Genomic DNA, 461,373 nt, shown 5'->3' with positions numbered 1-461,373 from the left:
CCGCCCTATCCTTCTGGCGGGGCTGGGCATCTACACCGTAGCTTCGCTGGGTAGCGCCTTTGCGCCCACCATGACACTGCTCATCGTGTGGCGCATTGCCCAGGGTGCCGCCATGGGCGCGGTGGTGATGTGTGCCCGGGCCATCGTGCGCGACCTGTACACCCCGCTCGATGGCGCGCGCGCCATGTCCAAGGCACTCACCGGGCTCGGGATTGTGGCCTGCATCTGCGCACCACTGGGTGGGGTGCTGAGCGAGTGGCTGGGCTGGCGCGCGGCGCTGATGGCGCTCACGGTGTATGCCGTGGCCACGCTGGCACTGGTGGCGCTGCGTTTGCCCGAGACCCTGGCGCACCGCAACCCCAAAGCCCTGCAGCCCCGCGCCCTGGTCGGCACCTGGATGCAGGTTTTGCGCAGCCCCACATTCTGGGCGTTCTCGCTGCAGACCACAGCCACCTATGGCGGGCTGTTCACCTTTCTCGCCGCGTCGTCGTTTGTCTTCATCGACGTGCTGGGCCTCACCCGCACGCAGTTCGGGTGGACGATGGCGTCGGCCTGCGTGGCGTATCTCGCGGGCACTTTCCTGTGCCGGCGCCTGCTGGTACGCCAAGGCCTGCTGCGCACGGTGGCCATTGCTGGCGCGCTGAGCATGAGCGGCGGCACGCTGATGGCGGCCGTGGCCTTCATGGGCTGGCACCAGCCGTGGGCGCTGCTGTTGCCCTTTTACCTGTTCATGCTGGGCCACGGCATCCACCAGCCCTGCGGGCAAAGCGGTGCGGTGGGTCCCTTCCCCAAAGCGGCTGGCGTGGCGTCCGCACTCAATGGTTTCATGATGATGCTGGCCGCGTTCGGAATCGGCGGCTGGCTGGGCATGCGGCTGGACGGCACGGTGTGGCCACTGGTCAACGGCATCTGGTTCTGGTCGGTGGTGCTGGCCCTGATCTCGTGGACGCTGGTGCAAAAATTTGGAGCGCCGCGTGAGCATGCCTGAGCCCCTGTTGCACACCGCTCTGCCTGCCATCGCTCTGGCAGGCCCCACAGCCTCGGGCAAGACGGCGGGCGCCCTCGCGCTGGCGGCCGTGCTCGGCAAGCAGGGCATGCCGGTGGAGATCATCAGCGTGGACTCGGCCCTCGTGTACCGGGGCATGGACATCGGCACCGCCAAGCCCACGCCCGACGAGCTTGCCGCTGTCCCGCACCACCTCATCGACATCCGCGACCCCCTGCAGGCCTACAGCGCCGCCGAGTTCGTGCAGGACGCCACGCGGCTCATCGCCGAGATCCGTGCGCGTGGCGCCCTGCCGCTGCTGGTGGGCGGCACCATGCTGTACTTCAAGGCGCTGTTTGACGGCATTGACGACATGCCCGCCGCAGACCCTGCCGTGCGCGCACAGATCGAAGCCCAGGCCGCAGAGCAGGGCTGGCCCGCGCTGCATGCCGAGCTGGCCCGCGTAGACCCCGTGACGGCCGCACGCCTGGCCCCGGCCGACAGCCAGCGCATTCAGCGCGCCCTGGAGGTGTGGCAAGTGTCCGGCCAACCCCTGTCGAGCTTTCATACTACTAAAAAGATAGCTGGTAGCGCTTGTGGGATAAGCGCTAGAGCCTTGTTTTCCTTAGAACCTGACGACCGCGCCTGGCTGCACGGCCGCATTGCCCAGCGTTTTGACGCCATGCTGGCCAGCGGCTTCATCGACGAAGTGCGGGCCCTGCGCGCGCGCGGCGACCTGCACCCGGACCTGCCCTCCATGCGCTGCGTGGGCTACCGCCAGGCGTGGGAAGAGCTGGACTTCCAGGCGGCCAAGGGCCCCGACGCGCCGCTGAACCTCGCCTTTTTGCGCGAGCGCGGCATTGCGGCCACACGCCAGCTGGCCAAGCGCCAGATCACCTGGCTGCGCAGCATGCACGAGCGCCACACCATCGCCTGCGACCAACCCCACGCCGTCGCCCAGCTCGTGCAGGCCGTGCTGCAGCGGCTGCAGCAGCAGCCGGGCGGACAAGAACCCGCCACCCCATGACACTGCTGCGCGCCGAACAGCTGGGCAAACACTACGGTGAAACGCCGGTGTTCTCGCACGTGAACTTCACTGTCGAGCCCGGCGAGTTCGTGGCCATAGTGGGCGATTCGGGCGTGGGCAAGTCCACACTGCTCAACTGCCTGGCCGGGCTCGACACCTGGGACACCGGCCGCATCACGCACGGCGCCACCGACCTGGGCCAGCTAAGCGACACAGAGCGCGCCCTGTGGCGCCGCGCCCATGTGGGTTTTGTCTTCCAGGCTTTTCATGTGCTGCCGCACCTGGACGTAGCGCAGAACGTGGCCCTGCCGCTGATGCTGCTGGGCCAGAAAGACCCGACGCGCGTACAGCAGATGCTGGACGCCGTAGACATGGCCGACCTGGGCGCGCGGCTGCCGCAGCAGCTCAGCGGGGGGCAGCTGCAGCGCGTGGCCATTGCCCGTGCCCTCGTGCACCGCCCCGCCCTGCTGCTGGCCGACGAACCCACCGGCAACCTCGACCCCACCACCGCCGCTCGCGTGATGGACCTGCTGCTGGCGCAGACACGCGGGCATGGGGCGTCACTGGTGCTGGTTACGCACTCCGACGCGGCGGCAGCCCGGGCCGACCGGGTGCTGCGGCTGCGCAGCGACGGCATCAGCGCGGGCGACTGACTGAGAGGCCTGCCTGTTCAGGGCTCCAGGCGGGGCGCCCGGAAGCGCCCGTTCTGGTGCAGCACCACGGCACGCACCTCGCCGCTGGGATAGCGCTCAAACTCCAGCTCGGCCCGTACCGCGTCATACGCAAACCGGTCTGGCTGCCCCGGCAGCGGATAGACCGTGAAGCGCGGCTGCGAGCCCAGGCGCACCTGCAGGCGACCGTCTTCAGCCTGCACATCCAGCACATTGCCGCCGCGCAGCCGGTAGCGGCCCAGGTAAGGGGCCAGCACGCCCTGGGCCTGGGGTGGTACCAAGCCGAGCACCGGCTCTTCGGACCGGGTTGCCGTCAGGCGTGCCCCAAAGCGCGTGTAGTAAAGCACTGTGGGTCGGCCTTCCGTATTGCGCTCCAAGCGGAACTGGCGGCCGGTGGCTGGCTGCGTGAACGCATCCGGCCCCAGCACCTGCAGCGGCTCAAACACCCCACCCGTGGGGCGGGCTTGCAGTTGCCCATCCACCATGGCAAGGCTCAGGGCGACGGCAGGAGATACGCGGTACACCCCTTCGTACGGGGCAAGCACGGTCGCATCGGTGGCGGGCTGACCGGGCGGCACGGGGTAACGCTGCTTCAACAGTGGAGTCATCACATCCTGCTGCGCGGCACGCGCGTTGCCCACCAAGGCGATCACCGCCTCACCCCTGTCGGGCGCCAGCAACCACACGCTGCGAAAGCCTCCGGTGCCGCCGCCATGCAGCCAGGTGCGCAGCCCATCGCGCTCGCGCAGCATGATGGCGTAGCCGATCTGGCCACCGTCGTGGTCCGCAAGCGGTGTGAACAGGCGCTCGGCCGCTGGGCCCAAGGGCCCTCGCGCGCCGGCCAGCAGCGCGCGGCTGAGCACCAGCATGTCGGCCGTGGTCGAGCGCAAGGCGCCCGCACCGGCAAAGGCATCAAACTCCCACACCGACACCGGCGTCTCGCCCTCGTGCGGTGCAGCAAGGCGGGGTGCCTTGTCGCCCAGCGACTGCACCGTGTCCTGCATGCCCAGCGGGCCGGTGATGCGCTCGTGCACCAGCACCGCCCAGGGTTTGCCGTTGCGCTGGGCCAGCAGTTCGCCCAGCACCGCAAAACCGAGGTTGCTGTATGCGCCAGCGCACGGCGGCGACTGGGGCAGCCGTGCATCGGCCAGGGCTTGCCACAGGCGGGGGCGGTCGTAGCGCAGATAAGGGTTGGCGGGATCGGAATTGTGGCGGAAGTCCGCCGGCAAGCGCGGCAGACACGAGGTGTGCGTGACCAACTGGCGCAGGGTGATGGCAGCTACCGGGGCGGGCAAGGCGGGCGCCAGTGCGGGCGAGCCGTTGAGCAACCCGCCCAGCGTGTCGTCCAGCGCCATGTCGCCACGCTCCACCGCCTGCGCCAGCAGCAAGCCGGTGAACACCTTGCTGATGGAGCCCACTTCGAACAGCGCCTGGATGGGCGACTCAGCCACGCGGTTGCGGGCGGCACCGAAACGTGTCTGGCCGTCGTGCCACACACCCACCTCGGCAGCGCCGCGCAACGGGCCCAGCGCTGCAGCCGCCATGGCGTCAGCAGGCCCCGACCAGTCGAAACGGGGTGGAGGGGCAGGCACAGCGGGTGTGGTTGCAGCGTGCCCGGCAAACGCTATCCACAGCGCCCCGGCAGCAAGGGCTTGCCACGCAAGGCGGCGTACCGGGGCAAGGACTCCATCACTGCAAACCATTTAATCGCCTCCCTGAAAGGCACCACGGTACGGGTGCCATGGCCGGCATGGTCGCATGCACTGGCTGTGGGCAGGCTTAAGAAGTGGTTCAACATCTATTGGGGAGCGCCATCCGGCGGCGCTCCGGACGGCCCATCCGACGCTCCACGGGCCACAGAGATCCCGGCCACGCAGCCCCATGGATCTGCATGCGGCAGGCCGTTGGCGGGCGACCCAACCGCCGTTCGAGGTTCGTCTTGCGCCCACGGAATCAACCAACCCACTCGCCCTGGGAGGGGCGGTGGATTGCATTTTTTCGCGCAAGTCCGATGGAGTTACTCGATGTTCAACCGCTGCGCCGCCTTGTTCACCTTTTTGGGCAGGTTCAGCGTCAGCACACCGTTGTCGTATTTGGCCTTGGCTTGTGCAGCGTCCACATCGGCGGGCAACTGGAAGCTGCGGGCCACCGCGCCGTAGTAGCGCTCCGAGCGCAGCACCTTCTCGCCTTCGCGCTTTTCATCGTGCTGGCGCACCTCGGCGCGCAGGCTGACCACATTGCCTTCAAGCGAGACATGGATGTCTTCCTTGGCCACGCCGGGCACTTCGGCCAACACGGTGTAGCCGTCCTCGGTTTCCTTCACGTCCACCTTGATCTGGCCGGGGCTGGGCAGGTTGTCGCCGTGCAGCGGGCGCACGTAAAAGCCCGGTGCAATGTCCTTGAAGAAGTCGTCAAACAGACTGCCGCGTGTCACAAGAGAGTTCATGGTTTTGCTCCTGAAAAGGGGTTGAGACAAACAACTGGGCCTGCGCAGGAGGGCGGGCCCCTGAGAAGGTGTGAACGAACCCCACATGCCCGCACATCCCGCCAAAACGCTCCCGCTCGCTGTTGCAAATGCTCGCCATGGCCCGAGCTATGGCTGCGCTTTGCGCCTATATCGGAAACGTTTTGGCAGCCTGGTCGGGCACGCGGGGCTCATTCACACCTTCTGGCTCCAAGATAGGCGCAGCCTTTCGGCACTTCAAGAGGATGCAAAACGCAAGGTTGACCTGCATCAAACGCTGCTGGGACCAGCCCCTGCGGCCACAATGCAGGCCATGCTTGCATTGCTCCGCACCTTCTCCTGGCAGGACCTGCGCCACCACCCCTGGCGCAGCGCTGCGGCGGTGGCGGCGGTGATGCTGGGCGTGGCGCTGGCGTTTGCGGTGCATGTGATCAATGCGTCGGCGCTGGACGAGTTTTCGCAGGCGGTGCGCGCCGTCAACGGTCAGCCCGACCTGGAATTGCGCGCCATGCAGGGCGATCTGCCCGAGGCGTTGTATGGGCAGCTTGCCACGCACCCCCAGGTGGCGCGCGCCAGCCCGCTGCTGGAGCTGTCGGCCGTGGCGCGAGCCCTGCGGCCGCAGCCAGGTGCTGCAAGCGTGCCCTCCCCCACCAGCGCCCCGCTGCGCGTGCTGGGCGTGGACGCCCTGCTGCTGCCCACCATGGCGCCCGCGCTTATGCCACGGCCTTGGGCGGGCGCTGACCGGCTGGCCCTTTTTGCACCGGCCACGGTGTTCCTCAATGCGGCGGCGTTGCAGGCACTGGGTCTGCCCACCACGCCCACCTCATCGACCGAACCGGCACCGCAACTCCTGCTGCAGGCCGGGATGCAGCAATGGCCGGTGCAGGCGGCGGGCACGGTGGCCGCCGGGGGCGCACCCCTGGCGGTGATGGACATCGGTGCGGCGCAGGATCTGTTCGGCCGCGCGGGCCAGCTCAGCGGCATCGACCTGCAGCTGCAGCCGGGCACAGACCGCAGCGCGTGGGAGCAGGCCGTGCGCGCGCTGCCCGGCTGGCCGTCGCAGGTGGTGTTTGCGCAGCCGGGCGACGCGGCGCAGCGCATCAGCAATCTGTCGCGCGCCTACCGCGTGAACCTCACGGTGCTGGCGCTAGTGGCCTTGTTCACGGGCGCATTTCTGGTGTTCTCGGTGCTGGCGCTCAGCGTGGCGCAGCGTGCGCCGCAGTTTGCGCTGCTGGCCGTGCTGGGCGCCACACCGCGCCAGCGCCTGGCGCTGGTGCTGGCCGAATCCGCCATGCTGGGCCTGGTGGGCAGCGCCGCCGGCATCGCCCTGGGCACGGCCCTGGCCGCTGCCGCGCTGCGCCTGCTGGGGGGCGACCTGGGCGGTGGCTACTTTGCGGGCGTACAGCCCGTACTGCAGTGGAGCGCACCGGCGGCCCTGGTCTACGGCGCACTGGGTGTGCTGGCTGCACTGGTGGGGGGCTGGTGGCCCGCGCGCGCCGCGCAGACACTGCCGCCCGCGCAAACCTTGAAAGGCCTGGGCACCGTGTCCAGCCAGGCGGGCAAAGGCTGGATAGGTATTATTTTGATAGCTATTGGCGCTGTACTGACGAGCGCTCCGCCCATTTTTGGCATACCACTTGCCGCGTACCTGGCCATCGGCCTGCTGCTGGTGGGCGGCATTGTCGTACTGCCCTGGGCCATGGCCTGGCTGTTGCACCACCTGCAGCCGCTGGCCGCACGCCACACCCTGTCGCTGCTGGCACTGGAGCGCGCGCGGCGCATGCGTGGCACGGCAGCTATCGCAGTGGGCGGCGTGGTAGCCAGCCTGAGCCTGGCCGTCGCACTGACGGTGATGGTGTCGAGCTTTCGCGGCTCGGTCACGCAGTGGCTGGACGCAGTGCTGCCATCGCCCCTGTATGTGCGCTCGGCCCTGGGTGTGCCGGGCAGCGAGGCTGCACTGCTGCCTGCGGGCTTCGCCGAATCCGTCGCGCAATTACCTGGACTGGCGCGTGTGCAAGCCCTGCGCGCGAGCCCGCTGCAGCTGGATGCCACGCGCCCCGCGCTCACGGTCATCAGCCGCCCACTGGGTAACGATCCGGCGCAAAGTCTGCCACTGGTGGGCGAGGCCCTGCGCGTGCCCGCGGGGCGCACTGGCGTCTACATCAGCGAGGCGGTGGTGGACCTGTATGGGCTACGCCCTGGTATGGAGTGGCCTGCACTTTCTGATGCTTTTAGCCCCCTGGCGCTTGATAGACAAGCGCAACCAGCTATCTTTTATATAGCAGGCGTATGGCGCGACTACGCCCGGCAGTCGGGCGCCGTGGCCATGGACCGCACCGTATGGCTGCGCCTGACCGGCGATGCCCGCACCAGCGACCTGGCGCTGTGGCCCGCCGAGGGAGCAGACATCGCAGCGTTGCAGGATTCGATCCGCGCAGTGGCAGCCGCGCAGGCGGGCCGTGTGCCCAAGGCCCGGGAGAGCGCCAGCGCGGTGGACGGGGCCCTGGTGGAGTTCGTCTCCGCAGGCGCTATCCGTGAACGGTCGCTGCGCATCTTCGACCGCAGCTTTGCCGTCACCTACTGGCTACAGGCCGTGGCCATCGGCATCGGCCTGTTTGGTGTGGCCGCCAGCTTCAGCGCCCAAATCCTCGCGCGCCGCAAGGAGTTCGGCCTGCTCGCCCACCTGGGCCTCACGCGGCGCCAGATCCTGGCTGTGGTGGCCGGCGAAGGCGCCGCCTGGACGGGCGTGGGCGCGGCCGCAGGCTTGCTGCTGGGCCTTGGCGTATCGGTGGTACTGGTGCACGTGGTCAACCCGCAGAGCTTTCACTGGACCATGGACCTCAGCCTGCCTGCCGGGCGGCTGCTGGGCTTGTGCGTGGCCGTGGTCGCATCGGGCACCTTCACGGCGTGGCTTGCAGGGCGGGCTGCGGCGGGGCGGGATGCGGTGATGGCTGTGAAGGAAGACTGGTAGCCAGCGGAACACAGCCCCGCAACGGCCCACCAGGCCCATGCAACAAATTGGTGCAGACACGTCACACCGACCAAATTTTGTTTGCAAATTGCAAACTCTTTCACGAAGATAGTAAACACGCTACAAAAATCATCGCGCTGTAACCAGCACACAGGCCGCAGGCATCCGCCCGAAACGCGCCTCACTGTGGTGCAGCGTTTGCCTGATCAACGAGGGAAAATCCAATGCAACGAAAGATTTCACGCCTTTTGGCCGGTTGTGCCATGGCCTTGTGCTTGTGCGCCCCTGCGGCAGCGCAAATTGTCATTCCACCCGGCGCCTCGCTGGACGCTCCAAGTGGCTCCATCGTTGATTTGAGCTGTAGCACCGTGGATATGCAAGGCACGCTCAACATCGGTGGCACGCTGAGTGTAGACAGCGACGTTACCTTCGGCTCCAGTGCCATCGTCTCCGGCAGCAACGGGATCATCTCGGTGGGTGGCAATCTCTCCGCCACAGGCCCCATCGACACCGGCAACAACACAGTGGTGCTGCGCGACGGCTGCATCGGCAACACCAGCCAGATCAGTGGCAATTTCGTGTTCCAGAACCTGACCTTGTCCAGCACCACGGGCCGCACCTTTGTCATCCCCGCAGGCGCCAACATCACCGTGCTGGGCACCCTGACCCTGCAAGGAGCGCCCGGTCAAAACATCCAGCTGGTCTCCTCGGGCGGCGGCACTGCCGTCATCAACCTGGGCCCCGGCGCAACGGTCACCCGCAACAACGCCACTGTCAATGGCGGCGTGCAAATCGGCGGCGCGGCAGCAGCCACCAACATTCCAACTTTGAGCGAATACGGCCTCATGCTGATGGCATTGTTGATGGGCTTGGCAGCCTTGTGGCACCAACGCCGTGCCCCAAGCGCAACGGGCAATCGACGCATCTGAAACTGCCGGAACCAGGAGTTTTCATCCATGAAGTCATCGTTTCATCCTCTGCGTCTGATCTGCGCCCTGAGTGCTGTCTATGCGCTGCACACGCCCCTGGCCCTGGCTGCCGATATCAGCTTCACCCCGCCCAGCGGCGGCGGTTTTGTGATCAAGAGCCCGGGCGGTGCCCAGGAACGGTTTCGTGTGCAGGGCACTGGCGAGGTCACCGTCCCCGGCTTGAACGGGGCCCCCACCGCCAACAACCTCACCTGCTTTGATGGCGCCGGGCGCCTCGGGCCTTGTGCGGCAGGTATTGGCTCTGGCGCCACCGGTGCCACCGGTGCCACAGGCCCCACCGGGGCGACCGGTGCAACAGGCGTGACCGGCCCCACCGGTGCCACAGGTACCACAGGTACTGCTGGTGTTACTGGCGCCACCGGCCCGACAGGTGCCACTGGAGCGACCGGCGCTTCGGGCACCGGTGCCACGGGCGCAACAGGCGCCACCGGGGCCACGGGCGCTACCGGTGTGACGGGCCCCACGGGGGTCACAGGTGCAACGGGCGCCACGGGTGCAGACAGCACCGTACAAGGACCTACAGGCCCTACAGGGGCTCAAGGCCTCCAGGGCATTCCTGGGCCTACCGGCGCTACCGGTGCCGACAGCACCGTGCCCGGGCCAACTGGGACCACCGGCGCAACGGGTGCTACTGGAGCGACTGGTGCTACTGGCGCCACTGGGGTTGCTGGACCACTGACGCTGACTACGGTCACCAACACTGGATCATGGCCCGCAAATACCGGCCCGGTCTCTCTGACTGCGACTTGCACGGCAGGAAAAACAGTGGTCAGTGGGGGATGCCGTATTTCGTTAAACGCCGTAGACCATTATTTAGGGGGGAACTATCCAGCGGCGACTGACCAGTGGACCTGTGAGATCAGTGTTTTTGCCACTCCGGCTGAAGCCACGGCCTACGCCATCTGCCAGTAGTTGAAGACCATCCCCATCGCGTAACGCACACGGGGCATGGATGCAACAACGCACATGTCCCGGCCAACGCAGGGGATGGAATGTTTTTGTGATGGGCAGTGCCCTCGATATGGCGCACCAGGCTCCATCACGGCTCCACCTGCTTTTGCGACTGTCAGAAAGCACAGGCCTGCACCATTGGTTGCTGCCTGACTTGGCATTGTCTCGCCACGCCCCCCCAGAATTTCATCCTCTAGCAACACCCTCAACCCGCACGGCGCACCATGAAATCCACCTACCAACCGCACCACCTGTTCGCAGTGCTGGGAGCCGCCTACGCACTGCACACGCCGCTGGCCCTGGCGGCGGACTTGTCCTTCACGGTCCCCAGCGGTGGCGGGTTTGTGGTCAAGAGCCCCGGCGGCCAGGAACGGTTTCGCGTGCAGGACAGTGGCGAGGTGCGTGCACCCGGTCTGAGTGGTGCCACACCCAACACCAGCCTCACCTGCTTTGATGGCGCCACAGGTCGCCTGGGCCCTTGTGCAGCGGGTATTGGATCTGGCGCCACGGGCGCCACCGGCCCGACAGGTGCCACTGGAGCGACCGGCGCTTCGGGCACCGGTGCCACGGGCGCAACAGGCGCCACCGGGGCCACGGGCGCTACCGGTGTGACGGGCCCCACGGGGGTCACAGGTGCAACGGGCGCCACGGGTGCAGACAGCACCGTACAAGGACCTACAGGCCCTACAGGGGCTCAAGGCCTCCAGGGCATTCCTGGGCCTACCGGCGCTACCGGTGCCGACAGCACCGTGCCCGGGCCAACCGGGACTACCGGCGCAACGGGTTCTACTGGAGCTACTGGAGCTACTGGCGCCACCGGGGCTGCGGGCTCGTCAGGTGGTGGGCTATTCGTTCAAGACAACAACGGCGTCAACCTTGGCACTGTCATCGACATGTCCGTCAGCAGCCAGTCGTTTGTGGCCTTCCTGACATCGACAAAGCACTACGTCAAACTGCGCTTCAACGGAGCGATTCAGAACGAATCTTCTATTTACTTTACTTCGGCGGACTGCACAGGTACGCCCTATGGCGGCAGCGGTGGAACTGCGGGCAATCCACGTTTTGCCAAGACCGTGGTCTATCGGACAACAGGACAGCTTTATACCCTTGCAAACCCCGACGCCAATGGTTTAGCCACTCCCGTTCCACAAGCCACGCTAGGTATCACTGTTGCCTCCATTGAAGACAGCACCTCCGGTGCTTGCTCTTCGTCGGCCTCTACCCAACACATGTTCCCGCTCACCTTAGTGACGCCGGCAGCGGTAGGGTTGCCAGCCAACGTTGCAGTGCCGCTCTCGTTCGGCCCTTGAGTGCAAGACTTGAGTGGTCACACCCCTCAGGGACTTTTCGACCCACCCCCCTCTTCTGAGTCTTACCAACCATGAAGACCAAATACAAAACTCTCTCCTTGGTGACCGCCCTGGGTGTGGTCTACGCGTACACGTCGCTGGCCCTGGCGGCGGACTTGTCCTTCACGGTACCCAGCGGTGGTGGGTTTGTTGTCAAGAGCCCGGGCGGTGCCCAGGAACGGTTTCGTGTGCAGGGCACTGGCGAGGTCACCGTCCCCGGCCTGAACGCTGCCCCCACCGCCAACAACCTCACCTGCTTTGATGGCGCCGGGCGCCTCGGGCCTTGTGCGGCAGGTATCGGATCTGGCGCCACGGGTGCCACAGGCCCCACCGGGCCAACCGGCGTAACGGGTTCATCCGGCCCCACCGGGGTCACTGGCGCCGCAGGAGCTACAGGCGCAACCGGCGTCACAGGCCCAACAGGTGCCACAGGGGCTACTGGCGCTTCTGGTACCGGTGCCACGGGCGCAACAGGAGCGACCGGCGCGACGGGGGCTACTGGGGTCACCGGACCAACGGGTGCCACCGGTGCCGACAGCACCGTGCAGGGGCCTACGGGGCCTCAAGGTATCCAGGGCATTCAAGGGCCTGTCGGCCCTACCGGGGCAGACAGCACCGTGCCCGGGCCACAGGGGAACACCGGTGCAACTGGCGCCACAGGGCCTGCGGGACCTATGGGGGCGACCGGGGCGACGGGGCCGGCAGGAGCAGGAGGGTATCGCTGGCAGAGCATCCTGGCGTCCACTGCAACCAGCACGTCGGGCTACATGAATGGCGCCGCTGTCATCGCAGGTGCCAGTTTTTTTGCAATGCCCTCAAGCTGCACCATCGGCAATGTCAACGTGCGGACCGCCAACCCCTTCCCCGCACTAACAGCAACTTTGCTCAAAGGCAACGGCTTTGTGGCACCCAGTGCTGTCAGCTCCTGTGCCGGCGCACCTTGCACTATCGCGGCAAACCAAGCGTTTAATGCAGGCGATTCTTTCGCAGTCACATTGGATGCTGGCGGTGCTCAGCTCGGAACCACAAGCGGTGGGCTTTCCGTTGAATTTTCGTGCCAGTAGCAGTGAGTGGTGCATTCGTGGCAGCCACTTACACCGATGTATGAAGACTGACGAGTACTCGCCCCAACACAGTCTCTTTCTGTAGTAACCCCCTCAGCCAGCACTGCACACCATGAAGCCCAGATCCACAAAGCCCACGTTCCAACCGCACTATCTGTTCGCTGTGCTGGGAGCCGCCTGCACACTGCACACGCCGCTGGCCCTGGCGGCGGATTTATCCTTCACGGTCCCCAGCGGTGGCGGGTTTGTGGTCAAGAGCCCCGGCGGCCAGGAACGGTTTCGCGTGCAAGACAGTGGCGAGGTGCGTGCATCCGGTCTGAGTGGTGCCACACCCAACACCAACCTCACGTGCTTTGATAGCGCCACAGGTCGCCTGGGTCCTTGTGCGGCAGGTATTGGCTCTGGCGCCACCGGTGCCACCGGTGCCACAGGCCCCACCGGGGCGACCGGTGCAACAGGCGTGACCGGCCCCACCGGTGCCACAGGTACCACAGGTACTGCTGGTGTTACTGGCGCCACCGGCCCGACAGGTGCCACTGGAGCGACCGGCGCTTCGGGCACCGGTGCCACGGGCGCAACAGGCGCCACCGGGGCCACGGGCGCTACCGGTGTGACGGGCCCCACGGGGGTCACAGGTGCAACGGGCGCCACGGGTGCAGACAGCACCGTACAAGGACCTACAGGCCCTACAGGGGCTCAAGGCCTCCAGGGCATTCCTGGGCCTACCGGCGCTACCGGTGCCGACAGCACCGTGCCCGGGCCAACTGGGACCACCGGCGCAACGGGTGCTACTGGAGCGACTGGAGCGACTGGCGCCACTGGGGCCGCAGGCGGCGGAGGCGGCGGCATCCTGTTCGGCACCGCGGCGATCATGCCAGCGACGACCGACTCGGCCGCTTTTGTGCCTTTTGGCATCGGAGGCATTTCTGGCGGCAATTTTGACTATTCGCGGTGCCTGTTCACTGCAGGGTCGGCCTGCCCCATCGACCCAACGGTGTTCGCCAATGCCTCGTCCCCAGCCTTTGCGACCTGCACCACCACAAAGCTGCACGTGAGAAACTACACGGCCGTGCCAACGATTCCCCTGACCGTGACGCTCTATAAGAACGGAGCCTCGACGGGTCTGAGTTGCACGGTGGGCGCTACACCTGCAGCCACCTGCACCAGCACCACGGCGGTGGCCCTCTTGCCCACTGACAATATTGCGCTGCAGATGAGCACAACCAACGTTGGCGGCTTTACCTCTGGGGGAAGCGCGATCGAAGGAACCGCCATCAGCGCCGTGCATTGCGAGTGATTCAAGAGGCCGACCCCGGCATAACCGGCCCCAGTCAATGCGATCCGTAGCTTTCTGGTTGCTTGCTTGCAGATAGGATGGAGACACCGCCCCCGCGAGAGGACAACTGGCGGGGACCGCGCAGACTGCCAACACCGGCCTGCGCGCAATCTGCCGGGGTCCGGATTCCCCGCCTCTAAAGCCCACGCTGAAGACCTATGCGACACATGCCCCCCGTCGTGCTCAACATGATCATCAAGAACGAGGCCCCGGTGATCACCCGGTGCCTCGCGTCGGTCAAGCCCTGGATAGACCACTGGGTCATCGTGGACACGGGCTCCACCGATGGCACGCAGGACATCGTCCGCGAGTTCATGCACGACGTTCCCGGTACCCTGTTCGAGCGCCCCTGGAAGAACTTTGCGCACAACCGCAACGAAGCACTGGAGCTGGCACGCCCCTATGGCGGCTACCTGCTCTTCATTGATGCCGACGAGCAACTGCGTGTGCCGCCCGACTTTTCCTGGCCCGCGCTCTCGGCCGACGGCTACACCCTGACCTGCCACATGGACGGCTGGGAATACCAGCGCAACAGCCTGATTACCACACGCATCGGCTGGCACTGGGAGGGCGTGCTGCACGAGTACCTGACCGCCAAGCAGCACGGCCCCTGGCAGACGCTGCAGGGGCCGGTCATTCACGTCTCCCATGATGGCGCCCGTGCACGCGACCCGGAGACTTACCTGCGCGACATGGCCTTGCTGGAGCAGGCCGTGCGGGACGACCCCACCAACACGCGCAACGTGTTCTACCTGGCCCAGAGCTGCCGCGATGCCGGGAAGATCGAGCCCAGCTTGTTGTGGTACCAGCGCCGGGTGGACATGGGGGGCTGGGAAGAAGAGCGCTGGTACGCCCTGTTCCAGATCGCCGTGCTGCACGAGCGCAACCAGGCCCCCACCTCCATCGTGCGCGAGGCCTATCTGGCCGCCTACGCAGCCCGCCCCCAGCGGGCTGAACCGCTGTGCGAACTGGCCCGCTACCACCGCGAACGTGGCGAACATGCGCTCGCCACGGTGTTTGCGCTGCAGGCGTCGCAGATTGCGCAACCCGCAGACATTCTTTTTGTGGACACACAGGTGTACGCCTGGCGTGCACTGGACGAGCTGGCCGTCAGTGCCTTCTACACCCCCCACCGTGATCTGGGCCGTGCCGCGCTGCAGCGGCTGCTGGCCGAACGCCGCTACCCTGAGGCACAAGCCCAGCGCATAGAGGCCAACCAGGCGTTCTACGGGCTTTGACCACCCTGGTGACCCGATGAGGGCTGCGACAATGCAGCCCATGCAGAAACAGCCCTCCGCTTCTCCCTGGCTCCACGAAGCCATCGCCCGCATCGAAGCCGACTACCAGCGCAGCGCCGACACGCACCTGATCCCACTGCGCCTGCCTGCCTTTGCCGTGCATGGCATTGACTTGTACCTCAAGGACGAATCCACCCACCCCACAGGCAGCCTCAAGCACAGGCTGGCACGGTCGCTGTTTCTGTATGCACTGTGCAATGGCTGGGTGCATGAGGGCTCGACCATCGTCGAATCGTCCAGCGGCTCCACCGCAGTGAGCGAAGCCTACTTTGCGCGGCTGCTAGGGCTGCCGTTTGTGGCGGTGATGCCGCGCACCACGTCACCCGAAAAAATTGCGCAAATCGAGTTCCATGGCGGGCGTTGCCACTTCGTGGACAGCGCGGGCGCGGTGTACGACGCGGCCCGCACCATTGCCGCCGAAACCGGCGGCCACTACATGGACCAGTTCACCTATGCCGAGCGGGCCACCGACTGGCGCGGCAACAACAACATTGCCGAAAGCATGTTCACGCAGATGGCGCGCGAGCCGCACCCGGTGCCGCGCTGGATTGTGGTGGGCGCGGGCACGGGCGGCACCAGCGCCACCATTGGCCGCTATGTGCGCTACCAGCGCCATGCCACGCAGGTGTGTGTGGCCGACCCGGCGGGTTCGGTGTTCAGCGCCTACCACCGCACAGGCGATGCCGCGCTGACAGCGCCGGGCTCACGCATCGAGGGCATCGGCCGGCCGCGTGTGGAGCCGAGCTTTATCCGCACGCTGGTGGACCGCATGGTGGATGTGGCGGACTGCGAATCGGTTGCTGCCATGCGCGCGCTGTCGCAGTTGCTGGGACGGCGTGTGGGGCCGTCCACGGGCACCAACTTTGTAGCCATGCTCACGCTGGCCAGCGAGATGCGCGAGCGGGGCGAGCGCGGCTCCATCCTGTCTCTGCTGTGCGATGCGGGCGAGCGCTACCTGCCCACGTACTTCGACACCGACTGGGTGGACCGCACGTTTGGCGATTGCTCGGCGGCGCAGCAGAAGGTGGATGCGTTGATGGGCTGAGCGCCCTGCCCCGTCCCGCAATTCCATCCCGTACCTTGACCCCCACACCATGCACAGCTCCACACGCCGCCAGTGGCTGATGGGGGCCAGCCTGCAGGCAGCCGGGCTGGGTGCGCTGCTCTGGCCGGGTGCGGCGCAAGCACTGCCCGCGCGCGCTCTGGCCTTTCCGCGCGACCACGGCAGCCACCCGGAGCTGCGCACTGAGTGGTGGTACATCACCGGCCATGTGCAGGCGCTGGGCCTGCCGTGGGGGTTTCAGCTCACGTTCTTCCGGTCGCGGGTGGATGCCACGCAGGGCCTGCAATCGGCGTTTGCGGCCAAGCAGCTGCTGTTTGCGCATGCGGCCATCACCGACGTGAAAGGCCAGCGCCTGCGGCACGACCAGCGCATTGCGCGTGCGGGTTTTGGCGTGGCGCAGGCCAGCGAAGCGGACACGCGCATCCGGCTGCAGGACTGGACGCTGGAGCGCAGTGATGTGCCGGGCAGCACTCCCGGTGAGGCGCCGCGCAGCCGCTACACCACGCGCATCACCGGCAGCGAGCTGGGGCTAGAGCTGCAGTTCGACAGCACGCAGCCCGTGCTGCTGCAAGGCCAGCAAGGCCTGTCGCGCAAGGGGCCGGAAGCGACGCAGGCGAGCTACTACTACAGCCAGCCGCAGCTGGCCGTGAGCGGGCACCTGACAGTGGCGGGCCGCCGCATGGCGGTCGAGCCTGGCACCGGCCGCGCGTGGATGGACCACGAGTGGAGCGAGGCGCTGATGCACCCCGAGGCCCAGGGCTGGGACTGGATCGGCATGAACCTGGCCGATGGCAGCGCGCTCACGGCCTTCCGCCTGCGGCGCGCGGATGGGTCTGCGCTGTGGGCCGGAGGGTCGTGGCGGGCACCAGGGCAGGCCGCGCAGGTGTTTGGTGCGCAGGCCGTGGTCTTCACCCCGCTGCGCACCTGGGCCAGCCCGCACAGCGGCGCGCGCTACCCGGTGCAGTGGCGGGTGCTGACGCCGGTGGGGCAGTTTGAGGTGCGCGCGCTGTTGGACAACCAGGAGCTGGACAGCAGTGGGTCCAGCGGCGCGATTTATTGGGAGGGGCTGTCCGACCTGCTGGACGGCAGCGGACAGCCCGTGGGCCGGGGCTATCTGGAGATGACCGGATATGCAAAGCCGCTGCGCCTGTAAGGGCGGAAGCGGCTTTTTGAGCAGCATCCAGGTAGCAGCCCGCCGTTGCGGGCCATGACGGGGTCAGTGCTTGGCAGTGTTGCCCGCGCGGCGCTGTGCCAGCCAGGCAATGATTTCGCCCATGATGCCCCGGCGGAAGGCCAGCACGCAGATCACGAAGATCAGCCCCGTGACCATGGTGACGGATTCGCCCAGGGTCTTGAACCACTCCACGCTGGTCAGCGCCGCCAGCAGGTTGCCGAATTCACCGATCTTGTTTTCGAGCAGAACCACCACGGCCGAGCCGATGAGCGGGCCCGACAGTGTGCCCAGGCCGCCCACCAGCGTCATCAGGATGACCTGACCCGAGGCCGTCCAGTGCACGTCCGACAGCGTGGCAAAGCCGAGCACAAGCGTCTTGAGGGAGCCCGCCAGCCCCGCCAGCGCAGCCGACAGCACAAAGGCCAGCAGCTTGAAGCGGTGTGTGTCGTACCCCAGAGAGATTGCGCGGGGCTCGTTCTCTTTGATTCCCTTGAGCACCTGGCCGAACGGCGAGTGGATGGTGCGCACGATAACGAGGAACGCAGCCACCACGATGACCAGCGCCACGTAGTACATGACCAGATCGTCCTTCAGATCGATCAGGCCAAAGAGCTTGCCGCGCGGCACGCCCTGCAAGCCGTCTTCACCCCCGGTGAAGGGGGCTTGCAAGCACACAAAGAACAGCATCTGGGCCAGCGCCAGCGTGATCATTGAAAAATAAATGCCCTGGCGGCGGATGGCCAGCCAGCCAAACAGCAGGCCTAGCAAAGCCCCCCCGGCCGTGCCCAGCAGCAGGCCCACCTCGGGCGTGAGGCCCCACACCTTGATGGCATGCCCCGCCACGTAGGCCGCCCCGCCCAAAAATGCTGCATGCCCGAATGACAGCAGGCCGGTGTAGCCCAGCAGCAGGTTGAACGCCGAAGCAAACAGTGCAAAGCACATGAGCTTCATCACAAAGATGGGATATGCACCAAGGAAGGGGGCGGCAATCAGGCCCAGCAGTAGCAGGCCGTAGCCGATGGTGGCAGTGTTCTTGAGATTCATGCTGGCTGCCCCTTATTTTTCTTTGCCGAACAGGCCGGCGGGGCGGATGAGGAGAACGATGACCATGATGACAAACACCACGGTGGACGATGCTTCGGGATAGAAGACCTTGGTGAAGCCTTCGATGACGCCCAGGCCCAGCCCGGTCAGGATGGAGCCCATGATGGAGCCCATGCCGCCAATCACCACCACGGCAAACACCACGATGATGAGGTTCTGGCCCATGAGCGGCGTGACCTGGTAGACCGGGGCCGCCAGCACGCCAGCGAAGGCAGCCAGCGCGGCGCCAAAGGCGTAGGTCAGGGTCACCATCACGGGCACGTTGATGCCGAAAGCTTCCACCAGGCGTGGGTTTTCAGTGCCAGCGCGCAGATAAGCGCCGAGCTTGGTCTTCTCGATCACATACCAGGTGGCAAGGCACACCACCACCGAGGCCACCACCACCCAGGCCCGGTAGTTGGGCAGGATCATGAAGCCCAGGTTGGTCGCGCCTTCCAGCAGCTCAGGGGTGTCATAGCCCAGGCCCGACACGCCATAGATGGAGCGGAACACGCCTTCAATCAGCAAGGTGAGTCCGAGCGTGAGCAGCAGGCCATAAAGATGGTCGAGCTTGTAGATCCAGCGCAGCAGCAGGCGTTCGATCAACACCCCGAACAAGCCCACCACCAGCGGCGCCAGCACCAGCATCCACCAATAGTTGATGCCGAAGTAGTTCATCGCCATCCAGGTCATCAGGGCGCCCGTCATGAACAGCGCCCCGTGGGCGAAGTTGATGACGTTGAGCAGGCCAAAGATCACGGCCAGGCCGAGACTGAGGATGGCGTAGAACGACCCATTGACCAGCCCCAGAAGGAGCTGGCTCAACAGGCCCGGCAATGAGACACCAAAAATTTCCATGGGAGGCTGCGGCAGGTGGAGGGGGTTCAGGTCAGGGGGCACAACGCGCCAGGCCAGCCCATCTGGGCGGCTGAGCGCGTTGAGTCCAGCTCAGGGCTTTACTTCCAGAGCGCGCACTTGCTCTCAGCCTTGGTGGTGAACACCGTGTCGCCGGGCAGCTTCTTGACGAGCTTGTAGTAGTCCCAGGGCTTGGTGGACTCCGAAGGCTTCTTCACTTCCATCAGGTACATGTCATGCACGTAACGGCCATCGGGGCGCAGCTGGCCCGACGCAAAGAAGTCGTTCATCTTCATGCCGCGCCATGTGGCCATGACCTTGTCGGCATCCACCGTCTTGGCTGCTTCCACGGCCTTGAGGTAGTTCATCGTGGCGGAGTAATCGGCCGCCTGGATTTCGGTAGGCATGCGCTTGGTCTTCTCGAAGAAACGCGCGGCAAACTTGCGCGTGTCGTCGTTCAGATCCCAGTACCAGCTGGTGGTGAATTGCAGGCCTTCGGTGTTGCGCAGGCCCAGGCTGTGCACGTCGCTGATGAAGATCAGCAGACCCGCCAGCTTCATGCTCTTGCCAATCCCGAACTCCTTGGCAGCCTTGATGGCGTTGATGGTGTCGCCGCCAGCATTGGCGAGACCCAGAATCTGTGCCTTGGAGTTCTGCGCCTGCAACAGGAAGGACGAGAAGTCGGACGCGTTGAGCGGGTGGCGCACGGTGCCCACCACGGTGCCGCCCTTGGCCTTGACCACCGTGCTGGTATCGGCTTCGAGTGCATGGCCGAACGCATAGTCTGCCGTGAGGAAGTACCAGGACTTGCCGCCGGTATCCACGATGGCCGAACCCGTGCCCTTGGCCAACGCCACGGTGTCATAGGCATAGTGCACGGTGTAGGGCGTGCACTGGTCGTTGGTCAGCGCCGAACTGGCGGCGCCGTTGTTGATGTACACACGTTTCTTTTCGGCCGCCACCTTGGCCGATGCCAGGGCCGTGCCAGAGTTGGTGCCACCAAACAGCATGGTCAGGCCCTGGGTGTCGATCCACTCGCGGGCCTTGGAAGCCGCGATGTCGGCCTTGTTCTGGTGGTCTGCGGTGAGCAGCTCGATGGGCATGCCCAGCACCTTGCCGCCAAAATCATCAATCGCCATCTGGATGGCCACCGCACCGTTCTTGCCCTCCACGTCGGCGTACAGGCTGGACATGTCGGTGATGAAGCCGATCTTGACCTTGTCTTGCGCATGCGCGGCCGAGGTGGCCAGGCCAGCGGCGCCCAGCACCAGTGCCAGCGTTTTGAGTTTGTTCTTCATGGATTGTCTCCTGTGGGTGTGGTTGAAGAAAACGGGAAGCAAGACTTCGGGGCGCGTTCAAACGCCCAGCAGTTCGGTGAGCACGGGCATCTTTTCTTCCAGCTCCGACGCGCCGAATTTTTCGACGATGCGGCCGTGCTCCATGACATAAAAGCGGTCGGCGAGCGGTGCGGCAAAGCGGAAGTTCTGCTCGACCATGACCACGGTGTAGCCTTTCTCGCGCAGCATCATGATCATGCGGGCCAAGGCCTGCACGATGACCGGCGCCAGGCCCTCGGAAATCTCGTCGAGCAGCAGCAACTTGGCGCCAGTGCGCAGAATGCGGGCCACGGCCAGCATCTGCTGTTCGCCGCCCGACAGGCGTGTGCCCTGGCTGTTCTTGCGCTCGGCCAGGTTGGGGAACATGGCATAGATCTCCTGCACCGACATGCCGGGCGTGCCGGTCTTCAGTGCCGGGGGCAGGAGCAGGTTTTCTTCGCACGACAGGCTGGAGAAGATGCCGCGCTCTTCCGGGCAGTAGCCCACGCCCAGGTGCGCAATGCGGTGCGTGGCCATGTGGATGGTCTCCACACCATGGATCTTGACCGAGCCCTTGCGCGCACCGGTCAGGCCCATGATGGCGCGCATGGTGGTGGTGCGGCCCGCGCCGTTGCGGCCCAGCAGCGTGACCACCTCGCCGGGCTGCACAACGATGTCCACACCATGGAGCACGTGCGACTCGCCGTACCAGGCTTCAAGGTTCTTGATTTCGAGGGCGGGAGCGGCAGCCATCAATGCGCTCCTTGGAGTTGACCGTCGGTGGTGCCCATGTAGGCTTCCATGACCTGTGGGTTGTTCGAAACTTCTTCGTAGGGCCCTTCGGCCAGCACTGCGCCGCGCTGCAGCACAGTGATGCGGTCCGCAATGGTGGAGACGACCTTCATGTTGTGCTCGACCATCAGGATGGTGCGACCGGCAGAGACCTTTTTGATCAGCTGGGTGACGCGGTCCACGTCTTCGTGGCCCATGCCCTGGGTGGGCTCGTCCAGCAGCATCAGCTCGGGTTCCATGGCCAGTGTGGTGGCGATCTCCAGCGCGCGCTTGCGGCCGTACGGCAGGTTGACCGTCACTTCGTCGGCCAAGTCTTCCAGGCCCACTTCTGTCAACAACTGCATCGCGCGGTCGTCCAGTTGCGACAGGGTGCGCTCGCTGCGCCAGAAGTGGAACGAGGTGCCCAGCTTGCGCTGCAGGCCCAGGCGCACGTTCTCCATCAGCGTGAGGTGGGGGAACACCGCCGAGATCTGGAACGAGCGGATGACGCCGCGGCGCGCGATCTGTGCGGGCTGCTCTCGCGTGATGTCGTGCCCGTTGAACCGGATGGTGCCCGAGGTGGGCGTGAGAAACTTGGTCAGCAGGTTGAAACACGTGGTCTTGCCTGCGCCGTTGGGGCCGATCAGCGCATGGATGGAGCCCCGGCGGACGGCCAGATTCACATCGCTGACGGCGGTGAAGCCCTTGAACTCTTTGGTCAGGCTGTGGGTTTCAAGAATGACGTCGCTCATTGCGCCTGGGTCGCTCCGTTGGGTGCTGGGGAAAGAAGCCTTGGCCAGCAAGGTCCTCATGCATGCGTTGTGATCGCAGTGCATCGTATGCCCCCCTACCCCGCAGTAGATACTGGGACTAATGCCTATGTATAAACGCCTACGCTTTCGGACATCGTTACCTGCGGCGGCGCCCATGGCAACGGTGCACAGGCACGGCATCGCCCGCCCTTGCTGGTTTTGGAGGCGATACCCCGCACAAAGCGGTCTGTGGCTCGCCCCCGCTCACGCGTCAGCCCGCCAGGCAGAACACTGACTTTTTTCTTACATCTTGTCTTGCCAGTGCCACGATGGCGCGCCCAGCGGCGCATGGACGGTCCCTCTACACTGACCCCCATGGCTTCCACCCCCACTCAACCCTCCAGCGGCGCCCCACGGTCCCTGACGGGCCTCCTTCCCTTTCTGCGACCGTACCGCGCACGCATCGCGCTGTCGGTGGTGTTCCTGGTACTGGCAGCGCTTGCCACCCTGGCCTTCCCCCTGGCCTTGCGCAACCTGGTCGATGGTGGCCTGGTGAACCCCGACAAGGGGGCCCAAACCATGGCACTGCGCAATCATTTCGAGGCGCTGTTTGCCGTGGCGGTGGCACTGGGGGTGTTCTCCGCCGCGCGGTTTTACATGGTGAGCTGGCTGGGCGAGCGGGTGACCGCCGACCTGCGCAACGCGGTATACGGCCATGTGCTGCAACAAAGCCCGCAGTTCTTTGAGACCACCCAGACCGGCGAAGTGCTGTCGCGCCTGACCACCGACACCACGCTGGTACAGACCGTCGTCGGCTCCTCCCTGTCGATGGGGCTGCGCAACGCCGTGATGGGGGTCGGGGCGCTGGCCATGCTGGTGTGGACCAACCCCTACGTCATGTCGGTGGTCATGGTGGCCGTGGTGCTGGTGGTGCTACCCACCATGTGGATCGGCAGGCGCGTGCGGCGCCTGTCGCGCGACAGCCAGGACCGGGTGGCCGATTCCAGCGCCATCGCGGCCGAGGTGCTCAATGCCGTGCCGGTGGTGCAAAGTTACACGGCAGAACCCCGCGAGACCACCCGCTTCATGCAGGCCACCGAGAACGCGTTCCAGGTCGCCATCAAGCGCACCGGGGCCCGCGCCCTGCTCGTGGCCTTCTCATCATCATTGCAAACGCCGCACTGCTGCTCTGGGGGCTGTACCGGGGCACGGAGGCGGTGTTGGCGGGCAAGATGACAGCCGGGCATCTGGGGCAGACCGTGGTGTATGTGATCTTGCTGGCCGGTGCCGTGGCCGTGCTGGGCGAGGTCTATGGCGATCTGCTGCGCGCTGCGGGCGCCACGGAGCGGCTGATGGAATTGCTCGCGACCCGATCGCCCGTGGCAGACCCGATCGCGCCGCAGGACCTGCCTGTATCGGAACGGGGGCTGGAGGTGGAGTTTGAGAACGTGTGGTTCCACTACCCCTCGCGCCCCGACCAGCCCGCGCTGCACGACTTTACGCTGCACCTGGCGCCGGGCGAAACGGTGGCGCTGGTGGGCGCCAGCGGCGCGGGCAAAACCACGGTGTTCCAGCTGCTGCAGCGCTTTTACGACGTGGACACCGAGGTACAGGGCCAACCCCAGGGCGCCATCCGCCTTAACGGTGTGGACATCCGCCAACTGCGCCTGGAAACCCTGCGCTTGCACACGGGCACCGTGCCGCAGGACGCCGTGATTTTCTCGGCATCGGCCATGGACAACATCCGCTACGGGCGCCCCCAGGCGACAGACGAAGAAGTCATGGCAGCCACACGTGCAGCCTTTGCACACGACTTCATCATGGCGCTGCCCGAGGGCTATGGCACTTTCCTGGGTGAACGGGGCGTGCGGCTGTCCGGCGGCCAGCGACAGCGCATTGCCATTGCCCGGGCCATGCTCAAAAACCCGCCCCTGCTCCTGCTAGACGAAGCCACCAGCGCGCTGGACGCAGAGAGCGAACGCATGGTGCAGGCGGCGTTGGATACCGCCATGCAGCGCCACACAGGTCGGCGCACCACGCTGGTCATTGCCCACAGGCTGGCCACGGTGCAGAACGCGGACCGCATCGTGGTGCTGGAACATGGGCGCATCGTTGAGCAAGGCACCCACACGGCCCTGCTGGCGCAAGGCGGCGTCTATGCCCGCCTGGCGGCGTTGCAGTTCACGGTGTAACGCCCGCACTGTCACATCGCGGCCAGCAGTGGGGGTTTACGGAGGGTTTCCGGCTAATCCCAGGCCGCCTGTCATATTGATATCAAATTGATAGCAATACTGTCTTACCTATCAAGCGCCAGCAGCCTAAAACATTCAGTATTTTGGCCCCAAGCATCGATGGCCTACTGGAGCGTTTCCTTGGCGGCGGCGGGCAGAGGCAAGGGCATGACGGCGATCCCCTCCTCCAGCAACTCCATCGCCTCATCCGGAGTGGCCTGCCCGCGAATCGCGCGCTCCTGCACCTCACCGTGGTGTATGCGCCGAGCCTCCTGCGCAAAGCGCGCACCCACATCCTCGGTATTCGCGACGATCTTGCGGGCAAGGTCCAGCCAGGCCGCCTGTAATGCGGGGGGAAGTGCGGGAGGGTTTCCGACCTGGAGACTGCCGCCCTCGGGTGCGGCAGATGGGGTAAGCACGGCTGACGGCGCAGCTGGCTCGCGCGCCCCCAGGTTCAGCCGGGGAGCACTCAAGCGTTTTTCAATGTGATCGTCCGCGCACAGCGGGCATTGCACCAATCCACGTTGCTTCTGGCCCTGGAAATCGTCTTCCGACGCGAACCAGCCTTCAAAGACATGGCCCTGCCGGCATTGGAGATCAAGCACCTTCATGGAAAACCTTGGGCACGCCGGCCATCAGCCATGGCGGCGCAGCAGGTAACGGTAGACAAAACCTGGAAAGGCGAGTGTGAGGAACAGCGTCCCTGTGATCGCATAGAACTCCCAGCCTTGCGAAGCAATCTGCCCGGCCCTGCGTTCCAGCAACAGCGCCAAGCCACCCACCAGAAAGTACAGCAGGATCAGCTCGCCCAGGCGGCCCACCAGCGGCTTTCTCGGATTGGACTGCGGCCCCACCGCCAGCCAGCGGTGGTTGACAAAAGGCAGGTTGGCAGCAATGAACGCTGCCACGATGACCAGCCAGACGGACCCGGTTAGCGACACAGGAACAGCAGGCAGTGGGGAAGGCTTAGGTGGCCAGCGCGCGCACGACAGCGTCAGCGCAAAGGGCCATCAAGCCGCCGGGCAGAAGGCCCAGCACCAGCAGGAGCGCGCCGTTAAGGGTCAGCACCACACGCACATCCGCCGGGGCGGACACGTTCGAGGCCGTCAACGGTGCGTCGAAGTACATGACCTTCACCACCCGCAGGTAGTAGAAGGCGCCGATCAGCGACATGATCACCGCGAACACCGCCATCGCGATGTACAGGGTCTGGCCTGAGGCCACCAACGCCTGCAGCACGGCCAGCTTGGCGTAGAAACCCACGAGCGGCGGAATACCGGCCATCGAGAACAGGCAGACGGCCATCACACCGGCGTACAGGGGGCTACGCTGGTTGAGGCCGGCAAAGTCCGAAATTTCCTCGCTTTCGAAGCCTTCGCGGGCCAGCAGCAAGATCACGCCAAAGGCTGCCAGCGTGGTGAGCACATAGGTCACCACGTAGAACATCGAGGCGCTGTAGGCGTTCTCAACGGCCGTAGCATCCACATTGCCGTTCACCACACCCGACATCAGACCCAGCAGCACAAAGCCCATTTGCGAGATGGTGGAGTACGCCAGCATGCGCTTGAGGTTGGTCTGCGCGATGGCGGCCAGATTACCCACGAGCAGTGAGCCAATCGCCAGCACTGCCAGCATTTGCTGCCAGTCGATGGCCAAGGGCAACAACCCGTCCACCAGCAGGCGGATGGTGATGGCAAACGCTGCCAGCTTGGGCGCGCCACCGATCATGAGCGTGACCGCCGTGGGAGCACCCTGGTAGACGTCGGGAATCCACATGTGGAAAGGCACGACACCCAGTTTGAAGGCCAGGCCGGCCACCACGAACACGAGGCCGAAAACCAGCACCTGGTGGCGAATCTGGCCCGAATTGACGGCCTTGAACACCTGACCGATATCGAGCGAACCCGTGGCACCGTAGATCATGGACAGGCCGTACAGCAGGAAGCCGCTGGCCATGGCGCCAAGCACGAAATACTTCATGGCCGCTTCTGTGGCCGTGGCATTGTCACGGCGCAGGGCCACAAGCGCGTAGCTCGACAGGGTCAGCAGCTCCAGGCCCAGGTAGATCACGAGGAAGTTGTTGCCCGAGATCATGATGAACATGCCCAGCAGCGCAAACATCGACAAGGTGAACATCTCGCCGCCACGCATCATGCCGCGATCTGCCGCGTAGGGTCGGGCATAGACCAGCGTGATCATCATGGCCACCGTGGCGAAGCACTTGAGCCAGTTGCCCATGGCATCGCTCACCACCATGTTGCCAAACCCATAGAAGGTGTTGCCGCTGCTGGCGTACATGGCCTGCAATCCAGCCACCACGGCGAGCGTGAGCAGGGTGAGCACGTAGGTGGCGGTGCGGCGGGCGCTGTGCACGCCCAGGTCGACCAGCGCGATCACGCAGGCCATGGTCAACAGCACGATTTCGGGGTAAATCGCGAGCCAGCTGATGTTGTCAATCATCTTCTTGAATCTCTTAGTTCAGCTTGGACAGCGCAACATGCTTGAGCAGTTCCGCCACCGAGGTGTCCATCACGTCCGTGAACGGACGGGGATACAGGCCCATGGCCAGTACGGCAATGCCTAGCAAGGCAAGCACCAGGAATTCGCGGCTGTCGATGTCGGTCAGGCCCTTGACGTTGTCATTGCCCACTGGCCCCAGGTATACGCGCTTGAACATCCACAGCGTGTAGGCGGCACCAAAGATCAGCGCAGTGGCGGCGGCCAGACCGATCCAGAAGTTGGCCTTGACAGCACCAAGGATCACCATCCACTCGCCCACAAAGCCGGCAGTGCCTGGAAGGCCGCAATTGGCCATCGCAAACAGCAGCGCAAAGGCCGTGAAGTTGGGCATGGTGTTGACCACACCGCCGTAAGCGGCGATTTCACGCGAATGCACGCGGTCATACAGCACGCCAATGGACAGGAACATCGCGCCCGAGACAAAGCCGTGGGCAATCATCTGCACCAGACCGCCAGACACGCCCAGATCGTTGAAGATAAAGAAGCCCAGCGTCACAAAGCCCATGTGCGCCACCGACGAATACGCCACCAGTTTCTTCATGTCCTTCTGGACCATGGCCACCAGACCCACATAGATCACGGCAATCAGCGACAGGGCAATCATCAGCCAAGCCCACTCGCGCGAGGCATCGGGGGCGATGGGCATGGAGAAACGCAGGAAGCCGTATGCGCCCAGCTTCAGCATGATGGCTGCCAGCACGGCAGAGCCTCCGGTGGGCGCCTCCACGTGCACGTCGGGCAGCCAGGTGTGCACCGGCCACATCGGCACCTTCACAGCAAACGCCGCAAAGAAGGCAAAGAACAGCAGCGTCTGCGCCGTACGGCTCAGCGGCAACTGGTGCCACGTGGCAATGTCGAAGCTGCCGCCCGACTGGTTGTAAAGGAAGATCAGCGCGATCAGCATCAGCAGCGAACCGAGCAGCGTATACAGGAAGAACTTGAACGCCGCGTAGATCTTGTTGGGGCCACCCCAGATACCGATGATCAGGTACATCGGAATCAGCGTGGCTTCGAAGAACACGTAGAACAGCATGCCGTCCAACGCCGTGAATACGCCAATCATGAGGCCCGACAGGATCAGGAAAGCCCCCATGTACTGGTTGACGCGCTCGGTGATGGACTCCCAGGAAGCCACCACGACGATGACCGTGATGAATGCCGTCAGCGGCACGAACCAGAACGAGATGCCATCCACACCCAGGTGATAGTGGATGTTGAAGCGTTCGATCCAGGCTGCCTTTTCGACAAACTGCATCGCCGCCGTGCCCAGCTGGAACCCATCGTACAGGGGTAACGTCACCAGGAAGCCAACCACGGCCCCCACCAGCGCCAGCCACCGCACCGCGCGGGCATGCTCATCCCGCCCAATGGCCAGCAGCAGTACACCGAAGGCAATCGGTGCCCAGATTGCAAGACTCAACAGACCCATTTGTTGTTTTCCTTATTTGATGAGCTGCAACAGAGCATCGCCCCAGACAAACCAGGTCATCAGCGCGAAGACACCCAGGATCATCACCAGCGCGTAGTGGAAGATAAATCCCGACTGCATCCAGCGCACGATGCCGGAAACTCCACGCACCAACTTCCAAGAGCCGTTCACGAGAGCGCCGTCGATGATGGCCTGATCGCCTACCTTCCACAGCCCGACACCCAGCGCACGAGCACCACGGGCGAGGATGTTCTCGTTGATCCAATCGAGGTAATACTTGTTCTCCAGCAAGGTGTAGAGCGGCTGGACACGTGCCTTGATACCCGCAGGCAGCGCAGGATTGACCATGTACATGTAGTACGAAGCAGCGACCCCCGCCAAAGCAAGCCAGAAAGGCGCTGTCTGCAGACCATGCAGTGCCATCCCCACCGGGCCGTGGAAGATTTCCGCCAGCTTCGCCATGGCCGGGTGCTTGGCCGCATCGACAAAGATCACGTCCTTGAAGAAGTCACCAAACAGCATGGGCTGGATGAACATGAAGCCCACCACCACCGAAGGAATGGCCAGCAGCACCAGCGGCACCGTCACAACCCAGGGGGATTCGTGTGGCTTGGCATCGTGCCCGTGGTGATCATCATGACCATGGTGGTCGTCATGGTGCGCATCCGGGTTCTGGTCGTAGCGCTCCTTGCCATGGAAGACCAGGAAATACATGCGGAACGAATAGAACGCCGTGATGAACACACCTGCGAGCACGGCAAAGTGCGCCAAACCGGCTGCGGGCAGTTGGCTGAAGTGCACGGCCTCAATGATGCTGTCCTTGGAGTAGAAGCCCGAGAACAGCGGTGTACCGATCAACGCCAGCGAACCCAGCAGTGAGGTGATCCAGGTGATGGGCATGTACTTGCGCACGCCGCCCATCCAGCGGATGTCCTGGTTGTGGTGCATGCCCATGATGACCGAGCCGGCCCCGAGGAACAGCAGCGCCTTGAAGAACGCGTGGGTCATCAGGTGGAACACGGCCACCGAGTAAGCCGATGCGCCCAGCGCTACGGTCATATAACCCAGCTGCGACAGCGTGGAATAAGCCACCACACGCTTGATGTCGTTCTGGATGATGCCCAGGAATCCCATGAACAACGCCGTGATGGCACCAATCACGAGGATGAAATTCAGGGCCGTATCAGACAGTTCAAACAGGGGCGACATGCGCGCCACCATGAAAATGCCCGCGGTCACCATGGTTGCCGCGTGGATCAGCGCCGAGATAGGGGTTGGACCTTCCATCGAGTCGGGCAACCACACGTGCAGCGGGAACTGGGCCGACTTGCCCATCGCACCAATGAACAAGCAGATGCAGATCACGGTGATCAGCATCCAGTCGGTGCCGGGGAATGGCAGACCACCCAGCTCACCCGTCTTCGCGAACACTTCGCCGTAGTTCAACGTGCCAGCGTAAGCTGCGATCAAGCCAATGCCCAGGATGAAACCGAAGTCGCCCACCCGGTTGACCAGAAAGGCCTTCATGTTGGCGAAGATCGCCGAAGGCTTGTTGAACCAGAAGCCGATCAGCAGGTAAGACACCAGGCCCACGGCTTCCCAACCGAAGAACAGCTGCAGCAGGTTGTTGCTCATCACCAGCATCAGCATGGAGAACGTGAACAACGAGATGTAGGCGAAGAAACGGTTGTAGCCGTCGTCCTCTTCCATGTAGCCAATGGTGTAGATGTGCACCATCAGCGACACGAAGGTCACCACGACCATCATCATGGCGGTGAGGCTGTCCACCAGGAAGCCCACTTCCATCTTCAGACCACCAACAACCATCCAGGTGTACAGCGTCTCGTTAAAACGCGCGCCATCGATCGCAACGCTCTTGAGCGTCATCGCAGACAACACGAACGCCACGAGCACGCCCAGGATCGTCAGGGTATGGCTCAGGCGTCGGCCTATCCAGTTACCACCAAAGGTCGTACCAAAGATGCCGGCCAGCAAAGCACCCGCCAGCGGAGCCAGTGGCACGGCCAGGAGCGTTGAAGCAGAGAGGGTTTGACTCATTCTTGAGAACCTTGGGAATACGGGTAGCCCATCAACCCTTGAGGGTGTTGAGGTCTTCCGCGTTGATGCTGGACTTGTTGCGGAACAGCAGCACCAGGATGGCCAGGCCGATGGCCGATTCGGCTGCCGCCACGGTCAGGATGAAGAACACAAACACCTGGCCGTGCATGTCGCCCAGGTAGTGGGAGAAAGCCACGAAGTTCATGTTCACCGCCAGCAGCATCAATTCGATGGCCATCAGCAGCACGATCAGGTTCTTGCGGTTCAGGAAAATCCCGATCACCGCGAGCGCGAACAACATCGCACCCAGCGAGAGAAAGTGTCCCAATGTCAGCGTCATGCTTTTTTCTCCTCGACGGCCGGCTCTGCCTGTGCTTCGTCCACCGGCTTCTGGGTCGCTGCGACCTTCACCACTTCCAGGCGGTCCGCAGCACGGACGCGGATCTGCACCGAAGGATTGATGGCCTTGCTGTCCTTGCGCTGGCGCAGGGTGAGCGCAATGGCGGCAATCATGGCCACCAGCAGAATCACAGCTGCGATTTCAACGGGATAAAGGTATTCGGTGTAAAGCAGCTTGCCCAACGCCTTGGTATTCGAATACGGGACCACCTGCCCCGCAGCATCCACCATGGTGGTGACGGCCTTGGGCTCGTCCATGCCACGAAACCCTCCCATCAGCACAGCGGCCATTTCCAGCGCAATCAAAGCGCCTACCGTGGCGGCCAGGGGAAAGTGCTTCCAGAAGCCTTTGCGCACCGTGTCGATGTGAATATCAAGCATCATCACGACGAACAGGAACAGCACCATCACCGCGCCCAGGTACACGAGCACCAAGGCAATGGCGAGGAATTCGGCTTTGAGCAGCAACCACACCGCTGCCGCCTGCGAAAACGCGAGGATGAGATAGAGCACAGCATGCACAGGATTGCGCGCAGTGATCACCCGGAAGGCTGCAAACAGCAGCACAACCGAGAAGAGGTAGAAGAAACCAGTCTTGGCGTCCATGAATCGGGTCTTTATAGAAAGTCTGGCAAAGAGGCTGAAGCCTGCACCGCTCAGCGGTACTTGGCGTCCGCAGCCTTGGCTGCCGCAATTTCACCTTCGTACCGGTCGCCCACGGCCAGGAGCATGTCCTTCGTGAAATACAGATCGCCACGCTTTTCGCCGTGGTATTCAAAGATGTGCGTCTCCACGATGGAATCCACCGGGCAGCTTTCTTCGCAGAAACCGCAGAAGATGCACTTGGTCAGATCGATGTCATAGCGAGTGGTGCGGCGGGAGCCATCGGCACGGACGTCCGACTCAATCGTGATCGCCATGGCGGGGCAAACGGCCTCGCACAACTTGCAGGCGATACAACGCTCTTCCCCGTTGTCATAGCGGCGCAGCGCATGCAGACCGCGAAAACGGGGTGAAAGTGGCGTTTTCTCTTCCGGGAACTGCACAGTCACCTTGCGGCGAAAGGCATAGCGGCCCGTGAGGGCCATGCCCTTGAGCAACTCCACGAGCATGAAGCTCTTGAAGAAATCCTTGAACGAAAAAGGTGCAGCAGCAGCAACAGCAGTCATTTGTGTCCCCGCTTATTTCCAGATATTCCAAGGCGAGAGCAACCACCCGCCGACAAACAACAAATACACCAGCGTGACTGGAATAAAGATCTTCCAGCCCAGACGCATGATCTGGTCATAACGGAAACGGGGGAAGGTCGCCCGGATCCAGATGAACATGGACACCACAAGGAAGGTTTTGATACCCAGCCAGATCCAGCCGGGAATCCAGTTGAACAACGCACTGTCGATGGGGGGCAGCCAGCCGCCAAGGAACATCAGTGCAGCCAGGATGGAAACGAGCCACATGCTGGCGTACTCAGCCAGGAAGAAGATCGCAAAGCCCATGCCGGAATACTCCACCATGTGGCCGGCCACGATTTCCGCCTCGCCTTCCACCACGTCAAACGGGTGGCGGTTCGTTTCAGCAACCCCAGAGATCAGGTAGACCAGAAAAATGGGCAGCAGCGGGAGCCAGTTCCAGGACAGGAAGGTCAGGCCCTTATCCGCAGCCATGCCACGCCCCTGCCCCATCACGATTTCGGTCAGGTTCATGCTACCGGAGACCATGATCACGACCAGGAAGCAGAAGCCCATGGCAATTTCGTAGCTCACCATCTGTGCGGAAGCACGCAGCGCACCGAGAAAAGCATACTTGGAGTTCGAGGCCCAGCCAGCGATGATCACACCATAGACCTCGATCGAGGTGATGGCCATGACCAGCAGCAGACCTGCATTCACATTGGCCAAGGCCACATCGGGGCCAAAGGGAATAGCCACCCAGGCAGCCAGTGCCGGCATGATGGCCATGACAGGTCCCAGGACAAACAAGCCCTTGCTGGCCGCCGTGGGCTGGATGATTTCCTTGGTCAACAGCTTCAACGCGTCAGCGATAGGCTGCAGCAACCCCATGGGACCCACGCGGTTGGGTCCATGGCGCACCTGCATGAAGCCCAGGAGCTTACGCTCCCACAGCGTGAGGTAGGCCACCGCACCCATCAAAGGCGCCAGGATACAAACGATCTTGATCAGGATCCAGAGCACCGGCCAGACGATGCCAGTCCACCATCCAAAAGAAAGCAGGTTCAGGCCCGCGTTGTAGATCGCGTCGATCATGCGGCCACTCCTTCACGTGCCATGCGCGCGTCGGCAGTAAGCTGCAACGACGTGGAACGGCGCACCAGGCCGTCCAGTTGATAGATGGATGCGACCATGGGTTCACCTGCTGCGGCTGTCGCAGCGACTGGCACCGTCCTCACAGCGTTCGACATCTGAGCAGCCGCCAATTGCGTGACCGTGCCCGCTGGGGCATTCGTGGCACGGGCCAGCACGTCCTGCGAGGTTTCAAAGTCGAAGCCCGGCACACCCAGCAGATTGGCCAGAACGCGCAGAACCTTCCATGCAGGACGGGCGTCACCCAGAGGGCGCACCACGGCGTGGAAGCTCTGCAGACGGCCTTCCGCATTGACGAAGCTGCCAGACGTTTCGGTGAACGGGGCAATTGGCAACAAAACGTCACTGAACTCCATGTTGGCTTTGAAGGGGCTCAACGTGATCACCATGTCTGCACCAGACAGCGTGGCAGCAGCACTGGCGCCCGCAGCGGAGTCGTACACCGGCTCAGTATTGAGCAACAAAGCTGCCTTCAGACCACCGGAAAGCATCTGGCCCGCATTCAAGCCACCATTGACAGGATGAGCCCCCACGAACTGAGCACCCACCGTATTGGCGGCTTCCGTCAGGTAGCCGACGGATGCCCCCGTGTTCTCACCAATCCAGTTGGCCAGCGCCAGCAATTGCGTAGCCTGTGCATGGTGCGCAGCTGCGTTGCCCAACAACAGCGCCTTGCGTTCGCCACCCAGCAGGGTACGGGCGATCGCCAAGGCACCCTCGGTCACGGCACCTGCCCCAGCAGGCGCAGAAGCACCCTTCTCCTGCGCCACCGCAGCAGCGATGCCGCCAAGCGCCGCCACCCATTGGGCAGCAGGCTGCAGCAGGGAGTGTTTCACCGGCATTGCCCAGTCGGCCAGGGCCGAATCGACCACACTGACCTGACAGCCGTGGCGTGCTGCCTGGCGAATGCGCTGGGCGAACAACGGATGGTCCTTGCGCAGGTTGGAGCCCACCACAAGCACACTCTGCAACGTGGACAACGAGGCAATGGACGTGCCAAGCCAGCGGATACCTTCGGGCGCTGCAAATTCAGCATTGCGCAGGCGGTAGTCAATGTTGTCACTGCCCAGACCACGCACCAGCGCAGAAGCCAAGTACAACTCTTCGACCGTGCTGTGCGGACTGACCAGAGCGCCAATGCTGTTGGCGCCGTGGTCATTCTTGATGTTCTTCAAACCGTTGGCGACGTATTCCAGTGCGGTCTGCCAATCGACCTGCCTCCACACCCCGCCCTGCTTGAGCATCGGCTGGGTCAGGCGTTCGTCGCTGTTGAGCGATTCGTACGAGAAACGGTCACGGTCGGCAATCCAGCATTCGTTGACAGCCTCATTTTCGAACGGCACCACGCGCATGACCTTGTGGTTCTTGACCTGAACAATCAGGTTGGAACCGGTCGAATCGTGGGGGCTCACCGAACGGCGGCGCGACAACTCCCAAGTGCGGGCGCTGTATCGGAAAGGCTTGCTCGTGAGCGCACCGACGGGGCAGATGTCGATCATGTTGCCCGACAACTCGGAGTCCACCGTATCACCGGTGACCGTTGTGATCTCCGAGTGCTCGCCGCGATGGATCATGCCCAGCTCCATCACGCCGGCCACTTCCTGGCCGAAGCGCACGCAACGGGTGCAGTGGATGCAACGGCTCATTTCCTGCATGGAAATCAACGGGCCAACATCCTTGACAGGCACCACGCGCTTTTCTTCTTCGTAGCGAGAAGAAGAGCCGCCGTAGCCCACGGCCAGGTCCTGCAACTGGCATTCACCGCCCTGGTCGCAGATGGGGCAATCCAGCGGGTGGTTGATCAGCAGGAACTCCATGACCGACTGCTGGGCTTTGATAGCCTTGTCGCTCTTGGTGCGCACGATCATGCCCTGCGTCACCGGCGTAGCGCACGCTGGCATGGGCTTGGGAGCCTTTTCCACATCCACCAGGCACATACGGCAGTTGGCGGCGATCGAAAGCTTCTTGTGGTAGCAGAAATGCGGAATGTAGGTGCCCGCCTTCTCGGCCGCATGCATCACCATGCAGCCTTCGGCGACTTCCACTTTCTGACCGTCCAGTTCAATTTCAACCATATGTTTTCTCGCGATCAGACGGAGGTCGCGGCCTGCGGGGCCTTGTTCCGGATCAGTGCCTCAAACTCGGGACGGAAATGTTTGATCATGGCGCGCACAGGCATGGCAGCGGCATCGCCCAGCGCACAGATCGTGCGCCCCTGGATGTTGTCTGCCACAGAATTGAGCAGGTCCAGATCGCCTTCGCGCCCCTGACCGTGCTGAATACGGTCGATCACGCGCCACATCCAGCCCGTGCCTTCACGGCATGGCGTGCACTGGCCACAGGATTCGTGGGAATAGAAGTACGACAGGCGCAGCAGACTCTCGACCATGCTGCGGGAATCGTCCATCACGATGACGGCACCCGAGCCCAGCATGGAGCCAGCCTTTGCAATGGAGTCGTAATCCATCGTGCATTCCATGATGATGGAGGCAGGCAGCACCGGGGACGAGGAACCACCGGGAATCACTGCCTTGAGCTGGCGCCCCTTGCGCACGCCACCGGCCAGTTCGAGCAGCTTGGCAAACGGCGTGCCCATGGGCACTTCGTAGTTGCCGGGCTTTTCCACATCGCCCGAAACCGAGAAGATCTTGGTGCCACCGTTGTTGGGCTTGCCACACTCCAAGTAGGCTTGGCCGCCATTGCGGATGATCCACGGCACGGCCGCGAAGGTCTCCGTGTTGTTGATGGTGGTGGGCTTGCCGTACAGACCGAAGCTGGCAGGGAACGGCGGCTTGAAGCGCGGCTGGCCCTTCTTGCCTTCGAGCGATTCGAGCAGCGCAGTTTCTTCGCCACAGATATAGGCACCGAAGCCATGCGCCGCATGCAGTTGGAAGCTGAAGTTGCTGCCAAGGATCTTGTCACCCAGGTAACCGGCTGCGCGCGCTTCTTCCAACGCTTCTTCAAAGCGGTCGTAGGTCTGGAAGATTTCACCGTGGATGTAGTTGTAGCCCACAGAGATGCCCATCGCGTAGGCCGCGATGATCATGCCTTCGATAACGATGTGCGGGTTGAACTGAAGGATGTCGCGATCCTTGCACGTGCCAGGCTCGCCTTCATCGGAGTTGCACACGAGGTACTTCTGGCCTGGGAACGAGCGGGGCATGAAGCTCCACTTGAGGCCGGTGGGGAAACCCGCACCGCCACGGCCGCGCAGGCCGGATTCCTTGACAGTGGCGATGACCTGGTCCTGCGTGAGCGGTTCACCGCCATCGGTGCCCAGGATCTTGCGCAGCGCAGCATAGCCGCCGCGCGCTTCGTAGTCCTTGATGCTCCAGTTCGCACCATTCAGGCCCGCGTAGATCTGCGGGTTGATGTGGCGGTCGTGGAAGCAGGTCTGGACGCCCGTGGCCTGGAACTGCGAGAGGATCTGTGCAGCGGTGGTCATGCTTGTCCCTCCGCCGCACGCAGGCCGTCGACCAACTGGTCGAGCTTGTCGTTGTCCATGAAGCTGCACATCGTGCGGTCGTTGACCAGCATCACGGGCGCATCGGCGCAGGCGCCCAGGCACTCACACTGCTGCAGGGTGAACAGGCCATCGGCCGTGGTCTCGCCCATGGTCACACCAAGCTTCTTTTCAAGGTGGTGCAGCGCCTTCTGTCCGTCGCGCAGCTGACAAGGCAAGTTGGTGCACACGTTGAGCTTGTACTTGCCCACCGGCTGCTGGTTGTACATGTTGTAGAAGGTCGTGACTTCATGCACGGCGATCTGGGCCATGCCCAGATACTCGGCAATCACCGCTTCACTTTCAGCACTGACAAACCCCTGCTCCTGTTGCACGATAGACAGGCAGGCCATCACTGCAGACTGCTTCTGCTCGGCGGGGTACTTGGCCACTTCACGCGCAAAACGCGCGCGGGTCGATTCGGTAATCATCGGTCAATCTCTCCGAACACGATATCCATGGTGCCAATGATGGCCACGGCGTCCGCAATCATGTGGCCGCGAGCCATTTCGTCCAGCGTGGCCAGGTGCGCGAAACCAGGCGCACGGATCTTGAGGCGGTACGGTTTGTTGGCGCCGTCGCTCACCAGGTAGATGCCAAACTCGCCCTTGGGATGCTCCACCGCAGCATAAGCCTCACCCTCAGGCACGTGAAACCCTTCAGTGAAAAGCTTGAAGTGGTGGATCAACTCCTCCATGTTGGACTTCATGGATTCACGAGCGGGCGCAGCCACCTTGTGATTGTCAGTAATGACAGGACCCGGATTGGCTTTGAGCCAATCCACACACTGCTTGATGATGCGATTGGATTCGCGCATTTCCTGCACGCGCACCAGATAGCGGTCGTAGCAGTCACCTGTCTTGCCCACGGGTACATCGAAGTCCACACGGTCGTAAACATCGTACGGCTGGGCCTTGCGCAGGTCCCAGGCAATACCGGAGCCACGGATCATGGGGCCGGTCATGCCCAGGTTCAGCGCACGCTCTGGCGGCACCACACCAATACCCACGGTGCGCTGCTTCCAGATACGGTTGTCGGTCAGCAGGGTCTCGTACTCATCTACGCAACCGGGGAAGCGCTTGGTGAAGTCGTCGATGAAATCAAGCAAAGAACCTTGGCGGTTCTGGTTCATGGCCTCCAGGGCCTTGGCGTTCTTGATCTTGCTGACCTTGTATTGCGGCATGGAGTCCGGCAGGTCACGGTACACACCGCCTGGACGGAAATACGCTGCATGCATACGCGCGCCAGAGACGGCTTCGTACATGTCGAACAGGTCTTCGCGCTCGCGGAAGGTATAGATCAGGATGGTGGAGCTGCCGCAGTCGTTGCCATGCGAACCCAGCCACATCAGGTGGTTCAGCAGGCGCGTGATTTCCGAAAACATCACGCGGATGTACTGCGCACGCAGGGGCACTTCCAGGCCCAGCAGCTTTTCGATGGCCAGGCAGTAGGCGTGCTCATTGCACATCATCGAAACGTAGTCCAATCGGTCCATGTAGGGCAGCGACTGGATGTAGGTCTTGTGTTCGGCCAGCTTTTCGGTGGCACGGTGCAAGAGGCCGATGTGCGGGTCGGCGCGCTGTACGACTTCGCCATCGAGCTCCAGCACCAAGCGCAGCACACCGTGCGCCGCCGGATGCTGCGGACCAAAGTTCAGGGAATAGTTCTTGATTTCAGCCATGGTGGTTCACATGGGGCGCGGGCGCCTTAGTGCAGGCCTCCGTACTTGTCTTCGCGGATGATGCGCGGCGTGATCTCCCGCGGCTCGATCGACACGGGTTCGTAAACCACCCGGCGCAGCTCTGCGTCGTAGCGCATCTCAACATGACCAGACAGCGGAAAGTCTTTGCGGAAGGGATGGCCAATGAAGCCGTAGTCGGTCAGGATACGGCGCAGGTCGTTGTGGCCGTCGAACACAATGCCGAACAGATCAAACGCTTCGCGCTCGTACCAGTTGGCGGAGTTCCACAGGTCGGAGACCGAGGCCACCACCGGAAAATCATCATCGGCGCAGAACACCTTGACCCGCACACGCTGATTCAGACTGACGGACAACAGGTGCGAGACCACGCAGTAGCGGGCTCCTTCACGCTCGGCATCGGCATATGCCGAATAGTCCACGCCACACAAATCGATCAGTTGCTCAAAGCGGCAACCTTCAGCGTCACGCAACACGCGCATGGATTCGAGGTAGTCAGCCGCATCAACGACCAAGGTGACCTCATCCAACGCCACCGTGATCTGACGCACCATCGCCCCCAGGGCGGCGGCAATATTGTCTTTGAGTTTTTCAGGCCGAATGGCAACAGCGGTCATCATCAACCCTTCAGACACGAGCAATGGTGTTGGTACGGCGAATCTTCTGCTGCAGCTGGATGATCCCGTAGATCAACGCCTCCGCCGTGGGCGGGCAACCTGGCACGTAGACATCCACCGGAACAATGCGATCGCAACCACGCACCACGGAGTAGCTGTAGTGGTAGTAACCGCCGCCGTTGGCACACGAGCCCATCGACAACACCCAACGCGGCTCGGACATCTGGTCGTACACCTTGCGCAACGCAGGCGCCATCTTGTTGCACAGCGTGCCGGCCACAATCATGAGGTCAGACTGGCGCGGGCTCGCGCGGAACACCTCCGCACCAAAACGACCAATGTCGTAACGCGCCGCCGCAGCATGCATCATTTCGACGGCACAGCAAGCCAAGCCAAATGTCATCGGCCACAGAGAGCCGGTCTTGGCCCAATTCACCACCGAGTCGTAACTCGTGGTGATGAAGCCTTCCTTCATCACGCCTTCAATCATTGCATCATCCTTGTTGAGGCTCGCTCATTCCCAATCCAGGGCACCCTTTTTCCACTCGTAGGCAAAACCCACAACCAGAATGGCCAGGAAAATAACGACCGCCACGAAACCAGCGATCCCCACCTCATGCAGCGTCACCGCCCACGGGAAGAGGAATGCAATTTCGAGATCGAACAGAATGAAGAGAATGGCCACAAGGTAGTAGCGCACATCAAACTTCATGCGCGCATCCTCGAAGGCTTCAAAGCCACATTCGTAGGGAGAGTTCTTCGCGGCATCCGGGCGGTTGGGGCCCAGTATGTAGCCGAGTACAAGGGGGACAACGCCTACGGCGATGCCGACCAAGATGAACAAAAGGACGGGGAGGTACTGATCGAGGTTCATCTTGAGGATGTGCTCACCGCTGTGGCCTTGCCCGTCAGGACCCGAGCCGGGTCATGCAGGCAGGCCTTTGTTTTGGTGCCGTCGGCGAGACTCGAACTCGCACAGCTTTCGCCACTACCCCCTCAAGATAGCGTGTCTACCAATTTCACCACGACGGCTGATTTTTGCATCTGGATGGCATGAGGAACCTTGCGGTTTTGGCTTTCCAGACAATCCAGAATTCTACTCCGGAAAAACCCTGCTTCGGCTTACGGAGCCCAATTTAGTGCAGATTATTTGGTGGGGATCTGCGCTGCACCCGAGGCGGGCACGGCAGGAGCCACAGCAGCATCCGAAGCCGACAACGAAGGCGCACCTGCAGGCACTGCAGCAGCGGGATTTTCCAGCACGCTACCCGAACTGGCAGGACGCGCATTGCCGAAATAGGCCAGTGCCAGCGTTGCCACAAAAAACACCGCAGCCAGCACCGCCGTAGTGCGCGACAAGAAGTTGGCGCTACCGCTGGCACCAAACAGACTTCCGGAACTGCCACTGCCAAACGCTGCGCCCATATCGGCACCCTTGCCATGCTGGATCAGGATCAGGCCAATCATCCCCAAGGCCGTCAGCATCTGCACAGCCAACACCACATTCACGATCACGTTCATTCTCTGTTCACTCCTGATTGAATAGTTTGAAGGGCAGCCTCACCGGGCGGCCGCAATGATTTGAAGGAAATCGGGCGCTTTCAGCGAGGCACCGCCAACAAGGCCGCCATCGATATCCGGCTGGGACAGCAACTGGGCGGCATTGGCCGCATTCATGCTGCCGCCGTACAGCAGGCGGATTCGATCCGCATGCTCGCTGGCCGCAGACAGCTGTGCCCGCAGCACTGCATGCACTGCCTGCGCCTGCTCAGGCGACGCCGTGCGGCCCGTGCCAATGGCCCAGACCGGTTCGTAAGCCACCACCACTTCGCTGATGCAGTGACCATTGAGGTGGATCACAGCCGCCAATTGACGCTTGACCACAACCTCGGTCTGCCCAGCTTCGCGCTCCTGAAGAGTCTCGCCCACGCAGACGATAGGCGTGATACCTGCCGCCAGTGCGCGCTGCGCTTTCTCGGCGACCACCACGTCGGTTTCACCATGGTATTGGCGGCGCTCTGAATGCCCCACGAGCGCGTACCGCACACCAAAGTCTTTCAACATGGCGGCCGACACCTCTCCGGTGTAGGCACCTGCTTCGTGCTGCGATACATCCTGGGCAGCCACCGCCACCAAAGACCCCAACGCAGCAGCCTGCACCTGCGCCAGATAGGGCGCCGGCACCGCAACGGCCACGTCACAAACCGCGTCAGCCAGCCCCGCCAAGATGCCTTTCAGCAAAGCATCGTTGGCAGCCAGACTGCCGTTCATCTTCCAGTTGCCTGCGATGAGTTTTCTCTTGTTTTTCATGATCACCACGTCAAAACAATCTTGCCAATGTGCTGATTTGACTCCATCAGCGCGTGGGCCTTAGCAGCCTCTGTCGCCGCAAATGTGCTGTGAATGACGGGCCGCACACGCCCCGCCACCAGCAGAGGCCACACATGCTCGCGCAATGCACGCGCAATCGCCCCCTTGAATGCCACAGAACGCGGACGCAAGGTGGAGCCAGTAATGGTCAGCCGGCGGCGCAGCACCAAACCCGCATTGAAGTCGCTCTTGATGCCCCCCTGCACCGCAATGATGACAATGCGGCCGTCCTCAGCCAGGCACTGCACCTCGCGCGCCACGTAGTCACCTGCCACCATGTCCAGCACCACATCCACGCCTTTGCTCTGCGTAATGCGATTGGCTTCTGCCACAAAATCCTGCGTCTTGTAGTTGATGGCCTCGTGGGCCCCCAGCTGCAGGCATGCCGCACACTTTTCGTCGCTACCTGCAGTTGCAATGACCGTTGCCCCAAAGGCCCGAGCCAATTGAACAGCCGTCACACCAATACCACTGGTACCGCCTTGCACCAGCAGGCTTTCACCCGCCTGCAGATGCCCCCGGTCGAACACATTGCTCCACACGGTGAAGAACGTCTCGGGCAGTGATGCAGCCTCGACATCGCTAAAGCCATCAGGCACCGGCAGGCACTGCACCACAGGCGCCACGCACCATTGGGCATAACCACCACCCGCCACCAGCGCACAGACGCGGTCACCCACCCGGATACCCGCATCGGCCATGGCTGCAGCATCCCCCGACTCCACCACTCCCGCGACTTCCAGCCCCGGCAGGTCAGACGTGCCGGACGGAGGGGCATAGTGCCCCATCCGCTGAAGCACATCGGGGCGATTGATACCGCTGGCAGCGACACGGATCAGCAGCTCACCGACACCCGGCTGCGGCACGGGGCGCTCACCCAGGCGCAAGACCTCGGGTCCACCAAAGGAAGTGATCTCGACAGCACGCATATTGCGATTCATGGGACGGTCAATTTTTGAGTGATTTTGGCTGCCAGCACTTTATTTAAAAGCACAAGCAGCTACAAAATCAATAGCAAAAATCCGATCAACCGACGATCTGCCCGGAACCGCTGTCCGAAGGCAAGGACTGTTGCTGTTGCTGTTGATCTGCGGGCTGACGGCTCCCGTCACGACCATGGTCACGGCGTGGTTCGCGGTCGCCGCGCTCTGCTGGAGCAGGACGGTCGCTGCCGCCGGCAGGACGATCGGCCAGCACCTTCATCGACAGCTTGACGCGGCCCTTCTCGTCGGTTTCCATGACCTTGACCTTCACGATCTGGCCTTCGGTCAGGTAATCGCCCACGCGTTCAACGCGCTCGTGGGCAATCTGGCTGATGTGCAGCAGACCATCCTTGCCGGGCAGCAGATTGATCAGTGCGCCGAAGTCCAGGATCTTGGTCACAGGGCCTTCGTAGATCTTGCCAATTTCAACTTCGGCCGTGATCTGCTCGATGCGCTTCTTGGCCTCGTCGGCCTTGGCTGCGTCAGTGGCGGCGATGGTGATGGTGCCGTCTTCCTCGATATTGATCTGGCAGCCGGTTTCTTCGGTCAGCGCACGGATCACCGCGCCGCCCTTGCCGATCACGTCACGGATCTTCTCGGGGTTGATCTTCATCGTGTAAAGCTTGGGCGCAAAGTTCGACACCTCGGTCTTGGCTTCACCCATGGCCTCTTGCATCTTGCCCAGGATGTGCATGCGCGCTTCCTTGGCCTGGGCCAGGGCGACCTGCATGATCTCCTTGGTGATGCCCTGGATCTTGATGTCCATCTGCAGCGCAGTAATACCAGCCGTGGTACCCGCCACCTTGAAGTCCATGTCACCCAGATGATCTTCATCACCCAGAATGTCGGTCAACACGGCAAAACGGTTGGCATCCTTGATCAGGCCCATGGCGATACCCGCCACATGCGCCTTCATCGGAACGCCCGCGTCCATCAGCGACAGGCAGCCACCGCAGACCGAGGCCATCGACGACGAGCCGTTGGATTCGGTGATTTCGGACACCACGCGCATGGTGTAGGGGAATTCTTCCTTCGTCGGCAACACGGCAATCAGAGCGCGCTTGGCCAGACGACCGTGGCCGATTTCGCGGCGCTTGGTCGAACCCATGCGACCCACTTCACCGGTGGCAAAGGGAGGCATGTTGTAGTGCATCATGAAGCGGTCTTCATACTCGCCAGCCAGCGCATCAATGCGCTGAGCGTCGCGCTCGGTGCCCAGCGTGGTCACCACCAGCGCCTGGGTTTCGCCACGCGTGAAGAGCGACGAGCCATGGGCGCGGGGCAGTACGCTGCCACGGATTTCGATAGGGCGCACAGTGCGCGTGTCGCGGCCATCGATCCGGGGCTCGCCGGCTAGGATCTGGCTGCGCACGATGCCAGCTTCGATATCGAACAGCATGCCTTCAACCTTGACAGCGTCGAACTCGACACCCTCAGCCTTCAAGGCTGCCATCACGGCCGCATAAGCTTCGCGGCAAGCCTGCGTGCGGGCTTGCTTGTTGCGGATCTGGTAGGCAGCGCGCAGCTTGTCGTCGGCCAGGGCCACCACTTTGGCGATCAGGGTTTCGTCCTTGGCAGGGGCTTCCCACTGCCATACGGGCTTACCAGCATCGCGCACCAGTTCGTGGATGGCGTTGATGGCCACATTGCCTTGCTCGTGGCCAAACACCACGGCGCCGAGCATGATTTCTTCGGACAGTTGTTGTGCTTCGGATTCCACCATCAGCACGGCGGCCTCGGTACCTGCCACCACCAGATCCATCTGCGAGTTCTTGCGCGCAGTCTGACCAGGGTTGAGCACGTATTCGCCGTTGATGTAGCCCACGCGTGCGGCGCCGATGGGGCCATTGAACGGGATGCCAGAGATGGCCAGGGCTGCACTGGTAGCGATCAGGGCTGCGATGTCAGCGTCCACTTCGGGGTTCAACGACACCGTGTGGATGACCACATGCACTTCGTTGAAGAAACCTTCGGGGAACAGCGGGCGGATCGGACGGTCGATCAGACGGCTGGTCAGGGTTTCGTGCTCGCTGGGCTTGGCTTCGCGCTTGAAGAAGCTGCCAGGAATCTTGCCTGCAGCGTAGGTCTTCTCGATATAGTCCACCGTCAGGGGGAAGAAGTCCTGTCCTGGCTTGGCACCCTTGGATGCCACCACGGTGGCCAGCACCACGGTGTCATCAATGTTCACCAGCACAGCGCCGGAGGCTTGGCGGGCGATCTCGCCCGTTTCCATGATGACGGTCTTGTCACCCCATTGGAAGGTCTTGGTGACTTTGTTGAAAATGCTCATGTTCAGCTCCTGTTTTAATAGCTGGTAGCGCTCTACCAGATTGGCTTGGAGAGCAATTCAGAACACGATGCCATTCCAGGGAACCTGCACACCAACCCATGGCGGCAACTTCATTGGAATGACACAGCTTCGCTCTGTTTTGCGACTCCGAAGTAAAAAACGCCTGAGCTAGCGGACTAACCCAGGCGTTTTCGCATGCGATTGCAATTACTTGCGCAGACCCAGCTTGGCGATCAGCGCGGTGTAACGGTCAGCGTCCTTGGCCTTGAGGTAGTCCAGCAGCTTGCGACGACGGCTCACCATGCGCAGCAGGCCACGGCGACCATGGTGGTCCTTGGCATGCGTCTTGAAGTGGGGGGTCAGTTCGTTGATGCGGGCGGTCAACAGGGCCACCTGCACTTCTGGGCTACCAGTGTCATTGGCAGCACGGGCGTTCGCCTTGACGACTTCGGCCTTGATAGAGGATGCGATCATTGTTCTTCCTTGATAAGGCCCGCAAAGGAAGCTGGGCCGTGGTTTTTACTTGCGCCAGCGGCTGGAACGGCTGCAGGCGTGCGTCTTGCACCATGCAAAACCTCGTGATTATAGCCTTGGCAAGAATTTAACCTTGCCAAGCACCATGCAATCTAGAACACTCGCGCAGAACTTGGACCTCCGATCCACACTGAAAGTCTCCCATGACACAAGCCAACGCAACATCGGCACGCAGACTTCCAAGCCTTTCACCCCGAAGCGGGCTTCCCACACTTTCCACCGTCGCATTCGCATTGTTCTTGCTGACCAGCCCAGAAGTCACACTTGCGAAAGGCACCTCCGACAGCAAAACGGCCTCAGCGAGCAATCCTGCAAAAAAGAAAGGCGTGAGCAAAGTGACCCACCAACGAAGCACCTCCGAAGAAACACGCGCCGAACGTGATCGGAGGATGTATCGAGAGTGCAAAGGTTTGCACAATGCTGGGGCGTGCAGAGGCTACACGCGATAGTCACAAACCACAGGGCGTGGCCCTGGGCGAGCCGCTCATCACCACGCGGGCGCCACTCATCAAGCACACCCACGCAGCCTCAGAACTATCCAAATAGCATTCGCCCATGCAGAACATGCAATCTCTATCTCGCTTACGGCGGAGTATCCGCAAACCGAGCACCCCACGGGCACCCCATGGGTTCACCGTCATTGAGCTGATGGTGGTCGTTTCCATCTTGGCCCTTCTCGCGGCACTGGCCCTCCCCAGTTTCACACCGCTGATAGAGCGCTGGCGCGTGCAGCAGGCGGTGAAGGGGCTTGAATCCACCCTTTACTACGCACGTGCAGAAGCCATCAAACGGGGCGGTACCGTCACAGTCCGCAAGCACCCCACTGGCACCGGTGGCTGCCTGCTCGCTCCTGGCAACGCAAATTGGGATTGCGGCTGGTTTGTTTTTACCGACACCAACAGCAATGGAACATTAGATGCAGGTGAAGAAGTTTTGCAAAGCTTCCCTACCCCGCCGAACATTGACGTGACGCGCGTAGGCGGTGCTGCAAGCATCGAATTTGACCGCTGGGGCCGGGTGTCAGGCCCATTTGTCGGTTTCAGCCTGGTCCCTCACGATAAAAACATCTCAGACTTGGCAGCTCGCGGCCTGTGCATGAGCTCCGGGGGACGCATCAGAACCATTAAATCCGAAGATATGCCATGCACGTCCGGCTAAAGACTATGCAGCACACTGCTCATCCTAATCAGCGAGGCATCACGCTGATCGAATCCCTGGTCGCCATCGTTGTTGCCGCATTGGGCATTCTGGGCGTTCTGGGTGTACAGATGCGTACCCTTAGTGACACCCAAACCAGCGTGCACCGTGCACAGGCCATTCGCCTGATTGAAGATCTGAGCGAGCGCATGAAGACCCACCCCAATGCCTTGGTGAGCATTGACAGCTACACCGTTGACTGGCGCCCAGGCCCAGCCCCAACCCCTCAGGCTTCCAAACTCTGCGAAGGCGCCACCAAATGCACCCATGCAGAGTTTGCGGCTTATGACCTGCGTGAATGGAAACGCACCCTTGAGCGCACCCTTCCTTTGGGAGACGCCAGCGTCTTTTATGCTCCGGCCGAAACCACCGCCGGTAGCCGCCGCCAGCTGGGCGTGATGATCCGCTGGCGTGAGAACGAGCGCAGTACCGACAACTCTTATCTCGCAGATTTGCTGACAACGGCAACCAACCTGGGTGGAGACGCTGGTGCGCCGGTCTGCAACGTCAGCCCCACATCCACCCCCAGGTATACCTGCCACCTCCAATATATCCCTGTCAGCAGTCGCTGTGCTCCTTACTTTGCCGATGTCACCGTGCAGTACTTCTGCCCAGGCCCCAAGTCCTGACAACGTTTGACTTCACTCGCTCCTCCCATTTTTCTCAGGCAAGCCCGGCATGAAATATTCCACTTCGAGGCCAAACAATCAGCGTGGCGTGACGCTGCTTGAACTACTGGTCGGCATCACGATTGGCCTGCTCACGATCGCCGTGGCGATGGGCGCGCTTATGGTGTCACGTGGCGTCACGGGCAGCGTGAGCGATGTCAGCGACCTGCAGCAGCAAGCCTCGTATGCTTTCCGCGTGATTGGCTCGCAATTGAGACAGTCAGGCTCCATCAAACTCAAAATGTCGGCGACCAAATTGGAAACTGACCTCACCCCACCTTTGGTTGCAGAACCAGTGGCGTTTGAAACCGACTTTACCGACGGGACCAACACATTCACCCTGGCGACTGACACCCTGAGTGGTCTGGACTCCCCTGGCGCCAGCGAATACAAGCTCACCGCCGGCTATCGAAACTACACAGAAGACGTGTACCTGCGCACGAACCCCAGTGCGCCCCCAGCCCCGGAATCTGTGCTGCGCAACTGCCTGGGAGGCACTGGTACCCCCACCCTCATCCAAAGTCAGTTCGTATTGAATGTTGCAACCAATGAGCTCCGCTGCAACGGCCCCAGCGTAGCAGGTAATGACATCCAGCCGATCGTCCGCAATGTCGCCAACTTCCGGGTCCGCTACCTGATGCAAACGGAAGCAGGCACGGGCAACCCCAACCTGCGCTATGTAGATGCGGCCACGGTGGGCGCTCCAGGCACCCCCGGCTGGGCCCAGGTTTTTGCGGTGGAAGTCTGTTTGGTGCTATTTGGCAACGAAAAACTCAATCTGCCTGCAGGCAGCACCTACACAGACTGCGATGGCGCTACGGCGGTTAATCTGACCACGCTGGCGGAGCCTCGGAACCGGCGTGTGCACATGGTGTTCCGCAACGTCTACCAACTGCGCAGCCAAGGGCTGTCAGGCTAATCCACACACTGCACTGCCATGCAACGCATGCCCCTACCTCTCTCCCTCCCCCAGCAACAGCGGCGCCAAAGCGGGGTCGCACTGTTTGTTGTGATTGTTTTTGTCATGCTCTCGATGCTGCTGGCGCTGTGGGCGTCACGCACTTCGATGTTCAATGAAATGGTGGTTGGCAACGACGCCGATTACCAGCGTGCGTTTGAAGCGGCACAGGCACTGATACAAGACGCTGAACTCGACATACGCGGCGAAAAGGCCGATGGCAGTGACTGCAGGATTCCAACCGCCACAGCCTGCCGCGGAGGCCAGTCTGCTGTTGCACAGATCCCATTAGAAGCCAAGGAAGCTGCTGCATTGTGGGCAGACTTGGAAAGCATCACCACAGGCCCACGCTGCCTGAACGCTCTTTGCCTGAAACGGACAGGAAGACAGGATTTTTGGAACAACGTCAGCGACAAAACAGACCCCCTTGTCGATTTCACGCTGGCTGAAATGGCAGTTGACACCGTGGGTGCGCGCTACGGTCAATACAGCGGCGCACAGCTAAGTAGCGACGAAAATGAGCCCAAAGGCAATCCCATTTTGCGAGATCGTTCCGCAAACAACCGGGGCGGGTGGTACTGGATCGAGATATTGCCTTACGACCCGAACGCCGACAAATCAGCGTTGATTGCAGGCGGCGCCAATCACCTGCCGCTGAATATGAAACCCAACGTCGTATACCGCATTACCGCCATTGCGTATGGGCGCAAGGTAAGACGCGTAGCAGGTGTGGACGTACCGATCACCCAAGCGGTGCTGCAACAAACCTACGCCCGCCAGAAGCTCAAAGACTGATTTTTACTCAAAAATGATAGCTTTTCACGCTTGATACACAAGCATCAAAAGCCAATTCATCCCCTATTCGAACAGGAGCACACCATGCCCCACGCCATTCGTAACCGCACACATTTTAAAAAAACCCTGATTGCCATGGCCGTCGGTGCAGCACTGGCACCGCACGCTAGCTGGGCGCTGGATTTTGCACAGTCGCCACCCGGCACGGTAGAGCCCTATGTGGCACCCAATGTGATTATTTCCGTGGACGATTCGGGGAGTATGGATTTTCGGCTTGATCAGGAAAATGCAACAGGCGCAACAAACAATACCGTGCCGACCGTAGCCGCCCCCACCGCAGACGATCCGAATAGGAAAATTTGGCGCACGACAGACCGACGCATGAACGTATTGAAATATGCGCTCAAAGAGGTCTTCAACGACACATCCCTATTACCTGAGGGAAAAATTCGCTTGGCGTGGCAGGCGATGAACGCAAACAATGGCACGCCAGGAACACTTAATACCGGCACGACAGCACAGTCCAACACCAACTCCATGAAGGTGCTAGATACCACCCATCGGAGTAATTTTCTCAGTTTTGTGAACAACCTGAGGCCTGGAAGCAGCACGCCATCTCACAGAATGTTCAAGAACGCTGACGAATATATGAGGCTTGGGCTGCATCAAAACGGCCCCTGGGCCTCGAAGCCAGGAACAACTGGAGCCCCCTACCTTGGCTGCCGTCGCAATTACCACCTTTTTATGACCGATGGCCGATGGAACGGCGCCGTATCCGGAGGATCCCAAGATAGCCGTAACGTCAACAAGACCCTGCCTGATGGCACGGTTTACGGCAGTACCAGCGCGGCGGCTAGACCACCGAACCAACTCTATCACGACACGTTTAGCGACACCTTGGCCGATTGGGCGTTTAAGAGTTGGGCAGACCGCCTTCAACCAGCAGCTAGCCTCACAGGCTCTGTAACCCCCATCGCGGAATACGACCAAGCCCCTGCGACGGAAACAATCGGCGGTGTAGCCCTACCTAAATACTGGAACCCAAAGTACAACCCCGCCAGTTGGGCTCACATGGTGTCTTACACCATTGGCTTTAGTTCCATGGCATACACATGGCCAGGCGCACCAACCATCACGCGCCCCACAACAATGGTTCCTTTTGGGTATGACGGCAGCTTTCCTAATTTGGTGAATGGCACACAAACGTGGCCTCAATTGGACAACGAAAACAAGCGTTCATTGGACTTGTGGCACGCTGCACTCAACGGGCGCGGTAGATTCTTTGCGGTGGAACAGGGCGAAGACCTGGAAAAAGCCTTCCGCATGATCATCCAGCAGATCAATACCCAGAACGAGCCCGACCGGGGATCCACCGCCACCAGCGGAAGCAATGCCTCGCGCAACGATGTGGGCAAGTATGTAGCCAACTATGTACCCAAGGAAGGCTGGAGAGGCTGGGTTGAAGCAGAGACCGTCAAGACGGATGGCACCACAGTGCCTGCTGCAGGCTGGGCAGGGAAAACAACCGCTGACTTGCTTGATGCAGGAGGTTTCAATGTAGGTGCGCGGCTGATTTTGACTTGGAATGACAAGAACCAGCATGGAACCCCTTTCAAATGGACAACTGACGAGACCAATCTCAGCACCGCGCAAAAGAACTTTCTCAATTTGAAGAGCGATGGCACGAGCGATGCCCTAGGCCAGGATCGATTGAACTACGTGCGTGGGGACCGTACCAAAGAAGGCACAGAAAGCCCGCCCGATTATCCTGCCGCAAAGCCCTTCCGTGAAAGGAAGTCTCGCCAAGGCAGCATTGTGAATTCCGAGGTGTGGTACGTCGGCGCACCCTCCAGTAACTACGTGTGGAAAGGCTACGCCGCATTTACCCGATCGAATAAAAATCGCCTGCCCATGATCTATGTGGGTGGAAACGATGGCATGCTGCATGGTTTTTCCGCCAATGACGGCACAGAGAAGCTGGCCTACGTGCCACGGGGCGTCATTCCAGCGGTGGGCCGTTTGACCGATCCGGCTTTTAACCAGAATCATCGTTATTACGTCGATGGTTCTGCCATGAGCGGTGATGTGGATGTCAATGGGGGCAAAGACCCTAGCGATCCCGATTATGGAATCTATGCTCCTGATTGGCGCACCATGCTCGTAGGCACGTTGGGCGCCGGTGGCAAAGGTTACTTTGTGCTGGACATCACGAGTCCGGGCACTACAGCGCCAGCCCCAGGCAACTTTACAGAGGGCAACGCCCAGCAACTGGTGCTGATGGATAAAACCCGACATGCCAGCGAGTCCGTGGCCACCGTGGCGGTTTGTGAAGATGCAGGGGTCACTCCCGTGGCAAACAAGGAAGCTTGCTTGGCGGCAGCCGACATGGGCCACATATTCGCCAAGCCTGTGATTGACGACACCAACCCCCAACGCACCACACAGATTGTGCGGATGAACAATAACCGCTGGGCTGCGGTGATGGGCAATGGCTACAACAGCAAGAGCGAGCGCCCTGTGCTGCTGGTGCAATATCTGGATGGCGACAAGAAACTGTTGCGACTGGTAGCGACAGGCACAACTGCAACAGGCAGCCACACCAACACGACCGACAACGGCCTCTCGGCGCCACGTCTGGTGGACATCAACAGTGATGGCCGCCCTGACGTTGTCTATGCCGGCGACCTCAAAGGCAATGTGTGGAAGTTTCTCATTGCAGACAGTGATGAGAACCACTGGGGCGTTGCACGCTGGGGCAGTTCGGCAGGTACCACCACAAACCATACCACCAACGGGGTTCCACTTTTCACCGCCAAGGGTGGTACAGAAGGCTCCCCCAATTCGCGTACGCTGGCACAGTCCATCACCGCAGTACCTACGGTGCGCGCAAATGATCGCAAGAAGGAGATCGACATTGGCGGTGGCAAGAAGAAAACTGTGCCCGTTGGCGGCATGATGGTGGCTTTTGGGACGGGGCGTAACATTGCCACGGATGACCCCCAGAATGCGAACAAGCAAAGCTTGTACTCCGTGCTGGACAACACAAGCTACAAGCTGGTAGGAGCCAAGAAAGACCGCATCGCAGTATGTGCATCCACTTCTGACACAGCGTGTGACGAGTTAGTGAAGTCGACGGACGATCTGCCGACATCGGTGACACAGGCAAATTTGGTACAGCGCCAAATTCCGGTTACCTCGGTCTTTACACGCGATGGACACCAGTTCTGGACCATTGATGCGTCTACCACGCTGGACTGGACTACCAATAAAGGTTGGTACATGGATCTGCCTGAGACACGTGAGCGTTTGCTCAAACCCATGGAGTTTTACGACAGCAGCAATATGCTGTCCGTGTTTTCGCAAGTCCCCGCCAAGGGATCCCTGCTGGACCCCAGCGTGGAGGCCTGTGAAGCAGGTTCTGTGGACAAGGAACGTCAGTTTTTCACCCTGATCAATATCATGGACGGCAAGCGTCCCAGTGTGCAGATCATGGACACGAACGGCGACGGGAAATACAACCTGACCTCCGACATGGGGGCTTCGCGTGTGTCGATTACCGCAGGCTCTCAAACAATGATTCAACGCGGGAGCATCATCCGTCTCACAGGCAAAAAGGCGGACGGTACCGACGACAACCTGGACAACCAAACGTTCCCAGAGCAAAGCATGCGCCCCAGCTGGCGGCAACTGCGTTAAGCTCAATCTCAATCAAGAGCAGTTTTTTATGAAACATCATCATCGGGGATTTACGCTCATCGAGATCATGATCGTGGTGGCGATCACTGGCATCCTTGCGGCCGTCGCTATCCCGAGCTATGCCGAATACATCCGGCGCGGACACCGCGCCGATGCAAGGGCAGGGCTGCTGCAGGCCCAACAGTGGCTGGAGCGCGCGTCTACGGCTACGGGCACCTACCCTACCGCGCTTCCCGCTAACCTGACGTGGGCCGCTGATCCGACCAAGCGCTACACCATCGCCATTGGTGGCCCTGCCACGACGTCGTCATTCACACTGACGGCAACACCCAAGGCTGGTACTCCCCAGGCAGGCGACAAGTGCGGCAACTACACATTGACCCACACAGGGATACGAGGTGCCAACGGGAAAATCCAAACCGACGCTGGCTTCGACGCCACTTGCTGGAACAAGTAACCGCTGAGCTACCATCCTGGGCGCCATGATTCATAAAGCGCCCCCCCACATCCACCAAGCGCTTGGGCTCGCCACCCAAGCGCTTTTTGTTTCCAACCCCAACCCTCGTGTTGGCTGCGTGCTTGTCTCTCCAAGCGGCGAAGTGATAGGCCAGGGGTTCACGCAGCATGCGGGTGGGCCACACGCTGAAGTCATGGCCCTGCGCGACGCCAGCGGCAAGGGGTTCGACACGGCAGGCGCCACAGCCTATGTCACGCTGGAGCCCTGTTCCCACCACGGGCGAACCGGCCCCTGCTGCGATGCACTCATCCAAGCGGGTGTTGCCAAAGTGGTTGCTTCGTTAGCGGACCCGAACCCTCTGGTGGGGGGGCGCGGGTTTGACCGGCTGCGTGCGGCAGGGGTGGAGGTCGTGGTCGGCCCGGGGGCCGAAGAATCCCGAGAACTCAACATTGGTTTTTTCAGCCGCATGATCCGGGGTACACCCTGGGTGCGGCTGAAAGTTGCAAGCTCGCTGGATGGCACTACGGCCCTGAACAATGGCGCCAGCCAGTGGATCACGTCACGCGCTGCGCGGGCGGATGGACACGCGTGGAGGGCCAGGGCGTGCGCTGTATTGACGGGCATTGGCACCGTGCTGGATGACAACCCCCGGCTAGACGTCCGCGAAGTTCCCACGCCACGCCAGCCCCATGTGGTGGTGGTGGACAGCCAGTTGCAATTGCCTACCGACGCCAATCTGCTGATGAAAGGGCGCGATTGTTATGTCTACACAGCCTCCGACAACGAAACCAAGAAAGCAGCTTTGCAAGCCTGTGGGGCTACGGTGATCCACCTGCCCAATGCGAACGGCAAGGTCGATCTTTCGGCAATGCTCCAGGACCTGGGCCAACGGGGCATCAACGAGCTGCATGTAGAGGCTGGGCACAAGCTCAATGGCTCTCTGGTCCGAGAAGGCCTGGTCGATGAGCTGTTGCTGTACCTGGCACCACGGCTTTTGGGTGCGGGACGGGGAATTGCAGACTTTGGCCCGTTGACGGCCTTGGCCGATGGGCTGGCGCTGGAATTCAAGTCCGTAGAGAACTTGGGCGCGGACTTGCGTGTTGTGGCACGGATGCAGGGACGCGACAGTTTCTAACTCCCTCACCCCACACTCCCGGCAGGCACGGGCTTAGCCATGCGGAAGGTAAAAAATGGGTGGGGCAACGACCGAACAACAGCAGCTGCTGGGCTCTGCGGGCGCAGCCCAGTGGGAAGTGCCTGCAAAACAACGCAAGCCCCCAGCCGCAAGGGGCGCTCACCCGCGCAGCACAAAGATGACCCGCCACCACCATCCAGCTCAGCCCACCTCCGCAGAAGACGACAGCCTCGGCAAGGCGGCTGCGTTTTGATACTAAAAAACTCTCACAAAGACACCAGCGCCAAACTCGCTCAAAACTTGGGCTTTGCACAAGCGAGATACCTCGCAACTTTCACTGGATGGCAGTTGCGCGCTCGCGCCGTCGTCATCGCTGCTGGGCGGCGACGACCCTCGCGGCACGGCCCATTGTCACCTCTCCTCCCCAGTCCTTTCCGCACCACACCAAAACAGTGCAAAACAACGCACCATTCTTTGGCGCGATTTTTGCTTCAACTTGGTGCAAATCTGGTAGCTAGGCTCGAAACGCACCAGAACAGATCAACCAATCGCGCGAGGACGTTATGGAAGCACTCAAACAGGGCACTGATGCCCTGTTCATTCTTCTGGGGGCCATCATGGTGCTGGCCATGCATGCAGGGTTTGCCTTTCTGGAACTGGGCACGGTTCGTAAAAAGAACCAGGTGAATGCGTTGGTCAAGATCCTGGTGGATTTTTCGGTGTCCACCGTGGTGTATTTTGTGGTGGGCTACAGCGTGGCCTATGGCACGCATTTCTTCGTGGGTGCGGAATCGCTGGCGCAGCAGAACGGCTATGCGTTGGTCAAGTTCTTCTTTTTACTCACCTTTGCGGCTGCCATTCCGGCGATTGTGTCCGGGGGGATCGCGGAGCGGGCCAAGTTCTGGCCCCAGCTGATGGCCACGGCGGTCATTGTGGGGTTTGTCTATCCGTTCTTTGAAGGCATTGCCTGGAACCAGCACTTTGGGGTGCAGGCCTGGATCAAGGGACTGACGGGCGAAGAGTTCCACGACTTTGCGGGCTCCATCGTCGTGCATGCCATGGGCGGGTGGATCGCCCTGCCGGCCGTGATCCTGCTGGGCTCGCGCGCCAACCGCTACCGCAAGGACGGGGCCATCTCTGCCCACCCGCCTTCCAACATCCCGTTTTTGGCGCTGGGCGCCTGGGTGCTGGTGGTGGGATGGTTCGGCTTCAATGTGATGAGCGCACAGACCGTGGACAAGCTCTCCGGCCTGGTGGCCGTGAACTCGCTGATGGCCATGGTGGGCGGCACGTTGGCGGCGTTGGTGCTGGGCAAGAACGACCCGGGCTTCGTGCACAACGGCCCGCTGGCCGGGCTGGTGGCTGTGTGCGCGGGGTCGGACCTGATGCACCCGCTGGGAGCGCTGGTGGTGGGTGCCGTGGCAGGAGCAATCTTTGTGGTGATGTTCACGCTCACCCAGAACCGCTGGAAGATCGATGACGTGCTCGGCGTGTGGCCGTTGCATGGCCTGTGCGGCACATGGGGCGGGCTGGCAGCAGGCATTTTCGGCAGCAAGGCGCTGGGTGGGCTCGGTGGTGTGAGCTTCTCGGCCCAGTTGATCGGCAGCACTCTGGGCGTGGCCTGGGCGCTGGTGGGTGGCCTGGTGGTGTATGGCATTCTCAAGAGCACGGTGGGCCTGCGGCTCACGCAGGAAGAGGAATTTGACGGGGCTGACCTGTCGATCCACAAGATCAGCGCCACGCCAGACCGCGAAGTGAGCTGGTAAGCCCGGTGAGACGCTGAGGAGGCAGCTGCCAGCCTGGGCAGCTACTGTGGCGGAGTTGGCGCCGCGTCTGACAAGCGCGGCCACCGCCACACGGTCACAATCGCGCCATGCTTTTATCGACACCTGCCATTCCAGCGTTTCTGGGCAACACGGCCCGCTACGGCTGGCTGGCGCTTTTGGCCGTCATCGTCGCAGGCGCAACCAGCGGCTGCGCCGGCCTGCCCAAGGACGTGGAGCGGCCAGTGTCGAGCGCCCTGGCCTCCCCCGCAGGGACGCCCCTGGGCCAACTCGTGGAGGATCGCCGGGCATCGGCAGGCGGCCGCCACCCCTCGGGGTTCCTGCTGCTCAGTGGGCCACAGGCAGCCTACAGCAGCCGCCTGGCGCTGGTAGATGCCGCGCAGAAAACGCTGGACCTGCAGTACTACGCCATCCATGCCGACGCCAGCACCGAGCGCCTGCTGCTCAGTGTGGTGGCCGCAGCCCGGCGCGGCGTGCGTGTGCGGGTGCTGCTGGACGATTTTCACAGCGTGGGCCGGGATGCGCAGGTGATGCGCCTGGCCTTTGTGCCCAACATCGAGATGCGCATGTTCAACCCGCTCACCGGGGCACGGGGCTCGCCGCTGGGGCGCATGTTCAGCGCGTTGAGCGACTTTTCGCGGGTGCAGCAGCGCATGCACAACAAGCTCTTCATCGCCGACAACGCCATGGGCGTCACCGGGGGCCGCAACCTGGGGGACGCCTATTTCGGCAATGCCGACTCCGGCAATTTTGTGGACCTGGACGTGCTGGCCGCAGGGCCTGTGGTGCAGGATCTCTCCCGCAGTTTCGACAGCTATTGGAACAACGAGCGCGCCTACCCCGTGCAATCGCTGGTCACGCGGGAGGAACTGGACATTCTGCGCGAGCGCATGCGCAACTCGGATGCCGTGCAGCGCGAGCGTATCGCAGGCCAGGGTGGCGCCCTGGCACCGGACAGCCAGCCCGTGCAAGACGGCCGGCGAACCACCGCCGCCCAGCGTGCGCGCATCTGGGACTACCAGCCCATGGACCTGGCGCAAGCGCAGTTCACATGGGCCCCTGCGGCGGTGCTGGTGGACAAGCCTGCCAAGATTCCGCCCGATGGCACCTCCCTGGCCGCGCTGCCTGAAAAGCCCCCGTCTCGGGCCACCCCCCTCGCCGTCGTGTCGCGGGGCGCTGCGCGTGCGCCAGCCAAGGCCCCCACCGAAGCCCTGACCGTTGCGGCCGGTGCCGCTGCCACCCCCGAATCGTCAGCGTCCAATCCCGCCAACGGCATCCCATCGGCCACTGCAGCAGTGTCTACCCCCGACCCTGCAACTCTTGATGCCCAGACCGATACCGTGGTGGATGGACTGCTGCACCTCATGGGACAGGCGCGGCGCGATCTGCTCATCATTTCGCCCTACTTCGTGCCAGGGCCCGACATGAAGCAGGCCTTTGCAGCCGCACGCGCGCGGGGCGTTCGGGTGCGGGTGCTCACCAACTCGCTGGCCTCCAACGATGCGCCCATTGCCCACGCAGGCTATGCGCGCCACCGGCCCGATCTGCTGGCCATGGGCGTCGAGCTGTACGAAATGCGCAGCGAGCTCACGGGCGTGCTGCGCGGGGCACTGGGCTCCACGGGCAGCACCGGGGGGCGTGATGGGATCAGCGGTGCGGCCAGTTCTGTCGGCAGCTCACGCGCCATGCTGCACTCCAAGATTCTGATCATGGACGGCCGCCTGCTGGTGGTGGGTTCGATGAACCTGGACATCCGCTCGCAGCGGCAGAACACGGAGATCGCGCTGCTGATCCGCAGCAGCGACCTGTCACGCCGCGCCACCACGCAGATCGAAACGGCATTGCGCGAAGCCGCCTGGCATGTGCAGTTGCGCGATGGCGGCCAACTGGTATGGCATGCCCCCGAGGGCAGCGGCCTGCCAGATGCCACCACCGAACCCGATGCCAGCGCGCCACTGCGGCTGATGCTGCAACTGCTGGGCCCGCTGGCGCCGGATCACCTGCTCTAGGGATGGCCTGCATAACTCCCTGGGGTCGGTGATAGCGCGGTCTCGGGCGGTCCGCTGCGTTGCTTTTCTTGCCAATAGCTGGGCTATTGGCTGCAAAAAGACGCCTTGCGGCCATCCCGATCCGCACTACCACTGACTCGCGAGGGTTATGCAGGACATCCCTAGATCAACCCTCGGCTGGCTGCAGTGCATCCACCCATGCGGTGATCGCCCGCTGGTCCGTCATCGTGCGCACGTGCTGGTAGGCGACCTCAGCCTCCGGGAAGCGCCTGCGCAGGAGGTTGAGCCATTGTTTGAACCGACCCGCCCGCTGGCGTGGCTCCAGGTCGTCACACACCAGTTGCCAGAAGGCCGCCAGGTGCGGCAGCAGGTCGGCCCAGGCCACCGTGTCCGCGCCGGGCTGCCCCGCATCCGACGCGCGGATGGCCCGGGCCAGTCCGGGGTCAGCCACCATGCCGCGTCCGAGCATCAGCGCATCGCAGCCCGACACTTCGCGGCAGCGCTGCGCGTCGGCCACGGTCCAGATCTCGCCATTGGCCACCACGGGGATGCCGACCGCCGCGCGGATGGTGGGGATGTGCTCCCAATACGCTGGGGGCCGGTAGCCGTCGGCCTTGGTGCGGGCATGCACCACCAGCTCAGCAGCGCCGCCCGCCTGCATGGCCTGCGCACATTCGCGCATCAGCCCGGTGTCGTTGAAACCCAGGCGCATCTTGGCGGACACGGGCAGGTGCAGAGGCACGGCGCGGCGCACAGCGGCCACCACGGTGGCGATGCGTTCGGGCTCCTGCAGCAGCGCCGCGCCCCCGCCGTGGCGGTTGACAACCTTGGCCGGGCAACCAAAGTTCAGGTCGATCCCCTCGGGCCCCAGCGCCGCCAGGCGTGCGGCGTTCTCAGCCATGCAGACGGGATCAGAGCCCAGCAGCTGCGCACGCACCGGCACACCGGCCAGCGTGCGGCTGCCGTTGTGCAACTCCGGCACGTAGCGCAGAAACACCTTGTCCGGCAGCAGCGTGCCGGTGATGCGGATGAACTCCGAGACGCAGCGGTCCACCCCGCCCACGCGGGTCAGCACATCACGCAGCACAAAATCCAGGAGCCCCTCCATGGGGGCAAGCAGCAAGGTCATCGCGAGAAAGGCCGCTGGGCCCAGCACCCCAGCACAGAGCGCGGCCCGCACACAGCCAAAATATGAATCAAACAGGGCCCTAGAGCTTGATGGATAAGCGCAAGCAGCTATTAAATATATAGCAAATGCCGCTTTTGCAGCCATGCTACGACCAGGGGCAGCCCGCCATTGTGCGGCAGCGAGGTCATCACAGCGTCATGGCGGCTTGCTGCAATCACCGCCATTCACCCGTGAATGGAGACCCCCATGCTGCTACAAAAAACCGAAAAAGCCCGCCTGGAACTCTTGCCCGGCGTCCGCACCCTGAGCCTGCGGGAGCGTTCTCTGCTGCTCCTGGTGGATGGCAAACCGCTGTCCGACTTGCAGGCCATGTACAACGGCATCGGCGCGCAGATTGTCGACAACCTCATGCGCCAGGGTTACCTGGCTGGCCCGGCCGAGCTACCGCCACCCTCCGCCGCGCAAACCGCTGCACACAACAAGCCATCCATCCAGCGCCCGGAGCCCGGCGATGCCCTGCGCTCGCTGGCCGGTGCACGCATGTACCTGTTCGACACCTGCGAGCGTCTGTTTGTGCGCCGCGACCCCGTGCTGGCGCAGCAGTTTCGCGAGGCGTTGCGCGCCGCCAAGGACCGCGCGAGCATGCTGGACGTGGGCGAAGCCATGTTTGAAGAAGTAGCGATGACCGCGGGGGCCGAACGTGCTGCCAGCCTGCGCGAAAGGTTCGAGCAGTTGCTGCCTTCTGCGCCTTCGGCCTCCGAGCCGTTTGACTCGACCCAACCCTCAGCACTGGCTTGAGGGGTAGGTTTTTTGAAACATGACTTGCGCAAAGCGGGGTTCAGGCAAGCGGTTCACCCCATGCCGAGGCGGCTGTTGCATCCCGACTTGCGTAGGTCCTGTGAAAATGATGCCGTGATCAGGCCGCAGCCAGCCGCCACAACGAAGTGACCTCCGCCGCACGGGCAGCGTGCAGGGCGTCACCCGCATCGGCCGCCTTGGCATGGTGCGGCTTCACATCGTGCCGGCCACGCACCACCAGCCCCGCATCGGCAATCCATTCGAGCAGTTGCGCGCGCGGGCGCAGGCCCAGGTGTTCTGCCAAGTCCGACAGGATGAGCCAGCCCTCGCCATCGGGCTCCAGATGGTCGGCCAAACCCGCGAGAAATCCCTTGAGCATGCGGCTGCCTTCGTCGTACACCGCGTGCTCAATGGGCGAGCTGGCGCGCGCGGGCACCCACGGGGGGTTGCACACCACCAGCGGCGCGCGGCCGGGCGGAAACAGGTCGGCCTGCAGCAGCTCGACCTGTGGCATGACACCGAGGCGCTGCAGGTTCTCCCGCGCGCAGGCCAGGGCGCGCGGGTCCTGGTCGGTGGCCACCACGCGCTGCACCCCACGGCGTGCCAGCACGGCAGACAGCACCCCCGTGCCCACACCAATGTCAAAGGCCAATGTCTTGCTAGGCAGAGCCGTGTCGGCCACCAGGCCCACGTATTCGCCGCGCACGGGCGAGAACACGCCGTAGTGCGGGTGGATGCGGTTGAGCGGTGGAGCGCCAAGCGCTGGCACTTCTACACCCTTTTTGCGCCATTCGTGCGCGCCCACCAGGCCCAGCAACTCACGCAGCGTGGCCACCGAGCGCTCGCCCGTGGCCGGGCCCCAGGCCTCTGTGCAGGCCTGGCGCCAATCGGGCGCACGGCGCAGGTCAATGCTGTAGTCGCCTTCGAGCGGGATGAGCACCGACGCCAGCACCCGCGCGCGCTGCGCCTGCGCCTGGCGGTGCAGGTGAAAGGCTTCGGCGGGGGTGGCGGCAGCAGCTTTTTCGGCGGCCTTGGCGGCGGACTTGCGGGGTTTGGCCGATTTGCCCGCCTTGCCGGACTTGGCATCGGCCCGGCGCATCAGCGCCTGCAGCAGCATGCGGGCGTTCTGGAAGTCGCCCTGCCACAGCAGACCTGTGCCTTCACAGGCCATGCGGTAGGCCGTGTCGGCGGCCAAGGTATCGTCGGCGGTGACAACCCGGCGCGGGGCCGGGGCACCGCTCTCGGAGCGCCACTGGGCTTGTTGAATCTGGCCCTGGCGGCTCCATTCGATCATTGAGTGCCTTTGCGTGACTACGCGTTGATGGGGCGCTTCAGGCGCACTTCTTCAATCTTGACGCCCCCCACCACAGCCGTCTTGGCGGTGGAGAGTTCGCGCTTGAAGCCCGCCAGTTCGTGGAACCGGATGGCGCGCTCGTTGCGCAGCGGCACCCACGCCGTAACGTTGGTGCAACCTTCTTCCTGCAGGCCGTCGCGGGCAGCATCCCACAGAGCCAGACCCACGCCTTGGTTCCAGTGGGTAGGTGCGGCGTAGATGGCCCAGATTTCACCAGTGGTGGGGCGGGATTTTTCATCGCGCGAGCGGTCGTAGCCGACAAAACCGACGATCTTCTCGCCGTCCACGGCCACCTGGACCTGGGGCTCGCAATATTCAATGGCCTCGCGCCAGTAAGCCTGGCGCTTTTCGACCGACATGGATTTCAACTGCTCGTCTGGCACCAGCCCTTTGTAGACCTCTTGGGCTGAGACGGTATGGATCTGGGCAATGGCTTTGGCATCGCGAAGCGTGGCGGGACGAACCTGGATACTGGACATGAAAAAACCGAACGAAAACAGGGAAAGAAAAAACGAAAGGACCGGCATTGTCGCCGCAAACGGTTTTTCCCCCTGTCCGGCCCCCTCGCAAACCCTCTGTGGGGCCCTCTCAAATGCCTGTGTACGTAGCATTGCGGCGCCGGTCAAGCGGCTGCCGCTGCGGGCTGCGCCGCAAGCAACACCCAGCAGCGGGCGCCAAGCAGGATCTCAGGCCAGCGCCATGGAGCCCGAGAGCGAAGTCCCCGCCGCACCGGCTGCCGCCGCTGCACGCTGCACCAGCGCGCGCTTGTTGCGGGGGCGCGGCACATGCACGGCAGGAGGCGCGCCGTTGATGGCCGAGAGCCCCAGCACCAGCGTGACGGTGCGCGAACACCCTTCCTCGCGCTCGTCGCTCGCATAGGCACGGTAGCTGCCGTTACCTTGCCCGTGGCGGCGCTGCACCGTGTGGAAAGCCACGCGCACGCCGCTGACGCGGTGGCTCCCGAAAGGCAGCACGCGCAGCCGCGCATCGCAGTCCAGCGCCAGCCCCAGATTGCCATCGCGGTTGATGAGATCGGTGCGGATGGCACGCCATGTCTGCCCCTCGTCCATCGAAAACTGCCAGGTGCCTGCCTGGGCGTCCAGGTGCTCGATCACCACGCCAGCCGACGCCTGCGTGCCCGGGCAGTTATCTTCCACGATCTGGGCCAGCGTGTTGCCCCCCAGCCCCGTGCGGCCCTGCGGCGAAGCGATGGCCCCCGGTCGTCGTTCGCCGTGGTGGCGGGACACATCGGAAGCGGCTGAACCTGGGTGAAGTGCATTGGCAGTCATGGGAAACCCTTTGAAAAACGAAGGTTGCGCATTGATGGATGGTTGGTACGCACCCCCTCAGGTGCTTTTCAATGCTTGACGGAAAGTCTAGAAAGTGCACAACGGAGCGTCCATCGCACAAATGGACTAGTCCGCAACAGTGTGTTGTGCGCAATACTTGCTCATGACTTACGCAAAACAGAGCTCAGGCAAACGGTTCATCCCAAGGCAAGGCGGGTGTTGCATCCCGGTTTGCGCCGGGGCTGTTGCTGTATGACTGCCCGCCTTTTGCTGGTGGACGACCACAACCTGTTTCGCACCGGGCTGCGCCTGATCGTGCAGGACCACCCCCGCGTGGGCACGATTGCCGAGGCGGGCTCGATTGCCGAAGCCTGCGCACTGCAACTGGCCGATGCCGACCTGGTGCTGCTGGACATCCAGCTGCCCGGCATGAGCGGCCTGGACGGGCTGCGCCTGTTGCGCCAGGCCTGCCCCCGGGCGCGCATCGTGCTCGTTTCGGCCAGCGTGGCGCCCGATGCGATCCATGAAGCACGCGCCCGGGGCGCCGATGGTTTCCTGCCCAAATCCGCCAGCGCCGAAGACATCCTGGAGGCCATTTCGTGCGCCTTGTCGGGGCAGCCGTGTTTTCCGATCAACAGCGGCAACAGCGCCACCACGCGCGGGCCGGACACGCCGTCGCTGACCGCTCGCCAGCTCGACGTGCTGTCGCTGCTGTGCACCGGCAAGCCCAACAAGGTCATAGCACGCGACCTGGGCCTGAGCGAAAACACCGTGCGTGTGCACGTGGCGGCCATCTTTGCGCAGCTGGGCGTCAACAGTCGCAGCGCCGCCTTGCTGGCGGCCCAGCGCCTCGGCCTGTCCACCCCCCAGCTCCATGACTCCCTCTGAGGCCCTGCCGGTGCAGCCGGATGCCGCCCAGCCCCCCACCCGCTGGGGATGGCCGGCGTGGGAGCGCGATGAGGTGCTGCGCGAGCAGGTGGCCCTGCTGCGGCACAACTTTCCGATGACGCTGCTCGCATCGCTGGCCACCGCGCTCGGCACGTTGTGGGTCATGGCGCGGGTGGCCGAGCCCCAGGCCATCACGGTGTGGCTGGTGTCCCACGCACTCGTGGTGGCCGGGGTGTACTTCACGCTGCGCAGCATTGCGCCTTTCACCGACCCGGCGCAGCAGGCGGCGCGCAAACTGATCGCCTGCATGTCCGCCATGGGACTGAGCTGGGGCAGCCTGGGGTATGTGGTGCTCTACTGGGGCACCCCCGAAAGTGTCATCTACGCCATCGGCATCATCAGCACAGTGTCGTCGGGCGCACTCGGGCTGGGGGCCCCGCTGTACCGCGCCTATGTCACTTACCTCACCTGTGCCATCGGCGGCGTGATGATGGCGGTGGCGCTGGCTGGCGGGCCTGTGATGTGGCCCGCGCTGTTTCTCACCTGTGTCTACTATGCGCTCACGGGCATGCAGGCGCGCACCGCCGACCGGGCCACACGGCGCAGCATTGCGCTCAAGCTGGAAAACGACCGGCTGGTGAACCAGCTGCGCGCCGAATCGCAACGCGCCCTCGCGGCCCAGGAGGCCGCCGAGAAGGCCGACCGCGACAAATCCCGTTTCCTGGCCGCTGCCAGCCACGACCTGCGCCAGCCCTTGCACGCGATGGGCCTGTTCCTCGAATCGCTGCAGCGCAGCCCGCTCAACGACCACCAGCTCACCGTGCTGGGGCATGCCCATGCCGCCTCGGGCGCGGCGGCCGAGATGCTGACCACCCTGCTCGACTATTCGCGGCTGGAAGCCGGTGTGGTGAAGGTGCGGCCCGATGCCTTTGCCGTGCAGCCGCTGCTGACGGCGCTGGAGCAGGAGTTCGGCGTACAGGCCGACACGGCGGGGCTGGTGTACCGCACGCGGGAGACTTCGGCAGCGGCCTTTGCCGACCGCTCGCTGGTCGGGCTGGTCATGCACAACTTCATCTCCAACGCGCTGCGCTACACCGCCAAAGGCGGTGTGCTGATTGCTTGCCGCACGCGCGGCAAGCGCCTGGCGCTGGAGGTCTGGGACACGGGGCCGGGCATCCCCCGGAGCCAGTGGGACAACATCTTCAAGGAGTTCCACCAGCTCGGAAACCCCGAGCGCGACCGCCGCAAAGGTCTGGGGCTGGGGCTGGCCATCGTGCAGCGACTTGCGCGCGAGATGAACACCTCGGTCGAGGTGCTGTCGCAGCCGGGGCGGGGTTCGGTGTTCCGGCTGTGGCTTGACCGCTGGCAGGGTGCGCTGGAGGACGACACCGCGCCTGCGCCCGATACCGTCAGCCTCGTGGGCCTGAAGGTGCTGGCCATTGACGACGATGAGGCCGTGCGCCTCGGCATGCAATCGTTGCTGCACAGCTGGGGCTGCCAGTGCATCACCGCAGAGTCGAGCGCCGATGCGCTCGAATGCCTGGAAGACATCACACCCGACATCATCATCACGGACTTCCGCCTGCGCCACGAAGAGACCGGCAAGCAGGTGCTGCAGGCCCTGCGCGCCTACCTGGGCACCAGCGTGCCCGCCATCATCATGACGGGCGACACATCCCCCCAGCGCCTGCGCGATGCGCAGTCCACCTCGGCCCTGCTCCTGCACAAGCCGGTGTCCACCGGCCAGCTGCGCGATGCCATGGTGCAGCTGATCACCCAGCCGCAGCCCGTGCCACCGGACAGCATGCCGCAGGACGACGACGAGGGGACGGCTACAACCAGCGCCGCAGCATCCCCATGACCTGGTCAAACCGGGCGCCATAGGGAGGGTAGAACAGCGAGCCCATGGACCAGCGCGACTGCACCAGCACCGACTTCTGGTGGCAAAAACGCAGGAAGCCTTGCTCGCCGTGGTAGGCGCCCCAGCCGCTGTCGCCCACACCACCAAAGGGCAGGTTGTCGTGCGCAATGTGCATCAGCGTGTCGTTCACCGTCACGCCGCCGCTCACGGTGCGGCGCAGCACATCGTCGCGCACGGCCTCGCTCTGGCCAAACCAGTACAGCGCCAGCGGGCGCGGCCCGGCATTAATGTGGGCGATGGCATCGTCCAGCCGTTCGTAAGAGATCACGGGCAGGATGGGGCCAAAAATCTCTTCCTGCATGAGCTGCATCTGCGACGTAGCGCCAAACACCAGCGTGGGCAGCATCTGGCGGCTGGCGCCGTCGCCCAGGGTGCCCACCGTGTTCACAACGGGCTTGCCAGCAGCGGGGTCAATGGTCTGCACTTCGGCCCCCTGCGTCTGTGCCTGCTGCAGCATGGTGCGCAGGCGGGCGTGGTGGCGCGGCGTGATGATGGACGCGTAGTCAGCGTTGCCCTCGATGGTGGGGAACAGCCGCGCTACCGCGGCCCGGTAGGCCTGCGCAAACTCGCCCTCGCGGCCGCGCGGCAGCAGCACATAGTCGGGAGCAATGCAGGTTTGCCCCGCATTGAGCAGCTTGCCGTGCGCAATCTTGAGCGCCGCATCCGCCATGTCGCAGTGGCCGTCGATGATGCAGGGCGACTTGCCACCCAGCTCCAGCGTGGTGGGTGTCAGGTTCTGCGCCGCCGCTTGGGCCACCTTGCGGCCCACGGCGGTCGAGCCGGTAAACACCAGATGATCGAACGGCAGGGAGGCAAACAGGGCCGACAGGTTGGCATCGCCCTGCACCACACAGAACTCGTCGGGTGAAAAAAACTGGGCCACCAGCAACGCCAGCTGGGCCGAGGTGTGGGGTGTCAGCTCGCTGGGCTTGAGCATCACGCGGTTGCCCGCCGCCAGCGCCGTGATGGCGGGCGCCAGGGCCAGCTGCACTGGGTAGTTCCACGGGGCAATCACGCCCACAACGCCCAGCGGCTGGCGCTGGATGTGCGCACTGGCGGGCTGCAGGAAGATAGGCGTGCGAACCTTGCGGGGCTTCATCCACTTCGCCAGGTGACTCAGCGTATGCGACAGCAGAGTGCGCAGCACAAAGAAGTCGGCCACCTCGGTCAGGCGTGGCGAGCGCATTCCAAAGTCGGCCTGCACGGCCGCTGCCAGCACCGGGCCATGCTCATTGAGCATCTTGGAGATGCGCAGCAGCCGCTCGCGGCGCACCAGCAGCGGCACATCCACATGCGCGCGGCTGGCCTGGCGTTGAAGATCGAAATGGGCGTGGATATCGGCGGGTGTCATGGTTGGATCATAGAAGACACCCCGACAGGCGCGTCACGAAAAAAGCAGAGGCGACACCGGTGCAGGTTCCCTGTGGCTCCGCGCTGGATGGGGCATGGTGCGGGGCAGCGCCCGGTCAGAAGCGCCCCCTTCAGCGCACTTCGCGCGCCTCGACGTCGGTGACCTCAGCGGCGCCAGGCAGGATGCCACCTCGGCGCGATGCTGCGGTCTCTTCGCTGGCGTCAGGCGCCGCTGGCGCGGCGCCACGGCGGCCTGCGGACCAGCGCTCGGTAGAGCGAAACACCGTGCTGAAGCCCGTGCGCGGGTCCATGCGCATGACCCACGGGGTCACGGGGCGGCCAGTCAGGCGAGCCCAGCCCGCGCGCAACGCCCAGACCAGCGCGAGCACCATCACCGCCACCAGCAGGCTGGCAAACAGCACCAAGCCCATGGCGACGACCACTACCCGCAGCAAAAGGCGCACAACGCCCGCAACAAAATCATTCAAACGTCACCTCTCCTTCACATCTGGGAAGAGGGGAAAAGGGGTTACCCCCTTCTCCCCTGGTCCCGATCAACCCTGCGGCGCGGCGCTGAACTGGAACACCCCCGGTTCCAGCACCGGGTTCACGCTCACAGCGATCACGCTCTTGGGAGGAAACTGTCCCTCCAAGAGCAGCTTGGACAGCGGGTTCTCAATGCGCTGTTGGATCGCCCGCTTGAGCGGCCGCGCACCAAACACCGGGTCGAACCCCACCTTGGCCAATTCTGCCAAGGCAGCATCGGACACCTGCAACTCCAAATCCATCTTCGCCAGCCGGGTTTGCAGCAGTTGCAGCTGGATCTTGGCGATCGAGGCAATGTGCTGCGCATCGAGCGCGTGGAACACCACGGTCTCGTCGATGCGGTTCAAAAACTCGGGCCGGAAGTGGTTCTTGAGCTCGCCCCACACCGCTTCCTTGATGTCGTCCGAGTCCTGTCCCACCATGGCCTGGATCAGGTGCGAGCCGATGTTGCTCGTCATCACGATCACCGTGTTCTTGAAGTCCACGGTGCGGCCCTGTCCGTCCGTCAGGCGGCCATCGTCCAGCACCTGCAGCAGCACGTTGAACACATCTGGGTGGGCCTTTTCCACCTCGTCGAGCAGCAGCACGCTGTAGGGCTTGCGGCGCACGGCCTCGGTCAGGTAACCGCCTTCTTCATAGCCCACGTAACCGGGCGGCGCGCCGATCAGGCGGGCCACGGAGTGCTTCTCCATGAACTCGCTCATGTCGATGCGGATCAGGTGGTCTTCGCTGTCGAACAAAAAGCCCGCCAGCGCCTTGCACAGCTCGGTCTTGCCCACGCCCGTGGGGCCGAGGAACAGGAACGAGCCCGTGGGCCGGTTGGGATCAGACAGGCCCGAGCGCGAGCGGCGGATGGCATTGGCCACCGCAGCAATCGCCTCTTGCTGGCCCACCACGCGCTCGTGCAGCTTGGTCTCCATCTGCAAGAGCTTGTCCTTTTCGCCTTGCATCATCTTGGCCACGGGAATGCCCGTGGCGCGGCTCACCACCTCGGCGATTTCTTCGGCACCGACTTGTGTGCGGAGCAGGCGGCGCGCGGCAGGGGCGCCGTCCTTGCCCGCCTCTTGCGCCTGCGCTTCCTTCAGCTGCTTTTCCAGCTCGGGCAGCTTGCCGTACTGCAGTTCGGCCACCTTGTTGAAGTCGCCCTTGCGGGTGAACTCCTCGATCTGGAACTTGAGCTTGTCGATGGCCTCGCGCACATGGGCGCTGCCCTGCGCCTGGGCTTTTTCGGACTGCCAGATTTCGTCGTAATCGGCGATTTCCTTTTGCAGCTTGGTGATCTCTTCCTCGATCAGCGCAAAGCGTTTTTGCGAGGACTCATCCTTCTCGCGGCGCACCGCTTCGCGCTCGATCTGCAGCTGGATCAGGCGGCGGTCGAGCTTGTCCATCACCTCGGGCTTGGAGTCCATCTCGATCTTGATCTTGGACGCGGCCTCGTCGATCAGGTCGATCGCCTTGTCGGGCAAAAACCGGTCGGTGATGTAGCGATGGCTCAGCTCGGCCGCAGCCACGATGGCCGGGTCGGTGATGTCCACGCCGTGGTGCACTTCGTACTTTTCCTGCAGGCCGCGCAGGATGGCGATGGTGGCCTCCACCGTGGGCTCGCCCACCAGAATCTTCTGAAAGCGGCGCTCCAGCGCTGCGTCTTTTTCGATGTACTTGCGGTATTCGTCCAGCGTGGTGGCACCCACGCAGTGCAACTCGCCACGGGCCAGCGCGGGCTTGAGCATGTTGCCCGCGTCCATCGCGCCTTCGCCCTTGCCAGCGCCCACCATGGTGTGCAACTCGTCGATGAAGACGATGGTCTGGCCTTCATCCTTGGCCAGCTCGTTCAGCACGCTTTTGAGGCGCTCTTCAAACTCGCCGCGGAACTTGGCGCCTGCGAGCAACGCAGCCATGTCGAGCGACAGCACGCGCTTGCCCTTGAGGCTCTCGGGCACCTCTCCCGCCACAATGCGCTGGGCCAGGCCTTCGACGATGGCGGTCTTGCCCACGCCGGGCTCGCCGATGAGCACGGGGTTGTTCTTGGTGCGGCGCTGCAGCACCTGGATGGCGCGGCGGATTTCATCGTCGCGCCCGATCACGGGGTCGAGCTTGCCCATGCGCGCGCGCTCGGTCAGGTCCAGGCAGTATTTGGCCAGCGCGCCACGCTGGCCTTCGGCCTCGGCGCTGTCCATCTTCTGGCCGCCGCGCACGGCCTCAATCGCAGCCTCCAGGCTCTTGCGCGTGAGGCCGTTGTCCTTGGCGATCTTGGCGGCTTCGCCCTTGCTATCGATCACGGCCAGCAAAAACAGCTCGCTGGCAATGAACTGGTCGCCGCGCTTGATGGCCTCTTTCTCCGTGGCCTGCAGCACGCGGCCCAGCTCGGGGCCGCCCTGCACTTGGTCGTTGCCCTGTACCTGGGGCAGACGCTTGACGGCGGCTTCCGCCGCTGCCAGCAGGCCGGGCACGTTGGCGCCCGCACGCTGCAGCAGCGCCTTGGGTCCGTCGTCCTGCTTGAGCATGGCCACGAGCATGTGCACGGGCTCGATGTAGGCGTGGTCGTTGCCCAGCGCAATGCTCTGTGCATCGCTCAGGGCTTCCTGGAACTTGGTGGTGAATTTGTCGAGACGCATGGTGGATGTCCTCCGAATTGCGCTGCACTTGGGGCAAATCTTCTGGAATTTCAAGACGACGCCCCAGCGCAGGCCTTGCGCCAGATCAATCTTCGCCCAGGCGCCCTGATGCCTTGAACCGATTCATTTGATCACCGCCGGCTCAGACCGCCTGCGCCGAGCCCGCAAAGCAAAAAAGCGCAGGCGGAATACCGCCTGCGCTTTTTTCAGGGTCCGCGAGAAATTACTTGGCGGGAACGACGATCACGGTATCGCCCTTTTTGCCATCGGCTCCAGTATCGCCCGTGGCACCGGTAGCGCCAGTGGAACCCTTGGCACCGTCATAACCGGGAGCACCCGAAGAACCGGTAGCGCCAGTGGCACCCGTTTCGCCCGCAGGGCCTGGAACGGCCACCGTGGCACCGGTCGAGCCGGTTGCGCCCGTGGCGCCAGCAGGGCCTGCCGGGCCCGGGACCACGACCACGGGGGCAGTAGCGGGAGGGGTCACAACCGTTTTCTCGCAAGCGGCAAGACCAAAAGTAACGATAAGTGCAGCGAGCAGCAGGGATTTTTTCATGGGAAGCCTTGTAGGAGATGAAGCGCACGCGAAGATGAAACTGTGCGGAGAGTTTCTTTCTGGCTGCAACTGTGGCGTTCAACAGTCACTGCCAGCGGTAGCGCTAATTTATCGAGCCCCCCGTGCCGCCTTGTAGGACGGCCCGACGACTGCTTGTGGTTCCTGGCGATGCCTCACCGCAACCCAGTGAGCCGACGAAGTCCTGGTGCAGATGAAACCTTCCATCCGCCCCATTCACAATCACTACAAAATTTATAGCTGCTAGCGCTTTACCAATAAGCGCTAGCGGCCAATTTTGCTCAAAATCTTGTTTGAACCACCGCTCCAACAAACCGCGCAGACGTGCGTCGGCCGCCCCGCAACGCCAGCAGCCCCAGCAGCGCGGCCAGCCCACCCAGGCCCCAGGTCGACAGGGTGGGGATGGCCGCCGGGCTGGGCGCCAGCAGCACGGGGACCACCGGGTCGTTGATGGTGCCGTCCTGCGCGCCAAAGCTGTTGTCGCCCCAGCCACCGTCCGTCACGTCGTAGGTCACGGTGTTGCCGCTGATCTGCAGGTTCACGGGGTCGTAGTAGCGGCTGGACAAGGGGCTGTCGGGTGTGGGGCCGTACTTCTTCACCGTGAAGCCCGTGAGGTCTGGAAAGGTCACCGCCACACGCACCGTCTCACCCGGCTGGCAGTTGATGAGCCGCAGGCGGAACGCCCCGTGCGGCATAGTGGCGCCGGGGTACGGCGCCGGTGCCGCCACCGGGCCGGTGCCCGCCAGGTCCAGCTGGCAACCCGCGCTGCCATCCACCACGCCCACGTTGACCGGCCCCGACCCGGTGTTCGTGGGTGTGGATAGGGTTTCAAAACGCGCCTGCACAGTGCAAGCGGCCGTCACCGCTGCCGTGGTGTAGGTGCTGCCCGCCAGCGTGCCGCCGCAGCCCGTGACGGCCGCAATGCGGTAGCCCGAAGCGGGCGTGACGGTGAAGGCGCCCGTTTGGCCTTCGGCCACGTTGACGGCCCCAGCCGGATTGATGCTGCCGCCCGCTCCCGCTGTGGCGGTGACCGTGTGCAGGGCGGGTTGACTCCGTTCCACGGTGACGGTGTAGGTGCGCCGGGCCACGCCGTTCTCAGCCACCACGTCCACCTGGATGACATTGGCACCGACCGCAAGCGGCAGCGGCGCAGTCGCCATTCCGCTGGTCACCACCACACCGTTGACCGTGATGGACGCCCCGGCCTGCGCCGCCACCGGTGTCAGCGACAGCTGGGCCACCCCATGGGGCACCGTGGCGGTATACGCCGTCACGCCACCGGCAAATGCCGGGCTGAGCGCCCCCTGCGACAACGCCAGCGACGCGAGCGCGGCATTGGGGGATGGCGAGGCATTCACCAGCACGGTGATGCCCCCCAGACCATTGGCGATGGCAATGTCCAACAGGCCGTCCCTGTTGAAGTCGGCAACCACCATCTGCTCGGGCGTGCCGCCCACAAACCGCAGGAGCGGCGCACCCAGCCCACCGGGGGCGCCCTGACCACGCACGATGGCAAGCTCGCCCGAAGCTGCGTCAGCGGCCACCAGATCGGGCCCGCCATCGCCATCAAAGTCAGAGGCGGCAAGAACGCTGGCAGAGATTCCCGCGCCGTAGGTGCCGACCATGCTCAGCGCCTGCCCGGGCGCGGCAGCCAACGAGGCAATCTGCACTCCTGCGGAGGCAAACACCCCTGCCCGGCCCGTCTGGCTCCAACCGGCAATCGCGCTCAGGGCGCCTACGCCCGCCGGCACATAGACGGGATCGCCCGGATACGAGGCTGAGGACAGCGAGGTGCCCACGGTGCCCACGGACGTTGCGGCCACGATGTCGGCACGGCCGTCCTGGTCGACATCCAGCGGGGCAAACCCCTTCACGTCATCCCACGACGCCACATCCAACATTTCGATGGAGCCCTGCGGGCTCACGCCGACCCACTGGATGCCTTCGTAAACACCTGCCGTCTCTGGCGCCCACACGGCCGCGTACGCGGGGTAGCCAGCCCCCCGGAAATTGCCAATCACCACTGACCGCGGGGCCAGGCCAATGAAGGACCGCTGCCCGGCCACCGTGAAGGTGCCCCGGCCATTGCCGAGGAAGACCATGATCGTCTTGTCAACCTCGTTCACCACGGCCAGGTCCGCATGCCCGTCCCCATTGAGATCGCCAGCAGCCACGGATCCCGCGCCCGCACCGGCATCAAGCCGGGTGCTGAATTCAAATCCACCAGCACCATTGCCACGCATGATCCAGACAGCATCATCGTCACGGTGCGTCACGGCGACGTCGGCGCGCCCGTCTTCATCAAAATCGGCGACGGCTATCGCCTGGGTGTAACGCTCTGGGATTCCGTAGGCACGTGCTGCAGCGAATCGGCCCGCGCCGTCTCCCCGCAGGTTGGCCAGGTAGCCACGTTGGTCGTCCAATACGACGATGTCTGGATGCCCGTCGCCACTGAAATCCGCCACTGCCGGGGGGCTGGCAGATTCGCCCACCGGGTATTCCAGCCCCTGGGCACTGAATCCGCCGCCGGCAAGGCCCGGCACAACCACCACCGTGCCGCTAAAGCGGGACAGCACCACGTCGGCCCGGCCATCGCCCGTGGCGTCCACGATCTGCCCGCCGCTGAAGCGCCCAAAGGCAGGGCCCACCCCTCTGCGCGAAAAGCCACCCTGCCCATCTCCGAGCAGGAGGACAGGGCTGGCGGAGGTGTTCTGCACAAGTGCCAGGATGTCCAGGTGGCCGTCGCCATTGGCATCCCCTGCGGCCACAAACGGGACGTACTCGTCACCGGTCACGCGCTGGGCCGCCGCAAAACCGCCCGCGCCATTGCCCAGCAGCAAAAACACACCGTCGCCCGACCCCGCAACAATGTCCACATGACCGTCCTCGTTCCAGTCGCCCGAAACAACATGGCGCCCTGCAACACCCAAACCGATGTCAGTGCGGGGGCGACCGTCAAACCGCCCGTCACCATCACCCCACAAGACGGAGACGCCTTTTTGCGCCCCGGAAAAGACGGCAATGGCCAGGTCGAGCCGCCCGTCACCGTCGAAATCCGCCACTGTCAGATCGCGCGGATTGAGCCCCGCACCAAAAGTGACCGGAGCAGACAAACCACCGCTGCCATCCCCCAGGTGAATCGTGGCGGTTCCGTTGTTGAAGCTGGTCACGGCAACATCCAGATGCCCGTCACCATTGAAATCCGCCGCCGCCACGCCGTAGGGAGCAGAGCCCACGCTGAATGCTCCCGCCTCGGAAAAACCTGAAACCCCGCCTGTGTTGAGCAGGATCTTGACGGTACTTCCCAGGCGATCCACCACCACGAGGTCGGGCCGGCCGTCTTCATTGAAGTCTCCCGTCGCCATCTCACTGGGAAGCCCACCCAGGCGCAAACTGGTCGCGGCCCCGAAAGCCAGATCAGCACGGGCCTGCCCAGAGACCGCCAGGCACAAACCGACGACGGCCAGGCCCAGCCTCCACGCGTGCCCCGGCGCTCGTGCTACAGATTTCATGAAGAATTCCTCCCTGTTCAGGCCCTATCTGGGCAGGAGGCGATTCTCGAAATGGACGTGGCTGCGCACAAGTCCAAACATTGCATGGATGTGAATGACGTGCCCGGCAGGATGCGTATCCGCAACGCCGCAGGGCGCCCACTGCAGCGACTGTCTAGGCGTTGTTCGCCACAATGCCCCAGCGCGCCAGCGCCGCGTCGTCAGACACGCGGGCATCCACCCAGCGCGCGCCCTGGGCGGTTACTTCCTTCTTCCAGAAAGGCGCCTGGGTCTTGAGGTAGTCCATCAAGAACTCGCAGGCCTGAAAACTCTGGCCCCGGTGGGCACTGGACACCGCCACCAGCACGATCTGGTCGAGCGGCTGCAGCAGGCCCACGCGGTGGATCACGCGGGCGCCAAAAATATCGAAGCGCCGAAAGGCCTCGTCCAACATGGCTTCGATGGATTTTTCGGTCATGCCGGGGTAGTGCTCCAGCTCCATGGACGACACCTGGTCGCCCTCGTTGCGATCCCGCACTGTGCCCACAAAGCTGCACACTGCGCCGATGCCTTTGTTTTCGCGGCGCAGCGCAGCGACTTCGGTGGACAGGTCAAAGTCCTCGGTCTGGATGGAAACGCGGGGCAGGGTCATGGCAAAAAACTCTCTACGGGGCGTGTGGAAGTCGACAAAAAGAGTCTTCAGGGCGAGCGGTGCAACCGGGGCGCGGCCAGCAGGGCACGCTCTTCTTCCACCACCTTGTTCAACTGCGCCAGTGCGGGCGACGGAGGCAACTGGGCCAGCAGGGTCTGCAGGCGCGTGACGTCACCGACGGTGGGCGCGACCTTGATCTGTGCGATGGCGGCGGGCAGGTTGCCGCCCCGGACCAGCGCCAGCACCTTGGCGGGCCATTCACTTTTGTTGCGTGCCATAAATAGGTCAAAAGGTTTGTCTGTACGATTCGCCCGCACTGTACCCGCACTTGCTCGCACCACAGCCCCCCCCGCACCTTAAGCCCATGGCCACACAAACGATTCAGACCGCTCACTACAAGCTCTACCCGTCCCCGCGCAATACGGTCCGCAACGTGTTCGAGCACCAGGTGTTCGTGCCCCACCCCTACGCCCTCATCGACCTGGATGTGATGGAGCTGGCGGGCAAAACCACCCTGTTTGGCGCCTGCCGCCTGTCGGACATGAAAATGGGCCAGGTGGTGACCTTTGAGTTGGCGTCCGACCAGGCCAAGTTCGAGCGCCTGTTCACGCCGGACTGAATCAGCAACCCTGCACCGCAACACGCCCCATGGACCTGCAAGAATCCTTTGAGGCGCTCGACTCCCGAGCCCCGGACACCTATGCCCAGGCCGTAGAGGCCTATTGCGACGGCATTTTGCGGCTGCACTGGAACGAGCGCCTCATCAACAAGATCTTTGGCCGGGCGCTGCAGTCGCATGCGGCAGGGCGGCTGGTGGTGCAGCACTACCAATGGCAATTGCGGGGGGCCCCCCGGCCCACACTGGCACTGCTGCAGCGTCGCATGCCCGGGGGCGCGCGCACGCTGGCCACGTTCTTTGCAGTGCTGCGCCTTGCCGGTATGGTGGCGGTGGACATTGACCCCGACGACCGCCGGGTGCGCTACCTGGTGCCCACCCCCAGGCTGCTGGACGGCCTGCGCACCTGGGTGCGGCACCACCTGCACTGCGCCGAGGCCCTGGGCGCCCTGCCCCCAGGCCATGCACAGCGGCTGGACAGCGATACGGACTACTTTGCCGCCTTTCTGGCCGGGGCCGACCACATCCTGGATCGCCTGGCCGAAACTCGGGGCCGGTTTGGCGGCTGGGACTGGTTTGACCAGCGCGACGGCGGTGGCCGCATTGCCATGCTGCTGTTGCGCGAACACTGCCGGGTGCACCGCCCTGGAGAAGAAGGGTCCACGCCGTTTCCCCTGCGGGCCAGCGAGCTTGCGCAGCGCCTGGGTTTTTCGCACTCGCATGTGCGCAACCTGGTCAATGAAGCCACAGCGCAGGGCCACCTCACCCAGGACGCGCCCCGGGGCCTCGTCGCGCTCACACCCCGCTTTCAGGCGGAGCTGCAAATCTGGCTGCAGCACCTGCTGGGCTGGTTTGCAGAGACAGCGGCCATGGCGCAGCACCACCTGCAAGCCCGCTCACAAGCACCCACGCACAATAAGGCCGCTGGTGTGCACAACCCCTGACTGCACCGCTCTGGCGGGCTTTTTTTTCCTGCCCCCCGAACCGCGCCCACCACCCAACAAGCCATGTACGACGACAACCAGATCCACGTGCCGCCCTCCTTCATGGCGGTGTACACCGACACCCGAGGGCGCCTGACGGAAAAGGCGGACGGCGTGCGCGCCCGCTACGAACTGTGCGAAGACTTGGCAGGCCACCTGGTGGAGCACGCGCAGACGCTGTACCACGTGCAGGCGCCTTCCGAGACCGAGATCCTGCAGCGCATCCACGCGGGGCTGTGCACGGCCGAATCTGGCGTGGCGGTGGCCGAAGCGACATGGATCGTCACCCGGCTGGCCGAGCTGCTGGTGTGGCAATGCCCCGTGCTGGTTCCGCCGCAGCCTGAATCTGCAGCCGACGCGGCCCAGCCACCGCAGGCAGGCTGACCAACCTGGGGACACGGTGGGCGCTTGGCTATACTGCGGCCCATGTCCACGCACACCCCCTTTGCCATGACCGCCGCACTTGCGGTGGCGTTGCAGTGCGTGGGCAAAACCAAAAAACCAGAGCTCATCTGACCGGAGCTGTGGTTCCGTCCGGATGAGCGACGGAACCACCTGGTAGAGAAATTTCCTTTTCTCGTTTCACTCCCCGGCATTCCGCGCGCGCTCCCTTCGGACGGTTCTTCCCCTGGTCGAACCCTGAAAGGACGCTTCGCATGTCTGCCACCGATACCGCTACCTCCCACCAGCCGCTGTTCAGCGGGCTCTGGATCGCCTTGGTCACACCGTTCAAGGACGGCGCCGTGGACCACCCGGCCCTTGCCGCCCTCACCACCCGGCTGCGTGCCGACGGCGTTGCGGGCTTCGTTGCCTGCGGCTCGACCGGTGAGGCCGCGGCCCTCGACAAGGCCGAGCAACTGCAGGTACTGGAGACCGTGCTCAGCGCCGCCCAGGGTTTGCCCGTGGTGATGGGCGTATCGGGCTACCACCAGGGCCAGGTGCTGGAACAGGTGCGGACCCTTGCACACTACCCGGTTGCAGGTCTGCTGGTGTCCGCCCCGCACTACATCCGCCCCTCGCAGGAGGGCCTGCTGCACTGGTTCCGCACCCTGGCCGACGCCAGCGCGGTGCCCCTGCTGATCTACGACATTCCGTACCGCACGGGCGCCACGCTCACCACCGAGACGCTGCTGGCGCTGGCGGCGCATCCGCGCATCCAGGCCATCAAGGACTGCGGCGGCAACACGGCCAAGACGCAGGCCCTGATCGCCGATGGACGGCTGCAGGTGCTGACCGGTGAAGACGCGCAGATCTTCCATACGCTGGCCCTCGGCGGTGCAGGCGCCATCTCTGCCTGTGCACACTGGCAGACGCCGCGTTTTGTGGAGTTGATGGCATTGCTGCGCCTGGGGGACCTGCCCGCAGCCCGCCACTTGTGGCAGGCCTTGCAACCCTGGGTGGAAGCGTGTTTTGCAGAGCCCAACCCTGCCCCGCTCAAGGCCATGCTGGCGCATGCAGGGTGGATGCGCAGCGAAGTGCGCGCGCCGATGATGCCAGCCTCGAAGGCGCTGCAGGATCGTTTGAAGGCGCTTTGAGGTGACGTGCCAGAGGGCGCGAGAGCGCCCCAGCTAACCGCCCGTCACCGGCGGGAAAAACGCCACCTCGGCCCCATCGGCCAGGGTGGCGGATTCATCGCTCAAGGTCTGGTTGAGTGCCATGCGCACGGCCCGGCCACGCGCGAGGCTGCTGGCATGGGCGCCGCCGCGTGCAATGAGCTCATCGCGCAGCGCACCCAGCGTGGTGGCAGCGGTATCGACCGCCTCGCTGCCTTGCCCAATGGCCTCGCGGATGGAGGCAAAGTAGCGCACGGTGACCGTCATGACAAAAGCTCCGAAAAGGCAATGAACCGCACCGTGTCGCCGGATGCAATCGTCTGGCCCGCCGGGTTGTCCACCACACCATCACCCCAGGCGGCCGAAGTGAGCACGCCCGAACTCTGGTTGTGAAACAGATCCAGCCCACCTGCCGCGTTGTGGCGCACGCGCAGAAACTCGCGGCGTTTATCGGCCTTGGGCCAGGCAAAATCAGCGCGAGCAGCTATGGGTTGAGGAGCAACGTCCACCACACCCTGCAGCCGCAACACAAACGGGCGCACCAGCAGCGCAAAGGTCAGAAAGCTCGACACCGGGTTGCCGGGTAGGCCCATGAAGTGGGCGGCACCACCGTCACGCGGGATCTGGCCATAGGCAAACGGCTTGCCGGGCTTCATGGCGATCTGCCACAGGTCGAGCGTGCCCAGCGACTCGACGGCAGGCTTGATGTGGTCTTCCTCGCCCACACTCACGCCGCCGCTGGTGAGGATGAGATCGTGCGCTGCGCTCGCGCTGCGCAGGGCGTCGATGGTGGCGTCGCGCCGGTCGGGCACGATGCCAAAGTCCGTCACCTCGCAGCCCAGGCGCAGCAGCATGGCGCGCAGGAAAAAGCGGTTGCTGTTGTAAATGGCACCAGGGCGCATTTGCTCCGGCGGCACCTCGCCGGGCATGACCAGTTCATCGCCCGTGGAGAACAGCGCCACGCGGGGGCGACGGGCCACCTGCAGTTCGTGCAAGCCGATGCTGGCGGCCAGGCCCAGCTCGGCCGGGGTCAGGCGTGTGCCGGCCGACAGCACCACGGCACCCCGGGTGATGTCCTCGCCCGCGCGGCGGATCCACTGGCCCTTTGGGGGCACGGCGTTGATGCGCACCAGGCCCAGGCCGTCGCCCGTGGCGAGGGCTTCGCAGTCTTCCTGCATCAGGATGGCATCCGCCCCCTCGGGCACTGGCGCGCCAGTGAAGATGCGAGCGGCGGTGCCCGGCAAGAGCGGATCACCCGCGCTGCCCGCAGCAATGCGCTGCGAAACAGGCAAGGTGATCGGCAGCGCCACACCCACGGCCGCCACATCGGCGCAGCGCACGGCGTAGCCGTCCATGGAGCTGTTGTCCTGCGGCGGCACCTGCAGGGCCGAAACACAGTTTTGCGCCAGCACGCGGCCGTCCGCGTCAAACGTGGTAACCGTCTCGGTCCCTGGCAACGGTGTGGCCTTGGCCAACAGGTCGGCCAGCGCCTCGTCGAGCGGCTTCAGGGGCTTCATTGGGGGGCGCATGGCACCAGGCCTCCGTGCAGATCCCAGTTGTACTCAAAGCGGTGTTCGTATTGGAGCAGCCAGTCCACCACCTGCGCCGGGCTGTTGAGGTCCAGCAGGGGCAACTGGGTGGGCACAGGCAGGCCCTGCGGTGCATCGGTGGCCACGGCGACCACAAAATCGTCTTCGGGGTAGCGCACAGGCTTGGCCACCTGGCCGGGTTCGGGGGCACGCCAGACCTCGATCTTGAGCAGATCGCTGTCCTTGAAGCCCTCCACCAGCACCCAGTCCACGCCCTGGTACAGCTCGGCCAGCAGGTGGTGCACGCTGAGCGTGGCGGGCTGCTCGAACTCGCGCACCAGCATCAGGCGCTTGTCCGATGCCGCGACCACCTCGAAGGCCCCTGCCTCGCGGTGGCGGTACGTGTCCTTGCCCGGGTGGTCGATGTCGAAACTATGGTGGGCATGTTTGACCACCGACACGCGCAACCCCCGCAGCCGCAGCTCGGGGATCAACTGCTCGACCAGCGTGGTCTTGCCACTGCCGGAAAAACCGGCAAAACCGACAACCTTCATCCACTGCTCCTTGGTTAGCTATTTTATTTATAGCTGCTAACGCTTACCAGACAAGCGCCAGGGGCATTTTTAGTTCAAACCCAGTATCCTGAGCCGCTCCCGCATCCGCATCCGCAGCGACAGAGCGGCTACGGATTGCCCACCCTAGAGGGCGGGCGTGCAGTGGCGCTCGATGTATTGCTTGACCAACTGCACGTTGGCCGGCATCACCTGCACGCGCTTGGGCAGGTCTTCGATGCCCGCGAACTTGGCGGGCCGCTCGGGCGCATGGCCCAGGGCTTCGACGATGGTCTCGGCAAACTTGATGGGCAGCGCGGTCTCCAGCACGATCATGGGCACCTTGGGGTCCTGGTGGTGTTCGCGCGCCACCTTCACGCCGTCGGCCGTGTGGGTGTCGATGGTGACGCCGTGGCGCTCGAAGTTGTCCTTGATGGTCGCCAGGCGGTCGGCGTGGGTGCTCTTGCCGCTTTCAAAACCGTACTTGGTGGCGGCTTCGGCAAACAGCGGTTCGGCGCTCAAGTCAAACCGGCCATAGGCGGGCAGCGCTTTGGCAAACAACGCGTTCGTGCGCTGGCCGTTGCGGCCCAGCAGGTCAAAAATGAACCGCTCGAAGTTGCTGGCCTTGCTGATGTCCATCGAGGGGCTCGATGTCTCGTGCGTGTCGGCTGCGGCGCGCACGCGGTAGGCGCCGGTGCGGAAGAACTCGTCGAGCACGTCGTTCTCGTTCGTGGCCACCACCAGCTTGTCAATGGGCAGGCCCATCATGCGCGCCACATGGCCCGCACACACGTTGCCAAAGTTGCCGCTGGGCACCGTGAAGCTGACCTTCTGGTCGTTGGTCTCGGTGGCCTGGATGTAGCCCGCGAAGTAGTACACCACCTGCGCCAAAAGGCGCGCCCAGTTGATGGAGTTGACGGTGCCAATCTTGTACTTGCGCTTGAAGGCCAGGTCGTTGCTGACGGCCTTGACGATGTCCTGGCAGTCGTCGAACACGCCTTCGATGGCGATGTTGTGGATGTTCTCGTCCTGCAGGCTGAACATTTGCGCCTGCTGGAACGCGCTCATTCGGCCGTGCGGGCTGGTCATGAAGACGCGCACGCCCTTTTTGCCGCGCATGGCGTACTCGGCCGCGCTGCCGGTGTCGCCGCTGGTGGCGCCCAGGATGTTGAGTTCTTCACCGCGGCGGTTCAGTTCGTATTCGAACAGGTTGCCCAGCAATTGCATCGCCATGTCCTTGAAGGCCAGCGTGGGGCCGTTGGACAGGGCTTCGAGCCACAGGCCGTCTTCGAGGTGGCGCAGGGGCACGATCTCGCCCGTGCCAAACACCTCTGCGGTGTACGTCTTGGCGCACAGGGCCTTCAGGTCAGCGGCGGGGATGTCATCGATGTAGAGCGACAGGATCTGAAACGCCAGCTCGGCGTAGCCTTGCTCGTGGTAAGCCTTGCGCAGCTTTGTCAGCATCGCGTCGCTGACCTGCGGGTAGTGCTCGGGCAGGTACAGGCCGCCATCGGGCGCCAGGCCTTCGAGCAGGATGTCGCAGAAATGCTTGCGGTCGGCGTGGCCGCGTGTGGAGATGTACAGCATCAGTTCAGTTCCTCCTTGCGGATGCGCGTGATGGGCGCCAGCACCGTGGGCAGGGCCTGCATCTGGGCGATCACGGCGTCCATGGTGCCTTCGCGGGTGTCGTGGGTCAGGATGATCAGGTCCGTTTGCGTAGATCCTTCACCACCGACTTCGTCAGCCTCACGCTGCAATACTGCGTCGATGCTCACACCGGCCTCGGCCAACAGGCCGGTGACCTTGGCCAGCACACCGGCCTGGTCGGCCACGCGCAGGCGCAGGTAGTAGCTGGTGACCACTTCGCTCATCGGCAGCACGGGCAGCGTGTCCATGGCATCGGCCAGCGTGTTGGCCTGGAAGGCCAGATGCGGCACGCGGTGCTCAGGGTCGGCCGTGTGCAGGCGCGCGATATCCACCAGGTCGGCAATGACGGCACTGGCGGTGGGCTCGCTGCCCGCACCCTTGCCGTAGTACAGCGTGGTGCCCACGGCGTCGCCCTGCACCACCACGGCGTTCATGGCGCCTTCGACGTTGGCGATCAGGCGCTTGGAGGGCACGAGGCTCGGGTGCACGCGCAGCTCGATGCCCTTGTCCGCGCGCTTGGTGATGCCCAGCAGCTTGATGCGGTAGCCCAGTTGCTCGGCGTACTTGATGTCGGCCGCGCCGAGCTTGGTGATGCCTTCGACATAGGCCTTGTCAAACTGCACGGGGATGCCAAACGCAATGGCACTCATCAGCGTGACCTTGTGCGCGGCGTCCACGCCTTCGATGTCGAAGGTGGGGTCGGCCTCGGCGTAGCCCAGGCGCTGTGCTTCCTTGAGCACCACATCAAAGTCCAGCCCCTTGCTGCGCATTTCGGACAGGATGAAATTGGTGGTGCCGTTGATGATGCCGGCGATCCACTGGATGCGGTTGGCGGTGAGGCCTTCGCGCAGCGCCTTGATGATAGGGATGCCCCCCGCCACGGCCGCCTCAAAGGCCACCATCACGCCCTTGGCCGATGCAGCCGCGAAGATCTCGGTGCCGTGCACGGCCAGCAGCGCCTTGTTGGCGGTGACCACGTGCTTGCCAGCGGCGATGGCTTCGAGCACGAGCGCGCGGGCGATGCCATAGCCACCAATCAGCTCGATGACGATGTCGATGTCAGGGTTGGCAATGATGGCGCGGGCGTCATTGACGACCTGGATGTCAGCACCCACTACCGCTTTGGCGCGCTCCACGTCAAGATCGGCCACCATGGTGATCTCAATGCCACGGCCAGCGCGGCGGCTGATCTCGTCCTGGTTGCGCGCGAGCACGTTGAACACGCCGCTGCCGACGGTGCCGATGCCCAGAAGGCCTACTTGGATGGGTTTCATGGGATTTTTATCAGTCAAAATGGGCTCTGGCGCTTATCCATCAAGCGCTAGCAGCTATGAAAAAATGAGTTTCTGCACCACTCAACGTGCAAGTTACGCAGCCGCCGCCATTTGCACGCGCTTGCGGTATTGCTCCAGGAAGCGCGCCACGCGGCCGATGGCGTCGCGCAGATCGTCTTCGTGTGGCAGGAACACGATGCGGAAATGGTCCGGCGCCGCCCAGTTGAAGCCTGTGCCCTGCACCAGCATGACCTTGGTCTCCTGCAGCAGCTCCAGGAAGAACTGCTGGTCGTCCTCGATGGGATACACGGCAGGGTCGAGGCGCGGAAACATGTAGAGCGCCGCCTGGGGCTTCACGCAGGTCACGCCCGGGATGGCCGTGATCAGCTCGTACGCCAGATCACGTTGCTTGCGCAGGCGGCCGCCCTCGCCTACCAGCTCATTGATGCTCTGGTAGCCACCCAGCGCCGTCTGCACCGCCCACTGGCCGGGCACGTTGGCGCACAGGCGCATGTTCGAGAGCATGTTCAGGCCCTCGATGTAGTCCTTGGCGGGCTTCTTGTCGCCCGACACCACCATCCAGCCCGCGCGGTAGCCACATGAGCGGTAGCTCTTGGACAGCGAATTGAAGGTGAGTGTGAGCACATCCTCGCTCAGCGAGCCAATAGCCGTGTGTTTGGCGCCGTCGTACAGCACCTTGTCATACACCTCGTCGGCAAAGATGACCAAGCCATGCTCGCGTGCAATGGCGACGATGCCCTTGAGCAATTCGTCCGAATACAGCGCGCCCGTCGGGTTGTTGGGATTGATGACCACGATGCCCTTGGTGCGGGGCGTGATCTTGGCGCGGATATCCTGAAGGTTGGGCATCCAGCCGTTGGCTTCATCGCACACATAGTGCACGGGCGTGCCGCCCGACAGGCTGGCAGCGGCCGTCCACAGGGGGTAATCGGGCGAGGGCAGGAGCAGTTCGTCGCCGTTGTCCAGCAGGGCATTGGTGGCCATCACGATCAGCTCGCTGGCGCCATTGCCCAGGTAGATGTCGTCCAGCATCACGCCCTTGATGCCCTGTTTTTGCGTCTCGTGCATGACGGCCTTGCGCGCCGCAAAGATGCCCTTGCTGTCCGAATAACCCGCCGAGTTGGGCAGGTTGCGGATCATGTCGAGCTGTATTTCTTCCGGCGCATCAAAACCGAACACCGCCAGGTTGCCGATGTTGAGCTTGATGATCTTGTGGCCGTCTTCCTCCATCTGCTTGGCCGCGTCCATGATGGGCCCCCGGATGTCATAGCAGACGTTGGCGAGCTTGGCGGATTTTTGGACGGTTTTCATGCGCTGACGGTGGTGCAGTGGGGTCAGGTGGCGGCCAGAGCGGCTGGCACCTTGGCGAAACCTATAATTTGACCACAGATCACAAGCGCGCCCGGGCCCTGCGCCGGGCCTACCCGCAGCGCCAGCGCCTGCAACCGACGTCAACACCCATGAAATTCCAGCCCGACCGCTCCAACGCTCAGACTATCAGCGGCTACGGCCCCGGCTGGATCGGCGTGGATGCCGAGAAGATCACGCACAGCGTCATCATCGGCTCGTCGGGGCTGCGCCAGGCTTGGCCCTGCACGCGCTTTGAAGACCTGACCCCCGAACACTTCGCGCAATTGGCAGCCCTGGAGACAGAGCTGGTCATTTTTGGCAGCGGCACACGCAACCGGTTCCCGCCACCGGCGTGGCTGGCGCCGCTCATCGCCCGCCGGCTGGGGCTGGAAACCATGGACACCCCTGCCGCCTGCCGCACGTACAACATCCTGGCCAGCGAAGGGCGCAACGTGGTCGCAGCACTGATTCTGGAAGCCTGAGCTGCAGGCCTGCAACCGCCGCGACAAGCTGCAAATCCGGCGCTTGCACCTATGCAAGGCCTTGCCTAAATGCCCGCCACTGCGGGCCGGACACACTGTCTTACATTTGGCCGAAGAGTGAATTCGGGGTAAAATCGCCGGTTGCGGTCGGGGGCACCACCAAGAGCAATAACACACTAGCTCCCCCGGCTTACCAACGACTACATCCTGAGAGATTGAAGTGATATGGCGATCGTTGTCAACAAACCCCTCCCTGAATTTGAAGCCAACGCTACCGGTGGACTCAAGGTCTCCAACACCTCCCACCTTGGCCAAATTCTGGTTCTCTACTTCTATCCCAAGGACAACACGCCTGGCTGCACTACGGAGGCCATGCAGTTTCGCGACAAGTACAAGGACTTCGTGAAGGCAGGCGCTGCCGTGTTCGGCGTGTCCCGCGACAACATGAAGTCGCACGACGAATTCAAGGAAAAGCTGGAACTGCCCTTCGAACTCATCGCCGACACCGAAGAAAAGATGTGCCACATGTTCGGTGTGGTCAAGAACAAGATCATGTACGGCAAGAAGGTCAAGGGCATTGAGCGCAGCACCTTCCTGATCGGCCCCGATGGCCTGCTGGTGCAAGAGTGGCGCGGCCTCAAGGTTCCCGGCCACGTGGACGAGGTCCTGAAAGCCGTCAAATCCATCAAGGCCCTGAAAAAGGCCGCCTGATCTGCACATTGGGGCATCGGCGCGACACCCCGCTTGTTTTGCCCAGGCAAGACATCCGGAGTAGGCATAATGGTTTTATGCCCCTGGTTATCGCAACGCTTGCCCTCCTCCAAAAAGCCGCCTTGGCCTCCAGGCGGCTTTTTGCTTTCTGACCCATCCGTTACCCCTTTACCGACCGAGGCCCTGCCACCATGCCCCTGCCCCCCGCCCCCAGCCGGCGCGCTGCACTCCTCGCGCCAGAAGCCTTTGAAGTCGCAGCCCGCCCCCGCGTAGCTACCACCTCGGCGAACGAAGCCGTTGCTACGCCCCAGCGCACCGCCACCGCTACAGCCCCCACCCGCGCCGGACGCAAGGCAGACAGCGTGGCCTCGTCGCTGGCAGCGCCTGACACAGCTCCATTGGTCCAGATTGAGACCCGAGCACGCACACCCCAACCCTCCGCCGCCCCCGTGGCCCGAAGCACCGGCACGCGCAAGGCACGCAGCACCGACACACCTGCCGCCGTCACCGCCAGCACCACCCCGGCCACCGCGACCACCACACGCACCCGCAAATCCGCACCGCAAGGTCCGACCAAGCTCTTTGTGCTGGACACCAACGTGCTCCTGCATGACCCAACCAGCCTCTTCCGCTTTGAAGAGCACGACATCTTCCTGCCGATGATCGTGCTGGAAGAACTGGACGGCCACAAGAAGGGCATGACCGAAGTGGCCCGCAACGGCCGCCAGGCCAGCCGCACGCTGGATGCCCTGGCTGCCGCCCAGGGCGCCGACATGGCCAAGGGCCTCAAGCTTGACTCCACCGGCCAGCGTGCTGCGGGTGGCCACCTGTTCTTCCAGACGGTGCCACTGGACTACAGCCTTCCCACCAGCCTGCCCCCGGGCAAAGCCGACAACCAGATCCTGGGCGTGGTCGAAGCCCTGCGCAAGCTGCACGCACCGCGCGAAGTGGTGCTGGTCTCCAAAGACATCAACATGCGCGTCAAGGCCCGCGCGCTGGGCCTGACTGCCGAGGACTACCAGAACGACAAGACGCTGGAAGATGGCGACCTGCTCTACGCTGGCGTGCTGGCCCTGCCCCCCGACTTCTGGGCCAAGAGCGGCAAGAACGTGGAAAGCTGGCAAAGCGGCGCCCACACCTATTACCGCATTGGCGGCCCCATCGTGCCGCAGCTGATGATCAATCAGTTCGTGTACTTCGAAGCCCCCGGCGAGCCCAGCCTGTTTGCGCGCGTGAGCGAAATCCGCGAGAAAACAGCGGTACTGCAGACCCTGAAGGACTACGGTTCGGCCAAAAATGCCGTGTGGGGCGTGACCACGCGCAACCGCGAACAGAACTACGCCATGAACCTGCTCATGGACCCCGAGATCGACTTCGTGACCCTGACCGGCACGGCCGGCACCGGCAAGACACTGCTCGCCCTGGCTGCAGGCCTGACCCAGGTGCTGGACGATCGCCGCTACACCGAGATCATCATGACCCGCGCCACGGTGAGCGTGGGCGAGGACATCGGCTTTTTGCCCGGTACCGAAGAAGAAAAGATGGGCCCCTGGATGGGCGCGCTGGACGACAACCTGGAGTTTTTGGCCAAGGGCGACGGCGGCAATGCTGGCGAGTGGGGCCGCGCTGCCACCAACGAGCTGATCCGCAGCCGCATCAAGATCAAGAGCATGAACTTCATGCGCGGGCGCACCTTCCTGAACAAGTACGTGATCATCGATGAGGCGCAGAACCTGACGCCCAAGCAAATGAAGACGCTGATCACCCGCGCCGGTCCCGGCACCAAGATCATCTGCATGGGCAACCTGGCGCAGATCGACACCCCGTACCTGACCGAAGGGTCCTCCGGGCTTACCTACGCCGTGGACCGCTTCAAGGGCTGGCCGCACAGCGGGCACATCACGCTGGCGCGCGGCGAACGCTCGCGCTTGGCAGATTTCGCCAGCGAGGTGCTCTGAGTTGGCTGCAGGCTGGGTTGCAGCACTGAAGCTGGTGCCCTGGGGCGACGTCATCGAGGCGACGCCCCAGATTCTCCAGGCGGCCAAGAAGCTGCTGGGCACCACCCGAAAAGGGAACGCTGAAGCTGCTGCGGGAGCACTCGAAGGCGCTGGGGGCGAGCCCGCCATTCCCGTGGCCTTGCAGCTGGAACATCTGCGCGAGCGGGTGGCAATGCTGGAGCAGGAGCAACAGGAATCCGCCGTGTTGATCCAGTCACTGGCCGAACAGAATGCCCAAGTGGTGCAGGCGGTAGAAGTGCTGCGCCAACGCCAGCAACGGCTCACTGTGGCTGTGGGTGTTCTTGCCGTGGGATGTGCGGGTTTGCTGGTGTGGGTGCTGCAACCCTAACGGAACTCCGACCAAGACCATCTACCCCGGTCAAAAACTCCTAATTTGATAGCTACTTGCGCTTACCCAATAAGCGCTAGTGGCTATTTTTATTAGAAATCGTCGCCCGAACCCATGGCCAGGTTCTCGAAGCGCGTCTGGTTCTTCTGGAAGAACAGCTTCACAGTACCCGTGGGGCCGTTCCGCTGCTTGCCGATGATGACCTCGGCCACGTTGGGCTCCTTGGAGTCCTTGTTGTAGTAGTCGTCGCGGTAGATGAACATGATGATGTCGGCATCCTGCTCGATAGCGCCCGACTCGCGCAGGTCGGACATCATGGGGCGCTTGTCGGTGCGCTGCTCCACCGAGCGGTTGAGCTGCGACAGCGCGATCACCGGGCACTGCAGTTCCTTGGCCAGCATCTTGAGGCCCCGGGAAATTTCACCCAACTCGGTCGCCCGGTTGTCCGAACTGGCCGCCGAGCCCGAGCCGCTCATCAGCTGCAAATAGTCGACCACGATCAGGCCCAGCTTGCCGCACTGGCGCGCCAGGCGCCGCGCGTTGGCGCGCAATTCACCGGGTGTGAGGCCCGGGGTTTCATCAATGTGCAGCGAGACGGTGCGTAGTTTTTCAATCGCCTCGGTCAGGCGCGGCCACTCATCATCGGTGAGCTTGCCGGTGCGCAGATTGCCCTGGTTCACCCGGCCAATCGAACCGACGATACGCACCGCCAACTGGGCGGCGCCCATTTCCATCGAGAAGATGGCGACCGGCAGGCCCTCATTGAGCGCCACGTGCTCGGCAATGTTCACCGCGAACGAGGTCTTGCCCATGGAGGGGCGCGCGGCCAGCACCACCATGTCGCCCGCTTGCAGCCCACTGGTCATGCGGTCGAGGTCTGCAAACCCGGTGGGCACACCCGTCACATCCACAGGGTTGTCTGCCATCTCCTGCACGCGATCGAGCAGGTCGATCACCAGCGTATCCAGCGACTGAAAGCCCTGCTTGGTGCGCGAGCCTTCCTCGCCAATGGCAAAAATCTTGGACTCGGCCTCGTCCAGAATCCGTTCGACCGTCTTGCCTTGCGGGTTGAACGCGTTGGTGGAAATTTCGTCGCTGGCCGTGACCAGCTTGCGCAGGATGGCACGCTCGCGCACGATTTCCGCATAGCGGCGGATGTTGCTAGCGCTGGGTACGTATTGCGCCAGATTGTTCAGATAGGCCAGCCCACCCATCTCTTGCACCTTGCCCAGGTTTTGCAGGTGCTCGAACACGGTGATCACGTCGGCCGGCTTGCTGGCGTTGATCAGTGCGCCGATGGCCGAGTAGATCATCTGGTGCTCATGGCGGTAGAAATGGCTTTCTACCAGCAGGTCGCCCACGCGGTCCCAGGCGTTGTTGTCCAGCAGCAACCCGCCCAGCACGCTGGACTCCGCTTCTATCGAGTGCGGCGGCACGCGCAACTGGGCGATTTCACGGTCGGGTACCGGCGTGAAGCCATCGTCAAGGGGCGGAAAAACAGCAGACATGGAATCCTCGGAGCTAACCCGGCATGCTAGCGCCCGTGCGGCGCGCCGTCATGGCACAAGTCTGTGGATAAAGTTGGGGCAACCAGTGGGTAACCATGTACAAACCAGAGCCGCACAAAAACAAAAGCCGCCCGAAGGCGGCTTTGCGTGAAACACCGAAGTGAATCTCAGGCGGTTTCGCCGTAGACCGACACGGTCACGTCCACCACCACATCGGTGTGCAGAGCCACGCTGACAGTGCTTTCGCTCACGACCTTGATCGGGCCGTTGGGAAGGCGGATTTGCGACTTGGCAACCTTGTAGCCTTGCTTGCTCAGCTCTTCGGCGATGTCGTGGTTGGTCACGGAACCAAACAGACGACCGTCCACGCCAGCCTTTTGCGTCAGCTTGACGGTGGTGCCAGCCAGCTTTTCGCCTTGGGCTTGAGCTTCTGCCAGCTTGGCAGCTGCGGCCTTTTCGAGTTCAGCGCGCTTGGCTTCGAACTCTGCCTTGGCGGCTTCCGTGGCGCGACGGGCGCGGCCAGCGGGGATCAGGAAGTTGCGGGCGTAGCCGTCTTTGACCTTGACGATTTCACCGAGGTTGCCGAGGTTCACAACCTTGTCGAGCAGGATGATTTGCATGGGTTGTGCTCCTTAGATCTTGTGCTGGTCGCTGTAAGGCACCAGGGCCAGGAAGCGAGCGCGCTTGATGGCGGTGTTCAGCTGACGCTGGAAGATGGCGCGCGTGCCAGTCAGGCGTGCGGGGATGATCTTGCCGTTTTCGGCGATGAAGTCGCGCAGCGTATCGACATCCTTGTAGTCGATTTCTTCAACACCGGTCACCGTGAAGCGGCAAAAGCGCTTGCGCTTGAACAGCAGGGACTGGGTATTGCGCTTTGGGCGCTTGTCTTTGTTGAACTTCTTGAACGTGGCCATTGCGGACCCCTTGAAAATTAATTTTGTTGAATATCCTGGATGTGCAGTACTGCGGTCTTGCCATTGCGCGGGTTGGCCAGAAATCCATGGAAAGTCCAGAGACTTCCAATGTTCTGCCGTGCCAGTCGCTCGGCCATCGCTCCAAAGGCAATGGCTTTCATGGCGGCCTTGACTTCGCGGGGGTGGCCTGCCTCGGCTTGCTGGGACTCGTGTTCGAGGCGCAGCGTGAGGGCAGGCAGTCCGGCGGGCGTGTAGCGCAGGGGTTCAGCCTCTGCGATACAGGCGGTCAAGACTACGCGGTTCTCCACTCCAACGGGCTAGATCAGCGCTCGGCGCGATCTGGGCGCTCGCCACGCTCGCCACCGGCCGCTGCATATTCAGCTTGGCTGGCCTTGCGGGCTTCTTCGCGCTCGACGGTCTTCATCATGGAAGATGGGCCCGTATCGGCCTTCTTCTTCTGAACCGTCAGGTGGCGCAGCACGGCGTCGTTGAACTTGAAGGCGTGCTCCAATTCAGCCATCACGGCCTGATCGGCTTCGATGTTCACGCACAGGTAATGGGCCTTGGCCAGCTTGTTGATCAGGTACGCCAGTTGACGGCGGCCCCAGTCTTCCACGCGGTGCACCTTGCCACCGCCAGCGGTGATCATGCCCTTGTAGCGCTCCAGCATGGCTGGAACTTGCTCGCTTTGATCCGGATGGATCAACAAAATGATTTCGTAATGACGCATGCATACTCCTTTTGGGTAAGACCACCCACTGCGTCTTGAAGTGGTGTGGCAAGGGAAAGCCTGCGATTATAGCCCGGCCTGCGTCGCTTGTACACTCAGTGCTTCGCCGCCCCTGTCCAGGCGTACAAAAAGATGCCATAGATGCGTCCAGCCCCTTGTAAAACCAGTGGCTGGGCCGACATGTACTACAACAAACCGCGATGCATACGGGGCTCGTGAGACTATGCCCCTGGTGCAGACCTTGATTTGTGGTGGCACGCCCCCAGATCCCGCGCGTACCGTTCATTTACTTCCAGACCAAGACATGTCCGACACCAGCCATACCACCCCCGCACAGAGCGCGTCCGCCCCCGAAGAAGTCGAAGCCGCCATGGCTGCCCACGCCTCTGACGAGCTGGCACGCCTGCAGGGCGAGTTGGCCGAGCTCAAGGCCAAAAGCGCTGATCTGGCCGACCAGTTCCTGCGCGCCAAGGCCGAGGCCGAGAACGCCCGCCGCCGCGCCGAAGACGAGGTTTCCAAGGCCCGCAAATTCGGTATCGAGAGCTTTGCCGAGAGCCTGCTGCCCGTGGCCGACAGCCTGGATGCCGCCCTGGCCATCAAGGAAGCCACGCCCCAGCAGCTGCGTGAAGGCGCCGACGCCACCCTGCGCCAGCTGACGTCGGCACTGGAGCGCAACAAGGTGATTGCCATCAACCCGGCCGCTGGCGCCAAGTTCGATCCGCACCAGCACCAGGCCATCAGCGTGGTGCCTGCCGAGCAGGAAGCCAACACCGTGGTGGCTGTGCTGCAAAAGGGCTATGCGATCGCCGAGCGCGTGCTGCGTCCGGCCCTGGTCACGGTGACGGCTCCCAAGTAAGCCTCAAAAAAATCGACCCGGAAGACTTGAACCACACCAAGTTATCCACAAGTTACTAGCCATCCAAACCATTCAAGCATTCGGAGAAAAATCATGGGAAGAATCATCGGCATTGACCTGGGTACGACCAACAGCTGCGTCTCCATCATGGAGGGCAACACGACCCGCGTGATCGAAAACAGCGAAGGTGCACGCACCACGCCCTCCATCGTGGCCTACCAGGAAGACGGCGAGATCCTCGTCGGTGCCTCGGCCAAGCGCCAGGCCGTGACCAACCCCAAGAACACGCTGTACGCCGTCAAGCGCCTGATCGGCCGCAAGTTCACCGAAAAAGAAGTGCAAAAGGACATCGACCTGATGCCCTACAAGATCGTGGCCGCCGACAACGGCGACGCATGGATCGAAGTGCGCGGCAACAAGCTGTCGGCCCAGCAAGTGTCTGCCGACATCCTGCGCAAGATGAAGAAGACGGCTGAAGACTACCTGGGCGAGCCCGTGACGGAAGCCGTCATCACCGTGCCCGCGTACTTCAACGACGCACAGCGCCAAGCCACCAAGGACGCTGGCCGCATTGCGGGCCTGGACGTCAAGCGCATCATCAATGAGCCTACCGCTGCAGCCTTGGCCTTCGGCCTGGACAAGCAGGAAAAGGGCGACCGCAAGATCGCCGTGTATGACCTGGGCGGCGGCACGTTCGACGTGTCCATCATCGAAATCGCCGATGTGGACGGCGAAAAGCAGTTCGAAGTGCTGTCGACCAACGGCGACACCTTCCTGGGCGGCGAAGACTTCGACCAGCGCATCATCGACTTCATCATTGACGAGTTCAAGAAGGAGTCGGGCGTCAACCTCAAGAATGACGTGCTGGCCCTGCAGCGCCTGAAGGAAGCGGCCGAGAAAGCCAAGATCGAACTGTCGAACTCGGCCTCGACAGACATCAACCTGCCCTACATCACGGCAGACGCATCGGGCCCCAAGCACCTGAACATCAAACTGACCCGCGCCAAGCTGGAACAACTGGTGGAAGAGCTGATCGAGCGCACCATCGCTCCTTGCCGCATGGCCATCAAGGACGCTGGCGTGTCGGTGTCTGACATCCATGACGTGATCCTGGTCGGCGGCATGACCCGGATGCCCAAGGTGCAGGAAAAGGTCAAGGAATTCTTCGGCAAGGACCCCCGCAAGGACGTGAACCCTGACGAAGCCGTGGCCGTGGGCGCCGCCATCCAGGGCCAGGTGCTGTCGGGTGACCGCAAGGACGTGCTGCTGCTGGACGTGACACCCCTGTCGCTGGGTATCGAAACCCTGGGCGGTGTCATGACCAAGATGATCACGAAGAACACGACCATCCCGACGAAGTTCGCACAGACCTTCTCGACGGCCGATGACAACCAGCCTGCCGTGACCATCAAGGTCTACCAGGGCGAGCGCGAAATCGCTACCGGCAACAAGCTGCTGGGCGAATTCAACCTGGAAGGCATTCCACCGGCAGCCCGCGGTGTTCCGCAGATCGAAGTGTCGTTCGACATCGACGCCAACGGCATCTTGCACGTGGGCGCCAAGGACAAGGGCACGGGCAAGGAAAACAAGATCACTATCAAGGCCAACTCGGGCCTGTCGGAAGAAGAAATCCAGCAGATGGTGAAGGACGCCGAGCTGAACGCAGCCGACGACAAGAAGAAGCTGGAGCTGGTGCAAGCCCGCAACCAGGGTGAAGCCGCCGTGCACAGCGTGAACAAGAGCCTGGCCGAACACGGCGACAAGCTCGACGCAGGTGAAAAAGACGCGATCACTGCCGCAGTCAAGGCGCTGGAAGAAGCCTTGAAGGGCGAAGACAAGGCCGCGATTGACGAAAAGACCACGGCGCTGATGGCTGCCAGCCAGAAGCTGGGCGAAAAGATGTACGCCGAGTCCCAGGCAGCGCAAGCTGCTCAGGCAGCCGGGGGTGCTGAGGCCGCAGGCGCGTCGGCTGGTGGCGCGTCCGCCAAGCCCGCAGACGACGACAACGTCGTCGATGCCGAGGTGAAGGAAGTCAAGAAGGGCTGAGCACGCCGCCGTTGACCCCAGCCGCCGCGCGGGGCCCTTGACGGGGCTTGCGCGGCGTTCCTGTTCCAACCGGGCTCAGAATGACCATGTCCAAAAGAGACTTTTACGAAATCCTGGGCGTTCCCAAGAACGCCTCGGACGAAGAAATCAAGAAGGCCTATCGCAAGCTGGCGATGAAGCACCACCCTGACCGCAACCAGGGTGACGCAGCCAAGCCTGCCGAAGAGAAGTTCAAGGAGGCCAAAGAGGCCTACGAGATGCTCTCCGACCCGCAAAAACGTGCGGCCTACGACCAGTACGGCCACGCCGGGGTGGACCCCAACATGCGCGGCCCCGGCGGCGCGGGGGCGGAGGGCTTTGGTGGTTTTGCCGAGGCTTTTGGCGACATCTTCGGCGACATGTTTGGCCAGCAGGGCGGGCGTGGGCGCGGTGCCGGCGGCCGACAGGTGTACAGGGGCAGCGACCTCAGCTACGCCATGGAGATCACGCTGGAAGAAGCCGCGCGCGGCAAGGATGCGCAGATCCGCATCCCCTCGTGGGAGAGCTGCGACACCTGCCACGGCAGCGGTGCCAAACCCGGCACCAGTGCCAAGACCTGTGGCACCTGCCAGGGCGCAGGCACGGTACAGATGCGCCAGGGCTTCTTCAGCGTGCAGCAGACCTGCCCGCACTGCCGGGGCACGGGCAAGATCATCCCCGAGCCGTGCACGACCTGCCATGGCCAGGGCAAGCTCAAGAAGCAAAAGACGCTGGAAGTGAAGATTCCTGCGGGCATCGACGACGGCATGCGCATCCGCTCCACCGGCAACGGCGAGCCGGGCACCAACGGCGGCCCACCGGGTGACCTGTACATCGAGATCCGCCTGAAGAAACACGACATCTTCGAGCGCGATGGCGACGACCTGCACTGCCAGGTGCCCGTGAGCTTCATCACGGCAGCACTCGGCGGCGAGATCGAAGTGCCCACGCTGGCTGGCAAGGCAGCGATCGACATTCCTGAAGGCACCCAAGCCGGCAAGCAGTTCCGCCTGCGTGGCAAGGGCATCAAGGGCGTGCGTGCCAGCTACCCGGGCGATCTGTACTGCCACATCGCAGTCGAGACACCCGTCAAGCTGACCGAGCACCAGCGCAAGCTCCTGCGCGAACTGGAAGATTCGCTCAAGAAGGGCGGCGCCCGCCACTCGCCCAGCGGCGAGAGTTGGACGGACCGGCTGAAGAACTTCTTCAGCTGACCGCGCACCGGCATCCCATCGAAAACCGCTTGTGGCCTTTTGGCCCAGGCGGTTTTTTCTTGACGCAGGGCAAGAAACTCCCTTAGGCCCGTGCGATGCACGCACAGCGCAGTAGGATGGGTCTCATCGATGATCACCCGGGAGCTTGGGCACATGAACGTCAACATCACCTTCCTGGGCGGCTCCGGCACGGTCACCGGCTCCAAGTACCTGGTGCGTTACAACGGCAAGAGCCTCCTGGTCGATTGCGGCCTGTTCCAGGGCTACAAGCAGTTGCGCCTGCGCAACTGGCAGCCTCTGCCCGTCACGCCGCACCAGATCGACGCCGTGGTGCTGACCCATGCCCACCTGGATCACAGCGGCTACCTGCCGCTGCTGGCGCGCGACGGCTACACCCACGCCATCCACTGCACACCGGGCACACGCGACCTGTGCACCATCCTGCTGCCCGACAGCGGGCACCTGCAGGAAGAAGACGCGGCCTTTCTCAACCGCCACCAGCTCAGCAGCCACAGCCCCGCCCTGCCCCTGTACACCCGGCTCGACGCGCTGCACTGCCTCAAGCAGTTCCAGATCCACCCATTTCACAAGGCGTTTGAGCCCCTGCCCGGCTGGCGTGTGACGTTTTCGCCCGCAGGCCACATCCTTGGTGCAGCCAGCGTGCTGCTGGAGGTGGGAGGCAGGCGCATTCTGTTTTCGGGCGACCTGGGGCGGCCCGATGACCTGCTCATGAACCCGCCTGACGCGCCGCCCCAGGCCGACACCGTGCTCATCGAGTCCACCTACGGCGACCGCGAGCACCCGCCCGAAGGCCCGCTCGATGAACTGGGCCCCGCCCTGCAGCGCCTGGCAGCGCGTGGCGGCATTGCCGTGGTGCCGGTGTTTGCCGTGGGGCGTGCACAGGTCGTGCTGCACGCGATTGGCCTGCTCAAGGCGCAGGGTGTGGTGCCCGCATCGCTCAAGGTGTTTCTGGACAGCCCCATGGCCGTCAGTACCACGGGGCTGTTCCAGCACCACATGCAGGAACACCGCCTGAGCGGCCGCGAGGTGCAGGCACTGGAGCATGGCGCCACCATGGTCCAGACGCCCGAGCAATCCAAGGGGCTGGCCAAGCTTCATGGCCCCATGGTCATCCTGTCGGCCAGCGGCATGGCCACCGGGGGGCGCGTGCTGCACCACCTGGCACTGCACGCAGGCGACCACCGCAACATGATCATCCTGACCGGCCACCAGGCCCCAGGCACCCGTGGTGCGCGGCTGGCAGAGGGCGAAAAAACCATCCGTATCCACGGCCAGGACGTGGCCGTGCGGGCCGAGGTGGTTCGGCTGTCCTCTGCATCAGCCCATGCAGACGGCAACCAGCTCATCGCCTGGCTGCGCAGCATGGGGCACGCGCCGGACAAGGTGTACGTGGTGCATGGTGAAATGGGCGCGGCCGATCTGCTGCGTCAGCGCATTGAACATGAGCTGCGCTGGCGTGCCGCTGTGCCAGAGCACGGCAGCACCTGCACCGCCTGAGCCACGGTAGCTTTCTGGGCCTCAGCGGTTCTACCCTCGCGCAGAAGGGCAGTGCCGCCATCGCGTATCGCGATGTCAAAGCGGTAATAATGGGGAGAAAATAGGCAACCTTCTCATTTCGAGAAGTTAAAACCCCATGAAAAGCTCCGAGCGCAGTTTTGCGCGCCGTATCGACCTGACCTCGCTGCAATTGTTTGTGGCGGTGTGCGAGCTCGGCAGCATTGGCCGCGCGGCTGAGCGCGAATTCATTGCGGCATCGGCCGTCAGCAAGCGCCTGTCGGACCTGGAAACCGCCGTGGACACCGCCCTGCTCTACCGCCACAGCCGGGGCGTCACGCTCACACCCGCAGGCGAGAGCCTGCTGCACCATGCGCGCACCGTGCTGTTTGGCCTCGAACGCATGCAGGGCGAGTTGAGCGAATACGCCGACGGCGTGCGCGGCCATGTCCGCATGCACGCCAACATCTCGGCCATCTTCCAGTTCCTGCCCGAAGACCTGGGCGCCTTTGCGCGCGAGCACAGCCAGATCAAGATCGACCTGCAGGAGCACCTCTCCAGCGACGTGCTGCACGCCGTGCAGGAGGGCGCCGCCGACCTGGGCATCTGCAACATCGGCATGGCCAGTGGCAACGGTGCCCTGGAATTGCAAAGCCGCCCTTATCGCGCCGACAATCTGGTGCTCGTTGTACCCCTGGCGCACGACCTGTCTGCGCTGGACGCTATCAATTTTGAAGAAATTCTGGACTGGGACATCGTGGGCCTGCATGCCAACAGCAGCATCAGCCTGGCCATGCGCGCCGCCGCCGCCGCCGCCGGGCGCCCGCTGCGACAGCGCATCCAGGTCACAGGGCTCGATGCCATGTGCCGCATGATCGACAACGGCCTGGGCGTGGGCCTGCTGCCCGACCGGGCGTTTGCACTGATGCGCGGCGTGGGCAACCTGCAAGCCATCCCGCTGACCGATGCCTGGGCCCACCGCGAGCTGCGCGTGGTGGCTCGCGACTTCGACGCCCTGCCCGTCACGGCCCGTTTGCTGGTGGAACACCTGTCACCCCGGCCAGACCCCGACACTAAAATCCAATCACCCACCTGAAAAGCAGAAAGAAAGCCACGCCATGGGACGCACCCTGTACGACAAGATCTGGGACGAGCATGTCGTCCACACCGAAGAGGACGGCACCTCCATCCTCTACATCGACCGCCATCTGGTGCACGAGGTGACCAGCCCCCAGGCGTTTGAAGGCCTGCGCGAGGCGGGCCGCAAGGTCTGGCGCATGAGCTCCATCGTGGCCACCGCCGACCACAACACGCCCACCACGGGCTGGGAAAACGGCTACGACGGCATCACCGACCCCATCAGCAAAGAGCAGATCACCACGCTGAACGACAACATGGCGCAGATCTCGCCCGCTGCGTTCTTCCCCTTCATGCACAAGCGCCAAGGCATCGTGCACGTCATCGGCCCTGAAAACGGCGCCACCCTGCCCGGCATGACGGTGGTGTGCGGCGACAGCCATACCAGCACGCACGGCGCGTTCGGCGCACTGGCCCATGGCATCGGCACATCCGAGGTCGAGCACGTCATGGCCACGCAGACGCTGCTGGCCAAGAAGGCCAAGAACATGCTGGTGCAGGTGGACGGCACGCTCGCCAAGGGCGTGACGCCCAAGGACGTGGTGCTGGCCATCATCGGCAAGATCGGCACGGCCGGCGGCACCGGCTACACCATCGAATTTGCAGGCTCCGTCTTCCGCGCGATGAGCATGGAAGGCCGCATGACCGTGTGCAATATGGCCATCGAAGGCGGCGCGCGCGCTGGCCTGGTGGCGGTGGACGACAAGACCATTGAATACGTCAGAGGCCGCCCTCTGTCGCCCACGGGCGTCGAATGGGACCAGGCCGTGGCGTACTGGAAGACGCTGCACTCCGACCCCGACGCGAAGTTCGACACCGTGGTGAAGCTCGACGCCTCCGAAATCGTGCCGCAAGTCACCTGGGGCACCTCGCCCGAGATGGTGCTGGGCGTGGATGCCCGCGTGCCGGACCCCGACAAGGAAAAGGATGCCAACAAGCGCGGCGCCATCGAGCGCGCCTTGACCTACATGGGCCTGCAGCCCGGCAAGGCGATCAACGACATCACCATCGACAAGGTGTTCATCGGCAGTTGCACCAACAGCCGCATCGAAGACATGCGCGAAGCCGCCGCCGTGGTCAAGAACCTGGGCCGCAAGGTGGCCAGCAACGTGAAGCTGGCCATGGTGGTTCCCGGCTCGGGCCTCGTCAAAGAGCAGGCCGAGCGCGAAGGCCTGGACAAGATTTTTGTGGCCGCAGGCTTTGAGTGGCGCGAGCCCGGCTGCAGCATGTGCCTGGCCATGAACGCCGACCGCCTGGAGCCGGGCGAGCGCTGCGCATCCACCAGCAACCGCAACTTCGAAGGCCGCCAGGGCGCTGGTGGCCGCACCCATCTCGTCAGCCCCGCCATGGCAGCCGCCGCCGCCGTGCACGGTCATTTTGTGGACATTCGCCAATTCGCCTGAAGGAGCCCGCCATGAAGAAAATCGCCGCCATCCTCATCGCACTGTCTGCCGCCTTGCTGCTGGGCGGGTGCAACACCGTCAAGGGCGTAGGCCAGGACGTCCAACGGGCAGGGGGCGCACTCGAACGCGCCGCCAACAAGTAACAAGGCACCCATGCAGAAATTCACCTTACTCAAGGGCCTGGTGGCCCCGATGGACCGCGAGAACGTCGATACCGACGCGATCATCCCCAAGCAGTTTCTGAAGTCGATCAAGAAGACCGGCTTTGGCGTGAACCTGTTTGACGAATGGCGCTACCTGGACCACGGCGAGCCGGGCCAGGACCCGGCCAGCCGCAAGCCCAACCCCGACTTCGTGCTGAACCAGCCGCGCTATGCAGGCGCCTCCATCCTGCTGGCACGCAAGAACTTCGGCTGCGGCTCCAGCCGCGAACACGCGCCCTGGGCACTGGACCAGTTCGGCTTTCGCGCCGTGATCGCGCCGAGTTTTGCCGACATCTTCTTCAACAACTGCTTCAAGAACGGCCTGCTGCCCATCGTGCTGCCCGAGGCAACGGTGGCCCAGCTGTTCGATGAAGTGCACGCCTTCCCCGGCTACCAACTCACCATCGACCTGGAGCGCCAAGTCATCGTGCGTCCGCAAGGCGAAGAAATTCCGTTCGAGGTGCAGGCCTTCCGCAAGTACTGCCTGCTCAACGGCTTTGACGACATCGGCCTGACCTTGCGCCAGTCCGACAAGATCAAGGCGTTTGAAGCGCAGCGCCTGGCGACTAAGCCCTGGCTGGCGCACACCATGGTGTCGTAAGACACCACAGGCATCAAAAATATCATTTAAATTAGCCTCTAGCGCTTTATCCATAAGCGGTAGCAGCTATCAAAATCAAAGCAAATTCAATGAAAATCGCAGTTCTGCCGGGTGACGGCATCGGTACCGAAATCGTCTCCGAAGCCGTGAAGGTTCTGGAAGCCCTGGACCTGAATTTCGAGATGGAATCTGCCCTGGTCGGCGGCGCCGCCTACGAGGCCCACGGCCACCCGCTGCCCGAATCCACCCTGAAGCTCGCCAAGGAAGCCGACGCCATCCTGTTCGGCGCTGTGGGCGACTGGAAGTACGACAAGCTTGACCGCCCCCTGCGCCCCGAGCAGGCCATCCTGGGCCTGCGCAAGAACCTGGGCCTGTTCGCCAACTTCCGCCCCGCCATCTGCTACGAGCAACTGGTGGGCGCATCGAGCCTCAAGCCCGAGCTGATCGCGGGCCTCGATATCCTCATCATCCGCGAACTGACGGGCGACATCTACTTTGGCCAGCCGCGTGGTCGCCGCGTGGCCACCGATGGCCACTTCCCCGGTGCCGAGGAAGCCTTCGACACCATGCGCTACAGCCGCCCCGAGATCGAGCGCATCGCCCACGTCGCCTTCCAGGCCGCTCGCAAGCGCAACAAGAAGGTCACCAGCGTGGACAAGGCCAACGTGCTCGAAACCTTCCAGTTCTGGAAGGATGTGGTCACCGACGTGCACAAGGAATACCCCGACGTCGAGCTGCAGCACATGTACGTGGACAACGCCGCCATGCAGCTGGTCAAGGCCCCCAAGGCGTTTGACGTGGTGGTGACCGGCAACATGTTCGGCGACATCCTGTCGGACGAAGCCTCCATGCTCACCGGCTCCATCGGCATGTTGCCCTCGGCCAGCCTGAACAGCAGCAACCAGGGCCTGTACGAACCCAGCCACGGCAGTGCGCCCGACATCGCCGGCAAGGGCGTGGCCAACCCGCTGGCCACCATCCTCTCGGCCGCGATGATGCTGCGCTTCAGCCTGAACCAGGAAGCCGCCGCCCAGCGCATCGAAGCCGCCGTGCAAAAGGTGCTGGCGCAGGGCCTGCGCACGCCCGATATCTACAGCGAAGGCACCACCAAGGTGGGTACGGCGCAGATGGGCGATGCAGTGGTGAAGGCGCTGACCGCCTGATCCCCCGCTCAGCGGTCACAAAAAAGCGCCGGACACTCCCGGCGCTTTTTTATTGTGGAGCCGGGGTACTGCCCGTACCGCCTACAGCCACCCGTTGTCGATGAATTCCATGATGGCGTAGCGCCGGTTCTCCAGCGGCCGCTCGCGCACTGCTGCCACGATGTGCGCAACGCCCTCTGCATACGGAGCATCGCCATAAACACGGGTTTCCAGCGTCACGCTGCAAGCCCCATCCTCTATCAGAACCTGGTGGTAGGCATGGCGGCCAAGATGTTCTGGGGGAATCTGCAGCACGCGCTGCTGAACCTCGGCATCGCGCACGGACCGGATATCACCGGGCACCAGACCCAGCGCCTGCGCCATGCTCACGGCCGTGCCCGGCACCGACGACTTCTGAGCCTGGTGCGACTCGGTCAGCCCGATGCGATAGCCACGGAACAAGTGCCCACTGCGCTCCAGCATGGCCATGAACTTGAGCATCAGAAGGTTGGTGTTGGGACACAGGACCACGGGAAAACCTACAGCCAGGTGTTCCAGCGTCGATCCCGTGGACAGCTCCACCAGCGCGGAGCACGTGGATTCACAGAACGCGCTCACCGCTTGCAGCTCCCGGCCCGAGCCTGCATGCACCACCAGCGATTTTTCTGCAGGCAGCCCCTCGGCGGCCCAGGGCACAACCTGGCCAGCGTCCCCAGAGGGCAGCGCCCCCAACAGCTCCCTGGCCAGCTTGCCAGACCCCACAACGATGACTTGCATTTTTCCACTCTCGATGAATCGCAGACAAAGCGATAGGCAGGACTGTAGTGCGGTGCAGACCATGGGCGCAGACTCTCCCCCAAGTCATTGGCTTTTTCTACCGTCTATCCCGCCGATCGCTCCCCAGAGATGCCTGTTGGAACAACGGCACAGAGCCCAAAGCCCGCATCCGCTACAATCTTCGCCTATGTTTGCCGCCCACACGTTCGCCCTGAACATTGCACCCGCCGCCACGGCCGGTGTGGCTGCGCGCGCAACCATCACCAAAACCACGACCATTAAGGGCTGACTCAGCCTGGTTCGTCGTGCGCCCTTCCTGGCCAGACGAGCCAGGCGAGCAGTCCGGTCTGGCACTGTTTCTTACTTAGAAAGGGCGTTGAAATGAGCAAGTTGGTAGGGTTGGTCGGCTGGCGCGGCATGGTCGGCTCGGTCCTGATGGACCGTATGGAACAAGAGAAGGACTTCGATCTGATCGAACCCATGTTCTTCTCCACCTCGAACGCAGGCGGCAAGGCCCCTGCCCAAGCCAAGAACGAGACTGCACTGCAGGATGCGTTCAACATCGAGGCTCTCAAGCGCTGCGAAATCATCATCACCGCCCAGGGCGGTGACTACACCTCTGAAGTGTTCCCAAAGCTGCGCGCCGCCGGCTGGAACGGCCACTGGATCGATGCCGCCTCCACCCTGCGCATGGACAAGGACGCCGTGATCATTCTCGATCCGGTCAACATGCCCGTCATCAAGAACGCCCTGGCCAACGGCGGCAAGAACTGGATCGGCGGCAATTGCACCGTGAGCTGCATGCTGATGGGCGTGGGCGCTCTGTACAAGGCAGGTCTGGTGGAATGGATGAGCACCCAGACCTACCAGGCAGCATCAGGTGGCGGCGCGCAGCACATGCGCGAGCTGCTCACGCAGTACGGCACGCTGAACGCCGAAGTGCGCGCACTGCTCGACGATCCCAAGAGCGCCATCCTGGAAATCGACCGCAAGGTCATCGCAAAGCAGCGCAGCCTGTCAGCCGCTGAAACCGCCAACTTCGGCGTACCGCTGGGCGGCTCGCTGATCCCCTGGATCGACAAGGACCTGGGCAACGGCATGTCCAAGGAAGAGTGGAAGGGCATGGCCGAGACCAACAAGATCCTGGGTATGGGCGAGGGCTTCAACGCCTCCGCCATTCCCGTCGATGGTTTCTGCGTGCGCGTGGGCGCTATGCGCTGCCACAGCCAGGCGCTGACTTTCAAACTCAAGAAGGATGTGCCCGTGGCCGACCTCGAAGCCATGATCGCCGCCGACAACCAGTGGGTCAAGGTGGTGCCCAACACCCGTGAAGCCACCATCCAGGACCTGACCCCCGTGGCGGTGACCGGCACCATGAACATCCCCGTGGGCCGCATCCGCAAGCTGGCCATGGGCCCTGAATATGTGGGCGCCTTCACCATTGGCGATCAGCTGCTCTGGGGCGCCGCCGAGCCCCTGCGCCGCATGCTGCGCATCTTGCTCGACGCCTAAGCCGGCAATCCCCAAAAAGCGCGCACGGCCCTCGCCGTGCGCGCTTTTTTACGCCCGGCACCTTGACACACTCAGTTACGTCACGTTGGCAATTGGCAACATTTGAATGCCCCAATCTGGTGCGTCTGAACCTCGCTCAAAGCTTCGGAGCCACCTCAGCTTGTCAGTGCAAAACATTGATGCTATGGTGCTTTTTACATATTTTCACGCGCCGGGGCGGGACCAGACCATGAGAAAAAAAGCACCGCTCGACCGAGCCGCACAAAAACCTAATCAGTTGTTGGCAAACATGCATCGTTGGAAATTTTCTGTCCTGGCGGCTGCGGCCGTAGCGTCGGCTGGCTTTTACGCTGGCGACGCCTCGGCCCTGGCGTTGGGCCGCATCACCGTGCAGTCTGCCTTGGGCGAGCCTTTGCGCGCCGAAATTGACCTGCCCCAGATCACCCCCGCCGAAGCCGACACCCTGCGCGCTACGACGGCTACCCCGGAAGTTTTTCGCGCCCAGGGCATGGAATACACGCCCGCGATCAACAACCTGCAAATCCAGCTGCAGCGTCGCCCAGACGGCACCGCCGTGCTGCGTCTGACGAGTGATCGTCCGGTGAACGACCCCTTCCTTGATCTGGTGCTGGACGCCAACTGGGGCTCGGGCCGCATTGTGCGCAGCTATACCATGCTGTTTGACCCGCCAGCACTGCGCCGCGCAGCACCGAATGTGACGGCGTCCCCTCAGATCTCGGCACCTGCCGCCCCATCGGCGCCCGCCGTGCGCGCATCGGTCGCTCCGCGCGCCTCCGAATCCTCTGCCGCTGCTGCACCGCCAGCACCACGGCCGGCAGCAGCAGCCCCTCGTCCAACCCCCGCAGACGGCGTCAAGGTGCAGGCCGGTGACACCGCTGGCCGCCTGGCGAATGCCTACCGTCCCGCCAGCGTGTCTCTGGATCAGATGCTGGTTGCCATGATGCGTGCGAACCCGGACGCATTCATTCAAGGCAATGTCAATCGCCTCAAAGCTGGCGCGGTACTGCAGATGCCCGATGAAGTTGCGGCGCAGGCAACCCCAGCCCCCGAGGCACGCCAGATCCTGGCAGCCCAGGCCAAGGATTTCAACGAATTCCGCCGCAAGCTGGCAGGTGCCGCCCCGACCACGGCAGTGGCCGCTGCAGAGCGCTCTGCGTCAGGATCGGTGCAGACCCGCGTGGAGGACAAGAAACCTGCCACGACCGCACCCGACAAGCTGACGCTGTCCAAAGGCTCCGTGAAGGGCCAGAAGGCCGCCGAGGACCAGCTCGCCAAGGACAAGCAAGCCAGCGAGGCCGCCACCCGGATGGCCGAACTGTCCAAGAACATTACCGACCTGAACAAGCTGGGCGCAGCATCGGCCGCTGCTGGCAGTGCCGCGCCCGCTGGTGGTGCCAGCGCCCCCGCTGGCGTGGCCGTGCAAGCCCCCGCAGTCCCTGCCACGCCCACAGCGCCCGCCGCGCCCGAAACACCTGCGTCGGCTCCCGTGCCCCCAGCCAGTGCCCCAGCGGATGTTGCCGTTCCTGCCGAGGCAGCCTCCGAACCCGCCTCTGCACCTGCTCCCGTCGCATCCGCACCCGCAGCCCCCGTACGGATGCCTGCGCCAGCACCAGCCCCTGTTGAAGAGCCGAGTTTCCTGTCCGGCCTCATGGACGATCCGATCCTGCCCTTGGCCGGTGGTGGCCTGCTGGCCCTGTTGCTGGGTTATGGCGCTTACCGTGTAGTGCAGCGTCGCCGCCAGAACGCTGGCGTAGACAGCTCGTTCCTGGAAAGCCGCATCCAGCCTGATTCATTCTTCGGTGCCAGCGGCGGACAGCGCGTGGATACCGCCAACAGCGAAATGACGACCGGCTCGTCCATGGCCTACTCCCCGAGCCAGCTCGATGCTGGCGGCGATGTGGATCCCGTGGCGGAGGCAGACGTTTATTTGGCCTATGGCCGCGACCTGCAGGCCGAGGAAATCCTGAAGGAAGCGATTCGCCACAATCCGGCCCGCGTGTCGGTCCATGTGAAGCTCGGCGAAATTTACGCCAAGCGCCAGGATCGCAAGGCACTGGAAGCGGTGGCAGGGGATGTGTTCAAGCTGACGCAGGGCGAAGGCCCGGACTGGAACCGCATTGCCGAACTCGGCCGCGACCTGGACCCCGAAAACCGCTTGTACCAGCCTGGCGGCCGCCCCGGCATGGCCGAGGACGAATCTCCATCGCTACCCCCAGGTGGCTTCCCGAGCACCTTCACGGGCGGTGCTGGCAATGCGGCGGCCACAGCGGCACTCCCCCCCGATCTCGACCTGGATCTCGATCTGGACCTGCCAGATGACGCACTGACCGACGCTCCCTCGGTGGCACCAGCACCCCCAGGCGGGTTTGCAGCGGCTGCCGCTGCAGCAGCGGCCGCAGGTGGCACCCGTCGCACTACGGACGCCGATGCCAGCGATGAACCACAAACACTGCGCCCGGAACTGGATTTGCCAGAGCTGCCCTCTGCAACTGCACCAGCCTGGGGTGGTCAAGATACAGCCCCCGGCCCGATGATGGCCCCTCCGCCCGTCGCCAACCTCGACTTCCCGAGCGCAGACGACCTGAGCATGGCGCCATCTGGCCCCATGCCGCTGGCAGGCGACGCCAAGGATTCCGGCCCCATGGAATTTGATCTGGGCGAACTGTCTCTGGACCTGAACGCACCGTCCAAGCCCATGGCAGCCCCTGCGGCCAAGGCACCCGCTCCGGCACCCGAGTTCGTCGATGACGGCTCGGCTGCGGCGCAGGATGATCCGCTGGCTACCAAGCTGGCATTGGCCGAAGAGTTCAACGCCATTGGCGACACCGACGGTGCTCGCACGCTGATCGAAGAAGTGGTGGCCGAATCCAGCGGCGCCCTCAAGACCCGCGCCCAGCGTATGCTGGCCGAACTGGGCTGATGCAGCCGGGTTCTCTCACGGCGCGCTTTCCCCACCCCCAGGCCGCCCCATGATGCGGGTGGCGCTGGGTGTCAGCTACAACGGACAGGCCTACAGCGGCTGGCAAAGCCAGCTGTCGGGCAACACGATTCAGGACAAACTCGAAGCGGCCCTGGGCCGCTTTGCCACGCACCCTGTCAGCACTTTGTGCGCAGGCCGTACCGACGCAGGTGTGCATGGATTGATGCAGGTGGTGCACTTTGACACGCCGCTGAACCGCCCGCCCTCCTCCTGGGTACGGGGTACCAACACCTTTCTTCCTGCCGATATTGCCGTGCAATGGGCGCAGCCCGTGCCGGACGGCTTCCATGCCCGCGCCAGCGCGATCACGCGGCGCTATGCCTATGTGCTGCTGCAGTCCCCCGTGCGGCCGAGTGTGGACGCCGGTCGCGTGGGCTGGGTTTTCCATCCGCTGGACCACCAAGCGATGCGGCAAGCTGCGGACTACCTGCTGGGCGAGCACGACTTCACCTCGTTTCGTGCGTCGGCGTGCCAGGCCAAGTCCCCCGTCAAGACCCTGCAGCGCATCGGCATTACGCGCCGGGGTCTGGGAGAACCACACCCGGAGCTGGGCTGGAGCCCCTGCTACTGGCGCTTTGAGTTCGAAGCCAATGCGTTTTTGCACCACATGATCCGCAACATCATGGGCTGCCTGATTGCCGTGGGCCAGGGCAACCAGCCTCCTGAATGGGTGGCGCAGGTGCTCGCCGCCAAATCCCGCGATGCGGCAGCGCCCACGTTTTCGCCGGATGGGCTGTTTTTTCAAGGCCCGGTCTATGACGCCGCCTGGGGCTTGCCCCAGCGCACGGCTGCGTATGATTGGTTGCCATGAACGCACAAGAGATCTCCAAGCTGCCGCATGCACGCACCCGCATCAAAATCTGCGGCCTGACCCGCGAGCAGGACGTGGATGCCGCAGTGGCGGCAGGCGCCGATGCAGTGGGTTTCGTGCTGTATGCCCCCAGCCCGCGTGCGGTAACACCCGAACGCGCAGCACAACTGGCCAGACGCCTGCCGCCCTTTGTCACACCAGTTTTGCTGTTCGTGAACGAGCCCGCTACCAGTGTGATAGCTACCAGCGCTTTGATAGCAGGCGCTACGATCCAGTTTCACGGTGATGAATCTCCCCAGGATTGCCTGGCCGCCACCCACCAAGGCGCACGCCCCTACCTGCGAGCCGCCCGAATTCCCCTGGGCGACGGTGCGGCCAGCTTTGACCTCGTAAAATACGCCCACGATTACTCTCACGCCCAGGCCATCCTGCTCGACGCCCATGTCGAAGGTTTTGGCGGCAGCGGCAAGGCATTCAATTGGTCACTCCTTCCACCAAGCGTCAGCTCTCACCTCGTTTTGTCTGGTGGACTCACGCCTGCAAACGTGACCGATGGCATTTTGCAAGTCCGCCCGCGGGGTCTCTCGCTGGCGGTTGATGTCAGTTCCGGCGTCGAAGCCGATGGCCCCGATGGAAAGCCCATCAAGGGCATCAAAGACGCACTGAAGATCCAACGCTTCGTTGCCGCCGTGCGGGCGGCCGATGCACAACTTGCAAAGAATCCCCATGAATTCCTATCAGCAACCTGATACTTCCGGTCATTTCGGCCCCTACGGCGGCAGCTTCGTCAGCGAAACCCTGACCCACGCCATCCAGGAACTGCGCGAGGCCTACGCGCGCTACCAAAACGACCCCGATTTTCTGGCCGAGTTTCACTACGAACTCAAGCACTTCGTCGGTCGCCCATCACCCATCTACCACGCAGCCCGTACCAGCCGCGAAATGGGTGGCGCGCAGATCTACCTCAAACGTGAGGACCTGAACCACACCGGCGCTCACAAGATCAACAACGTGATTGGCCAGGCCATGCTGGCCAAGCGCATGGGCAAGCCCCGCGTGATTGCAGAAACGGGCGCAGGTCAGCACGGCGTGGCCACGGCCACCATCTGCGCGCGCTATGGCCTGGAATGCGTGGTGTACATGGGTGCAGAGGACGTCAAGCGCCAAAGCCCCAACGTGTACCGCATGAAACTGCTGGGCGCCACGGTGGTGCCCGTGGAATCGGGCAGCAAGACGCTGAAAGATGCGCTCAACGAGGCCATGCGCGACTGGGTGGCCAATGTGGACAACACCTTCTACATCATCGGCACGGTGGCAGGCCCACACCCCTACCCCATGATGGTGCGTGACTTCCAGAGCGTGATCGGCAAGGAGTGCATCGACCAGATGCCCGCCATGTTGGCCGAGCAAAAAGTGCTGGGCGACCAGCCCGATGCCGTGATCGCCTGCGTGGGTGGCGGCAGCAACGCCATGGGCATCTTCCACCCCTACATCCCGTTCGAGAAAACGCGCCTCATTGGCGTGGAAGCCGCAGGCGAAGGGCTGGAGTCGGGCAAACACTCGGCATCGCTGCAAAAGGGCAGCGCGGGCGTGCTGCACGGGAACCGCACCTTCATCCTGCAGGACGACAATGGCCAGATCACAGAAACCCACAGTATCAGTGCAGGGCTGGACTATCCGGGCGTGGGCCCGGAGCACGCCTGGTTGCAGGAAATCGGGCGTGCCGAATACGTCGGCATTACCGACAAGGAGGCTCTGGAAGCCTTCCACTACCTGTGCCGCACCGAGGGCATCATCCCCGCGCTCGAATCCAGCCATGCCGTGGCCTACGCCATGAAACTGGCCAAAACCATGCGCCCTGACCAATCGATCCTGGTCAACCTCTCGGGCCGTGGTGACAAGGACATTGGCACCGTGGCCGACCTGAGCGGCGCCGATTTTTACTGCCGACCCAGCTGCCAGGGGCAGTCCGTCAAGGGCGGCGAGCAATCCATCAAGGTGGTGAAGTAAATGAGCCGTATTGCATCCACCTTCTCTGCCCTGCAAGCGCAGGGCCGCAAGGCACTGATTCCCTATGTGACCGCTGGTTTCCCGTTCGCCGACATCACCCCTGCACTCATGCACGGCATGGTGGAGGCCGGTGCCGACGTGATTGAGCTGGGCGTGCCCTTTTCCGACCCCATGGCCGATGGCCCGGTGATTCAAAAGGCGGGCGAAAAAGCCCTCAGCCTGGGCATTGGCATGGTGCAGGTGCTCGACCATGTGCGCGAGTTCCGCAAGCGCAACAGCACCACACCCGTGGTGCTGATGGGCTATGCCAACCCCGTGGAGCGCTACGACCAAAAGCACGGTGCAGGCGCCTTTGTGCGCGATGCGGCGGCCGCTGGCGTGGACGGCGTGCTCATCGTGGACTACCCACCCGAAGAGTGCGAGGCCTTTGCGGCCAGCCTGCGTGAGCACGGCATGGACCTGATCTTCCTGCTGGCCCCCACCAGCACCGATGAGCGCATGGCCCAGGTGGCGCGCGTGGCCAGCGGCTACGTGTACTACGTGTCGCTCAAGGGCGTGACCGGCTCGGGCGCGCTGGACACCTCGGCCGTGGAGCAAATGCTGCCTCGCATCCGCCAGCATGTGACGATCCCCGTGGGTGTGGGCTTTGGAATTCGCGACGCCGCCACCGCCCAGGCGATTGGCAAGGTGGCCGATGCGGTGGTCATTGGCAGCCGCATCATCCAGCTGATTGAAGACCAAGAGCACGCCAAGGTGGTGCCAATCACGATCGACTTCCTGCGCGGCATCCGCAAGGCAATGGACGCGTAGACGCATAATGCAGCCCGGCGCGCCGCCCTCATCGGGGCACGGGCGCGCCACAGATTCCACCCGGCCTGCCCCCTGCGGCGCCCCAGCGCCCCGGCAGGCCGAGCCACTGAAGAGGAGAACACCATGTCCTGGCTCGAAAAACTTCTGCCCTCCAAGATCCAGCAAACCGACCCCACCGAGCGCCGCCAGGTGCCTGAAGGGCTGTGGATCAAGTGCCCGAGCTGCGAAACGGTGCTCTACAAGGCCGATCTGGAGCAAAACCAGAACGTTTGCCCCCATTGCAGCCACCACCACCGCATTGGCGCGCGCGCGCGGCTGAACGCTTTTCTGGACGCCGAAGGCCGCTATGAAATCGGCCAGGAAGTGCTGCCTGTGGATGCCCTCAAGTTCAAGGACAGCCGCAAATACCCCGAGCGCCTGAAGGAAGCCCTGGAAAACACGGGTGAAACCGATGCCCTCATCGTCATCGGTGGGGCGGTCAAGAGCATCAACGTGGTGGCAGCGTGCTTTGAGTTCGACTTCATGGGTGGCTCGATGGGCTCCGTGGTGGGCGAGCGTTTTGTGCGCGGCGTGGAAACCGCCATCGAGCAGAAGGTGCCCTTCATCTGCTTTACCGCCACGGGCGGCGCACGCATGCAGGAAGGCCTTCTGTCCCTGATGCAGATGGCCAAGACCAACGCAGCGCTGACCCGCCTGGCCAAGAAGGGCCTGCCCTACATCAGCGTGCTGACCGATCCGACCATGGGCGGCGTGAGCGCAGGTTTTGCGTTTGTGGGCGACATCGTGATTGCCGAGCCCAAGGCCCTGATCGGCTTTGCCGGACCGCGTGTGATCGAATCCACAGTGCGCGTGACTCTGCCCGAAGGCTTCCAGCGCGCCGAATTCCTGCAAACCAAGGGCGCCGTGGACTTCATTTGTGACCGCCGTGAACTGCGCAACACCGTGGCCAGCAGCTTGGCCATGCTGCAGCGTTTGCCTGCTGACGCAGTGATGTAACACCACCGGGTGGGTGCGTGCGCAAAGCCTCGTGCAGAGGTGATGCGCCCGCCAAAGCTGCGAAAGTACTATAATTTTGATAGCTGCAAGCGCTTTACAGATAAGCGCTAGATTTCAGTTTGACTGATATTTTTGGTGTCAGATATCCATCTGACGCGCGTCATACACAGCCGCCGAAACCGGCGCGGCCCCAACCAGGGACGACAAGCAAGGGCCGCCCCGCAGCAAGGCCGTCGTCCCCCTGGGGGGGAAGGCGCCAAAGGCGACTCAGGGGGGCTACTTCATTACGCTGGCCTGCAAATGGCCCAGCACGATCATCGCCACCTGCAGCAACACCAGCACGGCCAGCGGCGACAGGTCGATACCGCCCACCAGCGGGATGATGCGGCGAAACGGCCGCAGGATGGGCTCACACAGCCGGGCAATCACATCGGCCAGGGGTGACCGCGCCTGCACCCACGACATCACGGCATAGACGATCAACAAGCCAATCAGCCCCGACACCGCCACCCGCGCGAGGCCAAACAATGCCAGCCACGGCAGCCAGGCCCATGCCGAGGCGGCGCCCAGCAGCAGGGTCAGCAAAAAATACTGCGCCAGCTGCAGCAACACGGCTGCCACCAGGCTCGACACATCCCAGCGCCCCACCGGCGGGATCACGCGGCGCAGCGGCATGATGAGCCAGTCCGTCAGCGCAAAAACCAGTCCGCCGACGGGGTTGGAAAACGGCACGCGCTGCCACTGCATGTACAGCCGCAACAGGCATGCCCCGGTGAGCAGGCCACCAACAACGTCGAGCAGGAAAGAGGCGATCTGGTAGAGCATGGATGAGACAAAAATATGGGGCCGCCGCGAAAGCAGGCTGCGCCATGGGATGATAGCGAGCCAAGGTATCCCCCCTTTCATGACACAACCCCTCACCCTGTCATCCTTGCCCCTTTTCCCTCTGGGCTCCGTGCTGTTCCCAGGTGGTCTGCTGGCCCTGCGCGTGTTCGAAGTGCGCTACCTGGACATGGTGCGCAAGTGCCATCAGGCGGGCGCCCCCTTTGGCGTGGTCGCCCTCACGCAAGGCCGCGAAGTGCGCCAGGCGGGCGCGCCTGAAGAACAGTTCAACGATGTGGGCACCCTGGCCGTCATCGAGCAGATCGACACCCCGCAGCCTGGCCTGATCACACTGCTGTGCCGTGGCAGCCAGCGCTTTCGCATCACCCAGCGCAGCCACCTGCCCCATGGCCTGTGGATCGCCGATGTGGGGCACATCGACCCGGATCTGATGGTGCCGATCCCGCAAGACCTGAGAAAGGCATCGACAGCCCTCGCCCAGGTGCTGCACACCCTGAAGCAGCGTGACCCCGAAACTCCGACTGCGATTGTCCCCACGGCAGCCCAGCTGGACGACTGCGGATGGGTGGCCAACCGCTGGTGCGAGCTTTTGCCCGTGCCCCTGGAACTCAAGCAGCGCCTGATGGAGCTGGACAACCCGCTGGTGCGGCTGGAACTGGTGGGCGATGTGCTGGAGCGGACCGGAATTGCCCCCACACAATGAGCCGCCGAATCGCTACTGCCCCCTCTTCTTCTCATAGCCCATGCTGAACCGCATCCTGGGCTGGTCCCGCGCAGCCAAGCGCATGGTGGTGGTGGCCATGGACATCTGTCTGGGTGTCATCGCGATGTGGCTGGCCTTCACGCTGAGGCTGGAGACGCCCCACTGGCCCTCAGGCATGCAGTGGCTTGCGTATGCGCTGGCGCCCGCCCTTGCGTTTCCGATTTTTGCCAAGCTGGGGCTTTACCGCGCCATCTTCCGCTACACGGGGATCACGGCGCTCATCACCACGGGCAAGGCCGTGGCCATCTACGGTGCCCTGTTGCTGGGCTGCCTGCTGGCGGCTCAGTGGGAGGGCGTACCCCGCAGCGTCGGCATCCTCCAGCCGCTGTTGTTCATGCTGCTGGTCGGTGCCAGCCGCGCACTGGGCTGGCTGGCGCTGGCAGGGCGCAGCAGCCATGCGCCGTACCGACTGCTGATCTACGGCGCTGGCAGTGCCGGCGCACAGACGGCTGCGGGGCTGGGCAGCATGCGCCAGTACCTGCTCAAAGGGTTTGTGGACGACGATACCAGCAAGATCGGGCGCAGCATCAACGGCGTGCGTGTGCACGCCTCCAACGCGCTGCCCGAGGTGGTACGCCGCCTTGGCATCACCGACGTGCTGCTGGCGCTGCCCAGCACCACGCGCGAGCGACGGCGGCAGATCATCGAAAGCCTGCGCGAGTTGCCCGTGCGGATCCGCACGCTGCCGGGCCTGTCGGACTTGGCCAGCGGCCGGGTGACCGTCACGGACTTCCAGGACCTTGAAATCGAAGACCTGCTGGGCCGGGAGCCAGTGGCGCCGGACCCAGGACTGCTGGGGCGCAATCTGGCGGGCACGGTGGTCCTGGTGACCGGAGCGGGCGGCAGCATTGGCAGCGAACTGTGCCGGCAGATCGTGCGCGAAGGGCCGCGCCAGTTGCTGCTGGTGGACCACAGCGAATACGCGCTGTACTCCATCCACCACGAATTGGCGGCGCTGGCGCACCAGGGCGAGCATGAGTGTGCGCTGGTGCCCCTGCTCGCCAGCGTCACCCACAAGGCGCGAATGGCAGACATCTGCCAGCAATACCGGCCCACCTCCATCTACCATGCGGCCGCCTATAAGCACGTGCCCATGGTGGAGGCCAACGCGGGCGAAGGTATTTTGAACAACGTGTTTGGCACCCTGAACATGGTGCAGGTGGCGCTGGAGTGCGGTGCCAACCATTTCGTGCTGATTTCCACCGACAAGGCCGTGCGCCCGACCAACATCATGGGCGCCACCAAACGTGTGGCAGAGATGGTGCTGCAAGCAATTGCAGCGTCGCCCCGAGCGCCTTTCCCGCAGCTTGCCGACAGCTCACCCGCCTGGACTTGCCCCACCCGCCTGTCGATGGTGCGCTTTGGCAATGTACTGGGCTCCAGTGGCAGCGTGATACCGCTGTTTCGCAAGCAGATCGCGGCCGGTGGCCCCCTTACCGTGACGCACCCGGACGTCACGCGCTACTTCATGACCATTGCCGAAGCCGCCCAGCTGGTACTGCAGGCAGGGGCGATGGCCGAGGGCGGCGACGTGTTCCTGCTGGACATGGGCGAGCCCCTACAGATCCGGGAATTGGCAGAGCGCATGGTGGCCCTGTCGGGATTGACGGTGCGCGACGATCTGCACCCCGAAGGAGACATCGAAATCGTTTTCACCGGGCTGCGCCCGGGTGAAAAACTTTTCGAGGAACTGCTGATTGGAGACAATCCCTTTCCCACCGACCACCCCCGCATCCTGCGGGCGCGTGAAGAATACCGACCCTGGGAGGAGCTGCAGACCTTGCTCCAGGCATTGCAGAAGGCAGCCCAAGCGGGCGACCCCATCGCCATGACCGCTCTGCTGCGGCAGCTGGTGCCTGGCTACCACCCCGAAACGCAACCCGTACTGCCATGAAGTCGGGACTTGTACGGGCAACGCTGACCCTGCTCACGGGCAGCGTTGCAGCTCACGCCATCCCGCTGGTGCTGGGCCCGGCACTCACACGCATCTACAGCCCTGAGGACTTCGGACAGTTTGCACTGCTGTGGGCGCTGGCAACCAACCTGGCGGTGGTGGGCTGTGCGCGCTATGAATTCGCACTCCCCCTCGAAAGCACCGAGCTGCGCGCCGCCCAGCTCATGGCGCTGTGCGCTCGCATCTTGCTCGCTGTCACCACGGCATCTGCTGCAGCCGCAGCCGTGCTCCTGCTGTGGCGCGGCATGCCGATGGTGTGGGCGCTGCCATTGGCGGTGTTCGCAGGCGGTGCTGTGCAATGGCTCACGCTGTGGGCGACACGGTCCCAACGCTTTGGTCTGCTGTCGGCGGCCAGGCTGCTGCAACAAGGCGGTGGCGCCATCCTGCAATTGCTGTTCGGATTCATGAAGACCGGCCCGCTGGGTCTGGTGCTGGGCGCCACATTGGCCAGCCTGGGCGCGGCATGGATGCTGGCCAGGCCTGCCCCTGCGGGTGGCTGGGGGGGTCTGTGGCGCCAGCCGTTGGCCGCACTCCGGTCCATGGCCCAACAGCACCGGGACTTTCCGTTGCTCAACACACCCCACGCTTTCATGGGGGCGCTACAGGACACCCTGACTCTGGTGCTGGTGGCGGCCTGGACTGGAGACGCCGCAGCGGGGTTCTGGGCGCTGGCGCTGCGCTACCTCAAGGCACCTGCGACCCTCATCGGCGGGGCCTTGTCGCAAACCCTGTACCCCCGCCTTCTGAAGGCGCAGAGCCCCAACGAAGCGCGCACCCTGGTGCGCCAGGCCATGATGGGGCTGGCCGCCCTGGCCTGCCCGCTGGCGGCAATGCTGCTTGCCTGGGGTCCGGACATCTTTTCCCTGGCCTTTGGCGACCAATGGGCGCAGACCGGGGAACTGGCCCGGTCCATTGCGCCGTACATCGCCGTGCATTTCATGGCATCGCCCCTCGCGGTGGTCACCATGGCCTGGGGCGCGCAGGCCTGGGCGCTGCGCCTGGCGTTGGTTGGACAATGCCTGTTTTTTGCGGGCCTGCTGCTGGGCCTCCATCTGGGCGGGCTGACCGGCGCCGGATGGGGCGTGTCAGCGAGCATGCTGGCCTACTTTGCCTACTATTTCTGGGCGTTGGCAAACTGGAAGGACATCCCCCATGAGAGCCGTGCTTAACCGCTGGCGCCGCCGTATCTGGCAGGCGCTGTTCTACCGCATGGTGTTCGGGGAAAGCGACCACCTGGGCCGCAGCCTGCCCCACACCCGCATTGCCCCCAGCACCTGCATCGAAGGCGCCGAGGGGCTGCGGCTTTCCGACCACGTGTTCATAGGGCAATTCAACTTCATCGACGCCACGGCAGGCCTGCAGATTGGGCAAGGGGTGCAGATCACCAACTTCGTCAGCATCGTCACCCACAGCTCCCACCGCGCCATTCGCCTCCTGGGCAGCAGCTACGCAGTCCACGAGCGCCCCAAGCCTGGCTACATCAGCGCGCCCGTGGAGATCGGCGCCTACACCTTTGTCGGCCCCCACAGCCTGATCGAAGCGGGTACACGCATCGGCAAGGGGGTGGTGGTGTGCGCCTACGCGCAGGTGCGCGGCGAAGTGCCCGATTTCGCCATCATGGCAGGGGCCCCTGCGCGCCAGATTGGCGACGTGCGCGAGCAGGATGAGCGCCTGCTGTTGCAGCATCCGGAACTGCGCCCACACTACAAATCCTGGACGCAGACGGTCTGACATGCCAATACACCTCTGCCTGCTGGGCGATGCCACCAGCCCCCATGTCCAGCGGTGGGCGCGGGAGATGCTCCAGCGTGGCTACCGCGTTTCGCTGATCACGGCCCGCCCCGCGTCCATCGATGGCGTCACGGTGCGGGCCATCCGGCCTGTGCACCGATCGCTGGACTGGCTGTTCCGTGTACGGGAAACGAGGCGCCACGTGGCCGAACTGGCTCCTGACCTCCTGCATGCCCATTACGTCACCTCCTACGGCTATCTGGCCGCACGTTGCGGCAAACATCCGCTGGTGATGACCGCCTGGGGCAGCGACCTGTTGGTGACCCCCGGCAAAAGCGCCTGGATGCGCTGGCTGACCGGCTGGATACTGCGCCAGGCCGACCTCATCACGGGCGACTCAGCGAGCCTGATGAGCGCGGTGGCAGACTTCCGCCCGCCCGGCGCCGCCGAGGAAATCCATTGGGGTGTGGAACTGCAACGCTTCCACCCCGCTCCCTGGAGTCACAAGCAAGGCAGCCAGCTGGTGAGCCTGCGCGCCTGGGAACCCAACTACAACATCGACACCATCATCGAAGCGTTCGCCCTGCTGCAGGCGCGATTGCCGGGCGCCGATCTGCGCTTGCACCTGCTCGGCGGAGGCAGTCTGGAAGGTGCCCTGCGCAGCCAGGTGCACACGGCGCAGCTGGACAACAAGGTGCAGTTCCACGGCCGACTCGATGACGCTGGCATGACCCGGGTACTGGGCGAAAGCAAGATATCTGTGTCGGTGCCCAGCAGCGATGCAACATCGGTCGCTATGCTGGAGAGCATGGCGTGTGGCCTCGCCGTGGTGGCCAGCGAACTGCAGGCCAACCGGCACTGGATCGACGCTGAGTGGCTGGTTGCTGCCGGAGATGCCACAGCGCTCGCCGCCCGGCTCGAAGCCCTGATTGCCAATGACGCCATCGCGGAACAAGCCGGGCTGCAAAATGCTGCCCGCATAGCGCAAGACGGTGACCGCGCGGTGCAAATGAACCGCATGCACGCGCTGTACCAGCAACTGCTCCGTACACCTTGAACCCCATGCCCCAAGGCCTTGAATTGGACAACCTGATCAGCGTCATCGTGCCGTGCCGCAACGAGCGCCAGCACATCGACGCTTTCTGCAACTCCGCCCTGCTCCAAGAACTGCCCGCAGGCTGGCGCATGGAAGTGCTGATTGCCGACGGCGACAGCGACGACGGCACGCGCGAACACCTGATGCAGCGCTGTGCTGCAGACCCCAGGCTCGTCCTGGTGGACAATCCCGGCCGCATTGTGTCCACCGGACTCAACGCCTGCATTGCCCGCGCACGGGGCGGCACCATTGCCCGCATGGACGTGCACAGCCAGTTTGCCCCCGACTACCTTGCGCAGTGCATCGAGGCGCTTGAACGCACCAGCGCTGACAACGTGGGCGGCCCTTGGGTCGCCCAAGGAACGGGCCCCACCGGGGCCGCCATAGCCGCCGCCTTCCAATGCCGCTGGGTGGTGGGTGGCGCACGGTCGCGCGATGTGCAATACGAAGGCGAGGTGGATACCGTCTACCTCGGATGCTGGCCCCGCGGCGTGTTTGACCGATTCGGGCTCTTTGACGAAGCCCTGGTGCGCAACCAGGACGACGAGCACAACCTGCGCATGCGCCTGGGGGGTGCACGCATCTGGCAGAGCAGCCTCATCCATTCCACCTACCACCCGCGCAATTCGCTCAGGCACCTGTTCGCGCAACAACGGCAGTACGGCTACTGGCGGCCTTTTGTGATGCGCAAACATGGGCAGCCGGGCTCCGTGCGACAACTGGTGCCCGCAGCATTTGTGGCCGCAGCAGTGGGCGCCGCCGCTGCCTTGCCGTGGTCCGCCTGGCCCTTGGCTGCACTGGGCATCGCCTACGCAGGGTATCTTCTGGCGGCATCCGTGGCGGCAGCCCGGTCGGCCCGCAACGGGGGGCTGCTGCCCCGCCTCCCGGCGGCGATTGCAGCGTTTCATGTGGGCTACGGCCTGGGCACCTGGCGCGGGCTCTGGGACATTGCACGCTCGCGCGCGCCTTCGTCCGACTTTGCGCGCATCACGCGATGACCGACAACGAACCCCAGGCCGTCAAGGCCCGCTACGCCCGGCGTGATGCGGCGGCCGACGAAGCCCGCTACAGCCTGTATGCCAACGCGGCGGCACTGCAGGCGCAGCAGGAGCGCCTGCGCGCCATGGCACGCATCTGGCAAGCCCACGGCTGGAGCAGCCTGGCCCAGCGGCCCATGCTGGAGGTTGGCTGCGGGAGTGCGGGCAATTTGCACGATCTGGTGCGGCTGGGCGCCACGCCCGCTTGCCTGACGGGCCTGGAGCTTCTTCCCGAACGTGCCGCCGCAGCGCGCGCCTCGCTGCCAGCAGGCGTGGCCATTGTGGAAGGGGATGCCGCCTTGGCCCCGGTGCAGCCCGCCAGCCAGGATGCCGTGCTGGCGTTCACACTCTTCAGCTCCTTGCTTGACGAGGGCTATCGCCGCCATCTGGCCGACGTGATCTGGCAATGGGTCGCGCCCGGCGGCGGTGTTCTCGTCTATGACTTTGTCGTCAACAACCCCGCCAACACCGATGTACAGGGCATTCCACTGCGCGAACTGGGCATCCTGTTTCCCGGGGCCCAGATACACTCCCGCCGCGTTACGCTGGCACCTCCGCTGGCACGGCGCCTGCCCGCGCCAGCGATTACGCCAGCATCCGCACTGCTGTGGTTTCTGCGCACCCACCGCCTGACCTGGGCCGTGAAGCCACGCTGAGCGCGGCCTCGCTCTGGCCCTTTTAGCACGCACCACAACGCCCATGAACTCCCCCGCCGACCTACCCTTTCTCCCGTTCGCCCGCCCCGACATCGGGCCGGCAGAAATCGATGCCGTCAGCGCGGCCATGCGCTCGGGGTGGGTCACGACCGGGCCCAAGACCAAGGAGTTCGAGCAGGCATTCACCGCCTTCCTGGGCGGCGGTGGTCTGCAGAGCATCGCCGTCAACTCCGCCACGGCGGGCCTGCACCTTGCGCTGGAGGCCCTGGGCATCGGCCCCGGCGACGAAGTGATCGCGCCCACCCTGACCTTCACCGCCACCGTGGAGGTGGTGCGCTACCTGGGTGCCGACCCGGTACTGGTGGATGTAGACCCGGTGACCCTCAATATCGACCCGGCCAAGGTGCGCGCGGCAATCACACCCCGCACCAAAGCCATCATGCCCGTGCACTACGGGGGCCTGGCCTGCGACATGGACGCCATCCTGGCCATCGCCAAAGAACATGGCTTGAAGGTGGTGGAAGACGCAGCCCATGCCTTGCCCACCACCTGGCGCGGCACCCTGGTGGGGCAGTTGCAGTCCGATGTCACGGTGTTCAGCTTCTACGCCAACAAGACCATCACCACCGGCGAAGGCGGCATGGCCGTCACACACGACCCGGCGCTTGCGCAACGCATGCGCACCATGCGCCTGCATGGCATGAGCCGGGATGCGTTTGACCGCTTCACCTCCAAAACCCCGGCCTGGTACTACGAGGTGGTCGCTCCGGGCTTCAAGTACAACATGACGGACGTTGCCGCCGCCATGGGCGTGGAGCAGCTGGCACGGCTGCCACAGTTTGTGCAGCGGCGTCAAACCCTGGCAAGCCGCTACAACACACAGCTGGCGCCCCTTCCGCTGCTATTGCCAGCCGATGCACCACACGGCGACACCCATGCGTGGCACCTGTATGTCATCCGGCTGCGAGCGGACGCACCACTGGGGCGTGATGAGGTCATCCAAGCGCTGTCGGACCGGGGCATCGGCACCAGCGTGCACTATGTGCCGCTGCACCGGCACCCGTACTGGCGGGACCGCTATCAGCTCACGCCGGAGATGTTCCCCCAGGCCGATGCAGCCTATCAGGCCATGATCAGCATCCCCCTGTTCACCGCCATGGGTGACAGCGATCAGGACCGTGTGATTGCCGCGCTGCACGAGGTGCTGGGCTGACATGCCCAAGCGGCTGTTCGACCTGTTCTTGGCCGCCCTCGGGCTGCTGCTGCTCGCGCCCGTGCTGCTGGCCGTGGCACTGTGGGTGGTGTGGGATTCGCCCGGCCCGGCATTCTTTCGCCAACAGCGCGTGGGCCGCGCAGGCAGGTTGTTTCGCATCGTCAAGTTCCGCACCATGCACCCGCGTGCAGAAGCTGCGGGGCCTGCGATTACCGTGGGGGCCGACGCCCGCATCACCCGGGCGGGCCACTGGCTGCGGCGCACCAAGATCGATGAATTGCCGCAGCTTTTCAACGTGCTGCTGGGCCATATGAGCCTTGTCGGCCCCCGGCCCGAAGTGCCGCACTATGTGGCGCTCTACCCGGATTCCGTGCGGGACCTGGTGCTCAGCGTCCGGCCGGGCATCACGGACCGCGCCTCCATCGAATTTCGCGACGAAAGCACTTTGCTGGGCCAGAGCAGCGATCCGGAGCGCACCTACGTGGAGCAGATTCTGCCCATCAAGCTGCGCTATGCCGCCGAGTACGCCCGCTCGCACACGCTTTGGAGCGACTTGAAGATCATCGTGAAGACGGCATCCGCGCTGTGGGGCGACCGGCCGTCCAGGGGATAAGAACCTGTTCTAAATCTTTTCGGGGTCGCACAAGGTCCTTGCCGGGATGGGATGCAAGGCGCGGAGCGCAGTGGATAGCCCGGCTATCCACAAGCGCCGCAACGCCGCAGACCGCCCGGCAAGGCACTTGCCCGAAGGGTTGGAGTGAAATCGGGCGATTGGACGCCCCGGCTGCTTGCATGGGCACGAGCCCATGCGGCGCATCCGAAGCATCCACTCATCCCGATTGCACTCCAATGCGATCCCCGAAAAGATCTTGAACAGGTTATTAGGACCTGTCGGCAACACATAGCCGATAAAATCAGGGGTTTGGCTGAACCCAGCCCCATTTCACGCCCCCGCACCGACGGCACCTATGTCAGACCAAAACCACGCCCCCGCTCCCCAGGACGAAAACCAGCTCATCGCAGAGCGCCGCGAAAAGCTCCGCGCTCTGCGCGAAGTCCAGGCCACTGGCGGTGGGGTTGCCTTCCCCAATAACTTCAAGCCCGGCCACAAGGCTGCCCAGTTGCACCTGGAACACAGCACTGCCACGAACGAGTCCCTCGAAGCCACGCCGGTGAACGTCTCGGTCGCAGGCCGCATGATGCTCAAGCGCGTGATGGGCAAGGCCAGTTTTGCAACCGTGCAGGATGGCTCGCTGGGCGACGTGGGCGGGCGCATCCAGCTTTACGTAACCCGCGACGCCGTGGGCGAAGACCTGTATGCCGCCTTCAAGCACTGGGACCTGGGCGACATCGTGGGCGCCGAAGGCACGCTGATGAAGACCAAGACGGGCGAGCTGTCGGTCAAGGTGACCAGCCTGCGCCTGCTCACCAAGAGCCTGCGCCCGCTGCCCGACAAGTTCCACGGCATGGCCGACCAGGAGCAGAAATACCGCCAGCGCTACGTGGACCTGATCACCGATGAGCACGCCCGCAAGCGCTTCATGGCGCGCAGCAAGGCCGTGAGCGGGCTGCGCGAATTCATGGTGAGCCACGGCTTCCTTGAAGTCGAAACGCCCATGCTGCACCCCATCCCGGGCGGTGCCAATGCCAAGCCGTTCGTCACGCACCACAACGCGCTGGAGCAGGAGATGTACCTGCGCATCGCGCCCGAGCTCTACCTCAAGCGCCTGATCGTGGGCGGTTTCGAGCGTGTGTTCGAGATCAACCGCAGCTACCGCAACGAAGGCATCTCGGTGCGCCACAACCCCGAGTTCACCATGATGGAGTTCTACGCGGCGTACTGGAACTACCTGGACCTGATGGACTTCACCGAGACCCTGATCCGTGAAGTGGCCCTGAAAGCCACGGGTTCGCTGCAGATGACCTACCAGGGCCGCGCGGTGGACCTGACCCAGCCCTTTGCCCGCCTGACGATCCGCGAAGCCATCTTCCAGCACACCGAAGCAGGCGCCCATGTGGACGATGCCGCCTGGCTCATCAGCGCATTGAAGAAGCTGGGCATGACCGAAGAGAAGGACAAGCTCTCGGCCCGCACGCTGGCCAGCCTGCAGGTGCTGTACTTTGAAGAAACGGTGGAAGACAAGCTGTGGCAGCCCACCTTCATCATGGAGCACCCCACCGAGATCTCGCCCCTGGCGCGTGCCAACGACGCGCGCCCCGAGGTGACGGAGCGCTTTGAGCTGTACATCACCGGCCGCGAGTTCGGCAATGGTTTCAGCGAACTGAACGATGCCGAAGACCAGGCCGCCCGCTTTCACGCCCAGGTGGCCGCCAAAGACAGCGGCGATGACGAAGCCATGTTCTACGACCACGATTTCGTGCGCGCGCTGGAATACGGCATGCCCCCCACGGGGGGTTGCGGTATCGGCATTGACCGTCTCATGATGCTGCTGACTGACAGCCCCAGCATTCGCGACGTGATCCTGTTCCCCGCGCTTCGCCGCGAGTCCTGAGTCGCGCGTCCCCGATGCCCTCGGGGCATCCCGGACCCGCCCTTTGAAGGCCCCAAGGAGACACTACCGTGCCCTTCAGTTCCAGCAACGCCCCCTACCCGGCCAGCCAGCCCTTGCCCTCGGGCAACGCTTTTTCGGTGCTGGTGGTCGAAGACCAGGGATCCGTGCGCGCAGCGCTGGTGGCCGAGCTGCGGCGGGCTGGGGTGTCAGACATCTTTGAGGCGCCCGAGGGCATCGCAGCGCTGCACCTGTTCAAAACCCACCGCCCCGATCTGGTGCTGCTGGACATCCGGCTGCCCGGCCAGGACGGCTACTGGGTGGCCCAGCAGATGCGCGAGAGCGAGGCGGGCGACTGGACGCCCATCATCTTCCTCTCGGGCCTGGACAACGAACTCGATGTGTGGCGCGGTATTGAAGTGGGTGGTGACGACTACCTCGTCAAACCCGTCAAGCCCATCGTGCTGATGGCCAAACTGCGTGCCATGCGCCGGCTGCTGGACATGCGCCGCAGGCTCGTCTCCATGTCGGCCGAGTTGCATCTGGCCAACCAGCGGCTCAACGAAATGGTGGAGATCGATGCGCTCACCGGCCTGGTCAACCGCCGGGGGTTTGACCGCATTTTGCACAACGAAATCCTGGCTGCGCGCCGGGACGGTACGCCGCTCACGCTGATGCTGTGCGACCTGGACCACTTCAAGCTCTTCAATGACGCCAGCGGGCATGTGCAGGGCGACGCCTGCCTAAAGGAAGTCGGCCGCCTGTTGCGCGAGGTGTGCGTGCGCCCGCGTGACATCGCCTCACGCTACGGTGGTGAGGAATTCGCCCTCATCCTGCCCAACACGCCACGCTCGGGTGCCATGACCTTCGCGCGGGCCCTGGGACAGCTGCTCAAGGTGCGCGCCCTTCCACACGCAGATTCCCCGCTGGGCAACATCCTCACGCTGTCAGGCGGCATCACCACCTGCGTGCCTGACGACAGCACGAACGCCGAAAGCATGATCATGCGTGCCGACCAGGCGCTTTATGCCGCCAAGGCCCAGGGCCGCAATCGCTTCTTCAGTTTTGAAATGCAGATGGACACCGTGGAGCAACTGCGCAATTGAGTTTCTTTTCTGCCCTCACGTTTGACGCCACCGAGCGCAACGCCCGCACCGCCGTTTCGCGCATGCAGCTGCTGAAAACCCGCCTTCCCGACTGGGTACAAGACTGGCTCGAAGTCATCATCCCCGGCACGCAGATCCTGCTGATCCTGTTTGTCGCCTGGCTGCTGCAACGGGTGCTGCGCCGCATAGTGCGCCGTGCCAGCGCGCACTACCAGGTGCCCGACGAACTGGTGGTGCCCATGAACGGGCTGATCCGCTGGCTCATCATTGCCAGTGCGGCGCTGCTGGTGCTGGAACGCATGGGGGTGTCGGCCACCGTGCTCTGGACCGCGTTCACCGGGTTTGCCACTGTCGGGGCCGTGGCCTTTTTCGCGGCGTGGAGTGTGCTCTCCAACCTGTTTTGCGCGCTGCTCATCTTCACCGTGCGACCCTTCAAGATTGGCGACTACATCGAGGTGCTGGACACCGCCGAAAAGCCCGGGGCCAAAGGACGTGTGGTGGACATCAACCTGCTCTACACCACGCTCGAAGACCATGGCGCTGCGGCGGACCAGGTCGCCTGGCTGCAGATTCCCAATGCGCTGGTGTTTCAACGCGTGGTGCGCAGGTTTCAGGGGGTGCCACCACCGCCGGCACTTCCCGCCAACGCTGCAGAGGCCGCAGAAAGTGCCCCGGCAGCCCCGCCTCCAGTCACGCCAGGGCCTTTCAACACGCCCTAGTCCACTGAAGCCGAGAAATCGGCTGTGCGTGAGGGTCTGGCAGGGTCGCACGCTAGGCGGCGGGCGCGGGCGGGTTGCACACCCGGCGAGCACGGCAACGACGAGGGCGCCGAACCAGACTCCAGGCCACGGGCTCTCACGGCGTCAGGGCAACAGGTCCAAGGCCTGCAGATAGGCGGGCTGGTACATCAACTCATCCCAGGCCTGGGGCAGGGTTTCGGGCAGCAGCGCCAGGCGGCGGGATTCGCTGTCCACACTCGGCTGCCAGCGGCCTTGGTTCTGGGCCTGTTCCAGGCCGTCGATGAGTTCATCCACGGCCTTGCCATCGCCCACGCTCTGGTTGCACAACAGCACCAGGTCGCAGCCTGCCTCCAGCGCTGCAACGGCTGCGTCGGTGTAGCTGACGACCTGGCCGTCCAGACGCCGAGCGCCTTCCATGCTGAGGTCGTCGCTGAAGATGGCGCCGTCAAAACGCATCTGGCGGCGCAGGATGTCCTGCAGCCAGCGCCGCGAGAAGCCTGCGGGGCGGCTGTCCACCTTGGGATAGATCACATGGGCCGGCATCACGCTGGTGAGCGTACTGCTGAGCCAGGGGTATGGCGCGGCGTCGTCGGCCAGGATGGCCTTCAGGCTACGCTTGTCCACCGGCACCTCGGTGTGCGAGTCGGCTTTGACAAAGCCGTGCCCCGGGAAGTGTTTGCCGCAGTTGGCCATGCCGGCCTGCAGCAGACCGTGCATGAGGCTTTTGGCGAGCAGCGCCACCACACGCGGGTCGCGGTGAAAGGCACGGTCGCCGATCACGCCGCTTTCACCCCAATCGAGATCGAGAACGGGGGTGAACGAGAAATCAACCCCACAGGCGCGCAACTCCGCACCCAGCACGTAGCCCGCCGCCGTGGCCGCATTGGTGGCGCGCAGCGCGCCGCTGCCAGGCACGGCCTTGGCGCCCTTGCCATCGTCCATCCACATCTCGCCGAGAGCGCGCATGGGCGGCAGGTGGGTGAAGCCATCGGTGCGAAAGCGCTGCACGCGGCCGCCCTCATGGTCCACGCAGATCAGCAGATCGTCACGCACGGCCTTGATACTGCTGGTCAGCTGCAGCAGCTGCGCGCGGTTTTCCCAGTTGCGGGCAAACAGGATCACGCCGCCGGTCAGCGGGTGGGCCAGGCGGCGGCGGTCGGCGGCAGTCAGCTCTGTGCCTGCCACGTCGAGGATGAGGGGGGCGTGTTCGGTCATAGGGTGTCAAACATCAGGTTGCTATTACAAACATAGCTGCTAGCGCTTATCCATCAAGCGCCAGATGCCATTTTTAATCCAATTTCTCTACCACACAGAAGCTGGCGGCGTAGTCGGTCTCGTCCGTCACGCTCAGGTGCGCTTTCAGCCCTTTGGCGTCAAACCATTCCTTGAGTGCGCCGTGCAGCACGATCACGGGCTGGCCGCTCGCAAGCTTGGCCACTTCGCAGTGGCGCCAGGTCATGGGCATGCGCATACCCAGGCCGATGGCTTTGCTGAACGCTTCCTTGGCAGAGAACCGCGTGGCCAGGTAGCGCAGGCCGCGGTCGGGCCAACGGCCACTCCTCTCGCGCCAGGTGGCCAGTTCGCCGTCTGCCAGCACCTTCTGGGCAAAGCGCTCGCCGTGGCGTTCCAGGCTGGCCGCGATGCGGCGCACGTCGCAGATGTCGGTGCCAATGCCGTAGATCATTTTTTTGAATAAAATTGGACTCTAGCGCTTATCCATCAATCGCTAGCAGCTATCAAATCAGGAGTTATCAGGTTGTGCGGCACAACCTGACTGGATGCAGCCCAGGTAGGCCAACACCGTGGCGGCGTAGCCCAACTCCAGCGCGTCGGCAATGAGGGCGTGGCCGATCGAGACTTCGAGCACACCGGGCACCTCGCGCACAAAGGCGGCGAGGTTGTCACGGTTGAGGTCGTGACCCGCGTTCACGCCCAGCCCCACATCCAGCGCGGCCTGAGCAGCGGCGGCGTAGCGCTTGAGCTCAACGTCTTGCTGCGGCGTGCCCCAGGCTGCAGCGTAGGGCTCGGTATAAATCTCCACCCGGTCTGCGCCCACGGCCTTGGCGGCGGCCATCTGCTCGGGCACGGGGTCCATGAACAGGCTCACGCGCACGCCCAATGCTTTGCACTCGGCGATCAGGGGCGCCAGGCGCTCGGCATCCTGCGGAAAGCTCCAGCCGTGGTCGCTGGTGAACTGGTCTTCGCTGTCGGGCACAAAGGTCGCCTGGTGCGGGCGAACCTTGCGGATGAAATCCATCAGGTTCTGAGATGGATTGCCCTCGATGTTGTATTCGCGGTCGGGCCAAGCCTTCATCAGCGTAGCCAGCTCGAACACATCCTGGCTGCGGATGTGCCGCTCGTCGGGCCGAGGATGCACGGTGATGCCCTGGGCCCCCGCCTGCAGGCACAGCTCGGCCGCACGGGTGACACTGGGAATGCCCAGATGGCGCGTGTTGCGCACCAGGGCGACCTTGTTGACATTGACCGAGAGGGCCGTGGCGTGGGGGAGGCGTGAGGTCTGGTTCATAGGGCCTGCAGATCGATCATGAGCTGGCGGGTGCGCAGCATGGGGCTGCCGCAATGGTATTGCAGCAGGGCGCGCAGCTGGGGTTTGAGTTCTGCAGCCACCGGCGCGCAGGCACGCAAGGTGGCGGTGTAGGTGGCTGCGTCGTCCAGCGCGCGTTGCAACGTCTGCCACTGGACGCCGAGCAGGCCCGCGCGGTCGGCCGAGGAGGAGGCGCGCAGGCCGCCTTCGGGCACCAGCGTGTAGCGCGTCTTGGGTTGCAAGACCTCCAAGGTCATGGTCTGGACATCCAGGCCAGGAAGCAAGCCAATCTCGCGCAGCAGCAATAGCTCGAAGCTGCGCAGCACGGGCTCTAACGCATCGCCGTGTTCGCTGGCCAACACGCGCACCACACCGGCATAGGCATCGAACAGAGCCGCATGTGGATCGGCGCGCGCCAGCAGGCGCAGCAGTAGCTCGTTGAGGTACATGCCCGACAGCAGGGCATCGCCCGTGGGCATCACATGGCCGCCCACCCACTCCGCCCCCTTGAGGGTGTGGATGTCTGCGCTGCCATCGCCGGTGAGCGTGTAGGTCACCAACAAGGGCTGGAGCGGCAGTAGCACCGGGCGGAAGTTGGAACTGGGCTTCTTGGCCCCCTTGGCCACCAGCGCCACACGCCCTTGCTGACGGCAGAAAACCTCCAGGATCAGGCTGGACTCGCTCCAGTCGTAGCTGTGCAGCACGAAGGCGGGTTCATCGGAGATGCGCTTGGCGGCAGCCATTGGCTTCAGGCCCGCACAAATGCATGCGGCTGGCAAGCGCCAGACAGCTTGTGCCGCCCGGACAAGACAGGGTCGCAGGCGGGCACGGAATTATTCGTAACCGAACGAGCGCACGCGCGCCTCGTCGTCGGCCCAGCCGGAGCGCACCTTGACCCACAGCTCCAGGAACACCTTGGCATCCATGAGCTTTTCCAGTTCCTGGCGGGCTTCGGTGCCAATACGCTTCAGGCGCTCGCCCTTGTCGCCGATCACCATCATCTTGTGGTTGTCACGCTCGACCACGATGGTGGCAGCGATCTTGACCAACCGCTTGTGCTGCTTGCTGGCTTCTTCCTCAAACTTGTCGATCACCACGGTAGAGGTGTAAGGCAGTTCGTCGCCCGTGAAGCGGAACAGCTTCTCGCGCACGGTTTCGGACGCCAGAAACTTCTCGCTGCGGTCGGTCAGCTCGTCTTCGCCGTACCACCAGCCCTGCTCGGGCAGGTACTTGGCGCAGATGCCAAACAGGCGCTCGATGTCGCCCTTGTTCTTGGCCGACATGGGCACAAACTCGGCAAACGGGTGGCGCTCCTGCATGCTCTTGAGCCAGGGGGCCAGCTCGGCACGGCGGTGCACCATGTCGAGCTTGTTGGCCAGCAGCAGCGTGGGGATGCCGGGCTTGAACAGCGACAGCACCTTGGCATCGGCCAGCGTGAAGTTGCCAGCCTCGACCACAAAGAGGATCAGGTCCACATCGCCAATCGCGCCCATCACAGTCTTGTTCAGCGACTTGTTGAGTGCGGTGGCATGGCGCGTCTGGAAACCCGGTGTGTCCACAAAAATGAACTGAGTCTGCTCGCGCGTACGAATACCGGTGATGCGGTGCCGCGTGGTCTGCGCCTTGCGCGAGGTGATGCTGATCTTCTGCCCCACCAGGGCATTGAGCAATGTGGACTTTCCCACGTTGGGCTTGCCCACGATGGCGATCACGCCACAGCGCTGGCCAGGCACGGCGGCCGGCGAGCCTGCTGCCGCCAGCATGGCTTCGAGGTCATTTTGCGCTCCAGCGCTTGCTGGAGCGGCTTCATTCGCTACATCTTTGGTAGCATCATTCATAATTTCTTTGCTTTCAATGTGGCCAGCATGGCAGCAGCGGCTGCCTGCTCGCCCGCCCGGCGGGAGCCGCCGATGCCGCGTTCGGTGAGGCCCAGTTCAGGAATATCGCACTCGACGTCGAAGGTCTGACGGTGCGCAGCGCCCACTGTGCCGACGACCTTGTACTGCGGCAGCTTCATTTTGCGGCCCTGGAGCAACTCCTGCAATGCAGTTTTCGCGTCCTTGGATGCAGCCTGCATCTGCGGGTTGATCTCCACGCCCTGAAAAAGGCGGTGCACCAACGCTTCTGCACTCGCATAGCCGGCATCCAGGTACACCGCGCCAATCAGCGCTTCGAGCGCGTCGGCCAGGATGGATGGACGTTGCTGGCCACCTGATTTGGACTCGCCCTCACCCAATCGCAGCACGTCGGAGATCTTGAGGCCAAGCGCCAGCTGGTGCAGCGTGTCCTGCTTGACGAGGTTGGCACGCACGCGAGAGAGATCGCCTTCCGGCAACGCCGACAACTGCCGATACAGCAGGCTCGCAACCGCGAGATTCAACACGGAATCACCCAGAAACTCCAGCCGCTCGTTGTGGTCGGCCGAAAAACTGCGGTGCGTGGTAGCGCGCTGAAGAAGGGATGGATCGGAGAAAACATGCTGCAGACGGGTCTGCAGCGCTTGAAGGCCGGGATGCACTAGTTGGTCTGTCCTTCAAAGCGATAGACAAGGTAGGCGGGACCCGCCAGCGCTATCTCGCGGGAATACTTGAAAGAAACCACGATCTTGTTGTCACCGCGCTTGGCAATCTCCAGGTCTTTACCATTGATGGAACTGATGTTGTCAATGGCTGCAGCGCGGTCAAAGCTGGCCCGGACATCAGCGACGGTGGAGGCCTCCTTGGCAGCCTTGGTCGCCGCCTTGTTAATCGCCTGGTACTCCAGAAAGATGGGGATAGACTGTCCGCCAATAGCAAATGCAGCCACGGCGATCAAACCGATAAAAATCACCCCAATGAATGACAAACCGCGTTGGCGAAATGGACTGGTAGAGCGATTGATATGCATGTATTTTCCCCTCAGTGTTCTAAAAAGCTGGTCATCCATCAATGGAACGACCCAATGCGCTTGAGATTACCGAAATTCATCCAGACAAAAAAGGCCTTCCCGACGATATTGCCCTCAGGAACAAAGCCCCAGTAACGCGAATCGAGCGAGTTGTCCCGGTTATCCCCCATCATGAAATAGTGGCCCTCGGGCACCTTGCATACAACGCCCTCAACACTGTAACGGCAGTTCTTGCGATAGGCAAAATTGCTGGCGCCTTGCACAAAGGCGGGCACATCCGGGTTGTTCAACAAACGATGGGGCTGTGCACCCAGTTGCTCTTCAAACTGTTTGAAGTAGCGCATCGAGTCTTCTTCGAAAAAGTCTGGCAGCGCCTTGGTGTCAATGGCCTGGCCGTTGACCGTGAGGCGCTTGTTGAGGTAGGCCACCTCGTCACCCGGCACACCCACCACCCGCTTGATGTAGTCAAGGCTCGGCTGAGGTGGATAGCGGAACACCAGAACATCTCCGCGCGCAGGCTTGGTGCCCTCGGTGATCTTGGTATGGATCACCGGCAGGCGGACACCGTAGGTGAATTTGTTCACCAGGATCAGGTCGCCCACCAGCAGGGTGGGAATCATCGAACCCGACGGGATCTTGAAGGGTTCAAAAAGAAACGACCTCAGAACAAACACGGCAACGATGACCGGGAAAAGCCCCGCCGTCCAGTCCAGCCACCAAGGCTGCATGAGCAGCCGCCCCTTGGCCTCCTGCACATCCACATCGACCTTCTGGATGCCCATGCGATCCAGCTCCGCACGACGTGCGGTCGCCGCATCTTCGATGGCCTGGGCAGCTCGGCGGCGTTGGGGCAGAAAGTAGAAACGCTCGGCCAGCCAGTACGCGCCCGTGACCACCGTGGCCAGGAACAACAGCAAGGCGAAATTGCCTTCGATGGCACCAAAGTACCAAGCCCCGATATAGCCACCAAATGCGGCCAGCACCAGGGATGTGAAAATCTGCATGAACTGGAGCATCAGTCTTCCACCTGCAAAATGGCCAGGAATGCCTCTTGTGGCACTTCGACCGATCCGATCTGTTTCATGCGTTTCTTGCCTGCTTTCTGCTTCTCAAGGAGCTTGCGTTTGCGGCTAACATCGCCGCCGTAACATTTTGCCAGCACGTTCTTGCGCAGTGCCTTGATGGTCTCGCGCGCAATGATGTTGGCGCCAATGGCCGCCTGGATGGCCACGTCATACATCTGGCGGCTGATGATCTCGCGCATCTTGGCAACCACTGCTCGGCCACGGTACTGGGACTGAGAGCGGTGCACGATGATGGACAGTGCATCCACCTTTTCGCCGTTCAGAAGGATATCCACCTTCACCACGTCGGACGCACGGTACTCCTTGAACTCGTAGTCCATGGATGCATAGCCGCGCGACACCGACTTGAGCTTGTCGAAGAAGTCGAGCACGATTTCGCCCAGCGGCATTTCATAGGTGAGCATCACCTGGCGACCGTGGTACGCCATGTTCATCTGCACACCGCGCTTTTGGTTGGCGAGCGTCATCACCGGGCCGACATAGTCCTGGGGCATGTACAGATGCACCGTGACGATGGGCTCGCGGATTTCCTCAAGCCGCCCCTGGTCCGGCATCTTGGAGGGGTTCTCGACCATGATCACTTCACCATCGGCCTTGACCACTTGGTAGACCACGCTGGGTGCAGTCGTGATGAGATCCTGGTCAAACTCACGCTCCAGACGCTCCTGCACGATTTCCATGTGCAGCAGGCCAAGAAACCCGCAACGAAAACCGAAGCCCAACGCTTGGCTCACTTCCGGCTCGTAGTGCAGCGAAGCATCGTTGAGCTTGAGTTTTTCAAGCGCGTCACGCAGCGAGTCATATTCGCTCGCCTCGGTCGGGTACAGACCGGCAAACACCTGGGGCTGGATTTCCTTGAAGCCGGGGAGCGCCTCGGCGGCAGGGCCCGCATTGTTGGGCAATTTCTTTTCGAGCGTGATCGTGTCACCCACCTTGGCAGCCTGCAGCTCCTTGATACCAGCGATGATGTAGCCCACCTGCCCTGCGTCAAGAGAGTTGCGCGGCTCGTTGGCGGGCGTGAACACACCGAGGTTGTCCGCGTTGTACACCGCACCACTGGCCATCATCTTGATGCGTTCGCCCTTGAGCAAACGGCCATCGACCACGCGCACCAGCATCACCACGCCCACATAGCTGTCGAACCAGCTGTCGATGATCATCGCGCGCAGCGGCCCATCGGCATTGCCGCGCGGCGCGGGCACCTTGGCCACGATGGCTTCAAGGATCTCATCAATACCCATGCCGGTCTTTGCGGAGCAGGGAATCGCGTCGGTCGCGTCGATGCCAATTACATCTTCGATTTCGGCCTTCGCATTGTCGGGATCGGCATTGGGCAGATCCATCTTGTTGAGTACCGGCACCACCTCGACACCCAGATCCAATGCGGTGTAGCAGTTCGCAACGGTCTGAGCTTCAACGCCTTGCGAAGCATCCACCACCAACAACGCGCCCTCGCATGCCGACAACGAGCGGCTCACTTCATACGAGAAGTCCACATGCCCCGGTGTGTCGATCAGATTGAGGTTGTAGACCTGCCCATCCTGCGCCTTGTATTGCAGCGCTGCGGTCTGCGCCTTGATGGTTATCCCACGCTCTTTTTCGATATCCATCGAGTCCAGAACCTGGGCCTCCATCTCACGGTCCGCAAGGCCTCCGCAGCGCTGGATCAAGCGATCTGCAAGCGTCGACTTGCCATGGTCGATGTGCGCAATGATGGAAAAATTTCTGATGTGGTTCATCAACGGAAAGCGTCAAGTGATTGAATTAAAACGGAGCACACAAGAAAAAAGGGCGCGTCGAATGGCGACGCGCCCTGAACCAACAATCATTGGCAACTGCGATAGTTGGAGCTTCATTGTAGGCAAAAAGCCTGCAGTAAAAAGCCCATCCGACTGCATCCAAGGGGAGTTGCCAGGGTGCAACAGGGATCTTATCAACAACTTATACACAGTCTGCACAACTACAACGCTGGACAACTTGTGGGTGAGCTGTGGATCGGCTGTGCATGACACCGTCACATCCCGCATCGTGAATCAACGTCCAGCCAATATATGAATTACCGTTGAACAGGGGCCTCTATTCTATCGAAATCAGTTGATAGGCCCTCATAAAGTTAGCCAAGGCTAACTTGCAACATCAAAGAAAGGAAAAGACAAAAAAACAAAAATGCCCACACCTCCGGCAAAGGCCTGCTGCAAACGTGGGGAAATGGGTCAACCCATCCCCCCACATCCGCCACAACGCCGCTCGTCATCGTCCGGGACGGATCAAGGCATATTGGGCCCACTCGCCGCGCCGATACAGCACATTGATCGGCTTGTTCTTGTCGGCCTTGGCGAGCACAGCCTCAAACTCCTTCACACCAGACACTTCCGTGTTGGCAATCGCGAGAATCACATCACCTTCGCGCAGGCCAGCACGCGCTGCGGCCTCTGTGGCGGTCGCGACCAGCACACCGCCCTTGATCTTGAGCTCCTTTTTCTGGGCGTCCGAAAGTTCCGTGACCGCCAATCCCATTTGCTGTGCAGCAGCCGAAGCCTTGGGTTTTTCCTCACGCTCCGCCGTTTTGGCAGCTGGCTTGTCGGGCTCAATTTCGGCAATGGTGATGCCCAGGTCCCGCGAAGCGCCACGGCGGAACACGGTCATCGTGCTCTTGGTACCAGGCTTGGTATTGCCCACCAGGCGAGGCAGGTCCGCAACCTTCTCGATGGACTTGCCGTCAAAGCGGGTGATGATGTCACCAGCCTCCACGCCCGCCTTGTCTGCGGGTGACCCCGCCTCTACTCCGGTCACCAGCGCACCCTGGGCCTTGCCCAGGCCAATGGACTCCGCAACGTCCTTGGTGACCTGCCCGATCTGCACGCCGATACGGCCCCGTGTCACCCGGCCGGATGCGCGCAACTGCTCACTCACTCGGATGGCCTCGTCCATCGGAATCGCGAACGAAATGCCCATGAATCCACCCGAGCGCGAATAGATCTGGCTGTTGATCCCCACCACCTCGCCACGCATGTTGATGAGCGGACCGCCCGAGTTGCCCGGGTTGATGGCCACATCGGTCTGGATGAACGGGAGATAGTCCCCCGTATCGCGCTGCTTGGCACTCACAATGCCCGCAGTCACGGTGTTCTCCAGCCCAAAGGGCGATCCAATCGCCATCACCCATTCGCCCACCCGCAGACGCCCCACATCACCCACCTTGACGGCAGGCAAGCCCGTGGCCTCGATCTTGACCACCGCCACATCAGTACGCTTGTCCGCACCAATGATCTTGGCCTTGAATTCGCGCTTGTCGGTCAGGGTGACGATCACCTCATCAGCGCCGTCCACGACATGCGCATTGGTCATCACAAACCCGTCCGCAGTCAGGATGAAGCCAGAACCCACGCCGCGCGGCTGCTCATCGTCTTGCGGCCGCTGAGGACGTTGCTGCCTGGGCACATTGGGGATCGGCACGCCAAAGCGGCGGAAAAACTCCATCATCTCCTCGTCCATGCCGTTTGCACTTGCACGGCTCGACGCTTTTTCTACCGTCCGAATATTGACCACCGAGGGCCCCACCTGATCCACCAGATCCGTAAAGTCTGGCAACCCGCGAACCGCTGCAGCAGGTTGTGCCAAGGCAGCTTGGGGTAAAGCCATGCCGCCAGCAGCCCCTGCGAACATGCATGCAAATGCCAGGGAGCGCAGCGCATTTCCATCGAACTTCGACATCATCGACCTTTCGTGATTGGTAGCAAATACAGTCATCAAACTGTGTGTAACTGTGAAGAGTGTGCGGCCATTTGGTTCCCGCATCGCAAATGCACTTCGCATGCCCCTGCAAACGGCCCCGCCACAGCGCAGGCTCAAAGACAGCAGCCGCCAGCGTCACGCCCACTGGCCTCAGTGTCAGCGTGTGCGCTCCAATTGACCCGCAAACAGGCGAAGGGTCTGCAAAGGAACCTCCCCCACTGCAGTGAGCCATACATCGGGCAAGACCCGTTGCGCAAGAAGCTGCGTGGCCCCCATACCCGAGACCTGGGGCTGGGTGGGGTGTCGCTGGGGATCAAAGGTCTCGATGAACAGCGATACCGATGCAAGACCATCGGAGTACAGGCACTGCAAGACACCCTGCGCACCGTCGTCAGCAGACACAGCGCGCCGATGGCAGCTCACCGGAACAAAGCCAGCAACCGGCTGACGAAGCACCCAGCCCTCGGCCGTGGCCGTGGTCTTGACCACAACCGGCGCCACCACCTTGTAACCAGCGGTCGCGTCCATCAGCCGTGAAAGCTGCTCCACGCGAACGGGGGCGTTCAAGTCCAACTCCGAGAATGCAGCCTGCTCCAGAACGCGTCCGTTCGCGCCCAAGGTCTGCAGCTTCACAACCAGACCGGTCTCCCGCTCGCTCCACAGCTTGTAGCCAAAACGCAGCGAGTCCACGGGCTTGAACCACACCACGTCGGCAACAAATCCGGCAACGCGCTCTTGGCCCACAGGGCGTGCGGCATAGAACTGGGATATGGAAGTGCCCTCAACCAGCGGAACTCGTGGAAACAGCCCAGAGGCATCCCGTCGATCCGACCGCACCACACGCGACTGGGGCCAGAACGTACGTACCTCGTCGTTGCGCCGAAAAATGGTCCGGGGAGTGCCACTGAGAGCCTCCACGCGCTCCATCTGCTGCGCCCCTTCACAGGCGTGCCAGATGCGTGAACTGGCCATCGCTCCGGAAGCAGCCAGCACCACAAAGGTACCGGCATACGGGCGCGCGCAGGGCGCGCTGTGCATGCGCTCGATCCACTGCAGAATACTGCGCTCCACAGGCGCGGGAGCCGCCTCTGCTGCAGAAGAAACGCCCCCCTCTGCCGACGAGGCCCCTGCCGATACGGAGAGTCCTGTCACACACAGGGCAGCAATCACCCCGTGTTTAAAATGCTGCGGCAGTGCTTTCAACCAAACGCACAAAACTCCCGGGTAGCTCATCACACAATCTCACCACGCCAGCAAGCCACTCCCGGCTCAGCGGCTGGGCGTCTCAAAGGTGGCATTGCGCAAAAATCCTGCAGGCATCTGCAATGCGGATGTGCTGCCAAACTGCTTGTGTGCCGCCAGCAACTCGTCCAGGCGGGGATCCCGAATCATCACCTGCGCGCCACCATCGGCATCAGCCACTGCGACCACAGGGGCACCGGAGCTGGGGCCATTCGCACCCGACTCGGGAGAGATGGCCAGCTGGGCTCCACCCGTGGCGCCGGGTGCACCATTGCCTTGCAACGTGGCCAGAGAGGTCCAACCAATCGCCGCAACTGCCGCCAAAGACGCAAAACCCGCGACCATTTTCCAGCGAAAGACCGACGCATTGGCAGCTTCCGCCATTGCCGGGGCCACCACATCGACCCGCGGCACAGCAGCGGCCGCAGGACGTACAACAGGCCCTTCCTTTGCCAGTTCATTACGCAACCGCGCCATGAAAGTCGGATTGGCAGGTTGCGCGAGGTCGGAAGAACGCAATACATCTCCCACCAAATGGTAGAGCTGCCAAGTGGCATGGCCTTCGGCTTGCGCCGCATAGGCCAGGGCGTCCGCCACCTCGTCTCCATGCAACTGACCATCCGCCAGTGCCGACAATTGCTCGCGCCTGCTTATCTCAGCCACCACAGCACCGCCCACCAATCCATCACTTCGTACAGCGTTGTTCATTTCATTACCTCACCACCGTTTGCCTGACTGGTTCTCAAGCAGAGGACGCACTTTTGCCGAAATGGCCTCTCGCGCCCGAAAAATCCGTGACCGCACCGTGCCGATGGGGCAATCCATGGCCGTCGCAATCTCTTCGTAACTCAGCCCTTCAATCTCGCGCAACGTTACCGCCTGGCGCAGATCGTCGGGCAACGCCTCCATAGCCGCATTCACGGCTTGCGCGATTTCTCGGGCAGCGAGTACGGTTTCGGGGGTTTCGTCGCTGGTTAGTTCGTGTCCGAGGCGGGAAGTTTCATCTTCGTCCTCGTTCCCCCGCAAAGCGTTCTCAGAGATGACCGGATTGCGTTTCATGTCCATGAGCGCCTTCTTGGCGGTATTGACAGCAATCCGGTAGAGCCAGGTATAGAACTGCGCATCCCCCCGGAACTGATGCAGCGCGCGGTAGGCCCGGATGAACGTCTCCTGCGCTATGTCTTGAACGATGTCGGTGTCCCGCACCATCCGGCCAATGAGACGCTCGATACGGCGCTGGTACTTGATGACCAGTAACTCATAGGCACGCTGATCGCCCGCTACCGCGCGCTCCACCAGTTGGAGGTCGCTATCTTCGGAAGGGGAAGGCGGAATTACAGTCATGGATACTCAGGATTCACGCCCACGGCTGCTGGCCGGGGCGGTTTCGTCAGCGTTGTCAGCGCCCGGTCTGGCGCGCGAATATACCGCACGCCGCAGATCCAGCCAACGCTCGGGCTGCGCGGAACACGTCAGCCACAGCCAGGTGCGGCGGTGCCCCACCGGAATGACATGCAGCCACAGATGTGACTGCAAATCGAGAAGGACTTCAGGAGGTCCGGACAATGCCATCCAGGCCGCCCCGGAGTTCGGAGCCACCAGTGTCCAGGTCTGGCCATCCCAGTGGATACCACCAGAGAATTGACAGAACCAGAAATGGAATGCGCTGGCGGCAGCCAGACACCAGAGACCACCCGCCATCGCTGCGGGCCATGGGGATGCAGCACCACCACTTCGAACGAACCAAGCAACAAGCCCCGCTGCGCTGATCAGCAACAATGCCCCCAGCAAGCCCCCGAACAGGCGGCTGCGCCGCAGGGGGTAAAACACCGAAGGTGGTCGCTGCGAAGTCACACCCACGAAACGCTACCGAGGCTGTGCCGCCTGCTTAGCACGGAACATAGGCCCGTGCTGAGCAACCAACGATTGCAGGATCGCAACAAGACACCACGGCCTCGCCAAGTCGGGCGGCAGAGCACCTGACCCAATGATCAGACGCGCTTGAAAACCAGCGTCCCGTTGGTGCCACCAAAACCGAAGTTATTCTTGACTGCAACGTCGATCTTCATGTCACGCGCCGTGTTGGCGCAGTAGTCCAGATCGCACTCGGGGTCCTGATTCGCCAAATTGATGGTGGGTGGTACCTTTTGCTCATGCAAGGCCAGCACTGTAAAAATGCTCTCAATACCGCCCGCACCACCCAGCAAATGACCGGTCATGGATTTGGTGGAGCTCACCACAGCCTTGTAAGCATGGTCGCCCAAGGCCGCCTTGATGGCATTCGTCTCATTAATATCACCCAGCGGCGTGGAAGTGCCATGGGCGTTGAGGTAGTCAACTTGATCGGCATTCATGCCGGCATTGCGCAGGGCGTTGAGCATGGCACGGCGCGGACCATCCATACTGGGGGCCGTCATGTGGCCTGCATCGGCGCTCATGCCAAAACCACCCAGTTCCGCATAGATCTTGGCACCACGGGCTTTGGCATGCTCGTATTCCTCCAGCACCATGACCCCGGCGCCCTCACCCAAAACAAAACCATCTCGGTCCTTGTCCCAGGGGCGGGAAGCGGTCTTGGGGTCATCGTTGCGGGTAGACAGGGCGCGCATGGCCGCAAAACCACCAATGCCCAGCGGCGACACCGTGGATTCAGTGCCGCCCGCCACCACCACATCCGCATCACCGTATTCGATCATGCGGCCAGCCTCGCCAATGCAATGCAGGCCGGTTGTACAGGCCGTCACGACCGCAAGGTTCGGCCCCTTGAAGCCAAAGCGCATGGACACATGGCCCGCCACCATATTGATGATGGACGCTGGCACAAAGAACGGTGTGATGCGCCGCGGACCGCGACTGACCAGTTCCGCGTGGGTATTCTCGATCAGTGGCAAGCCACCAATCCCCGAACCGATCACGCAGGCTATGCGTGTCGCAAACTCTTCACTGAGCGCTTCACCCGTGGGCAGACCGGCATCTTCAACCGCCTGTGCAGCAGCTGCAATGCCGAAATGGATGAAGCTGTCCATCGCGCGCGCATCCTTGGCGCTGATGTACGACTCCAGGTCAAGACCTTTGACCTCCCCTGCAATCTTGCAGGCAAAGTTCGACGTGTCGAACTTGGTGATGAGGTCAATACCGGATTTTCCGGCAAGGAGATTGGCCCAGGATTCGGCCACCGTGTTGCCCACGGGGCTGACGCATCCCAGGCCGGTCACGACAACGCGACGACGGCTCATGCGTAAAAACCTTCTGTTGATCGCTTGAGTCAGGCGCAGTGCGCCGCTCAGGCCTTCTGGTGGGTGTTGGCGTAGTCGATGGCGTTTTGCACCGTCGTGATCTTCTCGGCGTCTTCGTCAGGGATCTCGATGCCGAATTCGTCTTCCAGTGCCATCACCAGTTCCACCGTGTCGAGCGAGTCGGCACCGAGGTCTGCCACGAAGGCCTTTTCATTGGTGACTTGGGACTCTTCCACACCGAGTTGTTCGGCAATGATTTTTTTGACGCGTGCTTCGATATCGCTCATGGTTTCCCTCTGGGGGTTGTGAATGAATCCGCGATTCTAGCCGCTTAAGGAGAAGCCCCTCAGCAGCCCGCCGTCCGGATGAACCGGCGTTAACTTGTCTCAATTACATGTACATGCCGCCATTGACATGCAACTCCTGCCCGGTCACGTACCCTGCTTCGCGCGAAGCAAGGTAGGCCACGGCATGTGCGATGTCTTGCGGCTTGCCCATATGCCCCAAAGGGATCTGGGCGTTGAGGGCTTTTTGCTGTTCCTCGGGCAGCACCGACGTCATATCCGTCTCGATAAATCCCGGCGCTACGCAATTGACCGTGATGCTGCGGCTGCCCAGTTCGCGGGCCAGTGCACGGGTCATTCCCGCCACTCCAGCCTTGGCCGCCGCGTAGTTGGCCTGACCGGGATTGCCCGATGCCCCCACCACACTGGTGATGCTGATAATGCGCCCGAATCGCTGTTTCATCATCGGGCGAATTGCCGCGCGGCTCACGCGGAAAACCGCCTTGAGATTGGTGTCCAGCACCGCATCCCAGTCATCGTCCTTCATGCGCATGGCCAGGGTGTCGCGGGTGATGCCCGCATTGTTGACCAGCACATGCAGACCACCCTGCTGCTTGACGATGGAATCCATCAACGCCTCGATGGCAGCTCCGTCATTCACGTTCAGATTGGCACCACGGCAGCCGGGGTAGGTCGCCAGGGCCTGGCTGATGCGCTCGGCGCCATCGTCCGTCGTGGCCGTGCCCACCACCTGGTAGCCACGTACCGCCAGCTCGAGCGCAATGGCCGCACCAATGCCGCGCGATGCGCCAGTGACCAACGCCACTTGCGCGGCCGATGAGGATTGCGTCATGCCAACAACTCCCGGGTTTCGGCCAGCGTGGCCATATCAAACAGTGTCGCACCCACCAGCTCAGGATCGATGCGCTTGGTCAGACCCGCCAGCACTTTGCCAGGGCCACTTTCAATAATATGGGTGACCCCCCGGGCCTTGAGGGCCTGCACACACTCCACCCAGCGCACGGGGCCAAAGGCCTGGCGGTAGAGCGCGTCTCGGATCGCATCAGCATCCTGTTGCACCGCGACATCCACATTGTTCAGAACCGGAGTCTGGGGCGCAGCAAGCGCCACATCCGCCAGCGCCAAGCGCAGCTTCTCAGCGGCAGGCTTCATCAGGCTGGAGTGAAAAGGGGCAGACACCGGCAATGGCAGTGCGCGCTTGGCACCTGCCGCCTTGAGCATTTCGCAGGCCTTTTCGACGCCGGCCTTGGTGCCCGCAATGACCGTCTGGACGGGGTCGTTGAAATTGACAGCCTCAACCACTTCTGCCGTTCCCACACCGAACGAGGCCACTGCCTCGGCACATCCTGCGATGACCTTGGAAGCCTCCATCCCCAAGATGGCAGCCATGGCGCCAGTGCCGACCGGCACGGCCTCCTGCATGGCAGCTGCACGCAGGCGCACCAGAGGCGCCGCCTGGGCCAGCGTCAACACACCTGCGGCAACCAGCGCCGAATACTCGCCCAGAGAATGCCCCGCAACAGCGACCGGGGCTGCACCACCTTCTGCACGCCAGACACGCCATGCAGCCACCCCAGCCACCAGCATCACCGGCTGCGTGTTGGTGGTCAGGGCCAGCGCCTCCTTGGGACCTTCCTTGATCAGCAGGCCGATGTTTTCACCCAGGGCATCCGAGGCTTCCTGCACGGTCTGGGCCACCACCGGGTGATCACCCCATCCGTCGAGCATGCCCACCGATTGCGAGCCTTGTCCCGGAAAGACAAATGCAAAAGACTTCATGAAAAATCCAGAAATATGATTGAAATTGATGCCTAGCGCTTATCCAGCAAGCGCCAAAAGCTATAACTTCAGGAGCACCGCGCCCCAGGTAAAGCCGCCGCCCACACCTTCGAGCAGCAGGGTCTCACCCTTTTTGACTTGGCCCGTACGCACCGCATGGTCGAGCGCCAGGGGAATGGAGGCTGCCGAAGTGTTGCCATGCTGGTCCACCGTGACCACCACCTTGTCCATGGACAGCTTGAGCTTGCGGGCCGTGCCCTGCATGATGCGGATATTGGCCTGGTGTGGAATCAGCCAGTCAATATCGGCCTCGGTCAGCCCCGCCTTGGCCAGCACCGCATGCGCGGCCTTCTCCAGCACGCCCACCGCCAGCTTGAAGACAGCCTGCCCGTCCATCTTGAGGACGGGGTCCCCCAGGACCTTGCCACCCGACACGTTGCCGGGCACACACAGGATGCCGACATGCTTGCCGTCGGCATGCAGGTCGCTGGACAGGATGCCCGGCGTTTCCGACGCCTCCAGCACCACGGCACCCGCACCATCACCAAACAACACGCAGGTCGTGCGGTCATTGAAATCCAGAATACGGCTGAAAACTTCTGCCCCAATGACCAGCGCGCGGTTGGCAGCACCCGTCTGGATCATGGCATCCGCCACGGACAGGGCATAGACAAAACCGCTGCACACCGCCTGCACATCAAACGCAGGGCAACCATTGGCTCCCAGCTTGTTCTGCAATATGCAGGCAGCCGAGGGAAACACCATATCCGGGGTGGACGTGGCCACGATGATCAGATCAATGTCGGTCGGCAGAAGGCCCGCCGCCTGCAAGGCATTGCGCGCAGCCTCCAGGCCCAGATCGCTGCAGGCAACATCAGGCGCTGCAAAGTGGCGCGCGCGGATGCCGGTGCGCTCCACGATCCACTCATCTGAGGTTTCGATGCCGCGCTGGGCCAGTTCAGCCACCAGATCAGCGTTGGTCAGCCGGCGCGGGGGCAGGTAGCTGCCGGTGCCGGTAATGCGGGAGTAGCGTCTCATCAATGTGTCATCGTCGCCGCAACGCCAGGCTGGGGCTGGGCATCCGCAGGCACCAGAAGCGGCGCTGCGTGCGCAATCCGGGTCCGGACGCGGTCGAGCAGGTTGTTGCGGGCTGCATCATACGCCCGGTTCAAAGCCTGCTCGAACGCCATTGTGTCAGCCGACCCATGGCTCTTGAACACCAGCCCGCGCAGCCCCAAGAGCGCCGCGCCGTTGTAACGGCGGTAGTCCATGCGCTTCATGAGCGCTTTTAAGATCGGATACGCGGTGATCGCAGCGATTTTAGTGAAAATGTTGCGGGAGAACTCCGTTTTCAGGGCGCCAATGATCATTGATGCCACCCCTTCACTGGCCTTGAGGGCCACATTGCCCACAAATCCGTCACATACCACGATGTCAACAGTGCCCTTGAAAATGTCATTGCCTTCAACATTTCCATAAAAATTCAAATCACCGGAATTGGCTGCAGATCGCAGCAATTCACCGGCTTTTTTGATTACTTCACTACCTTTGATCGCCTCTTCACCGATATTGAGCAAACCGACGGTGGGCTCCCCGCCATCCCGAAGGACCGATACCAAGGCAGAGCCCATCACGGCAAACTGCAACAAATGCTCGGCGGAACAATCCACATTCGCCCCAAGGTCCAGTACCGTGGTGGCACCACCTGCGGCGTTGGGCAATTGCGTCGCAATGGCGGGGCGGTCGATGCCGTCCAGCGTCTTGAGGAGATACCGGGCAATAGCCATCAGCGCGCCGGTATTGCCTGCCGAAACGGCCGCAGAGGCCGCGCCATCCTTGACCTGCTGAATCGCCACGCGCATGGAAGAATCTTTCTTCTTGCGCAGAGCCACCTCGACAGGATCATCCATGGCCACCACTTCGGTAGCAGGAATGATCGTGGCACGGTCGTGCGAAAACGATTGCAGACGATCCACCAGGCCGACGAGCAGCAGGCGGGCATCAGGGTGTGTATCGAGAAACTGGCGGCACGCCGCGAGCGTGACGCGGGGGCCATGGTCGCCCCCCATGCAGTCAACAGCCAGTGTGATCATGGGCGACTTGTCCGGCCGGCCAGGAGGGCCGGAAAAATAAATACGACGGTCAAAACAAAGGCCCGCGCTACGGTTTCAGTAGCAACGGGCCTTTGGATGGGGCGAAGATCAGGCTTCAGACTTGTTCTTCAGCACCTGACGGCCACGGTAGAAACCGTTGGGGCTGATGTGGTGACGCAGGTGCGTTTCACCGGTGGTGGGTTCCACGGCAATGCCTGGCACATTCAGGGCATTGTGCGAGCGGTGCATGCCGCGCTTGGAGGGGGACTTTTTGTTTTGCTGAACGGCCATGATGGCTCCTGATCTGGAATAGGTTGGTAAAAACGCGATCAGCCCAAAAAGACACGATGGGGTTCGCGTGAAGCCCACGATTATAACCCAAATGATTTTTGGGTCGTCCAATCAGCCCTTGTTGTCTTTGCGCAGTGCGGCCAACGCCGCAAAAGGATTGGGCTTTTCGTCGTTGGCTTCCTCAAAATCGTCGTCCGAAGAAGCCAGTGGTACTGCGGTAGGGCACTCGTCGTGTTTGGGCACCACGGGCAAGGCCATCAGCAACTCATCCTCAATCAGCTCGTGAAGGTCAAACTCGCGGCTCATGGCCAGCAGGTCTTCTTCGCTTTCGTCGTCCAGAGCCTCTGCGGTGGCCTCGTCGGCCACGAAGCGAAACTCACGATCCACCTCCAGCGGCACATCCACCGGCGTCATGCAACGCTGGCATTCCATGGGGAAGCTCGCAGTAACCTTGATATGCAGCCAGACTTGGCCCATGCCGCCCAGCGCCGTGCGCACTTCGCCTACAGCCTCCCAGTCCACCATCAGGTCCGGGTGCAGGCCCTTGGCCTCCTGGGCCAGGCGTTCGTACTTCAGCAGTGAATCGTGGCCCGCCAGCCGACCGCCCGCCTGTGCAAAGGCTTTCACGTCGAGGCGCTGGGGGGAGAATTCCTTGGTCATGGCGGCAGTGTAAGAGAATCGGCGCATGCATCAATCCCCCCCCCTGAAACGCCCTCTGGTATTGGGCTCCACATCGCGGTATCGGCGTGAATTGCTAGAGCGGTTGAACCTGCCTTTTGACGTCACGGCCCCGGAGGTGGATGAGACCCCCCTGCCCGGCGAAGCCCCTCGCTCACTGGCCTTGCGCCTGGCGCTGGCCAAGGCACGCGCTGTGGCGCAACTCCACCCCGATGCGGTGGTAATCGGCTCCGACCAGGTTGCCGACCTCGCTGGCGAGCCCCTGGGCAAGCCCGGCCACCACGAGCGTGCGGTGGCGCAACTGCGCCAGATGCGCAGCCAGACCGTGGTGTTCCAGACCGCCGTGGCCGTGGTGTGCGCCGCGACGGGTTTCGAGCAGATCGACCTGGCCCCGGTGGAGGTGAAATTCCGTGACCTGTCCGACGCGGAAATCGAGCGCTACCTGCGCGCCGAGCAACCCTACGATTGCGCCGGCAGCGCCAAGAGCGAAGGCCTGGGCATTGCGCTGCTGGATGCCATCCACAGCGACGATCCCACAGCCCTCATCGGACTGCCTTTGATCCGCACCTGCCGCATGCTGCGCGCGGCAGGCTTGGTGCTGCCATGACAAATCCCCCCACCGAACCGCACTCAGGCGCTCGCAAGGGCACGCTTTATCTCGTGCCCGCCCCCCTCGACTTTGGCTGCGACGCCCAGGTCCCGCTGCAGAATGCCTTGCCCTCGGCCACCCTTCACACGGCTGCACGGCTGACCCAATGGGTGTGCGAGAACGCCAAGAGTACACGCGCCTACCTCAAACGCATCGACGCACTGCACCCCCTGGCAGCCCCCCTGCAGCAGCAGCAGATCACCGAGCTTCCCCGCGAAGTCCACAAAAAAGGCGACCATGGCGACAAGGGATCAGCCCCGTTCGACGCACGCCCGCTGCTCGCAGCGGCACTGAATGGGCACGACATGGGGCTGATCAGCGAGGCGGGCATGCCAGCAGTGGCCGACCCGGGTTCGTCCGTGGTGCGCGCGGCACACGACCTTGATATCCCCGTTGTGCCCCTGGTGGGCCCTGTGTCGCTGCTGCTGGCGCTGGCGGCCAGCGGATTGAACGGGCAAAACTTTGCGTTTGTCGGCTACCTGCCCCAGGACAGCCAGGAGCGCATCCAGCGTATCAAGGAGCTGGAAAGCCTGGCCCTCAAGACAGGACAGACCCAGCTTTTTATCGAAACTCCTTACCGCAACGCCGCCCTCTGGCAGGCCCTGGTGCAAACGCTGCAGCCCCACACCCGCCTGGCGCTGGCCAGCGGGCTGACGCTGCCCGACGCACGCATCCGCAGCCAGCTCGTGCGGCAATGGCGCCAGCAACCCGCGCCCCCAGACAACCGCACCCCTGTCGTGTTTGCGATGGGCCGCTAAGCATGAACCGTCTATTCACTATATTTTTTATAGCTGTTAGCGCTTATGGTTCAAGCGCTGAGGCCATTATTCGTTGTGAATTGAATGGCAAACCCATCAATATTTCCAACGGTGCCGAAACCGCCGGCCAGTCCGGGCTGGTGCGCTGCCGCGAAGAAGACACCGGCCACCTCCAGCGCGAGCAGGAACTGCGCGACGGAAAGTTCGTGGGCCTGGAGCGCATGTTCGACCGCGAAGGCCGCCTGCAGCGCGAACGCACGGTCAACGAACGCGGCAACAGCCACGGCCGGGTGGCCGAGTTCTGGCCCAACGGCCAGGTGCGGCGCGAAGAAACCGCCGACAACGGCCGCACCCAGGGGGCCGTGAGGCGCTTTGACGCCACCGGCCGCGTGGAGCGCGTGTCGTTCCACGGCGGCGGGCAGGAGCTGTTCTATGTGGAAACCAACAGCAAGGGCCAGCCCACACGCCTGATCTGCCCGCGCACCAGCGTGCTGCCCGAAGACCGCAAACTCTGCGGCTTCGACGGTGCCACTGACACCCTGCTCCATGCAGACAACGGCGCCAAAACCGCGCAGCTGCACTACGACCAGGGCCGCCTGCTGAACGCGACCGAATGGACCCGCGACGGCATCGTCGCCGCCCAGCAACTCGTGGTGGACGGTCGGCGTGTGCACCGCAGCTTCACCACCGAGGGCGGCAAAAGTGTGCTGCGCGAGGAACGGGTGTTCGCGCCGGACGAGCGCACACTGCGCGATACGCGGGGATCGCTGTTCAGCGCCAAGCGCTACGGCGCATCCGGCCAGCTGATCGAGCAGCGCAGTTTTGCCGATGGGCGGGAGGTGCAGGTCGAGCGCTGGTACCTCAACGGATCGGTGCGAGAGCGCAGTACCTGGACCGGCGCCGGTGAGCAGGGGCGCGTGCAGCGCGAGATGTACCGTGACGATGGCAAGCTGGCGCGGCGCGAGCAGCTCAATGCCGAGCAATGGCCCGTGGGCACGCAGCAGGCCTTTCACGACAACGGCCGGCTGGCGATTGAAGAACAGTATTCAGCCCCCGATGCCCGGGGACGCACGCGCCTTACGGCCCGCAAGCAGTGGGACGAGACGGGCAAGCTGGTGGCCGACGACACCATCCTGGAAGACGGCTCGCGCCAGCGCAAGGCGGGCGGGCTGGACAGCTAAAACCCCCCCTCCTGCCAGCCCTTGGAGGCCCGGCACTGCAGGATGCGTCACACCACGTACCGCCACGCAGGCCCAGATGCAAAAAGGCCCCGTGTGGAGTCTCCACCCGGGGCTTTTTTTGTGCATGGCCCAAAGGCCGCGTCGGACAATGTCAGCGCAGCTGAGGTCCAGCCACTGCCAATGACTTCACGGCGCCCACACCAATCGCCGCGCCAAAACGCTTGACCAGCCGTTCCGCCACGTTGTCGCGGCGGGTGTAGTCAATGATGTCTTCGGCCTTCACCACCTCGCGGGCCACATAGTCCAGGTTGCCCAGCTTGTCGGCCAGGCCCATTTCCACGGCCTGCTGGCCGGTCCAGAACAGGCCACTGAAGGTGTCGGGCGTGGTCTTGAGGCGGTCACCACGCCCGGCTTTCACCACGGCAATGAACTGCTGGTGGATCTGGTCGAGCATGGTCTGCGCGTAGGCACGCTGCTTTTCGGTCTGCGGGCTGAACGGGTCGAGGAAACCCTTGTTCTCGCCAGCGGTCAGCAGGCGGCGCTCCACGCCCAGCTTTTCCATGGTGCCGGTGAAGCCAAAGCCATCCATCAGCACGCCGATACTGCCCACGATGCTGGCTTTATCCACGTAGATGTCGTCGGCTGCTGCGGCAATGTAATAAGCCGCCGAGGCGCAGGTTTCTTCAACCACGGCGTAGATCGGCTTGTTGTGCTTGGCCTTCAAACGAACAATTTCGTCATTGATGATGCCGGCCTGCACCGGGCTGCCGCCGGGCGAGTTGATGAGCAGCACCAAGGCCTGCGAGCCTTCGTCCTCCAGCGCGCTGCGCATGGCGGCCACCACAAACTCGGCGCTGGCCTCGGCGCCGCTGGCGATCTCACCTTTGATGTCCACCACCGCCGTATGGGGCGTGCTCTTGCTGGCACTGGGCGATGCCTGGCGCAGGGCCGCAAAGGCAACTGCGGCAATCAGCAACAGCCATGCCAGGCGGAAGAAGATCTTCCAGCGGCGGGCGCTGCGCTGTTCTTGGAGGGCGGAGAAGGCCAGCTTTTCCAGCGTGGCGCGCTCCCAGCCGGGTTCACGCGATGAGTCGCTCACAGATGCTCCTGAATTTGTAGCTGCTTGCGCCCACAGGTCGGGCGCGGGATTACTTTTTGGGTCAAAACCCGAAGAGCCGGGCTGCTGGGGGTCTGTCATGTCGTACGTCCTGGGCACTGCAACACTGCTGCCCGCGCATCGCGCTGGCTGGCACCAGGCGACAGCACATAAGGGTAATTCATCTGGATTTTCTAGAACTCTACGGGTTGCAGGTTGTAGGCAGTATGCCAGTGCACCACACCATCGCTTTCGGACAAAGCAATTTTCACCAGCCCGCCGCGGCACGGGCCGCCCGCGCACTGGCCGGTGCTCGGCAGGTAGGCGGCCCCGTGGGTGGCACACAGCAGCCAGTGGCCCGTGTCGTCAAAAAAGCGGTCCGGCTGGTAGTCCATCTCCATGGCCACATGGGTGCAGCGGTTCAGGTAGGCATGCGGCAGGCCCTGGTAGCGGATCGCAAAGGCCCGGCAGGTCTGACCTGCGTACTGCACATCAAACGGAACCGCCAAGCCCCCATCGACGAGGTCGGCACTGTTGCACAGCGCAATGGGCTGATCGGGTGGTGTGGTCATGGGCTCGTCCCGCTCCAATATCCGGCGTCACGCGTTGTGCAGCAGCCAATCGTGCAGCTCGCGCACCGAATGCACGACCGCCAGCGGCTGGAGCGCGTGAAAGGCGTCGGGCTCATGCGCGCCATAGCTCACCCCCACGCTCGCACAGCGCGCGTTGACCGCCATCTGCAGGTCGTGGGTGGTGTCGCCAATCATCAGCAGGCGCTCCGGCGCCACGTCAAATTCGGCCATCAGCTCCTGCAGCATCAGCGGGTGCGGCTTGCCAGCGGTCTGGTCGGCGGTGCGCGAGCCGTCAAACACGCCGCGCAAGTCCACCGAGTGCAGCGCATCGTCCAGCCCGCGACGGCTTTTGCCCGTGGCCACGGCCAGCAGGTGGCCGCGTTCACGCAGGTCGTTCAGCAGGGGCAGTACGCCGTCGAACAGGCTCAGGTCGTCCTGGTGCTGGATGTAGTGGAAGCGGTAGCGGTTGCCCAGCTCGGTGTACTTTTCGGTTGGCACATCCGGCGCCGCATGGGCCAGGGCCTGCATCAAGCCCATGCCAATCACATAGGCCGCCTCTTTGTCGGTTGGCACGGTGCCACCCACGTCACGCACCGCCGCCTGGATGCAGCGCACGATGATGGCGGTGGAGTCGAACAGGGTGCCATCCCAGTCAAAGGCGATGAGGTCGAAGCGGCGCGGACGGAAGTTTTTGGCAGACATGGAGGGGGTTCTTCGCGCAGGATCGTCAGGCAGGGGACACAAAATCGGCCAGCTCGCGGGGCAGCTCGGCAATCAGCTGCACACGCTCGCCCGAAGCGGGGTGATTGAACTGTAACCGCCATGCGTGCAGGAACATGCGCTTCATCGAGAGCTTCTGAAGGCGCTTGTTGAGGTCAAAGTCGCCGTATTTGTCGTCCCCGACGATGGCGTGGCCCTGGCTGGCCAGGTGCACACGAATCTGGTGGGTGCGACCGGTCTTGATGGTCACCTCCAGCAACGACATGGCGGGCAGGCCCTGCGCAGCGCGCGCGGGCACGGTGCTGCGCACCTTTACCAGTGTGATGGACCGCATGCCATCCGGGTCGTCGGCCGTGGTCACACGCACGCGGCGCTCGCCGTCGGCCTGCAGGTATTTGTGCAGGGGCAGGTCGATGACTTTTTTGTTGGCAGGCCAGGTGCCAGTGACCAGTGCCAGATAGGTCTTTCCCGTTTCTCGCTCGCGGAACTGGTCCTGCAGGTGGGTAAGCGCTGACCGCTTCTTGGCCACCAGCAGGATGCCCGAGGTGTCGCGGTCCAGCCGGTGCACCAGTTCCAGGAACTTGGAGGCCGGCCGCGCCTGGCGCAGCTGCTCGATCACGCCAAAGCTCACCCCGCTCCCGCCATGCACCGCTACACCGGCAGGTTTGTCAATGGCGATCAGGTGCTCGTCTTCGAGCAGGATGGGGAATTCGCGCGCGGGCGCCGGGCGCTCGGCCTTTTCGGCCACCTTGTCTGAAATTCGAACAGGAGGCAGGCGCACCACGTCCCCTGCTTCCACGCGGGTGTCGGCACTCACGCGGCCTTTGTTGATGCGCACCTCGCCGCTGCGGATGATGCGGTAGACATGCGTTTTAGGCACACCTTTCAAGTGGCGTATCAAAAAGTTATCGAGCCGCTGGCCTGCGGAGTCAGCATCCACTTCCACCAAGCGGGCTGCGGGAAGCCCCCCAGGGGCGGCGGGCGGTTTGGCCCCTATAATGTGTTTCACCTGCGCGTTGTTATGTAAGTGGTTGATTTGTCTGGAGTTTAGTCCACACAGCCCTTGCCCCTCGTGCAGGCAGGTCGATGCCAGCGGGCGTCGTGCGCGCAGATTGCAGGCCAGATGCCTGTGGTGGCCAGCACGCCGTGCGGCGGACTGACAGATTGAAACACTGATACGGAATCCCCCAAGCTGGCAGATGTTCCCTACCCGGGCGCAGCCTGCCAGCGGATCAAAGCGAGCATGTGGTTGTTGATGGCATGGATGGTGACCCTGTGGCGGAGGCTGCGGCCTTTGGCTGCATGCTCAAAATCGCCCTCAGCGCACAGCCAGCAAGCGCAATCAGCTACTCTTTTGCTAGCAAAACTGCGTTCCTACCACTCGCCCCCATCCACGCGCCCCTGCCTCCCGATGCTGCGCTAGAGCGCGGCAGATCATTGGCATCCCCGGCAATTCCCTTCGTTTCGATGCGTCAGTCCAGGCATTCACAGCTCCTGTAGAGCTTGTTGTATTGGTTTGGAAACTGTGGGCGGCAGCCCGCGCAGCCCTCTCCGTGGGTCACGGTTGGCTGCTCCGCTGCTGTCCGCGAAACACTGAAGGAATCGCATCATGAAGCGGATGCTCATCAACGCCACGCAGCCCGAAGAACGGCGCCTGGCCATCGTCGACGGACAAAAACTCCTCGACTACGAAATCGAAATCGAAGGGCGCGAGCAGCGCAAGGGCAACATCTACAAGGCCGTCGTCACCCGCGTCGAGCCCTCGCTGGAAGCCTGTTTTGTGGACTACGGCGAAGACCGCCACGGTTTCCTGCCGTTCAAGGAAATCTCGCGCAGCTACTTCACCCCCGGTGTCTCGCCCAGCCAGGCGCGCATCAATGAGGTGATCAAGGAAGGCCAGGAGCTGCTGGTCCAGGTTGAAAAGGAAGAGCGCGGCAACAAGGGCGCGGCCCTGACCACCTTCGTCTCGCTGGCAGGCCGCTACGTGGTGCTGATGCCCAACAACCCCCGTGGCGGCGGCGTATCGCGCCGCATCGAGGGCGAGGACCGCGCCGAGCTCAAGGAGGCGATGGACCAGCTGGAATACCCGAACGGCATGTCCATCATCGCGCGCACCGCCGGCATTGGCCGCACCGCGCCCGAACTGCAATGGGACCTGAACTACCTGCTCAAGCTGTGGAACGCCATCGACGGCGCCGCCAAGGGTGGCAAGGGCGCCTTCCTGATCTACCAGGAATCGAGCCTCGTCATCCGCGCGATCCGCGACTACTTCAACAACGACATCGGTGACATCCTCATCGATACCGACGACATCTACGAACAGGCACAGCAGTTCATGGCGCACGTCATGCCCGAGCATGCCGCCCGCGTGAAGCGCTACCGCGACGACGCCGCCCTGTTCAGCCGCTTCCAGATCGAGCACCAGATCGAATCGGCCTACGCCCGCACCGTGCAGCTGCCCTCGGGTGGCGCCATCGTGATCGACCACACCGAAGCGCTGGTGTCCGTGGACGTGAACTCGGCCCGCGCCATCAAGGGCGGCGACATCGAGGAAACCGCCACCCGCACCAACCTGGAAGCTGCCGACGAAGTGGCCCGCCAGATGCGCCTGCGCGACCTGGGCGGCCTGATCGTGATCGACTTCATCGACATGGAGGAGAGCAAGAACCGCCGCGAAGTGGAAAACCGCCTGCGCGACGCGCTGCGCCAGGACCGCGCCCGCGTGCAGTTCGGCACCATCAGCAAGTTCGGCCTCATGGAAATGAGCCGCCAGCGCCTCAAGCCCGCCTTGAGCGAAGGCTCGTCCATCCCCTGCCCTCGCTGCGGCGGCTCGGGCCACATCCGCGACACCGAATCGTCGGCCCTGCAGATCCTGCGCATCATTCAAGAAGAATCGATGAAGGACAACACGGCCGCCGTGCACTGCCAGGTGCCGGTGGAAGTGGCTTCGTTCCTGCTGAACGAGAAGCGCACCGAGATCGCCAAGATCGAACTCAAGCAGCGCGTGGCCGTGCTGATGGTGCCCAACAAGACGCTGGAAACCCCCAACTACCGCCTGGAGCGCCTCAAGCACGACGACCCGCGCCTGGACCACATCGAAGCCAGCTACAAGCTCGCCGAAGAAGTGGAAGACCCCACCGCCGTGACGCGCCGCTCGCAAGAGCCCACCAACAAGCAGACGCCGGTGATCAAAGGCGTGTTGCCCGACGCACCCGCCCCGGTGGCCGAGCCCCGTGCCGAAGGCGCCGCCCGCCCACCGCGCGCTGGCCTGCGCCCTGCCGCTGCGACCGCGCCGGCCCCCGCCCCCATGGCAACCCCGGCCCCGGCTGCGGCCGCCCCCCAAGAGCAAGGCTTCTTTGGGTGGATCAAGAGCCTGTTCGGCGTTGGCACCACACCGGCAGCCCCTGCCCCCGTGGTTGCGCCCGCACCGGCAGCAGCCCCGGAGACCACCGCCCGTGGCGAACCCCGCCGCGATGGCCGCAACGGTGAAGGCCGTGGCCGCCGTGGTGGCCGCGATGGCAACCGGGACGGCCAGCGCGAAGGCGCACCCCGTGACGGCAACCGCGAAGGCAACGGCGAAGGCCGGGGCCGCCGTGGCGAACGCTCGGCCGAAGGCCGCGCACCCCGCGACGCCGAGCGCCGCCCCGAAGGCGAGGCCCGCGAAGGCCAAGGCCGCGACGGTGGCCGCAATGGACGCGAAGGGCGCGAAGGAGGTGGCCGTGGCCGTCGGGACAACACCGAGCCGCGCAACCAGAACGCAGGCCTGAACGGTGATAACAACACCGCCGTGACCGCACAGGTGGAAGGCCCCAACGCTGGCAACCCCGGCAACAGTACAGAAGGCCAACCCACCCAGCAGCCCCGTGGCGAACGCGGCCCACGCCGTGAACGTGGTGATCGCGGCAACCGTGGCGAACGTGGCGAGCGCACACCCCGCGCGGTGGAAGCCCAGGAAACGGCCGCTGCCGCAGTGCCTGGCGACTTTGCCGACACAGCGCCACTGGCTGCCTTGCCCGATCTGGACCTGTCCGGCAACGACGCTCAGCCCAACGGCAATGGTGCCGCTGCAGAAGAACAGCGCCGCGAGCGCCGTTCGCGCGACCGCTACGGCCGTGACCGCCGCGAGCGTGGCGAACGCGGTCCGCGTGACAACAACGGCAATGCCGAAGCCGCCGCACCGGCGATGCTGGATTTCGACCCCACGCAGGCCGAGCCAGCACCCGCGCAGGACGAAGCGCCACGCCGCAGCTACTTCACGGCCCCTGCAGCGGAGCCAGCGGCAGCGGCACCCGCGCCAGCGCCTGTGGCAGCACCCGTGCCCGCCCCGGCCCACGCACCGGCCCCCGTTGCTGCACCTGTCGCCGCGCCGGTAGCAGCCCCGGTGGCGGCCGCGCCAGCACCTGTGGCGGCACCAGCCCCTGTTGCAGCATCTGCACCCGCTGCGGCACCCGTCGCACCGGTGGTACCCGCTGCGAACGGTCTGCCCCGCGTCCAGGCGTTCGCACTGCCCATCGACGAGCTGCAGCAAGTGGCTGCCGCATCGGGCCTGCAGTGGGTCAACTCCGACATGGACAAGATCGCTGCCGTGCAAGCTGCGATTGCCGCCGAGCCCAAGCCCATCCGCGTGCCACGCGAGCGCCCACCTGCGGTAGTGCTGGACGAAGGCCCGCTGGTGCTGGTGGAAACCCGCCGCGACCTGTCTGCCATGAAGCTGCCGTTTGAGCAGACTCCCTCGGCCTGATGCGCTGAAAACAGCTGCTGCCCCTCCGGGAGCCGCAGCTATGCAAAAAGAAGGCGGCCCAGGCCGCCTTCTTTTTTTGCGGGAGCCTGCCAATGCCCGCAAGCGCCCGAAGACCGTCCTTCAACAGGTACCATTTCGAGCCACCGCCTCCCCAGAATCGCAGCAGCCCACCCGGCCACCTGCTTCACCTTCCGAGATCCACGGACCTTCTGCCTCCATGCTGTTCCTGCTGTCTCCCGCCAAATCGCTCGACTACGACACGCCCTTGCCCGAAGGCCTGCCACACACCACGCCCCAGTTTGTGGCGCAATCCACCGCGCTCATTGAGGTGCTGCGCGAGCAATCTCCGCAGCAAATCGCTTCGCTGATGGACCTGAGTGACAAGCTCGCCGCGCTGAACGTGGCGCGCTACCAGGCCTGGCGCCCCCGTTTCACGGCCGCCAACTCGCGCCAGGCGCTGCTGGCCTTCAACGGCGATGTGTACGAGGGACTGGACGCCCGCACGCTCGCCCCGCAGGACCTGGACTGGGCACAAAGCCATGTGGCCATCTTGAGCGGCCTCTATGGCGTGCTGCGGCCGCTGGACCGCATGCAGCCCTACCGCCTGGAAATGGGCACGCGCCTGGCCACCAGCGCAGGCAGCAACCTGTACCAGTTCTGGGGCAGCCAGATTGCCGAGCACCTCAACACCCGCCTGCGCGCCGACACGACCCCCGTGGTGGTCAACCTGGCGTCGCAGGAATACTTCAAGTCCGTCGACCGCAAGGCGCTCAAGGCCCGTGTCATCGAATGTGTGTTCGAAGACTGGAAAGGCGGCGCTTACAAGATCATCAGCTTCCATGCCAAACGTGCGCGGGGCCTGATGGCGCGCTATGCGATCACGCATCGGGTGGCCACGCCGCACAAGCTCGAAGGGTTTGATCTGGACGGCTATGCCTTTGCCCCGGCATCATCCGAGCCCGAGCGCCTGGTCTTCCGGCGCAAGACCCTGCCCACCGCCTGACTCTGCTAACCCCATTCACGTTGAAGGACCGCCATGGCATCGCGTTCTGAGCAGCACCCCGACAGCAGCACCCCAACCACCCACCAGCGCGCCAGCGCCGTGCGGCAGGCCATCACGCCCGAGCTGCGCCGCTGGATCATCGAACAGGCCCAGGCCGGCTACGCCGCGCCCGTGGTGCTGCAGTCCATGCGCGATGCGGGCTGGGATGAAGACGTGGCCGCCGACGCCTTGGAGGTCACGCTGCAGGACCACCTGAACGAACTGGCCGTACAACAAGGCCAACCCGCCGCCGTGCCTGTGCCCGAGCCCCAGCTGGATGCATCGCCCGCCCAGGTGGACTGTGGCGACCGCACCGTGAATGTGCTGCTGGCCATGGCCCAGCCGCGCATCGTGGTGTTTGGCAACCTGCTCTCGCCCGAAGAATGCGACGCCCTCATCGCGGACGCTGCGCCGCGCATGGCGCGCTCGCTCACGGTGGCGACCAAGACGGGCGGGGAAGAAATCAACGACGACCGCACCAGCGACGGCATGTTCTTCCAGCGCGGCCAGAGCCCGCTGATCCAGCGCATCGAGGAACGTATTGCGCGCCTGCTGAACTGGCCCATCGAGAACGGCGAGGGCCTGCAGGTGCTGCACTACCGCCCAGGCGCCGAATACAAGCCGCACTACGACTACTTCGACCCCGCCGAGCCCGGCACACCCACCATCGTCCAGCGCGGCGGGCAGCGCGTGGGCACACTGGTGATGTACCTGAACACCCCCGAAAAAGGTGGCGGCACCACTTTCCCCGACGTGCACCTGGAGGTCGCGCCGCAGCGCGGCAATGCGGTGTTCTTCAGCTATGAGCGCCCGCACCCGTCCACCCGCACGCTGCACGGAGGTGCGCCGGTGATCGCGGGCGAGAAGTGGATCGCCACCAAGTGGCTGCGCGAACGGGAATTCAAGTAAAAAAAGGCCCTAGCGCTTATCCATAAAGCGCTATAAGCTATAAATTTGATAGCATTTATGAACACCCCGGAACAATCCCAACTCGGCAAGTCCTCCGCCTACGTGGACCAGTACGACGCATCGCTGCTGTTTCCCATCCCCCGCTCCGGCAAGCGCGCCGAAATCGGGATCACCGGCGCCGCGCCGTTCTTCGGGGCCGACCTGTGGACGGCATTCGAGCTGTCGTGGCTGAACCTGCGCGGCAAGCCGCAGGTGGCGCTGGCGCACATCACCGTGCCGTGCGAGACGCCCAACATCGTGGAGAGCAAGTCGTTCAAGCTGTACCTCAACAGCTTCAACAACACCCGTTTTGCCGATGCGGCCGAAGTGCAGGCGCGCATCCGCACCGACATCAGCGAAGCCGCGTGGCGCGGTGCGGAACACCCGGCCACCGTGGGCGTGAGGCTCATCGCGCCGGAGCTGTTCGACCAGGAACCCGTGCACGAGCTGGACGGCCTGAGCCTGGACCGCCTGGATGTGGAATGCACGCAGTACCAGCCAGCCCCCGAATTGCTGACGGCCACATTCAACGAAGCACCCGTGACCGAAACCCTGACCAGCAACCTGCTCAAAAGCAACTGCCTGGTGACCGGCCAGCCCGACTGGGGCAGTGTGCAGATCAGCTACAGCGGCCCGCAGATCAACCAGGAAGGGCTGCTGCAGTACCTGGTGAGCTTTCGCAACCACAACGAGTTCCACGAGCAGTGCGTGGAGCGCATCTTCATGGATGTGTGGACGCGCTGCAAACCCATCAAACTGACTGTGTACGCGCGCTACACGCGCCGGGGCGGGCTGGACATCAACCCGCTGCGCACCAGCCACCCGCAGGGCCTGCCGCGCAACGTGCGCACGGCACGGCAGTAGGCCCAGCCGCCGTCAGTCGCGTCCATCAGCTCCGCGCATCGATCCAGTCGCACCGCAGGGTGTGGCGCAGGTGTGCACGCGTTCGCCAGGTGACATAGAGGCTGGGCCCGAAGATACCCATCAGGCACAGCGGCGCAGTCCACGGCTCGCCAAAAGCGATGATGGGAAACCAGCCCACCCAGCCCAGCATCCAGACCGTCAACACCAAGTCCCACAGGTGGTATTCGAGCGGGTGGTCTGCCTTGTGCGCGACATGCCACTGCTTGATGCGTTGCAGCTCGTTGAGGGTCATGGTGATCTCCCGGAAAACGGGAAAATCACTGTAAGTTACGAGTAAGCATTCGTCAAGGTCTGCGTGGCTGGCGGTCGCTCGCCACAGCACCCGTTACCCGTTACCCCAGCCGGAACACATCCACCGAGCGGCCCAGCGACACCGCACTTTCCTTGAGCCCCTGCGCCGCCGCCGCAGACTCCTCGACCAGCGCCGCGTTCTGCTGCGTCACGGTGTCCAGCTGCGTCACCGCCTCGTTGACCTGGGCGATGCCTTGCGACTGCTCTTTGGTGGCACTGCTGATCTGCTGCACCAGCGTGCTCACGCGCTCCACTGCATCGACCACGCCCTCAATGGTGGTGCCGGCATGGCCCATCTGCTGGGCACCGCTGGCGATCTGGTTCACCGTCACGCCGATCAGACCGCTGATCTCCTTGGCGGAGCTGGCGCTGCGCTGGGCCAGCGCCCGCACCTCACCCGCCACCACCGCAAAACCCCGCCCCTGCTCACCGGCACGGGCCGCCTCGACGGCGGCGTTCAGGGCCAGCAGATTGGTCTGGAAGGCGATGCCCTCGATCACGCCCACGATTTCGCTGATCTTGGTGGACGACAACTTCATCTGCTGCATGGCGGCGCCCACCTCTTGCACCGCTTGGCCGCCGCGCTTGGCGATGTCGCTGCTCTGTGCGCTCTCGCGCGAGACCTTGGCGGCAGTCTCGGAGGTCTCCAGCACCGTGCTGGCCAGTTGCTCCATGGCCGCAGCAGTCTCTTCCAGACTGCTGGCCTGCGATTCGGTGCGGGCCGACAGGTCCAGGCCGCCGCGCGAGATCTCGTCGGCTGAGTCAATGAAGTTGCGCACCTCGGTGCGCACATCGCCCACCACTGCGCGCAGGTTGACCTGGGTCTGCAGCAGGCGCTGCATCAGCGCGCCCAGGGGTTGGGGATAGTCAGTGCCCACCGACGTGGCCAGGTTGCAGGCCGAGATGTCGGACGCGAAGCGGGTGGCATCGTGCACGCCCTGCAACACGGTGGCCTGAAAGCGCCACAGCGTCCACCCCGCCCCCAGCAACAGCAACACCAAGCGGGCTACCCAGGCGGTGGTGCCTTGCAGACCCATCACATCGGGCAACAAGGCCAGCAGCACCGTTACCAGCAGCAGGATCGCCATGCGCGGCAGCAACGCCATCTGCGCCAGGTGCCGCTGCCAGCCACGCACTCCCCGGTAGCGCACGTTGCCCGAGTCCAGGTAGAAGCTGCTCGCGCCCGATGCCGCCTCGCTGCGCATCTGGGCATACAGGGCTTCGGCAGCAGAAATTTCTGCCGCGCTGGGCTTGGTGCGCACCGACATGTAGGCACGTGGCTTGCCGCCCTCCATGATGGGGGTGACATTGGCGCGCACCCAATAGTGGTCGCCGTTCTTGCGGCGGTTCTTGACCAGGCCCGTCCAGGGCTCCCCCCGGCCAATGGTGCGCCACATGTCCTTGTAGGCCTCGGCGGGCATGTCGGGGTGGCGGATGAGGTTGTGCGGCTGGCCAATGAGTTCGTCGCAGCTGTAGCCGCTCACGCGAACGAACGCTGGATTGCAGTGGGTAATCTCGCCCTTGGTGTTGGTGCTGGACACCAGCAGTTCATCGCCGGAATAGTCGAAGTTCTGCTGGGTCACCGGCAGGTTGATGCGCATGTTGGCTCCTGATGGGCCTGCAGCAGAGGCAGGCAGCGCGGCACGCTATTCGTTACCGCTTGATACCGATCAAGTCTAACGGGCCAACAGCGCCTTACACACTAAAAATCAGGCGCCTGAAAACGATACAAAGCGGATAACAAAACCCAGCGCAGCGGTTCTGGCGAGGCGCTGCGTCGCAGGCAGTACGGGTAGTACGACCAGACGCAACAACAACGCAGGAAGGTTTTTTTCGCCGCTCTTACTGCGCCGGCTTGTAGGCCGCTATGGCCTTGGCCAGATCGGTGGTCTCCTCGCACTGCGCGCAGATGGCCTGCAGCTTGGCGAGCTGGGCTTCGGCCTGCGCCTTCTGGCCAACCTTGAGGTAGCCCATGCCCGAGTATTCCAGCGCTCCCTTGTGGCGGGGGTCCAGCGCCAGTGCCTTGTTGTAGGCCGCAAACGCCTCGTCGTATTTGCCGAGCCAACGGTTGGAGTAGCCCAGCAGGTTATAGGCATCGGCGTTCTGCGGATTCTGGGCCACCACCTTGCTGAAGCTGCTGGCCGCCAGCGCCCAGTTCTTGGCTTCGATGGCTTTTTTGCCCACGGAAAAGTCGTCAATGCGTGCGTTCTCCACTGGCGTGGTGGGCATATCGGCCGCGTGGGCCATGGGCAGTGCCAACACGGGCACCAGCACCAGCGCCAGGCTCAGCAGGGGCGCAGACATCAAGGGGCGAACAGGGAATGAAGGCATGGGAGGCTCCTGAAAACGTGAAGTTGGAATGGTCGGAGGCCGCGCTGGCCCCATGCCGGAGACCGGCACCTCAGATAAACGACACGGAATGCAAAACGGATGCAGCACCGGACAATTATTTTTGCAAAGCCGATGGGGGCCTTGCGCCGCTCACCACAGCTTGGCGCAGTTGCCGGTGAAAAGCACGGTGCTGCTGGGCACCTGCGGCGTTGTCGATGTCTCCAGCGTCACCATGAGTTTGCTGACCTTGAGCAGCAGCTTCTCCGACGTATCGGGCAACACCGACACCGCAGAACCCGCCACCGGCACCGTGCCCAGCACAAACGGCACGCCATCGGCTGGCACCGCCCACAGCACCAGCTGTGGGGCTGCGCCAGCAACAGTCGCTGGAGTCGCGGGAAGCGTGATAGGCCCGATGACCTTCACCGTCAGCGTGCGCCCATGGCGCAGCGAACTCACCAGCACCTTGCCGTTGCCCGCAGCGTCCGTCAGCAGGCCCACATAGGCCTGCGGCAGTTTGTCCCCTGCGCGCAGGGCCACCTGGTCGCTCGACACGAACAAGGTTGGCACCGCAGCCACCAGGGCCACGGTGGCCACCACACCCAACACCACACCCGCCAAGCCCTGCAACACACCATGGCGCCGCCACAGCACACCGGCCCAACCGCCCTGCGGGGCTGCGTCTTTCACATCGCGCGGCCGGGTGCGCGCCTCAATGGCGGCCCACACGCGCTGCGGTGGCTGTTGCACCGGCACCGAACTGGCCAGCATCCCCAGCCGCCCTTCCCACTGCGCCACCAACAGCTGCACATCGCTGCGATCGCGCAGCAGCCGCTCGAAGCGGCGGCGCGCGCCACCACCCAGCGTGCCCAGCACATACGCAGACGCCAAGTGGTCCAGCAGCGCGGGGTGGGTGTACCTCATGCGCCCATCCCTTGCGCGGACAGGCAGCTTTTCAGGCGCTCCAGGCCCCGCCGGATCCACGCCTTGACCGAACCTAGCGGCGCGCCCATCTGGGCCGCCACTTCGGAATGCGACAGGCCCTGGTAGTAAGCCAGTGCCAGGCTTTGCCGGTAGCTTCCGTCCAGCGCATTCATGCAGCCTTCGATGCGCAGCGCCTGGGTGGCCTGCTCCAGCAGATGCATCGCGCTGGGTGCGGGGGCCAATGCAGACGCAGCACCCGGCGGCGCGTCGCTGCCATCCCCATCGCTGCCTGCAAGCTCCGTGGTGTCATTCCAGGCGCTTTCAGGCCGCCGGGCGCGGGCGCGCAAGGCGTCCAGCGCCTTGTTGCGCACGATGGCGATCAGCCATGTCATGGGCTGGATAGGCTGCCCGCCCACTTCGCTGCGGTAGCTCCCAGCGTTCTTCCAGATGCTCACATACGCCTCTTGCAGCACATCCTCGGCCGCCTGTCCTTGTCCCAACATACGCACGGCAACGCCGAACAGATGCACGTGGGTGCGCTGGTAGATCTGCGCGAAGGCGGCATGGTCTCCCCCGGCTGCGGCGCGGATCAACGCTTGCAGGTTGGCGGAAGGAACATCGGTGGCAGTGGCCATATGCGGGCGAGTATAGGAACGCAACAGGCGGTGCAGGCAGGTCCCACTCTGGGTGTTTACGCCGATTGCCACGACCCCACCGGGCCGTGAACTGGCAGGAAACGACGTCAACCCGCGCTAAAAAAGCTGCGCCGTGCCACCCACACCCTCTGCGCCATCTGCGCGATCTGCGGAGCCTGGCTTGCGCCGGCGTGCTTCTGCCGTTGCCCCAGCCCGTGGCTCCAGCACGGGCTCTTCGCCCCGCCGCGCCAGCGTGCTGGCCCGCACGCCCAGCAGCCGCAGGCGCTTGTCCAGCGGCACGCGTTTGAGGCACTGCCCGGCCAGCTGGCGGATGGTGGCGCCATCGGCCGTGTAAAGGTTCGCCGTGTGGTCGCGCGTGGCGATCTTGAAGTCGTCGTAGCGCAGCTTGATGCCGATGGTGCGCGCCACATAGCCCTTGCGCTGCAGGTCTTCGGCCAGGCGCATACACAGGTCGGTGAAGATCGCGCCCAGTTCAGCGCGGTCTCGCACTGCGTGCAGGTCGCGGTCAAACGTGGTCTCGCGGCTCATGCTCACGGGCTCGCTCTCGGTCACCACCGGGCTGTCGTCCCGCCCCCAGGCCACCCGGTGCATCCACGCCCCGGTGGACTTGCCAAAGTGGCCCATCAGCCATTGCTCATCCTGCGCCGCCAGCTGCCCGATGGTTTCGATGCCCAGCCGTGCCAGCTTCTCACCGGCCTTGGGGCCAATGCCATTGATTTTGCGCACATTGAGCGGCCAGATCCTGGTCTGCAGGTCTTCCTCGTAAACGATGGAGATGCCGTTGGGCTTGTTGAACTCGCTGGCCATCTTGGCCAGCAGCCGGTTGGGCGCCACGCCAATCGAGCAAGTCAGCCCGGTCACGTCAAAGATGCTCTTCTGGATGAGCCGCGCCAGCACCCTGCCCCCTTCGCGCTGACCGCCGGGCACGTCGGTGAAGTCGATGTACACCTCGTCCACGCCCCGGTCTTGCATCACGGGGGCTATCTCCATGATGGTGCTTTTGAACAGGCGTGAAAACCGCCGCACCTCGTCAAAATCCACCGGCAACACAATGGCCTGCGGGCACAGCTTGGCGGCCTTCATCATCCCCATGGCCGAGCCCACACCAAACTGCCGCGCGGGGTAGGTGGCGGTGGTGATCACGCCCCGGCCCACATAGTCCTTGAGCAGCGGAAAGTCCTCCACCGGGATGAAATGCCGCTCGCGCAAGCCCGTGCCATCCGGGCCTTGCAACAACAGTTCATCCACCTTGCGCCGCCCGCCCCCAATCACCACGGGCAGGCCCTTGAGCTGCGGGTAGCGCAGCAGTTCGACAGATGCGAAAAAGGCATCCATATCGAGATGGGCGATGCGGCGCAGCCGCTGCCCCTGGCGCTGTGGCGGGGCGGCAGTTGCGGGCTCGTTATCGGGGAAATCGGGCGCTGAAACGGTCACGCCCGCTATTGTGCGCGGCACAGTGACAGACTGCTGCCACCGGGCATGAAGGGACTATCGCCTGGCCATCGCCGCGCTGCGAATGCCCTGCAGCGTGCCCGTGGGCGTGATGGCCTCGGGGTCGATCAAACAGTGCAACACGCTGGGCAGGCCGCTCGCGCGTGCACGGGCAAGAGCCGGAGCGAAGTCTTCGGTGCGCTCTACCCGCTCTCCATGCCCGCCAAAGGCCTGGGCGTAGGCTTTGAAGTCCGGATTCTTGAGCTGGGTGGCGCTGATGCGGCCGGGGTACTCACGCTCCTGGTGCATGCGGATGGTGCCGTACATGGCGTTATCGAGCAGCACCACGATGATGGGCAGGCCGTACTGCACAGCGGTCGCAAACTCCTGTCCGTGCATCAAGAAATCGCCGTCGCCCGCAAACACCACCACCTCGCGCTGCGGCCACAGGCGCTTGGCACCCACACCCGCAGGCAGGCCGTAACCCATGGAGCCACTGGTGGGCGCCAGCTGGCTGGCATAAGTGGTAAACGGCCAGAAGCGGTGCACCCAGGTGGCAAAGTTGCCTGCGCCGTTGCAGAAGATGGTGTTGGCCGGCAGCGTGGACTTGAGATGCTGCATGACCTGGCCCATCTGCAGCTCGCCGGGGATCTGGATGGGGTTGGTGTCGCTCCACAGGATGTACTCGGACCGTGCCATCTCCGCATGGGCATGCCAGGCCACGGCACCCGCAGGCCGGACACCCGCCAGCGCCGCCGTGAATGCCTGCGGCGTTGCGTGGATGGCCTGCGCGGGCCGGTACAGCTTGCCCAGCTCATCGGCATCGGCATGCACATGCACCAGCGGCTGCGTGGGGTTGGGGATCGCAAACAGCTCGTAGCCCTGCGACGGGATCTCTGACAGGCGCCCGCCCACCACCAGCACCAGATCGGACTCGCGGATGCGAGCCAACAGGCGCGGGTTCACCCCCAGGCCCAGGTCGCCGCCATAGCAGGCGTGGTTGGCCGGGAAGAGCATTTGTCGCCGGAACGAGCAATACACCGGCAGCGACCAAGCCTCGGCAAACGCCACAAACTCGCGCACCGCCTGCTCGGACCAGCGGCTGCCGCCCAGGATTGCCACGGGCTGGTGCGCGGCTTTCAGGCGTTGGGCCAGCTCGGCCATCTGCGCAGCCCCTGGGTGCGTCTCGGTCACCTGGTAGGGCAATGCATCGGCCACGCTGGCGGCTTCGGTCAGCATGTCCTCGGGCAGCGCCACCACCACCGGGCCGGGGCGGCCCGAGGTGGCGACGTGGAAGGCGCGCGAGATCAGCTCGGGCACACGGGCCGGGTCGTCAATCTGCACCACCCACTTCGCCATGGTGCCAAACACCGCGCTGTAATCCAGCTCCTGGAACGCCTCGCGCCCCATGGCACCGCGTGCCACCTGGCCCACGAAGAGGATCAGGGGGGTCGAGTCCTGGTGAGCGATGTGCACACCGGCCGACGCATTGGTGGCGCCCGGCCCGCGTGTCACAAAGCAGATGCCGGGCTGGCCCGTGAGCTTGCCCTGTGCCTCGGCCATCATGGCCGCGCCGCCTTCCTGGCGGCACACCGTCACGGCAATGTCGGCATCGTGCAGGGCATCGAGCACGGCCAGATAGCTCTCGCCCGGCACGCAGAACAGCTGCTTCACGCCGTGGGTGATGAGCTGGCGGACCAGGATCTGGCCGCCCGTGCGGGAGGTGGTGGGTGCGGTAGTCATATCAGACGGTCATTTCACAAAACAGAACAAGAACTCAGAACAGTGCCTTACACGCGCGCTGGATGCGCACGCAGGCCTCTTGCAGTTCGGCCATGCTGGCAGCGTACGAGATACGGAAGTACGGCGCCAGCCCCAGCACGCTGCCTGGCACCACGGCCACATGGAACTCGCGCAGCAGGTAGTCGCAAAAATCGGCGTCGGTGCGAAGCAATACACCGCCCGGCGTGGTGCGGCCCAGCACACCTTCGCAACTGGCAAAGGTGTAGAACGCGCCCTCGGGCACGCGGCAACGCAGGCCCGGCGATGCGTTGAGGGCCGCCACCACCAGGTCGCGCCGCGCCTGAAACGCACGGCAGCGCTCGGCCACCACGTCCTGCGGGCCGGTGAGCGCCGCCACCGCAGCGGCCTGGCTGATGGACGACGCGCACGATGTGGCCTGGCTTTGCACCACGGCCATGGCCGCGATCAATGCCTTGGGCCCGGCGCCGTAGCCCAGGCGCCAGCCCGTCATGGCATACGACTTGGAGACACCGTTCACAGTCAGCGTGCGCTCGCGCAGTGCGGGCAGCACGGCTACGGGGGTGGCAAACGCGAGCCCGTCGTACAGGATGTGCTCGTAGATGTCATCCGCCAGCACCCACACCTGCGGATGGTGCAGCACCACCTCCAGAATAGGCCGCAACTGCTCGGCGCTGTAGGCCGTGCCGCTGGGGTTCGACGGCGAGTTGATGAACACCCAGCGCGTGCGCGACGTGATGGCCGCGTCGAGCTGTTCGGGCGTAATGCGAAACCCGTTGGCTTCGCTGCAGGGCACCACCACAGGCACGCCACCGGCAATCAGCACCATGTCGGCGTACGACGTCCAGTACGGCGCGGGCAGGATCACCTCGTCGCCGGGATTCAGGCTGGCCATCAGCGCGTTGTAGATGACCTGCTTGGCGCCGGCACCCACCGTGATTTCGTTGGTGGCGAACACGAGGCCGTTGTCGCGGCGGAACTTGAGCTGGATGGCCGCCTTGAGCGCGGGCGTGCCATCAAGCACCGTGTAGTGCGTGTCGCCCTGCGCCATGGCCTGCTGCGCGGCTTCAATCACGTGGGCGGGCGTGTCAAAGTCGGGCTCGCCCAGGCCCAGCACAATGACGGGCTGGCCCTGGCGCTTGAGCTCGTTGGCGGCCTGGGTGATGCGCACGATATCGGACACACCGATGGCGCTGATGCGGTCGGCCGCGCGGAAGGCCGTGGCAGGAACGGCGGCGTTCATTGCTGGTAGGTCTCCAGGGGCTTGTCGTTGGGCGTGGCAAACAGCTGGCGCAGCGTGGTGCCCAGCGGCAGGTTCAGGCTCATGTTCTTGGGCGGAATGGGGTTCACGAACCACTTGGTGTAGATCTTTTCCATCTCGCCGCTTTGCATGAGCTTGGTGAGCACACCGTCCACCGCCGTTTTGAAGGCGGTGTCGTCCTTGCGGAAGAGCAGCGCAATCGGCTCGGCGCCCAGCGGCTCGCCCACGATGCGGTAGGCCGACGGGTCCTTGGAATTGGCGATCATCCCGGCGAGCAGGTTGTCGTCGAGCACAAACGCATCGGCACGGCCTGTTTCCAGCAACAGGAAGCTTTCGTGGTGGTCCTTGCCCAGCACGGTCTTGATGGCGCCGCCGCCCAGTGCGCGCTCTTGCTTGCGCAGCAACTGCACGGCCGTGGTCCCGGTGGATGCCGCGATGGTGCGCCCGGCAAGTTGGCTGATGGACTTCAGGTCCGAATCCTTGCGCACTGCCATGCGCACTTCGCTCACGTAGGTGGTCACGGCAAAGGCCACCTGCTGCTGGCGCGCCGTGTTGTTGGTGGTGGGGCCGCAGCCGATGTCCAGCGTGCCGTTTTGCACCAGCGGCAGCGTGTTTTGCGCCGTCACGGCCATGTATTCAAGCTTGGCGTCGGGCGCGACTTCTTTCAGCACGCGCTCGCACAGCTCCACGTGATAGCCCACGTATTTTTCATTGGCGCCCAGCGCATAGGCCATGGGCGGCGAGGTTTCGCGTACGCCCAGCACCACCTTGCCGCTGGACTTGATCTTCTCCAGCGTGGGCTGGGTGACCGTCTGCGCCTGCGCAGGGGCTGTAGCCGCCCAAGTCAGGGCCAAGCCTGCAGCGAGCGCGGTGAAGGTCTTGCGAGAAATTGCCATGTCGTTGTCTCCTGGTGTTATGTCGTTGGCAGATTGAAAAAAGGCGAGGCTCAAATTACGTTCTTTTCGAGCAGCGGCGCGTTGCGCGCGATGCGTTCAATGGACAGCGGCGACAGGTCCAGGCTTTGGTAGCTGCCCGTAAGCAACAGCTCTGCCAGCCCTCGCCCCACGGCAGGACACTGCTGCAGCCCATGGCCCGAAAATCCGTTGGCAAACACCAGGTTGTCGCACGCCGGGTGCAGGCCCACGATGGCGTTGTGGTCGAAGGTGTTCATCTCGTAGTAGCCCGCCCAGGCGCCCTGCATGCGCAGTGCTTCAAAGCCAGGGATGCGCTCGGCCAGCGTGGGCCATATATGGTCCTCGAACGCTGTGTACTCGGGCTCCAGCGGGGCAAAGTCGGCGTCGTTGTCGGCGTCGGGCGCAAAGCCGCAGATGAAGCCTTTGCCCTCGGGCCGCAGCCAGATGCCACTGGTGTCGATGAGCAGCGGGCAGCCCGGCAGCGCTGCGGGGCTGGCCAGGTTGAAGACCGTACGGCGCTTGCCCATCACCGGCAGATCAATGCCAGCCCAGCCCGCAATGGCAGCCGCCCACGGGCCGCCCGCGTTCACGGCGTAGCGGCAAGGCAGCACGGTGCCGCTTTGCAGGCGTACTGCGTTCACATGCAGCACGCCGTCGCTGGCCGCAGTGTCGAGGCCTACCGCGTCATCGGCCACATAGCGCACGCCCTGGCTCTGTGCCTTCTTGCGCAGCGCCGTCAGCAGCAGGTAGCCATCAAACCAGCCCTCGCCCGACAGGCCCAGCGAGCCCAGCACCACGTCCTGCAGCGCCAGCCAGGGAAAACGCTCGGCCAGTTGCTGCGGGCTCAGCAGCGCCACGTCAGCACCATGCTGCTTTTGCAACGCATGGTTTTCGCGCAGTGTGGCCTCGCCCGCCTGGGTGGCCAGGTACAGGTAGCCGCCTTCGTGCAGGCCAATGTCGGGCACATCGCCACGGCAGGCCAGCAGCGTGCCCACGTTGCGCAAGAAGCCGATGCCAAACGCCGAGATCTGGATGTTGATGTCCGTCGAGAACTGCTGGCGGATGGAGCTGGCCGACAGCGCCGACGAAGCCCGCGCATAGGTCGGATCGCGCTCGACCACCACCACCTCGCAGCCCGGCTGCTGCAGCGTGAGGAAGTACGCAATCGCACTGCCAATGACACCACCGCCGATGATGACGATGGGGTGTGATTCCTTAGCGATCAACATGAACGGGGCAACCAGCGCGTGGGTTACACGTCAAACGTCACGCCCTGTGCCAGAGGCAGCGCGGTGGAGTAGTTGATGGTGTTCGTCGCCCGCCGCATGTAGGCCTTCCAGCTGTCCGAGCCCGCTTCGCGGCCACCGCCGGTTTCCTTCTCGCCACCAAACGCGCCGCCAATTTCGGCGCCGCTCGGGCCAATGTTCACGTTGGCAATGCCGCAGTCCGAACCCGCCGCCGACATGAACTGTTCGGCCTCGCGCACATTGAGCGTGAAAATGGACGACGACAGGCCCGCGCCCACGGCGTTGTTCATGGCAATGGCTTCGTCGATGCTGCTGTAGCGCACCACGTACAGAATGGGCGCAAAGGTTTCGTGCAGCGCGGGGCCTTCGTGTTTTTGCAGCTCCACCAGCGCAGGGCGCACGTAGTACGCATGGTCACCGCCGATGCCTTCCACACGGCCACCACCGTGCACCGTGGCGCCCAGCGCGCGGCTTTGCTCCAGCGCCTTTTGCATGCCGTCAAAAGCCATGCGGTCTATCAGCGGGCCCACCAGCGTGCCAGCGGTGCGCGGGTCACCCACCTGCACGTTGGCGTACACCTTGGCGAGTTGGGGCACCAGCTGGTCGTAAATGCTGTCGTGCACAAACAGGCGGCGCAGCGTGGTGCAGCGCTGGCCCGCCGTGCCCATGGCGGCGAACGCAATGCCGCGCAGGGCCAGGTTCAAATCGGCCGAGGGCGCCACGATGGCGGCGTTGTTACCGCCCAGCTCCAAGATGCCGCGCGCAAAACGCGCTGCAAGGTGCGGGCCCACGGCGCGGCCCATGGCGGTGGAGCCCGTGGCCGACAGCACGGGCACGCGGGCGTCATCCACCAGCACCTCGCCAATGTCGCGCTGGCCCACGATCAGCTCCAGCAGGCCTTCGGGTGCGTCGGCACCAAAACGGGCGATGGCACGCTGCGCAATCGCGTGCGTGGCCAGGGCCGTGAGCGGGGTCTTTTCCGAAGGTTTCCACACCACTGAATCACCACACACCAGTGCCAGCGCGGCGTTCCACGACCACACGGCTACCGGGAAGTTGAAGGCCGAAATGACGCCGCACACGCCCAGCGGATGCCAGGTTTCCATCATGCGGTGGCCGGGGCGCTCGGTGGCAATCGTCAGGCCGTACAGCTGGCGCGACAGGCCCACGGCAAAGTCGCAAATGTCGATCATCTCCTGCACCTCGCCCAGGCCTTCGGACGGGATCTTGCCCGCCTCGATGGTCACCAGCAGGCCCAGGTCGGCCTTGGCGGCACGCAGCTCCTCGCCCAGCAGGCGCACCAGCTCGCCCCGGCGCGGTGCAGGCACATTGCGCCACGCCTGGAAAGCCGCATGCGCGCGGCCGATGGCGGCCGTGGCATCGGTCGCGCTTTGCTGTGGCACCTGGGCCAGCACCTCGCCCGTGATGGGCGAGCGCGCCGCCAGCGTGCCGCCGGTGTACGCCGTGCGGGGCACGCCCAGGCGTTGCAGCAGTTGATCGACTTCGGACACGAGGGAGGTGGCGACAGGGGTGGCGGACATGGCGGCTCGCTAGCTTGGATGGAGGCAGAGAAAGGGAAACAGCGTGGGAAAACACACGCAGTGAATCCGCCAATATCCGCCAATCGCGCCGCGCTGGATAGCAAAAAAATGGAACTACTTGATCACAAATCAGCATGAAGTACCTGAAAATGTCAGGACCGCTACCCTATACCCAATGAGCGACAGGGGCTCAAAAGGCTCAATTTTTGGCGTCGCCAATCATTCCCCCAACGCATGACCCAGTATGACCCTGCTGCGCCGAACCTTCCTGCCCTCTACCGCCGACCTGCTGGCCTTCGAGGCCGCCGCCCGTCACCAGAGCGTGTCGCGCGCGGCCGAAGAGCTGCACCTCACCCAAAGTGCCGTGTCGCGCCAGATCCGCCAGTTGGAAGAGCAAATCGGCACCGCCCTCTTCCACCGCGTGCGCCAGCGCGTGGTGCTGACCGACGCGGGCCGGGTCTACGCGGCCGACGTGCAAAACGTGCTGCAGCAGCTGTCAGCCAGCACGCAAAAAGCCATGGCGTTCTCCAGCACCGACGGCCTGCTCAACCTGGCCGTGCTGCCCACGCTGGGCACCCGCTGGCTCATCCCGCGCCTGGGCGGCTTCATGGCACTGCACCCCGAGGCCATGGTCAACTTCTCGGCCCGCACCGAGCCGTTTGACTTTGCGGGCACGCCGTTTGACGCCGCCATCCACTTCGGCACCCCGCACTGGGCGGGCGCCGTGTGCGAATACCTGATGCACGAAGAAACCGTGCCCGTGTGCAGCCCCACCTACCGAGACCGCCACAACATCCGCACCCCACAGGACCTGACGCGTGTGGTGCTGCAGCAGCAAAGCACCCGCCCCACGCAGTGGGCCGAGTGGTTTGAACTGGTAGGCGCGCCCACCGCCCTGGCACTGCGCGGCCCGCAGTCCGAGCACTTCGCCATGATTGCGCAGGCTGCCGTGTCGCACCTGGGTGCAGCGCTGCTGCCGCGCTTCTTGATCGAGCAGGAGCTGGCGGCAGGGAGCCTGGTGGAGCTGTCAGACCAGGTGCTGACCAGCACCGATGCGTATTACCTCGTGTACCCAGAGGCGCGGGCACAGACGCCGCTGGTGAAGGCGTTCAGGGATTGGGTCGTGGGGGAGTGTGCAGGGCAGCGGCAGGGGTAAGAACATGGATTGCCGATCACTTTTGCATCGCGAGAAATACAAACGAAAGATGCCTCTAGCGCTTATTGGATATGCGCTAAAAGCTATCAAAAGTGAAGTAAACGCACCTGATGCAAGGTATCGGTAACCATGCATCGGTAGGCCAGATATCAGCCAGTAGCGGACGGTTGCGAATACGATGACCACAACCGCTTCAGACAGATTGCGGTCATTCACCGCGGCGTAGCTTACAGATTCAACCCGGCTCAGACCTTGAACAACTACCCTCAATACAAACCGCTTCGCAACCTCTTGCGCCAGTTCAACCTGCAGGACTCCATCGAGGACATCTGGTGGTACTTCCAGGCGGTGGATCAACCATCCTCGAATGTGAAGGTGTGGACAGGCCAAGCATTCACCGGCCTAAAGTGGGTTCTCCATAAGTGGGAGATAACCACACTCGCGCGCGAAATCGCACTCAACGCGACAACGCAAGGAACGCAAAGGCTTCGTCCGTGGCCGAACATGGCACGCGTTCTCAATATGCTGCGCCAGGTCAGCAACGATATGGCGGGTGCCCAGATCACACCAGAGCAGGCGTACAACAGCCTGAACCCCACGGGCCATCTTCAGTTTCCTTGGCAGCGCCAGCGTGAGTTCAATGCGCTCATGCGCTACTTCAAAGTGTTCGCAGCGCCTGATGTGGAGCAGCTCCTTGTGCGCGAAACAGGGATCAGCACGAAGAATTGGTTTTCAGTGGGCTTTGGGACAACAGGGTATCTACAAAAGCAATTCACGATCTCCTCTCGTCAAGACTACCGCCCCCTTGGGACCGAGCTTGAGCAATCCCAATCAGTGTTTCGCAAGCTGTCTCTGCCCATCGAGGAACTTCGCGTCAGGATCAGCGATGCTGCCAAGTACGACGAGACCTGGATGTACACCTGGAACCCTTTCGAACTCACGCCACTCGTGGGCCTGGACCCGAGCCAACCTGAACGGCTCCATTGCCCCATTCCCTCCTACGTCTTGAGGCGCGTAAGCCAGAGCCTCTACTACGAGATCGCCAATGCTGATGGCTTCAACAATCCGTTTGGCTCCTCATTTCAGACCTACCTGGGTGAGGTGATGGGTGAAACCTTCACAGGCCCTCAGTACACGATCTACGAGGAGCGTGAATACCAGGTGGGACGCGACAGAAAAGACGGCGTGGACTGGATATTGGTCGACGATAAGGCGAACTTGTTCATTGAATGCAAGGCCAAGCGCATGACTTCGGGGGCTAGGTCAGCGGTTGACCCGACCATCATTGGTCAGCAAGTGGACTACCTGGCGAAAGCCGTCGTACAGCTGTACAAGAACATAGCCGACGCGCTGGCGGGGCACACGCACTGGCCGCACAATAACCTGCCTATTTATCCGCTCGTCGTAACCCTCGAAGACTGGTACTTGTTGGCTAAGTCTGCTGACCTCTTGGCGGACACCGTGCGAACGAGAATGGCAGCAGCCAATCTTGACCTCACATGGCTGGAAACCATGCCCTACACAGTGGCCTCATGCCAGGACTTTGAGGACGTGAGCCCCACGATTGCTGAGGTGGGTATTCATGCGTTCTTCAGCTCGAAGCATGCGGGTGACCAGGAGCGCTGGATGATCCAGAGCTACGCCCAGGAGCAGTTCAATGAGGTGTACCGAAGAACGGTTCATCGCAAGCTCTTCGAAAAAGAGTGGCTCCGAATTCTTCCTGAAGCAGCCCTGCGCTCGTTTATCAAGAGTCCCGATGACGGCAGTTCTGTTCAGTCGCCTGTACGCAGCTTTGTGGACCGCCGACAGGTTGCTGATGGCCAATGAGACTGAGCAATCTCAGAATCGGCTACGCACAATGTCTGCTTCGAAACTGCTTTCGCTGTGTGACCGCCATCGATCACGGGAACACGAACGATAGCTGTAGGGCCACCGGCAAACCTCAGTCACGCCCCCCCCCAATAGCCAACCCCTGCGCCCCGCCCGACAAACTCTGCGCAGGCCTCCGCAGCGTCGCATCAAACGGATTGATCCTCGGCCCAATCGCCGCCGCTTCGCGCTTGAGCAACTCCACCACCGTGGGCAGGCGGTCGTCGTTCAGGCGCGCTGAAATGGTGCCCACGCTCAGCGCCGCCACCGCGCGGCCTTCGCGGTCCAGTATGGGTACGGCTACACCAGCCATGCCTTCGAGCAAGCCGGTGTTGCGGCCGGCGTAGCCCAGCTGGCGCACGCGCTCGATCTCGGTGCGCAGATAGACCTCGTCAAACACGCCGTACTCGCGCACGCGGGAGAGGTTGAAGCGGATGACCTCTTCGCGCTCGGCCTCGGGCAAGAAGGCCAGGATGGCCAGCGCACCCTGCCCCACGCCCAGGGCCACGCGGCCGCCGATGTCGCCGGTAAAGGACCGGATGGGGAACGGGCCTTCGCTGCGGTCCAGGCACACCGCATCGAACCCGCTGCGCACCAAGAGAAAGATGCTGTCGCCCAGGCTGGCGCACAGGCGCAGCAGCGCGGGGCGGCACAGGCTGCGCAGGTCGCCGGGGTTGCCCGCTTTGGCGGCCAGGGCGAAGAAGTCCATGCTCAGGCGGTAGAGCTTGCTGCGCTCGTCCTGCTCGACCATGCCCTCTGCCACCAGCGATTGCAGCAAACGGTGCGTGGTGCCTTGCGTCAGGCCCACGGCACGCGCCAATTGGGTGACTCGCCCGCCCTCGGCCTGCACGGCCGACAGGGCCCGGATGACTGCAAACACCCGGGGTACTCCGCCGGTGGCGGTGGATGCGGCTTCCATACTTCGCTCCTGTGGAATTCGTTGATCAAACTGAAGGCATCATATTTCATTGATCGGAATAAATTCAATAAAAATTCTGATTAATGGAATACCCGAAGCATTCTGGTTTGTTTATTGCAATAGATTCAATTGAAACAAGGGAATCTCTGCACCATTCAAGTGCCGCGTGCATCTGCGGCCTCGGGCGGTCTGCGTTGTTGCAAATGCTCGCAATAGCCACGGCTATTGCTGTGCTTTGCGCCTAGCAGCCCACGCCGATCCGCAGCGCACGCTTACCACTTGATCGGTGCAGAGCTCCCCTAGCGGCTGTTCCAGCCTTTGTGCGGCACTTGCACCACCCCGGTGCACGCACACCGAAGGCCCGCAGCCCATCCATGCAACTCCACAGCAGGTGGCACGCACGGCCCCCAGGCAAACCGTGCGATGCCACCACCGGAAAGGCTTTCGCCATGTCGTTTCTCAAGCTCACGGATGTGACCAAGTTCTATGGCAGCACCTGCGCGGTGCAGTCCATGAACCTCACGGTGCAAAAGGGTGAATTTGTGTCGTTGCTGGGCCCGTCGGGCTGCGGCAAGACGACCACGCTGCAGATGGTGGCGGGGTTTGAAGCGGTGACCAGCGGGCGCATCGAACTCGATGGCAAGGAAATCACCCACGCCAAGGCCAACACGCGCGGGCTGGGCATCGTGTTCCAGAGCTATGCGCTCTTCCCGCACATGACGGTGGCGGCCAACGTGAGCTTTGGGCTGGAGATGCGCAAGGTGCCCAAGGCCGAGCGCGCCGAGCGCGTGGCCCAGGCGCTGGCCCTGGTGCACCTGGAAAAGCATGCCACGCGCTACCCGCGCGAGCTGTCGGGCGGCCAGCGCCAGCGGGTGGCGCTGGCCCGTGCGCTGGTGATCGAGCCGCCCGTGCTGCTGCTGGACGAGCCCTTGTCCAACCTCGACGCCAAGCTGCGTGAGGAGATGCAGTTTGAACTGCGGCAGATTCAGCGCAAGGTGGGCACCACCACCATCATGGTCACGCACGACCAGAGCGAAGCCATGTCCATCAGCGACCGTGTGGTGGTGATGGAGGCCGGCCGCGCCACGCAGATCGACCACCCGCACCGCGTGTACGAGCACCCGCGCACGCGCTTCATCTCCACCTTTGTGGGCAAGGCCAACCTGCTGCCCGGCCAGGTAACGCATGCCAATGGCACGCACACGCAGGTGAAGGTGGGCGCCCTCACGATGGAGGTGGACGGTGCCCGCTACCGCCCCGGCGCCGCCGTGCTGCTGAGCGTGCGACCTGAAAAAGTGCAACTGGTGCCCGCCGTGCAGGGCCGGATGGATGGTCAGGTGTGCGAGCGGTTCTTCCTGGGCAGCCAGTGGCTGTACCGTGTGGGCACCCCCGTGGGCGACCTGATGGTGCTGGTGCCCAACGACGGCCGCGCTGCGCTGGCCGAGGGCGAGCGCACGGGCGTGGACTGGCCCGACCACTGCATGCGCCTGCTGCCCGCCGATGAAACCGCCATGGCCGAGCTGGAGGCCGAAGACGCCGCCGAGGTGGCGCCATGAGCCTGGCCACCACCTTGCTGCACAAAAAGGCCGCGCCCTGGTGGCTGTCGGGCCCGGCGCTGCTGCTGTTCACGGTGCTGCTGCTGGTGCCACTGGCGCTCACGGCCGTGCTGTCGTTCAATGCGTTTGACCCGGCCACAGGGGTGAAGGCAGGCGAGTTCACGCTGGAGCACTACGCCCATGTGTTCACCGATTCGTACTACCACACGATCTTCTGGCGCACGTTCTGGATTGCGGGGCTGGTCACGCTGATCTGCGTGGCCATTGGCGCACCCGAGGCCTACATCCTGAGCCGCATGGGCAACCCGTGGCGCTCCATCCTGCTGCTGGTGGTGCTGGCACCGCTGCTGGTATCCGTGGTGGTACGGGCCTTTGGCTGGAGCATGCTGCTGGGGCCTGAGGGGCTGGTGAATGGGCTGTTCGGGCTACTTGGATTTGGCCCCGTGAAGATGCTTTACACCGAGATCGCCGTGGTGATTGCGCTGGTGCATGTGATGCTGCCGTTCATGGTGATCCCGGTGTGGACCTCGCTGCAAAAGCTCGACCCGGGTGTGGAGAACGCCGCCCTGTCGCTGCAGGCCACACCCTTCACCACGCTGCGGCGCATTGTGTTGCCGCAGGTGCTGCCCGGCATCCTGTCGGGAAGCCTGATCGTGTTTGGGCTGGCGGCCAGCTCGTTTGCCATCCCCGGCCTGCTGGGCGGGCGGCGGCTGAAGATGGTGGCCACGGTGGTGTACGACGAATACCTGCACGAGCTGAACTGGCCCCTGGGCGCAGCGATTGCGCTGACGCTGCTGGTGGCCAACCTGGTGGTGATGCTGAGCTACAACCGGCTGGTTGAGGGCCGGTACAAGAAAGCGTTGGGCTGAAGTTATGCAGAAGAACGGACCTTTGGCCCTCGCGTTCAACGCGCTGGTCATCACCTTCATGCTCGCCCCGCTGCTGGTGGTGTGCATCGTGGCGTTCACGCCGCACAACACGCTGACGCTGCCCACCACTGAGTTCTCGCTGCGCTGGTTCAAGGCAGTGTTCGCGCATTCGGACTTTGTGCAGTCGTTCTGGAACAGCCTGTGGCTGGCGCTGGCATCGGCCACGCTGGCCACGGTGCTGGCCGTGCCGGCGGGCATTGCCATCACACGCTACGAGTTTGCGGGGCGCGGCTTTCTCAACGGCCTGTTCCTGTCGCCGCTGATCATTCCGCACCTGGTGCTGGGTGTGGCCCTGCTGCGCCTGTTTGCGCTGCTGGGGGGCACGGGCAGCTTTGGCTGGCTGGTGTTTGCGCATGCGCTCATCGTTACGCCCTACACGCTGCGGCTGGTGGTGGCCGCGCTGGTGGGGTTTGACCGCAGTGCCGAGCATGCCGCGCTGTCGCTGGGTGCCAGCCAGGCCACGGTGTTCACACGCATCACGCTGCCGATGATTTTGCCCGGCGTGACGGGCGGCTGGTTGCTGGCCTTCATCAACAGCTTTGACGAAGTGACGATGTCGATCTTTGTCACCTCGCCCAGCACGGTGACGCTGCCGGTGCGCATGTACATGTACGCCACCGAGTCGATTGACCCGCTGATGGCTGCGGTGTCGGCACTGATGGTGGCCCTGACGGCCTGCGCGATGGTGATTCTCGACCGAGTGTACGGCTTGGACCGAGTCCTGGTCGGTCGGAAATAAATGAGTACCGCAACCATGGTTTCCAGCCAACCTCTGCTCCATCGCGTGGCCGAAAAAGACCGGGCCTCCGTGCCCTTCATGCTCGATGGAGAACCCGCCGCTGCGCTCGAAGGCGACACGGTGCTGACCGCCATCCTCACCCACCGCGCCCAACTGCGCCGCAACGAGTTCAGCCACGAGCCGCGCGCAGGCTTTTGCCTGATGGGCGCGTGCCAGGACTGCTGGGTGATGACGGCTACCGGCGAACGCCTACGGTCTTGCGCCACCTTCATCCAGGCGGGCATGCAGCTGACCACCGGAGGGGCCGCATGACCGCCCCCGCCTTACAACCCGTGATCGTGGGCGCTGGCCCTGCGGGCATTCGCGCTGCGAAAACGCTGGGGGCGCATGGCGTGCGTCCTGTTGTGATTGACGAATCCTCGCGCGGCGGCGGGCAGATCTACCGCCGCCAGCCCGCCCACTTTGCCCGCAGCCCGCAAACGCTGTACGGCACCGAAGCATCACGCGCCACGGCATTGCACAGCACGCTGGATGGCTTGGCCGCCCACATCGACTACCAACCCAACAGCCTGGTGTGGAACGCCCAGGGTGGCCAGCTCGATGTGCTGCACGGCCCCACACAGACCACGCGCACGGTGCCCTACGGCCAACTCATCGTGGCCAGCGGCGCCACCGACCGCGTGCTGCCCGTGCCGGGCTGGACGCTGCCCGGCGTGTACACGTTGGGTGGCGCTCAGGTGGCGCTCAAGTTCCAGGGCTGCACCATCGGCCGCAACGTGGTGCTGATGGGCACCGGGCCGCTGCTGTACCTGGTGGCCTATCAATATGCCAAGGCGGGCGCAAAGGCTGGGGTGAAGGTCGCCGCGGTGCTGGACACCGCGCGCTTTGCCGACCAGCTGGCCGCCCTGCCCGGCATGTTGACGCAGCCCACCGTGCTAGGCAAGGGCCTGTACTACGTGGCTTGGCTGCGCGCGCACGGCGTGGTGGTGCACACCGGCGTGCGGCCCGTGCGCGTGCAGGGCGACACCCGGGTGAACGCCGTGGTGTGGAGCGACGGGGACGCCGAGCACACCGTGCCCTGCGACGCCGTGGGCTTTGGCTATGCGCTGCGGTCCGAAACCCAACTGGCCGACCTGCTGGGTTGCCGCTTTGCCTGGGCCCCCATGCACCGCGCCCACCTGCCTGAACGCGACGCAGCAGGCCGCACCAGCGTTGCCGGTGTGTACCTGGCGGGCGATGGCGCGGGCATCATGGGCGCCGATGCGGCCGAGTGGGCGGGCGAGCGCGCAGCGCTGGCGCTGCTGGCAGACCATGGCGTGAAGGTGGACACTGCGCGCGCGGCGGAGCTGGAACGCAAGCTCACGGGCTTGATGCCATTCCGCCAAGGGCTGGAGCGCGCCTTCCCATTTCCCACTGACTGGGCCGCCCACGCGCCCGATGCGCTGGTGGTGTGCCGCTGCGAGAACATCACAGCCGGTGAGCTGCGCGCCTGTGCCCGCGATGCGGGAGCCGATGAGATGAACCGCCTCAAGGCCCTGACCCGCGTGGGCATGGGCCGCTGCCAAGGCCGCATGTGCGGTGTGGCCGCTGCAGAAATTCTGGCCCACGCCACAGGCAAGCCGATTGACACGGTAGGACGGCTGCGCGGACAGGCGCCGATCAAGCCGATTCCCATCCACCTGCAACCCCAGGCGGAGGCCCGCGCATGACCGCCACCCCAACGATCGACACCGACGTTGCCATTGTGGGCGGCGGCATCATGGGCGCATCGACCGCGCTGGCACTGCGCCGCAAAGGCGTGGCCGTGGTGCTGCTGGAACGTGACCTGTGCGGCTCGCGCTCCAGTGGCGTGAACTATGGCGGCGTGCGCCGTCAGGGCCGCCCGGTGAGCCAGCTGCCGCTGGCGCAGCGCGCTCACGAGGTGTGGGCCGACCTGCCCGCGCTGATTGGCACCGATGGCGAATACCAGCGCAGCGGGCATTTCAAGATTGGCCGCAGCGAGGCGGACATGGCTGCACTGGAGGCCTATGCAGCAATGAGCCGCGACTTTGACTTGGGGCTACAGCTCATCTCCGGCACCACACTGCGCGAGCGCTGCCCCTGGCTGGGCGGGCGCGCTGCGGGTGGATCACTCTGCCCGGATGACGGCCAGGCCAACCCACGCCTGGTGTCGCCCGCGTTTGCGCTGGCGGCCAAGCGCGCGGGCGCGCAGATTCTGGAGCGCACACCGATGACCTCGGTGGAGCACGACGGCCAGCGGTTCACCGTGCGCTCGGGCACCACCGTGGCGGTGCGTGCACCCGTGCTCATCAATTGCGCAGGAGCCTGGGCCGGTGCGCTGGCCGTGCAGTTTGGCGAGGCCGTGCCCATTCACTCTGGCCACCCCGCCATGGCGGTGACCGAGCCCCTGCCCTTCTTCATGCACTGGAGCCTGGGTGTGGAAGGCGGCGGCATCTACTGCCGACAGGTGGCGCGCGGCAATCTGGTGCTGGGCGGCGGCGCAGGTGTGGCGCTGGATGCCGACCGCGCCCGCTCCGAGCGCAGCGCCATCGCCACGCTGGCCGTGCAGGCCGTGGAACTGCTGCCCGCCCTCAAGAACGCGCACTTCATTCGCACCTGGAGCGGCACCGAAGGCTATCTGCCTGACCGCCAGCCGGTGCTGGGCAAGAGCCACACCACGCCCGGCCTGATCCATGGCTTTGGCTTTGCGGGTGCGGGCTTTCAGATTGGCCCCGGCGTGGGCGAGGTGCTGGCCGAGCTGGCCCGCGATGGCCGCAGCACCACGCCGATTGATGCCTTTGCGATAGAGCGATTTCTCCCAACGACGGTGGCTGACGTGGCCAGCACTGCCGCTGCCCACTGACCCCGTTTGCCACCGACAAAACTCCCCTCCCCACCAGAAAGGAAACCACCATGACCTTCTCCCCCCGCTTTGCCAGCCGCACCCGCCGCGCCCTTGTGACGGCCGCTGCACTGACCGCCGTGGCCGCCGCAGGCACCGCCACCGCGCAGACCAAAACGCTGTACATCGGCATGAATGGCGGCACGATGGAGAAGGCGTACACACAGTACGTGTTCCCGGCGTTTGAAAAGCTGCATGGTGTGAAAGTGGTGGTGGTGCCCGGCACGTCCTCGGACATCCTGGCCAAGGCCCAGGCCAACAAGGACAAGCCGCAGATGCACGTGATGTTTCTGGACGACGGCATCATGGTGCGCGCCATGGGCATGGGCCTGTGCGAGAAACAAAAGCCCAACCAGCATCTGAACGACATCTACCCCGCCGCGCGCTTCAAGGACGACCTGGCCAGCGGAGTCAGCGTGGGCATGACGGGCATCGCCTACAACACCAAGATGTTTGCCGAAAAGGGCTGGGCCGCACCCACCTCGTGGATGGACTTTGCCGACCCCAAGTACAAGGGCAAGGTGGTGTTCCAGTCCATGCCCTCCTCATCGTTCGGGCTGCACGGCTTCTTGATGTTCAACCGCATCCAGGGCGGCAACGACAAGAACGTGGAACCCGGCTTTGCCAACTGGGCCAAGACCATCGGCCCGAACGTGCTGGAGTACATCCCGAGCTCGGCCAAGATTTCGGAGATGGTGCAAACGGGCGAGGCCGCGATCTTCCCGCTCACGCCCACGGCCGTGGCTGCACTCAAATCCAAGGGCATTCCGGTGGAATACGCCCAGCCCAAGGAAGGCTCGGTGGTGCTGATGACAGGCCAGTGCGTGATCGCCAAGAACAGCGAGCCCGAGCTGGCGCAAAAACTGGCCGAATTTCTGCTGAGCCCCCTGGCCCAGGCCAACGTGCTGCAGTTTGGCGCGCAGATCCCCACCAACCCCAAGGCCCCGGCCGTGGGTGAAGGCGCCGAGCAGGTGGCCAAGATCAACCAGTGGATGAAAAACGCCGTGACCCTGGACTGGGACAGCGTCAACGCCAACCGCCCAGCCTGGAACACGCGCTGGAACAAGACCATCGAGCGCTGAGCAACGGGGCCGTTGACGCGCGCCGCACCACACTGGCGGCGCGTTTGTGACAAATGTCACCGGCTGCGCCACGCCCTGCGGCAGGAGGGTGTCACAAACCGCTTCTTCGAATCCAGAATCCGGCGCCTGAACACGCTGATTCGTTCAGTTGCCATTCATTCGAAGAAGAGGGATACCACCATGAAACGCTGGATCAAATGGACCGCAGGCGGCGCGCTGCTGCTGGGCGTGGTCGTTGTGGCCACAGCCACCAGCGGCCTGTACCTGGCCGAGCAAAAGCGCAACCGCTACATCGACATCAAGCCGCGCCCCGTGGCCTACACCACCGACGCGCAGACCATTGAGCGCGGGCGGTACCTGTATGCGTCGCGAGGCTGCACCGACTGCCACGGCGCGCAAGGCACGGGCCGCGAGTTTGTGAACGACGGCAAGGGCACGCGCATCGTGGGCCCCAACATCACCCCCGCTGGCGTGGTGGCCCGCTACCAGCCCGAAGACTGGAACAGCGTGATCCGCCACGGCGTCAAGCCCAATGGCCGCCCGCTGCTGGTGATGCCGAGCGAGGACTACAACCGTTTTACCAACGACGACCTGAATGCCCTGGTGTCCTACGTACGCCAGTTCAAGCCGCAGGAGGGCACGCAGGCCGTGGTGGAACTGCCCCGCCCTGCCTGGGTGCTGTACGGCCTGGGCGCGATCCCCGACGCAGCCGCGCGCATCGACCACCAGCTGGCGCCATCGCGCCCCGTGCCTGCGGGTGTAACGGTGGCCAACGGCCAGTATGTGGCCAACATGTGCATCGGCTGCCACGGCGCAGACCTGTCGGGCGGCAAGATCCCGGGCGGCCCGCCGGACTGGCCCGCCGCTGCCGACATCCGCCCCGGCGCCAACAGCGCCATGGCCCGCTACCCCAATGCCGCCAGCTTTGTGGCGATGCTGCGCACTGGCAAGCGGCCGGATGGCACACCGATCCAGGTGATGCCGTTTGAGTCGCTGGGGCAGTTGAGTGATGTGGATGCGAAGGCGCTGTATCTGTTCTTGACAGCCCCTGGTGCCCTTGCCAAGGCGGGGGGCGCCGGGGCGGGCGTGGGCCATGCACCGGCGAGTGGGGAGGTGGGGCTGAACGATGGAGTTGCGGATGCGCATCTGGTGCGGGTGGAGCAGCCAAAGGGGCCGCAGCATCGGCCGTCGAACGTGCCTTCGGTGTCTTCGGGGTTGCGGATGCCGGGGTGATGTTTGGTCTTGGATTTTTTGATGTTTTAGGCCGCTAGCGCTTATTTATCAAGCGCTAGCAGCTACGATTTTTGTAGTGGACGTTGGGGTTTTGCCCCACCCGCTCGGGCAGAACTTGCCGAAGCCTGGGCTGGTTTGCTGGCTTGCTGGTGCGTGAGGCATGCCTGTTCAGAGAAGAGGCCCGGTCGGTTCATGGAACACTCGGCAATCACTATCAATACCATAGCTGCTCACGCTTTATAGATAAGCGCTAGAGCCCCATAGCACCCTTAGCCCCCCGCAGCCCCCTGCGGCACATGGTTGCGCAGCAGCCACCGCGTTTCCCGCGTGGCCTCGGTGTCCGGGTGGCGGGACTCCAGCGTGGCCAGCACGCGCAGGGCCATGTCGGCGCGGTTCATGCCTTGCAGCAGCACGCGGGCCACCAGTTCATAGGCGGCGGGCACGCTGTCGTGGTTTTTGAAGCGGCGGTCAAAGCCCTGCAGCAGGGCCAGCGCGTCTTTGGCGTTGTTGGCATTCCAGGCGGCTTTGGCCAGGTTGAGGGTGGCGTTGGCGTCCTGCAGCGCAAACTGGGCGTCCTTGGTCCGGCAGGTTTGAAAGACCTTGAGCGCTTCGCCGCCCTGGCCCGAGCGCAGCAGCAGCGGGATGTAGCGCTGGGCATGGTCCAGCAGGGTGGCGGTTTTGCCTTCGGCCAGCGTCAGCACACGGTGGTAGCGGCGCTGTGCGGGCACTTCGTCGCTGCGGGTGCGCTGGTCTTCGTAGGCTACGCCCAGGGCGCCGACCATGTCGCCCGCGGTGATCAGCGCGGCCACGTGTGCGTCGGTGGCGTCTTGCTCGATCTGGCGGGGGCTGCGGCGGTCCACAGGGGCGCCGTCGTCGTCCAGGCCTGCGCCGGGCAGCAGGTCAATGCCAAAGGCTGCGTGGTTCTGGTACATCGCGTAGCCCAGCAGGCTGGCCATGACCCAGCTGAAATAGATCAGCAGCCAGTTGACGATGGGCAGCAGGATCCAGCCCTTGAAGATAGGCACCAGCATGCCCAGCGCGATGAAGGTGCCCTGGCTCAGCAGGAAGAGGAACAGGCACAGCAGCAGGTAGGGCCAGCCAATGGTGCGCACGGCGTTCCAGGCGTTGGCGGGGTTCAGGGTTTCGGTAAAGCTGCAGGTCTGCACCAGCACGATCTGCGTGGCGGGCAGCAAAAAACACATGGCCAGCCAGGCCAGCGTGCCCAGCAGGGGGTTCAGGCGCTGCAGCCAGCCCACTGCCATGGCTTGCACGATCAGGATGGCGAACAGCTTCCAAGGAAGGTTCTTCCAGTCCGGGTCCAGCTCGGAAGGGTAGTCTGCGGCCTTGTAGATGCCGCGTGAGCCCAGGGCCGTGACTTTGAATCCGTAGCGCGATGCGGCCAGCAGGATGCCGATCTCCACGATCAGGATGCCCAGGGCGTCGGGCACAAAGAAGATCAGCTTGAACAGCAAGCTGGAGAGCGCCAGCAGCACGCTGTACATCAGCGGCTTGGGTTGCAGCGGAAACGCGAAAAAGGTGTTGATCTGGTGCCAGAACGGACGGGGCGTCTTTGCGGTTTCGCGCTGCATGGGGTGCCCCGGGCTTATTTGGAGAAGAAGTCGGACTGCGACATCCCGCGCCCGCCCGCCATGCGCACCACGGTGCGCTGGTCGGAGCGCAGGAGCTTCATTTGCCCCATTTCGCGCACGAGTTGCTCGTTGAAGGTGGAGCTGAACTGCATGACGGTTTCTCCCATCTTCAGCAGGCTGGTGCCTTTGACCTTGGCGCTTTTGCGGCCCGGTTCGATCTCGATGCTGTCGATGTGGAATTCGAACTCGACCGTCAGGATGCCGCCCATGCGGTCACCGATCTGCTCGAACATCTGCATGCTGGCCTTGAAGGCCTCGCACTGCTGGTCGTGGTTGAGTGTGCTGCGCTGCGTCTGGCCGTTCATCACCGTCTCGTCCTGGATGATGGCCTTGCTGCTGAGCTGTTTGCACATCAGCTCAGCGTCTCGCTTGTAGAGGGCGTGCGCGCTCTGGTCGTAGTAGGCGCGCACCATTTTTTCGTCCAATGTGCGCCCACCGACAAAGTAATACCAGGCGACCGCGCACAAGGCCGCCAACAAGACGATCTTTTTCATGATTCCCTCTCTCCCGCTTTATTTTGCGGCGCAGTATACCGATGGGCTTTGTGCGGCTTTTTGCACTTCAGGCGAGGGCGAACGAGTTGTTACGTTGCATCCCCGCGCTGGATGGGGTGGCCGCGCGGCATATCGGCTACCCTCGCGGTCGAGTCGGATAGAGGGATGTCAAAAATGAATGTCTTGCAACGTGCCCTGGTGTTGTTGTCGGGGGCTTGGGTTTCGATGGGCGCACACGCCCTGCAGATCACCAGTTTTTCACCGCAGGGCGAAGTGGCCCGGGTGCGGCAAGTGGTGGCCAAGTTCGATGCGGCGGCCGTCAACTTCGGCGACCCCAAGGCGCCCGCGCCCATCAACCTGAGCTGCAGCGATGCCAGCGCCACCAAGGGCACGGGCCGCTGGACAGGCGAGCGCGAGTGGGTTTTCGACTTTGAAAGTGACCTTCCACCCGGCGTGCGCTGCACCGCAACGGTCAAACCCGGGTTCAAATCGGCCTCTGGCGCTGATCTGACGGGCGCCAAAAGCTATCAGTTCAATAGCGGTGGCCCGTTTGTGCAGACCATCCGCCCCAACCCCTACCAGGCCATCGACGAAGAGCAGTTCTTCGTGCTGCAGTTGAACGGGCCCGCCACCACCGCCAGCGTTCAGGCGAATGTGTGGTGCACGGTGGAAGGCGTGGGCGAGCGCGTGCCGGTGCGGCTGATTGAGGGCGCGCAGCGCGCCGAAATATTGAAGACGCTGGGCCTGGAAAAAAGCGCGGCGAAAGAACCCCTGCAGTACGCCACGCTGGCCTGCAACCGGCGGTTCACCTCGGGCTCGCGCATGCAGATCGTGTTTGGCAAGGGCGTGGCCACACCCAGCGGCGTGGCCAACACGGTGGAGAAGCGCTTTGACTTCAAGGTGCGCGAGCCGTTTGCGGCCGAGTTCAGCTGCGAGCGCGAGAACGCGCAGGCCGCCTGCCTGCCCATCCGGCCGATGCAGCTGTCTTTCAACGCCCCGGTGCCGCGCGGCCTGGCCACCGCCATTCGCCTCAAGTCGGCCAAGGAAACCCTGAAGCCCCAGACCGACGGCGGCATCGAGGGCCAGAAGGGGGATGCGCTGGTCAACAGCGTGCAGTTTGCGGCGCCCCTGTCTGAAAACACGGCCTTCACGCTGGAGCTGCCCAAGGACTTCAAGGACGCCTCGGGCCGCCCGCTGCGCAATGCAGACAACTTTCCGCTCAAGGTATCCACGGGTGGCATGCCGCCCCTGGCCAAGTTTGCGGCAGCGCCCTTTGGCATCGTCGAGCGTTTTGCCGAAGGTCCGCGCTCTGACAACCCCCCAGCGCTGTTGCCCGTGACACTGCGCAACGTGGAAGCCGCCCTGCGCGTGCAGGGCCTGCAGCCGGGCACCGTGAGCACGCTCAAGCCGCGCACCGACGCCGACATCATTGCGTGGTTCAAGAAGGTGCAGCGCTACGACAGCTACGTGGTGGATCGCAAGCAGGCGCGGCGCGACGTGACCGGACCGCTGCCCAAGGTGCTGGACGAAGACAAGGAGTATGTGCAGTCACGCATGCTTTCGCTGCTGGCGGGCAAGGGTGGCGTGAAGACGCTGGACTTGCCCAAGCCAGCGAGCAACGACCCGCGCCCGTTCGAGGTGGTGGGCATTCCGCTGCCGCCCGGCTTCCATGTGGTGGAGATCGCCTCGCAAAAGCTCGGCGCTTCGCTGCTGGATGAGCGCCACGGGGACGCCCGCACGATGTTCGTGCGCACCTCTGCCCTGGTGACCAACCTGGGCGTGCATTTCAAGCTTGGCCGCGAAAACGCCCTGGCCTGGGTGACCACGCTGGACAAGGGCCAGCCGGTGCAGGGCGCCACGGTGCGTGTGAGCGACTGCAAGGGCAATGAGCTGGCCAACGCGCTGACCGATGCCCAGGGCGTGGCCCGCATCGAAGGCCTGTCGTCCGACCCCACCCGCTGCGGCGATGGCGGCGACTACGGCGACGGCGGCAACGCCTACTTCGTGAGCGCGCGCCACAAGGACGAGGGCGGCGTGGAGGACATGGCTTTTACCTGGAGTGACTGGCAGCGCGGCATCGAGCCCTGGCGCTTCAACGTGCCCACCAGCAGCGACCCGCGCCCCAGCGAACGCGCCCACACCATTTTTGACCGCACCTTGTTCCGCGCGGGCGAGACCGTGTCGATGAAACACGTGCTGCGCTCGGAAACCCGCCAGGGTTTTGCGCTGCCCAAGGAACGGCCCGAAACCCTGGTCATCACCCATGTGGGCAGTGGCCAGCAGTTCACCCAGCCCGTCGCCTGGCGCGACACGGCCACGGGTGGCCTCAGTGCGCTGAACAGCTTCGCCATCCCGCCCGCCGCCAAGCTGGGGGTGTACCAGGTGGAGCTGCGCAAGGATTCCGGTGATGAACGCAGCTTCGGCTCCGGCGAGTTCCGGGTGGAGGAGTTCCGCCTGCCCGTGCTGGAGGGGCGCATCACCCCGGTCGAGAAGAAGGCCCTGGTGCGCGTGCGCTCGGTGCCCACCGATGTGCAGATCAACTACGTGGCGGGCGGCGGGGCCGCCAACCTGCCGGTGCGCGTGTCGGCCATGGTGCGCGGCAAGGCGCTGCAGTACAGCGACTACGAGGCCTTCCGCTTCACACCGCCCCGCAAGCGCGAGCAGGAAAGTGCGAACAGCGACGACGAAGAAGCTGCGGCCCGCCAGGATGCACGCGTGATTGCCGACAAGCTGCCGCTCACGCTGAACAAGGACGGTGCGGGCAAGGTCACCATCGACAACGTGCCCCAGGCCCGCCAGCCGCAGGAGCTGCTGCTGGAAGCCACCTACGCCGACCCCAATGGCGAGGTGCAGACCATCCGCAGCACGCAAGCGCTGTGGCCCGCCGGTGTGGTGGCGGGCATCAAGACCGAGGGCTGGGTGTCTGCCCGACAGAAGATCCGCTACCAGGCGCTGGCCTTGCAGCACAACGGCAAACCCGCCGCCGACACCTCGCTGCAGGTGCAGGCCATTGCCCGCATCACCACCAGCACGCGCAAGCGCATGGTGGGCGGCTTCTACAGCTACGACAATCAGACCGAAACCAAAGACCTGGGCACGCTGTGCAGCGGCAAGAGCGACGCACGCGGCCTGCTGCTGTGCGAATCCAAGCTCGACGAGCCCGGCGAGGTGGAGCTGGTGGTGACCGCCACCGACAAGGACGGCAACACCAGCGTGGCCGCCTCGTCAGTGTGGGTCACGCGCCAGGGCGAGCTGTGGTTTGGTGGCGAAGACCACGACCGCATCGACCTGCTGCCCGAAAAGAAAAGCTACCAGCCCGGCGAGATCGCCAAGTTCCAGGTGCGCATGCCGTTCCGTTTTGCCACGGCCCTGGTGGCCGTGGAGCGCGAAGGCATCATCGACACCCAGGTGGTGCAGCTCAACGGGCAAGACCCCACGGTGAGCCTGAAGGTGCAGCCCGACTGGGGCCCCAATGTGTACGTGAGCGTGCTGGCCCTGCGTGGCCGCCTGCGCGAGGTGCCGTGGTACAGCTTCTTCACCTGGGGCTTCAAGGCGCCGCGCGAGTGGTGGACCTCGTTCTGGTACGAAGGCAAAGAGTACCAGGCGCCCACGGCGCTGGTGGACTTGTCCAAACCCGCGTTCCGTCTGGGCATGGCCGAGATTCGCGTGGGCACAGCGGCCCACCAGATCGACGTGAAGGTGACGGCCGACAAGGAGAGCTACGCCGTGCGCGGCAAGGCCCAGGTCACCATCACCGCGACCCTGCCGGGCGGCAAGCCCGCTGCCAATGCCGAGGTGGCCCTGGCCGCTGTGGACCAGGCCCTGCTGGAGCTGATGCCCAACACCAGCTGGAACCTGCTCGAAGCCATGCTGCAGCGGCGCAGCTGGGGCGTGGAGACATCGACCGCGCAGATGGAAATCATCGGCCGCCGCCACTACGGCAAAAAGGCCGTGCCTGCAGGCGGTGGCGGGGGGCGCGCGCAGACGCGTGAGCTGCTCGACACGCTGCTGCTGTGGGAGCCCTCCATCCAGCTCGACGCCAACGGCCAGGCCAAGGTGACGGTGCCGCTGAACGACGCACTCACCACCTTCAAGATCGTGGCTGTGGCCGATGCCGCCACGGGCCTCTTCGGCACCGGCAGCACCAGTATCCGCGCCACGCAGGATTTGCAGATCATCAGCGGTCTGCCGCCGCTGGTGCGCGAGGACGACCAGTTCCGCGCCCAGATCACGCTGCGCAACACCACCAAGACGGCGATGAAGGTGGAGGTATCGCCTCGCGCCACGCTGCTCGACCTGAAGCCGCAGACCATCGACATCCCGCCGGAGGAAGCGCGTGAGGTCGCCTGGAACGTGACGGCGCCAGCGCAACTGGCGCAGACCCGCGCCGAGTCCATCCTGTGGGAGATCGAGGCGAAGGACACCGTGGGCGGCGCCCGCGATGCGCTCAAGGCGCGCCAGCGCATCATCCCGGCTGTGCCACTCACGGTGCAGCAGGCCACGCTGGTGCAGGTGGACGGCAGCTTCAACCTGGATGTGAACCCGCCAGCGGGCGCCATCCCCGGCCGGGGCGGCCTCAAGATGTCGCTGCAGCCCAAGCTGGCCGAAGGCCTGCCGGGCGTGCGCGACTGGTGGGCACGCTACCCCTTTGCCTGCCTGGAGCAAAAGACCAGCAAGGCCGTGGGCCTGCGCGACGGCGCGCTGTGGCAGACCGTGGTGGCGCAGTTGCCCACCTACCTCGACAGCGACGGCCTGGCCAACTACTTCCCACCGCGTGATGGGGATGGCAACCGGGGGAGCGACACGCTGACGGCCTACGTGCTGGCCGCCACGCACGAGGCCGCCAGCATCAACCCCGCGTTTGCATTGCCCGATGCCGCCCGCGCGCCCATGGAGCGTGGCCTGATCGCGTTTGTGGAAGGCCGCATCCAGCGCAGCTTCTGGAGCCCCCGCAAGGACCTGGACATGCGCAAGGTGGCCGCGCTCGAAGCGCTGTCGCGCTACGGTAAGGCCCAGGGCCGCATGGTCAGCAGCATCAACATCGCGCCCAACCAGTGGCCCACGCACACGGTGATCGACTGGGTCAACGTCTTGAAGCGCGTGACCGATGTGCCGCAGCGCGACCAGCGCCTGGCCGAGGCCATGCAGATCCTGCGCAGCCGACTGTCGTTCCAGGGCACCAAGCTCATCTTCAGCACCGAGCAGGACGACTACTGGTGGTGGCTGATGCAAAACGGCGACGTGAACACCGCGCGCCTGATGCTCGCGGTGATGGACGACCCGGCATGGAAGGACGACATGGGCCGCCTCGCCAACGGCTTCATCAGCCGCCAGCAGGCGGGCGCCTGGCACACCACCACCGCCAATCTGTGGGGCGGGCTGGCGCTGGAAAAATTCAGCGCCAAGTTCGAGGCCGTGCCAGTCTCGGGGACCACCAAAGCCGCGATGTCTGGCAACACCGCCAGCGTGGACTGGAGCAAGGTCGAACGCGTGAAGGCCAGTGACGCCACGGGCGCCGCGCACCAGACGACCTGGTTCGGCGCGCCCGCATCGCCCGGCAACCTCAAGAACAACGACATGTTCCTGGCCTGGGGCAAGGCCGGTGGCAAGGAGAACCTGGCGGTGACCCACCAAGGGCCTGGCAAGCCGTGGCTCACCCTGCAATCCGTCGCCGCCATCCAGCTCAAGGCGCCCTTTGCTGCGGGCTATGCCATCACCAAGACCGTGACGCCCGTGGAGCAGGCCAACAAGTCGCTGCCCGCAGGCCAGTACACGCGCGGCGACGTGCTGCGTGTGACGCTGGAGGTGAACGCCAGCGCCGATATGACCTGGGTGGCCATCACCGACCCGATTCCGGGCGGTGCCACCATCCTGGGCAGCGGCCTGGGCCGGGATTCGGCCATTGCCACGCAGGGCGAAAAGGCCCGCAGCGGCGCGGGCTGGCCCGCGTTCGAGGAGCGCAGCTTCGAGGCCTTCCGCAGCTACTACGAGTACCTGCCCAAGGGCACGGTCAAGATGGAATACACCGTGCGCCTGAACAACGTGGGCGACTTTGCCTTGCCGCCCAGCCGGGTGGAAGCCATGTACGCGCCCGAGATGTTTGGCGAAGTGCCCAACGCGCGGGTAAAGGTGGAGGCGGCTCGGTAAACCGCAGCGCCATGCAGCCTTCCGTTTTGAGCCTGCCCTTCAGAACAACGCCATGAGCCTCAGTGTTTTTGTGGAACTGCGGTTCTGGGTGCTGGTGGCGTTTTCGCTGGTTTTGCCTGCGGGCATTTACGGGTTGCTGCTGGCGACCCGGTCCATCTCCCGCGTGGCCGTACTCGGCTTTGGTGTGGCGCTGGTGCTGATCGCAGGGGTGGACGTGTACCTGCTGCAGTCGCTCGCGTCCCTGGCCAAAACCACGCCGTCGCTGGCCGACGACGCGGTGTTCATCTCCGAGCTGTCCATCGCGCTCTATGTATTGCCCGTGGTGTTTGGTGGCATTGGCGTCAACCTGATTTCGCACGTGCTGCTGCGCCACCTGAGCGAGGCCGAAACCCGGTTTGACCGGGAGCATCCCAATGGCTGAGCGCCGGGGGGGCGTCGTTCGACGCTGGTGCGCTGGCTGGACTCTCTGGATGGTCAGCGCATCGGCCGCCTGGGCTATTCCGGCGTTTGACGAGGTGCGAGCCGACTTCAAGCCCTCCGACACCCTCATCCTCTCCCGCGAAGGCGAGGTACTGCAGCGCCTGCGCACCGACGCCACCGTGCGGCGCGGCCAGTGGGTGCCTTTGGCGGAGGTGTCGCCCGCCCTGCGCACGGCCCTGGTGCTCAGCGAGGACAAGCGTTTTTTTGAGCACAGCGGCGTGGACTGGCGCGCCGCATCGGCCGCTGCCTGGGGCAACCTGTGGAACCAGCGCACGCGCGGGGCCAGCACCATCACCATGCAGCTGGCGGGTTTGCTGGACGGTGACTGGCGCCAGGGCCCTGGCGGGCGCACCGTGGTGCAAAAGCTGGGGCAGACGGTGGCCGCACAAGTGCTGGACCGGCGCTGGCGCAAAGACCAGATCCTGGAGGCCTACCTCAACCTCGTGCCGTTTCGCAGCGAGCTGGTGGGCATTGATGCCCTGAGCCGCACGCTGTTTGGCAAGGCCGCGCACGGGCTGGACGACCGCGAGGCGGCGGTGGCTGCTGCGCTGGTGCGCGCGCCCAATGCCCGGCCCGCGCTGGTGGCGCAACGGGCGTGCGGGGTGCTGCGCGATATGCAGGCCACCAGCGGCGCGCGCCCCGCGCAGCGCGCCACCCCAGCCCCGGCCCGTGTGGATTGCGATGCGCTGGACCTCTTCACCACCGCCGCCCTGCAGCGCCGCGCATTTGATGCGAGCGAAGGCGTGGCGCCGCACTTCGCCCGCTACCTGCTTCGCCAGCGCTCTGGCAAAGACGGCGCCGTGCCCGAGCGTGTGCCCAGCACCCTGCGCGCGCCGCTGCAGCGTTTTGCCGTGCAGAGCCTGCAGCAGCACCTGCGCGAGCTGCGCGGGCGCAATGTGGAAGACGGCGCCGTGCTGGTGCTCGACAACGCCACGGGCGCGGTGCTGGCCTGGGTGGGGTCTTCAGGGCAACTGAGCCAGGCCAGCGAGGTCGATGGTGTACTGGCGCTGCGCCAGCCGGGCTCCACGCTCAAACCTTTTTTGTATGCGCAGGCGATTGCCGAGCGGCGGCTCACGGCGGCTTCGCTGGTAGAGGATTCGCCCGCGCAGATCACCACTGCCAGTGGCCTGTACATCCCGCAGAACTACGACCGGCAGTTCAAGGGCTGGGTGTCGGTGCGCACGGCGCTGGCGGCATCGCTCAACGTGCCGGCGGTGCGCACGCTGGTGATGGTCACGCCCGACGCATTCCACCGCCAGCTCGGCGCCGTGGGCTTGCCGCTGCGCGAAAGCGGCGATTATTTTGGCTACAGCCTGGCGCTGGGCAGCCCGGAGGTGCCGTTGCTGCACCTGACCAACGCCTATCGCACGCTCGCCAATGGCGGGCGGGCCAGTCCTGTTGCGGGCACGCTCGCCAACGGCGGGCGCGCAAGTCCTGTTGCGGGCACCCTGGCCAACGGCGGACGGTCGAGTGCTGAAGCACTCTCGGATGTTGCCAAGCCGCGCTTTGCCCCTGCGCTGGACGCCCGTGCCGCCTTCATCGTGGGCGACATCCTCTCGGACGGCAACGCACGCGCCCGCACCTTTGGCACCGACAGCGTGCTGGCCACCCGCTTCTGGACGGCCGTGAAAACCGGCACCAGCAAGGACATGCGCGACAACTGGGCCGTGGGCTGGTCCGAGCGCTACACCGTGGGTGTGTGGGTGGGCAACGCCAGCGGCGCCGCCATGCACGATGTGAGCGGCACCAGCGGCGCGGCTCCCATCTGGTCGGCGGTGATGGGGTTTTTGCATGCCCGCGAGCCCAGCCGCGCCCCCAAGGCCCCCCTAGGCCTGGCCCGCACAGCGGTGCAATTTGGGCCCGTGGCGCCGCAGCCCGGCAGCCCGGACCCACGCGGCGGCGGCCAGCCGCTGGAGGCCGCGCGGGAAGAATGGTTTGTGCAGGGCACCCAGCAGGCATTTTTTGCTATTGATTCGGTAGCTATTAGCGCTTATCCATCAAGCGCTAGTGGCCAAAATGATCCTAAAAAATCTGCGCCCGATGCGGCCGCATCTCCTGCGGGTCTGCCCCCGCGCATCACCGCCCCCGCCCCGGGCACCATCATTGCGCTGGACCCCGACATCCCCCCGGCGCGCCAGCGCCTGCAGTTCACCGCCACGGGCAATGCGGTGCATTGGCGGCTGGACGGCAAAACCCTGGGCCGAGGCCCTCGGGTGGCCTGGTTGCCCTGGCCCGGGCGCCATGTGGTGCAGCTCACCGACGCGCAGGGCAAGGTGCTGGACGAGGTCCGCATCGAGGTGCGCGGAGCCGGGGCTGTGACCCCGCCACCGAGGGGCAGTGCGCATTGACCGGGCGTGGCCCAACGGCTACGGTGCTGTTTGAGAGATGGTCAGCACTGCATGAACCCTAAAATGGTTGCAAATTGTTTCCTATGCCGTTGTCCCGTCAGTTCTTTTCGCACCGCCTGCTGTGGCTCTCGCTCCTGCTCTCTCTCGGGATCGGTGCGCTTTTTGCCCGGGCCATCTGGACCATCCGCAACGACGAATGGAGCTATGCCAGCCAAAGCAATGCCAACCTGGTGCGCACGCTGGAGCAAGGGCTGAGCTGGACGCTGGATAGTTTTGACAAATCCTTGGAGGGTGTGGCCCGGGAGGTCAGCCGCCCTGAGGTGTGGGCGCTGCCCCCCGATCTGCGCGCCCGCGTGGTGTTTGACAACTCCCTGCGGGTGGGCGGTGCGGGCGATGTGTGGGTGCTCAACGCACAAGGCAATGTTGTGCTGGAGTCGGGGTCGAGTGCGCCCAGCAACGTCAGCTTTGTGGACCGCGACTACTTCGTCGCCTTCAAATCCGGAGGGCACCAGGGGGTGTTCATCGGGCGCCCGGTTCCTTCCCGCGTGACGGGGCTCAACATTCTTCCGGTGGCGCGTGCGTATTACCACGCAGACGGCAGCTTTGCGGGCGTGGTGGTGGGGGCCGTGCGGCTGAGCGTTTTCAATGAGCTGTTTGGCTCGTTGGACATGGGCCCCCAGAGTGGCGTGAACCTGTTTCGCAACGATGGGGTGGTCATCATGCGGTTTCCCTATGGTGACGCGGACGTGGGCCGCAGCCTGGCGGGCACGCCCAACATGCTGCGTTTTCAGCAAGAGGGCTCGGGTTCGTTTGTGGGCACCGCCGCGATCGACGGCGTAAAGCGCCTGTATGCGTTTCGCCCGGTGGGGCGCTACCCGCTCATCATCAACGTGGCGCAGTCCGCAGATTCCATCCTGGCCAAGTGGACCCGCAGCGCCTGGATATTGGGCGGCTTTGCGTTGCTTCTGATGGTCAGTTGCGTGGGGCTGGCCGCGCTGTTCGTGCGTGAGCTGGTGCTGCGCCAGCAGGTTTCGGCGCGTTTGGCCGAGACTGAGCATGACCTGCGGACCACCCTCGACAACGTGCCGTCAATGATTGCCTACTGGGATGCCAGTATGCACAACCGCTTTGCCAACCGGGCAGCACTGGAGGAGTTCGGCACCTACCCGGTGCCTGTGCGCGGCCGGCATATCAGCGAGCTGCTCAGCGAAACCCGCTACGCGGCCAGCAAGCCCTACTACGACCTGGCGTTGGCGGGTGCACCGCAGCGCTTTGAACGTACGGACCAGAACCCGAAAGGCCAGCCGCGGCACAGTATCGTCTCCTACCTGCCCGACGCAGACGCGCGCGGCGTGGTCACCGGGCTCTTCGTGCAAGTGACGGATATTACCGAGCGCAAGCGCATGGAGAACGAGCTGTTCGACGAGAAAGAGCGCGTGCGCCTGACGCTGCAAGCCATTGGCGACGCAGTGGTCTGCTCGGACGCGAAGGGCATGGTGACCTACCTCAACCCCGTGGCCGAGCGCCTGACGGGCTGGCAGGCCTTTGACGCAGCGGGCCGCCGCATCGACGAGGTGGTGGTGCTGCGCAGCCCCGACAACGACAGCGTGCTGGCCAGTTCGCTGCTGGTCGCCATCCAGACCGGGAAAGTCTCTGGCTCGGTGCGTGGTGTGCTGGTGCACCGCACCAGCGGCCAGCGGTTTCAGGTGGACAAGACCTCCAGCCCCATCACCGACCGCCATGGTGCCGTGACCGGCGCCGTGGCCGTACTGCGCGACGTGACCGAATCGGTGGTCATGGCCGAGCGCATGGCCCACCTGGCCCAGTACGACGCACTGACCGACCTGCCCAACCGCGTGCTGCTGCAAGACCGCGCCCAGCTGGCCATCTCGCAGGCCCGCCGCGACGGCAAGTGCCTGGCCGTGATGTACCTGGACCTGGACGGCTTCAAGGACGTGAACGATAGCCTGGGCCACGATGTGGGCGACCTGCTGCTGGTGCAGTTTGCGCAGCGCCTGAAGGCTGCCGTGCGCGCGTCCGACACCGTGTGCCGCCAGGGCGGGGATGAGTTTGTGGTGCTGCTGCCGGGGCTGGACGGCGCCGAGGCCGCCTGCCAAGTGGCGGGCAAGATCCTTGCGTCGTGCGACGCGCCCTTCGCGCTGGCGGGGCGTTTTCTGCAGGTGGGGCTGAGCGGCGGCATCGCACTCTTCCCTCAGCACGGCGATACGTTCGATGCGCTCTCGCGCCATGCCGACAGCGCCATGTACGCCGCCAAACGCGGCGGGCGCATGCGCTTCATGCTCTACCAGGGCCCGGACGCCGAGCCCGAGGTGGTGCTGGCCGCTGTGGAGGCTGGGCAGGATCCATAAGCCGCCAGAGTTTTGGTGTGGTATTTCGCTATAACTTTTATAGCTATTAGCGCTTTCCAAATAAGCGCTAGCAGCCAATTTCTTTGAAATTCTTGCCCCTCCAAGGCCCCCGCTCTCCCACCGCCTTGGAAATTTGTTGCAGCCCGCACAAATAATTTTGATGGCCCACCCGCAGGCAAGTGCCTACCATTCGGCGCAGTCCTGTCTGCCCCCTGTGCAACCCCTTTCTGGAGTGTCCGCGTGCCCGATCTGTCCAAAATCACCTGCATTGAAGACCTGCGTGTCATTGCCCAGCGCCGTGTGCCGCGCATGTTTTATGACTACGCCGATTCGGGTTCGTACACCGAGGGCACCTACCGTGCCAACGAAAGCGACTTTCAGCGCATCAAGCTGCGCCAGCGCGTGGCCGTGAACATGGAGGGCCGCAGCACCCGCACCACCATGGTCGGCCAGGACGTGGCCATGCCCGTGGCCATTGCACCCACGGGTCTCACCGGCATGCAGCATGCCGACGGCGAGATCCTGGGTGCCAAGGCGGCCAAGGCCTTCGGCATCCCGTTCACGCTCTCAACCATGAGCATCTGCTCCATCGAAGACGTGGCCCAGCACACGGGCAACCACCCGTTCTGGTTCCAGGTGTACGTGATGCGTGACCGCGACTTCATCGAGCGCCTGATCGACCGCGCCAAAGCCGCCAACTGCTCAGCGCTGCAGCTCACGCTGGACCTGCAGATCCTGGGCCAGCGCCACAAGGACATCAAGAACGGCCTCTCGGCCCCGCCCCGCCCCACCGTCGCCAACCTCATCAACCTGGCCACCAAGCCGCGCTGGTGCCTGGGCATGCTGGGAACGCCGCGCCGCAGCTTTGGCAACATCGTGGGCCATGCCAAGGGCGTGGGCGATCTGTCGTCGCTGTCGTCGTGGACGGCCGAACAGTTCGATCCGCAGCTCAACTGGGGCGATGTGGAGTGGATCAAGAAGCGCTGGGGCGGCAAGCTGATCTTGAAGGGCATCATGGACGCCGAAGACGCGCGCCTGGCCGTCAACAGCGGCGCCGATGCGCTCATCGTCAGCAACCATGGCGGCCGCCAGCTCGATGGCGCCCCATCCTCCATCGCCGCGCTGCCCGGCATTGCCGCTGCGGCGGGCAAGGACATCGAGGTGTGGATGGACGGCGGCATCCGCAGCGGGCAGGACGTGCTCAAGGCCCGTGCGCTGGGCGCGCAGGGCACGCTGATCGGCCGCAGCTTCCTGTATGGCCTGGGGGCCTTTGGTGAGGCAGGCGTGACCCGCGCGCTGCAGATCATCCAGAAAGAGCTGGACATCACCATGGCGTTCTGCGGCCACACCAACATCAACACGGTGGACCGCTCCATTCTGTTGCCAGGCACCTATCCGACCTGAGTCTTGCCGACTCGCCCTTGCAAAGGCCGCGCTGCGGCCTTTGTTGTTTCTGGCTTACCGGTGAATCCATCCTCCCTTTTGTGGCGTATTCAGCTACAGCAAAGCCCCGCAAGTCCTTGAAACCCGATCCATCCCAGAGAATGGGCGCATGAGCACCCCCCAACCAGACCGTGAACTGATGGAACTCCTCGACCGCATCGCCGCGCAGGAAGACTCTGCGCTCAAAAGGCTGTACGAGCGCACCTCGTCGCCGCTTTTTGGCCTGGCCTTGCGCATTGTGCGCAACCGCGATGTGGCCGAGGACGTGCTGCAGGAGGCCTTCCTGAGCATCTGGCGCGGCGCCGGCAACTACCGCGCATCACTCAGCCCGCCCATGGCGTGGATGGGGCTCATCGTGCGCAGCCGGGCGCTGGATGCGCTGCGCAAGCGCAGCAGCGACCGGGCCGACCTCATGAACGAGCTGGACGACGAGCTGGCCCAGACGCTGGAGGGCGATTCGCCCAACCCCATGGACACGGCCGATGCCAGCGAGCAGTCGTTTGCGCTGCACCACTGCCTGGGCAAGCTCGACCACAAACAACGCGAGGTGGTCAGCCTGGCCTATCTGCGTGACCAGAGTCACGGCGAACTGGCCGAGCAGCTCAAGTTGCCGCTGGGCACCGTGAAGACCTGGATCCGCCGGGGGCTGGAGCAACTGCGCAGCTGTATGGCGCGTTACGCCTGAGCACGGAAGGTCCACCATGAACATCACCCAACACCCCGACCTGCTCGACCGCCTGGCCGCCAGCTATGCCCTGGGCACGCTGCGCGGCGGCGCCCGCCGCCGCTTTGAAACACTGGCACGCGAACACGCCACCGTGCGCGCCGCCGCCCTGGTGTGGCAGACCCGCTGGTCGGGCCTGACCGAGCTGCAACCTGCCATCGACCCCGCCCCCGCCGTGTGGACCCGCATCGACAACCTCGTGCAGGCCGACAAGGCTGCGGCGGCCATGCAGGCTGCGCGTGTGCCCCCGGCTGCTGCGGCCCCCGGCGGATGGTGGCGCAACCTGCTGGTGTGGCGCGGTGCTGCCGCTGCGGGGGCCATCGCCACACTGGCTGCCGTGGTGGTCGGCGTGCAGGTCAATGGTGGCCTGCGTGCCACCACCGGCGCGCAGATTGCCACGCTGCAGCAGCAACTGCAGGCCACACCCCAGATTCAGTACGTGGCCGTGCTGGCCGACGACAAGGCGGACGCGTCGATGCTGGTCACCTTCGACCCCAAGAACAACCAGCTGGTGCTGCAGCGCGTGGGCGGCTTTCAGGAGGGGGCGGACAAGTCGCTGCAACTGTGGGCGCTGCCACCCGGCCAGGGCCCACGCTCGCTCGGTGTGCTGGGGCATGACAAGCTGCTCAAGCTGGTGGCCCAGGAAGGTGATGTGAAGGAAGTGCCCACACTGGCCATCAGCCTGGAGCCGCTGGGCGGCGTACCCAGCGCCACAGGCCCGACCGGGCCGGTGCTGTTCAAGGGCGCACTGATCCGCAAAGCCACCTGAACGGCACGCAGCGGGCTGCCGCGTGGGATTGCCGTATGGGGCGGCGGGACGCCTTCCACAAAGAATCGTCGCAGCCGCTGAATCCAGAGGGTTCTCTTCGCCGTATAGGTGGTGGGGTGCTTGGCACCTCTCTATCCACCTACGAGGAGATCTCCATGCCATTGAGAAGAATCAGTCTGGCCGTGCTGGCTGCCCTGGCGGCCAGCGCAGCGGGCGTCAGCCTGGCGTCCAGCCACCGCGAAGCACCGTTCATCACGACCCAGCCCAAGGTTGACGGCGCCGATTTCTACCTGTTCAACAGCTACGAACCGGGCCGTGCGGGCTTTGTCACCATGATCGCCAACTACCTACCGCTGCAGGATGCCTATGGCGGCCCCAACTACTTCAGCCTGGACCCGAATGCGCTGTATGAGATCCACATCGACAACAACGGCGACGCGGCGGAGGACATCACCTTCCAGTTCCGCTTCAAAAACACGCTGAACAACGGTGGCAACGGCATCACCCTCGACATCGGCCCTGACGGTGCCCGCAAGAAGGTAGCGATCCCGCTGCGCAACGCCGGTGGCATCAGCGGCGCGGCGGCCGACCCGCTGGCCTACCGGGAAGAGTACGAGATGTTCATCGTGCGCGGTGACCGCCGCACCGGCAAGCGCGAGCAGATCAGCATGGCTGGCGGGGGCACCACCTTCACCAAGCCCATCGATTACATCGGAGAAAAATCCCTGGGCAATGCCGCTGCCTACGACGCCTATGCCAGCAAATATGTGTATGGCATCAACATCCCCGGCTGCTCCACGCCCGGCAAGGTGTTTGTGGGCCAGCGGCAGGACCCGTTCCCTGTGTCGCTGGGCACCATCTTTGACCTGGTGAATGCGCCCGCTGCGGTCATCACCAGCGAGTCGAATGCAGCGGCCTTCGGTGCCGGCCAGATTGCCGACAAGAACGTGACCTCGCTGTCCGTGGAAGTGCCCACCAGTTGCCTCACGGCTGCATCGGGCGAGAAGGTCATTGGCGGCTGGACCACTGCCAGCCTGCGCCAGGCCCGCCTGCTCAACGGCAAGCCGGACTCGGGCCTGCAGGCCAGCGAGAAGGCCGGTGGCGCATGGACGCAGGTCTCGCGCCTGGGCATGCCGCTGGTCAATGAGGTGGTGATCGGCCTGAAGGACAAGGACAAGTTCAACGCGTCCAAGCCCAAGGACGATGCCGCCAACTTTGCGGACTATGTGACACACCCCACGCTGCCCGCGCTGGTCGAGACGCTGTTTGGCGCCAAGGCCCCCACCAACTTCCCACGCACGGATTTGATGACGGCCTTCCTCACGGGCCTGCCCACTGTGAACCGCCCCGGAAACATCACCGGCCTGGGCGCAGGCGGGCCCCTGGCCGAAATGCTGCGCCTGAACACCGGCATTGCGGCCACGCCAGTGGCTGCACAAAGCTCCCTGGGCGTGGTCGCCGGTGATGCGGCAGGCTTCCCCAACGGGCGCCGCCTGGGCGACGATGTGGTGGACGTGTCCCTGCGTGTGGCCATGGGTGCGCTGTGCACGGTGACCGGTGCCTCGGACGCACTCAAGGTGGGCTGCAAGCCCGGTGACGCCCCGGCAGGAGGCGTTGCATTTATCGATGGCTCGCGCACGAAAGCCACCGACTACCGCACAGCCTTCCCCTACGTGAACCCACCGCTGCCCGGTGCCAAGAACTTCTGATCCGAAGGAGCCACACCATGCAAAAGAACCTTCGGATTCAGCACCTGGCGCTCACCTCGGTGGCGGCATTGGCCATCACCGGTTGCGGCGGGGGCGGAGGCGGTGACAACACGGCAGACCCTGGCAATGGGGGCCCCGTGATGGTGAACGCGTTCGCATACGTGCAGCCGATTGTGGCCAGCGGCGCATCGGACAACACCGAGCCTCAGGCGGTGGACCAGTTGGTGCTGTCCAGCACCGAGACCGAAGAGCCCGATTCGCGGCTCTGACCTTCCGCGATGCCCCTGGCTGCGCCCTGAATGGGCGTAGCCAGGAGCGTCCGTGGGTGAGTTTGCCTCCTCCCATACCCCTTGTTATCACGAGCCCATGAAGAAACCTTCTCACCTTGTGTGCGCGGCCCTGCACCTGATGTTCTGGGCTGGCACGGCCCTGGCTGCCTTGCCGCAGGACTTGCCCCCCGGCCTGGATGCCGATGTGGTCGAGCGCCTGCCCGAGCGTGTGAGTGCAGCTCCCGCCACCCCCCAGGCCGCCGCCGCCATCGCCCGGCGCTGGATCAGCTTGTCACGCGAGACGGCGGACCCGCGTTACCTGGGCCGGGCTCAAGCGGCCCTGGCACGCTGGTGGGGCCAGGCCGATGCCCCCGCCGATCTGCTGGTGTTGCAGGCCACCGTGGAACAAGGGCGCCATGAATTTGCAGCAGCGCGCGCCACGCTGGAGCGTGCCTTGCAGGCCAACCCCGCGCAGGTGCAGGGCTGGCTCACGCTGGCCACGCTGGAGCGTGTGGCCGCGCGCTATGAGGCCGCCGAGGCCGCCTGTCGCAACGTGGCGCGCTACGGCGCCACGCTGTATGCCACCGCCTGCCTGCTTGAAACCCGTTCACTTCAAGGTCAGCACGATGCTGCGCGCAGCGGTCTCACCGCCCTGTGGCAGCAGGCTGCGGGGGATGCCTACCAGCGGGCCTGGATCGGGTCGCTGCTGGCCGAAAGCGAAGAGCGCGCAGGGCGCGATGATGCCGCCGACGCTGCCTACCGCCGCAGCCTGGCCGATGCCCCCGACGGCTACACCGCGCTGGCCTATGCCGACCAGCTGCTGCGCCGCAACCGTGCGAGCGCCGCGCTGGAGGTACTCAGGCACCAGCCCGACAGCGATGCCGTGCTGCTGCGGCGCGCACAGGCCCTGCGGCTGATGGGGGACGCCGCGTGGCAGCCCCTGGCGCGCGACCTGGAAGCGCGGTTTGCCGCCATCGTGGCGCGCGGCGAGGGGCTGGATGCCCATGCCCGTGAGCGCGCCCTGTTGGCGTTGTGGTTGCACGGGCAACCCGCCGCCGCGTGGAAGGCGGCCCGCACCAACCTTGCCCTGCAAAAAGAGCCACTCGACTGGTGGCTTGCACTGCAGACCTCTGAACAATCGGGCGACGCTGCCGCCCACCAGGCGGTGCGGCAGGCCCTCCAGCAAACCGGGCTGCAGGACGTGCGCCTGGCGCGCTGGCAACCCCGGGGAGGCCAATGATGCGCTGCGAACACTGGACAACGGCCCCCCTGCGGGCCATGGTGGCGGTCGTGTTGCTTGCCGCGGCGCTGGTGCCCAGCGCACGGGCCCACAAGGCCAGCGACGCCTATCTGCGGGTGGCGGATGCCCCGGCGCCTGAGGGCGCTGCAGGGGCAGGCGCATCGGTAGGCCTGGTGCTGTCGGTGGCGTTGAAGGATGTGGACGCCGCGCTGGAGCAGCTCGATGCCGATGGCGACCGCCAGCTCACCTGGGGGGAGGTGCGGCAGTCCGTGCCCGCCATGGCCCAGTGGGTGGGCCATGGCATGTTGTGGCAGTGCGATGGAACGGCGACGGCCCCCGCCTGGCGCTTTGAAGCACTGGAGCAGCGCACCGATGGCCGTTACGCGCGACTGGCTGCCACGCTCCCCTGTGCGCCCGCCCAGGCAGTCACCCTGCGCTACGGGCTGATGCAGGGCATCGACCCCACGCACCGTCTGCTGGTGGGCGGTGTGCTCGGCGGCCAGCCGCTGGCGGCCGTGCTGGCCCCCGATGGGCGCGCCAGCACCGACCTGCGATCCGCAGGCAGCGGTGTCGCATCCCAAGGGGAGCCAGGTGCGCAAGGGGCTGGAGGTGCAGACGCCCAGGAGCCCGCATCCCCACGCAGTGGTGTGGCAACACTGCTGCAATTTGTGGCCGAAGGGGTGCACCACATTCTGCAAGGCTATGACCACCTGGCCTTTTTGCTGGCGCTGTTGCTGCCCATTTCGCTGGTGCGACAGCCTCTGCCTCGCAGCCCGCAACCGATGACAAAGCAGCTGCCTGCGTCCCGGACGACTGACGCTCTGGATCGCCGTACCGGGCTGAAGGCGCTTTTGCTCACCGTCACGCTCTTTACCTTGGGCCACTCGGTCACGCTGGCACTGGCGGGCCTGGGCTGGGTGACGGTGTCGGGCAATTGGGTGGAACCTGCCATTGCGATCAGCATTGGTATCTCGGCGCTGCTGAATCTGTTCCCCGTCCGGGGCCTGCGCGGCCACTGGCTGGCGCTGGGCTTTGGCCTGATCCACGGCCTCGGCTTCTCGGGGGTGCTGGTGGAAGCAGGGATTTCAGGCAGCTCGCTGGTGTGGGCGTTGGCGGGGTTCAACCTGGGGGTCGAGGCGGGGCAGCTCCTGGTGGTGGCTCTGTGGTGTGCTGCATCCTTGGTGCTGGCGCGTTGGGTGCTTTACCGCACGGTGGTGGTGCGGGGGGGCTCGGCGGCGCTGCTGGTGTTGTCGCTGTACTGGACGGTGCAGCGGATCGCTTTTTCGGGCTGAGCCACCGCGCCAGCGGCGGCGTGGTTCAAAGACCCTCGGCAGCGCTCTGGAATGTGCATCCGCTGGAGACGCCCTGACGTACCTCCATCGGTGTAGCATTTATTTACAACCCAGGAGCGACCCCATGAAGAATCCACGCTGGCTTGCGGTGTCCGCCACGCTTGCCTTGGCCGCCACCGTGGCCCATGCCGACACCGGCAAACTGCTGCTCACAGGGGGCGTCAGCACCATCGCCGGGTCGGCCGGTGGCGGGCTCACCCCCTGGGCGGTGATCGGCAGCAACGCCACCGAAGGCGAGGTGGGCTTTTCCGGCTACGCCACGCGCGCCGCCACGCAGGACTACGGCCTCAATGGCTACGGTGTTGCGGTGGGTTTGCATGAACGGGTGGAGCTGTCGCTGGCGCGGCAGGACTTTGACGCATCACCCGCCATCGCGCTCAATGGCATTGCGCCGTTTGGCGTGACCCCCGGGCAGCACATCCAGATGGATATCGTGGGCATCAAGGTCAAGGTGGCAGGCGATGCTGTGCTGAACGCCGACAGCTGGATGCCGCAGATCGCCGTGGGGCTGGAGCACAAGCGCGTGCGCCCTGGCTCCATTGGGTCGGTGCTCGACTTTCTGGGCACCCAAACCAGCGGCACCGACGTGTATGTGAGCGCCACCAAGCTGCTGCTGGCGCAGAGCCTGCTGGTCAACGGCACGCTGCGCTCCACCAACGCCAACCAGAACGGCCTGCTGGGCTTTGGCGCTGCCGCACCCGGCAAGAACCGCCGCAGCCTGCAGCCCGAGTTCTCGGTGGCGTACCTCATCAGCAAGAACCTGGCGGTGGGCGCCGAAGTCCGCTTCAAACCCAACAATCTGCAGGCGCTGGGCGCCGCCGCCGGCCTGGGCGCCGCGTTGCGCGAGGACGACTGGAAAGACATCTTCATCGCCTGGGCGCCCAGCAAGAACCTGTCACTGACGCTGGCCTATGTAGACCTGGGCCGCATCGTGCCCGGCATCACCAACCACCGCCGCCAGACGGGCTACTACCTGTCGGCCCAGGTCGCTTTCTGAAGAGATTTTTCCATGACCCACCCCAAAACCCTCATTGCCCTTGCACTCGCCCTGGGCGGCCTGCTGGCCCAGCCAGCTTTGGCCCAGACCGGCGCCGCCAATGCCACGGCCCCGGCTGGCCTCTACCAGGCCCTGGGTGAAAAGCCCGGCATCACGCGCCTGATGGACGATTTTGTGAACCGTCTGGTGGTGGACCCACGCATCGGCGGCCACTTCAAGGACACCAAACCCGCCGCGCTCAAGGAGAGCCTGACCGACCAGATCTGCCAGCTCAGCGGTGGCCCTTGCAAATATGAAGGCGCTGACATGAAATCAGCCCATGCCGACATGGACATCACCAAGGGCCACTTCAACGCCCTGGTGGAGGTGCTGCAAAGCGCCATGGATGCCCAGGGCATACCGTTCGCACAGCAAAACCGCCTGCTGGCCTTGCTGGCGCCCATGCACCGCGATGTGATCACCATCCGCTGAGAATGTATCTATGAAAAATACTATGATTTTTGTAGCTGCTAGCGCTTTGTGGGCAAGCGCTAGCGCCGGAAATGTTCAAATCCAGGTGCTGGACCGCGACGGCAAGCCCGTGCCCGAAGCCGTGGTGGTGGTGTACCCCGGTGGCACGGGCGGCACATCGCCCAGCCTGCTGCAGGCCAACCCCACCATCGAGCAGGAAAAGATGCGCTTTGTGCCCGCCGTCACGGTGGTCGAGCCCGGTGCCACGGTGCGCTTTACCAACCAGGACCGCTGGGACCACCACGTGCGCGGTGCGGCGGCGGGCCTGGCGGCCGCGGCGGGCACAGCCAACAGCGGTTTTGAACTGCGCCTGGCGGGCAAGGCCGACGGCAAGCCTGCAAACTCCTTTGAGGTCAAGCTCGATACGCCGGGGGTGGTGCTGTTGTCATGCCACCTGCACGGCTCCATGCGCGGCCATGTGTTTGTGACGGATTCGGGCTGGACGCTGAAGACCGATGCCGATGGCATTGCCCGCTTTGCGGGCGTGCCGGATGGTGCCGCGCAGGTGCGGGTGTGGCATGCCGAGCAGTTGATTGATTTGCCGCGCAAGGCACTGAACGTGGTGCCGGGGCCGGTGCTGGACACCGTGCAATTGAGCGTGGTGCCGCGCGTGCGGCGGGCACCACCGGCTGCGCCTCCCACTGCGCCTGGAGGGCCGATGGGGGGATACAGCCAGGGGCCTGCCGGGCATCTGCAGCAGGTGGCGCATCGGCATTGATGGGCGAGTTGACCAGGCCCCGACCAGCTCAGCCCAACCGATAAAAATTAGCAGTGCGATTTCGGAAATTGCTACTAATTTAATAGCTTTTAGCGCTTACTCAATAAGCGCCAGCACCAAATTTACCAACAACAATCCTCACGCCAGGCCCCGCAGCGCCGCACTCCCCGGCGCCAGCTGCTTCAGCTGCGGTCCCAAAGCAGCCGCCTGCTCGCGCCGCCCCGCATGGCACAAGGCCGACACCAGCATGCCCAGCGTCTCGCCCAGCTCGGGGTGCGTGGGGGCAGTCATGTGCAAGGCGTTGAACAGCTTTTCGGCATCGCCCCATTGCTGCGCACGCGCAAAGCGGCGTGAGAGGCGGGCCATATCGTCCGGCTGCAAACGGGCACCGGGCTTGGCCTTCTCAAAATACGTGCGGTAGCTGGCGTGCTGAAACTGCAGCGTCTGCTCGTCGTGGGCGTGCAGGCGAAAGATGCGGCGCGCGGCGCGGTGGAAGTCTTCGCCGTCGGGCCACAGCGATGCCGTTTTGAACCAGGCGCTGAGCACCGCCTGGTCTTGCGGGCGCAGCTTGGCTGCAGCGCGCCACTGGGTCAGGGCCTGTTCGAACTTCATGCCCTGCGCCAGGCGCTGGGCGTTGGCCACATGGGCGTCAAAGCCGTCGTCGGGCGCGGCGTCCTGCGTCACCGGCACTTCCATCGGTTTCTTGCGCAGCAGCATGGCCAGCGCCATCAGCGATGCGCCGGTCACCAGCCCGCCCAGGTGGGCCATGTAGGCCACACCCTTTCCGCTCAGCCAGTGCTGCAGCAACTCGTTAGCAATCCACGCGGGCAACAGCAGCAACGCCGGTGCGGTCACGTAGTTGAAGTAGAAAAACAGCTGGTAGAAAAACCGCACGCGCCGCAGCCGGTACAGCACCGCGTACATGCCCATCAGGGCCGACACGGCGCCCGAAGCGCCCAGGCCGTAGCTGCCCATGCCCGCATAGGCCCAGCCCGCCAGCAGCGAGCCACCCAGGCCACCCAGCAGGTAAAACGCCAGGTACCAGCCCCGGCCCAGTGCCAGCTCCACCGAAAAGCCGAACAGAAACAAAAACACCATGTTGCCGATGAGGTGCCCGGTGCTGCCGTGCAAGAAGGTGGCCGTGAGCCAGGTGACGGGGCGCAACTCCGCGTCCTTTTCAAAGTTCTGCGCCCACTTGCGGGTGAAGGGGGCTGGCATCCGGGCTTCGTACTGGGTGCGCGCGGCCTTCCAGTCGGTGTACTGCGGGTCTTCAGGCGGCACAAAGCGCGGGCTCTTCAGCCGCTGCTGAAAGCCGTCTTCCTGCTCCATCCAGCGCAACAGCATGCGATGGTCGCCCGCCTTTTGCAGGGCGCGGGCCTCTTTGAGGTGCTTGTCGCCGGTCTCTTCCAGCCAGGCCACAAAACGCGGGACTTCGATGGCGGGCAAGGGGCTGGCCACGTAGAAGGCGGCCGCCCGGTCCTGCGCCTTTTCTTCCGAGCGCTGCGGGCCCCAGAACACGAGCATGTTCACCAGGATCAGCAGCACCGTCATCCAGGGCGGGTTGCGCCAGGTGGGCCGGTTTTCGAGGGGGATGGCGTAGAACATGGATCAGTCTGGCAAGGGCAAAGGAGACGGTTGCGCCACAAGGCAATGGGCCCTGCAGGATGGGCGCAAGCGTAGCAAACACCGAGAGGCTTTAGCGCACAGGCAACGGGCCATTGCCTGACGACGACGACGCCCGGATGGGGCGGCGTCCTACTCCTCGAAAAGCACGGGGGTCCAACGATGTTGGTTGGTCTTGTTTCATTACCCAGAACCCCCAGGAGCGCCCATGGCCCAAACCCCCACTTCGCGCGGCGCGGCAAAAAAATCGCCGTCTGCCCTGCCCTCTTCCACCCAGTCAGACACCTTTCGCGGCAACGCAGGCGAGTTGCAGCAGCAAGCCGGGGGCAAGCACCCGGTGCTGACCACCCAGCAGGGCATCCCGGTGGCAGACAACCAGAATTCCCTGCGCCCGTCGCCACGCGGCCCCACGCTGCTCGAAGACTTCGTCCTGCGCGAGAAGATCACGCACTTTGACCACGAGCGCATCCCCGAGCGCATCGTGCATGCGCGCGGCTCGGCAGCCCACGGTTTCTTTGAACTCACGCATTCGCTCAAGCAATACACCACCGCCAAGGTGCTGACGGAAGTGGGCGTGCAGACGCCCGTGTTCACGCGCTTTTCGACCGTGGCAGGCGGCGCGGGATCGGTGGACACACCGCGTGACGTGCGCGGCTTTGCCGTCAAGTTCTACACGCCCGAAGGCAACTGGGACCTGGTAGGCAACAACATCCCCGTGTTCTTCATCCAGGATGCGATGAAGTTCCCGGACCTGGTGCACGCGGTAAAGATGGAACCCGACCGCGCGTTCCCCCAGGCGGCCAGTGCGCACGACACCTTCTGGGACTTTGTCTCGCTGATGCCCGAAACCATGCACATGATCATGTGGGCCATGAGCGACCGCACCATCCCGCGCAGCCTGCGCATGATGGAGGGGTTTGGCGTGCACAGCTTCCGGCTCGTCAATGCTGCGGGCGACAGCACGTTCGTGAAGTTCCACTGGCGTCCCAAGCTGGGCATCCAGTCCACGGTGTGGGACGAAGCCGTGAAGCTGCAATCGGCCGACAACGACTTCCACCGGCGCGACCTGTTCGAATCCATCGAGGCGGGCGACTTCCCGGAATGGGAGCTGTCGGTGCAGCTCTTCACCGAAGAAGACGCCGAGCGCTTCCCCTTCGACCACCTGGACCCCACCAAGCTCATCCCCGAAGAACTGGTGCCCCTGCAGCCTGTTGGCCGCATGGTGCTCAACCGCTGGCCCGACAACTTCTTTGCAGAAACCGAGCAGGTGGCGTTTTGCCCCGCCAACGTGCCGCCTGGCATCGACTTCAGCAACGACCCGCTGCTGCAGGGCCGCCTGTTCTCGTACGTGGACACGCAGCTGTCCCGCCTGGGCGGGCCCAACTTCACGCAGATCCCCATCAATGCGCCCAAGTGCCCGTTCCACAACATGCAGCGCGACGGTCACATGCAGATGCAGGTGCCCAAGGGCCGCGTTGCCTACGAACCCAGCAGCCTGCAGGGTGACACGCCACGCGCCTCACTGGCACAGGGCTTCCGCCACTTCGCTCAGGCCGACGACGGCGACGGCCGAGGAAAAGGCCGCATCCGCCCCGAGAGTTTTGCCGACCACTACAGCCAGGCGCGCATGTTCTTTCGCAGCCAGAGCCCGCTGGAGCAGGCCCACATGGCGTCGGCCTTGGTATTCGAGCTGTCCAAGGTAGCCACCGTGCATGTGCGTGAAGCCGTGGTGGGCCACCTGCAGCATGTCGACCCCGACCTCGCCCAGCGTGTGGCCGACGGCCTGGGCATGCAGGCGCTTCCCCCCGCCCCGACTGCCGCCGAGCCAGTGCAGGACCTGCCCCCGTCACCCGCGCTGCGCATCATCGACCGCATGAAGCCTACGCTGCAGGGGCGCTGCATCGGCATCCTGGTGGCCGATGGCTCCAACGGCAACACGATCGCCAACCTGCGCAAGGCGCTGGAGAAGGTGGGCGCCACCGTCAAGATCGTGTCGCCCAAGGTGGGCGGAGCCGTGCTGAAAGACGGCACGCTGTTGCCCGCCGACGGACAGCTGCAAGGCACGCCATCGGTTGTGTTTGACGCTGTGGCCTCCATCCTGTCGCCCGACATGGGCGCACTGCTGGCCAAAGAGGCCGCCGCCGTGGACTGGTTCCGCGACGCGTTCGGCCACCTCAAGGCGATTGCCGCCTGCAAGGGCACCCAGGCCATCCTGCAAGCCGGTGGCATCGAGCCCGACGCAGGCGTGGTGGACCCCGCCGACGCGCAGGGCTTCATCGCCGCCGCACAGACCCGCCAGTGGGAGCGCGAACCCAAGGTCCGCACCCTCGCATGACGCATCCATCCCGTTCCCAACCCCACCACCCAAGGAGAAACCATGCCCAAAGCCCACTATGACAGCCACCAGCTTGATGATCTTGTGCTCCAGATGATGGAAACCGAACTCGGCGGCGAGCAGGTGTACCGCACCGCGCTCACCTGTGCCGTGAACCCCGATCTCAAGAAGGAATGGGAAAGCTATCTGGAAGAAACCTTGACCCACCAGGATGTGGTGCGCAGCCTGTGCGACACCCTGGGGCTGGACCCCGATGCGCAGTCGCCCAGCCGGGCGGTGGTCAAACACATCGGCGAATCCCTGGTCAAGGCCATGCTGCTGGCCAAACAGGGGGGCAACCCCGCCGCCGCCCAGTTGGTGGCCTGTGAATGCGTAGTGCACGCCGAGACGAAAGACCACGCCAATTGGGAGCTGCTGGGCAAGGTGGCCGAGGTGGCCACGGGCGACGTGGGCCAGACGTTGAAATCGGCCCACAAGGCGGTGGAGAAAGACGAGGACCACCACCTGTACCACACCAAGGGCTGGTGCCGCGAGCTGGCCCTGGAGGCGCTGGGCCTGCCTGCCGTGCTGCCCCCTCCCGAAGAGGTCAAGAACGTGGAAACCGCCATTGGCGCATCGCGCGCCGAGCAACAGCGCGAAACCATGCTCTGACCTCAGCGATGCCCCAAGGCGGTGGCACACCGCCCGGCATTCGCTATTAAAAATATAGCTGCTTGCGCTTTACTGATAAGCGCTGGCAGCTATTTTTCTTTGGCACTTGCCCCCCATTCCCTATTCCTGTTTGCCTCAACGGATCGTGGCTGGGGGCGCCGACGCCAGTTGGCCCAGTGCAGCCACCCCCACCGGCGGCGTAGCCAGCCAGGGCAGCACATAAGTGCGCTGCGCCAGGCCGTTGGCAATGCGCGCGGCCTGCTGTTGCTCGCCGTCCAAGCGGGCCTGCAGCAGCGGGTCGCTGGTGCCCGTGGCCGCCACGCTTTTGTTGATGACCCAGGCCCATGGCTCGATGTGGGCGCGGCGCAGGTCGTCCTGCAGCGCTGCCGCCTGGCTCACGGGGGTGACTTCGGGCAGCGTGACGATGACCACATGGGTCATGTCAGCGTCCTGCAGGCGCATGAGCGGGGTGATGATGTGTTTGGAGTTTGCGCTGCCTTCGTACTGCTGCGTCATCTGCCGGTGGTAGGCGCCGGTGGCATCCATCAGCAGCAGGCTGTGGCCGGTGGGCGCCGTGTCCAGCACCACAAAGGCGCTGCGCGCTTCGTTGACCACGCGGCTGAAGGCATGGAACACGGCCACCTCTTCCGTGCAGGGCGATTGCAGGTCTTCCAGCAGCAGGGCGCGGCCCGCGTCGTCCAGGGTCTTGCCGCGCGTGGCCATGATCTTGTCGATGTACGCCTGGGTTTCGGCCTGCGGGTCGATGCGCCCCACCTTCAGGCCGGGCAGGCTGCCGTCGAGCTGGCTTTGCACATGGGCGGCCGGGTCGGTGGTGGTGAGGTGCACGCTGTGCCCGCGCTGCACCAGGCCCACGGCCAGCGCGGCGGCGATGGTGGTCTTGCCCACGCCGCCCTTGCCCATCACCATGATGAGGCCGTGGCCCTTGGCGGCCAGTGCATCGGCCAAGGACGAGAGGGGTTCGGCCTGCAACAGCACACCCGCCGTGGCGGCAGGCGCGCCCAATGGCACATCGCCGCCCCCCAGCAATGCCCGCAGCGCGGGCAGGCCCACGGTGTCAAAGGCGCGCAGCGGCACCTCGTCGCGTGGCAACTGGGCCAGCGCATCGGGCATCTGGTCCATGGCTTCGCGGCCCAGGGACTCAATGGCGTCGGCCACCGCGTCCTGCCCCGGTCGGCTGGCATGGAACACGCCGTTGATGGCCAGGCGCTGGTTGGCCAGGCCCAGGACGCGCAGCTCCAGCGCGGTGCGCGCGGCCTCCTGCATGGGACGGGGGTCGGGGCGGGTGACCAGCACCACGGTGGTCAGGGCCGGGTCGCTCAGCGCGGCCAGGGCGGCGTTGAAGCGCGCCTCCTGCATCTTCAGGCCCGAGTGCGGGCCCAGGCACGATGCCCCCCGGTCATTGCCCGCCAGGAATCCGGTCCAGGCCTTGGGCAGGCTCAGCAGGCGCAGCGTGTGGCCGGTGGGCGCGGTGTCGAACACTACATGGTCGAACACGTGGCCGATGGCGCTGCCCTCGCTGGCCAGCAGCGCTGCAAATTCGTCGAACGCCGCGATCTCGGTGGTGCAGGCGCCCGAGAGTTGCTCGCGCACCGTCGCGCGTTCGTCGCTGGTGGCCGTGGACTCCAGCTGCGCCAGCACACGCTGGCGGTAGGCCTCGGCGGCCGTGTCGGGGTCGATGTTGAGCATGTGCAGCCCCGGCACCCCGGGCACGGCCACCGGCTGGTTGGACAGCGGCACGCCAAGCATTTCATCGAGGTTGGAGGCTGCATCGGTGCTGACCAGCAGCACCTGCCGACCGGCGTCTGCCAAGACAATGGCCGCAGCGGTGGACAGCGAGGTCTTGCCCACGCCGCCCTTGCCCGTAAAAAACAGAAAACGCGTGGGCTGGGCGAGCAGGCCCAGGGTGGCGGGGGCGGCGTGGGGGGAAGTCATCTCACCAGAATGGCACAACCACCTGGCGCGGCCTTGAGCCAGGTCAAGGGCGTCAATGCGCGTGCGCCGCCCCGCTCACCAGCGTCACGATCACCATGCCCGCAATCAGCCAGGCGATCTGCGCAATGGTTTCGCGCGCCGTGAGGCGCTTTTGCAGCTGGGGAATCAGGTCGGCCAGCGCCACATACACAAAACTGCTCGACGCCACGGCCAGGAAGTAGGGCAAGAAGTCTTGCAGCTGCCCCACCAGGAAGTAGCCCACCACGCCGCCCAGCGCCGTCACGGCGCCCGCCAGCGACACCTTGACCAGAGCCATGCGGCGGTTGGGGCTGGTCTGGCGCAGCACCACCAGGTCGCCCATGTGGTGTGGCACCTCGTGCGCCAACACGGACACGGCGGCGATCACGCCCAGGCGGATGTCGGCCATGAAGGCCGAGGCGATCAGGATGCCGTCGCCAAAACAATGCACGCTGTCGCCCGTGAGCACCGCCCATCCGCCAGAGCGCGGCCCGTGGTGATGGTGGTGCGCATGGCCGTGGTCATGGGCGTGATCGTGGTCTGCATGGACGTGGCCGTGGGTGGAGGGCTGTGCGTGGCTGTGCTCATGCCCGTGGTGCCACAGCTCGGCCTTGTCCAGCAAGAAGAAAAACACCACGCCCACCAGCAAGGTGGCAAACAGGTCGTGAGCGCCCGCCTGGCTCTCGAACGCCTCGGGCAGCAGATGCATGAAGGCCGTGGCCAGCAGGGCGCCCGCCGCCAGGCTCAGCAGGTGCTGGGGGCCCACGCTGTCGGTGCGCCCGCCCAGGCCCAGCCGCATCAGCAGTGCGGCCAGCCACACGCTGCCAATGCCCGCAGCCAGCGTGGCCAAGATGATTGCTACTAAAGTCATAGCTTCTTACGCTTTATAGATAAGCCACAGAGCTTATTTTCGTTCAAATCCCACGCCCCGGACGCGAGATTAAAAAAGCCGCCCCGGTGAGGGGGCGGCTGCGGGCGGATTGCAGGGTACCGGCTCAGAGGCCGAGAGTTTTTTGCCCGAGCCCGAAAGGTGCGTCAAAACGCAGCTGATCGAGGCGCAAAACGCAGCCATAGCTCGGGCTATGGCGAGCATTTGCAACGACGAGCAGCGGTGCTTTGGCGCGCAAGGCGGGCATAGGCAAAAGACTCTCAGCCTCTCAGACTACGCCGTGCGTCTTGAACCAGGCCAGCGCCCGCTTCCAGCCGTCTTCGGCGGCTTCCTTGCGGTAGCTCGCGCGGTAGTCGGCATGGAAGGCGTGGGGCGCGTCGGGGTACACCACAAATTCCGATGCCTTGGCCTGCGGCGAGCCACTGGCCAGGGCAGCTTTCATCTTATCAATCGTGTCAAGGGGTATCCCGGTATCTTTTTCGCCATACAGCCCCAGCACCGGGGCCTTGAGGATGGGGGCGATTTCCACAGGGTGCTTGGGCGTGAGCTCGCTGGCCTGGCCCGCCAGCCTGCCGTACCAGGCCACGCCCGCTTTCACGGGGCCATGGGCTGCGTACAGCCAGGTGATGCGGCCGCCCCAGCAAAAGCCGGTGATGCCCATGCGCGCGGCATCGCCGCCGTTGGCAGTGGCCCATTGCACCGCACCATCGAGGTCGGCCATCACCTGGGCGTCAGGCACCTTGGAGACCACTTCGGCCATGAGCTTGGCAATGTCGGTGTACTGCGACGGGTCGCCCTGGCGCGCATACAGCTGGGGCGCAATGGCCAGGTAGCCTGCCTTGGCAAAGCGGCGGCAGGTGTCTGCGATGTACTCGTGCACGCCAAAGATCTCCTGGATCACCAGCACCACGGGCAGGCCCGTCTTGCCGGCCGGTGCCGCGCGGTAGGCGGGCACCTTGAAGCCGTTGACCGTAAAACTCACCTCCCCGGCCGTCAGGCCGTCGCTGGGCGTGGCGATGGCCGTCTGCGCCATGATGGGTGCGGCTGCCGCCGCATAGCCCAGGCCAAGGGCGGTCTGTAGCGCCGTGCGCCGGGTGGCGCCCGCCTCGGTGGTGCGGCCAGGCAAAAGCGCGCGTGCGTCGGAGTGGAGGTCTTCAGTGAGCATCGGTTTCTCCAGGGTGAAAGAAGAGGGGGCCAACAAGGGCGGTAACGGGCGGAAGCCGCAGTCTAGGCGGTTTGGAGCCTTGCCGCATTTGCCGGTACCGCAAACAGGGGCGCACTGCTAGACTTTCTGCGAACCTGGGACCTACCAACCATGCCCCCTGCTCCACCGCCAGCGCGCGAAGAACCTCCGGCTCTGCTGACGGCGGTCGTGTGTGGGGTCTGCGGCATGGGTGGGCTGGGGCTGCTGGCCTGGGCGCTGGCCAGCCATGTGCTGGAGGCGCCAGTGCGCGCGGCGCTGGTGGCTGCCGGGCTGGCGCTGTGGGCCATGGCCGGCCTGCACTGGCAGCTTGCACGGCGTGCGCAGCGCTGCCAGGTGGCGGCAGAGGCTGCGCAGCAGGCAGCCCAGCAGGCCAGCGCACAGCTGTCGGCCACGCTCGACATCCTGCCCGACGGCCTGGCCATCTACGACGCGGACGACCGCCTGGTGCTGTGCAACACACGCTACCGCGAGGTGGCCCCGGGCATCACGATGGCGGTGGACTATGGGACACGGTTTGAAGACGTACTGCGCCGGGCCGCCGCTTCGGGCGAGATCCGGGACGCGCGACCAGACCTGGAAACCTGGCTGGCGGGCCGCATGGAACGCCACCGATCACCGTGCGGCCCCGAAGTGCAGGAGGTGCGGGGCGACCGCTGGATGCAGCTGACCGAGCGCACGCTCGACGGCGGCGGCGTGGTGGTGCTGCGCACCGACATCACCGACACCGTGCACAAGGAGCGCGCGCTGAAACAGGCGCTGGCCGACGCCGAACGCGCAGAACGCCGCCTGCACGAGGCGGTGGACGCCATGCCCGCCGGCCTCGATATCTATGACGAGAACGACAGGCTGGTGCTGTGCAACAACTTCATGGCCAACCTGCGCCCGCACCTGCCCGTGCAGACATCGCTGGGCAAGACCTATGAAGAACTGCTGCGTGAAGGCCTCCAGCACGGCATTCCCGAAGAAGCGCGCGGCCAGGAAGAGCTGTGGCTGGCCCACGAGCTGGCACTGCGCGGCCACCGCCCTGGCCCCGAGGTGCGCCACTACCCCAATGGTGCATGGATGCACATGCACGAAAGCCGCACCCCCTCGGGCATGACCGTGGTGGTGCGCCTGGACATCAGCGACCTGATCGAGCAGCGCCAAAAGGCAGAGGAAGCCCGCCAGGAAAGCCAGCGCATGCGCCAGTTGCTGGAGCGCGCGGTGGAGGCCCTGCCCGTCAGCATCGAGATCTTTGACGAGCAGGACAGGCTGGTGCTATTTAACCAGCAGCTCTCGCGCATGTACCCCCACATGAACTACGCAGAGCATCTGGGCAAAAGCTTTGCCGACATCCTGCGGTATTCGGTGCAGCGGGGGCTGGTCCCCTCTGCCAACGGCCGCGAGGAAACCTGGATTGCCGAGCGCCTGTCAGAGCACGGCAGCCGCACATCCAACCTGGTGCAGCGGCTGGCCGACGGGCGCTGGATCAACATTTATGAAACCCGCACCCCTGAAAACTATGTGGTGGCGGTGCGCCTGGACATCACCGACCTTATCGAGCAGCGCCAGGCACTCGAAGCGGCGCAGGACGAAGCCCAGCAGGCGCGGCAACTGCTGCAGGACGCCATCGAATCGCTGCCCGAGGGGTTTGCGCTGTTCGATGCCGACGACCGGCTGGTGGTGTGCAACGCGCAGTACCGACGGCTGTACCCCATCTCGGCACCCATGATCTTGCCCGGTAGCACCTTTGAGCAAATTGCCCGCTACGGCGTTGAGCGCGGGCAGTACCTGGACGCAGTGGGCAACGAAGAGGCCTGGCTGGCCCAACGTGTGGCCGACCACCAGGCCGCCATCCAGTCCGTTTTGCAGCACCTGACCGACGGCCGGTGGGTACAGGCCGACGAACGCCGCACCCCCCAGGGCGGCATTGCCGGTGTGCGCACCGACGTGACCCAGCTGGTGCGCAAGGAGCAGGAGCTGGCCGCCGCCAACGCCAAGCTGGCGCTGCTGTCCACCACCGACGGTGTCACGGGCATCGGCAACCGGCGCCGTTTTGACGACCGGCTGGCCACGGAATGGATGCGCTGCGGCAGGCACGGCCTGCCGCTGACCGTCATCCTGATCGACATCGACTACTTCAAGCTCTACAACGACCACTACGGCCACCTGGCCGGCGACGAATGCCTGCGCCGCGTGGCCCAACTGCTGCAAGCCACCATCCGACGCGCGGATGAGGTGGCCGCACGCTATGGCGGCGAAGAGTTTGTGCTGCTGCTGCCCGACGTGCCGCTGCCCGAGGCCGTGACCGTGGCACAGCGCTGCATGGACAACCTGCGGGATGCCGCCCTGGCCCACCCCCGCTCCCCCACGGCGCCCATCATCACGTTCAGCATGGGCATTGCGAGTGTGGTCCCACGCCCGGAGGCCGGGTCTGACACACTGGTGCAGGCGGCCGATGCAGCCCTGTACCGCGCCAAGTATGGGGGCCGCAACCGCTTTGAGGTGTTTGACCCGGGCGCATGAACAGGCCCGGCGCCGCTGGCAGCAGCGGAGCACTCAGCGTTTTTTTCGTGCACCGCTCCAAGAACCCGCACCCGCCGATGACCTTCTTTTCCTTTCAAAGGCACTGTTGATGCACATCCTGCTGACCGGCTCCACCGGATTCATTGGCCACACCGTGGCAGCGGCACTGACCCGCGCAGGGCACACGGTGCACGGCGGGGTTTCGCCCCGCAAGCGCACCGCGCAGCCGCTGCAGATCCCCATGGACTTTGCCCGCGACACCACGCCCGATGCGTGGCTGCCACGCCTGGCGGGGATCGACGCCGTCGTCAACGCTGTGGGCGTGCTGCGCGACAGCAGCGCACGCCCTATCGACGCCGTCCACCAGCACACCCCCGTGGCCTTGTTCAACGCCTGTGCTCAGGCGGGTGTGAGACGGGTGGTGCACATCTCGGCGCTGGGCATTGAAGGCAGCACCACGCGCTACGCCAGCACCAAGCGCGCGGCCGACGTGCATTTACAGGCCCTGGCCGCGCAGGGCGCCCTGAACCCCGCCATCCTGCGGCCCAGCGTGGTGTTTGGCAAAGGCGGCGACAGCAGCGCCCTGTTCATGAATCTGGCCCGCCTGCCCGTGGCGCTGTTCCCCGGCCCGATGCTCATGGCGCGCGTGCAGCCCGTGTCGGTGCACGACCTGGCCGCCGCCATCGTTGCGCTGCTGGGCCCAGCCATGGCCACCCAGGGCCTCATTGAATGCCCGGGGCCGGAAGCGCTGACCATGGGAGATTTCGTCGCCAGCCTGCGGCAACAACAGGGCCACGGCCCCGCCCGCGTGCTGCGCCTGCCCGACGCGCTGACGCAGCTCAGCGCCCGCATGGGCGATGCGGTGCCCAGCGTGCCCTGGTGCACCGAAACCCTGAGCATGCTGGGCAGCGACAACGTGGGCAATCCGGCCGTGTTCGAGCAGTTGCTGGGGCGCAAAGGCGTGCATTACAGCCAGCTGGTGGCTACGGCCTGGCGTTGAAGGCCCACCCCGCGCGCCACCGTGCCTACTGCGGCACGTAGTCCGACGGGTACTTGAGCGAATCCACCAGCAGGTGCGGCATGCGCATGCCCAGGTTAATGCCTTGGGGCGGAATCGGCTGAGTGAACCACTTGTCATACAGACGGTGCAGCTCGCGGGTCTGGATCAAACGGCGCAGCTCGGCATCCACCACGGCCTTGAGTTCGGGGTTGTTGCGCTCAAACGCCACCGCATAAGGCTCGATGGTCATGGGCTTGCCGATGACCTTCAGGTCCTGTGGCTTGGTGTGGCTGGCGCGCAGGCCGTAGAGCAGCACGTCGTCCATCGCAAAGCCTTCGACCTTGCCGCTGACCACCCAGCCGAAGCCCTCGGCGTGGTCCTTGGCGGGCTCGATGCGCACGCGCACCGACTTGGTGGCAGCCTCGCGCGCCAGCGAATCGATGTTGGTGGTGCCCGCTGTGGATGCCAGCGTCTTGCCGTCCAGGTCTTCGATGCGGGAATAAGGCTTGTCGCTTTGCACCACGATGCGCGACGAGGCAATGAAATGCGCAATGGTGAACGCCACGCGCTCACGGCGCGCGGCCGTGTTGGTGGTGGAGCCACATTCCAGGTCCACCTCGCCTTTTTCAATGGCATCGAAGCGGCTGCTGGAAGTGACCAGGCGGTAGGCCACCTTGGTCTCGCGCAGCTTGAGATGGCGCCCCAGCGCCTGCGCAACCTGAAGGCAAACATCCACGCTGTAACCCATGGGTGTTCCGTGGGCCACATAGGACATCGGCATGGACGATTCGCGGTGGCCGATGACCACCACGCCGCTGGACTGGATGCGTTGTAGCGTCTTCCCCTGGGATGGTGACGACGGCGCCGCCAGCGATGGTGCCGCCGCCTGGGCCAGCACCTTGCCGCCACCGGCCGTGCCGAACGCAAGCGCAAGCACGGCCGCGCTCATGCTCCCGCCCAGCCTTTTTCCGACCGTCGCAACTGTCATGGTGTTCACCTTCAATCAAGAAGTCGCCACCCCAGGCAGACTGAGGACATGGCAAGAAAAAGGAGTCGGCCGCTCACCAAGCCGACGGCAGTGCGCTGGGCTCAGCCCGCAGGATGGATGTGCCAGTAGGCATGTCGGGCCAGGGCCGAGGCCAGCACCACCGAGGGATTCACCAGCGAGAGCCCTTCGAGCCGGGGGTGCTCCGCCAGCGCCAGGGGAATCTCGGTGCAGCCCATGATCAGCGTGGACACGCCGTAGCGCTCCTGCAGCGCAATCGACACGGCCTCAAAGCGCTGTCGCGCCAGCGGATAGTTGCCCGCCTTCACGCCGTCGTAGATGCCCTGCATCAACTGCTCGCGCTCATGATCGTCAGGTACAAAGCAGGCGATGCGCGCACGCTCCAGCTCACGCTGGTACAGGCCCGCGTCGTAGGCGCCGCGTGTGGCCAGTAGCCCCACGCCCTGCACCTTGCGCGCCGACAGCTCGGCCACCACCTCCTGCACGCCGTGCAAGACCACCATCTGTGGAAACCGCTGCTGCAGGATGCCGTGCCAGGCATGGGCCGTGTTGCAGGCAATCGCCACCACCCGCGCGCCCAGCGCAGCCAGCCGCCCGGTGGCCTGCAGCATGGGGTCTGCGGGCTGGTGCGCGCCGGGGCGCGTGTCGTTCAGCGCGGCCGTGCGGTCCGGTATGGGCACCTGCGCCAGCCAGTGCTCGGGGTAGGCCTGGTCGTGCACCGGAATGCCCAGCACCTCCATGCGGTCGGTGCAGGCCTGCACGAACAGGCGCACAAAGTCAGCCCCGGCGGCCGGGCCCATCCCGCCCAGAATCCCCACCACCTGCGGGGCGTGGGGGTGGCTTGCAGACACTAAAGACATGCGCGCTCCGGCTTACTGTGCGGGTTTGTCGCTTTGGGCCACCAGGTTCTCGCGCAGCTCCTTGCTCATGGCCAGGTTCAGGTTCTGGTTGCGCGGTGGCACGGGCGACATGAACCACTTGGTGTAGAGCTTTTCGAACTCGCCCGACTTCATCATCCCGCCGATCACGCCGTTGACCAGCGCCTGGAACTGCGGGTCGTCCTTGCGCAGCATGCAGGCATAGGGCTCCACCTGCAGCGAATCGCCCACCACCGTCCAATCGGCCGGGTTGCGCTGGTTGCCCATCAGACCGAACAGCAGAATGTCATCCATCGCAAACGCTTCCGCCCGCCCCGTTTCCACCAGCAACACGGAGTCGTCATGGTCTTTGCCAAGCACGATGTCCATGTCGAGGTTGTTGTCGCGGTTGTACTTGCGAATCACCTGTGCGTTGGTGGTGCCCGAGGTGCTGGCCACCTTCTTCTTGGCCAGATCTGCGTAGTTCTTGACGCCCGATGTCTTCTTGGTCAGCAGGCGCGTGCCGGTGTAGAAGTAGTTGATGGCAAATTGCACATCCTTGCCCCGCGCCGTGTTGTTGGTGGTCGATCCGCACTCCAGATCGATGGTGCCGTTGGTCAGCAGCGGAATACGGTTCTGCGATGTCACCGCCTGCAGTTCCACCTTGAGGGCGGGGTTATTCACGCGCTTCTTCACGGCATCGACCACCGCGTTCGAGATGTCCACCGCAAAGCCCACCGGGGCACCGGGGCCCGAGAGGTAGCTGAAGGGCACCGATGACTCGCGGTAGGCCAGCGTGATCTTGCCCGACTCGGCAACCTTCTTGAGGGTGTCGGCACTGGCCATGGCGCTGGCCAGCAGGCCGGTGAGCACGATGGCGGCGGAGGTGACGGCGGAGAGCTTCATGGGAATCCCTTTGCGAAAAATCAGGTGGACGGTTGAAAAAGCGAGACGCAGGGGCACTGTAAAAATTCGCGCCGCACTTGAACAATTCATTTGCACGGGTACGTCATGACCAAAAGTTATGCCGCCGATCTGGTGCACACCGCCGCACCATCCAAGTGCCATTTTTCCCATTCCGCGCAGCTGTTCCGTGCTGTGTGCCTTCCATCGGTGCACACACATAACTTCCCGGCATGGCTGCGCATGGCATTGGCATTGTTCAAAGGCCCGCCCCCACCCTACATTGACTTTCAGTCAACAACGTAGAACACACAAGATGCAGGTATGTGTCCTTGGCGCGGGCATCGTGGGCCTGGCCACCGCCTATGAGCTCCACCAGCGCGGCATGCAGGTGACCGTGATCGACCAGGCCCAGCCCGGTGCTGGCGCCAGCGGCGGCAATGGCGCGCAATTGAGCTACAGCTATGTGCAGCCTCTGGCCAATGCCGGCCTGTGGCACCAGTTGCCAGAACTGCTGCTGTCGCCCCGCTCGCCGCTCAAGATGCGCCCGCAGTGGGACGTGCACCAGTGGCGCTGGGGCCTGGAGTTTTTGCGGGCCTGCAACCGGCGCACGTCCGAGCGCAGCACCCAACACCTGCTGGCCCTGGCCGCACTCAGCCGCCACGGTTTTGAAGCCATGCTGCAGGCCGAGCAGCTGGACTGCAATTTCTCCAACACTGGCAAGCTCGTGCTGTACAGCACCCCCGCTGGTCTCGCCGCAGCGCAGCAGCAGATGGAACTGCAGCGCGCCTGGGGCAGCGAGCAGGAAGCCGTCTCGCCCCAGCGCTGTGTGGAGATCGAGCCCGCGCTGCAGCACTACCATCGCAGCATTGCAGGCGCCATCTACACCCCCAGCGAATGCGCGGCCGACTGCCTGGCGGTGTGCCTGGGACTGCAGCGGCTGCTGGCGGCACGCGGGGTGCGCTTTGTGCTGGGCACGCGCGTGGAGGGCTTTGTGCACCATGCGCGGCGCATTGCAGCCGTCCAGACCAGCGCGGGCGCCATCGAGGCGCAGCAATTTGTGCTGGCCCTGGGGAGCGCCAGCCACCAGGCGGCAAAGACCCTGGGCTTTCGCCTGCCCATCTACCCGCTCAAGGGCTACAGCGTCACGCTGGATACGACGGACGCTGCCGGAGCAGCTCCCCGCGTGAACGTGACCGATGCGGCGCGCAAGGTGGTCTTTGCACGCATCGGCCAGCGCCTGCGCGTGGCCGGCATGGCCGAGCTTGTGGGGCACGACGACCACATCCCCCCCGCGCGCATCCAGAGCCTGTGCGAGGCCACCCGCGCGCTGTTCCCCGGCTGCAGCGACTTTAGCGAACTGCGCCCCTGGACCGGCATGCGCCCTGCCACCCCCACGGGCGTGCCGCTGGTGGGAAGGCACACCCACGCCCCAGACAACCTGCTGCTGAACACGGGCCACGGCGCGTTGGGCTTTACGCTGGCATTTGGCACGGCCGCGCAGGTGGCCGAGCTGGTAGTGCCGACAGCCTGAGCAGCAGCGAGAGGGCGGCTGCCCTCCCCACACGGCGTTATTCGGCCTCCCGCAGACCCACGGACTCCAGCGTCTCGGCCACCGCCTGGCGCATGCACTGCGTCATGGCGCTGGCCAGCAGCGAGCTGGGCCGGTTCACGGTGCGCAATGACTTGATGGGCACCGCGATGTGGGGCGCCAGCGCCAGCACCTCCACCTTGCTGCGGTCGGCCGACGCGGCCGTGCAGGTGTCGACCACCGCCACCGCGTGGCCGTGGTGCGCCAGGGCCAGCGCGGCGTGGTAGGTCTGCACCGTGATCGCAGTCTGCAACCCCACCCCGGCCTCACGGCAGGCATGGTTGACCACCGTACCGATGGGGTCACGCACATCGAGCCGCACCACCGGCGTATCCGCCAGGTCGGCCAGGTGCACCACGCCCGCAGCCACCAGTACGGCATTGAGCATGCCCTTGGGCGCCACACACACCATGCGCCCATCGGCCAAGTGCTCTTGCGTGAGCGCGGGGTGAGCGATGGCGCTGAACACAAAGCCCACATCCGCCTCCTGCAACACCAGGGCCGACACGATCTGCGGAGAATGGAGCGCATCGATGGTGACCTTCACATCCGGGTGCTTCTGCCGAAAGAACCGCAGCGCGCGTGGCAATACCTCGTAGCTCAGCGCCAGCACGCTGAGGATGTGCAACTCGCCCTCGCGCTGATCGCCCTTCAAGCTATTGGCCAGGCGCTGCACATCATCGAGCTGGGTGAACAAACGCTCGATGTGCGGGTACAGCGTCTGCGCCTCGGTGGTGGGCACCAGCTTGCCCTTGAGGCGATGGAACAGCGGAAAGCCCAGCTGCAGCTCGGCATGCGCCAGGATGCGGCTGACCGCTGGCTGGGTGACGTTGATGAGGCGGGCCGCCGCACTCACGCTGCCGGTGAGCATGACGGCGTTGAAAACTTCTATGTGGCGAAGGCGCATGGGCTAACAATGCAAGGAACAGGCCCGATGCGCAATCCTTGCATCCACCCATTGCGACTCAAACGGGGACTAGTGTGCTGTCCCGTAAATAGCTGCACGAAATGAAATCGATGGCATCGCGCCCAGGGCAAGGCGCAAACTGCAGTGATAGCCGTAGCTATCGCGAGGATTTGCAACGCAGCCCTGGGGGTGAGGACGCGATTTCATGTGCAGTTATTTGCGGGACAGCACACTAGAGCAGCGCGATAGTTAGAGCGACATCGACGGCCGCTGCGCCATGGCTGCACGCCAGCGCAGCAGGTGCGGGTGCTGCTCGCCCGGCTTGTGCTTGACCACACGCGCAAAGTCCACCGCCACCACAGCCGTGATGTCGGCCACGCTGAAGCGGTCGGTGGCAATGAAGTCGCGGTCCGCCAAGCGCTCGTTGAGCAGGTTGAAGAACTGCCCCACGCGCACCAGCCCCCGCTCGGCCAGCGCCGGTATTTGCGGGTAGTCCACCGCGCCGGGCAATGCCCGGTTGGCCATGGCGGGCGCGCTGTTGCGCAGCGCCTCGGCAATGGCCAACAGGCCCTCAAACTCCATGCGCCAGTTCCAGCTGGCAATCTCGGCCTTTTCTGCAGGCGTTTCGCCCAGCAATGCAGGCTGCGGGTAGCGCGCCTCGACATACGCGGTGATGGCCGCGTTGTCGGTCAGCAGCAGACCCTCTTCGGTGCGCAGCGCGGGCACCGTGCACTGCGGGTTGATCTGGCGGTAGGCATCGCCCAGTTGCTCGCCATTGCGCAGGTCCACCTGCACGGTGTCGTGGGCCACACCCTTTTCTGCCAGCAGGATGCGCGCGCGGCGCGGGCTGGGCGCGGTGGCGCAGTCGTACAAAGTGATCATGGTGACGCCTTGCAAAAACACTCAGCGTGCGGGTGAAGAAGCTGCTGCCGCAGCCTCGATCTTGTCCTGCGTCTTGGTGTCAAAGTCGCTGGCGTCATGCCGCTCGCGCAACTGGCTGGCCAGGTCGCCCTGCACGCGGTTCACCTTGCGCCCCCGCTGCACCGCCGGGCGCTTGGCGATCTGCTCGGCCCAGCGCACCACATGCATGTATTCGTGCACCTGCAAAAACTCGCCCGCATTGTAGGCCTGCCCTTTCACCAGCAAGCCATACCAGGGCCAGATTGCAATATCCGCCACCGTGTACTCATTGCCCGCCACGTACTCGGTCACTGCCAGGCGCTGGTTCAGCACATCGAGCTGGCGCTTGGCCTCCATCGCATAGCGGTCGATCGCGTACTCGATCTTGACCGGCGCGTAGGCATAAAAATGCCCAAACCCTCCCCCCACAAACGGCGCACTGCCCATCTGCCAGAACAGCCACGACAGGCATTCGGCCCGCGCCGCGCCGTCTTTGGGCAAGAAGGCGCTGCCGAACTTCTCGGCCAGGTACATCAGGATGGCGCCGGACTCGAACACCCGCACCGGGTTGGCCGGGTCGGTGCGGTCCAGCAGCGCGGGGATCTTGGAATTAGGGTTCACAGACACGAACCCGCTGCCAAACTGCTCGCCCTCGTTGATACGAATCAGCCACGCGTCGTACTCCGCCCCGCTGTGGCCCAGTGCCAGCAGCTCTTCCAGCATCACGGTCACCTTCACGCCATTGGGCGTGCCCAGCGAATACAGCTGCAGCGGGTGGCGCCCTACGGGCAGTTCCTTGTCGTGCGTGGCACCGGCAACGGGCCGGTTGATGCTGGCGAACTGGCCGCCGTTTTCCTTGTTCCATTGCCAAATCGCGGGTGGGGTGTAGGGGGTGGACATGCGGACTCCAGGCTAAATATTGAGATATGGGCAGATGCCAGCGATTCCTATTTCGGGGCCGGAACTGACTTCGGTATCTTCCCAGGCTTGTCGTATTCGATCTTGCTATCACCAACAGCTAACGAAATTTTGGATGCACTACCGACTAGTGCAGAGGCCAGCTCGTCAGCGGGATGAACCGCTGGAGGCCCCTGATCGTTCTGCGTAAATAGGCCTCTGGTGAGACTCTCAATCAGGGGAAGAGGAATAGCAGAGTCGGACTCCTTTCGCCACTCTAGGCACGTTTCCACCACCCAGTTCGCACGATTTACGTCCAAGTGAAACTGTTTGAGCGAGTTCTCAGTGGTTGCAAATTGCTCCGCCCAACGGCTCTGCCAGCGGATGTAGTAGAGGATTGCTCCAACGAGACCAATCGTTAACAAGGAGAAGCGAATCCAAAGTGCAATACGTTCAGTAGACGTGTCATGCAGCATTGATGTTGCAAGCCCTAGATTTGGGGATGCAGCAGATGCAGCCGACGGCCCGGCTTCTCGGAGGTTTGTTACGACCGCGGCGATCGACGACTGCGACTCACTGCTCTTGAAAATTTCAAATCCCGTCAACACCATCAACAGAATAAAAAGAAAAATCAAGCCTCGCATACCCAATTCCACAGGCCTACGAGCATTCCGTGTAGCGTTGGACACGTCAAAATTTTTGACTCGCTCGGTTACATCGTTGAGCATGCCATCACGAATCTTTCGACGCGCGAATGTGTTGTCGCTGTCATCCAGCTCCTGAGCGCGACGCTGAAGCTCCTCGTGCCTTTCTTGCAAGTCGGCTTGCCGTCTGTTGACCTCCTCATCAGCAGCGCGCTGCTTAGCTAAGTACGCCGCCTCCAAGTCTTCGGTCTTCTGTCGCACAGAATCATCGAGCTGCTGGCGAACTTGGATCGTCTGCGCAAAAAGCTCTTCGAGCTGCTTTTGAAGTCGGGCAAATGTTGACTCTTGGATGGCTTGTTGTGCCAAAACTGCGTCGCTAGCTTTGGCTGATCTCGGTACAGAGACAGGGCGAAAAGCCGCAAGAACTGCGGCTGCTGCCTTCAGGCGTCCTGGATCAACGCCATTAAGGTCAATCAAAAGGTCATCAAGCACGGGGGACTTTTGAGCTGGGTCTCCAGTACTTCCGCCCCTGTAGTAAGTTACAGATATCCCGCCAATACCTGCAGTGAAATGGTCAATGAGTTCACTGTTTAGGGCAATGACCTGCTGCCAGGCAGGCAGCGCTGGTTCACCGGGAAACCTCACAGATCCCAGCCCATGCTGCATCGCATTGGCGGAGACATCGAAATCGCCAAACTCTTTGCCAAGTTTGGTCAACACGTGCACGATTTGAACGTCTGTCACACGCGGAATTTTGTAGAGCTGATTCGGCATACGTTCCCTCCCATGCTATGGAGCGCGACAGACAGTTCCAGTCCGTCGGCCACGGTCGCTCAATGCGCCTTATCCCAATTAGCCCCCACCCCCACCTCGGCCAACAACGGCACCTTCAGCGCCGCCACCTCCGCCATCAGGCGCGGGATGTGGGTCTTGAGCCAGTCCACCTCACCCTCCGGCAACTCAAACACCAGTTCATCGTGCACCTGCATGATCATCTTGATGTCCGGCTTGTGCGCGTCCAGCTCCTTCTGCACCGCCACCATGGCCAGCTTGATCAGGTCGGCCGCCGTGCCCTGCATGGGTGCGTTGATGGCCGCACGCTCGGCCCCGGCGCGGCGGGGGCCGTTGGGGGAGTTGATTTCGGGCAGGTACAGGCGACGGCCAAACACGGTTTCGACATAGCCCATGGACTTGGCGGCGGCCTTGGTCTCGTCCATGTACTGCTTCACGCCAGGGTAGCGCTGGAAGTATTTGTCGATGTAGGCGGCGGCGGCCTTGGTCTCGATGCCTAAGTTCTTGGCCAGGCCAAAGCTGCTCATGCCGTAGATGAGGCCGAAGTTGATGACCTTGGCATAGCGGCGTTGCTCGCTGGTGACCTGGTCCACTTCCACCCCGAACACTTCAGCGGCGGTGGCGCGGTGCACGTCCAGCCCGGCGTGGAAGGCGTGCAGCAGCGAGTGGTCGCCGCTCAGGTGGGCCATGATGCGCAGCTCGATCTGGGAGTAGTCGGCGCTGGCAATCACCCGGCCTGCGGGCGCCACAAAGGCCTCGCGCACGCGGCGGCCTTCGGGCGTGCGGATGGGGATGTTCTGCAGGTTGGGGTCGTTGCTGGACAAGCGCCCGGTCACCGCCACAGCCTGCGCGTAGTGCGTGTGCACGCGGCCTGTACGTGGCAGGGCCAGTTGCGCCAGCTTGTCGGTGTAGGTGCCTTTGAGCTTGACGAGGCTGCGGTGCTCCAGCAGCTTGGCGGGCAGGGGGTAGTCCTCGGCCAGCTTTTCCAGCACTTCTTCGTCGGTGCTGCGGGCGCCGGTGGCGGTCTTCTTCACCACGGGCATGCCCAGCTTGTCGAAGAAGATTTCGCCCAGTTGCTTGGGGCTGCTCAGGTTGAAGGGCTGGCCCGCAATTTCGTACGCCTCGGTTTCGAGCTGCAGGATGCGCTGGCCCAGCTCGTGGCTTTGTGCGGCCAGCGTGGGCGCGTCGATCAGCACGCCGTTGCGTTCGATGCGGTACAGGGCCTCGCTGCTTTGCATCTCCAGCTCGTAGATGAAGCGCAGTTTGTCATCGGCCTGCAGCAGGGGCCACAAGGCGTTATGCACGTCCAGGGTCTGGTCGGAGTCTTCACACGAGTAGGCGGCTGCTTTGTCCACCGGCACTTGCGCAAACGGGATCTGGTGCGCGCCTTTGCCGCACAGGTCTTCGTAGGTGATGCCTTTGCGGCCGGTGTGGCGCTCGGCCAGGCTGGTCAGGTTGTGGGGCTTGTGCACTTCCAGCACGTAGCTTTGCAGCATGGTGTCGTGCGCGTAGCCCTGCACCTCGATGCCGTGGTTGGCAAACACATGGCGGTCGTACTTGATGTGCTGACCCAGCTTATGGTGCTTGGGGTTTTCCAACCAGGGCTTGAGGCGGGCGAGCACATCATCCAGCGGCAGTTGCGCGGGCGCGTCGGGGCCTTCGTGGCGCAGGGGGATGTAGGCGGCCTCGCCGGGCTGTACGCTGAAAGAGATGCCGACGATTTGCGCACGCATTTCGTCGAGGGAGTCGGTCTCGGTGTCGATGGCCGCGAGTGGGGCTTTGTGCAGGCGCTCCAGCCACTGGTCAAAGTCCGCCCAGTTCAGGATGGTGTCGTACACCACGGTGCGGTGCTGGGCTTCTTCGGCCACGGTGCTGGCGGAGTGGTCGGCAAACAGATCGCCGCTCTGGCCGGGCATGGCGACGGTGGGGGCTGTAGCCGCTGGGGCGGCTGCACCCTTGATGGCAGCGGCCAGGCCCTTGAAGCCGTATTGTTCGTAAAACGGCAGCAGGCCGGCGTTGTCTGGCGCGTCGAGCGTGATGTCATCAAACCCAGGCAGGCCGGGGATGTAGTCGGCCAGCGCGCAGTCGGTCTTCATGGTGACGAGCTGGCGGCTCAAGGCCAGCTGGCCGCTGGCAATGGCCTCGCGCAGGTTGTTGCCCGCCACGCCCTTGATGGCGTCGGCGTTGGCAATCAGGTTGTCGAGCGAGCCATATTCCTCCAGCCACTTGGCGGCCGTCTTGGGCCCCACCTTGGTCACGCCGGGCACGTTGTCCACGGTGTCGCCCACCAGGGCCTGGTAGTCCACCATCAGCGCAGGCGGCACGCCAAACTCTGCCGTCACGCCCGCCACATCGCGGCGCTTGCCGCTCATGGTGTCGATGATGGTGATGTGCTCGTTGACGAGTTGGCTCAAATCTTTGTCGCCGCTGGACACAATGACCTCAATGCCCTGTGCGGCCGCCACGTGGGCCAAGGTGGCGATCACGTCGTCGGCCTCCACGCCGGGCACGGCCACTACCTTCCAGCCCAGCAGGTCCACCACCTGGTGGATGGGCTCGATCTGGCTGCGCAGGTCGTCGGGCATGGGCGAGCGCGTGGCCTTGTATTCGGTGTACAGGGCGTCGCGGAAGGTGGGGCCCGAGGCGTCGAACACGCAGACGGCGTAGTCGGCAGTCACCTCTTTGCGCAGGGCCTGCATCATGTTGATCATGCCGCGAATGGCACCGGTGGCAGGGCTTGTGGGGTCGCCCGGCACCGCCCGCAGGTCGGGCATGGCGTGGAAGGCGCGGTAGAGGTAGCTGGAGCCGTCCACCAGCACCAGGGTCTTTTTGTCAGTCATGCACGGATTGTGCACGGCCGGACTCCACCCAGGCAGCGCTCTACAATCGCCCGATGCGTGCTCTCTACCTCCTTTTGCTGCTGGGCATTGCCTCCGGCACCGCCCTGGCCCAAAATTCAAGCCAAAATGCCCCTCAGGGCACGACGGAAAAGCGCGAAGCGCTCTCAAATCAAGAGCAACCTGCAGGCCGCACCAACCAGCGCACCGAGCGCATCCAGGTGGAAGACGCGGGCAGCCGCGTTGATGAGCTGCGTGTGGGCGGGCAAACACAGACGATTTCGGTGCAGCCCAAGACCGGCAACATGCCCGGCTATGAAGTGCAGTCGCCCGATGGCGCACGCAGCCGCGCAGGCAGCAACAGCGGCGCCGAGACCACCACTGCCCCGCGTGTCTGGAACGTGCTGAAGTTCTGAGCTCCCTGCGGCGACTGCGGTATTTGGCAGCGCCCCCGCGCGGCCCCCATGAAGCCGCAGCACGCCCTGCCCTTCTTCTGCCAGTTTTTCATTTCTTTGTAACCCCCCTGAGCGATGGCCGTTTTTACCGAAGTCTCCAACACCGAGGCGCGCGAGCTGCTGCGCCGTTTGCAACTGGGTGAGCTGGTAGAGCTGCGCGGCATTGAGGGTGGCATCGAGAACACCAACTACTTTCTGACCAGCGATCAGGGCGAGTTCGTGCTCACGCTGTTCGAGCGCCTCACGGCGGCACAACTGCCGTTCTACCTGTACCTGATGAAACACCTGGCGCACGGCGGCGTGCCCGTGCCCGACCCGCGTGCTGACAAGAACGGCGACATCCTGCTCACCGTATGTGGCAAACCCGCTGCGGTGGTGAACAAGCTGCGCGGCAAAAGCCAGCTCGCACCCCAGGGCGTGCACTGCGCGGCCGTGGGCACCATGCTGGCCCGCATGCACCTGGCGGGGCGTGGGTTTGACCGGCACCAGCCCAACTTGCGCGGCCTGCCCTGGTGGAACGAAACCGTGCCCGTGGTGCTGCCCCACATCGATTCGGCCCAGGCCGCCCTGCTGCGGTCCGAGCTGGCCTACCAGAACCATGTGGCGGCCAGCGCAGCGTATGCCGCACTGCCCAGGGGCCCCGTGCACGCCGACCTGTTCCGCGACAACGTGATGTTCGATGGCGAGGAGCTCACGGGTTTCTTCGACTTCTACTTTGCGGGCGTGGACACCTGGCTGTTTGACCTGGCGGTGTGTCTGAACGACTGGTGCATCGACCTGGCCACCGGCGCGCACGACGCAGAGCGCGCCATCCGCATGCTGGACGCCTACCAGGCAGTGCGCCCGCTCAACGCGGCCGAACGCGAACTGCTGCCTGCCATGCTGCGCGCCGGTGCCTTGCGGTTCTGGATCTCGCGCCTGTGGGACTTTTACCTGCCGCGCGAAGCCTCAATGCTCACGCCGCACGACCCCACCCATTTCGAGCGCGTCTTGCGTGCTCGCCTTGCACACCCAGTGCACGCCTGAGCCCTTGTGCAGTGGCCGGAATGGGCCGCTGGGGTAAATTCCAAGCTATTGCACTGCCATGGGCGGCCTTCTGGCTGCCGGCAATGCCCGGGCGCAGGCCCCACCTTTCTTCAGCAGCACCTTCATGAAACTCCACATCGTCCCCGCCCGCACTGGCATGACCTGGGTCAAGCTTGGTATACGGACGTTCTGGAAGCAGCCCATGGCATTGGCAGCGCTGTTTTTCATGACCATGGCGTCCATGTCGCTGGCCTCCATGATTCCACTGGTCGGCCCTGCGGTGGCGCTGATGCTGCTGCCATCGGCCACCCTGGCCATGATGGTGGCGGCAGCGCAAGCCTCGCAGGGGCGGTTTCCCACACCGGCCGTGCTGCTGGTGGCGTTTCGCACCGGGCAGCAGCGGCTGCGTGACATGCTGGTGCTGGGTGCCCTGTATGCGGCTTGCTTTCTGGCGGTAATGGGCCTGTCGGCCCTGATCGACGGCGGGCAGTTCGCCAAGGTGTACCTGGGCGGTGCCCAGCTCAGCAAGGAAGTGGCCGAAGACCCAGCGTTCCAGAGCGCGATGTGGCTCTCCATGGTGCTGTACCTGCCGCTGTCGCTGCTGTTCTGGCATGCCCCGGGGCTGGTGCACTGGCATGGCGTGCCGCCGGTCAAGGCGCTGTTCTTCAGCATCGTGGCCTGTGTGCGCAACTTCAGCGCATTCCTGGTCTATGGACTGGGTTGGCTGGGCGTGTTTCTGCTGGGGGGGCTGGTGGTGGCGCTGGTGTCGGCACTGCTGGCCACGGCGGGGCTTGCGGCATCGGCGGCTGGCGGCATCATGGTGGGTGCCGCGTTGATGATGGCGGCGATGTTCTTCACGTCGGTGGTGTTCACCTTCCGTGACAGCTACGAGCCCCCTTCAACCCCAGAACCCGAGCCGCCCCATGACACACCACCACCCGACTCCCCTGCTCCTGGGCCGGACTGACAACGAGCTTCTCTGGCACCGGCGGCGCAGCCTGTTGCAGGCCGCCGCCGCGTGGGTGGCCGCAGGCGGGTGGATGGCTGCGCAGGCGCAATCGCGCAGCAACATCGTCGAAGTGCGCGGGGATGTGCTGCGCAATGGGCAGGCGCTGACGGCACAGGGCAGCATCGCCGCCGGTGACCGCATCGAAACGGGGCCGGGCTCCACTGCCGTCTTTGCCGTGGGCAACAGCGCTTTCATGGTGCGGCAGAACACACGCCTGGCGCTGGAGGGCGACACGCCGACCGCCGTCAAGGTGCTGCGAGTGCTGACCGGCGCGGTGGCCAGCGTGTGGGGGCAAGGCACCGACCGGCAGGTGATTTTGCCCACCGCCACGGCGGGAATCCGGGGCACCGGTGTGTATGCCGAGGTGTTCCCCGAGCTGGACCACCGGGGCTACTTCTGCAACTGCTATGGAACGGTGGACCTGGCCGCTGGCAACGAAAGCGTGGTCAGCCAGTCGGTCTACCACCAGTCGTTCTGGGCCGAGCCTGCGCCGCGCGACGGCCGCCTTCTGACCCCTGCTGGTGCCATCAACCACACCGACGAAGAGCTGGAGTTTCTGGCCGGCCTCATCGGCCAGCGCACGGCCTGGCAGATTGCCGGGCGCAAGGGCACCAAAGACGGCAGCGGGCAGATGAACTACCCAGCGCCCGGCGGCACAACACCAGGAACCACGCCGCCAGCACCCCCCGCCCCCACCCGCGCCGTGCCACCGCCCCCCGGCGACACCAGCACCTACTGACCCGCCGACCACACCCCTGGAAACGCGCCCACCGCAACGGACAAGGCCCGCCGGCCAGTGGTTTGCCCTGTTGGTGGCAACCCTCTGGCCAGCGGGCCGGGTCGGTCAAAAAACGAACTAACGGGGGATCAGGTCCCGATCACGCCGCCGTCGTTCTTGGTGATCACGATGGTGGCAGAGCGGGGGCGCTTGCCTGCGCCGTAACCTGCGTTGGCGGGCCACTGGCTCTGGTACTTGGTGGCGTCGCCCACATTGGACAAGGCGGTGCCTTCACCGGGGTGCTGAATGTTCACGAAAATGGCCTTGCCGTCGGGCGTTTCGGCCACCCCGGTGATTTCGCTGCCCTTGGGGCCGACCAGGAAACGCTTGAGCGTGCTTTCAGTGGCAGCCTTGCCCACGGGGGTCACGATGTCCAGCTTGGTGCCGTCGGTCTTGGTGTAGCTCAGCGTCTTCTTGCCGCCGTCACCCACCTGGCCGGGCACAGCGGCCAGCATCATGCAGTTGGTCACGTCGGTGTAGGCGCCGTCGTCCGTCTGGATCCAGCAGATGCCGGTGGCCTTGCTGAAGGCCAGGCCATCGGGGCTGGAGAAGTCCTGGTCAGCAGTCAGCGACGAGATGTTGACCAGCGCCTTGTCGGCCCCGGCTTCGGCGCCGAACAGGTACACGTCCCAGGTAAAGGCCGAGACCGAGGCGCCTTCTTTCATGCGCACCAGGTGGCCATTGGGGTTGCCGGTCTGTGCCGAGGTGCCCTTCATGTCGGTGTAGGCACGCGGGTTGGCGGCGTCTGGCAGGTACTGGCTACCCGTGGGGTTCACACTGCGGTTGCTGTTGTTGGTCAGCGTGAAATAGATCTCGCCGTTGGCGGGGTTCACGGCGTTCCATTCGGGGCGGTCCATCTTGGTGGCGCCCACGGCATCCGCCGCCAGACGGGTGTTGATGGCGATGTCGGCTGCATCGGCAAACTTGTAGGCTGCATAGCCGCTGATGGCGGTGTTGGCCAGCGCCAGCTCGACCCAGGTGCCCGTGCCATCGGCATTGAACTTGGCCACATACAGCTTGCCGCTGTCCAGGTACTTGTCGCCCACGGCCATGCGGTCGGCGGCATTGGCATCGGCGGCATTCCACAGCGCGGTGGACACAAACTTGTAGATGTATTCGCCGCGCGAATCGTCACCCATGTACACCGACAGCGGCTTGCCTGCCTCAACCTTGCCAAACGCCGCGCTTTCGTGCGCAAAGCGGCCCAGGCCCGTGCGCTTCTTGGCCATGCGGGTCTTGTCGTAGGCATCGATCTCGACGATGTAGCCCATGCCATTCATCTCGTTGCGGTAGTCGTCGCTGCCGTCCACCGAGGTGCCGGTCTTGCTGTTGTTCCAGCGCTGGTACTGGTCGGCGGCGCCGCCACTCTCCCAGCCGTGGCGCGATGCAGCACCCTGGTTGCGGCCATAGCGCTTGAGGGCCGTGACGCTCTTGTCGTTGCCGCGTGCGGCATCGTCGGCAGCGCCACGCGTGAAGTAGCCAAACCAGTTTTCCTCACCGGTGAGGAACGTGCCCCAAGGCGTCTTGCCCGTGCCGCAGTTGTTCAGCGTGCCGCGTGTGGTGGTGCCCGTGGGGGAGAACTTGGTGATCATCTGCGCATTGCCACGCGCAGGGCCCGAGATCTCGATGGGGCTCAGTGCCGTGAGGCGGAAGTTGAGCGCAGAGTTCTGCACGTAGGCCCACTTGCCACCCGACTTGGCGACTTCGATCACGGCAATGCCGTGGATCGCCGTTTCCTTGTCGATTTCGGCCGCAGGGCGTGGCAAGGTGGTCGTGCCGCCGTTGGCATGCAGGAAGTGGGATGACAGCTTTTCGTCGGTGGTGGCTTCGTGGTTGATGGCCAGCAGCCCGCGCTCGATGGCGTTGTCGTTGCGCTTGCCGTCAGCACCCAGGCCAAACCATTCCATGCCGTCGTGGTGGTCACCACCGCGCTTGTCGAAGTCACCATCGGTGCCATCGTTCTTGTAGGCAGCCACGCCTGCTGCAATGGGGTCGCCCAGCGCAAACAGCACACTGGCGGTGTAGCCTGCAGGCACGGCCACCACGTCGGCCAGGCTCTTGGGCACCGCGCCAAAGCCCAGCAGCTTGGGGCCGGCAGGGGGTGGAGTCACTGCAGGGTCGTCGCTGCCGCCGCAGGCCGACACGCCAAAGCCCGCCAGCACCGTGGTGCCCACCGTGCCCACGCTGCCCCGCAGAAGGCCACGGCGCGACAGGCGAGCGCCCAGCACCGCATCAAAGCTGGGGTTGGCAGAGGTGTTGGAGTTCTCGTTGTTGAAGTCAATCGCCTGCTCTGGCGCAGCCACACGGTGGTTCATGGGGTTCCTCGGGTTGTTGGTTACAAAACCCATGGAGCGTAGAAACCGTGGGTGACATCGCCGTGAAGCTTTTGCGGCGGTTTGATGACAGTCGGTCCCTGCTAGCTGGTGGTCGCACCAGAGGTGGATATACACAAATACGAATCACTACTATTTGTATAATCAAAACCTGCCCTCGCCCACCCAGCCACGCCCTCGCACCTTGTGGTGCACAGGCTCCCTCAGCCAGTGCGGCCCCTTCGTTGACCACCGCAGCGCCCTTGCAGGCCCAACCGCCTTCCATGCCATGGCCTGCGCGCCCCTTTGCCCCGGAGACCTCTGCATGCCCCATTCCTTTCTGAAGACCTCGGTCCTGGTGGCCGCTTTGGCTCTGTGCACCTATGGCACTCACGCAGCAGCGCAGACAGGTGGGGCGCCGGCCCCGTCGGCCAACGCACAGGCGGTGAACACCAACATGGTGGCCGCGCACTACGGCCACCTGGTGCATGCCAGCTACACCGACACGCTGAATGCCGCCAAGGCCCTGCAGACCGCTGTGCAGGCCTTCACCGCCAAGCCCTCTGCAGAAACGCTGGCCGAAGCCCGCAAGACCTGGTTGGCCGCACGCGAGTTCTACGGCCAGACGGAGGCCTTCCGCTTCTACGGCGGCCCCATTGACAACGACAACGGCCCGGAAGGCCGCATCAACGCCTGGCCCATGGACGAATCGTTTGTGGACAGCGTAGAAGGCAAGTCCGGTGCCGGGCTGGTGAACAACCGCAAGTTCACCATCAACAAGAAGAACCTGTCCGCGCAGAACGAGCGTGGCGGCGAGGAAAACATTGCCACTGGCTGGCACGCCATCGAGTTCTTCCTGTGGGGCCAGGACCTGTCAGACAGCGGCCCGGGCAACCGCAGCTTTGAAGACTTTGTGGATGGCAAGACCCCCAATGCCGACCGCCGCCGCCAATACCTGAACCTGGTGACAGAGCTGCTCATCGACGACCTCACCACGCTGGTGAAGGCCTGGGCGCCAGATGCCAAGAACAACTACCGCGCCCGCTTCGTCAAAGGCGGCCAGGAATCGGTGCGCAAGATGCTGGTGGGCCTGGGCTCGCTGTCGCGCGGCGAACTGGCCGGCGAACGGCTGGAAGTGGCGCTGAACAGCCAGGACCAGGAAGACGAGCACTCGTGCTTTTCGGACAACACCCACCGCGATGCGGTGACCAACGCACTGGGCATCCAGAACGTGTGGCTGGGCCAGTACAAGCAGGCCAACGGCACGGTGCTGCAAGGCCCGTCGCTGCGTGACCTGGTCGCCGCCAGGGACGCCGCGCTGGCCGACATGACCACGCAGCAGATCGCCGCATCGGTGGTCGCCGCAGAAGGCATTCAGGCCCCGTTCGATCGCGAAATCATCGGCGGCAAGGACGCCCCGGGCCGCCAGCGCATCCAGAAGACCATCGACAGCCTCACACAACAAAGCAAGGACCTGGTCGCTGCCGCCAACGCCATTGGCATCACCAAGTTGACGCTGGTCCAGCCTTGAACATGCAGATCTCGCGAGCCAAACGCCGCCAGCGCGCTGTGCGCCTGGCGGCTGCCAGCACCGCCATCGTCGCACTCGCCGGCTTCGGCAGCCTGGGCATTCCATCGCTGACGGCAACCCCCCAGCCCGACCCGCAGGGCGAAAAAACCGGCGGCGAGACCACCGTATTCGCCACCGGGCGCAATGCCTTCTCGTTCCCAGCCGCCAACCTGACCGATGAGGAACGCACGCGCTTTGTCATCGGCAACTCGTTCTTTCGCCGCAACTGGGTCGAGGCCCCTGCCTCCACCAAGGCCCGTGATGGCCTGGGTCCGCACTTCATCGCGCGCTCGTGCGGTGGCTGCCATGTGCAGGACGGCCGGGGCGAGCCGCCAGCGATCTTCAACCGCCTGGGCGAGACCAAGGACCCGACCGTGGCCCTGCTGATCCGCCTGTCCATCCCCGGCAAAGACGCGCATGGCGGGCCCCAGCCCGAGCCGGTGTATGGAGACCAGTTCAACAACGCGGCCATCCAGGGCGTCAGCCCTGAAGGGCGCGTCACGCTGCGCTACGAAACGATCAAAGGCCAGTTTGCCGACGGCACGCCCTACACACTGCAAAAGCCCGTGTATGGCTTCGCCGACCTGGGCTACGGCCCCATGCACCCGGACGTGATGAGCAGCCCGCGCATTGCGCCGCAGATCATCGGCGTGGGCCTCCTCGAAGCGATTGCCGAGGCCGACATCCTGGCCAACGCAGCCGACCAGGCCGCCGCGCCCGGCCCCATCAAAGGCCAAGCCAACAAAGTGTGGGACGCGCCCTCGGGCAGCATGATGACAGGGCGATTTGGCTGGAAGGCCAATGTGGCCAGCATCGCGCACCAGACGGGTGGCGCCTTTCTGGGCGATATGGGCATCACGTCCCGCCACTTCGCGCACGAGACCTGCACCCCCGCACAAAAGGACTGCTTGGCTGCACCCAGCGGCAAAAGTGGCAAGGAGGGCGCCAGCGTGCAAGGCCAGCCGGCTGTGGAGATCGACGACAAGACCCTCGCCGACGTGATCTTCTACCAAGCCACGCTGGCACCGCCCGCGCGCCGTAACGTCAACGACGTGCAGGTGCAACGCGGTCAGGCCTTGTTTGCCCAGGCCCAGTGCGCCACCTGCCACCGGCCCAGCTACGTGACCAAGGAAGGCCCCTTCCCCACGCTGACCAGCAAAGCCCTGAACGGCCAGCGCATCTGGCCCTACACCGACCTGCTGCTGCACGACATGGGCGAACGCCTGGCCGACAACCGGCCCGACTTTGGCGCCAACGGCCGCCAGTGGAAGACTCCCGCATTGTGGGGCACCGGCCTGATCAAGGACGTGAACGGCCACACGCGCCTGCTGCACGACGGCCGCGCGCGCGGCGTGCTGGAGGCGGTGCTGTGGCACGGCGGCGAGGCCGAAGCAGCCAAGGACCATGTGCTGAAAATGAAGAAGGCCGACCGCGATGCGCTGGTGAAATTTGTGGAGTCGCTATGAGTATTGACCCCCACGCTCCGCCGCTGCGCGGGTCGCTGCCCCCCGAGGGAGCCGCGTTTTCATCTTGGGGCGGCCCGGCGATGAAAACCAGCCCCCACGCTCCGCCGCTGCGCGGGTCGCTGCCCCCCGAGGGGGGCGCGTTTTCATCTTGGGGCGGCCCGGCGATGAAAACATCCCTCCTTGCTGCCGCCCTGCTGCTGACCGCACTGCCCCCCATAGCGACGCAGGCCCAGACGGCCGCAGCCGCCCCCGCCTGGCAGCGCGATGCCGTGCCGTTCTACGACACCGTACACGCGCTGCAGGGCATCTACGGGCATTGGGCCCTGCCCCGCGCCAAAGACTTTGACCAGAGCGCCCGCGCCCTGGCGCCCGCCGTGGCCGCACTGTGCCAGGCCCCGGCCAGTGACAGCAAGACGGCTCTGGCCGCCGCGCGCACAGCTTGGCAGGCCACAGCGCGCGCATGGGAGCAGCTGACCGCTGTGTCGATAGGCCCCGTCATCGCCCGCCGCAGCCAGCGCGCCATCGACTTCACACCCACCCGCCCCGCGCTGATCGAAAAAGCCATCGCCGCCCAGCCCCAAGGCGCCAAGGCGTTCGAGCGCATCGGCACCCCCGCCAAGGGCCTGCCCGCGCTGGAATGGCTGCTGTGGACCCGCCCCGTGCAGCCCGGCAGCCCTGCCTGCAGCTACGCACACGAAGTGGCGCAGGACGTGGCCCGCGAATCCGCCGCCTTGCAAGCCGCCTTCACCACCGCCGCAGGCACCGACTGGGGCGCCGAGGACGAACAGGAGCAGTCCACCCAGGCCATCAGCGAGTTTGTGAACCAATGGGTGGGCGGCATCGAACGCCTGCGCTGGGCGCAGATGGAAAAGCCCTTGCGCGCCGCTGGATCGGGATCTGGCAGCCGCACCCCCGACTACCCCCGTTCTGCCAGCGGCGACACCCTGGCCGCCTGGGCCGCCACCTGGGCAGGCCTGCGCAGCGTGACCGCCCTGCCTGCGAACGCCGCCACACCCGCGCCCGGCGAGGCGCTGGTGCCGCTGGAGATGTATTTGCGCGGCAAGGGCCTGAACCCGCTGGCCGACAAACTGCACCAAGCCGCCAGCAAGGTCGATGCATCGATGGCGCAGGTGCAAAAAGCGGGCGTGCAGAACAAGGCGTCCATCCAGCAAACCGCCAAGGACCTGACCGCACTCAAGTTTCTGGCCGAATCCGAAGTGGCACCGGCGCTGCAGGTGAGCATTGGTTTTTCTGACGCCGATGGTGATTGACCTCCACCGCCGCCAAACGCTGGCAGGGCTGGCCGCGCTGGCAGGCCTGGGAGCGTGGGCGTTCGCTCCGGCCTCCGCGTTCGCCAGAAACAACGGCACCATGCAATTGGCTGCCGCCTGGGAGCGCGAGGGCAGCTTTCACATCGGGCTGCTGTCCACGCAACCGGGCGCCGGGCAGCCGTTGCAGATCCACGCGTCGCTCGAAGTCCCCACCCGCGCCCACGGCCTCTTTGTGCTGCCCGATGGCTCGGTGCTGGCCACCGCCCGCCGCCCCGGCGACTGGCTGGTTCGTTGGTGGCCCGGCCAACGCACCGAGCCGCAATGGCTGTGGCAGGACGGTGAGCGCAGCTTCAACGGCCATGTCATCGCCAGCGCAGACGGGGCCCGTTTGTTCACCACCGAAACGGATGCAGAAACCGGCGCCAGCTGGGTCGGCGTGCGCGACGCCCGCACCCTGCAAAAAATCGCCGAATGGCCCACCCACGGCATCGACGCCCATGAGCTGACCTGGGACACGCGCACCACCAACCACGGCGCGCCCACCCTCATCGTTGCCAACGGCGGCGTACCCACCGCGCCCGAAACCGGCCGCGTCAAGCGCGACCTGCAAACCATGGATTCGTCCATCGTGCGGCTGGACGGCCACACCGGCCGCCTGCTGGGCCAATGGCGCCTGCAAGATCAGCGCCTGAGCCTGCGTCATCTGGCCTGGGCCCCCGATGATCGGACCCTGGGCATCGCCCTGCAGGCCGAGCATGACCACAGCACCGCCAAAGACGCCGCCCCCGTGCTGGCCCTGTTCGACGGCACCGCTCTGCGGGTGGTGCCCACGCCCGAGCACATCGCGCAAAGCATCCACGGCTACGGCGGCAGCGTGGCCGCCACACCTGCGGGCTGGGCCGTCAGCTGCCCGCGCGCCAATGGCATTGCCACGTACACGCCGCAGGGCGAATGGCGCGGGCTGGTGCCGCTGCCCGACGTCTGCCCGCTGGCTGTGCACGGCGGCGCGCTGTGGGCGGGCGGTTTGGGCGCCAGCCTGCAGAACGCGCAGGCCGCAGCACCTGTGAGCCACGCGCATGGCCGCAGCCTGCGAGGCGTGCGGCTGGACAATCACTGGGTGTTGGCATCGTAGAAAATTGAAGCCAAAAGTGCCTCTAGCGCTTGTTGGATAAGCGCTAGCAGCTATAAATAACTGAGCAAACCGCCTGCACGCCTACGGCTGGCGCGCATAGCGCCCGGGCGCCAGCCCCACATGGCGGCTGAATGCGGTGCTGAAGGTGCTGGCCGAGCTGTAGCCCACGCGCGCGGCCACTTCGTCGATGCCTATGCGGCCGTCGCTGCCGCGCAGCAGGTTCTTGGCCAGCGCCATGCGCCAGGCCAGCAGGTATTCCATGGGCGGCACCCCCACGGCGCGCAAGAAGCGCTCAAAGAATGTGGATCGCGACAACGCCGCCTCGCGCGCCAATGCATCCACCGTCCACGACTGCTCTGGCGCGCTGTGCATCAGGCGCAGGCCCACCGCCACGCGGGCGTCTGCCAGGCCGCGCAGCAGCCCGGGGGGCGCACCCGCCTCGCCGCTCGACCGCAGGGCCTCGATCAGCAGCAACTCCACCAGGCGGTCCAGCACCAGGTCTCGGCCGGGCAGCATGGCCAGGCATTCCTGCCGCACCAGTTGCACCAGGGTCGGCAGCCGCTCCACCCCGCGCACATGCAGCAGGTCCGGCAGCAGCGACACCAGCAACGCGGCGTCGGGCGAATCAAACTCAAAGTAGCCGCCCAGCATGCGCATGTCCGGCGGGCCGTCGGGCGTGCCATGGCGCAGCCCGTGCTCCCCATCGGGCGGGGACAAACGGTGGGGGTCCATGAACACCGGCTGCGCCGGTGGCTGCTCCATGCCCGACAAGGTGAACCCCGGCGTCGCGGGCATCAGCACAAAGTCGCCAGCCTCCAGCGTCACCGGCTCTTGCCCCGCCACGGCCAGCACGCACTGGCCTTCCAGCATGGTGCAAAAGCTCGGACTGCCGAACTCCCCATAACGCACGGCCCAGGCGCCCGCGCCGCTGATCACCTTGGAGAACACGGCGCGCGGCCGCAGCAGCGCAATCACTTGGGCAAGGGGATCCACCACCGCCGGACTCCTGCAAACAAAAATTGGACGTTTGATTGTAGTTAATCCAGCCTTGGCCCGATATCGTTGCACCACCTTCCATCTGTTCCCATCCACCATCCCCAAGGAGTTTCACCATGAAGACCATTCTCATCACCGGCTGCTCGTCTGGCTACGGCCTGGCCACCGCCCGCCACTTTCACGCCCAGGGCTGGAACGTGATCGCCACCATGCGCACCCCGCGCGCTGACGTGTTGCCCGCATCAGACCGCGTGCGCGTTCTACCGCTGGATGTCACAGCGCCCAACAGCATCGCCCAGGCATTACAGGCCGCTGGTCCCATCGACGTACTGGTGAACAACGCGGGCCTGGGGCTGTTCGGCGCCTTTGAGGCCACGCCCATGACCACGGTGCGTGACATCTTCGACACCAACACCTTCGGCACCATGGCGATGACCCAGGCCGTGTTGCCGCAGATGCGCGAGCGCGGTGCGGGCCTGGTGGTCAACGTCACCTCCAGCGCCACCCTGGCGCCCATGCCGCTGGTGGCGGCGTACACCGCAAGCAAGACGGCCATCGAGGGGTTCACCGCGTCGCTGGCCTTTGAACTGGCGGCGTTTGGCGTCCGCGTGAAACTCGTCGAGCCCGGCTACGCGCCCACCACCCAGTTCACCGCCAACGGCGCGGAGCGCATGCAGGGGTTGATCCCGTCCGCCTACGCTCCCTACGCCCAGTCAATCTTTGCAGCCCTGGGGCAGCCGGCCGCCGTGACGACCGAACAGGATGTGGCCGAGGGTGTGTGGGCGGCGGTGAACGATGTGTCAGACCGCCTGCGGTATGCGGCGGGGGCAGATGCGGTGGCGCTGGCGGAAGCGGCACGTGAGGGATAAGCAGGCGGGTTGAAAAGCCCCGCGGGTTGATGTCAGGTCAGCTGCCGACGCTGTTTCGCTGCAGCTGTTGTTGCACCTCCACCAGCAACCGCGCGGCTGCCTGCTCTGCATCCATGCTTGCGGTATCCAACACCAGCCGCTCATCGTTCCGGCGCAAGTAATCGTGCTGCAGCACGGCCTGCCAAGTCGGCGCCAGCAGCCCTGGGACTTCCATGGCCCGCGTTTCCACCCGCCGCTGGTGCTCTGCGGCATTCGAGCAAATCACTTCCACCCCCAGCAGGGGCACCCGCGTATCACTGGCCACAGTACGCCAGGCTTCGCGCGTCACCGGCAGCGGGTTGACGCAGTCCGCCAGCACCGGCAAACCCTGCGCAAGCTGGGTGCGCGCCAGCGCATAGGCCACCCGGTAGCCCGCCGCGCCCACCTCTCCTGCCATCAGCACGCCGGAATCCCGCAGCGCCTGCTCAATGGTGTCGATACGCAGGTACACCGCAGGCCAGAGCGCCAGCAGCGCATGGGCGACCGTGCTCTTGCCCACGCCGGGCAGCCCGCCCAGCACCACCAGGATCGAGGCGGGAGCAGGAGCGGTGGCTGCGCTCAATCCACCACCGTCAACTTGGCCACGCTGAGCGCCAGCCATTTGGTGCCATGGCGCGGGAAGTTGACCTGCGCACGCGCGTCGTCGCCCGTTCCCTCGATGGCCAGCACCTTGCCTTCGCCGAACTTGGTGTGGAACACGTTGATGCCTGCGCGCAGGCCGTGGGACGGCGCGGTCTTTTGCACGGGCACCGGTGGGCTGGCGAATGTCTCGGATTTAAAGCCAAATTGGCCTCTAGCGCTTGATGGATAAGCGCTACCAGCTCCTGAATTAGGAGCATACGATCCAAACCCTTGCTGCTTGGGCGTAATCCACTTGAGTGCGGCCTCAGGCAGCTCGTCAAAAAAGCGGCTCTTGATATTATAGCGCGTCTGCCCATGCAGCATGCGCGTTTGCGAGTGGCTCAGGTACAGGCGCTTGCGGGCGCGGGTGATGGCCACATACATCAGTCGGCGCTCTTCCTCCAGACCATCGCGCTCGCTGGCGGAGTTTTCGTGGGGGAACAGGCCCTCTTCCATGCCGCCGATGAACACACCGTCAAACTCCAGGCCCTTGCTGGCGTGCACGGTCATCAGTTGCACGGCGTCTTGGCCAGCCTGGGCCTGGTTGTCGCCCGCTTCGAGCGCGGCGTGGGTCAGGAAGGCGGCCAGGGGCGAGAGGGTTTCGCCGGTGTCGGCGTCCACGATACCCGGCACGGCGGGTTTCAGGGGTTCGTCCAGCACCGGCGCATTGGGGTCCAACCCCTGGCTAACCGGGCTTTGGGCGCTTTGCGTGAGCGGTGTGCCATGTTCGTCTAGCGGCAGGGCCACGGCGTCGCGGCCAAATCCTTCCTGCGTGACAAAACTCTCGGCAGCGTTGACCAGTTCCTGCAAGTTCTCGATGCGGTCGGCGCCTTCCTTCTCCGTGCGGAAGTGCTCCACCAAGCCCGTGGATTCGAGCATCTGCTCGATGATGCCGCGCAGGTTCAGGCCTTGGGTCTGCTCGCGCAGCACATCCACCATAGCGACGAACGCGCCCAGGTTGGCGCCCGCCTTGCCGGGCACGGCGCTCACCGCGTCGTGCAGCGAGCAACCTGCGGCGCGGGCCGCGTCCTGCAGCACCTCGATGCTGCGCGCGCCAATGCCACGCGGCGGAAAGTTGACGACGCGCGTGAAGCTGGTGTCGTCGTGTGGGTTCTCCAGCAGGCGCAGGTAGGCCAGCGCATGCTTGATTTCGGCGCGCTCGAAGAAGCGCAGACCGCCGTACACGCGGTAGGGCACGCTGGCATTGAACAGTGCCGATTCGATCACCCGGCTTTGCGCATTGCTGCGGTAGAGCACGGCGATTTCCTTGCGCTCAAAGCCGTCGTTGCGCACGAGTTGCTTGATCTCATCGACCATCCACTGCGCCTCCGCCAGGTCGGAGCTGGCTTCGTACACGCGCACGGGCTCGCCCGCGCCCTGTATGGTGCGCAGGTTCTTGCCCAGGCGGCGGCTGTTGTGGCTGATGAGGGCGTTGGCCGAATCAAGAATGTTGCTGTAGCTGCGGTAGTTCTGCTCCAGCTTGATCTGGCGCTGCACGTCGAACTCGCGCACAAAGTCGGTCATGTTGCCCACGCGCGCACCGCGAAAGGCGTAGATGCTCTGGTCGTCGTCGCCCACGGCAATCACGCTGCCGCGTGCTTCAAAGCGCCCGTCCACCTCGTTGCCCGCCAGCTGCTTGAGCCAGGCGTACTGCAGCTTGTTGGTGTCCTGAAACTCATCGACCAGGATGTGCTGAAACCGGCGCTGGTAGTGCTCGCGGATCGGGTCGTTGTCGCGCAGCAGCTCGTAGCTGCGCAGCATCAGCTCGCCAAAGTCCACCACGCCTTCGCGCTGGCATTGTTCTTCGTACAGCTGGTAAATCTCGACCTTCTTGCGCGAGTCGCTGTCGTGCGCCTCCACGTTGGCGGGGCGCAGGCCTTCTTCCTTGCAATTGGCGATGAAATACGCCAGCTGTTTGGGCGGAAAACGCTCGTCGTCCACGTTGTGCTGCTTGCACAGGCGCTTGATGGCCGAGAGCTGGTCTTGCGTATCCAGAATTTGAAAGGATTGCGACAGGCCCGCCGCCTTGTGGTGCGCGCGCAAAAGGCGGTTGCACAGGCCGTGGAAGGTGCCGATCCACATGCCACGCACGTTCACCGGCAGCATGGCGGATAACCGGGCCACCATCTCCTTGGCGGCCTTGTTCGTGAAAGTGACAGCCAGAATGCCACCGGGCGTGGCATAGCCGTTTTGCAGCAGCCAGGCAATGCGGGTGGTGAGCACACGCGTCTTGCCCGAGCCTGCGCCCGCCAGTATCAGTGCGTGGCCTGCGGGCAGCGTGACGGCCGCCAGTTGCTCGTCGTTCAGATTGGCCAGGAGGGGCGATGCAGCCGAGGCCGCAGCAGCGTGTGGGGGCACCAAGGCTTCGGGTGCACCCGGGAACGGGTCTTGTGGGAACATGCGGCCATTGTAGAAAGCGCCCCGGCACCCTCCCCCGCCCGACCATGAAAAACATTGCCCGCACCCTGGCCAGCGTCCTGGTCCTTACCTACACAGCCTCAGCGCTGGCCCAGGCCAGCTGCAGCAGTGACGGCTTCCCACAGCCCGTGGCCATTTTCGAGCGCTTCATCAGTGCCGACTGCGAAGTCTGCTGGAGCGATACGGCCCCCCCCGCGCCCTCTGCCACGGCGGGCGTGGCGGTGCTGGACTGGATCGTGCCGGGCAAGGCCGGTGACGAAGCGCCCTTGTCGGCCGCCGCCACCAACGACGCCCTGGCCCGCCTGCAGACCCTGGGCCGCAAGCCCCCTGTCACCACCGATGTCCACACTGCGGCCATCGAGGCCGCCACGACCGCCCGCCTGCGCGTGGCCCACGGCATGCCGTTTAACGACTACCTGGGCGCGGCCATCGCGTTCACGCCCGTGCAGCGCAACGTCGCAACGCCCGGAGCCATGGACTTTTACCTGCTGCTTGTCGAATCCGTGCCTGCAGGCACCGAAGGCACGAAAGTGGCACGAAATATGGTTCGAAACATGCTCCACGGCACGTGGGAAAAGCGCGAAAAGCTATCAAAAAAAGAGCAAATGAAATGGATGGAAACCCGGTCCATGCGCATCCCGGAAGGCGCACAGGCCGAGCGGCTGCGCATGGTGGGCTGGGTGCAGGACGCCCAGGGTAGCGTCCTGGCGGCTGCGCAGTCCACCTGCCGATGACATCGGTGATACCGGTCATACCCGCACGGTTATAGGGTCTGCCAGGCAGGCGGGTAGAATCAATCACCGGGCCCAAGTTTCTTGACGCCCGGTTTTTTGTGCCCGCGCAATCTGCGGGGTTCGGAGCTGGCCACCACGCCAGTGCCCACAAAGCCGGTCCCAAGCCAAGCGCCCACGCCCGCGAAATCCTTCGCAGGCGACCTTTTCAAAGGAGCTTGGAATCTCATGGAAATCTTCGATTACGACAACGTTTTGCTGCTGCCCCGCAAATGCCGCGTGGAAAGCCGCTCGGAATGCGACGCCAGTGTGGAGTTGGGCGGCCGCTCGTTCCGCATCCCCGTGGTACCCGCCAACATGAAAACGGTGGTGGACGAAAAGATCTGTACCTGGATGGCCCAGAACGGCTACTTCTATGTCATGCACCGGTTTGACCTGGACAACATTCAGTTCGTCAAGGACATGCACGCCAAGGGCTGCTACGCCTCGATCTCACTGGGCGTCAAACGACCCGACTACGACACCGTGGACCAGTTGGTGGCCCTGGGCCTCACGCCCGAATACATCACCATCGACATCGCCCATGGGCATGCCGACAGCGTGAAGAACATGATTGGCTACCTCAAGCAGCACCTGCCCAAGGCGTTTGTGATTGCTGGCAATGTGGCCACGCCTGAAGCCATCATCGACCTGGAAAACTGGGGCGCCGACGCGACCAAGGTAGGCGTGGGCCCGGGCAAGGTGTGCATCACCAAACTCAAGACCGGCTTTGGCACGGGCGGCTGGCAGCTATCTGCCCTCAAGTGGTGTGCCCGCGTGGCCACCAAACCCATCATTGCCGACGGCGGCATCCGCAGCCATGGCGACATCGCCAAGAGCATCCGTTTTGGCGCCAGCATGGTGATGATCGGCTCGCTGTTCGCAGGCCATGAAGAGTCCCCCGGCAAGACGGTGGAGGTGGACGGCGCTCTGTTCAAGGAGTACTACGGCTCAGCCAGCGACTTCAACAAGGGCGAGTACAAGCACGTGGAAGGCAAGCGCATCCTGGAGCCCATCAAGGGCAAGCTGGCCGAGACGCTGATCGAGATGGAGCAGGATGTGCAAAGCTCCATCAGCTACGCTGGCGGCACCAAGCTGATGGACGTGCGCAAGGTCAACTATGTGATCCTGGGCGGCGACAACGCGGGTGAGCACCTGCTGATGTAAACCAGCAACCGGGCCGAGATCAACGCGAGGTCAGGCCCGCAGCAGGTTCTGCGCCATGTGGTGCAGGTCGTGCCCCGGCTGGGCCAGGGCATCGACGATGCTGAAGTGGTGCAGTCCGGGTAATGCCACGCTACGGGGCACGAAGTGGCTGCCCCAGGCGTTCTGCATCAACTGGTTCTGCCGTAGGAACTCGGGGCTTTCATCCGCCCCCACGGCGCAATAGAGCGTACCGATGGCGGGCTCCAGCAGGCGCGCCGGGCTGCACTCCAGCACTTGCTGCTCCGTGAGGTTCAGCACCGTCTGGTACATGGGGGTGTGCATGATGGGCTCCAGATCGTGGACCCCGGAGATCGACAGCGCATTGCGCACCAGCCCATCCGGCAGACCGTCACCGATCAGCGGCCACACACTGGTGAGCAGCAGGGCCGCCAGTTGGCCTCCCGCCGAATGCCCGGCCACGGTAATCCGCTTCGGGTCGCCCCCATGGGCGGCAACGTGGAGCCACACCCAACCCAGTGCTTTCTCCATTTGCCGCACGATGTGCGGAATGGTCACCGGCGCCTCGGGGGTGCCTGGGCACAACGCATAGTTCACCACCACCACACAAAACCCGGCCTGGGTAAAAGGCGGCGCAATGAACGAGTGATCGGATTTGTCGAGCGACCGCCAGTAGCCGCCATGGATGAACACCAGCACAGGCACCGGCCCGCCCGTGGTACGTGCAGACGGAAACACGTCCAGGGTTTCCCCTGCACCGCTGCCATAGGCCACATCCAGCACACAAGGGACGTTGGCCCGCACCTGCGCAGAATCCCGTGCCCAGCGTTGCAGGTAGTCCATGTGGTCGGGCACCAGAGCACGGTTGTTGTACATGCGCTCCAGCCAGGCGGGGTCATGCAGGGGCAAGGTCATGGGTAGGGTCTCCTGGGGCTGTGCGGCATCATCATTCCAATCTAGCCATGCTGCAAGCTCCGTGACAGGGTGATGCACCAAAAAGGCACATGATGCACACAGAGACAACGATCCCGGATGAATGACGCCATGACCACCACCCCGCTTCGCATTGCAGTCCTGGGCATTGGCATGATGGGCCGCCCCATCGCACGCCGCCTCAAGGAAGCCGGCCATCAGGTCCAGGTGTGGAACCGTACCCGAGCCAAGGCGGAGCCCCTGACAGCGTTTGGCATCACCGTCCATGCCTCGCCCACCGAAGCGGTCCAGAACGCCGATATGGTGATCAGCCTGCTGGAAAACGGCCCTGTCGTAGGACACGTCCTGTTCGAATCCGGAACGGCCAAGGCGATGCGCAAAGGCGCCCTCTTCATCGACATGGCCTCCATCCAGCCCCGCGAAGCACGGGACCACGCCGCCCGCCTGGGCGAGATGGGCCTGGCCCACCTGGATGCACCTGTATCAGGTGGGACGGTGGGAGCAGAAAACGGCACGCTCGCCATCCTGGTGGGCGGGCGCCCTGAAGACTTTGCGCAGGCCCAGCCCGTGTTCGCCGCCTGCGGCCGCGCCACCCATGTGGGCCCGCACGGCGCGGGCCAGCTCACCAAGTTGGCCAACCAGATGATCGTGGGCATCACCATCGGCGCGGTGGCCGAGGCACTGCTGTTTGCAGCCAAGGGCGGCGCAGACATGGCCAAGGTGCGCGAAGCCATTCAGGGAGGTTTTGCAGACAGCCGCATCCTGCAACTGCATGGCCAGCGCATGGTGGAGCGTGACTTTGCCCCACGCGGCCGCATGGCAGTGCAGCTCAAGGACATGCGCAACGCCCTGGCGACGGCCGGCGAGATCGGCTTCGACGCGCCCATCACAGCCCTGTTCGAGACCCTCTATGCCGAAGGCGTAGATCATGGCTTGGGTGAACTGGACCACAGTGGCCTGTTTGTCGAACTCGCCAGCCGCAATGCCATGCAATAATTTTCTGGGTTGCTTGCCAAGCCACAAAAAACTAGTGCATAATTCGAGGCTCTGCTGCAATGCAGACAGATTTATAAAAAGTTTGGGTTCTTAGCTCAGTTGGTAGAGCAGCGGACTCTTAATCCGTAGGTCGAGTGTTCGAGTCACTCAGGACCCACCAAACAAAAGCCGCAAGGCGCACAAAGCCGGTGCTACTTCAATGTAGCGTCGGCTTTTTTGTTTTTCTGGCTACGACAGAGGCGCGACACGCCCCTTTCTCGGCTGGCTCCGCTCTCAGCAGCATCTTCAGGTTACAAAATAACCTCATCGTGCTCGCACATATGCGCTGTGCACCATAGGCTATCCAGAAGAACCCGTTCCTGTTGGTAATGCAACACGAGGATTTTTATGACTCCAATGCTCCTGAGGCGGACAGCACTTCTCACAGGACTGAGCCTGCTCGCGCCCGCCACGCTGTCACGCGCGCAAGGGCAGGAGCGAGCAGTGGCGGGTTTGGCGCGCGGCGGTCAATGGCCTGCCTGGGATACCTTCAAGGCCCAATTCACCAGCGAGGAAGGCCGGGTGATCTCGGACGACGGGGAGGGAGGGCGCACCTACTCGGAAGGCCAAGCTTACGGACTTTTCTTTGCCCTGGTCGCCAATGACCGCAAGGGTTTCGACACCCTCCTGCGCTGGACCGAGAACAACCTGAGCGGCGGAGACCTGGGCGCACGCCTGCCCGCGTGGCTGTGGGGCCGTCGGCCGGACGGAACCTGGGGCGTTATTGACAGCAATGCGGCCTCCGACGCTGACATCTGGATTGCCTATGTCTTGGGCGAGGCTGCACGCCTGTGGAACGCCCCGCAATATCGCGCCTTGGGGGCTCGTCTGGCCGCCCGCATCATTGCAGAGGAGACCGCAGACCTCCCTGGCCTGGGGCCGAGCCTGCTCCCTGCGCCAAGCGGCTTTGTGGAGGCCGAAGGCCGATGGAAACTCAACCCAAGCTATATGCCGTTGCAGGTCATGCAACGGCTGGCCACGCTCTACCCCCTCCCTGCCTGGAGGCAGCTCACTCAAAGTTCTGAAAAAATCATCGTGGGAGCCTCCCCCCAAGGCTACGCCCCTGACTGGACCTTGTACGACGCACGGCAAGGCTTTCTCATTGACGAAAAAGGCAAGGAAAAAGGCCAGGGCGCCTACAACGCGATTCGCGTCTACCTGTGGGCAGGCATGCTGCACCCTGCCGCACCTGGCCGCAAGCCCTTGCTTTCTGCATTGGCCCCCATGGCGAGATACGTGCGCGAACAGGGGTACCCACCTGAATCGATTGATGTACTGACAGGACAGGGCTCAGGCCCCGGTCCGGCAGGCTTTACGGCAGCGATGCTGCCCTTTTTGCAGGCGCAAGGCGACAGTGCTGCATTTAAAGCGCAGCTCAGCCGTCTCGTCGCGAATCCCGTGCGATCCACGGCGTACTATGAACAGACTCTGGCCCTGTTCGGACTGGGCTGGATGGAGGGGAGGTACCGGTTTTCATCCGGGGGTCAACTCCTGCCGCAGAGAACCAAGCCCTGACAGCGGCTCTTGCCGCAACGGCCGTCATCGGTCCTGTCCGAGCCCCCCCCTGCCCCTGCCCGATGTTCTACCCGTTGCCCACCCGATGAATCCCAACGCCCACACACTTTGGCGCGCGCCCCAATGGACCCTCGCTGCCCTCCTCGCCGTACTGGGCATGCTGGGGCCTTTCTCGATTGACACCTACATACCTGCCTTCGCAGGCATTGCCAGTGCCCTGGGCGCCACCCCGGTGGAGATGCAACAGACCCTTTCGGCCTATCTCTTTGGTTTTGCGTTCATGAACCTCTTCCATGGAGCACTCGCCGACAGCTTTGGCCGGCGACCGGTGGTCCTGTGCGGGATTGCCATGTTCACGCTGGCCTCGGCTGGATGCGCGCTGTCACAAAGCATCGGCCAGCTCATAGCGTTCAGGGCATTGCAGGGCTTGTCTACGGGCGCTGGCATTGTGGTGTCGCGTGCGGTCATCCGCGACATGTTTCCCCCAGCGCGCGCGCAGCAGGTGATGAGCCAAGTGACGATCTACTTTGGCATAGCCCCAGCCATCGCTCCCATCGTGGGCGGCTGGCTTTTTGTACATGCAGGCTGGCACAGCATCTTCTGGTTTCTGACCTGCGTGGGTCTGGTGCTCTGGGTCGCAAACTTCAGGCTCCTGCCCGAAACATTGCAGGCCGAGCATCGCCAGCCGTTCAATGTGCCCCATCTGATGCGGGGGTACTGGCAGCTGGGGTCAAGCCCTCGATTTGTGCTGCTGGCGCTCGCAAGCGGCGTTCCTTTCAATGGAATGTTCCTGTACGTACTGGCAGCACCTGCCTTTCTGGGCGAACACCTTGCACTAGCCCCCACGCAGTTCTTCTGGTTCTTTCTACTGACCATTTCGGGCATCATGGGCGGCGCGTGGCTGAGCGGGCGTCTGGCCGGCAAGATCGCTCCAAAACGACAGATACGGCACGGCTTTGTGATCATGTTCACCGTAGCCGTCTTCAACCTGGGAGCAAATCTGCTCTTTCCAGTGCACGCGGCCTGGTCGCTGCTGCCGATTGCGGTCTTTGCGTTTGGCTGGGCACTGATGGTGCCGGTAGTGACCCTGCTGGTGCTGGACCTTCACCCCGAGCGCCGCGGTATGGCCTCGTCCATGCAAGCGTTTGTCGGCTCTACTGCGAACGGCATTGTGGCCGGCATCCTGGTCCCTTTGGTAATGCACTCAACGGTCTTGCTGGCCTTCGCATCGCTGCTCATGATGTGCGTGGGCATGATGGCTTGGATCTATCTGCACCATCGCTGGCCCGATATTGGAAGGACTGCAACGCCAGGTTGAGCCCCTGGCGTTCGTGAATTGCCCTGCGCGCTAGCAACAATGAGACCTCACTCTACGCCCCGCCAAGTCAGTGCGCACCCGCGAGAGTGGGATTCCAGGCGCCCGAGTACAAAGCCCAGCCTAACTGGAAGCTTGGCAAGTTTGTCGATGTCGAAGCGTTCAAGGCGGTAGAGGCACAGGTAAAGGCACAGTAGTCACCCTGGCGAAGCCTCTGGAAAGCCGCTACGCCCGCCAGGCACTGGGGCCATCGATGCCTCGGAGCGCAACTTTCTAGCCAGGGCGCCAACCGGGTGGCTCTACGGCTACGCAGTTCACGCGGGCTGAGTTCTGAAGTACACCCCACGGCACCTGACGCCAAGCTTCCGTGCAACCCGGAAGGGGTCCTATGACAGTTGCCGCCGGTCCACCCCTTTTTCCTGGTAGTACCGGATTTTTTCGGCATACATGGCCTGGTCGGCACGATGGATGGCCGCTTCCACCATGTCGCCCGAACGGCACGAAGCGACGCCCATGGCCAGGCTGATAGGCTGACCCGGATAGAACTGGTTGTTCAAGTCCAACATGGAGAGAATGCGCTCCTGCAACGCAAAGGCGCTGCGCTCGTCCATGCCGGGCAGCAACACCGTGAATTCGTCTCCGCCAATGCGCGCGGCGCAGGCTGGCGGGTCCACCGCCTTGGCCAGTACTTCGCCCACCCTGCGCAGCATGGAATCGCCCGCAGCATGGCCCTGCTCATCGTTCACAACCTTGAGCCCGTTCAGATCAATCGCAATGATGGACAGAGGCCACGGCCCCTTGCGGGTGACACGATTGAGTTCTTCCGCATAGAAGGCCCGGTTGCGCAGCTGCGTCAGGACGTCATGCTTGCCAAGGTACTCCAGGTAGGCTTCGGCCTTTTTGCGCGCCGTGATGTCCACCAGCGACAGCAGCACCAGCCCCCAGTCCGCAAGATGGTCTGCCAACACAGAAAACTGCATGTGGATATGCACCGCATCCCCCGACAGCGCGTAGTTGACCACTTCGCGCTGCTGAAAGGTCTTGCCCTCCCACAGGTCCAGCAACTGGTCCGCGAAGGACTCATGCATCTCACCCCTAAACACCCGCCCGATGTTGTTCAGAAGCATCTCCTTGCTGGACGCACCGAACATGCGCAACGTCTGCTGGTTGACATCGATCACGCGAATCTCCTGCATGCAGCGCGTGACGAATTCAGGGTGCACCGTGATGAAGGTCTTGAAGTCGTCAATGCCCTGCGCGCGAACGCCGTCGAGCAGGCTTTTCACGGCACTGAAATCCTCGACCCACAACGAGACCGGGGAGTGCTCAAACAAATCCCGCGCATATTGTTCGCTGCGCCGAAGTTGGCTGGCACTCCGCACTTGGGCCGTGATGTCTTCCAGCGAAAGCAGAACGCGGCTCCAGTCCGCTTCATACCCTGGAAGGATGCGTGCGCGAATCTGAACGTCAAGACGCCGACCATCCAGCGCATAGTTGACCGTCTGGTTCGAAAACTCCAGCTGCCCGGACCACAGCGCCGCCAGCTCATGGAAGACCGCATCGTGCATGTCATCCCTGAAGACCTGGTCCAGATTCGCTTCAAGCACCTGTTGGTTCTCGGCCGCAAACAGCTCCAGCGTGCGGCGATTGACTTTCAACACCTTGAGGGCAGCGCTGCATTGCCGCACCCTTGCGGAGTCCTGAGCAAGGTGGGCACGAAGATCGGAAACCCCCGCAGCGCGCCAGCGATCAAAAAGTTGCTTCAGGGCGCTGTAGTCCTCCAGCCAGAGAGACACAGGCGCCAGTTCGAACATGTGTTCGAAGTCTGCCTCGGAAGATAACGAAGACGACACTGCAGATTCCTCCCTGGGCAATTATTGTCGAGCTACTCTGCGTATTCTTGGTCCAGGGTCCCCACAACCACAAAAAAGGCCAGCACCTTGCGGTACCGGCCTTTGCAACAGGGGTGGCGCTAGCGCCACAGACCTGTCAGCGATCAGCGCGCGGGGCGCGCAGGGCGCTTGCGGGCATCGTGTGCCACGAACGGCTTGCCGCCACCACCAGCTGGCTTGGCAAACGCTGGCTTGCGGGGAGCGAAATCACCACGCGGTGCACCTGCATCACCACGGGGCGCAAAGTTGCCACGGCCTGCGTCACCAAAACCAGGTTTGCGGCCATAGCCTTCACCATCACGACGCGGCGCAAAACTACGGTCATCACGACCCGCAAAACCGCCAGCGCCTTCACCACGTGCAGGAGCACCACGGTTGTCACGGCCAGCGAAACCACCGCCAAAGCCACCACCGAAACCACCACGGTCATTGCCACCACGTGCAGGACCACCGAAGCGGCCACGCGACTGGTTGTCACGGTTGTCGTACGAACGGCCCGGGGCGCCACGGCCACCACCAAAATCGCCACCGCGAGGTGCCTGCGGCGCGCGCTGCGAGGGCTCCATGCCGGGAATCACTTCGGCCTTGAACTGCTGGCGGCTGTACGACTCAATGTCGTAGATCTTGCGGCGATCGCGGAACTCGGCAAACGTGATGGCCAGGCCATCGCGGCCCGCACGGCCAGTACGGCCAATGCGGTGGGTGTAGTCCTCGGCCTTCATGGGCAGGCCGAAGTTGAACACATGGGTGATTGTGGGCACATCGATGCCACGTGCTGCCACATCGGTAGCCACCAGAATCTGCACCTGGCCAGCGCGCAATGCCATCAAACGGCGATTGCGCAAACCCTGGCTCAGGGCACCGTGCAATGCAACGGCCGAAAAGCCTTCTTGCTGCAGGTCGTTGGCCAGGCCATCGCACTCCACCTGGGTGCTGGCAAAAACGATGGCTTGGTTGATCGTGGTGTCACGCAGCCAGTGGTCCAGCATCTTGCGCTTGTGCTGGGCGTTGTCGGCCCAGTACAGCATTTGCTTGATGTTGGCATGCTTCTCTTGCGGAGAGTCAATGGTGACCTTCTGCACAGACGAACCTCCGTCGTGCATCACGCGCATGGCCAACTGCTGGATGCGGGGCGCGAAGGTAGCGCTGAACATCATGGTCTGCTTGCGCTGGGCGGTCAGCTGGTTCAGTTCGGCCAGATCGTCCGAGAAACCCAGGTCGAGCATGCGGTCGGCTTCGTCAACGACCAGGAACTGCACCTTGTCGAGCTTGATCTGCATCGAGCGCTGCAGGTCCAGCAAGCGGCCAGGGGTGGCCACCACTAGGTCGGCGTTTTGCAGCTTGGCGATCTGCAATTGGTAAGGCATGCCACCCACCACGTTAGCGACACGCAGGCCACGGCAGTGCTTGACCAGGTCGATAGCATCGTGCGCGACTTGCTGCGCCAGTTCACGCGTGGGGCACAGAATCAGGGCACCAGGGGTGGCGGCCTTGAAATTGCGCGAGCTGGTGGGGTCCTTGCGCTTGGCGCGCTTGGGGGCAGGTTCACCACGGGCGGCAGCTTCGGCCACAGCGCGCTCGAAAGCAGCGCGTTCTTCGGCTTCGGCAGCAGCCTGCTGGTTGATCAGCGTGTGCAGCACGGGCAGCAGGAAGGCGGCAGTCTTGCCGCTGCCGGTCTGGCTGGAAACCATCAAGTCGATGAACTTGGTGGAGTCGTTGCCACCGCCCATTGCCAAGGGAATGGCCTTGAGCTGCACACTGGTGGGCTGGGTGTAGCCCAGGTCAGCTACGGCTTGCACGAGTTCAGGGGCCAGGCCCAGTTCGATAAAGCCGTTGGGTTCAGCGGTCACGGCAACGTCGGCCTCGGTGGCAGCTGCCACCACGGCGTCCAGAGGGGAAGACTGCACGGAAATGTCGGCAGCAAAGGAAGTGTCGGCAGGCGCGAATTCGCCCTGCACCAAAGAGGTGTCGGTCATGATTTTTCTCTCACGAAGACGATCGCAAGCGTAGCCTGCGAGTGGCTTCGTCAATGGTTAAAAAACATCAACCATCAAACGAAACCTGCATTGCTCTGGGCGGATGCTGGTGGGCGTTGTTCGCTAGTCCTGCACTGCGTTGAAAACAGTCGGCTGGCAAGCCCGGTGTGTGAGGGGAGATGCACAATCTGCGAGGAATGGATTCCTGCGCAGCCGCTGATTATGGCATGGATAGGTATTTTCCCGCAAGCCCCTCTCAGTTCTTGCGATACAAACCCACAAGGTCTTCAGCCGCCCTCCCCGGAATCCGTCACACCGAAAGCAGGTGCTTGCGGTAGTGCGCCAGTTCGTCAATGGACTCATGCACGTCTGCCAGGGCCGTGTGCTTCTGCGCTTTCTTGAAGCTGGTGTAGGCCTCGGGCTTCCAGCGCTTGGCCAATTCCTTAAGGGTGCTCACGTCCACGTTGCGGTAATGGAAGAATCGCTCCAGCTTGGGCATATAGCGCACCAGAAAGCGCCGGTCCTGGCCGATGCTGTTGCCGCACATAGGCGCAGTCCCTTTGGGAACGTACTTGCTCAGGAAGGCAATGATCTGCTGCTCTGCCTCCTCCTCCGTCACGGTCGAGGCCTTCACCTTGTCGATGAGGCCGCTGCGGCCGTGGGTGCCCTTGTTCCAGGCATCCATCTTGCCCAGCAGTTCATCGGACTGGTGGATCGCAAAAACTGGCCCCTCGATGCGCGGCTCCAGGCTCGGTCCCGTCACGATGACGGCGATTTCAAGAAGGCGGTCGGTATCGGGCTCCAGGCCTGTCATTTCGCAATCGAGCCAGACCAGGTTCTGGTCGGATTTGGCAAGTGCGTGAGGGGTGGGGTTGTTGGCTTCTGACATGGCGCGCATTGTCGCCGATGGCCTAAACTCGCCGCTCATGCCCACTTCCGACGCCTTCTCTCCCGCCCTGGCGCTGACGCTTGCGTTTGCCGCAGCTCTCACACTGGGCCTTGTGCTCAAGTTCTGGCTGGCTACGCGCCAGATCCGGCATGTGGCGCGACACCGCAGCGACGTTCCCGCACCATTTGCCGAACGCATCGCGCTGGCGGCGCACCAGAAGGCCGCGGATTACGCGATCACCAAGGCGCGCCTGGGCTTGCTGGAAATGGCACTGGGTGCGGCCGTGCTGCTGGGCTGGACACTGCTGGGTGGACTGGATGTGCTGAATCAGGCCCTGCTCAGCGCCCTGGGCGGCGGGATGTGGCAGCAGTTGGCGCTGCTGACCGCCTTCGCCGCCATCAGCGGCCTGATCGACCTGCCGCTGTCGCTGTACCAGACCTTCGTCGTGGAAGAGCGCTTTGGTTTCAACAAGATGACCTGGCGCCTGTGGGTTGCCGATGCGCTCAAGGGCCTGCTGGTCGGCGCACTCATCGGCCTGCCCATCGCCGCGCTGATCCTTTGGATCATGGCGGCGACCGGTCCGCTGTGGTGGCTATGGGCCTGGTGCTTCTGGATGGGTTTCAATCTGCTGCTGATGGTGGTGTATCCCACCTTCATCGCCCCGCTGTTCAACAAGTTCCAGCCCCTCGAAGATGAATCGCTCAAGGCCCGTGTCACTGCCCTCATGCAGCGCTGCGGCTTCTCGGCCAAAGGGCTGTTCGTGATGGACGGCAGCCGCCGCAGCGCGCATGCCAACGCCTACTTCACGGGCTTTGGCGCAGCAAAGCGCGTGGTGTTTTACGACACCCTCTTGCGCCAGCTGGCCCCGGGCGAGGTCGAGGCGGTGCTGGCCCATGAGCTGGGGCATTTCAAGCACCGCCACATCATCCAGCGTATCGTGACCATGTTCGCATTGAGCCTGGCAGGCTTTGCACTGCTGGGCTGGCTCTCCAACCAGGTGTGGTTCTACACCGGGCTGGGCGTGCGGCCGAGTATCTCGTTGGACCCCACCCTGGCCGCAGCCCCCAATGACGCATTGGCCCTGCTGCTTTTCATGCTTGTGGTGCCAGTCTTCACGTTTTTCATCTCGCCGCTGTTCTCGCAACTTTCGCGCCGCCACGAATTCCAGGCAGACGCCTACGCCGTCGCCCAGGCCAGCGGCGCCGACCTGTCCTCCGCCCTGCTCAAGCTCTACGAAGATAATGCCTCCACGCTCACACCCGACCCGGTGTACGTGAAGTTCTACTACTCGCACCCACCCGCCACCGAGCGGCTGGCGCGCATGCGCAACCCCTCCCATCCATGACTACCATGTTGAAGAAAAAAGACTGGTCAACGCTTACCCGTCGTGCGTTGACAGCTACCGAAGTTGTAGCAAACCTGGCCAAACTCGAAGGCTGGAGCCTGACGGGCGATGGCGCTGACGTCGCCATTGAGAAGACCTACCATTTCGCCAACTACTACGAGACCATCTCGTTCGTGAACGCCTTGGCCTTCATTGCCAATGCCCAGGATCACCACCCCGATCTGTCGGTGCACTACAGCCGCTGCGTGGTGCGCCTGAACACGCACGACGTGCATGGCATTTCATCCACGGATTTCGAGTGCGCAACGCAGTTCGATGCCCTGGTGGCCTGACCCCATGACCTTGCGCACCACAGGCTCCCATGGCTGAACGCAGCGCGCTCATGGACGGCACCGTGGTCGCCAGCCATGGGCGCCACTGCATGGTGGAGACGCCCGACGGCGAACGCCGCATCTGCCACCCACGCGGCAAAAAGAGCCAGGCAGTGGTGGGCGACCATGTGCTGTGGCAGGCGCCCCCGCCCGGCCAGGGCGAAGAGGGCACCATCGAAAAGGTCAAGGAACGGCGCAACCTCTTTTACCGACAGGACGAGATCCGCACCAAGTCGTTTGCCGCCAACCTCGACCAGGTGCTCATCCTGATCGCGGCAGAGCCGGTGTTTTCGGAAAGCCAGCTAGCCCGCGCCCTGATTGCCGCCGAGGCCGAGGGCATCAAGCCCATCATTGCACTCAACAAGAGCGATCTGGTCGAACCTTTCGCCCGCGCCTGGGAGCGCTTGCTGCCCTACCGGCACATGGGCGCCGGCAAGCACTATGGCGTGCTGCCGCTGTCGCTGGCGCTCTCCAGCGACGTGGACCGCGCGCTGCTGATGGAGCACCTTCAGGGCAAGACCACGCTGGTGCTGGGGCCCTCAGGGTCCGGCAAGAGCACCCTCATCAATCTGCTGGTGCCAGGCGCTTCCGTGCTCACCGGTGAAATCTCGCAGGCGCTGAACTCGGGCAAACACACCACCACCAGCACGCACTGGTACTGGATGGACAAGGCCCGTACCACCGCGCTCATCGATTCACCAGGTTTTCAGGAGTTTGGGCTGCACCACATTGCCCCCATGCAACTGGCAGCCTGCATGCCCGACATTGCAGCACATGCGACAGCCTGCAAGTTCTACAACTGCACGCACCTGCACGAGCCGGGCTGTGGCGTGCTGGATGCAGTCAAACTGGGCCCCAGCGCAGGCGGCATAAGCGCAACACGCTATAAAATCTATAGCGATCTATTTGAAGAACTGCGCCACACCCGGTACTGAGCCGGGCGCGGCCTTCACTCCTGGCGCGGCGGAAACCAGCGCACCCGTGAAACTGGCTTGCATGGGTGAGGGTGCGCCCCCTCCTCCGAGGGCAGCCGCACTGCAGTTCAGGGGGCTTGCCAGCTACCCCAGCAAACGCGCTAGCGTGAGCAACGCCAGCAGCAGCATCCACACCACCACCGAGCGCCACACCAACCCCACAACGCTGCGCAGGTGGCCCACCTCGGGCTCGCGGCCGGGGGTGGAATCGCTGTCACCCATGTCAGCGTCGATCTCCAGGCCCTGTGGCGCGTGCAATTCAGTGCGCGCCTTCAGTGCCTCGCCCCCGAGGCGTACATTGATGGCACCTGCCGTGGCGGCCAGCACCACGCCGTCGTTGTCATTGGGGAAACGCTGTGCGTGAAACCGCCAGCCCTCGATCGCCTCTTCAAAGCTGCCCACCACCGCAAAGCTCAGTGCGGTGAGCCGGGCCGGAAGCCAGTCGATGGCGGTCCACGCCTGCGCAGAGGCCTGCTGCAGGGAGGCGCTGGCAGGCTGGGCGCCCGTGCGCTGCTTGTAATGCCAATAGCGCGATACAAACTCAGCCAACCGGTACAGAACAGCCCCGGTCGGCCCCAGGCCCAGGGCAGCCAGCACGGAGAACCATGCCAACACGCCGAACACATGCCGGTGGGCCGCCAACACTGAATACTCGATTACATGGCGCACGATCTCGCTGCGCGGTAGCGCCCCTACATCCACCTGCTGCCAGTGGGCCAGGCGCTCGCGGGCAGCATCTTCATCGCCCTCCTCCAACGCGTCGCGGATGCCCGTGAAGTGGTGGCTGAACTGCCGAAACCCGAGCGTGATGTACAGCACTGCCACACTCCACAGCACCGCAAAGGGCCACCCCAGCCCCCAAAGCAATAGCCAGTGAATGGCCAGGGTCACCAGGGCGGGAACCAGCACCGCAAGGCTCCAGGCCACCCAGCCGTGGTGCGGCTTGCCCGCATCAAAATTGCGGCTCACGGACAGCGCCCACGCTCGCAGACCCGCATGAATGGGATTGCTGCGTGCCAGCGGGCGGGCCTGCTCGATCAGCAGAGCGAACAGGATGGCGAAGAAACTCATGGGGGCAATGATACTGGTGCTTTGCCCCGATGCACCCTATCGCACGCGGGCCCGGTTTACGCCTGCATGAAACGGTAGAAGTTGCGCAGCATGCCTGCTGTCGCACCCCAGATGTAATGGTTCTTGCCGCCGTCCTGGTAGGGCATCGAGAACCACTCCCGGTGTACGCCATCCCGGTCGAACACATGGCGCCGGTGGTTGGCGGGATTGAGCAGAAAATCGAGCGGCACCTCGAAAAGGTCGGCCACTTCATACGGATTGGGTTGGAGCACGCAGTCCGGCTGCACCAGCGCCACCACGGGCGTGATGATGAACGATGAGCCGGTGACATAGATTGGCAACGTGCCGAGCACTTCGACAAAATCCCGAGCAAGCCCCACCTCTTCCTGCGCCTCGCGCAAGGCCGTGTCGGCAGGCGTTGCATCTCCCGCGTCTGCCCGCCCACCGGGGAAGGCCACCTGCCCCGAATGGGTGGAGAGGTGGGCCGTGCGTTCGGTCAACAGCACCATGGGCTGTTCGCGCAGCACGATGGCAATCAGCACCGACGCACGGGCGGGCTCGCGGTTCATGAACTTCTTTTCCAGCAGCACCTCAGGCTCCCACTGCGGCGGGTGCGCAAAACGCGCCCGCAGCGCTTCAGCGGTCTGCGCCTGAACCGGCACCGCAGGCAGGTGCGCATCCACCCCCACCACCGGAACAAGGCGGGGGTCAAAGTCGGGCAGGCTCGACAAAGGAGCGATCACCAACGAGACAGCAAGACTGGAAGAAGGGTCCACAAGAAGGGGGAGGTGAACAAGCCAAAAAACAAAAAGCCGCTACAGGCAGACGCTGTAGCGGCTTGTGAGGTCGAGCCTGCGCCTTATGCGGCGGTGGCGGCTGCAGCCTTGTTGACACGCGAAGGCAGCTTTTCCTTGATACGTGCCGACTTGCCGCTGCGGTCACGCAGGTAGTACAGCTTGGCACGGCGCACATCACCACGGCGCTTGACTTCAATGCTGGCGATCAGGGGGCTGTAGGTCTGGAACGTACGCTCCACGCCTTCGCCGCTGGAGATCTTGCGCACGGTGAAGCCGCTGTTCAGGCCGCGATTGCGCTTGGCAATCACCACACCTTCGTAGGCCTGCACGCGCTTACGGGTACCTTCCACCACATTCACGCTCACGATGACGGTGTCACCAGGGGCGAATTCGGGGATGGTCTTGTTCAAGCGGGCGATTTCTTCCGCTTCCAGGGTCTGAATCAGGTTCATGTTTGATATCCAACGATCTTGTCCGCGCCAAAAATGGCTGCGTCGGGATTGACGTCTCAGTGTTTTGCGGGAGAACTCCCTGTCAAAACGGCCGGCCAGAGGATCGAAAAGCCTTTGATTATAGCAATTCAGCTGAGCTTGGCCAATACTGCTTCATCCGCAGCGGCCAGATGCCCTGCTTTGCGCGCCGCCTCGATGAGATCGGGCCTGTGCCGGGCCGTGGTGGCCAGGCGCTGGTCGCGCCGCCAGCGCTCGATCTGCGCATGGTGGCCAGACATCAGCGCGGCAGGCACCTGCTGCCCAGCCCATTCTTCAGGGCGCGTGTAGTGCGGGCAATCGAGCAGGCCGTCGAGCGCCGGGTTGAAGCTGTCGAGCTGGTGGCTGCCCTCATCATTGAGCACACCGGGCTGCAAGCGCGCCACAGCGTCCAGCAGGGCTATGGCAGCGATTTCGCCACCCGACAGCACAAAGTCGCCCAGACTCATCTGCAGATCGACATGGGTATCGATGAAGCGCTGGTCAATGCCTTCATAGCGCCCGCACAGCAGGATTGCACCCGTACTTGCAGACCAGCGCTCTACGGCAGCATGGTTCAGCGTTTCGCCAATGGGCGAAAAAAGGACCAGCGGCGCCTCACTACTCTCGGCCTCACCACGCTCCACCCGGATAGCTGCAAGACACCGGGCGAGGGGCTCAGCCATCATCACCATGCCCGGCCCGCCGCCAAAGGGCCGGTCATCGACACGGCGGTAGTTGCCATCGGCATAGTCGCGCGGGTTCCACAGGCGTACATCGACCTGGCCGCCGGCATACGCGCGGCGGGTCACGCCGCTGGCCAGGAACGGCGCAAACAGCTCGGGGAACAGGGTGATGATGTCAAAGCGCATGGTGGGCGGCGCCAGGGCGGGAGTTCCGATCAGTAGTCCGGCTGCCAGTCCACCGTGATGCGCTTTTCGGCCAGGTCCACGTTGTCAATGAAGGCCGAGACAAAAGGGATCATCCGCTCCTGTGCCTTGCCGTCCTGCTCATAAGTCAACACCAGCACCGTCTGCGGACCGGTGGACATCAATTCCTGCACCTGCCCCAGCGCCACACCTTCGCGGTTGACGACCGCAAGACCGATCAGATCGATCCAGTAGTACTCGCCCTCCGTGGTGGACGGAAAGCTGGAGCGCGGCACAAAGATGCGCGCGCCGCGCAAGGCTTCGGCGGCATCGCGGTCATCAATGCCCTGCGCCCAGGCAACCACGGTGTCCGAATGGTCCTTGGCCTGGCGGATGGACAACAACACGGTGCCCGCAAAGGTCTTGGCGCCGCGTTCGGAAGGCTGCAGGTACCAGCGTTTGGATGAAAACAGCGCCTCAGGGCTGCTGCTGTGCGACAGCACCTTGAACCAGCCCTTGACACCCCAGGCATCGGCAATGCGCCCCACTTCAACGGCGTCTGTGGGCAGCTCTGCGGGTTCGAGGGTCAGGTTGGTGGCCATGGCGGGGGATTCCAGAATAGGAAAAGGGCGGGTTTCGCCAGGCATGCCGACGAAACCCGCCCTTTTCAGGGAGCTTTAAGCAGCCTTCTTGGCGGCTTGCTTGATCAGGCGGTCCACGGTAGGCGAGGACTGGGCGCCCACGCTCTTCCAGTACGTCAGACGGTCTTGCACGATGCGCAGGCCTTCTTCAGATTCCTTGGCGGTGGGGTTGTAGAAGCCGATGCGCTCGATGAAGCGGCCATCACGGCGCACGCGCTTGTCAGCAACGACGATGTTGAAGAACGGACGGCCCTTGGAGCCGCCGCGGGAGAGTCGAATGACGACCATGATTTATCCTTCGGGTGGTGAACTCCGGCAACATTTGCCTTGAGCCACTGTGTTCGCAACCATATTCGCAACGCTTGAGACACGCGACATGGCCACCCGGCCAGCGACACGCTGCAAAGCCCGCGATTATATCCATTTCCCTCTTCCATGCCCAAAATTCGTTCCAGCACCGACAGCGATATTCCCGCCATCACGGCCATTTACCAACACCATGTGCTTCACGGCACAGGCACCTTCGAGATCGATCCACCATCTGAAGCCGACATGGCAGGCCGCCGTGCCGACGTGCTGGCCCGAGGCCTGCCCTGGCTGGTGGCCGAAAAGGACGGCCAGGTGCTGGGCTATGCCTATGCCAACTGGTTCAAGCCCCGTCCAGCCTACCGGTTCTCTGCCGAGGACTCGATCTACGTGGCCGACAGCGCCCGCGGCATGGGCCTGGGCCGCAAGCTGCTGACCGAGCTGGCGGCCCAGGCCGAAGCAGCTGGGGTACGCAAGCTGCTGGCCGTGATTGGCGACTCGGCCAACGCGGGCTCGATCGGTGTGCACCGGGCGCTGGGCTTCACCGACGTGGGTGTCATGCGTTCGGTGGGATGGAAGTTCGGCGCTTGGCGCGACATCGTGCTCATGGAGAAAACCCTGGGCGCGGGCGACACCACATCGCCCGAATGAAAACGGCCCCCATGCTCGCCCCGCAGCACAGAGCGCAGCCCTCCGAAGCGGCCCCCTTGGAGACCACTTGTTCATCTTGGGGCGGCCCGACGATGAATAATGCCCCATGAAAAACAAAACTTTGGCGACATGGCTTGCCTTCGTGGGCGGGCCGCTGGGCCTTCACCGCTTTTACCTGCACGGGATCACCGACATGCTGGGCTGGCTGCTCCCGATACCGACGGCCCTCGGTATCTACGGCATCCAGCGCGTGCAGCAGCTCGGCCAGGACGACCACACCAGCTGGATGCTGATTCCTTTGCTGGGCTTCACGATTGCGGGCTGCGCCTTGCAAGCCATCCTGTTTGCACTCAAGACGCCCGAGGCGTGGAACGCGCGCTACAACCCCACGGCCGCACCCGACGCCCCGGCGGGCAGGACCCAATGGATCACCATCGGCGCCATCGTGGTCTCGCTGTTGGTGGGCACGGCGGTGCTGATGGCCAGCCTCGCGTTCAGCTTCCAACGGTACTTCGAGTACCAGATCGAGGAAGCTCGCAAGATCTCGCAGTGACCGACACCCACCAAGCGGACGCCCCATTAAATTCACATTCAAATGGGGCGTTAGCGCTTTTCCATATTGTCTGATTAGCTATACATTCAATAGCAAATCAGGAGTCAGGGCATTCAGAATATCTGCAGACTGATCCAGTACGCCACGGCAGCCACAAACGCACTGGCGGGGATGGTCAAGATCCACGCCCAGACGATATTGCCTGCCACGCCCCAGCGCACTGCGCTGGCGCGCTGCGTGGAGCCCACGCCCACGATGGCGCCTGTGATGGTGTGGGTAGTGGACACCGGAATACCCAGCGTTGTTGCCAGGAACAGGGTCAGCGCCCCGCCCGTCTCGGCACAGAAGCCGCCGACGGGCTTGAGCTTGGTGATCTTCTGGCCCATGGTTTTCACGATGCGCCAGCCGCCGAACATGGTTCCAAGGCCGATAGCCACGTAGCAGCTGACAATCGTCCAGGTGGGCGGCGAAGCATCGCTTGCCGACGAATACCCTGTGGCAATCAGCAGCAGCCAGATGATGCCGATGGTCTTTTGCGCATCGTTGCCGCCGTGGCCCAGGCTGTAGGCCCCTGCGGACACGAGCTGCAGGCGCCGGAACCATTTGTCCACCCGGCTTGGCCGCGTTCGCCGAAAGATGTGCGCCACAGCCACCATCATGAGAGAGCCCAGCAGGAAGCCGAGCAAGGGCGAAACGAAGATGAACGCCACGGTCTTGAGGATGCCGGTGGAGATCAGCGCGCTGGCACCCGCCTTGGCGATCACCGCCCCCACGATGCCGCCGATGAGCGCATGCGATGAGCTGCTGGGGATGCCGTAGTACCAGGTGATGACGTTCCAGGTGATGGCGCCCACCAAGGCACCGAACACCACATGGGTGTCCACGATGCCGGGCTGAACGATGCCCTTGCCCACCGTGGCGGCCACGCTCAGGTGGAAGACAAAGATCGCTACAAAGTTGAAGAACGCGGCGAACAGCACCGCCTGTGCGGGCTTGAGCACGCCGGTGGACACCACCGTGGCAATCGAATTGGCAGCGTCATGGAACCCGTTCATGAAATCGAACAGGATCGCCAGTGCCACGAGCAGAACCACAACCCAGAGGGCCGTTTGTACGGTTTCCATACTGGTCAGCCTGCCGGATCAGGAGTTTTCGAGGACGATGCCCTCGATGCAATTGGCCACGTCCTCGCACTTGTCGGTGATGGTCTCCAGCAGCTCGTAGATGGCCTTGAGCTTGATCACCTCGCGCACATCGGGCTCTTCACGGAAGAGCTTGCTCATGGCGCTGCGCATCACGCGGTCGGCGTCGGATTCGAGCTTGTCGATCTCTTCGCAGGTCTTGAGCGCGGCTTCAGCCACGGCCGGATCGGCGATCTTGTCGAGCAACTTGACGGCATCACGCAGGCGTTCGCAGCACTTGAGGCTCAGGTCGGTCAGGCGGGTGATCTCTTCCGTCATGTGGCGCACGTCGTACAGCGCCATGGTCTCGGCAGAGTCCTGAATCAGGTCGGCCACATCGTCCATGGTGTTGATCAGCGTGTGGATCTGCTCGCGGTCGATAGGGGTGATGAAGGTCTTGTGGATGGCCTTGTTCACCTCGTGCGTCACGCGGTCAGCAGCACGCTCGGCGTTGTCCACATCCTGGTTGTATTTGTCGCGCAGGTGCGGGTCGCTGTAGTTGGCCACCAGTTGCGAGAAAGCCCGGGCCGCCTCGACGATGCGGTCTGCATGCTGGTTGAACATTTCGAAAAAATTGCCTTCGCGTGGCAACAGCTTGGCAAACAGCATGGAGGCTCCTGGATCGGTATCGATTTTTTGAAAATGAGACAAAGCCATGACAAAACCATGACTTTTAAGTGACGGGCGAGTTTAACCGGCCGCCCTCACCCGCAGCCACGGGCGCCCGGCGCGGATACCGGGCAACACGCACCATTCATCAGGCACTGCGGAAAATGAAATACACAGCCCCCACCAGGCACAGGCCTGCCCAGAGGTAGTCCCACTTCAGGGGCTGGCCCATGTAGAACACCGCGAACGGCACGAACACCGCCAGCGTGATCACCTCCTGCATGATCTTGAGCTGCCCCACGTTGAACTGGGTAAACCCGATCCGGTTGGCGGGCACCTGCAGCAGGTACTCGAACAATGCAATGCCCCAACTCACCAGCGCTGCGGTGTACCAGGGTGACGTGGCCAGGTTCTTGAGGTGCCCGTACCAGGCGAAGGTCATGAAAACGTTGCTGGCAATCAGCAGCAACACGGTCTGGAGTGATACGGGCAAGGATTGCAGAGCGGACATCGACATGCGGCGACAGGTGGTGGCGGGATGGGTGCAAATTATGAACAAAATTGGCATCTGGCGCTTGATACACATCCGCCATAAGCTATAGAAAATATAGCAATCACTTCATACAAACGCCAACGCCTGCGCCAAAAAAAAAGCACCGCCGTGTGGCAGTGCCTTGTGCGACGCACCATGCGCCTGCCCCACGCAGGGCGGGCCGGGCATGGGTGTTGCCTTATTCGCCCAGGTAGGCGGCGCGCACCTTGGGATCGTTCAAGAGTTCCTGGCCGGGGCCGGCCATGGTGATCAGGCCGGACTCCATCACGTAGCCACGGTCGGCAATGGCCAGCGCCCGGCTCGCGTTCTGCTCCACCAGCAAAATGGTGACGCCCAGGGCGTACACATCGCGCACCACTTCAAAGATCTTGTCCACCATGATGGGCGACAGACCCATGGAGGGCTCGTCCAGCAGCAGCACCTTGGGCTGGCTCATCAGCGCACGGCCCATGGCCAGCATCTGCTGCTCACCGCCCGACATGGTTCCGGCCAGTTGGTCCTTGCGCTCGCGCAGGCGCGGGAAGATGGTGAACATCTTTTCGATGTCGGCCAGGATGCCTGCCTTATCGCGGCGCGTGTAGGCGCCCATCTGCAGGTTCTCGGTGATGGTCATGCGGGCGAACACGCCCCGGCCTTCCGGCACCATCACAAGGCCCTTCTTCACCAGATCCCACGCGCCTTTGCCCTTGATGCTTTCACCCAGGTAATGGATGTCGCCATCGTTCATGCCCAGGGTGCCGGTGATCGCCTTCATGGTGGTGGTCTTGCCAGCGCCGTTGGAGCCAATCAGCGAAACCAATTCCCCCTCGCGCACTTCAAAGTCCACGCCCTTCACGGCCTGGATACCGCCGTAGGCCACTTTCAGGCCCTTGACCTGCAGCAGTACCTTGTTGGATTTTTCGGCCATTCTCAATGTCCTCCGGTGCCCAGATAGGCCTCAATCACTTTTTCGTTCTTCTGCACGGTGGCAGGCGTACCTTCGGCGATCTGCTTGCCGTAGTCGAGCACCGTCACGCGGTCGCACAGGCCCATCACCAGCTTCACGTCGTGCTCGATGAGCAAGATGGTGCGGTTGTCGTTGCGGATGCGGTCGATCAGCTCGCGCAGCAGCACCTTTTCGGTGGCGTTCATGCCGGCTGCGGGCTCGTCCAGCGCAATCAGTTGCGGATCGGTGGCCAGGGCGCGGGCGATCTCCAGGCGGCGTTGGTCGCCGTACGACAGCGTGCGTGCCTTGTAGTCGGCGAACTTGCCAATGCCCACGTAGTCGAGCAGTTCCTGCGCGCGCTTGGCAATGGCCAGCTCTTCTTCCTTGAAACCCTTGGTGCGCAGCACCGCGCCCAGCAGGCCGGACTTGGTGCGGATGTGGCGGCCCACCATCACGTTTTCCAGCGCCGTCATTTCTGCAAACAGGCGGATGTTCTGGAAGGTGCGGGCAATGCCCGCCTTGGCCACTTCATGCACGGCCGTGGGCTCGTAAGGCTTGCCGGCGAGCTCAAAGGTGCCGCTGTCGGGGGTGTACAGGCCGGTGATCACGTTGAAGAACGTGGTCTTGCCCGCGCCGTTGGGACCGATCAGGCCATAGACCTGGCCACGCTCGATGGTGATGCCCACGTCGGAGAGGGCTTGCAGGCCACCAAAACGCTTGGAAATACCTGCAACCCGCAGCACCACGTCGCTGGCTGATTTCTGAATGTTCTCTGCCATGTTCTAACTTTCTGCGGTGTTCAGGTCTTCTGCGTGAGGCTCTTGCCATGGTCGGGCGCTGGCCACAGACCACGGGGACGCATCAGCATGATGATGATCATGGCCAGTGCGATCAGCAGCTGGCGCAGGATGGCGGAGTCCAGACGGCCGTCCGTCATGGCCTGCAGCGGGCCTGCCACGTAGCGCAGCACTTCGGGCAAGGCCGACAGCAGCACGGCCCCCAGGATCACGCCGGGAATGTGGCCGATACCGCCCAGCACCACCATGGCGACGATCATGACCGACTCCATCAGGCTGAACGACTCGGGCGACACAAAGCCCTGGAACGCACCGAACATCGCACCCGACACGCCGCCAAACGAAGCGCCCATGCCGAAGGCCAGCAGCTTCATGTTGCGGGTGTTGATGCCCATCGCCTTGGCGGCGATTTCATCTTCACGGATGGCCATCCAGGCGCGGCCGATGCGTGAGTCCTGCAGGCGATAGCAAATAACGATGGAGATCACCACCAGAACCAGGAACAGGTAGTAGTACAGCGTGACGGAGCTGATATCAAAGCCGAACACCTCCAGGCGCTTGCCCAGGTCCAGGCCAAAAATCTTGACCGAGTCGATCTGGCCCAGGCCCTTGGGGCCGTTGGTCAGGTTGACGGGGTGGTCCAGGTTGTTCAGGAAGATACGGATGATTTCGCCGAAGCCCAAGGTCACGATGGCCAGGTAGTCCCCGCGCAACTTGAGCGTGGGCGCCCCCAAAAGCGCTCCGAAGAACGCCGCCAGTAATGCCGCCACCGGTATCACCAGCCACAGCGAGGTGTGCAAGCCGTTGGGGAACATGGCGGCAAACGCCGCAAAGTTGTCCGCAAGGTGCGGCGAGGCCATCAAGGCAAACAGGTAGGCGCCCACGGCGTAGAACGCCACGTAGCCCAGGTCCAGCAGGCCGGCGTAGCCCACCACGATGTTCAGGCCCAGGGCCAGCAGCACATACAGCAGCGCCAGGTCGGCAATGCGCACCCAGGCGTTGCCGAAGGATTGCAGGATCAGCGGCAGCACCAGCAGCGCGACGGCGCCGATGATCCAGTTGGTTTTGGTGTTCTTCATGGTGTGAGGCTCCTCAGGCGCGATCGGCCACACGCTCACCCAGCAGGCCCGAAGGACGCAGCGTCAGGATGATGATGAGCACGATGAACGCAAAGATGTCGGTGTAGTGGCTGCCCAGCAGACCGCCCGTGAGCGTGCCGATGTAGCCCGAGCCGATGGCTTCGATGAGACCCAGCAAAATGCCGCCCACCACTGCACCGGCCAAGTTGCCAATGCCGCCGAACACCGCCGCCGTGAAGGCCTTGAGGCCCGGCAGGAAGCCCATGGTGTGCTGCGCCGTGCCGTAGTTGGAGGCATACATGATGCCGGCCACGGCGGCCAGAATGGCGCCGATGATGAAGGTGGCGGAAATCACCATGTCGGGCTTGACGCCCATCAGGGAAGCAACGCGGGGGTTCTCCGCCGTGGCGCGCATCGCGCGGCCCAGGTTGGTGTGGTTCACCAGGTACACCAGCGAGGCCAGGGCAACAGCGGTCACGCCCAGGATCAGGATCTGTGTGGGGGTGATGTAAGCGCCACCCACCTCGAACGGCGCGCTGGGCAACATCGTGGGATAGGGCTTGTAGTTGGGCTTCCAGATGATCATGGCCAGCGTCTGCAGCAGGATCGACATGCCGATGGCGGTGATCAGGGGGGCGAGACGAGGACTGTTGCGCAGAGGGCGGTAGGCCACCTTCTCGATCACAAAATTGAGCGTTGCGGCAACCACGCAGGCAATGAGGGTGGCCAGCAGCAGGATGAGCCAGCCCGGGGCGCCAGGCATTGCAGCCTGCATCATTCCTATACAACTCCAACTGGTCAGAGCCCCGATCATGAGCACTTCGCCGTGGGCGAAATTGATCAGCTGAATAATGCCGTACACCATCGTGTAGCCCAAGGCTATCAAGGCGTACATGCTGCCGAGTACCAGACCGTTGATGATCTGTTGCAGCAAAATGTCCATAAGAGAAGTCCTTCGTTTGTAACGTACCCACCGCTTTGGCACCGGAATCGGTACAGCCTTGTGGGCCCGACTGCCATCTAGCAAAAAACCCGCCAGAAGTGCAGCTGTGCGGGTTTGTGGACGGGATTGTAGCGAGTAGTCACAAGCGGCCCCCACCAAGCCGGGCGGGGTTTTCCCTCGGGTTGGCGCCACATCAGCGCGCAACGCAATCCATAAGCTCACATGATGCAAGCAGGAAAATTGATGTGCAAACTTATTACCAGCTTCATGCCAAATCAGCATGACGCGGGGTGCGCCTCCCATGGGCAGAGGTTCAGGACTTTTCGTCCGGCCCATCCTCCAGATCGGCCGAAACATTGCGCGCACGCAGCTCACGCAATTTCTGTGCAATCTTGATTTCGAGCCCGCGCTCCACCGGCGCGTAAAAACCGGGCTCCGGCATGCCCTCGGGCAGGTAGTTTTCGCCTGCGGCGAAGCCGCCCTCTTCGTCGTGCGCGTAGCGGTAGCCCTTGCCGTAGTCGAGCTGTTTCATGAGCTGTGTTGGTGCGTTGCGCAGGTGCATGGGCACGGGGCGGGTGCCGTCCTGCTTCACCCAGGCGCGGGCTGCGTTGTAGGCCTTGTAGACCGCGTTGGACTTGGGCGCCACGGCCAGGTACACCACACACTCGGCCAGGGCCAGCTCACCCTCGGGGCTGCCCAGGCGCTCGTACACCTCGGTCGCGTCCAGCGCCAGGCGCAGCGCACGCGGGTCGGCCAGGCCGATGTCCTCGCTGGCCATGCGCACCAGGCGGCGCGCCATGTAGCGCGGGTCGGCACCGCCGTCGAGCATGCGCACCAGCCAATACAGCGCGGCATCGGGGTCGGAGCCGCGCACCGACTTGTGCAGCGCGCTGATGGTGTCGTAGAACTGCTCGCCGCCCTTGTCATAGCGGCGCATGCGCTCGCCCAGCACCTTGAGCAGCCAGGCGTCGGTGATCTCGGACAGCTTCTCCTGCGTGGCCGCCATGGCCAGGGTTTCGAGTGTGTTGAGCAATCTGCGGGCATCGCCATCGGCATAGGCCACCAGGCGGTCAATTGCTACATCTTCGATAGCTGGTAGCGCTTTCTCCGCCTGCGCCAGAGCCACTATTTGCTTCAAATCCTGTTCGGACAGCGGCTGCAGCACGTACACGGCGGCGCGGGATAGCAGCGCCGAGTTCACCTCGAACGACGGGTTTTCGGTGGTTGCACCAATGAAGGTAAACAACCCGCTCTCCACATGCGGCAAGAAGGCATCTTGCTGGCTCTTGTTGAAGCGGTGCACTTCATCCACGAAGACGATCGTGCGCTGCTGCATCAGACCATCACGCGCGGCCTCGGCACGTTCGACCGCTTCGCGGATGTCCTTGACCCCCCCCAGCACGGCACTGATGCTGATGAACTGCGCGTCAAAGGCATCGGCCATGAGCCGCGCGATGGTCGTCTTGCCCACACCCGGCGGGCCCCAGAGGATGCAGCTGTGCGGGCGGCCCGATTCGAACGCGAGCCGCAGCGGCATGCCCGGGCCCAGCACATGCTGCTGCCCGATCACCTCGCCCAGCGTGCGGGGCCGCAGGCGCTCGGCCAGGGGCTGGTGGGCCGAGGGGTGGGCCTGGGAAGGTGCTGCGGAGGCACTGCGTGCTGCCATGTTCGTATCCTGTCTACATCACGCTGATTTTTAAGCCAAATTGGCCTCTAGCGCTTATCTGATAAGCGCTGGCAGCTATATTTTTCGCAGCAACTTACTGCTTCACCACATCCGCTCCAGCGGGCGGCTTGAACTGGAAGGTGCTGGCGGACAGCCCTGCGTTGGCCTGCATGCCATTGAAACGAATCAGGGAGCGCTGGCCAAAGCTGTCCAGAATGTCGAGGGCCGCCAGTTGCTCACCCGCAAAACCCACGCGCACGCTCTTGAGCTGGCCATCCTTGGTCTTGGGGCTGGCCAGCACCCACTGCAGGCCATCCTGCTCAGGCGCTGCTTCGAGCGTGAACTCGGCCTTGAGCGCCGACAGGTCGGGGGCCGATGCGAGCAGCGCGGCGGGCGTGCTGCCCAGCGCCTGTGACTGCGAACGCTGGGTGACCTGGTTCAGGTCCACGTCGTACAGCCACAGGGTCTGGCCATCGGCCACGATGGTCTGCTCGAAGGGTTTCTTGTAGACGAACTTGAAACGCCCGGGGCGCTGGAATTCAAAACTGCCGCTTGATGTCTTGGTGCGCGCGGTCTGGCCGTCCTTGGGGGGCGAAGTCACGGTCTGCGTGAAATCCGCCTTGCCCGTTTGTGTGCCCTTCATGAACGATTCAAGGCTTTTCAAGCCATCAGCGCTTGCCAGCGTTGCGCTGGCAGCTATCAAAATTGCAGTAACGGTCTTTTTCAAAAGGAACTCCTGTGGGGCATGGGCTGGGCTCATCGCCCTGCCCTTGTCATTCGCTGCGCGCGGGAACCAGCACTTCGCGCTGACCGCTGGTGGTCAGGCCACTCACGAGGCCCGCCTTTTCCATGTCTTCCAGCAGCCGCGCCGAGCGGTTGTAGCCAATGCGCAGCTTGCGCTGCACGTACGAGATGCTCGCCTTGCGGTCCTTGAGCACCACTTCGACGGCCTGGTCGTACATGGGGTCCTTCTCGCCCCCTTCACCACCGCCGCCGTCCCCTGACAGATCACCGTCGCCATCCACAGTTCCGCCTTCGAGCACGCCCTCTATGTAGTCCGGCTCCCCTTGTTCCTTGAGGTAACTGACGACACGGTGTACTTCCTCGTCCGACACGAAGGCCCCGTGCACGCGGATCGGCAGGCCCGTGCCACTGGCCATGTAGAGCATGTCACCCATGCCCAGTAGCGCCTCGGCGCCCATCTGGTCGAGAATGGTGCGGCTGTCGATCTTGGAGCCCACCGAGAACGCGATGCGGGTGGGGATATTGGCCTTGATCAGGCCGGTGATCACGTCCACGCTGGGGCGCTGGGTGGCCAGGATCAGGTGGATACCCGCCGCGCGCGCCTTCTGCGCCAGGCGGGCGATGAGTTCTTCGATCTTCTTGCCCACCACCATCATCAGGTCGGCCAGCTCGTCAATGATGACCACGATGTGCGGCAGGCGCTGCAGCGGTTCGGGCTCTTCGGGCGTCAGGCTGAAGGGGTTGTAGATGAACTCCTCGCGCGCCTTGGCTTCGTCGATCTTGGTGTTGTAGCCCGCCAGGTTGCGCACGCCCAGCTTCGACATGAGCTTGTAGCGCCGCTCCATCTCGGCCACGCACCAGTTCAGGCCGTGCGCCGCCTGCTTCATGTCGGTGACCACGGGCGCCAACAGGTGCGGGATGCCTTCGTACACCGACATTTCCAGCATCTTGGGGTCGATCATCAACAGGCGCACATCGCGCGCCTCGGCCTTGTACAGCAGCGACAGGATCATCGCGTTGATCCCCACCGACTTGCCCGAGCCCGTGGTACCCGCCACCAGCACGTGCGGCATCTTCGCAAGGTCTGCCACCACCGGGTTGCCCACGATGTCCTTGCCCAGGCCCATGGTGAGCATGCTCTTGGCCTCGTGGTACACCTGCGAGCCCAAAATTTCGGACAGGCGGATGGACTGCCGCTTGGCGTTGGGCAGCTCCAGCGCCATGAAGTTCTTGCCGGGGATGGTCTCCACCACGCGGATCGACACCAGGCTGAGCGAACGCGCCAAGTCCTTGGCCAGGCCCACAATCTGCGAGCCCTTCACGCCGGTGGCAGGCTCGATCTCGTAGCGCGTGATGACTGGGCCGGGCATGGCGGCCACCACGCGCACTTCCACGCCAAAGTCCTTGAGCTTTTTCTCGATGAGGCGGCTGGTCATCTCCAGCGTCTCGGGCGCCACGGTTTCCTGGCGCTGCAGCGGGCCATCGAGCAGGTCCACCAGTGGCAGCTTGCTGTCGGGCATCTCGGTGAACAGCGGCTTCTGGCGCTCCTTAACCACGCGGGTGCTCTGCGGCACGTCTACCAGCACGGGTTCGATGATCTGGATCGGTTGGGGGTGGTGCACCTCGCTTTCGGTGCGTTCCTCGAGCACCACCACTTCACGCTCGCGCGCGGCCTTGCGGCCCACAGCCACATCCTTGGCCACTTCGCGCTTGGCCAGGCGCGACTGCACCAATGCGTCGATGCGCCCTCCCACAATTTCCGCGACATGGCCCCAGGAGAAACGGAACACCAGCGCCGCCCCCAGCACAGCCAGCACGATCGCCAGCAGGCCCGAGCCCGTAAAACCCAGCCACTTCACACTGGCAGGCCCCGTGATGTAGCCCAGCACGCCACCAGCATGCCCCGGCAGGAACGCTTCAAACCGGTACAGGCGCGACCACTCCAGCGCAGTGCTGGCACACATCAACACCACCAGCCCCACCCAGAACATGGCCCGCCTGCGCATCGGGCTTACCGCGCCCGGGGCCGATTCGCCGCCGCGCATCCACCGCGCCAGCGACGACAACCAGGCCCGCACACCGGCCGCCACACACCACCACACCGAAAAACCCAGTGCAAAGTAGCTGCCATCGGCCAGCCACGCACCAAACCGGCCTGCCCAGTTGGCGACCAAACGCCCACCCCGGGCGCCCGAAGTGGACCAAGCGGCATCCTGCGCGGAATAGCTCAGCAGGGCCAGCAACCAGAAAACCAGGGCCAGCAGCCCCACCATCAGGCCAATTTCGTGGCCAAAACGGGCAGCGCCCGCACGCGGCGGCGACTTCGCCGCAGCCGATGCATTCAGGGTATTGAGGGAATAGGTCATAAGCGTGCCGGGCGAGCTTACCGCAAGCCCCCCGGGCATGACACCCGGGCTGAAGCGTTGCTAACTCAACGCGTTCAGTCGGTCCTTGAGGACAGTGGCGCCACTGGGCAATGCCTCGATAAAGCCACGCTCTTCCAGATCTTTCATCACGCGGCTGACCATCTCGCGGGAGGCGCCCACCATCTTGGCCAGGTCCTGCCGGGAGATTTTGTCTTTGATCACCAACTGGCCCTGAGCGTCGGGCACCGCAAAGTCCAGCAGGGCATGGGCCACACGCCCATACACATCCAGCAACGCCAGTGACTCAATCTTGCGGTCGGCATGGCGCAGACGCTTGACCAGCCCCCGCATCACCACCAGCGACATGGAGGCGTTCTCTGTGAGGCAACGCGCGAACTCTGCGCGCCCGAGCATGAGCACATCGGTCTGCACCTCGGCACGCACCGTGGCCGAGTGGGGTTCGTTGTCGATGATGCTCATCTCGCCGAGGTAGTCGCCCTGCGCGAGGGTGGCCAAAATCACCTCACGCCCCCGGCTGTCCGATGTCATCACGCGGGCGCGCCCCGTGAGCAGGATGAACAGGGCGTTGGATTTTTGCCCTTGCTCCACCAGCGCCTCGCCACGCTTGAAGCGGCGCTTGATCACCGCACCACTGATCACCTCGGCCTGGGCCACCGTAAGCAGCGAAAACAAGGGCACCCGGCGCAGCAGGTCCAGGTTGGACAACATCGTCGACATGAAAACTCCTCTCTAGAGCGACCCAACCGGAGCCGCACGGGTTGTGCAAGGGGTATCAATGGGTTCTTACAATCGCCGTGATTGAAAAAGGGACCGCTCGCGTGAGCGGTGCACGGTTGATACTTGCCAGTTCAACCCCCAGCTTCCCCAACAGCGCCGCATGTAGCAGGCGCAAAACACAGGCTTTTACCATGTCCACCACCCAACACGCGAAAGTTCTGATCCTTGGCTCTGGCCCTGCGGGCTACACCGCAGCGGTTTATGCCGCCCGCGCCAACCTGAACCCGGTGCTCATCACCGGCATGGCCCAGGGTGGCCAGCTGATGACCACGACCGAGGTGGACAACTGGCCGGCCGACGTGCATGGTGTGCAGGGGCCGGAGCTGATGCAGCGCTTTCTGGAGCACGCCGAGCGCTTCAAGACCCAGATCATCTTTGACCACATCAACAAGGTCGATTTCAGCCAGCGCCCCTTCACCCTCACCGGCGACAGCGGCACCTACACCTGCGATGCGCTGATCCTGGCCACTGGCGCATCGGCCAAGTACCTGGGCCTGCCTTCGGAAGAGGCCTTCATGGGCAAAGGCGTGTCGGGCTGCGCCACCTGCGACGGCTTCTTCTACCGCGAGCAGGACGTCTGCGTGGTCGGTGGCGGCAATACGGCGGTAGAAGAAGCGCTGTACCTGTCGAACATCGCCCGTAAGGTCACCCTGGTGCACCGACGCGACAAGTTCAAGGCCGAGCCCATCCTGGTGGACAAGCTCAACGAAAAGGTCGCGGCCGGCAAGATTGAGCTCAAGCTGTTTCACACGCTCGACGAAGTGCTGGGCGACAACACGGGCGTGACCGGCATCCGCATCAAGAGCACCAAGGACGGCAGCACGGAAGACATCAAGCTGCAGGGCTGCTTCATCGCCATCGGCCACGCGCCCAACACCGAGATCTTCCAGGGCCAACTGGAGATGGAGAACGGCTACATCATCACCCAGGGCGGCCTCAAGGGTTTTGCCACCCAGACCAGCGTGCCCGGCGTGTTTGCCGCAGGCGATGTGCAGGACCATGTGTACCGCCAAGCGATCACGAGCGCGGGCACGGGCTGCATGGCGGCACTGGACGCCCAGCGCTTCCTGGAACAAGAGTCTTGATTAAAAACTGGGCAGCAGGCTATAATCTGCGGCTTTGCTGAATTCGGCCCGTTTTTGCGGTCCTTTCGAAACAGGCAAATCAATCGGGTTACCGCCACCCTTTCTGGCGAGGTGAGGCCGCAAGCCAACCTGGGCACACAAGCCCAGGGCCCAGCGAACGGCCGTTAAAAAGTATCGGAGTGTCCTCATGGCACGCGTCTGCGACGTAACGGGCAAGAAGCCCATGGTCGGGAACAACGTTTCCCACGCCAACAACAAAACCAAGCGCCGGTTCCTGCCGAACCTGCAATACCGCCGTTTCTGGGTCGAGACCGAAAATCGCTGGGTTCGCCTGCGCGTTTCGAGCGCTGCCCTGCGTTTGATCGACAAGAACGGTATCGACTCGGTGCTCGCAGACCTGCGCGCACGTGGTCAGGCTTAAGGAGAAGCACCATGGCAAGCAAAGGCGGACGCGACAAGATCAAGCTGGAATCCACTGCGGGTACCGGCCACTTCTACACCACGACCAAGAACAAAAAGACCATGCCCGAGAAAATGCTGATCATGAAATTTGATCCAAAAGCTCGCAAGCATGTGGAATACAAGGAAATGAAGCTGAAGTAATTCGGCCCTTTCCCCAAAAAAACCGCCCGTCCAGGGCGGTTTTTTTTATGCCTGCTGCGCAGACCTTTCACCCAGACTCTTTACTCAAGCAACCTTGCGCGGCACGGGCAACTCGGCCATCTGCGCAGCCAGCAAGGCGCCCAACGTGCGGTAGCCCGCCTCCACTTCGGCCGTGAACGGCATCCCACAGCTCAGCCGCAAGAAGTGCTCATACCGCCCGGTGTTGGAGAACATGGGGCCCGGGGCCACACGGATACCGTTTTGCAGCGCCTCGTCGTACAGGCGCGTGGAAGAGATGCCGACCGGCAGCTCCAGCCACAGGCTCAGGCCACCCGGCGGGAGGCTCAGGCGTGTGCCCATGGGAAAGTAGCGCGCTACGGCCCTCGCCGCCTGTTCTCGCTGGATGCGCAGCTGCGCCCGCATGCGGCGCATGTGGCGCTCGTAGGCCGGAGAGTCCACACTGCGCGCCGCCAGCAGCTGCGACCAGGTCTGCATGTTGCGCGTGCGAGCGAACTTGATCATCTGCACACGGGCCTGCCAGCGCCCCGCGCTCATCCAGCCCTGGCGCAAACCGGGAGCAAAGCTCTTGCTGAGCGATGCGCAATAGATCACCTGCCCGGCATCGCCCTGCCGGTCCCAGGCCTTGGCGGGCCGCAGCACGTGCGGCGACTCCACGAACTCCCGGTAGATGTCGTCCTCGATGAGGGCTAAGCCATGCTCCACGCACAGAGCCACCAGTCGCTCCTTGTGCGCATCGGGCATCACGCTGCCCTGCGGCATCTGCAGGTGGGGGACCACCACAACACCCTTGAGCCGTGGTTCGTTGCGCGCGGCCAGTTCCAGGGCTTCGAGCGACATGCCGGTGTGCGGGCTGCAGGGGATCTCCAGCGCGCGCAGCCCCCGCACCTCGATGGCCTGCAGGATGCCAAAGAAGGTGGGCGATTCGACGGCGATCACGTCGCCCGGCTCGGCGACGGCGTCCAGCGCCAGGTTCACCGCTTCGGAGTTGCCAAGTGTTGCGCCAATGTCGGCTGGCGCAACACACACGCCGAAGGTGAGCGCATGCCGGGCCATGGCCTGCTGGAATTCGGGGTGGGTGGTGGGCGCGGACGGGCCGTACACCAGGACGTCGGGTTGCTCACGCAACAGGCCATGGGCCAGGCGGTTGAGCGCTGCTGCATCAAACAGGCTCGGCGCGGGCATGGCGCTGCCCAAGTCCAGCGGCAGCGGGCCTGCGCGGCGGGCTTTTTCGAGAAAACCGGAAATGCGCTCGTTGATGCCCGCAAACACCCGCGGGTCGTGGGCCAGCGGCTCGTGCAACTCGGGCTCGCGCGCCCGGGGCAACGCCACATCGCCCGGCTCCCGCACAAAGTAGCCCACCCGCTCGCGCGCCTCCACGCAGCCCAGGGATTCGAGATGCCGCAACACCTGCAGCGCGGTGGTCAGGCTCACTTGGTGCCGCTGGCACAGCTCCCTCACCGACGGCATGCGCATGCCAGGCGTCAGGCTGCCAGCGGCTATGGCCTGTTCGTACAAAGCTGCCAGTTGGCGGTAGAGCGGGGCATCCCGCGAATCGGAAGAATGTGACATGGCGGGTATGGGGTACTGCTGCCGAGCCGTGGCGCAGGCTCAGAAGCCTAGAAGCGCATCGTGCCCGAGCCCTCTCTGCGGGTACAGATACAGGAACGTACAGATCGGACCATAACAGCACGCCAGTAATCTGCGCTGTTCTACCCGCTCCTGCACCGCCGTGTACCTGCCGGGGCAACGCTGCTTTTTTTACGCTACAGCCTCACAGCAGCCCTTCCTTCAGGAGCCCCGCACCATGCCACAGCGCAATCCAACCACCATCCCGCCCACCACCCCAACGGCCGCAGTCACCTTGGGCCTCACACCCGGCCAGAGCCTGTGGCTGTGCCTGCCGCCCGGCAGCGCACTGCACACCACTCAGGGAGAGGTGTCACTTCGCTTTGCTCCACGAGACTTCGGGCACGCGTTGCACACTCTGCCGCAAATGCGGCTTGGGGCGGGCGAACATCTGCCAGAGGGCTGGAACACCAAGGCCGCCTGGGTGCAGGTGGGCAACGCCCTGCACTGCCGCTCTGAGATCCAGGTGATCGAAGGCACTCCCAGGCCGGGACTTTGGCACCAAGTACGGCACCTGCTGCGCTCAGCCTTTGCAGGCCGGGACAAAACCGCAAAGAACCGCGCTTTTGGCAAGGTGCCCGCAATGCGGTAACCGCTGCACCAAAGAAAAAGGCCTTGCCAGATGGCAAGGCCTTGGACAATGCGCGGCCCGCTTCAGGCCTGCGCCGCACGCAGCCGTAGCGAGAACTCACGCAGGGCGGCTATACCGCTTTCTTCCGCGCGGCGGCACCAGGCTTGCAGGTCCGCGGTGAGCTGCTCGCGCGATTGCGAGGTGTTGAGCCACAGCTGGCGCAGCTCTTCGCGCATGGTGACCATCTTGTCGAGCGCGGGGTGCGCGGCACGGGCCTGGGCCAGTTGCGGCAATGCGATGGCCGGCACCTTCTCGGCATCGCGGTGCAGCCAGCGCTTGGCGGCCTGGAGCACCGAGGCATCGGCATTGCGTGCCTTGAGCGCTGCGATTTCGTCCTTGCAGGCCTGGCGCACGCCACGTGCATAGCCAGCCATCACCTCATAGCGGTTGGCAATCAGGGCCTCCAGCGTCTTTTCATCGGCTACAGGCTTGACGTCACCCAACTGGAGCTTGGGCGGCACCTTCTTGACCGTGGCCCAGCCAATCTTCTTCATCATGGTGATGTAGACCCAGCCGATGTCGAACTCATACGGCTTGACCGAGAACTTGGCCGACGTGGGATAGGTGTGGTGGTTGTTATGCAGCTCTTCGCCGCCAATGATGATGCCCCAGGGCGAGAGGTTGGTGCTGGCATCCTGCGCCTCAAAGTTGCGGTAGCCCCAGTAGTGGCCCACACCGTTGACCACACCCGCCGCCCAGAACGGAATCCAGAGCATCTGCACCGCCCACACTGCGGCGCCCAGAGCGCCGAACAGTGCAAGGTTCAGGATCAGCATGAGGCCCACACCCTGCCAGCCGTAACGGGTGTAGACGTTGCGCTCCATCCAGTCATCGGGCGTGCCGTGGCCGAACTTCTTCATCGTCTCCTGGTTCTTGGACTCGGCGCGGTACAGCTCGGCGCCACGCCACATCACGGTGTCCAGCCCCCGGGTCTGGGGGCTGTGGGGGTCGTCCACGGTTTCGCACTTGGCGTGGTGTTTGCGGTGGATAGCGACCCATTCCTTGGTGACCATGCCCGTACCGATCCACAGCCAGAAGCGGAAAAAGTGCGAAGGGATGGCGTGCAAGTCCAGCGCGCGGTGCGCCTGCGCGCGGTGCAGGAAAATCGTGACCGCCGCAATGGTAATGTGGGTCGTCGCCAGGGTGTACAGAATGATCTGCCACCAAGCCAGGTTCCACAACCCATGGCCCAGCCAGTCAATGGCAGCGTTCAGTACGGCCCAATCGGGTAACAGCATATTCAGAAAGCCTTACTTCTACAGAGAACCCGTTCGCCAACGGACCGGGTATCTGATTTTAGAGTGGTCCCCACGAAATAGGTTCGGGGGTATCCATGGTATTTACGCTGATTTAGCGCCTTTAGAAGGCCAAGTCAGGCCTTTTTGGACCAGATTGCGGCAAAGAACCCATCCGTTTGGTGCACATGGGGCCACAGGCGCAAATAACCACTGCCCGACTCACCACCGCTGCACAGACCCTTGGCCCCCTCCACCTTGAGCTGCTCCAGCAGTTCGCCCGCATCGAGCAGTTCAAAGTCCGGGTGCGATGCGGTGAATGCCTCTGCGATGGCCTCGTTTTCCTGCGGCAGGATGCTGCAGGTGGCATACACCAGACGGCCGCCGGGCTTGAGCAGGCGCGCTGCGCTGTCCAGAATGGCGGTCTGTTTGGCCACCAGCTCTTCGATGGCTTTGGGCGACTGGCGCCATTTGAGGTCCGGGTTCCGCCGCAGAGTCCCCAGGCCCGAGCACGGAGCATCCACCAACACGCGGTCGATCTTGCCCGCCAGCCGCTTGACGCGGTCATCGCGCTCGTGGGCAATGGCGGCGGGGTGCACGTTCGACAGGCCGCTGCGGGCCAGGCGCGGTTTCAGAGCATCCAGACGGTGCGCCGAGACATCAAACGCATACAGGCGCCCGGTGCTGCGCATGCCCGCGCCGATGGCCAGGGTCTTTCCACCTGCACCTGCGCAAAAATCCACCACCATCTCGCCGCGCTTGGCGTCAAGCAGCAGGGCCAGCAACTGCGAGCCTTCATCCTGCACCTCGATGGCACCGCGCGTGAACGCATCCAGCTTGGTCAGCGCAGGCTTGTCGTCAATGCGCAGGCCCCAGGGCGAATACGGCGTGGGGCTGGCCTTGATACCGGCCTTGGCGAGCTCCTTTTGTACGTCGGCACGCTTGTCTTTGAGGGCATTGACGCGCAAATCCAGCGGGGCGCTCTGCGCCAGGCTTTCCACCAGCGGCCAGAAGCCGTCGCCCAGCTGGTCCTTGAGGGGCTTCACCAGCCATTCGGGCAGGTTGTGACGGTGGCGCTCCATCAGGTCATCGACCGTGACCGCATCGCACTGGTCCAGCCAGTTCTTTTCCTGGTCAGTCAGTGCGCTCTTGAGGAAGTCGCGCGGGCCGTAAAACCCCAGGATGGCCAGACGGCGCTCCTTGGGTCCCGAGCCCGAGGGCGCCATGTGGTCGAACAGGAGCTTCTTGCGCAGCACGGTGTAGACCGTTTCGGCCAGGGTGGCCCGCTCGCGGGGGCCCAGGCCCCGGTTGTCGCGGAAGAATCGTGACACCACCGCATCGGCGGGGTGTTCAAACGAGAGGGTGAGCCTGACCAATTCGGCACAGGCGTCGAGAAGAACTTTGGGATGCATCCCCCGATTGTCCCACTCTGGTCTGATCAACAGCCAACCACAAGGCTCCTTCAAACGACCCGCATCGATCCGTTCGGTTTGTCAACGCGTGTAGACCGGATCAAACGCATAGCGCTGAATCTCCTTCAGGCTGGGCGATTCACCCGCCCACAGCGCCAGCGCGGGGCCGGGAAGGCTCAGATTGCGCTCCAGGGCGCGGCACAGGTGGTAACGGCTTTCATCGTCCATCCCCGGCAGCTCGACAAAGATCAGGTACGCACGGCGCTGCGGATGCTCGCGCAGGTTTTTGCGCATTAGCCAGCAGCGGGCAAGGGGCGCACAGCGGGCCAGTTCCGATTGCAGCTCGGCCAGTTCGAAGGGGCTCAGGTCGTGACGCGTGATCTGGCTGAAGAAGGAGGTGCCCGACAGCTCTTCCCAGGCGCGCTCTTCGGATTCCTGCGCGCGCTCCAGCCGCTTGCGCCACTGTTTGAAGGCCGCCGCATCATGCTCCATGCCCATGCGGGGAGTTTCCAGCTCGGCCAGCGCGGTGCGCGCGGCCCAGTAGCGGTCGTTGCTGCCCGCTTCCCACACCCGGTGCAGCAGCAGAAGCTTGCCTTCGCGATCGTCCTCGGGCAGGCAAGGCACCAGTCCACACAGGGCGGGCGCGTACTCGGGGCTGCGCTCCAGCGCCAGCTCATACAAGGCACGCACATCGGCACGGGGGTCCAGATGGCGCTTGAGGCGGGCCAGCTCCACCAGCTCAGCCGCACTGTTCTGAGCGATGGAAGCCTGCAGCGCCTGGGCGCGTGCGCGCACACGTTCCAGCCACGCGTGGTGCTGCTTCCACTCCGTAGCGTTGTCGCGGCACCATTGTTTGTCGAAGTGTTTGACCCACCGTTTGGCCTCATCGCCCAGCAGGGTCAAGGCATTGCCACGCGACCAGTCGGGCAGTGTGGGCGTGGCATCCAGCGCTTCAATGCGGTCCCGCAAGCCGGGGTGGGTGTCGTCCACACTGCTCAGGCGCTTGAGCGCTTGGCGCAGTGCGTCGTTGGCAAAAGCAGCATCCGGGGCCTCGGCCAGGAAACGACGCATGCTGCGATAAGGCCCCACCGGCAGCGGATTGCCAGCGGCACCGCACCAGTGGTTGCCCCAGAACTCTGCCTGCAACGCTGCGCCCCGGATCTCGATCTCGGCCAGGGCGGCGGCGGTCACATCACGGCCCAGCAGCTTGCCCGCAATGCGGTCGGCCTCGTATTCGTCCTGGCGGGCCAGCGCAAACGTCTTGGCCGAAAAGCGCGGAAAGTACCAGCGCATGAACGCCTGCGTGGCCGCGGCCACCGGGCCTTCGTCGTCGGCCAGACTGTGGTTCAGGCGCATCCACGACAGGCGTGTGCGATAGATCCAGGCCGCAAACCGGCCATGGTCGCCGCGCAAGTGGCCGTACTCGTGTGCCAGCACGGCGAGAAAACGCGGCCGGTCCAACGCCATCAGCAAAGGCAGCCCGATGCTCAGGTGGTTAACGGCGCCACCCAGCAGGCCGTACTTGGGCAGCTGCTGGATGCTCGCATTGAACTCGTCGTTCAGCGTGACCTTGTGGATGGGCGGGCCCTTGATCTTGCGGCGGATGCGCTCCAGCGCCTCAAAAAGCTCCGGTGCCTCCAGCGCCGTGATCTCCACGCCCTCAGGCGCGTCAAAACGCACCCACAGCGCCCGCAGGCTGACCCACAGCAGGCCCGCAGCCCCCAGCAGCAGCCACACCATGGCAAAGCGAAACTTCCCCTGCAACATCTGCGGCACCACCCACAGCAAAATGCCTGCGGCAAGTCCCAGGCACCCCAGCACCCAGGCATAGCCCAGCGCCGCAAACACGGCCACACTGCGGCGGTATGCGCGGCTGTTGTCAGCACTGGCATGCTCGCTCATGCGCACCAGATGCACAAAATCTGCCTGATCCACGGGCTTCCCTCACTCTTGGGTTGTTTTCAACCGCCATCCTAACCACTCACGACCCCACACCCACCACCATGACCGACGACGACCTGCCAGCACTCATTCGCACACCGCCCGGCCTGTACCGCCACTACAAGGGCATGCTCTACGAGGTGATTGATACCGTGCGCCACAGCGAAACGCTGGAGCCCATGACGCTGTACCGCGCGCTCTATGGCCAGCGTGGGCTGTGGGTGCGACCCGCCGCCATGTTTGAAGAGCAGGTGCTCGTTGACGGTGTGATGCGGCCACGGTTTGAGAAATGCGGGGATGAAACCCCAGCGGGTTGAGCCCGGTGGGCTCACGCCGCAGTGCGCGGAAAAATGGCTGCTGCCACCAAACCACCGCCCGCAGCATTGCGCAAGGCCAGCCTCCCTCCGTGCCGCCGCACGATATCGCTGGCAATGGTGAGCCCCAGCCCGGCCCCGCCACTCTGGCGGTTGCGCGAGGCCTCGACGCGGTAAAAAGGCTCCATGACCCGCTCCAGCTCTTCGGCAGGCAAACCGGGGCCATGGTCGCGCACCTCGATGGTCAGCGCATCAACCGCATCGTGCAGCGTGACCTCGGCGCTGCCGCCGTAGCGAATCGCGTTGCCCACCAGGTTATCCAGACAGCGCCGCAGCGCCACGGCCTGCACCCGCAGCGGGGCCGCCTGCCCCGCCACCGTGACCCGATGGCCCATGGCGAGTTGGTCGTCGGCCATGCTGTCCACCAGGGCCTGCACATCCAGCAGCACCCAGGCCTCGGCGCCAGCCACGCCGCGCAGGTAGTCCAGCGTTGAGGCGATCATGGCGTCCATCTCTGCAATGTCGCGGCGAAACAGCTGCTGCGCGCGGCTATCGTCCAGGCATTCGGTGCGCAGGCGCAGCCGGGTCAGCGGCGTGCGCAGGTCATGCGACACCGCCGCCACAAACCGGTCGCGCTCGGCCAATTGCTGGCGGATGCGCGCCTGCATCTGGTTGAACACACGGCTGGCGTCGCGGCACTCCAGCGTGCCGTCCTCGGGCAGCGGGGGGCGGTCGATATCGCGGCCCAGCTCCTGCGCCGCCGTGGCCAGCCGGTGCATGGGGCGCGACAGCCAGCGTGCCGCCCACCAGGCCACGGCCACCAGCGCCGCCAGCCGCACGCTGATGTCGAGCAGCAGCCCCAGTTGCAGCGACGGCGGGGCATTCCACAAGCCCTGCCCTGGCCCCGGCGGCGGCAACGGCAAAGATTGCCCATCGGCTGCCACCCCGAGGGGCTGCGGGCCAGGCGGGTGCCCGGGGTGCGCGGGGCGCAGTTCAAACATCAAAGTCAGCGCCAGCACATGGCTCACGATGACGGCCACGATAAGCAGCAGCGCGAGCCGGCCAAAAAGGGTGTCAGGCAGCCAGCGCTGCAGCGCCGCAGGCCAGCGCGCAACCATCAATGCGGCCATCCCACCTGCCCCTGCAGCGACTGCACGTTGAACACGTAACCGGCGCCCCGCACAGTGCGGATCATCGAGGGCGAGCGCGGGTCGTCCGAGAGCTTGCTGCGCAGGCGCGAGACCAGCAGATCGATGCTGCGCTCGAACGCGTCCATGGCCCGGCCTCGCGCCTGCTCCATGAGCTGGTCGCGGCTGAAAATGCGGCGCGGCATGCGCAAGAAGGTGCAGAGCAGGCGGAATTCGGCATTGGACAGCGGCACCACCACGCCCTGCGGGGACACCAGGTGCCGCTCGATGCTGTGCAGGGTCCAGCCATCAAAGCGCACCAGCCCGTCGGGTTCCTGGCGGGCCGGGGCGCTCTCGCCGCGCGTGCGGCGCAGCACGGTCTGGATGCGTGCCACCAGCTCGCGCGGCTCGAAGGGTTTGCCCATGTAGTCGTCAGCCCCCATCTCCAGCCCCAGCACGCAGTCGTAGGGGTTTGCGCGGGCGGTGAGCATGATGATCGGCACCCGGGAGCGTTCACGCAGCTCCCGCGCGAGGGTGATGCCGTCGGTGCCGGGCAGCATCACATCCAGCACCACCAGGCCGATGGGGTGCGCGAGCATCTGCGCGCGCATCGACGCCGCATCACACGCCGCGTGGGCGGCGTGGCCAAAGCGGGCGAGGTATTCGGTGAGCAGTGTGGTGATCTCCACATCGTCGTCCACCACCAGGATGTGTTGCATGGGCTCTGTCGTGCAAAAGAACACCCAAGTTTAGGCAGCTACAAGCCACCGCTGCCGACGATCTGGCGGGCATTTCCGCCATTGTTCGGTCCTTGTGGACGCCCTTTGTATCGACCTTGGTACAAAGCAGACAAACCCCGGAGACACGCACAACCAAGAATGGTTACGGGCCATGGCTGAGGGCTTCCGTTTTGGGGGACCAGGCACCGACCCACCCTTGGAGCGAAAGGAACGACGATGACGACCATCAGTAGCGTCAGCAGTGCCTGGTCCAGTGCAAGTGTGCAGCGGGCATCACGCCCGGCGCCCACGCCGGAGCGGCTGCTGTCCAAAATCGATACCGACGGCAACGGCGGCGTGAGTGACACCGAACTGCAGGGCCTGCTGGACGATGTGGCCCAAAAAACCGGCGTCAGCAACTAGGCCAGCGCTGCGGACCTGGTCAAGCAGTACGACAGCAATGGGGACGGCAACCTCAACGCCGACGAGCTGGGCAAGACGATGCAAAGCGTGTTGCCCCCGCCACCGTCCACCATGGCTTTTGCCCAGTCGCGGGGCGACAGCGACAGCGACACCGCCACCGCCACCGGCCAGGCGGGCGACGACCTCTTTGGCAAGGTGGACAGCGACGGCGATGGCGCCGTGAGCAAGACCGAGCTGCAGGCCCTGCTGGAAGCGATGTCGGGCGGCACGGCGAGCCAAGCGGGCGTCAGCAGTGACGACGTGTTCAGCCAACTGGATGCAGACGGCGACGGCAGCCTGACCCAAGCCGAATTCGACGCGGGCCGCCCTTCCGGCGCGGCGGGTGAAGCAGGCGGCGGCATGCAGGTCATGGGCGGCATGCCACCGCCACCCGGAGGCCCAGGTGGTGCAAGTGCTTCCGCCGACAGCACCACCACCTACGACGCCCTGGACACCAACAAGGATGGTGAAGTCTCGCTGACAGAACGGCTGGCTGGCAGCACCAGCAGCGTGGAGCAGGACGCGATCACCGCGCTGTTCAACGCCATCGACACCGATGGCGACGCCAGCATCAGCGCCAGCGAATCCAGGACTTTCATCGACCAGTTGACCAGCCAGCTCCAGCAGCCCGCCAGCCCGGCATCAACATCGGACACCAGCCAACGCAACGACCTGGCGCGACTGGCCGACTTTGCCCGGCAGCAGTACGCGCTGGCCGCCAATGACTGGAATTCGCCCGCCAGCACCGGCAGCCTGAGCGCAATGGCCTGATCAAAAGGAAGGGGCTGGCTTGCCACCAGCCGCAGGTTTTCTGGCCACGCAGTGCGATTCGCCCGTCAGTTGACGAGCTGCGTGCGCCGGGATTACCGAAGCATCCAGCAGCGAGAAATATGATTAAAACAGGGCCTAGCGCTTGATGGACAAGCGCAAGCAGCTATTATTTTTATAGCACAAAACAATCTCCGCGCACCCACAGGGCTGTGGGTGCGAAAGCTGGACCGTCCCAAGCCCGACACCGCCCAGGCTACAGGGCCTGGATCAGTGACCGCACGGCACGTGGGTAGATCACGTGCTCCTGGGTCAGCACCCGGGCCGCCAGCGTCTCGGCCGTGTCGCCCGGCAGCACCGGCACCACGGCCTGGTCCAGTATGGGGCCCACATCCAGCTCGGCCGTCACCTGGTGCACCGTTACGCCCGCAAACTTGCAGCCTGCATCGATGGCGCGCTGGTGCGTGTGCAGCCCGGTAAAGGCGGGGAGCAGCGAGGGGTGGATATTGATAAGCCGCCCCGCGTAGTGCGCCACAAACCCGGGCGTCAGGATGCGCATGAACCCGGCCAGCACCACCAGGGCGGGCTGGTGGCGGTCGATGGTGGCGGCCAGCTCGGCATCAAACGCCTCGCGGCTGGCAAAGGCCTTGTGGTCCAGCGCCTCGGCAGCGATGCCCTGCTCCCGCGCAAACACCAGCCCGGCGGCATCGGGCTTGTTGCTGATGACGGCCGCGACGCGGGCGCCGTAGCGCTGCTCCCAGTGCTCCTGTTGTGCGGTACGCACGATGGTGGCCATGTTGGAGCCGCCGCCAGAGATCAGAATGACGATGTTCTTCATAAATTGCCACGGATTATCTAGGAGGCTGTCGAGCATGGGGTTGGCTCTGCGCCACCGCCTGGGGGTGCCAGGCAAGGCGCGGGTGAGGCCGTGTGGCCCAGCCACACAACGAACCCGCAACGCAGCATGGCGGCCCCAGGCGGCGGCCCGAAGGGTTGTGCGACAGAGCACGCAGGCGGCGTTGCCCATGCTCGCTGCACAGCCAGTGCAGCTTGCGCTGGGCGCCTAGCCTGCATACTCTGTAGCACAACGCAGCGCCAACCCCAAGCCCGACAGCCTCCTCATGCCCTTCGATCCCGCCACCCGCCCCCTCACCCCCCACGAAGCCCGCGTACTCGCCACGCTGATGGAGAAGGCCCGCACCGTGCCCGACAGCTACCCCATGTCGCTCAACGGCCTGGTCACCGGCTGCAACCAGAAAACCAGCCGCGACCCGGTGATGAACCTGAGCGACGCCGAGGCGCAGGAAGCGCTGGATTCGCTCAAGCTGCTGACCCTGGCGTTTGAGAGCAGCGGCAACCGCACCACGCGCTGGGAGCACAACTTCCAGCGTGGCGTGGGCGTGCCCGAGCAGTCGGCCGTGCTGCTGGGCCTGCTCATGCTGCGCGGCCCGCAGACGGCGGGTGAACTGCGCATCAACGCCGAGCGCTGGTACCGCTTTGCCGACATTTCCTCGGTCGAGGCATTTCTGGACGAGCTGCAGGAGCGCAGCGCCGAAAAGGGCGGCCCGCTGGTCGTGCAGTTGCCCCGCGCGCCGGGTGCCCGCGAGCAGCGTTGGGCGCATCTGATGTGTGGGCCTGTAGACACCAGCGCCGGTGTGTCAGCCCCCAGCAGTGGCGGCGGTGGCAACACCGGCACGTCTGCCGCACTGCAAGCGCGGGTGGACGCACTGGAGACCGAGGTGGCCAACCTGCGCAGCACGGTGCAGCGGCTGTGTACAGAACTGGGCATTTCCCCAGACTCCGCGCCGATGTCGCCACCCGGACAGGACTAAAACGAACGACCGTGCTACAAATGCGGATCACTTGGAGACAAACCGATGGATCTCGCATTCACCCCCGAAGAACAGGCGTTCCGCGAAGAAATTCGCGCCTGGGTTCAAGCTAATCTACCGAAAGAAATTTCGCACAAGGTCCATAACGCCCTGCGCCTGACCCGCGACGATCTGCAGGGCTGGGCCAAGATCCTGGGCAAGAAAGGCTGGCTGGGCTTCGGCTGGCCCAAGGAGTTTGGCGGCCCCGGCTGGACGGCCGTGCAAAAGCACCTGTTTGAAGAAGAATGCGCCCTGGCCGGTGCGCCCCGTATCGTGCCGTTTGGCCCGGTGATGGTGGCCCCGGTGATCATGGCGTTTGGCAACGCCGAGCAGCAAAAGCGCTTTTTGCCTGGCATCGCAAGCGGCGAAGTCTGGTGGAGCCAGGGCTACAGCGAACCAGGATCGGGTTCGGACCTGGCCAGCGTCAAGACCCGCGCCGAGCGCGTGGGTGACAAGTACATCGTCAACGGCCAAAAGACCTGGACCACCCTGGGCCAGCATGGCGACTGGATGTTCAACCTGGTGCGCACCAGCACCGAGGGCAAGCCCCAGACCGGCATCTCCTTCCTGCTGCTCGACATGAAGTCCAAGGGCGTCACCGTGCGCCCCATCAAGCTGCTGGACGGCGAATGCGAGGTGAACGAAGTGTTCTTCGACAACGTCGAAGTGCCTGCCGAAAACCTGATCGGCGAAGAGAACAAGGGCTGGACCTACGCCAAGCACCTGCTGAGCCACGAGCGCACCAACATCGCCGACGTGAACCGCAGCAAGCGCGAGCTGGAGCGCTTGAAGCGCATCGCCAAGACCGAAGGCGTGTGGGATGACCTGCGCTTCCGCGACCAGATCGCACTGCTCGAAGTGGACATCGTCGCGCTGGAAATGCTGGTGCTGCGCGTGCTGTCGGCCGAGAAGTCGGGCAAGAACTCGCTCGACATCGCGGGTCTGCTCAAGATCAAGGGCAGCGAGATCCAGCAGCGCTACGCCGAGCTGATGATGCTGGCCGCAGGCCCCTTTGCCATGCCCTTCATCGAAGAGGCCATGGAAGCTGGCTGGCAGGGCAACTTCCCCGGCGGCGTCACTGCCAACGCGCCGCTGGCGTCCACCTACTTCAACCTGCGCAAAACCACCATCTACGGTGGCAGCAATGAAGTTCAACGCAACATCGTCGCGCAGACGGTTCTGGGCTAAGGAGACAAGAACATGGATTTCGATTTTTCTGACGACCAGGAACAACTGCGCGACGCCGTGCGCAAGTGGGTGGACAAGGGCTACACGTTCGAGCGCCGCCGCGCCGCCGTGGCCGCCGGTGGTTTTGACCGCGCCGCCTGGAACGAACTGGCCGAGCTGGGCCTGACAGCCCTCACCGTGCCCGAAGCCCACGACGGCATGGGCCAGGGCGCGATCGACGCCATGGTGGTGGCCGAGGAACTGGGCCGTGGCATCGTTCTGGAGCCCATCGCTCAAGCCTTCATGGCCAGCAGCGTGCTGTCGCACTACGCACCGGCCAACGTGCAATCGGCCTGGCTGCCCCGCGTGGCCAGTGGTGAAGCCCTGGTGGTACTGGCCCAGCAGGAGCGCAAGGCGCGATACCGCCTGGATGTTTGCGAGGCAAAAGCGGCCCCAGCGCAAGATGGATATGCACTGACAGCTATCAAAAGCGTAGTAGCTGCCGGCGACAAGGCCGATGCGTTCATCGTGCCCGCACAGCTGGACGGCAAGATCGCCCTCTTCCTGGTCGAGCGCACCGCCACTGGCGTGACCACCCAAGGCTACGTCACACAAGACGGCAGCCGCGCCGCCGAGGTGAAGTTCACCAACGCCCCCGCCATGCTCATCACCACCGATGGCCTGGCCGCGCTGGAACTGGCCGTGGACACCGGCATCGCCGCCACCTGCGCCGAAGCCGTGGGCGTGATGGACAAGACCGTGGCCATCACCGTCGAATACATGAACCAGCGCAAGCAGTTTGGCGTGTTCATTGCCAGCTTCCAGGCGCTGCGCCACCGCGTGGCCGACATGAAGATGCAGCTGGAACTGGCCCGCTCGATGAGCTATTACGCCAGCCTCAAGCTGTGCGCCCCTGCCGCAGAGCGCCGCGCCGCCATGGCGCGCGCCAAGGTGCAACTGGGTCAATCGATGCGCTTTGTCGGCCAGCAGGCCGTGCAACTGCATGGTGGCATCGGCGTGACGGACGAGTACATCGTGAGCCACTATTTCAAGAAGCTCACCCAGCTGGAAGTGGCCTTTGGCGACACGCTGCACCATCTGGGCGAAGTGTCCGCCCGCATGCAAGACACCGCAGGCGTGTTTGCCTGATGTGAACTGACGCAGCCATGTAACGCTCGCATGCCATGCTCGTGGATTCACCGATCCACGGGCATTTTTTCTTGTCGGAGACACCTTCATGAACAACAAATTCTGGCTGCAACGCCGATCTCTTCTGCTGGCAACCGCTGCAGCAGCTACCCTGGCCCTGGCCGGTTGCGCCACCAAGGGTCCCAGCCTGTCCGAAGCGCCGCCCATCGTCTTTGTGCACGGCAACGGCGACACCGCCGCACTGTGGCAAACCACCGTGTGGCGGTTTGAATCGAACGGCTGGCCGCGCGAACGCCTGCACGCCATTGACGTGCCCTACCCCCTGTCGCGTGATGAGGACGCCAAACCCCAGGCGGGCCGCACCTCGGCCGCAGAGCACATGGCCTACCTCAAGGCCGAAGTGGACAAGGTGCTCAAGGCCACGGGTGCAAGCCAAGTGGTATTGGTGGGCAACTCGCGCGGCGGCAACGCCATCCGCAACTACATCTACAACGGCGGCGGCGATAAGACGGTGAGCCACGCGATCCTCGGCGGCACGCCCAACCACGGCGTGTGGGCGATACCGGGGTTCCGAGAAGGCAACGAGTTCTCGGGCACGGGCCCTTTCCTCAAAGCGCTGAATGCTCCCAAGAACGCGGCGGGCGACGAGGTGAGCGGCCCCGTGAAATGGATGACGATCCGCTCGGACAACAACGACAAGTTCGCCCAGCCCGACGGTCTGTGGATAGGCCAGAAAGGCAAGCCCACCTACGTGACCGCCGCAGGCCCCGAACTCAAGGGCGCCACCAACGTGGTGATTTCGCGCATCGACCACCGCGAGACGTCGTACTCCCCCGCTGCGTTTGAAGCAACCTACCGCTTCATCACCGGCAAGGCACCACAGGTCACCACCATTGCGGCTGAAAAGCAGGTGGTGCTCAACGGCAAGGTCACCGGCCTGGGCGTGGACCCGGCCGACCCCAAAACCGGCAACTTCAGCAACAACCTGCCCCTGGCGGGCGCGCAACTGGAGGTGTATGCCACCGACCCCGCCACGGGCGCCCGCGCGGGCAATGCCTTGCTGCGCAAGACCGTGGGTGCGGATGGCCAATGGGGACCACTGACGGTGCCCAACGGCGCGCCCGTCGAGTTCGTGATCAGCGCACCCGGCTATGCCACCACCCACATCTACCGCAGCGGCTTTCCACGCAGCAGCAACCTCATCCACCTGCGCGCAGAACGCATGGCCGATGCCGACAAAAGCGCCGAGAGCGTGGTGACACTGACCCGTCCGCGCGGCTACCTGGACCCGGCGCGCGACAAGATGCTGCTGGATGGTGCGGTGCCTGCGGGCGTGCCCGCTGGCGCTGGCGTGGCATCTGCCAAGGTCAAGCCTGCGGGCGGCGTGCGCAGCATTGCGGGTGAGTTCAATGGCGAACGCGTGGTGGGACAGACCTGGCCGGCCGCCAGCGGCCACCTGGTGTTTCTCGAACTGACTTACTGATGGAATAGGCGTTGCTCGGTGCCTGAGCTCCGTGCAGCACACCACCAAGAGCGGCCAAGACGGCCCCGATGGCTAGGCGCTCCGTCGCAGACAGTACGAAGGGCCTGTCAACCCTCTTTTCGGGGTCGCGAAGGCCCTTGCGGGCGTGCCAATCTAGGCGCGCGACGCAGCGTGCGCTCTTGCACACGTAAGGAGCGGAACGACGAGTGGCGCGCCCGCAGGGGCCTTCCCTTCGGGTTGCCCGGCCTGGGGGCCGTCTGCGGCGTTGCCCGCGCTTGCAAGGTGCCTACCTTGCTGCGCACAGGCGCCTTGCATCCCACCCCCAGGTCGGGCAACGCGATCCCCGAAAAGAGGGTTGGCAGGCCCTCACGGCAAGACGGAGCAACGACGCCAGTGGGGTCGTATTGGCCGCTCTACGCCAAAAGACGCGAGGACTTGGGGACGTGGGCCATCAGGAACTCCATCTGATCGGCCAGGATGCGCCGGTTACGCAGGATGAAGTCCTCCCACAGACTCGGCACATAGGGCGCATACAGCAGCGGCATGTGTGCCTGCTCTGGAGTGCGGGGGCCCTTGCGGTGGTTGCAGGGGCGGCACGCCGTGACCACGTTCATCCAGTGGTCCTGGCCGTTGCGGGCAAACGGCACGATGTGCTCGCGCGTCAGGTCTTCCTCATGAAAATGCCCGCCGCAGTAGGCGCACACATTGCGGTCGCGGGCAAAGAGCTTGCTGTTGGTCAGGCTGGGCTTGAGCTCGAACGGATTGATGCTGGGCACGCCCTTGGTGCCGATGATGCTGTTGATGGCGATCACCGATTGCTCACCCGAGATGGCGTTGTGCCCGCCCCGGAACCGGGCAATCTGTGCACCAGACTCCCAGCGCACTTCCCCGGCGGCGTAATGAATCACCGCCTGCTCCAGCGAAATCCACGATTGGGGCAGCCCTTGGGCTGACAGCTTCAAGACCTTCAAAACACGCCTCCTGGAACACAAAGTACACAAGGATCGGAACGCAGATGTCTCGCGGGCAGCCCTGCGCGGGGCCAGCCGTGGGTCACAATATACTCCGTTTTCATGACAAATTGGCGTCCTGCGCTTGATGGACTTGCGCATGCTGCTATCAAAAAGATAACAAACCGATGAAGATCTTTCGCGGATTCCACCACCCTGGCACTGCCAATGCCTGTGCGCTGACCATCGGCAATTTCGATGGTGTGCACCGGGGCCACCAGGCCATGCTGGCCTTGCTGAACAGCGAGGCTGCACACAGGGGCGTGGAAAGCTGCGTGCTGACGTTCGAGCCCCACCCCCGCGACTACTTCGCGGGCGCCCACCAAAAGCCCGAGCTGGCACCCGCACGCATCGGCACCCTGCGCGACAAGCTCACCGAACTGGCCCGCTGCGGTGTGCAGCAGACCGTGGTGCTGCCGTTTGACGCGCGGCTGGCCGCCCAGTCGCCCGACGCTTTCATCGACGAGGTGCTGGTGCGTGGCCTGGGGGCCCGGTATGTGCTGGTGGGCGACGATTTCCGCTTTGGCCGCCAGCGCGCCGGCGACTACGCGATGCTGGACGCCGCCGGGCAAGCCAAGGGTTTTGACGTGGCGCGCATGAACAGCTACGAGGTGCATGGGCTGCGCGTGTCCAGTTCCGCCGTGCGCCAGGCGCTGGCCGCAGGCGACATGGAAGCCGCGGCACGCCTGCTGGGACGGCCCTACACCATCAGCGGCCATGTGGTGCATGGCCGCAAGCTCGGTCGCGAACTGGGTGCTACCGCCGCCGGTGCAGGCGACGGCTTTCGCACCCTGAACCTGCGCTTTGCCCACTGGAAGCCTGCCGCCAGCGGCATCTTTGCCGTGCTGGTGCATGGCCTTGCCGCCGAGCCGCTACCAGGGGTGGCCAACCTGGGCGTGCGCCCCTCGCTGGACCCGAACGACGTCAACGGCGGGCGCGTGCTGCTGGAAACCCATTGCCTGCATTGGCCCGCCGATCTGGGGCCCGAGGGGGCGTACGGTAAAATCGTGCGCGTGGAACTGCTACACAAACTGCACGACGAGCTGAAATACGACGGTCTGGATGCCTTGACGAAGGGCATCGCCAAAGACTGCGCCGACGCGCGTGCCTACTTTGCCTCGGCCCAGGCACCCAACCACACCGAAACCCGGCGCCAGACCACCCGCGACCGAATTTGAGGGAGCTGCTTCTCGCAGCGCCCTCCTGACGGGCCCGCCATCCTTCGCGCTCCAACCCCGTTCTTGCTCCGGGCCTTGCCCCGGAATGCCCCGTTTTTAAGGCTCCCTCATGTCCGACGACAACGCCAGCACTCCTTCCACGGATTACCGCAGCACCCTCAACCTGCCCGACACCTCCTTCCCCATGCGTGGCGACCTGCCCAAGCGCGAGCCGGGCTGGGTCAAGGACTGGGAAGACCAAGGCATCTACAAGCGCCTGCGGGATGCCCGTCGGGGTGCGCCCAAGTTCATCCTGCACGACGGCCCGCCCTACGCCAACGGCCAGATCCACATGGGCCACGCGGTCAACAAGATCCTGAAGGACATGATCACCAAAGCGCGCCAGCTCGAAGGCTTTGACGCGCTGTACGTGCCTGGCTGGGACTGCCACGGCCTGCCGATCGAGAACGCCATCGAGAAGAAACACGGCCGCAACCTGAGCCGCGACGACATGCAGGCCAAGAGCCGCGCGTTTGCCACCGAGCAGATCGCGCAGCAGATGGTGGACTTCAAGCGCCTGGGCGTGCTGGGCGAATGGGACAACCCCTACAAGACCATGAACCCCGCCAACGAGGCGGGCGAAATCCGCGCCTTCAAGCGCGTGATGGAGCGCGGCTTTGTGTATCGCGGCCTCAAGCCCGTGTACTGGTGTTTTGACTGCGGCTCGTCGCTGGCCGAGTTCGAAATCGAATACCAGGACAAGAAGAGCACCACGCTGGACGTGGCCTTCAAATCGCATGAGCCTGCCAAGCTCGCCGCCGCCTTCGGGCTGCCCGCACTGGCCAAGGACGCGTTTGTGGTCATCTGGACCACCACCGCCTGGACCATCCCTGCCAACCAGGCGCTGAACCTCAACCCCGAGATCAGCTATGCGCTGGTGGACACGGGCGAGCGCATCCTGCTCGTGGCCGAGCCGCTGGTGGCCTCGTGCCTGGAGCGCTATGGCCTCACCGGCAGCGTGCTGGCCTCCACCCTGGGCAAGAACCTGGGCGGCCTGGAATTCGAACACCCGCTGTACGACGTGGCCAGCGAGGACGGCAGCTTTGGCTACCGCCGCCTTTCGCCCGTGTACCTGGCCGACTACGCCACGGCCGACGACGGCACGGGTATCGTGCACTCCTCGCCCGCCTACGGTCTGGAAGACTTCAACTCCTGCCGCGCACATGGCATGGCGCTCGACGACATCCTGAACCCCGTGCAGGGCAACGGCACCTACGCGGCCGACTTCCCGCTGTTTGGCGGCCAGCACATCTGGAAGGCCGTGCCCGTGATCATCGAAGCCTTGCGCAACGCAGGCCGCCTGATGACCACCAAGGACATCACACACAGCTACCCGCACTGCTGGCGCCACAAGACGCCGGTGATCTACCGCGCCGCCGCACAGTGGTTCGTGCGCATGGACGAGGGCGAAGGCGTGTTCACCCAGCCCGGCATGAAGCCCGCCAAGACGCTGCGCCAGATCGCGCTCGACGCGATCGAACACACCAGCTTCTACCCCGAGAACGGCAAGGCCCGCCTGCACGACATGATCGCCGGGCGGCCCGACTGGTGCATCTCGCGCCAGCGCAGCTGGGGCGTGCCCATCCCGTTCTTCCTGCACAAGGATTCGGGCGAGTTGCACCCGCGCACCATGGAAATCATGGACCAGGCCGCCGACATCGTGGAAAAGGGCGGTATCGAGGCCTGGAGCCGCGTGACGACCGAAGAAATCCTGGGTGTGGCTGACGCGCCCCACTACACCAAGAGCACCGACATCCTCGAAGTGTGGTTCGACTCCGGCTCCACCTTCAGCCATGTGCTGCGCGGCACGCACCCCGAGGTGCACCACGACACGGGCCCCGAGGCCGACCTGTACCTGGAAGGCCACGACCAGCACCGCGGCTGGTTCCACAGTTCGCTGCTGCTGGCATCGGCGCTGGAAGGCCGCGCGCCCTATCGCGGCCTGCTGACCCATGGCTTCACCGTGGACAGCCAGGGCCGCAAGATGAGCAAGTCGCTGGGCAACGGCATCGACCCGCAGGAAATCAACAAGAAGCTGGGTGCCGAAATCATCCGCCTGTGGGTGGCCGCCAGCGACTACTCGGGCGACATCGCGGGCGACGAGAAGATCCTGGCGCGCGTGGTGGACGCCTACCGCCGCATCCGCAACACACTGCGCTTCCTGCTGGCCAACGTGAGCGACTTCGACCCGGCCAAGGATGCCGTGCCGTTCGACCAGATGCTGGAGATCGACCGTTACGCCCTCACCCGCGCATCCGAGTTCCAGGCCGAGGTGCTGGCGCACTACAAGGTCTACGAATTCCACCCCGTGGTGGCCAAGCTGCAGCTGTACTGCTCGGAAGACCTGGGCGGCTTTTACCTCGACGTACTCAAGGACCGCCTGTACACCACGGCGCCCAAGAGCCTGGCCCGCCGCAGCGCGCAGACCGCGCTCTACAACATCACGCACGCCATGCTGCGCTGGATGGCGCCGTTCCTGTCGTTCACGGCCGAAGAGGCGTGGAAGGTGTTCGGCAGCTCCGACTCCATCTTCCTGGAGACCTACGGCAACGTGGCGGGCGTGGGTGCCGGTGCCGACGAAGGCCTGCTGGCCAAGTGGTCGCGCATCCGCGAGATCCGTGATGCGGTGAACAAGGAGATCGAAGCACTGCGCGCCGATGGCAAGGTGGGCTCGTCCCTGCAGGCCACCGTTACCCTCACGGCGGCGCCCGAAGACCATGCGCTGCTGGCCAGCCTGGGCGATGACCTCAAGTTCGTGTTCATCACATCTGCTATCGAATTGGTAGCTGGTAGCGCATTACAGATAAGCGTCAAGCCCAGTTCTGATGCCAAATGCGAGCGCTGCTGGCACTACCGCAGCGATGTAGGGCAGGACGCCGCCCACCCGACGATCTGCGGCCGCTGCACCAGCAACCTCTACGGCGACGGCGAGAGCCGGGAGCACGCCTGATGGACCGCACATTGCAGGCCGGGCGTTCCGGCGCGAGCATGTGGCCCTGGCTGGCCTGGGCTGTGGTGCTTGTGGTGGTCGACCAGATCACAAAGACCCTGATCCTCAACCACTACCAGTTGGGCGATTCCACGTTCATCACCAGCTTCTTCAACATCGTGCGGGCGCACAACACGGGTGCTGCATTTTCGTTCCTGTCGGACGCGGGGGGCTGGCAACGGTGGCTGTTCACCGGCATCGGCGTGGCAGCCACGATCTTCATCGTGTGGCAGCTGCGTGCCCACCCGGGGCAAAAGCTCTTCGGCTTCGCGCTGTCGAGCATTCTGGGCGGCGCGGTGGGCAATGTGGTGGACCGGCTGATGCACGGCTATGTCGTGGACTTTCTGGACTTCCATGTGAGCGGCTGGCACTTTCCGGCGTTCAACGTGGCGGACTCGGCCATCACGCTGGGGGCAGCGTGTCTCATTCTGGATGAGCTGCTTCGCGTGCGGCGCGAGCGCTGACGCCACCGGCATCCCCCGTGCAAGCCTTGCAACAGCCCGCCTCGTGCGGGCTGTTTGCTTTGTAGCGCCAGTTGCTCTTGCCGCATGCAGTGTCATGCGCATGTCACGGTCAGCGGTTGCAATGTAAACGTTTACATCAAATGTATTGCACCAAACTGCCATGAGCATTCTGGAAGTCGCCCGCGAGGCCGGTGTGTCGGTTGCCACCGTGTCGCGTGTTTTCAACGTGCCTGACAAAGTGGCCCCGGCCACGCGCGAGCATGTGGAGCACATCGCCCGCACCCTGGGCTATCTGCCCAACGCCAGCGCGCGCACCTTGCGCACCCAGCGCAGCCGTGTGCTGGGCGTGGTGTTGCCCACACTCACCAACCCCGTGTTTGCCGAATGCCTGGAAGGCATTGCCCAGGCCGCCGTAGCGGGTGGCTACGCCATCTCGCCGTTCACCACCGACTACCGCCTGGACCAGGAAGACCGCGCGGTGAACCTGCTGCTGGCGGGCAACGTAGACGGGATGATCCTGGTGGTTTCGAACCCCGCCACCTCCACCGCACTGCAGCGGCTGGCCGAGGTGGGTCTGCCCTATGTGCTCGCCTACAACCACCACCCCGATCACCCCTGCGTGTCGGTGAACAGCGAGCTGGCTGTGGCCGACGTGGTGACCCATCTGGCCACGCTGGGGCACCGCCGCATCGCCATGGTCAGCGGGCTGCTCAGCGCCTCTGACCGCGCGCAACAACGCTGCCGGGGCTACGCGCGCGGCATGGAGCAGGCAGGCCTGCGGGCCCAGCCTGTGTTGCAGGTGCCCTTCGTGGCCGCTGCGCCAGAGGTGTTGGGCGAAGCCCTGAACAGCCAAGACCGCCCCACGGCCCTGGTGTGTTCCAACGACCTGCTGGCCATCCGCAGCATCCGCGCCGCGCACCTGGCGGGCCTGGCGGTGCCGTGCGACCTGAGCGTGGTGGGCTTCGACGGCATTGCGCTGGGGCAAGACCTCACTCCGCAACTGAGCACCGTGGTGCAACCCAATGCCGACATCGGCCGCCACAGCGTGGAGCTGCTGGCCCAGGCAGTGGCCAGTGGCAACCCGCTGGGGCCCGACATGGGTCTGACGCTGGCGCACCAGTTCCGCGCTGGCGAGTCCTGCGCACCGCCCGCCTCTTCCCTTGTTCCTCCCCTCACCTGAACCCAAGGAGCTGATCCATGAAAACAACCCTCAAAAACTTCACCCGCGCCACGTTGCTGGCCTGGGGCCTGGCAGCCGGTGCCACGGCCATGGCGCAAAACGCCATCTGCTACAACTGCCCGCCCGAATGGGCCGACTGGGGCAGCCAGATCAAGGCCATCAAGGCCAAGACCGGCATCACCGTGCCACCAGACAACAAGAACTCCGGCCAGTCGCTGGCCCAGCTGGTGGCAGAAAAAGCGAGCCCCGTTGCGGATGTGACCTACCTGGGCGTGACCTTTGCCATCCAGGCGCAAAAGGACAGCGTGGTGGCCGCCTACAAGCCCGCTGCATGGGCCGAGATTCCCGATGGCCTGAAGGACCCTGCAGGCCACTGGTTCACCATCCACTCGGGCACTCTGGGATTCATGGTCAATGTGGATGCACTCAAGGGCAAGCCCGTGCCGCAGTCCTGGGCCGACCTGCTCAAGCCCGACTACAAGGGCCTCATCGGCTACCTGGACCCGGCATCGGCCTTCGTGGGCTATGTGGGCGCTGTGGCAGTGAACCAGGCGCGCGGCGGCACGCTGGACAACTTCGGCCCTGGCATCGACTACTTCAAGGCGCTGCAGAAGAACGAGCCCATCGTTCCCAAGCAAACGTCTTACGCCCGCGTACTGTCGGGCGAGATCGCGATCCTGCTGGACTACGACTTCAACGCCTACCGCGCCAAGTACAAGGACAAGGCCAATGTGCAGTTTGTGATCCCCACTGAAGGCACGGTGGTGGTGCCCTACGTGATGAGCCTGGTGGCCAACGCGCCGCACGCCGACAACGGCAAGAAGGTGCTGGACTTTGTGTTGTCGGACGAAGGGCAGGCGCTGTGGGCCAATGCCTACCTGCGCCCCGTGCGCGCCAGCGCCATGTCCAAGGAGGTGCAGGCCCGCTTCCTGCCTGCCAGCGAATACGCACGCGCCAAAACGGTGGACTACAGCAAGATGGCCGCAGTGCAAAAGGCCTTCTCGGACCGCTACCTGAAAGAAGCCCAGTAAGCCGGGGCGAGCTGGAGAGATGCACATGCGCCACAACAGCTTTGCTCCATCCCGCGCGCTGCTGCTGGCGTGTACCGCACCTGCCGTGGCATTCTTTGCAGCGTTCTGGCTGCTGCCCATCGTGCAGCTGATTGCGCTGCCCGCCAGCAAGGGCTGGGAGACCTACTTTGTGGTGCTCACCCACCCGCGCTACCTGCAAAGCCTGCTGCAGACACTGGGGCTGTCCCTGGCGGTGACGCTGGCCACCCTGGTGCTGGGCGCGGCCGTGGGCATCACGCTGGCGCGGCACCGTTTTACAGGGCGGCAGCTGCTGCTGTCGCTGCTGACGTTGCCGCTGTCGTTTCCAGGCGTGATCATTGGTTTTTTCATGATCTTGCTCGGTGGCCGCCAAGGCTTGGTGGCCGACCTGACGGACGCGCTGGGCCTGGGCCGCGTCACGTTTGCCTACGGCCTGGCCGGGCTGTTCCTGGCCTATCTGTACTTCTCGCTGCCACGGGCCGTTGCGACATACACAGCGGCGGCCGGAGCCATGGATGCGGCACTGGAAGAAGCCGCCCGCTCGCTGGGCGCGCCGCGCTGGCGGGTGGTGCGCGACGTGTGGGTGCCCGAACTCGCGCCCACCACGCTGTCGTGCGGGGCCATTGTGTTCGCCACGGCCATGGGCGCGTTTGGCACCGCGTTCACGCTGTCCAGCAAGTTCGAGGTGCTGCCCATCACCATCTACAACGAGTTCACCAACTACGCCAACTTCGCACTGGCCGCCAGCCTGTCGATCAACCTGGGGCTCATCACATGGGTGGTGCTGTGGCTGTCCCGCCGTGTTGCGGGCCCGGCACCGGCTGCCGGGGCGTAACCACCACCATGCGCACGACCCAACAAGCCTCCTTCCCCCTGCTGGCGCTCACGGCGCTGGTGGCGGCGTTCATGCTCGCCCCCATCGCGCTGTCGGTGATGGCGGGGCTCGTCAACAACTACAGCACTGGCATTTCCAGCGGGCTCACCACACGATGGCTGCACGAGGTGTGGGACCTGTACGGTGGCACCGTGGGCTGGTCGCTGGGCCTTGCGCTGCTGTGTGTGCTGGGCAACCTGCTGCTGGGCGTTCCCTGCGCGTATGCGCTGGCACGCAGCCGCTCGCGCGCCGCACGCCTGTTTGAAGAACTGCTGACCTTGCCAGTGGCCGTGCCCGGCCTGGCCAGCGCGCTGGCCTTGATCCTGACCTACGGCACGCTGCAAGGCTTTCGCACCAGCTTTGCGTTCATCCTGGTGGGGCACATGGTGTTCACCCTGCCGTTCATGGTGCGCACCGTGGGCGCTGCATTCCAGCGCAAGGAACTGCTCTCGCTTGAAGAAGCGGCACGCTCGTTGGGTGCCAGCTTCGGGCAGCGCTTTCTGGGTGTGCTGGTGCCCGCCGTGTTGCCCGCCATCGTGGCGGGCAGCCTGATGGTGTTCACGCTGTCGGTGGGCGAATTCAACCTCACATGGATGCTGCACACCCCGCTGACCCGCACCCTGCCCGTGGGCCTGGCCGACAGCTATGCGTCCATGCGCATCGAGATCGGCTCCGCTTACACGCTGGTCTTTCTAATCGTCATCCTGCCCGTGCTGTGGGGCCTGCAGGCCGTCGGCACCCTGATCGAAAAACACCATGGAACTTGAACGCACGCGCGTGGAGATAAACCAATGCGCCAAAACCTACCCTGATGGCACGCGGGGCCTGCGGCCGACCGACCTCACTGTGGAGCCCGGCGAGGTCGTCGCCTTGCTGGGGCCATCGGGCTGCGGCAAGACCACACTGCTGCGCCTGATCGCCGGGCTGGAGGCGCCCGATGAAGGCAGCCGCATTGCCTTTGGCGGCACCGACGTGACGCGCCTGCCCATCGAGCAGCGTGGCATCGGCATGGTGTTCCAGCACTACGCCTTGTTCCCGCAAATGACGGTGGCAGCCAACATCGGCTACGGCCTCAAGATCCGCAACGTGCCCGAGGCCGAGCGCCGCCGCACCGTGGGCGAGCTGGTGGACTTGGTGCGTCTGCAAGGGTTGGAGCACAAGCGCCCCGCCGAGCTCTCCGGTGGCCAGCGCCAGCGTGTGGCCCTGGCCCGCGCCGTGGCGGTGCGCCCCCGCGTGCTGCTGCTGGACGAGCCCTTGACCGCGCTGGATGCCAAACTGAAGGAGTCCCTGCGCGACGAGCTGGCCGACCTGCTGCGGCGCCTGCATATCACAGCCATCCACGTCACCCACGACCAGCAGGAAGCCCTGGCCATTGCCGACCGCCTGGCGGTGATGCACGCGGGCCAGATCGTGCAGGTGGGCGATGGCGAGACGCTGTACCGCGCGCCCACCCACCCCTTTGTGGCGCAGTTTCTGGGCCGCGTGAACCGGCTCCAACGGGACGCCGCCGCAAGCGCCCAGGCCGTGTTGATGCTGGGTGGGCTGCCTCTGCCCTGCCCTGCCGCCGTGCAGGCCTACACGGCCTTGCTCGTGCGGCCTGAAGACATCGAGGTGTCGGCCCTTCAAACTGGCTGGGGCCAGGCCGAAGTCACGCGCCGCAGCTTTCTGGGCGACCGCGTGCAACTGGTTCTGGCCCTGGCCGACCAGTCCCCGCTGATGGCCGATGTGCCGCGCGACCACCCCGCCCGCACGGGCGACATCGTGGGCGTGCGCATCGCCCCCGAGCGCCTCATGCCCTGCCACGAAACCAGCGACTGACCCAGCCAGCCCTACCCCGCCTGCACGCCTTTTAGCCATGACCACCACACTGCTGCTCCAACTGTCTGACCCCCACATCCGCGAGCCCGGCCGCCTGGCCTATGGCCGCATCAATACCGCGCCCTATCTGGCCGAGGCCGTGGCCAGCGTGAACCGGCTGCCGCAGGCGCCCCATGCCGCCGTCATCACTGGCGACCTGACAGACTTTGGCCGCGCCGCCGAATACGAGCACCTGCGCGCCCTGCTGACGCCGCTGAACATGCCGGTGTACCTGCTGCCCGGCAACCACGACAGCCGCGAGCAGATGCGCGCGAGCTTTCCGCAGCACCACTACCTGGGGTCCGAGGGCTTCATCCAGTACAGCGTGCCGGTGGGCGGCATGCAGCTCATCGCGCTCGATACCGTGGTGCCCGGCGCCAGCGAGGGCAGCCTGTGCACAGAGCGCCTGCAATGGCTGGAGGAAGAGCTGGCACGCCACACCAGCCGCTCGGTGGTGATCGCCATGCACCACCCACCGTTTCGCACGCTGATTGGCCACATGGACGACATCGGCCTGCGCGAAGGCGCCGATGCGCTCGAAGCCATCGTGGCCCGCCACCCGCAGGTGGAGCGTGTGATCTGCGGGCACCTGCACCGGGCCATCCAGGTGCGGTTTGGCGGCACCATCGCGGCCACCGTGCCATCGCCCGCGCACCAGGTGCGGCTGGACCTGGCGCCCAACGCCGCGTCGGCCTGGATGCTGGAGCCGCCCGGCTTTGCGCTGCACGCCCTGCCTGCGGGGGGGCGGCTGGTCAGCCATACCGTGGCCAGCGGCCAATACGCGGGGCCCTACCCGTTTCATGACGGCGGGCAGCTGATCGACTGAAAAAACGGGCCCTGGCGACAAGACCTCCACCGCCGAGCACCCAGCCGCGACAGGGTCATCGCTGCACAACTCCTCAATCAGGAGTATGCTTATATGTCAGTTTTGTGACAAATGGTCCGGGTGCCGCAGTATTTTCTGCGCGCTCTTCATCCCGGAAGCCGAGCAGCCAGGCTCATGCCTCCCCGCCTGCCGCCGCCTACGGGCACAGAAATGAATGAAACCGCTTCCCTGCACGGGCGCCAGCTTTAACGCTTGCGTCGGCGCAGTGCATGGCGCATGCTCGTTTGGGTGGACACAAGAAGAAGAAACAACGGTTTTTCATGAAGCATCTCTTGAATCTGTTGGCAGCGGTATCGCTGCTGATCTGGGGCACCCACTTGGTGCGCACCGGCATCCTGCGTGTCTTTGGCGCCAATTTGCGCCAGTTGATCGCGCACAGCGTCAGCAACCGGTTCACGGCCGTGCTGTCGGGCATCGGGGTGACCGCCGTGGTGCAGTCGAGCACGGCCACGGCGCTCATCGTGTCCTCCTTCGTGGGTCAGGGCCTGGTGGGCCTGCCCGCCGCGCTGGCTGTGATGCTGGGCGCCGACGTGGGCACCAGCGTGATGGCGGTGGTGTTCTCGATGGATTTGTCCTGGCTGTCGCCCCTGTTCATCTTCGCAGGTGTGGTGCTGTTCATCTCGCGCAAGGACACGGCCGTGGGCCGTGTGGGCAGGGTGCTGATCGGCCTGGGGCTGATGCTGCTGGCGCTGCGCCTCATCACCGAATCGACCACGGTGCTCACCCAGTCACCCACGGTGCGTACGCTGCTCGGGGCGCTGACCAGCGACCTGCTGCTGGAGATCTTCACCGGCGCCATCCTGGCCATCGTGGCGTATTCGAGCCTCGCCACCGTGCTGCTCACCGCCGCGCTGGCAGGCTCCGGCGGCATCCCGCCCGACGTGGCGCTGGGCCTGGTGCTGGGTGCCAACCTCGGCAGCGGCGTACTGGCGGTGCTGACCACGATGAAGGCCAACGTGCAAACACGCCAGGTGCCACTGGGCAACCTGTTCTTCAAGATCATTGGCGTCATCATCATGACCCCGCTCACCGGGCTGTGGCTGCAGCATGTGCGCCCCTACGTGCCCGAAATCGCAGCACTGGTGGTGCTGTTCCACCTGGCATTCAACGTGGTGGTGGGCATCATCTGCATCGGCCTGACGGGCACAGTGGCGCGCGTGGTGCAACGCCTGCTGCCGAAGGAAAAGGCGCAGGCTGCGGGCACCCGACCCCAGCATCTGGACCCCTCCGCCCTGGCCACGCCCTCGCTGGCCATCTCGTGCGCCGCGCGCGAGGCCCTGCACCAGGCCGACGTGGTCGAATCCATGCTGCTGGGCCTGCACAAGGTGATCCGCACCGACGACCTACAGCTGGCGCAGGACCTGCGCAAACTGGACGACGAGGTGGACGGCCTGTACTCGGCCATCAAGTACTACATGACCAAGATCTCGCGCGAGGCCCTGGATGAACGCGAGGGCCGCCGCTGGGCCGACATCATCAGCTTCACGATCAACATGGAGCAGATCGGCGACATCATCGAGCGCGTGCTGATCGACATCGAGGACAAGAAGATCAAGAAGGGTCGCCAGTTCTCCGAAGCGGGCATGGAAGAAATCAACGAACTGCACGCCCGCCTGATCGACAACCTGCGCCTGGCGATGAGCGTGTTCCTCAACGGCAGCGTGCGCGATGCGCAAAAGCTGCTCGAAGAAAAAGCCCGCTTTCGCGACCTGGAACACGCGTATTCCGTCACCCACCTGGCGCGCCTGTCGGACAACACGGTGCAAAGCATCGAGACCAGTTCGCTGCACATCGACCTGATCAGCGAACTCAAGCGCATCAACTCGCTGCTGTGCTCGGTGGCCTACCCGATTCTGGAATCGGCCGGAGCACTGGCGCCCAGCCGGCTAAGGGCGATGGCGGACCAGGCTTGAGAAGCGCCTTCAGCAGAAATTCAAGCCTTTTCTGGTCTCTAGCGCTTTATCCATAAGCGCTAAAAGCTATTATTTTTATAGCAAAACCTCACCACTGCCGCTGTGCGGCGTTGTCTCGCCGTCACTCCACGTCCGCCACGTAGCGCTGCAGCCCCGTCCACAACGCATCCAGCGTGACCTTGCAGCGCGGGCTGGCGCGCAGGTCCTCGTGCATCACCACCCAGGTTTCCAGCCCGTACACAAACTGCTGTGGCAACACATGCACCAGCGCCGGGGTGCTACGGCGCGCCAGTGCCACCTGGCAAACGCCAATGCCGCCCCCGGCGCGCATGAAAGCCAGTTGCGCCACATCGCTGTCGCTGCGCACTGCAAACTGATCGCGCCGCCACGCGGGCACCGCCTTTTGTGCGGCGCGCAAAAAGGGCGTTTCTGCGTCAAAACCAATCAGGCGGTGGTGCGCGAGGTCGGCCAGCGTCTCGGGCACGCCGTGCGCCTGCAAGTAACTGAGGTGGGCGTGCAGTCCCAAGGGAATGCTGCCGACGCGGCGGGCGATCAGCGCGTCCTGGCGGGGCTCGGTCATGCGGATGGCGATGTCGGCCTCGTGCTGCAGCAGATCCTGCACGCGGTTGCTGAGCACCAGTTCCACCGTCAGCGCCGGGTGCTCGGCTTGCAGTTGCGCCAGGATGGGCGGCAGCACCTCCACGCCGATCACCTCGCTGGCCGTCACCCGCACCGTGCCCCGCACGCCGCCGCCATGGCTGTCGGCTGCGCGCACCAGGGCAGCGGCGGTGTGGCCCATGGCTTGCGCGTAGGGGCGCAGCGCCAGCGCCGCCTCGGTCGGCAGCAGGCCCTGCTGCGAGCGGGTGAACAGCACCAGTCCCAGCGCCTGCTCCAGCGCCGCAATGTGGCGCCCCACCGTGGGTTGTGTCACCCCCAGCGCGCGGGCTGCGCCCGAGAGCGATCCCTCTTGCACCACGCCCAGGTACGAGCGGTACAGCTCCCAGCCAATGTCTTTGTGTGCAGGTTGTGCCATACATAAATGTATAGCCATGCGCCGATTTTCGGTAATTCCATTTCACAACACCCACGACCACACTGCATCCATCACCACTTTTTTTTGGAGCAAAACATGGCAAACGCAGGCAATACGGTTCTGGTTCTCGGCGCGACCGGGGGCATCGGTGGCGAAGTGGCGCGGCAGCTGCGCGACCGGGGATGGCAGGTACGCGCACTGCACCGGGGCGTGGCGCAGGCCGGGGAGCAACGCGACGGCATGGCCTGGATTCGCGGCGACGCGATGCGGCGCGAGGACGTGGTGGCCGCTGCCGCAGGCTGCGACGTGATCGTGCACGCGGTCAACCCGCCCGGCTACCGGCGCTGGAGCGAGCTGGTGCTGCCCATGATCGACAACACCATTGCGGCGGCCACCGCAGTGGGTGCCACCGTGGTGCTGCCCGGCACGATCTACAACTACGGGCCCGACGCCTTCCCGGTGCTGCGCGAGGACTCACCGCAGCGCCCCCACACCCGCAAGGGCACTGTGCGCGTGGAGCTGGAGCGGCGCCTGCAGCAGGCGACCCAGCCCCACCCGCTGAGTGCGGGCACCTGCCGCGTGCTCATCGTGCGGGCGGGGGACTACTTTGGCCCCCAGGTGGGCAACAGCTGGTTCTCGCAAGGCCTCGTCAAGCCCGGCCAACCCGTGAAGGCGGTGAACCTGCCCGGCGCACCCGGCGTGGGCCACCAATGGTCATACCTGCCCGACGTGGCGCGCACCATGGTGCAGTTGCTGGAGCGCCGCGCCACACTGCCCGCGTTTGCACGCTTTCACATGTCCGGGCACTGGGACGCCGACGGCACGCAGATGGCCGCCGCGATTGGCCGCACCGTGGTGGCACATGGTGGTGCGGCCCCGCACGTGCGGGCCTTTCCGTGGTGGCTGGTCACACTCGCCTCGCCGTTTGTGGCCACGCTGCGCGAACTGCGGGAGATGCGCTACCTGTGGAGGCAACCGGTGCGCATGGCCAACGACCCGCTGCGCGCCGTGCTGGGCGAAGAGCCCCACACGCCGCTGGACGCGGCGGTGCAGGCCACGCTGTTGGGTCTGGGCTGCCTGAAAGCGCCGCTCACAGCCCCAGGAAACCCGCAATCACCAGCCCGGCTTCCAGCGTGAACCGGCCCTGGGCAACCTGCGCGCGCACCTCTTCCAAGGGCAGCAGTGCAAACTCGTCCACCTCGCCGTCCTGGTTGTCGGGCGCCATGCCCTCTGGCACCACGGCGCGGAACCAGTCGATGCGCTCGACCATGTACCCCGCGCCGCCCCCCTCGCTGCTGGGGCGGCTGAACAGCACATGGCCACCGTGCGCCACGCCGGCAAGGGTGTGCACATGCAGCCCGGCTTCTTCCCAGGTCTCGCGCACCAGAGCTTGGGGCAACGAGTCGGCGGCCGAGATCATGCCGCCCATCAGCGTGTCCCACAGGCCTGGGTCGTTGGGTTTGTTCAGCGAACGCTTTTGCACCCACATGCGCCCATCGGGCGCCAGGCCCACCAGGTGCACGGCGCAGGTGGTGATGCCCAGCACACGCACGGCACCCCGCTCCACGGTGCCCACGACTTCGCCGCTGGGGTTGGTCACCGCCAGTTGCTCGTTGCGCCACGGGCCACACAGGTTGGCGTCGCGCAGCGCTGCGGCCAGGGTGTTCAGGGCATCGGTGGTGGCGTTGACGTTGGCATCAGAGGCCGCTTGGGGCGGCAGGTGCAGACTCCATGCAGGGGCGCCGCCATGCTCACCCATTGATAGCTGGTAGCGCTTGTCCAATAAGCGCTGGAGGCTTATTTTGCTTAGAAATCCTTCCGCAACCGACCCTACCACCTGCCCCGCCACCCGCAGGGGTTGGCGTGGCTGGCGGGCGGGCTGGTGCGCCAGTTGCCGCGCACCCACCAGCCACTGGTCGAACGATGCGCCGGGGTAGGAGGCTGTCACAGCGTGAGGATGGTGCAGCCCGTGGTCTTGCGTGCTTCCAGGTCGCGGTGCGCCTGCTGCACGTCGGCCAGCGGGTAGCGCTGGTCGATGTGGATCTTCACCTGCCCACTGGCCACCACGGCAAACAGGTCGTCGGCCATGGCCTGCGTGCTTTCGCGCGTGGCGATGTGGGTGAACAGCGTCTGGCGCGTGACGTAGAGCGAGCCCTTGGCGCCCAGCGAACCCGGCGCAAACGGTGCCACGGGGCCCGAGGCGTTGCCGAAGCTGGCCATCAGGCCAAAGGGACGCAGGCATTCGAGTGACTTGTCCCAGGTGTCCTTGCCCACCGAGTCGTACACCACCTTCACGCCCTTGCCGCCGGTGATCTCTTTGACCCGGGCTGCGAAATCTTCTTTTTGATAGTTGATGGCGTGCGCCGCGCCGTTGGCCAGGGCCAGCTGGCACTTGGCATCGGTGCCTGCCGTGCCGATGAGCTGCAGGCCCAGCGCCTTGGCCCACTGGCTGGCGATCAGGCCTACCCCACCCGCAGCGGCGTGGAACAGCACATGGTCGCCGGGCTGCAGGCCTTCCACGGGCAGCGTCTTCTTGAGCAGGTACTGCGCCGTCAGGCCCTTGAGCATCATGGCCGCGCCCGTCTCAAAGCTGATGGCATCGGGCAACTTGCACACACACTTGGCGGGCATCACCCGCACTTCGCAATAAGCGCCGGGGGGCTGGCTGGCGTAGGCAGCGCGGTCGCCCACCTTCAGGTGCGCAACGCCCTCGCCCACGGCTTCGACCACGCCCGCGCCTTCCATGCCGATGGTGGCGGGCATGTTCAGGGGGTACAACCCCGTGCGGTGGTACACGTCGATGAAGTTCAGGCCGATGGCGTGGTGGCGGATGCGGATCTCGCCAGGGCCGGGCTCGCCCACGGTGACGTCAACGATGTGAAGTTCTTCGGGACCACCGTGCTGGCGGATCTGGACGGCAAGGCTCATGGCAAAACGCTCCTGGATAACGGGTGTTGAACGGGTCCCCAACGGGCATGGATAGGGCCTGTAACGGGCGAGACAAACGGCGGCCATCCTGCCATGAATCTGAAAGCCTTGTCCTGCCCTGCACCGTTACAGTGCAGCCCATGACTCAAAGACTCACGCCCGGCACGGCGGCGCTGCTGGTGATACCGCCGCTGCTGTGGGCTGGCAACGCCGTCACAGGCCGGCTGGTGCACGACCTGATCCCGCCCATCACGCTCAATTTCATCCGCTGGGTGCTGGCTTTCTTCATCCTGCTGCCGCTCGCGTACAACGTGCTGCGCAAGGACAGCCCGCTGTGGCCCCACTGGCGCCGTTATGCACTGCTGGGGCTGCTCGGCATTGGCCTGTACAACGCGCTGCAGTACATGGCGCTGCAGACTTCCACGCCCATCAACGTGACGCTGGTGGGCTCCAGCATGCCGGTGTGGATGCTGGCCGTGGGGGCGCTGTTCTTTGGCGCGACGGTCACGCGGCGGCAACTGCTGGGGGCGCTGCTGTCGATGTGTGGCGTGCTGCTGGTGCTCAGCCGGGGCGAGTGGTCGCAGCTGCTGGCTTTTCGCCTCGTGCCAGGCGATGTGTTCATGCTGCTGGCCACCATCTCGTGGGCGTTCTACAGCTGGCTGCTGTCGCGCACCAGCGAGCCCGCCCGCATCCGGGGCGACTGGGCCGCTTTTTTGATGGCGCAGATGGTGTTTGGCCTGGCATGGTCGGGCAGCTTCGCGGGCGTGGAATGGGCGATGGGCCACACCCACATCGCATGGGGCTGGCCGCTGATCGCAGCGCTGGCTTTCATCGCCGTGGGCCCCGCCGTGCTGGCCTATCGCTGCTGGGGCGTGGGGGTGGAGCGCGCCGGGCCTGCGGTGGCGGGCTTCTTCGTGAACCTCACCCCGCTGTTTGCGGGCATCCTGTCGGCCGCCTTTTTAGGGGAAACCCCACAGCTTTTCCACGGTGTGGCATTCGCACTGATCGTGGGCGGGATCGTGGTGTCGTCGCGGCGATAGCGGCAGGCGGGATCAGCCTGCTGCGCCTTCGGCCGAGGCTTGTGTTGCGGCCTGCTGCAACAAGACTTCGAGCTCCGATACCGGCCCGGGCATGCCCAGCAAATAGCCCTGAAAGAGCTGGCAGCCATAGTCTGCCAGCAGGGCTTTCTGATGTGCGGTTTCCACACCTTCGGCAATCACATCCAGCTCCAGGTTGCGCGCCATGCCGATGATGGTCTGCACGATCACGTCGTCGGTGTGCCGCACACCCAGGTTGCGCACAAACGACTGGTCGATCTTGAGCTGGTCCAGCGGCAGCCGCGTGAGGTAGGCCAGCGACGAGTAGCCCGTGCCGAAGTCGTCCACCGAAAAGCGCACACCCTTGGTCTTGAGCAGGCCCATCTTGGCAATGGTGTCGTCCACGTTGTCCAGCACCAGCGACTCGGTCAGCTCCAGCTTGAGCAGGTGGGGCCGCGCGCCGGTCTCGCGCAGCACCTCGACCACGCGGGCCACGAAGTCGCGCTGGCGGAACTGCCGGGCGCTCACGTTGACCGACAGCGGCACATGCCGGTAGCGGGCATCGTTCTCCCACGCCGCCAGCTGCTCGCACGCGGTGCGCAGCACCCAGTGGCCCATGGGCACGATGAGTTCGCTTTCTTCTGCCACGCCAATGAAGGCGCTCGGCGCAATAAGGCCGCGCTCGGGATGGATCCAGCGGATCAGCGCCTCGGCGCCCACGATGCGCCCGTCCAGATGGAACTGGGGCTGGTAGTGCAGCGCGAACTGCCGCGCGGCCAGCGCGGCCTGCAGATCCCCCTCCAGCTGCGCGCGCACGCTGATGGCAATCTGCATCTGCGGGTCGAAAAAACACAGCGCATTGCGGCCCTGCGACTTGACCTGGTACATGGCGATGTCGGCCTGTTTGAGCAGATCGACCGAGGGCTGCAGCGCCCCGCCCATGAGCGTGGCCCCGATGCTGGGCGTGCTGTGGTGGCTGAGCCCGGCCAGCGAGTACGGCATGTTGAGCGTGCGCAGGATCTTTTCGCCCACGCGGCGCGCATAGGCAGCCGCCTCTTCGCTGTGCAGCGACAGCTCGTGCAGCATGACCACGAACTCGTCTCCCCCCAGGCGCGCCACGGTGTCCTCGCGGCGCACGCAGGTCTTCAGGCGCTCTGCCACCTGGCGCAGCAGCATGTCGCCCACCTCGTGGCCCATGGTGTCGTTCAGCGTCTTGAAGTGGTCCAGATCCAGGAACAGCAAGGCCCCGTACTGCCCGCTGCGCACACTGGCCGCAATCACCTGCTGCATGCGATCCATCAGCAGCCGGCGGTTGGGCAGATTGGTCAGAGGGTCGTAGAAGGCCAGGCTCTCAATCTCGGCGCTGGCGCGGCGCAGGGCCGTCACGTCGTGGTAGGTGATGACCAGCCCGCCCTCGGGTGTGGGCCGTTCGGTGATCTGGATCGTGCGGCCATTGGGCAGCACCTGCTCATGGGGCTCATGGTGCTGGTTCTGCTTGAGCAGCCGCAGCTCCACCCAGCGCATGCGTTCTTCCTCGCTGGCGCGCGGCAGATGGTGCCGGGCGGTCTCTTCCATCACGCGCCGAAACGGCACCATGGGCGCCATCACGGCGCGCAGCCAGGGGAAAATTTCCTCAAACCGGCTGTTCCATTGCACCACGCGCTGCTCGCCGTCGAGCAGAACAAAACCACTCACCATCGACTCCAGTGCCTGGTCGAGGGTGGCCTTGGACTGCGCAATGGCAAGCCGCGCCTGGGACATGCGGTCCAGGTAGCGCAGCGCCAGGTTGCCCGCTGCCACGATCATGGCCACAAACAACAGCCCCGTCAGTGCAATGGCGTTGCGCTGGTCGCGCCAGCCTGCCAGCGCATCGCGCAGCGGAATGCTCGCCGAGATGCGCAGGTCCTGGTACAGGATGGGTCGGTAGACCACCAGCGCCGGCTCGCCACTCAAGCGGGCGGGTGCCTTCCACGCCTGCCCCAGGGCGGCCACCTCCTGCAGTGGCGGGGACAGCACGGGCGTGATCGCCTCTTCGCGGTTGGGCGCACTCAACAGCAGCAGCCCTCCGGCACGCTCCAGCGTCACTTGCAGGCCTGTGATGTCCACACCCTGGACCAGCACCGAGCTGAGCGCCCCCACCGGCAATTCGGCAATGGCCACCACAAGGGAACTGTCGGCCATGCGCAGGTGGCGCGCAAAATACAGCACGCGCTCGGCGGTGGCAAAGCTCACCACCGGCGGGCTGATCATCAGGGTGGAAACGGGCTGTTCCAGCACAGACGCCAGAAAACCAGGAGGCAGCTGCAGCGGCAGCGCGCTGCCAGCCGCATCGGAAGAGGCGATGGTCTTGCCGTTCGCGTCCAGCAGCGCCACATAGCGCACCATGAGATTCTGCCGGGCGGAGCTGCGCAGGCGCTGGCTTGCAAGGTCAGGGTCCACCCATTCGCTCATCGAACCCGACAGGCCCAGCAGTTCGTCCATGCTGGCCAGCAGCACGTCCACCGCCAGCAGGGAACGATTGAGCGCCGCTTCGGCACCCGCCACAAAACGGGTGGCCTGGGCTTCGTAATCGTCCAGCGCCACCTTGCGAGCGTTCCATACCAGCGCGGCAGACACCATCACCACCGCCGCAATGAACACCGCCGCCCCGGCCCATACAAAGGCCCTGATGCGCAGTGGGGTCGTGGTATCCCTCATTTCGCCGGGGCCGCAGCCAGGCCACGGACGGGACCGATCGTCTGGTTCCACACCTGGGCGCAACGCGGCCCGCAGCGCTGCACCCAGCGCGGCAGCACGGTGGAGGCAAGGATCTCCTGGCGGCTGCGTTCATCCTGCGCAGACACCGGCACCACCACCATGCTGCCCTTGCGTCCCCCCACACAGGCGGGGATGCCACGGTTGCAGGCCATGCCGTCGGAGGTTTCGCGCTCGGACTCCTCCCAGATGGCGGCCTCCAGCCGGGGCAGCTCGCGCCGCAGCAGGGCCCGCAGATCGGGTGGCAGCGCCTCCCAGGCGGCCTTGTTGGCGCTGAACACCGCCAGTCCCCAAGTCACGGGCAGCGCATGCACATGGGAGGTCATGGTATGCAGCCCCAGCGTGTTGCCCGACATGGTGCCGGTGATGGCGCACTCGGTATTGCCCGCCGTGAGGCTGGGCACGATCTGCGCGAAGCCAGTCAGCACGGGGATGCCGCCGAGCGCCCCGACAAAATCCGCCTGGGTGGATGACGACACGCGCGTGCGGCGCCCGGCCAGATCGGCCAGCCCGCGCAGGGGCTTCTTGCAAAACACCACCTGGGCCGGATACACATACATCGCCAGCGCCTCCACGCCGTGCTGGTCACGCAGACTCTTCTCCAGGTAAGGGCGAAACGCCGCCAGCGTGGTCTTGAGCGTGGCAATGTCGGGGTTCAGCCCCGCCAGATCGGGTGCGGTGTACTCGGGGTACTGGGCCGTGAACGAGCTCATGAGCGTGGTGCCAAAAGGCACCACACCCAGCTGCAGCAGGCGCAGCATTTCGGCGCCAGGCACGCCCGCTCGGTCAAAGGGCACGATTTCAGCGTCAAACCGGCCACCGCTCAAGCGGAGCAGTTCCTTGCTCCAGAAGGGCTCTTCCTGCCGGGTGTACTGGTTGATACCTGCCAGCCCCCCCACGATGCGCAGCTTGTAGGGCGCAGTGGCCGCTGCCGGGGTGGCCGCAGGCTGGCCCACAGCCTGTGGCGAACAACCCAGCGCGGCCCATGCCACGCACAGTGCAGCGATGCGGTGCAGAAGGCGGGAAGTCACAGCGGGTTTGGGCTGCATGGCAACTTCTGGCTCGTCAACCGGGGTGCAGTGGACGGCCACCGCCGCGCACCCTTCATGCCCAGGGCCATGCCAGCGCCCCAGCGGCATCCATGGATCGCATAGAGGTCTGGAAGGCCGCCCTGGGGAGGGATGCGCGGTGTCATGTTCCGGTACTTTCGGGTTGGAATGCTGGGGCACCATTCTTCACCAAGTTTTCCCCCTCGGCGGGCAAAGCTGTCTGCAAAACGCCACGCCCTGCCGCCAGGGAATCTCCTTCGCCCGCCAGTGACCACAGACGACGCGGTGACCTTCCGTCTCAGCCCGGGTCAGAAGGTCCCAGGATAAGCGCCGCCGTCCGCCAGCACGTTCTGCCCGGTCATATAACCCGCCTGCTGGCTGCACAGGAAAGCGCAGATGGCACCGAACTCCTGCGCCGTGCCATACCGCCCTGCCGGAATCTGGGCCTGCTGTTGCGCGCGAACATCGTCCACGCTCTTGCCAGCCTTACCGGCAGCAGCGGTCACGGTGGCGGCCAGTCGGTCGGTGTCGAACTTGCCGGGCAAGAGGTTGTTGATGGTGACGCCCCGTGCAGCGATCTTGCTGCGCGAGACCCCCGCCACAAAGCCCGTGAGCCCGCTGCGCGCGCCGTTGGACAGACCCAGGATGTCAATGGGCGCCTTCACCGCGCTGGAGGTGATGTTGACGATGCGGCCAAAGCCTCGCGCAGCCATGCCGTCCACTGTGGCCTTGATCAGTTCGATGGGGGTGAGCATGTTGGCGTCCACGGCCTTGATCCATGCATCGCGGTCCCAGTCGCGGAAGTCGCCCGTTGGCGGGCCGCCGGCATTTGTCACCACGATGTCAAAGTCACGGCCCGGGCCACCTGTCACGGAGAACACGGCAGCACGGCCCTCGGCGGTGGTGATGTCAGCAGCTACCGCCAGCACCGTCGGTTTGAAGCTTTTTTGGCCGCCAGCGCTTTCCTGCATTGCACCTTCAGCTACCAATTGTGTAGCAGCCTGCTCCAGCGCCTGGGCATTGCGGGCGTTGATGACCACCTTGACGCCCTCACGCACCAGGGCCAGCGCACAGCCATAGCCCAAACCCTTGCTCGCGCCACACACCAGCGCCCATTTGCCTGCGATACCCAAATCCATAACAATCTCCGGTTCTGCTGCAAGCCGCAGCATTCACAGATCATCATAAGTGGAGAGCTGCAACATGAATTGGCTGCACCGCGGAGCCCTCGCCACCTGGCTGGCATGGGCCGCATTGGCACCCCTGGCAGGTAGCGCGCATGCGCAGGAGGCGGCCGTGGTCAAGCGTGCCACCCAGTTGCGCGACACCCCCGCCGACAGCGGTGCGAGCGTGGCCCCGCTGGAGGCCAACACTGTGGTCACGCGCAGCAACGAGCGCAAGGGCCCCTGGACCAAGGTGAGCACACAGCAAGGCGCCACCGGCTGGGTGCACATGTTCGACCTGGGACCGCAGTCGGGGTCGGCCACGCCCACCAACAACGCCGCCACCAGCGGCCTGCGAGGCCTGGGCGGGCTGTTTGGCGGCAACAGCGGCTCCACCACCACGGCCACCTCCACGGTGGGCATTCGTGGCCTGGATGCTGAAGACATCGCCAATGCGCAGCCCAATCCTGCTGCCGTCGGCCGGGCAGAAAGCCTGCGGGTGAATGCCGACCAGGCGCGCCAGTTCGCCAGCTCGGCGTCCCTGCAATCCCGGGATGTGCCCGCCCTGGCGCAGCCCGCACTGCCCACATCCAGTCGGGGCTCCGGCAGCGGGTCCAGCAACCCCTCCGACCCCAACTACAGCCCTAACTGAGGAAATGGCCATGAACCGGAATTCCGCCTGGAAACGCCGTGCGCAGACGGCAGCCTTGTGCGCGCTGCTCGCTGCAGCGCCCCTGGCCGCCCACAGCCAGAACGTGATGAACATCCTCAACTCCCTGGGGGGCGGGCTGGGCTCGGCCATCACGGGGGGCAAAGCCGCTCCGGCGGCGCAGGGTGACGATCTGATCAGCCTGCTCACGCAGTCGATGGAGAACATCGACGAGGCCAAGGAAATCGAGATCGGCCGCCAGCTGGCCGCCCTGCTGCTGGGCGCCAAGCCCGCCCACCCGGACATGGCGCTGCAGCGCTATGTGAACCGCCTGGGCCGGTGGGTGAGCCTGCAGTCGTCGCGCCCCGGACTGCCCTGGACCTTTGTGGTGCTGGACGACGCAGGCTACAACGCCTTTGCCGCGCCGGGCGGCTATGTGTTCGTGACGAAGGGGCTCATTGACCGCTGCGCCGACGAGTCCGAGCTGGCGGGCATCCTGGCGCACGAGATCACGCACGTGACCTCCAAACACCACCTCCAGGCCATCCGGCAAAGCGCCATGGCGGGGGTCGGCACGCAACTGCTGGCTTCGCAGATCCGCACCAGCAACATCGCCGGACAGCTCGTTAAGGACCAGCTGCTGTCGCTGTTCCGCACCGTCTACACCAAGGGGCTGAGCCAGTCCGACGAATTCGAGGCGGACCGCACCGGGGTGTCGCTGGCGGCCAAGGCGGGTTTTGACCCCTACGGTCTGGTCTCGGTGCTGCAGCAGCTGCGCACCGTCACGCCGGACAACCCCATGTTCACGCTGACGATGTCCACCCACCCCGCCGCACAGGCCCGCCTGGACTACCTGGAGCAATCCATGGGCCGGCAGCTCGATGGGCTGGGCGGGTCGCGCGCATCGATTGCACAGCGCCTGGGCGGCAGTGCGCCTGCCAGTGCTCCGGCACCCTCTGCCCGGCCTGCAGCGGCAAAGAAGGCGGGATAAGTCACCCCCAAGGAGAGCGCGCACCCGCTCTCCGCTGCCAGGTCAGGGCGCTTGGCGGCGCGCCAATTGGGTAAACACAAAAATACCCGTGATCACCAGTGCCGTGCCCGCAGCCACCCACACCGTGAACGGCTCACCCAGAATCCACACCCCCATGAGGATGGTGGACAGCGGCCCCACCATGCCGGTCTGCGCGGTCATTCCAGCGCCCACGCGCTCAATGGCCATCATCACCATGAGCACGGGCGCAGCCGTGCAGAGCGTGGCGTTGAGGATAGACAGCCAGATCACCTCGGGTGCCACCACGGCAGCACTGAAGGGCCGCAGCACCACAAACTGCAGCAGGCACAGCAGGCACGCCACGGTGGTGGCCAGACCCACCAGCCGCAGCGAACCCAGGCGCCGCACCATCTCGCCGCTGTAGACCAGATAGATGGCATAGCTCACCGCACTCAGGAACACCAGCAGGGTGCCCCATGCAGCATTGGTGCCCTGCAGATTGGCCTCGTGGCCGAACACCAGCACCACGCCGCAGTAGCTGATCAGCATGCCCACCGCCTGCCCCCAGGTGATGCTGCGCCGGTACAGCACCCAGCCCAGCATTACCACCAGCGTGGGGTTGAGATACAGGATCAGGCGCTCCAGGCTGGCACTGATGTAGGCCAGCCCTGCAAAGTCCAGAAAGCTCGCCAGGTAGTAGCCCGTGAGCCCCAGGCCCAGCACGCCCAGCCAGTCCTTGCGGGTCAGGGGGGACTTGCCCCGGCTGGCCCACCAAGCCATCACGGCAAAGATGGGCAGCGCAAACAGCATGCGGTACATGATGAGCGTGACCGCATCAACACCATGGCGGTACGCCAGCTTGACGATGATGGCCTTGCCGCTGAAGGCGATGGAGCCCAGCAGGGCCAGGGCGAGACCGGCTGCTACGTTTTTTGCAGCTGCTTGCGCTTGTACAGATTGGTCTATAGACACTTTTAATGTATTTTTCGGTTATCCATTGCGTTGCGCGGCAGCACAGCCCATGAAACTGGCACGCCCTGACGCGAGGTGGCCGCGGAACTGGCTTTGCCAGGCCGCTGGCCGCGTCCCCCTCCCGTAGCGCGCAGCGCGTAGAGAGAGGGGGAAGGAGCGAAGCGACTCAGGGGGATTCATCAATACCCCGCCACCTGGCCGTCGCGACGCGGATCGCTGGCGGCCACATAGCCCTGTACCTTGGGGTCGCCCATGCGCCAGATGAACTGGCCGGCGCCAAAGTCCTGGTAGGAATCCTGGATCACCTCCATGCGGTGCCCCAGGCCCAGCAGGCCCTGCACCGTCGCGGCGGGCATGGCGGCCTCGACGTTGATCGACAGCCCTTCATTGAAGCGCCAGCGTGGTGCGTCGCAAGCCACCTGCGGGTTCTGGCCGTAGTCCAGCATGCGCACCAGGGTTTGCATGTGGCCCTGTGGCTGCATGTTGGCGCCCATCACTCCGTAGCTCATCACGGGCTGGCCGTTTTGCGTGAGGAAGGCGGGGATGATGGTGTGAAACGGTCGCTTGCCGGGTGCCACCAGGTTGGCTGGGTTGGGGCCCGCCGGGTCGGTGCTGAACGCCTGGCCCCGGTTCTGCAGGCTGATGCCAAAGGTGGGCTCCACACAACCCGAGCCGAAGCCCATGTAGTTGCTCTGGATGAAGCTCACCATCATGCCGTTTTCGTCGGCCGCAGTGAGGTAGATCGTGCCACCCTTGACCGGATTGCCAGCCCCGAAATCCTGCGCCTTGTTCATGTCGATGAGTTTGGCACGGGAGGCCAGGTACGCGTCATCGAGCATTTGCGCGGGGGTCACCTCCATGGACGATGGCTCGGCCACATAGCGGTACACATCGGCAAATGCGAGCTTCATGGCCTCGATCTGCAGATGCTGGGACGCTGCGCCATCCACGGGATGGCTCGCCAGATCGAATCGGTCCAGTATGCCCAACGCAATCAGCGCTGCGATGCCCTGCCCGTTGGGCGGGATCTCGTGCAGGGTATAGCCTCGGTAGTTGCGGGCAATGGGCGTAACCCATTCAGGGCGGTGTGCTGCCAGATCCGCCAGTGTCAGGCTGCCGCCCTGGGCCTGCGAGAAGGCGACCAGCGCCTGGGCAATTTCGCCCGTGTAGAACGCCTGGCCTTGTGTGGCTCCGATGGCGCGCAGCGCTCGGGCTGCGGCGGCAAACTGGAACAGCTCACCCACCTGCGGCGCGCGGCCCCAGGGCATGAAGCTTCGCGCAAACCCCGGCTGCGACTGCAGCTCAGGCACTGCAGCGGCCCATTTTTGCTGCACCACCACCGGCACCAGGTAGCCACGCTCGGCAATCTCGGCGGCGGGCTCCATCAGCGCGGCAAAGGGCAGCTTGCCGAAACGCTCGGACAGAGCGACCCACGCGCTGACGGCACCCGGCACAGTGACGGAATCGATCCCGCGTTTGGGAGGGCTCGCCGGGCTCTTGCCGTAGCGGCTGTGAAAGTACCCGGGTGTCCAGGCCGCAGGGGCGCGGCCCGAGGCATTGAGCCCGTGCAGGGCCTGTCCGTCCCACAGGATGCAGAACGCGTCGCTGCCCAGCCCATTGCTCACGGGCTCGCAGATCGTCATGGCCGCTGCCGCCGCCACAGCAGCATCGACGGCATTGCCGCCCTGCTGCAGCATGCGCAGGCCCGCCTGGGCGGCCAACGGATGCGAGGTGGAAACCACATTGCGCGCAAACACCGGCAGGCGGGTGCTGGCATAGGGGTGGGTGTAGCTGAAGTGCATCGAGCCATTATGGGTCGCGTGCCATGTCCGCACACCGGGCATACGGCAAGGGCCTGCCTGCCCGTCGGGCTTGGCCCCACCCCCAGCATCCCTGCTCAGCACTCAGCACGCCGCGGTGCGCTGAGCTGTCTTCTTGTGGATCCCTGCTAGCCGTGCTTGCGGAACACCCGGTGGTGCAGCCGCCTCAGCGACCACCACACGCCGCCCGCCACCACCGGAATGGCGATGGCCGCCGTGGTTTCCGGCGACAGGGGCCAACCCAGCTTCTGCGCCCCCTTGGCCAGGTAGCTCACCAGGCCCACGATGTAGTACGTGATGGCCGCCACCGACAGGCCCTCCACCGTGGACTGCATCTGCAGCTGCAAATCCTGCCGGTGGTTCATCGTGGTCAGCAGCGCCTGGCTGCTTTGCTGCTGCTCGATCTCCACGCGGGTGCGCAGCAGGTTGCTCATGCGGGAGACACGTTGCGACAGCGCATCCTGGCGCCGCGCCGCCCATTCGCAGGTGCTGCGTGCAGGCGTGAGGCGCCGGTCCATGAATTCCCGAATCGTCTGCATCCCGGCCAGGCGCGATTCGGCAATGTCCTGAATGCGCTTGTCCAGCAGTTCGAAGTACGCGCTGCTGGCCGAAAAACGCGAGTGGGTGGCCGCATACTGGCTCTCCACCTGCCCGGCCAGACGGGTCAGGCGGTCCAGCAGCGCAGGCTCTGCGTCGCGGTTGGCGGTGCGGATGGCGTCGGCCAGTTCGGCCAGTTCGCGTTCGGCAAAAGCCAGCACACTGGCGGCCTCGCGCGCAGCAGGCAGGCCCAGCAAGGCAGCCATGCGGTAGGTCTCGATTTCGAGCAGGCGCTGCACCAGGCGGCCCAGGCGGCGCTGCGTCATGCCGCCCGCGAGCAGCACCATGCGCGAGAACCCATCGGCGTGGATCGCAAAATCGGTGTAGACCTCGCCATGCCCGTCGGCCACCGTGGAGGCCACCAGCGTGTCCTCATGCAGCACATGCTTGACCAGCGACCCCGAACCAAAGGTGTGGGTGGGCAGTACCCACAGGTTGAGGCTGCACAGACAATGCCCGGGCAAAGCCGCCAGCCACCCGCGGGGCACCGCGTCTGCGGCGCTGGCCGGCTCCCGCTCGCCAAAGGCGTCGGCCGCCATGGGCACCATGAAGGTCCAGGACACAAACTCGGTGTGCAGCTCCCAGCGCATGCGGTAAGCCCCCAGGTCCATGCGCAGGTGCGTGGTGTCCGCATCGGGCAATGCCAGGTGGTGGTCGCGCAACAGAGCCGCCACATGGGCCCGGCTCGCTTCACGCCCTGCGGCATCGGCCAGCATCACGATGTGTGCAATGGCCAGCGGGGCCGTCATGGCCTCGGGCGGACGGGCGTGGATTTCGTTGTGCAGCATCGCCCGGTGGGGATGCTGTGGCAGATGGAATGGAGTGGACATGCGGGCCTCTTGCCCGCCATTGTGTACTGGCGCTGAGGGCGTGCTGCGGCTGCAGATCGCCAAAAAACAACGGCACCCGAAGGTGCCGTTGTTCTGGAGTCGGATGGAAAAGGCCGTGCCGTCAGTCTTCGACGAAGGCTTCCTCGCGCTTGCTCTTCACCGAAGGCAGCAGCACGATGATGAGCAGCAGTGCCGCAGCAGCCAGCAAGCCTGCCGACAGCGGACGCGTGACGAACACGCTCCAGTCGCCACGCGACAGCAGCAACGCGCGGCGCAGGTTCTCTTCCATCATCGGGCCCAGGATGAAGCCCAGCAGCAGAGGTGCGGGTTCGGTGCCCAGCTTGTGGAAGATGTAGCCCACCAGACCAAACGCACCCACCATCCAGATGTCCCAGGTGTTGTTGTTGGTCGAATACACACCCACGGCGCAGAACAGCACGATGGACGGGAACAGCCAGCGGTAGGGCACCGTGAGCAGCTTGATCCAAATGCCGATCAGCGGCAGGTTCAAGATGATCAGCATGGCATTGCCCAGCCACATCGAGGCGATCAGGCCCCAGAACAGCTCGGGATTGCTCGTCATCACCTGGGGACCAGGCTGGATGTTGTGGATCGTCATGGCACCCACCATCAGCGCCATCACGGCGTTGGGGGGGATACCCAGCGTCAGCAGCGGGATGAAGGAAGTCTGCGAACCGGCATTGTTGGCCGACTCGGGCGCTGCCACACCACGGATGTTGCCCTGGCCAAAAGGCACTTCACCGGGCTGGAGCTTGGTCTTCTTCTCCACGGTGTAGGCCGCAAACGCAGCCAGCAATGCCCCACCACCGGGCAGGATACCGAGGGCGGCACCCAGCGCCGTACCCCGCAGCACGGCAGGAATCATGCGCTTGAAGTCGTCCTTGGTGGGGAACAGGCCTTCCACCTTGGCAGTGAACACTTCGCGCTCATCGTCAGGGCGCGAGAGGTTGGCAATGATCTCGCCGTAGCCGAAAACACCCATGGCGATGGTCACAAAGCCGATGCCGTCGGTCAGTTCAGGAATGTCGAAGCTGAAACGGGCCACACCCGAGTTCACGTCGGTACCCACCAGGCCCATCAGCAGGCCCAGCACGATCATGGCCACGGCCTTGAGCAGCGAGCCCGAAGCCAGCACCACGGCGCCAATGAGGCCCAGCACCATCAGCGAGAAGTACTCGGCAGGGCCGAACTTGAACGCCACTTCGGTCAACGGAGGTGCGAATGCCGCCAGGATCAGCGTACCCACGCAGCCGGCAAAGAACGAGCCCAGGCCCGCCGCCGCCAACGCAGGGCCCGCACGGCCCTTGCGCGCCATCTGGTAGCCGTCGATCACGGTCACCACCGACGAGGACTCACCCGGCAGGTTCACCAGAATGGCAGTGGTCGAACCACCGTACTGCGCACCGTAATAGATACCGGCCAGCATGATCAGCGCAGCCACGGGCGGCAGCGCGTAGGTGGCTGGCAGCAGCATGGCGATGGTGGCCACCGGGCCAATGCCGGGCAACACACCAATGAGCGTGCCCAGCAAGCAGCCCACAAAGCAGTAAATGAGGTTTTGGAACGTGAACGCAACGCCAAAACCCATCGCGAGGTTGTCAAATAATTCCATGGTCGGTGCTCCTGCTCAACCCGTGATGAAACTCGGCCACACAGGGAACTGCAGCTTGAGCGCCCAGACGAATGCCACGTAACTGCCAATGGCCAACACAGTGGCCAGGATGAACACGGACTTCGCGTGGAACTCCTGGCCCGCCAGGCTTGCAATGAAGGTCAGTGCATAGATGCCCACGATGAGGCCCATCGCCGGGACACCTATGCTGGGCAAACCGCCCAGCAGGATACCGAACGCAAAGTTGGCAGCCAGGATGAAGAACAGCGGCTTCCAGGCCCACTTTCCAATCTTGTCACCGTCCTGGGTTTCGACCGTGGTGGCCTTGAAGGTGATCGCGCCGCCGATGATGGCCAGCAAGATACCCAGCAGCAGCGGGAAGTAACCCGGGCCCATGCGGGCCCCGTTTCCGACGTTGTACGTGGTGGCTCCCCACGCAAACGCAACACCAACCCCCATGAACATGAGGCCGGCAAAGAAGTCTTTTTGACTTTTGATTTTCACGAATTGTCTCCTTGGCGGGAAATCTCGACTGCGCGATTGTGCGTGCAACCAAGGCCCGCGCGGATGTGGATTCCACCTACATCCGGTAACGCTTGGGATGTCCTGCATAACCCTCGCGCGTCGGTGGTAGTGCGGATCGGGAAAGGCCGCAAGGCGTCTTTTTGCGGCCAATAGCATGGCTATTGGCAAGAAAAGCAACGCAGCGGACTGCCCGAGGCCGCGCTATCACAGACCGCAGGGAGTTATGCAGGACATCCCTTGCTCCTGCGGAGCTGGTTCAAGGTCTTACTCCAGCGGCGGTGTCGCAGCAATCACCTCGTCCAGAGTGGTCAGGCCCTCTGCCACCCGCAGCGCGCCTGCCAGGCGCAAGGGCCGCATGCCATCCTGCACGGCCTGGCGGCGCAGCTGGTCGATCGAGGGCGCCTGGTTGATCTTCTCCTTGAGCGCCTCGGTCACGGTGAGCAATTCATACAGGCCCATGCGCCCCCGAAATCCTCCCATGCGGCAGTCCACGCAGCCCACGGGCTTGTAGGGGTGGTAGCCGCCACTGAGCTTCCAGGGCTTGACCACCTCCACCAGCGTTTCGCGCTGCGCCGTTTCATCCTTTTGTTTGCACTGCTTGCACAGCGTGCGCACCAGCCGCTGGGCCAGCACCCCCAGCAGCGTGGCATTGAGCAGATAGGGGGGCACCCCCAGTTCCATCATGCGGGTGATGGCCGACGGGGCGTCGTTGGTGTGCAGTGTGGAGAACACCAGATGCCCGGTCAGCGCAGCCTGGATGGCCATCTCGGCCGTCTCCAGGTCGCGGATTTCGCCCACCATGATGATGTCCGGGTCCTGGCGCATGAGGGCACGCAGGCCTTCGGCAAAGTTGAAGTCGAGCTGGGGCTGCACCTGGGTCTGGTTGAAGCTGGGCTCGATCATTTCGATCGGGTCTTCCACCGTGCTCACGTTCACCTCTTCGGTCGCCACCCGCTTCAAGGTGGAATACAGCGTGGTGGTCTTGCCCGAGCCCGTCGGCCCCGTCACGAGAATGATGCCGTGCGGGCGCTTGACCAGCGCCTCCCAGCGCTCGGCATCGTGCTGGGCAAAGCCCAGGGCGTCCAGATCCTTGACGGCATTGTCCGGGTCAAAGATCCGCATGACCATCTTCTCGCCAAACGCCGTGGGCAGGGTGGACAGGCGCATTTCCACCTCGTCCCCGCGCTGGTTGCGCGTCTTGATGCGGCCGTCCTGCGGACGGCGCTTTTCCACCACGTCGATGCGGCCCAGGAGCTTGATGCGCGAGACCATGGCGTTGTGCACGCCCATCGGCATCTGGTAGACCGGGTGCAGCACGCCGTCGATGCGAAAACGGATCACGCCCTGGTCGCGCCGTGGTTCCAGGTGGATGTCGCTCGCGCGCTGGTCAAAGGCATATTGCCAGAGCCAGTCCACCACCTTGACCACGCCCTGGTCGTTGGCGTCGAGCTGCTTGTTGCTCTTGCCCAGTTCCACCAGCTGCTCGAAGCTGCTGCCCCCGGAGTTGCCCCCTGCCTTCTGCGCGGCGCGCACGGACTTGGCCAGGGCAAAAAACTCTGCAGTAAACCGGTGAATGTCCAGCGGGCTGGCCACCACGCGGCGCACCGTGCGCCGGGACTGGCGCTCCACCTCCGCCACCCAGTCCTCGATGAAGGGCTCGGCCGTAGCCACCACCACTTCCTTGGGGGTGACCTGCACGGGCAGCACCTTGTGGCGCTCTGCATAGGTGGCGCTCATGGTTTCGGCCACGCGCCCCACGTCCACCTTGAGCGGGTCAATGCGCAAATAGGGCAGGCCCGCGCGCTTGGCGAGGTACTCGGAAAGCGCCTCGATGTCCAGCGGCTTGCCATCGCTGGCACGTTCCATGGCCACGTTGGCCAGGCGCACCAGCGCATGCTGGGAGCTTTCCGCCTGCGAGCAGCGGGCGATGGTGCGTTGAGCTTCTTCCTGGGAGATGACTTCGTCATCGCTGAGCCACTGCACCATGCGTCGCCAGTCCACCGGACCGACGTAGGGTCGCGCCGCAGTGCTGGCCAGGGAAGCGGAGATTGTTTTCATCAGATACCTTTCCGAAACGGGGCTGTGGGCGGCCCGGGGGCTCAGGCCGCGACGGGCTTGAATGCCCGCAGCCATTTGGTGGTCGGCAGGTCCCAGCGCGCCTGGATGGCCTGCGCCTGCACGTCGAGTTCCGCCCGCTTGGGGCGCGTTGGCGTCTTCTGGGCCAGCACCACGGTGTTGCCTTCTCGCGTGGGCTTGAAGGCCCAGAGTGCCTTGTCACCAAAGGCCGCCGCCATGCTCTGCAGGCTGCGCTCAAAGCTGGACGCCCGCCCGAACAGGTTGACCGTCATGCACCCCGTGTCGGTCAGCAAGGCGCGGCAGTCGGCGTAGAAGTCTGCGCTGTCGAGCACCGGCGCTGCGGCCTCATGGTCGTACAGGTCCACCGCCAGCGCATCCACCGTGCCCTGCCACATGGGGTTCTTGATCTCTTGCGCCGCATCGGCCAGCACCACCCGCAGCTTGGGGCCATCGGGCGGCAGCTTGAACCATTGCCGACATACCGCCAAGACCTGTGGGTTGAGCTCGATGGCCGTGGTGCAGATGCGCAGCTTCTTGTGGCAGAACTTGGTGATGGCACCGGCCCCCAGCCCGAGCTGCATGGCGTGCCCCTTGGACACCTGGGGCAGGTCGGCAAACAACAGCCACGCCATCATGCGCTGCACGTACTCCAGTTCCAGTTCAAAAGGCTCTGCAACGCGCATGGACCCCTGAATCCACGGGGTGCCCAGGTGCAGGTGGCGCACTTCGCCGTCATCAGAGACGCTGACTTCGGGCAGTTCTTGTGATTTTTCTTTTTTGCGGGTCATTCACAACAATCAAAGCAGGCGGTGGGCCGCCATCAGGTCCGCCCAGGCAGCCAATTTACGTTCAAAACTCCAGGAGGCATTGGCCGGGCTGGTCGAGGGCAGACGGTGCGATGCGATAGAGCGGGCGGAACCAGGCCCGGAACCCGTGCCCACGCTCTGATCGAGAAGCACATCATCATGCGCCGCAGCGCGGGGGGGCCGGAAGCTGCCGAGCACCGCCGGGGCATGCTTGAAGCTCTCACCCCCATTGTGGGCGACGGCGGCGAGCTGCGGACACACCGCCTGCAGGTGCGCAAAGTCGTTGACCCGCGCATTGCGGATGCTGGTGTCCAGGCTGCCCTCCCGCTCGCAGCTCTCATACACATCCCACAGGCCAAGCCCCCGTGCCAGCAACCAGTCGCAACGTGCGGCATACCCTTCGGCCCCTGCGGGCGGCAATGGATGCTGCGGCCACAGCGCTTGCAAGATCTTCCAGAAATGGTTTTGCGGGTGTGCGTAGTACTGGCGCAGCCGCAAGGAGGCAGCCCCCGGAAAACTTCCGAGGACCAGCACCACCGTGCCTGCAGACACCACCGGCGGCAGCCCCTGGAGGCGCACCGGCAGGGCTGGCGCCGGAGCATCAGGGAGCGAAGGGGTCTGCGTCAGAGCGGCGTCGGGCATCCGCCGATTCTGAACCGAAACCCGTCAGCAACCCCGCGACATCCTCAAAAAAAACGATAGCTGTAAACCCTTTACCACAAAGCGCTGGCCTCCTAAAAACCTACCAATTGGTGGATCAGACGGAGACCAGAGCCTGCAACCGGGGCAGCGCAACCAGCGCATTGGCACAGGTGATACCCGCCAAATCCTCCAGCGGCTGACTGCGCAGCTCGGCCAATGCGCTTGCAATGCGCGGGAGTTCGCCGGGTGCATTGCGCCCTTGGGGCAGGCCTTCGAGCCGCTGGGCGGCGGTGGCATACAACCAATGGGGCGGGATGTCCGGCGCATCGGTCTCCACCACCAGGGCCTCTGCGGGCAGTTCTGCCGCCAGGCGACGCAGCTGCAGCGCCCGGTCGTAGGTCATCGCGCCGCCAAACCCCAGCTTGAAGCCCAGGGCGATGAACGCCTGCGCCTGCTGCAGGCTGCCGTTGAAGGCATGGGCGATACCGCCTTGTACCGGCAGCTCCCGCAGGCCTTTGAGCAATTTGTCGGACGAGCGGCGCACATGCAGGATTACGGGCAGGTCGAACCGGCGCGCCAGCTGAAGCTGCGTGCGATAGAACTGCTCCTGCCGGGCTGGGTCCAGGCCGGGCACGAAGTAATCCAGGCCAATCTCTCCGATGGCCACCAGGCGCTGGTCAGCACGATGCTGTTCCAGCTCCTGCGCCAGCAGCTCCAGATCTGCGTCGTGCGCGCGCCCTGTGTACAGGGGGTGAATGCCCAGCGCATAGCTGTCGCCATGCCGATGGGCCAGGCCGCGCACCGTGGCCCAGTTGCTGCGCTCCACCGCCGGAATCACACAATGGGCTACGCCCTGGGCCCGCGCCTGGGCACGCACGGCATCGCGGTCGGGGTCAAATTCGGGCGCATCCAGGTGGCAATGGGTATCGATCCAGACAGTCATGGAGTGATGATGCCCCATCAGCCCCGACCGCTCCCTCGGCGTGAAACCTTGCAAGTGCACTCTGCAGCGATCCGTGCTAACGTGAAAACCGTGCGCCGTCTCGCGGCGTCTTCCGTAGAAAAGGTGACAGGATGCCCCGGCCCGCCCTCTACAGCAGCTCCCGCCACACCCGCCGCTCCCCGCCCGAGCCGGTTGAAAAAGTGCCTGCGCCCACCGAACAACCAGCGGCCAGTGTGATGGAGCCCTCTCCAAACCCTGCCACCAAGCCTGTGGCGGGCACGGCTCTGTCGCGGCGCCATCTGTACTCCCTGTGGGCACTGATCGCGCTGCTGACCACATTGCTGCTCTACAGCCTGTGGCTGCACCAACGCCCCGCCGCCCAGCGGATCACCCAGGAAGACATTGATGCCGCCGTGCTGCGCACGCTGGAGACGACCACCCCGCCCTCCGCCGCCGCCCGCGCTGTGGAAGCGATCTCTCCCTCGATCGTGCGCGTGGTGGGCTACGGCCGCAGCAAAAACGGCAAGGAAGAGGTGGAACGCGGCATTGGCACGGGCGTGGTGATTGTGGACAAAGGCATCATCCTGACCAACCTGCACGTGGTGGCGGGCGCGGACCGCATTGCAATCACCTTCCACGATGGCCTGGAAACCACCGCCAGCATCACGGGCGCCCAGCCCGAAAACGACCTGGCCGTGCTGCAAGCCCACAAAGTACCCGATGACCTCTTCGCAGCCCCGCTGCGCTCCACCCAGGACCTGCGCCCCGGCGACCACGTGGTGGCCGTGGGCTTCCCGTTCGGCATCGGGCCTTCGGCCTCAGCGGGCGTGGTCTCTGGCCTCCAGCGCGAATTTACCTCGCCCGAAGGCAAGCGCCAGCTCAGCAACCTGATCCAGTTCGATGCTGCGGCCAACCCCGGCAACTCCGGTGGCCCACTGGTCACGCTCGATGGCGAGGTGGTGGGCATCGTCACCGCCATCCTGAACCCCACGTCGGCACGCACCTTCATCGGCATCGGGTTTGCGGTGCCCATCGAGAACGCGGCTTCTGCCGTTGGCATGCCCCCCTTCTGATCCCGACCCTTCACAAGGAGCACCATGGAAACCACCCCATCGCCCTCTGCCATGAACAACGCCGCCACCGCCACCCTGATGGAGCAGGTGCTCTACGAAGTCAAGCGCGTGGTGGTGGGCCAGGACCGCTTTCTCGAGCGGGTCATGGTGGCCATGCTCGCCCAGGGCCATCTGCTGGTCGAAGGTGTGCCGGGCCTGGCCAAGACGCTGACGGTGAAGACGCTGGCCAGCACCATCCAGGGCAGCTTCAAGCGCATCCAGTTCACGCCCGATCTGGTGCCCGCCGATCTGGTGGGCACGCGCATGTACAACCAGAAGACCGGCGAGTTCAGCACCACGCTGGGCCCGGTCTTCACCCACCTGCTGCTGGCCGACGAAATCAACCGCGCACCCGCCAAGGTGCAAAGCGCCCTGCTGGAGGTGATGCAGGAACGCCAGGTGACGATTGCAGGCGAGACCCACAAGGTGCCCGAGCCCTTCCTGGTGATGGCCACCCAGAACCCCATCGAGACCGAAGGCACTTACGCGCTGCCCGAAGCCCAGGTGGACCGCTTCATGATGAAAGTGCTGCTGGGCTACCCCACCGAGGAGGAAGAGTTCGTGATCGCCCAGCGCGCGCTCGATGTGTCCGTGCAGGTGCTGCCCGTGGCCACCACCGCGCAGCTGGCGGCGCTGCAGGCCGAATGCCGCACCGTGTATGTAGACCCGTCGATGCTGCAATACGCCGTGAAGCTGGTGGCCGCCACCCGCGAGCCCACGCGGCATGGCCTCAAGGACCTGACCGGCTACATCAGCTGCGGCGCCAGCCCGCGCGCCACCATTGCCCTCGCAGAGGGCGCCCAGGCCCTGGCCATGCTGCGCGGGCGCAACTACGTGCTGCCCGAAGACATGACCGACCTGGCGGCCGACGTGCTGCGCCACCGCATCGCGCTGTCGTACGAGGCGCTGTCCGAGGGGCTGGATGCCGATGCCCTCGTCAAGCGCATCATGGCCAAGATACCGGCGCCTGCCCGGCCTCTGCATCATGAGCAAAAAGTTGCCTGACACCACTTCAGCCGCGGTCCACACGCTGCCCACCCTGCCGGGGCAGGCGGACCGGTTGCTGCGCGAGCTGGAGTGGAAGGTGATCCGCCGCCTGGACGGCCTGCTGCAGGGCGACTACCGCACGCTGATGCGCGGCAGCGGCCTGGACCTGGCCGACCTGCGCGAGTACCAGCCGCATGACGACGTGCGCCACATCGACTGGAACGTGACCGCGCGTCTGAACATCCCCCACGTGCGCGTGTTCACCGAAGACCGCGAGATGTCCGCCTGGTTTTTGCTGGACCTGAGCCCGTCCATCAACTTCGGCCCGCAGGGCAACGCCAAGCGCGACATCCTGACCGGCTTTGTGGCCGTGCTGTCGCGCCTGCTGACGCGCCACGGCAACCGCGTGGGCGCCATGCTCTACGGCGCAGGCAATGCACCCGCCCGCGCTGTGGATGCGGTGTTACCGCCCCGCAACAGCCGCGCCCATGTGCTGCATCTGGTGCACCGGCTGTTGACACCGCCCGCCCCTGCCACCGGCACATCCAAACCCGGCGGAGGCGCCACAGAACTGCACCGTTTGCTGCAAACGGGCCTGGCCAACCTGCGCCGCCGCTCCACGGTGTTTGTGGTGTCCGACTTCATCAGCGCACCCGGCTGGGAAAAGCCCCTGGCCCAACTCGCCCAGCGGCACGACGTGGTGGCCGTGCGCCTGCTCGACCCGCTGGAGTTGGAACTGCCCGATGTGGGCCTCATCACGCTGCGCGATGCCGAAAGCGGCGAGCAGCTGCAGGTGGACACCCACGACGCGGGCTTTCGCCGCCGCTTCGCCCGCTTGGCGGCCGAACGCGAGGCCGTGCTGCGCGAAGGCCTGACCCGCGCGGGCGCCGACACGCTGGAGCTGTGCACCGACGACGATCTGGTCGATGCCCTGCTGCGTTTCATGGACCTGCGCCAGCGCCGGGTACGCACCTCCCGAGCCGCGCCCTCCCGCGCTGCAGACCCGGCGCAGCACGCCGCCTGAACGAACCAAAACGCGCCCCGCCCGAAGGAACACACCATGGTTTTTCTCTGGCCCACCCTGCTCTGGCTGTTGCTGGTCGTGCCCCTGCTGGTGCTGATGTACTGGTGGCTGCTGCACCGGCGCAAGAAAACGGCGCTGAGCTATTCCAGCCTGTCGCTGGTGCGCGAGGCCATGGGCCCCGGCCAGAACCTGCGCCGCCACATCCCGCCCGCACTCTTTCTGCTGGCGCTGGTGGCGCTGCTGCTGGCCACCGCACGCCCGCTGGCCGTCATCACCCTGCCCTCGCAGGACCAGACCATCATGCTGGCCATGGATGTCTCGGGCAGCATGCGCGCCGCCGATGTGGAGCCCGACCGCCTCACTGCTGCGCAGAACGCCGCCAAGGCCTTCATCGCCGAGCTGCCCCGCCATGTGCGTGTGGGCATCGTGGCGTTTGCCGGCAGCGCCCAGCTGGCCCAGCTGCCCACGCAAAGCCGCGAAGACCTCATCAAAGCCATCGACAGCTTTCAGCTCCAGCGCGGCACGGCCACGGGCAACGGCATCATGCTGTCGCTGGCCACCATCTTCCCCGACGCGGGCATCGACATCTCCGCCCTGGGCGGCCGCCAGGCCATGCGACCCAAACCCATTGACGAAATTGGCAAGCAAGACCCGGCCAAGGCGTTCACACCTGTGGCGCCCGGCTCCTACACCTCGGCCGCCATCATCATGCTGACCGACGGCCAGCGCACCACTGGCGTGGACCCACTGGAGGCCGCCAAATGGGCGGCCGACCGGGGGGTGCGGGTCTATACCGTGGGCGTGGGTACGGTGGCGGGGGAGACCATCGGCTTTGAAGGCTGGTCCATGCGGGTGCGGCTGGACGAAGAAACCCTGAAGGCCGTGGCCACGCGCACCAACGCCGAGTACTTCCACGCGGCCACCGCCGCAGATTTGAAGAAGGTGTACGAGACGCTCAGCTCACGGCTGACGGTGGAGAAGCGGGAAACCGAAATCTCGTCATTGCTGGCGTTGCTGGGGGCGACGTTGGCGTTGCTGGCAGCCGGGCTGTCGGTGTGGTGGCACGGGCGGATTTTATGAGATTTTTTGGCTCTACCGCTTACTAGAAAAGCGTAAACAGCTACCATTTTTATAGCATATAGCCTGTAGTGCTTGTCTCGGGCGTGCTTGGGATGCGAGTAAGCGCCACCGTGCACTCATCAGCATTCTCCAAACCATAGACTTCAAAAAAGATAGCTGTCAGCGCATTACCAGCCAGCGCTACACCCCAAAATCTTTTGGAATCTGCTCACGCCGCTCCCAGCGCCATCCGCCCCGACGCCGTCGCCTGGCTCGCATGGCGCGTCTCTACCCGGTTGCGCCCCGCGCGCTTGGCGTCGTAGCACGCCATGTCGGCCGCATACAGCACCGACGGCACATCCTGCAGACTCGCATCCAGCACCACCAACCCGATGCTCACCCCCAGCGTGAAGCTGCGCCCCTGGTACGAAGGCTCCCACGCCTGTACCGAGGCGCGCAGCTGCTCCGCCACCGCCTGGCCCCGTGCCAGCGCGCATCCGGGCAGCACCACCGCAAACTCGTCGCCGCCCAGCCGCGCGGCCCAGCCGATCTGGCGCACCTGGGATTCGAGCAAGCGGGCCACGTGGCGCAGCACATCGTCGCCCGCGTCATGCCCGGCAATGTCATTGACCACGGTGAAGTGGTCCAGATCCAGAAACAGCACCACGCCGTCCCCGGCTGCTTCGCTGCTGTCTGCATCCGGTGCGCGCGGGCGCATCGAGCGTTCGGCCAGCAGCAGGCCCAGGCGCTCGTCAAACGCATTGCGGTTGTAAAGCTGGGTCAGGGCATCGTGCGTGCGCTCCCACGCCTGCTGCATCTGTGCCTCGCGTGCAGCGGTGATGTCCTCCAAAATCCAGACGGTGCCGCCTGCCGTCTCGTCGGGCCGCACACCACGGCCCTGCACGCGGGCCCACACGGGGGTGCCATCCTTGCGCATGAAGCAGACATCGCCATCGAAGGCGCCATGTGCGGCGAACTCGGCCTGCACACGCTCGCCAATGCGGCCGTATTCGGCATCGTTGGCATACAGGGTGCGCGCCGGATGGCCCTGCAGTTCGCCCTCGGTGTAGCCCAGCATCAGGCAGGCCTGCCGGCTCACCACCTCCAGGATGCCGTGGCGCGAGATGACGATGCCCACCGAGGCACTGTCCAGCACGGCCTGGAACTGCCCGTCCAGCGTGGCCTTGTGCTGCTGCTGCAGGCTGCCCTGCTGCACCATGCCCTGGAACATTTGCACCAGTTCGCCCACTTCACCCCCCGCACGCGGCCAGGCGACGGTGCCCTGCGGCGGGCCAGCACGCGTGCTGCGCCGCAGCAGCTGGCGGGCACTGTGCGTGAGCTGCGCCAGCGGCTGCGCCATCCAGGCCATCAGCCCGGCCACGAGCAACATGCACAGCGCCATGCTGGCGGCGGCCAGCCACCAGGCTTCGCGCTGCGCGCCCTGCAGGGGCGCCAGCAGCGCCTGCGAGGGGCTGACCCGCGCCACGATCCATTGCGGCAGCGGCATGCCCGCCATGCTGACGATATGCTGGTCTTCAAGATGGGTCGTGCCCCGCCCTACCACTGGCTGGGCCTGCTCCAGCCAGCGGCTGTAGACGGGCGCCAGGCCCGTCTCGTCGCTCACCTTGCCCATGATGCGGGTCGGGTCCGAGTGCGAGAGGATGGTGCCGTCGCGCGTAAACACCAGCAGCCGAGAATCATCGCGCGCGGGCAGCGTCATGGACGGCGGCAGCAGGCCCTGCGATTGCAGGCGCAACGCACCTGCCACCACACCCAGCACAGTGCCGTCTTCGCGGTGCAGCGGCATGGTGAACATCACGCGCGCGTCGCTGGTGCGCCCGGCAATCAGCTCGGACACCAGCGGCTTGCCGTCGATGAGCGTGCGGCGCAGCGCATCGCGCTCGGCGGGGTCCAGGTTGGAGGCCTTGTCCAGCCGCCCCCCACGCAGGTTCAGCCGCAGTTCGCCGTTGTCGCGGGCGACCTGCATCGCATCAAAGAACTGAACGGCGGGCAGGCCCTGCTGGAGCAGCCATTCGAGGGCCGAGGGTGATTCGAGCATGGCGGGCGTAATACCAGCGGCCACCGTGCGCAACACCTTCTGGCTTTGCTCGATCTTGCTGGCGAGCAGGCGGGCCACCACCTCGACCTCATCGGTCTGCTGGCTCACCACCCGCCGCATGGCCTCTTGCCCGGAGGCCCGCGTAACCAGCCACGCCGACACCGCCCCCGACAGCCCCACGGCCAGCACCGCCACCAGCACCAGCCGCAACACCAGCGGACCGGGCATTGACCAGCCCGGCGCGTCCTGTGGCGGCGCAGGGTGGGTCGGGGGCGTCATGGACACTCCGCGCAGGGAGCGCCCGATGGGCGCGAAGGGGTGGCGTTGGGCATGGGGACAGGTCAAACCGCACAGGTCCCAACAAATATACGCAGCCCCTGCAGCCCAGGGCTTGGGTAGAACCCTCAGTGAAACCCAAGGACAAACCCTGACGAGGAAGCCCCCCTGAGCCGCTGCGCGGCTTCCCCCGGAGGGGTACGCACCCAGTGGCCTGGCAAAGCCAGTTCCACGGGTGCGCTGGCGGGCGGCGCGCCAGTAGCAGAGGCTGTGCGCGCTATTTTTCGCGCGGCGCCGAAGCCATCCACGCTGGGCTCAGTTCAGCAACCGGCCATCGACTGCAGCGCCCGGGGTTGGGGCAGGTTCAGCACATTGCCCGTGCCGTGGATAAGGCCCAGCTCCCGCAGATGGCGCAGCACGCGCGAGAAGGTTTCGGGGGCGATGCCCAACTGCGCCGCAATCAGGCGCTTGCGCTGGTGCAGCGTGACCTGCATGGTGCCGCTGTGGTCGGGCTCGGCGTGGTTGAGCAACCACTGCGCGCAGCGCGATTCGGCATCCTGCGCGAGGCGGCTCACGGCCAGCTCGGACTGCTGGCGGTAGCCCTGCGCCATGTCAAGCAACAGGCCCCGTGCACCCGCCGGCATTTCTGCAAGGCTGCGGCGAAACTCCTCGATGGGAAGGCGGCGTACCTGCACACGGGTGTCGGCCACCATGTCCACCGGCAGCGGCATGCCCATCAGGGCCGACGCGGCGTCCAGCCAGAACGGCCCTTCCACGGCCCCCAGCTGGTGGCGCAGGTAGCCATCGTCGAGCACACCGCGCAGCACGCGGCCACTTTCGAGGTGCAGCACAGACGTCAGCACCTCGTTGCGCCTGCGCAGCACTTCACCGGCGGCAATCACCTCGGTTTCGGCGGGCAGTGAGAAATAGGTAGAGGGCAGCATGGGACGGACTGTGCCGCGCCCCGGACCGCCGGTCATTGAGCAAGATCAAACTGAACCTTCGCGGCAGCCCTGCCGCTGCGCCAGGGTTGAGCCAACGCATAAACAGCTTGCATGCCCCCCGGAACGACCACCCCAGGGGATGGCCTGTCACCTCACGGAAACAGTGTGTAACAAGGTTGTCACACCCGGCCGATATCGTGGGTACCTTGCTCAGAGCCCCCCATCTACCGTGACGCACAACCCCCTTTGGAGCCGACTGGAGGCGATGATGGCCTTGCTGTCCCCGGCTGCGCGCCATGGCAAGGGCCCTCTGGCACAACTCATGCGCGAAGGGGGCCTGCACTGCGTGTTTCAGCCCCTGGCCGACCTGCGCGAGGGCAGCGTGTATGCCCACGAAGCCCTGATCCGGGGCCCCGAGGGCACCCCTTTGCACACGCCCGATGCCTTGCTGGAGTTGGCCCGGCGCGAGCACATCCTGCAGGACTTCGAGCTGCTGTGCGTGTTCACCGCCTTGCAGCAGTGGGGCGTTCAGAAGGCACCAGGCCGCCTGTTTGTGAACATCAGCGCCGACGCGCTGGTGCACGGCGTGGCGCTGGTGGGCGCGCCGATGCTGGGCGAGGCCGTGCGCAGCTTTGGCGTGAGCGCACGCCTTCTGGTGCTGGAAATCACCGAGCACGAGCGCGTGACCGACATGCCCCAGCTGCGCCAGGCCATCAAGGCGGTGCACGCCTGCGGCGCGCGGCTGGCGCTGGACGACTTTGGCGACGGCCGCTCCAGCCTGCGGCTGTGGTCCGAGGTGAAGCCCGACTTCGTGAAGATCGACAAGTACTTCATCCGCGACATCAGCAACCAGCCCGAGAACCTGCAGATGCTGCAGGCCATCAAGGGCATAGCCCATATGTTTGGCACCAAGCTGATAGCCGAAGGCATCGAGACACGCGACGACCTGCGCGCGCTGCGCGACCTGGACGTCCCTTACGGACAGGGCTGGCTGCTGGGCCGCCCCGCCAAGGCCCCGCGCGAGGCCGTGGAGAGCCCGGCACAGGAAGTGATGCAGGACCGCCGCGTGGCCGTGCTGCCACACCTGGGCCAAACGGCGCGCCCCGGCATCCTGCGCAGCCTGCTGGTGGTGCAGGCGCCCACCGCCGCGCCCGCCACCAGCAACGATGCAGTGGCCGCCATGTTCCATGAGCGCACCGACCTGCATGCGCTGGCCGTGGTGGACGGCACCCGCCCCGTGGCGCTGATCAACCGCCAGCAGTTCATGAACCACTACGCCACGCTGTACTTTCGCGAGGTGCATGGCCGCAAATCGTGCCTGGCGTTTGCCAACCAGGCGCCGCGTGTGGTCGAGCTGGACTGTGACGTGGACCAGCTCGTGGGCATCCTCACCTCGCAGGACCAGCGGTATCTGAACGACGGCTACATCGTCACCGACAACGGCCGCTACCTGGGCTTGGGCACTGGCGACCAACTGGTGCGGGCCGTGACCGAGACTCGCATCGAAGCCGCCCGCCACGCCAACCCGCTGACCTTCTTGCCCGGCAACATCCCCATCAGCCTGCACATACAGCGCCTGCTGGACCACCACACCGAGTTCGTGGCGTGCTATGCCGACCTGAACAACTTCAAGCCCTTCAACGACCACTACGGCTACTGGCGCGGCGACCAGATGATCCGCCTCGTCGCCCGTCTGGCCACAGCGCACTGCGACGCGCGGCGCGACTTCGTGGGCCATGTGGGTGGGGACGATTTCATGCTGATCTTCCAGAGCAGCAACTGGCTACAGCGCTGCAAGAACATCGTGGACGCCTTTGCCCGCGAAGCGCTCACGCTGTTTGACGACGAGGCCCGGCGCGCCGGTGGCATCCAGGCCGAAGACCGGCATGGGGTGCAGCGGTTCTTTCCGTGTACCACGCTGGCCATTGGTGCGGTGCGCATCACCCCCGGGCGGTTTCGGCATGCCGAAGAGGTGGCCAACCTGGCGGCGGTGGCCAAGCACGAGGCTAAGCAGGCAGCGACCGGGGTGGTGCTGCATGGTGGGTTTACAGAATCAGCCCTGGGCGCACTGGCGGCCACTCGGGCGTTGCAGGATGTACTGGCGGCGTAGGGAATGGATGGGACAGCGGGGTCGGTGGCTGGCGGGTCGATTTAGCCGCAGTGCGCATGGACACACACAGTGCAAAGGCCCGCGCACGCAGCTTAAGTTCCGTAAGCCAGGGGGTTGGGTGATCCCCCGCTGCAGTCAGTCCGCATGGGCGCAGGCGCGCCTGTGTGCGCTCCCCTCCCAATTCCAGCCATTGTTATGTTTGCGACTCCAATCTAGCCTCGGTAACCCTGCCTGGCGATTTCGGAGGCTATAGTTTGCTGAGCGGAGGGGTACCGAGTTTCGTGGAATTTTTTATACCTGAATATTTTCACAGCACATCTGTCGCAATCCCAGGCTGAAAGCCGCTTTCAGGAGGAATCCGTGTCCAGAATATCCCGCACAGTCCAGCTTATTTCGCAAGGTTTGCGGGATAAATCACGTTAGGCGACGCAAAATGACGAAGACGCATCTCCGAGGTCAGCTTCAAACCATCGAGAACAACTACGCACTGAGTCAGGTAGGCATTGCACTCATCGCACAACCGGACGCGCTAGAACGCTTCGAGAGCACGATCAACACGCTTCGACCCCACCCAGAGATCTCGTCGTTGGAATATATCCGGTATGTCTTCGAAACGGGCAATAGTCTCAAACATGCTACGGGCGAGATGCGGAATTCTGTTCTACGGAATTGCCTTAAGGAGATGTTCGAGATTATTCTCGCCTATGGCAAGACCACAAGCCAAGAGGCAATTCTCAAGGCAGCCCCTTGGTATCAGTTCTTGAGAATGGTCCGGAACTGCATTTCTCACGACATGACATTGCGCTTCAACGCGCACGACCTGAAGCAACTGCCAGTCACTTGGTCTGGCCTAACTATCGACACGACAATGCAGAACGGACCGCTTCAAGCGACAGGCTTTCTTTCGAGAGCGAAGACACTGGAGCTCATGGACGAGGTGATTGGCTATGTCGATGCAAGCGTCGCCTAACCTTCCTTCAAGCGGACCCGCCTACGGCGGTCCGCTTAAGTCAAACGTTAGGCCTCATATATTTTCTTCGCGGCTATGCCAACATTCTTTGCTCCACGCCAATACGAGAATCCGCTCACGGAAGAAGGACGCGCTCGAACCATTGCGGCATTTCATCTGGCACAAGGCAATGTAGATCGCCTGACAGATGCTGAGATGAGACGAGACGTCCTGAACAAGCTGATGAGCCCCCGGGCAGTCGGTTACTGGCTGAACGACAAGGAGTGGTTACGTTCAAGCAGAAAGGTTGGTCGCGTCGAGTTGCTCTGCCTCACGGACAATGGTCTACGAACCTGTGCGAACAGCATTGCAGGAGGTAGTGAGGTGCCCACCACCCTAGGACTCGTTGCCAGCCGTCGCCGCCTCATGCTTACAGGAGGCAGTGGATACGATGAAGTGAGCTTCGCGTCGCTGCCTGGTGAGGCCTAACCCCTCGCTCAAGCACCACGCCGCTTTCTCCCGCTTAGCTCGAACGTTAAGGCTCATCGAATGCGCACTCGCAAGGTGTTCACCAATGGCTGGCTGTTTTGGCTTGCTCGCCATTCAAAGCTCGGGTTGGTGCTTCTTGACGAGTCAAACCAGGACGGTGTTGCTGACGGACGTCTTCGTGCATACCTTCTCGAGTCCGATGTCCTCGAAGAGTTTGATCGTGCAGAGTTTCGATCGGCGCTTGCGGGTGAGGTCACGGATGCCGAATTCGTTGTGATTACCAATCGATATAACCAGTTCAAGGCAACTGCCGGTCTACCAATCAAAGCTCCAGTAGGTGTCGCGCATAGAAATTTTTTACGCAAACGGGGCTTACCGGAACAGCAGCTTCGCGCGCGTCGACTGGCGAATCTATCTCGCGCGACGCATTGCTATTCGTGCAAAACTGAGTTGGACAACTCCATTGATGTTGAATGCAGCCAGTGCGGTTGGATCTTGTGCGCTTGCGGGGCTTGCGGTTGTGGCTGGTCACGTCGCAATGCGCCTTAAGCTTTTGCTGCAGCGGACGGCTTTGCCGCCCGCTGAGCGCCAACGTTGAGCTTCCGCACCAATTTGCCGTCACGGCAGCTCCTGACCAAACCCTGCCACCCCACCCCAGAAACCTCAAGGCCCCGTCGGCGCCCCCGCCTCGAACCAGCGCCCAATCAGCGCCCGCTCCGCGTCGGTGATCTGCGTGGCGTTGTTCATGGGCATGAGCTTTTGCACCACCACCTGCTGGTAGATGGCCTGGGCGTGCTGCTTGACGCTGTCGGGTGAATCGAGCCGCAGGTTCTTCATCTGCACCGCCTCGCCGTGGCACAGGTAGCAGCGCTGCTCCAGCACGGCTTGCACTGATTTATAGCCATTTTGGCCGCCAGCGCTTATTCCACCTGCGCTACCAGCTCCTGAAACAGGAGCACCACTGACAGCAGCCATGGGCGCGGGGCGCATCCACACGATGGCGCCCACGATGACGGCCACGCCCACCAGCGCATACGGCAGCGGGTTGCCGTTGCGGCGCAGCTTGTAGCCGTGGCGCATCACAAAGAACTGGCGGATGGCGGCGCCCGCAAACATCATCAGGATCAGCACCAGCCAGTTTTGCGGGTGGCTCCAGGTAAAGCTGTAGTGGTTGCTCAGCATGGCAAACAGCACGGGCAGCGTGAAGTAGGTGTTGTGCACGCTGCGCTGCTTGCCGCGTTTGCCGTGGATCGGGTCCACCGGTTCGCCCGCCTTGATCTGCGCAATCACCGTGCGCTGGCCAGGGATGATCCAGAAGAACACGTTGGCGCTCATGGCCGTGGCGATCATGGCGCCCACCAGCAAGAAGGCTGCACGGCCTGCAAACCAGTGGCAGGCCAGCCACGAGGCAACGCACACCAGCACAAACACCAGCGCGCCGACGATGGCATCACCGTTCTTGCGCTGGCCGAAGATGCGGCAGATGGCGTCGTACAGCAGCCAGAACACCACGAAGAACGCGAGCGCCACTACGATGGCCGTGGCGGGTGCCCAGTCCATGCGGGATTTGTCGATGAGGTAGGTGCTGGCGCTGTAGAGGTACGACACCGTGAACAGCGCAAAGCCGCTGATCCAGGTGCTGTAGCTTTCCCAGAAGAACCAGTGGAGGTGGCCGGGCAGCTTGGGCGGCGACACGGCGAACTTGACCGGGTGGTAGAACCCGCCGCCGTGCACGGCCCAGAGTTCGCCGCTGACGCCCTGTTTTTTGAGGTCTTCGTCTTCGGGCGGCGTGAGGCTGCTGTCGAGGAAGACGAAGTAGAACGACGAGCCAATCCAGGCGATGGCGGTGATGACGTGGACCCAGCGCAACAGCAGGTTGGCCCAGTCGAGAAAGTAGCTTTCCATATCTCAACCTTGGTGGCGCGTGCGCGCCACATTGAACGTGTTTGTGATCTCGCAGGGGACCGCGTTGGAGCGCAATCGGGATGAGTGGATGCTCCGGATGCGCCGCATGGGCTCATGCCCATGCAAGCAGCCGGGGCGTCCAATCGCCCGATTTCGTTCCAACCCTTCGGGCAGTGGTCTTTGCGGGCGGTCTGCGGCGTTGCGGCGCTTGCGGATAGCCGAGCTATCCACTGCGCACCGCGCCTAGCATTCCATCCCGCAAAGACCGCTGCGCGGCCCCTGAGAGACCACAAACACGTTCTTACAACCTGCTCACCACTGCGGGCGCTCTGAGCAGAAATTTTGGTCGCGCACCTTGGCGGGCAAACCCGCCGGGGCACCGCTGCGACCCGTAAACCGTCAACAAATCCGTTGAAAAGTGTATGCAGGAATTGTTCCCGACTCCAGCCCCAATCCGAGGCATGGAGGCCCGGAATTACCCTCAGCCCGCCCCCTTCAGCGTCTGCAGCAGCTGCGCAGCCACCGCCACGGCGATCACTTCGGGCTCCTTGCCCTCAATGCCGGGGATACCAATGGGGCAGGTGACCTGGGCCAGTTCGTCCTGTGCAAAGCCGCGCCCATGCAGGCGATTGCGAAACGTCGCCCACTTGGTCTTGCTGCCGATGAGGCCGATGAAAGGCAGGTCGCCCTGTTCACGCTGGCGGCGCAGGCAGCCGGCCACCACGTCCAGGTCTTCGGCATGGCTGAAGCTCATGATCAGCACGCGGCTGCCCGGCGCCAGGCGGGGCACAGCCAGTTGCACGGGCTCGGAGTGTTCGCAGACCACGCCCTCGGGCGTGGGGCAAGGGAAGATGCCGTCGCGGCTGTCGATCCAGGTCAGCGCAAACGGCAGCGGCGCCAGCACCCGCGCCAGCGCGTGGCCCACATGGCCGCCACCGAACAGCGCCACGGGGTGCTGGTGCGGCGACAAGCGCGCGCGCAGACCCGCAGCGGGGGCCAGGTCGGCAGCGGTCAGCACCTCAAAACCCAGGTACACCACGCCCCCGCAGCATTGCCCCAGCGCTGGGCCCAGTGCAAAACGTATGGGTGGCTGCCCCGGGGCCGGGCCGGGCACACCGCCCAGGCGGCGGCGCGCTTCGGCAATCGCCTGCAGCTCCAGATGGCCGCCGCCGATGGTGCCCACGATACGGTCTGCGAACACGGCCATCCACGCGCCGGGTTCACGCGGGGCCGAGCCTTCGGTAGACTCCACCCTTACCAGACAGGCGGGGGCGGCTGCAAGGCCGTCCAGCAACAAAAGTACATCAGTCAATCCAGATCCTTCACGCCACCAAGGGTCGCCCGCCCCACGGGGCATCGTTCAGTTCACAAAAGCCATCATGCCGCCCACCCCCACCGAGCGCTCCTCCAGCCACCGCAGCCACTGGCTGCTTGCCGGACTCATGGCCGCCGTTGCATCGCTGGTGGCGGCCTGTAAGTCGGCCCCAGAGCCACCAGCCCCGGCGCAGGACAGCACCATGCCCAGCCCGGACACCGCCAGCGTCAAGGGGCCTGTGCCCGCTGCCGCAGGCTCGGCCCGCGCGTCTGCCGCCAGCACGGCACGCGCCTACCGCGAAGACGCCGCCACCCACCTCTATGGACTGAACGCACAGCGTGTGTACAAGGGCAAGCTGCCGCCCATGCTGTATGCCATCGGCGTGCTGGAGGTGGATATCGACCGCGCCGGCAAGGTCACGCGCCTGCGCTGGATGCGTGCTCCCAAACACGCCCCCGAGGTGGTGGCCGAAATCGAACGCACCGTGCGCGCCGCAGCCCCCTTCCCTGCGCCCACGCGCATGGGCAAGGTCACTTACACCGACACCTGGTTGTGGGACAAAAGCGGGCATTTCCAGCTCGATACGCTCACCGAAGGGCAGCATTAGGTACATCCCCCTGAGCGGCTACGCCGCTTCCCCCTTCTCTCGAAATCGCTCCGCGACTTCGGGAAAGGGGACGATGCCCTCGCCGCGGGGCGGCCCTTGCTTAGCATCCCTGGTCCGGGCAGCGCCCGTAAAGACGGCCACGCGATGCCACGCACCGCAGCAGTACCTCTCACGACCCACGGTAGGTCGAATAGCTCCACGGGCTCACCAGCAAGGGCACGTGGTAGTGCTGGTCGGCGTGCGCAATGCCGAAGTCCAGGCTCACCTGGTTCAGAAAATTGGGTTCGGGCAACTCCACACCCCGGGCCTTGAAGTACCCCGCCACATCAAACCGCAGCCGGTAGGTGCCGGTGCGCAGGCTGGCGTTGTCAAACAGTGGGGCATCGGTGCGGCCATCGTGGTTCAGCACCAGGCGCTTGATGAGGGTGGCGTTGTCGCCGTCGGTGGAGTACAGGGCCACCTCCATGCCAGCGGCGGGGCAGCCGTTCATGGTGTCCAGAACGTGGGTGCTCAATCCCATAGGGAATCTCCTGAAGTGGGGGCCACGGCCAATCGGCGAGGATTGCCGGACCGCAGTGTGTAGACCAAAAGTGTATACACTTTTCGCCATCCACCGTATCATGCCGCCATGGAATCCTCATCCACCAGCGCCATTGTTGACGCTCTGACCCGCGCCATCGTAGAGCACCGCCTGCAGCCGGGCACCAAACTGGCCGAGCAGAAGCTGGCCGACCACTTTGGCGTGTCGCGCACGCTGGTGCGCCAGGCGCTGTTTCAGCTTGCGCAAAACCGCCTCGTCACGCTGGAGCCTGCGCGCGGTGCGTTCGTGTCCACCCCCTCGGTCGAAGAAGCCCGCCAGGTGTTCGCCGTGCGCCGCATGCTGGAGACCGAGATGACCCGCGCATTCGTGCAGAGCGTAACCCCCGCCAAGATCAAGGCGCTGCGCACCCATGTGGCCAGCGAGAAGGCCGCCATGGACACCGCCGACGCCAGCAGCCGCACCGAGTTGCTGGGCGACTTCCATGTGCGCATGGCCGAGCTGATGGGCAACGAGGTGCTGGCGCAGATGCTGGGCGACCTGATCTCGCGCTGCGCGCTCATCACGCTGATGTACCAGTCGGCCAGCGCCGCAGAACACTCGCACGAGGAGCACGCCGACATCGTGACAGCCCTGGCCGCGCGCGACGAAGAACGCGCCGTCGCCCTGATGCAAAGCCACCTCGAACATGTCGAAGCCAGCCTGACCTTTGACCGCAAGCGCCCGGCCAGCGACCTGGCCGCCGCCCTGGCCCCCATCACTGCCTGACCTTCCGACGTTTTCCGCATTCCCATGATCTACGACTCCACCCAAGCCTACCCCCGCGACCTCATCGGCTACGGCAAGACCCCGCCCCACGCGCAGTGGCCGGGCGGTGCGCGCATTGCCGTGCAGTTTGTGCTGAACTACGAGGAAGGCGGCGAAAACGCCGTGCTGCATGGCGATGCAGGCAGCGAGCAGTTCCTCTCCGAAATGTTCAACCCCGCCAGCTACCCCGAGCGGCACATGAGCATGGAGGGCATCTACGAATACGGCTCGCGCGCCGGCGTGTGGCGCATCCTGCGCGAGTTTGAAAAACGCAATCTGCCGCTCACGGTGTTTGGCGTGTCCACTGCTCTGCAGCGCCACCCCGAGCTCACAGCCGCCTTTGTGGAGCTGGGCCACGAGATCGCCTGCCACGGCCTCAAGTGGATTCACTACCAGCACATCCCTGAAGAGGTGGAACGCGCCCACATGCAAGAGGCCATGGACATCATCCAGCGCATGACGGGTGAGAGACCCCTGGGCTGGTACACCGGCCGCGACAGCCCCAACACCCGCCGCCTGGTGGCCGACTTTGGCGGCTTTGAATACGACAGCGACTACTACGGCGATGACCTGCCCTTCTGGATGAAGGTGCGCAAAACCGATGGCAGCACGGCACCGCAGCTCATCGTGCCCTACACGCTGGACTGCAACGACATGCGCTTTGCCCTGCCACAGGGTTACTCGCACGCCGACCCGTTCTTTCAGTACATGAAGGACACCTTCGACGCACTGTATGCCGAGGGTAACCCCGACGGTGACAACGCCCCCAAGATGATGAGCATCGGCATGCATTGCCGCCTGTTGGGCCGCCCCGGCCGCATCACGGCGCTGCAACGTTTTCTGGACCACATCGCACAGCATGACAAGGTATGGGTGGCGCGGCGCATCGACATTGCGCGCCACTGGGCGCAGCATCATCCCGCGCCAACCGCGTGAGCCACATTGATGAACCAAATTGGCCTCCAGCGCTTATCCGATAAGCGCGAGCAGCTCACTTTTTTGAAGCACCCACCATGCCACTGACCCTGGAACAACTCAACGCCGCCAGCCCCGCCGAGGCCTTGGCGCTGCTGGACGGGATGTACGAACACTCGCCCTGGATTGCCGAGCAGGCCCTGGCGCAGCGGCCCTTCCGAACGCTGGCGCACCTGAAGCACGCGCTGGCGCAGGTGGTGCGCACTGCCGAGCTGGACGCCCAGCTGGGCCTGATCCGCGCCCACCCCGAGTTGGCGGGCAAAGCCATGGTGGCGAAAAACCTCACGGCCGAATCCACCAACGAGCAAAGCACGGCGGGCCTGACCCAATGCACGCCCGAGGAGTTCGAGCGCATCCAGCAGCTCAACGCGGCCTACAACGAGCGCTTCGGCTTCCCGTTCATCCTGGCCGTGCGCGGGCCGCGCGGCACGGGCCTGCCCAAGCGGGAGATCATCGACACCTTTGCGCGGCGCCTGGACAACCACCCCGAGTTCGAGCTGGTCGAGGCCCTGCGCAACATCCACCGCATTGCCGAGATTCGCCTGAACGACAAGTTCGCGGCCGAGCCCGTGCTGGGCAACGACGTGTGGGACTGGCAGGAAAAACTGGCCGAGCACTCCGACCCCGGCTTTGCCGAAAAAGGCCAGCTCACCGTCACCTACCTCACCGACGCACACCGCGCCTGCGCACAGCGCATCAGCCACTGGATGCGCGACTGCGGCTTTGACGAGGTGGAGATCGACGCCGTGGGCAACGTGGTGGGCCGCTACCACCCGGCGGCCCCAGGCGCACGCTACCTCATGACCGGCAGCCACTACGACACCGTGCGCAACGGCGGCAAATACGACGGCCGCCTGGGCATCTTCGTGCCCATGGCCTGCGTGCGCGAGCTACACCGCACCGGCCAGCGCCTGCCCTTCGGCATCGAGGTGGTGGGCTTTGCAGAAGAGGAGGGCCAGCGCTACAAGGCCACCTTCCTGGGCTCGGGCGCTCTCATCGGCGACTTCAACCCCGCATGGCTCGACCAGAAGGACGTGGATGGTGTGACCATGCGCGCGGCCATGCAGCATGCAGGCTTGTGCATTGATGACATCCCCAAGCTGCAGCGCGACCCGGCGCAGTACCTGGGCTTTATCGAAGTCCACATCGAGCAAGGCCCCGTGCTCAACGAGCTGGACCTGCCCCTGGGCGTGGTCACCTCCATCAACGGCAGTGTGCGTTTTCTGTGCGAGATGATCGGCACCGCCAGCCACGCGGGCACCACCCCCATGGACCGCCGCCGCGACGCGGCCGTGGCCGTGGCCGAGCTGGCGCTGTATGTGGAGCAGCGCGCCGCGCAAGATGGCGACTCGGTGGGCACCATCGGCCAGCTGCAGGTGCCCGCTGGCTCCATCAACGTGGTGCCGGGGCGTTGCCTGTTTTCACTGGATCTGCGCGCCCCCACCGATGCCCAGCGCGATGCGCTGGTGAGCGATGTGAAAGAGCAGCTCGCCCACATCGCGGCCAGGCGTGGCCTGCGCTACACCCTGGAAGAATCCATGCGCGCCGCCGCCGCGCCCAGTGCGCCCGCCTGGCAGCACCAGTGGGAGCGCGCCGTGGACACTCTGGGCGTGCCCGTGTTCCGCATGCCCAGCGGCGCGGGGCACGACGCGATGAAGCTGCACGAAATCATGCCCCAGGCCATGCTCTTTGTGCGCGGCCAGAACTCCGGCATCAGCCACAACCCGCTCGAATCCACCACCAACAACGACATGCAGCTGGCCGTGGACGCCTTCACCCAGGTGCTGCGCCAACTTGCCGAGGAACCACAACCATGACAACGAATAACAACTACGCCGCGCTGGACGCCTGGATCGACCAGCACTTCGACGAGGAAGTGCGCTTTCTGCAGGCACTGGTGCGTGTGCCCACCGACACACCGCCCGGAAACAACGCACCCCACGCCGAACGCACGGCCGAGCTGCTGAAGGACTTTGGCTACGAGGCCGAAAAACACGCGGTGCCCGCTTCCGCTGTGCTGGCCTACGGCATGGAGTCCATCACCAACCTCATCGTGCGCCGCAAGTACGGTGCGCAGGGCGACGGCGGCAAGACCATTGCCCTGAACGCCCACGGCGACGTGGTGCCCCCCGGCGAAGGCTGGACGCACGACCCCTATGGCGCCGAGATCGTGGATGGCGCCATGTATGGCCGCGCCACTGCCGTGAGCAAGAGCGACTTTGCATCGTTCACCTTTGCCGTGCGCGCCCTGGAAGCCGTGGCCAAGCCCACGAAAGGCGCGGTCGAGCTGCACTTCACCTACGACGAAGAATTTGGCGGCGAGCTGGGCCCCGGATGGCTGCTTCAAAAGGGGCTGACGAAGCCCGATCTGATGATTGCCGCAGGCTTCAGCTACGAAGTGGTCACCGCCCACAACGGCTGCCTGCAAATGGAAGTGACCGTACACGGCAAGATGGCCCACGCCGCCGTGCCGCACACCGGCGTGGACGCGCTGCAGGGCGCGGTGCACATCCTGAACGCGCTGTACGCGCAGAACGACGAATACAAGAAGGTCACGTCCAACGTCACGGGCATCAAGCACCCCTACCTGAACGTGGGCCGCATCGAAGGCGGCACCAACACCAATGTGGTGCCCGGCAAGGTGATGTTCAAGCTCGACCGCCGCATGATCCCTGAAGAGAACCCGGTGGAAGTCGAAGCCGCCATCCGCCGCATCATTGAGGAGGCTGCGGGCGAACGCGCTGGCATCAGCGTGGAGATCAAGCGCCTGCTGCTGGCCAACGCCATGACCCCGCTGGCGGGCAATGCACCGCTGGTCGAGGCGATCCAGAAACACGCCCAGGCCGTGCTGGGCGAGCCCGTGCCCGCCGTGGGCACGCCGCTGTACACCGACGTGCGCCTGTATGTGGAGCGCGGCATCCCCGGCGTGATCTACGGGGCCGGGCCACGTACGGTGCTCGAATCCCACGCCAAGCGCGCCGACGAGCGACTGCAGCTGGAAGACCTGCGCCGTGCAACCAAGGTGATTGCGCGGGCGCTGTGCGATCTCCTGGCGTGAACTGTCAGGCAGAACCGGGGTGAAATTAGCCTCTAGCGCTTATCCATCAAGCGCTGGCAGCTACAAAATCAATAGCACACGGAAATCATTCACATTGGTGTGGGTAGGCCCCGTCACCACCAGATCCCCCAGGGGCTCAAAGAAGCCATAGGCGTCGTTGCGGTCCAGGTGGGCTGCGATGCGCAGGCCCGCCGCCTCGGCCCGCGCCAGCGTGTCGGGCGCCACGCGGGCACCCGCGTTGTCCTCCACGCCGTCGATGCCGTCGGTGTCTGCAGCCAGCGCCCACACACCCGGCTGCCCCTGCAGCGCCTGCGCCAGGCCCATACAGAACTCGCCCGCGCGGCCACCCCGCCCCCGGGGTGTGCCTGGCGGCTGTGGGCGTACCGTCACGGTCGTCTCGCCGCCCGACAGGATCACGCACGGCCTTGTGAAGGGCTGACCACGCCGCGCCACGGCCCGCGCCAGTGCGGCGTGCACCTTGCCCACCTCGCGCGATTCGCCTTCGATTTCGTCCGACAAGATGTGCGCCTGCACACCCGCCGCCCGCGCGGCCTCGGCCGCAGCTTCCAGCGACTGCTGGGGCGTGGCGGTCATGTGCACCACATGGTGGGCAAACAGGGCGTCGCCGGGCTTCGGGGTTTCCGGCGTGCCCGCTTCGAGGGCTGAGCGCACTGCAGTGGGCACCTCGATGCGGTAGCGGTCCAGGATCGCCAGCGCATCAGCGCAGGTGGTGGCGTCAGGCACCGTGGGGCCGCTGGCAATGACCGAAGGGTCGTCCCCCGGCACATCGCTGATGGTGAGCGTGACCACCCGCGCAGGTGCGCAGGCCGCCGCCAGCCGCCCGCCCTTGATGCGCGAGAGGTGCTTGCGCACACAGTTCATTTCGTCGATGGCAGCGCCGCTTTCGAGCAGCGCCTTGTTGATGCGCTGCTTGTCCTCCAGCGTGAGGCCGTCGCCCGGGAGCGTGAGCAGGGCGGAGCCACCGCCCGAGATGAGGCACAGCACGAGGTCGTTTTCAGTCAGACCCTGCGTCAGCGCCAGGATGCGCTGCGCAGCAGCCAGGCCCGCCGCATCGGGCACGGGGTGGGCGGCTTCGACCACTTCGATGCGCTGCGCCAGGTCTTGCGGCCGGGGCGGTGTGTGGTGGTAGCGCGTGACCACCAGCCCCGACAAGGGTGCATCCGCAGGCCACAGTGCTTCGACGGCCTGCGCCATGGCGCCGCCCGCCTTGCCCGCGCCCAGCACCAGCGTGCGGCCTCCGCTTTCGCGGCTGGGCGGCGGGGGCAAAAAGGCTGCGGTGTTGTGCAGCGGCAGCGCGCGGCGCACGGCAACACCGTAGAGATATTCGAGGAATTCGCCGCTCTGGCGAATGGGGTTTGGCACGGTGGGGGGGGTGGTCATGAATGGTCGTCTCCGCGAGCGATTGTGCGGGCACGGCCAGGGCATGACCGTGCGCAGAAGTCAAAACTACTTCAACCCAGCCCCCGGCGGCATGACGCGGTGGCGACGCGGTTACCACGCGCAGCGCGGGATAACCCCATGTTCTGGCCTGCAACTGTTGTCTACAGTTCTTGTATGCAAGATTGACCAACAGTATCGCCTTCCTATCCAAAGGGTTTACATGCTCCGCTTCCTCAACTCCTTGTTTGGCCGGGTGGTCCTGGCCTTGATTGCTGGCGTGGCCATCGGGCTGCTCTGGCCCGACACGGCCGTGCAGCTCAAGCCGCTGGGCGATGGTTTCATCAAGCTCATCAAGATGCTGATCCCGCTCATCGTCTTTTGTGTGGTGGTTCACGGCATCGCGGGCACGGGCGACCTGAAGCGTGTGGGCCGCGTGGGCATCAAGTCGCTGATCTACTTCGAGGTGGTCACCACCATCGCGCTGGTGCTGGGCCTGGCGCTCGCGTTCTGGTTTGAACCCGGTGTGGGCATGAATGTGGACCCGAAGGCGCTCGACCCCAAGGCGATGGGCGCCTATGCAGACAACGCCAGCAAGCTCACGGGTGGCGGCTTCAGCGACTTTTTGCTCAAGCTCATCCCCACCACCGCCGTGAGCGCCTTCGCCAATGGCGATGTGCTGCAGGTGCTGCTGTTCTCCATTGTGTTTGGCTGCGCGCTGGCGCTGATGGGCGAGCGCGGCGCGCGCGTCACCAGCCTCATCGAAGACCTGTCGCATGTGCTGTTCAAGACCATGGGCCTGATCATCAAGCTGGCGCCGCTCGGTGTGCTGGGCGCGATTGCGTTCACGGTGGGCAAGTACGGCATTGGCTCGCTCAAGCAGCTGGGCATGCTGGTGGTGCTGTTCTATGCGGCAGTGGCCATCTTCGTGGTGGTGGTGCTGGGCCTGATCATGCGGTTTTCGGGCTTCAGCCTGTTCAAGCTGCTGCGCTACCTGCGCGAGGAGCTGGCCGTGGTGTTTGCCACCACGTCGTCCGACAGCGTGTTGCCCCAGATCATGGCCAAGCTCAAGCACATGGGCATCCGCGACTCGACCGTGGGCCTGGTGATCCCCACGGGCTACTCGTTCAACCTGGACGCGTTCTCGATCTACATCACGCTGGCGGCCGTGTTCATCGCCCAGGCCACGAACACGCCCATCTCGATGGCCGACCTGCTGACCATCCTGGCGATCTCGCTGGTCACGTCCAAGGGCGCTCACGGTGTGCCGGGCTCGGCCATTGTGGTGCTGGCCGCCACGCTGCACGCAATCCCGGCCATCCCCGCCATCGGGCTGGTGCTGGTGCTGTCGGTGGACTGGTTCATGGGCATTGCCCGCGCCCTGGGCAACCTGATTGGCAACTGCGTGGCAACCGTGGCCATCGCGGCCTGGGAGGGCGACATCGACCGCGAGCGCGCACATGCCGTGCTGGACGGCCGCAGCACGCCGCCGCTGGCCCCCGAGGTCTGGCCAGAGATGGCGCCCCCGGTAGCGCCACAATCGGCCGCATGAGCATCAACCAGACCCAGATCGCCCAGCAGGTGGTGGAATCCATCCTTGCGCAAAAGCTCTCACCCGGCGAGCGCCTGGGCGAGCAGGAACTGGCCGACCTCTTCGGTGTGAGCCGTACCCTGGTGCGCGAGGCGCTCATGCAGCTGCAGGCCCGTGGTTTTGTCGAAGTGCGGCCACGCCGGGGCTGGTATGTGGTGGAGCCTACGGTGGAAGACGCACGCGATGCGTTCTCGGCCCGGCGCATCATCGAGTCGGGCATCCTGGCCGATGCGGGCCGCCCGCTGCAGAGCGTGACCCGCCGCCTGCGGGCGCACATCGCCGAAGAACAGCAGGCCATCGAAGGTGCAGATGCCGCCACACGCGCTTTTCTGCTCGCAGACTTCCACGTCTGCCTGGCCGAGGCGATGGGACACCGCAGCCTGAGCGACATCCTGCGCGACCTCACGGCGCGCACCACTTTGGCGGCCTCGCTGTACCAGTCGCAGCACGCGGCCAGCCAGTCGTGCGCCGAACACGCCTCCATCGTCGAAGCGCTGGAAGCAGGCAACACCACGCTGGCCCGCGAACGCATGCTGGCCCACATCGGGCACGTGGAAGGCGCCCTCAACCCCGGCCAGCCGCTGGTGCGGGACCGGCTGCGTGAATCCCTCGCACCGCTGACCAGCCAACGCACCAAGGCGGCATCGACAGCCCTGAGCTAGCCCAAGCCGGTCGCGCCACGGCCACAGACCTTCCCATCGCCTGCATCCACTGCAGGCGGGTATTTTGCTGCGCCCCTCTAAGGGTTTACCGGGATAAGCGCGTCCGGTCATTTTGTATACGATTTTTGTATGGACACTTGTGCACCATCCGGCTCAGGTGTCCCTTCCGTATTCATACCCCCAACCCCCGAAAGACTCGCATGAACCCGCCTGTACACCCCGTGGACGAACACCTACCTTTGGGGCGACTCACGGCGCTAGGCTTGCAGCATGTGCTGGTGATGTATGCGGGCGCTGTAGCGGTGCCGCTCATCGTGGGCCGCGCCCTCAACCTCACGCCCGATCAGGTTGCCAAGCTGATTTCGGCCGACCTGTTTGTATGCGGGCTGGTCACGCTGATCCAGGCGCTCGGCGCCTCGCGCTGGTTCGGCATTCAGCTGCCCGTGATGATGGGGGTGACCTTCGCATCGGTGGCGCCCATGGTCTCGATGGCGCAGACCACGGGCGGCACGGCCGGGGCCGGGTTGATCTTTGGCTCGGTGATTGGCGCGGGCGTGATTTCCATCCTGATCGCTCCGCTGGTCAGCCGCATGCTCCGGTTCTTCCCGCCGGTGGTCACGGGCACCATCATCGCGGTGATCGGCATCAGCCTGATGCGCGTGGGCATCAACTGGATCTTTGGCAACCCCGTGGGCCCCACGGCGCCCAGCGTGCCCAACCCCGAGCACCTCAAGTGGCTGGCCGATGCCCAAGCCGCTGCCGGAGCCCCCGGCTCTTCGCTGCCTCCGGTGCCCAAGGGCTTTGCGGTGGTGCCCACGGTGCCCAACCCCAAGTACGCGGACCTGACCGGCGTAGGCATCTCGGCCCTGGTGCTGCTGTCCATCCTGCTGATAGCCAAGTTCGCCAAGGGCTTCGTCGCCAACATCTCGGTGCTGTTGGGCATCGTGATCGGCGCAGTGGTGGCCGTGGGCATGGGACTGATGAACTTCGACAAGGTGGCCAAGGCACAGTGGTTTGACCTGGTGCTGCCGTTCGAGATTGCCAACCCTGTCTTCGACCCCATCCTGATCCTGACCATGACCCTGGTGATGATCGTGGTCATGATCGAATCCACCGGCATGTTCCTGGCCCTGGGGGAGATGACCGACCGCAAGGTGGACCAGGCGGCCCTCACGCGCGGCCTGCGCACCGACGGCCTGGGCACGCTGCTGGGTGGCATCTTCAACACCTTTCCGTACACCAGCTTCTCGCAGAACGTGGGGCTGGTCGCCGTCACCGGCGTCAAGAGCCGCTTTGTGTGCGTGGCCGGCGGCGTGATCCTGATCGTGCTGGGCGTGCTGCCCAAGATGGCCGCGCTGGTCGAGTCGCTGCCCACCATGGTGCTGGGCGGCGCGGGCCTGGTGATGTTCGGCATGGTGGCGGCCACAGGCATCCGCATTCTGGGCGGGGTGGACTTCAAGACCAACCGCTTCAACGCCATGATCGTGGCCGTATCCATCGGCGTGGGCATGGTGCCGCTGATCGCGCCCAACTTCCGCCAGTGGATGCCGCATGCCATCCACCCGCTGATCGAATCCGGTATCCTCCTGGCCTCGATCACGGCGGTGGCCCTGAACGTTTTCTTCAATGGCGCCAGCCGCGACACCTCCGCCGCTGTCAACGCCGCACGCCAGGCCGACGCCCACTAGCATCCCGCCTGCACGCTGCCGAAAACCTGACACCGCCCGCGTGGCTCCGCCCCCTGTCCGCCATGGCTGCCAGGGGGTTTTGGCCTTAGAGCCTGTTCAAAGTCTTTTTGGAGATCGCATTGGAGTGCAATCGGGAGGAGTGGATGCGTCGGATGCGCCGCATGGGCTCATGCCCATGCAAGCAGCCGGAGCGTCCAATCGCCCGATTTCACTCCAACCCTGCGGGCAAGTGCCTTGCCGGGCGGTCTGCGGCGTTGCGGCGCTTGCCAATAGCACGGGCTATTGGCGGCACCCCGCGCCTTGCATCCCATCCCGGCAAGGGACTTGTGCGACTCCAAAAAGACTTCGAACAGGCTCTTATGCCGCATCCGCATAAACCTGCATGCCAGCCGCCCACGCCATCGGGTACCCTTGTTTTGCATTCCGCCGAGGACTTCCAGGATTTCCGTATGACACAGAACATTTCCGCCGCCGAACAGGCCCTGCGCGACGCTGCGCGCGAATACCACCGCAATCCCACCCGGGGCAAGATTTCGGTCACCCCCACCAAGCCGCTGTCCAACCAGCGCGACCTGTCGCTGGCCTACTCGCCAGGCGTGGCCTATCCGTGCCTGGACATCGCGGCCGACCCCTCCAAGGCGTTTGACTACACATCGCGCGGCAACCTGGTCGCGGTGATCACCAACGGCACGGCGGTGCTGGGCCTGGGCGACATCGGCCCACTGGCCAGCAAGCCGGTGATGGAAGGCAAGGGCTGCCTGTTCAAGAAGTTTGCCGGTGTCGATGTGTTCGACATCGAACTGGCCGAGCGCGACCCCGACAAGCTCATCGAGATCATCGCGGCGCTGGAACCCACGCTGGGCGGCATCAACCTCGAAGACATCAAGGCGCCCGAGTGCTTTTACATCGAGCGCGAACTCAGCAAGCGCATGAACATCCCGGTGTTCCATGACGACCAGCACGGCACGGCCATCATCAGCAGCGCGGCGCTGCTCAACGGCCTGGAGCTGGTTGGCAAGCAGATCGACCAGGTCAAGATCGCCGTGTCGGGCGCGGGCGCGGCCGCCATTGCCTGCCTGAACGTGATGGTGGGCCTGGGCGTGAAGATCGAGAACGTCTTTGTCTGCGACTCCAAGGGCGTGATCTACGAAGGCCGCCCCGGGGGCTACGATGAGTCGAAGGCGCGATACGCGCAAAAGACCGATGCCCGCACGCTGGCCGATGCCGTCAACGGCGCCGATGTGTTCCTGGGCTGCTCGGCCCCCGGCGTGCTCACGGCCGAGATGGTCAAGACCATGGGCCCCAAGCCCATCATCCTGGCGCTGGCCAACCCCGAGCCCGAGATCCGCCCCGAACTGGCCAAGGCCGTGCGCCCCGACTGCATCATTGCCACGGGCCGCTCGGACTACCCCAACCAGGTCAACAACGTCCTGTGTTTCCCGTACATCTTCCGCGGCGCGCTGGACTGCGGCGCGACCAAGATCACCGAAGCCATGAAGCTGGCCTGCGTGCGCCAGATCGCCGACCTGGCCAAGGCCGACATCAGCGAAGAAGTGGCCAGCGCCTATGCGGGCAAAGAGCTGACCTTTGGCCCCGACTACCTCATCCCTACACCGTTCGACTCGCGCCTGATCCTCAAGATCGCGCCCGCCGTGGCCAAGGCCGCTGCCGAATCGGGCGTGGCCACGCGCCCCATCGAAGACATGGAGGCCTACAAGGAAACGCTGTCGCGCTTTGTCTACCAGACCGGCATGCTGATGCGCCCCGTGATCAACGCGGCCAAGGCCCTGCCCGATGCACAAAAGCGCGTGGCCTACGCCGACGGTGAAGACGAACGCGCCCTGCGTGCCGCGCAGATGGCCATCGACGACAAGATCGCGCAACCCATCCTCATCGGTCGCCCTGCCGTGATTGCTGCGCGCATCGCCAAGGCCGGTCTGCGCATGCAGCTGGGCAAGGATGTGGAGGTGTGCAACCCCGAGGACGACCCACGCTTTCGCCAGTACTGGGAGCACTACCACCAGCTCATGAAGCGCAACGGCGCCTCGCCCGAAGTGGCCAAGGCCGCCGTGCGCCGCTCCAACACCATCATTGCCTCGCTAATGGTCAAGCTGGGCGATGCCGACGCGATGATCTGCGGCCTGGTGGGCACGTATGAAACGCACCTGGAACGCATCCACAGCATCATCGGCCGCCAGGAAGGTGCCCACAACTACGCTGCCCTGAACGCGCTGATGACCAACCGGGGCACGCTGTTCATTGCCGACACCTACGTGAACGAAGACCCCACGGCACAGCAGCTGGCGGACATCGCCTGGATGTCTGTGCAGGAGGTGCAACGCTTTGGCATCCCACCCAAGGTCGCTTTCCTGTCGCACTCCAGCTATGGCTCGTCCAAGCGCGCATCGGCCCGCAAGATGCGCGAGGCGCGCGACCTGTTCGTGGCCGCCCACCCCGAGATCGAGTGTGACGGTGAGCTGCACGGCGATGCCGCGCTGGAGCCGAACATCCGCAACGCCTACATGGCGGATTCGACCCTGACGGACTCGGCCAACCTGCTGATCTGCCCCAACCTGGATGCTGCCAACATCCTCTACAACGTGCTCAAGACGACCACCAGCGGTGGCGTCACGGTGGGCCCCATCCTGATGGGTGCCGCTGCCACGGCCTACATCCTGACCCCGGCTGCCACCGTGCGCCGGGTGCTCAACATGACGGCCCTGGCCGTGGCCAGCGCTGCCGCCCGGCCACGCTGAGCGCGCTGTGCCGTGCTGACCGTGCGCAGTCCATGATCAGGCCTGCCCACACACCGTTGCAAAGGGGCCCACGGGCCCCGTTTTTCATGGGCAAGCCAACCCCTCACCCGGCGCATGCACCATTTCGGGAAACCCAGCATGCTGGCGTGCACCACTTCGGTGAACAATGGGGCACAGCAAAGCACCCGCGTACACAAACCGGGCATCGTTTTTGCTGACTGCAGGTGTATGGCCCCTGGATGGGGCCCATGCCTTCCCTCACCGCATTTCCCCTCGCCCGACAGGAGCCCCCGATGAAAAAGAGACTGTTCATGCAAACCGCTGCCGCCCTGGCCCTGATCGGCAGCACCTCACTGGCCCAGGCGCAGGCCACCACGCCCATCAAGTTCCAGCTCGACTGGCGCTTTGAAGGCCCCGCCGCGCTGTTCCTGCAGCCCGTGGCCAAGGGTTACTTCAAGGCCGCAGGCCTGGATGTGGCCGTGGATGCTGGCAACGGCTCGGGTGGTGCAGTGCAGCGCGTGGCCTCGGGCACGTACGACATGGGCTTTGCCGACCTGGCCGCCGTGATGGAGTTCCACGCCAACAACCCCGACGCGCAGAACAAGCCCGTGGCGGTGATGATGGTCTACAACAACACGCCCGCATCGGTCATGGCGCTGAAAAAGAGCGGCATCACCAAGCCCGCCGACCTGGCCGGCAAGAAGCTGGGCGCCCCCGTGTTCGACGCAGGCCGCCGCGCGTTCCCCATCTTCCAGAAGGCCAACGGCATTGGCGCTGTGACCTGGACGGCCATGGACCCGCCCCTGCGCGAAACCATGCTGGTGCGCGGCGATGTGGACGCCATCACCGGCTTCACCTTCACCTCGCTCCTGAACCTGGAAGCCCGTGGCGCCAAGGCCGCCGACGTGGTGGTGCTGCCCTATGCCGATTTCGGCGTGAAGCTCTATGGCAACGTGATCATCGCGTCTCCGAAGCTCATCAAGGAGAACCCGGCCGCCATCAAAGCGTTCCTGTCGGCCTTTGCCAAGGGTGCCAAGGAAGTGATCGCCAACCCCGCAGCCGCTATCGAGCATGTGAAGGCGCGCGACGGCATCGTGAACGTGCCGCTCGAAACCCGCCGCCTGCAACTGGCCATTGACACTGTCATCAACAGCCCCGACGCCCGCGCCGAAGGTTTTGGCCAAGCCAAGCCCGGCCGCCTGTCGCTGATGGCATCGCAGGTGTCGGACGCGTTCAACACCAAGACCCGCGTGAACGCCGACGATGTGTGGAACCCCAGCTTCCTGCCCAGCACGGCGGAGTTGAACATCCTGCCGAAGAAGTGACACCCCCTGAGTCGCTTCGCGCCTTCCCCCTCTCTCGACTCGCTGCGCGAGTCGGGAGGGGGACGCCCCCGGTGCGGCGGGGCGGCCCTTGCACGGGGGCGCTGGCCTGGGCCGCGCCCAGCATCAACCTCGGTGCACAAACACTACTCACTACGGACCTCTGATGCAGGCTGCTGATTCCTACTTTGTGGACTTCCGCGATGTCTGGCTCGCGTACAACGACGAGCTGCGCGCCAAGAACCAGTTTGCGGTGGAGGCCATCGACCTGCAGGTACGCCAGGGCGAATTCATCGCCATCGTGGGCCCCTCGGGCTGTGGCAAGTCCACCTTCATGAAGCTGGCCACGGGGCTGAAGATGCCATCGATGGGCAAGATTCTCATCGACGGCCAGCCGGTGACGGGGCCGCTCAAGGTCTCGGGCATGGCGTTTCAGGCGCCCTCGCTGCTGCCCTGGCGCACCACGGTGGACAACGTGCTGCTGCCGCTCGAAATCGTCGAGCCCTACCGCAGCAACTTCAAGCAAAAACGCAAGGAATACGAAGAACGCGCCCGCAAGCTGCTGCAGAAGGTGGGCCTCGCGGGCTATGAGGACAAGTTTCCCTGGCAGCTGTCGGGCGGCATGCAGCAGCGCGCCAGCATCTGCCGCGCGCTGATCCACGAGCCCAAGATGCTGCTGCTGGACGAGCCGTTTGGGGCGCTGGATGCCTTCACGCGCGAGGAGCTGTGGTGCATCCTGCGCGACCTGTGGACCGAGCAGAAATTCAACGTGATCCTGGTCACGCACGACCTGCGCGAATCGGTCTTCCTGGCCGACACGGTGTATGTGATGAGCAAGAGCCCGGGCCGGTTTGTGGTGCGCAAGGAGATCGAGCGGCCCCGCCCGCGCGACCTGGAGGTGACCTACACCAAGGAATTCACCGACATCGTGCATGAACTGCGCGGCCACATCGGTGCCCTGCGAAAAGCAGGCGCGCCCATCCAGCAGTAACCCGAAGACCTTCCCACCATGCACAAGAAAACCGTAGAGCGCTGGTCCCCCTGGCTGCTGCTGACCGCCACCATCCTGCTGTGGCAAATCACCTGTTCGGCCTTCAGCGTCCCCGAATTTCTCTTCCCCAGCCCCTGGGTCATTGCCACGCAGCTGGTCGAGTTCAGCGGCGTGATCGCCGCCCACGCTTGGCGCACCTACTGGGTCACGATGGCGGGCTTTGGCATTGCCATTGTTGTGGGCGTGCTGCTGGGTTTTGTGATCGGCAGTTCTCGCCTGGCCTATGCCGCCGTGTACCCGCTGATGACAGCCTTCAACGCACTGCCCAAGGCGGCCTTCGTGCCCATCCTGGTGGTGTGGTTTGGCATTGGCGTGGGGCCTGCCATCCTCACGGCATTTCTCATCAGCTTCTTCCCCATCATGGTCAACATCGCCACCGGCCTGGCCACCCTGGAGCCCGAGCTGGAAGACGTGCTGCGCGTGCTCGGCGCCAAGCGCTGGGATGTGCTGACCAAGGTGGGCCTGCCGCGATCCATGCCGTACTTCTACGGCTCGCTCAAGGTCGCCATCACGCTCGCGTTTGTGGGCACCACGGTGTCGGAGATGACCGCCGCCAACGAAGGCATCGGCTACCTGCTCATCAGCGCGGGCTCGTCCATGCAGATGGGCCTGGCCTTTGCGGGCCTGATGGTGGTGGGTGCGATGGCCATGGTGATGTACGAGTTGTTCAGCTGGATCGAAAAGCGCACCACAGGGTGGGCACACCGGGGTTCGCAAGGCGAGTAGGTAGGGTACATCCCCCTGAGTCGCCTTCGGCGCCTTCCCCGTTCTCTCGAATCGCTGGCGCGATTCGGGAAGGGGGACACCGCCAGCGCGGCGGGGCGGCCCTTGCGCGGCGGTTCTCGACCAGGCCGCGCCGGTTTCGACGATTGCGCTCCTTGCCAGTGCAAAGGATGCGCCGGCACTTCCTCTTCAGAAGCAAAGGCCGTATTTCCCGCGCTGCCAAAACGCCGCCGATATACTGCCCGCCCGTTGACCGCAGGACTCCCGGCATGCACCTGACCGCCCTTTTCCACCCCATCGCGGCGTTTGCAGCGCCCCCCGTCATCCGGATCGCCATCGTCACGGCGGCGACCCTCTGGCTGGCGGCATGCGGCAGCACCAGCACCGCCCCCGCGCGCGCCGACGATTCCCCCAGCGCGCCGCTGGCGACATCTACCCCCGCCCCCATCCGCATCGGCATCGCGCTGGGCGGCGGCGCCGCCAAGGGGTTTGCGCACATCGGCGTGATCAAGATGTTGGAAGCCAACGGCTTCGCGCCCGCTGTGGTCTCTGGCACCAGCGCAGGCAGCGTGGTCGGTGCGCTGTATGCCAGCGGCATGAATGCGTTCGAAATGCAGGAAAAGGCTGTGGCGCTGGACGAAGCCAAGATCCGCGACCCGCAGCTGTCGTCCGGCGGCCTGGTGCTGGGCCAGAAGCTCGAAGACTATGTGAACGAGCAGGTGCGCCGCAAGCCGCTGGAGCAGATGGCCAAACCGTTTGTGGTGGTGGCAACGCGCCTCGAAGATGGCGAGCGCACGGTGTTTGCACGCGGCAACACGGGGCAGGCGGTACGTGCATCGAGCAGCGTTCCCGGCGTGTTCCAGCCCGTCACCATCGGCAAATACCATTTTGTGGACGGCGGCATCGTGAGCCCGGTGCCGGTGGACGCCGCGCGCCAGCTGGGCGCCGACATCGTGATCGCGGTGGACATCTCCAACAAGGCCCGGGGCCAGACGCCGGGCAACATGCTGGGCGCGCTCAACCAGTCCATTGCCATCATGGGCCAGAAGCTGGGCCAGGCAGAACTGGCGCGGGCCGACGTAATCGTGCGCCCGCAGGTGCTGGACATCGGCGCCGCCGACTTCAGCCAGCGCGCCAACGCCATCGTGGAAGGCGAGAAGGCCGCGCTGGCCGTGATGCCGCAAATCCGCGAGCGTGTGGCCCAGCTCCAGGCCGAGCGCAGCAAGGCGGCGGTGCAGGCCCAGCAGAAGGCGACCGAGGTGCAGCACCAGGCCTGCCTGGACAACCGCAGCCGGCTGCAGAAGCTGGCGGGCCTGGCCAAACTGGACGACTCCTGCCCGGCGCCCAAGTAGCGCGGCAAACAAACGATTCCGGCGCAGTGCCCTTCGGGTAAAGTCACCTGCGCCCCGGCCTGCCCACACATCCCGGCACCGACTTCACGCCCCACTGCCCGCCCCGCCCATGTCTTCGCCGTTCTCCGCCGTCAAACCCAGCGCCAAGCTCTCCGACCAGGTGGCCAGCGCGCTGGAGGCCGAGATCCGCGCGGGCCGCATCCAGGCGTCCGACAAGCTGCCCACCGAGGCGGTGCTGGCGCAGCAGTTTCAGGTCAGCCGCACGGTGGTGCGCGAGGCCATCTCGCGCCTCAAGTCGCTGGGGCTCGTGGACTCGCGGCAGGGTAGCGGCGTGTATGTGCTCGCGCCGGGCATCGAGCCGCTGCAGTTCGATGTGCCCCTTGCCGCATCGCGCGAGGCGGTGATGCAGATCGTGGAAGTGCGCCGTGCGCTGGAGGCCGAGGTGGCCGAGCTGGCAGCCCTGCGTCGCACCGATGAAGACATTGCCGCCATCCGCGCCGCCATGCAGCACATTGCCGACGCCGTGCGCGCAGGCCGCGACGGGGTAGAGGAAGACGTGCTGTTCCACCGCGCCATCGCCCAGGCGGCAGGCAACCCGTTCATGATCAGCACGCTGGACTATCTGGCGCAGTTTCTCAAGGGCGCCACCCGCGTGACCCGCGCCAACGAGGCGCGGCGCGCCGACTTTGCCGATGCGGTGACCCACGAGCACACCCACATCGTGCGCGCCATCGAGGCGGGCGACCCGGTGGCTGCACGTGCCGCCGCGGCGCAGCACATGAAGAATGCACTGGCCCGCATTGAGCAGGCGGACCTGTCGTTCTGGGCCCAGGACGGCGCGCGACTGGCCCAGCCGCTGGTGGCGGCATCCGCGCCAATGGTGTTCTGAGCTGCATCGCTGAGATGCCTGCGCAACGGGCTTGAACGCGTCTGCGTTAGCGGCGTAACTCGCAGCCGTGTGAGGCTTGTGGCGTGGCGGCGGCGGGGCTTGCGCCCCGGCCACATTGTTGATTTGCTACTTATTTAGTAGCTACTCAGGCATATTGCACTATCGCTTGAGCACTAAAACGCCTCAAAAGTGCGTCACCCGCCCTCTCCACGCACGGGCACACGCGGGTTAACCCGTAGGAATGCAGATCGCAATAATTTGTATGATAACCATATAAACATATCAAACCGGGTGCGCCCAGCCTTCCTCACCAGGCCGTTTTCATCGGCCTCCATCTGGGCCTGCCCCCCTTCCATCCCGGAGATACCCCGTTCATGTCCACCCTCGCACTTCTCGGCATCGGCGCCGGCAGCATTGCCCTGCTCCTGTTGCTCATCATCCGCTGGCAGGTCCACGCCTTCGTGGCGATGATGCTGGTGAGCTTTCTGGTGGCTTTTGCCACGGGCATGCCCATTGGCGACATCATCAGCACGCTGATTGCAGGCATGGGCGGCACGCTGGGGTCGGTGGCCATCCTGGTGGCGCTGGGCTCCATGCTGGGGCGCATGATCGAGGTCTCAGGCGGCGCCGCCAGCCTAGCCAACCGCTTCACGCAGCTGCTGGGCCCCACACGGGTGCCCATGGCGCTCACGGCCGCCGCGCTGGTGCTGGCCATCCCGGTGTTTTTTGATGTGGGCTTCATCATCCTGGTGCCCATCGTCTACGGCTTTTGCAAGGCGGCGGGCGTGAACCCCATCAAGTTCGGCCTGCCCGTAGCGGGCATCATGCTGGCTGCGCACGTGGTGGTGCCACCGCACCCCGGCATCGTGGGCGGTGCGGCCATCGTCAAGGGCGACATTGGCTGGATCACCATCATTGGCCTGGCCATCTGCATCCCTCTGGCGGCGCTGTCGCAGGTCGTGGCGGGCTGGCTCAATCGCAAGGGCTACCCCATGCTGCCCACGACGGCCGAGCAGTTTGCAGCCTTTGGCAACAGCGAAGACAGCAAGACCAGCAAAGCAAGCGCTGCTCCAAGCGTCGGCACCATCATGGCGCTGATCCTCATCCCCCTGGCCCTCATCATGGCGGGCACCACCGGCGCCACGCTGCTGCCCAAGGGCGACAACCTGCGCAACGTGCTGGGCTTCATCGGCTCGCCCATCTTTGCGCTGATGGTGGCCGTGGGCCTGGCGATGTTTCTGCTGGGCCGCAACCAGGGCTGGAACCGCGAGCGCACCAACGCCATCATGGAATCCGCCCTGCCCCCCGCCGCCACCGTGATTCTGGTGACGGGTGCAGGCGGGGTGTTTGCCAAGGTGCTCACGGCCAGCGGCATTGGCGCTGCGCTGTCGCAAAGCCTCACCGCTACCCATCTGCCGCTCATCCTGCTGGCATTCATCATCTCTCTGGCCCTGCGCGCTGCCCAGGGTTCGGCCACCGTGGCCATCATCACCACCTGCGGCCTGCTGGCCGATGCCATTGCAGGTGGCGGGTATTCCCCCTTGCAAGTGGCGCTGCTCACGGTTGCCATCGGCTTTGGCAGCCTTGGGCTGTCGCACGTCAACGATTCGGGCTTCTGGATCGTGACCCGCTACCTGGGCCTGAGCGTGGGCGATGGCCTGCGCACCTGGACCGTACTGACCACTGTGCTGGGCCTGGCGGGTTTTGCACTCACGGCTTTGCTTTGGGTGCTGGTGGCCTGAACGCCCCCTTTTTGAATTTCTTTGAAGGACTGACAACATGACAAAACCCACCGTCGGCATCATCGGCCTGGGCGCCATGGGCGCTGGCATTGCCAAGACCCTGCGCAACAACGGTTTCACCATCCACGTGTGTGACGTGCGCCCCGGCGTGGCCGATGCCTTTGTGGCGGACGGCGGCACCGCCCACGCCAACACCGCTGCGCTGGCAGCGGTGAGTGATGTGGTGGTGTCGGTGGTGGTCAACGCGGCACAGACCGAGAGCGTGCTGTTTGGCGACGACGGCCAAAGCGGTGCAGCCAGCACCATGCGCCCCGGCAGCACCTTTGTGATGTGCTCCACCGTGGACCCCAACTGGTCGGTGGCGATGGAAGCCCGCCTCAACGCCCTGGGCCTGCACTATGTGGACGCGCCCATCTCCGGCGGCGCAGCCAAGGCCGCATCGGGCCAGATGACCATGATGACCTCGGCCAAGCCCGAGGCCTATGCCGCGGCGGGCGCTGTGCTCGACGGCATGGCCGGCAAGGTGTACCGCCTGGGCGACAAGGCGGGTGCGGGCAGCAAGGTCAAGATCATCAACCAGCTGCTGGCCGGTGTGCACATTGCCGTAGCCGCCGAAGCCATGGCCCTGGGCCTGCGCGAAGGCGTGGAGGCCAGCGCCTTGTATGAAGTGATCACGAACAGCGCGGGCAACAGCTGGATGTTTGAAAACCGCATGGCCCATGTGCTGGCGGGCGACTACACGCCGCTGTCGGCCGTCGATATCTTCGTGAAGGACCTAGGCCTGGTGCTGGACACCGCACGCGCCAGCAAATTCCCCCTGCCGCTGGCCGCCACGGCGCACCAGATGTTCATGCAAGCCTCCACCGCAGGCTTTGCCAAGGAAGATGACAGCGCAGTGATCAAGATCTTCCCTGGCATCACGTTGCCCGAAGGAAAGGAGAAGGCATGACACGCGCGTTGCTGGGCTGCATTGCCGACGACTTCACGGGCGCGACCGACCTGGCCAACAACCTCGTGCGCGCAGGCATGCGCGTGGTGCAGGCCATGGGCGTGCCCACCGCACCGCTCGACGCCGAGGCAGACGCCATTGTGGTCGCGCTCAAGTCGCGCACCATTCCCAAAGACGAGGCCATCGCCCAGTCCCTGGCCGCGCTGCAATGGCTGAAAGCGCAAGGCGCCGAGCAGATCTACTTCAAATACTGCTCCACCTTTGACAGCACGGCCGAAGGCAACATCGGCCCCGTGACCGATGCGCTGATGCAGGCCCTGGGCACCGACTTCACCATCGCCACGCCCGCGTTCCCCGACAACAAGCGCACCGTGTTCAAGGGCTACCTGTTTGTGGGCGATGTGCTGCTGAACGAGAGCGGCATGCAGAACCACCCGCTCACGCCCATGACCGACCCCAACCTGGTGCGCGTGCTGCAGGCACAAACACCCAGCCGCGTGGGCCTGATCGACCACAGCGTGGTCGCACAGGGCGAGGCCGCCATCCGCGCGCGCACCGATCAACTCAAGGCCGAGGGCGTGCGCATGGCCGTGGTCGATGCGGTGTCCAACGCCGACCTGCTGCGCCTGGGCCCTGCCCTCAAGGGCATGCCGCTGGTCACCGCAGGCTCGGGCGTGGCGATTGGCCTGCCGGGCAACTTTGGCGTGGTCCCCAGCAACGAGGCCGCCCGCCTGCCCGCCGCGCAAGGGCTGCAGGCCATCGTGTCGGGCAGTTGCTCCGTGGCGACCAACCAGCAGGTGATGGATTTCATCAAGGCAGGCAAGCCCGCCCTGGCCATCGACCCGCTGCGCATTGCTGCGGGCGTGGACGTGGCCGCCGAAGCGCTGGCATGGGCTGAAGGCCACATGAGCCAAGGCCCGGTGCTGGTGTATTCCACCGCCGAGCCCTCGGCCGTGCGCACCATTCAGGGCAAGCTGGGTTCCGAGAAAGCCGGTGCCATGGTGGAAGAAACCATTGCCGCCATTGCACGCGGCCTGGTGCAGCGCGGTGTGCGCCAACTCATCGTGGCGGGAGGCGAAACCTCGGGCGCCTGCGTGCAGGCCCTCGGCATCACGCAAATGCGCATTGGCGCGCAGATTGACCCCGGCGTACCGTGGTGCCACGCCGTGGCCCCCGACGCCAAGGACGGGCTGCACATCACGCTGAAGTCGGGCAATTTTGGTAGCACCGACTTTTTCACCAAGGCTTTTGCACAATTGCAGGCATGACCTCTACCCCTGCCTTCATGGATGAGCGCCAGGCCCGCGACGAAATCTGCCGCGTGGGCCGCAGCCTGTTTGAGCGGGGCTATGTGCATGCCACCGCAGGCAATATCAGCGTGCGCTTGGCCGATGGCTACCTCATCACCCCCACCGATGCCTGCCTGGGCACACTGCAGCCCGAGCGGCTGGCGCGCCTGGACGCACAGGGCCAGCAGATGGCGGGCGACCGGGCCAGCAAAACCATTGCGCTGCACCGGCAGATTTACGAGGCATCGGCATCGACAGCCGCACCTGCACGCTGCGTGATCCACACCCACAGCACGCATCTGGTGGCCTGCTCGCTGCAAGCCGACACCGCCGCAGACGGCCAGTTGGCGTCCGATGCGCAATTGCTGCCCCCCATCACGCCCTACTTCGTCATGAAGGTAGGCCGCGTGCCGCACATCCCGTACCACCGCCCGGGTGACGCCGCAGCGGCTGCACTGGTGGCGCAGACCATCACCCGCTATGCCGCCCAGGGCAGCCCCGTGCATGCTGTGATGCTGGCGCGCCTGGGGCCCAATGTGTGGCACGACACGCCCGCCGCCGCCATGGCCGTGCTGGAAGAGCTGGAAGAAACCGCACGCCTGTGGCTGCTGTGCCAGCCCCGCCCCACACCGCTGACCGAGCCCCAGATCGAGGAGCTGCGCCAGAGCTTTGGTGCCCACTGGTAACGGGCGGGCTGCGCACAAGGCGCGGGGACGAAAGAACACACACAAGGAGACAAACCATGACCCTTTCTTTCTGGCGCAAAGCCTTTGCCCCCGTGCTGCTGGGCGTGCTGACCACCGGTGGCGCATCGGCTGCGGACTACCCCGCCCCCAAGCACGGCGAATGGGTGGTCAAGGACTTCCGCTTCCACACCGGCCAGACCCTGCCCGAACTCAAGCTGGCCTACTCCACCGTGGGCGAGCCCACCGGAGAGCCCGTGCTGGTGCTGCATGGCACCAATGGCTCGGCAGAGAGCATGCTCACACCCGGCTTTGCAGGCACGCTGTTTGGCCCCGGGCAGCCGCTGGATGCACGCAAGCACTTCATCATCCTGCCGGACGCCATCGGCACCGGCCGCTCCAGCAAGCCATCGGACGGCCTGCGCGCCGCCTTTCCGGCCTACAACTACGACGACATGGTGCAGGCCCAGTACCGCCTGCTGACCGAGCACCTGGGAGTGCGCCATGTGCGCGCCATCATTGGCAACTCCATGGGCGGCATGCACACCTGGGTGTGGGCCCAGCGCCATCCCGACTTCATGGACATTGCCGTGCCCATGGCCTCGCTGCCCACCGCCATGTCGGGCCGCAACTGGATGATGCGCCGCCTGCTGATCGATGCCATCCGCAACGACCCCGAATGGCAAGGCGGCAACTACACCCGCCAGCCCCGCAGTCTGCAGTTTGCGTCGGTGTTTTTTGGCACGGGCACCAACGGTGGCAATCAAGGCTTGCAAAAGCTGGCCCCCAACCGCGCTGCGGCCGATGCCCTGGTGGAGCAACGCCTCAAAGCGCCTTTCCGTGGCGATGCCAACGACCACATCTACCAGTGGGAAGCATCGCGCGACTACGACCCCGAGCCCGGGCTGGAACGCATCACCGCGCGCGTACTGGCCATCAACTCGGCAGACGATGAGCGCAACCCACCCGAGCTGGGTGTGCTGGACAAAGCCATCGCCCGCATCCCGCACGCCCAGGCCTACCTGATCCCTGCCAGCGCTGACACCCTCGGCCACGGCACGGTGGGCCTGGCGCGCTTGTACCAAGACCGGCTGGCCCAGGTGCTCACCAGCGCACCGCGCCGCTGACCCGTTTTTTTCAGAAAGCCTTTTCTCATGCCCCGCTTTGCCGCCAACCTGTCCATGCTCTACAACGACGTGGACTTTCTCGATCGCTTTGCCGCCGCTGCCCGCGATGGTTTCAAGGCGGTGGAGTACCTCTTTCCCTACGCCTACCCGGCGCAAGAACTGGCCACGCGGCTGCAAGCCAACGGCCTGCAGCAGGTGTTGTTCAACGCCCCCCCTGGCAACTGGGACGCGGGCGAACGCGGGCTTACCTGCCTGCCGGGGCGTGAGGCCGAGTTCCGCGACGGCATTACCAAAGCGGTTGAATACGCCCAGGCCCTGCAATGCCCCCGCATCCACGTGATGGCCGGGCTGGTGCCCCAGGGTGCAGATGCGGCCAACGTGCACGCCACCTACATCGCCAACGTGCGCTACGCGGCCGAACAGGCCGCGCCCCATGGCATCCAGATCCTGCTGGAGCCCATCAACGGCCGCGACATGCCCGGCTTCTTCCTGAGCCGCCAGGACCAGGCCCATGCGCTGATCGCCGAGATCGGTGCCCCCAACGTCAAGGTGCAGATGGACCTGTACCACTGCCAGATCGTGGAAGGCGACCTGGCCATGAAGGTGCGCCAGTACCTGCCCACCGGCAACGTCGGCCACTTCCAGATTGCCGGTGTGCCCGAGCGCCACGAGCCTGATGTGGGCGAAATCAACTACACCTACCTGTTCAAGCTGCTGGACAGCCTGGGCTATGACGGCTGGATCGGCTGCGAATACCGCCCCGCGCGCGGCGCAGCAGCCCACGCCACCAGCGACGGACTGGGCTGGCTCCAGCCCTGGCTGTAAGCCGCACGGCCACCGGCGGCCTACGCGCCATCAGTACGCCTTGAAGTTGGCCGCCACCCGCTGGTTCAGGTAGTCACCCGCAGCAATCGCCGGGTACTTCTTGCCCGGCCCTTCGATGATGGCGTCGCGGTTGGCCTGGGCAAAGAAGGCGATGCTGTAGCGCGGGCCCATGTACTCGCCCGGCAGCGGGTTCTTCACACGATGGAAGTTGCTGGGCAGCTGGTCGTCACTCCAGCGCATCAGCATGTCGCCGATATTGCAGGTGATGGCCTGCTCGTCGGGCTCTACCGAGGTCCAGGCCTGGGTGTCCATCTCCTTGCCCGGGCACACCTGCAGGCCGCCCTGGCCCTGGCGCTGAAAGAGCAGGGTCAGGCAATCAAAGTCGGTATGCGCCCCGGCGCGCCACAGGCCCAGGCTGGCTTGTTGCTCGGGCGGAGTCGCAAAGTAGTGCAGCAGGCGCAAGGTGCTTTGGTAGCTGGCCGGTGCAGGGTCGTGCGCACGGGCAAAGAAGGCCTCGTCAAACCCCAGCTTCCACGCAAAGCAAGACAGCACCTGCATGGCCACCTGCCAGCACTGGCCCTCAAAGGCGAGCATGGTGGCCTGAAAGCCCGCCAGCTCCTCGTCGGTGGGCCACAGGCCTGCCATGTGCGGGCGGGTGATCTGGTACGACTCCTTCTGGTCCGGTGTGCCGGTGGAGGGGCGGACCTGCGCGCGGCTCTCCCAGCCCACATTGAGCGCCTTCTTGAGCGGGTACTGCGCCTTCACGGCATCCGGCAGCGCAAAGAAGCGCTCGGTCATCGCGAAGGCGTTGTGCACCTCGGCCAGGTCAATGCCGTGGTTCACGATCTGGAAAAAGCCGACATCGACGGCGGCGTCCCACAGCTGGTCGGCAATCTCGGTCTTGCGCTGAGCAAACTGGCTGAGGTCGATGCGGCGGATCTCGCGGCTCGCGGTTTCCGAGCCCATCGCGCCCATGCGCGTTTCTCTTTGCAGCTCGGCGAGGTCGTAGGTGGCAGTGGTGGTCATGCAGTTCTCCTGAAGACAAGTGGAAGGAAGAAAGGCCCTCCCGCTGGGTGCTTCAAGAGCGTTTGGCACCGCCTGCTGCGGCCGTCCGTTCAACCCTTGAAGCCACGGTGTGCAAGCGCACACCGCTGTGCGCACAGCGGGCTTCAAGAGCAATTTCCGACTGGCATCGCCTCGTGCAGGATTGCACAGGGGCTACGCAGTGAACGCTTCTACTCTTGCCAATGGCGATGCAAGAAGAATGCCCACAGCGCCTTGCATGTGTGCCAGCAAGCAGTCAAAGCGCTTGTGCACAGCGCGTCAAAAGCCATGCATACATGTCACTGATTGTGATTGGCATGCCAAATGCATAGCGCCCTGCACCACAACGGCGGGCGTGCAGACAGTCCGGCGTTGCACAACGACAGCAACCCACCCACCATCGACGGAGACACCCCATGCACGCGCTCATGTCTGCACGCCCTGCCAGTTTTGACGACCCCACGCCCATCAACGACACCGACGGCACCTACCTGCGCCAGGCCATCGTCTGGTCCTGCACGGCACGCGCGCGCGGCAATCGTCCATTTGGCGCCGTGGTGGTGGGCGCAGGCGGCGAACTGCTTGCCGAGGCTTACTGCAACACCACTGAAACTGGCGACTGCACAGGCCATGCCGAAACCAACGCCGTGCGCCAGCTCAGCCCTCGCGTGGGCCGCGATGCACTGGCCAAGGCCACGCTGTACTCGTCGGCCGAGCCCTGCGTGATGTGCGCAGGCGCAATTTTCTGGTCTGGCATCGGTCGCGTGGTGTTTGGCATTGACGCCGTTCGCCTGCGGGTTTATCGCGGCGAGCGAGCGGAACAACGCGATGCAGAGCTGTCCTGTCGCGATGTGTTCGCAGCATCGCCCCATTCCATCGAGTGCATTGGCCCCGCGCTGATCGAGGAGGCCAGCGTTCCCCACATCGGCTTCTGGAAAGCGTGAAGCGAGCAGTAGCGCGCAAAATCGCTATCTTCTACCTGTTGTCCCTGTGCAAGCCGCGCATCCCGCACCCCGCCCGTCCATGACTGAAACCGAAACCGATGTCGCCTCAGGCGCACTCCTGGGCCGCGCCAAACAAGGGCGCGAGCGCATCCTCACCGCCATCCGCGAGGCGGCCATTGCCGAGTTCAGCCGCCATGGTTTCAAGGGGGCATCCACCAAGGCCATTGCCGAGCGTGCGGGCCTCACCAAGCCGCAGCTGCACTACTACATCAGCAGCAAGGAAGAACTCTATGAAGAGCTGCTGTACTCGGTGCTCAACGGCTGGTCGGGCGCCTTCATTTTCGACAGCAACAGCGACGACCCCAAGAAGGTGTTGAGCAGCTACGTGCGCAAGAAGCTCGACTACGCGCTGGACAACCCAGGCCTGTCGCGCATCTTCACCACCGAGGTGCTTGGAGGTGGGCGCAATCTGGGCAAATACTGGCCGGTGGCCGTCAAGTCCACCCAGCAGAAGGTGGACCTGATCAACCGCTGGATTACCGAGGGCCGCATGCGCGCCGTGAATCCCACGCTGCTGCTCATGCAGATCTGGGGCATGACGCAGCACTACGCCGACTACGGCGTGCAGGTGCACATCATGCTGGGCCTGGCGCCCGACGAGCCCATCGACCGCGAGCCCATCGTGCGTGAACTCACCAGCTTTGTGCTGCTGGGCTGCGGCCTCGCACCAGACTAAGGCCCCCGCCCCATTCTGGGCATCCCTCGGGTGCCCGAGGGACGAGTCCCGGGAAATTTGCACCAGCGCGCGGCGTCAAAAGCCGCTTTCAGGCCGCGTTGATCCACCACAAAGACGTTTGACCGCTTTTTGTGGCTGGCACAGCCTTTGCAATAGTTTGACCAATCGATCAAATCACATGGTCAAACAATGCAGACAGCCCCTGACACCGCCCGCACAGAACACACGTTCGAGCTGATCCTGCAGCGCAGCCATATGCGCTTGCCCGTTGCCTCCGGCGAGAGCATGGCCGACGTGCTGCAGCTCGCTGGCGTGCCGCTCGAAACCCTGTGCGAGCAGGGCGTGTGCGGCACCTGCGTGACCCGCTGGCTGGACGGCGAGCCCGACCACCGCGACAGCTGCCTGAGCACTGCAGAGCATGCCACCCACGTCGCCGTGTGCTGCGCACGCAGCCACAGCGCCACGCTGACGCTGGACCTCTAGGCCCATCCCCCACAACCCGAAGGACCCCCGCCATGCGCATCCTCGTGATCTATTGCCACCCGGTAGAGACCAGCTACAACGCAGCCCTGCACACCGAGGTGGTGCAGCAGCTGCGCGGCGCGGGCCATGAGGTGGACGACTGCGACCTGTACGCCGAGGGCTTCAACCCCGTGATGACACGCGAAGAGCGCCTGGGCTACCACGAGGTGCCCAGCAACCAGTTGCCTGTGCAGGGCTATGTGGACCGCCTGCTCTGGGCCGAAGCCGTGGTCTTCTGCTTTCCCACCTGGTGCTTTGGCATGCCGGCGATGCTCAAGGGATTTTTCGACCGCGTGCTCATGCCCGGCGTGGCCTTTGACATCAGCGACCCGCACAACGTCAAACCCTCGCTCACGCACATCAAGCGCATCTCGGCCGTGGTCACTTACGGGCGCCCCCGCTGGACGGCCCTGTTCATGGGCGACCCGCCGCGCAAGTCCATCACCCGCTACATGCGCCTGCTCACGGGCGGCAAGGCGCGGGTGAACTACCACGCCTACTACCACATGAACGTGGCCACACCGCCCCGGCTGGCGGCCTTCAAGGCCCGCGTGGGCCAGGCGATGGCGCGCTTTGCATAAGACAACGTTCTAAGGGCCACGGCATGCACGCATCCAACACCCCCGACCACATCCTGCGCGCCCGGTTGCCGCGCTGGCTGCTGCCCTCCGCGTGGCCGCAGCAGGGCCACCAGCCCGCACTGGCCGATCTGCGCCTGGCCCAGGGCCGCATCGTGCAAGTGCTGCCCCACGGCACCCAGCCTGCGCTACACGGCGCTGTGTGGGACGTGGCAGGCGCGCTGGTGCTGCCCGGCCTGGTCGATGCCCACACCCACCTGGACAAGGCCTTCACCCTACCCCGCATGGGCGTGGTCAAACCAGGCCTGCTGGGCGCCATCGAGGCCATGATGGTGGACCGCCAGGGCTGGACCGAAGCCGACATCCACGCCCGCGCCAGCCGCGCGCTGCAATGGGCCTACGACGCAGGCACCGTGCACCTGCGCACCCACTGCGACTGGTGGGAGCCCGACGCGCAGCCACTGGCCTGGAACGTGTTGCGCGCACTGGCCCACGACTGGGCCGACCGCATCACGCTGGAGCGCGTGAGCCTGATCCCCTTACACCTGTATACGGACCGCAGCGCCGCCCTGCGACTGGCCGCCACCGTGGCTGCGAGCGGCCCCGGCGCATTGCTAGGCGGCTTTGTGCATTCCACCAACTGGGACCCGCAGGCCCTGCGCCTCCTGTTGGAAGCCGCACAACACCACGGCCTGAACGTGGACCTGCATGTGGACGAAGAACTGCACCCCGGCGCCCAGGGCTTGGCGACCACCGCCGCACTGCTCAAGGAGCTGGGTTTCGAAGGCCATGTGGTCTGCGGCCACACCTGCGCACTGGCCGCACAGGACGAGGCCACGGCCCTCGCCACGCTCGACGCGGTGGCACAAAGCCCGATCACGCTGGTCACGCTGCCCATCACCAACCTGCTGCTGCAGGACGCCACCACCGGCCGCACACCGCGCCAGCGTGGTCTGACGCTGGTGAAGGAGGCGCGCGCACGTGGCATCCCGGTGCTGGTCGCCAGCGACAACGTGCAAGACCCGTTCTGCCCCGTAGGCAGCTTTGACCCGCTGGAGGCCCTGGCCACGGGCGTTCTGGCTGCGCAGCTGGATGCACCTTTCGACCAATGGAGCGAATCGCTGTGCCGCACCGACTGGCTGCGCACCGGCCGCACTGGCACCACGGCGCTGCCGCTGCAGCCCGGCACGGCGGCCGACCTGCTGGTTTTCACACAGGCCGACCACTGGGGCTTTCCATCGCGCGCGCAAGGCCGTGTGGTGCTGCGCCAGGGCCGCGTCGCCAGCGGCCATGCACCGGCTGCCTGGCATGTGCCAACCACCCAATCCGCAAGGAGCCTGGCATGAGCCCCACATCAGCACCCGTACCTGCGCCAGGTATCGCCCAGCCCCTGGCCCGCTACGCCGCATGGCGCCGCGCAGGCGACTTCATCTACCTGAGCGGGATCATCGCCGTGGACCCTGCCGCCAGCCGCATCGTGCGCGGCTATGCCGACATCCCTGACGAGGCCGCCACGCTGATTGGCCGCACGGGCGAGTTCAGCAGCGACATCAAGGAGGGCCCCATCCTCGCGCAGAGCTGGTATGTGCTGGACCGCATTCGCCAGACCATTGAAGCGGCGGGCGGCCAGATGTCCGACGTGTTCAAGCTGGTGCAGTACTTCAAGAACCTGGACCACTTCCCGCAGTACAGCCGCGTGCGCAAGCTGTTCTTCCCCGGCGAGCCCCCTGCATCCACCGTGGTGGAAGTGAGCGGCATGTTGCCCACGCCCGACATCCTCATCGAGGTGGAGGCCACGGCCTACCTCCCTTTGCGCTGACAACAGCTTCCTTCACGAAAGAACCACCCATGCTGCACGGCTACAACCCGCCCCACCGCTACCTGCCTTACCTGAGCTGGACCGAGATCGCCGACCTGCCAGACAAGGAAAACACCGTCATCGTGCTGCCCACGGGCGCCACAGAGCAGCATGGCCCGCACCTGCCGTGTGCGGTGGACACGGTGATCAGCGCGGGGGTGGTGGGCCATGCACTGGCCCGCCTGCCGGCCGATGTGCCTGCGTTTGCGATGGCCCCCATCACCTACGGCAAGTCCGAAGAGCACCTGCACTTCCCCGGCACCGTCACGCTGAGCGGCGAGACCCTGCTGGCTACCATGAACGAGGTGGGCGAATCGGTGTACCGCGCAGGCTTTCGCAAGCTGCTGTTCGTCAACGGCCACGGCGGTCAGCCGCAGGTGATGGAGATGTGCGCGCGCGAGCTGCGCCTGCGCCATGGCGACTTCATCGTGGTGCCCAGCTTCACCTGGCGTGTGCCGCATGTGGCGGGCAAGTACCTGTCCGACACCGAAAAGAAGCTGGCGATGCACGCAGGCCACGCCGAGACCGCGTTGATGCTGGCGCTGGCCCCCGACACCGTGCACATGGAGCGTGCGGTAGTCAACTACCCGCCCGTTTTTGATTCGCCCCTGCTCTCACCCGACGGCCGCCCGGCCTGCGCCTGGAGTGCGCGCGACTTCGGCCCCAGCGGAATCATTGGCGACCCGCTGCCCGCCACGGCCGAACAGGGGCACGCCATCCTCGACTCGCTGGCCGTGAGCTGGGCCGCCGCCATTACCGAGCTGCATCGGCTGCAGTGGGCACCGCGCACTGAGCCCACCTGGGGCCGCGCCCATCACACCGGCCACGTGGAGCACTCCAGCGCACTGGCCTGAAACCTGCGAACGCCACCACAAAGTCCTCTTCGCTTTTCCCTTCGTTGTCCCTTCGTTCCACCTCCACCACCCTACCGGAGTACCACCATGATGAAGACCGCCTCCCGCCTTTCCAAACTTGGTGCAGCCGCGCTGCTCGCTGTTGGTGCCGTCGGCACCATGCAGGCCCACGCGCAGGAAAAGTTCACCTACATGACCAACTGGTACGCGCAGGCCGAGCATGGCGGCTTCTACCAGGCGGTGGCCACGGGCCTGTACAAAAAGTACGGGCTGGATGTGACCATCAAGATGGGCGGCCCGCAGGTCAACATCGTGCAGATGATGGCCGCCGGCCAGGCCGAATGCGTGATGGGGTCGAGCGACCTGCAGATGATCCAGATGCGTGAAGGCGGTGTGCCCGTGGTCAACGTGGCGGCCGTGTTCCAGAAGGACCCGCAGGTGCTCATCGCGCACGAGGACGTGAAGAAATTCGAAGACCTCAAGGGCAAAACCATCCTGATCGCCTCGTCGGCCCAGCGCGGCTACTGGCCCTGGCTCAAGGCCAAGTACGGCTTCACCGACTCGCAGACGCGCCCCTACACCTTCAACATCCAGCCCTTCGTGGCCGACAAGAACACCGCGCAGCAGGGCTACCTGACCTCCGAGCCGTTTGCGATTGCCAAGGCGGGCGTCAAGGCCAATACGCTGATGTTCAGCGACCAGGGCTACCCAGCGTACGCCACCACCATCTCGTGCATGGAAAAGACGGTGAAGGACCGCGGCACCGCCGTGGCCTCGTTCGTGAAGGCATCGATGGAAGGCTGGAAGAGCTACCTGGCCGACCCCGCACCCGCCAACGCGCTCATCAAGAAGGACAACCCGAACATGACCGACGAGCAGCTCGCCTACAGCGTGGCCAAACTCAAGGAAATGGGCATGGCCACCGGGGGTGACGCGGCCACCATGGGCATCGGCATCATGACCGACGCACGCGCCAAGGCCAGCTACGACTTCCTGGTGGACGCCAAGCTCATCGACCCTGCCAAGGTCAAGCTGACAGAGACCTACACCACGTCGTTCGTCAAAGACCTCAAGGTTCTTCCCTGAGCCTGACAGCCCTGAAACAGCGGCCGGTGCGCTCCCTTGCACGCCCGGCCGCATCCATCGAAAGGCGACCATGACATCCCCCGCTAACTCCCCACCGCTGGCGCACGCCCCGACGCCAGCCACCTATTCCACGCCCGCCGTGGAGGTGCTCTCCGCCGAAAAAACCTACCCCAACGGCACCCAGGCCCTGCTGCCGGTAGACCTGACCATTGAGGAAGGCGAATTCGTCACCCTGCTCGGCCCCTCGGGCTGCGGCAAGAGCACGTTGCTGAAAATGGTGGCGGGCCTGCTGGAGCCCACCGACGGCCGCCTGCACCTGTGGCGCAAGCCCGTGGCGCAGCTGGACGAGAGCGGCAAGAAGATGGCGTTTGTCTTCCAGTCGCCCACGCTCATGCCCTGGGCCAGTGTGCAGACCAATGTGCGCCTGCCACTGGACCTGGCGGGCGTGCCGCGTGCCGAGGCCGATGCGCGCGTGACCGAGGCACTGGCGCTGGTGGGCTTGTCAAAGTTTGCCAACGCCCTGCCCCGTGCGCTGTCGGGCGGCATGCAGATGCGCGTGTCGATTGCGCGCGGCCTGGTCACCCAGCCTGACCTGCTGCTGATGGACGAGCCCTTTGGAGCACTGGACGAAATCACGCGCCACAAGCTCGACGCCGACCTGCTGGATCTGTGGCGCAAGAAGAAGCTCACCGTGATCTTTGTGACGCACTCGATCCACGAGGCGGTGTTCCTCTCCAGCCGCGTGGTCATGATGGCCGCGCGCCCGGGCCGCGTGGTCGAAGAGTTCCGCATCGACGCGCCCTACCCCCGCACGGCCGACTTCATGGTCTCGCCCGAATTCAGCCGCTATGCCAAGCTGCTGCAGGACAGCCTGCTGCGCGCCAGCGTGGACACCGAGGAGACCGTGGCATGAGCACCCCCTTCCCTTCCGCACCGATGGCGTCGCCCGTGGTCACCGCCCACCCCGCAGCCGCACCGCGCTCAGCGCCTGCAACAGTCGCTGCCAAACCTGCCGCCAAGGCCACACCCAAACGCCCGCCGCTCATGGCCCAACCCCGCGTGCAGCGCGTGGTGTACCCCGTGCTGGTCGGCCTGGTGCTGATCGCGCTGTGGCAGGGGCTGGTCACGGCCATGGAGCTGCCACCCTACCTGGTGCCCTCACCCATCTTGATGATGAAGACGCTGTTCACCGACTGGGCTGCCCTGGGCGGCTCGCTGTGGGTCACCGTCAAGATCACGGTGCTGGCCTTTGTGGTGGCCACCGTGGCGGGTGTGCTCATCTCGTTCCTGTTTGTGCAGAGCAAACGCATCGAGACCGCGCTCTTCCCCTACGCCGTGCTGCTGCAGGTCACGCCCATCGTGGCCGTGGCGCCGCTCATCATCATCTGGGTGAAGGACCCGACGGCCTCGATGGTGATCTGCGCCGCACTGGTCGCCCTGTTCCCCATCATCAGCAACACCACGCTGGGTTTGCGCAGCGTGGAGCCTGACCTGCAAAGCTACTTCCAGCTCAACCGCGCCACGCGGCTGCAGACGCTGCTGCGCCTGCGCATCCCGAGCGCGCTGCCCTACTTTTTTGGCGGGCTGCGCATTTCCAGCGGCCTGGCGCTCATAGGCGCCGTGGTGGCGGAGTTTGTGGCGGGCACCGGGGGCCAGGGTGCGGGGCTGGCGTACCAGATTCTGCAGGCCGGCTTTCAGCTCAACATCCCGCGCATGTTTGCTGCACTGCTGCTGATTTCGCTCACTGGCGTCGCCTTGTTCGTGCTGATGGCCTGGCTCACCCGTGTCGCCTTGGGCGGCTGGCACGCCAGCGAAACGTCGCACGACTAGCCCTTTCAACCCCATCGCCAACACACCGCGCGCAGCCACTGGCGCGCGGCAAGGGCTTTCTTTTGCCCAAAACGGCCACCAGCGGCCAAGGAGATACCGACATGACCACCACCGCCCATCAACTGCCCGACCTGCTGCCCGACCTCGACTGGATCGCCGACCCGCTGCGCGTGGGCCGCCTCTCGCAGGACTTTGCCTGGTTCAGCCCCGTGCTCAAACGCGACCTGGCCGGCAAGCGCGGCGACATCGCGGTGCGCCCGCGCACCGAAGCAGAAATCCGGCAGGTGGTGGCCGCCTGCGCCAGCGCGGGCATTCCCCTCACCGTGCGCGGCAGCGGCACCGGCAACTACGGGCAAAGCACGCCGCTGCACGGCGGCGTGATCCTGGACCTGTCGGGCTACAACGGCTTTGGCTGGGTGCGCGGCGGCGTGGGCCGCGCGCAGTCGGGTATCCGGCTGGCAGACTTTGACGCGCAGGCCAAGCCCCACGGGCAAGAGCTGCGCTGGCTGCCCAGCACCTACCGCAGCGCCACGCTGGGCGGGCTGTTTGGCGGCGGCTTTGGGGGTGCAGGCTCCATCAACCATGGTCCGCTGGCCGCGCCTGGCAACGTGCTGGCCGTGCGCGCGATGACGGTGGAGCCCGAGCCCCAGGTCATCGAGTTGCGCGGCCCCGAGGCCATGCTGCTGCACCACACCTACGGCACCAACGGCATCGTGCTGGAGCTGGAAGTGGCCCTGGCCCCGGCCGTGGAGTGGACCGAATGCATCGCTACTTTCGACAAGTTTGACGACGCGCTGGAATTTGCCGACCGCTTTGGCAGCGCCCCCGGGCTGGAGAAAAAAGAGGTGTGTTTTCTGGCCGCACCCATCCCGCAATACTTCACCAGCCTGGCCGAGCACTTGCCCGCCGACCAGCACGCGGTGCTGATGCTGGTAGCCCCGCACTCCGAAGCCGGCATGCGCGATATGGTGGCTCAGCACGGCGGCCAGATTACCTACCGCAAGACCGCCGACGAAGTGGCCGGCAGCCACAAGACGCTGCTCGAATACACCTGGAACCACACCACCCTGCACGCCCTCAAGGTGGACAAGGGCCTGACTTACATCCAGAGCGGCTTCAACCCCATGCACCGCCTCAAGCAGGTGAAGGCGCTGGAGGCAGCGCTGAAGGGCGAGGTCATGATGCACCTGGAGTTCTTGCGCACCAAGGAAGGCGCCTTCAACTGCAGCGGCCTGCAGATCATCCGCTACACCACCGAAGAACGCCTGAACCAGATCATGCAGATCTACCGCGACCACGGCGTGCAGATCAACAACCCGCACGTGTACATCGTAGAAGACGGCAAGCAGAACCACCTGGACCCGGCCGTGGTGGGCATGAAGCGCCGCTTCGACCCGCAGGGCCTGCTCAACCCCGGCAAACTGCGCAGCTGGTATGCGGAAACACAACTGGCGCCCGAGACAAAGCCAGCGCGACAAACTGCCTGAGAGCGCCTCACAAACTTCCCTGGCGTCGTTGTCCCACCTTGCCGTACTCCTTGTACGGCCTGAGGCCGAACGCCTAGGGATGGCCGCTTCGCTGAGTTTTTTGAGCCGCTCTAAGTCCATCCCGCCCACCACTGCGCCCTCGTCCACAAGGCGAGAGGAAGGAAGCTCAGGTCAGATCCATCCACTGCGCGCCAGCCACTGCACCAGCAGCCGTGTCACCGTTTCAGGTTGCTCCATGGTCAGCATGTGGCCGCTGTCCGGCAAGAGGTGGTGCTCAGCACCGGGCACCAGCGCCGCAATCTCAGCCGAACATTCGGGCGGCGTGAGCTGGTCAGCCTCGCCGCATACCACCAGCACCGGGCAGGCCACGCCGGGCAGGTGCTGGCGGGCATCGGGCCGATGGATGACGGCGCGGTTCTGGCGAACCAGGTGGGAGGCGCCTGCGTCCAGCACAAAGTCGAGATAGGCCTGCACCAGCTCAGGCCGCGTGGCGTTGTCAGGATGAAAGGCAAAGGCCACGTTGGGCTCGATCACTTCGCGCAGGCGGCCTTGTTCAAAGAGTTCGATAGCGGCTTCGCGCAGCGCCCGCATATCCGGCGTCTCGGGCCGCGCGGTGGTGCCCAGCAGCGCCAGCCCTGCCACACGCTGCGGCGCCTGGCGCGCGGCTTCCATGGCGATCATGCCGCCCATCGACGCACCGGCCAGCACCAGCGGCCCCGCGTGTTGTGCCAGCAGGCGTGCGGCAAAGTCTTCGATGCGGTGCAGGTTCACATCCTGGTGGGCGGTGGCGACCTCGGGGCGCAGCGCGGCGGGCAGCAGTGGCAGCACGCCGCGCCACATGCGTTCATCGGCGGCCAGGCCGGGGAGGAGCAGCAGTTGGGGGGATTGGGACATGGGTGAATCAGGGCATCACCAAGTTGGTGCGCAGTCAGAAAAACAGGCGGCCCCGGCAGCGGGGTACGGACCGCACATTGTGAACAGCCGATGACCGCTTGTCACCGCCCCCGGAATAGTTGCCCGCGATGGCTCGGGACTTGCTAGCATGGCCTGCATATGCCCATCCACGCCGCGCTCCACCACGTCACGCATTACCAATACGACCGGCTGGTAGGCCTCGGGCCACAGACCATCCGATTGCGGCCCGCGCCCCACTGCCGCAGCAACGTCATTTCGTATTCGCTCAAGGTCGAGCCCGCGCAGCACTTCATCAATTGGCAGCAGGACCCGTTTGCCAACTACCAGGCGCGGCTGGTCTTCCCCGAGAAGACGCGCGAGTTCAAGGTCACGGTGGACCTGGTGGTGGAAATGGCGGTTTACAACCCCTTCGACTTCTTCCTGGAGCCCGAGGCCGAGAACATCCCGTTCAACTACAGCAGCGATGTGCAGCAGGAGCTGGCGCCCTACCTGGCCACCGACCCGATGACGCCGCCGGTGCAGGCCTATCTGGACAAGGTGGACCGCAGCAAGCAGCGCACCATCGATTTCCTGGTCAAGCTCAACCAGCAGGTCTCGCAAGACATCCGCTACCTCATCCGCCTGGAGCCCGGGGTGCAGACACCCGAGGAAACGCTGCAAAAGGCCAGCGGCTCGTGCCGCGACTCGGGCTGGCTGCTGGTGCAGCTGCTTCGCCACCTGGGGCTGGCGGCGCGGTTTGTGTCGGGCTACCTGATCCAGCTCACCCCCGATGTGAAGGCGCTCGATGGCCCCAGCGGCACCGACCACGACTTCACCGACCTGCACGCCTGGTGCGAGGTCTACCTGCCCGGCGCGGGCTGGATCGGCCTGGATGCCACCAGTGGCCTGATGGCGGGCGAGGGGCATATCCCCCTGGCCTGCACACCCCAGCCCTCGGGCGCCGCGCCGATTGAAGGTGGCGTGGACAAGGCCGAGGTGGAGTTCAGCCACGAGATGCGCGTCACGCGCATCTTTGAATCGCCCCGCGTGACCAAGCCCTACACCGAAGCCCAGTGGCAGGCCGTGCTGGCCCTGGGCGAGCGGGTGGACGCCGACCTGGTGGCGGGCGATGTGCGGCTGACGATGGGTGGCGAGCCCACCTTTGTGGCCGTGGGCGACCGCGACGCGCCCGAGTGGAACACCGACGCGCTGGGCCCCACCAAACGCGGCTTTGCCACCGAACTCACGCACAAGCTGCGCGCCGAATATGGCCAGGGCGGCTTTCTGCATTTTGGCCAGGGCAAGTGGTACCCGGGTGAGCAGCTGCCGCGCTGGGCGCTGTCGATCTGCTGGCGCGCCGACGGCCAGCCCGCGTGGCAGAACCCCGCGCTTTTTGCTGACGAACGCAACCCCTCGCACTACACCAGCGCCGACGCCGAGCGTTTTGTGCGCCACCTCACACGCAAGCTGGGCGTGACGGACCGCTACATCCAGCCCGGTTATGAAGACACCTTCTACTACCTGTGGCGCGAGCGGCGCCTGCCGGTCAACGTGGACCCGTTTGACGCGCGCCTGGACGATGAGCTGGAGCGCGCACGCCTGCGCCGCGTGTTCGAGCAAAAGCTCGACAGCGTGGTGGGCTATGTGCTGCCGCTGCAGGCAGGCGAAGGCGCGGGCACGCTGGCGGGCAGCGTGTGGAGCACCGGGCCGTGGTTCTTCCGCGATGACCGCATGCTGCTCATCCCCGGCGATTCGCCCATGGGCTACCGCCTGCCGCTGGACGCCCTGCCCTGGGTGAAGGCATCGGACACCGAGCACCTGATCCCGCAAGACCCGACCGCACCCCAGGGCCCGCTGGCCGCTGCCACCACGCTGCGGGCGCGGTATTCCGTGCCATCCGGCCCGATCACTGGCGACCGCGACCTGCCCTACCTGGCAGGCGCCACCGCGCCGGGCGAGGCACGGCGCGTAACGCAGAGCACTGCGGGTGGTGATAACGCGCGCCTGTCCGGTCAGCCCGACCCGCATGCGGGCGTGCAGCCACCCGGCAAGTTCCAGTCGGCCGCAGGCCTGTCGCGCACGGCGCTGTGCGTGGAAGTGCGCGACCCGCGCCGCGCCAGCGGCCCCAAGGCCGAGAAGGTGGGCGAGAAATACGGCGTGCTCTATGTCTTCATGCCGCCGCTGTCGCGCCTCCATGATTACCTGGACCTGCTGGCCGCCATCGAAGCCACGGCCGAAGAGCTGGGCATGAAGATCGTGCTGGAAGGCTACCCGCCCCCGCGCGACGCACGCCTGAAGGTGCTGGCAGTCACGCCCGACCCGGGCGTGATCGAGGTGAACATCCACCCCGCCAGCCACTGGAAGGAGCTGGTGCAGCACACCGAATTTTTGTACCACGCCGCGTGGGAGACGCGCCTGTCGGCCGAGAAGTTCATGACCGATGGCCGCCACACCGGCACCGGTGGCGGCAACCACTTTGTGATGGGCGGCGCCTCACCGGCCGACTCGCCGTTCTTGCGCAAGCCCGAGCTGCTGGCCAGCCTGCTGCTCTACTGGCACAACCACCCCAGCCTGAGCTATCTGTTCAGCGGCCTGTTCATCGGCCCCACCAGCCAGTCGCCGCGCGTGGACGAGGCGCGCAACGACCAGCTGTATGAGCTGGAGATTGCACTGCGCGAGATCGAAACCAACCGCGCAACCTATGGCCAGGACATGCCGCCCTGGCTGGTGGACCGCACGCTGCGCAACATCCTGGTGGACGTGACGGGCAACACCCACCGCAGCGAGTTTTCCATCGACAAGATGTTCTCGCCCGACAGCAGCACCGGCCGGCTGGGCCTGCTGGAGTTGCGCGCGTTCGAGATGCCGCCCCACGCCCACATGAGCGTGGTGCAGCAGCTGCTGCTGCGCGCCCTGATCGCCCGCTTCTGGAAGACGCCCTACCGCGCGCCCGCCGCCCGCTGGGGCACCGAGCTGCACGACCGCTGGATGCTGCCCACCTTCATCCAGCAGGACATGCACGATGTGGTGGCCGAGATGAACGCCGCAGGCTACGCGTTTGACGCGGCCTGGTTTGCACCGCAGTTCGAGTTCCGCTTCCCCATGGTCGGCACGGTGAAATCGATGGGCGTGGAGCTGACCCTGCGCAATGCGCTGGAGCCCTGGCATGTGATGGGCGAGGAAGGCTCCGCCGGGGGCACCGTGCGCTATGTGGACTCGTCGCTGGAGCGCATCGAGGTGCGCGTGACGGGCATGAACGAAAGCCGCCATGTGGTCACCGTCAACGGCCAGCCGCTGCCGCTGCAAAGCACCGGCACCACCGGCGAGTTTGTGGCCGGTGTGCGCTACAAGGCCTGGAACCCGCCCTCGGCCCTGCACCCCACCATTGGCGCCCATGCGCCGCTCACGTTCGACATCGTGGACACCTGGATGAATCGCTCGCTGGGCGGCTGCCAGTACCACGTGGCGCACCCGGGCGGGCGCAACTACGACACCTTCCCGGTCAACGCCTACGAGGCCGAAAGCCGCCGCCTGGCGCGCTTCTCGCGCATGGGCCACACGCCGGGCAGGCTGGCGGTGCCGCCTGCGACGATTGAGCTGCCGGGCAGCCGGGAGTTTCCGTTCACGCTGGATCTGCGGCGCAAGATGCGGAGGTAGAGAAGCCCCCCTGAGTCGCTGCGCGCCTTCCCCCCAGGGGGACGACGCCCTTGCTGCGGGGCGGCCCTTGCTTGGCGTCTCTGGCATCGGCCCCGCCAGTTTCGACGGTGCGGGTTACCCGCAGAGTGTTGTCGACCAAATGCCCGAAAATCGAGCGCAGTGAACCACCTCAACGACAGCCTCCCCACCCCCGACCCTTCTGACAGCGCAGCCCAATTGGCGGCTGCACTGGCGCCTGCTGCGGCGGCCGGGCATTTTGACGAGCTGCGGGGTGCCAGCGTGGCGGACGCCCCCGGCGCTGCCACTGCATCAACCACTCCCAAATCAATAGCAAACAAGCCAGATATCACTAGCGCCTGGTCCCAATTCTTTGATCAATTGGGGCCCGAGGGCTTCCAGGACCTGGACCGGCGCATGCAAAGCCTGCAGCGCCAGGTGCGCGACAACGGCATCACCTACAACGTCTATGCCGACGCCGACGGCCCGCAGCGGCCCTGGTCGGTGGATCTGTTCCCGCTGATCCTCTCGCAGGGCGACTGGGCACACATCGAGCGCGGTGTGCTGCAACGCGCGCGCCTGCTCAACCGCGTGATGGCCGACGTGTATGGCCCGCAGGAGCTGCTGCGCAAAGGCCTGCTGCCCAGCGCGCTGGTGCAGGGCCACCCGGGCTACCTGCGCGCCATGCATGGCATGCAGCCCGTGGGCGGCACCCATTTGCACATCGCGGCGTTCGACATGGCGCGCGACGCGCAGGGCGACTGGTGGGTGGTGACGCAGCGCACGCAGGCGCCCTCAGGCCTGGGATATTTGCTGGAGAACCGGCTGCTCATCTCGCGCCTGTTCCCCGAGGCGTTCAGCCAGATGCATGTGCAGCGCCTGGCCGCCACCTACCGCGCACTGCTCGACGGACTGCGGCAGATGAGCCCGGCGGGGGCGGATGCGCGCATCGTGCTGCTCACGCCCGGCCCGTACAACGAGACCTACTTTGAGCACGCGTACCTGGCGCGCTACCTGGGTCTGACGCTGGTGGAGGGCAACGACCTCACCGTGCGCGACGCGCGCCTGTACCTCAAGACGCTGCATGGCCTGCAGCCGGTGCACGGCATCCTCAAGCGCCTGGACGACGAGTTTCTGGACCCGCTGGAGCTGCGCAGCGACTCGCGCCTGGGCGTGCCCGGCCTGCTGCAGGCCATCCGTGCGGGCAACGTGCTGGTGGCCAATGCGCCGGGCTCGGCGTTCCTCGAATCGTCGGCGCTGCTGGGCTTCATGCCTGCGCTGTCGCGCCACCTGCTGGGCGAAGAGCTGGCCCTGCCGTCGCTGCCCACCTGGTGGTGTGGCGAGCGATCGGCCATGCAGGCGGTGCTGCCGCAGCTCGCGCACAGCGTGATCCGCCCCACCTGGCCCATGGCGCAGCGCGTGCCCGTGCTGGGCGGTGCGCTGTCGGCGCAAGACCTGGCGCAGTGGTCCGCACGCATCGAAGCCCAGGGCGACGAATACACCGTGCAGGCCCACCTGCCGCTGTCGCAAATGCCCACCTGGCGCAGTGAAGCCGCAGAAGGTGCGGGCCAGGGCGGCAGCCCCATCGCCCCCCGCTCGGTGATGCTGCGCGTGTTTGCGGTGTGCGACGGCCCCGGCTCGTGGCGCGTGTTGCCGGGCGGGCTGGCCCGCCTGGCCCAGGGCGACAGCGGCATTACATCCATGCAGCGCGGCGGCAGCAGCGCCGATGTATGGGTGCAGACAGATGGCCCCGTGGACACCACCACGCTGCTGGCCCACAACCAGGCCGCGCCCGCCGTGGTGCACCGCAGCCGCCAGGTGACCAGCCGCGCGGCCGAAAACCTGTTCTGGCTGGGTCGCTACACCGAACGCACCGAGAACGTCACGCGCCTGGCGCGCATCACGCTGCAATGCCTCAATGGGGAGGACCAGACCTCGCAGCCGCTGCTGACCTGGCTGAGCGCCATGGGCGTGAGCCAGGGGCTGGTGCTACCGACCGTGCCTGCGGCCGGGCAGGCACGGCGCGTGTTCGAGCGCTCGCTGATCGCCGGGCTGACGCAGCCCGCGCAGGTGACCAGCGTGGGCTACAACCTGCGCGGCATCCTGGGTGCGGCCTCGGCCGTGCGCGACCGTTTGTCGCAGGAACACTGGAACCTCATCGTGCGCGCCGAGGCGGAGTTTTTTGCGCCCCGCACAGGAGCCGAAGACGACGGCGACTATTCGCCGCTGGACGCGCTGCGCCAGCTGGAAGGCCTGAGCGGCCACACCGCAGCCATGACGGGCCAGCAGACCGACCGCATGACCCGCGACGACGGCTGGCGCCTGCTGTCCATCGGGCGCCACCTGGAGCGCCTGGGCTTTCTGGCCTCGGCGCTGGAAAGTGGCCTGCAGACCGGCGCCGTGCACGATGAGGGCGGCTTCGAGGCCATGGTGGCGCTGTTTGACAGCACCATCACCTTCCACGCGCAGTACCAGCAGCGGCGCGACATGCCCGCCCTGCTGGACCTGCTGGTGATCGACCGCGACAACCCCCGCTCGCTGGCCTGGGTCGCACAGACGCTGCGCGGGCGCATTGCCAAGATCGAAGCGACCGCCGGTACGCCCTGCGAATCCGCCGCCACGGGCATCCCCGAAGCGTCCGACCTGTCGCTGGTGGCCCTGTGCGCACAGGACGCCGAAGGCCGCCATGCCACTCTGGAGGAATATCTGGGCCGGTGTGTGCGGGGCGTGATGGGCTTGTCGGATGTGCTGGCCACGCGCTACTTCACGCATTCGGCGGATGCACTTCGGCACAGCGTAGGAGCTTGACCATGAAGCTGCGCGTCATCCACGAAACGGTGTACCACTACAGCCCGGCGGTGCAGAACGCCCAGCACATGGCCCATCTGCGTCCGCGCACCGGTGTGGTGCAGCGTGTGCTGACCCACAGCCTGCAGGTGGACCCCGCCCCAACACAGTGCAACATGGTGCAGGACGTGTTTGGCAACACCCGCGCGTTCTTCAGCCTGCCGTTCACCCACGAGCAACTGCGGGTGCGCGCCGAAAGCCTGCTGGAGACCCTGCCCGTGCCCGCCGCACCGCCCGGCGAGCCCTGGGAGGCCGTGCGCGAGCGCCTGGGTTATCGGCGCGGCCAGCCCTACCACGCGGCCACCGAGTTCAGCTTTGCGTCGCCCTATATTCCCCGGCATGCCGACTTCGTGGCCTATGCCGCCGAGAGCTTTGCACCCGGCCGCCCGCTGATGCAGGCCGCCCGCCACCTGATGTCGCGCATCCATGCCGACTTTGCCTACACCGCCAACGCCACCGACGCGGGCACGCCCGCGCTCGAATCGTTGCGGCTGCGCCGGGGCGTGTGCCAGGACTTTGCCCACGTGATGATCGGCTGCCTGCGCAGCCTGGGCCTGGCGGCGCGGTATGTGAGCGGCTACCTGCTGACCGAGCCCCCGCCCGGACAACCCCGGCTGGTGGGGGCCGATGCCTCGCACGCCTGGGTGTCGGTGTGGTCACCGGCAGCCGACGAAAGTAATGGCGCATCAGGCGACAACACCTGGTTTGACCTGGACCCCACCAACGACCGCGCGGCGGGCGAGGACTACGTGACCCTGGCCATCGGCCGCGATTTTTCGGATGTGTCGCCGCTGCGCGGCGTGATCCACGGCGGCGACCACCATGTGCTGCAGGTGGGCGTGACGGTGGAGCCGGTGCCGGCCGCTATGGCCGCTGCGCCAGACGCACCAGATACACCCCTCACACCGCCGCAGGCACCAGAAAGTCCCGGCTGATCCGCGCGCCCAGGTCGTTCACCCGCTCCAGGAACTGGGTGAGGTAGGCGTGCAGTCCATGGGTCAGGATTTCATCGATGCGTGCGAACTTCAGGTGCGCCAGCAGCCGCCCCGCGTGCCGCTGGGTCTCGGCCGACTGGCCGCTGCCCAGCATGTCGAGGTTGCCTAGCACCTCTTTCATGCAAGCGTGCAGTGAGCGGGGCATGTCGGCCCGCAGGATCAGCAGTTCGGCCACACGTTCGGGCGTGATGACGTCGCGGTACACCTTGCGGTAGGTCTCGAAGCCCGACACGCTGAGCAGGATGGCGCTCCAGTGGTAGAAATCGTAGTCTTGGTCCTGCGCCGTGGCCGCGCCCATGAAGTCGCTTTGCACCGCGTGAAACTTCACATCCAGCAGCCGCGCCGTGTTGTCGGCCCGCTCCAGAAAGGTGCCCAGGCGCATGAAGTGCAGCGCCTCGTCCTGCAGCATGGTGCCCACCGTCACACCCCGCGAGAGGTGCGAGCGGAACTTCACCCATTCGAAGAATCGCGCCGGGTCCTGCTCCAGTGCACCGCTGGCGATCAGGCGGTTCACTTCGAGCCAGGTCTGGTTCTGGATCTCCCAGGCCTCGGTGTTGAGCGCACCGCGTACGGCCCGCGCGTTCTCCCGCGCGGCCTGCAGGCAGGCCAGAATGGACGAGGGGTTGGAAGGGTCTTTGACCATGAAGTCCAGCACCTTCGCCGGAGTCACTTCGCCATGCTGGGCGGTGTAGGCGGGCAGCAGCTCGCTGATGGACAGCAACCCTTGCCAGCCCTGCTTGGCGACCTCGGTCGATTGCGGCAGCAGCGCGCTCTGGTAATTCACATCCAGCATGCGCGCCGTATTTTCGGCGCGCTCGGTATAGCGTGCCATCCAGAAAAGATGGTCAGCGGTGCGGCTCAGCATGGTCGCGCCCTCCCTTGGCGTCGTGTGTGGCTCGGTACTGGCTGCTCAAGGGGTTTCAACAGCCCCATGGCAGACACCTAGCAAGTTCCAGGCCGCCACCCTTGCCGCTCTTTGATGCAGGCAAAAAACCAAGGAAAAAATGGCGCTAGCGCACGTCCTTACTGGTTGTTTTGCTATTTTTTTTGACGTTTTGTTTGGGAACCGGTGCGGGCTGCGGAGCCGGAGCGGCGACTGGGGCGGGCCGCCGGGCGGCTTCGCGCACCACGTCATGCACAAACCGCAGTTTGGCCAGCACCTCGCCTGCCAACGCAAACGGATAGGCATCTGGCTGCCCCAAGCTGCGGGTGAGGCTGTTGAGCAGCAGTGTCAGCGGCACCAGGTGCTGCACCATCGACTGGAAATCAGGCGCCGGGCTGGCAAACGGGTCGATGGCGCTGCTGCGCTGCGCCCCATAAATGCCCGGGATCGTGACCTCGGTAGCGTAGCTGGCCGACGTCTCCAGCAGATCGATCATGTGCAGATAATGGGCCCATGTTTCGGCCCAGTCTTCCCAGGGGTGGGCAGCGGCATAGGCGCTGACATGGTGGTCAGCCCAGTCGCCCAGGTCGTTGCCCTTGGCGTAGTGAGCCTCCAGCGCGGCGGCGTAGTCCTGGCGCTCATCGCCAAACATCTGGCGAAAATCTTCCAGGCGGCCGCCGTCGCGCACCAGCTGATCCCAATAAAAATGGCCGGACTCATGGCGCAGGTGGCCAATCAGCGTGCGGTAGGGCTCACCCAGCGCGATGCGGCGGCGTGCGCGCTCATCGTCATCGGCCTCGGCCACATTGAGCGTAATCGTTCCGCTGTGGTGGCCCGTCAACACCGGCGGACCACCGGGCACCTCGGCCAAAAATTCAAAAACGGGTCCGGTGCGCCCGGGGGCGGGCTCCAGGCCCAAGCGGGCCAGGCTGTAAAACAGGCGCCGCTTGGCGGCCTCGATCTGCATCCAGCGGCCCATGTTCGCGGGCTCCGACAGATCGGGCAACACCCGGGTCTGGCGGCACGAGACACACAGTTCTGCATAGTCGTTGGCAGGCACGGCAAAGTTGCAGGCCTGGTGTTCGGTATGGTTGCGGCACATACGGTACAAGCGACCGCTGTAATCCGAGCCACCGCGCCCGCCCCTGCGGCGCCACAGGTCGGCGCCATCCTGCGGCGCAGGCGCCAGGGCCGCGATGGTCAACACATCGGGCAAAAATGCCAGCGCGCTGCCACAGTGCAGACACTGCACGCTGTCGAAAAAAACCAGATGACCGCAATGGTCGCAATTGAATACCCGCATGGTGTGGAGCTTATACCCGGTAGGGTGTGGCAAACGAGCAAGACCCAGGGGTATGCCTGCTGGCGCCCCATGAAAAAAGCAGGCTCCAGGAGGTACCCGGAGCCTGCTCAGCGGTCAGTGCCTATGCGCTACCGGCAGGAAGCCCGCAGCGCAATGTTCAGGCAATCCGGTCAGGGACGAACCACGATGCTGTTGCGCACTTCACGCACATTCTTGGTGTTGCGTGCAATGGCTTCAGCCTGGTTCTTTTCAGCCTGCGACTTGGCAAAGCCCGAGAGCTGCACCGTGCCGTTGAGCGTTTCCACGCTGATCGACGTGGCGGAGACGGATTTGTCTTCAGCCATTTTTGCCTTGACGGCGGTGGTGATGCCGGCGTCATCTACATAGGCGCCAACGGTCTGTTGTTCACGGGCCACCGAGCAGCCCGTGGCCGTGATGATGGTGATGCCAGCGACAGCGGCAAAGGCGAGTGCACGTGCGTATTTCATGGTGTTGTCCTTGTTTGAAAATGGTTGGGAACGCGGGTGCTGGAAGATTGCAATCTGCCGGTCTGTTGCACCCTCCGCGACCGGCGGACTGTAGGGATACAGGCTTCAGTAGGCGTGCTTGCGGCGCGACATCCAGAGCACAAGGGTTGCGAGTACGGCACCCGATGCTGCGGCGATCACCATCGATTTGCCAGGTTGCTCCGCCACATACTTGGTGGTGGCGTCTGCTGCATGCTGCATCTGGCGACGGGCACGGGCACTGGTTTCTGCGCAATAGCCGATGCTGCGGGCTGCCAGATCCTGGGCACGCGCTGCCAAGTCGTCAATGACGGGGTCGGTCTGGCTGCGAAGGGCACGTACGCCTTCTTCTGCTTTTTCCAGCGAGGTGTTGGCGGCCGTGCGGGTGGACTGCACGGCGTCTTGGGCGCTTTGCAGCACATCATCTGCGAGATGGCGTGCGCCGTTGGCAACTTTGTCGGTAGCGGTCTGGATACTCATGCGGAAACTCCTTGAAGGGGTGGATGCGGAATGCTTGGTTTCACGGCCGGGGCGTCAGCCCTTTTTGAGCAGACCCAGTACAAAGGTCACAACCGCCATGATGACGAACACGAAGAACAGAATCTTGGCGATGCCCACGGCACCGGCAGCAATACCGCCAAAGCCGAACAGGGCTGCGATCAGCGCGATCACCAGAAAAACAACTGCGTAGTGCAACATTTCTTTCTCCTTCTCCTCTTGAGGGGGCCGGTTGCCGGCGGGTGGGTTGGCACATGAATTTCAGCGCCTGGAATCCACTGTAAGGAGCATGGAGAGTCAAAGATGCCGGTGCCCGGCGCGCCAGCCTGTCGGCGGCGCAGCGGGCCGCCTGTAGGACGGCGCGCTGCGGCTCGCTATCCCTGGCCCAAGGCCGCTAGGTCAAGCGGCCAGAGAGGGCGGCTGCGACGACGCCTCGGCGCCATGGCGCTGCAGCGGGAGCACGGCAGAGACCAGGGTGCCGTTGCCCGGGCGCGAGGTGATGGACAGCCTGCCGCCCGCAGACTCCACGCGGTGGCGCATTCCCGACAGCCCGTGCGAGGTAGGACGCACCGTGGCGGGATCGAACCCCTCGCCATCGTCGCGCACCTGAACTGCCACATGCGTGGGGTAACCGTGTACCGACACCAGCACCTTGTTGGCTTTGGCGTATTTGCCGATGTTGGTCAACGCCTCCTGCACCATGCGGTACACCGTGAGTTGCGAGGCATCAGGCAACTGCACGGATTCCAGGCTCGTTTCCACTTCGATACCTGCGCGTTCGGCATATTCGCGCGTGAGGATCTCGATCGCGGCCGTCAGTCCGAGGTTGGAGAGCGATGAGGGCCGCAGGTCTTCAATGATGCGGCGCTTGAGCGCAATACCGCTGTTGAGCGTTTCGGTCAGGTGCTTGAGCCGCTCTGCCACCTCGGGGGCGTTGGCGTCGATCCTGGACTTGAGCCGCGCAACATCCAGCTTGGCCGCAGTGAGCAGTGCACCCAGCTCATCGTGCAGCTCGCGCGCAAGGTGCCCACGCTCATCTTCACGTACTTGCTGCAGATGGTTTGCCAGCTCGGAAAGAGTTGCGGTACGGGCCTTTACAAGGCCTTCGAGGCGGTCCCGTTCGCGCTCCAGCAGGGCCTGTTCGCGCTGGTTGACGACCTGCAGCGCCTGCGCCTGGCGCAGATACATGTAGAACGCCAGCAAGCCAATGACCGTCACCGTGGCAATGCCAATGCGCGACAGCATGAGCGACTGCTCGATCTGGTCCTGGCCTTGTTTCACGTGCATGTCGCTGCGGGCAATCAACTCCAGCGCGTGCTTGCGGATGGCCTCCATATGCTCCTTGCCCACATCGGTATGCAGGATGAACTTCCAGGCATCTTCATTGCCCTGCCGGCGCAAACGCAGGCTCAGTTCCATCTCCGCGAGCTTGCGGGATATCTGCCGCGACAGCAGCGCAAATTCCTGCATGTCTTCGGGGGCATCCATGAACAGCCCGCGCAAGCCGTCCAGGTTGGTCTGCACGGTAGCCACCGCCTTGTCGTATGGCTCCAGATAAGTCTCGTTGCCGGTGAGCAGATAGCCACGCTGCCCGGTTTCTGCGTCCAGCATGCTCTGCAGCAACAGGTTGACGGCCTTGCGCGTGTTCTGACCGTGGCTCATCTGCTCCACCGCATCTTGTGAGCGCATGTGACCCGTTTCGTTGATACCCACCAGCACCATGGCCGCCAGCAACGCCATGGGCAGGCTCAAGGCCATCTTGCGGACCTTGGGCAGCCAGATGCGGGTGTTTTCTTTAAGACTCATACGCGGTATTCTGGATAATGTGTGAAGACCCGGGTACCACCCTGCCAACAGGGATGACGTGCCGGATAAGCTTTCCAACCAACAAACATCAGGAGCGGCATCACCGCCCTGCGAAAGAAAGATCGATGATCAAGATTGGCATTGTGGATGACCACGCGATAGTTCGTTCCGGGCTGCGGCAGTTCCTGTCCGAGCATGTGGATCTGCGGGTGGAGGGTGAGGCCTCCAACGGCCGTGAAGCCATCGACCTGGTGCGCAACAAGGAAATTGATGTCCTGCTCATGGACCTGTCGATGCCCGGACAGAGCGGGCTGGATGCGCTGGCCATGCTGCGGGCCAAAGCCCCGGACATGGGCATCCTGATTCTGAGCGGCTACCCCGAAGAGCACTATGCGATCAACCTGATCCGCCAGGGCGCGAGCGGCTACCTGAATAAGGAGTGCGAACCCTCTGAAATCGTGGAGGCGATTCGCACCATTGCGCTGGGCCGGCGCTACCTGACGCCTGCCGTGGCCGAACTGCTGGCCCAGCAACTCAATCGCAAGGACGACGCACCACCCCACGAGCAGTTGTCGGAACGCGAGTTCCAGGTGTTCCTCAAGCTGGCCAAGGGAGAGACGGCAGGCGATATCGCCAAGGCCTTGTCGCTCAGCGTCAAGACGGTGAGCACCTACCGCACTCGACTGATGGAAAAGATGAGCCTGTCGTCCAACAGCGATCTGACCTACTACGCGCTCAAGAACCGCTTGATTGACTGACATGGAGCAGTGGCCTCAGTCCGGGGTCATTGGGCCTGCCTCAGCCCGCTGGCGAGAAGAGTAGAAAATAAAAAACCCCGCCGCGCGCACCCGCGCTGCAGGGCGCAGCATCACAGCGAATGGCCCGGCGACGACAGGGACTGGCCAGCTTCCATACCCGCAGGACTGCTGCTGTGCTGGATGCAGTAGTCCACCAGCGCATCAATTTCGTTGGATTTGTCGAAGACCGCGTCCACCCCCAGCTGAGCGCAGCGCATGCGCACATCGGGTGTCGCGTAGTTGCTCAGCACCACCATCTTCTGGCCAGGGCGGCGCGAGCGGCATGCCGCCAGGACCCCCAGCCCACTGCCTTGGCGCAGAAAAAGATCCACTATTGCCAGATCCCACTGCTCACCATGGGTGGCGAGCCAGTTCTTGCCCTCGTCCTCGGTCTCAGCGACCCCTACCGCCTCTACGGACGCCAATTCTTCGAGCGTCCCGATCAGGTTCTCTCGAATGGTGGCGTTGTCTTCAACGATATAGGTGCGGAGTATCACAGAAGGGTCCCGTTTCACTACCAACGCACATTTACGCTGGTCGAGCCTCAAATTTAGTGGCTCAGCTGAGCGGATTCTGCCAGCCGCCGCACGCGGACGCTGTAGGAGTAATCCTACCGAGCAACACACACCGTGCAGTGCGGCGCACGCGCCACGTTCATCGTGCTCCATTCCATGGACCGTCCATCCAGCATCAACAGACGCCCAGCCAGTGACGTTCCGATGCCTGCAAGCAGCTTGAGCGCCTCGGCCGCCTGCAGGGCACCCACCACGCCCACCAGCGGGGCAAACACGCCCATGGTGGAGCAACGCACCTCTTCAAAATCCGCCTCAGGCGGAAAAATACAGGCGTAACAGGGCGATGCAGCCTGGCGCGGGTCCACCACCGTGATCTGGGCATCAAAGCGGATGACGGCCCCCGCAACGAGGGGCTTGCGATGGCGCACACAGGCCGCATTGATGGCGTGGCGTGTTGCGTAGTTGTCGCTGCAATCGAGCACAACGCAGGCGTCTTGCACCAGGGTATCGAGCACAGCGGCATCTGCGCGCGCCTGGAGCACGGTCACCTGCACTTCGGGGTTGATAGCTGCCATGGCGCTGGCTGCAGACGCCACCTTGGGCTGGCCGACGCGCGCGGTGGTGTGTGCGATTTGGCGTTGCAGGTTGGTCAGGTCCACCACATCGTCGTCCACCAGGGTGATGTGCCCCACACCGGCAGACGCCAGGTACAGCGCGGCAGGCGAGCCCAGGCCACCCGCACCGATGATGAGGGCATGGGACGCCAGCACCTGCTCCTGCCCCTCGATGCCCATCTCATCGAGCAGGATGTGGCGGGAGTACCGCAGGAGCTGGTCATCGGTCATGGCGATAGTCTCAAGAAAAGAAGAGCAAGAAGGACAAGAAAAAAGGCCGGACTTCGCTGGAAATCCGGCCTTCAGCACAGGGAGCGAAAGCTCAATTTTCTTTCTTTTCGTCCTTGCGTTCCGTCAGTGTCTTGCTGACCAGCACGGGGCGGCCCTTGAGCTGGTTGAGCGCCTGCACGAGCTGGAAGTCCTTGTCCGAACCGAACTCTGGAGCCTTGCGTTCTGCTGCAGGCTTTTTGGCTTCTTCTTCCATGCGCTTGAGGGCGCTTTCGCGGGCCTTTTCACGGGCCTCATCCTTCTTTTCCTCGCCTTGGCCGCTGCCCAGGTGCTTGTCCAGATCGGCCTCGCGCATGCGCAAAGCAGCGAAGATGTTGCCTTCTTCCGATTCGTCGATCATCACGTCGGGCACGATGCCCTTGGCCTGGATCGACTTGCCGCTCGGGGTGTAATAGCGCGCGGTGGTCAGCTTGATGCCGGTATCAGGCCCCAGCGGACGCACGGTCTGCACCGAGCCCTTGCCAAAGGTCTGGCTGCCCATGATGGTGGCGCGCTTGTGGTCCTGCAGAGCGCCCGCCACGATCTCGCTGGCCGACGCAGAGCCTTCATTCACCAGCACCACGAGTGGCACGGACTTGAGGGCTGCGGGCAGGCGGCGCAACGGGTCACCCCCGCCACGGCGCTGGTAGAAGTCGGGCGAGGCCTTGTAAGTGGCCTTGCTGTCCGCGAGCTGTCCGTTGGTCGTGACCACCGTGACGTTTTCTGGCAGGAACGCGGCCGACACGGCCACAGCCGCATCCAGCAGGCCGCCGGGATCGTTGCGCAGGTCAAGCACCAGGCCCTTGAGGTTGGGTTCCTGCTTGTAGACCTCTTCCACCTTGCGCACAAAGTCATCGACCGTGCGCTCCTGGAACTGCGACAGGCGGATCCAGGCGTAGCCGGGCTCCACCACCTTGCCCTTGACGGACTGGGTCTTGATCTCTTCGCGCGTGATGGTGACCGGGAAGGTGCGGCTCTCGTCCTTGCGGAAGATGGTGAGCGTGACCTTGGTGTTGGGCTCGCCACGCATGCGCTTGACGGCATCGTTCAGGGACAGGCCTTTGACCGCCGTTTCGTCGATCTTGGTGATCAGGTCATTGGTCTTGAGGCCAGCGCGGAAGGCGGGAGACCCTTCGATGGGCGACACCACCTTGATCAAGCCGTCTTCCTGGGTGATTTCGATACCAACCCCCACAAAACGGCCGGAAGTGCCTTCGCGAAATTCCTTGAAGGACTTCTTGTCGAAATACTGGGAGTGCGGGTCCAGGCTGGCGACCATGCCGGAGATGGCGTCGGTGATGAGCTTCTTGTCATCCACCGGTTCGACATAGTCGGTCTTTACGAGGCCAAACACCGCCGACAGCTGCTGGATTTCTTCCAGCGGCAGCGGAGTCATCGCACCACGCGCGACCGTCTGCAACGAAACCGTCGTCAGAGCCCCAGCCACGACACCAACCGATACCCATCCCGCAATTTTGAGTTTGTGGCCCATACAACACCTTTACCGCTTCAAAACCAATATACACCTTGGAAGGACCAAACCCGCTGCAGTTCCGCGCAGGCACTCACTTTAGACAGGGTATCGGCGGGTTTTCCCCGTCTTTACCCAGGCTTTACGCCTTGCCTTGCGAGGCGACTGCCGCAGCTGCCTTGGCAGCCGCTTCTGCATCGCCCAGATAGTAGTGGCGGATGGGCTTGAGGTCGGCGTCCAGTTCATATACCAACGGGATTCCGTTGGGAATGTTCAGGCCCACGATGTCCGACTCGGAGATGTTGTCCAGGTACTTCACCAGGGCGCGGATGGAATTGCCGTGCGCGGCGACCACCACGCGCTTGCCTGAGCGGATGGCCGGTGCCATGGCATCGTTCCAGAACGGCAGCACGCGGGCCACGGTGTCCTTCAGGCATTCCGTGAGCGGCACGCTGCCTTCGGCCAGAGCGGCGTAGCGGCGGTCGCTGCGCTCGCTGCGGGGGTCGGTGGCTTCCAGCGCTGGCGGCGGGGTGTCATAGCTGCGGCGCCACACCAGCACCTGCTCGTCGCCGTACTGCTTGGCCATGTCGGCCTTGTTCAGGCCCTGCAGGGCACCGTAGTGTCGCTCGTTCAGGCGCCAGTCCTTGACCACGGGCAGCCAGGTGCAATCCATTTCGTCCAGCGTGTACCACAGGGTGTGGATGGCGCGCTTGAGCACGCTGGTGAACGCCAGGTCGAACTCGTAGCCCTCGGCCTTGAGCAGCTTGCCGGCCGACATGGCCTGGGAAACACCGGTGGGCGTGAGATCCACGTCGGTCCAGCCGGTAAAGCGGTTTTCAAGGTTCCAGGTGGATTCGCCGTGGCGAATCAGAACGAGCTTGTACATGGTTTCCCCAGGAAAGGCAGGTCAAAAAAATGCGGGCCAAAACCCAGCATTCTAGAATTACGCTGTTCGCCAACCCAAGGAAGCTTCGTGAAATTCATTATTGATAACTGGTATCTGTTCCTCGTTGCACTGGCTTCGGGCAGCATGTTGCTGTGGCCGGTCCTCAAGAACGCCAGTGGCGGCTCGCTGACGCCAGCGCGCGCCGTGCAGCTCATCAACCGCGAAAAAGCGGTGGTCATCGACGTCTGCGAAACCGAGGAATTCGCCGCCGGCCACGTGAACGGAGCCAAGAACGTGCCCCTGGGCCAGCTCGAAGAGCGCCTGCCCACCGTGGTCAAGAACAAGGCCCTGCCCGTGGTGCTGGTGTGTGCCAGTGGCGCCCGCTCCAACCGCGCCGTCGCCATTGCCAAAAAACTGGGCTACGAAAACGCCCAGTCGCTCGCTGGTGGCCTGAAGGCCTGGCGAGAAGCCAGCCTGCCTGTGGAAAAAGCCTGATCCGCCCCCAGTTATTGGGTCCGCGATAGTCTTGCCACTGATTTTTAGCCCCACAGGAAGAAAGAGGAAGGTCCGCCATGCAACCCGTGAAGATGTACACCACCGCCGTCTGCCCCTACTGCATCCGGGCCAAGCAGATCCTCAAGTCCAAGGGTGTGGAGCAGATCGAGGAGATCCGCATCGACACCGACCCCGCCGCGCGCAGCCACATGATGGAGATCACCGGCCGCCGCACGGTGCCGCAGATCTACATCGGTGACACCCACGTGGGCGGCCACGACGATCTGGTGGCGCTGGACAGCCGTGGCGAGCTCATGCCCTTGTTGGGCGCCTGACCCCCTCCCCGGGCGCTGCATAATGCAGCCCCATGTGCCCGCTGCGGGAGCTGCTCCCCGGCGGGTTTTGTTTTGCTAGCAATTTTGTAAGCTCAAAGAGACTTCACCATGGCCGATCAAGAAAACCCCGTGTTCCAGATCCAGCGCGTCTACCTCAAGGACCTGTCGCTGGAACAACCCAATTCCCCCGGTATCCTGCTCGAACAAGAGCAACCCAGCGTGGACATCCAGCTGGGTGTGGAAGCCACTCCCGTGGCCGAAGGCATTTTTGAAGTGGCCGTGACGGCTACCGTGCAGACCAAGATCAAGGACAAGACCGTGTTCCTGGTCGAAGCCAAGCAGGCCGGCATCTTCGAAATCCGCAACGTGCCCGAAGACCAGATGGGCCCCATCATGGGCATCGCCTGCCCACAGATCGTGTACCCGTACCTGCGCGGCAACGTGGCCGACGTGATCAACCGCGCTGGCTTCCCGCCAGTCCACCTGGCCGAAATCAACTTCCAGGCCATGTACGAGCAGCAGCAAGCGCAGGCCGCCGGCCAAGCCTCGCCCATCATCACGCAGTAATCATCAGCGTTTAGAGGCTTTTTTGGCCTCTACCGCCCGATAGATAAGCGCAAGCAGCTATGAAAATCATAGTATTGGGCGCTGGTGCCTGGGGCTCTGCGGTCGCCATGAGCGCAGCCCAGCACCCTGCCGGGCACGCGGTCACCCTGTGGGCCCGCGATGCAGCCCAGGCGCAAAGCATGCGCGCCCAGGCACAAAACGCCCGCTACCTGCCGGGCATTGCCCTCCCCCCGGCCCTCTCAGTGGTCGATGGCGACTTCCGCGCGCTGTTGCCCGGTGCCGACCTGGTCATCGTGGCCACGCCCATGGCCGCCCTGCGCGGCATGCTGCTGGCGCTGCGCGGGTGCACGGCACCTGTGGCCTGGCTGTGCAAGGGGTTTGAGGCGGTGCCTGTCGGTGCCAATTCAGCATCTTTTGGACTGCTAGCGCACGAAGTACAAGCGCAAGTAGCTCCTGATTTAATAGCAGGCGTGTTCAGCGGCCCGAGCTTTGCGCAGGAAGTCGCCCTGGGGCAGCCCACAGCCCTGGTGGCCGCCAGCGCCCATGCCGCCGTGCGCGATGCGCTGGTCAACGCCTTTCACAGCCCGAGCGTGCGCGTGTATGCCAACGAAGACATCGTGGGCGTGGAAGTGGGCGGCGCGGTGAAGAACGTGCTGGCCATTGCCACCGGCCTGTGCGACGGGCTGGCGCTGGGTCTCAACGCCCGCGCCGCACTCATCACGCGCGGCCTGGCTGAGATGACGCGGCTGGGCCTGGCGCTGGGCGCGCGGCCCGACACCTTCATGGGCCTGTCCGGCCTGGGCGACCTGGTGCTGACCGCCACCGGCGACCTGTCGCGCAACCGGCGCGTGGGCATGCTGCTGGCACAGGGCCAGACCCTGGCTCAGGCGGTGGAATCCCTGGGCCATGTGGCGGAAGGCGTCTACAGCGCCCGCACCGTGGTGCAGCGCGCACAGACCCTGGGTGTGGACATGCCCATCGCCGAGGCCGCCGTGGCCTTGCTTGACGGCCGCCTGCAACCTGCCGAGGCCGTGGCGCAGCTCATGGGGCGCGGCCCCCGGGGCGAGCTCTGACGGTAGAGGCCCCGCGCAAGACCTGACGGCTACCCCACCGACAGGCGCCGCAGCAGACCCTCTTCATCGTCGGGGTGGAAGAAATAGGGGTAGAAGCTGCGCTCCACGCTGGCCAGCTTGGGCTGGCCGCCAAATTGGTCGATGAGGCGGCGCCCCTTGTCGGCGCCGATGTGCAGCAGCACGGCGGGCGCACCCACACGCTCGCACATGCGTTCGGGGCCGATCTGGTCAAAACACAGCATGCGCCGGTAGAACGGGGCGTGGCGCGGGTTCACCTCGATGACGATGTCGGTGGCGCGCCGGGCGCGGAAGGCCACGATCCACGCAATGTGGAAGATGGCACCCAGCACATGCTTGGAACGCACCCCGGGGTCCATTGCAAGCTTGCCCATTTCGCAGATGCGCGCGCCGCGCTGGCGCAGTTCGGCAATGAACTCGGGGTACTGCTCCTCGGCCGCCAGGTGCCCGTCATCCATGCGGACCGAAATCGTCCCCTGCGACTGCCCATCAATCTGCACCACCAGGCTGCTCAAGTCGCAGTCGTGCGACAAGGTGGCCTGCATGCTGTAGCCCTTGCGGGCGTACATGCGGGCCAGCAGCCCCTGGCCCTTGCGGGACAGACGGATCTTGCAGGTCTTGGTTTCGGCACAGCCCAGGCGGCTCAGGTACTCGCCGGGGTAGGCCAGCTCGACAATGGTCTGTTCTTCGGCGTCCATGGCGGCTCCAGGGGTGGGCAAAGTGGCCTCTACCCGCCCGCGCGCCGTGCGTGGCGCGAGGCAGCCGGGGCCTCGTCGCTCCGTTGAAAACAGGGCGAAAGGCCAGCTTAACGGCTTCTCTCGTTCCCTGGAGCCCGGGTTGGCATGGCAAGCGGACGAACGGACGCACGACCTTGGCGAAAGGCATGCCCAGCAAAAAAGCCGCAGGGCACCATGGATAGGCGCCCTGCGGCTTTTTTGGCAATCCCCTTGCGGGGCAGGATCAGAACACGCCGAACAGCATGAGCAACAGAACAACGGACAGTGGGACGCCGAGCAGCCAGGCAATGATGGGCATAGTGATCTCCTGAAAAGGGTTGAAGGGGATAAGTGATTTCACTGTATGGCCCTCCTTTTCCCGCCCGTGTGCGCCAGCACGGCGCGTGGCCGTAGGCGCGCGCCTACCGGCTGTGGGAGCGGCACCCGCCCCACAGCACGATCAAAGCCCCAGTTCCAGCGCCAGCAGTTCGTCCACCGTCTGACGGCGGCGGATCAGGCGCGCCTGGCCACCGTCAACGAGCACCTCGGCAATCAGCGGACGCGTGTTGTAGTTGGAGGACATCGATGCGCCATAGGCCCCGGTGTCGTGGATCACCAGCAGATCGCCCACCTGGGCGGCGGGCAGGTCGCGTGGCAGCACCACGCCGCCGTCGCCCTGGGTGAACACGTCGCCCGATTCGCACAACGGGCCTGCCACCACCGTGGGTTGCTCTGCCGCCGTCGAGCCATCGCGACGCAGCACGCTCATGCCGTGGTAGCTGCCGTACATCGAGGGGCGCATGAGTTCGTTGAAGCCGGTATCGACCAGCACAAAGTGGTTGTTGCCCGCGTTCTTGGTGGCCCGCACTTGGCCCAGCAGCACGCCGGATTCGGCCACCAGATAGCGGCCGGGCTCGATCTCCAGGCCCAGCTTGTGGCCCACGATGGCCTCGGCCTGCTGCCGCGCGGCGTCCCACAGGCCGTGGTAATGCTGCGTATCGACCACCGGGTCGCCACTGCGGTAGGGGATGGACAGGCCGCCACCGGCCGAGATGGCGTGCAGGTCATGCCCGGCCGCATGCGCCGTGCGCACCAAGTTGACCATCGCACCACACACCTCCTGCAAGTGGCTGTAGTCCACGCCCGAGCCGATGTGCATGTGCAGGCCCACGAGCTTCAGGCCGTGCTGCTTGATCGCGGCCAGCGCTGCAGGCAGGTCGGTGTGCCAGATGCCGTGCTTGCTGTGCTCGCCACCCGTGTTGGTCTTGTTGCTGTGGCCATGGCCAAAGCCGGGGTTGATGCGCAGCCACACCGCATGGCCCGGCGAACGCGCGCCCAGCTGGTGCAGCATGTCGATCGAGCCAGCGTTGACCGGCACGCCGTGTTCCACCACGCAGTCGAGCGTGGCGGCGTCGAACAGGTCGGCGGTAAAGACGATCTCCGACGGCCCTTCCCCGCCTTTGCCGGCCGCGTAGCCGGCCGCCAGCGCACGCAGGATCTCGCCGCGCGAGACCGCATCCACCTTCACGCCCTGCTCGCGCATGAGCTTCAGGATGTGGATGTTGGAGCAGGCCTTTTGCGCGAACCGGATGGTCTCGAAATTGGACACCTGCGCAATGCGCTGGCGGATGGTGGCCGCGTCATACACCCACAAGGGGGTGCCGAACTGGTCGGCCAGGGACCACAGCTGGGCGGGCGAGAAGGGGTTGGACATGGGGACTCCGAAGGCACAAAGACTGATAGGACTTACGCAAATCGGGATGCAACAACCGCCTCGCCCTGGGGTGAACCGCTTGCCTGAACCCTGTTTTGCGTAAGTCATGACTGAAGGGAAGCGCGGATGATGCCCCTTCCAAGGTATTTGGTCGAATGCTTTGATTTACATCCTCTATTCAATATGGATATGCTTTGCCCATGACCGACACCGCACTGGCCCACCGCATCACCCACCGGCACATCGAGGTGTTCCGCGCCGTGATGACCGCTGGCAGCGCCACCGGCGCCGCCGACCTGCTGCACAGCTCGCAGCCCACGGTGAGCCGCGAGCTGGCCAGGCTTGAATCGTTATTGGGCTATGCGCTGTTCGAGCGCATACAGGGCCGCCTGCGCGCCAACGCGCGGGCGCTGGCGCTGTGGGACGAGGTACAGCGCTCGTGGCAGGGGCTGGAGCGCGTGGTGGACCGCGCCGTGGCGCTGGGCCGGCCCGACGCCGTGCAGCTGGCAGTGCTGTGCCTGCCCGCGCTGGCGCATGCGCTGCTGCCCGGCGCGGCGGCGCGGCTGATGCAGGGGCAGCCCCACGCGCGCCTGTCGGTCACGCCGCAGGATTCGCCGCTGCTCGAAGAATGGATGAGCGCCCAGCGTTTTGACCTGGGCCTGTGCGAGCAGACCGCCGCCCCGCCCGGCACCCGCGCCGAGGTGCTGCTCACCCTGGACGAAGTGGCCGTGCTGCCCGCAAGCCACGCCCTGGCCCGCCAACCCGTGCTGCAGCTGGCGGACTTTGCCGACCAGCCCTTTGTGAGCCTGTCGGCCGACGACCCCTATCGCCGCATCATCGACGCGCGCTTCGCCGAAGCCGCCGTGCCACGCACGCTGCGCATGGAAACCCACAGCGCGGCTGCCGTGTGCGCGATGGTGGAGCATGGCCTGGGGCTGGCCATCGTCAACCCGCTGACGGCCCTGACCGCCGCAGCCAATGGCCGGCTGGTGGTGCGTCGGCTCGCGTTGTCGATCCCGTTCAGCGTGGCGGCCGTACTGCCGCTGTACCGCCCACCGCTGCCCGAGGTGGCGCCCATGCTGGAGGCCCTGCGGGCCGAGGCGGCGGAGGTGGCGCGCCGCCTGGAGGCCGTGGCGTGACCACTGCCGCCACAGAGAGTTTGCTACTATTTATATAGCTTTTCGCGCTTACCAGATAAGCGCCAGAGGCTGTTTTGGCTAAAAATCAGGGCGGCGTGAGCGTGCGCACCTTCTCGGCCAGCCGCTGCTCCACCGAGGGCGACACAAACTTGGTCACCTCGCCGCCGAGCACGGCGATCTCGCGCACAAAGGTGCTGCTGATGAACTGGTACTTGTCGCTGGGGGTGAGGAACACGGTTTCCACCTGCGGCATCAGGCTGCGGTTCATGCCCGCCAGCTGGAACTCGTAGTCAAAGTCGGTCACGGCGCGCAGGCCACGCACCATGGCCTTGCCGCCACGCTCCACGACAAAATCGCGCAGCAGGCCCGAGAAGGCTTCGACCTGCACTTGTGGGTAGTTTTTGACCGCCTCGCGGACCATGTCGATGCGTTCTTCCAGGGTGAACAGCGTCTTCTTGTGGTGGCCCGCAGCCACGGCCACGATCACGCGTTCGAACAACTGGGTGGCCCTGCGCACCACGTCTTCATGGCCCAGCGTGATGGGGTCAAAGGTTCCGGGGTACACGGCGAGCACGTTCTGGGCCATGGCTGGTTGTCTCCTGTCTGGCTGTATAGACGTTGGCCCGGGCCCTGGGAGCGGATGAACCACCCGTGCCGCAGGGCCTGCGGGCCGCGTGCGCGCATTATGCAGTGCACTGCAACATGGACCGGCGGGCCGCCCTCTCCCCACGAGATCACACCACCGCAATCCCCTGCAGTGCCACGTTGCCCGGTGCCAGCAGCATCAGCCGGGCCACCAGCGCCACCAGATCCTGCTGGCGCTGGGTGCGCGTCTTGGCCAGCAGCGCGCTCATCTGCGTGCGCACGGTGGAGATGCGCGAGCCGCGTGCGTCGGCAAAATCCTGCGGGGTCTGGCCGCGCATCAGCGCCAGCAGCAGATCGGCCTCGGAGGGGCTCAGGCGGTAGGCCTGGCGGGCCAGGGCGACGGCGGCCTCGCCGCACAGGCTGCGCTCCAGCACCACCCAGGCGATGCCCGGCGCGCGGTGGCACAGGCCCAGCGCGGCCAGGTCGCTCAGGGGCAGCGTCACCAGCAGCAAGCCGCCCTCGGTGCCGGGCAGCTCCACACAGCCGCTGCGGCCCTGCAGCGATTGCTGGAACAGCGCGCGCAGCGCGGCATCGGCCGTGCTGGCCAGCACCGGGCTGCGCAGCAGCGTGCGCAGGGCCACGCTTTCGGGCCGGGCGCTCAGCAGCCGGGCGCGTGCATTGGCGTGCAGCAGGCGGCCGGCGGTGTCAAAGAACAGCAGGCCCATAGGCATCTGCTCCATCAGCGACTCCAGGCCCTGGGTGCGCGCGCGCAGCGCCACCATCTCGCGGTGCAGAAAGGCCGCGCGCTGCACGCCGCCAAACTCTGCGCGAAAACGCGCGACTTCCTCCGGTGTGAAGCCCTCGTCGTCCCCCTGGCGGTACACCGACATGAACAAATTGCCCACCGGGTGCGACGCGCCCTGGCTGCCGCCAAACATACGGGTGCCGATGCCGTACTCGCGCAGGAAGTCGCTGTAGATCTCGCTGCGGCGAAAGCCGCGCGTGGCGTGCACGGGCGCGTCCGTGGCCACCCAGGTGCCCGACGGGCCCGTGCGCGCACGCTGCGCCATGGCGTCGTCCCACAGCGGGTCTTGCAGGCGAAAGTGCGTGACATAGCGCTGCGCCGCCTCGGGCGTCACGCCCATCGCCAGCAGCGCGGGCGCGCCGTCGCTCGATGGCGACTGCAGCCAGTAGTCCACCTCGGGGTGCGCGGCAAACTCCGCGCCCCACTGCGCCAGCTGGTCCAGATCGCTGGCCAGGAAGGCGCCGCCGAGCAGGTCCGCGCGAAAGCTGGCGGCGTAGCGGGCCAGCGCGTCGCTCCAGCGCGCATCGTCGGCGACAGAGCCCAGCAATTCACCCAGAGCGTGGTGCAACCCAGAACCTTTCCACAGTGGACCTCCAAAAGCCTGTTCACGACCCTGCCGGGAGTCGCAACCCGTCAACACCGTCTGGCGGCCTCGCACAACAAAGAGCGGCAGATGGTACGGCCCACCGACAGCCACCACATCGTTCAAGCGAATGATGTGGCACGGCGCCGACGCTGGCTACGGCTTGTTACCAAAAGAGCCATCCTGCCCGCACGCCCGCGCCCGGGCTGGGTGGGCCCTGCTCGCTTCCTCCAGGTGGCGGATAGGCAGGCCAGGGCCTCATTTCTACATTCTGGCCACGGCGCCGCCTGGCCCCCTCGGCAGGGCAGGTGCGCGATGTTCATTTCCTTTGTTCCGGTCCCTTATCCATGAAATCTTCCTGCACCACCACCCTGTTGCGCCGCGTCGGCACTGGTTTTGCCGTGGCGCTTGCCGCGCTGACCGCCACCTCGGCCCAGGCTGCCATACCGGCCGACCAGCGACAGTTTCTGATCGACTTCTACAACCACACCAACGGCCCGACCTGGACTGTCCAAAACGGCTGGCTGGGCGCGCCGGGCACCGAATGCACCTGGATCGGAGTGACTTGCGACGGGGGCCAGACCACCGTGGTCGCCCTGAGCGTGCAAAGCAACAACCTCACCGACCCCGTGGGCGCGGTGCTGCCCGACTGGTCGGCACTGACGGGCATCCGCACCATCAATCTGAGCGGCAACAACCTCGCAGGGCGGCTGCCCCCCATTGCAGGCCTGCCGGAACTGCGGGTGCTCAATGTCTCCAACAACGATCTGCAAGGCACGCTGCCAAGCCCAGCCGGCCTGACCCACTTTTTCCTCTACCACGCCCACAACAACCAGTTCACCGGCTCGCTGCCGGCCTTGCCGCCCACGGTGGAGCAACTGCGGGTGGAGAACAACCAGCTCACCGGCCCCCTGCCCGCCCCGCCTGCAGCCCTGGTGGCGGATGCGTCTGCCCTGTGCCCCAACCAGCTGACCCCTTCGACCAGCGCTGCCTGGGACAAAGCGACGGGCAGCACACCCTGGTATGCCGCGTGCAGCGCCCCACCCGCCGCCACCCCCGTGCCCACCCTGGGTGAATGGGCGCTGATCCTGCTGTCGCTCGCGGCGGCCACGCTGGGCATGGGGGCACTGCGTCGCAAGAATTTTTAAAACTTTTGGGCGCCAGCGCTTATCCATCAAGCGCTAATAGCTACACAAAACATAGCAAATCCACGCAGCGCCGTCGCTCATCGTCGTTCATGTGAACGATGGCGGCTGCCGGGCCACAGCCTACGATCCGCAGCCCACCCCAGCCCGGCCTGCGCCGTTTCTTCCTTGTGATTCCCCGTCCGCCCCAGCCCACTCCCACCACCGTCAGCGACGCGCTGTTCGACACCCAGGCATGCCTGAACTGCGGCGCGGCGCTCTCTGGCCCGTTTTGTGCGCAGTGCGGGCAGAAAAAGGCCGCGCGCATGGGCAGCAGCACCGTGCGCAAGGAAGCGTGGGAGCGTTTTCGCTGGTTTGAATGGAACACCCTCCGCAACGCACTGCGCGTGCTGCCCCAGCCCGGCACCACCGCACGCGAATACGTGCTGGGCCAGCGCAAGGACCACCCGCACCCGCTGACCCTGCTGTGCCTGGCCATCGGCTTCCTGCTGATCGTGCTGGGCCACACCGACTACTTGCGGCCCGAGCTACCCAGCGAAGAGGCGCAGCGCATGGTCGCTCTGGTCACGGGCTACTCCAAGTGGTCGTTCTCGCTGGGCGCAGTGGCGGCGTTTGCCAGCATGTGGCTGGTGTTCCGCCGGTGGGGCTACAACGTGGCAGAGCTGCTGACCCTGGCACTGTATTGCCAGGCGGTGTTCATTGCGCTGCAGATGGTCAACCAGCTGCCGCTGGTGCTGGCGTCGTCGCCCGAGCTGTTCAGGTGGCACAAGGCCTGGTCTCCCTGGTACATGACGGCGCTGCAGACGCTGATGCTCATGGTGGCGCTGCGGCAGTTTTTGGTGCTGGATTGGCGGCGTGATGGCTGGCGGCTGCTGCTGGCCGGTGCGCTGTTCGCGGCGCTCAAGTGGCAGGCCACCCAGCTTTATGCCCGCGCAGTGGTCGAACTCGTGCTGTGGCAAATGGGCGCGTGAAAAGCGTGAACAAGTTCATGAAAACCTGTCGGGCCGCAGCCACATCCTTCACCTGAATGATGTTGCGGCGCAGGCATCAACCCTACCATCCGGCGCAGTTCATTCAACCTGATGAGGAGCACCCATTGAGCGGTGAAGAGCGGGACCCGCAGCCTGCGGGAATACCTGGTTTCGAGACCCTGATGGCCGAAAGCCTGGAGGCCCTGGGCGAGCCCGGCATGGTGGAGCGCCTGCTGCACCGTGTGGGCGAATCGCTGGGCAGCCACAAGGTGGTGCTGTTTTGCCCCCTGCCCGGCTCGGACGACCCCCTGGCCGCCTACCAATGGGGCATGCCCGATGATTTTCTGGCGCGCTATGCGAACCTGATCCAGGGCAGCGATGCGTGGAGCGAAGCGCTCGTGCGCCAGCAGGGTGAGGCGCTGGCACGCGGCGGTTCGCTGAGCCAGCAGCTCGTCAGCACCCCAGCCCTGCGCCGTGGCGCGTTTTATGCCGACTACCTCAAGCCCCTGGGCATCGACGCCATGGTCAACAGCATCGTGGAGGCCTCGCCCGAGGTGGGAATGCACGTGCTGGCGATGTACAACGACCTGGGCCAGAACGAGTTCACGCCCGAACAATTTGCCCGGCTGCGCGCCGTGACGCCCTGGGTGCGCAGCCTCATGCGCGCCCAGCGCCGCCTGCAGCAGGCCCGCCGCCACAGCAGTGCGCTGGAGCGCACGCTGGACCAGCTGCCGCTGGGGCTGATGCATGTGAACCAGCGTGGCGAGGTGCGCTACCTGAACGAACACGCCCGCGCCTGGCTGGGGGTGGAGGACGAATGCCGCATCCTGCTGCGCAACGCCACGGGCTGGCAGGCGCGCCAGCCCTTGCAGCTGGCGCAGATCCACCCCGGGCTGACGCCACTGCTCACCGCCAGCCTGAGCACACGCTCGCCGGTCTCGGCCCGGCTGCAGACCCAGCACGACACCGCGCCGGGGACACTGGTGGCCCTGGCCGCGCCGCTGCGCAATGGCCCGGGGCCCGCCGCCGAGCCGCTGGCCCAGTTCATCCTGGTGCCCGAGGCACCACCCCACGCGGGCGCCACGGTGTCGGTGTGCAGCGCGCTCTATGGCCTGACCCCCGCCGAAGCCGCCCTGCTACCCCTGCTGCTGCAGGGCATGACCCCGCGCGAAATGGCCGACAACCGGCACGTGAAGATGCCCACCGTGCGCTCCCAGCTGGCCAGCCTGTACGCCAAGACCGGCACACGCGGCCAGGCCGAACTGGCCCAGCGCGTGCTGCGCGTGGCGGCCCTCGTGACAGCATGAGACACCCCCTGAGTCGCCTTCGGCGCCTTCCCCCCCCGCTCTCGCATTGCTACGCAATGCGGGCAGGGGGACGCGGCCCTCACTGCGGGGCGGCCCTTGCTCGGCCGCCCTGGCTTGGGGCGCGACAGTATCGACGGCTGCGCGCAACACGCAGCGCAACCGGCCACCGCATTCACTGATCCCAACCCAAGGAACCCATCCCCATGAAACACCGCATTGTTCGCCCTGTCGCCTTCGCCTGCGCCACCATGCTGGGCCTGGCCGTGGGCGGCCTGGCCATGGCCCAAAAGACGGCTGCCGTGGCCAAGCCCAGCAAGGCCCAGCTGGCGGCCGAGCTGGCCGCCACGCTGCAGGCCTGCTCGTACGACGGCAGCCCGCTGGCCTTCTCGCCACCCGACCTATCCAAGGGCGGCGGCACCGGCAAGCAGGTGGTGGCCGAGATCATGAAATACACCGGACTGCCCGCCAACTTTGTGGTGGTGGAGGGCAAGGTGCCCAATGCGGCGGCGGTGATCATGCAGGGGCCTGACAAGGTGCCGCGCCGCGTGATTGCCTACAACCCGGCCTTCATGGGCGAAGTCATTCAGGCCACCAAATCCAACAACTGGGCGCCCGTGAGCATCATGGCCCACGAGATCGGGCACCACCTCTCGGGCCACACCATCGTGCCCGGCGGCAGCCAGCCGCCCATCGAGCTGGAGTCGGACAAGTTCAGCGGCTTTGTGCTCTACAAGATGGGCGCGCCGCTGGCCGATGCCCAGCGCGCCATTGCCACGCTGATCCCCGAGAAGGACGGCGAAACCCACCCGGGCCGCAAGAAGCGCCTGGCCGCCATTGCCAACGGCTGGACAGAAGCCTGCGAGCTGCAAGGCGGTGGGCCGCAGTGCTCTGGCGGATTGCCGGTGCGCACCGCAGCGGCTGCCCCCGCTGCACCGGCACCGGCTGCCGCATCACCCGCCCCGGCACCGGCTACCACGGTGGCCAAGGCCCCAGCGCCCACGGCAGCACCGGCGGTCCCCTCGGCCAAGACGCCCGCCCCAGCCCTTGCCGCCGCGGCCGAAACCCTGCCCAAGGTGGACGCGGCCGCCATCCCGTCCAAGGGCACCCAGTTCATCTACGACGAGTTCGGCATCCTGGACCCGGCCATCCGTGCGCAGTTTGAAAAGCAGATGTACGACCATGCGCAGAAGACGGGCGTGGAGATCGTCACCCTGCTGGTAAAGGACCTGGGCGGCAAGACCGCCGAGGAATACGCCCACGCCATGATGCGCCAGCTGCGCGTAGGCAAGCTCGATGTGGGCAACGGTGCCGTGCTGGTGGTGGCACCTGAGCAGAACCAGGCCGCCGCCGTGCTGGGATCGGGCGTCGCGCTGGAGATGGGCAGCCACGACAAGACGGAGCAGCTCAAGCGCTGGATGAACACGGCCTGGGCGCTGTGCAAGAAAAAGAGCGCCTGCGGCAACTGGACCGAAAACCTGATGCTCGCAGCCGACCACCTGCGCCGCGATACCAGCCACGCCGACTGGACCATCGCCTACCAGTCGCTGGGCGACATCCAGAAGGCCGATGCCGCTGAAAACGGCAAGGTCACCAACCCGAAGGACAGCAAGGTCTGGCGCAAGATCGTGCGCCTGTCGGGCACCGTGGAGAGCCTGAACCCGCCCACCGGCAACAAGGCGGCCTGGGTGAACGATATCAAGGTGAAAAACGGCAAACAGGCCGTGCTGCTTCGCAGCGCCGAAGGGTTCACGGCCATGCTCTACGTAGACCCGCGCACCGCCGCCCTGCAACCTGGCGGCAAGCTGGAACAGGGCAGGGTGTACACGGTGATCGCCCGTGCGGACTGGATCTCGGGCAACCCCCAGCACACGCAGTCGCTGGATGTGCTGAGCTACGCCGTCACGGAGTAAGCCGCAGGCCCACCGCATGTCAGCCACGACCCTCACCATGCTCCTGGCGGGCGCTGCCAATCTGCTGCCCGCGCTGTTTTTCATGTTTACGGCACTGCTCGGCAGCAACGGGATGAACTCCACCCAGGGCGGAAAGCTGCTGGGCGCCTTGGCCGTGCTGCTGGTGCTGGGCTGGCTCGCCGCGCTGGGGCTAGCCCGCCACCTTGCCCACTGGGGCCAGGCGCGCGGCTGGTCCACCGTGGTCAACGTCGCAGCGGCCAGCGGAGGCGCGGTAGTCGCTTTCACCGTGCTGGCGCTACTGGCCACCGTGGCAGCGCTGCTGTGGGTGGGCGCATGAGCTGGCGGCACCCTTCCTCGAAAGAAAAAATCCGCAAAGAAGGACAAGCCTCCATGCACCATCCCTTGCTCAAGCCGCTTTGCAGCACCACCCTCGCACTGCTGACCACACTCACCCTGCTGGCTACCGGGACACAGACAGCCCAGGCAGCCGAACACTTCTGCGGGCAGCCCACCGCCCACCCCATCGACAAGGCCCTGGCGGCGGCGTCCGAACGCAGCGGTGGCGTGACGGTGGACCTGCGTGACGCGCAGTCGGCCGCCTACGCCGCGTGGGACAAGGAGCTCAACCGCGTCTACGCCCAGGCCCTCAAGGCCGCTGGCCCGACCCGGCGCGACGCCCTGCGTGCGGCACAGCGCGCATGGCTGGCGTTTGACACCGCGCAGGGCCAGTGGGACGCCATGCTGCATGCCGACCAGGGCACATCGGCCGCGCTCAACATCGCCGGCGCCGCGCTGGAACGCCGCCGCGCGCGGGTGTGCGACCTGAGCATGGACCTGCAAAGCCTGAAGGATTCGGAATGATGCGCCGCACACTCCTGCGGCTGCTCCCCATGCTGGCACCCGGACTGGCCCACGCGCAGGACCAACCCACGGTGTGGCTGCGCGTGCGCAACAACAGCCAGGAGGTGTTCGAGCATGTCTGGCAAGGCCTGCCGCGCACCCGCAGCGATGTGGACCTGGGCCCCTTGCGGCCCGGCCAGACCAGCCGGTGGCACGCCGTTCCGGCCACGCTGGCGCACTACCGCAAGACGCGCATCCAGCTGGCCCAGCGCCAGCTCACCGACGTGACCGACACCTCCTTCCCACGAGGCCGCGCCACCCTGGAGCCGGGCCGCTACACCTTCGCCTACACGCTGGAGGACGATGCACTGCGGTTGACGGTGATACCGGAAGCCGGGACCACCGCGTTGGACAGATCACATCAAAAACAATAGCAGATAGCGCTTATCAGATAAGCGCTAGAGCCCAATTTCATCCAAAAAATGGCGTCCATGAACACCTTCAGCACCTTGCACCCGGTCCGCATGGCGCGGCTCACGGCCCTGGCGGCCGCCCTGTTTGCGGCGGCCTGTGGCGGCGGGGACGCCAACGAGGCACCCACTCCCACTCCCACTCCCACGCCAGCCCCAGGCACGGCGCCTGCACCAGGGCCCACGCCGGAACCCCCACCACCGCCCCCGCCGGCCCCCACAGCACCGCCGGTGCAGCCCCCGTCTGCACCACCCCCATCGCCGCCGCCGTCGCAGCCACCCTCGGTACCACCGCCGCCGCCACCTCCTGCGCCCCCGCCGCCCGGCGCGGGATGGAGCGTGGTTTCAGTGAACTCCCTGCTCGCGCCCCTGGCCATCGCCAGCGACCTGACCCCCAACCCCGGCCGGGGCTACTACCAGTGGCGCTCGGACCCGGGTGACGTGCCGCTCGCACAATCGGCACCACCCCAGGCCGCCTACCAGCGCTACCTCTGGAAAGACCTGGAAGGCACCACACCCGGCCAATACACCCTCGGCAACCTGGTGGCCGCGCGCGATGCCGCCCGGGCCGCTGGGCGGCAGTTTGCGTTTCGCATCCAGGCCATGCGCGGCTACGGCACCAACACGCTGGACGTGCCCACCTACCTGCACGGTGCGGGCACGGCGCAGCCGCAATGCTCGGCACCCAACCCCGCTTGTGTATGGGCGGCCCCGATGCCCGCCCCCACCCCGCCCGCGCCCGCATTGCCTCCCACGCTGGTGCCCAACTGGAACCACCCCTATGTGCTGGAGCGCATGCAGGCCCTGCTGCAGGCCGTGGCCGCCGCGCTGGGCGACACGTCGGACCTGGCCTGGATCGACGTGGGCCTGTACGGGCAGTACGGCGAGTGGGCCATGAACACCACCAACGTGGTCTACACACCGGCCCTGGAAACCCAAGGCATCACCCCGGCCTCCAACGCCACCAAGCGCAGCATTGCGCAGATGCATTTCGACAGGTTCCCGGATGCGCAGCATGCGATGTTCATCCCGCATGCCAACCTGGACACGCTGCAGTACGCGTTCTTCCAGCAGACCACCACCACGCTGCCGGTGGGCCTGCGCTGGGACTGCCTGGCGCAGGACGGCTTCATGAAGCAGTGGACCGATCGCCCGAGCGACTGGGCACAGATCTCGGACCGCTGGAAGACCGCCCCCTGGATCGCGGAGTTCTGCCCCTTCGGCCCCGGCGAGTCCAAGACCAACGCCGCCACCGCGCTGCAGCAGGTGCGCGACATCCATGTCTCCACCGTGGGCAATGGCAACCTGAACGCGCCGTGGTCCAGCTTTACGGGCACCGAACAGGCCCACCTGGCCGCCGTGGGGCGCGAGGCGGGCTACCGCTTTGCGCTGGGGCCCATCACTGTCACGGCCCCCACGCCCAGCACGGTGCAGGTGCAGGTGCGCGTGGACAACACGGGTAACGCACCGCTCTACACCCCTTGGCAACTGCAGGCTCAGCTGCGCGATGGCTCCGGCCAGGTGGTGGCCAGCCGGGAGCTGCTGAGCACCGCCCAGGCGCGTGCCATTCTTCCGGGTGTGCCCGCGCAGATCAACACCACCTGGACCTTGCCGAGCCCACCTGCGGGCAGCTACACGGTGCACCTGGCCTGGGTGCGCCAGCCCACGCTGGCGGGGCTGCCGCAGACGCTGCGCTGGAACATGGCGGGCATCGAGGCCGACGGCAGCGCCCGGCTGGCGACGTTGAAAAGGTAGGTCGCTACGGGTCTGCGGCCCTGCGTGCTTCAGGCGCTGCGCTGAAGCAGGTGCGCGTGCACGGCGCCGGCCTTGAGGTGGCGGTACAGCACCAGGCCACTCGCAGCCAGCTCCTCGTCCGTCCAGGCGCGGGGCGCTTCGAGGTAGACAAAGCCCTGGGCGGCCACAGCCTTGGAAGCGGCCTGCAGGGCAGCGACGAACAGGTCGCTGTCAAACGGCGGGTCCAGCAGCACGAGGTCGATGCTGGCGGGCGCCGCCTGTTTGAGGGCGGCAATCCCGTCGCCACGCTGCACGCGCACGGCCGTGGCCGAAAGGCGCTGCTGCAGGGTGTGCAGCTGGGCCACCAGAGCGGCATCGCTTTCCACCAGCTGCACGGCGGCCGCTCCACGCGACGCGGCTTCGAGCCCCAACGCGCCCGTGCCCGCAAAGGCATCCAGGCAGCGCCAGCCGGTCAGGTCCTGGCCCAACCAGTTGAACAGCGTTTCGCGCACGCGGTCGGGCGTGGGGCGCAGGCCGGGGCGCTGGGCCACGGGCAGGCGGGTGCGTTTCCATTGCCCGCCAATAATGCGGATTTCCCCCGCGCCCTTGGGCGCTGCTGCGGCAACGGCCTTGTCCTTGGGCGCGCCCTTTTTGCCAGCGGCAACCGGCGGGGTGGCCGCTGCGGCCTGGGCTTTGCGGATCTCGGCGTTGATGGCGGTGGTTTTCAGGGTCGAGCGGCTCATGGCTTGCCCCCCACCACCACGGTCACCATGCGTTCGGGTTGCAGCTTCTTGGCCATGGCCGTGCGCACATCGGCCACGGTAAGGGCTTCGACCTTCTTCGTCCACTGGTCCAGGTAGTCCAGCGGCAACTCGTTCCAGGCGATGTTGGCCACGTTGCCCAGGAGCTTCTTGTTGCTGTCGATGCGCAGCGCAAAGCCGCCGATGAGGTTGTCCTTGGCGGCGCGCAGCTCGGCTTCGGTGGGGCCTTCGGCCACGAAGCGCGCGATCACGTCGCGCGAGACCTTCACGGCCTGGGCCGCCTGGTCGGGGCGGGTCTGCAGGCCCACGGTGAAGGCACCGGCATGCATGCCGACGGCGAAGTAGCTGTAGACGCTGTAGCTAAGGCCGCGCTTTTCACGCACCTCGTTGGTCAGGCGCGAGACAAAACCGCCGCCACCCAGGATGTGGTTGCCCACCAGCAGCGCCACAAAGTCCGGGTCGCGCCGCTGGAAGCCCGGCTGGCCAATCAGCACATGGGCCTGGGCCGAGGTGAAGGGGATGTTCTGCTCGGCGGGGGCAGCGAGCGCTGCGATCTCGCCCACGGGCGGCAGCAGCGCGCACCCGGTGCTGGCGGGCAGGCGCGACAGCAGCGTGGCCACCAGCGCCTGGGCCTGTGTGCGCGACACGGCGCCCACAATGCTGACCTTGGCGCGGCAGGCGCCGATGTGCTGGGTGTGAAACGCCTGCATGTCGGCCACGCTGATGCGCGCCAGCGTCTCTGCGGTGGTCTGCACGCCGTAGGGGTGGCTGCCGTACACGGCGGCTTCAAACGCGTGGTTGGCCACGGTGGCCGGGCGTGTCAGCGACTCTTTGATGCTGGCACTCCAGCGGGCGCGGTCGCGTGGCCACACGTCGGCCGGAAAACTGGGCTCGCCGATCTGGCGCGCGGCCAGACGGGCGGCCTTGTCGAGCAGCGGCGGGTCGGTGAGCGAGCGCAGTGAATACTGCAGCCTGTCGTTGTCGGCGGCCACCTCGAAACTGGCGCCCAGGTCGGCCCAGGCCTCGCCCAGGCCGTTTTCGTCCAGCGCGGGTTCGGTGCTTGTGTCGCGCCCGGCCTTCACGCCCTTGCTGGCCATGGCGGCCACAGCGCTGGCCAGGCCAGACTGGCCCGCCGGGTCGCGGCGGCTGCCAGCATCAAAGTCGATCTGCACGTCCACCATGGGGATGACCGGGCTTTCGACCAGGTAGACCTTGGCGCCGTTCCCCTCCGTCCAGTGCTGGATGGGCAGCAGCGCCCAGGCAGAATTTGAATAAAAAACGGCTCCAGCGCCTATCAGTAAAGCGCGAGCAGCTATGTTTTTAATAGTAATCATGAAATAGGGCGCAAAGCGGGTTCAGTGGCGGGACGCACCGGGTGCGGGCTGTGCGCGGGGGCGGGGGGAATCCAGCGGCTGGGGCAGCAAGGTGGCCACCGTGAGCTGGTCGTCGCCAAAATATTTGGCGGCCACGGCCTGCACCTGGGCGGGCGTCACGGTGCGCAGCAGCTCCAGAAGGCGTTCGTTGGCGTCGAGCGGAAATCCCTGAATCCAGTTGCCCCCCAGCTCCTGCGCCTGGTTCATCACCGAGTCGCGTTCGTACACGGTCGAGGCGATCCACTGCGTCTTCACGCGGGTCAGCTCAGCCTCGCTGACCCCATCGCGGGCGACGCGGGTGACCTCGGCGCGCAGCGCGTCTTCCACCTGCTGGGCCGTCTTGCCTGCAGCGGGCACACCGCTGAGCATGAACAGGCTGGGGCCACGGCCCGTGACCATGGCGCCGCTGCTGGCGCTGTCGGCCACGCGGTTTTCGCCCTGGGTCAGCGCACGGTCGAGCCGCGCGCCGTCGTAGCCGTTGAACACCGCCGACAGCACCATGAGCGCCAGAGCGTCGCGGTCGGTTTCGGTCAGGTTCTCCACACGGTTCAGGCTGGGCGCACGAAACGCCAGCGCCACGTAGGCCTGCTCGGCCGGGGCCTTCACGGCAATGCGGCGCAGGCCCTGCTGCGCGGGCTCGGTGCGGGGCTTGCGCTCGGGCAGCGCGTGGGCGGGCAGGCTGCCGTAATACTTCTCGGCCAGTGCGCGGACCTGGGCCACGTCCACATCGCCTGCCACCACCACGGCGGCGTTGGTGGGCGTGTACCACTGGCGGTAGAAGGCGCGGGCATCATTCGGTGTCATGGCATCCAGGTCGCTCATCCAGCCCACGATCGGTCGGCGGTAGGGCGATGCGGTGAAGGTGGCGGCAAACAGCTGCTCGGCCAGCATGGCGCGGGGCTGGTCTTCGGTGCGCAGGCGGCGCTCTTCCTTGACGACCTCCAGCTCCTTCTTGAACTCGTCATCCGGCCAGTGATTGTTGGCAAACCGGTCGGATTCGAGTTTCATCACATCTTCGAGCCGGTTGGACGGGATTTGCTGGTAGTAACCCGTGTAGTCGCGGCTCGTGAAAGCGTTTTCGCGCCCGCCCAAAGCCGCCACACGCCGCGAGAACTCGCCCGGCGGCAACGTCTTGGTGCCTTTGAACATCATGTGCTCCAGCACATGGGCCACACCCGTGGTGCCATCCACCTCGTCCATGGAGCCCACGCGCACCCACACCATGTGCACCGCAGTGGGGGCACGCCGGTCGGGCTGCACGATGAGCTGCATGCCGTTCTTGAGCGTGAACTGCTGCGCGCCAGAGGCCGTGGCGGACGGCGTGGTGGAAGGCGCAGCGGGGGATTGAGAGGCGGGAGGCGTTGCCGCAAAGGCAGCCCCGGACGAGAGGCAGGCCAGCAGGCCCAGTAGGGTGAAAGCACGTTTCATAGAATGGATGATTCTAAGAACCCTCCAATGTTCAGTTTTTTCAAGAAAAAGCCCGCCGCTCCGCCATCGACGCCTGCACCGTCCGATGCGCCCTCCCCGGCCGTTTCGCACGGCGCTCCGGCGCCTGCCGCTCCCCACACCCCGGTCGTGCCAGCGGCGACAGCTGCGGCGGCACAACCGCCGTCTCCGGCCCCTTCGCTCGCACCAGCACCTGTGCCCGCGCCACCGCCGGTCGAAGCCCCGGCTGCAGCACCGGCAGCGTTTGGCTGGCTGCGCAACCCGTTTGCCCCCAAGGCGCCCGAGGCAGCTCCGGCGCCCACGCCCGCAACAGCGCCAGCCCCACCGCCTGCGCCAGTGCCAACCGCAGCGCCCCCGGCCACACCCGTGCCGGTGGCAGCCCCGGTTCAGGCAACTCCTGCGGCACCCGTGCCGGTGGCAGCCCCCGCCATCGCTGCCCTAGCACCCGCTTCCGCACCGGCAGCCGCCCCCACGGAACGCAAGGGCTGGCTGGATCGCCTCAAGGCCGGCCTGCGCAAAACCGGCAGCAGCATCACCACGGTGTTCACCGGCACGCAGATCGACGATGCGCTGTATGAAGAGCTGGAAGAGGCCCTGCTGATGGCCGACACCGGCGTCAAGGCCACCACCCACCTGCTGGCCGACCTCAAGCGCCGCGTGAAGGAGGCCAAGGCCACCGACCCCGCCGCTGTCAAGGGTTTGCTGGCCGACGCACTGACCGACCTGCTGCGCCCGCTCGAAAAAGCCCTGGTCATCGGTGAACACACCCCCACGGTGATCATGGTGGCGGGCGTCAACGGCGCGGGCAAGACCACGTCGATTGGCAAACTCACCAAACACTTGGCTGGCGAAGGGGCGGCCGTGCTGCTGGCGGCGGCCGACACCTTCCGCGCGGCAGCGCGCGAGCAGCTCGGCGTCTGGGCCGACCGCAACACGGTCGAGATCGTGAGCCAGGAAGGCGGCGACCCGGCCGCCGTGAGCTTTGACGCCGTCACGGCCGGCAAGGCGCGCGGCAAGGATGTGGTGCTGGTGGACACGGCGGGCCGTTTGCCCACCCAGCTGCACCTGATGGAAGAGCTGAAAAAGATCCGCCGCGTGGTGACCAAGGCCGACGCCACGGCGCCGCACGAGGTGCTGCTGGTGATCGACGGCAACACTGGCCAGAACGCCCTGGCCCAGGTGCGGGCGTTTGACGACGCGCTGCAGCTCACAGGCCTCATCGTGACCAAGCTCGATGGCACGGCCAAGGGCGGTGTGCTGGCCGCCATCGCGCAGGAGCGCCCGATTCCGGTGTATTTCATCGGCGTGGGCGAAAAGCTCGAAGACCTGGAAACCTTTAACGCGCGCGAGTTCGCGCAGGCGCTGCTCACCTGATGCAGCCCGGCGGTCCGGGCCGCCCCCTTCCCCCGCCAGCGTGATCCATGGCCCCTTCGGGGGCCATTTTCACGTTTACGAACTGCGGCTATTCCCCCATGATGGGCTTCCCCCTGGAAAGGCACGGAGGCCCATGTTCATTGAGCTGGTCAAAGGTGTTGCCCTGCTGTTGGCGCTGTGCTTTCTGCATGGGTTCAACATCCGCGTCTGGCGCCAGCATCCGCGCACCGGGCAGGTGTTCTCGGGCATTCTTTTTGGCACCATCTGCGTGGTGGGCATGCTCACACCGGTAGTGCTGATGCCCGGGGTGATCTTTGACGCCCGCTCGGTGGTGCTGAGCATGGCAGGCCTGTTTGGCGGCCCTCTGGTGGCCTGCATCGCCGCCGCCATGGCCGCCACCGGCCGCCTGTGGCTGGGCGGCGCGGGGGCGGAGGTGGGCTTGATGGTGATCGCACTGTGCACCGCACTGGGCCTGGTCTACCGCGAGGGCCGGGCGCGTGGGCGCCTGGGGGTCGAGCCCGTGACGCTGGCGCTGTTCGGACTGCTGTTGCACACCGCCGTGCTGGCGGTGTTCCAGCTGCTGCCGACCGAAGTGGTTCAGCGCGTCAACCAGACCCTGGCCCTGCCCTTTCTGCTGACCTTCACACCCGCCACGGTGGCGCTGGGCCTGCTGCTGCACGACGTGGAAGAACGCCTGGCCACCGAACGCGCACTGCACGGCACGGCCGCCCGGCTGCGGGCCATTGCGCAGGCCATTCCCGACGTTCTGCTGGTGCTGGATGCCCAGGGGCGCTATGTGGAAGTGCTCTCGCCCGACGACGCCCCGCTGGCCGCCCGCCCCGCCCAACTTGTGGGCAAGCGGATGCATGACGTGCTGCCCGCAGAGCAGGCCGACAGATTTGTGGAACTGATCCGCAGCACCTTGCTGTCGGGCCAGACGCAGAGCGTGGAATACGAGATGCAAACCCTCTCGGGCACGCGGCAATTTGAAGGGCGCGCACAGCCCCTGGGGGTGAAAGTGGGTGGCCAGGCGGCCGTGGTCTTCCTGGCGCGGGACATCACCCAACGCAAGCGCGCGGAAAGTGCGCTGCGCGAGTCAGAGCTTCGCTTTCGCTCGCTGCTGCGCAATATCCCGTCCATCTCGGTGCAAGGCTATCTGGAAGATGGCACCACGAGCTACTGGAACCAGGCCTCCGAGGAGCTGTATGGCTACACGGCCGAGGAGGCACTGGGCAGCAACCTGCTCGACCTCATCATTCCGCCCCCCATGCGCGACGCCGTGCGTGAACACGTACGCCACATGTTCGCCACGGCCGAGGTGATTCCCGCTGGCGAGCTGCAGCTGCAGCGCAAGGACGGTACGCCCGTGCATGTCTTCTCCAGCCATGCCTACATCCGGGTGCCAGGCCACCCACCGGAGATGTTCTGTATCGACATCGACATCTCGGGCCGCAAGGCGGCCGAGGACGAGGCCCGCTACCTGGCCTTCTACGACGCCCTCACGCAGCTGCCCAATCGGCGCCTGCTGGTAGACCGTCTGCAGCAGGTGTTGGCCAGCGGCGCGCGCTCGGGCTTGACCACAGCCGTGCTGTTTGTGGACCTGGACAACTTCAAGACCCTGAACGACACCCGGGGCCACGAGGTGGGCGACCTGCTGCTCAAGGAAGTGGCCCTGCGCCTGCGCGGCTGCGTGCGCGAGCAGGACACGGTGGCCCGGCTGGGGGGCGACGAGTTTGTGGTGGTGCTGCAGAACCTGAGCAGTGACCCGCCGGAAGCCGCCGCCCAGGCGCGCACGCTGGGCGAACTGATCCTGGCCCAGCTGCGCCAGCCCTACGATCTGGCCGGGCATGAACACCACTTCACAGCCAGCATCGGGGTGACGCTGCTGCGCGAGCACCGTGACTCGGTGGACGAGGTGCTCAAACAGGCCGACATGGCCATGTACCGCGCCAAGGACGCGGGCCGCAACACCCTGCGTTTTTTTGACCCTGACATGCAGCAGGCCGTGAACCGCCGCGCGCTGCTGGAAACGGAGCTGCACAACGGCCTGCGCCAGTCGCAGTTCCTGCTGCTGTACCAGCCCCAGGTGAACGCGCAGGGGCGGGTTACCGGCGCAGAGGCGTTGGTGCGCTGGCAACACCCCGCGCACGGCATGGTGCCGCCATCGGAGTTCATCCCGCTGGCAGAAGAATCGGGCCTCATCCTGCCCTTGGGTTATTGGGTGATGGAAACCGCCCTGCGCCAACAAGCCCGGTGGCGGCTGGACCCGGCAATGGCCCACCTGAGCCTGGCCATCAACGTCAGCGCGCGGCAGTTTCTGCAGGAAGACTTTGTGACACAGGTGCTGGCCTTGCTGCAGCGCACTGGCGCCGACCCGGCGCACATCAAGCTGGAGCTGACCGAAAGCCTGCTGCTGGACAACGTGGACAGCGTGATCGCCACCATGCGCGCACTCAAAGCCCAGGGCCTGGGCTTTTCGCTGGATGACTTTGGCACCGGCTATTCGTCCTTGAGCTACCTCAAGCGCCTGCCGCTGGACCAGATCAAGATTGACCAGGGTTTTGTACGCGACGTGCTGCTGGACCCCAGCGACGCGGCCATCGCACGCTCCATCATCGCGCTGGCCGGCAGCCTGGGTCTGGACGTGATCGCCGAGGGGGTCGAAACGGCGGCGCACCACCAATTTCTGCTGGTGCACGGCTGCAAGGCGTTTCAGGGCTATCTGTTTGGCAGGCCGATGGCGCTGGAAGACTTTGAACGGGTCGCGCGGGAGGTGCTGGGCCCGGAAGGCACCTCCGGCTGACCTTGGGCCGGTATCGGGATTGCATTCAAGGTACCGCGCAGAAGTGCCGATAACCAGGGGCCACGCCAGCCCGCACCGCGCCGGACCTCCGTGGAAACCATGGAGGTGCCCCATGAGAATCGAGTCGTCCACCCTGCAGATGCAGTCCCAGCATGTCGCCACGCGCATGCACAGCCAGACAAGCCGCCTGGAAATGTGGGTGGGCGACCGCCCCGCCAGCACGCCCCTCGCCCGCCAGGCACCGCCGCTGCAAATCTCCACCGCTGCCCGCCTGGCCCAGGCCGCCCATGCACCCCATGGGGTCACCACCTCGGTCGAGCCTCTGCCGGAGCGCGCCCGCGACGAGGGCCTGACGCCCCAGCTCGCCATGATCCGCGATCTGATCGAACGCATGACCGGGGTGCTCGTCCGCGTCTATGCCGGGCCGCAGTCCACTGACGCGCCCGCAGCTCCCCCGCCCCCCTTGGCCCCAACGAACAGCACGGCCGCAGCCCCGCGCCAGCGCGCGGGCTTTGGCCTGATCTATGAGCAGCGCGAAGTGCTGGAAGAAACCGAGCGCACCCAGTTTGCTGCAGCGGGCACTGTGCGCACCGCCGATGGCCGGGAAATCCGGTTCACGCTGCAGCTGGATATGCAACGCAGCTACCGCGAGGAATCCTCCGTGAGCCTGCGGCTGGGCGACGCCGTGGCGGTGGACCCGCTGGTCATCAACTTCGACGGCACCGCCGCCCAATTGCAGGACCTGCGCTTTGCCTTCGACCTGGACGGCGACGGGCAGACCGAACAAGTGCCCTTGCTCGCTGGCAACCGGGGTTATCTGGCGCTGGACACCAACCAGAACGCGCGCATCGACAGCGGCCTGGAACTCTTCGGCCCGGACACGGGCAACGGCTTTACAGAACTGGCCCGGCATGACAGCGACAGCAACGGCTGGATCGATGAGGCCGACCCGGTCTTCCATCAGCTGCGCGTGTGGACCCCGAATGCAGATGGCAGCGGTAGCCTGCAGACCCTGGAGGAACTGGGCGTGGGCGCGGTGCAACTCACCGCCCAGGCAACGCCCTTCGCCCTGCGCACGGCGGACAACCACAGCCTGGGCGCCGTGCGCTCCACCAGCATCTACCTGCGAGAAAACGGCAGCGCGGGCACGGTGCAGCAGATCGACCTGAGCGTGTGATCGCGATCCAAGAGTTTGAGCGACCCGTACCAGCGGCCGAGACGTCCGCAAACTGGGGAATGCCCAAGCTTCAGGCCAGCACCGTAGCGTGGGCCACCTGCGCATCCACCCAGTCAGCATATTCCGCAGACCCCTGCAGCGCGTGCGTGACCAGCTGCGGCAGCGCATAGGGATGCTGCGCCCGCAGCAGCGCCAGCAGCGGGTGCAGCGCACGGGGCACGGTCTTGCACACCAGCCGGAGCTCGCGGTCCTCCTGCAACGCGCCCTGCCAACGGAAGTAGGCCGTGATGGGCTCCACCTGCACACAGGCTGCCAGCCGCGCCTGCAACACCAGTTGCGCCAGCCGCCGCGCTTCCGCTTCGGTGGCCACCGTGGTAGTGACAACGAGAATGTCGCAAAGTGCGGTCGGCTCAGTCATGCGCGTCTCCCGAAGGCGTTGGGCGGTGCAGTCTGCCATAGCGGGGGATGCAATGCCAGCGGCGCGAAAACCGCCAGGGATCCTCTGCACGAATCGAGCGGTAAGTGTGCGCTACGGATCGGGAGGGGCTGCCAGGCGCAAGACGCAGCAATAGCTGTAGCTATTGCGAGGTTTTGCAACACCGCAGACCACCCGAGTCCGCAGATGCACACGGTGCGGTGATTCGTGCAGAGGGTCCCTAGGGATGTCCTGCACAACCCTCGCGAGGCGGTGGTAGTGCGGATCGGGTGGGGCCGCAAGGCGTCCCTTGACAGCCAATAGCCGGGCTATTGGCAAGAAAAGCAACGCAGCGAACCGCCCGGGGCCGCGCTATCACAGACCGCAGGGAGTTATGCAGGTCATCCCTAGATCATGAAAACACTGTTCTATTTGTCGCAACAATCGGAAAAAACTTGGCTACAAGGGGCTGGAACCCTGAACCCAGAACACGCTCTGACAACGAAATACTGCGTTCATCGCGGCCTCTACAGCCATAAAATTCCCTTTTGAATCAATGGCTTAGCAAAACCATCCAACCATAGCGCCTTCGGGCTCCTGGGCCGATGGTCCAGGCGACAGGCAGGCGGCATCGCCTACAACCGGAGGGGAACTCCTGGCTTAGCACTCTGTCCTATGGAGTGCTAATATCATGGCTTAGAGGAAAGGATTCCCGGAATGAACATTCAATCTGGAACCGCTACGACGACTTTGGCGCCCGCCAACCCCTGGGCGCTGGTGCCCCCATTGGGCAACCTGGACGCGTACATCTCCGCCGTCAATCGCCTGCCGCTGCTCACGCACGAAGAAGAGCAGACCTACGCTCGGCAGCTCAAGGACAACAACGATCTGGACGCCGCCGGTCGGCTGGTGATGTCGCATCTGCGTCTGGTGGTTTCGATTGCGCGCCAGTACCTGGGCTATGGCCTGCCCCATGGCGACCTGATCCAGGAAGGCAATGTGGGCCTGATGAAAGCCGTCAAGCGCTTTGACCCCGACCAGGGCGTGCGTCTGGTGAGCTATGCGATGCACTGGATCAAGGCCGAGATCCACGAGTACATCCTGAAAAACTGGCGCATGGTGAAGGTTGCCACCACCAAGGCGCAGCGCAAGCTTTTCTTCAACCTGCGTTCCATGAAGCAGGGGTTCAAGGCCGATGCGTCTGCCGCTGATGCGGCCACGCACCGCGATACGCTGTCGGACCAAGAAATCGACACGGTGGCTGCGCAGCTCAACGTCAAGCGCGAGGAAGTCATCGAGATGGAAACCCGCATGTCGGGCGGTGATGTGCTGCTGGACCCCGCACCCTCCGACGATGGCGAACAGGCTTTTGGGCCGATTGCCTATCTGGCCGACGCCTCGCACGAACCTACGGCCATGATCGAGTCGCGCCAGCGCGATGCCCTGGCCACCGATGGCATTGCCACGGCGCTGGGCAGCCTGGACGACCGCAGCCGCCGCATCGTGGAAGAGCGCTGGCTCAAGGTCAACGATGACGGCACGGGCGGCATGACGCTGCACGAGCTGGCAGCTGTGTATGGCGTGAGCGCCGAGCGCATCCGGCAGATTGAAGTGGCTGCAATGAAGAAGATGAAGAAGGCGCTGGCGGAGTACGCCTGAGCCTGAGGGCGGCGGGGTTAATATCCCCGGCTGCAGAAGTTGCCTCACGGGGCCCCAGTTCTGGGGCCCCGTGCCGTTTTGGCCCCTGAATGTTCTTGTTGAGGAGACCCCTTCCCATGTTGTCGTCACGTCCTGTTGTTTCTCGCCGTGCGTCTACGCTGCTGATTGCCCTGGCAGCCGCCTCCCCCTGGGCTCTCGCCCAGAACGCCGCCAAGCCCGGTGCCGCAGCAGCCGCCGCGCCCCTGGCATGGCCCACCAAGCCGCTCAAGATCATCGTGGGCTTTCCGGCCGGGTCTTCGCCCGACCTCACGGCGCGCACGTTCAGCGAGCCGCTGTCCAAGGCCCTGGGCCAGCCGGTGATCGTGGAAAACAAGGTGGGCGCAGGCGGCAATATTGCGGCTGATGCCGTGGCCAAAGCGCGTGATGACCACACCGTCGGCCTGATGATCAACGGCAACATGACAATTGCCAAGCTGCTGAACCCGGCCGTACCCTACGACCCGCTCAAGGACCTGGCACCGCTGAGCCTCATCGGCACATCGCCCCTGATCCTGACCGCGCCCGTGAGCCAACCCGGAGTGCCCGCCAACAGCAGCGCCCGCGACTTCTTTGTGGCAGCCCGCAATGGCGGCGACAAGTGGAGCTATGGCACGCCCGGCGTGGGCACGGTGGGCCACATTGGCACCGAGTTGCTCAAGTCGCGCAGCAACATCAACCCGGTGCATGTGCCCTACCCGGGCTACCCGCAGGTGGCCACCGCCATGCTGGGCGGGCAGTTGCAGATGGCCTTGCTGCCCCCGGCCCTGGCGCAGGCACAGGTGCGTGCGGGCAAGTTGCGCGCGATTGGTGTGACGTCTTCCGGGCGCAGCCCGCTGGCACCCGATGTGCCGAGCCTGGCCGAGGCCGGCATCAGCAACTTCAACCTGGAAATCTGGAACGCCTTTGCGGCGCCTTCGACCCTGCCCAAGCCCATCCAGGCCAAGCTGGCGGCGCTGATCAGCGAAATCGCGCGAAGCGAAGAGGTGCGCGGCAAGCTGTTCCAGCAGGGCTGGCAGACGGTGGGCTCGTCGCCCGAGGGGCTGGCTAACCGCGTGAAGGCCGACACCAACTTGCTGGGCGGCGTGATCGCGATGCGCGGCATCAAGGCGGAATAAATCTGCGCGACGGAAACGCCGCACGCCTTTGCTGCTAGCAAACATCAACCCGGGTCTGGCCGATGCGCCTGCCCGGGTTTTTTGTTGCAGGTGCTGTCAAACCAGCAGGCGGGCTGGCGGGCCCGCAGAAACCTCAGCCCGCCTCGGCCAGCAGTGCCTTGACGTCTGCCGCCAGGGCCTGCGCGCCACTGCCATAGCGGTTGTAGATGCGCAGGCGCCCCGCCGTGTCATACACGTAGCTGCCCGCCGAGTGGTCCATGGTGTAACTGGTGGGCGTTTTGCCATCGACCTTCTTGTAGTAGATCTTGAAGTCCTTGGCGACCGCAGCCAGTTGCTCTGGCGAGCCATACAGGGCCAGAAAACTTGGATCGAAATTGGCCATGTAGGCCTTGAGCACTTCCGGCGTATCGCGTTCGGGGTCTACCGTGACGAAGATGCCCTGCAGGCGGTCGCCGTCCTTGCCCAGCATCTTCTTCACCTCGGCCAGCTCTTGCATGGAGGTGGGGCACACGTCCGGGCACTGCGTGAAGCCGAAGAACACCACCACCACCTTGCCCGCAAAGTCCTTGAGGTGTCGCGCCTGGCCGTTGTGGTCGGTCAGCGGGATGTCACGGGCATAGTCCGCACCGGTGATATCCACGCCACGAAACTCTGCCTTTTTCTCGGAACAGGCACTAAAAATGCCCGCAGCGCTTATAGATAAAGCGCTAACAGCTATCGTTTTAAGAGCACTTCTTTTCAGCATGGTCATGGCGGTCTTCACAGCACGTAGTGGTCCACCAGGAGGGCGGCAAACAGGGCGCTCAGGTGGATGAGGGAAAAGCGGAAGGTCTTGCGCGCGAGCGCGTCCGAATAGTTGCGCCACAGGGCAAAACCGTAGCCGCAGAAGCCTGCGCTGAGCACCACCGCGGCGGCCAGGTAGATCCACGAGCTCATGCCGTAGACGAACGGCATCAGGCACCCGGCAAACAGGATCAGGGTGTACAGAAACACCTGCAGGCGGGTGAACTCGTTGCCATGGGTCACCGGCAACATGGGCAGGCCAGACTTGCGGTAGTCCTCCACCCGGTACAGGGCCAGCGCCCAGAAGTGAGGAGGCGTCCACAGAAAGATGATGAGGAACAGGATGAGCGCTTCCGGGCCGACATCGTTGGTCATGGCCGCCCAACCGAGCACGGGCGGCATGGCGCCTGACGCACCACCAATCACAATGTTCTGCGGCGTAAGGGGCTTGAGAATCACTGTGTAGATGACCGCATAGCCCACAAATGTGGCGAACGTGAGCCACATCGTGAGAGGGTTCACCCAGAAGTACAACAGTGCGGACCCCGCACCACACAACACGGCAGAAAACAGCAGCGTCTGGGCGTTGGACAGCTGGCCCTTGGCCGTGGGACGCCAGGCGGTGCGCTTCATCTTGGCGTCGATGCCCTGCTCCACGATGCAGTTGAAGGCGGCGGCAGCGCCCGCCACCAGCCACACCCCGGCACAGGCCAAGGCCATCAGCCCAAGTTGCGAGGCCGACGGAAGCCCAGGCACAGCCAGCACCATGCCAATGAGGGCACAAAACACAATGAGCTGGACCACGCGCGGCTTGGTCAGCGCATAGAACTGCGCAATGCGCGACGGCGTAGAAACAGCGGCGGGGGCAGCAACACTCATGCGGAAACTCTCGATGCACCCGAAGGCGCGGAAAACTCTTGCGGCGCGGACACCGCGCGGCTGGACACCAAGGCCCAGGTCAACACCACCACCAGCGCCGCAGCGCCACCGGTATGCAGCACGGCGGCCAGCAGCGGCCAGTCCAGCACCACGTTGGAGAGACCGGTGGCCAGTTGCAGCAGCGCCAACGCGGCCAGCCAGCGGGACTGAACCCGGAGCACGCCCGCCTGGCGAAGGCGCCAGCAAACGATGCCCAGGGCCAAGAGGACCACATAAGCCATGAGCCGGTGTACATAGTGGATGGCTGTGAGCCCGGCAAAACTGATGTGGCTGCCGTCCTGCAGCATACCCAGCGCGCGCCAGACCTGAAAACCCTGGCCAAAGTCCATGGCAGGCCACCAACTCCCCTGACAAGTGGGAAAGGTGGTGCAAGCCAGCACCGCGTAGTTGGTGCTGACCCAGCCACCCAGCACCACCTGCACCGCCACGAGCACGCCGGTGATCACCAGGCCCCAGCGCAACCCGGTGGAGACACGCACAGGCAGCTTGCCCTGAGCGCTCTGGGTGTGGCGCACTGCCTGCACACACAGCAGCGCCAGCAGCACCAGCCCCCCGATGAGGTGCAGCGTGACGATGGCCGGAAAGAGTTTCATCGTCACCGTCAGCGCCCCGAAAGCCCCTTGCAGACACACCCAGAACAGCGTGAAGGTCGGCCACCACGGGCTGATGGGGGGACGCTCGCCCCCCATACGCGAGGCCTTGCGGTGCTGCACCCACGCCGACACCGTGAGCACGATGATGAGCACGCCCACGCCCGTGGCCAGGTAACGGTGGATCATTTCAACCCATGCCTTGCCATGGGTCACAGGGCCGGTGGGCATGGCCTCCTGGGCCGCCGCGATTTCGGTGCGCGCCCCCACGGGGCTGGCGCTGCCGTAGCATCCGGGCCAGTCGGGGCAGCCCAGGCCCGAGTCGGTCAGGCGGGTGAAGGCGCCAAAAAGCACCAGATCAAACGTCAGGAACAGGGTGAGCACCGTGAGTGCCTGCAGGCGCCGCATGGGGGAGCTGTTGCGGTTGCGCCAGCCCACCCAGGCGAGCGGCCCGAGCGCAATCAGCACGCCCAGCAGCATCAGCCGGGCGATGGGCGCCAGATCGTAGAGCGGGTGTGGGGTGTCCATCACGGCTTCCCGGGACGCCCGGCCTCATCCCATGACGAGGACGCACGCAACAGGCGTTCAAGATCCCGCTTGGCCTTGGCCGCGCCTGCCGCATCCATGGCTGCCGGAAAACGCATCATCCAGTTGCCCATGGGGTCCACCACATACAGGTGGTCCGCGATCTGGTGCCCCTCGGCAGGCGCAAGCCACGCATTGAGTGCAGCAGCATCCATGCGCAGCACCGTCGCTTTCTGCAATGCGGGCGTGAGCTCCGGGGGCACGCTGGTAGCGTCGTTCACCAGCCAGACCCAGTCCACGCGGTCTTTCTCCTTGCCCACACTTTCGCGCAGTTGCCGCTGCAGGTACAGATGCTTCTGGCAGGCGGCATCACAGGCCGCGCCCGCAACGCTGACCAGAAGCCATTGCCCCTTCAGCGAAGCCAGGGGAACGGCCTGGCCATCGAGTGCCGTGGCGCTCAGGTCCGGCAGGGTGCGCTGCGGGTTGATCAACTCGCCATAGTTGCGCCGGCCTTCGGGGCGGATGACGTAGTACGTGAAATACGAGGCGATGACCGGCGCCGCGCAGATGAGCAGCACGCCCAGCATCTTCAAACGCCCATGGCGCGTGCGCTGCGTCAGGGCCACGGCGCCCGCCGCTTCGGGCAGCGTGTGCACGGTGAGCCCCAGGGGATGGTCCCCCTGGGCTTCAGGCGGCAGGGTGGCTGCGCGGGCGAATGAACCGTCGGACGATTTGGAACCAGACATAGAGAAGTGCAATCAGGCCGCAGAGCCCGAACCATTGAAATGCGTAACCGTAGTGTTTGTCGACGCCTGCGCCGACCACGGGCCAGTCGCGTTGAAGCCCCTCGCCTGCTTCGCCCGTCTGCAGCACCGTGAGGTGGGCAAGCGCCAGACCGGTTTCGGTGCGAAACGCTGCCAGATCGAGATTTTGCCGGATGCGAGAAGACCCCTGGGCACTGTCGGCGCCCTGGAACTCATACAAACGTGAAGGCGCGGGCGCCACACGGCCTTGCACCCGCACCGTCACATCCTGTGGCGTCTGCACCTGTGGCAGCCGCGTACGGTCCTGGAAATTGCGCGGCGCCCAGCCACGCTGCACCAGCACCGCCGCGCCACTTTGCCCTGCCAGCTGCAAGGGCGTCACCACAAAAAAGCCCGGACGCCCGTGCATCTGGCGGTTGTCGAGGTACACCGTGTGCTCCGACAGCCACCGCCCCTCCAGAACCACGGCACGGTGCACCAACGAAGAGGCGTCCTTCGAGGATGGATCTGCCACCGCAGCAGCAAGCAAGGCGCGGCCGTCAATGGCAGGCATGCGCCCCCGTTCGTCCAGCGCGGCCTGAAGCGCCTCTTTTTCGGCTGCGCGCGACAGCTGCCAGCGGCCCAGCGATGCCGTGACCAGCATGCCCGCCACTGCGGCGAGTGTGATCAACCAGAAACGCAGGTCTGCGGGACGGCGGAAAGTGGTCACGGGATAATGTGCTCCATGAAATACCTCGTAGTGCTGGCGTTCATCGCCATTCTGGCCAGCCTGGCATCCGCCCTGTTCTTCATGATGCGCAATGGACGCGATGACAAGTCCAAGGGCAACCACATGGCCAAGGCGCTGGCCGTGCGGGTGGGGATCTCCATCGTGCTGTTCCTGTGTATCCTGGTCGCCTGGCAGCTGGGCTACATCCAGCCTACTGGCCTGCCGGCAACCGCCCGCTAACCCCCTCCAACCGTGGCGAGCAGGACGCCGTCAGCGATGGACCAGGCTCTGCGCTGACAGCATGCATGCCAACAAAAAAAGCGCCGCGAGGCGCTTTTTTTACATGGCAGGCGCGGTTTACATCCAGTAGACCAGCACGTACAGACCCAGCCACACCACGTCCACAAAGTGCCAGTACCAGGCAGCGCCCTCGAAACCGAAGTGCTTGTCGGCGGTGAAATGGCCCTTTTGCAATCGCAGCGTGATCACCAGCAGCATCAGCATACCCAGGAACACGTGGAAACCGTGGAAGCCGGTCAGCATGAAGAACGTCGAACCGAACACGCCCGAGTTGAGCTTGAGGTTCAGGTCGGTGTAGAGGTGGTAATACTCATAGCCTTGCACCAGCAGGAAGACAAAACCCAGCAGCACCGTGGCCCACATGAAGCCGATCGTCTTGCCGCGATGGTTTTCGCGCAGGGCGTGGTGGGCGATGGTCAGCGTCACACCCGAGGTCAACAGCAGCGCCGTGTTGATGGTGGGCAGCCAGAAAGGGCCCACCGTCTGGAAGGGCTCGACGATGCCAGCCGGCGAACCGGTCACACCAGCAGCCAGACTGGGCCAGACCGCCTTGAAATCAGGCCACAGCAGTGCATTGTCCAGGCTTCCCAGGGCAGGTACAGAGTGCGAACGCGCCCACCACAGGGCCGTGAAGAACGCGCCGAAAAACATCACCTCCGAGAAGATGAACCAGCTCATGCTCCAGCGGTACGACAGGTCGATCTTGTGGCCATACAGGCCACCTTCACTCTCACGCACCGCATCGCCGAACCATTGGTACAGCGTGAACAGCCACCACACCAGGCCCAGCGCCAGGGAATACTTGCCCCAGTCGTGGCCGTTGATCCACTGCCCTGCGCCCAGAATGACGAAGAACAGGCCTGCAGCCGCCATCACAGGGTGACGCGACTCGGCAGGCACATAGTAGTACGGGGTTCCGCCGTGGGTTGATGCACTCATTTCAGCTCCTGACTCTCAAAATCTTTGTTTTCAGTATTTGTTCGTACCAACCAACACACACTCACTCACACGATCCAGTTCACCAGCCCGATCAGGCCGATGACCAGCAGAAAGACCGCGATCAATCCCACCACAATGATGTGCAGTGGGTTGAGTTTTTCGACATCCTGCTGGTATTCGCTGCCCTTGCGCAGGCCGATCAGCGACCAGGCCACGGCGCGCACGGTGCGCAGCAACGAGCCTTTGCGCGCATGCGGCTTCACCACGGGCTGCTCCAGTGGGGTATTCATGAGCCAGCCCCTTCCAATGAGGAAATGGCCGGAAGGGATACATCCACGGCTGCTGTGGACTGCGGTGCTGCGGGTGTCTTGCCACCCACTTCAAAGAACGTGTAGGACAACGTAATGGTCGTCACGTCCTTTGAAATACGGGGGTCAATCACAAACGCCACCGGCCATTCCTTTTTCTCGCCGGGCTCCAGCGTGTACTGGTTAAAGCAGAAGCACTCCAGCTTGTTGAAGTGTGCAGCAGCCTGGCGAGGCGCATAGCTAGGAATGGCCTGCGCAGCCATGCGGCGGTTCTGGATGTTCTGAAACTGGTACATCACCGTGGTGAGCTCACCCGGGTGCACCTGCACCGATCGCTGGGCAGGTTTGAAATCCCAGGGACCCCGCGCGTTGGCATCAAACTCCACCGTGATCGTACGGGTCTTGTCCACCTGCGTGTTGGCAGGAACCTTGACATCCTTGCCCGCCACGCCGTTACCAGGCACCTGACGCTCGGAGAGCGACAGGATGTTGATGCCCGTCATCTCGCAGATGTGCTTGTAGATGGGAATCAGCACATAGCCGAAGGCGAACATGCCAGCCGCGATCACGACCAGCTTGCCGACCATCTTGGCGTTTTCGCGGTGCAGGCTCATGGCAGGTGTGGACTCAACGGGAAAGGAAGAACACCTTGGCCATGAACCCGACGAAGAACACCACCGCAATCGACGCCAGGATCAGCGCCATCCGCAGGTTGCTCTTTTTCTGCTCGGGTGTCATGGTCGTGATCCTCAGCCGATCACACGGGTGGCCGTGGCATCCAGCTTGGGTGGATTCTCAAAAGTGTGGAAAGGCGCTGGGGAGGGAACTTCCCATTCCAGACCTTCAGCACCGTCCCAAGGCTTAGCAGCTGCCTTTTCACCCTTGCCACGCATGGCAGGAACAATCACCGCCAGGAAGAAGTAGACCTGCATCAGACCGAAGCCCAGCGCGCCGACCGAGGCAATCGCGTTGAAGTCAGCGAATTGCATGGGGTAGTCGGCGTAGCGACGGGGCATACCGGCCAGACCCAGGAAGTGCATGGGGAAGAAGGTGATGTTGAACGTGATCAACGAGCCCCAGAAGTGGATCTGGCCGCGCGTTTCAGAGTACATCACACCCGTCCACTTGGGCAGCCAGTAGTAGACACCAGCAAACATGGAGAACAGCGAGCCTGCCACCAGCACGTAGTGGAAGTGGGCCACTACGTAGTACGTGTCTTGCAACTGGATATCGATAGGGGCCATGGCCAGAATCAGGCCGGTGAAACCACCCATGGTGAACACGAAGATGAAGCCCACCGCAAACAGCATGGGGGTCTCAAAGGTCATGGAGCCGCGCCACATGGTGGCGATCCAGTTGAAGATCTTCACGGCCGTGGGCACGGAGATCAGCATGGTGGCGTACATGAAGAAGAGCTGGCCCGTCACGGGCATGCCCGTCGTGAACATGTGGTGGGCCCACACGATGAACGACAGGATGGCGATGGACGACGTGGCGTACACCATGGAGGCGTAGCCGAACAGCTTCTTGCGGGCAAATGCAGGCACGATCTGGCTGATGATGCCGAAGGCCGGCAAGATCATGATGTACACCTCGGGGTGGCCGAAGAACCAGAAGATGTGCTGGTACATCACCGGGTCACCGCCGCCAGCGGGGTTGAAGAAGCTGGTGCCGAAGTGGCGATCCGTCAGCGTCATGGTGATGGCGCCAGCCAGCACGGGCATCACGGCGATCAGCAGGTAGGCGGTGATGAGCCAGGTCCAGGCGAACATGGGCATCTTCATCAGCGTCATGCCGGGTGCGCGCATGTTCAGGATGGTCACGATGATGTTGATCGAGCCCATGATGGACGAGGCACCCAGAATGTGCATCGCGAAGATGCCGGCATCCATGGAGGGGCCCATCTGCAGCGTCAGCGGCGCATACAGCGTCCAGCCCGCAGCAGGAGCGCCACCGGGCATGAAGAACGATGCCACCAGCATGATGGCCGCAGGGATCATCAGCCAGAAGCTGAAGTTGTTCATGCGGGCAAAAGCCATGTCGGATGCGCCGATCTGCAGCGGGATCATCCAGTTCGCAAAGCCCACGAAGGCCGGCATGATGGCGCCGAACACCATGATCAGACCGTGCATGGTGGTGAGCTGGTTGAACAGCTCGGGGTTCACCAGCTGAAGGCCGGGCTGGAACAGCTCGGCGCGAATCAACAGCGCCAGGACGCCGCCCACCATAAGCATCGCGAAGGCAAACAGCAGGTACAGGGTACCGATGTCCTTGTGGTTGGTGGCATACACCCAGCGGCGCCAGCCGGTGGGACCATGGTGTCCATGGTCGTCGTGTGCGTGGTCGCCCGCATGCCCGTGGTTGTCGAGAACTGCACTCATCTTGGATTCCTCAATACGTTAGGGCGCTGATTACTTGCCGCGCTGGGCCACGATTTCAGCAGGCTGCACCAGCTGGCCGGTCTTGTTGGACCACGAATTCTTGGTGTAGGTGGCAACGGCTGCGATATCGGTATCGCTCAGTTGCGCCCATGCAGGCATGGCACCATTGGCTGCGCCCTTGAGCAGTACCTGGATCTGCTTGACATGGTCCGCGTCCAGCACGATGGCCGAACCGTCCAATGGCTTGATGGGGCCAGCGCCCTTGCCGTTGGCCTGGTGGCAGGCCGCACAGTTGGCGGCATACACCTTCTCGCCACGCTTCATGATGTCGTCCAGCGCCCAGACCTTGGTGGGGTCGTCCAGCTTGGCAGCAGCCTTCTTCTTCTGATCAGCCACCCAGGCGGTGTAGTCCTCAGCAGACACGACCTTCACATGGATGGGCATGTAAGCGTGCTCCTTGCCGCACAGCTCGGCGCACTGGCCGTAGTAATCGCCAATCTTCTCGGCGCGGAACCAGGTGTCGCGTACAAAGCCAGGGATCGCATCCTGCTTGATGCCGAAGGCGGGCACCATGAAGGCGTGGATCACGTCGTTGGCCGTCGTAATGATGCGGATCTTCTTGCCCACCGGCACCACCATCGGGTTGTCCACCTTGAGCAGGTAGTCGGTCGGCGCATCCTTGACATTGCCGCTGTCAGACATCACGCGGTGGCTGCTGTCCAGCGTGGAGATGAAGGCCAGACCCTCGCCCTCGCCGGTGATGTAGTCATAACCCCACTTCCACTGGTAGCCCGTGGTCTTAATGGTGAGATCGGCGTTGGTGGTGTCCTTCTGGGCCACCAGCACCTTGGTGGCAGGCAGGGCCATCAGGATCACGATGATGAACGGAACAATGGTCCAGACCACTTCCACCGTCACGGATTCATGGAAATTGGCCGACTTGGCGCCCTTGGAACGGCGGTGTTTCCAAATCGAGTAGAACATCACGGAGAACACTGCAACAAAGATCACCGTGCAGATGATCAGCATCATCCAGTGCAGAAAATGTTGCTCTTCTGCGATCTTGGTGACCGGGGGATGCAGGTTCAGCTGGTTGACTGCAGGGCCGCCAGGCAGGTCCTGAACGGCATGGGCTGCGGAGCCCACCCATGCACCGGCAATCAGCAGCAGAGAAGCCAGCTTGTTGGAAATGCTCTTCATAGTTCTCACTTACTTCTAAGCCTCAATTTAACCAATCCCTTTCGCGCGCCTGCGTGGGGTCAGGCTGCGCGCAAGGCCATGCGGATCTCCGATGCCAGAGCCGGTCGAAGTTCGGGGCGCATGAAGCGCCCCACTTCGACCGTTCGGCCCTGCGCAGACAGCATGATCAGCGAACGGTCCCCAGACTTGGGCTCTACGCGAACCCAACTCCGGTCAAACTCGGCGCGCTCCAGCTTGCCTGCTGTCTCCAGTTCCACCACAAGGCGCGAACCCTGCAGCGAAATCCTCTCGCCATCCGCCGCATGGCGACCGTACATGGCGAATGCAACTCCTACCGCCACCATCTCCAGCCACGCAAAGGGCATGACCAGGCGGGCACCGAGTATCCAGAAGCACGTTGCGATACCCAGGGACACCACACACAAGGACAGATACATCCAGCCCAACTGCACCGGCGTGACCGAACAGTTGCGAACGAGACGCCAGTCAATGCGTTGACCCGACACCGTGGCAAAACGAAAAACCAAGCCCGTCACCAGAAGTGCTCACAAGACTGCCAGCTGGGCGCCTGTCATGCCAAAGGCAAGACAGGCGCAGCCCGCAAAGTTGCGCGGGAAGATGCCCGAAATCTCAATAACCCGGAATTGTAGCGTGCCTTGTTCCATGTCATTGACACGCCGTTACAGGCTAGTTCTCTTTGCCGCCCTGGCGCAACATGGTGCGCATGTCCTGCAGCGACACAGCGCTGCTGGAACTGACGCGCACCCGAGGCGCGGGCTTGAAGGCATGGCCATAAATGATTTCGAAAGTCAGTGCCAACTGACCACCTTGTTGCGGATCTGCCAACCGGTCGGACAGCACTTGGTAGAGCTTCTCGCGCCAGCGCCGACCGCGCAATGAGGGAAAGCGATCAGGGTGCAGATTGCAACCCAGCTCGCGCAGCTCTTGAATCAGCCGCTCGGGCGTGGCAAACGTGAGCGTGATGCGCTCCATGTCCATCACCGGTTCGGCAAAACCGGCGTGCACCAGCATGTCACCCCAATCGTGCATGTCGGTGAAGGCATGCCCGGCCGGGGGCCAGCCCAGCTCGGCATACACCGCATGCAGTTCACGCAGGGTGTCGGGCCCCAGGCACGAGAACATCAGGTAGCCATCCACCGCCAGGGCACGGTGCCATTGCGCGATCAGCGCCTGCGGATCGGCTGCCGTGTGCAGCGCCATGTTGGCCCACAGCATCCGCACACTCGCATCTGCTGGCATACCCAGCTGGGGGTTGCCTGCGCTCCAGCGTGCAGGGCTCCACCACGGCTTGGCCAGCGCCTGCCGGGCAGAGTCCTCGCAATGGGCTGCCGTTTCGTAGATCTGACAACGCGCTTTGGGATAGCGTGCGCTCACCAGCGCATGCGCCTGCAGGCCGCCACGCACTGCGTCCCAATGGCACCACGATTCAGGGGCCTGGCGAATCCATTGCAAGCGGTCCTCCATGCGGCGGGCCACTTCTTCATGAAGCCAGGGAGATACGGCGGGGGCTGCTGCATGCCAGCGGGCCGCAGCAACGGGATCAATGGTGGGGGGGCGCTCGGAGGACGTCATGGGCCGCGCGAGTATATTGATTCATGCTTTTTACGGGCCTGACAGGGATTTCGCGCCGTTTCCACACCTGGGCCCACCAGGTGCCCAGCCAGTGCGCGTTCTGCCACACCTGGCCCTCGCAGCGCGTCTGCAACGCCTGCGTGGCGCGGTTTGCCCAGCCCACCACGCGCTGCCAGCGCTGCGCCCTGCGGGTGCCCGCAGGGGTAGAGGTCTGCGGCGCCTGCATCCAGACCCCGCCCAGCTTTGATGCCTGCATTGCCGCAGTGGACTACGCCTACCCCTGGGCCGATGCGCTGGCGCAGTTCAAGTTTCGCGGTGATCCGGGCTGGGCCAAGGCGCTGGCCACACTGATGCGCAGCACGCCGTGGATGGAACCGGCGCTGGAAGCGGCTGACCGCGTGCTTCCGGTGCCGCTGTCCACCGAACGCCTGCGCGAGCGGGGCTTCAACCAGTCGGCCCTGCTGGCAAGGCACCTGGTAGGCCCCAAAACCGACCTCCACACCCTGCTGCGCCTGCACGCCACCGAGGCGCAAAGCAGCCTGCCCCGCGCCCAGCGCATGCGCAACCTGCGCGGCGCCTTCGCCGTTGAACCCAGCCGCGCGGCAGCCCTGCGCGGCCAGCGGGTGGTGCTGATCGATGACGTGATGACCACCGGTGCCACGCTGCAGGCGGCCACCCTGGCGCTGCGCGAGGCAGGCGTGACGCATGTCACCGCCGCCGTCCTGGCGCGCACGGGGCTCGACTGAGCCCCGCAACCTCGCAGTACCAGCGGGATACTTTTGATTACGAGCGGTTGCTCAACTCACACGCCCAGCGATGACAATTGGCGGCATGTTCCATATCGTCCTCGTCGAACCCGAGATACCGCCCAACACGGGGAATGTGATTCGCCTGGCGGCCAACACGGGGTGCACTCTGCACCTCATCGAGCCGCTCGGGTTCTCGATGGAAGACCGCCAGATGCGCCGTGCGGGGCTGGACTATCACGAATACGCCCAGGTGCAAGTGCATGCAGGCTGGACCGCCTTCCTGCGGGATACCCAACCAGACCCGACCCGCATGTTCGCGATGACCACGCACGGCTCGCAGCCCGTGCATTCCACCTGCTTCCTGCCGGGCGACTGGATGGTGTTTGGCGCTGAAACGCGGGGGCTTCCGCCCGAACTGCGCGAGAGTTTTCCGCCCGCGCAACGCCTGCGCCTGCCCATGGTGGCGGGCCAGCGCAGCCTGAATTTGTCCAACGCCGTGGCTGTGACGGTGTTCGAAGCCTGGCGCCAGAACAGTTTTGCCATGCCCGACGGCGAAATCGCCGTGGAGCCAGAGGGCACCATCATCAGCGGATTTGCGCAGCTGGGTTGATGCCTGGCTGATTGTTGGTGGGTGCATCACCCTGGCCGATGGCCTTGGGCTACTTGGACTGCTGCCCGCGTTGGTCCGCCACGGCCAGGGGCACCTGCTCGCTGAGAAAGTCCAGAAACACCTTGGTGCGCGCGGGCAGCATGCGGCCGGACGGCAGCGCGGCATAGATGGTGTAGCGCGAAAAAATCCACGCCGGCAGGATGTGCACCAGTTCGCCACGGGCCAGGTGTTCCTCGGCCAGAAGGCGCGATGTGACGGCCACCCCCGCGCCGTCTACCGCCGCGCGCAGAAGCAGCTCGGTGCTGACCGATTGCAGCACTGCCGGCACATCGACCTCTTGCGCGGGCATGCTGCCGTTGAGCGATTGCAGGCGCAGCTTGCGCGCTGGCCCCAACTGCGCTCGCGCGGCCATGCCGGAGTCGCGCAGATAGTCGTGTTGCAGCAGGTCTTGCGGCTCGCGCGGAATGCCCTTGCGCTCCAGGTAGTCGGGTGATGCAACAACAATCGCCTCCCCCTTCAACAGGGGGCGTGCCACGATGTTGGCATCAAAATCCTCGCCCGCCACCATGATGGTCACATCATATTCATCCACCCTCGCCGAGGCATAGGCGTCCAGGTCGATGTCAAGCAACAGCTTGGGGAATTCCGCATGCCACAGCGCCACCATGGGCGCCAGAAAGTTGGTCGCCAGCACAGGCGCCGCAACGATGCGGATGGTGCCGCGCAGATCGCGCGTGTTGGCCGCCGCTGCCGCTTCGGCGTCGTCGATCTCGTGCAGGATGGTGCGTACGCGCTGCAGATAGGCATCACCCGCGTCGGTGAGCGCCAGCTTGCGGGTAGTGCGCTGCAGCAGCCGCGTGCCCAGATGCTGCTCCAGCTCGGCCACCATGCGGGTGACCACGGGGGGTGACATGTCCATGGCGCGGGCGGCGGCGGCAAAGCCGCCCTCTTCCACCACACGCTCGAAAATTTTCATGGCTTGCAGGCGGTCCATGGTTCAGACCTCCTGCCCAAAAACACGAGCATCTAACGAGAACACAGTCCGTGGAACACGCTGGATCCAGGCCAGCGACCGCCGCGCAAGGGCCGCCCCGCCGCGCTGGCGGTGTCTCCCTTCCCGAATGGCGCAGCCATTCGAGAGAAGGGGGAAGCGGCGCAGCCGCTCAGGGGGTTGTCCTGCTACGCCGGGGCGCCGAAATTGCGCGCCAAAGACTCGGCCACGCACACCGGCTTGTCGCTGCCCTCGCGCTCCACGGTCACCAGCCAGGTCATCTGCATACCATCGGGCGCCACGGGCTCGGCAGCCTGCAAGGTGAGGCGCGCGCGCAGGCGGCTGCCCACCGGCACCGGTGCCGTGAAGCGCACCTTGTTCAGCCCGTAGTTCACGCCCATGCGCGCACCCTCGATGGTCAGGCCCGTCTCGAAAAACTGCGGGATCAGCGACAGCGTGAGAAACCCATGCGCAATGGGCGCGCCAAACGGCCCGGCCTTGGCACGCTCGGGGTCCACATGGATCCACTGGTGGTCGCCCGTGGCCTGGGCAAACAGGTTGACCTGTTCCTGCGTGATGGTGATCCAGTCGGTCACGGCGACCTCCTGGCCCACGCAGGCGCTGACTTCGGAATAAGAGCGGAAGATTTTCATCGTCGCAATGTAGCCCCGCGCCTTGGCGCGCCTTGTCTGCCGGGTGACAGGTGTTTTCCCGAGGGGCTGGTTGTACGTTCTGCTTCACGCTGACCTTCAAGAATTGAGCCATGCACAGATGCCCTGCCACTGCTCCAGGTCGCGCGCCACGCGGCCGGGCGCCACGTCAAACAGCGTGAGGCCATGCGCCGCCAGGTGGATGTAGTTCTGCGTATCGCGCAGGTAGCCCAGCACCGGGAAGCCCAGGCTGTCCACAAAATGGTGCAGCTGCTCGGCGGCCTTGGTGCGGGCGTCCACGCGCATGCCCACGATGCCGATCTGCACCCCTTCAGCGCGGCGGTGCTCGGCCAGCTGGTCCAGGAAACTGCGTGTGGCAAAGATGTCGAACACGCTGGGCTGCAGCGGCACGATGATCTTGTCGGCCAGCTTGAGCACATCGTTCAGCCGCCAGCCGTGCAGCCCGGCAGGGGTGTCGAGCACCGCGTGCGTGGTGCCCTTGGGCGGGCGGCTGATCACGTCCGAGCTGATGCCATCCCAGGCGCCAATGGGGCGCGCGGCTGGCGGGCGCAGACCCAGCCAGAGCTTGGCGGATTCCTGCCGGTCGGTGTCGCCCAGGATCACGGGATGCCCCTGGCTCGCGTAGTAGCCCGCGATGTTGGTGGACAGTGTGGACTTGCCCACACCACCCTTCGGGTTGGCGACAACAACTACTGGCATGACAACCTCCTTGGAATCTGCGTATCCATGAAAAACCAAGCCAAATCAGCCTCTAGCGCTTTATAGGCAAGCGTAAGCAGCTATTAAAATCGAAGCGCAACCATCCTATCAAGCGTGCTGCCCGCCGCGCTTGACGAAGAACAGCCCGGCGCCCACCGCCATCAGCAAGCCGCCAAACACACGGTTTTGCGCCCGCACCGCACGCGCGCTGCGCATCAGGCGGCGCAGCGCGCTGGCCCCTGCAGCGTAGCCGTGCATCACCACCACGTCCACCGTCACCGTGGTGGCGGCCATCACCACCAGCTGCGTCCACAGTGGGCGCGTGTCGGTCATGAACTGGGGCAGCACCGCCACCATGAAGATAATGCCCTTGGGGTTGGTGGCGTTGGTCAAAAAACCCGTGAGGCAGCGTTTTTGCCAGGTGCCGGCCGACTCTGCTTCATCGCCCTGCACCGGCGATTTGTCCCCGGCACGCCACTGCGCAAAGCCCACATAGATCAGATAGCAGGCGCCCAGCACTTTCACCACGCTGAAAGCCACCTCGGACGCCAGCAGCAGCGAACCCACGCCCGCCCCGGCAATCAGCAAAATCAGCAACAGGCCCAGCTGCAGGCCCAGGATGGTGGCGCCCGTCTTGCGCACGCCGTACGACAGCCCATGGCTCATCGACAACACGGCCCCCGAACCCGGCGACACCGCAATCAGGCACGATGCCGCAAAAAAAGCCAGCCAAGTCTGAAAGTCCATGAATCACCAAGCCCGTGTGCGAAGAAGGGCGAGCATCTTAACAACGCCCCCGTGTCGCTGCCATGATCTGGATAAAAATGCCTGCTAGCGCTTGACCATAAAGCGCTACCAGCTATCAAAATAGAAGCATTTCAATGCTATGCCATGCGCACCCCCGCATCGCTACGGCAATGCCAGAATCCTGACACGCCCACGCCCGCCCGTCCGCCCCCTGCGACGCCCCTCCCAACGCCACCACTATTGCCGCGCCTCCATGGAACACGCCCCCACCTGGCTCACCTACGGTTTCCTGTACCTCACCGCCGCCGTGCTGGCCGTGCCCATTGCCAAGGCGCTGGGCCTGGGCGCCATCATTGGCTACTTGGCGGCGGGCATCGCCATCGGGCCCTGGGGCCTGGGGCTGGTCAGCAACGTGCAGGACATCCTGCACTTTGCCGAATTCGGCGTGGTGCTCATGCTCTTCCTGGTCGGGCTGGAGCTGCAACCCAGCCGCCTGTGGGCGCTGCGCCGCCCCATCTTTGGCACCGGCACCGCCCAGGTGCTGGGCTGCGCAGCTGTGCTGTTTGCGCTGGGTGCGCTGGCTGGCCTGCCCTGGCGCGTGAGCCTGGTGGGCGCACTGGGCCTGGCGCTGTCGTCCACGGCGATTGCGCTGCAGGTGCTGGCCGAGCGCAACCTGATGCGCACCAGCAGCGGCCAGGCAGGTTTTTCGATCCTGCTGTTCCAGGACGTGGCCGCCATCCCCATCCTGGCCCTGCTGCCCGTGCTGGGCGCCGCCGCTGGCGAAGGCGCGGGCCACACGCCGGGCGAGATGGTGCTGGAGGTGCTCAAGATCGTCGGCGTGATCGCCGCCATCATCCTCGGCGGGCGCCTGCTGCTGCGCCCCGTGCTGCGCTGGATCGCCAAGAGCAACACCCCCGAGATCTTCACCGCCGCCGCGCTGCTGCTGGTGGTGGGCATTGCCTACCTGATGGTGCTGGTGGGCCTGTCGATGGCGCTGGGCGCCTTTCTTGCCGGCGTGCTGCTGGCCGACAGCGAATACCGCCGCGAGCTGGAGGCCGACATCGAACCCTTCAAGGGCCTGTTGCTCGGGCTGTTCTTCATCGCCGTGGGCATGAGCATCGACTTCGGCGTGATCCTGCGCTCGCCCGGGCTCATGGCAGCCATCCTGGTCGGATTTCTGGCGGCCAAGGCCGTGGTCATCTACTCCCTGGCCAAGATCGTCGGCATCCCCTACCAGGAGCGGCCGGTGTTCACCCTGCTGCTGGCCCAGGGCGGCGAGTTTGCGTTTGTGGTGTTCCAGGCCGCCGCCGGCGCCAACGTGTTCCCGGCCGAGACTGCCTCGCTGCTGATTGGGGCCGTGGCGCTGTCGATGCTGATCAGCCCGCTGCTGCTGGTGCTGCTGGACCGCGTGCTGCTGCGCCGCTACGCACAGCTCAAAAACACAACGCCCCAGGCCGAGGAAATTTCCGAACCCCAAGAGGCGCCCATCATCATCGCGGGCTTCGGCCGCTATGGTCAGATCGTCTCGCGCGTGCTGCTGGCCCAAGGCATCCCCACCACCGTGCTGGACCACAGCGTGGACATGCTGGAAGTGGCCCGCACCTTCGGCTACCGCGTGTTCTACGGCGACGCCACGCGGCTCGACCTGCTGCGCATCGCCGGGGCCGAACATGCGCGCATCCTCGTCATTGCCGTGGACGATGCGGATCAATCCCTCAAGATCGCCAAGCTGGCGCGCGAACACTTCCCCCAGCTGCAGATCGTGGCGCGCGCGCGCGATGTGACGCACTGGAACAAGCTGCGCGACCTGGGCGTGACCCTGGTGCAGCGCGAGCTGTTCGAGTCCAGCCTGCAAAGCGCCCACACCGTGCTGGAGCTGATGGGCCTGCCCCCTGCGCAAGCCACCGCCATCACCCAGCGTTTTCGCACCCACAACATCGCCCTGGCCGACCGCATGTACCCGCACCACAAGGACCGCGCCAAGTTCATCGCCGTGGCGCGAGAAGGGCGCAACCAGTTTGCGGAGCAGATGGCGCGGGAGCGGCAGGAAAGTGCGGCGTTGAATGCGGCGGGAGGGGCGTACCCAGGGTATGGCGGGGCGGAAGGGGCCGAGGATGGGGAGGGTGCTACCTCTATCCAAAAATTGGATTGAAAATAGCTTCCTCCGCTCGACCATCATGACTTTTAGCTACACATTTAATAGCAAAAACCTCGCGCGGAGCGGAGGGCTCCACCTAGATGTCAAGCACCGCAAAATTTGCTTCTGCGGCATGTCGCAACTTCCGCTATGGGCCTGAAGGCGACGCTGAACGTCGCATCCTTTCGCGATCAGGGGTGTGAAGTAATCTTCTGCTCGGAAATCGCCTATCTGGTGTCCTGCCCAAACAGTTCGTAAGCTATTGGGTTGCCTCCGCGCCTAAGGAAAACTCATGTCAACAGACAAAGACGACGATCAGCCCGACCTTCCATTGTTTGAGGATGAGCAAGCCCTTCTAGATGCGCTGAGCGAATCTACGATTCGGGAAATCGATTCTGCACTCTTGACAAATTGCGCTCATAGCTGGCGCAAGGTCGCGAGAGTTGTTGGAACGACAATGATGACTCAGCCCTTTAAGGAGATGCGTCTGCCGGACGTTTGCTATGCCACCCGGGTAGTCGCTCTGGTCAACCAGCGCAAGCTCGAGTCAGCTGGAAACTTGAACTACATGCGTTACAGCGAGATCCGCCTTCCTCAAGACTCGGAATCGGCCATGCGTAGCTCAGCGAAATAATTAGTGACGCCAGTTGGTTCGCAAAGCCGACGCCAACAGAGAATTGCTGCGGGTTAAGTGGCTTCGAGTCCTTGCAGCAAACGACCGCTCATGGCCGAAGGCAGAAGTCTAGCCTCGGAGTTCAGATTGGGCTCCTGGCGGGGCCGCGTGCTGCTACATGGATTGCTACTTCGTTTCAACGATACGTTTCGCGTTGTCCCGGAATAGCCCAAACAGTCCCAGTTTTCGCGCCGCACGGCGGTGGTGTTTACCTCAACTCCCTCAAGAAGGCACTGCGACTTCTCGCACTCCAGTCACTTCATTGCATAATTTCAAACGATAACCATTCGCATTATAATTCATCACTTTCTCGCCAGCCAACGTCCCTTGCCACGTGAGCCAGCGCCCCCAGCGTTTGTTGTCCGCTCACCTTCATCGGGACCCCCATGCCTTCTCAGCCCCTGCGCTCCGCGCACGCCGCGCGCTTGCCATCCGTCCGCGCGGCCCGCCTCTTCACCCTGACCCCGCTGGCCTTGTGCCTCGCCCAGGCCGCCATGGCGCAGCAGGGCAGCGCACCCACTGCAGACCCAGCAACGGCAGCGCCCCAGCTGCAAGAAGTCCGCATCAACGCCAGCACCGAAAAAGACATGGGTTTTGCGCCCGTGGAGGCACAGACCGCCAGCAAGGCGCCCATGCGGCGGTTGGAAACCCCACAGTCCGTCAGCGTGGTCACGCGCGAGCAAATGGAGTCGCGGCAGATCACCAACGTGCAGCAAGCGCTGCAGACGGTGGCGGGGGTCAGCCCGGTCAACTTTGGGCGCCGGGGGTTTGACGACCTGAACATCCGGGGATTTCGCTCCACCGAATCGATCCTGGTCGATGGCCTGGTGCAAAGCCCCGGCATGTGGGCCAAGCTGCAGCCCTACGGCTACGAGCGCTTCGAGGTGCTCAAGGGCTCGGCCTCAGTGTTGTACGGCCAGGTGCAGCCCGGCGGCATCGTCAACGCGGTGAGCAAGCGGCCCAAGAAGGAGGCGATCAACGAGGTGGGCGTGGAGGTGGGCAGTTTCGGCCAGCGCACGCTGCAGGCCGACATCAACAGGCCCCTGTCCGAATCGGGCAAGACGGCGCTGCGCATCAATGCGCATGTCTCCAACGTGGACGACCCCACACAGTTCGTTTACCGCAAGGACCGCTGGTTTGCGCCATCGCTATCCATCGACCTGGGCCCGCAGACCGACCTGGTGCTGTTTGCCACCTACAGCCAGAGCCAGTGGATGCGCCAGCAGGGCATCACGCCCTACGGCACGCTGCTGCCCAACCGCAACGGCACGCTGCCCGTCACGATGTTCACGGGCGACCCAAGTTTTGGCGGGTATGACGTAGAGAGCAAAACCGTGGGCTACACACTGGAGCACAAGATGTCGGAGGCCATGACCTTCCGCCAGAACGTGCGCTACGAGACCGAGAAGGGCACGGGCAACTTCGTCTCCAACCAGGCATTGCAGGCCAACCAGCGGCTGCAGAACCGCCAGGCCTCGCGCCAGTACATGGACTACGATCTGCTGGCCACCGACACCTCGCTGCTGTCACGCTTTGAAGCGCTGGGCGTGAAGCATCAGCTGGTGACGGGCCTCGATGCGCGCAGCGGCACCAGCCTGCTGGCCAGCCGCACCTGCCGCATCGGTGCGCTGGACCTGTTTGCACCCGTGTATGGCATGCAGGCCACCTGCCCCGAGGCGCTGACGCAGGATGCGCCCGCCAAGCTCACCGTGGCGGGCCTGTATGCGCAGGACCAGATCAAGTTTGGCCAGGGCTGGACGGCCCTGGTGGGCCTGCGCCGCGACTGGTCCACCACCGATACGAACAACCGCGTGGCCAACACGCAGACGCGCCAGAAGGACAACGCCACCACGCTGTCGGCCGGGCTGGTGTACGAGTTCAAGCCCGGCTGGGCCGCGTATGGCAGCTATGGCGAGTCGTTTCTGCCCCAGTCGGGCCTGACGTTTGGCGGATCGAACTTTGTGCCCGAAACCGGCAAGCAGTGGGAGGCGGGCGTGAAGTACGAAGCCCCCGGCGGCCAGGTCACCGGCGCGCTCGCCGTGTTTGACCTGGTGCGCGAGAACGTGACTACGGCCGACCCGGTGAACACGGGCTTCAGCGTGCAGACAGGCGAGCAGCGCGCACGCGGGCTGGAGCTGGAGCTGGGTGCAGACCTGAAGAACGGCTGGAAGATCACCAGCGCCTACACCTACACACAGACCAAGGTCACGCGTGACACCAACACTGCCATCGTGGGCAAGCCACTCAACCTCACGCCGCGCCACACGCTCACGGCCTGGGCCACGTACAAGCTGCCGCAGTACCAGCGCGTGACGCTGGGCCTGGGCGGGCGGTATGTGAGCGAGCAGATTGGCTCGTACCCGTTCACACTGCCTTCGTACTTTGTGGCCGATGCGTCCGTGAGCTACGTGGGCGAGAACTACCGCGTGACCGCGGGCGTGAAGAACGTGTTCAACAAGGCGTATTACGACGGCGCGATCAACGCCAACGTGGTCTCGCCCGCGTTGCCACGCAACTTCAGCCTGGGCGTGACCTACTTCTTCTGACGCACTGCTCCACCCCTGCCGCCCGCACGCCATGACCAGCCAGCGCACGCTCAACCGTCTGTTCACCCTGCACTCCTGGGCAGGCATCGTCACGGGGCTGCTGATGTTCATCGTGTGCTTTTCGGGCGCGGTGGTGGTGTTCAAGAACGAGATCGACCTCTGGGCCAACCCTTCACTGGCAAAGCTGCCACGCTCGGAAAAGCCGGCCTCGCTCGACGCGGTGCTCACGCAGCTGCAGACCCGCTACCCTGGCGCCACGGTGGAGACCATTGCGCTGCCGGATGCCGTCAACCCCAGCTACTTCGCGTTTGTGCGCGAGCGCGGCGCGCCTGCCAACACGCGCACCAAGGTGGCCATGCGCTCCGACACAGGCGCGGTGGTGGGCCCGGTGGACAGCCAGCTCGGCCAGTACCTGCGCATGCTGCATGTGTTTTTGTTCTTCGGGCCGCGCTGGATCGTGGGGTTCCTCGGCGCGGCGATGCTGGTGCTGATTGCCACGGGCATCGTCATCCACCGCAAGATCCTGGCCGAGCTGTTCACGCAGCGCTGGGGCCGCAGCTTCCGCGTGGTGATGTCGGACCTGCACAAGTCCGCAGGCATCTGGGGGCTGGGCTTTCACATCCTGATCGCGGCCACAGGCGCATGGATGGGGCTGGCGCCGCTGTTTGAGCAGGGCTACCAATACATCACCACCCCTGCAGCAATGACGGCCACCAAGCCTGCGCGCAAGGCCGAGGCCAGCGAGCCCGTGCCCATGCAGTCGCTGGACACTCTGTACGCCACCGCGCAGCAGGCCGTGCCGGGGCTGGAGGCGCGTTATGTGTCGCTGCGCCGCTGGGGCACAGGCACCGCCGAGGCGGGCTTCACCGGCAACCTGAGCGACCACCTGGCCAGCACCGCGCGGGTGGACATCCATGCCGCCACGGGCGTGCCGAAGAAGGTGCACGACCCGCGCACGGCGGGCTTCTGGTCGCTGGTCAATGGGCTGATGGAGCCCCTGCACTTTGGCGATTTTGGCGGTCTGGCGCTGAAATGGCTCTATTTCTTTCTGGGCATGACACCCGCGTTTTTGTCGATCTCGGGCACGCTGATCTGGCTGGATGCGCGCCAGCAGCGCAGGCGCGATGCAGAGGCTGCGCAGGGCGCCGCGGGCGGCATCGCGGCGGCAGGCTGACACCCACCAGCGTCTCTCTCACAGCGTCACAGCTTCGCCCACCATGCAACGTTTCTTTCTGGCACTGCACGCCACCACGCCCGCCGCGCTCATCGTGGCGGTGTTTGTGCACCTGTGGGGGCCTGCAGGTCTGCCCTCGCTGGCGCAGCGGCCCGTGTGGTCGGTGTGGGCGCTCATCGGCGTGTGGCTGCTGCTGTCGGCTGCAGCGGCGTGGGCGCTGCGCACGGTGGCGCTGTGGCGCGTCTCGCTGGGTGGAGCGGGCGCGCTGCTGGCCGTGGCCGGTGTGGCCGGGCTGGTGCTGGGCAGTGCCCAAGGACCCGCCATGTTCGTCAGCCTGGTCGCCATGGGGCTGGTCTTTGGGGGCATCGCGGTTTTCATCGGCCCCCAGCGGGTGCAGGCGCACCGGCGCAGGGCGTCGCGGTCTGCGGCCGTGGCCCGACCGGGCTCTGCAGTGCACACAACCACCGCCCCCCCGCGCTGGCACCCACGCGGCTGGGCCCGCTGGGTGGGGTCAGCCCACTGGCCCTTCTGGCTGACCGGTGTGCTAGCGGTGGAATCCTTCCGCCTGGCCCACATCGTGGCGACCGAACCCGCACGTTCGTCGGGCATGCTGGGCCTGCTGCTCGCCTTCTTCGTGGCCCTGCCCGCTGCCACCTTGCGCCACTGGACGCCCCGCACCGCCGTGCTGCTGTGGGCACTGGCCGCGTTGGCCTATGGCGGCCTGGCGGCCAAGGCGGGGATGGTGCAGTGGGCAGTGGCGTCGGCGCTGTGTGCCCTGGCTGTGGGGGCACCGCTGCGGTGGCGCGCAGGACAGGCGTGGTGGGCGCTGCGCTGGCGGCGGGCGGGCCACGGGGCGCCGCCAGCGCCCAACCCTGGGCCCGACCGCCACCCGCCGGAGGCCGCATGAACGAACTCATCGGCGCCAGCGCCGCGCTGGCCTCATTGATCGCACTGACCCGCTGGGCGCGCACCGTGCCCACCCGCGCCTGGGGCGACGGCACGCCCCCCGCCACTGCGGCATCCCGGCGCGCCTGGGCGGTGGTTCTGGCTACCCTGGTGCTGCAGGCCCTCGCGGCCACCGCTGCGGCGGGGCTGGCGGCGGGGCTGGCGCTGGTGGTGGCGGCCTGGATGGTGATGGGCTGGCTGCTGGTGCTGGCCATGAACCAATGGCCCGCGGGCAGCCTGCGCTGGGGACACCGCCTGGGCGCACTGGGCGGCACGGGCTGTTTGCTGGCGCTGGCCTGGCAGCTTCTTCGGGCGGGGGGCTTGGCGTCATGAAGCACCCCAGTTGTCCAGGAGCAGGGACGTTGGCAGATTGTTTTTGGATAAAAACAGGCCCTAGCGCTTTATCAGAAAGCGCTATAAGCTATATTTTCAATAGCAAAACTTGACAGGCAGCGTGCTGCAAGCCCCTGCCCGCTCCCACAGCGCCACGGCACAATCGCGCCCATGGACCTGCCGCTCGACGCCCCCTGGATTCACACACTGCGCTTCACGCTGGAAGTGGCCGCCACCATCGCGTTTGCCCTGTCGGGCGTGATCATGGCCGCGCGCAAGCGGCTCGATGCCGTGGGCGTGTGTGTCGTGGCCTTTGTGGCCGCGTTTGGCGGGGGCACGCTGCGCGACCTGCTGCTGGACCAGCGGCCTTTCTTCTGGATCCGCCACACCGAATTCGTATGGGGCATTCTGGCGCTGTGCATCGGCGCCATGCTGTTTATGCGCCAGCGCCACTTTCAGCCCACCGAGCGCGCCATGCTGCTGCCCGACGCCATTGGCCTGGGCCTGTTTGCCGCCGTGGGTGTGGACATTGCCACCGCCATCGGCATGCCGCCCATCATCAGCGTGATGATGGGCGTGACCACTGGCGTGTTTGGCGGCGTGCTGCGCGATGTGCTGTGCAACGAGGTGCCCCAGGCCTTCAGCGACCACCGCCCCTACGCGCTGTGCGCGTTTGCCGGTGGCTGGGCCGACGTGGCCTTGCGCCACCTGCAAGCGCCCGATTGGGCACCGCTGGTGGTCTGCGTGCTGCTCACGGCCGGGCTGCGCGGGCTGGCGCTGTGGCGCAACTGGGAGCTGCCTGCCTGGCGGGTGTGACCGGCCTGCGCATCGGCCTCGCCCCCTTCGGGCTGGCGCACCCGTGACAGCATGCTGAACCCAAGGCCCGCACACTGGGCCGGTTCGATACCAGGAGACACGCCCGATGACCACGCTTGCGCCCTCGCCCACCACCCTCGCCCCCACTGCACTCATCGACAGCGACGCCCCTGCCGTGCAGGCCTTTGCAGAGCAACACGCGCAGGGCGCCACCGACCGCGAGCGCGCCGTGGCCCTGTACCTGGCCGTGCGTGACGGCTTTCGCTACGACCCCTACCGCATCGACCTCTCGCCCCAGGGCATGGCAGCCAGCACGGTGCTGGCCAACGGCCACGGCTGGTGCGTGCCCAAGGCCGCGCTGCTCACCGCCGTGTGCCGCTCGGCGGGCATCCCGGCGCGCATGGGCTTTGCCGATGTGCGCAACCACCTCAGCACCGAGCGCATGCGAGAGACGATGAAGACCGACCTCTTCATCTGGCACGGCTACACCGACATCTGGCTGGATGGCGCCTGGCGCAAGGCCACGCCCGCGTTCAACATCGAGCTGTGCGAGCGCTTTGGGCTGCTGCCGCTGGAGTTCGATGGCGAGAACGATTCGATCTACCACCCGTTCGACAAATCCGGCGCGCGCCACATGGAGTATGTGCACCAGCGCGGCGCGTTTGACGACATGCCGCTGACGCAGATCGCGGCGGACTTTCGCACGGTGTACAGCGGCTGGCTGCCCGAGGACGGCGCCACCCACAGCAGCCTGGAGGGCGCCAGCTTTGCGCAGGATGTGGAGAAGGAGGCCCGCGCATGAGCAGCCACGCCGAGATCCCACCGGGCTTTGCGCCGCTGCAGTCCGGCGGCCCGTTCATCCAGCACAACGGCCCGCTCTACCTGCGCCACGAAGGCAGCGTGGTGCAGTTCGGCTTTCGCGTGGAGCGCCGCCATGTGAACCCCATGAACAACCTGCACGGCGGCATGATGGCCAGCTTTTGCGACATGCTGCTGCCGCTGTCGGTACACCGCAAAAGCGACCAGGTGGCCGACCGTTTCCTGCCCACCATCAGCCTGCAGATCGACTACCTGGCCCCTGCCTCGCTGGGCGCCTGGGTGCAGGGCGAGGCCGAGCCGCTGCGCGTCACGCGTTCGCTGGTGTTTGCTCAGGGACTGGTGACGGCCGATGGCGTGCCCTGTGCGCGGGTGAGCGGGGTGTTCAAGATCGGGCCTGCGGTGCCCAGCAACGCTGTGGAGTGAGCCCTGTAGGCCCGGCATGGCGGCGCGCAGCAGCACGTCCTTGTGCTGATTGCCCCCTTGTTGCACGACCATGCCGACAGCTCAGCACAATTTAATCATAGATGTTATTTTTTATCACATTAACGCGCATCTATGAATAATTTATACCATTCAGATCTTGCCCTCAGTCACCTGCAAATAATTCATAGATGTTCAAAAATTCCTTCTTGAACTAATATCTATGAATGCCATCTCAAAACACCAAGCCCGCTGACTACCCCCAGGCGGTCCTCCAGCAGATCGCGTTGCTCGCGCAGAACATCGTGATTGCACGCAAGCGCCGCAAGGAAACACAAGCCCAGTGGGCCCAGCGGCTGGGCGTGTCCCAGCCGACCATGGCGCGCATCGAGCGCGGCGACCCGTCGGTGTCGATGGCGTCGTATGTGATGTGCATGTGGCTCATCAACCAGGCCCAGGGGCTGGCCGACCTGATTGCACCGCAGCACGACCTCACATCGCTGGAGCTTGAGGTAGCCAAAGCCCGCCCCCGGCGCGCTGCACAGAAGACGGCGCAGAAAGACGCAAAGACGCCAGCGGGCAACGCGAAGCCTGCCGCCTTGCCGTCCGCCTCCAAAACCAACGCACCTGCCCACTTGGGGACCGTGCACGTTGCCGAAGAGATGAAGGGCTCCTTCGAGGAAGCAAGCCCTGCCAAACCAACCATAGGGGCCGCGCAGAAGGTCGCTGGACTGGGCCCCGAAGAACAGATCCGGCAAGCCATTCGAGTTACAGGACTCGGTGCGCCAAAGCGCCAGCCCAACAGCACCGCCGCAGGCCTGGCCGCACTGATCGCGGGCCAGAAGAAAGCGCGGCCATGAGCCTGCAGCCCAACGCGCCGCAGGTCACTCCGCGCTCCTACGTGCCGCAAGACACGCTCTACGTCTGGACGCTGGTCAACCCCGCCCAGCCGGTGCTGACTGGGTCGGTGGGCTTGTCGCAGCTGGTGCCCAACTGCGCCACCTTCACCTATGCCGCAGACTGGTGGCAATTTGCGCTGAGCGAAGACCTGCCCCTGCTGGCTGGCCAGATGTTCAGCGCAGGCCACAAGGACAGCGCGCCCGGCGCCATTGACGATGCGCGCCCCGACCGTTGGGGCGAGCGCATCATCCGCCACATCGACCGCCCTGCGCGCCTGTCGATTCTGGAGATGCTGCTGTTCGCTGGTGACGACCGTTTTGGCGCCTTGGGTATCTCCACCTCAGCCGAACAGTACATCCCCCGGCGCATCGGGCCGTACCCGCAATTGCGTGATCTGGAGGCCATGGTGCGGGCGGTGGAAGAGGTGCAGTCTCAAGCCCCGGTCACACCAGAAATTCAGCGGCTGGTGCAGCCCGGCGTGACGCTGGGCGGCGCCCGGCCCAAGGCATTGCTGCAAACCGACAGCGGGCCCTGCGTCATCAAGTTCAGCGAGCTGGATGACACGGTGGACACGCCCCTCATCGAACACGCCACCATGACGCTGGCGGCCCTGGCAGGCATCCATGTTGCCAGCACGGGCGTGCTGCCCATCCCATCGCGGTTGGGCCGGGGGCCGCAGCGCCATGCGCTGACCATTGAGCGGTTTGACCGGGTGCAGATGGGTGCCCTGAGCCTGCGCGTGCATTGCATATCTGCCAAGACGGCACTGGCTGCGGCGGGCCTGGCCGATAGCTATGGCGCACTGGCCACCGTGCTGCTGCGCCAGGCGCACCCAGACAGGCAAAAGGCACAGCGCGAAGAACTGTTTCGGCGCATGGTGTTCAACATCCTCATTGACAACACCGACGACCACGAACGCAACCACTGCCTGCGCCTGGGCTTTGATGGCTACTACGACCTGGCCCCGGCGTTCGACGTGGTGCCCACGCTGCAGAACATGGGCTACCAGGCGATGGTGGTGGGCCGGCACGGCGCGCAATCCACGCTGGACAACGCGCTGACCGAGTTGAGCGAATTCGGCATCACCCGCGCCCGGGCCATCGGGTTGATTCAGGAGGTTGCTCACGCGATAGAGCAATGGCCACTGCATTTTGCGCAGCACGGCGTCTGCGCGGCCGACATGGAACAGCTCGCGGCGAGCATCGACCGCGATGCACTCAAGGACCAGCGCAAAGCATTCTGCTGAGCCTGCTGCCGTATAGCTCAGTCAGTGGCCATCTACGCCCAGCGTCCCCACTACGTACTCCACAAACCGCGCCAGCTTGGGCAGCTGCCTCCTGTCGGGCGCATAGACCAGCTGCACGGGCCGCGGCGCGGGCAGGCAGGGCTGCATCACGGGCACCAAGGCGCCGCTGGCCAGATCGTCAGCCAGTAGCACCTCGGGTTGCATGATCAGGCCCAGGCCGCGCAGCGCCGCCTGGCGCAGGCCGTCGCCCTGGTTGCAAGTCAGGCGGGCGTTCTCAGGCCAGAAGAACTCCTCGTCACCGTCGCGCAGCGTCCATTCCACGCGGCGCTGCCACACCGAGTGGCTCAGGCACTGGTGCCGGGCCAGGTCGGCCGCGCACTCGGGCGTGCCGTGGCGCTGCAGGTAGGCGGGTGCTGCGGCAATCACCATGCGATAGGGGCGCAGCGGGCGCGCCACCAGGCCCTCGTTCACCACCTGGCCAATGCGCACGGCCACGTCAAAGCCCTCGCCCGCCAGGTCCACCACGCTGTCGGTGAGCTGCAGGTCAACACGCACCTGGTCGTGGCGCTGTAGAAAGTCGGCCACCAGCGGCGCGATCACGTGGTTGCCCAGCGTGAAGGGCGCGCTCACTCGCAGCAGGCCCTGCGGCACGGCGCGGCTGCGCTCCACGGCGGACTCGGCCCAGCGCACCTGCTCCAGCACGCGTTTGCTGTCGTCGTAGAACGCGGCGCCCACCTCGGTCAGGCTGTTCTGGCGCGTGCTGCGCTGGAACAGGCGCGCGCCCAGGTGGGTCTCCAGCTGCTGGATGTGCTTGCCCACCATCACGGCGGAGATCTGCAGCTGGCGCGCGGCAGCGGCAAAGCTGCCGGCCTCCACCACGGCCACCATGACTTCCATATTGCGCAGCTTGTCCACGGCAACTCCCTCAATTCCTAATCAATGGTTAGCACAAGCATAACTTGCAGGTACTTTATGCTCCGATTGATTAGCAAAAGAATCGGGCTGTCAGTTCCTCATCAACCCTTTTTGACACCCAAGGAAAACACCATGTCCAAGATCCTTCTCATCGGCGCCAGCGGCACCATCGGCCAGGCCGTGCTGGCCAACCTGGGCGCACGCCACGACGTGATCACCGTGGGCCGCACCAGCGGCACGCACCGTGCGGACTTTTCGCAGCCAGGTGCGGTCGCAAAGCTTTTCGAGGCGGTGGGCAAAGTCGATGCCATCGTCAGCAGCGCAGGCAACCTGCACTTTGGCCCGCTGGCCGAGATGACAGCCGAGCAATTCAACCTGGGCCTGCAAGACAAACTGCTGGGCCAGGTGCAACTGGCGCTGGTCGGTCAGAAGTATTTGAACGATGGCGGCTCCATCACGCTGACGGCGGGCATCCTCTCGATCGAGCCCATCCGCAACGGCGCCAATGCCACGGCGGTGAACGCGGCCATCGAGGGCTTTGTGGCCGCTGCCGCCATTGAGCTGCCGCGCGGCCTGCGCATCAACGCCGTGAGCCCCTCCATCCTGACCGAATCCGTGGGCGTGTACGGGCCGTTCTTCCCGGGGTTCGACACGGTTTCTGCCGAGCGCGCCGCGCGCGGCTACCAGCGCAGCGTGGAAGGGGCGCAGACGGGGCGGGTGTACCGGGTTCAGTGAGCCACACCACCTGGATTTGAAAGAAAAATAGCTGCTGCCGCCCGTCGAACAGGCGGCAGCAGCTATCAATTTGGTAGCTGCAGTGATCGAAGGTGCAGATCAGTCGAGACTTGCGCCCGACTCCTTCACCACCTTGCCCCACTTCACCGACTCGGCCTGGATGAAGGCGGCGAACTGCGCGGGCGTTTCGCTCATGGCTTCCGCGCCCTGGTCATTGATCTTCTTCTTCACATCAGCCTGGTTCAGCACCTTGACCAACGCGGTGTTCAGCTTGGCCAGCACTGGCGCGGGCGTGCCTGCGGGGGCAAACATGCCGAACCACGACGTGGCTTCGTAACCCGCCACACCCGCTTCGGCGATGGTGGGCACGTTGGGCAGCTCGGGTGAGCGCTTGGCGGTGGTCACGGCAATGGGCACCAGTTTGCCGCTACGAACATGCTGGATGGCCGAGGGCATGTTGTCGAACATGATGCCGATCTGGTTGCCCAGCAGGTCGGTGACGGCGGGCGCGCTGCCCTTGTAGGGCACGTGCACCATGTCCACCTTGGCCAGGCTCTTGAACAGCTCGCCCGACAGATGGATGGAGCTGCCGTTGCCCGACGAGCCAAAGTTGAGCTTGCCGGGGTTGGCCTTGGCGTAGGCAATCAGCTCGGGCACGGTCTTGAACGGCTGGGCGGGGTTGGCCACCAGCAGGTTGGGCACATTGGCCACGCGCGTCAGCGGGGCAAAGTCCTTCACCGGGTCGAACGGCATCTTCTTGTACAGCGCGGCATTGATGGCGTGCGTGCCCACCGTGCCCATGAACAGCGTGTAGCCGTCGGCCTGCGCCTTGGCCGCCATGGCGCCTCCGATGTTGCCGCCCGCGCCCGCGCGGTTGTCCACGATGACAGACTGGCCTAGTTCGCTGGTCAGCGCCTGGCCGATGATGCGGGCAAGGATGTCGGTGGTGCCGCCTGCTGCGAACGGCACGATGATGGTGACGGGCTTGGTGGGGAAGGCTTGCGCCAGCGCGGCGGGGCTGGCGATGAGGCCTGCGCCCAGCATGGCGGCAGAGGCGATGGCGCCGAGGGTAAAGCGGCGGCGTGCACGGGTGTTGATCGGGTTCATAAGGCTTGTCTCCTTCAGGATGGTGGTAAAAAAATCGCGAGGGCGTGCCAGAAGGTGGCCGTGCCATGGCCTCAACCGGGCGCTGGCGCCTGGGCGAGAACATCGGTGGCTGCCCCGGGTCAGGGGGCGGTGAAAGTCTTCAAATCAGGTGTTCATACAGGCGCCACTCCCAGCGTGGTGCCTCCGCACACATACAGAATCTGGCCGGTTACAAAGCCGTTGTCAGGTGAGAGGAAAAACAGCGCTGCGCGCGCCACGTCGTCGGGCGTGCCCATGCGGCCCACGGCAATGCTGTTCAGGATGCGCTGCGTCTGCGGCGCACCCTCAGGGTTGCTCTGTCGGAAGAGTTCAGTCGCAATCGGGCCGGGGCCGATGGCGTTGACGGTGATGCCGTCACGCCCCAGCTCCATGGCGAGCGTGCGTGTCATGCCGATCATTCCAGCTTTGGTGGCGGAGTACACGATGCGCTCGCCCTTGCCCAGCGCTGCGCGCGACGACATGTTGACGATGCGGCCCTGCCCGCTGGCGCGCAGCGTGGGCAGGAACGCTTGCACCAGCAGCATGGGCGCGCGCAGGTGCAGGCCCACCACGTCGTCGAGCTGCGCGGTGGTGGCAGTGTCGATGGTGCCGGGGCGCGTGGCGCCCGCGTTGTTCACCAGCGCCGTCACGTTGTGCTTGGCCGAGATCTCGGCCGCGCGTTCGCGGGTCGAGGCTTCATTGGTCAGGTCTCCCTGGTAGGAGGTGAGTTGCGGGTGGCTCCAGCTGGGCAGCACGTAGTCCAGATTGACCACGGCGTGGCCCTGGGACAACACGGCTTCGGCAATCGCGCGGCCGATGCCATTGCTGGCACCCGTGATGACGGTGACCGGTGTCGGGTTGCGCTCGATCACGGTCACACGCGCTCCAGGATGATGGCAATGCCTTGCCCCACGCCGATGCACATGGTGCACAGCGCGTACTGGCCGGCGTGTTCGTGCAGGCGGTTGATGGCAGTGGTGACCAGGCGCGCGCCGCTGGCGCCCAGCGGGTGGCCCAGCGCAATGGCGCCGCCCCAGGCGTTCACTCGGGCGTCGTCGTCCTTGATGCCCAGGGCACGCAGCACGGCCAGGCCTTGCGCGGCAAAGGCTTCGTTCAGTTCGATCACGTCCATGTGGTCGATGGTCAGGCCCGTCTGCGCCAGCACCTTCAGCGTGGCGGGCGTGGGGCCAAAGCCCATGATGCGCGGCGCCACACCGGCCACGGCCATGCCCACCACGCGGGCGCGGGGCTTGAGGCCATATTTGGCGGCGTTGGCCTCGTCGGCCAGCAGCAGCGCGCAGGCGCCGTCGTTCACGCCGCTGGCGTTGCCCGCAGTCACCGTGCCATCGGGCCGCACCACACCCTTGAGCTTGGCCAGCGCTTCCAGACTGGTCTCGCGGGGGTGTTCGTCCTGGCTCACGATGATGGCGTCGCCCTTCTTTTGCGGGATGTGCACGGGCACGATCTCGCGCGCCAGGTGCCCAGCCTTGATGGCGGCCACGGCGTTGAGCTGGCTGCGCAGCGCCATCTGGTCCTGGGCTTCGCGCTCGATCTTGAAGTCGGTGGCCACGTTCTCGGCGGTTTCGGGCATGGAGTCGACGCCGTACTTTTCCTTCATCAGCTTGTTGATGAAGCGCCAGCCGATGGTGGTGTCGTACACCGCGTTGCTGCGGCTGAAGGCCGACTCTGCTTTGGGCATGACGAAGGGCGCACGGCTCATGCTCTCCACGCCGCCTGCAATCATCAGGCCCGCCTCGCCCGCCTTGATGGCGCGCGCTGCGGTGCCCACGGCGTCCAGGCCCGAGCCGCACAGGCGGTTGATGGTGGCCCCGGGCACGTCGATCGGCAAGCCCGCCAGCAGGCTGCTCATGTGGGCCACGTTGCGGTTGTCTTCACCGGCCTGGTTGGCGCAGCCATAGAGCACGTCGGTGACGGCGGCCCAGTCCACGCCGGGGTTGCGCTCCATCAGCGCCTTGATGGGGATGGCGCCCAGGTCGTCGGTGCGCACGCTGGAGAGCGCGCCGCCGTAGCGCCCGAAGGGGGTGCGGATGGCGTCGCAGATGAAGGCTTGGCGTTGAGCTTGGCTCATGGTTTTGTCTCCTCGTTTCTGGGGGTTGGATTCGGTCAGGCGGCGGGGCGGATGGGCAGGCCCACCAGTTGCTCCAGCTCGGCGTGCGACAGGCCGGGCACGGTGTCGATGAGCTGCAGCTCGGCGGGCGTGCAGGCCAGTGTGCACAGATCGGTGTAGATGCGCTTCACGCAGGCGACACCGGTGAGCGGGTAGGTGCACTGCGCCACGATCTTGCTCGCGCCCTGCTTGGTCAGCAGGTCCATCATCACCCAGGTCTGCTTGGCGCCGATGGCCAGGTCCATGGCCCCGCCCACGGCGGGGATGGCGCCGGGCTCGCCCGTGCTCCAGTTGGCCAGGTCGCCCGTGGCGCTGACCTGGAAGGCGCCCAGCACACAGATGTCGAGGTGCCCGCCGCGCATCATCGCGAAGCTGTCGGCGTGGTGAAAGTACGCGCCGCCGGGCAGCAGCGTGACGGGCTGCTTGCCCGCGTTGATCAGGTCATAGTCCTCCAGCCCCGCAGCGGGCGCCGGGCCCATGCCCAGAATGCCGTTTTCGCTTTGCAGGATGACCTCGCGGCCTGCCGGGATGTGATTGGCCACCAGGGTCGGCTGACCGATGCCCAGGTTGACGTAGGCGCCGTCGTGGATGTCTTGCGCCACGCGCTTCGCCAGTTCTTCTTTACTACGCTTTTGATAGCTGCTCACGCTTTATCCTTGTGCGGTAGGTGCCGATTTCATGCCGATTTCTTGAAACCACCCGCCTGCGTGGCCGTGCGGTCGATCTTGACCACATGGCTCACGTAGATGCCAGGGGTGACGATGGCCTCGGGGTCGAGCGCGCCCAGCTCCACCACCTCGTGCACGGTGGCAATCGTGGTCTTGGCGGCCGTGGCCATCACGGGGCCAAAGTTGCGCGCCGACATGCGGTAGGTAAGGTTGCCCCAGCGGTCGCCCTTCTCGGCCTTGATCAGGGCCACATCGCCGTGGATGGGGTATTCGAGCACGTAGTGTTTGCCATTGATCTCACGCGTTTCCTTGCCTGCAGCCAATTCGGTGCCATAGGCCGTGGGGCAGAAAAAGGCGCCGATGCCCGCACCCGCAGCGCGCAGGCGCTCGGCCAGGTTGCCCTGGGGCACCAGTTCCAGTTCCAGCTTGCCGCTGCGGTACAGGTCGTCGAACACGTAGCTGTCGACCTGGCGCGGAAAGCTGCAGATGATCTTGCGCACCTGGCCCGCCTTGAGCAGCGCGGCCAGGCCCTGGTCGGCATTGCCGGCGTTGTTGTTGACCACCGTGAGGTCGCGCGCGCCCTGGGCGATCAGGCCGTCGATCAGCTCACCGGGAATGCCGGCCGTGCCGAACCCGCCTATCAACACCGTGGCACCATCCTTCACCCCCGCAAGGGCCTGGGCCACCGAGTCCGCCAATTTGTTGATCATTGCAACGCTTTCTTGGTTTCTCTGTTGTCTCTTTGAAATTTGTTCGTCTGTAGAACAAATGTTCGCTTAAAGAATTATAGTTGGCATACGTATGAATTCACAAACCCCTGAAGCCAAAGACCCCAAACCGAGCGACAGCTATGTGCAGTCGTTCGCGCGCGGGCTGGAGGTGATCCGCTCGTTCAGCGCGGCCACGCCGCAGCAAACCCTGAGTGAAGTCGCCGCGCAGACAGGCCTCACGCGCGCAGGCGCGCGCCGCATCCTGCTCACGCTGCAGACGCTGGGCTATGTGGAGACGGACGGCAAGCTGTTTCGCCTCAGCCCGCGCATTCTCGATTTGGGATTTGCCTACCTCTCATCGCTGCCCATCTGGAACCTGGCCGAGCCGGTGATGGAGGACCTGGTGGAAGAGGTGCGCGAGTCGTCATCGGCCGCCGTGCTCGACGGCCTGGACATCGTCTATGTGCTGCGCGTGCCCACCCACAAGATCATGCGCACCACACTGGGCGTGGGCTCGCGCCTGCCCGCGTGCTGGACGTCCATGGGCCGCATGCTGCTGGCCGGGTTGCCGGACGACGAACTGCAGACCCGGCTGCAGGGCCACCCGATGCAGCGTTTTACCGAACACACCACCACCGATGTGGATGCACTGCTGGCCCACATCCGCCAGGCGCGGCAGCAGGGCTGGTGCCTGGTGAACCAGGAACTGGAAGAGGGTTTGATATCGATTGCTGCGCCGCTGACCAACCGCACGGGGCAGACGGTGGCGGCGCTCAACATCAGCGGTCAGGCCAATCGCACGAGTGCGGCAATGATGCAGGAGAGCCTGCTGTCCGCACTGCTGAGTGCGGCCCGGACCATTTCGCGCATGATGGGCGCACCGCGGGGGTGATGAAGGGGAAGGCACACCGAGAAAAGCCGGTGATCACCCCCGCAACGAGCAGCCCGTG

415 protein-coding genes, 2 tRNA genes and 1 pseudogene (1 of these 418 running past the window's edge) are annotated in these 461,373 nt (G+C 64.6%); 217 read left to right on the top strand and 201 right to left on the bottom strand.

Going from position 1 to position 461,373, the window contains the following annotated elements:
• The 3 genes in view from C8C93_RS02625 to C8C93_RS02615 are tightly spaced (each overlapping or abutting the next) and all read left to right on the top strand, a layout consistent with a single transcriptional unit that may run on beyond the window.
• Positions 1–988, top strand: the 3' portion of a protein-coding gene (locus C8C93_RS02625; RefSeq protein ID WP_121505817.1) for a multidrug effflux MFS transporter. It extends 254 nt beyond the left edge of the window; only the last 988 of its 1,242 coding nucleotides appear in the window; its start codon lies off the left edge, out of view; its stop codon occupies positions 986–988.
• Positions 981–2,012 carry a tRNA (adenosine(37)-N6)-dimethylallyltransferase MiaA gene (miaA, locus tag C8C93_RS02620; RefSeq protein WP_121508626.1) on the top strand — a complete coding sequence of 344 codons (1,032 nt, stop codon included), beginning with the start codon at positions 981–983 and terminating at the stop codon, positions 2,010–2,012. The genes C8C93_RS02625 and miaA overlap by 8 nt, the downstream gene beginning before the upstream one ends.
• A complete protein-coding gene (locus C8C93_RS02615) occupies positions 2,009–2,665 on the top strand; it encodes an ABC transporter ATP-binding protein (protein ID WP_121505816.1) in 657 nt (218 codons plus the stop codon). Before miaA ends, C8C93_RS02615 begins: the two co-directional genes overlap by 4 nt.
• A 17-nt stretch (positions 2,666–2,682) precedes the next feature.
• Here C8C93_RS02615 and C8C93_RS02610 read toward each other — a convergent pair whose 3' ends face one another.
• Complete coding sequence (locus tag C8C93_RS02610; RefSeq protein ID WP_158603239.1) at positions 2,683–4,275, bottom strand: serine hydrolase; 1,593 nt, start codon at positions 4,273–4,275, stop codon at positions 2,683–2,685.
• A 425-nt stretch (positions 4,276–4,700) separates the two neighbouring features.
• Positions 4,701–5,129: an Hsp20/alpha crystallin family protein gene (locus C8C93_RS02605; RefSeq protein ID WP_055393269.1), complete on the bottom strand. Its 429-nt coding sequence runs from the start codon at positions 5,127–5,129 to the stop codon at positions 4,701–4,703.
• Positions 5,130–5,451: 322 nt separating this feature from the next.
• Here C8C93_RS02605 and C8C93_RS02600 point away from each other — a divergent pair, with 322 nt between their 5' ends.
• The 8 genes from C8C93_RS02600 (at position 5,452) to C8C93_RS02560 (ending at position 17,321) form a co-directional block, all read left to right on the top strand.
• Complete coding sequence (locus tag C8C93_RS02600; protein ID WP_121505814.1) at positions 5,452–8,118, top strand: ABC transporter permease; 2,667 nt, start codon at positions 5,452–5,454, stop codon at positions 8,116–8,118.
• Between the two features lie 374 nt (positions 8,119–8,492).
• Entirely contained in the window at positions 8,493–9,047 is a 555-nt protein-coding gene (locus C8C93_RS02595; protein WP_233559567.1) for an IPTL-CTERM sorting domain-containing protein, read from the top strand.
• A 27-nt stretch (positions 9,048–9,074) separates the two neighbouring features.
• On the top strand, positions 9,075–10,019 hold the full coding sequence (locus tag C8C93_RS25600; protein ID WP_121505812.1) for a collagen-like protein: 945 nt from the start codon (positions 9,075–9,077) through the stop codon (positions 10,017–10,019).
• A gap of 263 nt (positions 10,020–10,282) precedes the next feature.
• Positions 10,283–11,368, top strand: coding sequence for a hypothetical protein (locus C8C93_RS25595; RefSeq protein ID WP_305000484.1), 1,086 nt, complete (start codon positions 10,283–10,285; stop codon positions 11,366–11,368).
• A 1,215-nt stretch (positions 11,369–12,583) separates the two neighbouring features.
• Complete coding sequence (locus C8C93_RS25590; RefSeq protein WP_147433718.1) at positions 12,584–13,768, top strand: hypothetical protein; 1,185 nt, start codon at positions 12,584–12,586, stop codon at positions 13,766–13,768.
• Between the two features lie 206 nt (positions 13,769–13,974).
• Positions 13,975–15,045, top strand: a complete 1,071-nt coding sequence (locus C8C93_RS02570; RefSeq protein ID WP_121505811.1) for a glycosyltransferase — start codon at positions 13,975–13,977, stop codon at positions 15,043–15,045.
• A gap of 31 nt (positions 15,046–15,076) precedes the next feature.
• Complete coding sequence (locus C8C93_RS02565) at positions 15,077–16,150, top strand: PLP-dependent cysteine synthase family protein (protein ID WP_199727079.1); 1,074 nt, start codon at positions 15,077–15,079, stop codon at positions 16,148–16,150.
• Positions 16,151–16,199: 49 nt separating this feature from the next.
• Positions 16,200–17,321 carry a lipocalin-like domain-containing protein gene (locus C8C93_RS02560; protein WP_121505810.1) on the top strand — a complete coding sequence of 374 codons (1,122 nt, stop codon included), beginning with the start codon at positions 16,200–16,202 and terminating at the stop codon, positions 17,319–17,321.
• Positions 17,322–17,384: 63 nt separating this feature from the next.
• Here C8C93_RS02560 and C8C93_RS02555 read toward each other — a convergent pair whose 3' ends face one another.
• The 5 genes from C8C93_RS02555 to C8C93_RS02535 all read right to left on the bottom strand — a co-directional run bounded on the left by C8C93_RS02555 (position 17,385) and on the right by C8C93_RS02535 (position 22,119).
• Positions 17,385–18,386, bottom strand: a complete 1,002-nt coding sequence (locus tag C8C93_RS02555) for a branched-chain amino acid ABC transporter permease (RefSeq protein ID WP_055393257.1) — start codon at positions 18,384–18,386, stop codon at positions 17,385–17,387.
• Between the two features lie 12 nt (positions 18,387–18,398).
• A complete protein-coding gene (locus tag C8C93_RS02550; protein ID WP_010463953.1) occupies positions 18,399–19,283 on the bottom strand; it encodes a branched-chain amino acid ABC transporter permease in 885 nt (294 codons plus the stop codon).
• Between the two features lie 98 nt (positions 19,284–19,381).
• Positions 19,382–20,578: an ABC transporter substrate-binding protein gene (locus C8C93_RS02545; RefSeq protein ID WP_055393256.1), complete on the bottom strand. Its 1,197-nt coding sequence runs from the start codon at positions 20,576–20,578 to the stop codon at positions 19,382–19,384.
• 57 nt (positions 20,579–20,635) lie between these two features.
• Complete coding sequence (locus tag C8C93_RS02540; RefSeq protein ID WP_055393254.1) at positions 20,636–21,349, bottom strand: ABC transporter ATP-binding protein; 714 nt, start codon at positions 21,347–21,349, stop codon at positions 20,636–20,638.
• The gene (locus tag C8C93_RS02535) at positions 21,349–22,119 is read right to left on the bottom strand and encodes an ABC transporter ATP-binding protein (protein WP_055393252.1); all 771 of its coding nucleotides are present in this window, start codon (positions 22,117–22,119) and stop codon (positions 21,349–21,351) included. The genes C8C93_RS02540 and C8C93_RS02535 overlap by 1 nt, the downstream gene beginning before the upstream one ends.
• 375 nt (positions 22,120–22,494) lie before the next feature.
• Here C8C93_RS02535 and C8C93_RS02530 point away from each other — a divergent pair.
• A pseudogene (locus C8C93_RS02530) lies at positions 22,495–24,311 on the top strand (ABC transporter transmembrane domain-containing protein).
• Positions 24,312–24,475: 164 nt separating this feature from the next.
• Here the strand turns inward: C8C93_RS02530 and C8C93_RS02525 are convergent.
• From C8C93_RS02525 to rpsO, 22 genes are all read right to left on the bottom strand, one after another.
• The gene (locus C8C93_RS02525) at positions 24,476–24,961 is read right to left on the bottom strand and encodes a DUF1178 family protein (RefSeq protein WP_121505809.1); all 486 of its coding nucleotides are present in this window, start codon (positions 24,959–24,961) and stop codon (positions 24,476–24,478) included.
• 24 nt (positions 24,962–24,985) lie between these two features.
• The gene (locus C8C93_RS02520) at positions 24,986–25,291 is read right to left on the bottom strand and encodes a DUF2818 family protein (RefSeq protein WP_055393246.1); all 306 of its coding nucleotides are present in this window, start codon (positions 25,289–25,291) and stop codon (positions 24,986–24,988) included.
• A 25-nt stretch (positions 25,292–25,316) separates the two neighbouring features.
• A complete protein-coding gene (gene nuoN / locus C8C93_RS02515; protein ID WP_055393244.1) occupies positions 25,317–26,810 on the bottom strand; it encodes an NADH-quinone oxidoreductase subunit NuoN in 1,494 nt (497 codons plus the stop codon).
• Between the two features lie 13 nt (positions 26,811–26,823).
• Positions 26,824–28,299, bottom strand: a complete 1,476-nt coding sequence (locus C8C93_RS02510; protein WP_055393242.1) for an NADH-quinone oxidoreductase subunit M — start codon at positions 28,297–28,299, stop codon at positions 26,824–26,826.
• A gap of 12 nt (positions 28,300–28,311) precedes the next feature.
• Positions 28,312–30,357, bottom strand: a complete 2,046-nt coding sequence (gene nuoL / locus C8C93_RS02505) for an NADH-quinone oxidoreductase subunit L (RefSeq protein WP_121505808.1) — start codon at positions 30,355–30,357, stop codon at positions 28,312–28,314.
• A gap of 31 nt (positions 30,358–30,388) precedes the next feature.
• A complete protein-coding gene (nuoK, locus tag C8C93_RS02500; RefSeq protein ID WP_005793248.1) occupies positions 30,389–30,697 on the bottom strand; it encodes an NADH-quinone oxidoreductase subunit NuoK in 309 nt (102 codons plus the stop codon).
• A complete protein-coding gene (locus tag C8C93_RS02495) occupies positions 30,694–31,362 on the bottom strand; it encodes an NADH-quinone oxidoreductase subunit J (protein WP_121505807.1) in 669 nt (222 codons plus the stop codon). The genes nuoK and C8C93_RS02495 overlap by 4 nt, the downstream gene beginning before the upstream one ends.
• A 50-nt stretch (positions 31,363–31,412) precedes the next feature.
• The gene (gene nuoI / locus C8C93_RS02490) at positions 31,413–31,925 is read right to left on the bottom strand and encodes an NADH-quinone oxidoreductase subunit NuoI (protein ID WP_010463942.1); all 513 of its coding nucleotides are present in this window, start codon (positions 31,923–31,925) and stop codon (positions 31,413–31,415) included.
• 12 nt (positions 31,926–31,937) lie between these two features.
• Positions 31,938–33,020 (bottom strand): NADH-quinone oxidoreductase subunit NuoH, encoded by a 1,083-nt coding sequence (gene nuoH / locus C8C93_RS02485; RefSeq protein WP_055393236.1) that lies wholly within the window; start codon positions 33,018–33,020, stop codon positions 31,938–31,940.
• Positions 33,017–35,152: an NADH-quinone oxidoreductase subunit NuoG gene (nuoG, locus tag C8C93_RS02480; protein WP_121505806.1), complete on the bottom strand. Its 2,136-nt coding sequence runs from the start codon at positions 35,150–35,152 to the stop codon at positions 33,017–33,019. Before nuoG ends, nuoH begins: the two co-directional genes overlap by 4 nt.
• 14 nt (positions 35,153–35,166) lie before the next feature.
• Positions 35,167–36,522, bottom strand: coding sequence for an NADH-quinone oxidoreductase subunit NuoF (nuoF, locus tag C8C93_RS02475; RefSeq protein WP_121505805.1), 1,356 nt, complete (start codon positions 36,520–36,522; stop codon positions 35,167–35,169).
• Positions 36,519–37,010 (bottom strand): NADH-quinone oxidoreductase subunit NuoE, encoded by a 492-nt coding sequence (gene nuoE / locus C8C93_RS02470; RefSeq protein WP_055393230.1) that lies wholly within the window; start codon positions 37,008–37,010, stop codon positions 36,519–36,521. The genes nuoF and nuoE overlap by 4 nt, the downstream gene beginning before the upstream one ends.
• Entirely contained in the window at positions 37,007–38,260 is a 1,254-nt protein-coding gene (locus C8C93_RS02465; protein ID WP_121505804.1) for an NADH-quinone oxidoreductase subunit D, read from the bottom strand. Before C8C93_RS02465 ends, nuoE begins: the two co-directional genes overlap by 4 nt.
• A 26-nt stretch (positions 38,261–38,286) precedes the next feature.
• Complete coding sequence (locus C8C93_RS02460; protein ID WP_121508624.1) at positions 38,287–38,895, bottom strand: NADH-quinone oxidoreductase subunit C; 609 nt, start codon at positions 38,893–38,895, stop codon at positions 38,287–38,289.
• Between the two features lie 10 nt (positions 38,896–38,905).
• Positions 38,906–39,385 carry an NADH-quinone oxidoreductase subunit B family protein gene (locus C8C93_RS02455; RefSeq protein WP_007849129.1) on the bottom strand — a complete coding sequence of 160 codons (480 nt, stop codon included), beginning with the start codon at positions 39,383–39,385 and terminating at the stop codon, positions 38,906–38,908.
• A gap of 24 nt (positions 39,386–39,409) precedes the next feature.
• Entirely contained in the window at positions 39,410–39,769 is a 360-nt protein-coding gene (locus C8C93_RS02450) for an NADH-quinone oxidoreductase subunit A (RefSeq protein ID WP_055393226.1), read from the bottom strand.
• A gap of 73 nt (positions 39,770–39,842) precedes the next feature.
• Positions 39,843–39,927 (bottom strand) — tRNA-Leu (locus C8C93_RS02445).
• Positions 39,928–40,041: 114 nt separating this feature from the next.
• Positions 40,042–40,416, bottom strand: coding sequence for a preprotein translocase subunit SecG (gene secG, locus C8C93_RS02440; protein ID WP_055393223.1), 375 nt, complete (start codon positions 40,414–40,416; stop codon positions 40,042–40,044).
• A gap of 39 nt (positions 40,417–40,455) precedes the next feature.
• Positions 40,456–41,205: a triose-phosphate isomerase gene (tpiA, locus tag C8C93_RS02435; RefSeq protein ID WP_055393221.1), complete on the bottom strand. Its 750-nt coding sequence runs from the start codon at positions 41,203–41,205 to the stop codon at positions 40,456–40,458.
• Between the two features lie 2 nt (positions 41,206–41,207).
• The gene (locus tag C8C93_RS02430) at positions 41,208–42,194 is read right to left on the bottom strand and encodes an NAD(P)H-quinone oxidoreductase (RefSeq protein WP_121505803.1); all 987 of its coding nucleotides are present in this window, start codon (positions 42,192–42,194) and stop codon (positions 41,208–41,210) included.
• Between the two features lie 97 nt (positions 42,195–42,291).
• Positions 42,292–44,538, bottom strand: coding sequence for a polyribonucleotide nucleotidyltransferase (pnp, locus tag C8C93_RS02425; RefSeq protein WP_121505802.1), 2,247 nt, complete (start codon positions 44,536–44,538; stop codon positions 42,292–42,294).
• 207 nt (positions 44,539–44,745) lie between these two features.
• Positions 44,746–45,012: a 30S ribosomal protein S15 gene (gene rpsO, locus C8C93_RS02420; RefSeq protein ID WP_005793232.1), complete on the bottom strand. Its 267-nt coding sequence runs from the start codon at positions 45,010–45,012 to the stop codon at positions 44,746–44,748.
• 615 nt (positions 45,013–45,627) lie between these two features.
• On the opposite strand from rpsO, the gene C8C93_RS02415 reads away from it, so the two are divergent.
• The 9 genes from C8C93_RS02415 to C8C93_RS02375 all read left to right on the top strand — a co-directional run bounded on the left by C8C93_RS02415 (position 45,628) and on the right by C8C93_RS02375 (position 57,771).
• Positions 45,628–46,230 carry a GspH/FimT family pseudopilin gene (locus C8C93_RS02415; protein ID WP_370108042.1) on the top strand — a complete coding sequence of 201 codons (603 nt, stop codon included), beginning with the start codon at positions 45,628–45,630 and terminating at the stop codon, positions 46,228–46,230.
• A 5-nt stretch (positions 46,231–46,235) separates the two neighbouring features.
• A complete protein-coding gene (gene pilV, locus C8C93_RS02410; protein ID WP_121505801.1) occupies positions 46,236–46,898 on the top strand; it encodes a type IV pilus modification protein PilV in 663 nt (220 codons plus the stop codon).
• Between the two features lie 49 nt (positions 46,899–46,947).
• Complete coding sequence (locus C8C93_RS02405) at positions 46,948–47,856, top strand: PilW family protein (protein WP_121505800.1); 909 nt, start codon at positions 46,948–46,950, stop codon at positions 47,854–47,856.
• Between the two features lie 18 nt (positions 47,857–47,874).
• Positions 47,875–48,690 carry a PilX N-terminal domain-containing pilus assembly protein gene (locus C8C93_RS02400; RefSeq protein ID WP_121505799.1) on the top strand — a complete coding sequence of 272 codons (816 nt, stop codon included), beginning with the start codon at positions 47,875–47,877 and terminating at the stop codon, positions 48,688–48,690.
• 84 nt (positions 48,691–48,774) lie between these two features.
• Positions 48,775–52,386 (top strand): pilus assembly protein, encoded by a 3,612-nt coding sequence (locus C8C93_RS02395; protein WP_121505798.1) that lies wholly within the window; start codon positions 48,775–48,777, stop codon positions 52,384–52,386.
• A gap of 28 nt (positions 52,387–52,414) precedes the next feature.
• A complete protein-coding gene (locus C8C93_RS02390) occupies positions 52,415–52,843 on the top strand; it encodes a type IV pilin protein (protein ID WP_121505797.1) in 429 nt (142 codons plus the stop codon).
• A gap of 25 nt (positions 52,844–52,868) precedes the next feature.
• The gene (gene ribD / locus C8C93_RS02385; RefSeq protein WP_121505796.1) at positions 52,869–53,978 is read left to right on the top strand and encodes a bifunctional diaminohydroxyphosphoribosylaminopyrimidine deaminase/5-amino-6-(5-phosphoribosylamino)uracil reductase RibD; all 1,110 of its coding nucleotides are present in this window, start codon (positions 52,869–52,871) and stop codon (positions 53,976–53,978) included.
• 563 nt (positions 53,979–54,541) lie between these two features.
• Positions 54,542–55,744 carry an ammonium transporter gene (locus C8C93_RS02380; protein ID WP_121505795.1) on the top strand — a complete coding sequence of 401 codons (1,203 nt, stop codon included), beginning with the start codon at positions 54,542–54,544 and terminating at the stop codon, positions 55,742–55,744.
• A gap of 107 nt (positions 55,745–55,851) precedes the next feature.
• A complete protein-coding gene (locus tag C8C93_RS02375; RefSeq protein WP_121505794.1) occupies positions 55,852–57,771 on the top strand; it encodes a phospholipase D family protein in 1,920 nt (639 codons plus the stop codon).
• 166 nt (positions 57,772–57,937) lie between these two features.
• On the opposite strand, the gene C8C93_RS02370 is transcribed toward C8C93_RS02375, so the two are convergent.
• Positions 57,938–58,900 carry a tRNA-dihydrouridine synthase gene (locus C8C93_RS02370; RefSeq protein WP_121508622.1) on the bottom strand — a complete coding sequence of 321 codons (963 nt, stop codon included), beginning with the start codon at positions 58,898–58,900 and terminating at the stop codon, positions 57,938–57,940.
• 246 nt (positions 58,901–59,146) lie between these two features.
• Here C8C93_RS02370 and C8C93_RS02365 point away from each other — a divergent pair, with 246 nt between their 5' ends.
• A complete protein-coding gene (locus C8C93_RS02365; RefSeq protein ID WP_121422805.1) occupies positions 59,147–59,698 on the top strand; it encodes a hypothetical protein in 552 nt (183 codons plus the stop codon).
• 118 nt (positions 59,699–59,816) lie between these two features.
• Here C8C93_RS02365 and C8C93_RS02360 read toward each other — a convergent pair whose 3' ends face one another.
• The 3 genes from C8C93_RS02360 to C8C93_RS02350 all read right to left on the bottom strand — a co-directional run bounded on the left by C8C93_RS02360 (position 59,817) and on the right by C8C93_RS02350 (position 62,341).
• Entirely contained in the window at positions 59,817–60,992 is a 1,176-nt protein-coding gene (locus C8C93_RS02360) for a class I SAM-dependent methyltransferase (protein WP_121505793.1), read from the bottom strand.
• A 17-nt stretch (positions 60,993–61,009) separates the two neighbouring features.
• Entirely contained in the window at positions 61,010–61,531 is a 522-nt protein-coding gene (locus tag C8C93_RS02355; RefSeq protein ID WP_055393295.1) for a GNAT family N-acetyltransferase, read from the bottom strand.
• Between the two features lie 207 nt (positions 61,532–61,738).
• The gene (locus C8C93_RS02350) at positions 61,739–62,341 is read right to left on the bottom strand and encodes a hypothetical protein (RefSeq protein ID WP_121505792.1); all 603 of its coding nucleotides are present in this window, start codon (positions 62,339–62,341) and stop codon (positions 61,739–61,741) included.
• A gap of 252 nt (positions 62,342–62,593) precedes the next feature.
• On the opposite strand from C8C93_RS02350, the gene C8C93_RS02345 reads away from it, so the two are divergent.
• Both C8C93_RS02345 and C8C93_RS02340 read left to right on the top strand, forming a co-directional pair.
• Complete coding sequence (locus C8C93_RS02345) at positions 62,594–63,229, top strand: response regulator transcription factor (RefSeq protein ID WP_055393190.1); 636 nt, start codon at positions 62,594–62,596, stop codon at positions 63,227–63,229.
• Entirely contained in the window at positions 63,216–65,090 is a 1,875-nt protein-coding gene (locus C8C93_RS02340; RefSeq protein WP_121505791.1) for a hybrid sensor histidine kinase/response regulator, read from the top strand. Before C8C93_RS02345 ends, C8C93_RS02340 begins: the two co-directional genes overlap by 14 nt.
• On the opposite strand, the gene C8C93_RS02335 is transcribed toward C8C93_RS02340, so the two are convergent.
• From C8C93_RS02335 to C8C93_RS02305, 7 genes are all read right to left on the bottom strand, one after another.
• Complete coding sequence (locus C8C93_RS02335) at positions 65,062–66,501, bottom strand: coniferyl aldehyde dehydrogenase (RefSeq protein ID WP_121420726.1); 1,440 nt, start codon at positions 66,499–66,501, stop codon at positions 65,062–65,064. The two genes, C8C93_RS02340 and C8C93_RS02335, sit on opposite strands and share 29 nt — an antisense overlap.
• 130 nt (positions 66,502–66,631) lie before the next feature.
• Complete coding sequence (locus C8C93_RS02330) at positions 66,632–66,988, bottom strand: hypothetical protein (protein WP_121505790.1); 357 nt, start codon at positions 66,986–66,988, stop codon at positions 66,632–66,634.
• Positions 66,989–67,054: 66 nt separating this feature from the next.
• Positions 67,055–69,661: an ATP-dependent chaperone ClpB gene (clpB, locus tag C8C93_RS02325; protein ID WP_121505789.1), complete on the bottom strand. Its 2,607-nt coding sequence runs from the start codon at positions 69,659–69,661 to the stop codon at positions 67,055–67,057.
• A gap of 223 nt (positions 69,662–69,884) precedes the next feature.
• Positions 69,885–70,217: a collagen-like protein gene (locus C8C93_RS02320; RefSeq protein WP_121420727.1), complete on the bottom strand. Its 333-nt coding sequence runs from the start codon at positions 70,215–70,217 to the stop codon at positions 69,885–69,887.
• Positions 70,218–70,516: 299 nt separating this feature from the next.
• On the bottom strand, positions 70,517–73,747 hold the full coding sequence (locus tag C8C93_RS02315; RefSeq protein WP_121505788.1) for an IPTL-CTERM sorting domain-containing protein: 3,231 nt from the start codon (positions 73,745–73,747) through the stop codon (positions 70,517–70,519).
• Between the two features lie 154 nt (positions 73,748–73,901).
• Positions 73,902–74,378, bottom strand: coding sequence for a molybdenum cofactor biosynthesis protein MoaE (locus C8C93_RS02310; protein WP_121505787.1), 477 nt, complete (start codon positions 74,376–74,378; stop codon positions 73,902–73,904).
• A 47-nt stretch (positions 74,379–74,425) separates the two neighbouring features.
• The gene (locus C8C93_RS02305; RefSeq protein ID WP_055393176.1) at positions 74,426–74,656 is read right to left on the bottom strand and encodes a hypothetical protein; all 231 of its coding nucleotides are present in this window, start codon (positions 74,654–74,656) and stop codon (positions 74,426–74,428) included.
• An 86-nt stretch (positions 74,657–74,742) separates the two neighbouring features.
• Here C8C93_RS02305 and C8C93_RS02300 point away from each other — a divergent pair, with 86 nt between their 5' ends.
• The 4 genes from C8C93_RS02300 (at position 74,743) to dapA (ending at position 77,512) form a co-directional block, all read left to right on the top strand.
• The gene (locus C8C93_RS02300; protein ID WP_055393174.1) at positions 74,743–74,997 is read left to right on the top strand and encodes a hypothetical protein; all 255 of its coding nucleotides are present in this window, start codon (positions 74,743–74,745) and stop codon (positions 74,995–74,997) included.
• Positions 74,998–75,026: 29 nt separating this feature from the next.
• On the top strand, positions 75,027–75,938 hold the full coding sequence (locus tag C8C93_RS02295) for a hypothetical protein (RefSeq protein WP_121420730.1): 912 nt from the start codon (positions 75,027–75,029) through the stop codon (positions 75,936–75,938).
• Between the two features lie 63 nt (positions 75,939–76,001).
• Positions 76,002–76,361, top strand: a complete 360-nt coding sequence (locus C8C93_RS02290) for a hypothetical protein (protein WP_055393170.1) — start codon at positions 76,002–76,004, stop codon at positions 76,359–76,361.
• 272 nt (positions 76,362–76,633) lie between these two features.
• Positions 76,634–77,512 (top strand): 4-hydroxy-tetrahydrodipicolinate synthase, encoded by an 879-nt coding sequence (dapA, locus tag C8C93_RS02285; RefSeq protein ID WP_121505786.1) that lies wholly within the window; start codon positions 76,634–76,636, stop codon positions 77,510–77,512.
• 33 nt (positions 77,513–77,545) lie between these two features.
• On the opposite strand, the gene moaD is transcribed toward dapA, so the two are convergent.
• From moaD to C8C93_RS02255, 6 genes are all read right to left on the bottom strand, one after another.
• Entirely contained in the window at positions 77,546–77,797 is a 252-nt protein-coding gene (moaD, locus tag C8C93_RS02280) for a molybdopterin converting factor subunit 1 (RefSeq protein WP_055393166.1), read from the bottom strand.
• Positions 77,794–79,059 (bottom strand): gephyrin-like molybdotransferase Glp, encoded by a 1,266-nt coding sequence (gene glp / locus C8C93_RS02275; protein WP_121505785.1) that lies wholly within the window; start codon positions 79,057–79,059, stop codon positions 77,794–77,796. The genes moaD and glp overlap by 4 nt, the downstream gene beginning before the upstream one ends.
• A complete protein-coding gene (gene mobB, locus C8C93_RS02270) occupies positions 79,044–79,613 on the bottom strand; it encodes a molybdopterin-guanine dinucleotide biosynthesis protein B (protein WP_121420733.1) in 570 nt (189 codons plus the stop codon). The genes glp and mobB overlap by 16 nt, the downstream gene beginning before the upstream one ends.
• Positions 79,614–79,757: 144 nt before the next feature.
• A complete protein-coding gene (gene thrC / locus C8C93_RS02265; protein WP_055393160.1) occupies positions 79,758–81,197 on the bottom strand; it encodes a threonine synthase in 1,440 nt (479 codons plus the stop codon).
• On the bottom strand, positions 81,197–82,531 hold the full coding sequence (locus tag C8C93_RS02260; protein WP_121420735.1) for a homoserine dehydrogenase: 1,335 nt from the start codon (positions 82,529–82,531) through the stop codon (positions 81,197–81,199). Before C8C93_RS02260 ends, thrC begins: the two co-directional genes overlap by 1 nt.
• Positions 82,532–82,624: 93 nt before the next feature.
• Complete coding sequence (locus C8C93_RS02255) at positions 82,625–83,863, bottom strand: pyridoxal phosphate-dependent aminotransferase (protein ID WP_121420736.1); 1,239 nt, start codon at positions 83,861–83,863, stop codon at positions 82,625–82,627.
• Positions 83,864–84,012: 149 nt separating this feature from the next.
• Between C8C93_RS02255 and C8C93_RS02250 the strand changes: the two genes are divergently transcribed.
• The 4 genes from C8C93_RS02250 (at position 84,013) to C8C93_RS02235 (ending at position 87,441) form a co-directional block, all read left to right on the top strand.
• Positions 84,013–84,384 (top strand): Mth938-like domain-containing protein, encoded by a 372-nt coding sequence (locus C8C93_RS02250; RefSeq protein ID WP_055393291.1) that lies wholly within the window; start codon positions 84,013–84,015, stop codon positions 84,382–84,384.
• Between the two features lie 225 nt (positions 84,385–84,609).
• Positions 84,610–85,095, top strand: a complete 486-nt coding sequence (locus tag C8C93_RS02245) for a peroxiredoxin (RefSeq protein ID WP_055393154.1) — start codon at positions 84,610–84,612, stop codon at positions 85,093–85,095.
• Positions 85,096–85,286: 191 nt separating this feature from the next.
• A complete protein-coding gene (locus C8C93_RS02240) occupies positions 85,287–87,053 on the top strand; it encodes a PhoH family protein (RefSeq protein ID WP_121505784.1) in 1,767 nt (588 codons plus the stop codon).
• A gap of 1 nt (position 87,054) precedes the next feature.
• Positions 87,055–87,441 carry a hypothetical protein gene (locus C8C93_RS02235; protein WP_121505783.1) on the top strand — a complete coding sequence of 129 codons (387 nt, stop codon included), beginning with the start codon at positions 87,055–87,057 and terminating at the stop codon, positions 87,439–87,441.
• A gap of 92 nt (positions 87,442–87,533) precedes the next feature.
• Here C8C93_RS02235 and dnaB read toward each other — a convergent pair whose 3' ends face one another.
• The 5 genes from dnaB to rpsF all read right to left on the bottom strand — a co-directional run bounded on the left by dnaB (position 87,534) and on the right by rpsF (position 90,593).
• Positions 87,534–88,949: a replicative DNA helicase gene (gene dnaB, locus C8C93_RS02230; RefSeq protein WP_121505782.1), complete on the bottom strand. Its 1,416-nt coding sequence runs from the start codon at positions 88,947–88,949 to the stop codon at positions 87,534–87,536.
• 167 nt (positions 88,950–89,116) lie between these two features.
• On the bottom strand, positions 89,117–89,569 hold the full coding sequence (gene rplI, locus C8C93_RS02225; protein WP_055399385.1) for a 50S ribosomal protein L9: 453 nt from the start codon (positions 89,567–89,569) through the stop codon (positions 89,117–89,119).
• Positions 89,570–89,581: 12 nt separating this feature from the next.
• Positions 89,582–89,863 (bottom strand): 30S ribosomal protein S18, encoded by a 282-nt coding sequence (gene rpsR, locus C8C93_RS02220; RefSeq protein ID WP_005795932.1) that lies wholly within the window; start codon positions 89,861–89,863, stop codon positions 89,582–89,584.
• Positions 89,864–89,880: 17 nt separating this feature from the next.
• The gene (priB, locus tag C8C93_RS02215; RefSeq protein ID WP_121505781.1) at positions 89,881–90,171 is read right to left on the bottom strand and encodes a primosomal replication protein N; all 291 of its coding nucleotides are present in this window, start codon (positions 90,169–90,171) and stop codon (positions 89,881–89,883) included.
• 14 nt (positions 90,172–90,185) lie between these two features.
• Positions 90,186–90,593, bottom strand: a complete 408-nt coding sequence (gene rpsF, locus C8C93_RS02210; protein WP_055399389.1) for a 30S ribosomal protein S6 — start codon at positions 90,591–90,593, stop codon at positions 90,186–90,188.
• Between the two features lie 304 nt (positions 90,594–90,897).
• Here rpsF and grpE point away from each other — a divergent pair, with 304 nt between their 5' ends.
• The 9 genes from grpE to leuB all read left to right on the top strand — a co-directional run bounded on the left by grpE (position 90,898) and on the right by leuB (position 100,749).
• Positions 90,898–91,449: a nucleotide exchange factor GrpE gene (gene grpE, locus C8C93_RS02205; RefSeq protein ID WP_121505780.1), complete on the top strand. Its 552-nt coding sequence runs from the start codon at positions 90,898–90,900 to the stop codon at positions 91,447–91,449.
• A 93-nt stretch (positions 91,450–91,542) separates the two neighbouring features.
• A complete protein-coding gene (gene dnaK / locus C8C93_RS02200; protein WP_121420741.1) occupies positions 91,543–93,495 on the top strand; it encodes a molecular chaperone DnaK in 1,953 nt (650 codons plus the stop codon).
• Positions 93,496–93,581: 86 nt separating this feature from the next.
• A complete protein-coding gene (dnaJ, locus tag C8C93_RS02195) occupies positions 93,582–94,727 on the top strand; it encodes a molecular chaperone DnaJ (RefSeq protein WP_055399485.1) in 1,146 nt (381 codons plus the stop codon).
• A gap of 153 nt (positions 94,728–94,880) precedes the next feature.
• Positions 94,881–96,245, top strand: coding sequence for an MBL fold metallo-hydrolase (locus tag C8C93_RS02190; protein ID WP_121508621.1), 1,365 nt, complete (start codon positions 94,881–94,883; stop codon positions 96,243–96,245).
• A gap of 136 nt (positions 96,246–96,381) precedes the next feature.
• The gene (locus C8C93_RS02185) at positions 96,382–97,338 is read left to right on the top strand and encodes a LysR family transcriptional regulator (RefSeq protein WP_121505779.1); all 957 of its coding nucleotides are present in this window, start codon (positions 96,382–96,384) and stop codon (positions 97,336–97,338) included.
• 22 nt (positions 97,339–97,360) lie between these two features.
• A complete protein-coding gene (leuC, locus tag C8C93_RS02180; protein ID WP_121505778.1) occupies positions 97,361–98,782 on the top strand; it encodes a 3-isopropylmalate dehydratase large subunit in 1,422 nt (473 codons plus the stop codon).
• Between the two features lie 11 nt (positions 98,783–98,793).
• Positions 98,794–98,925, top strand: a complete 132-nt coding sequence (locus C8C93_RS02175; RefSeq protein WP_055399399.1) for an entericidin A/B family lipoprotein — start codon at positions 98,794–98,796, stop codon at positions 98,923–98,925.
• A 10-nt stretch (positions 98,926–98,935) separates the two neighbouring features.
• A complete protein-coding gene (gene leuD, locus C8C93_RS02170) occupies positions 98,936–99,586 on the top strand; it encodes a 3-isopropylmalate dehydratase small subunit (RefSeq protein ID WP_121420745.1) in 651 nt (216 codons plus the stop codon).
• A gap of 89 nt (positions 99,587–99,675) precedes the next feature.
• Complete coding sequence (gene leuB / locus C8C93_RS02165; protein WP_055399404.1) at positions 99,676–100,749, top strand: 3-isopropylmalate dehydrogenase; 1,074 nt, start codon at positions 99,676–99,678, stop codon at positions 100,747–100,749.
• Positions 100,750–100,830: 81 nt separating this feature from the next.
• On the opposite strand, the gene C8C93_RS02160 is transcribed toward leuB, so the two are convergent.
• Positions 100,831–101,505 carry a dihydrodipicolinate reductase C-terminal domain-containing protein gene (locus C8C93_RS02160; RefSeq protein WP_121505777.1) on the bottom strand — a complete coding sequence of 225 codons (675 nt, stop codon included), beginning with the start codon at positions 101,503–101,505 and terminating at the stop codon, positions 100,831–100,833.
• 381 nt (positions 101,506–101,886) lie between these two features.
• On the opposite strand from C8C93_RS02160, the gene asd reads away from it, so the two are divergent.
• The 7 genes from asd to accD all read left to right on the top strand — a co-directional run bounded on the left by asd (position 101,887) and on the right by accD (position 110,645).
• Complete coding sequence (gene asd / locus C8C93_RS02155; protein WP_121505776.1) at positions 101,887–103,017, top strand: aspartate-semialdehyde dehydrogenase; 1,131 nt, start codon at positions 101,887–101,889, stop codon at positions 103,015–103,017.
• 289 nt (positions 103,018–103,306) lie between these two features.
• On the top strand, positions 103,307–105,958 hold the full coding sequence (locus C8C93_RS02150; protein WP_121505775.1) for a FimV/HubP family polar landmark protein: 2,652 nt from the start codon (positions 103,307–103,309) through the stop codon (positions 105,956–105,958).
• A 52-nt stretch (positions 105,959–106,010) separates the two neighbouring features.
• Positions 106,011–106,829: a tRNA pseudouridine(38-40) synthase TruA gene (gene truA, locus C8C93_RS02145; protein WP_121508620.1), complete on the top strand. Its 819-nt coding sequence runs from the start codon at positions 106,011–106,013 to the stop codon at positions 106,827–106,829.
• Positions 106,826–107,578 carry a phosphoribosylanthranilate isomerase gene (locus tag C8C93_RS02140; RefSeq protein ID WP_121505774.1) on the top strand — a complete coding sequence of 251 codons (753 nt, stop codon included), beginning with the start codon at positions 106,826–106,828 and terminating at the stop codon, positions 107,576–107,578. Before truA ends, C8C93_RS02140 begins: the two co-directional genes overlap by 4 nt.
• Positions 107,556–108,839, top strand: coding sequence for a tryptophan synthase subunit beta (trpB, locus tag C8C93_RS02135; RefSeq protein WP_121505773.1), 1,284 nt, complete (start codon positions 107,556–107,558; stop codon positions 108,837–108,839). The genes C8C93_RS02140 and trpB overlap by 23 nt, the downstream gene beginning before the upstream one ends.
• Positions 108,840–109,649, top strand: a complete 810-nt coding sequence (trpA, locus tag C8C93_RS02130; RefSeq protein WP_121505772.1) for a tryptophan synthase subunit alpha — start codon at positions 108,840–108,842, stop codon at positions 109,647–109,649.
• A gap of 123 nt (positions 109,650–109,772) precedes the next feature.
• On the top strand, positions 109,773–110,645 hold the full coding sequence (gene accD, locus C8C93_RS02125; protein ID WP_121505771.1) for an acetyl-CoA carboxylase, carboxyltransferase subunit beta: 873 nt from the start codon (positions 109,773–109,775) through the stop codon (positions 110,643–110,645).
• Between the two features lie 276 nt (positions 110,646–110,921).
• Here the strand turns inward: accD and C8C93_RS02120 are convergent, their stop codons facing one another.
• Positions 110,922–111,470, bottom strand: a complete 549-nt coding sequence (locus tag C8C93_RS02120; RefSeq protein WP_055399421.1) for a YggT family protein — start codon at positions 111,468–111,470, stop codon at positions 110,922–110,924.
• A gap of 79 nt (positions 111,471–111,549) precedes the next feature.
• Here C8C93_RS02120 and C8C93_RS02115 point away from each other — a divergent pair, with 79 nt between their 5' ends.
• From C8C93_RS02115 to C8C93_RS02055, 12 genes are all read left to right on the top strand, one after another.
• Positions 111,550–112,191, top strand: coding sequence for an LON peptidase substrate-binding domain-containing protein (locus C8C93_RS02115; protein WP_121505770.1), 642 nt, complete (start codon positions 111,550–111,552; stop codon positions 112,189–112,191).
• A 40-nt stretch (positions 112,192–112,231) separates the two neighbouring features.
• Positions 112,232–114,145, top strand: a complete 1,914-nt coding sequence (locus tag C8C93_RS02110; RefSeq protein ID WP_121505769.1) for a nucleoside-diphosphate sugar epimerase/dehydratase — start codon at positions 112,232–112,234, stop codon at positions 114,143–114,145.
• On the top strand, positions 114,142–115,374 hold the full coding sequence (locus tag C8C93_RS02105) for a lipopolysaccharide biosynthesis protein (protein ID WP_121505768.1): 1,233 nt from the start codon (positions 114,142–114,144) through the stop codon (positions 115,372–115,374). The genes C8C93_RS02110 and C8C93_RS02105 overlap by 4 nt, the downstream gene beginning before the upstream one ends.
• Positions 115,358–115,936 carry an acyltransferase gene (locus tag C8C93_RS02100; RefSeq protein WP_121505767.1) on the top strand — a complete coding sequence of 193 codons (579 nt, stop codon included), beginning with the start codon at positions 115,358–115,360 and terminating at the stop codon, positions 115,934–115,936. Before C8C93_RS02105 ends, C8C93_RS02100 begins: the two co-directional genes overlap by 17 nt.
• A gap of 1 nt (position 115,937) precedes the next feature.
• Positions 115,938–116,993, top strand: a complete 1,056-nt coding sequence (locus tag C8C93_RS02095; RefSeq protein ID WP_121505766.1) for a glycosyltransferase — start codon at positions 115,938–115,940, stop codon at positions 116,991–116,993.
• 5 nt (positions 116,994–116,998) lie between these two features.
• Positions 116,999–118,030 (top strand): glycosyltransferase family 2 protein, encoded by a 1,032-nt coding sequence (locus C8C93_RS02090; protein ID WP_121505765.1) that lies wholly within the window; start codon positions 116,999–117,001, stop codon positions 118,028–118,030.
• Positions 118,027–118,725 carry a class I SAM-dependent methyltransferase gene (locus C8C93_RS02085; RefSeq protein ID WP_121505764.1) on the top strand — a complete coding sequence of 233 codons (699 nt, stop codon included), beginning with the start codon at positions 118,027–118,029 and terminating at the stop codon, positions 118,723–118,725. Before C8C93_RS02090 ends, C8C93_RS02085 begins: the two co-directional genes overlap by 4 nt.
• A 43-nt stretch (positions 118,726–118,768) precedes the next feature.
• Entirely contained in the window at positions 118,769–119,938 is a 1,170-nt protein-coding gene (locus tag C8C93_RS02080) for a DegT/DnrJ/EryC1/StrS aminotransferase family protein (protein WP_121505763.1), read from the top strand.
• A 1-nt stretch (position 119,939) separates the two neighbouring features.
• Entirely contained in the window at positions 119,940–120,551 is a 612-nt protein-coding gene (locus C8C93_RS02075) for a sugar transferase (protein WP_121505762.1), read from the top strand.
• A gap of 355 nt (positions 120,552–120,906) precedes the next feature.
• Positions 120,907–122,451 (top strand): lysine--tRNA ligase, encoded by a 1,545-nt coding sequence (gene lysS / locus C8C93_RS02065; RefSeq protein WP_055399439.1) that lies wholly within the window; start codon positions 120,907–120,909, stop codon positions 122,449–122,451.
• Positions 122,452–122,519: 68 nt separating this feature from the next.
• On the top strand, positions 122,520–123,554 hold the full coding sequence (locus tag C8C93_RS02060) for a diguanylate cyclase domain-containing protein (RefSeq protein WP_121505761.1): 1,035 nt from the start codon (positions 122,520–122,522) through the stop codon (positions 123,552–123,554).
• A 62-nt stretch (positions 123,555–123,616) separates the two neighbouring features.
• Positions 123,617–124,273 carry a mechanosensitive ion channel family protein gene (locus C8C93_RS02055; RefSeq protein ID WP_121422808.1) on the top strand — a complete coding sequence of 219 codons (657 nt, stop codon included), beginning with the start codon at positions 123,617–123,619 and terminating at the stop codon, positions 124,271–124,273.
• 144 nt (positions 124,274–124,417) lie between these two features.
• On the opposite strand, the gene nagZ is transcribed toward C8C93_RS02055, so the two are convergent.
• The 21 genes from nagZ to C8C93_RS01945 form a co-directional block, all read right to left on the bottom strand.
• Positions 124,418–125,509 (bottom strand): beta-N-acetylhexosaminidase, encoded by a 1,092-nt coding sequence (gene nagZ / locus C8C93_RS02050; RefSeq protein WP_121420760.1) that lies wholly within the window; start codon positions 125,507–125,509, stop codon positions 124,418–124,420.
• Between the two features lie 73 nt (positions 125,510–125,582).
• Positions 125,583–125,978, bottom strand: a complete 396-nt coding sequence (acpS, locus tag C8C93_RS02045) for a holo-ACP synthase (RefSeq protein WP_121505760.1) — start codon at positions 125,976–125,978, stop codon at positions 125,583–125,585.
• A gap of 57 nt (positions 125,979–126,035) precedes the next feature.
• A complete protein-coding gene (locus C8C93_RS02040; RefSeq protein WP_121505759.1) occupies positions 126,036–126,821 on the bottom strand; it encodes a pyridoxine 5'-phosphate synthase in 786 nt (261 codons plus the stop codon).
• Positions 126,818–127,582: a DNA repair protein RecO gene (gene recO, locus C8C93_RS02035; RefSeq protein ID WP_121505758.1), complete on the bottom strand. Its 765-nt coding sequence runs from the start codon at positions 127,580–127,582 to the stop codon at positions 126,818–126,820. The genes C8C93_RS02040 and recO overlap by 4 nt, the downstream gene beginning before the upstream one ends.
• 90 nt (positions 127,583–127,672) lie before the next feature.
• On the bottom strand, positions 127,673–128,677 hold the full coding sequence (gene era, locus C8C93_RS02030) for a GTPase Era (RefSeq protein WP_121505757.1): 1,005 nt from the start codon (positions 128,675–128,677) through the stop codon (positions 127,673–127,675).
• Positions 128,674–129,357, bottom strand: a complete 684-nt coding sequence (gene rnc / locus C8C93_RS02025) for a ribonuclease III (protein ID WP_121505756.1) — start codon at positions 129,355–129,357, stop codon at positions 128,674–128,676. The genes era and rnc overlap by 4 nt, the downstream gene beginning before the upstream one ends.
• Entirely contained in the window at positions 129,357–129,725 is a 369-nt protein-coding gene (locus C8C93_RS02020) for a DUF4845 domain-containing protein (RefSeq protein WP_121505755.1), read from the bottom strand. Before C8C93_RS02020 ends, rnc begins: the two co-directional genes overlap by 1 nt.
• Before the next feature lie 38 nt (positions 129,726–129,763).
• Positions 129,764–130,741: a signal peptidase I gene (gene lepB, locus C8C93_RS02015; protein WP_121505754.1), complete on the bottom strand. Its 978-nt coding sequence runs from the start codon at positions 130,739–130,741 to the stop codon at positions 129,764–129,766.
• Positions 130,741–132,549: a translation elongation factor 4 gene (lepA, locus tag C8C93_RS02010; RefSeq protein WP_055399457.1), complete on the bottom strand. Its 1,809-nt coding sequence runs from the start codon at positions 132,547–132,549 to the stop codon at positions 130,741–130,743. Before lepA ends, lepB begins: the two co-directional genes overlap by 1 nt.
• Positions 132,550–133,060: 511 nt before the next feature.
• Complete coding sequence (locus C8C93_RS02005; RefSeq protein WP_121505753.1) at positions 133,061–134,527, bottom strand: DegQ family serine endoprotease; 1,467 nt, start codon at positions 134,525–134,527, stop codon at positions 133,061–133,063.
• A gap of 174 nt (positions 134,528–134,701) precedes the next feature.
• On the bottom strand, positions 134,702–135,712 hold the full coding sequence (locus C8C93_RS02000; protein WP_370110769.1) for a MucB/RseB C-terminal domain-containing protein: 1,011 nt from the start codon (positions 135,710–135,712) through the stop codon (positions 134,702–134,704).
• A gap of 102 nt (positions 135,713–135,814) precedes the next feature.
• Complete coding sequence (locus C8C93_RS01995; protein ID WP_121505751.1) at positions 135,815–136,495, bottom strand: sigma-E factor negative regulatory protein; 681 nt, start codon at positions 136,493–136,495, stop codon at positions 135,815–135,817.
• 9 nt (positions 136,496–136,504) lie between these two features.
• Positions 136,505–137,131 (bottom strand): RNA polymerase sigma factor RpoE, encoded by a 627-nt coding sequence (gene rpoE, locus C8C93_RS01990; protein ID WP_055399464.1) that lies wholly within the window; start codon positions 137,129–137,131, stop codon positions 136,505–136,507.
• 647 nt (positions 137,132–137,778) lie between these two features.
• The gene (gene fabF / locus C8C93_RS01980; protein WP_055399467.1) at positions 137,779–139,023 is read right to left on the bottom strand and encodes a beta-ketoacyl-ACP synthase II; all 1,245 of its coding nucleotides are present in this window, start codon (positions 139,021–139,023) and stop codon (positions 137,779–137,781) included.
• A gap of 47 nt (positions 139,024–139,070) precedes the next feature.
• A complete protein-coding gene (gene acpP, locus C8C93_RS01975) occupies positions 139,071–139,310 on the bottom strand; it encodes an acyl carrier protein (RefSeq protein ID WP_003058049.1) in 240 nt (79 codons plus the stop codon).
• A gap of 103 nt (positions 139,311–139,413) precedes the next feature.
• Entirely contained in the window at positions 139,414–140,160 is a 747-nt protein-coding gene (gene fabG, locus C8C93_RS01970; protein WP_121505749.1) for a 3-oxoacyl-ACP reductase FabG, read from the bottom strand.
• Positions 140,157–141,107: an ACP S-malonyltransferase gene (gene fabD / locus C8C93_RS01965; RefSeq protein WP_121505748.1), complete on the bottom strand. Its 951-nt coding sequence runs from the start codon at positions 141,105–141,107 to the stop codon at positions 140,157–140,159. Before fabD ends, fabG begins: the two co-directional genes overlap by 4 nt.
• A 60-nt stretch (positions 141,108–141,167) precedes the next feature.
• Positions 141,168–142,145 carry a beta-ketoacyl-ACP synthase III gene (locus C8C93_RS01960; RefSeq protein WP_121420773.1) on the bottom strand — a complete coding sequence of 326 codons (978 nt, stop codon included), beginning with the start codon at positions 142,143–142,145 and terminating at the stop codon, positions 141,168–141,170.
• Positions 142,145–143,200 (bottom strand): phosphate acyltransferase PlsX, encoded by a 1,056-nt coding sequence (plsX, locus tag C8C93_RS01955; RefSeq protein ID WP_121505747.1) that lies wholly within the window; start codon positions 143,198–143,200, stop codon positions 142,145–142,147. The genes C8C93_RS01960 and plsX overlap by 1 nt, the downstream gene beginning before the upstream one ends.
• A 108-nt stretch (positions 143,201–143,308) precedes the next feature.
• Positions 143,309–143,491 (bottom strand): 50S ribosomal protein L32, encoded by a 183-nt coding sequence (gene rpmF, locus C8C93_RS01950; protein ID WP_005794249.1) that lies wholly within the window; start codon positions 143,489–143,491, stop codon positions 143,309–143,311.
• Between the two features lie 111 nt (positions 143,492–143,602).
• The gene (locus tag C8C93_RS01945) at positions 143,603–144,151 is read right to left on the bottom strand and encodes a DUF177 domain-containing protein (protein ID WP_121420774.1); all 549 of its coding nucleotides are present in this window, start codon (positions 144,149–144,151) and stop codon (positions 143,603–143,605) included.
• A 25-nt stretch (positions 144,152–144,176) separates the two neighbouring features.
• Here C8C93_RS01945 and C8C93_RS01940 point away from each other — a divergent pair, with 25 nt between their 5' ends.
• The 3 genes from C8C93_RS01940 to C8C93_RS01930 all read left to right on the top strand — a co-directional run bounded on the left by C8C93_RS01940 (position 144,177) and on the right by C8C93_RS01930 (position 146,757).
• On the top strand, positions 144,177–144,776 hold the full coding sequence (locus C8C93_RS01940) for a Maf family nucleotide pyrophosphatase (protein ID WP_121505746.1): 600 nt from the start codon (positions 144,177–144,179) through the stop codon (positions 144,774–144,776).
• On the top strand, positions 144,773–145,576 hold the full coding sequence (locus tag C8C93_RS01935; RefSeq protein WP_121505745.1) for an SAM-dependent methyltransferase: 804 nt from the start codon (positions 144,773–144,775) through the stop codon (positions 145,574–145,576). Before C8C93_RS01940 ends, C8C93_RS01935 begins: the two co-directional genes overlap by 4 nt.
• A gap of 80 nt (positions 145,577–145,656) precedes the next feature.
• Positions 145,657–146,757: a toxin-antitoxin system YwqK family antitoxin gene (locus C8C93_RS01930; protein ID WP_121505744.1), complete on the top strand. Its 1,101-nt coding sequence runs from the start codon at positions 145,657–145,659 to the stop codon at positions 146,755–146,757.
• Between the two features lie 151 nt (positions 146,758–146,908).
• On the opposite strand, the gene C8C93_RS01925 is transcribed toward C8C93_RS01930, so the two are convergent.
• From C8C93_RS01925 to C8C93_RS01910, 4 genes are all read right to left on the bottom strand, one after another.
• The gene (locus C8C93_RS01925) at positions 146,909–147,955 is read right to left on the bottom strand and encodes a S49 family peptidase (RefSeq protein ID WP_121505743.1); all 1,047 of its coding nucleotides are present in this window, start codon (positions 147,953–147,955) and stop codon (positions 146,909–146,911) included.
• A gap of 92 nt (positions 147,956–148,047) precedes the next feature.
• Positions 148,048–148,425, bottom strand: coding sequence for a Rieske 2Fe-2S domain-containing protein (locus C8C93_RS01920; RefSeq protein ID WP_055395307.1), 378 nt, complete (start codon positions 148,423–148,425; stop codon positions 148,048–148,050).
• Between the two features lie 27 nt (positions 148,426–148,452).
• Entirely contained in the window at positions 148,453–149,127 is a 675-nt protein-coding gene (locus tag C8C93_RS01915; protein ID WP_121505742.1) for an HAD family hydrolase, read from the bottom strand.
• 25 nt (positions 149,128–149,152) lie between these two features.
• Entirely contained in the window at positions 149,153–150,154 is a 1,002-nt protein-coding gene (locus C8C93_RS01910; RefSeq protein ID WP_121420781.1) for an RluA family pseudouridine synthase, read from the bottom strand.
• Between the two features lie 600 nt (positions 150,155–150,754).
• Here C8C93_RS01910 and C8C93_RS01905 point away from each other — a divergent pair.
• The 4 genes from C8C93_RS01905 to queF all read left to right on the top strand — a co-directional run bounded on the left by C8C93_RS01905 (position 150,755) and on the right by queF (position 156,740).
• The gene (locus C8C93_RS01905; RefSeq protein WP_121505741.1) at positions 150,755–153,886 is read left to right on the top strand and encodes an Rne/Rng family ribonuclease; all 3,132 of its coding nucleotides are present in this window, start codon (positions 150,755–150,757) and stop codon (positions 153,884–153,886) included.
• 217 nt (positions 153,887–154,103) lie between these two features.
• The gene (yaaA, locus tag C8C93_RS01900; RefSeq protein WP_121505740.1) at positions 154,104–154,889 is read left to right on the top strand and encodes a peroxide stress protein YaaA; all 786 of its coding nucleotides are present in this window, start codon (positions 154,104–154,106) and stop codon (positions 154,887–154,889) included.
• Positions 154,890–154,922: 33 nt separating this feature from the next.
• Entirely contained in the window at positions 154,923–155,837 is a 915-nt protein-coding gene (locus C8C93_RS01895; protein ID WP_121505739.1) for a 2OG-Fe(II) oxygenase, read from the top strand.
• 57 nt (positions 155,838–155,894) lie between these two features.
• Positions 155,895–156,740 carry an NADPH-dependent 7-cyano-7-deazaguanine reductase QueF gene (gene queF, locus C8C93_RS01890; RefSeq protein WP_055400669.1) on the top strand — a complete coding sequence of 282 codons (846 nt, stop codon included), beginning with the start codon at positions 155,895–155,897 and terminating at the stop codon, positions 156,738–156,740.
• Positions 156,741–156,765: 25 nt separating this feature from the next.
• Here queF and C8C93_RS01885 read toward each other — a convergent pair whose 3' ends face one another.
• The 11 genes from C8C93_RS01885 to C8C93_RS01835 form a co-directional block, all read right to left on the bottom strand.
• Positions 156,766–157,032 (bottom strand): hypothetical protein, encoded by a 267-nt coding sequence (locus C8C93_RS01885; protein ID WP_121505738.1) that lies wholly within the window; start codon positions 157,030–157,032, stop codon positions 156,766–156,768.
• A gap of 100 nt (positions 157,033–157,132) precedes the next feature.
• Positions 157,133–158,692, bottom strand: coding sequence for a PAS domain-containing methyl-accepting chemotaxis protein (locus tag C8C93_RS01880; protein ID WP_121505737.1), 1,560 nt, complete (start codon positions 158,690–158,692; stop codon positions 157,133–157,135).
• Between the two features lie 241 nt (positions 158,693–158,933).
• Positions 158,934–159,422, bottom strand: coding sequence for a tetratricopeptide repeat protein (locus C8C93_RS01875; protein ID WP_121505736.1), 489 nt, complete (start codon positions 159,420–159,422; stop codon positions 158,934–158,936).
• A gap of 150 nt (positions 159,423–159,572) precedes the next feature.
• Entirely contained in the window at positions 159,573–160,346 is a 774-nt protein-coding gene (locus tag C8C93_RS01870) for an anti-sigma factor domain-containing protein (RefSeq protein WP_121505735.1), read from the bottom strand.
• A complete protein-coding gene (locus tag C8C93_RS01865) occupies positions 160,343–160,981 on the bottom strand; it encodes an RNA polymerase sigma factor (RefSeq protein WP_121505734.1) in 639 nt (212 codons plus the stop codon). Before C8C93_RS01865 ends, C8C93_RS01870 begins: the two co-directional genes overlap by 4 nt.
• 117 nt (positions 160,982–161,098) lie before the next feature.
• A complete protein-coding gene (locus C8C93_RS01860) occupies positions 161,099–162,337 on the bottom strand; it encodes a DNA polymerase IV (RefSeq protein ID WP_121505733.1) in 1,239 nt (412 codons plus the stop codon).
• Positions 162,338–162,490: 153 nt separating this feature from the next.
• Entirely contained in the window at positions 162,491–164,176 is a 1,686-nt protein-coding gene (locus C8C93_RS01855; RefSeq protein WP_121505732.1) for a thiamine pyrophosphate-binding protein, read from the bottom strand.
• A 34-nt stretch (positions 164,177–164,210) separates the two neighbouring features.
• Complete coding sequence (locus C8C93_RS01850) at positions 164,211–165,437, bottom strand: pyridoxal phosphate-dependent aminotransferase (protein WP_121505731.1); 1,227 nt, start codon at positions 165,435–165,437, stop codon at positions 164,211–164,213.
• Positions 165,434–166,351, bottom strand: a complete 918-nt coding sequence (locus tag C8C93_RS01845; RefSeq protein ID WP_121505730.1) for an amino acid ABC transporter substrate-binding protein — start codon at positions 166,349–166,351, stop codon at positions 165,434–165,436. The genes C8C93_RS01850 and C8C93_RS01845 overlap by 4 nt, the downstream gene beginning before the upstream one ends.
• A 50-nt stretch (positions 166,352–166,401) precedes the next feature.
• Positions 166,402–167,598: an FAD-binding oxidoreductase gene (locus C8C93_RS01840; protein ID WP_121505729.1), complete on the bottom strand. Its 1,197-nt coding sequence runs from the start codon at positions 167,596–167,598 to the stop codon at positions 166,402–166,404.
• Positions 167,599–167,621: 23 nt separating this feature from the next.
• Positions 167,622–169,157, bottom strand: coding sequence for an aldehyde dehydrogenase family protein (locus C8C93_RS01835; protein ID WP_121505728.1), 1,536 nt, complete (start codon positions 169,155–169,157; stop codon positions 167,622–167,624).
• Positions 169,158–169,401: 244 nt separating this feature from the next.
• Here C8C93_RS01835 and C8C93_RS01830 point away from each other — a divergent pair, with 244 nt between their 5' ends.
• Positions 169,402–170,313 (top strand): LysR family transcriptional regulator, encoded by a 912-nt coding sequence (locus C8C93_RS01830; RefSeq protein ID WP_199726971.1) that lies wholly within the window; start codon positions 169,402–169,404, stop codon positions 170,311–170,313.
• Between the two features lie 252 nt (positions 170,314–170,565).
• Positions 170,566–172,140, top strand: a complete 1,575-nt coding sequence (locus C8C93_RS01825) for a hypothetical protein (protein ID WP_147433716.1) — start codon at positions 170,566–170,568, stop codon at positions 172,138–172,140.
• Between the two features lie 115 nt (positions 172,141–172,255).
• Here the strand turns inward: C8C93_RS01825 and C8C93_RS01820 are convergent, their stop codons facing one another.
• Entirely contained in the window at positions 172,256–173,101 is an 846-nt protein-coding gene (locus C8C93_RS01820) for an IclR family transcriptional regulator (RefSeq protein ID WP_121505726.1), read from the bottom strand.
• Positions 173,102–173,550: 449 nt separating this feature from the next.
• Here C8C93_RS01820 and C8C93_RS01815 point away from each other — a divergent pair, with 449 nt between their 5' ends.
• The 8 genes from C8C93_RS01815 (at position 173,551) to C8C93_RS01780 (ending at position 181,542) form a co-directional block, all read left to right on the top strand.
• Positions 173,551–174,657 (top strand): ABC transporter ATP-binding protein, encoded by a 1,107-nt coding sequence (locus C8C93_RS01815; RefSeq protein WP_121505725.1) that lies wholly within the window; start codon positions 173,551–173,553, stop codon positions 174,655–174,657.
• Positions 174,654–175,526, top strand: a complete 873-nt coding sequence (locus tag C8C93_RS01810; protein WP_121505724.1) for an ABC transporter permease — start codon at positions 174,654–174,656, stop codon at positions 175,524–175,526. Before C8C93_RS01815 ends, C8C93_RS01810 begins: the two co-directional genes overlap by 4 nt.
• Positions 175,527–175,530: 4 nt before the next feature.
• Positions 175,531–176,325: an ABC transporter permease gene (locus C8C93_RS01805; RefSeq protein ID WP_121505723.1), complete on the top strand. Its 795-nt coding sequence runs from the start codon at positions 175,531–175,533 to the stop codon at positions 176,323–176,325.
• A complete protein-coding gene (locus tag C8C93_RS01800; RefSeq protein WP_199726970.1) occupies positions 176,326–176,637 on the top strand; it encodes a (2Fe-2S)-binding protein in 312 nt (103 codons plus the stop codon).
• The gene (locus C8C93_RS01795) at positions 176,634–178,034 is read left to right on the top strand and encodes an NAD(P)/FAD-dependent oxidoreductase (RefSeq protein ID WP_121505722.1); all 1,401 of its coding nucleotides are present in this window, start codon (positions 176,634–176,636) and stop codon (positions 178,032–178,034) included. The genes C8C93_RS01800 and C8C93_RS01795 overlap by 4 nt, the downstream gene beginning before the upstream one ends.
• Positions 178,031–179,188: an FAD-binding oxidoreductase gene (locus tag C8C93_RS01790; RefSeq protein WP_121505721.1), complete on the top strand. Its 1,158-nt coding sequence runs from the start codon at positions 178,031–178,033 to the stop codon at positions 179,186–179,188. The genes C8C93_RS01795 and C8C93_RS01790 overlap by 4 nt, the downstream gene beginning before the upstream one ends.
• 50 nt (positions 179,189–179,238) lie before the next feature.
• On the top strand, positions 179,239–180,309 hold the full coding sequence (locus C8C93_RS01785) for an ABC transporter substrate-binding protein (protein WP_121505720.1): 1,071 nt from the start codon (positions 179,239–179,241) through the stop codon (positions 180,307–180,309).
• A 180-nt stretch (positions 180,310–180,489) separates the two neighbouring features.
• The gene (locus C8C93_RS01780) at positions 180,490–181,542 is read left to right on the top strand and encodes a c-type cytochrome (protein ID WP_121505719.1); all 1,053 of its coding nucleotides are present in this window, start codon (positions 180,490–180,492) and stop codon (positions 181,540–181,542) included.
• A gap of 269 nt (positions 181,543–181,811) precedes the next feature.
• On the opposite strand, the gene C8C93_RS01775 is transcribed toward C8C93_RS01780, so the two are convergent.
• Both C8C93_RS01775 and C8C93_RS01770 read right to left on the bottom strand, forming a co-directional pair.
• Positions 181,812–183,131: a tol-pal system YbgF family protein gene (locus C8C93_RS01775; RefSeq protein WP_121505718.1), complete on the bottom strand. Its 1,320-nt coding sequence runs from the start codon at positions 183,129–183,131 to the stop codon at positions 181,812–181,814.
• Between the two features lie 14 nt (positions 183,132–183,145).
• A complete protein-coding gene (locus C8C93_RS01770) occupies positions 183,146–183,685 on the bottom strand; it encodes a hypothetical protein (protein WP_121505717.1) in 540 nt (179 codons plus the stop codon).
• Positions 183,686–183,859: 174 nt separating this feature from the next.
• Here C8C93_RS01770 and C8C93_RS01765 point away from each other — a divergent pair, with 174 nt between their 5' ends.
• The 14 genes from C8C93_RS01765 (at position 183,860) to C8C93_RS01700 (ending at position 204,760) form a co-directional block, all read left to right on the top strand.
• Complete coding sequence (locus C8C93_RS01765; RefSeq protein ID WP_121505716.1) at positions 183,860–189,832, top strand: MG2 domain-containing protein; 5,973 nt, start codon at positions 183,860–183,862, stop codon at positions 189,830–189,832.
• A gap of 52 nt (positions 189,833–189,884) precedes the next feature.
• Positions 189,885–190,253 (top strand): hypothetical protein, encoded by a 369-nt coding sequence (locus C8C93_RS01760; RefSeq protein ID WP_055400618.1) that lies wholly within the window; start codon positions 189,885–189,887, stop codon positions 190,251–190,253.
• A 49-nt stretch (positions 190,254–190,302) separates the two neighbouring features.
• Positions 190,303–192,660: a penicillin-binding protein 1C gene (gene pbpC / locus C8C93_RS01755; RefSeq protein ID WP_121505715.1), complete on the top strand. Its 2,358-nt coding sequence runs from the start codon at positions 190,303–190,305 to the stop codon at positions 192,658–192,660.
• Between the two features lie 83 nt (positions 192,661–192,743).
• Positions 192,744–195,029, top strand: coding sequence for a diguanylate cyclase domain-containing protein (locus C8C93_RS01750; protein ID WP_121505714.1), 2,286 nt, complete (start codon positions 192,744–192,746; stop codon positions 195,027–195,029).
• A 240-nt stretch (positions 195,030–195,269) separates the two neighbouring features.
• Positions 195,270–196,433, top strand: a complete 1,164-nt coding sequence (locus C8C93_RS01745) for an alpha-hydroxy acid oxidase (RefSeq protein WP_055400613.1) — start codon at positions 195,270–195,272, stop codon at positions 196,431–196,433.
• Between the two features lie 148 nt (positions 196,434–196,581).
• The gene (locus C8C93_RS01740; protein ID WP_121505713.1) at positions 196,582–197,157 is read left to right on the top strand and encodes an RNA polymerase sigma factor; all 576 of its coding nucleotides are present in this window, start codon (positions 196,582–196,584) and stop codon (positions 197,155–197,157) included.
• 16 nt (positions 197,158–197,173) lie between these two features.
• A complete protein-coding gene (locus C8C93_RS01735) occupies positions 197,174–197,965 on the top strand; it encodes an anti-sigma factor domain-containing protein (protein WP_121420811.1) in 792 nt (263 codons plus the stop codon).
• Between the two features lie 155 nt (positions 197,966–198,120).
• Positions 198,121–199,674 (top strand): DUF4331 domain-containing protein, encoded by a 1,554-nt coding sequence (locus C8C93_RS01730; protein ID WP_121505712.1) that lies wholly within the window; start codon positions 198,121–198,123, stop codon positions 199,672–199,674.
• A 17-nt stretch (positions 199,675–199,691) separates the two neighbouring features.
• Positions 199,692–199,943: a hypothetical protein gene (locus C8C93_RS01725; RefSeq protein WP_121505711.1), complete on the top strand. Its 252-nt coding sequence runs from the start codon at positions 199,692–199,694 to the stop codon at positions 199,941–199,943.
• Positions 199,944–200,040: 97 nt separating this feature from the next.
• The gene (locus C8C93_RS01720; protein ID WP_147433715.1) at positions 200,041–201,183 is read left to right on the top strand and encodes a hypothetical protein; all 1,143 of its coding nucleotides are present in this window, start codon (positions 200,041–200,043) and stop codon (positions 201,181–201,183) included.
• Positions 201,183–202,475, top strand: a complete 1,293-nt coding sequence (locus C8C93_RS01715) for a HupE/UreJ family protein (RefSeq protein ID WP_158603238.1) — start codon at positions 201,183–201,185, stop codon at positions 202,473–202,475. The genes C8C93_RS01720 and C8C93_RS01715 overlap by 1 nt, the downstream gene beginning before the upstream one ends.
• Positions 202,476–202,599: 124 nt before the next feature.
• Positions 202,600–203,532, top strand: a complete 933-nt coding sequence (locus C8C93_RS01710; protein WP_121505708.1) for a DUF3034 family protein — start codon at positions 202,600–202,602, stop codon at positions 203,530–203,532.
• Positions 203,533–203,544: 12 nt separating this feature from the next.
• Positions 203,545–204,003: a group 1 truncated hemoglobin gene (locus C8C93_RS01705; protein ID WP_121420816.1), complete on the top strand. Its 459-nt coding sequence runs from the start codon at positions 203,545–203,547 to the stop codon at positions 204,001–204,003.
• 10 nt (positions 204,004–204,013) lie between these two features.
• The gene (locus C8C93_RS01700; protein WP_199726968.1) at positions 204,014–204,760 is read left to right on the top strand and encodes a plastocyanin/azurin family copper-binding protein; all 747 of its coding nucleotides are present in this window, start codon (positions 204,014–204,016) and stop codon (positions 204,758–204,760) included.
• A gap of 138 nt (positions 204,761–204,898) precedes the next feature.
• Here C8C93_RS01700 and C8C93_RS01695 read toward each other — a convergent pair whose 3' ends face one another.
• A complete protein-coding gene (locus C8C93_RS01695; RefSeq protein ID WP_121505707.1) occupies positions 204,899–206,365 on the bottom strand; it encodes a rhomboid family intramembrane serine protease in 1,467 nt (488 codons plus the stop codon).
• 226 nt (positions 206,366–206,591) lie between these two features.
• On the opposite strand from C8C93_RS01695, the gene C8C93_RS01690 reads away from it, so the two are divergent.
• Both C8C93_RS01690 and C8C93_RS01685 read left to right on the top strand, forming a co-directional pair.
• A complete protein-coding gene (locus C8C93_RS01690) occupies positions 206,592–208,718 on the top strand; it encodes a catalase (RefSeq protein WP_121505706.1) in 2,127 nt (708 codons plus the stop codon).
• Positions 208,719–208,760: 42 nt separating this feature from the next.
• A complete protein-coding gene (locus C8C93_RS01685) occupies positions 208,761–209,369 on the top strand; it encodes a hypothetical protein (protein WP_055400597.1) in 609 nt (202 codons plus the stop codon).
• Positions 209,370–209,504: 135 nt separating this feature from the next.
• Here the strand turns inward: C8C93_RS01685 and arsA are convergent, their stop codons facing one another.
• The 3 genes from arsA to C8C93_RS01670 form a co-directional block, all read right to left on the bottom strand.
• Entirely contained in the window at positions 209,505–211,322 is a 1,818-nt protein-coding gene (arsA, locus tag C8C93_RS01680) for an arsenical pump-driving ATPase (protein ID WP_121505705.1), read from the bottom strand.
• 52 nt (positions 211,323–211,374) lie between these two features.
• A complete protein-coding gene (locus tag C8C93_RS01675) occupies positions 211,375–212,211 on the bottom strand; it encodes a ZIP family metal transporter (RefSeq protein WP_121505704.1) in 837 nt (278 codons plus the stop codon).
• A gap of 286 nt (positions 212,212–212,497) precedes the next feature.
• Positions 212,498–213,394: a dienelactone hydrolase family protein gene (locus tag C8C93_RS01670; protein ID WP_121505703.1), complete on the bottom strand. Its 897-nt coding sequence runs from the start codon at positions 213,392–213,394 to the stop codon at positions 212,498–212,500.
• Positions 213,395–213,544: 150 nt separating this feature from the next.
• Here C8C93_RS01670 and C8C93_RS01665 point away from each other — a divergent pair, with 150 nt between their 5' ends.
• Positions 213,545–215,938: a GGDEF domain-containing protein gene (locus C8C93_RS01665; protein ID WP_121505702.1), complete on the top strand. Its 2,394-nt coding sequence runs from the start codon at positions 213,545–213,547 to the stop codon at positions 215,936–215,938.
• Between the two features lie 109 nt (positions 215,939–216,047).
• The gene (locus C8C93_RS01660) at positions 216,048–216,938 is read left to right on the top strand and encodes an NAD-dependent epimerase/dehydratase family protein (RefSeq protein WP_121505701.1); all 891 of its coding nucleotides are present in this window, start codon (positions 216,048–216,050) and stop codon (positions 216,936–216,938) included.
• 25 nt (positions 216,939–216,963) lie between these two features.
• Here C8C93_RS01660 and C8C93_RS01655 read toward each other — a convergent pair whose 3' ends face one another.
• From C8C93_RS01655 to C8C93_RS01645, 3 genes are all read right to left on the bottom strand, one after another.
• Positions 216,964–217,926 carry an amino acid ABC transporter substrate-binding protein gene (locus tag C8C93_RS01655; protein ID WP_121508618.1) on the bottom strand — a complete coding sequence of 321 codons (963 nt, stop codon included), beginning with the start codon at positions 217,924–217,926 and terminating at the stop codon, positions 216,964–216,966.
• Positions 217,927–218,027: 101 nt separating this feature from the next.
• Entirely contained in the window at positions 218,028–218,804 is a 777-nt protein-coding gene (locus C8C93_RS01650) for an aspartate/glutamate racemase family protein (protein ID WP_055401531.1), read from the bottom strand.
• A gap of 12 nt (positions 218,805–218,816) precedes the next feature.
• Positions 218,817–219,707 carry an amino acid ABC transporter substrate-binding protein gene (locus tag C8C93_RS01645; protein WP_121505700.1) on the bottom strand — a complete coding sequence of 297 codons (891 nt, stop codon included), beginning with the start codon at positions 219,705–219,707 and terminating at the stop codon, positions 218,817–218,819.
• Between the two features lie 313 nt (positions 219,708–220,020).
• On the opposite strand from C8C93_RS01645, the gene C8C93_RS01635 reads away from it, so the two are divergent.
• Positions 220,021–221,238, top strand: coding sequence for a D-amino acid dehydrogenase (locus C8C93_RS01635; protein ID WP_121505698.1), 1,218 nt, complete (start codon positions 220,021–220,023; stop codon positions 221,236–221,238).
• A 37-nt stretch (positions 221,239–221,275) separates the two neighbouring features.
• On the opposite strand, the gene C8C93_RS01630 is transcribed toward C8C93_RS01635, so the two are convergent.
• The 5 genes from C8C93_RS01630 to polA all read right to left on the bottom strand — a co-directional run bounded on the left by C8C93_RS01630 (position 221,276) and on the right by polA (position 228,275).
• A complete protein-coding gene (locus C8C93_RS01630) occupies positions 221,276–222,202 on the bottom strand; it encodes a LysR family transcriptional regulator (protein WP_121505697.1) in 927 nt (308 codons plus the stop codon).
• 249 nt (positions 222,203–222,451) lie between these two features.
• A complete protein-coding gene (locus tag C8C93_RS01620; RefSeq protein ID WP_121508617.1) occupies positions 222,452–223,084 on the bottom strand; it encodes a glutathione S-transferase family protein in 633 nt (210 codons plus the stop codon).
• 21 nt (positions 223,085–223,105) lie between these two features.
• On the bottom strand, positions 223,106–224,002 hold the full coding sequence (gene yghU / locus C8C93_RS01615) for a glutathione-dependent disulfide-bond oxidoreductase (protein ID WP_121505695.1): 897 nt from the start codon (positions 224,000–224,002) through the stop codon (positions 223,106–223,108).
• A 47-nt stretch (positions 224,003–224,049) separates the two neighbouring features.
• Positions 224,050–225,417, bottom strand: coding sequence for an OmpH family outer membrane protein (locus C8C93_RS01610; RefSeq protein WP_121505694.1), 1,368 nt, complete (start codon positions 225,415–225,417; stop codon positions 224,050–224,052).
• Positions 225,418–225,476: 59 nt separating this feature from the next.
• Positions 225,477–228,275 carry a DNA polymerase I gene (gene polA, locus C8C93_RS01605; protein ID WP_121505693.1) on the bottom strand — a complete coding sequence of 933 codons (2,799 nt, stop codon included), beginning with the start codon at positions 228,273–228,275 and terminating at the stop codon, positions 225,477–225,479.
• A gap of 53 nt (positions 228,276–228,328) precedes the next feature.
• Between polA and C8C93_RS01600 the strand changes: the two genes are divergently transcribed.
• The 4 genes from C8C93_RS01600 to C8C93_RS01585 all read left to right on the top strand — a co-directional run bounded on the left by C8C93_RS01600 (position 228,329) and on the right by C8C93_RS01585 (position 231,501).
• Positions 228,329–228,688, top strand: coding sequence for a hypothetical protein (locus C8C93_RS01600; protein WP_121505692.1), 360 nt, complete (start codon positions 228,329–228,331; stop codon positions 228,686–228,688).
• Positions 228,689–228,802: 114 nt separating this feature from the next.
• Positions 228,803–229,753 (top strand): homoserine kinase, encoded by a 951-nt coding sequence (locus tag C8C93_RS01595; protein ID WP_121505691.1) that lies wholly within the window; start codon positions 228,803–228,805, stop codon positions 229,751–229,753.
• Between the two features lie 124 nt (positions 229,754–229,877).
• On the top strand, positions 229,878–230,720 hold the full coding sequence (locus C8C93_RS01590; RefSeq protein WP_121422818.1) for a BPSS1780 family membrane protein: 843 nt from the start codon (positions 229,878–229,880) through the stop codon (positions 230,718–230,720).
• On the top strand, positions 230,677–231,501 hold the full coding sequence (locus tag C8C93_RS01585; RefSeq protein ID WP_121505690.1) for an iron dicitrate transport regulator FecR: 825 nt from the start codon (positions 230,677–230,679) through the stop codon (positions 231,499–231,501). Before C8C93_RS01590 ends, C8C93_RS01585 begins: the two co-directional genes overlap by 44 nt.
• A 128-nt stretch (positions 231,502–231,629) precedes the next feature.
• Here the strand turns inward: C8C93_RS01585 and C8C93_RS01580 are convergent, their stop codons facing one another.
• Positions 231,630–233,855: a PhoX family phosphatase gene (locus C8C93_RS01580; protein ID WP_121505689.1), complete on the bottom strand. Its 2,226-nt coding sequence runs from the start codon at positions 233,853–233,855 to the stop codon at positions 231,630–231,632.
• Positions 233,856–234,177: 322 nt separating this feature from the next.
• On the opposite strand from C8C93_RS01580, the gene C8C93_RS01575 reads away from it, so the two are divergent.
• The 4 genes from C8C93_RS01575 (at position 234,178) to C8C93_RS01560 (ending at position 239,291) form a co-directional block, all read left to right on the top strand.
• Positions 234,178–235,383 carry an imelysin family protein gene (locus tag C8C93_RS01575; protein WP_121505688.1) on the top strand — a complete coding sequence of 402 codons (1,206 nt, stop codon included), beginning with the start codon at positions 234,178–234,180 and terminating at the stop codon, positions 235,381–235,383.
• A 2-nt stretch (positions 235,384–235,385) separates the two neighbouring features.
• Entirely contained in the window at positions 235,386–236,888 is a 1,503-nt protein-coding gene (locus C8C93_RS01570) for a di-heme oxidoredictase family protein (RefSeq protein WP_121505687.1), read from the top strand.
• A 164-nt stretch (positions 236,889–237,052) separates the two neighbouring features.
• Positions 237,053–238,159 (top strand): imelysin family protein, encoded by a 1,107-nt coding sequence (locus C8C93_RS01565; protein ID WP_121508616.1) that lies wholly within the window; start codon positions 237,053–237,055, stop codon positions 238,157–238,159.
• A complete protein-coding gene (locus C8C93_RS01560) occupies positions 238,149–239,291 on the top strand; it encodes a DUF1513 domain-containing protein (RefSeq protein ID WP_121505686.1) in 1,143 nt (380 codons plus the stop codon). The genes C8C93_RS01565 and C8C93_RS01560 overlap by 11 nt, the downstream gene beginning before the upstream one ends.
• Positions 239,292–239,372: 81 nt before the next feature.
• Here C8C93_RS01560 and C8C93_RS01555 read toward each other — a convergent pair whose 3' ends face one another.
• Positions 239,373–240,287, bottom strand: coding sequence for an AraC family transcriptional regulator (locus C8C93_RS01555; protein WP_121505685.1), 915 nt, complete (start codon positions 240,285–240,287; stop codon positions 239,373–239,375).
• Positions 240,288–240,403: 116 nt separating this feature from the next.
• Here C8C93_RS01555 and C8C93_RS01550 point away from each other — a divergent pair, with 116 nt between their 5' ends.
• A complete protein-coding gene (locus tag C8C93_RS01550) occupies positions 240,404–241,156 on the top strand; it encodes an SDR family oxidoreductase (protein ID WP_121505684.1) in 753 nt (250 codons plus the stop codon).
• A 37-nt stretch (positions 241,157–241,193) separates the two neighbouring features.
• On the opposite strand, the gene C8C93_RS01545 is transcribed toward C8C93_RS01550, so the two are convergent.
• Positions 241,194–241,757 carry an AAA family ATPase gene (locus C8C93_RS01545; protein ID WP_121505683.1) on the bottom strand — a complete coding sequence of 188 codons (564 nt, stop codon included), beginning with the start codon at positions 241,755–241,757 and terminating at the stop codon, positions 241,194–241,196.
• Entirely contained in the window at positions 241,754–244,216 is a 2,463-nt protein-coding gene (locus C8C93_RS01540; protein ID WP_121505682.1) for a UvrD-helicase domain-containing protein, read from the bottom strand. Before C8C93_RS01540 ends, C8C93_RS01545 begins: the two co-directional genes overlap by 4 nt.
• Before the next feature lie 44 nt (positions 244,217–244,260).
• Here C8C93_RS01540 and C8C93_RS01535 point away from each other — a divergent pair, with 44 nt between their 5' ends.
• Positions 244,261–244,968, top strand: coding sequence for a hypothetical protein (locus C8C93_RS01535; RefSeq protein WP_121505681.1), 708 nt, complete (start codon positions 244,261–244,263; stop codon positions 244,966–244,968).
• A gap of 225 nt (positions 244,969–245,193) precedes the next feature.
• Positions 245,194–246,171, top strand: a complete 978-nt coding sequence (locus C8C93_RS01530) for a GMP reductase (RefSeq protein WP_121505680.1) — start codon at positions 245,194–245,196, stop codon at positions 246,169–246,171.
• Between the two features lie 30 nt (positions 246,172–246,201).
• On the opposite strand, the gene C8C93_RS01525 is transcribed toward C8C93_RS01530, so the two are convergent.
• Positions 246,202–247,083, bottom strand: a complete 882-nt coding sequence (locus C8C93_RS01525; RefSeq protein WP_121505679.1) for an alpha/beta hydrolase — start codon at positions 247,081–247,083, stop codon at positions 246,202–246,204.
• 129 nt (positions 247,084–247,212) lie between these two features.
• Between C8C93_RS01525 and C8C93_RS01520 the strand changes: the two genes are divergently transcribed.
• The 4 genes from C8C93_RS01520 to C8C93_RS01505 all read left to right on the top strand — a co-directional run bounded on the left by C8C93_RS01520 (position 247,213) and on the right by C8C93_RS01505 (position 250,969).
• Positions 247,213–248,097, top strand: coding sequence for an NAD(P)-dependent oxidoreductase (locus C8C93_RS01520; RefSeq protein WP_199726966.1), 885 nt, complete (start codon positions 247,213–247,215; stop codon positions 248,095–248,097).
• An 84-nt stretch (positions 248,098–248,181) separates the two neighbouring features.
• Positions 248,182–248,257 (top strand) — tRNA-Lys (locus C8C93_RS01515).
• A 323-nt stretch (positions 248,258–248,580) separates the two neighbouring features.
• Complete coding sequence (gene bcsZ / locus C8C93_RS01510) at positions 248,581–249,651, top strand: cellulose synthase complex periplasmic endoglucanase BcsZ (RefSeq protein ID WP_233559566.1); 1,071 nt, start codon at positions 248,581–248,583, stop codon at positions 249,649–249,651.
• A gap of 85 nt (positions 249,652–249,736) precedes the next feature.
• A complete protein-coding gene (locus tag C8C93_RS01505; RefSeq protein WP_121505676.1) occupies positions 249,737–250,969 on the top strand; it encodes a multidrug effflux MFS transporter in 1,233 nt (410 codons plus the stop codon).
• Positions 250,970–251,352: 383 nt separating this feature from the next.
• Here the strand turns inward: C8C93_RS01505 and C8C93_RS01500 are convergent, their stop codons facing one another.
• The 3 genes from C8C93_RS01500 to orn all read right to left on the bottom strand — a co-directional run bounded on the left by C8C93_RS01500 (position 251,353) and on the right by orn (position 255,723).
• Entirely contained in the window at positions 251,353–252,819 is a 1,467-nt protein-coding gene (locus tag C8C93_RS01500; RefSeq protein ID WP_305000483.1) for a sensor domain-containing diguanylate cyclase, read from the bottom strand.
• Between the two features lie 143 nt (positions 252,820–252,962).
• The gene (locus C8C93_RS01495; RefSeq protein WP_121505675.1) at positions 252,963–254,834 is read right to left on the bottom strand and encodes a DEAD/DEAH box helicase; all 1,872 of its coding nucleotides are present in this window, start codon (positions 254,832–254,834) and stop codon (positions 252,963–252,965) included.
• A gap of 310 nt (positions 254,835–255,144) precedes the next feature.
• On the bottom strand, positions 255,145–255,723 hold the full coding sequence (gene orn / locus C8C93_RS01490) for an oligoribonuclease (RefSeq protein ID WP_008904975.1): 579 nt from the start codon (positions 255,721–255,723) through the stop codon (positions 255,145–255,147).
• A gap of 37 nt (positions 255,724–255,760) precedes the next feature.
• Between orn and C8C93_RS01485 the strand changes: the two genes are divergently transcribed.
• Genes C8C93_RS01485 through rsgA form a run of 3 tightly spaced genes read left to right on the top strand, consistent with a single transcriptional unit; the run spans position 255,761 to position 258,374 of the window.
• Positions 255,761–257,068, top strand: coding sequence for a M48 family metallopeptidase (locus C8C93_RS01485; RefSeq protein ID WP_121508615.1), 1,308 nt, complete (start codon positions 255,761–255,763; stop codon positions 257,066–257,068).
• Complete coding sequence (locus C8C93_RS01480; protein ID WP_121505674.1) at positions 257,065–257,400, top strand: 4a-hydroxytetrahydrobiopterin dehydratase; 336 nt, start codon at positions 257,065–257,067, stop codon at positions 257,398–257,400. Before C8C93_RS01485 ends, C8C93_RS01480 begins: the two co-directional genes overlap by 4 nt.
• Before the next feature lie 29 nt (positions 257,401–257,429).
• Complete coding sequence (gene rsgA, locus C8C93_RS01475) at positions 257,430–258,374, top strand: ribosome small subunit-dependent GTPase A (protein WP_055403045.1); 945 nt, start codon at positions 257,430–257,432, stop codon at positions 258,372–258,374.
• Positions 258,375–258,497: 123 nt separating this feature from the next.
• Here the strand turns inward: rsgA and C8C93_RS01470 are convergent, their stop codons facing one another.
• The 6 genes from C8C93_RS01470 to rpsP all read right to left on the bottom strand — a co-directional run bounded on the left by C8C93_RS01470 (position 258,498) and on the right by rpsP (position 262,546).
• Positions 258,498–259,484: a CobD/CbiB family protein gene (locus C8C93_RS01470; RefSeq protein ID WP_055403047.1), complete on the bottom strand. Its 987-nt coding sequence runs from the start codon at positions 259,482–259,484 to the stop codon at positions 258,498–258,500.
• 56 nt (positions 259,485–259,540) lie between these two features.
• Complete coding sequence (locus C8C93_RS01465; protein WP_121505673.1) at positions 259,541–260,260, bottom strand: CoA pyrophosphatase; 720 nt, start codon at positions 260,258–260,260, stop codon at positions 259,541–259,543.
• A gap of 83 nt (positions 260,261–260,343) precedes the next feature.
• Positions 260,344–260,733 (bottom strand): 50S ribosomal protein L19, encoded by a 390-nt coding sequence (gene rplS / locus C8C93_RS01460; protein ID WP_055403050.1) that lies wholly within the window; start codon positions 260,731–260,733, stop codon positions 260,344–260,346.
• 128 nt (positions 260,734–260,861) lie between these two features.
• Positions 260,862–261,620 (bottom strand): tRNA (guanosine(37)-N1)-methyltransferase TrmD, encoded by a 759-nt coding sequence (trmD, locus tag C8C93_RS01455; protein ID WP_121505672.1) that lies wholly within the window; start codon positions 261,618–261,620, stop codon positions 260,862–260,864.
• 29 nt (positions 261,621–261,649) lie between these two features.
• Positions 261,650–262,219 (bottom strand): ribosome maturation factor RimM, encoded by a 570-nt coding sequence (gene rimM, locus C8C93_RS01450; RefSeq protein WP_055403096.1) that lies wholly within the window; start codon positions 262,217–262,219, stop codon positions 261,650–261,652.
• Positions 262,220–262,294: 75 nt separating this feature from the next.
• Positions 262,295–262,546 (bottom strand): 30S ribosomal protein S16, encoded by a 252-nt coding sequence (gene rpsP / locus C8C93_RS01445; protein WP_008904984.1) that lies wholly within the window; start codon positions 262,544–262,546, stop codon positions 262,295–262,297.
• Positions 262,547–262,693: 147 nt separating this feature from the next.
• Between rpsP and C8C93_RS01440 the strand changes: the two genes are divergently transcribed.
• Positions 262,694–263,215, top strand: a complete 522-nt coding sequence (locus tag C8C93_RS01440; protein WP_055403054.1) for a GNAT family N-acetyltransferase — start codon at positions 262,694–262,696, stop codon at positions 263,213–263,215.
• A gap of 106 nt (positions 263,216–263,321) precedes the next feature.
• Positions 263,322–263,768 carry a TM2 domain-containing protein gene (locus C8C93_RS01435; protein WP_121505671.1) on the top strand — a complete coding sequence of 149 codons (447 nt, stop codon included), beginning with the start codon at positions 263,322–263,324 and terminating at the stop codon, positions 263,766–263,768.
• Between the two features lie 113 nt (positions 263,769–263,881).
• Here the strand turns inward: C8C93_RS01435 and C8C93_RS01430 are convergent, their stop codons facing one another.
• From C8C93_RS01430 to C8C93_RS01380, 11 genes are all read right to left on the bottom strand, one after another.
• Positions 263,882–264,892 (bottom strand): inorganic phosphate transporter, encoded by a 1,011-nt coding sequence (locus C8C93_RS01430; protein WP_055403058.1) that lies wholly within the window; start codon positions 264,890–264,892, stop codon positions 263,882–263,884.
• An 18-nt stretch (positions 264,893–264,910) separates the two neighbouring features.
• Complete coding sequence (locus C8C93_RS01425; RefSeq protein WP_055403060.1) at positions 264,911–265,558, bottom strand: DUF47 domain-containing protein; 648 nt, start codon at positions 265,556–265,558, stop codon at positions 264,911–264,913.
• Between the two features lie 148 nt (positions 265,559–265,706).
• Positions 265,707–266,069, bottom strand: coding sequence for a DMT family protein (locus C8C93_RS01420; protein WP_055403097.1), 363 nt, complete (start codon positions 266,067–266,069; stop codon positions 265,707–265,709).
• 220 nt (positions 266,070–266,289) lie between these two features.
• Positions 266,290–267,018, bottom strand: a complete 729-nt coding sequence (locus C8C93_RS01415; protein WP_055403062.1) for an ABC transporter ATP-binding protein — start codon at positions 267,016–267,018, stop codon at positions 266,290–266,292.
• Between the two features lie 2 nt (positions 267,019–267,020).
• Positions 267,021–267,815, bottom strand: a complete 795-nt coding sequence (locus C8C93_RS01410; protein WP_055403064.1) for an ABC transporter ATP-binding protein — start codon at positions 267,813–267,815, stop codon at positions 267,021–267,023.
• A 20-nt stretch (positions 267,816–267,835) separates the two neighbouring features.
• On the bottom strand, positions 267,836–268,912 hold the full coding sequence (locus tag C8C93_RS01405; protein ID WP_121505670.1) for an ABC transporter ATP-binding protein: 1,077 nt from the start codon (positions 268,910–268,912) through the stop codon (positions 267,836–267,838).
• Between the two features lie 13 nt (positions 268,913–268,925).
• On the bottom strand, positions 268,926–269,855 hold the full coding sequence (locus C8C93_RS01400) for a branched-chain amino acid ABC transporter permease (protein ID WP_055403068.1): 930 nt from the start codon (positions 269,853–269,855) through the stop codon (positions 268,926–268,928).
• A gap of 313 nt (positions 269,856–270,168) precedes the next feature.
• Complete coding sequence (locus tag C8C93_RS01395; protein WP_121505669.1) at positions 270,169–271,521, bottom strand: replication-associated recombination protein A; 1,353 nt, start codon at positions 271,519–271,521, stop codon at positions 270,169–270,171.
• Positions 271,522–271,615: 94 nt separating this feature from the next.
• Positions 271,616–272,248 (bottom strand): outer membrane lipoprotein chaperone LolA, encoded by a 633-nt coding sequence (gene lolA / locus C8C93_RS01390; protein WP_121505668.1) that lies wholly within the window; start codon positions 272,246–272,248, stop codon positions 271,616–271,618.
• 46 nt (positions 272,249–272,294) lie between these two features.
• On the bottom strand, positions 272,295–274,631 hold the full coding sequence (locus C8C93_RS01385) for a DNA translocase FtsK (protein ID WP_121505667.1): 2,337 nt from the start codon (positions 274,629–274,631) through the stop codon (positions 272,295–272,297).
• Between the two features lie 60 nt (positions 274,632–274,691).
• Positions 274,692–275,369 (bottom strand): Crp/Fnr family transcriptional regulator, encoded by a 678-nt coding sequence (locus C8C93_RS01380; protein WP_121505666.1) that lies wholly within the window; start codon positions 275,367–275,369, stop codon positions 274,692–274,694.
• Between the two features lie 191 nt (positions 275,370–275,560).
• On the opposite strand from C8C93_RS01380, the gene trxB reads away from it, so the two are divergent.
• The 3 genes from trxB to rpmG all read left to right on the top strand — a co-directional run bounded on the left by trxB (position 275,561) and on the right by rpmG (position 277,117).
• The gene (trxB, locus tag C8C93_RS01375; RefSeq protein WP_055403077.1) at positions 275,561–276,514 is read left to right on the top strand and encodes a thioredoxin-disulfide reductase; all 954 of its coding nucleotides are present in this window, start codon (positions 275,561–275,563) and stop codon (positions 276,512–276,514) included.
• A gap of 187 nt (positions 276,515–276,701) precedes the next feature.
• Complete coding sequence (gene rpmB / locus C8C93_RS01370; protein WP_007859763.1) at positions 276,702–276,935, top strand: 50S ribosomal protein L28; 234 nt, start codon at positions 276,702–276,704, stop codon at positions 276,933–276,935.
• A gap of 11 nt (positions 276,936–276,946) precedes the next feature.
• A complete protein-coding gene (gene rpmG, locus C8C93_RS01365; protein ID WP_008904999.1) occupies positions 276,947–277,117 on the top strand; it encodes a 50S ribosomal protein L33 in 171 nt (56 codons plus the stop codon).
• Between the two features lie 84 nt (positions 277,118–277,201).
• On the opposite strand, the gene C8C93_RS01360 is transcribed toward rpmG, so the two are convergent.
• Entirely contained in the window at positions 277,202–278,707 is a 1,506-nt protein-coding gene (locus C8C93_RS01360) for a PLP-dependent aminotransferase family protein (RefSeq protein WP_121505665.1), read from the bottom strand.
• Positions 278,708–278,942: 235 nt separating this feature from the next.
• Here C8C93_RS01360 and C8C93_RS01355 point away from each other — a divergent pair, with 235 nt between their 5' ends.
• Positions 278,943–279,356 (top strand): hypothetical protein, encoded by a 414-nt coding sequence (locus C8C93_RS01355; protein ID WP_121505664.1) that lies wholly within the window; start codon positions 278,943–278,945, stop codon positions 279,354–279,356.
• A 62-nt stretch (positions 279,357–279,418) separates the two neighbouring features.
• Here C8C93_RS01355 and C8C93_RS01350 read toward each other — a convergent pair whose 3' ends face one another.
• The 3 genes from C8C93_RS01350 to C8C93_RS01340 form a co-directional block, all read right to left on the bottom strand.
• Positions 279,419–280,633 (bottom strand): fatty acid desaturase, encoded by a 1,215-nt coding sequence (locus tag C8C93_RS01350; protein WP_121505663.1) that lies wholly within the window; start codon positions 280,631–280,633, stop codon positions 279,419–279,421.
• A gap of 134 nt (positions 280,634–280,767) precedes the next feature.
• A complete protein-coding gene (locus tag C8C93_RS01345; RefSeq protein ID WP_121505662.1) occupies positions 280,768–282,042 on the bottom strand; it encodes an RsmB/NOP family class I SAM-dependent RNA methyltransferase in 1,275 nt (424 codons plus the stop codon).
• 81 nt (positions 282,043–282,123) lie between these two features.
• Complete coding sequence (locus tag C8C93_RS01340) at positions 282,124–283,977, bottom strand: M48 family metallopeptidase (protein WP_121505661.1); 1,854 nt, start codon at positions 283,975–283,977, stop codon at positions 282,124–282,126.
• 68 nt (positions 283,978–284,045) lie between these two features.
• Between C8C93_RS01340 and C8C93_RS01335 the strand changes: the two genes are divergently transcribed.
• Positions 284,046–284,300, top strand: coding sequence for a DUF1653 domain-containing protein (locus C8C93_RS01335; protein WP_121420860.1), 255 nt, complete (start codon positions 284,046–284,048; stop codon positions 284,298–284,300).
• Positions 284,301–284,311: 11 nt separating this feature from the next.
• On the opposite strand, the gene C8C93_RS01330 is transcribed toward C8C93_RS01335, so the two are convergent.
• Positions 284,312–285,427, bottom strand: a complete 1,116-nt coding sequence (locus C8C93_RS01330; protein WP_121505660.1) for an ATP-binding protein — start codon at positions 285,425–285,427, stop codon at positions 284,312–284,314.
• Entirely contained in the window at positions 285,415–286,143 is a 729-nt protein-coding gene (locus tag C8C93_RS01325) for a response regulator (RefSeq protein WP_121505659.1), read from the bottom strand. Before C8C93_RS01325 ends, C8C93_RS01330 begins: the two co-directional genes overlap by 13 nt.
• Before the next feature lie 237 nt (positions 286,144–286,380).
• Between C8C93_RS01325 and C8C93_RS25310 the strand changes: the two genes are divergently transcribed.
• Both C8C93_RS25310 and C8C93_RS01320 read left to right on the top strand, forming a co-directional pair.
• The gene (locus tag C8C93_RS25310) at positions 286,381–286,566 is read left to right on the top strand and encodes a hypothetical protein (protein WP_233559224.1); all 186 of its coding nucleotides are present in this window, start codon (positions 286,381–286,383) and stop codon (positions 286,564–286,566) included.
• Between the two features lie 15 nt (positions 286,567–286,581).
• A complete protein-coding gene (locus C8C93_RS01320; protein WP_255424300.1) occupies positions 286,582–287,376 on the top strand; it encodes an EF-hand domain-containing protein in 795 nt (264 codons plus the stop codon).
• A 253-nt stretch (positions 287,377–287,629) separates the two neighbouring features.
• Here the strand turns inward: C8C93_RS01320 and purN are convergent, their stop codons facing one another.
• Positions 287,630–288,211, bottom strand: coding sequence for a phosphoribosylglycinamide formyltransferase (purN, locus tag C8C93_RS01315; RefSeq protein ID WP_121505658.1), 582 nt, complete (start codon positions 288,209–288,211; stop codon positions 287,630–287,632).
• Positions 288,212–288,494: 283 nt separating this feature from the next.
• On the opposite strand from purN, the gene C8C93_RS01310 reads away from it, so the two are divergent.
• From C8C93_RS01310 to C8C93_RS01295, 4 genes are all read left to right on the top strand, one after another.
• Positions 288,495–289,205: a YceH family protein gene (locus C8C93_RS01310; protein ID WP_121505657.1), complete on the top strand. Its 711-nt coding sequence runs from the start codon at positions 288,495–288,497 to the stop codon at positions 289,203–289,205.
• A 45-nt stretch (positions 289,206–289,250) separates the two neighbouring features.
• Positions 289,251–290,432, top strand: coding sequence for an acyl-CoA dehydrogenase family protein (locus C8C93_RS01305; protein WP_008905006.1), 1,182 nt, complete (start codon positions 289,251–289,253; stop codon positions 290,430–290,432).
• A gap of 12 nt (positions 290,433–290,444) precedes the next feature.
• A complete protein-coding gene (locus tag C8C93_RS01300; protein WP_121505656.1) occupies positions 290,445–291,560 on the top strand; it encodes an acyl-CoA dehydrogenase family protein in 1,116 nt (371 codons plus the stop codon).
• Between the two features lie 88 nt (positions 291,561–291,648).
• Positions 291,649–293,043 (top strand): alpha/beta fold hydrolase, encoded by a 1,395-nt coding sequence (locus C8C93_RS01295; RefSeq protein ID WP_121505655.1) that lies wholly within the window; start codon positions 291,649–291,651, stop codon positions 293,041–293,043.
• Positions 293,044–293,456: 413 nt separating this feature from the next.
• Here C8C93_RS01295 and C8C93_RS01290 read toward each other — a convergent pair whose 3' ends face one another.
• The gene (locus C8C93_RS01290; protein ID WP_055401504.1) at positions 293,457–294,014 is read right to left on the bottom strand and encodes an HNH endonuclease; all 558 of its coding nucleotides are present in this window, start codon (positions 294,012–294,014) and stop codon (positions 293,457–293,459) included.
• A 167-nt stretch (positions 294,015–294,181) separates the two neighbouring features.
• Between C8C93_RS01290 and C8C93_RS01285 the strand changes: the two genes are divergently transcribed.
• The 10 genes from C8C93_RS01285 (at position 294,182) to C8C93_RS01240 (ending at position 306,482) form a co-directional block, all read left to right on the top strand.
• Entirely contained in the window at positions 294,182–295,231 is a 1,050-nt protein-coding gene (locus tag C8C93_RS01285; RefSeq protein ID WP_121505654.1) for a bifunctional riboflavin kinase/FAD synthetase, read from the top strand.
• Positions 295,232–295,340: 109 nt separating this feature from the next.
• Positions 295,341–298,220 carry an isoleucine--tRNA ligase gene (gene ileS / locus C8C93_RS01280; RefSeq protein WP_121505653.1) on the top strand — a complete coding sequence of 960 codons (2,880 nt, stop codon included), beginning with the start codon at positions 295,341–295,343 and terminating at the stop codon, positions 298,218–298,220.
• Positions 298,220–298,723 carry a signal peptidase II gene (gene lspA, locus C8C93_RS01275; protein ID WP_121420870.1) on the top strand — a complete coding sequence of 168 codons (504 nt, stop codon included), beginning with the start codon at positions 298,220–298,222 and terminating at the stop codon, positions 298,721–298,723. The genes ileS and lspA overlap by 1 nt, the downstream gene beginning before the upstream one ends.
• Positions 298,724–298,883: 160 nt before the next feature.
• The gene (locus tag C8C93_RS01270) at positions 298,884–299,903 is read left to right on the top strand and encodes a LacI family DNA-binding transcriptional regulator (RefSeq protein ID WP_121505652.1); all 1,020 of its coding nucleotides are present in this window, start codon (positions 298,884–298,886) and stop codon (positions 299,901–299,903) included.
• Positions 299,904–299,920: 17 nt separating this feature from the next.
• Positions 299,921–300,934, top strand: a complete 1,014-nt coding sequence (locus C8C93_RS01265) for an ABC transporter substrate-binding protein (RefSeq protein WP_121420872.1) — start codon at positions 299,921–299,923, stop codon at positions 300,932–300,934.
• A gap of 19 nt (positions 300,935–300,953) precedes the next feature.
• Positions 300,954–301,787, top strand: a complete 834-nt coding sequence (locus C8C93_RS01260) for an ABC transporter permease (RefSeq protein ID WP_121505651.1) — start codon at positions 300,954–300,956, stop codon at positions 301,785–301,787.
• Between the two features lie 8 nt (positions 301,788–301,795).
• Complete coding sequence (locus C8C93_RS01255) at positions 301,796–302,593, top strand: ABC transporter permease (protein ID WP_121505650.1); 798 nt, start codon at positions 301,796–301,798, stop codon at positions 302,591–302,593.
• Positions 302,583–303,644, top strand: a complete 1,062-nt coding sequence (locus C8C93_RS01250) for an ABC transporter ATP-binding protein (protein WP_121505649.1) — start codon at positions 302,583–302,585, stop codon at positions 303,642–303,644. Before C8C93_RS01255 ends, C8C93_RS01250 begins: the two co-directional genes overlap by 11 nt.
• A gap of 37 nt (positions 303,645–303,681) precedes the next feature.
• Positions 303,682–304,509: a phosphodiesterase gene (locus C8C93_RS01245; protein ID WP_121505648.1), complete on the top strand. Its 828-nt coding sequence runs from the start codon at positions 303,682–303,684 to the stop codon at positions 304,507–304,509.
• Between the two features lie 320 nt (positions 304,510–304,829).
• Positions 304,830–306,482: a Na/Pi cotransporter family protein gene (locus C8C93_RS01240; RefSeq protein WP_121505647.1), complete on the top strand. Its 1,653-nt coding sequence runs from the start codon at positions 304,830–304,832 to the stop codon at positions 306,480–306,482.
• A 121-nt stretch (positions 306,483–306,603) separates the two neighbouring features.
• Here the strand turns inward: C8C93_RS01240 and C8C93_RS01235 are convergent, their stop codons facing one another.
• Positions 306,604–307,515, bottom strand: coding sequence for a LysR family transcriptional regulator (locus C8C93_RS01235; protein WP_121505646.1), 912 nt, complete (start codon positions 307,513–307,515; stop codon positions 306,604–306,606).
• Between the two features lie 96 nt (positions 307,516–307,611).
• Here C8C93_RS01235 and C8C93_RS01230 point away from each other — a divergent pair, with 96 nt between their 5' ends.
• Positions 307,612–308,652: an NAD(P)H-binding protein gene (locus tag C8C93_RS01230; protein ID WP_121505645.1), complete on the top strand. Its 1,041-nt coding sequence runs from the start codon at positions 307,612–307,614 to the stop codon at positions 308,650–308,652.
• Here C8C93_RS01230 and C8C93_RS01225 read toward each other — a convergent pair.
• Together C8C93_RS01225 and C8C93_RS01220 are read right to left on the bottom strand one after the other, a co-directional pair.
• On the bottom strand, positions 308,606–309,463 hold the full coding sequence (locus C8C93_RS01225; RefSeq protein WP_121505644.1) for an NUDIX domain-containing protein: 858 nt from the start codon (positions 309,461–309,463) through the stop codon (positions 308,606–308,608). The two genes, C8C93_RS01230 and C8C93_RS01225, sit on opposite strands and share 47 nt — an antisense overlap.
• On the bottom strand, positions 309,460–310,443 hold the full coding sequence (locus C8C93_RS01220; RefSeq protein WP_121505643.1) for a quinone oxidoreductase: 984 nt from the start codon (positions 310,441–310,443) through the stop codon (positions 309,460–309,462). Before C8C93_RS01220 ends, C8C93_RS01225 begins: the two co-directional genes overlap by 4 nt.
• A gap of 140 nt (positions 310,444–310,583) precedes the next feature.
• On the opposite strand from C8C93_RS01220, the gene C8C93_RS01215 reads away from it, so the two are divergent.
• Positions 310,584–311,483, top strand: a complete 900-nt coding sequence (locus C8C93_RS01215) for a DMT family transporter (protein ID WP_121505642.1) — start codon at positions 310,584–310,586, stop codon at positions 311,481–311,483.
• Positions 311,484–311,495: 12 nt separating this feature from the next.
• On the opposite strand, the gene C8C93_RS01210 is transcribed toward C8C93_RS01215, so the two are convergent.
• The 3 genes from C8C93_RS01210 to C8C93_RS01200 all read right to left on the bottom strand — a co-directional run bounded on the left by C8C93_RS01210 (position 311,496) and on the right by C8C93_RS01200 (position 316,422).
• On the bottom strand, positions 311,496–314,177 hold the full coding sequence (locus tag C8C93_RS01210) for an EAL domain-containing protein (RefSeq protein WP_121505641.1): 2,682 nt from the start codon (positions 314,175–314,177) through the stop codon (positions 311,496–311,498).
• A complete protein-coding gene (locus C8C93_RS01205) occupies positions 314,174–315,283 on the bottom strand; it encodes a TRAP transporter substrate-binding protein (protein WP_228896551.1) in 1,110 nt (369 codons plus the stop codon). Before C8C93_RS01205 ends, C8C93_RS01210 begins: the two co-directional genes overlap by 4 nt.
• A 308-nt stretch (positions 315,284–315,591) precedes the next feature.
• Complete coding sequence (locus tag C8C93_RS01200) at positions 315,592–316,422, bottom strand: SDR family oxidoreductase (RefSeq protein WP_121505640.1); 831 nt, start codon at positions 316,420–316,422, stop codon at positions 315,592–315,594.
• Between the two features lie 64 nt (positions 316,423–316,486).
• Between C8C93_RS01200 and C8C93_RS01195 the strand changes: the two genes are divergently transcribed.
• Positions 316,487–317,098 (top strand): SH3 domain-containing protein, encoded by a 612-nt coding sequence (locus tag C8C93_RS01195; RefSeq protein ID WP_121505639.1) that lies wholly within the window; start codon positions 316,487–316,489, stop codon positions 317,096–317,098.
• Positions 317,099–317,108: 10 nt separating this feature from the next.
• Entirely contained in the window at positions 317,109–318,086 is a 978-nt protein-coding gene (locus tag C8C93_RS01190; RefSeq protein WP_233559222.1) for a M48 family metalloprotease, read from the top strand.
• 42 nt (positions 318,087–318,128) lie between these two features.
• Here the strand turns inward: C8C93_RS01190 and C8C93_RS01185 are convergent, their stop codons facing one another.
• From C8C93_RS01185 to C8C93_RS01145, 9 genes are all read right to left on the bottom strand, one after another.
• Positions 318,129–319,058: a DMT family transporter gene (locus C8C93_RS01185; RefSeq protein WP_121505638.1), complete on the bottom strand. Its 930-nt coding sequence runs from the start codon at positions 319,056–319,058 to the stop codon at positions 318,129–318,131.
• Positions 319,059–319,237: 179 nt separating this feature from the next.
• Positions 319,238–320,860, bottom strand: a complete 1,623-nt coding sequence (locus C8C93_RS01180) for a gamma-glutamyltransferase family protein (RefSeq protein WP_121505637.1) — start codon at positions 320,858–320,860, stop codon at positions 319,238–319,240.
• A 146-nt stretch (positions 320,861–321,006) separates the two neighbouring features.
• Positions 321,007–322,263: a DUF3422 domain-containing protein gene (locus C8C93_RS01175; protein ID WP_228896822.1), complete on the bottom strand. Its 1,257-nt coding sequence runs from the start codon at positions 322,261–322,263 to the stop codon at positions 321,007–321,009.
• 163 nt (positions 322,264–322,426) lie between these two features.
• Complete coding sequence (locus tag C8C93_RS01170; protein WP_055401467.1) at positions 322,427–323,938, bottom strand: tripartite tricarboxylate transporter permease; 1,512 nt, start codon at positions 323,936–323,938, stop codon at positions 322,427–322,429.
• Positions 323,939–323,953: 15 nt separating this feature from the next.
• Complete coding sequence (locus tag C8C93_RS01165; RefSeq protein WP_055401465.1) at positions 323,954–324,442, bottom strand: tripartite tricarboxylate transporter TctB family protein; 489 nt, start codon at positions 324,440–324,442, stop codon at positions 323,954–323,956.
• 285 nt (positions 324,443–324,727) lie between these two features.
• Positions 324,728–326,521, bottom strand: a complete 1,794-nt coding sequence (locus C8C93_RS01160; RefSeq protein WP_055401463.1) for a GspE/PulE family protein — start codon at positions 326,519–326,521, stop codon at positions 324,728–324,730.
• Between the two features lie 41 nt (positions 326,522–326,562).
• Positions 326,563–327,327: a hypothetical protein gene (locus C8C93_RS01155; RefSeq protein WP_055401461.1), complete on the bottom strand. Its 765-nt coding sequence runs from the start codon at positions 327,325–327,327 to the stop codon at positions 326,563–326,565.
• Between the two features lie 9 nt (positions 327,328–327,336).
• Positions 327,337–327,987 carry a DNA-deoxyinosine glycosylase gene (locus C8C93_RS01150; protein WP_121505635.1) on the bottom strand — a complete coding sequence of 217 codons (651 nt, stop codon included), beginning with the start codon at positions 327,985–327,987 and terminating at the stop codon, positions 327,337–327,339.
• Positions 327,988–328,102: 115 nt separating this feature from the next.
• Entirely contained in the window at positions 328,103–328,930 is an 828-nt protein-coding gene (locus C8C93_RS01145) for a TatD family hydrolase (RefSeq protein ID WP_121505634.1), read from the bottom strand.
• Positions 328,931–329,061: 131 nt separating this feature from the next.
• On the opposite strand from C8C93_RS01145, the gene C8C93_RS01140 reads away from it, so the two are divergent.
• From C8C93_RS01140 to C8C93_RS01125, 4 genes are read left to right on the top strand one after another with little or no spacing between them, the layout of a single operon-like run.
• A complete protein-coding gene (locus tag C8C93_RS01140) occupies positions 329,062–330,003 on the top strand; it encodes a S1C family serine protease (protein ID WP_121505633.1) in 942 nt (313 codons plus the stop codon).
• A gap of 24 nt (positions 330,004–330,027) precedes the next feature.
• Positions 330,028–331,047, top strand: coding sequence for a MoxR family ATPase (locus C8C93_RS01135; RefSeq protein WP_121505632.1), 1,020 nt, complete (start codon positions 330,028–330,030; stop codon positions 331,045–331,047).
• The gene (locus C8C93_RS01130; RefSeq protein WP_199726965.1) at positions 331,028–332,053 is read left to right on the top strand and encodes a DUF58 domain-containing protein; all 1,026 of its coding nucleotides are present in this window, start codon (positions 331,028–331,030) and stop codon (positions 332,051–332,053) included. The genes C8C93_RS01135 and C8C93_RS01130 overlap by 20 nt, the downstream gene beginning before the upstream one ends.
• 36 nt (positions 332,054–332,089) lie before the next feature.
• The gene (locus tag C8C93_RS01125) at positions 332,090–333,133 is read left to right on the top strand and encodes a VWA domain-containing protein (protein WP_121505631.1); all 1,044 of its coding nucleotides are present in this window, start codon (positions 332,090–332,092) and stop codon (positions 333,131–333,133) included.
• Positions 333,134–333,341: 208 nt separating this feature from the next.
• Here C8C93_RS01125 and C8C93_RS01120 read toward each other — a convergent pair whose 3' ends face one another.
• Together C8C93_RS01120 and C8C93_RS01115 are read right to left on the bottom strand one after the other, a co-directional pair.
• Positions 333,342–335,450 (bottom strand): diguanylate cyclase domain-containing protein, encoded by a 2,109-nt coding sequence (locus C8C93_RS01120; RefSeq protein ID WP_121505630.1) that lies wholly within the window; start codon positions 335,448–335,450, stop codon positions 333,342–333,344.
• 317 nt (positions 335,451–335,767) lie between these two features.
• A complete protein-coding gene (locus C8C93_RS01115; RefSeq protein ID WP_121420894.1) occupies positions 335,768–336,391 on the bottom strand; it encodes a Crp/Fnr family transcriptional regulator in 624 nt (207 codons plus the stop codon).
• Between the two features lie 265 nt (positions 336,392–336,656).
• Between C8C93_RS01115 and C8C93_RS01110 the strand changes: the two genes are divergently transcribed.
• From C8C93_RS01110 to C8C93_RS24885, 3 genes are all read left to right on the top strand, one after another.
• Positions 336,657–338,501 carry a phosphodiesterase gene (locus tag C8C93_RS01110; RefSeq protein WP_121505629.1) on the top strand — a complete coding sequence of 615 codons (1,845 nt, stop codon included), beginning with the start codon at positions 336,657–336,659 and terminating at the stop codon, positions 338,499–338,501.
• A gap of 433 nt (positions 338,502–338,934) precedes the next feature.
• Positions 338,935–339,471 carry a hypothetical protein gene (locus C8C93_RS01105; RefSeq protein ID WP_121505628.1) on the top strand — a complete coding sequence of 179 codons (537 nt, stop codon included), beginning with the start codon at positions 338,935–338,937 and terminating at the stop codon, positions 339,469–339,471.
• Positions 339,472–339,999: 528 nt separating this feature from the next.
• Positions 340,000–340,488 carry a hypothetical protein gene (locus C8C93_RS24885; RefSeq protein WP_147433714.1) on the top strand — a complete coding sequence of 163 codons (489 nt, stop codon included), beginning with the start codon at positions 340,000–340,002 and terminating at the stop codon, positions 340,486–340,488.
• A 114-nt stretch (positions 340,489–340,602) separates the two neighbouring features.
• Here C8C93_RS24885 and C8C93_RS01095 read toward each other — a convergent pair whose 3' ends face one another.
• Positions 340,603–341,844 (bottom strand): urate hydroxylase PuuD, encoded by a 1,242-nt coding sequence (locus C8C93_RS01095; protein ID WP_121505626.1) that lies wholly within the window; start codon positions 341,842–341,844, stop codon positions 340,603–340,605.
• Positions 341,845–342,325: 481 nt separating this feature from the next.
• Entirely contained in the window at positions 342,326–343,156 is an 831-nt protein-coding gene (gene xdhC, locus C8C93_RS01085) for a xanthine dehydrogenase accessory protein XdhC (RefSeq protein ID WP_121505625.1), read from the bottom strand.
• A gap of 67 nt (positions 343,157–343,223) precedes the next feature.
• Here xdhC and C8C93_RS01080 point away from each other — a divergent pair, with 67 nt between their 5' ends.
• Positions 343,224–343,766 (top strand): energy transducer TonB, encoded by a 543-nt coding sequence (locus C8C93_RS01080; protein WP_121505624.1) that lies wholly within the window; start codon positions 343,224–343,226, stop codon positions 343,764–343,766.
• Between the two features lie 169 nt (positions 343,767–343,935).
• Here the strand turns inward: C8C93_RS01080 and uraH are convergent, their stop codons facing one another.
• Positions 343,936–344,286, bottom strand: a complete 351-nt coding sequence (gene uraH / locus C8C93_RS01075) for a hydroxyisourate hydrolase (protein ID WP_055394878.1) — start codon at positions 344,284–344,286, stop codon at positions 343,936–343,938.
• Between the two features lie 108 nt (positions 344,287–344,394).
• On the opposite strand from uraH, the gene C8C93_RS01070 reads away from it, so the two are divergent.
• From C8C93_RS01070 to C8C93_RS01055, 4 genes are all read left to right on the top strand, one after another.
• Positions 344,395–345,072 carry a GntR family transcriptional regulator gene (locus C8C93_RS01070; RefSeq protein WP_055394876.1) on the top strand — a complete coding sequence of 226 codons (678 nt, stop codon included), beginning with the start codon at positions 344,395–344,397 and terminating at the stop codon, positions 345,070–345,072.
• A 24-nt stretch (positions 345,073–345,096) separates the two neighbouring features.
• Positions 345,097–346,047, top strand: a complete 951-nt coding sequence (gene puuE / locus C8C93_RS01065; RefSeq protein ID WP_121505623.1) for an allantoinase PuuE — start codon at positions 345,097–345,099, stop codon at positions 346,045–346,047.
• Positions 346,048–346,124: 77 nt separating this feature from the next.
• Positions 346,125–347,903 carry a 2-oxo-4-hydroxy-4-carboxy-5-ureidoimidazoline decarboxylase gene (uraD, locus tag C8C93_RS01060; protein WP_121505622.1) on the top strand — a complete coding sequence of 593 codons (1,779 nt, stop codon included), beginning with the start codon at positions 346,125–346,127 and terminating at the stop codon, positions 347,901–347,903.
• Positions 347,900–349,144 (top strand): ArgE/DapE family deacylase, encoded by a 1,245-nt coding sequence (locus C8C93_RS01055; RefSeq protein ID WP_121505621.1) that lies wholly within the window; start codon positions 347,900–347,902, stop codon positions 349,142–349,144. The genes uraD and C8C93_RS01055 overlap by 4 nt, the downstream gene beginning before the upstream one ends.
• Positions 349,145–349,204: 60 nt before the next feature.
• Here C8C93_RS01055 and C8C93_RS01050 read toward each other — a convergent pair whose 3' ends face one another.
• Positions 349,205–350,545, bottom strand: coding sequence for a glycerate kinase (locus tag C8C93_RS01050; protein WP_121505620.1), 1,341 nt, complete (start codon positions 350,543–350,545; stop codon positions 349,205–349,207).
• 220 nt (positions 350,546–350,765) lie between these two features.
• On the opposite strand from C8C93_RS01050, the gene C8C93_RS01045 reads away from it, so the two are divergent.
• The 15 genes from C8C93_RS01045 (at position 350,766) to otnI (ending at position 369,191) form a co-directional block, all read left to right on the top strand.
• Positions 350,766–352,094 carry a C4-dicarboxylate transporter DctA gene (locus C8C93_RS01045; RefSeq protein WP_121505619.1) on the top strand — a complete coding sequence of 443 codons (1,329 nt, stop codon included), beginning with the start codon at positions 350,766–350,768 and terminating at the stop codon, positions 352,092–352,094.
• A complete protein-coding gene (locus C8C93_RS01040; protein WP_121505618.1) occupies positions 352,091–352,795 on the top strand; it encodes a GntR family transcriptional regulator in 705 nt (234 codons plus the stop codon). The genes C8C93_RS01045 and C8C93_RS01040 overlap by 4 nt, the downstream gene beginning before the upstream one ends.
• Positions 352,796–352,995: 200 nt before the next feature.
• On the top strand, positions 352,996–354,483 hold the full coding sequence (locus tag C8C93_RS01035; protein WP_121505617.1) for a nucleobase:cation symporter-2 family protein: 1,488 nt from the start codon (positions 352,996–352,998) through the stop codon (positions 354,481–354,483).
• A 449-nt stretch (positions 354,484–354,932) separates the two neighbouring features.
• On the top strand, positions 354,933–357,239 hold the full coding sequence (locus tag C8C93_RS01025) for an NADP-dependent malic enzyme (RefSeq protein WP_121505616.1): 2,307 nt from the start codon (positions 354,933–354,935) through the stop codon (positions 357,237–357,239).
• Positions 357,240–357,532: 293 nt separating this feature from the next.
• Positions 357,533–358,564 carry an ABC transporter substrate-binding protein gene (locus tag C8C93_RS01020; RefSeq protein ID WP_121505615.1) on the top strand — a complete coding sequence of 344 codons (1,032 nt, stop codon included), beginning with the start codon at positions 357,533–357,535 and terminating at the stop codon, positions 358,562–358,564.
• A 163-nt stretch (positions 358,565–358,727) separates the two neighbouring features.
• A complete protein-coding gene (locus C8C93_RS01015; protein WP_121505614.1) occupies positions 358,728–359,552 on the top strand; it encodes an ABC transporter ATP-binding protein in 825 nt (274 codons plus the stop codon).
• 18 nt (positions 359,553–359,570) lie between these two features.
• Complete coding sequence (locus tag C8C93_RS01010) at positions 359,571–360,338, top strand: ABC transporter permease (protein WP_121505613.1); 768 nt, start codon at positions 359,571–359,573, stop codon at positions 360,336–360,338.
• Positions 360,339–360,604: 266 nt separating this feature from the next.
• Entirely contained in the window at positions 360,605–361,687 is a 1,083-nt protein-coding gene (locus tag C8C93_RS01005; RefSeq protein WP_233559221.1) for a patatin-like phospholipase family protein, read from the top strand.
• A gap of 109 nt (positions 361,688–361,796) precedes the next feature.
• Positions 361,797–362,576 carry a FadR/GntR family transcriptional regulator gene (locus C8C93_RS01000; protein WP_121505612.1) on the top strand — a complete coding sequence of 260 codons (780 nt, stop codon included), beginning with the start codon at positions 361,797–361,799 and terminating at the stop codon, positions 362,574–362,576.
• A gap of 374 nt (positions 362,577–362,950) precedes the next feature.
• Positions 362,951–364,318, top strand: coding sequence for a GntP family transporter (locus tag C8C93_RS00995; RefSeq protein WP_121505611.1), 1,368 nt, complete (start codon positions 362,951–362,953; stop codon positions 364,316–364,318).
• 37 nt (positions 364,319–364,355) lie between these two features.
• Entirely contained in the window at positions 364,356–365,267 is a 912-nt protein-coding gene (gene ltnD / locus C8C93_RS00990; RefSeq protein ID WP_121505610.1) for an L-threonate dehydrogenase, read from the top strand.
• Entirely contained in the window at positions 365,264–366,535 is a 1,272-nt protein-coding gene (otnK, locus tag C8C93_RS00985) for a 3-oxo-tetronate kinase (protein ID WP_121505609.1), read from the top strand. The genes ltnD and otnK overlap by 4 nt, the downstream gene beginning before the upstream one ends.
• 17 nt (positions 366,536–366,552) lie before the next feature.
• Positions 366,553–367,242, top strand: a complete 690-nt coding sequence (locus C8C93_RS00980) for an aldolase (RefSeq protein WP_121508611.1) — start codon at positions 366,553–366,555, stop codon at positions 367,240–367,242.
• Positions 367,243–367,298: 56 nt separating this feature from the next.
• A complete protein-coding gene (locus C8C93_RS00975) occupies positions 367,299–368,366 on the top strand; it encodes an alpha/beta fold hydrolase (RefSeq protein ID WP_121505608.1) in 1,068 nt (355 codons plus the stop codon).
• Positions 368,367–368,393: 27 nt separating this feature from the next.
• Positions 368,394–369,191, top strand: coding sequence for a 2-oxo-tetronate isomerase (gene otnI, locus C8C93_RS00970; protein WP_121505607.1), 798 nt, complete (start codon positions 368,394–368,396; stop codon positions 369,189–369,191).
• Positions 369,192–369,221: 30 nt separating this feature from the next.
• Here otnI and C8C93_RS00965 read toward each other — a convergent pair whose 3' ends face one another.
• Positions 369,222–370,217, bottom strand: coding sequence for an isopenicillin N synthase family oxygenase (locus C8C93_RS00965; RefSeq protein WP_121505606.1), 996 nt, complete (start codon positions 370,215–370,217; stop codon positions 369,222–369,224).
• Between the two features lie 434 nt (positions 370,218–370,651).
• Here C8C93_RS00965 and C8C93_RS00960 point away from each other — a divergent pair, with 434 nt between their 5' ends.
• The 11 genes from C8C93_RS00960 (at position 370,652) to C8C93_RS00910 (ending at position 380,130) form a co-directional block, all read left to right on the top strand.
• On the top strand, positions 370,652–371,179 hold the full coding sequence (locus C8C93_RS00960) for a nucleoside deaminase (RefSeq protein WP_121505605.1): 528 nt from the start codon (positions 370,652–370,654) through the stop codon (positions 371,177–371,179).
• A gap of 79 nt (positions 371,180–371,258) precedes the next feature.
• A complete protein-coding gene (locus C8C93_RS00955; RefSeq protein WP_121505604.1) occupies positions 371,259–371,915 on the top strand; it encodes a TetR/AcrR family transcriptional regulator in 657 nt (218 codons plus the stop codon).
• 189 nt (positions 371,916–372,104) lie between these two features.
• Positions 372,105–372,398, top strand: a complete 294-nt coding sequence (locus C8C93_RS00950; RefSeq protein WP_121505603.1) for a 2Fe-2S iron-sulfur cluster binding domain-containing protein — start codon at positions 372,105–372,107, stop codon at positions 372,396–372,398.
• Between the two features lie 32 nt (positions 372,399–372,430).
• The gene (locus C8C93_RS00945; RefSeq protein WP_055394835.1) at positions 372,431–373,018 is read left to right on the top strand and encodes an NAD(P)H-dependent oxidoreductase; all 588 of its coding nucleotides are present in this window, start codon (positions 372,431–372,433) and stop codon (positions 373,016–373,018) included.
• Positions 373,019–373,041: 23 nt separating this feature from the next.
• Positions 373,042–374,361 carry an amidohydrolase family protein gene (locus tag C8C93_RS00940; RefSeq protein ID WP_121505602.1) on the top strand — a complete coding sequence of 440 codons (1,320 nt, stop codon included), beginning with the start codon at positions 373,042–373,044 and terminating at the stop codon, positions 374,359–374,361.
• Positions 374,358–374,834, top strand: a complete 477-nt coding sequence (locus C8C93_RS00935) for a RidA family protein (RefSeq protein WP_121505601.1) — start codon at positions 374,358–374,360, stop codon at positions 374,832–374,834. The genes C8C93_RS00940 and C8C93_RS00935 overlap by 4 nt, the downstream gene beginning before the upstream one ends.
• A 29-nt stretch (positions 374,835–374,863) precedes the next feature.
• Complete coding sequence (locus tag C8C93_RS00930) at positions 374,864–375,727, top strand: creatininase family protein (RefSeq protein WP_121505600.1); 864 nt, start codon at positions 374,864–374,866, stop codon at positions 375,725–375,727.
• Between the two features lie 87 nt (positions 375,728–375,814).
• The gene (locus C8C93_RS00925; RefSeq protein ID WP_121505599.1) at positions 375,815–376,813 is read left to right on the top strand and encodes an ABC transporter substrate-binding protein; all 999 of its coding nucleotides are present in this window, start codon (positions 375,815–375,817) and stop codon (positions 376,811–376,813) included.
• A 70-nt stretch (positions 376,814–376,883) separates the two neighbouring features.
• The gene (locus C8C93_RS00920) at positions 376,884–377,726 is read left to right on the top strand and encodes an ABC transporter ATP-binding protein (protein WP_233559220.1); all 843 of its coding nucleotides are present in this window, start codon (positions 376,884–376,886) and stop codon (positions 377,724–377,726) included.
• The gene (locus C8C93_RS00915) at positions 377,723–378,643 is read left to right on the top strand and encodes an ABC transporter permease (protein WP_370107923.1); all 921 of its coding nucleotides are present in this window, start codon (positions 377,723–377,725) and stop codon (positions 378,641–378,643) included. The genes C8C93_RS00920 and C8C93_RS00915 overlap by 4 nt, the downstream gene beginning before the upstream one ends.
• A gap of 101 nt (positions 378,644–378,744) precedes the next feature.
• Positions 378,745–380,130, top strand: a complete 1,386-nt coding sequence (locus C8C93_RS00910; RefSeq protein WP_121505598.1) for an FAD-binding oxidoreductase — start codon at positions 378,745–378,747, stop codon at positions 380,128–380,130.
• Between the two features lie 171 nt (positions 380,131–380,301).
• Here the strand turns inward: C8C93_RS00910 and C8C93_RS00905 are convergent, their stop codons facing one another.
• Complete coding sequence (locus C8C93_RS00905) at positions 380,302–381,024, bottom strand: alpha/beta fold hydrolase (protein ID WP_121505597.1); 723 nt, start codon at positions 381,022–381,024, stop codon at positions 380,302–380,304.
• 159 nt (positions 381,025–381,183) lie between these two features.
• Between C8C93_RS00905 and C8C93_RS00900 the strand changes: the two genes are divergently transcribed.
• The 3 genes from C8C93_RS00900 (at position 381,184) to C8C93_RS00885 (ending at position 388,460) form a co-directional block, all read left to right on the top strand.
• Positions 381,184–384,681, top strand: coding sequence for a DUF2126 domain-containing protein (locus C8C93_RS00900; RefSeq protein WP_121505596.1), 3,498 nt, complete (start codon positions 381,184–381,186; stop codon positions 384,679–384,681).
• A 159-nt stretch (positions 384,682–384,840) separates the two neighbouring features.
• Positions 384,841–387,486 (top strand): circularly permuted type 2 ATP-grasp protein, encoded by a 2,646-nt coding sequence (locus C8C93_RS00890; protein WP_121505594.1) that lies wholly within the window; start codon positions 384,841–384,843, stop codon positions 387,484–387,486.
• A gap of 2 nt (positions 387,487–387,488) precedes the next feature.
• Complete coding sequence (locus tag C8C93_RS00885) at positions 387,489–388,460, top strand: transglutaminase family protein (RefSeq protein ID WP_121505593.1); 972 nt, start codon at positions 387,489–387,491, stop codon at positions 388,458–388,460.
• Here C8C93_RS00885 and C8C93_RS00880 read toward each other — a convergent pair.
• The 6 genes from C8C93_RS00880 to C8C93_RS00855 all read right to left on the bottom strand — a co-directional run bounded on the left by C8C93_RS00880 (position 388,426) and on the right by C8C93_RS00855 (position 393,516).
• Positions 388,426–389,385: an alpha-E domain-containing protein gene (locus tag C8C93_RS00880; protein WP_055395479.1), complete on the bottom strand. Its 960-nt coding sequence runs from the start codon at positions 389,383–389,385 to the stop codon at positions 388,426–388,428. The two genes, C8C93_RS00885 and C8C93_RS00880, sit on opposite strands and share 35 nt — an antisense overlap.
• Before the next feature lie 145 nt (positions 389,386–389,530).
• The gene (locus C8C93_RS00875; RefSeq protein WP_121505592.1) at positions 389,531–390,706 is read right to left on the bottom strand and encodes a putative zinc-binding metallopeptidase; all 1,176 of its coding nucleotides are present in this window, start codon (positions 390,704–390,706) and stop codon (positions 389,531–389,533) included.
• 170 nt (positions 390,707–390,876) lie between these two features.
• Positions 390,877–391,194, bottom strand: coding sequence for a BON domain-containing protein (locus tag C8C93_RS00870; RefSeq protein ID WP_055395483.1), 318 nt, complete (start codon positions 391,192–391,194; stop codon positions 390,877–390,879).
• A gap of 105 nt (positions 391,195–391,299) precedes the next feature.
• A complete protein-coding gene (locus C8C93_RS00865; protein ID WP_055395485.1) occupies positions 391,300–391,692 on the bottom strand; it encodes a hypothetical protein in 393 nt (130 codons plus the stop codon).
• A gap of 54 nt (positions 391,693–391,746) precedes the next feature.
• Positions 391,747–391,911: a DUF1328 domain-containing protein gene (locus tag C8C93_RS00860; RefSeq protein WP_010463174.1), complete on the bottom strand. Its 165-nt coding sequence runs from the start codon at positions 391,909–391,911 to the stop codon at positions 391,747–391,749.
• Positions 391,912–392,109: 198 nt separating this feature from the next.
• Entirely contained in the window at positions 392,110–393,516 is a 1,407-nt protein-coding gene (locus C8C93_RS00855) for a CHASE3 domain-containing protein (protein WP_121505591.1), read from the bottom strand.
• Positions 393,517–393,641: 125 nt separating this feature from the next.
• Between C8C93_RS00855 and C8C93_RS00850 the strand changes: the two genes are divergently transcribed.
• Positions 393,642–394,274, top strand: a complete 633-nt coding sequence (locus C8C93_RS00850; protein WP_010463169.1) for a response regulator transcription factor — start codon at positions 393,642–393,644, stop codon at positions 394,272–394,274.
• 110 nt (positions 394,275–394,384) lie between these two features.
• Here the strand turns inward: C8C93_RS00850 and C8C93_RS00845 are convergent, their stop codons facing one another.
• The 4 genes from C8C93_RS00845 to gpmA form a co-directional block, all read right to left on the bottom strand.
• On the bottom strand, positions 394,385–394,810 hold the full coding sequence (locus C8C93_RS00845; RefSeq protein WP_121508609.1) for a response regulator: 426 nt from the start codon (positions 394,808–394,810) through the stop codon (positions 394,385–394,387).
• 113 nt (positions 394,811–394,923) lie between these two features.
• Positions 394,924–395,673, bottom strand: a complete 750-nt coding sequence (locus C8C93_RS00840) for a HesA/MoeB/ThiF family protein (protein ID WP_121505590.1) — start codon at positions 395,671–395,673, stop codon at positions 394,924–394,926.
• 91 nt (positions 395,674–395,764) lie between these two features.
• A complete protein-coding gene (locus C8C93_RS00835; RefSeq protein WP_055395496.1) occupies positions 395,765–397,201 on the bottom strand; it encodes a S41 family peptidase in 1,437 nt (478 codons plus the stop codon).
• A gap of 121 nt (positions 397,202–397,322) precedes the next feature.
• Entirely contained in the window at positions 397,323–398,066 is a 744-nt protein-coding gene (gene gpmA, locus C8C93_RS00830) for a 2,3-diphosphoglycerate-dependent phosphoglycerate mutase (RefSeq protein ID WP_055395498.1), read from the bottom strand.
• 87 nt (positions 398,067–398,153) lie between these two features.
• Here gpmA and C8C93_RS00825 point away from each other — a divergent pair, with 87 nt between their 5' ends.
• From C8C93_RS00825 to C8C93_RS00810, 4 genes are all read left to right on the top strand, one after another.
• Positions 398,154–398,561 (top strand): rhodanese-like domain-containing protein, encoded by a 408-nt coding sequence (locus C8C93_RS00825; protein WP_121420926.1) that lies wholly within the window; start codon positions 398,154–398,156, stop codon positions 398,559–398,561.
• Between the two features lie 77 nt (positions 398,562–398,638).
• Positions 398,639–398,896: a glutaredoxin 3 gene (grxC, locus tag C8C93_RS00820; RefSeq protein WP_015015481.1), complete on the top strand. Its 258-nt coding sequence runs from the start codon at positions 398,639–398,641 to the stop codon at positions 398,894–398,896.
• Between the two features lie 108 nt (positions 398,897–399,004).
• The gene (gene secB / locus C8C93_RS00815; RefSeq protein ID WP_055395502.1) at positions 399,005–399,463 is read left to right on the top strand and encodes a protein-export chaperone SecB; all 459 of its coding nucleotides are present in this window, start codon (positions 399,005–399,007) and stop codon (positions 399,461–399,463) included.
• Between the two features lie 59 nt (positions 399,464–399,522).
• Positions 399,523–400,536: an NAD(P)H-dependent glycerol-3-phosphate dehydrogenase gene (locus tag C8C93_RS00810; RefSeq protein WP_121505589.1), complete on the top strand. Its 1,014-nt coding sequence runs from the start codon at positions 399,523–399,525 to the stop codon at positions 400,534–400,536.
• 29 nt (positions 400,537–400,565) lie between these two features.
• On the opposite strand, the gene C8C93_RS00805 is transcribed toward C8C93_RS00810, so the two are convergent.
• Positions 400,566–401,252, bottom strand: coding sequence for a long-chain N-acyl amino acid synthase (locus C8C93_RS00805; protein WP_121420928.1), 687 nt, complete (start codon positions 401,250–401,252; stop codon positions 400,566–400,568).
• A gap of 478 nt (positions 401,253–401,730) precedes the next feature.
• A complete protein-coding gene (lysA, locus tag C8C93_RS00800) occupies positions 401,731–402,984 on the bottom strand; it encodes a diaminopimelate decarboxylase (RefSeq protein WP_121505588.1) in 1,254 nt (417 codons plus the stop codon).
• 200 nt (positions 402,985–403,184) lie between these two features.
• Between lysA and C8C93_RS00795 the strand changes: the two genes are divergently transcribed.
• Complete coding sequence (locus tag C8C93_RS00795) at positions 403,185–404,123, top strand: LysR family transcriptional regulator (RefSeq protein WP_121505587.1); 939 nt, start codon at positions 403,185–403,187, stop codon at positions 404,121–404,123.
• A gap of 85 nt (positions 404,124–404,208) precedes the next feature.
• On the opposite strand, the gene coaD is transcribed toward C8C93_RS00795, so the two are convergent.
• Together coaD and C8C93_RS00785 are read right to left on the bottom strand one after the other, a co-directional pair.
• Positions 404,209–404,709 (bottom strand): pantetheine-phosphate adenylyltransferase, encoded by a 501-nt coding sequence (gene coaD / locus C8C93_RS00790; protein ID WP_055395514.1) that lies wholly within the window; start codon positions 404,707–404,709, stop codon positions 404,209–404,211.
• 148 nt (positions 404,710–404,857) lie between these two features.
• Entirely contained in the window at positions 404,858–406,081 is a 1,224-nt protein-coding gene (locus C8C93_RS00785; protein WP_121505586.1) for a helix-turn-helix transcriptional regulator, read from the bottom strand.
• A 362-nt stretch (positions 406,082–406,443) separates the two neighbouring features.
• Between C8C93_RS00785 and C8C93_RS00780 the strand changes: the two genes are divergently transcribed.
• The 8 genes from C8C93_RS00780 (at position 406,444) to C8C93_RS00740 (ending at position 414,494) form a co-directional block, all read left to right on the top strand.
• The gene (locus C8C93_RS00780; RefSeq protein WP_121508608.1) at positions 406,444–407,244 is read left to right on the top strand and encodes an IPTL-CTERM sorting domain-containing protein; all 801 of its coding nucleotides are present in this window, start codon (positions 406,444–406,446) and stop codon (positions 407,242–407,244) included.
• A gap of 98 nt (positions 407,245–407,342) precedes the next feature.
• On the top strand, positions 407,343–408,212 hold the full coding sequence (locus C8C93_RS00775) for a DUF3667 domain-containing protein (protein WP_121420937.1): 870 nt from the start codon (positions 407,343–407,345) through the stop codon (positions 408,210–408,212).
• 125 nt (positions 408,213–408,337) lie between these two features.
• Positions 408,338–409,519, top strand: a complete 1,182-nt coding sequence (locus C8C93_RS00770; protein ID WP_158603237.1) for a helix-turn-helix transcriptional regulator — start codon at positions 408,338–408,340, stop codon at positions 409,517–409,519.
• Positions 409,520–409,722: 203 nt separating this feature from the next.
• A complete protein-coding gene (locus tag C8C93_RS00765) occupies positions 409,723–411,429 on the top strand; it encodes a YgcG family protein (protein ID WP_121505584.1) in 1,707 nt (568 codons plus the stop codon).
• 16 nt (positions 411,430–411,445) lie between these two features.
• Positions 411,446–411,766, top strand: a complete 321-nt coding sequence (locus C8C93_RS00760; protein WP_121505583.1) for a hypothetical protein — start codon at positions 411,446–411,448, stop codon at positions 411,764–411,766.
• A gap of 53 nt (positions 411,767–411,819) precedes the next feature.
• Positions 411,820–412,290 carry a lysozyme inhibitor LprI family protein gene (locus C8C93_RS00755; protein WP_158603236.1) on the top strand — a complete coding sequence of 157 codons (471 nt, stop codon included), beginning with the start codon at positions 411,820–411,822 and terminating at the stop codon, positions 412,288–412,290.
• On the top strand, positions 412,290–412,703 hold the full coding sequence (locus C8C93_RS00750) for a hypothetical protein (protein ID WP_147433712.1): 414 nt from the start codon (positions 412,290–412,292) through the stop codon (positions 412,701–412,703). The genes C8C93_RS00755 and C8C93_RS00750 overlap by 1 nt, the downstream gene beginning before the upstream one ends.
• 57 nt (positions 412,704–412,760) lie before the next feature.
• On the top strand, positions 412,761–414,494 hold the full coding sequence (locus C8C93_RS00740; protein ID WP_158603235.1) for a DUF4832 domain-containing protein: 1,734 nt from the start codon (positions 412,761–412,763) through the stop codon (positions 414,492–414,494).
• A gap of 29 nt (positions 414,495–414,523) precedes the next feature.
• On the opposite strand, the gene rsmD is transcribed toward C8C93_RS00740, so the two are convergent.
• Genes rsmD through C8C93_RS00725 form a run of 3 tightly spaced genes read right to left on the bottom strand, consistent with a single transcriptional unit; the run spans position 414,524 to position 418,035 of the window.
• Positions 414,524–415,216, bottom strand: coding sequence for a 16S rRNA (guanine(966)-N(2))-methyltransferase RsmD (rsmD, locus tag C8C93_RS00735; protein WP_121420944.1), 693 nt, complete (start codon positions 415,214–415,216; stop codon positions 414,524–414,526).
• Entirely contained in the window at positions 415,213–416,568 is a 1,356-nt protein-coding gene (locus tag C8C93_RS00730) for a pitrilysin family protein (protein WP_121505578.1), read from the bottom strand. The genes rsmD and C8C93_RS00730 overlap by 4 nt, the downstream gene beginning before the upstream one ends.
• Positions 416,569–416,589: 21 nt before the next feature.
• A complete protein-coding gene (locus tag C8C93_RS00725; protein WP_121505577.1) occupies positions 416,590–418,035 on the bottom strand; it encodes a pitrilysin family protein in 1,446 nt (481 codons plus the stop codon).
• 27 nt (positions 418,036–418,062) lie between these two features.
• On the opposite strand from C8C93_RS00725, the gene ftsY reads away from it, so the two are divergent.
• From ftsY to C8C93_RS00710, 3 genes are all read left to right on the top strand, one after another.
• On the top strand, positions 418,063–419,427 hold the full coding sequence (ftsY, locus tag C8C93_RS00720; protein WP_121505576.1) for a signal recognition particle-docking protein FtsY: 1,365 nt from the start codon (positions 418,063–418,065) through the stop codon (positions 419,425–419,427).
• A gap of 133 nt (positions 419,428–419,560) precedes the next feature.
• A complete protein-coding gene (locus C8C93_RS00715; protein ID WP_121505575.1) occupies positions 419,561–422,230 on the top strand; it encodes an EAL domain-containing protein in 2,670 nt (889 codons plus the stop codon).
• Between the two features lie 112 nt (positions 422,231–422,342).
• Positions 422,343–423,407 (top strand): hypothetical protein, encoded by a 1,065-nt coding sequence (locus C8C93_RS00710; protein WP_121505574.1) that lies wholly within the window; start codon positions 422,343–422,345, stop codon positions 423,405–423,407.
• A gap of 70 nt (positions 423,408–423,477) precedes the next feature.
• Here C8C93_RS00710 and cutA read toward each other — a convergent pair whose 3' ends face one another.
• Positions 423,478–423,825 (bottom strand): divalent-cation tolerance protein CutA, encoded by a 348-nt coding sequence (cutA, locus tag C8C93_RS00705; RefSeq protein ID WP_121508607.1) that lies wholly within the window; start codon positions 423,823–423,825, stop codon positions 423,478–423,480.
• 714 nt (positions 423,826–424,539) lie between these two features.
• On the opposite strand from cutA, the gene rpoH reads away from it, so the two are divergent.
• Both rpoH and C8C93_RS00695 read left to right on the top strand, forming a co-directional pair.
• Complete coding sequence (rpoH, locus tag C8C93_RS00700; protein WP_055398595.1) at positions 424,540–425,481, top strand: RNA polymerase sigma factor RpoH; 942 nt, start codon at positions 424,540–424,542, stop codon at positions 425,479–425,481.
• Between the two features lie 116 nt (positions 425,482–425,597).
• Positions 425,598–426,635 carry a tripartite tricarboxylate transporter substrate binding protein gene (locus tag C8C93_RS00695; RefSeq protein ID WP_121505573.1) on the top strand — a complete coding sequence of 346 codons (1,038 nt, stop codon included), beginning with the start codon at positions 425,598–425,600 and terminating at the stop codon, positions 426,633–426,635.
• A gap of 133 nt (positions 426,636–426,768) precedes the next feature.
• On the opposite strand, the gene C8C93_RS00690 is transcribed toward C8C93_RS00695, so the two are convergent.
• Genes C8C93_RS00690 through C8C93_RS00670 form a run of 5 tightly spaced genes read right to left on the bottom strand, consistent with a single transcriptional unit; the run spans position 426,769 to position 430,945 of the window.
• Positions 426,769–427,386 carry an SCO family protein gene (locus C8C93_RS00690; RefSeq protein WP_121508606.1) on the bottom strand — a complete coding sequence of 206 codons (618 nt, stop codon included), beginning with the start codon at positions 427,384–427,386 and terminating at the stop codon, positions 426,769–426,771.
• An 8-nt stretch (positions 427,387–427,394) separates the two neighbouring features.
• The gene (cyoE, locus tag C8C93_RS00685) at positions 427,395–428,297 is read right to left on the bottom strand and encodes a heme o synthase (protein WP_055398593.1); all 903 of its coding nucleotides are present in this window, start codon (positions 428,295–428,297) and stop codon (positions 427,395–427,397) included.
• The gene (locus tag C8C93_RS00680) at positions 428,294–429,475 is read right to left on the bottom strand and encodes a heme A synthase (RefSeq protein ID WP_121505572.1); all 1,182 of its coding nucleotides are present in this window, start codon (positions 429,473–429,475) and stop codon (positions 428,294–428,296) included. Before C8C93_RS00680 ends, cyoE begins: the two co-directional genes overlap by 4 nt.
• Positions 429,475–430,218 (bottom strand): hypothetical protein, encoded by a 744-nt coding sequence (locus C8C93_RS00675; protein WP_121505571.1) that lies wholly within the window; start codon positions 430,216–430,218, stop codon positions 429,475–429,477. Before C8C93_RS00675 ends, C8C93_RS00680 begins: the two co-directional genes overlap by 1 nt.
• Positions 430,160–430,945 carry an SURF1 family protein gene (locus C8C93_RS00670; protein ID WP_121505570.1) on the bottom strand — a complete coding sequence of 262 codons (786 nt, stop codon included), beginning with the start codon at positions 430,943–430,945 and terminating at the stop codon, positions 430,160–430,162. The genes C8C93_RS00675 and C8C93_RS00670 overlap by 59 nt, the downstream gene beginning before the upstream one ends.
• A gap of 15 nt (positions 430,946–430,960) precedes the next feature.
• On the opposite strand from C8C93_RS00670, the gene C8C93_RS00665 reads away from it, so the two are divergent.
• A complete protein-coding gene (locus C8C93_RS00665; RefSeq protein ID WP_055398589.1) occupies positions 430,961–431,185 on the top strand; it encodes a twin transmembrane helix small protein in 225 nt (74 codons plus the stop codon).
• A gap of 117 nt (positions 431,186–431,302) precedes the next feature.
• Here the strand turns inward: C8C93_RS00665 and C8C93_RS00660 are convergent, their stop codons facing one another.
• The 8 genes from C8C93_RS00660 to C8C93_RS00630 form a co-directional block, all read right to left on the bottom strand.
• Positions 431,303–432,184, bottom strand: a complete 882-nt coding sequence (locus tag C8C93_RS00660) for a cytochrome c oxidase subunit 3 (RefSeq protein ID WP_121420955.1) — start codon at positions 432,182–432,184, stop codon at positions 431,303–431,305.
• A gap of 65 nt (positions 432,185–432,249) precedes the next feature.
• On the bottom strand, positions 432,250–432,474 hold the full coding sequence (locus tag C8C93_RS00655; protein WP_055398587.1) for a DUF2970 domain-containing protein: 225 nt from the start codon (positions 432,472–432,474) through the stop codon (positions 432,250–432,252).
• Positions 432,471–433,106, bottom strand: coding sequence for a cytochrome c oxidase assembly protein (locus tag C8C93_RS00650; RefSeq protein WP_121505569.1), 636 nt, complete (start codon positions 433,104–433,106; stop codon positions 432,471–432,473). The genes C8C93_RS00655 and C8C93_RS00650 overlap by 4 nt, the downstream gene beginning before the upstream one ends.
• 13 nt (positions 433,107–433,119) lie before the next feature.
• Entirely contained in the window at positions 433,120–433,230 is a 111-nt protein-coding gene (locus tag C8C93_RS25305; protein ID WP_212742253.1) for a cytochrome oxidase small assembly protein, read from the bottom strand.
• Between the two features lie 11 nt (positions 433,231–433,241).
• Entirely contained in the window at positions 433,242–434,873 is a 1,632-nt protein-coding gene (gene ctaD, locus C8C93_RS00645; protein ID WP_055398585.1) for a cytochrome c oxidase subunit I, read from the bottom strand.
• A gap of 30 nt (positions 434,874–434,903) precedes the next feature.
• Positions 434,904–436,073 (bottom strand): cytochrome c oxidase subunit II, encoded by a 1,170-nt coding sequence (gene coxB, locus C8C93_RS00640; protein WP_055398584.1) that lies wholly within the window; start codon positions 436,071–436,073, stop codon positions 434,904–434,906.
• Positions 436,074–436,132: 59 nt separating this feature from the next.
• Entirely contained in the window at positions 436,133–436,609 is a 477-nt protein-coding gene (locus tag C8C93_RS00635; protein ID WP_121505568.1) for a DUF2244 domain-containing protein, read from the bottom strand.
• Between the two features lie 151 nt (positions 436,610–436,760).
• Positions 436,761–437,666, bottom strand: a complete 906-nt coding sequence (locus C8C93_RS00630; RefSeq protein ID WP_121505567.1) for a biotin synthase — start codon at positions 437,664–437,666, stop codon at positions 436,761–436,763.
• A gap of 23 nt (positions 437,667–437,689) precedes the next feature.
• On the opposite strand from C8C93_RS00630, the gene C8C93_RS00625 reads away from it, so the two are divergent.
• Together C8C93_RS00625 and C8C93_RS00620 are read left to right on the top strand one after the other, a co-directional pair.
• Positions 437,690–438,412, top strand: a complete 723-nt coding sequence (locus tag C8C93_RS00625; protein ID WP_121505566.1) for a ComF family protein — start codon at positions 437,690–437,692, stop codon at positions 438,410–438,412.
• 85 nt (positions 438,413–438,497) lie between these two features.
• Positions 438,498–439,025, top strand: coding sequence for a tRNA (cytidine(34)-2'-O)-methyltransferase (locus C8C93_RS00620; protein ID WP_055398580.1), 528 nt, complete (start codon positions 438,498–438,500; stop codon positions 439,023–439,025).
• Between the two features lie 49 nt (positions 439,026–439,074).
• On the opposite strand, the gene C8C93_RS00615 is transcribed toward C8C93_RS00620, so the two are convergent.
• The 4 genes from C8C93_RS00615 to C8C93_RS00595 all read right to left on the bottom strand — a co-directional run bounded on the left by C8C93_RS00615 (position 439,075) and on the right by C8C93_RS00595 (position 442,133).
• Complete coding sequence (locus C8C93_RS00615; RefSeq protein WP_121505565.1) at positions 439,075–440,019, bottom strand: LysR family transcriptional regulator; 945 nt, start codon at positions 440,017–440,019, stop codon at positions 439,075–439,077.
• Positions 440,020–440,204: 185 nt separating this feature from the next.
• The gene (locus C8C93_RS00605; RefSeq protein ID WP_056066019.1) at positions 440,205–440,669 is read right to left on the bottom strand and encodes a MaoC family dehydratase; all 465 of its coding nucleotides are present in this window, start codon (positions 440,667–440,669) and stop codon (positions 440,205–440,207) included.
• A gap of 96 nt (positions 440,670–440,765) precedes the next feature.
• Positions 440,766–441,386 carry a ParA family protein gene (locus C8C93_RS00600; protein WP_121505563.1) on the bottom strand — a complete coding sequence of 207 codons (621 nt, stop codon included), beginning with the start codon at positions 441,384–441,386 and terminating at the stop codon, positions 440,766–440,768.
• 108 nt (positions 441,387–441,494) lie between these two features.
• Positions 441,495–442,133, bottom strand: a complete 639-nt coding sequence (locus C8C93_RS00595) for a LysE family translocator (RefSeq protein ID WP_055398576.1) — start codon at positions 442,131–442,133, stop codon at positions 441,495–441,497.
• A 253-nt stretch (positions 442,134–442,386) separates the two neighbouring features.
• Here C8C93_RS00595 and kefC point away from each other — a divergent pair, with 253 nt between their 5' ends.
• From kefC to C8C93_RS00540, 11 genes are all read left to right on the top strand, one after another.
• Positions 442,387–444,285: a glutathione-regulated potassium-efflux system protein KefC gene (kefC, locus tag C8C93_RS00590; protein ID WP_121505562.1), complete on the top strand. Its 1,899-nt coding sequence runs from the start codon at positions 442,387–442,389 to the stop codon at positions 444,283–444,285.
• A 277-nt stretch (positions 444,286–444,562) separates the two neighbouring features.
• A complete protein-coding gene (locus tag C8C93_RS00585; protein WP_121505561.1) occupies positions 444,563–444,904 on the top strand; it encodes a DUF3658 domain-containing protein in 342 nt (113 codons plus the stop codon).
• Between the two features lie 425 nt (positions 444,905–445,329).
• Positions 445,330–447,489 carry a TonB-dependent siderophore receptor gene (locus C8C93_RS00580; protein WP_121505560.1) on the top strand — a complete coding sequence of 720 codons (2,160 nt, stop codon included), beginning with the start codon at positions 445,330–445,332 and terminating at the stop codon, positions 447,487–447,489.
• Positions 447,490–447,520: 31 nt separating this feature from the next.
• A complete protein-coding gene (locus tag C8C93_RS00575; protein ID WP_121505559.1) occupies positions 447,521–448,663 on the top strand; it encodes a PepSY domain-containing protein in 1,143 nt (380 codons plus the stop codon).
• 43 nt (positions 448,664–448,706) lie between these two features.
• Positions 448,707–449,570 carry a hypothetical protein gene (locus tag C8C93_RS00570; protein WP_121505558.1) on the top strand — a complete coding sequence of 288 codons (864 nt, stop codon included), beginning with the start codon at positions 448,707–448,709 and terminating at the stop codon, positions 449,568–449,570.
• Complete coding sequence (locus C8C93_RS00565) at positions 449,567–449,941, top strand: hypothetical protein (protein WP_121505557.1); 375 nt, start codon at positions 449,567–449,569, stop codon at positions 449,939–449,941. The genes C8C93_RS00570 and C8C93_RS00565 overlap by 4 nt, the downstream gene beginning before the upstream one ends.
• A gap of 171 nt (positions 449,942–450,112) precedes the next feature.
• Positions 450,113–450,757 carry a trimeric intracellular cation channel family protein gene (locus C8C93_RS00560; RefSeq protein ID WP_121505556.1) on the top strand — a complete coding sequence of 215 codons (645 nt, stop codon included), beginning with the start codon at positions 450,113–450,115 and terminating at the stop codon, positions 450,755–450,757.
• Positions 450,758–450,863: 106 nt separating this feature from the next.
• Positions 450,864–451,559 (top strand): transglutaminase family protein, encoded by a 696-nt coding sequence (locus C8C93_RS00555; protein ID WP_121505555.1) that lies wholly within the window; start codon positions 450,864–450,866, stop codon positions 451,557–451,559.
• Positions 451,556–451,999, top strand: a complete 444-nt coding sequence (locus tag C8C93_RS00550) for a PaaI family thioesterase (protein ID WP_121505554.1) — start codon at positions 451,556–451,558, stop codon at positions 451,997–451,999. The genes C8C93_RS00555 and C8C93_RS00550 overlap by 4 nt, the downstream gene beginning before the upstream one ends.
• 224 nt (positions 452,000–452,223) lie before the next feature.
• Positions 452,224–452,856, top strand: a complete 633-nt coding sequence (locus C8C93_RS25300; RefSeq protein ID WP_233559219.1) for a helix-turn-helix transcriptional regulator — start codon at positions 452,224–452,226, stop codon at positions 452,854–452,856.
• Positions 452,853–454,142, top strand: a complete 1,290-nt coding sequence (locus C8C93_RS00540) for a type II toxin-antitoxin system HipA family toxin (RefSeq protein WP_121505553.1) — start codon at positions 452,853–452,855, stop codon at positions 454,140–454,142. The genes C8C93_RS25300 and C8C93_RS00540 overlap by 4 nt, the downstream gene beginning before the upstream one ends.
• A gap of 21 nt (positions 454,143–454,163) precedes the next feature.
• On the opposite strand, the gene C8C93_RS00535 is transcribed toward C8C93_RS00540, so the two are convergent.
• Entirely contained in the window at positions 454,164–455,057 is an 894-nt protein-coding gene (locus C8C93_RS00535; RefSeq protein WP_121505552.1) for a LysR family transcriptional regulator, read from the bottom strand.
• A 132-nt stretch (positions 455,058–455,189) separates the two neighbouring features.
• On the opposite strand from C8C93_RS00535, the gene C8C93_RS00530 reads away from it, so the two are divergent.
• Positions 455,190–455,792 (top strand): short chain dehydrogenase, encoded by a 603-nt coding sequence (locus C8C93_RS00530; RefSeq protein WP_121508605.1) that lies wholly within the window; start codon positions 455,190–455,192, stop codon positions 455,790–455,792.
• Positions 455,793–455,891: 99 nt separating this feature from the next.
• Here the strand turns inward: C8C93_RS00530 and C8C93_RS00525 are convergent, their stop codons facing one another.
• From C8C93_RS00525 to C8C93_RS00505, 5 genes are all read right to left on the bottom strand, one after another.
• Complete coding sequence (locus C8C93_RS00525) at positions 455,892–456,899, bottom strand: tripartite tricarboxylate transporter substrate binding protein (protein WP_121505551.1); 1,008 nt, start codon at positions 456,897–456,899, stop codon at positions 455,892–455,894.
• A 152-nt stretch (positions 456,900–457,051) separates the two neighbouring features.
• Positions 457,052–457,795: an SDR family NAD(P)-dependent oxidoreductase gene (locus C8C93_RS00520; protein WP_121505550.1), complete on the bottom strand. Its 744-nt coding sequence runs from the start codon at positions 457,793–457,795 to the stop codon at positions 457,052–457,054.
• Positions 457,792–459,006 (bottom strand): 3-oxoadipyl-CoA thiolase, encoded by a 1,215-nt coding sequence (gene pcaF / locus C8C93_RS00515; RefSeq protein WP_121505549.1) that lies wholly within the window; start codon positions 459,004–459,006, stop codon positions 457,792–457,794. The genes C8C93_RS00520 and pcaF overlap by 4 nt, the downstream gene beginning before the upstream one ends.
• Positions 459,007–459,041: 35 nt before the next feature.
• Complete coding sequence (locus C8C93_RS00510; RefSeq protein WP_121505548.1) at positions 459,042–459,692, bottom strand: 3-oxoacid CoA-transferase subunit B; 651 nt, start codon at positions 459,690–459,692, stop codon at positions 459,042–459,044.
• Positions 459,693–459,721: 29 nt separating this feature from the next.
• The gene (locus C8C93_RS00505; RefSeq protein WP_121505547.1) at positions 459,722–460,423 is read right to left on the bottom strand and encodes a 3-oxoacid CoA-transferase subunit A; all 702 of its coding nucleotides are present in this window, start codon (positions 460,421–460,423) and stop codon (positions 459,722–459,724) included.
• Between the two features lie 91 nt (positions 460,424–460,514).
• On the opposite strand from C8C93_RS00505, the gene C8C93_RS00500 reads away from it, so the two are divergent.
• Entirely contained in the window at positions 460,515–461,315 is an 801-nt protein-coding gene (locus tag C8C93_RS00500) for an IclR family transcriptional regulator C-terminal domain-containing protein (protein WP_121505546.1), read from the top strand.
• Positions 461,316–461,373 lie beyond the last annotated feature (58 nt).

The sequence above is a fragment of the Acidovorax sp. 93 genome (assembly GCF_003633835.1).
Lineage (GTDB): Bacteria > Pseudomonadota > Gammaproteobacteria > Burkholderiales > Burkholderiaceae_C > Acidovorax > Acidovorax facilis.
This window is presented reverse-complemented; position numbering and strand designations above follow the sequence as displayed.

Coding starts and splice junctions, on each gene's coding strand:
- C8C93_RS24885 (WP_147433714.1), top strand. CDS start 340,000: ATGCGCACTCGCAAGGTGTTCACCAATGGCTGGCTGTTTTGGCTTGCT.
- dnaK (WP_121420741.1), top strand. CDS start 91,543: ATGGGAAGAATCATCGGCATTGACCTGGGTACGACCAACAGCTGCGTC.
- C8C93_RS01805 (WP_121505723.1), top strand. CDS start 175,531: ATGCAGAAGAACGGACCTTTGGCCCTCGCGTTCAACGCGCTGGTCATC.
- C8C93_RS01815 (WP_121505725.1), top strand. CDS start 173,551: ATGTCGTTTCTCAAGCTCACGGATGTGACCAAGTTCTATGGCAGCACC.
- C8C93_RS01840 (WP_121505729.1), bottom strand. CDS start 167,598: ATGTTGATCGCTAAGGAATCACACCCCATCGTCATCATCGGCGGTGGT.
- C8C93_RS01295 (WP_121505655.1), top strand. CDS start 291,649: ATGAACAACAAATTCTGGCTGCAACGCCGATCTCTTCTGCTGGCAACC.
- C8C93_RS01270 (WP_121505652.1), top strand. CDS start 298,884: ATGAGCATTCTGGAAGTCGCCCGCGAGGCCGGTGTGTCGGTTGCCACC.
- C8C93_RS01505 (WP_121505676.1), top strand. CDS start 249,737: ATGAATCCCAACGCCCACACACTTTGGCGCGCGCCCCAATGGACCCTC.
- C8C93_RS01305 (WP_008905006.1), top strand. CDS start 289,251: ATGGATCTCGCATTCACCCCCGAAGAACAGGCGTTCCGCGAAGAAATT.
- C8C93_RS01690 (WP_121505706.1), top strand. CDS start 206,592: ATGGCCCAAACCCCCACTTCGCGCGGCGCGGCAAAAAAATCGCCGTCT.
- dnaJ (WP_055399485.1), top strand. CDS start 93,582: ATGTCCAAAAGAGACTTTTACGAAATCCTGGGCGTTCCCAAGAACGCC.
- C8C93_RS01820 (WP_121505726.1), bottom strand. CDS start 173,101: ATGGAAGCCGCATCCACCGCCACCGGCGGAGTACCCCGGGTGTTTGCA.
- C8C93_RS01245 (WP_121505648.1), top strand. CDS start 303,682: ATGACCACCACACTGCTGCTCCAACTGTCTGACCCCCACATCCGCGAG.
- C8C93_RS01435 (WP_121505671.1), top strand. CDS start 263,322: ATGAAAAACAAAACTTTGGCGACATGGCTTGCCTTCGTGGGCGGGCCG.
- C8C93_RS02095 (WP_121505766.1), top strand. CDS start 115,938: ATGCCAATACACCTCTGCCTGCTGGGCGATGCCACCAGCCCCCATGTC.
- C8C93_RS00910 (WP_121505598.1), top strand. CDS start 378,745: ATGACCACCACCGCCCATCAACTGCCCGACCTGCTGCCCGACCTCGAC.
- C8C93_RS00560 (WP_121505556.1), top strand. CDS start 450,113: ATGGACCTGCCGCTCGACGCCCCCTGGATTCACACACTGCGCTTCACG.
- C8C93_RS00795 (WP_121505587.1), top strand. CDS start 403,185: ATGACCGACACCGCACTGGCCCACCGCATCACCCACCGGCACATCGAG.
- C8C93_RS00730 (WP_121505578.1), bottom strand. CDS start 416,568: ATGATTACTATTAAAAACATAGCTGCTCGCGCTTTACTGATAGGCGCT.
- C8C93_RS00680 (WP_121505572.1), bottom strand. CDS start 429,475: ATGGACACCCCACACCCGCTCTACGATCTGGCGCCCATCGCCCGGCTG.
- C8C93_RS01835 (WP_121505728.1), bottom strand. CDS start 169,157: ATGTCCGCCACCCCTGTCGCCACCTCCCTCGTGTCCGAAGTCGATCAA.
- C8C93_RS00900 (WP_121505596.1), top strand. CDS start 381,184: ATGCCCATCCACGCCGCGCTCCACCACGTCACGCATTACCAATACGAC.
- C8C93_RS00595 (WP_055398576.1), bottom strand. CDS start 442,133: ATGGACTTTCAGACTTGGCTGGCTTTTTTTGCGGCATCGTGCCTGATT.
- C8C93_RS01180 (WP_121505637.1), bottom strand. CDS start 320,860: ATGCACTTCAGCTACACCCACCCCTATGCCAGCACCCGCCTGCCGGTG.
- C8C93_RS02140 (WP_121505774.1), top strand. CDS start 106,826: ATGAACGCACAAGAGATCTCCAAGCTGCCGCATGCACGCACCCGCATC.
- C8C93_RS01175 (WP_228896822.1), bottom strand. CDS start 322,263: ATGCTGCACAACGAAATCCACGCCCGTCCGCCCGAGGCCATGACGGCC.
- C8C93_RS01575 (WP_121505688.1), top strand. CDS start 234,178: ATGCCCCATTCCTTTCTGAAGACCTCGGTCCTGGTGGCCGCTTTGGCT.
- C8C93_RS02340 (WP_121505791.1), top strand. CDS start 63,216: ATGACTCCCTCTGAGGCCCTGCCGGTGCAGCCGGATGCCGCCCAGCCC.
- C8C93_RS01850 (WP_121505731.1), bottom strand. CDS start 165,437: ATGAACGCCGCCGTTCCTGCCACGGCCTTCCGCGCGGCCGACCGCATC.
- rpmG (WP_008904999.1), top strand. CDS start 276,947: ATGGCAAGCAAAGGCGGACGCGACAAGATCAAGCTGGAATCCACTGCG.
- ctaD (WP_055398585.1), bottom strand. CDS start 434,873: ATGAGTGCAGTTCTCGACAACCACGGGCATGCGGGCGACCACGCACAC.
- moaD (WP_055393166.1), bottom strand. CDS start 77,797: ATGACGGTCACCGTGCGCTACTTTGCCTCCATCCGCGAGGCCATTGGG.
- dnaB (WP_121505782.1), bottom strand. CDS start 88,949: ATGTCTGCTGTTTTTCCGCCCCTTGACGATGGCTTCACGCCGGTACCC.
- C8C93_RS01215 (WP_121505642.1), top strand. CDS start 310,584: ATGACTCAAAGACTCACGCCCGGCACGGCGGCGCTGCTGGTGATACCG.
- C8C93_RS00695 (WP_121505573.1), top strand. CDS start 425,598: ATGTTGTCGTCACGTCCTGTTGTTTCTCGCCGTGCGTCTACGCTGCTG.
- C8C93_RS00905 (WP_121505597.1), bottom strand. CDS start 381,024: ATGTCCCAATCCCCCCAACTGCTGCTCCTCCCCGGCCTGGCCGCCGAT.
- C8C93_RS01035 (WP_121505617.1), top strand. CDS start 352,996: ATGAACCCGCCTGTACACCCCGTGGACGAACACCTACCTTTGGGGCGA.
- C8C93_RS00565 (WP_121505557.1), top strand. CDS start 449,567: ATGAACGAACTCATCGGCGCCAGCGCCGCGCTGGCCTCATTGATCGCA.
- C8C93_RS02345 (WP_055393190.1), top strand. CDS start 62,594: ATGACTGCCCGCCTTTTGCTGGTGGACGACCACAACCTGTTTCGCACC.
- C8C93_RS01105 (WP_121505628.1), top strand. CDS start 338,935: ATGACGAAGACGCATCTCCGAGGTCAGCTTCAAACCATCGAGAACAAC.
- otnK (WP_121505609.1), top strand. CDS start 365,264: ATGACACGCGCGTTGCTGGGCTGCATTGCCGACGACTTCACGGGCGCG.
- C8C93_RS01130 (WP_199726965.1), top strand. CDS start 331,028: ATGAGCAAAAAGTTGCCTGACACCACTTCAGCCGCGGTCCACACGCTG.
- C8C93_RS02190 (WP_121508621.1), top strand. CDS start 94,881: ATGAACGTCAACATCACCTTCCTGGGCGGCTCCGGCACGGTCACCGGC.
- C8C93_RS02110 (WP_121505769.1), top strand. CDS start 112,232: ATGCTGAACCGCATCCTGGGCTGGTCCCGCGCAGCCAAGCGCATGGTG.
- C8C93_RS01780 (WP_121505719.1), top strand. CDS start 180,490: ATGAAACGCTGGATCAAATGGACCGCAGGCGGCGCGCTGCTGCTGGGC.
- C8C93_RS01905 (WP_121505741.1), top strand. CDS start 150,755: ATGAAGCGGATGCTCATCAACGCCACGCAGCCCGAAGAACGGCGCCTG.
- C8C93_RS01915 (WP_121505742.1), bottom strand. CDS start 149,127: ATGTCTGCCAAAAACTTCCGTCCGCGCCGCTTCGACCTCATCGCCTTT.
- C8C93_RS01440 (WP_055403054.1), top strand. CDS start 262,694: ATGCCCAAAATTCGTTCCAGCACCGACAGCGATATTCCCGCCATCACG.
- nuoL (WP_121505808.1), bottom strand. CDS start 30,357: ATGAGTCAAACCCTCTCTGCTTCAACGCTCCTGGCCGTGCCACTGGCT.
- C8C93_RS00525 (WP_121505551.1), bottom strand. CDS start 456,899: ATGAACCCGATCAACACCCGTGCACGCCGCCGCTTTACCCTCGGCGCC.
- C8C93_RS01940 (WP_121505746.1), top strand. CDS start 144,177: ATGCATCAATCCCCCCCCCTGAAACGCCCTCTGGTATTGGGCTCCACA.
- C8C93_RS01325 (WP_121505659.1), bottom strand. CDS start 286,143: ATGCAACACATCCTGGTGGTGGACGACGATGTGGAGATCACCACACTG.
- C8C93_RS01750 (WP_121505714.1), top strand. CDS start 192,744: ATGCCGTTGTCCCGTCAGTTCTTTTCGCACCGCCTGCTGTGGCTCTCG.
- trpA (WP_121505772.1), top strand. CDS start 108,840: ATGAGCCGTATTGCATCCACCTTCTCTGCCCTGCAAGCGCAGGGCCGC.
- C8C93_RS02400 (WP_121505799.1), top strand. CDS start 47,875: ATGCAACGCATGCCCCTACCTCTCTCCCTCCCCCAGCAACAGCGGCGC.
- C8C93_RS00995 (WP_121505611.1), top strand. CDS start 362,951: ATGTCCACCCTCGCACTTCTCGGCATCGGCGCCGGCAGCATTGCCCTG.
- C8C93_RS01855 (WP_121505732.1), bottom strand. CDS start 164,176: ATGACTACCGCACCCACCACCTCCCGCACGGGCGGCCAGATCCTGGTC.
- C8C93_RS01310 (WP_121505657.1), top strand. CDS start 288,495: ATGCCCTTCGATCCCGCCACCCGCCCCCTCACCCCCCACGAAGCCCGC.
- C8C93_RS01570 (WP_121505687.1), top strand. CDS start 235,386: ATGCAGATCTCGCGAGCCAAACGCCGCCAGCGCGCTGTGCGCCTGGCG.
- C8C93_RS01160 (WP_055401463.1), bottom strand. CDS start 326,521: ATGAAAACAATCTCCGCTTCCCTGGCCAGCACTGCGGCGCGACCCTAC.
- leuD (WP_121420745.1), top strand. CDS start 98,936: ATGCAGAAATTCACCTTACTCAAGGGCCTGGTGGCCCCGATGGACCGC.
- C8C93_RS02605 (WP_055393269.1), bottom strand. CDS start 5,129: ATGAACTCTCTTGTGACACGCGGCAGTCTGTTTGACGACTTCTTCAAG.
- lepA (WP_055399457.1), bottom strand. CDS start 132,549: ATGAACCACATCAGAAATTTTTCCATCATTGCGCACATCGACCATGGC.
- C8C93_RS01665 (WP_121505702.1), top strand. CDS start 213,545: ATGCCCCCTGCTCCACCGCCAGCGCGCGAAGAACCTCCGGCTCTGCTG.
- yaaA (WP_121505740.1), top strand. CDS start 154,104: ATGCTGTTCCTGCTGTCTCCCGCCAAATCGCTCGACTACGACACGCCC.
- C8C93_RS01565 (WP_121508616.1), top strand. CDS start 237,053: ATGAAAACATCCCTCCTTGCTGCCGCCCTGCTGCTGACCGCACTGCCC.
- C8C93_RS02430 (WP_121505803.1), bottom strand. CDS start 42,194: ATGCGTGCTGTCGAGATCACTTCCTTTGGTGGACCCGAGGTCTTGCGC.
- C8C93_RS00650 (WP_121505569.1), bottom strand. CDS start 433,106: ATGAGCCTGCACCGCGAAAACGCCAAGATGGTCGGCAAGCTGGTCGTG.
- C8C93_RS01610 (WP_121505694.1), bottom strand. CDS start 225,417: ATGCCGAATCAGCTCTACAAAATTCCGCGTGTGACAGACGTTCAAATC.
- C8C93_RS01055 (WP_121505621.1), top strand. CDS start 347,900: ATGACAACGAATAACAACTACGCCGCGCTGGACGCCTGGATCGACCAG.
- nuoK (WP_005793248.1), bottom strand. CDS start 30,697: ATGACGCTGACATTGGGACACTTTCTCTCGCTGGGTGCGATGTTGTTC.
- C8C93_RS01925 (WP_121505743.1), bottom strand. CDS start 147,955: ATGACAGACCCCCAGCAGCCCGGCTCTTCGGGTTTTGACCCAAAAAGT.
- C8C93_RS00950 (WP_121505603.1), top strand. CDS start 372,105: ATGCAGACAGCCCCTGACACCGCCCGCACAGAACACACGTTCGAGCTG.
- C8C93_RS02540 (WP_055393254.1), bottom strand. CDS start 21,349: ATGGCTGCCGCTCCCGCCCTCGAAATCAAGAACCTTGAAGCCTGGTAC.
- C8C93_RS02250 (WP_055393291.1), top strand. CDS start 84,013: ATGAAATTCCAGCCCGACCGCTCCAACGCTCAGACTATCAGCGGCTAC.
- C8C93_RS02355 (WP_055393295.1), bottom strand. CDS start 61,531: ATGTCCAGTATCCAGGTTCGTCCCGCCACGCTTCGCGATGCCAAAGCC.
- C8C93_RS02320 (WP_121420727.1), bottom strand. CDS start 70,217: ATGAAAAAATCCCTGCTGCTCGCTGCACTTATCGTTACTTTTGGTCTT.
- C8C93_RS01005 (WP_233559221.1), top strand. CDS start 360,605: ATGCACCTGACCGCCCTTTTCCACCCCATCGCGGCGTTTGCAGCGCCC.
- C8C93_RS00620 (WP_055398580.1), top strand. CDS start 438,498: ATGTTCCATATCGTCCTCGTCGAACCCGAGATACCGCCCAACACGGGG.
- C8C93_RS00570 (WP_121505558.1), top strand. CDS start 448,707: ATGCAACGTTTCTTTCTGGCACTGCACGCCACCACGCCCGCCGCGCTC.
- C8C93_RS25300 (WP_233559219.1), top strand. CDS start 452,224: ATGCCATCTCAAAACACCAAGCCCGCTGACTACCCCCAGGCGGTCCTC.
- ileS (WP_121505653.1), top strand. CDS start 295,341: ATGTCCGACGACAACGCCAGCACTCCTTCCACGGATTACCGCAGCACC.
- C8C93_RS01535 (WP_121505681.1), top strand. CDS start 244,261: ATGAAAAACATTGCCCGCACCCTGGCCAGCGTCCTGGTCCTTACCTAC.
- C8C93_RS02545 (WP_055393256.1), bottom strand. CDS start 20,578: ATGAAGAACAAACTCAAAACGCTGGCACTGGTGCTGGGCGCCGCTGGC.
- C8C93_RS01860 (WP_121505733.1), bottom strand. CDS start 162,337: ATGGATGCCTTTTTCGCATCTGTCGAACTGCTGCGCTACCCGCAGCTC.
- C8C93_RS00860 (WP_010463174.1), bottom strand. CDS start 391,911: ATGTTGCACTACGCAGTTGTTTTTCTGGTGATCGCGCTGATCGCAGCC.
- C8C93_RS01740 (WP_121505713.1), top strand. CDS start 196,582: ATGAGCACCCCCCAACCAGACCGTGAACTGATGGAACTCCTCGACCGC.
- C8C93_RS01620 (WP_121508617.1), bottom strand. CDS start 223,084: ATGATCACTTTGTACGACTGCGCCACCGCGCCCAGCCCGCGCCGCGCG.
- C8C93_RS02185 (WP_121505779.1), top strand. CDS start 96,382: ATGAAAAGCTCCGAGCGCAGTTTTGCGCGCCGTATCGACCTGACCTCG.
- C8C93_RS00920 (WP_233559220.1), top strand. CDS start 376,884: ATGACATCCCCCGCTAACTCCCCACCGCTGGCGCACGCCCCGACGCCA.
- C8C93_RS00765 (WP_121505584.1), top strand. CDS start 409,723: ATGAAACACCGCATTGTTCGCCCTGTCGCCTTCGCCTGCGCCACCATG.
- C8C93_RS01765 (WP_121505716.1), top strand. CDS start 183,860: ATGAATGTCTTGCAACGTGCCCTGGTGTTGTTGTCGGGGGCTTGGGTT.
- C8C93_RS02535 (WP_055393252.1), bottom strand. CDS start 22,119: ATGAGCGACGTCATTCTTGAAACCCACAGCCTGACCAAAGAGTTCAAG.
- C8C93_RS01550 (WP_121505684.1), top strand. CDS start 240,404: ATGAAGACCATTCTCATCACCGGCTGCTCGTCTGGCTACGGCCTGGCC.
- C8C93_RS00750 (WP_147433712.1), top strand. CDS start 412,290: ATGCGCCGCACACTCCTGCGGCTGCTCCCCATGCTGGCACCCGGACTG.
- C8C93_RS02600 (WP_121505814.1), top strand. CDS start 5,452: ATGCAGGCCATGCTTGCATTGCTCCGCACCTTCTCCTGGCAGGACCTG.
- C8C93_RS02120 (WP_055399421.1), bottom strand. CDS start 111,470: ATGCTCTACCAGATCGCCTCTTTCCTGCTCGACGTTGTTGGTGGCCTG.
- ltnD (WP_121505610.1), top strand. CDS start 364,356: ATGACAAAACCCACCGTCGGCATCATCGGCCTGGGCGCCATGGGCGCT.
- fabD (WP_121505748.1), bottom strand. CDS start 141,107: ATGAAGTCTTTTGCATTTGTCTTTCCGGGACAAGGCTCGCAATCGGTG.
- C8C93_RS02415 (WP_370108042.1), top strand. CDS start 45,628: ATGCAGAACATGCAATCTCTATCTCGCTTACGGCGGAGTATCCGCAAA.
- ribD (WP_121505796.1), top strand. CDS start 52,869: ATGATTCATAAAGCGCCCCCCCACATCCACCAAGCGCTTGGGCTCGCC.
- C8C93_RS01540 (WP_121505682.1), bottom strand. CDS start 244,216: ATGTTCCCACAAGACCCGTTCCCGGGTGCACCCGAAGCCTTGGTGCCC.
- C8C93_RS02150 (WP_121505775.1), top strand. CDS start 103,307: ATGCATCGTTGGAAATTTTCTGTCCTGGCGGCTGCGGCCGTAGCGTCG.
- rimM (WP_055403096.1), bottom strand. CDS start 262,219: ATGGCCACCAACCTGACCCTCGAACCCGCAGAGCTGCCCACAGACGCC.
- C8C93_RS00540 (WP_121505553.1), top strand. CDS start 452,853: ATGAGCCTGCAGCCCAACGCGCCGCAGGTCACTCCGCGCTCCTACGTG.
- C8C93_RS00605 (WP_056066019.1), bottom strand. CDS start 440,669: ATGAAAATCTTCCGCTCTTATTCCGAAGTCAGCGCCTGCGTGGGCCAG.
- polA (WP_121505693.1), bottom strand. CDS start 228,275: ATGACTGACAAAAAGACCCTGGTGCTGGTGGACGGCTCCAGCTACCTC.
- C8C93_RS01480 (WP_121505674.1), top strand. CDS start 257,065: ATGACTACCATGTTGAAGAAAAAAGACTGGTCAACGCTTACCCGTCGT.
- C8C93_RS00585 (WP_121505561.1), top strand. CDS start 444,563: ATGTCAACAGACAAAGACGACGATCAGCCCGACCTTCCATTGTTTGAG.
- C8C93_RS01395 (WP_121505669.1), bottom strand. CDS start 271,521: ATGGCAGCACGCAGTGCCTCCGCAGCACCTTCCCAGGCCCACCCCTCG.
- accD (WP_121505771.1), top strand. CDS start 109,773: ATGTCCTGGCTCGAAAAACTTCTGCCCTCCAAGATCCAGCAAACCGAC.
- C8C93_RS01125 (WP_121505631.1), top strand. CDS start 332,090: ATGGTTTTTCTCTGGCCCACCCTGCTCTGGCTGTTGCTGGTCGTGCCC.
- C8C93_RS01885 (WP_121505738.1), bottom strand. CDS start 157,032: ATGACCCTCAACGAGCTGCAACGCATCAAGCAGTGGCATGTCGCGCAC.
- C8C93_RS00660 (WP_121420955.1), bottom strand. CDS start 432,184: ATGAGTGCATCAACCCACGGCGGAACCCCGTACTACTATGTGCCTGCC.
- C8C93_RS01040 (WP_121505618.1), top strand. CDS start 352,091: ATGAGCATCAACCAGACCCAGATCGCCCAGCAGGTGGTGGAATCCATC.
- C8C93_RS01695 (WP_121505707.1), bottom strand. CDS start 206,365: ATGTTCTACGCCATCCCCCTCGAAAACCGGCCCACCTGGCGCAACCCG.
- rpsP (WP_008904984.1), bottom strand. CDS start 262,546: ATGGTCGTCATTCGACTCTCCCGCGGCGGCTCCAAGGGCCGTCCGTTC.
- C8C93_RS01650 (WP_055401531.1), bottom strand. CDS start 218,804: ATGTCTTTAGTGTCTGCAAGCCACCCCCACGCCCCGCAGGTGGTGGGG.
- ftsY (WP_121505576.1), top strand. CDS start 418,063: ATGTTCAGTTTTTTCAAGAAAAAGCCCGCCGCTCCGCCATCGACGCCT.
- yghU (WP_121505695.1), bottom strand. CDS start 224,002: ATGTCCACCCCCTACACCCCACCCGCGATTTGGCAATGGAACAAGGAA.
- C8C93_RS00775 (WP_121420937.1), top strand. CDS start 407,343: ATGGCGGCTGCCGGGCCACAGCCTACGATCCGCAGCCCACCCCAGCCC.
- C8C93_RS01360 (WP_121505665.1), bottom strand. CDS start 278,707: ATGTCACATTCTTCCGATTCGCGGGATGCCCCGCTCTACCGCCAACTG.
- C8C93_RS02075 (WP_121505762.1), top strand. CDS start 119,940: ATGCCCAAGCGGCTGTTCGACCTGTTCTTGGCCGCCCTCGGGCTGCTG.
- puuE (WP_121505623.1), top strand. CDS start 345,097: ATGATCTACGACTCCACCCAAGCCTACCCCCGCGACCTCATCGGCTAC.
- uraD (WP_121505622.1), top strand. CDS start 346,125: ATGCCACTGACCCTGGAACAACTCAACGCCGCCAGCCCCGCCGAGGCC.
- purN (WP_121505658.1), bottom strand. CDS start 288,211: ATGAAGAACATCGTCATTCTGATCTCTGGCGGCGGCTCCAACATGGCC.
- C8C93_RS25310 (WP_233559224.1), top strand. CDS start 286,381: ATGACGACCATCAGTAGCGTCAGCAGTGCCTGGTCCAGTGCAAGTGTG.
- C8C93_RS00575 (WP_121505559.1), top strand. CDS start 447,521: ATGACCAGCCAGCGCACGCTCAACCGTCTGTTCACCCTGCACTCCTGG.
- C8C93_RS01115 (WP_121420894.1), bottom strand. CDS start 336,391: ATGCTGCCCTCTACCTATTTCTCACTGCCCGCCGAAACCGAGGTGATT.
- C8C93_RS01655 (WP_121508618.1), bottom strand. CDS start 217,926: ATGACAGTTGCGACGGTCGGAAAAAGGCTGGGCGGGAGCATGAGCGCG.
- C8C93_RS01875 (WP_121505736.1), bottom strand. CDS start 159,422: ATGCCTTCATTCCCTGTTCGCCCCTTGATGTCTGCGCCCCTGCTGAGC.
- C8C93_RS01015 (WP_121505614.1), top strand. CDS start 358,728: ATGCAGGCTGCTGATTCCTACTTTGTGGACTTCCGCGATGTCTGGCTC.
- lysA (WP_121505588.1), bottom strand. CDS start 402,984: ATGTCCAACCCCTTCTCGCCCGCCCAGCTGTGGTCCCTGGCCGACCAG.
- clpB (WP_121505789.1), bottom strand. CDS start 69,661: ATGCGTCTCGACAAATTCACCACCAAGTTCCAGGAAGCCCTGAGCGAT.
- C8C93_RS01785 (WP_121505720.1), top strand. CDS start 179,239: ATGACCTTCTCCCCCCGCTTTGCCAGCCGCACCCGCCGCGCCCTTGTG.
- kefC (WP_121505562.1), top strand. CDS start 442,387: ATGGAACACGCCCCCACCTGGCTCACCTACGGTTTCCTGTACCTCACC.
- C8C93_RS25305 (WP_212742253.1), bottom strand. CDS start 433,230: ATGACACCCGAGCAGAAAAAGAGCAACCTGCGGATGGCGCTGATCCTG.
- C8C93_RS01775 (WP_121505718.1), bottom strand. CDS start 183,131: ATGCAGCGCGAAACCGCAAAGACGCCCCGTCCGTTCTGGCACCAGATC.
- C8C93_RS00500 (WP_121505546.1), top strand. CDS start 460,515: ATGAATTCACAAACCCCTGAAGCCAAAGACCCCAAACCGAGCGACAGC.
- grxC (WP_015015481.1), top strand. CDS start 398,639: ATGCAACCCGTGAAGATGTACACCACCGCCGTCTGCCCCTACTGCATC.
- C8C93_RS00805 (WP_121420928.1), bottom strand. CDS start 401,252: ATGGACGCCGAAGAACAGACCATTGTCGAGCTGGCCTACCCCGGCGAG.
- rsmD (WP_121420944.1), bottom strand. CDS start 415,216: ATGAGCCGCTCGACCCTGAAAACCACCGCCATCAACGCCGAGATCCGC.
- trxB (WP_055403077.1), top strand. CDS start 275,561: ATGTCCACCACCCAACACGCGAAAGTTCTGATCCTTGGCTCTGGCCCT.
- C8C93_RS02175 (WP_055399399.1), top strand. CDS start 98,794: ATGAAGAAAATCGCCGCCATCCTCATCGCACTGTCTGCCGCCTTGCTG.
- lspA (WP_121420870.1), top strand. CDS start 298,220: ATGGACCGCACATTGCAGGCCGGGCGTTCCGGCGCGAGCATGTGGCCC.
- C8C93_RS01140 (WP_121505633.1), top strand. CDS start 329,062: ATGCCCCGGCCCGCCCTCTACAGCAGCTCCCGCCACACCCGCCGCTCC.
- C8C93_RS01335 (WP_121420860.1), top strand. CDS start 284,046: ATGACCGACGACGACCTGCCAGCACTCATTCGCACACCGCCCGGCCTG.
- C8C93_RS02390 (WP_121505797.1), top strand. CDS start 52,415: ATGAAACATCATCATCGGGGATTTACGCTCATCGAGATCATGATCGTG.
- C8C93_RS01050 (WP_121505620.1), bottom strand. CDS start 350,545: ATGACCACCCCCCCCACCGTGCCAAACCCCATTCGCCAGAGCGGCGAA.
- C8C93_RS02615 (WP_121505816.1), top strand. CDS start 2,009: ATGACACTGCTGCGCGCCGAACAGCTGGGCAAACACTACGGTGAAACG.
- C8C93_RS00755 (WP_158603236.1), top strand. CDS start 411,820: ATGCACCATCCCTTGCTCAAGCCGCTTTGCAGCACCACCCTCGCACTG.
- C8C93_RS01800 (WP_199726970.1), top strand. CDS start 176,326: ATGAGTACCGCAACCATGGTTTCCAGCCAACCTCTGCTCCATCGCGTG.
- C8C93_RS02380 (WP_121505795.1), top strand. CDS start 54,542: ATGGAAGCACTCAAACAGGGCACTGATGCCCTGTTCATTCTTCTGGGG.
- C8C93_RS01880 (WP_121505737.1), bottom strand. CDS start 158,692: ATGCGCATCAACCTGCCGGTGACCCAGCAGAACTTCGACTATTCCGGC.
- nuoE (WP_055393230.1), bottom strand. CDS start 37,010: ATGATTACCGAATCGACCCGCGCGCGTTTTGCGCGTGAAGTGGCCAAG.
- C8C93_RS01155 (WP_055401461.1), bottom strand. CDS start 327,327: ATGACCCGCAAAAAAGAAAAATCACAAGAACTGCCCGAAGTCAGCGTC.
- C8C93_RS01590 (WP_121422818.1), top strand. CDS start 229,878: ATGAAACTCCACATCGTCCCCGCCCGCACTGGCATGACCTGGGTCAAG.
- C8C93_RS02040 (WP_121505759.1), bottom strand. CDS start 126,821: ATGAACCAGACCTCACGCCTCCCCCACGCCACGGCCCTCTCGGTCAAT.
- C8C93_RS01355 (WP_121505664.1), top strand. CDS start 278,943: ATGCCACAGCGCAATCCAACCACCATCCCGCCCACCACCCCAACGGCC.
- C8C93_RS01080 (WP_121505624.1), top strand. CDS start 343,224: ATGCCGCCCACCCCCACCGAGCGCTCCTCCAGCCACCGCAGCCACTGG.
- C8C93_RS01870 (WP_121505735.1), bottom strand. CDS start 160,346: ATGAGGTACACCCACCCCGCGCTGCTGGACCACTTGGCGTCTGCGTAT.
- rpmB (WP_007859763.1), top strand. CDS start 276,702: ATGGCACGCGTCTGCGACGTAACGGGCAAGAAGCCCATGGTCGGGAAC.
- lysS (WP_055399439.1), top strand. CDS start 120,907: ATGTCAGACCAAAACCACGCCCCCGCTCCCCAGGACGAAAACCAGCTC.
- C8C93_RS01715 (WP_158603238.1), top strand. CDS start 201,183: ATGCGCTGCGAACACTGGACAACGGCCCCCCTGCGGGCCATGGTGGCG.
- thrC (WP_055393160.1), bottom strand. CDS start 81,197: ATGCTGTACATCTCCACACGCGGCCACGCCGACCGCAAGCATTTCTGC.
- C8C93_RS00865 (WP_055395485.1), bottom strand. CDS start 391,692: ATGAGTATCCAGACCGCTACCGACAAAGTTGCCAACGGCGCACGCCAT.
- queF (WP_055400669.1), top strand. CDS start 155,895: ATGAACACCCCGGAACAATCCCAACTCGGCAAGTCCTCCGCCTACGTG.
- asd (WP_121505776.1), top strand. CDS start 101,887: ATGAGCAAGTTGGTAGGGTTGGTCGGCTGGCGCGGCATGGTCGGCTCG.
- C8C93_RS01330 (WP_121505660.1), bottom strand. CDS start 285,427: ATGGCCGCATTGATGGTTGCGCGCTGGCCTGCGGCGCTGCAGCGCTGG.
- C8C93_RS02455 (WP_007849129.1), bottom strand. CDS start 39,385: ATGATTGAAGGCGTGATGAAGGAAGGCTTCATCACCACGAGTTACGAC.
- C8C93_RS01210 (WP_121505641.1), bottom strand. CDS start 314,177: ATGAGGGATACCACGACCCCACTGCGCATCAGGGCCTTTGTATGGGCC.
- C8C93_RS02105 (WP_121505768.1), top strand. CDS start 114,142: ATGAAGTCGGGACTTGTACGGGCAACGCTGACCCTGCTCACGGGCAGC.
- C8C93_RS02080 (WP_121505763.1), top strand. CDS start 118,769: ATGAACTCCCCCGCCGACCTACCCTTTCTCCCGTTCGCCCGCCCCGAC.
- C8C93_RS01195 (WP_121505639.1), top strand. CDS start 316,487: ATGAATTGGCTGCACCGCGGAGCCCTCGCCACCTGGCTGGCATGGGCC.
- C8C93_RS02365 (WP_121422805.1), top strand. CDS start 59,147: ATGCTGCTACAAAAAACCGAAAAAGCCCGCCTGGAACTCTTGCCCGGC.
- C8C93_RS01525 (WP_121505679.1), bottom strand. CDS start 247,083: ATGACCTTGCCCCTGCATGACCCCGCCTGGCTGGAGCGCATGTACAAC.
- C8C93_RS01400 (WP_055403068.1), bottom strand. CDS start 269,855: ATGGACATTTTGCTGCAACAGATCATCAACGGTCTGGTACTCGGCAGC.
- C8C93_RS01260 (WP_121505651.1), top strand. CDS start 300,954: ATGCACATGCGCCACAACAGCTTTGCTCCATCCCGCGCGCTGCTGCTG.
- rpsR (WP_005795932.1), bottom strand. CDS start 89,863: ATGGCCACGTTCAAGAAGTTCAACAAAGACAAGCGCCCAAAGCGCAAT.
- C8C93_RS01830 (WP_199726971.1), top strand. CDS start 169,402: ATGACCCTGCTGCGCCGAACCTTCCTGCCCTCTACCGCCGACCTGCTG.
- grpE (WP_121505780.1), top strand. CDS start 90,898: ATGTCCGACACCAGCCATACCACCCCCGCACAGAGCGCGTCCGCCCCC.
- C8C93_RS00955 (WP_121505604.1), top strand. CDS start 371,259: ATGACTGAAACCGAAACCGATGTCGCCTCAGGCGCACTCCTGGGCCGC.
- C8C93_RS25600 (WP_121505812.1), top strand. CDS start 9,075: ATGAAGTCATCGTTTCATCCTCTGCGTCTGATCTGCGCCCTGAGTGCT.
- lepB (WP_121505754.1), bottom strand. CDS start 130,741: ATGCTCCAGTTCATGCAGATTTTCACATCCCTGGTGCTGGCCGCATTT.
- C8C93_RS02085 (WP_121505764.1), top strand. CDS start 118,027: ATGACCGACAACGAACCCCAGGCCGTCAAGGCCCGCTACGCCCGGCGT.
- fabF (WP_055399467.1), bottom strand. CDS start 139,023: ATGAGCCGTCGTCGCGTTGTCGTGACCGGCCTGGGATGCGTCAGCCCC.
- coxB (WP_055398584.1), bottom strand. CDS start 436,073: ATGAAGAGCATTTCCAACAAGCTGGCTTCTCTGCTGCTGATTGCCGGT.
- C8C93_RS02360 (WP_121505793.1), bottom strand. CDS start 60,992: ATGATCGAATGGAGCCGCCAGGGCCAGATTCAACAAGCCCAGTGGCGC.
- C8C93_RS01730 (WP_121505712.1), top strand. CDS start 198,121: ATGCCATTGAGAAGAATCAGTCTGGCCGTGCTGGCTGCCCTGGCGGCC.
- glp (WP_121505785.1), bottom strand. CDS start 79,059: ATGCGCCCCCCAATGAAGCCCCTGAAGCCGCTCGACGAGGCGCTGGCC.
- C8C93_RS01945 (WP_121420774.1), bottom strand. CDS start 144,151: ATGACCAAGGAATTCTCCCCCCAGCGCCTCGACGTGAAAGCCTTTGCA.
- C8C93_RS00840 (WP_121505590.1), bottom strand. CDS start 395,673: ATGACCGATGACCAGCTCCTGCGGTACTCCCGCCACATCCTGCTCGAT.
- C8C93_RS00870 (WP_055395483.1), bottom strand. CDS start 391,194: ATGAAATACGCACGTGCACTCGCCTTTGCCGCTGTCGCTGGCATCACC.
- C8C93_RS01770 (WP_121505717.1), bottom strand. CDS start 183,685: ATGAAAAAGATCGTCTTGTTGGCGGCCTTGTGCGCGGTCGCCTGGTAT.
- C8C93_RS01700 (WP_199726968.1), top strand. CDS start 204,014: ATGAAAAATACTATGATTTTTGTAGCTGCTAGCGCTTTGTGGGCAAGC.
- cutA (WP_121508607.1), bottom strand. CDS start 423,825: ATGACTGAGCCGACCGCACTTTGCGACATTCTCGTTGTCACTACCACG.
- C8C93_RS01635 (WP_121505698.1), top strand. CDS start 220,021: ATGCAGGTATGTGTCCTTGGCGCGGGCATCGTGGGCCTGGCCACCGCC.
- rsgA (WP_055403045.1), top strand. CDS start 257,430: ATGGCTGAACGCAGCGCGCTCATGGACGGCACCGTGGTCGCCAGCCAT.
- C8C93_RS00675 (WP_121505571.1), bottom strand. CDS start 430,218: ATGTCTGGTTCCAAATCGTCCGACGGTTCATTCGCCCGCGCAGCCACC.
- otnI (WP_121505607.1), top strand. CDS start 368,394: ATGCCCCGCTTTGCCGCCAACCTGTCCATGCTCTACAACGACGTGGAC.
- C8C93_RS01190 (WP_233559222.1), top strand. CDS start 317,109: ATGAACCGGAATTCCGCCTGGAAACGCCGTGCGCAGACGGCAGCCTTG.
- C8C93_RS01495 (WP_121505675.1), bottom strand. CDS start 254,834: ATGACCGACACCTCTTTGGTGCAGGGCGAATTCGCGCCTGCCGACACT.
- C8C93_RS01685 (WP_055400597.1), top strand. CDS start 208,761: ATGCCCAAAGCCCACTATGACAGCCACCAGCTTGATGATCTTGTGCTC.
- nuoF (WP_121505805.1), bottom strand. CDS start 36,522: ATGACCACCGCTGCACAGATCCTCTCGCAGTTCCAGGCCACGGGCGTC.
- acpP (WP_003058049.1), bottom strand. CDS start 139,310: ATGAGCGATATCGAAGCACGCGTCAAAAAAATCATTGCCGAACAACTC.
- rpsF (WP_055399389.1), bottom strand. CDS start 90,593: ATGCGTCATTACGAAATCATTTTGTTGATCCATCCGGATCAAAGCGAG.
- C8C93_RS02350 (WP_121505792.1), bottom strand. CDS start 62,341: ATGACTGCCAATGCACTTCACCCAGGTTCAGCCGCTTCCGATGTGTCC.
- C8C93_RS02565 (WP_199727079.1), top strand. CDS start 15,077: ATGCAGCCCATGCAGAAACAGCCCTCCGCTTCTCCCTGGCTCCACGAA.
- C8C93_RS01595 (WP_121505691.1), top strand. CDS start 228,803: ATGGCCGTTTTTACCGAAGTCTCCAACACCGAGGCGCGCGAGCTGCTG.
- C8C93_RS01675 (WP_121505704.1), bottom strand. CDS start 212,211: ATGACTTTAGTAGCAATCATCTTGGCCACGCTGGCTGCGGGCATTGGC.
- C8C93_RS00835 (WP_055395496.1), bottom strand. CDS start 397,201: ATGGGCCACAAACTCAAAATTGCGGGATGGGTATCGGTTGGTGTCGTG.
- C8C93_RS02405 (WP_121505800.1), top strand. CDS start 46,948: ATGAAATATTCCACTTCGAGGCCAAACAATCAGCGTGGCGTGACGCTG.
- C8C93_RS01150 (WP_121505635.1), bottom strand. CDS start 327,987: ATGCCCGACGCCGCTCTGACGCAGACCCCTTCGCTCCCTGATGCTCCG.
- C8C93_RS02115 (WP_121505770.1), top strand. CDS start 111,550: ATGACACAACCCCTCACCCTGTCATCCTTGCCCCTTTTCCCTCTGGGC.
- C8C93_RS02020 (WP_121505755.1), bottom strand. CDS start 129,725: ATGCATATCAATCGCTCTACCAGTCCATTTCGCCAACGCGGTTTGTCA.
- C8C93_RS01380 (WP_121505666.1), bottom strand. CDS start 275,369: ATGTCGACGATGTTGTCCAACCTGGACCTGCTGCGCCGGGTGCCCTTG.
- secB (WP_055395502.1), top strand. CDS start 399,005: ATGGCCGATCAAGAAAACCCCGTGTTCCAGATCCAGCGCGTCTACCTC.
- C8C93_RS01205 (WP_228896551.1), bottom strand. CDS start 315,283: ATGCAGCCCAAACCCGCTGTGACTTCCCGCCTTCTGCACCGCATCGCT.
- C8C93_RS00925 (WP_121505599.1), top strand. CDS start 375,815: ATGATGAAGACCGCCTCCCGCCTTTCCAAACTTGGTGCAGCCGCGCTG.
- C8C93_RS01010 (WP_121505613.1), top strand. CDS start 359,571: ATGCACAAGAAAACCGTAGAGCGCTGGTCCCCCTGGCTGCTGCTGACC.
- recO (WP_121505758.1), bottom strand. CDS start 127,582: ATGGCTGCCGCCAAGCGCATCTCCGATGAACCCGCCTTCGTGCTGCAC.
- C8C93_RS01020 (WP_121505615.1), top strand. CDS start 357,533: ATGAAAAAGAGACTGTTCATGCAAACCGCTGCCGCCCTGGCCCTGATC.
- C8C93_RS01300 (WP_121505656.1), top strand. CDS start 290,445: ATGGATTTCGATTTTTCTGACGACCAGGAACAACTGCGCGACGCCGTG.
- C8C93_RS00940 (WP_121505602.1), top strand. CDS start 373,042: ATGCACGCATCCAACACCCCCGACCACATCCTGCGCGCCCGGTTGCCG.
- C8C93_RS01580 (WP_121505689.1), bottom strand. CDS start 233,855: ATGAACCACCGTGTGGCTGCGCCAGAGCAGGCGATTGACTTCAACAAC.
- C8C93_RS00710 (WP_121505574.1), top strand. CDS start 422,343: ATGAGAATCGAGTCGTCCACCCTGCAGATGCAGTCCCAGCATGTCGCC.
- C8C93_RS02510 (WP_055393242.1), bottom strand. CDS start 28,299: ATGGGTCTGTTGAGTCTTGCAATCTGGGCACCGATTGCCTTCGGTGTA.
- C8C93_RS01735 (WP_121420811.1), top strand. CDS start 197,174: ATGAACATCACCCAACACCCCGACCTGCTCGACCGCCTGGCCGCCAGC.
- C8C93_RS01560 (WP_121505686.1), top strand. CDS start 238,149: ATGGTGATTGACCTCCACCGCCGCCAAACGCTGGCAGGGCTGGCCGCG.
- C8C93_RS00975 (WP_121505608.1), top strand. CDS start 367,299: ATGACCCTTTCTTTCTGGCGCAAAGCCTTTGCCCCCGTGCTGCTGGGC.
- C8C93_RS00880 (WP_055395479.1), bottom strand. CDS start 389,385: ATGCTGAGCCGCACCGCTGACCATCTTTTCTGGATGGCACGCTATACC.
- C8C93_RS02055 (WP_121422808.1), top strand. CDS start 123,617: ATGCAGCTGCTGAAAACCCGCCTTCCCGACTGGGTACAAGACTGGCTC.
- C8C93_RS01095 (WP_121505626.1), bottom strand. CDS start 341,844: ATGGAAAGCTACTTTCTCGACTGGGCCAACCTGCTGTTGCGCTGGGTC.
- C8C93_RS00965 (WP_121505606.1), bottom strand. CDS start 370,217: ATGACCACCACTGCCACCTACGACCTCGCCGAGCTGCAAAGAGAAACG.
- C8C93_RS01645 (WP_121505700.1), bottom strand. CDS start 219,707: ATGAAGCTCTCCGCCGTCACCTCCGCCGCCATCGTGCTCACCGGCCTG.
- dapA (WP_121505786.1), top strand. CDS start 76,634: ATGTCTGCCACCGATACCGCTACCTCCCACCAGCCGCTGTTCAGCGGG.
- coaD (WP_055395514.1), bottom strand. CDS start 404,709: ATGGCCCAGAACGTGCTCGCCGTGTACCCCGGAACCTTTGACCCCATC.
- C8C93_RS02555 (WP_055393257.1), bottom strand. CDS start 18,386: ATGAATCTCAAGAACACTGCCACCATCGGCTACGGCCTGCTACTGCTG.
- C8C93_RS01660 (WP_121505701.1), top strand. CDS start 216,048: ATGCACATCCTGCTGACCGGCTCCACCGGATTCATTGGCCACACCGTG.
- C8C93_RS01000 (WP_121505612.1), top strand. CDS start 361,797: ATGTCTTCGCCGTTCTCCGCCGTCAAACCCAGCGCCAAGCTCTCCGAC.
- C8C93_RS02315 (WP_121505788.1), bottom strand. CDS start 73,747: ATGAAATCTGTAGCACGAGCGCCGGGGCACGCGTGGAGGCTGGGCCTG.
- C8C93_RS01600 (WP_121505692.1), top strand. CDS start 228,329: ATGCGTGCTCTCTACCTCCTTTTGCTGCTGGGCATTGCCTCCGGCACC.
- C8C93_RS00555 (WP_121505555.1), top strand. CDS start 450,864: ATGACCACGCTTGCGCCCTCGCCCACCACCCTCGCCCCCACTGCACTC.
- C8C93_RS00530 (WP_121508605.1), top strand. CDS start 455,190: ATGTCCAAGATCCTTCTCATCGGCGCCAGCGGCACCATCGGCCAGGCC.
- C8C93_RS00930 (WP_121505600.1), top strand. CDS start 374,864: ATGCTGCACGGCTACAACCCGCCCCACCGCTACCTGCCTTACCTGAGC.
- C8C93_RS01960 (WP_121420773.1), bottom strand. CDS start 142,145: ATGAGACGCTACTCCCGCATTACCGGCACCGGCAGCTACCTGCCCCCG.
- truA (WP_121508620.1), top strand. CDS start 106,011: ATGCGGGTGGCGCTGGGTGTCAGCTACAACGGACAGGCCTACAGCGGC.
- C8C93_RS02090 (WP_121505765.1), top strand. CDS start 116,999: ATGCCCCAAGGCCTTGAATTGGACAACCTGATCAGCGTCATCGTGCCG.
- C8C93_RS01410 (WP_055403064.1), bottom strand. CDS start 267,815: ATGGCAGAGAACATTCAGAAATCAGCCAGCGACGTGGTGCTGCGGGTT.
- C8C93_RS00665 (WP_055398589.1), top strand. CDS start 430,961: ATGAAATACCTCGTAGTGCTGGCGTTCATCGCCATTCTGGCCAGCCTG.
- C8C93_RS00715 (WP_121505575.1), top strand. CDS start 419,561: ATGTTCATTGAGCTGGTCAAAGGTGTTGCCCTGCTGTTGGCGCTGTGC.
- C8C93_RS01790 (WP_121505721.1), top strand. CDS start 178,031: ATGACCGCCACCCCAACGATCGACACCGACGTTGCCATTGTGGGCGGC.
- C8C93_RS01385 (WP_121505667.1), bottom strand. CDS start 274,631: ATGACCTATTCCCTCAATACCCTGAATGCATCGGCTGCGGCGAAGTCG.
- cyoE (WP_055398593.1), bottom strand. CDS start 428,297: ATGAGTGTTGCTGCCCCCGCCGCTGTTTCTACGCCGTCGCGCATTGCG.
- secG (WP_055393223.1), bottom strand. CDS start 40,416: ATGAACGTGATCGTGAATGTGGTGTTGGCTGTGCAGATGCTGACGGCC.
- mobB (WP_121420733.1), bottom strand. CDS start 79,613: ATGAAGGTTGTCGGTTTTGCCGGTTTTTCCGGCAGTGGCAAGACCACG.
- C8C93_RS00740 (WP_158603235.1), top strand. CDS start 412,761: ATGAACACCTTCAGCACCTTGCACCCGGTCCGCATGGCGCGGCTCACG.
- C8C93_RS01530 (WP_121505680.1), top strand. CDS start 245,194: ATGGAAATCTTCGATTACGACAACGTTTTGCTGCTGCCCCGCAAATGC.
- C8C93_RS01720 (WP_147433715.1), top strand. CDS start 200,041: ATGAAGAAACCTTCTCACCTTGTGTGCGCGGCCCTGCACCTGATGTTC.
- C8C93_RS01045 (WP_121505619.1), top strand. CDS start 350,766: ATGCTCCGCTTCCTCAACTCCTTGTTTGGCCGGGTGGTCCTGGCCTTG.
- C8C93_RS00760 (WP_121505583.1), top strand. CDS start 411,446: ATGTCAGCCACGACCCTCACCATGCTCCTGGCGGGCGCTGCCAATCTG.
- C8C93_RS02335 (WP_121420726.1), bottom strand. CDS start 66,501: ATGACACCCGCCGATATCCACGCCCATTTCGATCTTCAACGCCAGGCC.
- C8C93_RS01415 (WP_055403062.1), bottom strand. CDS start 267,018: ATGGCCGAAAAATCCAACAAGGTACTGCTGCAGGTCAAGGGCCTGAAA.
- C8C93_RS01250 (WP_121505649.1), top strand. CDS start 302,583: ATGGAACTTGAACGCACGCGCGTGGAGATAAACCAATGCGCCAAAACC.
- plsX (WP_121505747.1), bottom strand. CDS start 143,200: ATGATCACACTGGCTGTTGACTGCATGGGGGGCGACCATGGCCCCCGC.
- C8C93_RS01630 (WP_121505697.1), bottom strand. CDS start 222,202: ATGCGCCTTCGCCACATAGAAGTTTTCAACGCCGTCATGCTCACCGGC.
- C8C93_RS01810 (WP_121505724.1), top strand. CDS start 174,654: ATGAGCCTGGCCACCACCTTGCTGCACAAAAAGGCCGCGCCCTGGTGG.
- C8C93_RS02290 (WP_055393170.1), top strand. CDS start 76,002: ATGTACGACGACAACCAGATCCACGTGCCGCCCTCCTTCATGGCGGTG.
- C8C93_RS00915 (WP_370107923.1), top strand. CDS start 377,723: ATGAGCACCCCCTTCCCTTCCGCACCGATGGCGTCGCCCGTGGTCACC.
- pbpC (WP_121505715.1), top strand. CDS start 190,303: ATGGTCAGCGCATCGGCCGCCTGGGCTATTCCGGCGTTTGACGAGGTG.
- leuB (WP_055399404.1), top strand. CDS start 99,676: ATGAAAATCGCAGTTCTGCCGGGTGACGGCATCGGTACCGAAATCGTC.
- C8C93_RS00630 (WP_121505567.1), bottom strand. CDS start 437,666: ATGACGTCCTCCGAGCGCCCCCCCACCATTGATCCCGTTGCTGCGGCC.
- C8C93_RS01725 (WP_121505711.1), top strand. CDS start 199,692: ATGCAAAAGAACCTTCGGATTCAGCACCTGGCGCTCACCTCGGTGGCG.
- C8C93_RS02375 (WP_121505794.1), top strand. CDS start 55,852: ATGCTTTTATCGACACCTGCCATTCCAGCGTTTCTGGGCAACACGGCC.
- C8C93_RS02300 (WP_055393174.1), top strand. CDS start 74,743: ATGGCCACACAAACGATTCAGACCGCTCACTACAAGCTCTACCCGTCC.
- rpsO (WP_005793232.1), bottom strand. CDS start 45,012: ATGATCGCATCCTCTATCAAGGCCGAAGTCGTCAAGGCGAACGCCCGT.
- C8C93_RS00855 (WP_121505591.1), bottom strand. CDS start 393,516: ATGAGTCTTAAAGAAAACACCCGCATCTGGCTGCCCAAGGTCCGCAAG.
- C8C93_RS02525 (WP_121505809.1), bottom strand. CDS start 24,961: ATGAAGGTGCTTGATCTCCAATGCCGGCAGGGCCATGTCTTTGAAGGC.
- C8C93_RS01405 (WP_121505670.1), bottom strand. CDS start 268,912: ATGAAGAACACCAAAACCAACTGGATCATCGGCGCCGTCGCGCTGCTG.
- orn (WP_008904975.1), bottom strand. CDS start 255,723: ATGTCAGAAGCCAACAACCCCACCCCTCACGCACTTGCCAAATCCGAC.
- C8C93_RS01895 (WP_121505739.1), top strand. CDS start 154,923: ATGGCATCGCGTTCTGAGCAGCACCCCGACAGCAGCACCCCAACCACC.
- C8C93_RS01520 (WP_199726966.1), top strand. CDS start 247,213: ATGACCACCACCCCGCTTCGCATTGCAGTCCTGGGCATTGGCATGATG.
- acpS (WP_121505760.1), bottom strand. CDS start 125,978: ATGATCTACGGCATTGGCACCGACATCTGCGACGTGCGCCGCATCGCG.
- C8C93_RS01235 (WP_121505646.1), bottom strand. CDS start 307,515: ATGGCACAACCTGCACACAAAGACATTGGCTGGGAGCTGTACCGCTCG.
- C8C93_RS00780 (WP_121508608.1), top strand. CDS start 406,444: ATGAAATCTTCCTGCACCACCACCCTGTTGCGCCGCGTCGGCACTGGT.
- C8C93_RS01670 (WP_121505703.1), bottom strand. CDS start 213,394: ATGCTCACTGAAGACCTCCACTCCGACGCACGCGCGCTTTTGCCTGGC.
- pcaF (WP_121505549.1), bottom strand. CDS start 459,006: ATGAGCCAAGCTCAACGCCAAGCCTTCATCTGCGACGCCATCCGCACC.
- C8C93_RS01025 (WP_121505616.1), top strand. CDS start 354,933: ATGACACAGAACATTTCCGCCGCCGAACAGGCCCTGCGCGACGCTGCG.
- tpiA (WP_055393221.1), bottom strand. CDS start 41,205: ATGAAAAACAAGAGAAAACTCATCGCAGGCAACTGGAAGATGAACGGC.
- C8C93_RS00615 (WP_121505565.1), bottom strand. CDS start 440,019: ATGGACCGCCTGCAAGCCATGAAAATTTTCGAGCGTGTGGTGGAAGAG.
- rplS (WP_055403050.1), bottom strand. CDS start 260,733: ATGAACCTGATTCAGACCCTGGAAGCGGAAGAAATCGCCCGCTTGAAC.
- C8C93_RS00935 (WP_121505601.1), top strand. CDS start 374,358: ATGAGCCCCACATCAGCACCCGTACCTGCGCCAGGTATCGCCCAGCCC.
- miaA (WP_121508626.1), top strand. CDS start 981: ATGCCTGAGCCCCTGTTGCACACCGCTCTGCCTGCCATCGCTCTGGCA.
- C8C93_RS01705 (WP_121420816.1), top strand. CDS start 203,545: ATGACCCACCCCAAAACCCTCATTGCCCTTGCACTCGCCCTGGGCGGC.
- rplI (WP_055399385.1), bottom strand. CDS start 89,569: ATGCAAATCATCCTGCTCGACAAGGTTGTGAACCTCGGCAACCTCGGT.
- C8C93_RS01285 (WP_121505654.1), top strand. CDS start 294,182: ATGAAGATCTTTCGCGGATTCCACCACCCTGGCACTGCCAATGCCTGT.
- C8C93_RS02310 (WP_121505787.1), bottom strand. CDS start 74,378: ATGACCCTGCCCCGCGTTTCCATCCAGACCGAGGACTTTGACCTGTCC.
- C8C93_RS01935 (WP_121505745.1), top strand. CDS start 144,773: ATGACAAATCCCCCCACCGAACCGCACTCAGGCGCTCGCAAGGGCACG.
- C8C93_RS00885 (WP_121505593.1), top strand. CDS start 387,489: ATGAAGCTGCGCGTCATCCACGAAACGGTGTACCACTACAGCCCGGCG.
- trpB (WP_121505773.1), top strand. CDS start 107,556: ATGAATTCCTATCAGCAACCTGATACTTCCGGTCATTTCGGCCCCTAC.
- C8C93_RS00850 (WP_010463169.1), top strand. CDS start 393,642: ATGATCAAGATTGGCATTGTGGATGACCACGCGATAGTTCGTTCCGGG.
- nuoG (WP_121505806.1), bottom strand. CDS start 35,152: ATGGTTGAAATTGAACTGGACGGTCAGAAAGTGGAAGTCGCCGAAGGC.
- C8C93_RS01470 (WP_055403047.1), bottom strand. CDS start 259,484: ATGAGTTTCTTCGCCATCCTGTTCGCTCTGCTGATCGAGCAGGCCCGC.
- C8C93_RS01710 (WP_121505708.1), top strand. CDS start 202,600: ATGAAGAATCCACGCTGGCTTGCGGTGTCCGCCACGCTTGCCTTGGCC.
- C8C93_RS01425 (WP_055403060.1), bottom strand. CDS start 265,558: ATGCTGTTTGCCAAGCTGTTGCCACGCGAAGGCAATTTTTTCGAAATG.
- C8C93_RS25595 (WP_305000484.1), top strand. CDS start 10,283: ATGAAATCCACCTACCAACCGCACCACCTGTTCGCAGTGCTGGGAGCC.
- C8C93_RS02450 (WP_055393226.1), bottom strand. CDS start 39,769: ATGAACCTCGATCAGTACCTCCCCGTCCTTTTGTTCATCTTGGTCGGC.
- rpmF (WP_005794249.1), bottom strand. CDS start 143,491: ATGGCCGTTCAGCAAAACAAAAAGTCCCCCTCCAAGCGCGGCATGCAC.
- fabG (WP_121505749.1), bottom strand. CDS start 140,160: ATGACGCAATCCTCATCGGCCGCGCAAGTGGCGTTGGTCACTGGCGCA.
- uraH (WP_055394878.1), bottom strand. CDS start 344,286: ATGGGATTGAGCACCCACGTTCTGGACACCATGAACGGCTGCCCCGCC.
- C8C93_RS00945 (WP_055394835.1), top strand. CDS start 372,431: ATGCGCATCCTCGTGATCTATTGCCACCCGGTAGAGACCAGCTACAAC.
- C8C93_RS01795 (WP_121505722.1), top strand. CDS start 176,634: ATGACCGCCCCCGCCTTACAACCCGTGATCGTGGGCGCTGGCCCTGCG.
- C8C93_RS02495 (WP_121505807.1), bottom strand. CDS start 31,362: ATGGACGCCAAGACTGGTTTCTTCTACCTCTTCTCGGTTGTGCTGCTG.
- C8C93_RS00980 (WP_121508611.1), top strand. CDS start 366,553: ATGGATGAGCGCCAGGCCCGCGACGAAATCTGCCGCGTGGGCCGCAGC.
- trmD (WP_121505672.1), bottom strand. CDS start 261,620: ATGCGCTTTGACATCATCACCCTGTTCCCCGAGCTGTTTGCGCCGTTC.
- C8C93_RS00690 (WP_121508606.1), bottom strand. CDS start 427,386: ATGACCATGCTGAAAAGAAGTGCTCTTAAAACGATAGCTGTTAGCGCT.
- pilV (WP_121505801.1), top strand. CDS start 46,236: ATGCAGCACACTGCTCATCCTAATCAGCGAGGCATCACGCTGATCGAA.
- C8C93_RS01345 (WP_121505662.1), bottom strand. CDS start 282,042: ATGCATCCCAAAGTTCTTCTCGACGCCTGTGCCGAATTGGTCAGGCTC.
- era (WP_121505757.1), bottom strand. CDS start 128,677: ATGAATGATGCTACCAAAGATGTAGCGAATGAAGCCGCTCCAGCAAGC.
- rpoE (WP_055399464.1), bottom strand. CDS start 137,131: ATGACTGTAATTCCGCCTTCCCCTTCCGAAGATAGCGACCTCCAACTG.
- C8C93_RS01265 (WP_121420872.1), top strand. CDS start 299,921: ATGAAAACAACCCTCAAAAACTTCACCCGCGCCACGTTGCTGGCCTGG.
- C8C93_RS00810 (WP_121505589.1), top strand. CDS start 399,523: ATGAAAATCATAGTATTGGGCGCTGGTGCCTGGGGCTCTGCGGTCGCC.
- C8C93_RS01070 (WP_055394876.1), top strand. CDS start 344,395: ATGGAATCCTCATCCACCAGCGCCATTGTTGACGCTCTGACCCGCGCC.
- C8C93_RS02240 (WP_121505784.1), top strand. CDS start 85,287: ATGCCCCTGCCCCCCGCCCCCAGCCGGCGCGCTGCACTCCTCGCGCCA.
- C8C93_RS02160 (WP_121505777.1), bottom strand. CDS start 101,505: ATGCAAGTCATCGTTGTGGGGTCTGGCAAGCTGGCCAGGGAGCTGTTG.
- C8C93_RS25590 (WP_147433718.1), top strand. CDS start 12,584: ATGAAGCCCAGATCCACAAAGCCCACGTTCCAACCGCACTATCTGTTC.
- C8C93_RS01230 (WP_121505645.1), top strand. CDS start 307,612: ATGGCAAACGCAGGCAATACGGTTCTGGTTCTCGGCGCGACCGGGGGC.
- C8C93_RS00725 (WP_121505577.1), bottom strand. CDS start 418,035: ATGAAACGTGCTTTCACCCTACTGGGCCTGCTGGCCTGCCTCTCGTCC.
- C8C93_RS00875 (WP_121505592.1), bottom strand. CDS start 390,706: ATGCGGGTATTCAATTGCGACCATTGCGGTCATCTGGTTTTTTTCGAC.
- arsA (WP_121505705.1), bottom strand. CDS start 211,322: ATGACTTCCCCCCACGCCGCCCCCGCCACCCTGGGCCTGCTCGCCCAG.
- C8C93_RS00550 (WP_121505554.1), top strand. CDS start 451,556: ATGAGCAGCCACGCCGAGATCCCACCGGGCTTTGCGCCGCTGCAGTCC.
- nagZ (WP_121420760.1), bottom strand. CDS start 125,509: ATGACCGAACACGCCCCCCTCATCCTCGACGTGGCAGGCACAGAGCTG.
- C8C93_RS00625 (WP_121505566.1), top strand. CDS start 437,690: ATGCTTTTTACGGGCCTGACAGGGATTTCGCGCCGTTTCCACACCTGG.
- C8C93_RS01760 (WP_055400618.1), top strand. CDS start 189,885: ATGAGCCTCAGTGTTTTTGTGGAACTGCGGTTCTGGGTGCTGGTGGCG.
- pnp (WP_121505802.1), bottom strand. CDS start 44,538: ATGAGCATTTTCAACAAAGTCACCAAGACCTTCCAATGGGGTGACAAG.
- C8C93_RS01585 (WP_121505690.1), top strand. CDS start 230,677: ATGACACACCACCACCCGACTCCCCTGCTCCTGGGCCGGACTGACAAC.
- nuoN (WP_055393244.1), bottom strand. CDS start 26,810: ATGATTGACAACATCAGCTGGCTCGCGATTTACCCCGAAATCGTGCTG.
- C8C93_RS01485 (WP_121508615.1), top strand. CDS start 255,761: ATGCCCACTTCCGACGCCTTCTCTCCCGCCCTGGCGCTGACGCTTGCG.
- gpmA (WP_055395498.1), bottom strand. CDS start 398,066: ATGTACAAGCTCGTTCTGATTCGCCACGGCGAATCCACCTGGAACCTT.
- C8C93_RS02460 (WP_121508624.1), bottom strand. CDS start 38,895: ATGACCGCTGTTGCCATTCGGCCTGAAAAACTCAAAGACAATATTGCC.
- C8C93_RS02305 (WP_055393176.1), bottom strand. CDS start 74,656: ATGGCACGCAACAAAAGTGAATGGCCCGCCAAGGTGCTGGCGCTGGTC.
- C8C93_RS02465 (WP_121505804.1), bottom strand. CDS start 38,260: ATGGCTGAAATCAAGAACTATTCCCTGAACTTTGGTCCGCAGCATCCG.
- nuoH (WP_055393236.1), bottom strand. CDS start 33,020: ATGATCGACGCGATCTACAACGCGGGCCTGAACCTGCTTTCTTTTGGA.
- C8C93_RS02370 (WP_121508622.1), bottom strand. CDS start 58,900: ATGACCTTGCTGCTTGCCCCCATGGAGGGGCTCCTGGATTTTGTGCTG.
- C8C93_RS02260 (WP_121420735.1), bottom strand. CDS start 82,531: ATGAAACCCATCCAAGTAGGCCTTCTGGGCATCGGCACCGTCGGCAGC.
- C8C93_RS02005 (WP_121505753.1), bottom strand. CDS start 134,527: ATGATGTCGAAGTTCGATGGAAATGCGCTGCGCTCCCTGGCATTTGCA.
- C8C93_RS01420 (WP_055403097.1), bottom strand. CDS start 266,069: ATGTCCGCTCTGCAATCCTTGCCCGTATCACTCCAGACCGTGTTGCTG.
- rpoH (WP_055398595.1), top strand. CDS start 424,540: ATGAACATTCAATCTGGAACCGCTACGACGACTTTGGCGCCCGCCAAC.
- C8C93_RS00580 (WP_121505560.1), top strand. CDS start 445,330: ATGCCTTCTCAGCCCCTGCGCTCCGCGCACGCCGCGCGCTTGCCATCC.
- C8C93_RS02550 (WP_010463953.1), bottom strand. CDS start 19,283: ATGGAAATTTTTGGTGTCTCATTGCCGGGCCTGTTGAGCCAGCTCCTT.
- C8C93_RS02395 (WP_121505798.1), top strand. CDS start 48,775: ATGCCCCACGCCATTCGTAACCGCACACATTTTAAAAAAACCCTGATT.
- C8C93_RS01865 (WP_121505734.1), bottom strand. CDS start 160,981: ATGGCCACTGCCACCGATGTTCCTTCCGCCAACCTGCAAGCGTTGATC.
- C8C93_RS01350 (WP_121505663.1), bottom strand. CDS start 280,633: ATGCTGTTACCCGATTGGGCCGTACTGAACGCTGCCATTGACTGGCTG.
- C8C93_RS01845 (WP_121505730.1), bottom strand. CDS start 166,351: ATGGCAATTTCTCGCAAGACCTTCACCGCGCTCGCTGCAGGCTTGGCC.
- C8C93_RS00600 (WP_121505563.1), bottom strand. CDS start 441,386: ATGCCAGTAGTTGTTGTCGCCAACCCGAAGGGTGGTGTGGGCAAGTCC.
- C8C93_RS02100 (WP_121505767.1), top strand. CDS start 115,358: ATGAGAGCCGTGCTTAACCGCTGGCGCCGCCGTATCTGGCAGGCGCTG.
- C8C93_RS01220 (WP_121505643.1), bottom strand. CDS start 310,443: ATGAGCCTTGCCGTCCAGATCCGCCAGCACGGTGGTCCCGAAGAACTT.
- C8C93_RS01170 (WP_055401467.1), bottom strand. CDS start 323,938: ATGGAATTATTTGACAACCTCGCGATGGGTTTTGGCGTTGCGTTCACG.
- C8C93_RS01200 (WP_121505640.1), bottom strand. CDS start 316,422: ATGGATTTGGGTATCGCAGGCAAATGGGCGCTGGTGTGTGGCGCGAGC.
- C8C93_RS01135 (WP_121505632.1), top strand. CDS start 330,028: ATGGAAACCACCCCATCGCCCTCTGCCATGAACAACGCCGCCACCGCC.
- C8C93_RS01255 (WP_121505650.1), top strand. CDS start 301,796: ATGCGCACGACCCAACAAGCCTCCTTCCCCCTGCTGGCGCTCACGGCG.
- C8C93_RS02295 (WP_121420730.1), top strand. CDS start 75,027: ATGGACCTGCAAGAATCCTTTGAGGCGCTCGACTCCCGAGCCCCGGAC.
- nuoI (WP_010463942.1), bottom strand. CDS start 31,925: ATGACTGCTGTTGCTGCTGCTGCACCTTTTTCGTTCAAGGATTTCTTC.
- C8C93_RS00960 (WP_121505605.1), top strand. CDS start 370,652: ATGCACGCGCTCATGTCTGCACGCCCTGCCAGTTTTGACGACCCCACG.
- C8C93_RS01430 (WP_055403058.1), bottom strand. CDS start 264,892: ATGGAAACCGTACAAACGGCCCTCTGGGTTGTGGTTCTGCTCGTGGCA.
- C8C93_RS01995 (WP_121505751.1), bottom strand. CDS start 136,495: ATGAACAACGCTGTACGAAGTGATGGATTGGTGGGCGGTGCTGTGGTG.
- C8C93_RS01120 (WP_121505630.1), bottom strand. CDS start 335,450: ATGACGCCCCCGACCCACCCTGCGCCGCCACAGGACGCGCCGGGCTGG.
- leuC (WP_121505778.1), top strand. CDS start 97,361: ATGGGACGCACCCTGTACGACAAGATCTGGGACGAGCATGTCGTCCAC.
- C8C93_RS00655 (WP_055398587.1), bottom strand. CDS start 432,474: ATGAATACCCCACTGGAGCAGCCCGTGGTGAAGCCGCATGCGCGCAAA.
- C8C93_RS00505 (WP_121505547.1), bottom strand. CDS start 460,423: ATGATCAACAAATTGGCGGACTCGGTGGCCCAGGCCCTTGCGGGGGTG.
- C8C93_RS02560 (WP_121505810.1), top strand. CDS start 16,200: ATGCACAGCTCCACACGCCGCCAGTGGCTGATGGGGGCCAGCCTGCAG.
- C8C93_RS01110 (WP_121505629.1), top strand. CDS start 336,657: ATGATGGCCTTGCTGTCCCCGGCTGCGCGCCATGGCAAGGGCCCTCTG.
- C8C93_RS01920 (WP_055395307.1), bottom strand. CDS start 148,425: ATGACCACACCACCCGATCAGCCCATTGCGCTGTGCAACAGTGCCGAC.
- C8C93_RS01145 (WP_121505634.1), bottom strand. CDS start 328,930: ATGACTGTCTGGATCGATACCCATTGCCACCTGGATGCGCCCGAATTT.
- C8C93_RS02245 (WP_055393154.1), top strand. CDS start 84,610: ATGGCGATCGTTGTCAACAAACCCCTCCCTGAATTTGAAGCCAACGCT.
- C8C93_RS02570 (WP_121505811.1), top strand. CDS start 13,975: ATGCCCCCCGTCGTGCTCAACATGATCATCAAGAACGAGGCCCCGGTG.
- C8C93_RS01240 (WP_121505647.1), top strand. CDS start 304,830: ATGAAGCATCTCTTGAATCTGTTGGCAGCGGTATCGCTGCTGATCTGG.
- C8C93_RS02255 (WP_121420736.1), bottom strand. CDS start 83,863: ATGAAAACCGTCCAAAAATCCGCCAAGCTCGCCAACGTCTGCTATGAC.
- C8C93_RS02595 (WP_233559567.1), top strand. CDS start 8,493: ATGCAAGGCACGCTCAACATCGGTGGCACGCTGAGTGTAGACAGCGAC.